Below are 452,857 nucleotides of genomic sequence, written 5' to 3'. Positions count from 1 at the left end.
AAAGCTGGCAGTTTACGTGCCGAAGGAATATGAAGAGCAGGTCAGAGCCGCGCTCGGAAATGCGGGGGCCGGCCATATCGGTGAATACAGCCATTGCGCGTTTTCATCTGAAGGAATCGGCAGCTTTAAGCCATTGGACGGAGCTAAGCCTTTTATCGGTGAAGTGGGAGAGCTTGAGCTTGTTCATGAAGTAAGGCTTGAGACTGTATTTCCTAAAAGCGTCGAAAAAGCTGTTATCAATGCAATGATAAAAAGCCATCCATATGAAGAAGTTGCTTACGATATCTATCCTGTCGAACAGACTCCCGCCGAAAAAGGGCTCGGCCGTGTCGGAACCCTTAAAAATGAGATGACGCTTAAGGAATTCGCTTTATTTGTGAAAGACAAGCTTGACGTCAATGGTGTCAGAATGGTGGGAGATGCAGACAGCATGGTGAAAAAGGTAGCTGTTCTTGGTGGAGATGGAAACAAGTATATTCATCATGCAAAACGAAAGGGAGCCGATGTTTACGTCACAGGGGATTTATACTTCCATGTGGCCCATGATGCGATGATGCTTGGCCTAAATGTGGTTGATCCGGGCCATTACGCGGAAAAAATCATGAAAGAAGGCGTCACGAGAAAACTGACATCAATGTGTAACGATAAAAAGTTTGACGTGAATATCTTTGTTTCTGAAACAGATACAAATCCATTTACATTTCTATAAAAAAACTGAGGCTTTTACAGCCTCAGTTTTTTGCTTTTACTTTTGGAAGTATTTTTTTGAGCGGTATATTATGTTCAGTTGTCCAAGTTGATGGATCTTCGTGATCAAACTGCTCTAAAAAGCGAATGACTTCTTTTGTGATCGGCGTCGGTGTTGAAGCTCCCGCTGTAACTGCAACGGTATTAACGCCTTTCAGCCATTCGAGCTTCAATTCGCTTAAGTCGCCGATCCGGTATGCTTTTGTCCCGGCTATTTCCTCTGACACTTGAGCAAGCCTATTTGAATTGTTGCTTTTCGGGTCTCCGACAACGATTGTTAAGTCCGCTTTTTTTGCCTGCTCTGATACAGCTTCCTGCCGCACTTGAGTAGCGAGGCAAATCTCTTGGTGATATTCGACATGAGGATATTTTTCTTTGACAAGCTCCATAATGTCGTGAACATCCCATTGAGACATTGTTGTTTGATTCGTCACGATTAACTTCTCGGCTTGGATATCAAGGTTCTTTACATCTTCTTCTGTTTCAACTAAGTGAACGATCTCCGGCGCTACGCCAACGGCTCCCTCAGGCTCTGGATGCCCTTTTTTGCCGATATAGATCACGTGATATCCTTTTTCTTTCATCTCTAAGATTAGATTATGAGTTTTCGTCACATCCGGACATGTAGCATCAATTGCGACTAACCCTTTTTCTTCTGCGATTCTTCTGACTTCGGGAGAAACACCGTGCGCAGTGAAAATGACAGTTCCTTTGTCAACCTGCTTTAAGATGTCCAGACGGTTAGAGCCGTCCAATGTAAAAATCCCTTCCTCTTCAAACGCATCAGTGACGTGTTTATTATGAACAATCATCCCGAGTATATAGATGGGTCTTGGCAAGCTTTTATCTAGTGACGCATTTTTGGCAATGACCATAGCATCAACAACACCATAGCAATAGCCGCGCGGTGAAATTTTAATTACGTCCATTTTCGGTTGTCCTCCAATACTGAAGTGAGTAAAGGCAATATAAAAAGCCGTAATCAAACGGCTCTATTCTTGCATTCTTCTGATCTCATTATAGCCAATCTCACTTCAGATATCAAAGAATGTTAAATATATAATCTCGGTTTTGAACTGCCTGATGTTCTTTTCGGAGCAGGAGAGGCAGCTTCCTTTTTCTTCGGGGCAGATGTTTTTGATTCTTGTTCTTTATTGTCAATTGTTTTAGATTTCTTTGGGAGAGAAGAACTTTTTGGTTTTGATTTTTTGTTCCCATCTGAGGTTTTTGTTTCAGTCTCTTTCTCTTTTTCTGATGATTCTTCTGAAACGGATTGTTTTTCACTTTCCTCATTGGCCTCTGTTTCAGTATCATCACTTTTACTTAATTGGCTGTACAGCTTCATCATTGCTGGCAGATTGCGGACTAATGGGCCGTACTGCTGGATCATAGGGGTGACTTGCTGCGCCATGCCGAGTACTTTTTGCACATTTCCAAGCATACTGGATAATGATGCAGGATTGGCGATATTTTGAATGCCTTGCAGGCCAGCACCTCCGCTCGCTGCTGCACCTGCTCCTGGAATTCCAGGAACTCCGGCGCTGCCAGCGCCTCCTCCGCCGGGTAGGAACCTTGACAGCATTCCTTTTAAGCCTCCGCCTGCACCTGCACCATTTCTCGCTCCGGCATTTGCCTGAGGAAGAAATTGTCCGGCTTGCTGAAAACCTTGCTGCTGTGCTCCAAATGAAGGTCCTCGCATATTAGGCGGTCTTCTGCCCATCATTCGCTGATTTGGCATGGGGCGGGGCGGTCCGGGCTGTGGGTAATTTCTCATTGGCTGCTGCGGTGAAAACATACTTGTACCTCCTTTCAGCTCTCTCTGCTATTAGAATATGCATGGGCTGCGGTATTTGCTTTACATAACTGAATAAAACAAACGCCTTGCAAACGTGGTGTTTTTAAGCAAAATCGGGTATAATGTGATGATGGACACATAATGTGCCGCTTTAAGGAGCTGGGAAAAATGAAAGAAACGAAATTTGAACTTTATGAATTGAAACCATTTATTATAGATGCAGTACATCGCCTTGGTTTTTACGAACCGACTGATATCCAGAAAAGGCTGATTCCTGCAGTGTTAAAAAAAGAAAGCGTCATCGGCCAGTCTCAGACGGGTACTGGAAAGACTCACGCTTATTTACTGCCTTTATTAAACAAAATCGATCCTGCTAAGGATGTCGTTCAGGTAGTCATTACGGCTCCGACAAGAGAGCTTGCCAACCAGATTTATCAGGAAGCGCTTAAAATCACGCAGGGTGAAGAAGGAAGTCAGATTCGCTCGAAATGTTTTATCGGAGGCACTGATAAACAAAAATCAATTGATAAATTGAAAATACAGCCGCATCTTGTTGTCGGTACACCCGGACGGATTGCTGACTTAATCAAAGAACAGGCGTTAAGTGTTCATAAAGCGGAATCTCTTGTTATTGATGAAGCGGATTTAATGCTGGACATGGGATTCCTTGCAGATGTAGATTACATCGGTTCCCGCATGCCTGAGGATCTGCAAATGCTTGTGTTCTCAGCGACCATACCGGAAAAGCTGAAACCATTCTTGAAGAAATACATGGAAAATCCGAAATACGCCCATGTGGAGCCAAAACAGGTGACTGCTGCGAAAATCGAGCATATCCTCATTCCTTCGAAACATCGTGACAAGGACAAGCTCCTTTTTGACATCATGTCGCATCTGAATCCATACCTGGGGATTGTGTTTGCCAACACGAAAAATACGGCTGACCATATTGCCCAGTATCTGACTGGCAAAGGCATGAAAATCGGCTTGCTGCACGGCGGATTAACACCACGTGAGCGGAAAAAAGTCATGAAGCAGATCAATGATTTGGAATTCACATATATCATTGCAACTGACCTTGCCGCAAGAGGTATTGATATTAAAGGTGTCAGCCATGTTATCAACTATGAGCTGCCGGATGATCTCGATTTCTATGTTCACCGTGTGGGCAGAACGGCTCGTGCCGGCTCATCAGGACAAGCGATGACCATTTATGAGCTTACTGATGAGGATGCATTAGTAAGACTTGAAAAAATGGGCATCGAATTTGAGTACTTAGAGCTTGAAAAGGGCGAATGGAAAAAAGGCGATGACCGTCAGCGCCGCAAAAAACGTAAAAAAACGCCGAATGAAGCGGATGAAATTGCTCATCGTCTCGTGAAAAAGCCGAAGAAGGTTAAGCCTGGGTATAAAAAGAAAATGAGCTATGAGATGGAGAAAATCAAGAAAAAACAGAGAAGAAACCAATCTAACAAAAGAAAGTAGGGGAACCTGTTGCTGAGAATAGGCTCACACGTCTCTATGAGCGGAAAACATATGCTTCTGGCTGCAAGCCAGGAAGCAGTTTCTTATGGGGCGAATACGTTTATGATCTATACAGGCGCACCGCAAAATACGCGCCGAAAGAAAATTGAAGACTTAAATATAGAAGCAGGCCGGGCACATATGCAAGAAAACGGCATTGACGAGATTATCGTACACGCGCCTTATATTATTAATATTGGCAACACGACAAATCCGTCCACTTTTGAGCTGGGTGTTGATTTTCTTCGTTCAGAAATTGAACGGACAGCGGCCATCGGAGCGAAGCAAATTGTCCTTCATCCTGGCGCTCACGTAGGGGCAGGAGCTGAAGCGGGCATCAAAAAAATTATTGAAGGCTTAAATGAAGTGATTGATCCGAATCAAAATGTCCAGATTGCATTAGAAACAATGGCTGGAAAAGGATCAGAATGCGGCAGAAGCTTTGAGGAGCTTGCGCAGATTATCGAAGGCGTTAAACACAATGAGCAGCTGTCAGTGTGCTTTGACACGTGCCATACACATGATGCCGGGTATAACATTGTCGAAGACTTTGACGGAGTGCTAAATGAGTTCGATAAAATCATTGGCATTGACCGTATTAAAGTGCTTCATATCAATGACAGCAAAAATGTCAAAGGTGCGAGAAAAGACCGCCATGAAAATATTGGCTTTGGTGAAATAGGTTTTGACGCACTGCAATATGTTGTTCACCATGAGCAGTTAAAAGACATTCCAAAAATTCTTGAAACACCATACGTCGGTGAAGATAAAAAGAACAAAAAACCGCCATACCGTTTTGAGATTGAAATGTTGAAAGAAAAACAATTTGATGATACATTGCTTGAAAAGATTTTACAGCAATAAAAAATGGGGGATAACACCCCCATTTTTTAGCTTGTAAATTGTTTGAATAGTTCATTAACTGTTTGAGCTGTTTCTTTCGATGTAATCGTCTCTACTTGTTTCAGCAGCCGCATTCGTTCACTCTCATTAAAGATGTTTACATTTTTCCCGTATAACAGGTTCGCTACTTCAACGGCCTGCGATCTTGTTAAGCTGATTCCGTATTGTTTTGAGTACTTCAGCAAATCATCAGCAGTAGCCTGATTAAGCCGCTGCAAAATAATTCTTTGAAATAAAATCATCGGTCATTCCACCTCCAGACTTAATGTATGGGCAAATCAGTAAAATGTGTCAGTGTTTAATGGTAAAATAGATTTATAATGTATTTAAAATAGTTATTGCAGGAAAGGAGATTTTATGACCCCAACAAAACAACATAAGAAAGAAACATTTACCCATTTTATTTTCAGGGTCTTTATGATTCTGGTAGGAGCTGCATCTGCGGCTGTAAGTATTGAATTATTTTTAATCCCCAATGATTTTATTGATGGCGGGATTATCGGTGTATCACTTATTTTAGACCACCTCTTTATGTCAAACCCCTTTCTGAATTTCGCTTTTTTCGTTGTCATATTAAATATTCCTTTTATGATCTTCGGATATAAATATATCGGTAAGACCTTTCTAGTCTCTACGTTTATAGGGATTGTCGGGCTTGCCGTTATTGAATCCTCACTTCACCATGTAGAAGCCATTACAACCCAGCCTATTTTGGCTACTGTGTTCGGAGGTCTTTTACTCGGCTTTGGCGTCGGGCTTGTTATTCGAAACGGAGGTTCAATGGATGGTACAGAAATTCTCGGTATTTTGCTGACCAAAAAACTCCCGTTTTCAGTAGGTGAGTTCGTTATGTTCATCAATGTGTTCATTTTCATTTGGGCAGTTTTTGTGTTCGGTCCTGAGCAAGCGATGTACTCATTCATGACTTATTATATTGCGATGAAAACGATTGATGCCGTGATCCAAGGGCTTGATGAAACAAAAGCTGTCATTATTGTGTCTGAGCAGTATGATGAGATTTCCGACGCGATTTTGCACCGTCTCGGTCGGGGCACAACGAAGCTGAAGGGGAAAGGCGGATATACGGACGAAGAAAAAGACGTAATTTACGCGGTTGTCACAAGGCTGGAAGTGACAAAGCTCAAATCGATCGTGTTTGAAGTTGATCAAAATGCATTCATAACAATTATGAATACTCATGAAACGAGAGGCGGAAAATTCAAAAACGCAATCCACTAGGCTTTCATTTACTTTTATTCATTTTATGGGTATAATTTTATCTGCAGTAAAGAAAATGGCTTGCTGGACAGACAGCTGCCATTTTCTTTTTCATACATGTGATACGTTCTTAAGCAAAGCGAAAAGGGGGACCCTTCATGAACGTCCAAGAAGCGCTGAACCTATTAAAAGAAAACGGATATAAATATACAAACAAACGGGAGGATATGCTGCAGCTTTTTGCTGATTCAGACAGATATCTTACCGCTAAAAACGTACTGTCTGCACTGAATGATGATTATCCAGGCTTAAGCTTTGATACAATCTACAGAAATCTTTCTTTATATGAAGAACTTGGGATTTTGGAAACAACTGAGCTGTCCGGTGAAAAGCTTTTCCGATTTAAGTGTTCATTCACCCATCACCACCATCATTTTATTTGTCTTGCCTGCGGCAAAACAAAGGAAATTGAATCATGTCCGATGGACAAGCTTTGTGATGATTTGGATGGCTATCAGGTCAGCGGACATAAATTTGAGATTTACGGCACATGCCCTGATTGTACAGCGGAAAACCAAGAAAACACTACTGCGTAAAATGCGTATATATGAAAAAGGGGCCCGGTTTGGGCTCCTTTTTCAGTTATTGACGCGTATTAAGTGATGCTTGTTGTTGTTTATCCATTTAACGGCTTCTAGCCAGTTGTTTACTCTGATGATGTTTGAATCAATCGGAAGCTGATTATAAGGGGAATTGAACAAAATCACCGGTATCCCGGCTTCTTTCGCAATCATCATGGCATTACCGTGATGATCCTCAAAAAACAGGTCGATGTTATGATTCTTGACCGCTTCAACTTTGTGATGACCGCCAACGAGTTCGATGTGGTCATAATGAATGTTTTGTCTGTCAAACCATTCATAGGTAATATCAGTTAAATGAGTCCGTCTCGCTGTAATATAAATAAGCTTGTGCTCCTCTTTGAGAAGATCAAGTGACTGTTTCGCATGCTGTGCAAGCAATGCTTCCTTATATATGATCGCTTCATTTTGATTCATCCAATCCCAAAATTCTTCATGGGTAATGTTTAACAGCTTTGTTAAATCATAATCCGTCATATCGTTTAATGAAATGGAAAGATTAAACGAACGGTTCAAATAAGGGACGAATGTATCCTGAGCCGTGATTGTGCCGTCAATATCTATTCCTAAGCGTAACATGCCCACACTCCTTCAGTTTCATCCCTTCAAGTGTAACATAAACAATTGACATTAACAGAAAAGTTTAGCAAACATGAATCAGGCAAAATGGATCAAACTATAAAAGCTCCTTTAATAAAACAGAAGGGGGAATTGAAGGTGGCAAACGATTACGAAAAGCGTGATAACAACAGTTACTATGTTGATCATGGATCTGAAGGGACAAATATTAACCGCGACAATGACGGTTTTTTTGAGGAAACAGCTGCTGAAATCGCAGAGCCTTATCGTGCTGCTGACCGCAGCAATGACCAAGACAATGATCGCAGCGGCGGCAATGTCAATGAAGGACGGGGAATAGGATATATCGCTTTAGCCTTGTCCATCATTTCATTGTTTGTACTGCCTGTTTTATTGGGAGCTGCCGGTATTATTGTCGGCTATATCGCAAGAAGAAGAGGTGCTCAAGGCCTTGGCGCTTGGGCAATGGGTATCGGTGTCGTTTCATTAGTGCTTGGAATATTTATTATTCCATTTTTCTAACACAAAAAAGCTTGACGGGTTCCCGTCAAGCTTTTTGTGTTTCTTCTTTTAATTTTGCTTTTTCAGCTTCAAGTTTTGCGTAGTGTTCCTCAGCAAGAATGTCAATTTCTTTTTTGAGTTCTTCTACCATCGTTTCCTCTGGAACCTTACGGACAATTTTCCCTTTCCGGAACAGCAGCCCTTCACCGCGTGCGCCGGCGATTCCGATATCAGCTTCTCTCGCTTCACCAGGTCCGTTTACAGCGCAGCCGAGAACAGCAACTTTAATCGGCGCTTTTATCTTAGAAATATACTCTTCCACTTCATTGGCAATGCTGATTAGATCAATCTCAATACGGCCGCAAGTCGGGCAAGAGATGAGCGTGGCAGCATTGGAGGCTAAGCCGAAAGATTTCAGAAGCTCCCTTGCTACTTTTACCTCTTCTACAGGGTCTGCGCTTAGTGAAATGCGCATGGTGTTCCCGATGCCTTTGCTTAAAATGGCGCCGAGTCCTGCTGCGCTCTTTACTGTGCCGGCAAACAGTGTTCCTGACTCGGTGATCCCGAGGTGAAGCGGGTAGTCAAACGCTTTCGCCGCTTTTTCATAAGCCTCGATTGCAAGGTTCACGTCAGAGGCCTTCATGCTGACAATAATATCGTGAAAATCAAGATCCTCAAGAATTTTAATGTGATGAAGTGCGCTTTCTACCATTCCATCGGCAGTCGGATAACCGTATTTTTCTAAAATGCGTTTTTCCAATGAACCGGCGTTTACTCCGATTCTGATCGGAATGCCTTTGTCTTTGGCCGCTTTAACAACCGCTTCAACTTTTTCGCGCCGGCCGATGTTGCCGGGGTTTATTCGGATTTTATCTGCGCCGCCTTCAATGGCTTTCAACGCAAGTTTATAATCGAAATGTATGTCAACAACGAGAGGAATGGAAATGCGCTTTTTAATATCCGCAATGGCGTTTGCTGCCCGTTCATCCGGACATGCTACCCGAACGATTTGGCATCCGGCTTCAGCCAAACGGTTAATTTCTGCAACCGTTGCTTCTACATCATGTGTTTTCGTTGTTGTCATGCTTTGGATGACAACTTCATTGTTGCCGCCTATTGTTAAAGGTCCCACTTTGACGGGACGCGTTTTTGTACGATGTGTGATTTCACTCACTTGCAATCGCTCCTTAATTGTAGTTGCCGCTTCTAGATATAACAATTCTAGTATGGTTTATGTGAATTTATTTTACAAATTACATTGTAACAGTGTCTTCGCCGAACTGACAAGAAATTAACGTTAAATTAAGGGTAGACCGGGAATTTATACGCTGTTCCCGCTTGAATGGCATTGGCTTTCACATTTGGATTCAGTGCTTCAAAATCCTTTACAATGTCATCCGGAGAACCTGCTGATCCGACTATCGACATAACCGTATCACCCGGCTTTACCTTCACCGTTTTATAAGCCGGTTCTTGTACAGCCGTTTTTGCTGATGCTTCATAGACAGGGAGGTCCTGAATGGGTATGGTTCCAATTTTAAGGTCATAAAAAAGAATAAAAAGTATAAAAACAATGCTGCATACTAAGGTGAGACGCTTCATCGCTTTTCCTCCCGCATACGAAATTTTATATCATAGTATGCTTGTCCATTTCGATTCATGACAAAAGAAAAGAGACTGCGAATGCAGCCTCGGTTTATACAGCAGCTTTTTTGGACGGAATCTCTTTTAAAACGAGAAACAGGATGACAAAATTGACAAACCAGTTCAGCAAAAATTCACTTGGTACGGTTGCTTCTAATGCCCGCATGATTGTAAAGAATACAGTTGAAAGGGTGATGGAATAAGCAGAAAGCTTCCAGAGCTGATGATAGGATAAATGTTTTTTCTGCGAATTCTTAATGATTAACCCGATAAGCGCTAAAAACGATACTTCAATAAATTTTCCCGCTGCTGTTACGAGAAAAATAAGAGCTGAGAGAACAGTTACAATCATCGCTTTATTTTGGTTTAACCCTGCAATGACATCTTTTTTCTGTAACTCTGACGGCATCATTGAGTAAGACATTTCTTGGGCCTGTCCGTCAATGGCCAAAACAAATTTGTTCTGAAGGATGCCGATCGCGTTTTGCTTTGCTTCAATTTGTTCAGTGCCATAGGAGTCTGTCGGATCGAACACGATAACGAAACCATTTGCTTGAGATTCCGTGGCTTTTTTCTCATTCGTTTGAAGTTTGCCGTTTGAAATTGTGAAATCAGGGAAATCTTTGTTTAAAACAGTTTTAAAGCCGTTCATTGATTTTACGGTCCCTGTACTTACATAATAAGCGGTAGGGATTGCAAACAGGACAGAGAGCAAAAATACATAAAGAATCGCTTTTCCGATTCCTTGAAATCTTGTTTTTGCAATATCACGGGGAGAGTATGTACTTTTAATGAAAAGCTGAAACACATTCACTATCTTCACTTCCTAGCTAAACTAATATATGTTGCTTATTGTATCGTTGCATGCGTGTGAATACAAGGAAGACATGAAGAAGACAGAGTAAAATGGGAGGATGGAAGCTATGGATATGTTGTATTGGCTGTTGATTGCAGCGGTTTTTATCATTGCCTTTATCGGGCTGGTGTATCCTGTTATTCCGAGCGTAGTATTTATTGTTGCCGGATTTGTATTGTACGGATTTTTATTTTCATTCAGTCCGTATTCTTATATGTTCTGGCTTGTTGAGGCAGTTTTTGCCGCAGTATTATTCGCAGCAGATTACGTGTCGAATCTGCTTGGAGTAAAAAGGTTCGGAGGAAGCAAAGCTGCCATATGGGGAAGCACGATCGGTTTATTAATCGGGCCTTTTGTCATTCCGGTTGCAGGGATCATATTGGGGCCGTTTATCGGAGCTGTTTGCGCAGAACTTATCGTCCATCAGAAGGACTTAAAGTCAGCGTTTAAAATTGGCCTCGGCTCACTCATTGGTTTTTTAACAGGGGTTATTGCAAAGGGCATCATACAGCTTTTGATGATCGGTTACTTTTTATGGACGGTCCTATAAGAAATGCTGGCGGCAGGTTTAATGGGGCAGATTATCGGTTAAAGTGAAATATGTCCGCTGAAATGAGCCAAATCGTGAGCTTTTTCATTGATTACAAAGCATTCTTTTGTTACATTGAATGAAGAAAGGCTCGCTGTGAAGCGGCATTTCAGTACATATATACTAAGGAGGAATTATCATGGCTTACGAACTTCCAGAATTACCTTATGCGTACGATGCATTAGAACCGCATATCGACAAGGAAACTATGACTATTCACCATACGAAACACCACAACACATACGTGACAAATTTAAACAAAGCGGTTGAAGGAAACACTGCTCTTGCCAACAAATCAGTTGAAGAGCTTGTTGCAGATCTTGATTCTGTTCCTGAAAACATCCGCACTGCAGTCCGCAACAACGGCGGCGGACACGCGAACCACAAATTATTCTGGACACTTTTATCTCCAAACGGCGGAGGCGAACCGACTGGCGCGCTTGCTGAAGAGATCAACAGTGTATTTGGAAGCTTTGACAAATTCAAAGAGCAATTCGCAGCAGCAGCAGCTGGACGCTTCGGTTCTGGCTGGGCATGGCTTGTTGTGAACAACGGGAAACTTGAAATCACAAGCACGCCAAATCAAGATTCTCCGCTTTCAGAAGGCAAAACGCCTATCTTAGGTCTTGACGTTTGGGAGCATGCTTACTACCTTAACTATCAAAACCGCCGTCCTGATTACATTTCAGCTTTCTGGAATGTTGTAAACTGGGACGAAGTGGCTCGTCTATACAGCGAAGCAAAATAATGGCACAAACAAGGTCCTCATTATGGGACCTTGTTTTTTTATGTCTTCTTTTTACATATCTCGGTTTGAGTGAGACAGACTAAGGGATAGTAAAGGGGAGTTAGTAATGAGCAAACTAAAAAAAGTGATAGGCGATGTAGACGTAAACAAAGGGTTACTCTTTCTGCTGACCATTGGCGGGCTTTACTCGCTGGGAATTGCACTGTCCAATACATTTGTTAATGTGTATCTTTGGAAGCAGTCAGGGAAATTTATTGATTTGGCGATATATAATTTATCCATTGTGACAATGCAGCCGATAACCTTTTATTTGGCTGGACGGTTAGCCAAAAAAATAGACAGGGTATTCATTTTAAGGTTCGGCGTCATTTTTTTAGCTGCCTTTTATTTAAGTGTGCTTTTAGCCGGAGAAACGGCGGCCAGCCGTCTCGTGCTAATCGGCGCGGTGCTCGGAGTTGGCTATGGCTTTTATTGGCTAGCGTTTAACGTGCTGACCTTTGAAATAACAGAGCCGGATACACGAGACTTTTTCAACGGGTTTATGGGCATTCTGTCTTCCTCTGCAGGAATGATCGGCCCGATTGTAGCCGGATTCGTGATCTCAAGGCTTGAAAATAATACGGGTTATACAGTGATTTTCAGTCTCTCCCTCAGTTTATTTGCCCTGGCTGTCGTGATGAGCTTTTTCTTAAAACGGAGAGAATCAAAGGGCCGTTTTATGCTGAGCAAAGTATTTGGAGAGCGCCATAGCAATATGAATTGGCGGAGAATCACGAATGCGCATTTTTTTCAGGGTTTGAGAGAAGGGATTTTTGTCTTTTTAATCAGTGTGTTTGTATTTATTGAGACAAACAGCGAACTTGCTCTCGGTACATTCGGTCTTGTCAATTCAGCTGTTTCCTTCTTTGCCTACTACTTTGCATCCAGGCTGATTAAGAAAAAGGCGAGAAAAAAATCGATTTTGCTGGGCGGACTTATTTTGTATGGCGCGCTGTTTTTGATTCTGTTCCATATGAGCTTTTCGACATTATTAACGTATGGCGTTTTTATTGCCATCGGCTATCCTCTGTTGCTTGTGCCATATGTATCACTTACATATGATGTGATAGGGCGCGCGAGGCATGCCAGAAAAGCAAGAATTGAATATATCGTGCTTAGAGAAATGTTCTTGAACGCTGGCAGAATTGTTTCCATTTTGTGCTTTCTCCTGATTGTGGCCCTTCTGAAAGAGGATGTGGGAATTCCTTTGTCACTTGCGATATTGGGTATAGGACATCCTTTGATTTATTACTTTGTCAAGGATATCCGTTTTAAGGAGAAAGAAGGGGAAAATGAAACCATGGAAGAAGACGGCCAAAAACGGGTAACAGAACCGACCCTGTTAAAAGGCGAGAGATAATTTTTTTGCCAAAAAGGGGTTATCTGTAGAAAAAAGTCGAAAAAACCTTTAAAATGAAAACTGGCACTCTTACTTGAGTGTCTTTTCTTTCTGTAAATAGAAAAGGTGATGTTATGAGGAGAAATAAACCAAAAAAGCAAAATCATAAAGAGAAAAAGAAGTCGCTTCCGATCCGGCTGAATATTTTATTTTTAGCTGCCTTTGTTATATTTACCTGGATTATTGTGGAACTGGGCATCAAGCAGATCGTGCAAGGCGATGATTACAAAAACCAAGCGAATAAGCAGGAACAAAGTGAAGTCAGCTCAGCGGTACCACGCGGGAAAATTTATGATCGAAACTTTAATGCCATTGTGACAAATAAGGCTTTAAATGCAATCACATACACGAGATCTAAATCGACCACGCAAGAACAGCGCTTAAAGATCGCAAAAAAGCTGTCTGACATGATCAAAGTCGATACAAAAAAAGTAACAGAACGGGATAAAAAAGATTATTGGATTTTGACTAGACCGAAAGAAGCAAAAAAGCTCATTAGCTCTAAAGAAAGACAGCAGGTTGAAGACAAAAAAATATCCGATGACGATTTATACCAGCTTCAGCTAAAACGGATTACTGATAAGCAGTTGAATGAATTGACGGATAAAGATATGCAGATCCTCGCTATCAAAAGACAGATGGATTCGGGCTATGCATTGACCCCTCAATATATCAAAAACGAAGATGTATCAGCGAAGGAAATGGCAGTGGTAAGTGAACATTTAGACGAACTGCCAGGTGTTGATGTCACGTCCGATTGGGAACGTGAATATCCGTATAAAAACCTTCTTCGCTCAGTGCTCGGAAGTGTTTCCAGCTCTAATGAAGGATTGCCGTCCAACTTGCTCGACCATTATCTGTCGCTTGGCTACAGCCGTAATGACAGGGTCGGAAAAAGCTATTTGGAATACCAATACGAAAGCCTTCTGCAGGGCCAAAAAGCCAAAGTCGAAAATATCACAGATTCAAACGGCAATGTCACGGGAACGAAAACCGTTTCTGAAGGTAAAGCCGGTAAAGATCTCGTGCTTACGATTGACATTGATTTGCAAAAAGAAGTGGAAAAAATCATTGAGAAGAACCTCAAATCTGCTAAAGCAAGACCAAGCACGCAATTGTTAGACCGGGCATTCGTTGTCATGATGGACCCAAGAAACGGTGAAGTGCTTTCAATGGCGGGCAAGCAGATTAAACAAGAAAATGGGAAATATAAAATTGATGATTACGCTTTAGGTACAATGACGTCATCTTACGCCATGGGTTCAGCAGTCAAAGGGGCAACAGTCTTGACAGGCCTTCAAACCGGTGCCATCAACCTGAATACAGTTTTTCAGGATGAACCATTGTATATCGGCCAGGATAAAAATGGTAAAAAATCCTGGACTACTTTAGGACCTGTTAACATTCAAAGAGCCTTAGAGCAGTCTTCCAACGTATTTATGTTTAAAACAGCGATCGCGCTCGGAAAAGGTGAATATAAACCGCACCAGGCTTTACCGATTGATACGACGGCCTTTGATACGTTCCGTAATTATTTCAGCCAATTTGGATTAGGTGTCAAAACTGGAATTGATCTTCCGAATGAAATGACAGGCTATAAAGGAACAGACAGATTGACGGGATTCTTGCTTGACTATGCGATCGGGCAATACGACACATATACACCGCTGGAACTTGCGCAATACGTATCAACGATTGCAAACGGCGGATATCGCTTAAAGCCTCAGCTTGTAAAGGAAGTCAGAGAACCTGATGCTAAAAGAGGGATCGGTGCTGTCGTACAGTCCGTTCAGCCGGAAGTGCTGAATAAAATCGACATGAAGAGTGAATACATTAAAGAGGTTCAGGCCGGATTCAGACGGGTGATGACAAAAGGGACAGCTGCCAGCCAATTTGCTTCAGCGTCATATCAGCCTGCCGGCAAAACAGGAACAGCACAATCGTTCTATGATGGACCTGATAAATCAAAAACAGGAACAGCGACTTATAATACGACACTTGTTGCCTATGCACCGGCTGATAATCCTGAGATTGCGATCTCTGTAGTAGTCCCTTGGGCTTATATTGATTACAGCGCTAAATATACCATTACAAACGAAATCGGCAGGGAAGTAATGGATAAATATTTTGAGCTGAAATCGAAGCAGGACAAAGAAGATACTCAGCAAAAGAATAAAGACAAAATTGAAGAAAATGCAGAAAACACAACGTCTTCTGATAACTAAAAAGAAACGCTCACATGATGTGGGCGTTTTTTTTATACAAAAAAACGCACTGATTTACAAAACCTTAACATTCGGTTCAAACCCTTTTTACATAGAACCTTTACTCTATACGTGTAGGACAAATTACACATTATACGCAGGGGGAATTCAGGAAATGAAAAAAAACAAATTGGTGCTTATGCTTCTGATGGCTGCTTTTATAATGATTGCAGCTGCATGCGGAAATGCAGGAGAAAGTAAAAAATCGAATAGCGATTCTGCAAAAGGAGAAGAAAAGGCATCAGGTTCTTTAACCATTTCTGGTTCATCGGCCATGCAGCCACTAGTACTTGCAGCCGCGGAAAAATTTATGGAAGAAAACCCTGATGCTGATATACAGGTACAAGCTGGCGGTTCTGGAACAGGGCTTTCTCAAGTCTCTGAAGGAGCTGTTCAGATCGGGAATTCAGACGTTTTTGCTGAAGAAAAAGAAGGCATCGATGCAAAAGCGCTTGTCGATCATCAAGTCGCTGTAGTTGGTATGGCAGCAGCTGTAAACCCTGATGCTGGTGTGAAGGATATTTCAAAAGATGAATTGAAAAAAATCTTCACTGGCAAAATTAAAAACTGGAAAGAGCTCGGCGGCAAAGACCAAAAGATTACACTTGTAAACCGTCCTGATTCTTCCGGCACACGTGCTACATTTGTGAAATATGCGCTTGACGGAGCGGAGCCTGCAGAAGGCATTACTGAAGATTCCTCCAACACGGTGAAAAAAATCATTGCTGATACTCCGGGAGCGATTGGATATCTTGCATTCTCATATTTAACAGATGACAAAGTAACTCCTCTATCTATTGACGGTGTTAAACCTGAAGCGAAAAATGTAGCAACTGGCGAGTATCCGATCTGGGCTTATCAGCATTCTTATACAAAAGGTGAAGCGACAGGTTTAGCTAAAGAATTTCTTGATTATCTAAAGAGTGAAGACATTCAAAAAAGCATTGTTACTGACCAAGGCTACATTCCGGTTACTGATATGAAAGTGACACGCGATGCCAACGGGAAGCAAAGCTGATCTTAATAAAAAGAGGAGTGCGGGGACAACCGTTTCTCCTCTTAACACATTCATAGGAGTGTAAAACAATGATAAACAATAGAGAAAATATGTCTGTGAGCGAGCGTTTAATCAGCTCAAGGCAAAATCGGCAATTGGATGAAGTTCGGGGAAGAATGATTGTGACAGCATGTGCGCTGATTATGATTGCGGCATCTGTTGCAATCACCATTTTCCTCGGCGTGAAGGGGCTGCAATCTTTTCTTGTAAATGGTGTAAGCCCAATTGAATTCTTAACGAGCTTAAATTGGAATCCTACAGATAGTGATCCGAAATACGGAGTGCTGCCATTTATTTTTGGCTCATTTGCAGTAACGATTCTTTCTGCTCTAATCGCTGCGCCGCTTGGCATTGCAGGTGCAATTTTTATGACAGAGATTGCCCCGAATTGGGGAAAGAAAGTGCTGCAGCCGGTGATTGAGCTTTTAGTCGGTATTCCATCTGTTGTTTATGGATTCATAGGTCTTACAGTATTGGTGCCGTTTATCGCCCAGTTCAAATCGAGCGGAACAGGGCACAGTTTATTGGCGGGAACGATTGTCCTTTCCGTCATGATTCTGCCGACGATCACATCGATTTCTGCTGATGCAATGGCTTCTCTTCCGAAGAGTTTACGAGAGGGTTCTTACGCGCTCGGTGCGACAAGATGGCAGACAATCAGAAAAGTACTTGTGCCTGCAGCTTTTCCAACATTGATGACAGCTGTTGTGTTAGGCATGGCTCGGGCGTTCGGTGAAGCTTTGGCTGTTCAGATGGTCATTGGAAATACAAGAGTATTGCCGGAAAGCCTGTTTGACACTGCGGGAACGCTGACAACGATCATCACGCTGAATATGGGCCACACCACATACGGAAGTGTTGAAAACAATACGCTGTGGTCAATGGGACTTGTGCTTCTGGTGATGTCATTCTTGTTCATCCTGCTTATTCGCTACTTGTCATCTAGGAGGAAAGTGTAATGAACCGCAAAATAACAGATAAACTGGCGACCGGAATGTTTGGTTTGTGTGCAGCCATTATCGCTGCCATTTTAGTAGGTTTGTTTTCCTATATTATTATAAACGGTGTTTCTCAGCTCAGTTTGCAATTTATTACAACAAAATCGAGCGCCATTGCAGCTGGAGGAGGCATACGAGATCAGCTGTTTAACTCCTTTTATATTTTGTTTATTACAATGCTGATTACAATCCCGCTCGGTGTGGGCGGCGGAGTCTTCATGGCTGAATACGCGCCTAATAACAAAGTAACTGACTTCATCAGAACATGTATAGAGGTGCTTTCATCTCTTCCGTCTATTGTCATTGGGATGTTTGGATTATTGATGTTTGTCAACTTAACAGGCTGGGGATATACGATCATAGGCGGGGCGCTTGCGTTAACTGTTTTTAACCTTCCTGTCATGGTGCGTGTGACAGAAGACGCGATCCGTTCAGTCCCTAAAGATCTGAAGGAAGCCTCTCTCGCTTTAGGTGTATCACGCTGGCATACCGTAAAAACAGTTTTAATTCCAAGTGCGATTCCTTCTATCATCACAGGAGCAATTTTAGCGTCAGGAAGGGTGTTCGGGGAAGCGGCCGCATTATTATTTACGGCAGGCCTGACAACACCGCGTCTTAATTTTACGGAGTGGAACCCGTTTTCGGAAACATCACCGCTTAATATTTTCAGGCCCGCTGAAACACTTGCGGTCCACATTTGGAACGTCAATACACAAGGAATGATTCCGGATGCTGAAGCGATTGCCAACGGTGGTTCTGCCGTGCTGGTGATTTCTGTTCTTGTGTTTAATCTCGCGGCGAGATGGCTTGGCACGATGATCTACAAAAAGCTTACGGCAAATTAGAACGGAAAGAGGCGAAAAACATGTCTGAACAAATGGTAAAAGAAAAACCTGAGCGAGCTGTTATTGTTCCGAAGCAGAATCACGTGCTTGAGGTCAAAGATCTGTCTATTTTTTACGGAAATAAACAAGCCGTTCATCATGTAAACATGGATATTGAAAAAAATGCGGTGACTGCTTTAATTGGGCCGTCGGGATGCGGAAAATCTACTTTTTTGAGAAATATTAACCGAATGAACGATTTAATTCCATCTGCAAGAGCGGAAGGTGAAATCCTTTATGAAGGATTAAATATATTGGGCGGCAATATTAACGTTGTCAGCTTGAGAAGAGAAATCGGAATGGTTTTTCAAAAACCAAATCCATTTCCGAAATCGATCTATGCGAATATCACACATGCATTGAAATATGCCGGAGAGCGGAATAAAGCTGTTTTAGATGAAATTGTGGAAGAAAGTTTAACAAAAGCGGCCCTCTGGGATGAGGTGAAGGATCGTTTACATTCATCCGCACTCTCGTTATCCGGCGGCCAGCAGCAGCGTTTATGCATCGCGAGAACGCTTGCGATGAAGCCGGCTGTTCTTCTGCTTGATGAACCAGCTTCAGCGCTTGATCCGATTTCAAATGCGAAAATAGAGGAATTAATTACAGGATTGAAAAGAGAATACTCAATTATTATTGTCACGCACAATATGCAGCAGGCTCTGCGGGTTTCTGACCGGACGGCATTCTTTTTAAACGGCGAGCTTGTAGAATACGGACAGACCGAACAGATTTTCACGAGTCCGAAAAAGCAAAAGACAGAGGATTATATTAACGGGAAATTCGGATAGGAGGGCGGCAATGAGTATTGCTACCGAAGCTGTAATGAAACAGGAAGTCTATCAAGTCAATGGAATGAACTTATGGTATGGACAGCATCATGCTTTAAAAAATATCAATTTGAGCATTTATGAAAATGAGGTTACGGCGATTATCGGTCCATCCGGATGCGGGAAATCGACCTTTATCAAGACATTGAATTTAATGATTCAAATGACGCCAAATGTAAAGCTTGCAGGTGAGCTGAACTATAATGGCAGCAATATTTTAAAGGATAAAGTGGACATCGTGGATTTACGGAAAAATATCGGCATGGTATTCCAAAAAGGGAACCCGTTTCCGCAATCTATTTTTGATAATGTGGCTTACGGACCGAGAGTCCACGGCACCAAAAATAAGAAGAAGCTTCAGGAAATTGTGGAAAAGTCATTAAAAGACGTGGCGTTATGGGATGAGGTGAAGGATCGATTGCATACGTCCGCTCTTTCGCTGTCAGGGGGCCAGCAGCAGCGTCTTTGCATCGCCAGAGCACTTGCGACCAATCCTGATATTTTGCTGATGGATGAACCGACATCTGCACTAGATCCAATCTCAACGAGAAAAATTGAAGAACTCATTCTAGAGCTGAAAAATAAATATACAATTGTCATTGTCACGCATAACATGCAGCAGGCAGCAAGGGTTTCTGATCAAACCGCCTTTTTCTACATGGGCGAGCTTGTTGAATGCGACAATACGAATAAAATGTTCTCTAACCCGAAGGACCAAAGAACGCTCGATTACATTTCAGGAAAGTTTGGATGAAAAAAAACAGGCTGAGTCAGCCTGTTTTTTTATCGTGTTAACGTTTTTACGATCTTTTTGAAACTCATGTCTGATTTTACTTTAAACTCGCCGGCACGAATTTCTTTGTGATAGCCGGCATCAATGACATAGTCATTAAAGTCTTGAGCCGAAGAGATAATGCCCTCTTTTTCAAGAATAGCAGATACATCCGCAGTGCTCATGCCATCTTTAATTTTGAGCTTGTACGTTTTGACTTTGTCTGTTTTCGTGTCTGAGCTGCTGTCATCGGTCAACGATTTCTCTTTTGAATCAAGAAGTTTTTGATATTCATCACGGTTCACAGAAACCATTTTTTTAGAATCAAGGTAATTGTTCACGTCTTGTTCAGTTACTGTTTTATTTTCTTTTACAGCAGCGGCCTGGTCTTCGTCAGTCAGATAAAAAACAGCTGCAAGAACGGCTGTCGCTAAAATGATGCCGCCAGCAAATGCCTGAATGCCCCGTTTTGTCATACGAGCACCTTCTCATTATCTTTGATAATCGTATTCACGTCTTCCACTGATACATGCTCAGCTTTAGCAATCGCTTCAGCTGACATACCGTTATTATATTTAGAAAGTATTTGTTTAGCGATTTTTTGATTGATGTCGTTCTGCTTTGATTTGCGAATGACAAGGTTTGTTTCCAGTAATTCTTCCTCAAGCACTGTCATTTTCTTTTTGAGCTTGTAAATTTCCTGCATCGCAGAAAGCTGCAGTGTTTCGAGCTCCTGTTCTACATCTTTCATCGGGTCTCTTTGAGAATATGAGAATGCAATTAGCGCTATACTGACGATAAACAACGCAATAATAGCAATTTCCACGTTTCATCACCTTCTATTCTTTTTTTATCCTTCTTTTTTATACCATAAAACCAATAGTTTCTAAAGGAATTCGCGAAAAAAACGAGATTTTGTCGAGAAATCTTTCTTCGCTTCTTCTTCATGTAATGGTTTAATAGGAACACGAAGTGAACGATTGGAAAGGAGAATGTTAGGAGTCCATGGATAAACACCCATTTCCCTATAATATACGACATAAGCTTTCCTTTTTTAGGGACACATTCGACATGATCATTCAAAACGCTCACACCTTGACCGTAACCTGGGAAATCTCAGAAGAAACAATGCGGCTGGCTGAAGCGGTCCTTTTCGAAAAAACGCAGGATATGATAAAAGAATTGCGCATTGTCATCAAAAGAAAAGACATTGAAGCTGTCAGGACAAAACGCACAACGTATGATAAAGGAGAATGGACGATTAGACAGGCGGCTGGTGATGCTGTATATCGGGCTGAATACAGAATTGTGAATTCAATGAATGTCTCTCTCAAGCTTGCCGGTACAGACGACATCTATCTTGATGAAAATGGGATTCGTCATATAAACAGTTTTCAGATTGAAGAAGCGCACACCAGGTGGGAGGCGCAATTTTCTGCATACACCTGTTATGGGAGAGGGGAAAAAGAACGGTGAACATTCTCATGCTTTCACCCGAACATCCCGATGAGCCGAAAAGCGGGCTCGGTGTCCATTTAAACCGCCTCATTTCCTATTTAAACCCTCATATCAACATTACGTTTTTTACTCCGAGCGGGCAGCTGTTTTCGTATGCGAAGTTTGAAGATTACATAGCTGATGCTAACTTTACAATGGTTCGCCATGTGTTATCACACAATAAACGCTTTGATCTGATTCATGCCCATGATGACACAACTGCCCCTGCCGCCCAGTATTTGAAACAACGGCTTGGCCTTCCGCTTGCTGCGACAATCCACGGTCTTGAAAGCGAAAGGAAGAAGGTGTGCCGAGAAGCCCCACACCCATACAGGCTCATGACCGAACGGCTCCTTATAGAATCCGCTGATGCATTGATCGTATTAAGCACATTTATGAAGCGGTCTCTTGATAAGGCGGCACATAAGAAAATAACCGTTATCCCGAGTCCTGCATCTATGGAGAAAGAGAAGGGGAAAATCCCGAGAAGCATGAATAGAAGATTCCTCTTTTCATATGGAAGGTTTGTTCCGGAAAAAGGATTATCGCAGCTGTTAAAGGTGTTTGCCATCTTGAAGCAGCGTCAGCCTGACCTCTATCTAGTGCTGGCTGGGGAGGGGCCGTCTCTGTCCTGCTATGAGAAATTGGCTGCGGCATATAACCTGAAGGATCGCGTCATGTTTCTGCCGTTTCTCAATAGGAAAGATATCAGAACGTTACTGTCTCACTGTGAAATGGCTGTTTTCCCTAGTTCTTATGAACCGTTTGGGCTTGCCGCGCAAGAAAGCATGGAACAAGGTGTGCTGACTGTCGTTTCTCGGTCAGGTGGTTTTTGTGATTATGCGGTTCATGACAAAACGGCAATCATCGCTGATTTTACGCTCGTACAGGAAGCGGCTGATCTGCTGGACAGTTTTTTAAAAGACCGGGAAAAAGCCCGCCGGATAAAAGAAGCTGGCAGACAACAAGTGTTCAAGCTCCACCACCCCCGACTCATTATGTCATCATATTTGCAGCTTTATGAGCGTATCTTCAATAATTCAGCAATTCATTGAAAAACAGCCTAGCATTCCGTCCATTATAGTGGTATTATATATAAGTCTGAATAAGTAAATGATTTTAGTTTGGAGGGAAAATAATGCGCGTTAATATTACTTTGGCTTGCACTGAATGTGGTGAGCGTAACTATATTTCTAAAAAGAACAAACGCAACAATCCAGACCGCGTTGAATTTAAAAAATATTGCCCACGTGATAAAAAATCTACGTTACACCGTGAAACAAAATAACAGCTTTGCTGTTTGAGGTGTAAGAAAAAAGCCAGAGCTTTGAAAAAGGTTCTGGCTTTTTTTCTATTCCGAGGGGGATGAGAGATGAAATCACAATTAAGAAAAAAGACAATGCAGGCACTGTCTGCTTTATCAAGTGATGATCTGCTTCAAAAAACGGAACGTATGTATAAGTACTTGTTTTCTCTGCCGGAGTGGCAAAATGCCGGCACCATTGCGGTCACCATCTCCAGAGGATTAGAGATACCGACGCGTCCTGTCATTGAGCAGGCTTGGGAAGAAGGGAAACAAGTTTGCATCCCAAAATGCCATCCGGACACGAAGAAAATGCAATTTCGCACATATCAGACTGATGATCAGCTCGAAACCGTGTACGCCGGACTGCTCGAGCCGGTAATTGAAAAAACAAAAGAAGTAAACCCATCACAAATTGACTTGATGATCGTTCCAGGTGTTTGTTTTGATGTTAACGGGTTTAGGATCGGCTTTGGAGGCGGCTATTATGATCGCTATTTAAGTGAATATGAAGGGAAGACAGTCTCTTTGCTTTTGGAGTGCCAGTTGTTTGGGCACGTACCCCGTCTGCCGCATGACATCCCGGTACATAAGCTGATAACAGAGGATCGGATTATTTCTTGTTTTTCATAACTTTCCTGTCCCTTATTCGAGAATAAATAAGGTAGAATAACAAACCCTATTGGCAGGAGGGATATCATGAAAAAACTTTTGATATATGCCATTTTCGCGGTTTCTGCCGTCATGTTTTATCAAAATCGCTACCGTCTTATGAATACTGTACTCAGCCAGCCAGGAATCAGGCGGTCTTTTATCCATTTGTTTTTAAGAATTCCATTTATCCGCAATAAGTTTATACAGCAAGCTTTCTAAAATCCCGTGAAAAACGGGATTTTTTTCTTTCAGTAGGCGTTTCGGAGCGCCAGCTGTTATAATGAAAAAAAACTATTGGAGCGGTAAACATGTTTTTGCTGGAGTATACATATTGGAAAATTGCGGCGCACCTGGTGAATAGCGGGTATGGCGTCATACAAGCCGGTGAGTCAGATGAAATATGGCTGGAAGCGCCGGACAAGTCCTCTCATGATCTAGTTCGTCTTTATAAGCACGATCTTGATTTCCGTCAAGAAATGGTTAGAGACATCGAAGAGCAGGCCGAACGAGTAGAACGAGTCAGACATCAATTGGGCAGACGAAGGATGAAGTTGCTGAACGTGTTTTTTTCAACGGAAGCCCCAGTTGATGACTGGGAAGAGATTGCAAAAAAAACTTTTGAGAAGGGAACTGTGTCAGTTGAGCCGGCGATCGTTAGAGGAACGATGCTTCGAGATGATCTTCAAGCGGTTTTTCCATCATTTCGTACAGAAGATTGTTCAGAGGAACACGCTTCGTTTGAAAACGCGCAAATGGCGCGAGAACGCTTCCTTTCGCTAGTGCTGAAACAAGAAGAACAGAGAAAAACTGAAGCGGCGGTTTTTCAAAACGGAAAACCGACTTTTACATATTTATTTATTGCGCTTCAGATCCTGATGTTTTTCTTGCTCGAAATAAACGGAGGCAGCACTAATACGGAGACACTGGTGGCTTTTGGAGCAAAAGAAAACAGCCTGATTGCACAAGGAGAATGGTGGCGGCTTCTGACACCGATCGTGCTTCACATCGGCATAGCGCATTTAGCTTTTAATACGCTGGCTTTATGGTCGGTTGGTACAGCGGTTGAGCGGATGTATGGATCGGGGAGATTTTTGCTGATTTATCTGGCTGCTGGCATTACGGGTTCGATTGCGAGTTTTGTGTTCAGCCCGTATCCTTCGGCAGGGGCATCAGGAGCCATATTCGGATGCTTAGGTGCATTACTGTATGTTGCTTTGTCTAATCGAAAAATGTTTTTAAGAACTATAGGAACCAATATTATTGTCATTATTATCATCAATCTGGGCTTTGGTTTTGCGGTTTCGAATATTGATAATTCAGGACATATCGGCGGCTTGATTGGCGGCTTTTTCGCTGCAGCAGCACTGGGGTTGCCTAAAGCCGGAGCCTTTAGAAAAAGATTGTTGTCAGCGGTTTTGCTGATTGCTTTGGCTGTTGGATTTTTATATTACGGATTGCATTCGCCTTCACACCAGGAGTCAGCGCTGATTCAGCAGGCAAGCGAGCTGTATCAGGAAGGAAAGTATGAAGAAGTAACAGAATTGCTGAACGGAGAAGCAGCGCAAAAAGATGCCTCTGCCGATCTTTTGAAAATTCTTGCTGTTTCTGATATTCAAATCGGCGAATATGATCAGGCGGTTTCCCTTTTGGAACGAGCAGTGAAAAAAGAACCTAAAGACCATGCTTCCTATTACAATTTAGCGTTATTGTATGCGGAAAAAAATGAGCTTGCACAAGCAGAAAAGGCCATCCAGACGGCTGTGAAACTGAAGCCGAAGGAGCAGCGCTACAAGGAGCTGCAGCGGCAAATTGAAAACAATAAAGAATCATAGAGGTGGAATATGGAAAGGAAGCTGGCTTTTTTGTCAGCGTTTTCTTCTTGACTGACCGCTTCCTTATGAATACGCTTATGATAGTTAAGTTCAAGAAATGGTGAGGAAAATGAATACATTTTATGATGTGCAGCAGCTGTTAAAAACGTTTGGCCACATTGTTTATTTTGGAGACAGAGAGCTTGAAATTGAGTTTATGCTGGATGAATTAAAGGAATTATACATGAACCACATGATTGAAAAGGAGCAGTGGGCCAGAGCGGCAGCTGTCCTTCGAAAAGAATTGGAACAAACAAAAAACGGAAGAGATTTTTATAAAGGCTAAGGTGATAAAAATGGACGAGATATGGTTTGCGGGCATTGACCTGGGAGGAACGACGATTAAACTCGCTTTTATTAATCAATATGGCGAAATTCAGCATAAGTGGGAAGTTCCGACTGATAAAACCGGCGACACGATTACTGTCACAATTGCAAAAACAATCGACAGCAAGCTGGATGAGCTGCAAAAACCGAAGCACATCATCAAATACATCGGAATGGGTGCACCAGGCCCTGTAGATATGGCGGCAGGAGTGGTTTATGAAACAGTAAATCTAGGGTGGAAAAATTATGCTTTGAAAAACCATCTGGAGACAGAAACCGGCATCCCAGCTGTTATAGAAAATGACGCGAATATTGCTGCGCTCGGGGAAATGTGGAAGGGAGCGGGTGATGGCGCAAAAGACGTCATTCTCGTGACGCTTGGCACAGGAGTTGGCGGCGGCATCATTGCAAATGGTGAAATTGTACATGGCATAAATGGCGCCGGCGGAGAAATCGGCCATATTTGCAGCATCCCTGAAGGCGGAGCGCCCTGCAATTGCGGCAAAACGGGCTGTATCGAAACAATTGCGTCAGCAACCGGAATTGTAAGAATTGCAAAAGAAAAAATAGCAAATGCTAAAAAGACGACACGTTTACAAGCAACCGAACAATTGTCAGCGCGGGATGTGTTTGAAGCGGCGGGTGAAAATGATGAAATTGCCCTTGAGGTGGTTGATTATGTAGCCAAGCACCTTGGTTTGGTGCTCGGAAATTTGGCAAGCTCGCTTAATCCATCCAAAATCGTTCTTGGCGGCGGCGTATCGAGAGCCGGAGAACTGCTGAGATCAAAAGTCGAGAAAACATTCCGCAAATGCGCGTTTCCGCGGGCAGCCCAAGCTGCTGATATTTCAATCGCAGCACTTGGAAATGATGCCGGCGTTATCGGAGGCGCTTGGATCGCTAAAAATGAATGGCTGAAACATCAAAATTGTTAAAATTGTGTAAATGAAATTGATTTTTTGTTGTGCTCAGGTTAAGATTTAATTTGATGTGTTAATGAGAATGTTGGGAATAGACTGATTTTTTTGAGCGTGCTGCATAGGAGGTTGAAATGCGAAAAACGTTTTTTTCGAAGATTTCATTTATGCTGATTGCCATTTTATTGATGTGGCTGAAAACGTATGCTGTTTACAAAACCAGTTTTCATATTAAAATCGACAATCTAACACAGGAATTTATTCTGTTTATCAACCCATTGAGTTTTTTGTTGCTTATTTTTGGCCTCAGCCTGTTTTTGAAAGGCAAAAACAGAAATCGCTATATTATCGCGATGAGCTGTCTTGTCACGTTTGTATTGCTGGCAAATATGGTTTTTTACCGTTTTTACAATGATTTCTTAACAATCCCTGTTCTTTTTCAAACGAGCAATATGGGTGATCTCGGAAGCAGCATCGGAACACTTCTTGAGCCGACAGACCTCCTATTAGCTGTAGATATTGCGGTTTTAATATGGCTTCACATCCGGCAAAAAGCTTTTCAATCGGACATTCCCTCAACGAAAAATGAACGGGCGGCTTATTTTTTGTTCGTTGCTTCTGTTTATTTCTTCAACCTAGGCTTGTCTGAGGCGGAAAGACCTCAGCTATTGACACGCTCATTTGACAGAGAAATGCTTGTTAAAAACATTAGCCTGTTTAATTTTCATATTTACGATGGCGTTCTTCAGTCAAAGCAATCCGCACAGAGAGCGTTGGCAGACAGCAACAGCCTGACGGAGATTGAAAACTACGTAACCGCTAATGCGAAGGATGCCAACAAACGCTTATTCGGCGCTGCAAAAGGAAGGAACGTCATTCTCGTATCCTTAGAGTCGACGCAAAGCTTCGTGATTAATGAAAAATTGAATGGAGAAGAAATCACGCCTTTTCTGAATGACTTTATAAAACAGAGCTACAACTTTAATAATGTTTACCACCAAACAGGCCAGGGGAAAACCTCGGATTCTGAATTTATCGTGGACAATTCACTGTATCCGCTTGGACGAGGTGCCGTATTTTTTACGAATGCGGGCAATCAATATATGGCCGCTCCTGAAATTTTGAAAAACAGCGGATACTATTCAGCGGTGCTCCACGCTAATAATAAGAGCTTTTGGAATCGTGATTTAATGTACGACTCATTTGGATATGATTCGTTTTTTGATATTAACTCGTATGATGTAACTGACGAAAATTCAGTCGGCTGGGGACTTAAGGATAAAGAATTTTTTGAGCAGTCTTCAGAGCTGATGAAAAATCTGCCTCAGCCGTTTTACTCGAGGCTGATTACACTGACGAACCACTTCCCGTTTGATCTTGATGAAGAGGATCAATTGATTGATGAATATGATTCAAGCAGCCAGACGCTAAATAAATATTTTCCGACAGTGCGTTATCAGGATGAGGCGCTGAAACGGTTTATCGAAAAGCTGAAGGAAGACGGGTTATACGACAACTCTGTTATTGTATTATATGGTGACCATTATGGTATATCAGAAAACCATAATGAAGCGATGGGGCAGTTTTTAGGAAAAGAAATAACCCCATTTGAAGAGGTACAGCTCCAAAAAGTGCCGCTGGTCATTCATATTCCGGGTATTACTGATAAAAAGCCGCAAACCATTGAAACAGTAGGCGGGCAGATTGATATCAGGCCGACGCTGATGAATCTTTTAGGGATTGATACGAAAGATCAAATTCAATTCGGCAACGATCTGCTTTCAGACGAAAAACTGGACTTCACGGTGCTCCGGGACGGGAGCTTTATCACAGATCAGGTTGTTTATACAGACGGTGCGTGTTATGACAAAGAGACGGGAAAACCGTTAGAAGAGACAAAACAATGTGAAGCATTTGCTGATAAAGCAAAACAGGAGCTATCACTTTCTGATGAAATCATTTATGGGGATTTGTTGCGATTTTATGACCAGAAAAGGCTGGACAATTCGTCAAAACGGAAAGAAAAACAAATGCTTGATCAGGCATCGTAATCACAATGTCTCCCGCGTCAAAGTGAGCGGGAGGCTTTCTTTTTTTAAATACGCTGTCATATAGTAACAAAAAAGGGGGATGATGATGGCGTTTATTACGGTGAAACCTGAGATCAAGAACAATTTGGCCAGAGTGGCGAAAGAACTGAAGATAGACGAGGAATTGCTTAAAAGTGCAAATCGCTCCGCACAAAAACATCAATTGTATTGCCCTGGTTATGTGATAGAGGAGCATAGCGGCAAAGAGCTTCAAACCATTCAGGACATAAAGGGCTTTTTACAGCCTCGGCAGCTGAAACTTTCTGATAGCTGGATTGAGCAAGAGAAAATCTATGATGATTCAGCTGTTGAAAAGGAAATAAAGAAGATTATTGATGTTTTTCCGTTTGTCTCATGCCGGGAAATTGGCCGTTCTGTACTCGGCAGGCCTATCTGGGAGCTGAAGGCTGGTGGGGAGCATGCCGTAAAAAAGGTCCATATGAACGCGTCATTTCATGCGAATGAGTGGATTACAACGTCTGTCCTGCTAAAATGGTTTAAGGAATACTGTATGTCATTATGCTGCAATTCGCCTTTCTTTGGCTTTTCTCCCATAAAGCTGTTTAACAGCACATCCTTATCCCTCGTTCCTCTTGTCAATCCGGATGGCGTTGATCTTGTTTTAAACGGATCAGAAGTCATGGGAGCCAGAAGAGATGAGCTCGAAAGGCTAAATGAACATCGTCCAAATTTTAATGAATGGAAGGCGAATATAAACGGGGTTGATTTAAATAAACAATTTCCATCATTATGGGAAATTGAAAAATACCGAAAACCGACAGCACCCAGCTACCGCGATTTTCCGGGAATCTCTCCGCTTACGGAGCCGGAATCTATTGCGATGTACCGGCTGATCACGGAGAATCCGCCTGACAGACTGCTGGCTCTTCATACTCAAGGAGAAGAAATTTATTGGGGCTATAAAGGCCTTGAGCCTGAGGAATCTGCTGCCGTCATAAAGGAGTTTGAGGAGTTAAGCGGGAACATTTATAAGGGAGTAAGGGATATAGATAGCTATGCTGGATTTCGTGATTGGTTTATTCACCATTATTTTAAGGAAGGGTATACGGTGGAACTTGGAAAAGGCCAAAATCCTTTGCCGTTTCAGCAGTTTTCACACATATATAACGCCACAAGTGGTATCTTGTGGAGGGCGTTATTTTTTCATGAGTAACTGAAACTTTTTCTTTTTTCTGCCGAAGCAAATATGAGAAAATAAAGATGATCGGAGGGGAATGCTGATGAGATCAGTTTGTTTTATTCTGCTGGCGGTATTGCTGTTTAGTTTATCGGCATGCGAACCATCTCATCAGCAGCAAAAACAGGCATCGGCGGCAAAAGATGAGAAAAAAGACATCATACCGCTTTCCGCGGAAAAAGCGGATGGGGCGGAAGGCTGGCTGAATAACAGCACAATATTATATACTGCGTCTAATCCGACGAAAACAGAGCTTTTTGCGTACCGCATCTTTACAGGCAAAGCGAAAAAGCTCTATCAAACGGATGGTCAAATCGTTGATGTTCAAATCAATGCGAGGGAGCAGATGATTCTGCTGCAAATCACACATAGCCAAAAGACGGCAGTGGTTTTGCTTAATGCAGAAGGAGAGACGCTTTACGAAAAAGATTACGAAACGTATGAGCTTGAAGCTGCTTGGAATCAGTATGATCCTTATCAAATGATGGTGACGGAATTCAATGAAAACTGGGATTTCCATACATATCAGGTGAATGCTAAAAAAGACGAATCTTTCTTAAGCCCAGTACAGGTTCCGTTCATTCATTGGACATCCAAAAATACATTTGATTATGTAAAAGAGGGAAGAGACGATAAAACAGGGCCTTTATATACGTTCGATACAGCTTCTAAGACGGAACAGAAGCTTGAGGATGACGTTCTATTCTTCGATTCTTTCCATCAAATGAGTTTTACTGTCAAATCAGCTTCCGGAGGAAAAGGGACGTATCAGTTTAAAACGCCGCAATCAACATCACCTGTTACAGCGAAATGGCCGCTCCAAGCGAAATATACAAGTTTGGCTCCAATGGAGTATGACTATGATGAAGCAGGAGGCCTGTTTTATACATTCAAACAAAGCGGCGATGCATATAAGCTCGCAGCAATCAATGTAGCATCGGGAGAGACAAAAGATCTTGTGTCTCTGCGGGAAATGGAGCCGATTCAAATATCTCCGAACGGGAAATATGCGTTATACGGCTTTCATTTTGAGCAAATTATTTTATTGAAATCACATGAAACGAAGCAACTTATCATTGATCAAAAGGAGATGGAATAACGATGGCTATCGCAGATGTAACCATTATCCCAATCGGTACGGAAACACCCAGTGTCAGTGCTTACGTAGCCGATGTGCAAAAGATATTAGAAGGATATCAAGCAGAAGGGAAAATCAAATATCAGCTGACACCGATGAATACGCTGATCGAGGGAGAACTCAGTGACCTTTTTGCAGTCATTCAGGCAATTCACGAAGCGCCATTTCAAAAAGGATTGCACAGAGTGGCAACGAATGTCCGCATCGATGACAGGCGTGACAAAAAAACGACGCTTGAGAGCAAAATAGAAAGTGTCAATAAACATTTACAGCCATAAAAATAAACCTGTATCCGATCGGATACAGGTTTTAATGTGCGGTTGGATACCCGCTGTTTATTACGGTCATCACGGTAAACCATCCAAAGACAAATAAGGTGGCACCGGCTAATAAAAACCCGAGTATATTTTTATTTCTAACAGAACGCAAGACTCCCCATAAAGCGAAAAGAGCGACAAGGCCGAAAATCACGACAAGTAACATAACACAGCCCCCTTTACATTGAAAAACCTGCAATTCTTTCCAGTTTTATTCTACCTGTTTTTTATAGGTTTGTCGATAGCGTTTTCATTGCAATTGTTTGAATCTTTTTTAAAAAACCCTCATAATAAGAGCATAAAAAAGAAAGAGGTGATAATAGTGAAATGGAGACGAATGCCAGTAGGGCCGATTCAAGCGAATGCATATTTTCTCATCAATGATGATCAATGCCTGATTTTTGATCCGGGCGGCGAGGGACATAAAATCAATCAATACATAAAAGAAAAAGGACTGACGCCTTTAGCCATTTTGCTTACACATGCCCATTTTGACCATATTGGGGCGCTTGATGAAGTGAGAGAAAAATGGGATATCCCTGTTTACCTGCATCAAAATGAAAAAAATTGGCTTACGGACGCTTCTTTAAACGGCTCCGGCATGCTGCGAGGGATAGAAGTCACAGCTAAGCCTGCAGATCATCTAATTGAAGGCGACGGTGAGTTGAATATCGGGCCGTTTCATTTGGAAACATTATTTACGCCGGGACATTCACCAGGCAGTGTGTCTTACTACGTGAAAGATGCAGACTTGGTCATCTCCGGAGATGTTTTGTTCCAAGGCGGTATAGGACGTACGGATTTAATAGGCGGCGATCAAGAGACGCTGCTGACGTCCATTCATGAAAAACTGCTTACACTTCCGGAACACACGCTGGTGTTAAGCGGCCATGGACCTGAAACAGACGTACTGACTGAGCAGGACCAAAATCCGTTTTTAAATGGGTTTTCATTGTAAAAAAAGAGACAAACCGATAAGGTTTGTCTCTTTCTGCATTTAATGGCCTCCGCCGCCGGGCACCATAATAAAAATTGAGTAATATGTAAAGCCGGCGAAGAAAATTGTTAAATAAGCGCCAAAAATATAAATATACATGCGTTCGGTTAAGTTCAAATACGATAGAAACACAAATAAGATCGTCTGTCCAAAAAATAAAAGGGAAGCATCTTTCATATCACCTAAATAAAACATGACTGCAAAAATTCCCGTCCAAAATCCTAACACCCGGAACATGCGATTCATTTTTATCCCCTCCCGAGAGTCCCTCTGACTGTTATTATAATAGATCACACCTAGAAATGTAAACATTTTCATTATTAATATACAAATGGAATTTGTCCCTTTGATTGTGTTTTCTATTGTATGAATGTTTTTTAAAAAATAATCCGAAAAAAGTTCTGTAAATGGTTTAAATGAAAAATGATCCGGGTAGTTATTCTACAAAGAGATGGTTAACTGAGGAGGAAAAAACGAATGGAACAACAATTAACTTTTTACTCATATCCAAGCTGCACGTCATGCCGAAAAACAAAACATTGGCTTAAAGCACATCAAATTGAATTTAACGAACGGCATTTATTCAGAGAAACCCCGACAAGAGAAGAATTAAAGTACATTTTATCGTTAACGACAGAAGGAATTGATGAAATTTTGGCGACAAGAAGCCAGACTTTCAAAAATTTAAATTTAAACATTGAAGAAATGACGGTAAATGAGGTGCTGGAACTTTTAATCGAGAAGCCGAAGCTTTTGCGACGCCCGATTCTAGTAGACAACAAAAAGCTGGTGATTGGTTATAACCCGGGAGAACTGTTGAAGTTATCGAAGAAGAAAACGGTTCATCAATCTGCATGATGAAAAACCGAAGATCCGCTGATTTATTCGAATCAGCTTATCTTCGGTTTTTCACCTGTTCAGAAACTGGGCTAGCTGGATTCGAACCAACGATCACGGAGTCAAAGTCCATTGCCTTACCGCTTGGCTATAGCCCATTGAATCTAAACATAGTATGTGTAAAGGCAGACGCGTTATACATATATAGCGTACATTTTTCAAAAACAGGAGGGAGCTCATTAAGATGATAGCTCTTGATCAGCACTTAACAGAGCACAAAGAAGATATCACGCAACAATGGCTGGAAGTTTGTACGTCAAAAGGCAGCTGGCTGTATTCAGCGAAAGATCAGCAAAAACTAGAACAAAAGTTAAAAGACCAGCATGAATTATTGGTGACCATCGTAGCAAAATCCCTTAGAAAAGAAGACGTAGAGGATGAGCTCAACCGGTGGTCTCTTCAATGCGCCAGAGACCGTGCCGTTCATGAAGTGACGGTTACACAAAGTGTCGGCCAGTTTAACACTTTCAGGCACATCATGTTTGAATGGATTCAGAAATTCAGCGAAGCTTCTTCTCAAGACATCAGCATTCAGGAATTTTATGAGTGGAGCCGGATCTTGAATCAAAACATTGATGAGATCATCGAAGTGTTTACGGAAGAATATCACCAGGTGACCATGATACAATTAAACGCGCAAAAAGAAATGATTAATGAATTGAGTGCGCCGATTATGCCGATTACTGATGGAATTGGGATTCTTCCGCTTGTCGGTGAAATTGATACGCACAGAGCGAGGACGATTTTGGAGTCTGTGCTGGAGCAGTGCTCAGCGTTAAAGCTCTCGTATTTATTTTTAGATATTTCGGGCGTTCCTATCGTTGATACCATGGTAGCCTATCAAATTTTTAAAGTGATTGACAGCACCAAATTGCTCGGCATTGAGACGATTATTTCAGGAATCAGGCCGGAAATTGCCCAAACTGTCGTGAAGCTGGGTCTGGATTTTTCGAATGTGAAAACCGAGCAAAGTCTTGCTAAAGCCCTGGCCAATAAAGGGTTTAAAATAAAAGAGTGTTGATGCCTTTGCCATGTTTATCTTGAAAGATAGCAGCTGAACAGCCTTTCACGGGCTATTCAGCTTTTTTAACTTCTATAAATAAAATGTGATGGCTGTTGATGTCTTTTACCTTAAAAGAGTAGCCATCATATTCTATGGTACTTTCAGGCTCAGCGTCTATGTTTTGTGTCAAAAACCAGCCGCCCAAGGTGTCTACTTCAGCGTCTGATAAATCAGTTCCAAGCAGGCTGTTAACATCGCTGATTAATAATTTTGCATTTAACAAGTAATGATCCTTTCCAAGTTCGCGGATATGAGGCACTTCATCCGCATCAAATTCATCACGGATTTCTCCTACAATTTCTTCGATAATATCCTCGACAGTGACCAAACCGGACGTCCCGCCATATTCATCTATGAGGATCGCCATATGAGTGCGTTCCTTTTGCATTTTCAGCAGTAGTTTATAAATAGGAATCGTCTCAATGACATGGATAACGGGCTGTACGAAAGGTTCAATTTGATGCTTCTTGATTGAAAAATCTTTCGTCAGCATGGAAAACAGCACTTCTTTCATATTAATCACGCCAATGACGTTATCTTTATCCTCTCTTACAACTGGGTACCGTGTATATTTTGTTTGCTTGACTGTTTCCTGAAGATTTGAAATGGAGTCTTCATCTAGTGACAAACTGACCATTTCATTTCGCGGCACCATAATTTCCTTTGCCATTCGTTTATCAAAGGTGAAGATATTATTCATGTACTTTAATTCACTTTTTCTGATCTCGCCGCTTTTATAGCTTTCAGCCAATAGGACCCGAAGTTCTTCCTCTGTATAAGCCAGCTCATGCTCTGATGCCGGCTTCAGCCCAAACACTCCTGTAATCAATCGGGCAGAGTGGTTCAACAGCCAAATGAATGGAAACATGATCTTATAAAACCAAATAAGCGGTTTAGCGAACAACAAGGTAATGCTTTCTGCTTTTTGAATGGCGAAACTCTTTGGCGCCAGCTCCCCGATAACGACATTTAAATACGTAACCGCTAAAAATGCGATGACGAGTGAAAGCAGGTGGGTAAGCGATTCATTTAAGCCTGCTTTATGAAAAAGCGGTCGAAGCAGAGTTTGCACAGTCGGTTCCCCAAGCCATCCCAGTCCTAAAGCTGCGACTGTGATGCCCAGCTGACAGGCTGATAAATATTCATCAAGGTGAGTGATGACATGCTTTGCCGCTTTAGCACCTTTCTTTCCTTTTGCGACAAGCTGATCAATTTTGGATCGCCGCACTTTTACGATTGAAAATTCTACGGCAACAAAAAATCCTGTTAACAAAATGAGAATAGCGACTGCTAGTAAATTGATAAATTCCAAAACAACTGCCTTCTCCAAGGAAGGCATGCACCTCCCTTTTCCGATGTCTTTCTACATTCCATACCACCTAAAAATGCTCATAAAACATGTGTTGAAGCGGCAGACTGGTTTAGTGACGCGGTTATTGGGCAATTAAAGAATAAAGAACAAAAGTTTGGAGGATCTTGACATGAAGGCACATACAGGAAAGGATTGGTTTTGGTACCAAATGGGGCCTCAAGAAAGAAGTAAGGCAAGAGATCTAATCCATTTTTCTCACTGGCCTCAGTGTGAAAAGTGGTTTGAAAATAACCACCACGTTAATTTTTTGCGAGTAGATACAACTGAAACGGAAAATGAAGCGGTATTTGGGTCGATTGTTTATGATCAGGGGCTTGGTGAAGAAAAAGACCATACTGTTTTTCACTTTTATATCACCAGACATTATTTTTTTACAATCAACTTTGACTTTTCGATTTTGAGAGAGATTAAAGGCAAAGAAGTTGTCCGGCAAATGGAACGAGCGGACAATGCGATAGAGGGGTTTTTAATTCTGCTCGGCGAACTAATGAATGCGTATTTAATCGGTGTTGATGAATTTGAAGTAAAGCTGAGAAAGCTCAGATGGCAGATTAAAGACGACAATAGCAAAAGCATTTTAAACCGCGTCCATCTCCTGCGCCATGAACTGATGATTTGGAAAAATTTAATATTAAGCGCCAAAAAAATTGAAATGGCGTTGAAAGAAACTTTTTTACCTCAAAATGAAGGGAAAAAGGATTATCAGCGGACACAACTGAAGATTGACAGGGGATTTACATATATCAGCGAATTTGAAGGGGAGCTTAACAATCTGCTGCATTCAGAGGAAGTCATTACCTCACATAGGGGAAATGAAATTGTAAAAGCACTGACCATTTTTACGACGCTTTTTACGCCGATTACAGCTCTGGGTGCCTTATGGGGGATGAACTTTTCAGTGATGCCGGAACTGAATTGGAAATACGGATATCTCTTTTCTCTCTTATTGATTGTCACATCTACAGTTCTGATCTATCTCTATTTGAGAAAAAAAGGCTGGACGGGAGATATGCTGCAGGAGCGGAAGAAGAAAAAGAAACCTCGAAAAAGGCGGATTCTATAGGATGTTTCATATTTTGTGCAGCGTGCCCCGCTTTTTCACCAGACATATCAGGGTGACCGGATACGATGTCAAGGTGCTTATGGCAGAGCATCAAATCCGCAGTTTATCGATTCTTGAAAATGACCAAATGACCGGTATATTGTTGCATTAGGCGACCTTTCCGTTGAAAAAGATACTGGTCAAAAAGCGAAAACAGCATAATGAAAATGGAATCAAGCAGGCATGGTGACCATGTCTGCTTTTTTATTATTGGGAAAATTATAATGAAAGGGGAACATTCAGTTGAAAAATTTTTTTCTTGCCAGAAAGAATTGGTTTTTCAGCATATAACCTCTCACAAAATCACGTTTTCCCTGTTTGATTACCTTTTCTTCTTTTTCTACAATATGCGTTGAAAGGAGAGGGAATCAAATTGGATTCAATAGAAAAGGTAAGCAAAAACTTGATTGAAGAGGCATATCTAACAAAGGCTTCTGATATTCACATCGTGCCGAGGGAGCGGGACGCTATCATTCATTTTCGGGTCGATCATGCCTTGCTGAAAAAAAGGGACATGAAAAAAGAAGAGTGCGTAAGGCTGATTTCACATTTTAAATTTCTTTCAGCAATGGATATAGGTGAAAGGCGAAAGCCGCAAAACGGTTCGCTTACGTTAAAGCTGAAAGAGGGAAATGTTCATTTAAGAATGTCAACGCTGCCCACAATTAATGAAGAAAGCCTCGTGATCAGAGTGATGCCCCAATACAATATCCCTTCGATTGATAAATTGTCGCTATTTCCGAAGACAGGAGCCACATTACTCTCGTTTTTAAAACATTCCCATGGCATGCTCATTTTTACCGGGCCAACTGGTTCAGGGAAGACTACCACACTATACTCTCTCGTTCAATATGCAAAAAAACACTTTAATCGAAATATTGTCACATTAGAGGACCCTGTTGAAACAAGGGACGAAGATGTTCTTCAGGTTCAGGTGAATGAAAAAGCCGGTGTAACTTATTCCGCAGGTCTGAAAGCAATTTTGCGCCATGACCCCGATATGATTATTTTAGGTGAGATCAGAGACGCGGAAACAGCTGAAATTGCGGTGCGGGCAGCGATGACGGGACATCTGGTACTAACGAGCCTTCATACGAGAGACGCAAAGGGCGCAATTTACAGACTGCTTGAATTCGGTATCAATATGAATGAAATCCAACAGACTGTCATTGCAATAGCGGCTCAGCGCTTGGTTGATTTGGCTTGCCCGTTTTGTGAAAACGGATGTTCATCAGTGTATTGCCGACAGTCACGAAATACCAGGAGAGCTAGCGTTTATGAGCTTCTATACGGGAAAAATCTTCAGCAATGTATCCAGGAGGCAAAAGGAAATCATGCAAATTACCAATATCAAACGCTTCGTCAAATTATCAGAAAAGGAATTGCGCTCGGCTATTTAACGACAAACAATTATGACCGGTGGGTTTATCATGAAAAAGATTAGACAAGTCTGGTCGTTAAAGGATCAAGCGAGGTTATTAAAGCGGCTCGGTGAAATGACTGCGGGGGGATATACGCTTCTGGATGGATTACGCCTGATGGAACTTCAGATGAATAAGAGGCAGGCGGCTGACTTGACTGATACGGTCACTTGTTTGAGGGAAGGGACTCCGTTTTATCGAGTACTAAAGAGTTTGTCATTTCATAAGGAAGCCGTAGGTATTTGTTATTTTGCTGAAACACATGGTGAACTGCCTGCTTCCATGATCCAGAGCGGAGAGCTGCTGGAACGAAAAATTGCACAGGCAGACCAGCTGAAAAGAGTGCTGCGCTATCCGCTTTTCCTCATCTTTACGGTCGCTGTCATGTTTTATATGTTACAGTCCATCATCATTCCTCAGTTTTCCGGTATCTATCAATCGATGAATATGGAAACCTCACGTTCAACCGATATGCTTTTTGCTTTTTTTCAGCATATTGATCTTGTGATCATTTTGCTTGTTCTTTTTACAGCAGGTATCGGGATTTATTATTGGCTTGTGTTTAAGAAAAAATCACCTGCCCGGCAAATGCTGATTTGTATCAGGATTCCTTTGGTTGGAAAGCTTGTCAAGCTGTTTAACAGTTACTTTTTTTCTTTGCAGCTAAGCAGCCTTTTAAAATCAGGCCTCTCAATTTATGACAGCCTTAATGCATTTAAATATCAAACGTTTCTCCCTTTCTACCGCTGCGAGGCTGAACAATTGATTGAACGGCTAAAAGCCGGTGAGTCAATTGAATCCGCTATTTGTGGAAGCCCTTTTTATGAAACTGATTTATCAAAAGTCATATCTCACGGCCAGCTGAGCGGCCGATTGGATCGGGAGCTTTTCACATACAGCCAATTCATATTACAGCGGCTGGAACACAAAGCGCAAAAATGGACAGGCATCCTTCAGCCAATGATTTATGGATTTGTTGCAGCGATGATCTTACTTGTGTATTTATCTATGCTTGTGCCTATGTATCAGATGATGAATCAAATGTGAAAGGAAGAGGCTAATGAATGAGAAAGGATTTACACTTGTTGAAATGTTAATCGTGCTCTTTATTATTTCGATTTTGCTTTTAATTACGATACCGAACGTCACGAAACATAACCAAACCATTCAAAAAAAGGGCTGTGAAGGCTTACAAAACATGGTTAAGGCACAAATGACTGCATTTGAGCTTGATCATGAAGGACAAACTCCGAGCCTTGCCGATTTACAGTCAGAGGGCTATGTGAAAAACGATGCTGTCTGTCCAAATGGTAAGCGCATTATCATCACCGGCGGAGAAGTTAAGGTTGAACATTAAATTAAACGAGGAGGAGGGGTTTACCCTTTTAGAAAGTTTGCTTGTGTTAAGCCTTGCCTCTATCCTCCTGGTGGCCGTCTTCACTACACTTCCTCCTGCTTATGACAATACAGCTGTCCGACAGGCAGCAAGGCAGCTGAAAAATGATATTATGCTCACACAGCAGGTTGCTATTTCCCGTCAACAAAGAACAAAAATTTTCTTTCATAAAAAAGAATATCAATTAGTCATTGGTGATACGGTCATTGAACGTCCGTATGCAAGGGGACTTTCTATAGAACTGCTGACATTAAAAGACCGTTTGGAATTTAATGAGAAAGGGCACCCGAATGCAGGCGGAAAAATACGAGTAAATGGCCATGCCGTATATGATATAACAGTTTATCTAGGGAGCGGGAGAGTCAATGTGGAGAGAAAATAAAGGTTTTTCTACAATAGAAACAATGTCTGCGCTAAGCCTGTGGCTGTTTGTGCTGCTGACAGTCGTCCCCTTGTGGGACAAGCTGATAGCTGATGAAAAAATGGCGGAATCACGAGAAATTGGCTATCAGATGATGAATGAGAGCATTAGCAAATATGTCATGAGTGGTGAAGGAGACGCGTCAAAAACGATTACAAAGAACAATCATATCTATGCAATGAAGTGGGAGGAGGAGGGCGAATATCAAAACGTATGTATCAAAGCCGCAGCTTATAAAGAGAAATCATTTTGCCTCAGCATCCTGCAGACAGAATGGCTACACGCTTCTTAACGTATTATTTTCGCTCTCAGTCTTTTTGCTCATATCAGGATCGTTAGCTGCGATTTTCCATCTGTTTTTATCTCGACAGCAGGAACATGACGGTTTCACACAGCAAGAATGGATGATTTCGATAGAACAGATGATGAATGAATGCAAGGAATCACAGGCAGTTAAGACAGCCGAGCATGGGAGCGTGTTAATCTGCACCAATCTTTCCGGACAAGACATCCGTTTTGACATTTATCATTCAATGATAAGAAAAAGAGTGGATGGCAAAGGGCATGTTCCGATTTTAGATCATATTACTGCCATGAAAGCTGATATTGAAAATGGTGTTGTTTTGCTGAAAATTGAGAGTGAGGACCAAAAAGTGTATCAAACTGCTTTTCCAGTCTATTCGTATTTAGGAGGGGGGTGAATGTATCGTACAAGAGGGTTTATTTATCCAGCTGTTCTTTTTGTGTCAGCGCTTGTGCTGTTAATCGTGAACTTTGTTGCTGCTCAATATATTTCACGCTGCATGTTTGAAAAGGAAACAAAAGAGTTATACATAGGAGAGAATTTGCTTCAAAATGGTACGCTTCTTTCGATTCGGCACGTTCTAGAGAAACGGAAAGGCCAGGAGGGTACGCAGCAATTTCCATATGGACAGGTTTCTTATTACATTCATGATACATCGATAAAAGAGCAAAAAGAAATCAACTTAAGAGTGTCAACGGAGTCGGGAACAGAAAGAACTGCACAGATCGTGTTTGACCAAAAACAGAAAAAGCTGCTGAGATGGACAGAATAAAACAGTGTAAAGGGTATAAAAAAAGTCATGTGAGACAACACTCATAATAATTGAATGATGAGGTGATCACGTGAAAACGAATGATTATGTTAAATATATGACGCAGCAATTTGTCAAATATATAGATACTCCGAGAGATGAGCGAAAAGAACGAAAAGAGGTGCGGAAAGAAACAAGAACGCCTGTTTCCCAGCAGTGGTTCGGTATTTTACCCTATGGCTTCCGACTTTGGCTGAAACGGAAAAAATAACCGCAAATAAACGAATAAGGTCCTTCAAAAAATGGAGGACCTTATTGATATTCTTCTAATATGGCGATTTTATTGACCTTTTGGCTATAAGGATCAAATGAAATCGTCACAAAAACGCCGAATTCTTTTGACCCTTCCCTCAGAGTTAAATGGTATTGCTTCACTGCTTCATCTTTTCTTTTACGGTCCCATACTTTTTGTTTGAACAGTACCTGTGCGAGCGGGTACCTTTTTTTTGCTTCTTTTACAGCAATCTCTTCCCATTTGGACATGTGGCGGGCGGTTACAAGCGGTGTTTCTTCTGCGTGAGCGGCTGTGGTGCCAAAGACGAGAAGAGATAGACAAATCACACATTGTTTGATCATCATGCTGTCACCCTTTCTTTGTTTATTATTACCAAATAATAATGGGATATGCATTTAAATTCTCACACAACAATCCCAAAAATTTCTAAAAAATTGAAAAAATGAGCAATACTGAGCAAGACTTTGTAATATGATGAAAACATTCTTTTAAACGAACGAAATGAGCGATTTCGGTGTTTTTAAATCTATAAATCGTTGATTATACTCTATTTGTGAAGTTCTTTAAAGAGAACGATTGTCATATCAAGTTACAGTGTTTTACAGGAGGTAAGATATGTTTCGATTGTTTCACAATCAGCAAAAGGCGAAGACGAAACTGAAAGTTCTGCTTATCTTTCAGCTTTCAGTCATTTTCAGTCTGACTGCCGCAATATGCTTACAATTTTCCGATGATACAAGCGCTGCTTTTCATGATATTGAAACATTTGATGTCTCACTTCAAACGTGTAAAGACTTTCAGCATACAGATAAAAACTGCCATTATGATAAACGCTGGGATCAAAGTGATTTGCACATATCAGATCAAACGGATACGAAAGGCACTGTATGCTCACCTTTCGCCTTATTTGCTGTGCTCGAAAATACAGGTGAGAAACTTAAGAAATCAAAGTGGAAGTGGGAGCTTCATAAGCTTGAAAATGCCCGCAAACCGTTAAAGGATGGGAACGTGATCGAAAAAGGATTTGTCACCAATCAAATTGGCGATTCACTTTATAAAATTGAGACGAAGAAAAAAATGAAACCCGGCATTTATGCATTTAAAGTATATAAACCGGCAGGCTACCCGGCAAACGGCAGTACATTTGAGTGGTCGGAGCCTATGACGCTTGCAAAATGCGATGAAAAACCGACAGTCCCTAAAAAAGAAACAAAGTCGGACGTCAAAAAGGAGAATGAAACAACACAAAAGGATATACAGGAAAAAACAATGAAAGAAGAAACATCTCAAGAAGCTGTAACCAAAGAAAATGAAACTCAATCAGACCAGAAGGAAAGCGGGGAAGAGGATGAAAAAAGCAATGAAGCTGATCAGTAATATTTTATACGTGATCATCTTTACTCTTATTATTGTGCTGACACTTGTCGTGATTTCAACACGTTCATCCGGGGGAGAGCCGGCGGTGTTTGGGTATACGCTGAAATCAGTTCTGTCAGGTTCGATGGAGCCGGAGTTCAATACAGGTTCCTTAATATTGGTAAAAGAAATCGCTGATGTGAAAGAGCTTCAAAAAGGTGACGTTATTACATTTATGCAGGATGCAAATACGGCTGTCACCCACAGAATTGTTGACATAACAAAGCAAGGAGACCATTTGTTATTTAAAACAAAAGGTGATAATAATGCAGCAGCTGATTCAGCGCCTGTATCGGACGAAAATGTTCGCGCACAATACACAGGTTTTCAGCTTCCATATGCAGGCTATATGCTTCATTTTGCCAGCCAGCCGATTGGAACGGCTGTATTATTGATTGTTCCCGGCGTGATGCTGTTAGTGTACGCTTTTGTGACGATCAGCAGCGCCATTAGAGAAATTGAAAGAAAGACAAAAGCCTTGGAAACAGATACAAAGGACAGCACCATGTCTACTTAACTTCAGTTGTAAACCTGGCAACAGGTTTCGATATAAAATCATTCAATAAAAGGGGAGTTTACCATGGGTATGAAAAAGAAATTGAGTTTAGGAGTTGCTTCTGCAGCACTAGGATTAGCTTTAGTTGGAGGAGGAACATGGGCAGCATTTAACGACATTAAATCAAAGGATGCTACTTTTGCATCAGGTACGCTTGATTTATCTGCTAAAGAGAATTCAGCGAGTGTGAACTTATCAAATCTAAAGCCGGGAGATAAGTTGACAAAGGATTTCCAATTTGAAAATAACGGATCACTTGCGATCAAAGAAGTTTTAATGGCGCTTAATTATGGAGATTTTAAAGCAAACGGCGGCAGCAATACATCTCCAGAAGATTTCCTCAGCCAGTTTGAAGTGACATTGTTGACAGTTGGAAAAGAGGGCGGCAATGGTTACCCGAAAAACATTATTTTAGATGATGCGAACCTTAAAGACTTGTATTTGATGTCTGCTAAAAATGATGCAGCGGCTGCTGAAAAAATCAAAAAACAAATTGACCCTAAATTCTTACATGCAAGCGGTAAAGTCAATGTAGCAACAATTGACGGTAAAACCGCTCCTGAATATGATGGTGTTCCAAAAACACCAACTGACTTCGATCAGGTTCAAATGGAAATCCAATTCAGAGATGATAAAACAAAAGATGAAAACGGGCTTATGGTTCAAAATAAATATCAAGGCAACTCCATTAAGCTTCAATTCTCGTTCGAAGCTACACAGTGGAACGGCTTGACAATCAAAAAGGACCATACTGATAAAGACGGTTATGTGAAAGAAAATGAAAAAGCGCACAGCGAGGATAAAAATTAATAACAGCCATAAAAAGAGACGGCCCAGTATTCATATACTGGGCCGTCTCGATGGTTATTGACAAAAGAGGAGTTAGTGCCTCTGCTCAGGCACTACTCCTCTTTTTGGGATTTTCTCCATTTTTGATAATCTAAAAATTCACGAAATTGTTTTTTCGATACCCCGGATGTCATCGCATCGCGAACCAATTTCTCCCATTCACTATCTAATTGACCATCGTATTCGGTTTCATGTTTCTCATCGAGCAAAGTATGAACCGAGACGTCCAGAACAGCGGAGACTTTTTCGAGAAATTGAATGGAGGGGTTCGTTTGTAGATTTCGTTCTATTGAGCTTAAATAAGACTTCGCTACCCCAGCTTTTTCAGCTAGTTCTGATAGTGAGTAGCCTTTTTCTTTACGGTATTGTTTAATACGCTGGCCAATCAATGTCATCACCTTCCTTGTGATATTATAGCACATTCAGAAAGGATTTACGGTATGACTTCTGGCTGCCGGACCAGGATGAGCAGACTTTTTGTTTAAAAGTAAATATTTTCGTATTTCTTCCGGGCTGATATTTGCCTCTTTGGCTTCCACCATTAATTCAACCCATTCTTGATCCAATTCAAAGTGCTCTTGTTTTGCATTCTTCATGCAGTTTCTCCTCCTAAAATACTTGTTTATGTATTTCAGCCAGTCCGGCCATGACTTATTGTATGCTTCATTAGTCTCTGGAAGTCATTTGCCATTGAATCACCAGAATTTTTTTCCAATATACCTTTATTATAATCGTATTTTCTCAAAAAAAACGAGAATGATGTCGAATGGTAAAAAAGTTAGCTTGAAATATTATTTTGCAGATAAAACAATCCGCCATTTTCAATTTCAACTGATATCTTTGGTTGATACAAGGTTTTCAGCGCCTGTTTTTCTAGATGGTATTCTTCTGGTTTTTCTTCTATATGCTCGTAAAACTTATCAAGCAATGTCATATCATTCTTCCACCTGTTAACCGCCTGTTCCGCCCAGTCGGACGGCTCCTGCATAGCGGATTTGGAAATATAGTTTTCCATACGCTTAAGTCCGCTTTCTGGTTTGATCATAGGTGAAATGGTGAAGCAATAGTCACATATTTGAGACGTCAGTGAAAACTGGGTCAGCTTGCTTTGAAAATCTTCAATTATCGTTCCAGAGACTAGGTGAAGACCTAGTGACAATAACTTATCCTTTTTCATGTCGGACTGGTATGAAATCGTGACATTTATACCAAGCCAAGGCTGAAGTGGGACTTTAGCTCCGGCTGATTCAATTTTCTCATACATTCTGGTAAATCTCCCATTTTGTTTAACAGCTTTAAATATTTGAAAAAGACGCGGGGCCCCAAAATATATAAATTCACCATCTAGGTCTTTTGGCGCATTTTCTTTATCTGTAATAAAAGTGATTTTCATTGGATTCGGATCACCGCCTGTCTTCTCGCGCCAATGCCAGTAGAAAGGGCGGTTCATGATTTGTTTGTCCATTTCAACTGTAAGCTGCACTGTCATATAGCCTAAGCCTTGATCGACGATTTGGCAGCTGTTTGCTTGAAAAAAACGCAGCAGAAAATCGTGAACCTCTTGCTGTCTCACTAATAAAACCTCCTTACAGGCTAAGATCCTCTTTTTTCAGCAGGCAGCTGTTTTTTATAAGACAAAAATGAGGTTAAGTTATCCATTTTTATTTTCATTTCTTCTTCTGTTGCTGAGTGATACAAAATGTCATGAAGGTGCTCTTCAAAATTGTTCACTTGAATTTTCGTTAAAATATCATCAAGTTCACCGACCACTTTTTCAAACAAATGAATTTTTTCATATAAAAGCTTTAGAATATGCTCTTCCACCGTATGTTTTGTCGCCATGTTATAAATATGCACGTCACGCTCCTGCCCGAGTCTGTGAATTCTTCCGATTCTTTGCTCAAGCCGCATCGGGTTCCATGGCAGGTCATAGTTGATCATGTGATTGCAAAATTGTAGGTTAATTCCCTCACCGCCTGCTTCAGTTGCAATAAGGACTTGGATTTTTCCGCGGAAAAGATCCTTCATCCAGTCTTTTTTTCCACGTTTAAATCCGCCTCTAAACGGCACAGAACTGATGCCGTTTTGCTGAAGAAACCACTGCAGATAAATCTGGGTTGCACGGTATTCTGTAAAAATGATGACCTTATCGTCGATCTTTTTGATCAAGTCAACAACTTGAAGCGCTTTAGAGTTTTGTGTCACTTGATTGATGCGATCTATCAAAACTGAAATCGTATCCTCATCAATGGCAGGTGCTTGTTTCTCTTTTTGATCAAGCATCTTTTTCAGCGTCATATATACCGCTTCTCTGCTCGAACAGCATTCTCTTTGCAAGGTCATAATCGAGAACATGCTGGCTGGTTTATTGATACTGTCCTTCAAGCGAGAAATTTCATCATAAAGCGCCTGCTCTGATGGAGAAAATTGAATCGGCACTGTTTCAACATGGCGCTGTTTCCAATTCAGCCCTGTATCATGCCGCCTGTTACGGATCATGACTTTATTCACAAGATCTTTTAAATGTTCATGCGCTTCTAAACTGGATTTCTTCTTGGCGAACTCCTCCTGAAAGTGATTCTGACTGCCTAAATGGCCGGGTTTTAATAAGGACACCAAATTGAAAATCTCTTCGATACGGTTCTGGATTGGCGTCGCGGTAAGAAGCAGGCAATATTTTTTTACGAGATTCCGGACAAATTCATAGTTCTTCGTTTTGCTATTTTTCAGTTTGTGTGCCTCATCAATAATGACAAGATCATATGGGATAGACAGAACGATTTCTCGATGGGGCGAGCGCTTCGCGGTGTCTAGTGATGAGACGACAATATCGCATTGCTCCCACACATAGCTTTTCTTTTGTTCAACAGCCGGAATCAAAAATTTTTCCTGAAGCTCTTTGACCCATTGTGACACAAGGGAAGCGGGCACAAGGATCAAAATTTTTTTTGCTAACCCGCGAATCATATATTCTTTTAGAATCAGTCCAGCTTCAACCGTTTTTCCGAGACCAACCTCATCTGCTAAAATCGCTTTCCCGTTCATTTTTTCAACCACTTTTTGCGCCACTTCAAGCTGGTGGGGGAGCGGCGTAAAGGAAGGCAGATATAAAGGAGCCCGTAAGCCTTCAAACTCTGGAATTGCTAATGTTTTCTGGATTTCTGCAGAGAGCTTGTACAGTTCCCAGTTTGCCCAAGGGCCATCGTTTTTCAGTCTTTCAGCAAATTCTTCAGGCCATTTTGCATCGTAGATCATTTCTGTATTCATTGCTTTGAAACCGCCTTTCTTATTCTTCGATTCTTAAGATGAATAATATAAGAAAAATCTGCCCAAATTGCTGTTGCCCAGCATATAGTGATGATGGTAGGATATGAGTATGTATTTGATGTAAGATATTGCTATAGTATGTCCATAACAGCATGAAAATATGAGCGAATGACAGCAAGGGGAGAGACCTGACCGAAAACCTCGGGATACAGGCGCCGAAGGAGCAAACTGCGGAGTGAATCTCTCAGGCAAAAGAACTCTTGCTCGACGCAACTCTGGAGAGTGTTTGTGCGGATGCGCAAACCACCAAAGGGGACGTCTTTGCGTATGCAAAGTAAACTTTCAGGTGCCAGGACAGAGAACCTTCATTTTACATGAGGTGTTTCTCTGTCCTTTTTTGTATATTTTTTAGCTGCGCCGTTGATAAAGGGGAGGAATTAGATGCTGAAAAGAACGCCGTTATTTGACCTGTATAAGGAATATGGGGGAAAAACGATTGATTTCGGAGGCTGGGAGCTTCCTGTTCAATTTTCTTCTATAAAAAAAGAACACGAGGCTGTCCGAACTGCAGCCGGTTTGTTTGATGTATCTCATATGGGAGAAGTCGAAGTGTCAGGGAACGACAGTCTGTCTTTTTTGCAAAGATTGATGACAAATGATGTTTCCGCGTTAACGCCAGGCCGTGCTCAATATACAGCGATGTGTTACCCGGATGGCGGAACCGTCGATGATTTGCTTATCTATCAAAAAGGAGAGAACCGCTATCTGCTTGTCATTAATGCTTCTAATATAGATAAAGACTTGGCTTGGATGAAAGAACATGCAGCAGGTGATGTGCAGATTGACAATCAGTCAGATCAAATCGCGCTCTTGGCTGTACAGGGACCGAAAGCAGAAGCGATCGTAAAAAATCTGACAGATGCGGATGTGTCTGCATTAAAGCCGTTTGCGTTTATTGATGAAGCCGATATCAGCGGCCGCAAAGCACTTATTTCACGCACTGGCTATACGGGAGAAGACGGGTATGAAATTTACTGCCGCAGTGATGATGCTATGCATATTTGGAAAAAAATCATCGATGCAGGGGATGCATACGGATTGATTCCATGCGGTCTCGGTGCACGTGATACACTCCGGTTTGAAGCGAAGCTCCCGCTCTACGGTCAGGAGCTGACCCGGGATATTACACCGATTGAAGCAGGTATAGGCTTTGCTGTAAAGCACAAAAAGGAGTCTGACTTTTTCGGTAAGTCAGTATTGAGTGAACAAAAAGAAAACGGAGCGAAGCACAAACTTGTCGGTCTCGAAATGATTGAAAAAGGGATACCGCGGCACGGATATGAGGTTTTCCATAATGGCAAGTCTGTCGGAAAGGTGACAACCGGCACGCAGTCACCGACATTAGGAAAAAACGTCGGCCTTGCCTTAATTGATTCGGAAACGAGTGAGATCGGGACTGTTGTAGATGTAGAGATACGCAAAAAATTAGTGAAAGCAAAGGTTGTCAAAACACCATTTTATAAACGCTAATATTTTTTCTTGGAGAGAGGAGACAACACATGAAGCACCGTTATTTGCCCGCAACAGAAAAGGATAAACAGGAGATGCTTGCTACTATCGGCGTAAGCAGCATCGATGATTTATTTGCTGATATACCGGAAAACGTCAAATATAAAAAAGAGTATCAAATCAAAAAAGCGAAATCAGAGACAGAATTAACAAGAGAACTGACAAAGCTGGCCTCTAAAAATCGTGATACCGTACAATACGCTTCTTTCTTAGGAGCGGGTGTATATGACCACTATCAGCCTGTCATTGTGGATCATGTCATTTCGCGCTCTGAGTTTTATACCGCATATACGCCTTATCAGCCAGAGATTTCACAAGGAGAGCTCCAGGCTATTTTTGAATTCCAAACGATGATCTGTGAACTGACAGGCATGGATATCGCCAACTCCTCGATGTATGACGGCGGAACAGCCTTGGCAGAAGCAGCAATGCTTGCTTCAGGCCACACGAAAAAGAAAAAAATTGTTGTGTCAAAAACCGTGCATCCTGAATCGCGAGAGGTGCTGAAAACGTACGCAAAAGGTCAGTATATTGATGTTGTTGAAGTACCCGCTGCGGATGGCGTTACGGATCTTGATGCATTGCGTCAAACCGTTTGCGAGAACACAGCCGCAGTGATCGTTCAATACCCGAATTTTTTCGGCCGGATCGAGCCGCTAAAGGATATTGAGCCTATCGCTCATCAAGGGAAATCCATGTTTATTGTTTCAGCCAACCCGCTGGCGCTTGGTCTTCTCACTCCGCCGGGCAAGTTTCAGTCTGATATCGTCGTCGGTGATGCGCAGCCTTTCGGCATTCCTTCAGCATACGGCGGCCCGCATTGCGGCTTTTTTGCCGTTACTAAAAAATTAATGAGAAAGGTGCCGGGCCGTCTCGTCGGACAAACGGAAGACGAAAACGGAAAAAGAGGCTTTGTGCTTACCCTGCAAGCCAGGGAGCAGCATATCCGCCGGGATAAAGCAACATCAAATATATGCTCGAACCAAGCTTTAAATGCGCTGGCAGCATCAGTGGCCATGACTGCTCTCGGAAAAAACGGCGTAAAAGATATAGCCCGCCAAAATCTCTTAAAAGCCAACTATGCAAAGCAAGAAGCAAAAAAAGCAGGCCTTACCGTTATGTTTGATGGGCCGATGTTTAATGAATTTGTCATCAAACTGGATGAGCCGGTGAGAGCTGTGAACAAGCGTTTGCTGGCAAAAGGCATGATTGGCGGATATGATCTTGGGTTGACGTATCCGGAGCTGGACTGCCATATGCTGATTGCTGTAACGGAGCTGAGAACAAAAGAAGAAATTGACGCACTCATTCAGGAATTGGGGGATCGCCATGAGTAATCAGGACCAGGCACTTATTTTTGAACTTTCAAGAGAAGGCCGAATCGGCTACAGTCAGCCGGAGCTCGATGTACCGGAAATCGAATTGGAGGACCTCTTGTCAGACACCTATATTCGTGACGAAGACGCAGCGCTGCCGGAGGTTTCAGAGCTGGACATCATGCGCCATTATACAGCGCTGTCCAAACGCAATCACGGGGTGGATTCCGGTTTTTATCCTCTCGGTTCTTGCACGATGAAATACAATCCGAAAATCAATGAAAAAATCGCGCGTATACCTGGTTTTGCTGCGATTCATCCCCTTCAGGATGAAGACACGGTGCAAGGCGCATTAGAGCTTTTATATGATTTAAGCAAGCACCTTGAAGAAATAACGGGAATGGATGAGGTTACGCTTCAGCCTGCTGCCGGAGCGCACGGCGAATGGACGGGGCTGATGATGATCCGTGCCTATCATGAAGCTCGCGGGGATTTCAAGCGGACGAAGGTCATTGTCCCTGATTCCGCGCATGGGACGAATCCTGCATCAGCGACAGTAGCAGGCTTTGAAACCGTTACGGTGAAATCGAATGAAAAAGGGCTTGTTGATTTAGAGGATTTAAAAAGAGCAGTGAATGAAGAAACTGCAGCGCTTATGCTGACGAATCCGAACACGCTCGGCTTGTTTGAGGAGCAGATTACAGAGATGGCGGAAATTGTACACCAAGCGGGGGGGAAACTGTATTATGACGGCGCTAATTTAAATGCCGTTTTAAGCAAGGCGAGACCTGGAGATATGGGATTTGACGTGGTGCATCTCAACCTGCATAAAACATTCACAGGCCCTCATGGCGGCGGAGGCCCGGGCTCAGGCCCTGTCGGCGTAAAACAAGATCTGATTCCTTATTTGCCAAAGCCAGTTTTAGTCAAAAAAGAAGGGCGCTTTACGTTTGATTATGACCGCCCTCATGCGATCGGCCGTGTGAAGCCGTATTACGGCAACTTTGGCATTAATGTGAGAGCGTATACGTATATTCGCTCCATGGGGCCTGACGGATTAAAGGCTGTTACTGAGAACGCAGTGTTAAACGCCAACTATATGATGAGAAAGCTCGCGCCTTATTACGATCTTCCGTTTGACCGCCATTGCAAGCATGAATTTGTATTATCAGGGAAGCGGCAGAAAAAGCTGGGAGTGCGTACGCTTGATATTGCAAAACGGCTGCTTGATTTCGGCTATCATCCGCCGACGATTTATTTCCCGCTTAATGTTGAAGAATGCATCATGATCGAGCCGACAGAGACCGAATCAAAGGAAACACTGGACGCGTTTATTGATGCTATGATTCAAATCGCAAAAGAAGCGGAGGAGAATCCGGAACTTGTTCAGGAGGCCCCGCATACAACGATTGTAAAAAGAATGGATGAAACAAAAGCGGCGAGACACCCGGTGCTCAGATACGAGGCGGAAGAAAGATAAATAAAAACAGCTGTCTACCAGACAGCTGTTTGCTTTATTTCTTCGCTTTAATCTTTCCGCCCCATTTTTTAAAGCCGCCTTTTAGGTTGTAAATCTCAGTGCAGCCGTTTTTGCGCAGGGTTTGTGCCGCGCGTCCGCTGCGGACACTGTTTTGGCAGTACAGGTAAACAGGCTTGTCCGTACGGATCTCATTTTTTCTCTGTTTCAGCTGGGAAAGCGGGATGTTGCGGGCGCCTAAAATATGTCCGCCCTCAAACTCATTTGGCTCACGAACATCAATAAGCTGCGCTTTGCGGTAACCCGCGCGGAATTCTTCTTCGGTAAGTGTTTTCATAATTCGCTGCTGATAGACATATGAAGCAATCATATAGATGATAAACGCAGCAAAAATAATCAAAACGATCATATTAGACAATGTGATTCTACTCCTTTAGCATATAAAATCAAAACCCTGCTTCATAAAACAAGGTCATAGAGCCGTTTTCGACAAATACTATTATAGTAAAGCACAGCGTGATTGTCATCTATAATGGAACTAAAATATTTTTCATTTTCCCGACAGTTTGATAAACTGATTCTATTAAAACGGTAAGGAAGGTCTTAAAATGCAAAAAGAAACTTGGCGGTTTATAGACTCAGGCAATGCAAGTCCTGCATTCAATATGGCGCTTGATGAAGCGCTTTTATATTGGCACAGCGAAAAGAAAATCCCCCCGGTTATCCGTTTTTACGGCTGGAATCCGGCGACACTTTCTGTAGGGTATTTTCAAAATATTAAAAAGGAAATCAATTTTGAAGCAGTACATAAATATAATCTCGGATTCGTCAGACGCCCGACCGGCGGGAGAGGTGTGCTGCACGATCAGGAACTGACATACAGCGTAATTGTTTCGGAAGAGCACCCCGAGATGCCGGCGACTGTTACTGAGGCTTACCGGGTTATTTCAGAAGGCATACTTCAAGGCTTTAGAAATCTCGGTCTGGACGCTTACTTTGCCATCCCGAGAACTGAAAAAGAAAAAGAAAGCTTAAAAAATCCGCGGTCATCTGTTTGTTTTGACGCGCCTTCGTGGTATGAACTAGTGGTTGAGGGGCGCAAGGTGGCGGGAAGCGCGCAAACGAGACAAAAAGGTGTGATTCTTCAGCATGGCTCCATTCTTCTTGATTTAGATGAGGACAAGCTGTTCGATCTGTTCTTATATCCAAGTGAAAGAGTAAGAGAGCGGATGCAGCGCAATTTCAAAAACAAAGCGGTTGCCATTAATGAACTCACCGAAAAGCGGGTGACGATGGATGAGGCTCGTAAAGCCTTTAAAGAAGGATTTGAAACAGGTCTTAACATTCATTTGGAGCCATATGAACTTTCTCAGGAAGAGCTTGATTTTGTTCATCACTTGGCTGAAACAAAGTACGCTTCAGATGAATGGAATTATAAGCGGTAAACAGGGCTTTTGACCCGCGGAGCATCCTTGTTTTTTCAAGTTCATTAGTGTAAACTTGTAATGGTTTATAAAGTTAAGGTGCTTTTTGGGAGGGTTTCGATGACAACACCAAGTATGGAAGATTATATTGAACAGATTTATATGCTGATTGAAGAAAAAGGATATGCACGAGTTTCCGATATCGCGGAAGCATTGGCAGTCCATCCCTCCTCTGTAACAAAAATGGTTCAAAAACTAGATAAAGACGAATATTTAATTTATGAAAAATATCGCGGTCTCGTGTTAACGTCTAAAGGGAAAAAAATAGGCAAACGGCTGGTATACAGACATGAATTGCTTGAGCAGTTTTTAAGAATCATTGGTGTTGATGAAGAGAAAATATATAACGATGTCGAAGGAATCGAACATCATTTAAGCTGGAACAGTATTGATCGCATCGGGGATCTTGTACAATATTTTGAAGAAGATGATGCCCGTAAAAAAGATCTGAAATCAATCCAAAAGAAAACAGAACATCATAATCAGTAAAAAGGCGGTCTCGAAGGAGGCCGTCTTTTTTGATACGCTGACGCCACCCGTCATTCGTTGGTCTATTTCTTCGCGTGTTTTCTTAAAATGGTAATAAACGATCGGATGGAGGGGGAGGGAATGAGATGTATATTGACGGTGTGTTTTCCGGCGGAGGAGTAAAAGGCATTGCGCTCGCAGGCGCTTATGAAGTGCTTGAGGAAAAAGGCTTCCGCTTTAAAAGAGTTGCGGGTACAAGCGCCGGCGCCATTATTGCCGCTTTCATTGCGTCAGGTTACACCAGTAAGGAAATCCACGCTTTAATTGAAGAAGTGGACGGAGAGAAATTGCTGGATCAGAGGTACTCATTTCTCCCCTTAAAGATGCTCCAGTGGGTGTCCATCTACTGGCGTCTTGGCTTATACAAAGGCGATACGATAGAAGAATGGATTGCTGATCTGTTAAGAGCGAAAGGCATAAGGGTTTTCGGCGATTTGCAGAAAGGGTCTCTGCGCCTTATTGCTTCTGATCTGACAAACGGCACCATGATTGTTTTGCCGGACGATTTGGCCCGTTACGGGTTAAATCCCGATATGTTCCCGGTTGCCAGAGCGGTCAGAATGAGCTGCAGCATTCCGTATTTTTTTGAACCGATAAAATTAAAAACGGACACAGGCACCGCCACGGTTGTCGACGGAGGTGTGTTAAGCAATTTCCCCATCTGGCTGTTTTCAAAGGAAAGAAAGCGCCCTGTGATCGGTGTGACGCTTGCGCCGCGTGAAAGAGAGCGTCCGAAAAAAAATATCCGCAACGCTTTTGAACTGTTCGGCGCCCTGTTTGAAACGATGAAGGATGCCCATGACGCAAGGCACATTGCGTCACGCTATGAACAAAATATCATTTTTCTCCCGGTTGATGGCGTAATGGCAACTGATTTTCATTTAACACAACAAAAAAAACTAGCCCTGATTGAGCTAGGTAAAAGACGGACAGAGCTGTTTTTAAAGCAGTGGACCTATTAAAAAAGCGCTCTGTTTTTCTTTTTATTTTTTTTCCCTTCTATAACAGTCAGCTGAGTCTGGCTTTTTTTCTTGAGAATCATCGGCTTAGGCTTGCTGGCGCTCGGAACGCTTCGCAGGTGGCTGACACGTCCCTTATGTCCGGCGCGGTGTTTTGCTTTTTGTTCTTTCATCCGGCGCCGCGATTGTTTCGCCGCTTTTTTGAAGGCTGCTCCTTCGCTGCCCGCATTTCGATTCATTACATATTTCACAATAAAATAAATAATGATACCTGCCACGATGACGGTTACCGCCATTTTTGCCATTTCACCGGGATTGGTTACCAGCACATAGAGGAAACCGAACGCTCCCAGCGCAATTAATACAGCAATAATAGGTTGTACACGATGATTCATAACTGTCCACCTCCGAAAGTAATAGCAGGGCAACGGATTTTAGATGACGTTGTGAGAAGGCTTCTGATTTTGCTCAGACAATGCTTCGAGTCTGAGAAGTTCGTTAAAGCTTTCGATGGCAACTTCAACCTGATCATCCTTAGGTTCCTTTGTGGTTAACAGCTGAAGCCAAAGACCCGGGTACCCAAGTAATTTCAGACCGGGAATGTCACGCACTTTGTTTGTCAGCTGCAGAACTTCAAAGGATATACCAAGCACGACCGGTATCAGTGCGACACGATCTATTACACGCAGCCAAAGCGGATCTGTCGGAACAAGTAAATAAACAAACATGCCGACAATAATCGTAAATAAAATAAAGCTTGATCCGCAGCGGTAATGAAGCCGAGATTGGTTTTGGACATTCTCCACAGTAATTGGCAAATTCTGTTCATAACAGTTTATGACTTTATGTTCGGCTCCATGATATTGAAACACTCTTTTAATGAGCGGTGTCATGGACAAAAAATAGATGTAACCGAGCAGCAAAATCAACTTAAACAGGCTTTCAACCGCGATTTGCGCTGTGTCCGAGGAAAAAATCGGCCTTGTCAGTTCAGCTAAGAAAACTGGAACCAATGTAAATACGAATTTACTGAACAAAAATGATAGGACGCCTATAACTGCGAGGCTGAGATACATAGACAGCCCGGAGGATTTTTTTTCTTCCTGCTCAAGTGTCTCGTCTTCAGATGGATCGAGCCCGTAACGTTCGCTTGAAAAATTCAGATGCTTTGTGCCGTTTGCACTCGCTTCGATAATGGCCGCGATCCCCCGTAAAAACGGTATCTTTTTCACGATGTTCAGTTTCGGGTTGTGTTTGCGTGGAAGCTTAAAAAAGTCAATGCTTCCATCCGTTCTTTTGATGGCTGTAACGTAATGATGCTTTCCGCCAAACATAACGCCTTCCACAACAGCCTGCCCACCGTAAGCGGGCGGAACTTTATGTTTTGACATATTATCAACCTGCCTATTTCTTTAGGATTGCTAACCATTTCCTTTCACTCTATTGTACAGGAAACAGCACTAAACCTCTAGATTGACAGGCTGAAAAAATTGCCATAGCCTTGCTTTTTCTACATGCATTATACCCGTTATTTTCAAATTTTACTCGCAGCTTCCAAAAAGTGTGAGCTTTTTTATTGACATTTCATTTTTTGGGCACACTTTAACTGGAGGTGCCATGATGACAAGCGAAAAAGATACAGAACAAAATGAAGAATTGAATGAGAAGCAAAAGCCGCCTGTTTCAATGGCCGGCAGGGTGGCGGCAACAGGTTTTTGCGGAGGCGTACTTTGGAGTTTCGTTGCTTATATCGCATACTTGTTTCATTTTTCCGAAATCAGCCCGAATATGATATTGCAGCCATTTGTGCTCGGAGAGTGGAAAAAACATGGGCTGGGAACGGTAATCAGCATCATTTTGATTGGAGTAATTTCAATTGGCGCAGCATTTCTTTATTTTCTTCTATTGAAACGTTTAAAAACAATGTGGCCGGGTATTTTATACGGCTTGGTGCTTTGGCTGCTCGTGTTTTTTGTTTTTAATCCGATTTTTCCAGATGTGCGCACGGTGACAGAACTGACATCGGATACAATTATTACGACCATTTGCATTTATTTGCTTTACGGGCTGTTTGTCGGGTATTCCATTTCATTTGAATACAATGAGCTGAATTCGGAAAAGCTTGCACGTGCGCTGGGAATGCATAGAGAATAGTGTATAATCCTTTTCCAGTATGATAAAATGTTCACGAGAAGTGAACATTTTTTACATGAGAAACCCTCGCAAAAAGGAGAGATTATGTGCCTCATTTTTTGATTTTGAACGGACCGAATGTTAACCGGCTTGGGAGTCGTGAGCCTGAAGTATTCGGCCGCCAGACACTGACCGATATTGAAACAGATCTTTTTCAGTTTGCTGAAGCCTTACATATCCAGCTCACTTTCTTCCAGTCTAATCACGAAGGTGATTTGATAGATGCGATACATGAGGCTGAGGAGCAATACAGCGGGATTGTTCTGAACCCCGGCGCCCTGAGTCATTACAGCTATGCGATCAGGGATGCTGTTTCAAGCATCAGTCTTCCTGTGGTAGAGGTGCATTTATCAAACTTATACGCCAGGGAAGAATTCAGGCATCAGTCGGTTATCGCTCCTGTTGCGAAAGGGCAGATTGTCGGTCTTGGAGCTGAAGGCTACAAGCTTGCTGTTCGCTACTTATTAAGCCAGCAAGGGGGAGAATCAAGATGAAGCTAGAGAAATTAAGAAACCTGTTTGGACAGCTGGGAATTGACGGCATGCTGATTACAAGCAGCACGAATGTACGCTATATGACAGGGTTTACAGGTTCGGCGGGTTTGGCTGTTATATCGGGTGACAAAGCAGCGTTTATTACGGATTTTCGTTATACTGAGCAGGCGAAGGTTCAGGTAAAGGGTTTTGAGATCATTGAACATGGCGGCAGCTTGATTCAGACCACTGCCGACACTGTTGAATCGTTTGGCATCAAGCGTCTCGGCTTTGAACAGAACAGCATGACATATGGCACTTACGCTTCATACAGCGCCGTTATCAGTGATGCCGAATTAGTGCCTGTGGCTGAATCCGTGGAAAAGTTGCGCTTGATTAAGTCTAGTGAAGAGATTAAGATATTAGAGGAAGCTGCGAAGATTGCAGATGATGCCTTCAGACATATCTTGACGTTTATGAAACCCGGCATTTCTGAAATCGCTGTTGCCAATGAGCTGGAGTTTTATATGAGAAGCCAGGGAGCAGACAGCTCTTCTTTTGATATGATTGTCGCCTCAGGCCTTCGTTCAAGCCTTCCGCACGGTGTGGCCAGTGACAAACTGATTGAAAGCGGAGACCTTGTTACGCTTGATTTTGGCGCTTATTATAAAGGATATTGTTCTGATATTACCCGGACGGTCGCTGTAGGTCAGCCCAGTGATCAATTGAAGGAGATCTATCAGGTTGTATTTGATGCTCAGGCGCTTGGCGTCGCACATATTAAGCCGGGAATGACAGGAAAAGAGGCTGACGCCCTCACAAGGGATCATATTGCTGCAAAAGGCTACGGTGACTATTTCGGCCATTCAACCGGGCACGGGCTCGGCATGGAAGTTCATGAATCGCCGGGATTATCCGTCAGATCTTCAGCTATCCTTGAACCGGGTATGGTGGTCACAGTGGAGCCGGGCATTTACATACCAGAAACAGGCGGTGTCCGCATTGAAGATGACATCGTGATTACAGAAAACGGCAACCGGACAATCACCCATTCCCCAAAAGAACTTATTATTTTGTGATTGGAATATAGGAGGACATTAAACATGATTTCAGTTAACGATTTCCGTACAGGATTAACAATTGAAGTAGATGGCGGCATTTGGCGCGTCGTTGACTTCCAGCACGTAAAACCTGGAAAAGGTGCGGCATTTGTCCGCTCTAAACTCCGCAACCTTCGCACTGGCGCGATTCAGGAAAAAACATTCCGCGCTGGTGAAAAAGTAGCTAAAGCGCAAATCGAAACCAAAACAATGCAATATCTATATGCAAACGGAGATCAGCACGTATTTATGGATACTTCTTCTTATGAGCAGCTTGAACTGAGCGCAACTCAAATCGAAGAAGAATTAAAATACCTGCTAGAAAACATGTCTGTGCATATCATGATGTACCAGGATGAAACACTTGGTATCGAACTTCCAAACACAGTTGAGCTGAAAGTTGTTGAAACTGAACCTGGTATTAAAGGTGATACAGCGTCAGGCGGTACAAAACCTGCGAAAACTGAAACCGGGCTTGTTGTAAACGTGCCGTTCTTTGTGAATGAAGGCGACACACTTGTTGTCAATACATCAGACGGTTCTTACGTTTCAAGAGCATAGAAAGAAAAAAAGAAGTCTGTTCCCAAATGGGAGCAGGCTTTTTTTGTGCCCAAAAACAGAATCTTTCTTTTATACGAAAATGACAAGACTACTTCAGCAAGCTAGAGCATATCATATAAAAAAATGGGAGGTTGGGAGAGTGCTATGAAATTTTTACTTGGAAATATCAATTCTACTGTTTTAACAATGGCGGGATTACGAGTTTTATCCTCTATGATTGAGCTGACGGCAGCAATTGTCATGCTTGTAACCAACGATGTCCGGAAGGCGGTTGTGGTTAACGGCATTCTCGCTATTGTCGGTCCGTTGATTTTTATCATTACGATGACTGTCGGAATCTACCAAATTGCCGGGCAGCTTTCGTATGCAAAGCTGATTCTGATTTTTACGGGTGTTGTTTTGATTTTGGCGGGTGTTCATAAATAAAGAGAGGCTTGTCATAAAGTCTGCCTCACATCATACATTTTAAAGAAGCCAATCGGTAGAAAGGAGGAGGCTCTGTTGAATGAAATCGCTGAGGTTCTCCCTGAATCCATGAAAAACGCCCTTTCTGAAATACCGGAACAACAATGGCTGGAAATCGAAGAAGTCAGAATTCGGATCAACCGCCCTGTTGAATTGATTCGAAGAGGACAACCTGTTTATTTGTCCTATGCGGGCACGGCCGAGGATGCCCATCTGATCCTGAGCCGGCTCAGCAACTATAGTATGTATACACTAGAAGAAGAGCTAAAGAAAGGGTATGTCACGATCAGAGGCGGCCACAGAGTCGGACTGGCGGGCAGAGTCATTACGGAAAACGGAGGTGTGAAAGGCCTCCGTGACATCGCATCTTTTAATATACGAATTGCCCGGCAAAAGCTGGGGATTGCGGAGCCGCTGCTTCCATATTTATATCAAGACAGCTGGCTGAATACGCTGATTATCGGACCGCCCCAAACCGGCAAAACAACACTTCTCCGGGACCTTGCGAGGCTCTCAAGCACCGGCAAAAAACCCATGCTGCCCGTAAAGACAGGAATCGTCGATGAACGGTCAGAAATTGCCGGATGTCTTCGCGGTATTCCGCAGCATCAATTTGGTCAGAGAATTGACGTGTTAGACGCCTGTCCAAAAGCTGAAGGGCTGATGATGATGATTCGATCCATGAGCCCTGAGGTGATGATTGTCGATGAAATCGGGCGTATGGAAGATACAGATGCACTTCTGGAGGCGCTGCATGCCGGTGTTTCAGTAATCGTATCGGCGCATGGCTGGAGCATATCCGACCTGATGAAGCGGCCTTCATTGAAGCGTTTGTGGGAAGAAAGAGCCTTTGACCGCTATTTGGAATTATCAAGAGCAAAAGGGCCGGGCACAGTGAGCCAAATTTATGACAAAGACGGAAATGTGCTGTCTAGGACGACGGGCGTGAAAACATGCTGAAGCTGCTGGGCGCTGTATTCATTGTGGTAGCGACAACATGGACAGGTTTTGAGATGGCGAAGATTTATACAGAACGGCCGCGGCAAATCCGCCAGCTGCGTGCGGCGCTTCAATCCCTCGAGGCTGAAATCATGTACGGCCATACACCGCTTCATACTGCTTCACAGCAGATTGCCAAACAGCTCACACAGCCTGTTTCAGCTCTTTTTTCCGCATTCAGTGATCAGCTGGACAAGGGAAGTGATTCCGCGAAAACGGCGTGGGAGCAAAGCTTAAAGAAGGTATGGGACACCCTGTCTTTGAAAAAAAGCGAATACGAAGTGCTGAAGCAGTTTGGCGAGACGCTCGGGATTCATGATCGAATCTCTCAGCAAAAGCACATCAAGCTGGCGCTGACACATTTGGAAGCCTCTGAAGCGGATGCTGAGCAGGCGCAAGCGAAAAATGAAAAGATGATAAAAAGTTTGGGCTTTTTAGCGGGCTTGTTACTCATTCTTCTATTGATGTAAACGTGAGGGGAGCAAAAATAAAATGGGAGTAGACGTGAATGTCATATTTCAAATCGCCGGAGTGGGGATCGTGGTCGCTTTTTTACACACGATATTGGATCAGATGGGCAAGAAAGAATACGCTCAGTGGGTGACGCTGTTAGGTTTTATCTATATTTTATTTATGGTCGCCACGATTGTAGATGACCTATTTAAAAAGATAAAAGCTGTGTTTTTATTCCAAGGATAGGGGGGCTTGCAGATTGACATTGTTCAAATTGTAGGTTTAGGGCTGATCGCCACCTTCCTTTCTTTAATTGTAAAAGAACAAAAGCCGACTTTTGCGTTTTTAATCGTCGTTTTTGCCGGATGTGCCATTTTTCTTTATTTGGTAGACCAAATCTACGACATTATTCGAATGATAGAAAAAATTGCGATTAATGCAAATGTCAACATGGTCTATGTTGAAACCATTTTAAAGATTATCGGAATCGCCTATATTGCTGAATTCGGAGCACAGCTCACAAAAGATGCCGGTCAAGGAGCCATCGCCTCGAAAATAGAATTGGCGGGGAAAATTTTAATACTCGTAATGGCTGTGCCTATTTTAACCGTCATTATCGAAACGATTCTCGGACTTATACCTTCTATGTCATAACCGAAAGGAGGCGGTAGATTGAAGCGCTTTCAATGGGTTTTGCTTTTGGCCGTGCTGATCATAGCAGGCCGTGCAGAAATTGTACAAGCAGCTGGTAATGCAGAACAAACGGAAGACCATGCTGAAACAGCCGAGCAATTAGCGGAAAGGACAGCAGCCTCGCTTGAAACAGATAAGATCGGGGAATTTTGGAATGACATTATGACAGAATACGGCGGACTGCTGCCGGAAAGCCAAAAAGGCAGCTTAATGGAGTTTATCAATGGCGATAAATCATTCTCACCGCAAGAATGGCTGAAAGCTCTCTTTTCTTATTTGTTTCATGAAGTGCTTGCCAACGGAAAGCTGCTGGGCACATTGATTTTGCTCACGATTTTTTGCGTCATTCTGCAGCTTTTGCAAAATGCTTTTCAGCAAAGCACCGTCAGTAAGGTCGCTTACTCAATTGTGTACATGGTGCTGATTATCCTTGCGCTTAATAGCTTTCATGTGGCAATTAACTATGCAACTGAGGCGATTCAGACGATGACCAGCTTTATCCTGGCGCTCATTCCGCTCCTCTTGGCGCTTTTGGCTTCCTCAGGCGGAGCTGTATCTGCTGCCTTCTTTCATCCTGTTATCCTCTTCCTGATGAACACGAGCGGTCTCTTGATTCAGAATATCGTCATGCCGCTGATTTTTTTATCAGCGATTCTGAGCATTGTCAGCACGATGACTGAACAATACAAAGTAACACAGCTGGCTAACCTGCTCAGAAATATCGCCATCGGAGCACTGGCTGTTTTTCTTACCATCTTTCTCGGCGTCATCTCTGTTCAGGGAGCCTCAGCTGCAGTGACAGACGGCATTACGCTCAGGACGGCTAAATTTATAACCGGAAATTTTATTCCTGTGCTTGGCCGAATGTTTACAGACGCAACAGATACAGTAATCAGCGCCTCTTTACTGCTGAAAAATACGGTAGGGATTCTCGGTGTCGCTATTTTGATCTGTATCGCGGCATTTCCGGCAATCAAAGTGCTTTCCCTCGCTTTTATTTATAAGCTGGCAGCCGCGATTCTTCAGCCACTAGGAGGAGGGCCCGTCATCACCTGCCTCGACGTCATCAGCAAAAGCGTCATTTATATTTTTGCAGCTCTCGCCATTGTGTCTCTCATGTTTTTTTTAAGCCTTACTGTCATAATCACAGCCGGAAACCTCACGATGATGATGAAATGAAGGAGGCAGGCGAATGAGTTTTTTAACGGAATGGCTTACCACCATCGTGTTGTTTATCCTATTTGCAATTGTGATTGATATGCTGCTGCCGAGCTCCAGCATGCAAAAGTACGCAAAAATGGTAGTCAGCCTGCTCTTGATTGTCGTCATGCTTACGCCGATTTTTAAACTTTTCAAGACAGACCCCGAAATCATCTTTGAATATCTCACAAAAAACGGGCAGTCAGAGTCTGCCGACATAAAAAATCAAATCAATTCAAAAAAAATAGAAATACAAGCTTCCCAGCGCGCATATATTCTAGAAGAAATGGCTGTCCAACTAAAAAAGAAAGCGGAGGAGAGATTCAGTCATGATGAATATAAAGTAGGCCGCATCAAACTCACGGCAGGAGAAAAGGTAGATTCAGAAGAGGATATTAAAACAATCAGCGTGTATATGGCCCCGTCTTCTGAAAAAACGGTCCAAACGGTCGCGCCGGTCCACATTGATACAGATCATGCATACGTAACGAAAGAAGCAGCCGAACAAAAAGAAGCCAAACAGATAAAAACGCAGCTCGCGGACATTTGGGAAATCGGAAGTGAGAAAATTACGGTTCATATGGAAGGCGGGGAGAGTGTCGGCAATGAATAAAAACGGATTATGGAATGTATTGAAAAAGCAGTTTCTTCCGGGACAAACGAAGGACGGCGAAAAGCCGAAGCTGACCAAATATCATTACTTTCTATTCGTTTTTGTTCTCGGAGTTTCCTTTATGCTTGTCAGCCAGCTGTTTTCTTCACCTGAGAAAACAGAAAACGCCAAAACGATAACGGCCGTATCATCACAACATTCCGCAGACAGCAAAGAGAAAACAGCCGAAGTGTTTAAAGCCTCAAAATCTGATAAACCTAAAGACTCGATCGATGACTATGAAAAAGAATACGAAAATCAGCTGAAAGAAATCCTTGAAACGATCATTGGTGTGGACGATGTCTCGGTTGTCGTGAATGTAGATGCAACGTCGCTGAAAGTATACGAAAAAAACAAATCAAACAAAAATACAACCACTGAAGAAACTGACAAAGAAGGCGGAAAAAGAAGCGTTACAGACCAATCATCGGAGGAAGAAATCGTCATGATCAAAAACGGCGATAAAGAAACACCTGTCGTCGTCCAAACGAAAAAACCTGATATACGCGGTGTACTCGTTGTTGCTCAAGGAGTGGACAACGTTCAAATAAAACAAACCATTATCGAAGCGGTGACACGGGTCCTGGATGTTCCAAGCCACCGGGTTGCGGTTGCCCCTAAAAAAATAAAGGAGGATTCATAAATGCTTAAAAAACAAACCGTTTGGCTATTAACAATGCTCAGTCTTGTCGTGGTGTTAAGCGTCTACTATATCATGTCGCCGGAAAGCAAAAACGCTGTGCAGATGCAAAGTGAAAAAAGCGCGTCTGACAGCGGAGAGGTCGCAACTGAAAAAGCGCCTGCCAAGCAAGACACGAAGGAAAAAAGCGGTACAGAAACTGAAAAAGGAAAAGAAGATGGAACAAAGAGAACGAAAGATTCATCAGCAGACAAGGAAACATCCGCTGAAGCCAGTGAAAAAGGAACTGTTGTTACGGAAACAGCCGATGATGATCTGTTTACAACGTACCGTCTTGATTTAGAAGATGCCAGAAGCAAAGAAAGAGAAGAGCTGAATGCCATTGTGTCAAGCGATGATGCAACAGCCAAGGAGAAAAGCGAAGCATACGATAAAATGACGGCTCTCAGTGAAGTGGAAGGAACAGAAAAACAGCTGGAAACGCTGATTAAAACACAAGGTTACGAGGATGCGCTTGTTAATGCTGAAGGAGATAAAATCAATATTACAGTCAAATCAGACAAACACTCCAAATCGAAGGCGACAGCCATTATAGACCTTGTCGCAAAAGAAATCAAAACAATGAAAGATGTCGCTGTCACGTTTGAACCATCCAAGTAAGAAAGAGGAAAAAGAAGCCCGCTAAACAAGCGGGCTTTTTGCGTTGCTGTCATATTAGAGTTGAATTCAAAAGTCCGCTCCTGTAAGATGAACATAGTATGTACTTTTAGTAGTAACCTATAAAAAAAGAAATTTCATACATAGGAGTGCGATTGAATGTTAAATATCAAAGAAATCCACGAGCTGATTAAAGCAATTGACGAGTCTACAATTGACGAATTCGTATATGAAAATGAAGGTGTATCCTTAAAACTGAAAAAACACGAAGCAGGCACGGTTCAAGTCATGCAGCAGGCACCGGCAGCACCTGTACAAGCACAGGCTCCGCAGGCAGTTCAGCCGCAAGCGCAGCAAGCAGCGGCACCTGCCCAAGAAGCACCAAAGCAAGATGAGAATCTGCATAAAATCACTTCACCAATGGTAGGAACATTTTATGCTTCTTCATCACCGGAAGCTGGCCCGTATGTAACAGCCGGTTCAAAAGTAAATGAAAACACAGTTGTCTGCATTGTAGAAGCGATGAAGCTTTTCAACGAAATCGAAGCAGAAGTGAAAGGCGAAATCGTTGAAGTATTAGTAGAAAACGGCCAGCTGGTCGAATACGGACAACCTCTATTTCTTGTAAAAGCGGAGTAAGGAGACTGAACATGATTAAAAAGCTATTGATCGCCAACAGAGGAGAAATTGCTGTCAGAATCATCAGAGCCTGCAGAGAGCTCGGAATTGAGACTGTCGCTGTTTATTCAGAAGCTGATAAAGATGCCCTTCATGTTCAAATGGCCGATGAAGCTTTTTGTATCGGACCGAAAGCATCAAAAGACAGCTATTTAAACGTTACAAATATTGTGAGTGTTGCAAAGCTGACTGGCACGGACGCCATTCATCCGGGATACGGATTTTTAGCTGAAAATGCTGATTTCGCTGAATTATGTGAAGAAGTGAATGTCACGTTTGTCGGCCCGAGCGCTGACGCCATTTCAAAAATGGGAACAAAAGACGTTGCGCGGGAAACGATGAAACAGGCCGGCGTGCCAATCGTACCGGGTTCACAGGGAATTATAGAAAATGTGGAAGAAGCAGTTTCGCTTGCTAATGAAATTGGGTATCCTGTAATTATAAAAGCCACCGCAGGCGGAGGCGGAAAAGGAATTAGGGTTGCCCGCACTGAAGAGGAACTGATTAATGGCATTAAGATTACACAGCAGGAAGCGGCAACTGCATTCGGAAATCCAGGTGTATACATCGAAAAATACATAGAAGATTTTCGCCACGTTGAGATCCAAGTGCTTGCTGATAACTACGGAAATACGATCCATTTGGGCGAACGCGACTGCTCGATCCAAAGACGCCTGCAAAAGCTTTTGGAAGAATCACCATCTCCTGCCCTTGATTCAGAAATCAGGGAGCAAATGGGAGATGCAGCGGTAAAGGCTGCAAAAGCGGTTGGCTATACAGGCGCTGGAACAGTTGAATTTATCTATGACTACAATGAACAGCGCTATTACTTCATGGAAATGAACACGAGAATTCAGGTGGAGCACCCAGTCACAGAAATGGTGACGGGAACTGACCTGATCAAGGAACAAATCAAAGTGGCATCAGGAATGGAACTGAGCCTCAAGCAAGAAGATGTTGAATTTGAAGGCTGGGCCATCGAATGCCGAATCAACGCAGAAAACCCAAGTAAAAATTTCATGCCGTCACCTGGTGAAATTAAAATGTACCTGCCTCCTGGCGGTCTTGGTGTCCGTGTCGATTCAGCTGCGTACCCTGGCTATTCCATCCCACCGTACTATGACAGCATGATTGCAAAGGTAATCACATACGGAAAAACGAGGGATGAAGCGATTGCCCGCATGAAGCGCGCATTGAGCGAATTCGTCATCGAAGGCATTGAGACAACAATCCCTTTCCATTTAAAACTGCTTGAACACGAAACATTTGTGAGCGGAGAGTTTAATACGAAATTTTTAGAAACATATGATGTAATGGGCTCATAATTTTTACGGAGGTGAATTGAATGAAAGACAACAGCTTGCTTAAAATGGATCACGAAGATACGCATTTGGGTAAGGTTGAGATTGCACCGGAAGTCATTGAGGTCATTGCCGGCATTGCAGCATCAGAAGTTGATGGGGTTGCCGAAATGCGCGGAAACTTTGCGACAGGCGTCGTTGAGCGCTTTGGCAAAGTGAATCATGGCAAAGGTGTCAAAGTCGACCTGGCGGATGACGGAATTACGATCGATGTATACTGTGTCGTTACATTTGGCGTTTCGATTCCGAAAGTTGCAGCATCCGTTCAGGAAAACATTCGTCAAACCTTATTAAATATGACGTCTCTTTCGATTAACGAGATCAATATTCACATCGTCGGCATTCAATTTGACACAAAAGCCCAAGAAGTCCAAATCGACGAAGAAATGTAAATGGCTTAACACGAAACCAAGGGGAGGGCGGCCCTTTGGTTTTTTTACACGTTACCCTTTATTTCAAAGCATGAAGAAAGCCGGCTTACATAGCCGAGTTTCTTCATGAACGTGAAATCCGAATAATCATATTAAGGTGTGTGAAAATATTCGGTAATAGGGTAAAAAAACCTTGATTTCAATATGCGGATACGAAAAAAATATGTTATGATCTCTTTGTGGCTTAACGACAAGCGGATAAAGAGGATCAAAGGAGAAAGAAAATGAAAAGAAGAACAGCAAGAGAAAAAGCTTTGCAGGCACTATTTCAAATTGATGTCAGCGATATTGCAGTGAATGAAGCCATAGAACACGCACTGGATGAAGAAAAAACAGATCCTTTCTTTGAACAGCTTGTACACGGGGTATTGGAACACCAAGACCAGCTGGATGAAATGATCTCCAAGCATCTGGTGAATTGGAAGCTCGATCGGATTGCCAATGTTGACCGTGCGATTTTGCGCCTGGCAGCATATGAAATGGCATATGCCGAAGACATTCCGGTTAATGTCTCCATGAACGAAGCGATTGAGCTGGCAAAACGGTTTGGTGATGACAAAGCGACAAAGTTTGTAAACGGGGTTCTTTCTAACATTAAATCTGATATTGAACAATCATAGGAGGAAAGAAAATGACTGCAACAATCATCGACGGAAAAGAAACGGCTAGAGAAAAACGCGAACAATTGGCAAAAGAGGTAGAAGAGCTTAAAAAGCAAGGCGTCACTCCCGGACTGGCGGTTATTTTGATTGGAGATGATCCTGCTTCTCACTCTTACGTGCGAGGAAAGAAAAAAGCGGCAGAAACAATGGGAATGAATTTCAAGCTCGATCAATTTGACAGCAGCCTCACAGAAGCTGAACTGCTTTCCATTATTGATCAATATAACCAAGACCCTGAGTTTCATGGCATTCTCGTTCAGCTTCCGCTCCCAGACCATATTTCTGAAAAAGCGGTGATCGAACGTATCTCTCCTGATAAAGATGTAGACGGTTTTCATCCGTTAAACGTAGGGAAAATGCTGCTTGGCGAAGATACGTTTCTTCCTTGCACGCCTCATGGAATTGTTGAGCTTTTGAAGAAAACCAATATTGACCTTTCCGGTAAAGAGGTTGTTGTAGTCGGTCGAAGCAACATTGTCGGCAAACCTGTCGGCCAGCTTTTATTAAATGAAAACGCGACGGTTACTTACTGTCATTCAAGAACAGAAAATATTACTGAACATACGAAAAAAGCGGACATCCTGGTGGTGGCAGTCGGCAGAGCCAACTTCATCAGTGCAGACCAGATCAAAGAGGGCGCTGTTGTCATTGACGTCGGCGTTAACCGTCTGGAAAACGGAAAGCTTTGCGGAGACGTTGAATTTGAAGGGGCAAAGGAAAAAGCGTCCTTCATCACGCCGGTTCCGGGCGGAGTAGGTCCGATGACCATCACGATGCTTGCGCATAATACTGTTAAATCTGCGAAACGTACGTTATCATAGATAATTGGAGATATTCACAGGCGAAATGTTTACCCGCCTTGAATATGAGCACGATACCCGCTTCTTCAGGCTCCTAAAGCCAGGGCGGGTTTTCTTTAGTTATGGTGCAGGAATGCTTAGGAGAGGAGTTTTTAGACATGGGTGAAGCAGCGTATGTGACCGTCTCAGCGCTGACAAAGTATATAAAACGAAAATTCGATGTAGATCCTCACCTTGAAAATATTTGGATTAAAGGCGAATTGTCGAATGTAAAGATACACACACGAGGGCATATTTATTTCACTTTAAAAGACGAAAACGCAAGAATGCAGTCGGTGATGTTCGCGAGACAAAGCGAGCGTCTGCCTTTTAAACCTGAAAACGGAATGAAAGTGCTGGTCAGAGGCGGAATTTCCGTATATGAACCGAGCGGAAACTATCAATTATATGCCAAAGAAATGCAGCCTGACGGGGTTGGAGCGCTTTATTTAGCGTACGAAGAATTAAAAAAGAAGCTTGCCGGAGAAGGTTTATTTGACGACCGCTACAAAAAACAAATCCCCGCATTTCCAGCCACAATCGGGGTTGTGACATCTCCAACGGGTGCCGCTGTCAGAGACGTTATTACAACTCTAAAAAGAAGATATCCCCTTGTAAAAGTCATTGTTCTTCCAGCGCTCGTACAAGGTGAAAATGCGAGCAGATCCATCGTTACGCGCATTGAAGAGGCAAATGAAAAAGAGATTTGCGACGTATTAATTGTCGGGAGAGGCGGCGGTTCGATAGAAGAACTGTGGGCATTCAATGAAGAAATTGTAGCACGCGCCATCTTTGCTTCCAATATTCCGATTATATCGGCAGTCGGACATGAGACGGATTTTACGATCAGTGATTTTGTCGCCGATATCAGAGCCGCGACGCCGACAGGAGCAGCTGAGATTGCTGTGCCTCATACCACTGATTTAATCGAACGCACAAAAACAGCGGAAGTCAGAATGACAAGAGCGATGCAGCAGCACCTCGGCCAGAAAAAAGAACGGATTCAAACGCTGCAATCGTCCTATGCCTTTCGTTTTCCAAAGCGTTTGTATGCGCAAAAAGAGCAGCAGTTTGACCTCGCGTACCAGCAGTTTCAAGCACAGCTGACCGCTCTTTTAGATCGGAAAAGCAGACAGCTGGAGCGTGAAACGTACAGATTAGAGGCACTGCATCCTCATGAACAGCTGAAACAAGCGAGAACACGATACCAGGAACAAACAAATCAGCTGAGAAAAAATATGAATATCCAAATGAAGCAGCTGCATTCCCAATTTCAAACCGTTCTTGGCAAGCTGAATGCACTAAGTCCTCTTCAAGTGATGGAAAGAGGATACAGCTTGGCTTATAAAGAAGATAAACTCATTAAAAGTGTCAGTCAAATAGAAGAGCAGGACCAGCTTGAAGTCAAGCTGAAGGATGGCGTGCTGACCTGTGAAGTATTAGAAAAGAGAGGGGAAGAAAAATGACAGACGTGAAAAAAAATGAAAACATGACATTTGAAGAAGCGATGAAAGGGCTTGAGAGCATTGTATCAAAGCTTGAAGAGGGAGATGTGCCTCTAGAGCAAGCCATTAACTATTTCCAAGAAGGCATGGCTCTGTCAAAAATGTGCCATGAAAAGCTGCAAAAAGTCGAAAAGCAAATGGACTTCATTTTAAAAGAAGACGGCGAACTGGCACCTTTCAGTGTTCAGGAGGAAGACGAAGGTGACAAATAAATTAACGAGCTTTCTGGCGGACCGGAAAAAAACAATTGAAAATCAGCTTTCTGTCTATACAGAAAAGCTTGATATGCCGGACTCATTAAAGAAATCTATGCTGTATTCTCTACAGGCCGGCGGAAAGCGGTTGCGGCCTCTGATTGTACTGGCTGTTTTAAATGCATATGGAAAAAGCGAAAAAGACGGCATTCCGGTGGGCTGTGCTGTCGAAATGATTCACACGTATTCGTTAATTCATGATGATCTTCCATGCATGGATGATGACGATTTGCGCCGCGGGAAGCCGACAAACCATAAAGTGTTTGGTGAAGCGACGGCAGTATTAGCGGGTGACGGGCTACTCACAGAAAGCTTTAAGCTGATTACCTCCCACGTGTCAGACGAGGTGTCAGCAGAAAAGCGCCTGCGGCTTGTGAATGAACTGATTTCAGCGGCAGGCACCGAAGGCATGGTCGGGGGGCAAGTAGCTGATATGGAAGCGGAAAACCGACAAGTCACGCTTGAAGAGCTCGAATCCATTCATGAACGGAAAACTGCCAAGCTTCTTGGCTTTTGTGTAATCGCCGGTGCTATTTTGGCTGATGCGCCTGAGGAAGAAATTGAAACACTGCGTACCTTCAGCAGCCACATTGGAATCGGATTTCAAATCAGAGACGATATTTTAGATTTAGAAGGCAGTGAAGAGAAAATCGGCAAACGTGTCGGCTCGGATACCACAAATGACAAATCGACATACCCGTCACTTCTTTCATTGGAAGGGGCCAAACATAAATTGGATGTTCATATAAAAGAGGCGAAGCGATTGATCGGCGGACTCTCTCTTCAAAAAGACCTTTTATATGAGCTATGTGATTTAATTGCGGCAAGAGATCACTAAAACGATCCTAATTTGAAGCGGCTGCACGAGATATGGTAAAATGTAAGCAGTTTATATGAAAAATGAAAAGGAAAAGCGCGTTTGTCTTTTTTTATGTCTGAGATTATTGTCAGCTCGGCATGCAAAAGACATGTATCATTGCAGAAATTCATGCTGAAAGTGAGTTGATCCGCTTTGGATCTTTTATCAATACAGGACCCGTCGTTTTTAAAAAACATGTCCATTGATGAATTAGAGAAATTAAGTGATGAAATCCGTCAGTTTTTAATTACAAGTTTATCCGCTTCCGGCGGCCACATCGGCCCAAACTTAGGTGTCGTAGAGCTTACTGTTGCCCTGCATAAGGAATTTAACAGCCCGAAAGACAAATTTTTATGGGATGTAGGCCATCAGTCGTATGTCCATAAGCTGCTGACAGGACGGGGAAAAGAATTTGCGACGCTTCGCCAGTACAAAGGGCTTTGCGGATTTCCAAAGCGGAGTGAAAGCGAGCACGATGTTTGGGAAACCGGGCACAGCTCGACTTCTCTGTCAGGCGCGATGGGAATGGCAGCTGCCCGTGATATTAAAGGAACGGATGAATATATTATTCCGATCATTGGTGACGGCGCGCTGACTGGCGGAATGGCGCTCGAAGCCCTTAACCACATCGGCGACGAGAAAAAAGACATGATTGTCATCCTTAATGATAATGAAATGAGTATTGCGCCAAATGTCGGTGCCATTCACTCTATGCTCGGACGGCTCCGTACTGCGGGGAAATACCAGTGGGTTAAAGATGAGCTTGAATACTTATTTAAAAAGATTCCGGCAGTTGGGGGCAAGCTTGCCGCCACGGCGGAACGGGTCAAAGACAGCCTGAAATACATGCTCGTCTCCGGAATGTTTTTCGAGGAGCTCGGTTTTACGTATTTGGGCCCAGTGGACGGCCATTCTTATCATGAGCTGATTGAGAATCTTCAATACGCCAAAAAAACAAAAGGCCCTGTTCTTCTGCACGTCATCACGAAAAAAGGAAAGGGGTACAAACCGGCTGAGACCGATACGATTGGGACATGGCATGGTACCGGACCATATAAAATTAATACCGGTGACTTTGTAAAGCCGAAAGCCGCAGCTCCTTCGTGGAGCGGCCTTGTCAGCGGAACTGTGCAGCGAATGGCGCGCGAGGACGGACGCATTGTAGCCATTACGCCGGCTATGCCTGTCGGTTCAAAGCTTGAAGGTTTCGCAAAGGAATTCCCTGACCGGATGTTCGACGTAGGAATTGCAGAACAGCATGCCGCAACGATGGCGGCAGCTATGGCAATGCAGGGTATGAAGCCGTTTTTGGCGATTTACTCAACCTTCCTGCAAAGGGCATATGACCAAGTTGTCCATGACATCTGCCGCCAAAACGCCAATGTGTTTATTGGAATTGACCGTGCAGGACTCGTTGGCGCTGATGGAGAGACACATCAAGGCGTGTTTGATATTGCGTTTATGCGCCACATTCCAAACATGGTCTTAATGATGCCGAAAGACGAAAATGAAGGCCAGCACATGGTTCATACAGCACTTAGCTATGACGAAGGCCCGATAGCGATGCGTTTTCCGCGCGGAAACGGACTCGGCGTAAAAATGGATGAACAGTTGAAAACGATTCCGATCGGTACGTGGGAGGTGCTGCGTCCGGGGAACGATGCTGTCATCTTAACATTCGGCACAACAATCGAAATGGCGATTGAAGCAGCCGATGAGCTGCAGAAAGAAGGCCTTTCCGTGCGCGTTGTGAATGCGCGTTTTATTAAGCCGATTGATGAAAAGATGATGAAGAGTATCCTAAAAGAAGGCTTGCCAATTTTAACAATTGAAGAAGCGGTCTTAGAAGGCGGTTTCGGAAGCTCGATTTTAGAATTCGCTCATGATCAAGGTGAATATCATACTCCGATTGACAGAATGGGTATACCTGATCGGTTTATTGAACACGGAAGTGTAACAGCGCTTCTTGAGGAAATTGGACTGACAAAACAGCAGGTGGCAAATCGTATTAGATTACTGATGCCGCCAAAGACACACAAAGGAATTGGATCATGACGTCAAAGAAAGAACGATTAGATGTATTATTAGTGGAAAGAGGGCTGGCGGAAACGCGTGAAAAAGCCAAAAGAGCCATTATGGCGGGGATCGTCTATTCAAACGAAAACCGCTTGGACAAGCCTGGAGAAAAAATTGACCGCGACCTTCCGTTAACCGTCAAAGGAAACCCGCTGAGGTATGTGAGCAGGGGCGGCTTAAAGCTCGAAAAAGCGTTGAAGGAATTTCCCGTCTCTGTCAAAGATAAAATTATGATTGATATTGGCTCCTCCACCGGCGGTTTTACGGACTGCGCTTTGCAAAATGGAGCTAAACAGTCATACGCTGTGGATGTAGGCTATAATCAGCTTGCATGGAAGCTTAGACAGGATGAACGGGTCGTCGTGATGGAACGGACGAACTTTCGTTATGCAACACCGGCAGACTTTACAAAGGGCATGCCGGAGTTTGCCACAATTGATGTGTCCTTTATTTCACTGAGGCTCATCCTGCCTGTCCTAAGGACTTTGCTCGTTCCGGGCAGCGACTGCATGGCTCTAGTTAAGCCTCAGTTTGAAGCGGGACGGGAATCCGTCGGCAAAAAAGGGATTGTCAGAGATTCTAAAGTGCATGCTGATGTGCTCAAGCGAATGATCAGTTTTTCTGCCGCTGAAGGCTATATCTGTAAAGGCTTGTCATTTTCTCCAATCACCGGAGGAGACGGAAATATTGAGTTTCTCCTTCATTTGCATTGGCCGGGAGAGGGACAGGAAGGCCAGGAGCTGCCGGAAGAAGAGATCATGCGCGTTGTAGAAGAAGCACATAAGACGTTAAAAGAAAAAAAAGCAGATGTACCGGAATAATAGGGCGCTATTATTCCTTTTTTCTGCATTCATGTACAATGTGCAGAGAATCATATAACATAAAAGAACAGATAAGCTTGGAAATAGAGGTGCTTACATGAACAAAGGCCAGAGGCATATTAAAATCAGAGAGATCATTACAAGCAATGAAATCGAAACGCAGGATGAATTGGTCGACATGCTAAAGCAGGATGGATACAAAGTAACGCAGGCCACGGTATCACGGGATATTAAAGAACTTCACCTTGTGAAAGTGCCTACGAATAATGGTTCTTACAAATACAGTCTTCCGGCGGACCAGCGTTTCAATCCGCTGTCAAAGCTAAAGCGGGCATTGATGGACGCATTTGTGAAAATAGACTCAGCAAGCCATATGATTGTGCTGAAAACGATGCCGGGCAATGCCCAGGCAATCGGGGCGCTGATGGACAATTTGGACTGGGATGAAATGATGGGGACCATTTGCGGAGATGATACGATTTTAATTATTTGCCGGACTCCTGAAGATACAGAAGGCGTAAAAAACAGGCTCCTTGAACTGCTGTAACAGAAAATCTAACAAAGATAAGAGGTGTAATGCTGTTTGTTAGCTGAACTATCGATTAAAAACTTTGCCATTATTGAGGAACTGACGGTTTCTTTTGAACGCGGGCTTACGGTTTTAACAGGAGAAACCGGAGCCGGCAAATCCATCATCATAGATGCCATTTCTCTTTTAGTCGGAGGCCGCGGATCATCTGAATTTGTTAGATATGGGGAAGCAAAAGCCGAACTTGAAGGGCTGTTTCTGTTGGAGAGCGGCCATCCTGTTTTAGGCGTATGCGCTGAGCAGGGAATCGACGTTTCAGACGAAATGATCGTCATGAGAAGGGATATCAGCACGAGCGGGAAAAGCGTTTGCCGTGTCAATGGCAAGCTTGTCACGATTGCTTCGCTAAGAGAGATCGGCAGGCTTTTATTAGATATTCACGGGCAGCACGATAACCAGCTGTTAATGGAAGACGAAAATCATCTCCAGCTTTTGGACAAGTTTGCCGGGGCCGAAGTGGAAAGCGCGCTTAAAACGTATCAGGAAGGGTACCAGCGGTATATGAAGCTGCTCAAAAAGCTTAAGCAGCTTTCTGAAAGCGAACAGGAAATGGCCCATCGTCTTGATCTTATTCAATTTCAGCTCGAAGAAATCGAATCGGCAAAGCTTGAGCTTAACGAAGATGAACAGCTCCAAGAAGAGCGCCAGCAAATTTCAAACTTTGAGAAGATATATGAGTCGCTGCAAAATGCATATAACGCGCTTCGCAGTGAGCAGGGCGGATTGGACTGGGTTGGAATGGCATCAGCGCAGCTTGAAGATATATCTGATATAAACGAACCGCTGAAAAAAATGTCTGAAAGTGTTTCGAACTCCTACTATTTGCTTGAGGATGCCACATTTCAGATGAGAAATATGCTGGATGAGCTTGAATTTGATCCGGAACGCCTGAACTATATTGAGACGCGACTTAATGAAATCAAACAGCTGAAACGAAAATACGGTGCCACTGTTGAAGACATTTTGGAATATGCTTCTAAAATTGAAGAAGAGATTGACCAAATTGAAAACAGGGACAGCCACCTTCAAAGCTTGAAAAAGGAGCTTGACTCCGTCGGCAAAGATGTCGCAGTGGAAGCGGCAAATGTGTCACAAATCCGAAAAACATGGGCGAAAAAGCTGGCTGATGAGATTCATCGGGAATTAAAAAGCCTGTACATGGAAAAATCAACTTTTGATACGGAATTTAAGGTCAGAACAGCGTCACGCAATGAAGAGGCGCCGCTTGTAAACGGCCAGCCCGTTCAGCTGACTGAACAAGGGATTGACCTGGTGAAGTTTTTAATTTCAACCAATACAGGCGAGCCGCTAAAATCCCTTTCGAAAGTCGCTTCAGGTGGAGAGCTGTCACGGGTGATGCTTGCCATAAAAAGCATTTTCTCCTCACAACAGGATGTGACATCGATCATTTTTGATGAGGTTGATACCGGTGTAAGCGGCAGGGTCGCACAGGCAATCGCTGAGAAGATCCATAAGGTGTCAATAGGTTCACAAGTGCTGTGCATTACACACCTGCCTCAGGTGGCTGCCATGGCCGATACGCATCTTTATATTGCGAAGGAGTTAAAAGACGGTAGAACGACGACACGTGTCAAGCCACTGTCTAAGCAGGAAAAGGTAGCGGAAATCGGGCGCATGATTGCAGGTGTCGAAGTAACCGATTTAACGAAACGCCATGCGAAAGAACTTTTAAAACAAGCGGATCAAGTCAAAACAACTGGGTAAGCTGCGCGAAAAGCGCAGCTTATTTTTTTGTTTACATCCATTCGTTCATCAGTATATCCAATGTTTTTCTTCATATGACAGTTATAAATAAGCCGTCAGAAGGCAAAATTAAATGATGTAGCAGCAAGTCATAAAGAAGGTGTGGGATAGGAGCGAGGAGAGTGAAGTAGTGAATGCCCGATAATATCAGAAAAGCAGTAGGTTTAATTCTCCTTGTTTCGTTATTAAGTGTAGGTTTATGCAAACCGCTAAAAGAATATTTACTGATTCCAACGCAAATGAGAGTATTTGAAACCCAAACACAAGCGATTGAAACGAGTTTATCGGTAAACGCTCAGACATCAGAATCCTCAGAAGCGTTTACAGTAAAGAAAGATCCGCATGAAATCAAGGTGACGGGCAAAAAATCAGGTGAGTCAGAATTGGTATATGATCTTGCCGGATTTCCAATTAAAAAAACAAAAGTGCATGTTCTTCCTGATTTAAAAGTTATACCTGGCGGACAATCAATCGGTGTAAAACTTCATTCCGTCGGTGTTCTTGTCGTCGGATTTCATCAAATCAATACAAGTGAAGGCAAAAAATCTCCGGGAGAAACGGCAGGAATTGAAGCGGGCGACATTATTATTGAGATGAATGGACAGAAAATTGAAAAAATGAATGATGTAGCCCCATTTATTCAAAAGGCTGGGAAAACTGGTGAATCTTTAGATTTACTGATCAAACGTGATAAACAGAAAATCAAAACGAAGCTGATTCCAGAAAAGGATGAAGGAGAAGGCAAATACAGAATCGGGTTATATATCAGAGATTCTGCTGCCGGCATCGGCACTATGACCTTTTATGAACCGAAAACAAAAAAATACGGAGCACTTGGCCACGTGATTTCCGATATGGATACAAAGAAACCAATTGTAGTGGAGAATGGAGAAATTGTTAAATCCACTGTAACATCAATTGAAAAAGGGACAGGCGGTAATCCGGGAGAAAAACTGGCGCGATTTTCCTCAGAACGCAAAACGATCGGGGATATTAACAGAAATAGCCCATTTGGAATTTTTGGCACGCTGCATCAGCCGATTCAAAACAACATATCAGATCAAGCATTGCCGGTTGCGTTTTCTACCGAAGTCAAAAAAGGGCCGGCTGAAATTTTAACCGTTATTGATGATGACAAAGTAGAAAAATTCGATATTGAAATCGTCAGCACAACGCCGCAAAAATTCCCTGCGACAAAAGGAATGGTGTTGAAAATTACCGATCCAAGGCTGTTGAAAGAAACAGGAGGCATCGTCCAGGGGATGAGCGGAAGCCCGATTATTCAAAATGGAAAAGTGATCGGTGCTGTCACCCATGTATTTGTAAATGACCCGACAAGCGGCTACGGTGTTCATATTGAATGGATGCTGTCAGAAGCAGGAATCGATATTTATGGAAAAGAAAAAGCAAGCTGACTGCCGGAGTTTCCGGCAGTTTTTTTATTTTGATCCCTCTTCACTTCTCAGAATACATACGGTAAAATATACAAAAGAAGATTTTTCGACAAATTCACGTTTCCTTGTTTGTCAAATTTCATTTTTAGTCGAAAAACAGAGAAAAACATAGAATAACAAAGATATGCCACTAATATTGGTGATTATGATTTTTTTAGAGGGTATATAGCGGTTTTGTCGAATGTAAACATGTAGCAAGGGTGAATCCTGTTAACTACATTTGGGGAGGAAGAAACGTGGAGAAAATTAAAGTTTGTGTTGCTGATGATAATCGAGAGCTGGTAAGCCTGTTAAGTGAATATATAGAAGGACAGGAAGACATGGAAGTGATCGGCGTTGCTTATAACGGACAGGAATGCCTGTCGCTGTTTAAAGAAAAAGATCCCGATGTGCTCGTATTAGATATTATAATGCCGCATTTAGACGGACTTGCGGTTTTAGAGAGGCTGAGGGAATCAGATCTGAAAAAACAGCCGAATGTCATTATGCTGACAGCCTTTGGGCAGGAAGATGTCACAAAAAAGGCCGTCGATTTAGGCGCGTCCTACTTTATTCTCAAACCGTTTGATATGGAAAACCTTGTCGGTCATATCCGCCAGGTCAGCGGAAATGCCAGCAGTGTGACGCATCGTGCGCCATCATCGCAAAGCAGTATTATACGCAGCAGCCAGCCTGAACCAAAGAAGAAAAATCTCGACGCGAGCATCACAAGCATTATCCATGAAATCGGCGTCCCAGCCCATATTAAAGGCTATCTCTATCTGCGCGAAGCAATCTCAATGGTATACAATGACATCGAATTGCTCGGCAGCATTACAAAAGTCCTCTATCCGGACATCGCCAAAAAATTTAACACAACCGCAAGCCGTGTAGAAAGAGCGATCCGCCATGCAATTGAAGTGGCATGGAGCAGAGGAAACATTGATTCCATTTCCTCGTTGTTCGGTTACACTGTCAGCATGACAAAAGCTAAACCGACAAATTCGGAGTTCATTGCAATGGTTGCGGATAAGCTGAGGTTAGAGCATAAGGCTTCTTAAACATGAGCTTATTAAGTGGTCATTAAATCAAACGTCTTTTATTTATTAGTTTGCGCTGATAAATAGGAGGCGTTTTGTTTTGGGGACATTTGTTAGTATGGGAGAAGAATATTAAGTATCCGCATATAGTAAAGGATGGGTTTGAAAAGTAAGGAAAGCAAATGGCGGTATTACCTGCACTCTTGGTCCATTCATACATCTTATAGGATCACGAGCATGATCGACCCTAGATGTGTCCGTTATAAAATGAAACCTTTCTCCTGCAAAATCGTAAGTAAGGCGTATTCATGTAAAAAGGAGACGTACGAATGAAAAAGAAAAAAGCAAGAAAGCGTGAGGGGTTTTTCCTGGATTTTCTTTTCGAAGTTGGCGGGGAGCTCTTTCTTTTGCTGTTTAGATGTGTACACAAACTATTTATATAAAGGGAAAAAAGACTGCCGAATCGTTTCGGCAGTCTTTGCACATTAATCTTTATAAGGCACCCAGCCTGGCGTGTTCACAATTGCTTGCCATAGCGGTTCAGGCAAATGATATTTTTCTTTATCTGTGCCTTTAATCACTGTTTCGATTTGCTTTTCACGGCCTTCTTTTACTTTTACCGTCCAGTCAGGGTCAACTAGAATTTCGCGTCCCATAGCGACCAGCGGAATACCGTTTTCGATGACGGCAAGCGCGTCATCAGCGGAATGGATGGAACCGACGGCGATCAGCGGCACTTTGTTTCCGACACGTTCATTCAATAAGTCCATGCGTGTGCGAGTCGGATCTGCACCGCGGCGCGCTTTTGAGTTCACGTCCATCAGTGAGACATGAAGATAATCCAATTCTTTATCTCCTAAAGCATCAACAAGCGTATAAGTTTCAGTCATTGTCAATCCCGGTGTCTCAGGTTCTTCCGGAGACAGGCGGTATCCGACTAAGAACGCACCCTTCGCATGTTCTGAAGCGGCTTTTTTCACTTCATCGACAATAGCGAGCGGGAAGGCTAATCGTTTTTCATCGCTTCCTCCCCAGCGATCCGTGCGCTGGTTGGTTTTCGGAGAATAAAACTGCTGAATTAAGTAGCCGTTTGCACCGTGAATTTCGACACCGTCAAAGCCGGCTTCAATGGCGCGTCTTGTCGCTTCTCCAAACGCCTTCACAATGTTTTCCACTTCTTCTTCTTTTAATGCGCGAGCAATTTGTTTGCCTTTATCAAACACGTCACTTGGCCCCACAACATCCTGTTGAGGAACGAGCTCAGACGGGCACTCAATACCGCCGTGATGAATTTGTACAACAGCTTTAGCGCCTTGTGCCTGAATGGCTTGTGCTAACTTTTTTAAACCTGGAATGTTGGAATCGTCATGGATGGCCGGCTGCCCGGGGAATGCTTTTCCGTCCGGTGTAACATTTGCGCAGGCTGTAATCACCATTCCCATCTCTTTTGAACGGGGGATGATGTAGTCGAGCTCCGCTTCAGATATTGTACCGTCTTCATTAGAAGCGTAATGAGTCATCGGTGCTACTGCGATCCGGTTGTCGATTGTAACGCCGCTTTTAAACGTAAATGGTTCAAAAAGTGGCTTATACTTAGGATTCATTTGATCATCTTCTTTCGTTTGGATTCGCACATATTCTAGCCTATATGTAAAAATTAATGCAATTGATCTGCTTTACCGACTGAATATCTTGAGTGCAGAGTGATGTTTTCGCCGCTCTTTTTCGGGGCCTTTGTAGCCGCCGCTGATTTGGTGGCCGATGGAGCATGTGATGACAGCTGCCGCCAGCAGCAGAACGAATTTTTTCATGGCTTTAACTTCTTTCAATAAAGTAAATATCCTTTAAAAGGTTACGCTTGGCTGACCCACCCGTCAAACGATTTGCTCACCCTATTCTCAAATTTTTTAAAATGAATAAAAAGTTGCTTCTTTCCGCTAATTTTTTCTAATTGGCGCCTCAATTAGAGCCATCCTCATAGACAAATCTGCTCGTTATCTTTCTAACAACAGGAAATGATCGGGTCGTATAGCCCTTTTGAAAATCATGGAACTTGCTCGCCTGCATTCGCGTTGTCTTTACAAATTCGCCATTCTGGTCAAAGATAAAAGCCAAACATCAGGAAGAGGTGGTCATGTGAAACAAACGGTTCTTTTGCTGTTTACTGCGCTCTTTCTTTCGGGGTGCAGTGTTGCAAGTGCGGATGACTCAGTGCCAAGGTTTACCGAAGAGGGAAAATACATTGGCTCGGCTGATCCTCATACGATTGCGGTTTCTCTTAATGGAGAAGAAACCATGATACAAGTTCCGAAGGATAAACGTGATGAATGTGAATCACTGCCAGATCAGACACATGTCCTGGTGAAATATACAAAGAAGGATAATGGAACTTTACAGCTGGAAGATATTCAGCTGCGAAAGAACTCGTGACCGGAGGGAGTAAGTTGAGAATGTTATGGAGGAGCTTGGCGCTGTGCGGATTGGCTTTGACGCTCGCGCCTTGTGCACAGGCAGCAGAGCCGATAGAAGGGAAAACAGTGTATATTGATGCCGGACACGGCGGTGAAGATAGTGGAGCGGTCGGAAACGGGCTCTTTGAAAAGGATATTAATTTGGCTGTCTCAGAGCATGTGACAGACAAACTAAAAGAGGAGGGAGCCAATCCTGTTGCATCCCGGTCTGACGATCATTTTCTGACCTTGGAGGAAAGAGTGGCTAAGGCAAGTGCCAATCAGGCTGACCTTTTTGTCAGCATTCATGTGAATTCAGGGGTTGCTTCAGCTTCAGGAACAGAAACGTATTTTCAATCTGATTATGAAGGGGAGAACAGCCGGCGTCTCGCATCCGATATTCAGTCAGAGCTCGTTTCTTCCTTACAAACGAGAGACAGGGGCGTGAAAGAATCAGACTTTTACGTCATTACATATTCACAAATGCCAAGTGTGTTGGCGGAGCTTGGGTTTATCACGAACAGCTCTGACGCGGACAAGCTGGGAAGTGAAGAATACCAGCAAAAGGCCGCAGATGCGATTGTCAACGGCATTGATTCTTATTATGATCAGTAGATTGATACAGCCTTAATCCTAGAGTGGAGCCGACAAAATAAGTATAATGGAGAAAACTTTAGGGTTTGAGGTGAAACGATGACAAAGATTTTTGCCCACCGGGGGGCATCAGGTCAATTTCCCGAAAATACAATGCTTGCATTTGAAAAAGGAATTGAAGCCGGAGCGGATGGGATAGAGCTTGATGTACAGCTGACGAAAGACGGACGCATTGTTGTAATTCATGATGAAAGACTTAATCGCACGACATCACTTAAAGGATTCGTGAAGGATACAGCCTATGATGAGGTAAAGACTGCGAATGCGGCCGCTGGTCACGATCAAGCGTACAGCGATATAAAAGTGCCGCTGCTAGAAGATGTGCTCTCGTGGGCGGTAAAAAAGGATTTTCTCATCAACATTGAATTAAAAAACAGCGTGATCCGCTATGAGGGAATGGAAGAAAAAGTGCTGGAGGCAGTGAAGCGATTTAATGTAGAGGACAGAGTCATCCTATCCACGTTTAATCATGACAGCTTGGCGCTATGCGCCCGGCTTGCACCGCATATCGACCGTGCAGTATTAACTTCAGATGTGCTTTATCAGGCAGATCGATATATCGCGTCTATTCCGGCTTCCGGCTATCACCCGAAGCTAAACAGCCCAGGGGTCACAGATGAAGTGCTGAAGAAAATGAGGAACAGTTCGATTAAGGTAAGGCCGTATACAGTTAATCGTCCGGAAGATATGAAGCGTCTCATTGAAGCGGGAGCAGACGGCATGTTTACCGACTTTCCAGAAAAGGCTTCAGCATTGCTGAAAAATGAATAGTTGTTAGAAGGAGGCTGTTTGACGCAGCCTTCTTTTTTCATTCATTCATGCCCGTTTCAAAGCATACATTCATAGAAGACAACTAGAAATTGTAAGCGCTGTCTATCTTCTGAATGAGGTGAAACCATGAGGAAAACAGTCATTGTAAGTGCTGCAAGAACGCCATTTGGCAAATTTGGCGGAGTATTGAAAGAGGTGAAAGCTGCTGAGCTTGGGGGCATTGTGATGAAGGAGGCGCTGCAACGGGCTGGAGTCTCTGGAGATGATGTAGAAGGAAACGTCATGGGCATGGTTGTCCAGGCCGGCTCAGGGCAGATACCTTCCCGTCAAGCTGCCCGTCTGGCGGGAATGCCTTGGAGTGTGCCGTCAGAAACACTGAATAAAGTCTGTGCTTCCGGCCTTCGCGCTGTCACTTTATGTGATCAAATGATTCGGGCGCAGGATGCGGACATACTTGTTGCGGGGGGGATGGAAAGCATGAGCAATATTCCGTATGCCGTTCCCGCCGGGCGCTGGGGAGCACGGATGGGGGACGGCGAGCTTAGGGACTTAATGGTGTATGACGGATTAACGTGCGCATTTGACGAGGTGCACATGGCTGTTCACGGAAATACAGCGGCCAAGGAATATACAATCTCACGAAGAGAGCAGGACGAATGGGCGTTGAGAAGTCATGCAAGGGCAGCTAAGGCCGCCGATGAAGGGAAGTTTCAGGATGAAATTGTTCCCGTCAACTGGATCGGCCGAAAAGGAAAACCAAACGTTGTTGATAAAGATGAAGCGATTCGCCGTGACACAAGTCTGGATCAGCTCGCGAAACTTGCTCCGATTTTTGCAAGTGACGGTTCTATCACAGCCGGCAATGCTCCCGGGGTCAATGACGGAGCCGGCGCGTTCGTGCTGATGTCTGAGGAAAAAGCTGCTGAGCTTGGCAAACGGCCTCTGGCTACAATTCTTGGTTTTTCAACTACGGGAATGCCAGCGTACGAGCTGGCGGCAGCGCCGGGGTTTGCCATTAACAAGCTCCTGAAAAAGAACGGTTTGACTGTCCAAGATATTGACTTGTTTGAAGTAAATGAAGCTTTTGCTTCAGTTGTTTTGACATGTGAAAAAATCGTAGGTTTCGATCTTGAAAAAGTAAATGTGAATGGCGGTGCGATCGCGCTCGGCCACCCGATCGGCGCGAGCGGGGCGAGAATTCTCATGACGCTTGTTTATGAATTAAAGCGCCGGGGAGGGGGTCTGGGCGTTGCCGCTATTTGCAGCGGGGCAGCACAGGGAGACGCCGTCTTAGTGCAGGTTCATTAAAACATGATGAAAAAGGGGATTTGAATGGAAATCAAACAAATCATGGTAGCTGGCGCAGGTCAGATGGGGAGCGGAATTGCTCAAACAGCCGCCGACGCGGGCTTTTATGTGCGGATGTATGATGTGAATCCAGAGGCCGCGGAGGCAGGATTGAAACGGCTGAAGAAACAGCTGGCCCGTGATGCTGAGAAAGGAAAAAGGACCGAGACGGAAGTGAAGAGCGTAATCAACCGCATTTCGATTTCTCAAACGCTTGAGGAGGCAGAGCATGCGGACATTGTGATTGAGGCTATCGCAGAAAACATGGCGGCAAAAACTGAGATGTTTAAAACACTTGATCGCATTTGCCCGCCTCATACGATTTTGGCCAGCAATACATCTTCCTTGCCTATTACAGAAATCGCTGCTGTAACAAACCGGCCTCAACGGGTTATTGGCATGCATTTTATGAATCCCGTCCCTGTAATGAAGCTGGTAGAAGTGATTCGAGGCTTGGCTACATCAGAAGAAACGGCCTTAGATGTTATGGCATTAGCGGAAAAGATGGGGAAAACAGCGGTAGAAGTCAATGATTTTCCTGGGTTTGTTTCCAACCGTGTGCTTCTTCCAATGATTAATGAAGCCATCTATTGCGTGTATGAGGGAGTGGCGAAGCCGGAGGCAATAGATGAAGTGATGAAGCTGGGCATGAATCATCCGATGGGTCCGCTTGCATTAGCGGATTTTATCGGACTGGATACGTGTTTATCAATTATGGAAGTCCTTCACTCAGGCCTTGGCGATTCCAAATACCGTCCTTGCCCGCTGCTCCGCAAGTATGTCAAAGCAGGCTGGCTTGGCAAAAAGAGCGGACGCGGTTTTTATGACTATGAGGAGAAGACTTCCTGAAGTCTATTCCATCCGGGGGTGGCCGAGTTGCATGTAACCCAAGAGCAAGTCATGATGCGAAAAATGGTGCGTGATTTTGCACGAAAAGAAATTGCTCCCGCTGCGGAAATCATGGAGAAAACGGACGAATTTCCCTTTCAGCTGATCAAAAAAATGGGTAAACACGGCCTGATGGGAATACCGGTGCCGGAACAGTACGGCGGTGTCGGTGCAGACGTTGTTTCTTATATTTTGGCGATTCATGAGATTTCTAGAATCAGCGCGGCTGTCGGCGTGATTCTCTCCGTTCATACCTCAGTCGGCACGAATCCGATTCTGTATTTCGGCAACGAAGAACAGAAGATGAAATATATACCAAAGCTCGCGTCAGGAGACCATTTGGGCGCATTTGCACTAACGGAGCCTCACTCGGGGTCGGATGCCGGGAGCCTCCGCACAACAGCAATCAAAAAGAACGGCAAATATCTATTAAACGGATCGAAAATATTCATAACGAATGGCGGAGCAGCTGATATCTATATCACATTTGCTTTAACAGCTCCAGATCAAGGCAGGCACGGGATTTCGGCTTTTATTGTTGAAAAAAACACACCCGGTTTTACCGTTGGAAAAAAAGAAAGAAAGCTGGGGCTTTATGGCTCCAATACTACGGAACTGATTTTTGATAATGCAGAAGTGCCTGAAGCCAATTTGCTTGGCAAAGAGGGGGATGGCTTTCACATTGCTATGGCGAATTTAAATGTCGGCCGGATCGGCATTGCGGCACAGGCACTCGGAATTGCAGAGGCGGCTCTTGAGCATGCCGTTGATTATGCGAAGCAGCGAGTGCAATTTGGAAGGCCGATCGCAGCCAATCAAGCCATTTCATTTAAGCTGGCTGATATGGCGACTAGAGCTGAGGCGGCAAGACATCTTGTCTACCACGCTGCAGACCTTCATAACCGCGGCCTAAACTGTGGAAAAGAAGCGTCTATGGCTAAACAATTTGCTTCCGATGCAGCCGTAAAGGCGGCGTTAGACGCCGTTCAAATTTATGGGGGATATGGCTATATGAAGGATTATCCAGTTGAGCGCTTGCTTCGCGATGCAAAGGTGACGCAAATTTATGAAGGGACGAACGAGATTCAAAGACTGATTATTTCCAAGTATTTGCTTGGCGGAACCTGATAGACAAAAAACGCAAAAACGGAGGTTGAGGATATGGAGGAGAAACAGCATTATTCTCCAGGGTTGGACGGTGTGATTGCGGCAGAAACTCATATTTCTTATCTTGACACGCAGTCCAGCCAGATTTTGATAAGAGGCTATGATTTAATAGAACTTTCTGAAACAAAAAGCTATCTGGAGCTTGTCCATTTATTGCTGGAGGGCAGGCTGCCAGAAGAAAGTGAAATAGAGACGCTGGAACGTAAAATAATCAGTGCCTCAAGCCTGCCTGCTGATCATCTCCGTCTGCTTGAGCTGCTCCCTGAGGACACTCATCCAATGGATAGTCTGCGTACCGGCCTGTCGGCACTTGCTGGCTATGATCGGCAAATTGATGATCGGTCTCCTTCCGCAAACAAAGAACGCGCCTATCAGCTTCTTGGGAAAATGCCTGCCCTCACTGCTGCCAGCTACAGGATCATTAATAAGAAAGAACCGATTCTTCCGCTTCAAACCCTATCCTACAGTGCGAATTTTCTCTACATGATGACAGGGAAATTGCCGTCTGCATTGGAAGAACAGATTTTTGACCGGTCGCTCGTCCTGTACAGTGAGCATGAGATGCCGAATTCAACCTTTGCGGCCAGGGTCATTGCATCTACACATTCAGATCTTTATGGGGCTTTGACTGGGGCTGTCGCTTCCCTGAAAGGGAATCTCCACGGAGGAGCAAACGAAGCTGTGATGTATTTGCTTTTGGAGGCAAAAACGACATCTGATTTTGAGCAGCTTCTGCAAACAAAACTGAAAAGAAAAGAAAAAATCATGGGCTTCGGCCACCGGGTGTATATGAAAAAAATGGACCCGAGAGCACTCATGATGAAAGAGGCACTGCAGCAATTATGCGATAAAGCCGGTGACCATCGTTTATATGAGATGTGCGAAGCGGGTGAGCGGCTGATGGAGAAGGAAAAAGGGCTTTACCCGAATTTGGATTACTATGCTGCCCCAGTGTATTGGATGCTCGGCATACCGATTCCTTTATATACGCCGATCTTTTTCAGCGCAAGAACGTCCGGTTTATGCGCCCATGTGATCGAACAGCATGCCAATAATCGGCTCTTCCGTCCCCGTGTCAGTTACATGGGCCCGCGATATCAAACAAAATCATGAAAGGAGCTGGTAGAATGCCGAAAACGGATCGTGTTATCGAAGAAATCACAGACTATGTGCTTGAAAAAGAGATTACAAGTGCCGAAGCGTATACAACAGCGGGGCATGTATTGCTGGATACCCTGGGCTGCGGGATCTTGGCGCTACGGTATCCGGAATGCGCAAAGCTGCTTGGCCCGATTGTTCCAGGAACGACTGTGCCCAATGGAAGCAAAGTGCCGGGAACGTCATATGTTCTCGATCCTGTGAGGGCAGCGTTTAATATCGGCTGCATGATTCGCTGGCTCGATTACAACGATACGTGGCTGGCGGCGGAGTGGGGGCATCCATCCGATAACTTGGGAGGAATCCTTGCCGCTGCTGATTATGTATCAAGAGTGAGGCTGTCTGAAGGAAAAGAGCCGTTAACAGTACGCGACGTACTTGAGATGATGATCAAAGCACACGAGATCCAAGGTGTGCTGGCGTTAGAAAACAGCTTAAATCGAGTTGGCCTTGACCATGTGCTGTTTGTCAAAGTTGCGACAACCGCTGTTGCGGCAAAGCTTTTGGGCGGCGGAAGAGAAGAAATCAAAAATGCGCTTTCGAATGCATGGATTGACAATGCAGCATTGAGGACATACCGCCATTCACCAAATACAGGCTCGCGTAAATCATGGGCGGCAGGAGATGCAACGAGCAGAGGTGTTCATTTGGCGCTGATGTCGTTAAAAGGGGAAATGGGTTATCCGACAGCCTTGAGTGCACCGGGTTGGGGGTTCCAAGACGTTTTATTCAATAAGAAAGAGATCAAGCTTGCCCGTCCGCTCGACGCTTATGTCATGGAAAATGTGTTATTTAAAGTGTCTTATCCTGCGGAATTTCACGCTCAGACAGCGGCGGAGTGCGCCGTCATTCTTCACCCGCAGGTAAAGAACCGGATTGATGAGATTGACCGAGTTGTCATCAGAACGCATGAATCCGCTATCCGAATCATTGATAAAAAAGGCCCGCTCCACAATCCGGCAGACCGTGATCACTGCCTCCAATACATTACAGCAATCGGTTTGCTTTTTGGTGATATCACGGCACAGCATTATGAAGCTGAAACAGCGAGTGATCCGAGAATAGATAAACTTCGTGATAAAATGGAAGTGACTGAAAATAAAACATATACCGAGGATTATTTAAAACCTGATAAACGTTCCATCTCAAATGCCGTTCAGGTTCATTTTAAAGACGGAACGAGCACGGAAATGGTGGAATGTGAGTTTCCCCTCGGCCATCGTTTTCGAAGAGAGGAAGCAGTGCCGAAACTGCTGGAAAAGTTTTCTGACAATCTCAAAACCCATTTTCCTGATAAACAGCACAAACACATTTATGAGCGCTGTACCAGCTATGAGACATTACAAACGATGCGCGTAAATGAATTCGTAGACATGTTCTGCATGTAAAAGGGGGATTTGTTTCATGTCGTGGATCGTCAATAAGCAATCGTCACAAGAGGAGCTTGCCGGGCGTTTCCGCAAGCTGATGTCAGCACCGGACATTCTTCAAATTCCCGGCGCCCATGACGGGATGGCCGCTTTGCTTGCGAAAGAAGCCGGTTTTTCTGCTATTTATTTGTCCGGTGCTGCCTATACAGCCAGCAGGGGGCTGCCTGATCTAGGGATCATCACATCGGCAGAAATAGCTGAACGGGCCAAAGATCTTGTGCGTGCAGCTGATCTGCCTCTGCTTGTGGATATCGATACGGGATTTGGCGGTGTCTTAAATGCCGCCCGAACAGCCCGGGAAATGCTTGAAGCCAGGGTAGCAGCCGTTCAAATAGAAGACCAGCAGCTCCCAAAAAAATGCGGACATTTAAATGGCAAGCAGCTAGTTCCGATCAAGGAAATGGCGCAAAAAATAAAAGCCATTAAACAAACGGCACCCTCCCTTATTGTTGTTGCCCGTACTGATGCCAGGGCGCAGGAAGGGCTTGATGCCGCAATAAAACGTTCAGAGGCTTACATTGAGGCGGGGGCGGACGCAATTTTCCCGGAAGCGCTACAGGCGGAGAATGAATTCCGCCAGTTTGCTGAGCGTATCTCCGTTCCGCTCCTTGCGAATATGACTGAATTTGGGAAAACGCCATATTATCGTGCCGATGAATTCGAAGATATGGGGTTTCACATGGTGATATATCCTGTCACCTCGCTTCGAGCGGCGGCAAAAGCTTGTGAGCGGATGTTTGGTTTGATAAAGGAGCACGGCTCACAAAAAGAAGGACTTCATGATATGCAGACACGAAAAGAACTGTACGATACGATTTCTTATTATGACTATGAAGCGTTAGACAAAACGATTGCCAAGACCGTTTTGCCTGACGAATAATGCAACAAAAAAAAGCCGGAGCATTCTCCGGCTTTTTTGCAGCTATCGTTTTCTGAATCGCGGGCTGACTTGATTGCGTTTTCTGTCTCTGTATAAAATGAACCCGGCCAGCACATAGAGGCCGATCGCAAAAAAGATGAATCCTGACAACCCTTGGAGCCAAAGAGCTGAAAATGGCTTGATTGTATGGCCGAAAAGTGTATCTCTCATCAGTTTAATGCCTAAAGCAGAAATAGCCCCGGGGATGACTAATATTAAAAGCGCAAGAAGTCGGCTCATCTTCAGAAAACCCCTTTATCTTTTCATTTCCTTTATTGTCCAGCGGAAAAAATATTTTGTCAAGAGAAGAAAACGTGGTAACATAGGGTTGTGCAAATTATTGCAACGGAATAAATAGGTGTGCAAATTTTTTCATACAAAGGGGTATCGGGATGCAAAAGGTACTGATAGTAGGTGCCGGCAAAAGGGGAACGGCGTTATTACATATTCTGATTAAAACAGCCATCATAGATATCATTGCCGTAGTTGACAAAGACCCCGAGGCGCCGGGATTGAAAGAAGCAGAACAGTATGGGGTTGCCGTTTCATCTGATTGGAAACCTTACATACAACAAAAACCGGATATCGTCATTCATACCACCGGCGATCAAGCCGTGTTTGACGAGCTCCTTCAAAGAAAGCATGAAGATACCATTGTCATGCCGGGAAAAATGGCATACATCGTTTTTCAGCTGATGGAAGAAAAGCAGCACCTGATTCAAATGCTAAAAGAGCAAACCTATAAATATGACAGAATTTTTAATTCGACCCATGATGGAATGATTTTTATTGATATCAATGAAGAAATCATTCTCTTTAACCATATGGCCGAAAAAATGGTTGGGAAAAAACGTGAGGAAGTCATTGGGCGCCCAATAAAAGAAGTGATTCCGAGCACTAAGATGCCGCGGATCTTAAAAACAAGAGTGCCTGAATACAACCAGAAGCAGCTGTTAGGTGATCATTTGCAAATTGTGACCACAAGGCTGCCGATTATTGATGAAGGCGGACGTCTGCTCGGGGCTCTTTGTGTGTTTAAAGATATCACTGATGCGGTCGAGCTGGCAGAGGAAGTGACCAACTTAAAGCAGGTCCGTACGATGCTGGAGGCAATTATTCAATCCTCCGATGAGGCGATTTCTGTCGTTGATGAAAGCGGCATCGGCCTGCTAATCAATAAAGCGTATACGAAAATGACGGGGCTTTCTGAAAAAGAAGTCATCGGCAAGCCTGCAAACACTGATATTTCCGAAGGCGAAAGCATGCATTTAAAGGTGCTTGAAACAAGACGTCCTGTTCGCGGTGTCAGAATGAAGGTCGGCACGAATGAAAAAGAGGTCATCGTTAATGTAGCACCGGTGATTGTGGATGGGATTTTGAAAGGCAGCGTCGGCGTGATTCACGATGTTTCCGAAATTAAAATGCTGACAGCGGAGCTTAATCGCGCCAGACAAATTATTCGCACGCTTGAAGCGAAATACACGTTTGACGACATTATCGGCAAAAGCGAGCAAATGCTGGTTGCGCTTGAGCAGGCGAAGCTCGGTGCGAAAACACCGGCAACCATCTTGCTGCGCGGGGAATCAGGAACAGGAAAAGAACTGTTCGCCCATGCCATTCATAATGAAAGTGACCGGAAATACAATAAATTTATTCGCGTGAATTGTGCAGCCCTTTCTGAAAACCTGCTCGAATCAGAATTGTTCGGCTATGAGGATGGCGCGTTTTCAGGAGCGAAGCGCGGCGGTAAAAAGGGTTTATTTGAGGAAGCGAATAACGGCAGTATTTTCTTAGATGAAATCGGTGAGCTGACACAAAATATGCAGGCCAAATTGCTGCGCGTCCTTCAAGAAAAGGAAATCGTCAGAGTGGGCGGCACGAAAGCGATCCCTGTCAACGTCAGAGTGATCGCGGCGACAAATGTAAATATTGAAAAGGCGATGGCGGACGGAACGTTCCGGGAAGACCTGTATTACCGGATCAACCGCTATCCGATCTCCATCCCGCCTTTGCGTCAGCGGTTGGAGGACATTGAAGCACTGAGCGTCAGACTTATCCAAAAGATCAACCGGGATTACGGCAGGAATGTAAAAGGGCTCTCACAGCAAGCCTTGCGCGCCTTATCTGCCTACCATTGGCCTGGGAATGTCCGGGAGCTTGAAAATGTCCTTGGACGAGCCATGATTTTTCTGAATCCGCATATGGAATGGATTGAAAAAGATCACTTGCCTGTATTCGAACTTGAGCAAAAAGAAAATGACACAGACCAGGGAACAGCTTTTGATTTTCCGGATATTGAAGGCGAAAAGCTGTCTGTCGCAGTAGAAAAATTTGAAGCACATTTGATCCAGCAAACGCTTGAAAAGCATCATTTTAACCGGACAAAAACAGCAAAAGCTCTCGGTGTCAGCATTCGGAACTTATATTACAAAATGGATAAATATGGCCTTGCAAATGAAGGCATGCAATAATTTGCAGAATAAACGCAAACATCTGCACGAATGTTTCAATATACCTGGTATGACAGCACCCTTAAGAGCTGGCATGGAACTTGCATAATAAAAGGCGGAGTCGAAACAAGAAAGGTGGTAACAGATGAAGCTGAAAGATTTAATCGGCAAAGCGTCGATACACAAAAATAAGACCATTGCGGTTGCTCATGCTGAGGATGAGGAAGTGATCCGGGCTGTAAAGCTGGCAGCCGAGCACCTATCCGCCCGTTTCTTGTTAACGGGCGACAGCACAAAACTGAACGAGCTGACATCATCCATGCAAGGGCATCAAGTGGAAATCGTCCATGCCGATACTCCTGAGGAATCGGCGAATTTAGCGGTTCGTGCTGTGCATCATAAAACAGCGGACGTTTTAATGAAAGGCAATGTGCCGACTTCTGTTTTGCTTAAAGCGGTATTGAACAGACAGGAGGGGCTTCGGTCAGCAAGTGTCCTTTCCCACGTGGCTGTCTTCGATATACCGGATTTTGACCGGCTGATGTTTGTGACAGATTCGGCAATGAATATTGCTCCTTCGCTGGAAGAGCTCCGGCAGATTTTGCAAAATGCCGTTCATGTGGCCCATGCAGTGGGGAACAATATGCCAAAAGCAGCTGCCCTTGCAGCGGTCGAAACGGTGAACCCTAAGATGGAAGCGACCGTGAATGCAGCTGCTCTAGCTCAAATGTACAAAAGGGGCCAGATCAAAGGCTGCATTGTTGATGGACCGCTTGCTTTGGATAACGCAGTTTCTCAAATTGCCGCGGCCCAGAAAAAAATTTCGGGAGACGTAGCGGGCAACGCAGATATCCTTCTCGTCCCAACAATTGAGGCCGGCAATATTTTATACAAATCTCTGATTTATTTTGCCAAGGCCAGCGTGGCGGCTGTCATTACAGGAGCCAAAGCACCGATTGCCTTAACAAGCAGAGCGGACTCTGCTGAAAATAAACTGTATTCCATTGCGCTGGCAATATGCGCATCTGAAGAATACACACATTAGGAGGAACGAACATGGAACTTTTTAAATATATGGAGAAATACGATTACGAACAATTGGTATTCTGCCAGGATGAACAATCTGGATTAAAAGCGATTATCGCGATTCATGATACAACGCTTGGTCCGGCGCTTGGCGGAACGAGAATGTGGACATATGAAAATGAAGAAGCGGCAATTGAAGATGCGCTCAGATTGGCTAGAGGCATGACCTATAAGAACGCGGCGGCAGGCTTAAACCTTGGCGGCGGAAAAACAGTCATTATCGGCGATCCGCGCAAAGACAAAAATGAAGAAATGTTCCGCGCGTTTGGCCGCTATATTCAAGGGCTGAATGGCAGATACATCACGGCTGAAGATGTGGGTACAACGGTCGAGGATATGGATATCATTCATGATGAGACAGACTATGTCACAGGGATTTCTCCTGCTTTCGGCTCTTCTGGAAATCCGTCCCCAGTCACAGCGTACGGGGTGTACAGAGGAATGAAGGCAGCAGCTAAAGCTGCTTTCGGAACCGACTCTCTTGAAGGAAAAACCATTGCTGTACAGGGTGTTGGGAACGTAGCCTATAACCTTTGCCGCCACCTGCATGAAGAAGGAGCAAACTTAATCGTTACGGATATCAACAAACAATCTGTACAGCGTGCAGTTGAAGATTTTGGCGCCCGGGCGGTAGATCCTGATGATATTTATTCACAAGACTGCGATATTTATGCGCCATGTGCCCTTGGTGCGACTATTAACGACGACACCATTAAACAGCTGAAGGCGAAAGTGATCGCAGGTGCGGCTAACAACCAATTAAAAGAGACACGCCATGGTGATCAAATTCACGAAATGGGCATCGTTTATGCACCGGATTACGTGATTAACGCGGGCGGTGTCATCAACGTGGCAGATGAGCTTTACGGCTATAATGCAGAACGTGCATTGAAAAAAGTTGAAGGCATTTACGGCAATATCGAGCGTGTACTTGAGATTTCTCAGCGTGACGGCATTCCTGCATATTTAGCGGCTGACCGCTTGGCAGAGGAACGGATTGAACGCATGCGCCGCTCAAGAAGCCAGTTTTTGCAAAACGGCCACAGTGTATTAAGCAGACGTTAAGAAATTGATCTGGAGGTTATGAAAGTGCTACATGACGAAAAACGCATTCTCACAATTAATCCAGGCTCAACTTCAACGAAAATCGGTGTTTTTCATAATGAAAGAAGCATTTTTGAAAAAACATTGAGACACAACATAGAAGAGCTGCAGCGATTTGACCGAATTATTGATCAGTATGAATTTCGTAAAAACCATATTCTCGAAACGCTTCATGAACAGGGAATCAATATCTCAAAGTTTGATGCAGTCTGTGCAAGAGGCGGCCTTCTCCGGCCAATTGAAGGCGGGACCTACGTAGTGAATGATGACATGATTGAGGATTTGAAAAGCGGCTACGCCGGTCAGCATGCTTCTAATCTCGGCGGCATTATCGCGCGGGAAATCGCTGATGGCCTGAATATCCCTTCGTATATCGTCGACCCTGTTGTCGTAGACGAAATGTCAGTGCTTGCGAAAGTTTCAGGCATGCCTGAAATTGAACGGAAAAGCATTTTCCATGCGTTAAACCAAAAAGCTGTCGCTCGTAAAGCGGCAGCCTCCCTTGGCAAACGATATGAGAACATGAAAATGATTATTACCCATATGGGCGGAGGTATTACAATTGGCGTTCATGACCGCGGGCGAGTGGTAGATGTCAATAACGGCCTGCACGGCGAGGGACCATTCAGTCCTGAACGAGCAGGAACAGTGCCTGCGGGAGATCTTGTTGATCTATGTTTTTCAGGGGAATATACAAAAGAAGAAATCATGAAAAAGCTTGTTGGCACCGGCGGACTTTTAGGCTATCTCGGTACAAATGATGCAGTAAAAGTGGAACAGATGATTCAGGGGGGCGATGAAAAAGCCCGCTTCATTTATGATGCCATGGCATATCAGGTAGCAAAGGAAATCGGGGCAGCCAGCGCGGCGTTAAAAGGCGAAGTTGAAGCGATTGTGCTGACGGGAGGCCTTGCGTACGGCAAAAGCTTTGTTTCTGCTATCAGATCATACATAGATTGGATTTCAGACGTTTTAGTCTATCCGGGTGAAAATGAACTGCAGTCTCTTGCCCAAGGGGCGCTCAGAGTATTGCAGGGCGAAGAGCAATCCAAACAATATCGTATTGAATAGACAGACAGGAGTGAGTCACCATGGCAACTGAGTATGACGTAGTCATTCTGGGCGGCGGTACCGGCGGTTATGTTGCGGCCATTAGAGCCGCTCAGCTCGGCTTAAAAACAGCCGTTGTGGAAAAGGAAAAACTCGGAGGAACATGTCTGCATAAAGGCTGTATCCCGAGTAAAGCGCTGCTTAGAAGCGCAGAGGTATACCGGACAGCTCGTGAAGCCGATCAATTCGGGGTGGAAACGGCTGGCGTGTCCCTCAACTTTGAAAAAGTGCAGCAGCGTAAGCAATCCGTTGTTGATAAGCTTGCAGCGGGTGTAAATCATTTAATGAAAAAAGGAAAAATTGACGTGTACACCGGATATGGACGTATCCTTGGACCGTCAATCTTCTCTCCGCTGCCGGGAACAATTTCTGTTGAGCGGGGAAATGGCGAAGAAAATGACATGCTGATACCGAAACAAGTGATCATTGCAACAGGATCAAGACCGAGAATGCTTCCGGGCCTTGAAGCGGACGGTAAGTCTGTACTGACTTCAGATGAGGCGCTCCAAATGGAGGAGCTGCCACAATCAATCATCATCGTCGGCGGAGGGGTTATCGGTATCGAATGGGCGTCTATGCTCCATGATTTTGGCGTTAAGGTAACAGTTATTGAATACGCGGATCGCATATTGCCGACTGAAGATCCAGAGATTTCAAAAGAAATGGAAAGTCTTCTTAAGAAAAAAGGCATCCAGTTCATAACAGGGGCAAAAGTGCTGCCTGACACAATGACAAAAACATCAGATGATATCAGCATACAAGCGGAAAAAGACGGAGAAACCGTTACCTACTCTGCTGAGAAAATGCTTGTTTCCATCGGCAGACAGGCAAATATCGAAGGCATCGGCCTAGAGAACACCGATATTGTTACTGAAAATGGCATGATTTCAGTCAATGAAAGCTGCCAAACGAAGGAATCTCATATTTATGCAATCGGAGACGTAATCGGTGGCCTGCAGTTAGCTCACGTTGCTTCACATGAGGGAATTATTGCTGTTGAGCATTTTGCAGGTCTCGATCCGCATCCGCTTGATCCGACGCTTGTGCCGAAGTGCATTTACTCAAGCCCTGAAGCTGCCAGTGTCGGCTTAACCGAAGACGAAGCAAAGGCGAACGGGCATAATGTCAAAATCGGCAAGTTCCCATTTATGGCGATTGGAAAAGCGCTTGTATACGGTGAAAGCGACGGTTTTGTCAAAATCGTGGCGGACCGAGATACAGATGATATTCTCGGCGTTCATATGATCGGCCCGCATGTCACCGACATGATTTCTGAAGCGGGTCTTGCCAAAGTGCTGGACGCAACGCCGTGGGAGGTCGGGCAAACGATTCACCCGCATCCAACGCTTTCTGAAGCAATTGGAGAAGCAGCGCTTGCCGCAGATGGCAAAGCCATTCATTTTTAAAAGCATAAAGGAGGGGCTTGAATGAGTACAAACCGACATCAAGCACTAGGGCTGACTGATCAGGAAGCCGTTGATATGTATAGAACCATGCTGTTAGCAAGAAAAATCGATGAAAGAATGTGGCTGTTAAACCGTTCTGGTAAAATTCCATTTGTAATCTCTTGTCAAGGACAGGAAGCAGCACAGGTAGGAGCGGCTTTCGCACTTGACCGTGAAATGGATTATGTATTGCCGTACTACAGAGACATGGGTGTCGTGCTCGCGTTTGGCATGACAGCAAAGGACTTAATGATGTCCGGGTTTGCAAAAGCAGCAGATCCGAACTCAGGAGGCCGCCAGATGCCGGGACATTTCGGACAAAAGAAAAACCGCATTGTGACGGGATCATCTCCGGTTACAACGCAAGTGCCGCACGCAGTCGGTATTGCGCTTGCGGGACGTATGGAGAAAAAGGATATCGCAGCCTTTGTTACATTTGGGGAAGGGTCTTCAAACCAAGGCGATTTCCATGAAGGGGCGAACTTTGCCGCTGTCCATAAGCTGCCGGTTATTTTCATGTGTGAAAACAACAAATACGCAATCTCAGTGCCTTACGATAAGCAAGTCGCATGTGAGAACATTTCCGACCGTGCCATAGGCTATGGGATGCCTGGCGTAACTGTGAATGGAAATGACCCGCTGGAAGTTTATCAAGCGGTTAAAGAAGCACGCGAAAGGGCACGCAGAGGAGAAGGCCCGACATTAATTGAAACGATTTCTTACCGCCTTACACCACATTCCAGTGATGACGATGACAGCAGCTACAGAGGGCGTGAAGAAGTAGAGGAAGCGAAAAAAAGTGATCCCCTGCTTACTTATCAAGCTTACTTAAAGGAAACAGGCCTGCTGTCCGATGAGATAGAACAAACCATGCTGGATGAAATTATGGCAATCGTAAATGAAGCGACGGATGAAGCGGAGAACGCCCCTTATGCAGCTCCTGAGTCAGCGCTTGATTATGTGTATGCGAAGTAGGGAGGAAGAACAAATGTCAGTAATGTCATATATTGATGCAATCAATTTGGCGATGAAAGAAGAAATGGAACGAGATTCTCGCGTCTTCGTCCTTGGGGAAGATGTAGGAAGAAAAGGCGGTGTGTTTAAAGCGACAGCCGGACTCTATGAACAATTTGGGGAAGAGCGCGTTATGGATACGCCGCTTGCTGAATCTGCGATCGCAGGAGTCGGTATCGGAGCGGCAATGTACGGAATGAGACCGATTGCTGAAATGCAGTTTGCTGATTTCATTATGCCGGCAGTCAACCAAATTATTTCTGAAGCAGCTAAAATTCGCTACCGCAGCAACAATGACTGGAGTTGTCCGATTGTCGTCAGAGCGCCATACGGCGGAGGCGTGCACGGAGCCTTGTATCATTCTCAATCAGTCGAAGCAATTTTCGCCAACCAGCCCGGACTGAAAATTGTCATGCCATCAACACCATATGACGCGAAAGGGCTCTTAAAAGCCGCAGTTCGTGACGAAGACCCCGTGCTGTTTTTTGAGCACAAGCGGGCGTACCGTCTGATAAAGGGAGAGGTTCCGGCTGATGATTATGTCCTGCCAATCGGCAAGGCTGACGTAAAACGGGAAGGCGACGACATTACGGTGATCACATACGGTCTGTGTGTCCACTTCGCCTTACAAGCTGCAGAACGTCTCGAAAAAGATGGCATTTCAGCGCATGTGGTGGATTTAAGAACAGTTTACCCGCTTGATAAAGAAGCCATCATCGAAGCTGCGTCCAAAACTGGAAAGGTTCTTTTGGTCACAGAAGATACAAAAGAAGGCAGCATCATGAGCGAAGTAGCCGCAATTATATCCGAGCATTGTCTGTTCGACTTAGACGCGCCGATCAAACGGCTTGCAGGTCCTGATATTCCGGCTATGCCTTATGCGCCGACAATGGAAAAATACTTTATGGTCAACCCTGATAAAGTGGAAGCGGCGATGAGAGAATTAGCGGAGTTTTAAAGACGTAAGGGAGGATACAATCATGGCAATTGAACAAATGACGATGCCGCAGCTTGGAGAAAGCGTAACAGAGGGGACGATCAGCAAATGGCTTGTCGCCCCCGGTGATAAAGTGAACAAATACGATCCGATCGCGGAAGTCATGACAGATAAGGTAAATGCAGAGGTTCCGTCTTCTTTTACTGGTACGATAACAGAGCTTGTGGGAGAAGAAGGCCAAACCCTGCAAGTCGGAGAAGTGATTTGCAAAATTGAAACAGAAGGCGCGAATCCTGCTGAACAAAAACAAGAACAGCCAGCTGCTTCAAAAGCCGCTGAGACGCCTGCTGCAAAAAGTGCCGAAGCAGCTGATCAGCCCAATAAAAAGCGCTACTCGCCAGCTGTACTCCGTTTGGCCGGAGAGCACAGCATTGATCTTGAACAAGTAACAGGAACAGGTGCCGGCGGCCGCATTACGCGAAAAGATATTCAGCGCTTAATTGAAACAGGCGGCGTGCAAGAACAGAATCCTGAGGAGCCGAAAACAGCAGCTCCTGCACCGAAGTCTGCATCAAAACCTGAGCCAAAAGAAGAGACGTCATATCCTGCGTCTGCAGCCGGTGATAAAGAAATCCCTGTCACAGGTGTAAGAAAAGCAATTGCTTCCAATATGAAGCGAAGCAAAACCGAAATTCCGCATGCTTGGACGATGATGGAAGTCGACGTCACAAATATGGTTGCATATCGCAACAGTATAAAAGATTCCTTTAAGAAGACAGAAGGCTTTAATTTAACGTTCTTCGCCTTTTTTGTAAAAGCGGTCGCTCAGGCGTTAAAAGAATTCCCGCAAATGAATAGCATGTGGGCGGGGGACAAAATTATTCAGAAGAAGGATATCAATATTTCAATTGCAGTTGCCACAGAGGATTCTTTATTTGTTCCGGTGATTAAAAACGCTGATGAAAAAACAATTAAAGGCATTGCGAAAGACATTACCGGCCTAGCTAAAAAAGTAAGAGACGGAAAACTCACTGCAGATGACATGCAGGGAGGCACGTTTACCGTCAACAACACAGGTTCGTTCGGCTCTGTTCAGTCGATGGGCATTATCAACTACCCTCAGGCTGCGATTCTTCAAGTAGAATCCATCGTCAAACGCCCGGTTGTCATGGAGAATGGCATGATTGCTGTCAGAGACATGGTTAATCTGTGCCTGTCCTTAGATCACAGAGTGCTTGACGGTCTCGTGTGCGGACGATTCCTGGGACGTGTGAAACAAATTTTAGAATCGATTGACGAGAAGACATCTGTTTACTAAATAAGCAAAAAGAGCATTTTTTGAAGTTTTGTTTCAAAAAATGCTCTTTTTCTATGCTGTATTATTCAGCGATCCGTATTTTCATTTCGACCCGATATTCTTCTTGTTTTTTCGGGGAGTAATGAATCGGTATGATTAACTCGTATACATCACTGACAACTGTTAATTGGCGGTCTGCGATATACTTGATAAGCTTCTGTAAGTTGAGAAAATAATGTTCAGGCGAAAAATTATACGCGATACACGCATACCTCCCTTTAGGGATTGTTGTGATTTCCATATCCGGCGTAATTGATGAAATCTGTTTATTCGTCAATACAGGCGTGAAAATATGACGGTAAGTCATTTCATCAATGCTGGTGTAGGGCTGAAAAGAGAAAGTAGCACCGTAGCTATTGTTCGTAAATCCATCTGCTGACTCGATAAATTTTTTTAATTTGCTGTAGGAGGCATTGAGCACGTTTTCAGGCCCGATACCTTCTGCCTCTGTCTGAATGATCCGTATTTCTTCTTCATCTAAAACAAACACCTCACCGAGCGCGGGATATTCCATCTGCCGTTTCATCCGCTTTTTCACCAATGAAATGGTTTGCTCCAGTGCTGATAAAAAGTCTAATTTCTCCCTGATTTGCCTCTCCTGCTCTGTATAAAAAGCAAACAGTTCTTCCATCTCTAAGTCCTGTGCTTTTTTCATCTCCTCTAAAGGTGTGCCGATATATTTCAATGATTTGATCAAATCCAGATGAATGAGCTGAGAATCTGTATAATAGCGGTAGCTGGTATCCGGGTCGACGTAGGCGGGTTTAAATAAATCAATTTTATCGTAATAACGGAGCGCTTTAATCGACACGTTTGCCAGTTTTGAAACTTCCCCAATTGAGTAATACGATTCCTTCATGCCATCACTCCTTCTGTCATCAGTATAAAGAAGAAGCGCATTCTTTGCAGTACACAAAGAATACGCTTCTTATCACGTGCTGGCTTTAAGATGTGCAGGCGCTTTCCAAGCAATGGTCAGTGCAATCCCTATGGCTAAGGTGACCGTTGCAAAGTAGAAAGGATAGTTTACATCAATATCGAACAGCATTCCGCCGATAATTGGCCCGAATACATTGCCGATACTTGTAAACATTGAATTCATACCGCCGGCAAATCCTTGTTCATTTCCCGCAATCTTTGACAGGTAAGTCGTTACCGCAGGCCGCATGAGATCAAATCCGACAAATACGGTGACTGTCACCAACAGAATCGCAACATATGAATGTACTGTTGTCAGCAAGAATACCAGACTCGTAGAGACAATTAAGCTGTACCGAATTAAATGGATTTCGCCAAACCATCTTGTGAAGCGGTCGAATAAGACGACTTGCGTAATGGCGCCAACAATCGCTCCTCCTGTAATCATAATGGCAATGTCGCTGGCCGTAAAACCGAATTTATGATCCACGAATAATGCAAATAAAGATTCAAATGATGCTAAACCAAAAGACGAAATTAAGATAATGAGAAAAGCTATGAAATACATGGGGGCAAAAATCCGTTTAAAGCCTGTCTTCTGCCCTTTTATTTCCTGATTTTCAGGGTTTCGTTCCGGCTCGCGCAGCGTGAGGATTGATAAAATGGCTGCTAACAGTGCAAAAGCTGCCGCAAAGAAAAAAGGCAGCCGGGAATGGACTTCTGCTAAAAATCCCCCGATGCCGGGACCGATAATAAATCCTGTTGAAATAGCGGCTGACATATAACCGAGCGCTTTCGGCCGTGTTTTAATGGTCGTGATATCTGCGATAAAAGCCGTGACCCCAGGCATAATGAAGGCTGCGCTGATACCGCCCAGCATACGGGAGATAAATAACATCTCCACTGTTTTTCCAATGCCGAATAAAAACTCCGACACACTAAAGAACAACAGGCCGATTACGATCATGATCTTGCGCCCGAAGCGATCAACCCATCGTCCGGCTATTGGTGAGACAATGAGCTGTGTAATAGCGAAGCAGGCAACCATATAGCCGACCGCAGTCCCTGATAAATGCAATTCATTCATAATGGTCGGCGTTACTGGAATCACAAGCCCGATCCCCAAAAAAGCAATAAATAAATTGGTTAATAATATAGTTAAGGTAATATTTTTCTTCTCCATATGACTTCCCCTTTTCAAGTGTGTATCCCTTATACTGTAAGACCTCCTCCTAGGGGAGAGTCAACGGATTTGCAAAATCTTTCTAAAGCCTTATGACAGTTATTCATTTGCGGGAACAAGCATGTCGATATGCTGCGGCAGGACCTGAATGACTGCGGGTGTATGTGTATAAACTTCTCCATCCATATCCGCCTTTTTGGCAGTGTCTGTTTCAATCTCGATACGGGAGGCCTGGACATAGGACAGCTCTCCGGTAAAACGATCAATTGAGCCCTGTTCCATGCTCATCAGCTCCCGCAGCGCGGTGAGGTTGGTGTTGCGACATATGAGAACATCAAGTAAGCCGTCTTCAATACTGGCATCGGGCAGAGGAATTCGATTCGTTCCAATGTATTGGCCATTCATCACAAGCAGCATAACGGCTTCTTCTTTTATTTCTTCTCCATCAATTTTTAATGTCATCGGAAACGATGCAGCGGATGAGACGGTTCGCAAGGCACTTGTAAAATAGCTGATTTTTCCCAATAATGCTTTTTCCGTTTCGTTGATTTGATTCGACGTTTCTGCAATTAAGCCGATCCCCCAGAAATTCAAAAAATAACGGTCATTCATCTGACATACGTCTACGCTGGTTTTTTTTCCTGCCATAAGTGCTTCCGCGGCCTTTGCAAGATTTTGAGGGATGCCAAGCACTCTTGAAAAGTCGTTGCACGTGCCGCCGGGCAAAATTCCGACAGCGGGTTTTCTTTCTAGAGCGCTGATAGCATTTATGCATTGATGGATCGTGCCGTCGCCGCCGAGAATGAAGACGGTGTCGACAGAATCATCAATGGATCGGCAAAAATGATACGCATCATCCTTTTTCTTTGTCTGTTTAATAATCACCTCATCTAAATGGTGAGATAAAACCGGCACCACAGCACCAAGTGCTTTTTCTATATTTTTGTTGCCGGCATTTCCGTTATGAATCAGTAACGCTTTCCGGTGGCTCATATACAACTGCTCCTTTATTTTACTTCTGGTTATATAATCCCCTTTTTCTGTAAGCAGTAAACGAAGAGCAAAAAAAGTGCACGGCGAAGCAAAGTCATTTGCCGATATGGACGTTTCCTTGCTATCATAAGAACAGATGATGAAAAAGGAGAGGTCTTCATTGAACATGGACTTTAATTTATTTATGAATGATATTGTCCGCCAAGCGAGACAAGAAATAACAGCTGCCGGATACACCGAGCTTAAAACAGCCGAAGAGGTGGATGAGGCACTTGCAAAAAAAGGAACGACGCTCGTCATGGTAAACTCTGTTTGCGGATGCGCCGGAGGAATTGCAAGACCGGCAGCCTACCATTCCGTTCACTATGATAAAAGACCTGATCAGCTCGTCACCGTTTTTGCCGGACAGGATAAAGAAGCGACAGCGCGTGCGCGTGACTATTTTGAAGGTTATCCGCCATCTTCTCCGTCCTTTGCGATTTTGAAAGACGGAAAGATCATGAAAATGGTAGAGCGTCATGAAATTGAAGGCCATGAGCCGATGGCCGTAGTGGCAAAGCTGCAGGAAGCCTTTGAAGAATATTGTGAAGAAGTATAAGACGAACAACCCGGATGCTCAAAGCAGCCCGGGTTTTTTTGTGCATAAATTTCCAAGGATATATGAATAAATATTAAGGGATTATTCAATCGGATTGTACAGCGATTTAATTTTTATCTAGTAATATCAGAAGAGATCACTGGAAAGATAAGCTTAAAGATAATTTTTAAAAATAGTATTGCATAAAAATGAGAAACTGTTTAAAATACAAATTAACGAATAAATATTCAAACACACCAAAAGTAATGAATACGGGGGAAATGGATCATGAAAAAATGGCTCTTATTACTTGTAGCTGCTTGCATCACCTTTGCATTAACTGCGTGCGGCTCAAGCAATTCAGGTTCAGAAAGCGGAAAGAAAAAATTAATTATGGGTACTTCGGCGGATTACAAACCGTTTGAATATAAAGAAGGAGATAATATTGTCGGCTTTGATGTAGAGCTGGCAAAAGCTCTGGCAAAGAAGGCAGGCTATGAAATTGAAGTGCAGGATATGGACTTCAACAGCTTAATTACAGCGCTTAAATCAAAACAGGTGGATCTCGTTCTGTCAGGAATGACACCAACGCCTGAGCGTAAAAAACAAGTTGATTTTTCCGATGTGTATTACACAGCGAACCATATGATTGTCAGCAAAAAAGACAGCGGCATTCAATCTTTGAAAGACCTGAAAGGAAAAACAGTTGGCGTTCAGCTTGGCTCTATTCAGGAAGAGAAGGGGAAAGAGCTTTCTCCGGAATATGGTTTTAAAACAGAAGACCGCAACAGAATTTCTGATTTGGTGCAGGAAATCAAATCTGACCGTTTCGATGCCGCGATTATTGAAGACATTGTTGCAGAAGGGTATTTCAAATCAAATGATGACCTGCAAGGCTTTGTGATTCCTGATGCGAAAGCGGAAGAAGCCGGTTCAGCAATTGCTTTCAGAAAGGACAGTGAACTGACAGACAAATTCAATAAAGCGCTCAAGGAAATGGAAGATAACGGAGAGCTTGAGAAATTGAAGAAAAAATGGTTCACTGGCGAGAAGTAAAAAAAAGCGGCTCAACTTTTTCGTTGAGCCTTTTTATTGAATAGGAAACTTTTTTCCTGTAAGAAAAGGAGACAAAGGCTATGAATTTGGATTTTTCAGCAACGATCCCCCAAATTCCTTTTATATTAGAAGGCTTGGCAATTACATTAAAAATTGTTGTTGTATCTGCTATTATCGGACTTATACTCGGTATTGTGCTAAGCTTATGCAAGATCAGCACATTCCGCCCGTTTATCTGGATCGCTGATTTTTATACATCAGTGTTCCGAGGCACGCCTTTAGTGCTGCAGCTTATGATTGTCTATTTTGGCCTTCCTCAGCTGCTCGGATTTCAAATTGACCAGTTTTGGGCTGCGGTTGTCGCATTGTCTTTGAATTCCGCCGCTTATGTATCGGAAATTATCAGAGCCGGAATCAATGCCATTGATAAAGGGCAAAAAGAAGCTGCTGTTGCACTCGGTGTCCCGTATGGAAAAATGATGAAGGATCTGCTGCTGCCGCAGGCCTTCAAAAATATATCACCTGCAATTGTGAATGAATTAATTACGTTAACAAAAGAATCGGCGATCGTTACCGTCATCGGGCTTGGTGATGTCATGAGACGCGCATATCAAGCTGGCGCCGCCACTTACAATTACCTTGAGCCGCTCATTATCGCGGGATTGATTTATTATGTGCTTGTCCTGATTTTAACGTTTATCGGCAAGGCTGTAGAAAGGAAGCTGAAATCCAATGATTAAGGTTGAAAAGCTGTCAAAATCATTTGGGAAACACGAAGTATTAAAAAACATTTCAACAACAATCGCTGAGGGTGAGGTTGTTGCCGTGATCGGTCCTTCAGGCTCAGGCAAATCAACGTTCTTACGCTGTTTAAACCTGTTGGAAAAGCCTAACGGCGGAACCATTACAATAAAAGACACAGAGATTACGAAGCCAAAAACCAACACATTAAAGGTCCGGGAAAACATCGGGATGGTTTTTCAGCATTTTCATCTCTTTCCGCACAAAACGGTTCTCGAAAACATCATGTACGCGCCTATCAATGTGAAAAAAGAAACAAAACAGGCTGCACAGGAGAAAGCTGAGGACCTGCTCCGCAAAGTCGGTTTGTTTGAAAAGCGAAATGACTATCCAAACCGTTTGTCTGGCGGACAAAAACAGCGTGTCGCGATTGCCAGGGCTCTTGCGATGAATCCGGACATCATGCTGTTTGACGAGCCGACCTCCGCCCTTGATCCAGAGATGGTTAAAGAAGTGCTACAGGTGATGAAAGAGCTGGTCGAAACCGGCATGACCATGGTGATTGTCACACATGAAATGGGCTTCGCAAAAGAAGTGGCAGACCGTGTGCTATTTATGGACCAAGGAATGATTGTCGAAGACGGCAATCCGAAGGAATTTTTTATGTCGCCAAAATCCAAAAGAGCGCAGGACTTTTTAGAGAAAATATTATAGAATATAAAAAAGAAGAAGGCTGGCCGCCTCTTCTTTTTTATTGAAGAAACAAATAGAAATGGAGTCCGACATGTTTAAAATTGGTTACCGCACAATAAAGACCGCGCTTGGAACAGCTTTGGCTATTTATATAAGCCAGTTATTGCATTTGCAAAACTTCGCATCAGCAGGAATCATCACCATTTTGTGCATACAAATCACACAAAAACGGTCGCTTCAGGCCTCATGGGCCCGCTTTGCGGCATGCTGTCTGGCAATTGTTTTTTCTTATCTCTTTTTCGAGCTTATTGGCTACCACCCGTTTGTGATCGGAGCGCTTCTTTTGATATTCATTCCGATAACCGTTCTGTTAAAAATTAACGAGGGTATCGTCACCAGTTCTGTTATTATCCTTCATTTATACATGTCCGGCGGCATTACGCCTACTTTCATCTGGAATGAAGTTCAGCTGATTACAGTCGGCATCGGCGTCGCTCTATTGATGAACTTGTATATGCCGAGTCTTGATCGGAAGCTGATTGCTTACCGTAAAAAGATAGAGGATAACTTTGCTGTCATTTTTGCAGAAATCGAACGGTATTTGTTAACTGGTGAGCAAGATTGGTCAGGAAAAGAAATTCCGGAAACGCACCAGCTTATTACGGAGGCTAAAAACCTGGCATATCGAGATGTGCAAAACCACATTTTACGTTACGAAAATCTGCATTATCATTATTTTAAAATGAGAGAAAAGCAATTTGAAATTATTGAACGCCTTCTCCCTAAAGTGACATCGATCTCCATCACGGTAGATCAGGGAAAAATGATCGCTGAATTTATTCATGATTTGCGGGAGGCGATACACCCTGGGAATACAGCGTATAAATTTCTGAAAAGACTTGCTGACATGAGAAAAGAATTTGAGGAGATGCCGCTTCCTGCGACTAGAGAGGAATTTGAAGCGAGGGCTGCTCTCTTCCATCTTCTCGGTGAAATGGAACAATATTTAGTGATTAAAAGTTATTTTAAAGGAATAAAAGCGCAAAAATCACTCGGATGATTCGCATGAGCTCTTCCTTCATTGGTCAACCTAATGAAAAAGGAGGAGCTTATGCGTTTTTTCTTATGTTCGATTTTCATGATGATTTCACCGATTTGGCCGCTCGGCGAAAATCCGCTGCCAGGTGATCCGTATGTTATTGTCAACAAGCGAACAAATGAACTTGCTGTTATTCTCGACAACAAAGTAGAAGGCGTGTATAGTGTGGCGACTGGAAAAACAGATGATTTGACGCCTGAAGGAGAGTTTTCGGTAACGGTAAAAGCGGAAAATCCTTACTACAGAAAGAAAAATATTGAAGGGGGATCTCCTGATAACCCGCTTGGGGCAAGATGGATCGGATTTGACGCGAAAGGAACGGACGGGCGGATTTATGGAATTCATGGGACAAACCGAGAGGAATCAGTAGGAAAATTTGTGTCTAACGGCTGTATACGTATGCATAACGATGAGGTTGTTCATTTGTTTCAAACGATACCAGTAGGAACGAGAGTGCTGATCACGGACGACAACCGCTCTTTTGAGGAGATTGCCATCGAGCATAAAGCTCTGATAAAAAAGCAGGATATTCCCATTGAATAAGGCGCCTGCTTTTTTATCGTTATAGAAACATGACGATTCCTGAGAGTACAGTTGAAAGAATAAAAACTCCCAAAATCACGATCAAAACGCTTTTCATCAGTTTTTGAGACATGATTTTCACTCCTTAAACAATCTGTCTATATTTTAGCGTGTTTTGAATGGGCGGACAAGCGATATCTATTAGCGAAAGCAGGGATGAAAATGAACAGGCTTGACCATATCGGGATAGCCGTTTTTTCGATAAAAGATGCAAGAAGCTTTTATGAAAATGTATTGGGGCTTGCATTTCTTCATCAAGAAACGGTTGAAGAGCAAAAGGTGAATGTTGCTTTTTTTCAAGCTGGTAGCGTCAAACTTGAGCTGATAGAGCCGTTGACAGCTGACAGCCCCGTCCGTTTATTTTTGGAGAAGAAAGGGCAGGGACTGCATCATATTGCGTTTTTGTGCAACGGCCTATCTGAACAGCTTCAAGCATTGTCTGACCGGCATGTTCAATTGATTGACAGGTTTCCAAGACAGGGGGCGAACGGGAAAAAGATCGCGTTTATTTCCCCTCGGGAAACAAACGGTGTTCTTGTAGAGCTTTGTGAACCGAAAGGAGATCAACAGAATGAACATGAATGAGCACATGGATCATTTATACACGAAACGCAAGCAGGCAGAAGAAGGCGGAGGACGGGAAAAGCTGGCTCAGCAGCGGCAAAAGGGCAAGCTCACTGCTCGGGAAAGGATCATATTTCTTCTAGATCAGGACAGCTTTATCGAATTACACCCCTTCATGGAAAGTCAAGTGTTAACAAGAGAACAGCGCATGTTAGGGGATGGGGTCGTGACAGGGTACGGCACAATTGACGGCCGCTCAGTTTATGTATTTGCGCAAGACTTCACAGTGTTCGGAGGGGCGCTTGGCGAAACCCATGCCAGGAAAATCTGCGCTTTGATGGATCTGGCAGCAAAAAATAGAGCGCCGATTATCGGGCTGAATGACTCAGGTGGTGCGAGAATTCAAGAGGGTGTGGTATCATTAGATGGATACGGTCACATATTTTACCGAAACGTCTTATATTCCGGAGTCATTCCGCAAATATCGGTTATTTTAGGGCCGTGCGCTGGAGGCGCTGTATATTCTCCGGCACTCACAGATTTTATATTTATGGCTGAACAGACCGGCCGGATGTTTATTACCGGCCCGAAGGTGATTGAAAAAGTTACAGGGGAACAGGTTGATGCGGAGAGCTTAGGCGGAGCGGGGATACATAATGCCGTCAGCGGAAACGCCCACTTTTCCGGACACACGGAGAAGGAGGTTCTGACAGGGGTGAGAAAACTGCTGTCTTATTTGCCGCTGAATGGCCGGACAACAGAGCCAAAGCCAGAGAAAGAGGCGTCCAGACCGTTATTAAACCGTCTTGTCCCTGCTGATACGACAAAGCCTTATGATGTTCGGAAGGTGATTAGGGAGCTGGCTGACCCGCAATCTTTTTTTGAGATTCAGCCATTTTTTGCGAAGAACATTGTCATTGGGTTTGCAAGGCTGGGTGAAAAAGCAATCGGCATCGTGGCGAGCCAGCCGAAGCATCTGGCGGGAAGCCTGACGATTGACGCTGCTGATAAAGCAGCAAGGTTCATCCGTTTTTGTGACGCATTTGATATCCCGCTATTGACTGTCGAAGATGTCCCGGGGTTTCTGCCGGGTATTCAGCAAGAGCACAATGGAATCATCAGGCATGGAGCAAAATTATTGTTTGCTTATGCTGAAGCGACTGTCCCAAAAGTCACACTCATCATTAGAAAAGCGTACGGCGGCGCCTATGTGGCCATGAACAGCAAAGCGATCGGAGCGGACCTTGTGTTTGCATGGCCGAATGCTGAAATCGCAGTGATGGGTCCAGAAGGTGCGGCATCGATTTTGTATGAAAAGGAAATCAAAGCTTCAGCTGACCCGCAAAAGACGAAACGCGAAAAAACAGCTGAATACAAAAAGCAAAACGCCGGCCCATACAAAGCGGCCGCTTGTGGAATGGTCGATGACATCATTTTGCCGGAAGAATCAAGGGGAAAACTGATTCAAGCTTTTCATATGCTTGCACATAAGACAGAAGAGAGACCGAAAAAAAAGCACGGTAACATACCGCTTTAATATGGAGGGACTTACAAATGGTGAATGAAAAACGCCTGCTGGAAGAATTTTTAGAGCTTGTCCAAATTGACTCAGAAACAAAGCACGAAGCTGAAATCTGCAAAGTGCTGAAACGAAAATTTTCTGATTTAGGTGTGGACGTTAAAGAAGACGATACAATGGATATCACGGGCCACGAAGCCGGTAACCTGATTTGCACGCTAAAAGGGACAAAACAAACAGATACGATCTATTTTACATCTCATATGGACACAGTTGTACCCGGAAACGGCGTAAAACCAGTTGTAGAGAACGGTTACGTCAAAACTGACGGCACGACGATTTTAGGCGCTGATGATAAAGCGGGATTGGCTGCAATGTTTGAGGCGATTAAGGTGTTGAAAGAAGAAAACATTGAACACGGCACGATTGAATTCATCATCACAGTAGGGGAAGAATCGGGTCTGATCGGAGCGAAGGCTCTTGACCGTTCTATGATCACTGCATCCTACGGCTATGCTCTTGATTCAGACGGAAAAGTCGGAAATATCATTGTGGCCGCGCCGACACAGGCGAAGGTAAGAGCGGCAATTTTCGGGAAAACCGCGCACGCCGGGGTTGAACCTGAAAAAGGCATTTCAGCGATTACAATCGCTAGCAAAGCCATTTCAAAAATGCCATTGGGCCGTATCGATGAAGAAACAACAGCTAATATCGGCCGGTTTGAAGGCGGCACACAGACAAACATTGTGTGCGACGAAGTTCATATTCTTGCTGAAGCGCGCTCTTTAGTTCCTGAGAAAATGGAAGCTCAGGTTCAAAAAATGAAAGCTGCTTTTGAAGAGGCAGCTGCTGATATGGGCGGACGCGCAGAAGTCGAAATTGAGGTTATGTATCCGGGCTTTAAATATCAAGACGGCGACCAAGTTGTTGAAATCGCGAAAAAAGCGGCTGCTAAAATCGGACGTCCAAGCGAGCTGCAAACGAGCGGCGGCGGAAGCGACGCGAACGTAATCGCTGGTCATGGCATCCCGACGGTCAATCTTGCTGTCGGTTATGAGCAAATCCATACAAAAAATGAAAAAATGCCGATCGAAGAGCTCGTTAAAACTGCAGAAATGGTTGTTGCCATTATTGAAGAGGCGGCAAAATAAAAAAAAGAAAACCCGAGTGCGATTTCCCGCATCGGGTTTTTTTAGCTCCATTTCCTAAGCGGCCAAAATAACACATCCTGTTTTTTAGCGTAATGAAGCAAGGGGTCTGACTCGGGCAATGTAATACCGTGAGCATCAGTCACCGTATTGACTGAAATTTCTGCTTCGGCGTTTTGCAGCAGCCACGGATGATGATGGATGTCTTCGTAATAGAGCTTATTGCGATAAGTGGTGTAGAGCCTGTATCGTTCTGTCAGCCAGTAATCGAGCGAATCCTTTTCTGCTGTAAAAGGCGCTGAAATGGGCCGGTATGCGGCGTGGAATGCTGCTTCTTTGTCATTTTTCCGCTTGCTGACATAGTCAATGGCATCACCGTTTTTTTCGGCCTTCATATCCGCGTAAAAATAAGGCAGATGAAAGAATGTGCGAGCGCCAAGGACCGCCAGACGATGATCGGCATCTAAGCTAAAAAAATAAATGCCGGGCTTGCCTTTATACGTGACATAGGTGCGGAGGTTAAGCTCAGGAAATGCACGCGCACCGGGAATGACAGGAAGATAACGCGCCCTCAGGTTCGTGAGCATAAAGGGAAGCATGCTGATCCAAGCTTGCCCGTTATATGTATCTAATTCTAAAACGGACGGTACCAAAGCGCGAAGGATAGAAACATCAACAGGCCAGTGAGCAAATAAGACATCATTCCAGGTTTGTCTCATGATCCAGATTCCTTCAGGTATAGAAATGTTTTTTTGCTGAAAGTGTTCCGTCAACGTATATGCTCCTTTCGGTTGGAGGTGAGTAAAGGTATTCCCGATTTCCTTCTTTTTAAACGGTCGGCTATTTTTTAGGATGGCCATTTCTGCTTCAGCCATGATAAACAAGACTGTTTGGCGTGATATGTTTTGCAAGTAACAAAAAACAACCCCGGCTTTTCGCGCGGGGTTGCTTTTTTATTTCACCGACTCAGTAAGAGCGGCTGTTTTTTTACTTTTATGATGCGTCATCTGAAGGACGATGTTTTGCACTGTCAAAAACAGTCCGCTTGTAAACCAGTACAGCGGAAGGGCTGCCGGGACATTAAGCGAGAAAATCGTCATCATCACTGGGAAGATGAACACCATCAATTTTGCGGATTGCTGTGCCGCAGGGTTTTGCGGGACAGCGGAATATTTCGCGCTCAGTTTTTGAGCGACATAGGCCTGGATAAAGTACATTGCTCCCGCGCTAAGAGACACGAGAATGTCAGATTGTCCTAAACTGAACCATAAAAACGAGTGTGACGCAATTTCAGGTGTAGAGCGAATCGCGTAATAAAACCCAATCACAATAGGAAACTGAATCAGCATTGGGAGGCATCCCATAGCAAGCGGATTGATGTTGTTCTCTTGATACAGCTTCATCATTTCCATTTGCAGCTCTTTTTGTTTTTCAGGGTCCTTCGTTTTTTTCAATTTGGCCTGAATGCTGTCAACCTGAGGTTTAATAACGGCCATTTTCTCTTGGAACACGCGCTGTTTTTTGAACTGATTAACAAACAAAGGCAGTACAACCATACGCACAATAATGGTTACGAGGATAATAGAGAGTCCGTATTCTCCGTGAAACAGCCCGGCAACACCCTTAAGCAGAGCGGAAAACGGTTCGATTAAATAATCGTGGAAAAAACCTACGTTGCTGAGGCCTCCCACCTGATTAGTCGCTGCAAATGCAGCATTGCCCGAGCATAATACGATCAAAAAGATACCCATAGCCAAAAGTTTTTGATATGTTTTTAACAATTTTGTTCTCCTCCTTTTTATAAATGCGGTTTATAAAAGAAGAGAACCGGCGTCTTCCTCATCGTTCACAGGCGAATTCATGCGGAAGACTTTACGTATCCAAGTTGTAATGCGATGATATATAATAATAAGAAAGTCTGTTCGGTTAATGTGAAAGACCGTCTGATGTTCATCTGTTCGTTTTGATTTCCATTGCTCGCCCGCACGGCACTCCCGTAAGAGAAATGCAATCCCGATTGCCGTTAGAGCAGGAAGAATAATTGTGAAAAAATCGACTAAGAATAAAACGTCATTTATCGATTCCACAAACATTGTCATCACATCCATTCAATAGCTTCATTTTACTATATGTACAAGCTGTTGTCTAATGACCGAAAAGGAGATTTGTTTATGCCGGGAAAGAGCCGAATTATTTTCCATATTGATATGAATAGCTTTTATGCGTCGGTTGAAATGGCATATGATCCGGCTCTCCGGGGAAAGCCGGTCGCAGTTGCCGGAAACGTAAAGGAGCGAAAGGGCATTGTGGTAACATGCAGCTACGAAGCAAGAGCGCGCGGCGTCAAAACAACGATGCCGGTTTGGCAAGCGAAGCGCCATTGTCCTGAGCTCATCGTTCTTCCGCCGAACTTTGACCGCTATAGAAACTCTTCCAGAGCAATGTTTACCATTCTCCGTGAATATACTGACCTGGTGGAGCCTGTCTCCATCGACGAAGGCTATATGGACATGACCGATACACCATACAGCAGCCGCGCGCTAGAGACGGCAAAAGAAATCCAAAGCAGGCTGCAAAAAGAGCTGCTGCTCCCGTCAAGCATAGGGATCGCGCCGAATAAATTTCTCGCTAAGATGGCGTCTGATATGAAAAAACCGCTTGGAATTACGATTTTAAGAAAGAGGCAAGTGCCTGATATCCTGTGGCCGCTTCCTGTTGGAGAGATGCACGGAGTCGGCAAAAAGACAGCGGAAAAACTGAAGGGACTCGGCATCCATACAATCGGAGAGCTAGCTGCAGCTGATGAACACTCCCTGAAACGCCTGCTTGGCATAAACGGTCCGCGCCTTAAAAATAAAGCAAATGGCATTCACCATGCGCCGGTTGACCCGGAGCGCATTTACGAATTTAAAAGCGTCGGCAACTCATCGACACTTTCCCATGATTCCAGTGATGAAGAAGAGCTGTTAGGCGTCTTTAGAAAGCTTGCTGCTTCTGTGAGTGCCCGTTTACAGCGCAAGGAAGTCATGGCTTCGAAGCTTTTTATTATGATTAGATATGCGGATTGGAAAACCATCACAAGAAGCACCACGCTGAGAAACCCGATTGATCAAAAAAATGACATTTTGAAAGAAGCGGAGCACCTCTTTTTTAAACATTGGAATAAAAATCCTGTCAGGCTACTTGGCATTACCGGAACGGATTTAGTAGAAAAAGAGCAGGCCTATAAACAGCTCGATTTGTTCAGCTTTAATGAAGATGCGAAGGATGAGCCTATTCAGCAGATGATGGAAAAGCTGAATAAAAAGTACGGTACCAAACTGATCAGAAAAGGGGCAACGTTAAAAAAAGAGGAGAGCAAAACAAAGGGAACAAGCTTTAATAAAGATTTTTTTCATGATGAAAAGAAAAGCTGAATCGCTTGAAAAAAAGGGTGAATGTATGGTAATTTCTTTATTATAAATATCATTTTATTTTAATTTAAATTTTAAAATGATTAAACGTTTGCAGAAGGGACGTTAGAATATGTCAAAACAACAAATCGGCGTTATCGGACTTGCGGTCATGGGTAAAAATCTGGCTTTAAATATCGAAAGCCGGGGATTTTCTGTTTCTGTCTACAACAGATCAAGCAGTAAAACTGAGGAGTTTTTACAGGAGGCAAAAGGAAAAAATGTTGTTGGCACATACAGCATTGAAGAATTTGTCCAATCCTTGGAAACACCGCGCAAAATCTTATTAATGGTTAAAGCGGGAACTGCAACAGATGCGACAATTCAATCTCTTCTTCCTCATCTAGAGAAGGATGATATTTTAATTGACGGCGGTAATACATACTATAAAGATACACAGCGCCGTAACAAAGAACTCGCTGAAAGCGGCATTCATTTTATCGGAACAGGTGTTTCCGGCGGAGAAGAAGGGGCACTTAAAGGGCCTTCTATTATGCCTGGCGGACAAAAAGAAGCACATGAGCTTGTAAAACCGATTCTTGAAGCCATTTCTGCAAAAGTTGACGGAGAACCTTGTACGACATATATCGGTCCGGACGGCGCCGGCCATTACGTAAAAATGGTGCACAACGGAATTGAATACGGAGATATGCAGCTGATCTCTGAATCATATTTCATTCTGAAACAGGTGCTGGGCCTTTCTGCTGATGAGCTTCATGAAGTTTTCGCTGAATGGAATAAAGGCGAGCTTGACAGCTACCTGATTGAGATTACGGCTGACATCTTCACAAAAAAAGACGAAGAGACAGGCAAACCGCTTGTTGATGTGATTCTTGATAAAGCAGGTCAAAAAGGAACAGGAAAATGGACAAGCCAAAGCGCACTTGACTTAGGCGTTCCGCTTCCGATTATTACTGAATCTGTATTCGCACGCTTTATCTCAGCTATGAAGGAAGAGCGAGTAAAAGCGAGCGGACTTCTTTCAGGACCAGAAGTGAAGCCTGTTACAGAAAATAAAGAAGAGCTGATTGAAGCGGTCAGAAAAGCGTTGTTCATGAGTAAAATCTGTTCATACGCGCAAGGATTTGCCCAAATGAAAGCTGCTTCTGAAGAATACAACTGGGATCTGAAATATGGTGAAATCGCTATGATCTTCCGCGGCGGTTGCATCATTCGCGCGGCATTCCTTCAGAAGATCAAAGAAGCTTACGATCGCGAGCCTGAGCTTGACAACCTGCTTCTTGACAGCTATTTCAAGAATATTGTAGAAAGCTATCAAGGAGCGCTTCGCCAAGTGATTTCACTTGCAGTTGCCCAAGGTGTGCCGGTGCCATCATTCTCAAGCGCATTAGCCTACTATGACAGCTACCGCACAGCCGTACTGCCTGCAAACTTAATCCAAGCACAGCGCGACTACTTTGGCGCTCATACTTATGAGCGTACTGACAAAGAAGGCATCTTCCATACTGAATGGATGAAGTAATCAATAGAAACCCCCAAAGCTATAGAGCTTTGGGGGTTTTGTTATTAAAGAGATTGTTATACCTTTGTGACAGTTACAAAAAAGCCGAAAATGTTTACAAGCATTTTCGGCTTTTTTCTTCTTATTATATATTCCACCAGTGTAAGCCGTCTTTCGCCAAAAGATCATCAGATTCTTTCGGTCCCATTGAGCCTGATTCGTAGTTAGGAGATAAGGTTTTGTTTGCTGCCCATGTTTCAGAAATAGAGTCGACAAAGCTCCAAGAAAGGGCAACTTCATCCCAGTGTGCAAAGTTTGTTGCATCGCCAAGAAGACAGTCGTGAATGAGTTTTTCATATGCTTCAGGGGTGTTCAACTCGTCATTGCAATTGCTGCAATAATCGAGTTTGATTGGCTGTGCGTGTGCTGCTCCGCCAAGCTTTTTAGCATTTAAGTAAAGCGTAATGCCTTCGTCAGGCTGAATATGAATGACAAGCAAGTTCGGATTCATGTTGTTTTCATTACCGTAGTACAGGTTCATCGGAATGTCCTTAAATTGAACGACAATTTTTGTGGACTTTTCTTTCATTCGTTTTCCGGTTCTGATGTAGAATGGAACACCAGCCCATCTGAAGTTGTCGATCAAGAGCTTGCCGGCAACAAAGGTTTCTGTATTGGAGTCAGGAGCGACATTATCTTCATCTGTATAAGCAGGAACCGGTACACCGTCAATTTCACCAGCTTGATATTGTCCGCGCACAAAGTATTCATCCACTTCGTCTTTTGCAATAGGACGAAGTGCTCTCAGCACCTTCACTTTTTCGCTGCGGATTTCTTCTGTGTTCAATTTGATAGGCGGCTCCATTGCAAGAAGGGCAACCATCTGCATAATATGGTTTTGCACCATGTCGCGAAGGGCGCCTGATTTTTCGTAATATCTTGCGCGGTCTTCAACGCCTAGTGATTCGCTAGATGTGATTTGAATGTTTGAAATGTAGCGGTTTGTCCAAAGCGGTTCGAAAATCGCATTGGCAAATCGAATCACTTCAATGTTCTGAACCATTTGTTTGCCTAGATAATGGTCGATTCTGTAAATTTGATCTTCCGTAAATGCTTCGCGGATTTCTTTATTCAATGCCTGTGCGCTTGGCAGATCATGGCCGAACGGTTTTTCGATGACAAGGCGGGACCAGCCGGTTGTAGCTGTTACACCCTCTGATTTTAATGTTTTTGCAATCGTTCCAAAGAATTCAGGAGCCATTGCCAAGTAGAACATTCTGTTGTTAGGAATTTGATATGTATCTTCCAGCTGGTTAAGCAATACGTTTAGCTCTTGATAAGAACCAGGGTTTGTCACGTCAAACGGGTGATAGTAAAAATGAGACGTGAAATCATCTATATGCTTATCTGCAGATGAGGAAATGGATGTTTTAACAGTTTGGCGAAGATCCTCATTAGACCAAGGTCTTCTTCCAACTCCTACCACTGCAAACTCTTCTCCGATTTGTCCGTTTTGATATAAACGGTGAATAGACGGATACAATTTTCGTTTTGCTAAATCTCCAGTTGCACCGAATATGACAATTACTGCTTTTGGTTGTTGGTTTGTTTTCACTAAAAGTACCTCACTTTATTCGAAGCTTTATTTTAGTACACCCCGTATATTTCCTTCATTTTAAATCTAAAATTCAACGAAAGCAAACATTTAAGCCCTTTTTTAAGCAGAATGCTGAAAAAATGTTTCTAGCACGAAAGGATTGTTCTTTTCAGAGGCAAGATTCACATTTTGAGCTTGATCCTGTATTCTTGTAGGTATCTGGTTCTAGTAGGAGGAAGGAAACGTGGAATTACTTTTTTTAGGGACGGGAGCCGGCATCCCCGCCAAGGCGAGAAATGTAACGTCGGTGGCATTAAAATTGCTTGAAGAAAGGCGTTCGGTATGGCTTTTTGACTGCGGGGAAGCCACACAGCATCAAATTTTACATACAACGATTAAACCTCGTAAAATAGAGAAAATCTTTATTACACACATGCACGGCGATCATGTATACGGACTTCCGGGGCTTCTGGGGAGCCGTTCCTTTCAAGGCGGAGAGGACGAGCTGACAGTGTACGGACCTAAAGGGATCAAGGCGTTTATTGAAACAAGCCTTGCCGTCACGAAAACCCATTTGACATATCCGCTTGCGATCCAGGAAATTGAAGAAGGAATCGTGTTTGAGGACGATCAGTTTATTGTCACAGCGGTATCTGTTATTCATGGAGTGGAAGCCTTCGGGTACCGTGTGCAGGAAAAAGACGTACCGGGTTCCTTGAAGGCTGACGTATTAAAAGAAATGAACATCCCGCCCGGACCTGTATATCAGAAAATCAAAAAAGGCGAAACGGTAACGCTTGAAGACGGACGAATCATCAATGGGAATGATTTTCTGGAGCCTCCTAAAAAGGGAAGATCTGTTGTGTTCTCCGGTGATACGAGAGTAAGTGACAAACTAAAAGAGCTTGCGAGGGATTGTGATGTGCTTGTTCATGAAGCAACCTTTGCTAAGGAAGACCGTAAACTTGCTTATGATTATTATCACAGTACAACGGAACAAGCGGCTGTAACAGCGAAAGAAGCAAGAGCGAAGCAGCTCATTTTAACCCATATCAGCGCAAGATATCAGGGAGATGCTTCTTTGGAGCTTCAAAAAGAAGCGGTTGACGTTTTCCCCAATAGCGTGGCGGCATATGATTTCTTAGAGGTAAACGTCCCGCGAGGCTGAAGGCGGAGCTCTTATTTGACAATTTGTGATGACGTTGTATAATAAAACGTAATCATTACGCTTTATAAGGAGATGTTAATTATGAGAGTAAATGTTACTTTAGCCTGCACTGAAACGGGAGACCGAAATTACATCACAACAAAAAATAAACGCACCAATCCAGACCGTTTGGAGCTGAAAAAATATTCACCGCGTTTAAAGAAATATACCCTTCACCGTGAAACAAAATAATATAAAAGACCGGGAATCCCTTACGGCCCGGTCTTTTTTTACGTTAATTGACTGCCTGGTAAAGAGGAGCGGCCTGCTGGCACGCTGCGCACCATACGTCATAAATAGCCAAGTGAACGATATGAGGTTCATCATGATGGATGTTGTGGGAGCTGTTTTTAGCTTGAATCCAGCCGCTTTGGTTAGATAGAGACAATATGCTGCTGTGCAAGTTTTGCCACTCCTGTTCAGCAGCGAATTTCTCAGTCCGTTCTCCTGATGACAACACAAGAAGAGGCATGTTTCCTAAGTGGACTTGCCGCTTTTTGAGCTCCTGCAGACTTTTTGAAAACTCTGCATGTGTGCCCTCAAGCATCATCTTTCTCGTATGTGATTTGTGCATTTCTTCGGGTATAAAGGTAAAGCTGGCGCAATCGCCTAAAGCTGGGTCAAGAAGGACCATGCCGATAATATCATGCTTGTTTTTGCAGGCCCATAAACCGGTGATGACAGCTCCGTATGAGTGTGAAACAGCCAAATAAGGAGGTTTTACATCAGCTGCTTTAAGCAAACTCTCCAATTCTTTCACTTGTTGATCAGCTGTTCGTTTAGCTCTGCTTTGCCCGCTTTTTCCTATGCCTGCCCGATCATATGTGAAAATGCCAAATTCATCATCAATGTCCGCCATTAATGGTTTCCACGTCTCAGAAGAAGTACCATAGCCGGCCTCAAAGACAATCGTTACACCGCTTGATCCTTTCCGGTGCTGTGTATGAAACGCACATCCGTCAATTGTATATGTCTTTTCCATCCAAGCTGATTTCATTGGAGTCATCTCCTCTAATTGGTTCTACTAGGGAGACGGAGAACCTTAGCCGATCGTTTCTCTAAAAATAAAAAAAGAGATATCCTCTACAGGATATCTCTTATGGCATTACCAGCCTCTTTCGTATTGAACAGGGGCCGGAATCTCTGTATTGAGCTGTTTCGCAGCAGTTCTTGCAAAGAATGGATCCCGCAAAAGCTCTCTGCCGATAAAGATGAGGTCGGCACGTCCGTTTTGCAGAATTTCTTCAGCCATTGAACCGTCTGTAATCATGCCGACGGCACCAGTAGCCATGTCCGCCTGTTCACGGATTTTCTCAGCGAAGCTGACCTGATAGCCAGGGAATACGTTAATGTCTGCGTGAACAAGGGCGCCTGAGCTGCAGTCAATTAAGTCAACACCCTGCTCCTTCATCCATTTTGCAAAACCGATGTGATCGGCAATGTCTAAGCCTTTATCAGTGTAGTCAGAAGCAGATACACGGACAAATAAAGGACCGTCCCATACTTGTTTGACTTCATCAATGATCTCTCTCAAGAAACGATAGCGGTTTTCAGGTGAGCCGCCATATTCATCTGTGCGATGGTTGGAAAGCGGAGACAAAAATTCATGAATTAAATATCCGTGCGCCGCATGAATTTCAATCACATCAAAGCCGGCTTCTTTTGCGCGGGCAGCCGCTTGCTTGAACTCCTGGACCGTTTCTTTTACTTTCTCTGCTGACATTTCTACAGGTGTTGCTGATTGTTCGTCAAACGCAATCGCCGATGGAGCGAAGATATCTCCTTCAAGCTCTGCTTTACGTCCAGCATGGGCAAGCTGAATGCCGATTTTTGAGCCTTGTTCTTTGACCTGCTCAGTCAGTTTGGCAAAGCCTTCAATATGCTCGTCGCTCCAAATGCCTAAGTCTTGGTCAGTGATTCGTCCTTGAGGGTTAACCGCTGACGCCTCTACAATAATCAGTCCGACCTGGCCGATTGCGCGCGATATGTAATGTGCCATGTGGAACGGTGTTAATTTTCCGTCCTTTTCATGAGAAGAATACATGCACATTGGCGACATGACAATGCGGTTTTTTAACGTCATATCTTTAATTGTAATAGGTGTAAATAATTTTCTGGCCATTTCTTTCGCCTCCCGTAAGGTTTTTAGAGATTGATTATATCAAGTCATTTCTTTCCCGTCATATAAACTGCTCAAATGAACCGCTTTTGTCAAACATTTCTGTATAATAGACGAGAAATCAGTTTATTTTTCAGTATAGAAGCATTTTTATTCATAGGAGGGGCGAAATCAATGAATTGGCAGACGAAGGACGAATTGCTGGCACTTTTAACTTCTCTTGTGCAATACGAAAGCATCACCGGTTCAAAGGGCGAGGCAGCGCTTGTAGAGTATCTTTATTTTATTTTGAAGGACAAGCCCTATTTTCAAAAGCACCCTGATGATGTAACACTTCATCCGATGGACGATGGCAGATCTTTTCTTACGGCTCTAGTCAAAAAGAAGAATGTCAAAAAGACAGTGCTTCTGCTGAGTCATTTTGATGTCGTTGACATAGAAGATTACGGCGAATTTAAACATATGGCTTGCAAGCCTGCTGAGCTTTTGAGCTCCTTTTTAGAGAAAAAAGAGCTGCTCCCGGAACGTGTGAGAAGAGATGCCGAAAGCGGAGACTGGCTGTTCGGAAGAGGGACGATGGATATGAAAGCAGGGCTTTGTGTTCAACTGTCGATGCTGGAGAGGGCAATGAACGGGCATTTTGAGTGCAATCTGCTGTTGATAACGGTTCCGGACGAGGAAGTGAATTCAAGAGGCATGATTGAAGCGGTTCCTGCATTGAAGGAAATGGAGAAAAAGCATGATATCACATTAACCGCTTGCCTGAATGCCGAACCGATGTTTGAAAAATTTCCCGGCGATCAGCAGCAATATTTTTATACAGGAAGCATTGGCAAGGTGCTTGCGGGTTTTTTCTGCAAGGGGATTGAGACACATGTTGGAGAGCCGTTTTCAGGCCTAAACGCAAATTTAATGGTATCTGAGATTAACCGTTTGCTTGAACTGAATGCTGATTATTGCGAAAAGGTTGATGGCGAGGTCACTCCGCCGCCGGTAAACTTAATGCAAAAGGACTTGAAAGAGGCATATTCAGTCCAGACACCGCATACAGCTGTCACATTATTTAATGTGCTGTCAATGAAACGCTCAGCTAGTGAGCTGCATCAGATGCTGCTGAAAACAGCAGAACAGGCGGCGGAGGAAATCATGTCGAACGTTCGGAAGAAAACACAGGATTTTCAACAATTTGAGCCATTTCAGCCGATTGAGCGGGACGTCACTGTTTTGACATTTGATGAGCTGGTCTCGCGTGCAAAAAAGCGTGCGGGGATCTCGGAAACAGAGCGGGCTCTAAATTATGCCTTTGCTAACAGGGGGGAGCTTGGAGACAGGGATTTTTCGACGAAAATTGTTTCTGAGCTTGCTTCGCTTTGTAAGGAGGATGCGCCGCTCATCGTTCTGTTTTATAGTCCGCCGCTTTATCCAGCTGTTTCTTCAAAGGATGATCAATTGATCAGAAATACAGCAGATCAGTTAAAGCATTATGCGGCTGAGCGATACGGCATTGCATTACAGGAGGTTCAGTACTTCCCCGGACTTTCGGACTTGAGTTATCTTCAGCTGGAAAAGCAGGAGGTTGATGCATACACAAGCAATATGCCGCTCTTTAACAGAGGGTATTCATTGCCAAGCGGTAAAAATCAGGCTTTATATGTCCCGGTTTTAAATGTCGGTCCGGCTGGTAAAGACCCGCATAAATGGACGGAAAGATTGTATATGCCTTATTCCTTTGAAGTGCTTCCCGATTTGCTTTCATTTACGATCTCCGCGCTATTAAAGCAATCAGAATCTGCCGGCCAGCTGCTGCGGGAAAAATAAAAAACAGAAGGCACAGTGCCTTCTGTTTTTGTCTTACATCTAAGAATGTCTCTCTAAGGCGGCAACGGCAAACTGTTCTTTGATTTCTGCGCTCCGTTTAGTTGTTTCTTCAATACAGTGAATAATTGCTTCTTCAAAGCGGGAGTCCTGTAAAGCGCGAAGACCTGCCTCTGTAGTGCCCCCAGGACTGGTGATTTCTTTACGCAGCTTTTCCGGCTGTTTGCCGCTTTGAAGGAGCATATCTGTTGCCCCTGCCATTGTCTGCAAAATGAGTGCTTTTGCCGTTTCTTTATCTAATCCTACTTTTTGTGCCGCTTTTTCCATCGCCTCAATATAACGATACACATAGGCCGGGCCGCTGCCTGCGATTGCAGTGACAGCGTCAAGATCTCGCTCCTCAACCAGTGTTGCATCACCGATTGTTTTCAATAGAGCTTTTGCGGCACTAATATCATTCTGGCTTGCTTCAGCGCTTACGGAAAATCCGGTTGCTGATTTTCTGATTGCCGCTGATGTATTCGGCATGACGCGAATGACCGGGAGCTTTCTGCCAAAATAATGCTGAATGGTTTCGATGGTAAGGCCTGCAAGTACTGAAATGACAAGCTGGTCCTTGATATACGGCCGTATGCTGTCGATGCTTTCCGCCGCGTCTTTCGGTTTGAAAGCGAGGATAATGATATCGGTGTGAGTGAAAAACTCATTTTTATCTCTGCATGGACGCACGCCGTACGTTTCCTTTAATTCAATCAGACGCTCGTCATTTGAGCGATTTGTAATATAGATATGTTCTGGTTTTGTGATGCCGCTTTGCAAAATGCCGTTGATCATTGCTTCTGCCATTGACCCGGCGCCGACAAATCCTATCTTTTTCATTGATATCCTCCTTCTATCAGAACAACAAAAAACCTTTTCATCACGTAAAGGACGAAAAGGTTCGCGGTACCACCCTCATTAGCACAAATTGTGCTCAGCTCAAATCCCCGTAACGCGGGAAACGTTTAGGTTTTCCTAACCGCGACTTGAGGGCAGGTTCTACAAACAAGCGGGCCGCAACACCTTTCAGCCGGGGGTATCGCTCTCTTAGGCCATTGCCTTGTATACTATTCCTCGTCATAGCGTTCCAATGGTTCTCGTTTTAGTTTGTTGTTCATTATGCAATGGCGGACAAGCTAATGTCAATAGCTTTTTCAAAAAGGTTTGTTCTCATTCTGCAATAATGACACAAGACCGAGAAAAAGCTAAAATATGAATAATGAATGAAGACAAGGAGCGAAAGGATGACAACTGAAGATGTAATTGCGATCCGCGTCCCGACGCCGTTTGCTGTCGGCGATGTTATCGTTTACCTCGTAAAAGGTGATGCACTGACACTTATCGATGCCGGGCCGAATACAAAAGAGGCTGCCAGAGCCCTACAAGAGCAGCTTGCCGCTGTAAATGTGAAAATGTCAGATATCGAGCAGGTTGTACTGACTCACCATCATGCTGATCATGCAGGCTTGCTTGATGTCTTTTCAGATGAAATCGAAGTGATTGGGCATGCGTTCAACGAACCTTATATCAGCCGAAATCAAGCCTTTATGGATTGGCAAAAACGTTTTTTTCAAAAGCTGCTGCCTGAATTAGGCGTTCCATTTGATACGGGGAAGGCGGAAAAGCTGATTCGATCAGCGTACGCATTTTCCTGTACGAGATCTCTGACAAAATCAATCAGAGAAGGTATGGGCATAGATGGGCTTGAGGGCTGGTCTGTGTTGGAGATGCCTGGACATGCTGAATCGCATATCGTTCTGTTCCATGAAAAAAGCGGAAGGATGCTTGGCGGCGATCTACTGCTGGCAAACAGCTCGTCTAATCCGATTTTGGAAGCGCCGAAAGCGGGAGACGTTAGGTCAAAGCCTTTAGTGGATTATCAGCGGTCATTGCGAAGGCTGTCTCAACTTGATCCAACAATCGTATTTCCTGGTCACGGCGAGCCTATCACCAGTGTACAAGCGCTGATTGAGAAGCGTTTTGACAAGCAGAGGAACAGGACGGAGGATGTGCGTCGCATGCTGGATGAAAAGCCGATGACCGCTTTTCAGGTCTGTCAGCAGCTTTTTCCTGCTGTATATGAAAAGGAATTGTTTTTAACGATGTCAGAAACGGCAGGTCACCTTGATGTGTTGGAGGCTGAAGAAGCCATCACGTCATATTGGGAAGGAAATACCGCATACTTTAAAACAATGAAGAGGTGAAATGGGTGAAACATATAGCGGGAAAAAGGATTTGGATAACCGGCGCTTCAGGAGGGCTTGGAGAAAGAATCGCATACTTATGCGCGGCTGAAGGAGCCCATGTCCTGCTGTCTGCTAGACGCGAGGATCGTTTGATAGAAATCAAAAGGAAAATAACCGAGGAATGGAGCGGACAGTGTGAGATTTTTCCTCTGGATGTCGGCCGCCTAGAGGATATCGCCCGGGTCCGCGATCAGATCGGCTCGATTGATGTACTGATTAACAATGCAGGCTTCGGTATATTTGAAACGGTTTTAGACTCTACATTGGATGACATGAAAGCGATGTTTGATGTGAATGTCTTCGGCCTGATCGCCTGTACAAAAGCGGTGCTTCCGCAAATGCTTGAGCAAAAAAAGGGCCATATCATCAATATCGCCTCTCAAGCGGGGAAAATCGCAACACCGAAGTCGAGCCTGTATTCCGCGACCAAACATGCCGTGTTAGGTTACTCAAACGCTTTGCGGATGGAGCTTTCGGGAACCGGCATTTATGTGACAACAGTCAACCCGGGACCGATTCAGACGGACTTTTTTTCCATTGCTGATAAAGGCGGGGACTACGCCAAAAATGTCGGCCGCTGGATGCTTGATCCTGATGACGTGGCAGCTCAAATTACAGCTGCAATTTTTACGAAAAAGCGGGAGATCAATCTTCCGCGTTTAATGAATGCCGGCACTAAGCTGTATCAGCTGTTTCCAGCTCTTGTAGAAAAGCTGGCAGGACGCGCGCTCATGAAAAAATAATGATGGAACTGCCTGTGGTGGAGTGGCTTGTTTCTCACGAGGCAGCTTTTGATAGTGGAAGGGAGAGATTGTTGAATGTCAGTTCATTCAGAAGTCCTTCATGCTCTGCTTAAAGATCCGTTTATTCAGAAACTGATTGATGCAGAGCCTGTATTCTGGGCAAATTCAGGCAAGAAAGAGGGGCCAATACCCCGTGCAGATGAGTGGGCAACCGAGATAGCGGAAGCGGAAAAAAGAATGCAGCGGTTTGCACCTTACATTGCCGAGGTGTTTCCTGAGACGAAAGGCGCTAAAGGAATCATCGAGTCTCCGCTTTTTGAGGTGCAGCATATGAAGGGAAAGCTGGAAGCGGCATATCAACAGCCATTTCCCGGAAGATGGCTTTTAAAGTGCGACCATGAGCTTCCGATTTCAGGATCGATTAAAGCGAGGGGCGGGATTTATGAAGTGTTAAAGCATGCTGAAAATCTCGCGCTTCAAGAAGGAATGCTTCAGGAAACCGATGATTACCGCATCTTACAGGAAGAGCGGTTTACCGGGTTTTTCTCCCGCTATTCGATTGCTGTCGGTTCGACAGGAAATCTAGGTTTAAGCATCGGCATCATCGGCGCGGCACTCGGCTTTCGCGTGACAGTGCATATGTCCGCCGATGCTAAGCAGTGGAAAAAGGATCTCCTCCGCCAAAAGGGAGTCACTGTTATGGAGTACGAAACAGATTACAGCGAAGCGGTGAACGAGGGGAGACGGCAGGCGGAACAAGATCCATTCTGTTATTTTATTGATGATGAACATTCTCGTCAGCTGTTCTTAGGATATGCTGTTGCCGCAAGCCGATTAAAAACACAGCTTGACTGTATGAATATAAAGCCAAGTCTTGAGACGCCCTTGTTTGTGTATCTGCCGTGCGGAGTCGGCGGAGGACCGGGCGGTGTAGCATTTGGGCTGAAGCTTTTATACGGAGATCATGTTCATGTGTTTTTCGCAGAACCAACTCATTCACCTTGTATGCTGTTAGGGCTTTATTCAGGACTTCACGAAAAGATCTCCGTCCAGGATATCGGCCTGGATAATCAGACTGCTGCTGACGGACTTGCCGTAGGGAGACCGTCAGGATTTGTCGGCAAGCTGATTGAACCGCTTCTGAGCGGCTGTTATACGGTAGAGGACAATACGCTTTATACTTTGCTTCATATGTTGGCTGTATCTGAAGATAAATATTTAGAGCCCTCTGCTCTTGCCGGCATGTTCGGGCCGGTTCAGCTTCTTACGACAGAAGAGGGAAGGCACTATGCTCAGAAATATAAGATGGAACATGCCGTACATGTCGTCTGGGGAACGGGAGGAAGCATGGTTCCAAAAGATGAAATGGCTGCGTATAACCGAATCGGTGCTGATTTGCTAAAAAAACGAAATGAAAAATAAGCAGACAGTGAAAAGGTTTTCCGTTACAATCTTTGTAAGGGTTTTAACCTACAGAGAGTCAGGTGTAAACAGTGAAAAATAAAGAACTTAACCTACATACTTTATATACACAGCACAATCGGGAGTCTTGGTCTGGTTTTGGGGGGCATTTGTCGATTGCTGTATCTGAAGAAGAGGCAAAAGCTGTGGAAGGATTGAATGATTATCTATCTGTTGAAGAAGTGGAGACGATCTATATTCCGCTTGTTCGCTTGCTTCATTTACATGTCAAGTCTGCGGCTGAACGCAATAAGCATGTCAATGTTTTTTTGAAGCACCCACATTCAGCCAAAATTCCGTTTATTATCGGCATTGCTGGCAGTGTCGCAGTCGGAAAAAGCACGACGGCGCGGATCTTGCAGAAGCTGCTTTCGCGTTTGCCTGACCGTCCAAAAGTGAGCCTTATCACGACAGATGGTTTTTTATTTCCTACTGCCGAGCTGAAAAAGAAAAATATGATGTCAAGAAAAGGATTTCCTGAAAGCTATGATGTAAAGGCGCTGCTCGAATTTTTGAATGACTTAAAATCAGGAAAGGACAGCGTAAAGGCCCCGGTGTATTCCCATCTAACCTATGACCGCGAGGAAGGTGTGTTCGAGGTTGTAGAACAGGCGGATATTGTGATTATTGAAGGCATTAATGTTCTTCAGTCGCCCACCTTGGAGGATGACCGGGAAAACCCGCGTATTTTTGTTTCCGATTTCTTTGATTTTTCGATTTATGTGGATGCGGAGGAAAGCCGGATTTTCACTTGGTATTTAGAGCGTTTTCGCCTGCTTCGGGAAACAGCTTTTCAAAATCCTGATTCATATTTTCATAAATTTAAAGACTTGTCCGATCAGGAGGCTGACGAGATGGCAGCCTCGATTTGGGAGAGTGTCAACCGGCCGAATTTATATGAAAATATTTTGCCGACTAAATTCAGGTCAGATCTCATTTTGCGTAAGGGAGACGGGCATAAGGTCGAGGAAGTGCTGGTAAGGAGGGTATGAAATTGTGCATCATATTGAACTGTATGTCTCTGATTTGGAGGCGTCTAGGCGGTTTTGGGGCTGGTTCTTAAAAGAACTTGGTTATAAAGAGTATCAAAAATGGAGCTCAGGCATCAGCTGGAAGAAAGATCGTTTTTACCTAGTGATTGTGCAGGCGAAAGAGTCATTTCTAGAGCCGAAATACCATAGATGCCGAGTCGGTCTGAACCATCTCGCATTTCATGCTGAATCCAAGCTTCAAGTCGATCAGATGACTGAAAAATTGACGGCAAAAGGTTATCGTGTGTTGTACCGAGACAGGCATCCTTTTGCCGGAGGAGACGGGCATTATGCAGTCTTTTGTGAGGATCCAGACCGGATTAAGGTAGAGCTCGTTGCCCCAAGCTGTTAATCGTGATCTTCGGACAGGCTGTTCAGCTTTTTCTCAATGCGATCCAGCTGCGCTTTTCGGTTTTTCGCATACTTGAAGCCTGTAACAGCCGCAAAGACGACAGCGGCAAATATAATAAATACAAACAGCTGAAACATCACATCACCTATATTCATGTTCTTCACCTCATGTTTGCGGGAGAGATTCATTCTCTTCCGTTTTTTATGTAAAGCGGCTTTTCCAGACGGGAACGGTGTTTTGTGGTCTCCATTTTCATTTGCCGATAGGCGAACGCTAAAAATGGCAGGCCGAGCAGGGTAATGCCGCTCAGGACAGAAAAAATATAAATCGGCCGGCCAGCGCCAAACAGGTCTATACATATCCCCCCGACCCAAGGGCCGATGACGTTTCCGAGCTGTGAAAAACCGATTGCCCCGAAATAAGTGCCTTTTAATCCTGGTTTTGCAATCTGGTCTACATACAAATCCATCATAGAGAATAAAAGCACTTCGCCGATTGTAAATGTGATGACAATCATCACAATTGATGGAACACCGTGTGATACGGTGAAAATGGCCATGCTGATGCTAACCATCACATTACCGAGCATCAGAGAACAAAGCGGCGAAAACCGTTTTGCAAAATGGACAATGGGAAATTGCGTCGCCAACACAACGATTGCGTTTAATGTCAGCATCAGCCCATACAGCTTCGTTCCATTGCCGATCAAGGGGTTCTGCGCCATATACTGAGGGAATGTGGAACTGAATTGTGAGTAGCCGAAGGTGCATAGCGTAATGCCGACCAAAGCAATGGTAAAAAGATAATCCTTTTGCGTGACCATAAACGCTTCCCGCACGCTCATATTTCGGGACTGGGCTGGTGCTGATAAGGATGGATGTTTTTTAAATTGGAGGGCAAGCACAATTCCGTATAGTCCGTAAATGACTGCAGGCACCAAAAAGGGCGTAGTCGATTGCGATGAGCCGAAATATAGGCCAAGCACAGGTCCGAAGACAACGCCGATATTAATAGCCGCATAGCGTAAATTAAAAACTAGCAGTCTCGTTTTTTCTTCTGTCATATCAGACAGCAAGGCCTTTGAAGCGGGCTCAAACAGTGATTTGCAAAGACCGTTTAATGCGTTTACTACAAAAAACACCCAGAGATTAGATGCTGCCGCAAAGCCTGCAAATACCAGCATCCATCCGAAAATCGATACAAGCATCATGTTTTTTCTGCCGAATTTATCTGAGATATATCCGCCGTAAAAGCTTGCGAGGATGCCGACTGATGAGCTCGCGGCGATGACCAGCCCTGCATAGGAAGCTGATGCGCCTTGGACGGCTGTCAAATAAATCGCTAAAAAAGGAATGCTCATCGATGTTGCCATTCTGCCGAAAATGGTTCCGATTATAATTGTCCAGCTGATCGGGTGGATATCTTTCCATTTCTTCATGAATTATATTCTCTCCTGTATGTATGATCTTTCTCTATCATATATGAAAAAATTTCCTTCTCCAATAGATCGTTCAAAATATTTCGTTATTGACATGTAGTATGCCTGATTGTATGGATGGCAATATACTATGCGTTGAGGATGCGTGTGGCGGGGGTTACATCTTGAAATTGAAGGTGATGACAGAAGGAAAATGACGGTATGTCCGAATTCAGTGAGGGTGTGTTTGAAACATTAAAAGAGTTTAAGCCGCCAGGACGTAGATCATATCGGCAGTGAAACCGGCTATGAGATCAAGATGTAAGCTGAAAACCGATGGACCGCATGACAGAACAAGAGAGCACATCTCTTCGAAAAAGTGTATACGCGTGATCATGGACAGCTTATTCCGTTTTGCGCGAGCATTGAGGGGAATTTTACGCCAGGCCATATGAATCTATGGAGCGTGAGAAAATCCTGCTTTTTTTCTGTAAGCCTGAGACTGTTTATTTGTTTCAGGCGGTGTTTTCAAAGGGAAGCCGCATCAGCGGCTGAAAGAACTGACAGTCATGCGTTTAAGAGAACAGGCCTTGGTTTGTGACATAGTCATAAATGATATCTTCTATATGCGCATGCAAATTCTCATCCGGTTCTTCATTCCGTCTCTCTTGTAGAGCCGCTTTCAGGCTTTGTTTTTCATACGGGCTTAACGGATCTATAGCAACGTTTCTGCCGTATTGCCGCAATGCCTGTTCCATCATTTTTTCGACAAATTTCTCCATCATGACTCTCCTATCCTTATGCTTCACTTTTAGTCTACTAAATGTTTTTCTTCTCTCAAACCCTTGGATCATATTTTCTGTCAGACAAGAATCATTTACCAGTATAAAACGAACATACTTTCGCATATAATGAGAACGAACATAAGTTCTTTTTAGAGGTGTGTATGATGAAAGAAAAAGTGATTTTTCTCGTTGACATGCAATCGTTTTATGCATCTGTAGAGAAAGCGGAAAATCCACATTTGAAAAATAAGCCTGTCATTGTTTCGGGTGACCCTGAAAAAAGGGGCGGAGTGGTATTGGCTGCCTGCCCGCTGGCGAAACAAAAAGGTGTGGTGAATGCTTCACGGCTGTGGGAGGCGCAGGAAAAGTGTCCTGAGGCTGTTGTGCTCCGGCCGCGTATGCAACGGTATATTGATGTATCACTGCAAATTACGGCCATTCTCGAGGAGTATACAGACCTTGTGGAGCCTTATTCTATCGATGAACAGTTCATGGACATTACAGGCAGCCAGAAGCTGTTTGGGACGCCGATGGAGATCGCGAAAAGCATTCAGAGCAGAATCATGCGGGAGATCGGCGTTTATGCACGGGTCGGAATCGGCCCTAACAAAGCGCTGGCCAAAATTGCGTGTGACAATTTTGCCAAAAAGAATACGAACGGTATTTTTACCTTAACGAAAGAAAATATGAAAACCGAAATGTGGCCGCTCCCGGTGGGCAGCATGTTTGGCGTCGGGAGCCGCATGAAGCATCATTTAAATCGAATGGGCATCAGCACGATCGGCGGGCTCGCGGCTTTTCCACTCGATCTTTTAAAAAAGAAATGGGGCATTAACGGCCACGTGCTGTGGATGACGGCAAACGGAATCGACTATTCCCCTGTGTCAACTTCGTCTCTGGACGGGCAAAAGGCGATAGGCCATGGAATGACTCTCCCGAGAGACTACGAACACTTTGACAAAGAAATCAAGGTCGTATTGCTTGAGCTGAGTGAAGAGGTGTGCAGGCGAAGCCGAAACGCCGGGGTCATGGGGCAGACAGTGTCAGTGAGCTGCCGGGGTGCTGATTTTGATTGGCCGACGGGCTTCAACCGGCAAGTGAAGCTGGCAGAGCCGACTAATTCTACGCAGGATGTATATGAGGCTGTACGACGGCTGTTTCTTACATTTTGGGACGGGAAACCCGTCCGCCGCCTCGGTGTCAATCTGTCTCAGCTCTCATCTGATGACATATGGCAGCTCAATTTATTTCAGGATTATGCAAAGAAAATGAGCCTAGGCTATGTGATGGATGGCATTAAAAATCGATTCGGCGATACAGCAATCATCAGGGCGGCGTCACTGACAGCGGCAGGCCAGGCATTTGAACGTGCGGCTAAAATAGGGGGGCATTATAAATGAACGACCATTTAAAAAGGGGCAACCTGCTGTGGGAAGGGAGCAGGATGTTTCTGCCGGAACATAAGCAAAGCCTGCTGGAGAGAAAGCGGCTTAAACAAAAGCTGCAGAAGCCGATCCTTGATCCCGATAAGCTGGAAGAGATGAATCAAACGCTTTGCGCCGCGATGGAGTTCGCTCAGGATATCACTGTGAGCTGCTTTCAGGACGGTGAAATTGTCCGCTGCACCGGGAAAATCTGCCGGTATGAAGAGTTTGAAAAAGCAGTATGGATAAAAGGAGACGAGGATCAGCTTTATAAGCTGAAACTTGATCAAGTGCTTGATATTGTGCTGTAAAGTCTCTCCTCCTGTTTGGGGGAGAAATAGGCGTAAAATGATCAAACATTGTTCCCTCGGCAGTCTGGAAACGTATGATACAGGAAAGAAGGCATTTACAATTCCAGCCAGGCAAAATATAATTTTTATATTGTGAGAAAAAGAGCTGACATTCGTTTTGCCAGACGGAGGGAGATCAAATCGTAATGGATATTCGAACAATCACGTCTTCAGATTATGAAATGGTAACGTCTGTACTGAATGAATGGTGGGGCGGCAGACAGCTGAAAGAAAAATTGCCGAGACTATTTTTTGAGCATTTTCAGGACACAAGCTTTATTACATCCGAACATAACAGCATGACGGGATTTTTAATCGGATTTCAATCGCAATCCGATCCTGAAACGGCGTACATTCATTTTTCCGGTGTGCATCCGGATTTCAGAAAAATGCAAATTGGGAAACAATTGTATGATGTATTTATCGAAACAGTAAAACAAAGGGGCTGCACCCGGGTAAAGTGCGTCACTTCACCTGTGAATAAGGTATCAATCGCATATCACACAAAATTGGGGTTTGATATTGAAAAGGGCACCAAAACGGTAAATGGCATCTCAGTGTTTGCAAACTATGATGGCCCGGGCCAAGACAGGGTACTGTTTGTCAAAAACATATGAGGGGGAAATATGATGGATTTTTTATCAAAAACACCTGAGCCTCCTTACTATGCAGTCATTTTTTCTTCTGTCAAAAGCGAAAATGACACAGGATATGGAGAAACAGCGGAGCGGATGGTATCGCTTGCGGCGGATCAGCCTGGATTTTTAGGCGTGGAAAGCGTACGTGAAGCGGATGGAAGGGGCATCACAGTTTCCTATTGGGACAGTATGGACGCAATTAACCATTGGAAGCATCACACTGAACATCAAGCGGCAAAAGAAAAAGGAAAAAGCCTTTGGTACGAGTCGTATGCAGTCCGCGTCGCAAAAGTCGACAGACAGCGGCTGTTTCAGGAGGAACACGAATGATTGAATTTCTCCAGCATAAGGAAGACACTATAGCGCGTGAGATTTTAGCCGTACAGATCCCCGCCTACATAAAGGAAACAGAGATTATTGGTTTTGACGGTATTCCCGCTTTACAAGAGAAGGTGAAGGATATTCAAGCATCCCATGAACGGTTTGCGGGATATCGGGAAAACGGCAAGCTGATCGGTGTCATTTCATATGAGAAAAACATGCATCATCTCACCATTTGCAGGCTTGTTGTGCATCCTGACGGTTTCAGAAAAGGAATTGGACGAGCACTTCTGCAATTTGTCATTGATCATAATGAAGACGCTGAGAGAATCGAAGTAGTCACAGCCGAGAACAATATCCCGGCCGTGTCACTCTATACACAGGCCGGATTCCAAAAGGCAGAAACCGTCAAAGCAGCGCAGGGTCTATTGCTGTCGGTCTTTCATTTGTATCCGAAAAGAAAAGTTGAGGTCATTCTCTACAACGAAAAATGGGCAGAATGTTTCGATGAAGAAAAAGAACGGCTGAAGCTGGTGTTCGGGCCGGAGATTATCGCTGTTCATCACATCGGAAGCACATCGATACCGAACATGGCAGCGAAGCCAATCATTGATATGTTAATTGAAGTCAGAAGCATTGAAGCCGTGAGCCAATTTGATGAACAAATGAAGGCTAACGGCTATATACCAAAAGGTGAGAACGGCATAGCGGGCAGGCGTTATTTCCAAAAGGGCGGAAATAAACGCACTCATCATGTCCATATGTACGAACAGGGAAACCCTGCTATTGAAAGGCATCTGTTATTCAGAGATTATCTCAGAGCTCATCCAAACATAGCGAAAGAATATGCCGTTCTCAAAAAACGGCTGGCGGCCCAGCATCCTGACAGCATCAATCAGTACATACAAGGGAAAGATGAGTGGATCAAGACTGCAGAAGAAAATGCGAAGCGGTGGAAAAAAGGCAGAAACAATGCGAATGGCAGTGTTGTATGCTACAATAGCGAAAATGATGAAAACGGGGGTTTCACCTTATGAACATACATGTGACAGATGCAGCAAAACAGGCACTGCAGCAGGCGTTTGACGCCAACCCGGGAAAAAAAGCCCAGCTTCGTTACGATGCAGAAGGATGCGGCTGCGCGGTAAGCGGTGTCCCCACAATCTGGCTGGCAGAAGAATTAACGGGACAGAGCGAGCAGCTGGAAACGAACGGCATTCCGCTGTATATCCAATCGTCACAAAAAGTGTTTTTTGACGATCAAATGACGATCGATTACAATGAAAAAGCCAAAACATTGGCGCTGAAAAGCCCGGCTGAAATGCTCAGCCCCAGAATGAGCATATTAGTAAAGTAGGAGACGCGAAACGTGGAACAAAAGCTGAAGGCAATGAAGAACACAGCACAAAATAAAACGTGGGTATCCTTCCTGAATCAAAACCATCCCTATACCTTGCTTCACTGGTCAATTGGAGGAGCAGAGTCCATCAAGAAAGATGTCTGGCTATTGCAGGATGAAATGACCTTCGAGACGCAGGAGTTTACAACGATAGATCTTGCGATTGAATGGATCAGAGAAAATATGGATGGCATTACCGACGTTCTGTAACATAAAAAAGCGAAAGAGCCGAAGAGGCCTTTCGCTTTTTTATTCTGTTGAATCATTCATGTTGTCTAAAAACTCCTGCACTGTTTTTCGGTACGTATCCCGATTTTTGGTATATGACATGGCGTGTTCACCGTTCTCGGCAATGTACAGCGCTTTCGGCCCGCGTTTCTTTTCATAAAGCCGCTCGGTCGAAGAAACAGGAATGTAGTCATCATCCTTACTGTGAATAAAGAGGACCGGCTTTTCGATTTTATCAATGACAGCAAGCGGAGATACTTCGCGTGCGCGATAGTCGCCCCTCAGCTTCAAAAAGAAGTCGGCGATAGGGAGCAGGGGCCAAGACGGGAGCCTGTATTCCGCTCTCAGCCGGTAGGCAAGCTGTTCATCAAAACATGCGAACGGACAATCAGCAATATAAAAATCAGCGCCATCGCTGCAGTGTGCACCAGCATAAAGCAGGGCGGTCACAGCTCCCATCGACTCACCGTGAATTCCGATCAATCCGCGATGATTTGTTTTGTTTTTGAGCCAGCTGACAACCTTATTGAGATCATCCTTTTCGTAAAACCCGTAGCTGGTCGTCTTTCCGCCGCTTTGGCCATGCCGGCGATGGTCATAAATGAGCACATTCCAGCCGAGATCTAGAAATAAATGCATATACTTAAGAGAATTCAGTACATTCATCGTCACCCCGTGGCAGATGATGATGGTATTTGGTGTGTCATGCGGTGCGACATGGTATCCTTTTATGTCGTACCCGTAAGCGGAGGGTATCACAAAAGCGGTTTTCTCCATTTGTTCAAATGATTCAAACACATCATGTCCGTTGTCTGTCTCTCTTTTGATAATGTCTTCATCCGTTTTTTTCTTGATGAATAGAATCATATTTGAAAAAACAATTCCGATTGCGATGACAGCTGTTACGAGAGCGCCAATGGCCAAAAGGATTTTCTTCAAAAGTCACAGCACCTTTCAACTAAATATAGGTAATTCGTGTTTGAAATCATTATACCTAAACACTGCTCCGCTGAGAAAGTGACCAGAAGAGAGTCTGCTTGTTCAGTGTATATGCTCCGTGATAAACTGTCTTCAAAACAAAACATGGGGGAAGTCTGAATGAAAAAACAAAAATCCGCTGACAAACACCAGCTAAAAGACGGCCTTCAATCCGATATCAAAGCAAAGCTTATGGAGATGAAGAGCCAATTGAAGGAAGAGGATGAAAAGAGGCAGGAAAGAGAAAAAGCAGAACAGATCAGAAAGAAAAAAGAGATCGAAAAAAATAAGAGCTTTGAAGAACTCCTAAATGAAAGCCAAATGGATTGGCATCAATATAAATAAACCAGCACCCGTACAGGTGCTGGTTTTTCTGCTATGAGCGATGAGCTTTGTAAATGTCTTGTTTCGTATGAGATTGGAGCGCTTTGATTTCCTCTTCGGTTAAACGCCGTGCATTTGCTGCCTGAATATTTTCCCGTAACTGCTCAATCTTACTGGCGCCTGTAATCACTGAAGCGACAGCCGGCTGTGCTAGCAGATACTGCAGCGACTTTTCTGTCATGGAAAGATCGGGAGCCACTTCCTCCATTGCCTTGCGGGCATTAGTCAGTTCCTCGAATGAATAGGACAAGTACCCGTTTTGTTTCATGCTGTCTGAAGCTTGATCAAGCGGTTTTTCAGTTAAGAGCCCTTTGGCAACAGGACCTCTGGCGACTACGCTGATTTGATGTTCCTCTAAAAGCGGGAGCCATTCCTCAGGGCGTCTGTCAAACAGGCTGAATTGCATCATAATGCTGACGATGTTTGATTTTTTTACATATTCTTTAATCACATTCGGGCGGATGGAAGAAATGCCGTAGTAGCGGATGACACCTTCTTGTTTTAATTCCTCAAACGCTTCAATCGTTTCATCAATGTTGTCCTCTATCGTGCCGCCGTGAAGCTGATAAAGGTCGATATAATCTGTTTTCAGACGTGTAAGGCTCTTTTTTACCGCCTCTTTTATGTAAGCTTTTGAAGGGTCCCAATACCAGCCCTCGCTTCCGTCATCCCAACGGTTTCCCGCTTTTGTTGCCAGAATAATATCCTGGCGTCTGTTTTGGATCGCATCACCGACAATTTCTTCGTTGCGTCCCCGGTCATACAAATCCGCTGTGTCCAAATAGTTGATGCCGAGCTCGATCGCTTCATCCAGAATGGACAATGCTTTGTTTTTTTCAGTTCCAAGAGACATACAGCCGAGTCCTACTTCACTAATGTCTAAATCAGATGTACCCAATTTGCGCTTTCTCATGTGCACACTCCTTTTTTAGGCTTTGTATTGACCGTAATATAAAGGAGCTAAAGTTTCAACTTTTATGGCTTTGAGATCCAATCTTTAACATATTGAAATGTGCGTCCATACTCTTTTAACTTCGCCCGAATTTCCCATGCTTTTCCGACTAAGACAACACCTTTTGGCATGCGGTTCACTTTCACGAAGAAGCCCCCTTTTGCTCTAGTATGATAAAATGTATGGGGCATCATATAGAGACAGAACGGGAGATGAAGAAATGAAATCATTAGAAGAAAAAACAATTGCCAAAGAACAGATCTTTTCGGGTAAAGTCATTGATCTTTATGTCGAGGATGTAGAGCTGCCGAACGGCAAAGCCAGTAAACGTGAAATTGTGAAACACCCTGGAGCAGTAGCGGTACTAGCCGTCACAGATGAAGGGAAAATCATCATGGTCAAACAATTCCGTAAGCCGCTTGAGCGAACGATCGTTGAAATTCCGGCCGGTAAGCTTGAAAAAGGTGAGGAGCCGGAGTATACGGCACTTCGGGAACTTGAAGAGGAAACCGGTTATACAGCAAAAAAACTGACAAAAATAACTGCGTTTTATACATCACCCGGATTTGCAGATGAAATTGTTCACGTTTTTCTTGCTGAGGAGCTTTCTGTGCTTGAAGAAAAACGGGAGCTTGATGAGGACGAGTTTGTTGAAGTGATGGAGGTGACGCTTGAAGATGCGCTAAAGCTGGTTGAATCGCGTGAAGTATACGATGCTAAAACAGCCTACGCGATTCAGTATCTTCAGCTGAAAGAAGCGCTCCAAGCACAAAAATGAAAAAGATTTACGCGGATTTGCACATTCATATCGGCCAGACCTTTACAGGAAGGGCTGTCAAAATAACAGGCGCCAAAACATTAACACTGGACAGAATTTTGGTTGAAGCCAGTGAACATAAAGGAATTGAACTCCTCGGCATTATCGACTGTCATTCTCCGGAAGTCATTCTAGAGCTTGAGGAAGGCATTTCATCTGGAAAATATCGCGAGCTTGACGGGGGAGGAATCCGTTATCGCAGCACGACTCTTTTATTGGGGAGCGAGCTGGAGATTTATGATGAAGCCTGCAGCGGACCGATCCATGTGCTCGTATTTATGCCGACGTTGGCTGCTATGAAACAGTTTTCAAACTGGCTGTCAGCCCGGCTGAAAAATATTCATTTAAGCTCGCAGCGGATTTATGAAACGGGCTTAAACCTGCAAAAAAAAGTGCAGGATATGGGCGGCCTGTTTATCCCCGCTCATATCTTTACGCCGCATAAAAGCTTATATGGAAAAGGGGTTAAATCAAGCTTAACTGAGGTTTTTGATCCATCTATGATAGACGCGGTGGAGCTTGGATTAAGCTGTGATACAGTCATGGCATCACACGTATCTGAATTGAATCCGTATCCTTTTTTAACAAATTCTGATGCGCATTCGTTGGGGAAAATCGGCAGAGAATATAATGAACTATATGTGCAGTCAGCTGATTTTACTGAATTTGCTCTTGCATTAAAGGGACAAGATGACAGGAAAATTATCGCAAATTACGGCTTGGACCCGTTATTGGGGAAATATTATCAGACGGCTTGCGAAGCATGCGGAGAGCCTGCTGTAAGCGGGGAAACAGCGTGCGCGAATTGCGGAAATGTCAGATTTACCAAGGGAGTCAGCGAAAGATTGCATGAACTGAGTGATCAGCTTGAAGTTCGCGTCCCGCGTCCGCGATATGTACATCAGATCCCGCTGCAATTTGTTCCGGGTGTAGGCCCGAAAACGCTGGACAAACTAAAAAAAGCCTTCGGAACAGAAATGGCTGTTCTTCATGAGGCTGCAGAAGAAGATTTGGCTCGCGTTGTCCCGCCGAAAACCGCGGCGCTTATCGTAAAAGCGAGATCCGGAAAATTGGAATTGAAAGCCGGAGGAGGAGGAACCTACGGTAAAATTAAACCGTGAGCTAAAGATTAACTCAGTTCCTCCTGTACTTTTCTTTTTGTGCGTATAAAGGTAATCAGCTGGATGATTTCATCTTCACTCAGCGGCTTGCCATCAACAGAAATGGTAAAGTCAAGGCTGCTCCACGTGGCCAATTCTATGGCCTGAGGAGCAGTCTGCTTTTGTTTCTCACGGCCTAAAAGTTCATCGCAGGTTGTGTCAAAGAGGTCAGCCAGCATGGCAAGCGCTTCAAGTGAAGGCCGTCGGTAGCCTGACTCGTAGCCGGCATATGTGCTTTTTGCGATACCGAGAAGGTCAGCTGTATATTGAAGCGACCAATTTTTCTTTTTTCTCAATTCAGTTAAACGATCTAGATTCATGAACTTCCGCTCCTTTTTCACCTTGAGCTGATTATATCATATAGGTATTAGGAAGTGTACGCGAATTGAATAATAATGTCTTGCGTATTTTATTTTCCGTGTCTATAATTGCATTAAAAGTATGCGAAAAGCGAATACCTTCTCGCAACCCATCTTTAGATACAGTGAAGAGGTGCATGGTATGAAAAAATTATTGATGTTGACAACTGGGGGAACGATTGCTTCAGTTGAAGGGGAAAATGGGCTGGCTCCCGGAGTCAAGGCTGATGAATTATTAAGTTACGTATCAAAACTTGATAACGATTACACAATGGAAACTCAGTCGCTTATGAATATAGACAGCACCAATATGCAGCCTGAATACTGGGTGGAAATAGCAGAAGCCGTTAAGGAAAATTATGATGCCTATGACGGGTTTGTTATTACTCACGGTACAGATACAATGGCCTATACATCTGCCGCACTATCGTATATGCTGCAGCATGCCAAAAAGCCGATTGTCATCACCGGCTCACAGATTCCGATCACGTTCCAAAAAACCGATGCCAAAAAAAATATTACAGATGCCATTCGATTTGCCTGTGAAGGCGTGGGCGGCGTTTATGTTGTGTTTGACGGCAGAGTCATTCAGGGAACACGTGCGATCAAATTAAGAACGAAAAGCTACGACGCATTTGAAAGCATCAATTACCCATATATCGCTTTTATCAATGAAGACGGGATCGAATACAACAAACAAGTAACGGAACCTGAGAACGACACCTTCACAGTTGACACTTCACTATGCACAGATGTATGTCTGCTGAAGCTGCATCCAGGCTTAAAGCCCGAAATGTTTGATGCCCTGAAAAGCATGTACAAAGGAATTGTCATTGAGAGTTATGGCAGCGGAGGGGTGCCGTTTGAAGGCAGAGACATTTTGTCAAAAGTGAATGAGCTGATCGAAAGCGGCATTGTCGTGGTCATTACGACTCAATGTCTTGAAGAAGGCGAAGACATGAGCATTTACGAAGTTGGCCGCAGAGTCAACCAAGACTTAATTATCCGATCAAGAAATATGAACACAGAAGCAATTGTGCCAAAATTGATGTGGGCACTAGGTCAGTCTTCGGATCTTCCTGTCGTCAAGAGAATTATGGAAACGCCGATAGCTGATGACGTTGTCCTGTAAAATGTAAAAACGATAACCAGCAAAGAGAAAGAAGGTTAAAGATTATGTTAAACGGCCAAAAAGAATATCGCGTAGAAAAAGACTTCCTTGGGGAAAAACAAATTGAAGCAGATGTTTATTACGGAATTCAGACGCTCCGTGCTTCTGAAAATTTCCCAATCACAGGATACAAAATCCATGAGGAAATGATTAACGCACTGGCGATTGTGAAAAAAGCTGCGGCTCTTGCCAACATGGACGTGAAACGGCTGTATGAAGGAATTGGCCAAGCTATCGTACAAGCCGCTGACGAGATTCTCGAAGGCAAGTGGCACGATCAGTTTATCGTGGATCCGATTCAGGGCGGTGCCGGAACTTCTATGAACATGAACGCGAATGAGGTTATCGGAAACCGGGCGCTTGAAATCATGGGACATAAAAAGGGAGATTATATCCATTTAAGTCCAAACACACATGTGAACATGTCACAGTCTACGAACGATGTGTTTCCGACTGCTATTCATATTTCCACATTGAAGCTCTTAGAAAAACTGCTGAAAACAATGGAAGATATGCATAGCGTGTTTAAGCAAAAAGCACAGGAGTTTGACTCTGTTATTAAAATGGGCCGGACACACCTTCAAGATGCGGTTCCGATCCGTCTTGGCCAGGAATTCGAAGCTTACAGCCGTGTTCTCGAGCGTGATATCAAACGAATCAAGCAATCGCGCCAGCACCTATATGAAGTCAACATGGGCGCAACTGCTGTTGGTACAGGGCTGAACGCTGATCCTGAATATATCAAACAGGTAGTAAAGCACCTTGCTGATATTAGCGGGCTTCCTCTTGTCGGCGCTGATCATCTTGTTGATGCGACACAAAATACAGATGCCTATACAGAGGTATCAGCTTCATTAAAAGTCTGCATGATGAACATGTCGAAGATCGCAAACGACCTGCGCTTAATGGCGTCGGGACCGCGCGCCGGACTTGCGGAAATTTCTCTGCCTGCACGTCAGCCGGGTTCATCTATTATGCCGGGGAAAGTCAATCCGGTTATGGCGGAGCTGATCAACCAAATTGCGTTCCAGGTTATCGGAAACGACAATACAATCTGCCTTGCTTCAGAAGCCGGCCAGCTTGAGTTGAACGTCATGGAGCCCGTGCTTGTCTTTAATTTGCTTCAATCCATCAGCATCATGAACAACGGCTTCCGTTCGTTCACTGACAACTGCTTAAAAGGCATTGAAGCCAACGAAAAGCGTATGAAGCAATACGTAGAAAAAAGCGCAGGCGTGATCACAGCTGTCAATCCGCATCTTGGGTATGAAGCGGCAGCTAGAATTGCCAGGGAAGCAATTATGACAGGGCAATCTGTCCGGGATCTTTGTCTGCAGCATGATGTGCTGACTGAAGAAGAATTGGATATTATTTTAAACCCATATGAGATGACCAAACCAGGTATCGCAGGGAAAGAACTATTAGAAAAATAAAATTTGTACAAAATACAGCTTATTCATCTCCGAATAGTCGGATGAATAAGCTGTTTACAACATAGGGATGAGGAAGTATAGTATACGTGTTGCACTATATATTGAAAGCGTTTTAGCTTTTACATGAAGGGGGACTTCTTTTGAAGGATGTAAGATTACCAACACTATTTGAAATTATTATTGTACTAGGGGTATTTTTAGCACTTGTTCTATCGTTTACAGTCTTTCTCGACTTGCCGATACAGCTGGCGCTTTTTGTTTCATGGTTTATTGCAATGCTTTTAGGTATAAGACTCGGTTATTCTTATAAAGATTTACAAAATGCGATTGTACATGGGATATCAAATGGCCTTGAAGCCGTACTGATTCTCGTTTCAGTTGGGGCGCTCATCGGAACATGGATTGCCGGAGGCGTTGTGCCGACTTTGATTTATTACGGACTGGAATTTATTCACCCAAGTATCTTTTTACTAGCAACGTTAATTATTTGTTCCATTATGTCTGTGGCAACAGGAACGTCATGGGGAACAGTCGGAACTGCCGGCATTGCCATGATTGCAATAGGAGAGGGTTTAGGCATTCCGCTTCCTCTAGTAGCGGGAGCTATTCTTTCAGGTGCTTATTTCGGGGACAAGCTGTCTCCGCTGTCTGACAGTACAGTTCTAGCTTCTTCACTATCAAAAGTCGATGTATTGGCTCACGTGAGAGCAATGCTTTATTTATCAATACCTGCGTATGTCATTACAGCTATACTCTTTACAATTGTTGGATTTATGTACGGCGGGAAAAATATTGATCTTGATAAAGTTGAATTCTTAAAATCATCTTTGCAAAACACGTTTGACATTCATATTTGGATGCTGATCCCGGCAGTTGTCGTCATAGTCTTATTGGCGATGAAAAAGCCATCTATGCCGGTTATCGTAATTGGCGCTTTACTCGGCGCAATCTGGGCTGTCGTTTTCCAAGGAATGGATATTGCCCATGCGATTGCAACTGCGTACAACGGCTTCTCTATTAAAACTGATGTTGAATTTTTGAACGGCTTGTTAAACCGCGGTGGAATTGTCGGTATGCTTGATTCTCTCGTCGTCATCATCTTTGGCCTTGGTTTTGGCGGTCTGCTTGAGAAACTCGGCGTGTTAAAAGTCATTGTTTCAACGTTTGAAAAGAAATTAACTTCAGCCGGCAATGTCACATTGTCTACACTGATCGTAGCGTTTTTAGCAAACATCTTCGGCTGTGCGATGTATGTATCCCTTATTTTGACTCCGAAAATTATGGAAGACAGCTATGATCGCTTACATCTGGACAGAAGAGTGTTATCACGCAACTCAGAGGTCGGGGGAACATTGACTTCGGGGATGGTTCCTTGGTCTGATAATGGGATTTACATGGCTGGTATTTTAGGTGTTTCTACCTTCTCTTATCTGCCGTTTATGTGGCTCAGTTTTGTAGCAATAGGTCTTGCAATTATCTATGGTTATACAGGAAAATTTATATGGTATACGAAAAACAATACAGTTAAAGCCGAAAAACTAGGCTAATAGGGGAGGATCACTGAATGATAGCGAAACACATGATTCGGACACTGATGATCGAAACGCCTTCGGTTCCCGGAAATCTTGGAAGGGTGGCTACGGCAATCGGCCTTCTGGGCGGGGATATTGGTGAAGTGGAGACGGTAAAAGTCGGACCCAATTACACAATGCGGAATATTACCGTTCAAGTGGAGAATGAAGAACAGCTTCAGGAAGTGATCGCGGCTGTACAGGCCCTCGGAGAAGGGATCAGGCTTCACACCGTATCTGATGAAGTCCTGTCCGCACATGAAGGCGGAAAAATCCAAATGAAAAGCAAAATGCCGATCCGTTCACTGGCAGAGCTGGGACGTGTCTACACACCAGGTGTTGCGGACGTGTGCCGACTGATCGAAAAAGAACCTGAAAAAGCTTCTATTTATACAACGATCAGCAATTCTGTTGCAATTGTAACGGATGGAACCGCAATTTTAGGCCTTGGGAATATCGGCTCTGTGGCTGGCATGCCTGTCATGGAAGGAAAGGCTGCTTTATTTGATCAGCTGGCGGGTATTAGCGGCATTCCGATACTGCTTGATACGAGTGATCCTGAAGAAATCATCAAAACAGTAAAACATATTTCTCCGGGCTTTAGCGGCATCCTTCTTGAGGATATCGGTTCGCCACATTGTTTTGAAATCGAGGATCGCCTAAAAGAGGAGCTGAACATTCCTGTTATGCACGATGACCAGCATGGTACAGCTGTAGTGACGCTGGCAGCTGCCATTTCGGCATGCAGGAGTGCGGGGGTTGACCTGAAGGAAGCGAAAGTGGGGCAAATCGGCCTTGGCGCAGCAGGCGTGGCCATCTGCCGAATGTTCATGGCTTATGGTGTGAATGCTGTATACGGAACAGACAAATCAGAGTCAGCAATGAACCGTCTCGAACAATACGGTGGACAGGCAGTTTCCAGTATTGAGGAGCTCATGGAAACATGTGATATTGTCATTGCTACAACGGGCGTTCCGGGTTTAATAAAACCGGCATTTGTACGTTCTGGTCAAGTCATTTTGGCTTTATCGAATCCGAAGCCGGAAATTGAGCCGGAGGCCGCACTGCAGGCTGGCGCCGCATATGCAGCTGACGGGCGTTCTGTTAATAATGTACTCGGTTTTCCGGGGATTTTTAGAGGAGCGCTTAACGCAAAAAGCACGGAGATTAATCATGATATGCTTGTCGCAGCAGCAGAGGCCATCGCAGCTTGCACTAAACAAGGTGATGTTGTCCCTCAGCCGCTTGATTCAAAAGTCCATCATGCGGTAGCAGCAGCTGTCGAGCATGCAGCTCTTACAGCAGTGAAATAAATGTAGCTAAACAGCACCTGTCGTAGCAGGTGCTGTTTTTTTTCTTATCATTGTTCAATTTTGTTATCATTACTATGAAAATAAAAAAGGGAGTGATCACATGGCAAAAAGCCAAGCGAAAAAGAAGCGGGAGCATCGATTGAGAAACGGCGGACGTGACGTCTTATTGTCAAGAGGCAGCACACCATCTTTTAGCACACATGAAAGAATGACAAAAAGCAAAAAAGAGATTTTGAATAAACGGAAGCATAAGAATCCTTATGATCATACAGAAGTTGATGATAAGGATTTTTTTTTGCCCCAAAAAGCCGCCTAGCATTCGTCTCTATCGTTTCTTTTTGAAAAAGGGCATGTTTTTCTGTTTCTTTCATACAATCTATTAAATCAAATCACTAGAGCGGGCGGGAGGAAACGGTATGCGAAAAATCTCTTATAAGGACATGTTTCTCAGGCATGTTAAAGATCATCTCTCTCTTTATATATTTGTGTCAGTGCTGTTTTTCATGGGTGTCATCTTTGGCGCGATTATTGTCAACAGTATGACCATCAGCCAGAAAGAAGATTTATACTACTACTTAAGTCAATTTTTTGGACAGCTTTCGGATGGAAAACAGGCAAGTTCAGCTGATATGTTTGGGCAAAGTATCTTTCATAATGCAAAGTATTTAGGCCTGATGTGGATACTGGGAATTTCCGTCATTGGGATGCCGATTATTTTCATCATGATCTTTCTGAAAGGGATCGTCGTCGGCTTTACTGTCGGGTTTTTAGTCAATCAGATGGGAGTAAGCGGGTTTTTCCTATCATTTGTCTCCGTTTTACCGCAAAATGTGCTGCTGATTCCGGCTTATCTTATTATGGGCACATGTGCAATTGCGTTTTCTTTAAAGTTAGTCAGACAGCTGTTCGTGAAACGAAGCCTCCATGACGCGCCGATTCAATGGTTCGGGCGGTATGCCTTTGTGCTGCTGGTCATTCTGTTTTTAGCGCTGATCTCATCTCTCTTTGAAGCATACTTATCTCCTGTTTTAATGGAAAAGCTTACATCTAGACTTTTTTAAAATTATTATTAAAAGAAAACCGTTTTATTTATCAGTTTATAATAATTATAGTTGGAACTCTGCGCGTATTTTGTTATAATGAGTCATGGAATGCGGCGTAGGAGGGAAAGACATGGAAAACCGTATTGATCGAATTAAGAAACAACTGCACTCATCCAGCTATAAACTTACGCCACAGCGTGAAGCGACAGTAAGAGTGCTGCTTGAAAACGAAGAAGACCATTTAAGCGCAGAAGATGTATACCTCCTCGTAAAAGAGAAATCTCCTGAGATCGGTCTCGCTACAGTATACCGTACGCTTGAATTATTAACTGAATTAAAAGTCGTAGATAAAATTAACTTTGGAGACGGTGTGTCCCGTTACGACCTTCGGAAAGAGGGAGCAGCTCACTTTCATCACCACTTGGTGTGCATGGAGTGCGGAGCCGTTGATGAAATTGAAGAAGATTTGCTTGAAGACGTGGAAGAAATCATTGAACGTGATTGGAAATTTAAGATTAAAGATCATAGATTGACGTTTCACGGCATTTGCCACCGCTGTAACGGAAAAGAAACTGAATAAACGGTGCCGAGCGCGAACCTTTTCTCATAGGGAAAGGGTTTTTTGCTGTTTCTATGTATAAAACCTTTCTGATTTGGCATATGGTTTATATAACTGGAATCATAGGGAAAGGATCGATTAGGACATGGGAAGATTCCTGAAAACAGCTGTCGATGCATTGAAAGTTTTCATCCTGTTTACCGGTTTTACCGCTTTGTTCTATTATGCTATGATATGGGTGAATCAAGAGTATGAAAACTATCATCGGTATGATAAACCGGAAGGCTCCGCTGTAAAAGTTGTTGAAATGGATCAGGATGAAAAAGGCGGATGGCTCGACCGGTTGATCTTTTTTTACCAAAACGGGGAGTAGATCAAGAGTGAAAGATCAAATAAAGGATTTCATCCACTACGTCATGGTAGAGAGAGGGCTCTCTCAAAATACGATCGTATCCTATGAACGTGACTTGAAAAGCTATTCTCTCTACTTAACAGAAACCCTTCATGTGACGGATTGGAATCACGTTACCCGCATACATATTATCCAATACTTAAAGCATTTGAAGGACTCGGGGAAATCCGGCAAGACATCGGCGCGGCATTTGGCATCCATTCGCTCTTTTCATCAATTTCTGCTCAGGGAAAAAGTAACGGATAAGGACCCTTCCGTTCATATCGAAACACAAAAGACGGAACGGGCGCTTCCGAAGGTGCTCGCACTCAATGAAGTCGAGCGATTATTGGACACGCCTAAGCTGACGAGCCCATTCGGCTATCGGGATAAAGCAATGCTGGAGCTGCTTTATGCGACAGGCATACGAGTCAGTGAAATGATTGAGTTGAAAACGGCAGATGTTCATTTATCTATAGGGTTTATCCGATGCTTCGGCAAAGGAAGAAAAGAACGGATTGTGCCAATTGGTGAAGCCGCCGCTTCCGCCATTGAGGAATATATGACAAAAGCCAGGGGAAAACTGTTAAAGAACAATGTGTCTGACGCCCTCTTTTTAAATCATCACGGCAAACAGATCAGCCGCCAGGGATTTTGGAAGAACCTGAAAAAAATCGCGTTGGAAGCCGGCATTAAGAAAGAGCTGACTCCGCATACGCTCAGGCATTCCTTTGCGACACATCTGCTTGAGAACGGGGCAGATTTAAGAGCGGTGCAGGAAATGCTCGGGCATGCGGATATATCCACGACGCAAATTTATACGCATGTGACGAAAACAAGGCTGAAGGATGTGTACAAGCAGTTTCATCCGCGAGCATAGCCGCAGGTGGCTGCGGCTTTTTTGTTTAGAGCGACAGAAAATATTGAAGTTTCTCATTATTTCCAAATACATTGTCAACGGGAATGAAAACGGTTTATACTTGAGTTGTCAGACCTCTTAGCGATACAATAGACGTATAGAAAAAAAGGAGGCTTTCAAGATGCCTGCATACAAATATAATCGTGTGTTTTTAATTGTGATGGACTCAGTCGGAATCGGCGAAGCGCCGGATGCCGCTGACTTTAATGACGAAGGCGCTCATACGCTCGGTCATATTGCCGAGCATATGAACGGATTACATATGCCGAATATGGCAAAGCTCGGCCTTGGTCTTATCGAAGATATCAAAGGTGTAGAAAAAACAGAACATCCGCTTGCGTATTATGGAAAAATGCAAGAAGCGTCAAACGGAAAAGATACGATGACCGGCCATTGGGAGATTATGGGTCTATACATTGATAAACCATTTAAAGTGTTCCCGGAAGGCTTTCCTGATGAATTGCTTCAAGAGCTGGAAAAGAGATCTGGCCGCAAAATTATTGGAAACAAGCCGGCTTCCGGCACAGCGATTTTGGATGAGCTTGGCCAGGAGCACATGGAGACAGGGGCTTTAATTGTTTACACGTCTGCTGACTCTGTTCTGCAAATTGCCGCTCACGAAGAGGTTGTGCCGCTTGAGGAGCTGTATCGCATTTGCGAAACGGCGAGAGAGCTGACGCTTGATCCGAAATATATGGTTGGCCGCATTATTGCACGGCCGTTCGTCGGAGAGCCAGGTCAATTCAAACGAACGCCAAACCGCCATGACTATGCCCTTAAACCGTTTGATCGCACTGTCATGAATGAATTGAAAGACAGCGGCTTAGATGTGATTTCAATCGGTAAAATCTCTGATATTTACGACGGAGAAGGCATTACTTCTTCACGCAGAACGGTTTCCAATATGGACGGAATGGACAAGGTGATCGATACGCTGGGAGAAGACTTTACGGGTCTGAGCTTTGCGAACCTTGTTGATTTTGACGCGTTATTCGGACACCGCCGTGACCCTGAAGGCTACGGACGCGCGCTTGAAGAATTTGATGCGCGGCTTCCGGAAGTGTTTGAAAAAATGAGAGAAGACGATCTGTTAATTATTACAGCCGACCACGGCAATGATCCGATTCATCATGGGACTGACCATACACGCGAGTATGTGCCGATTCTCGCTTACAGCAAAAAACATAAGAAAGCGCAAATGCTGCCGCTTGCAGATACATTTGCCGATATTGGCGCAACGATCGCTGATAATTTCCAAACGAATAAACCGAAATACGGGAAAAGCTTTTTATCTTTATTACAATAGGGGGACTGTTTTTTGAAGGACAGAATTGAACGCGCAGCCGCTTTTATTAAACAAAACCTGTCGGAATCTCCGAAGATCGGCCTTATTTTAGGCTCAGGTCTTGGCATTTTGGCGGACGAAATTGAAAATCCGGTCAAGCTGAAATATGAAGATATACCTGAATTCCCGGTATCTACTGTTGAAGGGCATGCCGGACAGCTTGTGCTTGGCACTCTTGAAGGAGTTTCCGTCATTGCAATGCAGGGCCGCTTTCATTTTTATGAAGGCTACTCAATGGAGAAAGTCACATTCCCTGTACGCGTGATGAAAGCGCTCGGTGTGGAAGCGTTGATCGTGACAAATGCCGCAGGCGGTGTCAACACTGAATTCCGTGCGGGAGACTTAATGATTATTACCGATCATATCAACTTTATGGGAACAAACCCGTTAATCGGGCCAAACGAAGCAGATTTCGGCGCCAGATTTCCAGATATGTCTTCAGCCTATGACAAAGATCTGTCCAGCCTGGCTGAAAAGATTGCGAAAGACCTTAATATCCCAATTCAAAAAGGCGTGTACACTGCTGTGACAGGACCTTCTTACGAAACACCGGCAGAAGTCCGGTTCTTAAGAACGATGGGCTCTGATGCAGTCGGCATGTCTACTGTTCCGGAAGTCATTGTAGCGAATCATGCGGGAATGCGGGTTCTTGGCATTTCCTGCATCTCTAACGCGGCAGCCGGAATTCTGGATCAGCCTTTAAGTCACGATGAAGTTATGGAAGTGACCGAAAAAGTAAAAGCTGGATTCTTAAAGCTTGTTAAAGCGATCGTCGCTCAGTACGAATAAAAATGAATCAATGCAGGACCAAAAGACAGCTGTGTCTGATATCACACAGCTGTCTTTTTTATGCCCAAAATTCGAAACATTTTCCATCAGTGGCGTATAAAACCATCCGGCTTGGAAAAAATAAAAAGGATTATGAAATGGAGGGCTTTTGAGATGAAACGTCTTTTATCCACTTTGTTGATTGGTATAATGCTGCTTACATTTGCACCGTCTGCATTTGCAAAACAAGACGGAAAACGTACATCGGAGCTTGCTCATGAAGCGAAGTCTGCGGTGCTGATAGAACGTGACACGGGAAAAGTGCTTTACAACAAGAACAGCAATGAGAGACTGGCGCCTGCAAGCATGACGAAAATTATGACGATGCTTTTGATTATGGAAGCTTTAGATAAAGGCAAAATCAAAATGAGTGATAAAGTCCGTACAAGCGAGCATGCGGCGTCAATGGGCGGCTCACAGATATTCCTTGAGCCCGGCGAAGAAATGACTGTCAAAGAAATGCTGAAAGGCATCGCAATCGCTTCGGGAAATGACGCTTCCGTCGCCATGGCTGAATTTATTTCCGGCTCTGAAGAAGAATTTGTGAAGAAAATGAATAAAAAAGCAAAAGAGCTGGGATTGAAAAATACATCCTTTAAAAACCCAACAGGACTGACCGAGGAAGGACACTACAGCTCTGCTTATGACATGGCAATCATGGCTAAGGAATTATTGAAATACGAATCAATTACGAAGTTTACCGGCACGTATGAAGATTATCTGCGTGAAAATACAGATAAAAAGTTTTGGCTTGTAAATACAAATCGCCTTATCAAATTTTATCCTGGTGTAGACGGCGTAAAAACAGGCTATACAGGCGAAGCGAAATATTGTCTGACTGCTTCGGCTAAAAAAGGAAACATGCGGGCCATAGCGGTTGTATTCGGAGCGAGCACGCCTAAAGAAAGAAACGCGCAAGTGACAAAAATGCTTGACTTCGCCTTTAGCCAATATGAAACGCATCCTTTATATAAACGAAATCAAACAGTAGCAAAAGTAAAGGTCAAAAAAGGGAAACAAAAATTGATCGAACTCACTACATCTGAGCCGATTTCAATATTGACGAAAAAAGGCGAGGATATGAACGATGTGAAAAAAGAAATCAAGATGAAGGACAATATTAGTGCTCCGATTCAAAAAGGCCAAGAGCTTGGCACTCTTGTTCTGAAAAAGGATGGAGAAGTACTCGCTGAAAGTCCTGTTGCTGCAAAAGAAGATATGAAGAAAGCCGGGTTTATCACATTCTTGAAGCGGACGATGGGAGACTGGACAAAATTTAAGTAATTATGCCGAATGACCACTAGTTTTGTCACGGTGAAGGAATTCATTCCGTCGAAATCGAAACACTCATTATCCGATCATATCAAGGAGGAATGAGCATGAGCCTTGGAATTGACATGAATGTCAAAGAATCTGTGCTTTGTATTCGATTAACAGGCGAACTCGATCACCATACGGCTGAAACCCTGAAGCAAAAAGTGACTCAATCATTGGAGAAGGATGATATTCGCCATATCGTGCTGAACTTGGAGGACCTTTCCTTTATGGACAGCTCGGGGCTTGGCGTTATTTTAGGAAGATACAAGCAAATTAAGCAAATTGGCGGGGAAATGGTCGTTTGCGCTATCTCTCCTGCGGTGAAGCGATTGTTTGATATGTCGGGTCTGTTTAAAATTATCCGATTTGAACAATCTGAACAGCAGGCACTCCTGACACTGGGGGTGGCATCATGAAAAATGAAATGCACCTTGAGTTTTCTGCCCTCAGTCAGAATGAATCGTTCGCCCGTGTGACAGTTGCATCATTTATAGCTCAGCTGGACCCGACAATGGATGAACTGACTGAAATCAAAACAGTCGTGTCAGAGGCTGTCACGAATGCGATTATCCATGGATATGAAGAGAACTGTGAAGGGAAAGTTTACATTTCAGTGACGCTGGAAGATCATGTCGTATATATGACCATTCGTGATGAAGGCTTAGGCATTACAGATCTTGAAGAAGCCCGTCAGCCTCTATTTACGACTAAGCCTGAGCTTGAGCGCTCTGGAATGGGCTTTACCATTATGGAAAATTTCATGGATGATGTCAGTATCGATTCATCGCCTGAAATGGGAACAACGATTCGCTTAACAAAGCACTTATCAAAAAGCAAAGCGCTTTGTAATTAAGGAGATTTGTTATGGATGTGGAGGTTAAGAAAAACGGCAAAAACGCTCAGCTGAAGGATCATGAAGTAAAGGAATTAATCAAACAAAGCCAAAATGGCGACCAGCAGGCAAGAGACCTCCTCATAGAAAAAAACATGCGTCTTGTTTGGTCTGTCGTACAGCGGTTTTTAAACAGAGGATATGAGCCTGACGATCTCTTCCAGATCGGCTGCATCGGGCTGTTAAAATCTGTTGACAAATTTGATTTAACCTATGATGTGCGTTTTTCAACGTATGCAGTGCCGATGATTATCGGAGAAATCCAACGATTTATCCGTGATGACGGAACCGTAAAGGTATCAAGGTCATTAAAAGAGCTTGGAAACAAAATCCGGCGCGCGAAGGATGAGCTTTCGAAAACACTGGGCAGAGTGCCGACGGTGCAGGAGATCGCTGACCATTTGGAGATTGAAGCTGAGGATGTTGTACTGGCCCAAGAGGCGGTAAGGGCTCCATCTTCGATTCACGAAACCGTTTATGAAAATGACGGAGATCCGATTACCCTGCTTGATCAAATCGCTGACAACTCAGAAGAAAAATGGTTTGACAAAATTGCGCTGAAAGAAGCGATCAGCGATTTGGAGGAAAGGGAAAAACTAATCGTCTATCTCAGATATTATAAAGACCAGACACAGTCCGAGGTGGCTGAGCGGCTCGGGATCTCTCAGGTGCAGGTTTCCAGGCTTGAAAAGAAAATATTAAAACAGATCAAGGTTCAAATGGATCATACGGATGGCTAGTCTGCAGTGCAGGCTAGCTTTTTTGTGTGCAAAAGCGTGGTAATTTATGGTCTTTTCGAGCGGATGAATGAGAACAAAATCGAACCACATACTACATATATAACCACCGAAAGATGGTGATCAATGATGGAACGACGAATATTTATCCGGCTTCGCCACCGGGTGCTGGCACATCCAGGGGATATTATTACCGTTGGAGATGCCGCGCAAATAGAAGGGCAGCTTCAGCTGAAAAAGAAACTTTCGGCTATGCCGCTTTATCAGGTGAGCGAAAAAGATAAAAATATCGTAATTCTGGATATCATACAAGTCCTCAGAGCCATTCATTTACAAGATCCGACACTTGATGTTCAAACCGTAGGCGGAGCAGAAACCATTGTTGAAATTCAGTATCGAAAGCGAAATTTATCAACGGTTCTATTTATCGGTGTCTGGCTGCTTCTGTTTATTGGATCGTGTCTTGCCATCATGAACTTTCATGAGGATGTAAGCATGAGAGATGTTCATATCGCACTATATGAAATCATAACCGGAGAGAGGAATGATTATCCATATTTGCTTCAAATCCCATACAGCATCGGTTTGGGACTGGGGATGATCGTGTTTTTTAACCACATATTTAAAAAGCGCCTAAATGAAGAGCCCAGCCCGCTGGAGGTTGAGATGTTTAACTATCAGCTTGATCTCGATCAATATGTGGCCATGCATGAGAATCAAGAAACCATAAAGGATCTGCATGATCGTTAGTGTATTGTTCATCATTTTTGTCGGGCTCGGCGGAGGCATAACGGTGGGGGCGGGTTTCGTTGCTTTTTTAACCGTAATGGGAATCATTCCGCGGCTGATGCAGCTCACCAAAACAATGAGATTTGTTCAGGCTTATGAAGCGGCTGTTATTCTTGGCGCGGTTTGCGGGGGATGGGAGACGCTTCATATGAATCATCTTTATCTAACAAAATGGATAGCTGTGCCGGTCGGGCTTCTGGCAGGTTTGTTCGTCGGGATGCTAGCGGCTGCTCTTACAGAGGTTTTAAATGTCCTGCCGATTTTGGCGAAACGAATCGGGCTCAGAAGTAAAATCATTATTTTATTAATGGCCATCGTGATTGGGAAAATCGCGGGATCTTTATTTCACTGGCTGTACTTTATTGACCATTCATAAGGAGGTTTCAAGATGACAAACATAAAAGAAAATTACAAATCAAAAGTGAAAACATATCAGCCTAAGCCGCCTTACGTCTGGAACTGTGTAAAAGCCTTTTTAGTGGGCGGACTGATTTGTGCAATCGGGCAAGGTCTGCAAAATTTTTATATCCATTTTTTTGATTTCAATGAAAAAACTGCGGGGAATCCAACAGCTGCAACGCTGATATTAATTTCTGCCCTGCTTACAGGGTTTGGCATCTATGACAGAATCGGACAATTCGCAGGCGCAGGTTCAGCCGTACCTGTCACAGGTTTTGCCAACAGTATGGCAAGCGCGGCTCTTGAATATAAAAGCGAAGGATTAGTGCTTGGAGTAGCGACAAATATGTTTAAACTGGCAGGAAATGTTATTGTTTTCGGAGTTGTAGCTGCATACATCGTTGGAATGATTCGGTTTGCTTTTGAGAAACTGATGTCATAGGAGGAGAAGAAAATGAAATTAACAGGAAAGCAAACCTGGGTATTTGAACATCCCATATTTGTCAACTCAGCGGGAACGGCAGCAGGACCAAAGGAAAAAGACGGACCGCTCGGCTCTTTATTTGATAAAACCTATGACGAAATGCATTGTAATCAAAAAAGCTGGGAAATGGCGGAACGGCAGCTGATGGAAGACGCTGTTAATGTTGCACTTCAAAAAAACAATCTGACAAAAGATGATATTGACCTATTGCTGGCAGGCGACTTGCTGAACCAAAACGTGACCGCTAACTATGTGGCAAGACACTTGAAAATCCCATTTCTTTGTATGTTTGGCGCCTGTTCAACATCAATGGAAACAGTGGCTGTCGCATCAGCCTTAGTTGATGGAGGGTTTGCCAAAAGGGCACTGGCTGCCACCAGCAGTCACAATGCAACTGCGGAAAGACAGTTTCGCTATCCGACAGAATACGGAGGGCAAAAACCGGACACTGCTACCTCCACTGTAACCGGAAGCGGTGCAGTTGTCATCAGTCAGACACCGGGTGATATCCAAATCACAAGTGCGACTGTCGGAAAGGTTTCTGATTTAGGAATTACAGATCCTTTTGATATGGGATCGGCTATGGCTCCGGCTGCAGCTGATACGATTAAGCAGCACTTTAAAGATCTCAACCGGACAGCGGATGACTATGATCTAATCCTGACAGGTGACCTGTCAGGCGTCGGTTCTCCAATCGTAAAAGACATTTTAAAAGAAGATGGATATCCAGTCGGCACAAAGCATGATGATTGCGGGCTTCTGATTTACACTCCGGATCAGCAGGTCTTTGCCGGGGGGAGCGGCTGTGCTTGTTCAGCGGTTGTCACCTACTCTCATATTTTTAAGCAGCTGAGAGAAGGAAAACTAAACCGTGTATTTGTCGTGGCGACCGGGGCGCTATTAAGCCCGACGATGATCCAGCAAAAAGAAACCATCCCGACTATCGCCCACGGGGTTGTATTTGAGCGTGCAGGAGGTGCATCTTAATATGGACTACCTTTTGGCTTTTGTCTGCGGCGGGGCCATTTGTATCGTCGGCCAGCTGCTCTTGGATATTTTTAAATTGACGCCAGCTCATGTCATGACATCATTTGTTGTAATCGGTGCAATATTAGATGGTTTCGGCATTTACGATAAATTTATTGAATTTGCCGGAGGAGGCGCCACCGTTCCGATCGTCAGCTTCGGTCACAGTCTTCTGCACGGCGCCATGCATCAGGCGCATATACACGGATTTATCGGAATCGGCATGGGGATTTTTGAGCTGACCTCGGCCGGTATCTCAGCCGCTATTCTTTTCGCCTTTATCGTAGCTGTTATTTTCAAACCGAAAGGATAATGCCGACATGACGACAAAACGCAAGGTCATACTGGTAACAGACGGGGATGTTTATGCCGCTAAAACAATTGAATATGCCGCAAGCAAAGTGGGAGGCCGATGCATTTCACAATCAAAAGGGAATCCTTCCACCCGCAGCGGCGCCGAGCTTGTCAAGCTGATCGCCTCAGCACCGTATGATCCTGTATTTGTCATGTTTGACGACTCCGGCCTTCAAGGAGAGGGTCCGGGAGAAGCCGCTCTAACCTATGTCGCAACCCATCCGTCTATTGAAGTGCTCGGTGTGATTGCGGTCGCGTCAAAAACACATCAGGCTGAATGGACCAGGGTCGATGTAAGCATTGACCGCAATGGAGAAATAACTGAATACGGCGTCGATAAAGTCGGGGAAAGGGAATTTGATGACCACAGAATGAGTGGAGATACAGTCTATTGCCTTGATAAACTTGATCTCCCGCTTATTGTCGGTATCGGGGATATCGGCAAAATGGGCAGAAAAGACGATATCTCAAAAGGGTCGCCAATCACCATGAAAGCGGTCGAGTTTATTTTAGAAAGGAGCGGGTATTATGCCGGACCACAAGGAAGAGAAAATTCGGGTTTATCGGAATCCAGCTAAAAATGAAGAGTATTTCAAAAACCGTGTTGGGATGGGGACGAGCTATGATGTAGGTGTTCGCAAGCTCACGATTTTAGATAAAGAGATCCAGCTTTACTATCTAAATGGATTATGCGATACAGCCTATATTATTCATTTAATGAGAGAACTTGTTGCCATTAACAATCGGAAAGAAGACCCTGATGAGCTGGTCGACATCGTCGAAAACAGGCTGCTTAACGCCCAGGTCGAAAAAGTAAAAACCTTGGATGAAACCACCGACCAAGTGCTGTCCGGGCTCGTCGCTGTCATTGTTGAAGGTGCAGGCTTCGCATTTATAATTGACGTCAGAAGCTATCCGGGCAGAAACCCGGAAGAACCTGATACGGAAAAGGTAGTCAGGGGAGCCAGAGACGGATTTGTTGAAAATATCGTCGTCAATACGGCCCTTCTCAGAAGGCGGATCAGAGACGAACGTCTTCGAGTCAAGATGACGAAAGTTGGTGAGCGGTCAAAGACGGATTTAAGCATTTGTTATATTGAAGATATAGCTGATCCGGATTTGGTTGAGATCGTAGAAAAAGAAATTGCATCCATTGATGTCGATGGATTAACAATGGCAGACAAAACTGTCGAGGAATTCATTGTTAATCAAAGCTATAATCCTTTTCCGCTCGTGCGCTATACAGAAAGACCGGATGTGGCCGCAAATCATGTTCTAGAAGGCCATGTTATCATTATAGTGGACACATCGCCGAGTGTGATCATTACCCCGACGACTTTATTTCACCATGTGCAGCATGCTGAAGAATATAGGCAGGCGCCTTCAGTCGGGACCTTTTTAAGGTGGGTAAGATTTTTCGGTATTCTTGCTTCTACTTTATTTCTTCCGATCTGGTTTCTCTTTGTGCTTCAGCCTGATCTGCTCCCGGACAACATGAAATTTATCGGTTTAAATAAAGATACGCATATCCCGATCATCCTGCAGATATTTTTAGCTGACTTAGGAATCGAGTTTCTCAGAATGGCTGCCATTCACACACCGACGGCTTTATCGACAGCAATGGGTTTAATTGCCGCTGTTCTGATCGGGCAGATTGCGATTGAGGTCGGCCTTTTTTCGCCTGAGGTGATTCTGTACGTCTCACTTGCGGCGATTGGAACCTTTACGACGCCTAGTTATGAATTAAGCTTGGCAAACAAAATGAGCCGTCTTGTCCTCATGATACTCGTTGCCTTATTTCATATAAAAGGGCTCGTCATCGGATTTACAGTGCTAATTATTTCCATGGCAAGCATCAAATCCCTTCAGACACCGTACTTATGGCCGCTGATTCCCTTTAACGGAAAGGCGCTGTGGCAGGTTCTTGTCCGCACAGCGAAACCTGGCGCAAAAGTAAGACCCAGTATCGTTCACCCCAAAAATCGCTTAAGACAGCCTACCAATTCATAATCGCATTGAAACTGACTGAAGAGTATGATAATGTATGTCTTAATCATGAAGGGACAGTCCATAAAACTGTCCTTTCATCCATAAGCGGAGAAAGAGGGAATGACATTGTTCTTACACGGCACAAGCAGACAAAATCAACATGGTCATTTAGAAATCGGAGGTGTGGATGCTCTCTATTTAGCGGAGAAATATGGTACACCTCTTTACGTATATGATGTGGCTTTAATACGTGAGCGTGCTAAAAACTTTAAGCAGGCGTTTATTTCTGCAGGGCTGATAGCACAGGTGGCATATGCGAGCAAAGCATTCTCATCAGTCGCAATGATTCAGCTCGCTGAGGAAGAGGGACTTTCTTTAGATGTCGTATCCGGAGGAGAGCTATATACGGCTGTTGCGGCAGGCTTTCCGGCAGAACGCATCCACTTTCATGGAAACAATAAGAGCAGGGAAGAACTGCGCATGGCGCTTGAGCACCGCATCGGCTGCATTGTGGTGGATAATTTCTATGAAATTGCGCTTCTTGAAGACCTATGTAAAGAAACGGGTCACTCCATCGATGTTCTTCTTCGGATCACGCCCGGAGTAGAAGCGCATACGCATGACTACATTACAACGGGCCAGGAAGATTCAAAGTTTGGTTTCGATCTTCATAACGGACAAACTGAACGGGCCATTGAACAAGTATTACAATCGGAACACATTCAGCTGCTGGGTGTCCATTGCCATATCGGCTCGCAAATCTTTGATACGGCCGGTTTTGTGTTAGCAGCGGAAAAAATCTTCAAAAAACTAGACGAGTGGAGAGATTCATATTCATTTGTATCCAAGGTGCTGAATCTTGGAGGAGGTTTCGGCATTCGTTATACGGAAGATGATGAACCGCTTCATGCCACTGAATACGTTGAAAAAATTATCGAAGCTGTGAAAGAAAATGCTTCCCGTTACGGTTTTGACATTCCGGAAATTTGGATCGAACCGGGCCGTTCTCTCGTGGGAGACGCAGGCACAACTCTTTATACGGTTGGCTCTCAAAAAGAAGTGCCGGGTGTCCGCCAATATGTGGCTGTAGACGGAGGCATGAACGACAATATTCGTCCTGCGCTTTACCAAGCTAAATATGAAGCTGCGGCAGCCAACAGGATCGGAGAAGCGCATGACAAAACGGTATCAATTGCCGGAAAGTGCTGTGAAAGCGGAGATATGCTGATTTGGGATATTGACCTGCCGGAAGTAAAAGAAGGCGATCTTCTTGCCGTTTTTTGTACAGGCGCTTATGGATACAGCATGGCCAACAATTATAACCGTATTCCGAGACCCGCCGTTGTATTTGTCGAAAACGGTGAGGCTCATTTAGTCGTGAAGCGAGAAACATACGAAGATATTGTAAAACTTGATCTGCCATTTAAAACGGGTGTAAAGCAATAAAAGAAAGCGCCGATTTTTCGGCGCTTTTCCTATTTGAATATAGATACAATCGCATTCCAGATAGATACGAAGAAATCAATGACTTTCTGGATGAAGTTTTTGCCTTCATCTGATTCTATGAATTTCGTAATCTTATCTTTCGCTTTATCTAGCTGGTCACTGACCTGTCCCCAGTCAATGTCAGCGTTTTTCATCTTATTGAATAGGGAGACAAGCTGATTCTTTTGGCTGTCTGTAAGTGTGACGTTTAAATCAGAAGCTGCGTCATCCACTTGTTTTTCGATGTCAGCTTTATTATCAGGCACCCCGTTTTTAGCAAACTCTTCTTTGATTTTTGCAATCAGGGCTGCCGCATTTTCGTTACCGATTTTGTCTCCAAGCTCTGATGTCGTGACAAGCTCTTGGTTGGCGACTTGCTTAACATCCTCCGAGATCGCTTCGTCAGAAGAAACTTCATAAGCCTTAATCAATCCAGTTAAAGCGGCAGTCCCTGATACTTCAAACGGTGCTGTAACATACACCTTCGCATCTTTAACACCGGCTGTCATCAGTGCATTCAGGTACATTTCATCTGTGATGCCGCTGATATTATGGGTCTCAACATTCAATCCGGAGCCTTTTTTGGCAATGGTGATTGACGATGAAGAAATCGCTCTCGATCCGATTTGCGCGTTCGATATATATTTTCCTAAATATTCATGTTCTTCCTTATTGGTCACGGTTACCGTTGTGGCATTATCAGGGACATTCATTTCATCAAGCACTTTTTGTTTGTCGGATTCTGACAAATCAGCACCCAGTGTTACAATGACATCTCCAACTGCGGCATCCGCGAGACTGACCTTCGGAACCGTCAGCAGCAAAACGGCCGCTGCCAGCATTCCAATCCAAATTTTCTTCAAAGCAGTTTGACCTCCTTCAATTTCACAAGCAGCTGGATAGTGCTGCTTTGTGAGGACCTGAATCATGAAAAATACAGTTCCGTTAGGTTAGACGGAGATAAAGAGATTCAGGTTTCATTTTTATTTTTTAGTAAAGCCGGGAGATTCGTTTTCCCCCGAAAGGTGTGGTATAATAGCCGCGACAAGGAGAGACAGGCCATAACCTATCATACATAATCTCCTTTGAAAATTAAAATAAAGAAAGTAGGCATACAATTGAAAACAGGTTACTTTTTATTAGAAGACGGGAACAAAATTGAATTTGAACTTTATCCTGAAGCTGCACCTGGAACTGTTGCAAACTTTGAAAAGCTTGCGAACGAAGGCTTTTATGACGGGCTTACATTCCACCGAGTGATCCCTGGCTTCGTCAGCCAAGGCGGATGCCCGCACGGAACTGGTACTGGCGGTCCGGGATACACAATCAAATGTGAAACAGAAGGAAACCCGCATACACATGAGGCGGGCGCACTTTCTATGGCACATGCCGGAAAAGACACTGGCGGCAGCCAATTTTTCATCGTTCATGAGCCACAGCCTCATTTGAACGGTGTTCACACTGTATTCGGTAAAGTAACAAGCGGATTAGAATTCGCGAAAAACATGTCTAACGGCGATGTCATGAAAGAAGTTCGCGTAGAAGGCTAATTGGCAGGCAAAAGGCTTCCTCATATAGAGGGAGCTTTTTTATTGGGTAAAAATGTTCAATAAAAAACCGCCGAGTGCTGATGGCGGTTGGCAAAACCAGGTGTTTAGTTAGTGAGACATCGCAAGCCCCCGTAATGAATAGATTAAAAAGTTTTGGTGACGTTCTGATCAGTAAATTGATGATTAATCATTTTAGCCTTGCTTACAAAGTTATTTTCAAAGACAATTCCTGTGTTTAAACCTCCGGAGCCAAACACAGATTTGGACAAAGTTAAAGGCCTGATCATAAAAGCGCCGCCTACGTTAATTACACTGTTCCCGGAAACGTTGTTTATATTAATAGGATAATCAATCATACTATCAAGTCTCCTTTCATATCATTCTATTGTTTATATGTATTAGTGCTAGAGTTGATTAGCGTAAACTTATCGGCAAAAATATTTAGGAGATGCCTGTTTTCATTGATTTAAAAAAACTCGAAAAAAGCGCCTCCTTTAAAGCTTCCGGAAGACTAGCTATCTGTCTATTCTTTTAACTACTCTGAATGCGGCAGCTGCTTTTCTGGCGAATGTAATAGGATCATCCTGTGCTGACTCAAAATGCATATACATTGCACCCGGCTCACTAAATAACCAGTGGTTATGCAATGCAGTAATCGTCATGCGCCGCTATCCTAGTTCGGTGAGCAAAGAATTTACCTCTTCATGTACGAAACTAAGTGAAATACTTTATCATTTCGAACCTCAAACGGGAAAAATGGGGAATGGCCAAGGAATGAGGTAGGCAAACAAACACCTGACTCGGTGGCAGAACGAACTGCCCAAAATTTTGGCAAACTCCCTGTGTATCTTTTGTTTCCTCCCATTTCATGCTGTTGCTCCTCCTATGTCAAAAAAGAATATATGAGTGACGAGTATAGGAGAGAAGATCCCGCCATAGACAATGTTGGTGGACGACTGAAGGTGAAATTGTGCTGATTATACAAAAAGTGGATTGGGAATGATAAAAGAACAAAAAAGTTTAAGGAGAATCCGTGCAAGTTTTGACGGGGTTGCTCGAACAGTACGGATATGCCGTCTTGTTTATTGTCTTGATGTTAGAGCTTCTATCTTTACTTGGACCAGGAGAGTTTGCCGGTGTTCTCGTGTTTCAAGAAAAGTTAAACTGGGTGCTAAGCATGTTAGCGGCCGGATTGGGGAGCTGTGCGGGAGTGAGCATGTCGTATTGGATCGGGTATAGACTGGGCCCAGCTGCAATTCAGAAAGCTTTTGCGTCTAGAGATGTTCTGTTAGCCGTTATTGTTCTAACTTTTCTTTGGACAGTATTCAAAGGGCAAGACCGGAAAATCGAACTCTCTTTCTTATTTTTCCTAGTCGTTGGTGCGAGAGCTTTATGGAGAGGGAATCAGACGGCTCTTTCATTCCCTTCATCCTGTTCACGCTCCTTTGGAAAGTCATGTATTATATCCATTCCCGAGCGAACAGACGTTAACGGCATTTGTCATTTTTGGTTTTTGTGCTTATCTTTTTGTTCGTCATTCTCACAAGGCTCGTCTGCAAACTGTTGCGTTTTTTGTTGATTATCGTTTTATTCCTCATCGGGCTGATCGTGTGTACGCGTTAATGAGCAGTATCCGAGTGATGTTGCTGCGGGTTGCGCCTTCGGCGGTGTTTGGCTGGGTTTAAATGTTTTGGTCATGGAGCTTTTCCGTTTCTCCAGAAGATTTACCAAGCTGAGAAACGAACCTAATTAGTATGTAAAGAACGGGGGATCAAAATTAAGCAAACTTTAAAGTAGTACGGTTCATTGGGATTGGTATTTTGTAGTAAAATAAATCAAACAAACGTGATGTAATGAAAAGGAGATCGCGGTATGGACAACAAAGGCTGTATAAAATGCGGCAGTACTGAAGTCGGACAAAAAGAAATAGCCACAACCGGCACGGGATTATCAAAGCTGTTTGACGTGCAGCATAACCGATTTCTAGTGGTTTACTGTAAGAACTGCGGATATTCAGAGTTTTATAATAAAGAGTCTTCAACTGCTGGGAATATATTGGATTTATTTTTTGGAGGCTGATCCATGTTTTCGAGCTTGAATGATTTTAAACATATTATGAAAGCAAAAAACGGGGTGCGGTTATCACTTGTGAAATTGATTGCCGCAAACATTCCAGTAACCTTCTTGATGTGAATTGTTTTGTCAAGTGCCATGGATATCATGGACTGGGAGATAAATGAACAAACTGTTCGTAACCTCATGCCTTATATACGATCTAAAGATTTAGCATATGAGAACTCTCTTTCTTCTGAGTCCATCGCTTCTGAATTATGCGATTCATTTCCTTCATATTTTCAGGCTTAGTTATGATCGACAAGAAAAAAATAGGCATGATGTGGGTAGAAGATGAAGATTAACAGTTTGTAAAATCACTTCAATGGTCCTAATGGGATTTTTTTTCGATTCGTGATAACATAAATTGAAGACCGTTGTTTATTGGAGGAAATCAGTTGAAATCAGAAAATGTTTCGAAGAAAAAGTCAATATTAGAATGGGCAAAAGCAATTGTGATTGCTGTCGTTCTTGCTTTGCTCATCCGCAACTTTATTTTTGCGCCGTATGTCGTTGATGGTGACTCTATGTATCCTACACTTCACAACCGTGAAAGGGTTTTTGTTAATATGACAGTCAAATACATCGGCGAGTTTGATAGAGGAGACATCGTCGTGTTAAACGGAGATGATGTTCACTATGTCAAACGTATTATCGGCCTTCCCGGCGATACGGTTGAGATGAAAAATGACCAGCTCTATATCAATGGGAAAAAGGTGGACGAGCCTTATTTGGCGGCTAATAAAAAGAGAGCGAAACAGAATGGTAAACATTTGACCGATGATTTCGGCCCGGTTAAAGTGCCTGATAACAAGTATTTTGTGATGGGTGACAATCGTCGGAATTCCATGGACAGCCGTAACGGACTTGGCCTCTTCACGAAAAAACAAATTGCGGGTACGTCAAAGTTTGTTTTCTACCCGTTTAACGAAATGCGCAAAACAAATTAGGATCAAGCAGTTTCCCATTGGGGCTGCTTTTTTTATATCTTTTTTACGGTCATCCCCTAAAAACAGAACATAAATTCGTATATCTATAGAAAAGAAATTTTTGCAGAAATGTGAAACATATTCCCGTTATGCATCGTTATATTAATAATTTACGAGAATTTACGGTTTTTTATTCATGAAAAAAAGGAATAACTCATATGAATGAATAGATTCATATTGGCTGGAGGTTTAGAAATGGGAAGAATAAAAACCAAGATTACCATTCTGTTAGTGCTTTTGCTTTTACTTGCAGGCGGTTATATGTACATAAATGATGTTGAGCTGAAGGATGTTCCGACAGCAATTGGACAAACCTTGTCCTCGGAAGAAGAGGAATACACCATCCAGGAATATAAAGTGACGAAAATTGACGGCTCAGAGTATCATGGAGTAGCAGAAAACGGAACGAAAATCATCTTCAACGGAAAAAAATTAAATCAGGATTTATCTGATATAAAAGAAGGTGACAAGATTAAGGCATACTTCAGCAAATCAAAGCGGATCGACGGATTAATCAAGGTTGCAAAAGTAAATGATTAACAAAACATCACCTTTCAGATCGAAGGGTGATGTTTTGTTTTTCTCAAATTGTAAGTTTATTTCATTGCGTACTTTAAAAAGGATCGCTATAATAGCCAATAAGGACAAATGAATAAAGATTGTATCCTTCGGGGCAGGGTGGAAATCCCGACCGGCGGTAGTAAAGCACATTTGCTTTAGAGCCCGTGACCCGTGTGCATAAGCACGCGGTGGATTCAGTTTAAGCTGAAGCCGACAGTGAAAGTCTGGATGGGAGAAGGATGATGAGCCGCTATGCAAAATGTTTAAAAATGCATAGTGTTATTTCCTATTGCGTAAAATACCTAAAGCCCCGAATTTTTTATAAATTCGGGGCTTTTTTGACGGTAAATAACAAAAGAGGGGAGGGAAACAAATGGAAGAGTATTATATGAAGCTGGCCTTAGATCTTGCGAAGCAGGGCGAAGGACAGACCGAATCCAATCCGCTTGTCGGCGCTGTTGTCGTAAAGGACGGACAAATTGTCGGAATGGGCGCCCATTTAAAATATGGGGAAGCTCATGCAGAAGTTCATGCCATCCATATGGCTGGAGCACATGCAGAGGGTGCCGACATTTACGTTACACTCGAACCGTGCAGCCATTACGGAAAAACACCGCCATGTGCAGAATTGATTATCAACTCTGGCATCAAAAGAGTGTTCGTGGCGATGAGAGATCCTAATCCGCTTGTGGCTGGAAGAGGGATCAGCATGATGAAAGAAGCCTGCATTGAGGTAAGGGAAGGCATCCTGGCAGACCAGGCGGAGAGGCTGAATGAAAAATTTCTGCACTTTATGAGGACAGGCCTTCCGTACGTCACGCTAAAAGCGGCTGCCAGCCTTGACGGCAAGATAGCTACCAGCACGGGTGACAGCAAATGGATCACGTCAGAGGCTGCAAGACAGGATGCTCAGCAATACAGGAAAACACACCAAAGCATTTTAGTCGGAGTTGGCACAGTGAAAGCTGACAATCCGAGCTTAACCTGCAGACTTCCGAATGTAACAAAACAGCCGGTTCGGGTCATACTTGATACCGTACTCTCGATTCCTGAGGACGCTAAAGTGATTTGCGATCAAATAGCGCCGACATGGATTTTTACGACGGCACGCGCAGACGAGGAAAAGAAAAAACGGCTTTCAGCTTTCGGAGTGAACATATTTACACTTGAAACCGAGCGCATTCAAATTCCTGATGTTTTGAAGATCCTAGCGGAAGAAGGCATCATGTCGGTGTATGTGGAAGGCGGTTCAGCTGTTCACGGAAGCTTTGTCAAAGAAGGCTGTTTTCAAGAAATCATCTTCTATTTTGCCCCTAAACTAATCGGAGGAACGCATGCTCCCAGCTTAATCTCCGGTGAAGGTTTTCAATCAATGAAAGATGTCCCCTTATTACAATTCACTGATATAACCCAAATCGGCCGTGATATCAAACTGACGGCAAAACCGACAAAGGAATAGGATGGTGACCATGTTTACAGGAATTATCGAAGAAACAGGCACAATCGAATCCATGAAAAAAGCAGGGCATTCAATGGCCTTAACAATTAAATGCTCAAAGATTTTAGAGGATGTTCATCTTGGCGACAGCATTGCAGTGAACGGCATTTGTCTGACTGTCACTGATTTTACAAAAAATCAATTCACAGTGGATGTAATGCCTGAAACAGTCAAAGCTACGTCACTGAATGATTTAACAAAAGGAAGCAAAGTAAATCTGGAAAGAGCGATGGCGGCAAACGGCCGTTTCGGAGGCCATTTCGTCTCAGGCCATGTCGACGGAACTGCGGAAATCACACGAATTGAAGAGAAAAGCAACGCAGTTTACTATGATTTAAAAATGGACCCGTCATTAACAAAAACATTGGTTTTAAAGGGATCAATTACTGTGGATGGCGTGAGCTTAACCATATTCGGCCTGACAGAAGACACAGTGACGATCTCCTTAATACCGCATACGATCAGCGAAACGATTTTTTCAGAAAAAACGATCGGCTCTAAAGTGAATATCGAATGCGATATGATCGGAAAATATATGTATCGATTTTTGCATAAAGCCAATGAAAATAAGACCCAACAAACCATTACAAAAGCCTTCTTAAGCGAAAACGGCTTTTAGAGAGGAAGATTTGCATGTTTCATCCGATAGAAGAAGCACTGGACGCTTTAAAAAAAGGCGAAGTCATCATCGTTGTAGATGATGAAGACAGAGAAAATGAAGGAGACTTTGTGGCTCTTGCCGAGCATGCAACGCCGGAAGTCATTAACTTTATGGCGACTCATGGGAGAGGACTGATCTGCACGCCGCTCAGTGAGGAAATCGCAGACAGGCTTGATCTTCACCCTATGGTTGAGCATAATACAGATTCTCACCACACTGCATTTACCGTAAGCATAGACCATCGTGAAACGAAAACAGGTATCAGCGCTCAAGAAAGATCTTTTACCGTTCAAGCATTGCTGGACAGCAAATCCGTGCCATCTGATTTTCAGCGTCCGGGGCACATTTTTCCGCTGATTGCGAAAAAAGGAGGTGTCCTGAAAAGAGCGGGCCATACAGAAGCTGCTGTTGATCTTGCTGAAGCTTGCGGATCTCCAGGAGCCGGCGTCATTTGTGAAATTATGAATGAAGACGGAACGATGGCGAGAGTGCCTGAGCTCATTGAAATTGCGAAAAAGCATCAATTAAAAATGATCACCATTAAGGATTTGATTCAATACCGTTACAATCTGACAACACTTGTCGAGCGTGAAGTTGACATTACGCTGCCTACTGATTTTGGGACATTTAAGGTTTATGGATACACAAATGAGGTAGATGGAAAAGAGCATGTCGCATTTGTGATGGGAGAGGTGCCGTTCGGAGAAGAACCGGTATTGGTCCGGGTGCATTCAGAATGTCTCACAGGTGACGTGTTTGGGTCTCATCGCTGTGACTGCGGACCGCAGCTGCACGCGGCGCTGAACCAAATTGCCGCAGAAGGCCGTGGAGTGCTTCTGTACTTGCGCCAAGAAGGACGAGGCATCGGTTTAATCAATAAATTAAAAGCTTATAAGCTTCAGGAACAAGGTTATGACACCGTAGAAGCCAATGAGGCGCTTGGATTCTTGCCGGATCTTCGCAACTATGGCATCGGAGCACAAATTTTACGCGACCTCGGTGTCCGGAATATGAAGCTTTTGACGAATAATCCGCGAAAAATCGCAGGCCTTGAAGGCTACGGACTCAGTATTTCAGAAAGAGTGCCGCTTCAAATGGAGGCGAAAGAACACAATAAAAAATATTTGCAAACCAAAATGAACAAGCTAGGTCATTTACTTCATTTCTAATCACAAATATCACAAAAAAGGATGGGAATCATATGAATATCATACAAGGAAATTTAGTTGGTACAGGTCTTAAAATCGGAATCGTAGTAGGAAGATTTAATGATTTTATTACGAGCAAGCTGCTGAGCGGAGCAGAAGATGCGCTGCTCAGACATGGCGTAGACACAAATGACATTGATGTGGCTTGGGTTCCAGGCGCATTTGAAATACCGTTTGCTGCGAAAAAAATGGCGGAAACAAAAAAATATGATGCTATTATCACATTGGGCACTGTCATCAGAGGCGCAACGACACATTACGATTATGTCTGCAATGAAGCTGCAAAAGGCATCGCGCAAGCAGCAAACACTACTGGTGTACCTGTCATCTTTGGAATTGTAACAACTGAAAACATCGAACAGGCTATCGAGCGTGCCGGCACAAAAGCGGGCAACAAAGGTGTAGATTGTGCTGTTTCTGCCATTGAAATGGCAAATTTAAACCGCTCATTTGAATAATTTGCTGAAAACAGTTTAAAAATATGGCGAAAATGATATAATGTGAGAAAACGGATCACCTATTCGTATCCGTTAATAGCAGACTGGACATTTTGGATATAGAGGGGTTTTTATGTTAATTCGTTATAAAAAATCGTTTGAAAAGATTGCGATGGGGCTTCTTTCGTTTATGCCGAATGAAAAAGACCTTAAGCAGCTTCAGCAGACAATTAAGGACTACGAAACGGATACAGACCGCCAGCTCTTTCTTTGGAAAGAGGACGAGGATATCGTCGGAGCAATCGGAGTCGAAAAAAAGGATTCTGAGGTTGAGATCCGGCATATCAGTGTGAATCCTTCTCATCGCCATCAAGGAATCGGAAAACAGATGATGGATGCTTTAAAGCATTTATTCAAAACGCAAGTACTGGTTCCAAATGAATTAACGCAGAGCTTTTTCGAACGTTGTCAAGGTCAGCAGGATCAAGACATTTCATACAATAATTAAGCAGAGGCTGTCATCAGCCTCTGCTTTAGTTTGATGACAAAATCCGAAAACAGTTTTGTTTTAGGTTTTTGTCATCCTTTCAGCGCGATTGAAAACCCTTGAAGTCTAGGAAAGCTGAGCATTGGAGCGGAGCGAATGTTTTCATTCGTGAGCACCAACGCACAGGCTTGACAACGAATGCGATGGTTTGTCGACACGCTGAGCAGAGGCTGTGATCAGTCTCTGCTTTTTTTTCTGCGTTCTATTTCTTTTTCACGTTCACGGATGACGTCAGTCCGATCCCGCAAACGGTGTTTGTCGATAAGAAATATGTTGCTGAGTGCACTGGGCTGCCCCCATGTATACTTTTTTTTCCTGCATTCGATCCTGCATGCTTCCTCCAGTTTCTTATCTTTGATTGGCAGCATAATGCTTTTATAGGCAGAGCCGGTTTCGATTTGTTCGTAAACCGATTGCATAAGTTCGAGCAAACGGCCATGATCAAGCCCTAAGTCTTCGACTGCCCGGTGTTCTGCTTGAAGAATCCGGATGCTGTTCGCCATCAGTCTTTTTGCCCCGGCTGTATTCTGCCTTCTGTGATGATATAAAGCAACTGCAAGCTGAATAAAGCCCACCCAATAGCGTTTTCGTTTCTTTGGCGGATCTTCCTTCCAATATTCTTCTAATATTTCATGGCATTCAAAATAATCCCGTGTCGCGTGAAACTCAACGAGATAATCTATATAAGCTTTCGGATACAAGGTGCTTCCTCCTTTAATGTGCTTTTAGTGTACCATAGAAGGGATAAAAGGAAAAAAGAACGCTCGGCCTCTATTGCTTCTTAGAAAGGAAAACCAGAAGCTAAGGCTTTTTCTCCCGCTTCAGCACTCCGAGCAAACACCTCTCGTGTTTTGAATATTCTGCACAAACTTGTTCAAAACAGGAAATGAAATAGTATTGGACGAGAGCTTTTTGGTGGCTTATACTATAGGGTAGCCAGTTTTTCCGGCAATGAGAGTGATACTTGAAAATGGTGAGATGATGGAAGAATATCAAGTGAAAATTGATACGTTTGAGGGCCCATTGGACCTGCTGCTTCATTTAATCAATCGTCTTGAAATTGACATATATGATATACCTGTGGCGAAGATCACTGAACAATATTTATTATATGTACATACGATGCGTGTGCTTGAGCTCGATATGGCCAGCGAGTATTTGGTTATGGCTGCCACGCTGCTCAGCATTAAAAGCAGAATGCTGCTCCCGAAGCAAGAGGAGGAGCTTTTTGAAGATGAATTACTTGAAGAAGAAGATCCGCGGGAGGAACTGATTGAAAAGCTGATTGAGTATCGAAAATATAAAGATGCGGCGAAGGATTTAAAAGAACGGGAAGAAGAAAGACAAAAATCGTTCACGAAACCGCCGAGTGATTTGAGTGAATATGCAAAAGAAGTAAAACAGTCTGAGCAAAAGCTCTCTGTCACGGTCTATGATATGATCGGAGCTTTTCAAAAAGTGCTGAAACGCAAAAAAATAAACAGGCCGATGGAAACAACAATTACAAGACAGGACATACCAATCGAAGCCAGAATGAACGAAATCGTGCACAGCTTGAAATCTAGAGGAACGAGAATCAACTTTATGGATCTGTTTCCATATGAACAAAAAGAACATTTAGTAGTGACCTTTCTAGCTGTTCTTGAGCTGATGAAAAATCAGCTGGTCCTCATTGAACAGGAGCACAATTTTTCAGATATTTACATTACGGGGAGTGAATCCATTCATGGGGCTTGATATCGTGAATTGGAAAGCTATTGTGGAAGCCCTTCTTTATGCGGCAGGCGATGAAGGGCTTACAAAAAAGCAGCTGTTAACAGTGCTTGAAATCGAAGAGCCTGAACTGAACACGATCATGGCGGATGTGGCGGACGAATACCGCGGAGATACACGAGGGATTGAACTTATTGAGTATGCAGATACGTACATGCTCTCTACCAAAAAAGACTTTGCGCCTTACTTGAAAAAACTGATTGAAGTGCCGTCAAAGGGCCTTTCTCAAGCATCTTTAGAAGTACTGGCCATTGTTTCATACAAACAGCCAATTACGAGAGCAGAAATTGAAGAAATCAGAGGAGTAAAATCAGAGCGGATTTTACACAGTCTTGTCGCGAAGGCGCTATTGTGTGAAGTAGGGCGTGCCGATGGTCCGGGGCGGGCCATTTTATACGGTACTACGCCGACTTTTCTTGAACAATTCGGCCTGAAAACGCTGGACGAGCTTCCGCCGCTGCCTGAAAATGCGGAAGAAGACGTTCTTCAAGAAGAAGCAGATTTATTTTTTGAAAACTTTAACCAAACCTTCGAAGATATAAAATAGAAGTTTAATGAATCGCGCTTTTTCATCATCATAAGATATAAGGAAGAAGCTATCATGAAAGAAGCAAAATGTGAGAGACAAAGACATGAGGGGAAGATACCAAACGAAATGGGACATTCGATTGTGCGAGCGCAGACTCAAAAAACAGGCGAATTCTTATCAATGGTTGTCAATACCGTGAACGATTACCTAAATCAAACGACGCTTGAGTCCTTACAGGCTGAATTGCCTATTGAAAAAGGATACTGCTGTGATGTGCTTAGCACTCTGAGAAGAATGGCAGTATTTTGTGAAGGAGGCGCAGAAGCGTGCCGCCGTCTCCTGATGCAGGAGCCTTTTCAGGAAGCCAGAGCGGAAAAAACACTTTATAATGTGTATCACCAATGCATTGAAGAGTTCTTTATGCCGAAAAAAGACACGTGGTGTGAAAATAGCCGGGCGTCTTATACCGGGGTCAGCGCAATTGAGTTTTATCATGCTGTTCCTGCGTCGCTTGAGCAATTATTATTGCCGTTGAGCGCGGCCTTTCTGAAGATGAGGGAAGAGCTGGCTCATTACGAAGCGTCCGGATCAAGCATGGCGCCAATCAGATAACGTTTACTCTCCCTTTTTCAGGGAGAGTTTTTTTATGTTTGCTTCCAGAAATATAATTGTTATTCATAACTGATGGACATGCGCATAAACTTGTACAAACCACCACAAGGACGTGAGCAAACATGCGCATTTTCAAAAAAGCAGTATTCGTGATCATGATTTCTTTTCTTATTGCAACCGTAAATGTGAATACAGCACATGCTGCTATAGATGTCAGTGCAAAAAGCGCGATCATTATTGACGGTGCGTCAGGCAGAGTGTTATATGCCAAGGATGAGCATCAAAAAAGGCGGATCGCGAGCATCACAAAAATTATGACCGCCGTCCTCGCCATCGAATCCGGCAAAATGGATCAAACGGTGACGGTTTCGGCAAATGCTGTCAGAACAGAAGGCTCCGCCATTTATTTAACAGAAGGTCAAAAAGTAAAGCTGAAAGATCTTGTGTATGGCCTGATGCTAAGATCAGGAAACGACGCCGCTGTCGCGATTGCTGAGCATGTCGGTGGGAGCCTCGATGGGTTTGTTTATATGATGAATCAAAAAGCCGAGCAGCTTGGTATGAAGAACACCCGTTTTCAAAACCCGCACGGATTGGACGACCATGAAAATCATTATTCAACAGCCTATGACATGGCCATTTTAACTAAGTATGCTATGAAGCTGAAAGACTATCAAAAGATTTCAGGCACAAAAATATACAAAGCGGAAACGATGGAAAGCGTATGGAAAAACAAAAATAAACTGCTGACCATGCTTTATCCGTACAGCACAGGAGGAAAAACAGGCTATACAAAACTTGCAAAACGGACTCTGGTCTCTACGGCTTCAAAGGACGGCACTGATCTGATAGCCGTCACCATTAATGACCCTAATGATTGGGATGACCATATGAAGATGTTTAACTATGTGTTTGAGCATTATCAAACCTATTTAATTGCAAAAAAAGGAGATATTCCAAAGCTGAAAGGCACATTTTATGAATCGAAGGCTTTTATCAAACGTGATATCACCTATTTGCTGACCGAAGAGGAAAAAGAAGATGTGAAAATTAATACCACACTGCTCAAGCCGAAAAAAGCATGGGAAAAAGATGCCTCGAAAATCCCTGATATCGTAGGGCACATGGAGATCATGTTCAACGATGAAACCATCGCAAAAGTGCCGATCTATTATGAAAATGAGCGGCATCAAAAACCGAAGAAACAATTTTTTGAAACGTTTAAATCAATCTTTCTGAATGCGGCAGGCGGAGCAAAATGGTCAATATAATTTGGGTCAGTTTAACAGTGATCGGACTAGTTTTTGCGATGTGCAACGGAACACTGCAAGATGTAAATGAAGCCGTGTTTAAGGGTGCGAAAGAAGCGATTACGATCTCATTTGGATTGATGAGCGTGCTTGTTTTCTGGCTTGGTTTAATGAAAATCGCCGAGCAGTCAGGGCTTTTGGATATTTTCAGCCGGATGTGCAGGCCTTTTATATCTAAGCTGTTCCCTGATATACCGCCGGATCACCCGGCGATGGGCTATATTTTATCTAATCTTATGGCGAATTTCTTCGGCCTCGGAAATGCAGCAACTCCGCTTGGCATTAAAGCAATGGAACAAATGAAAAAGCTGAATGGAAACCGATCGGAAGCAAGCCGGTCGATGATTACTTTTTTAGCTGTTAATACGTCCTGCATCACACTCATCCCGACAACGGTGATCGCTGTCCGAATGGCTTATTCCTCCAAAACGCCGACAGATATCGTCGGGCCAAGCATTTTGGCAACGCTTATTTCCGGAATCGGTGCCATTATCATTGATCGGTATTTTTATTACCGCCGCAAAAAGAAGGGAAGGTGAGCGGATGGAAATCATCAACTGGCTGTCTTTAGCCATGATTCCAATCATTATTGCCGGAATTCTTCTTTATGGAACGATCAAAAAGGTTCCGACATATGAATCGTTTGTCGAAGGCGGGAAAGAGGGGATAGAAATTGCCTTTTCCATTATCCCCTATTTAGTCGGAATGCTTGTCGCTATAACTGTTTTCAGATCATCAGGCGCGCTTGATTTTATAATGGATCTTTTAAAACCGGCTTTCTCCGCTATCGGCATCCCTGCTGAAGTAGTGCCGCTTGCTCTGATCCGCCCGATCTCCGGTACGGCCGCACTTGGAATGACGACCGATTTAATTGCAGTATACGGGCCCGATTCCTTTATCGGCAGGCTGGCTTCCGTCATGCAGGGATCTACAGATACAACGCTTTATGTACTGACTGTGTATTTCGGAGCAGTCGGCATTAAAAAAATGGGTGATGCATTAAAGGTGGGACTTCTTGCAGATTTAATCGGCGTAGTTGCATCTATCATCATCGTTACGTTATTATTTGGGAGCGCCTGAAAACGGCGTTTTTTTTAGATTTGGCATAGGAATTTGAAAAAGCTTGTTTGTTAAGGTTGAAAAAAGTAAGATAATACTTGAGGTGAAAGACATGGAAAGACTGCAAAAAGTGATTGCTCATGCCGGAGTTGCGTCGCGCAGAAAGGCAGAAGAGCTGATTAAAGAAGGAAAAGTAAAGGTGAATGGCAAAGTAGTAACAGAGCTAGGTGTTAAGGTCACCGGTTCTGATCAGATTGAGGTAAACGGGTTAAAGGTTGAACGCGAAGAGCCGGTTTACTTTCTCTTATATAAACCAAGAGGCGTTATTTCCGCAGCGCAAGATGATAAAGGACGCAAAGTGGTGACGGACTTTTTTAAAAATATTCCGCAGCGCATTTATCCGATTGGGCGTCTGGACTATGATACGAGCGGTCTTTTGCTTTTAACCAATGACGGCGAATTCGCCAATAAGCTAATGCATCCTAAGTATGAAATAGACAAAACATACGTGGCGAAGGTGAAAGGAATCCCGCCTAAAGAGCTGCTCAGAAAGCTGGAGCGCGGAATTAGGCTGGAGGAAGGCAAAACAGCGCCTGCTAAAGCGAAGCTGCTGTCTTTGGATAAGAAAAAGCAGACAAGCATTATTCAGCTGACGATCCATGAGGGACGCAACAGACAGGTGCGCCGCATGTTTGAAGCGATCGGACATGAGGTAATCAAGCTGAAGCGTGAGGAATACGCGTTTTTAAACCTGCGAGGCCTGCACACGGGCGATGCCAGAGAGCTTACGCCTCACGAAGTAAAAAGGCTCAGAGCACTGGCGGATCACGGTAAAAACGCTTTCTAAATTTCACATAACCTTCAAAAAGTAAGAAATGTGAAATGAACGTGCAATGATATAATTGAATGGATCTGCAATAGGGGGAAGGGGGCAGTGGACAATGAAGAAAAAAAGGCGTTTATTCATTCGGACCGGCATCCTTCTCGTTTTAATCTGCGCACTCGGCTATACCATTTACAACGCTGTATTTGCCGGCAAAGAGAGTATATCCGAAGGGTCCGACGCACCGAATTTTGTCCTAGAGGATACGAATGGGAAACGTATCGAGCTCAGTGACTTAAAAGGGAAAGGTGTTTTTTTGAATTTCTGGGGTACATGGTGTGAACCGTGCAAAAAAGAGTTTCCTTATATGGCAAACCAATATAAGCATTTTAAAAGCCAAGGTGTTGAAATTGTCGCTGTAAATGTTGGGGAGTCAAAGATAGCAGTACATAATTTTATGAAATCCTACGGAGTCAATTTCCCGGTTGTTCTGGATACAGATCGCCAAGTGCTTGATGCCTATGACGTATCTCCGCTTCCGACAACCTTTTTGATCAATCCGGAAGGAAAAGTTGTCAAGGTGGTGACCGGCACTATGACAGAAAGCATGATACACGATTATATGAATCTCATAAAACCCGGAGAGACTTCGGGATGAAGCAAGTCAAATGTGAATGCGGACATATAAACCCGGTCGGAACCGTTTTATGCGAATCGTGCGGAAGAGCTCTTCAGGAAACTCAACCTCCGCTCGCTGATATGAGATATGACGGAAGCGCAAGACGTTCGCAAACCTATAACAAAACGATCATCGACAAAATTTGGAATTTCTTTTCCTCGGTTAAGGTGGGAATATGGCTTATCGTCATAACCCTTGCCGCATCAGCGTTCGGCACCATTTTTCCCCAGGAAGCCTATCTGCCTCCGGGCGCACAGGCTGATACTTATTACAAGGAGCAGTACGGCACGTTTGGCCAGCTTTATTATTTGCTCGGGTTTCATCATTTATATGGTTCTTGGTGGTATTTGCTGCTCATTGCCTCGATCGGCATTTCACTCGTGATTTGCAGCCTTGATCGGGTCATTCCGTTGTACAGAGCGTTAAAAAACCAAGGCGTCAGAAGGAGCCCAGCTTTTTTAAGAAGGCAGCGCTTGTTCAGTGAAACAGTTACTGTGCTGAACGGGGAATCGAAAGAAAAGATAGTTGCTCTATTAAAGAAAAAACATTATAGAATCAGAGAAAAAGAGGGCAGCATTCTTGCTGAAAAAGGACGCTTTTCCCGCTGGGGCCCGTATGTCAACCATATTGGATTGATCATCTTTTTGATTGGTGCGATGCTGAGATTTGTGCCTGGCATGTACGTCGATGAGACGCTTTGGGTCAGAGAAGGCGAAACCGCCGCAATTCCGGGTACAGACGGAAAATATTATTTAAAAAACAATCAATTCAGCGTAGAGACCTATAACAGCAAAACGGAAAAAAAGGTATTTGCAGATGCCATTGACAGAGTCGGGGACGGTAGAGTGGCAAAGAACTTTCAAACCGATGCCGTACTCTACAAGAGAGAAGGAAAAATTGTTTATGGCGAGAAGCCGAAGCTGAAAAAAGTAACAGAAGAAGACATCCGTGTCAATCAGCCGCTGCGTTTTGATTCTTTTTCCGTTTACCAGGTGGATTATAAAGAGAATCAGCTTGACCAAATGGTGTTCCAGCTGATTGATAAAAAAACAAAAAAATCCTTTGGGAGCCTGAAGATCAACCTTCTGGATCCAGATTCGGTCTATGATCTTGGCAACGGTTACAAAGTGGAAATCGCCAGCTACCTGCCAGACTTCTATTTTAATCAGGACGGAGAGCCGAGCACAAAAACAAAGATCCCTAACAATCCGGCTTTTGTCTTTAATATTATAACGCCGGACAAACCGAAAGGCGAAAAGAGCTTTGTCGCCATCCAAGAAACCATCGAAGGATCAGGCAATAATAAATACAAGCTGAAATTTGACCATGTCGAAACGAAAAACATTACTGGACTTACAGTCAGAAAGGATCTGACACTCTGGGTGCTTGCTGTCGGCGGAGCCATTTTTATGATCGGTGTTATTCAAGGTATGTACTGGCAGCATCGAAGAATTTGGCTGCACTCACAGGACGGTGCAGTTATGGTAGCAGGGCATACCAATAAAAACTGGTTTGGCCTGAAGAAGGATTTAGCATTTATATTGGCTGATTCCGGACTGACTGAACCGGTGGACCAAAAAGAATTAATCAAAACACAGAAATAGGCGAAAAGGGAGTGATGTCATGGCAGAGCTGAGCGGAAATTTTCTTTATGCGGCCTTTCTTGTGTATTTAATCGCTGTCCCAATCTTCGGCGGGGCCATACGCGGGAATAAAGATAAAAAGGGCAGGCCAAACCGATGGGCCAACATTGGAATCACCCTTTCTATTGTCGGTTTTTTCTGCCACCTAGGATATTTCATCACAAGGTGGGCTGCCAGCGGCCATGCGCCTGTCAGCAATATGTTTGAATTCACCACCGCTTTTGGCATGATGCTTGTTTTGGCGTTTATCATTCTTTATTTTCTCTATAGATTGCCTTCATTAGGCCTGTTTACGCTGTCAATTGCTTTATTGCTGATTGCCTACGCCAGCATGTTTCCGACAGATATCTCGCCTTTAATTCCTTCGCTCCAAAGTAACTGGCTGTATATTCACGTAACAACGGCCGCGCTTGGGCAAGCTATACTTGCCATCAGCTTTGTCGCTGGTGTCATCTTTCTTTTGAAGCATGTAGACCAGACAAAGCCAAGCAAAAAGACCTTCTGGCTTGAAGCGATTATGTTTATCCTGGTCACAACCGTCGCCTTTATTGCAATCACATCGGCATTTCGTCTTGCAGGCTATGAAGCGGAGTTTAACTGGGTGGACAAAAGTAAAGAAAAAAGCGTGATGGTGTACGAAATGCCCGCGCTTGTCGGTCCGCATCAGGGAGAGCTTTTGACCGAAGGAAGAATGGAACCGCTTGTTGATCTTCCCGCGCTTTTCTCAGGCAGAAAAGTGAACACTGTCATTTGGTCATTTGGAGCAGGTCTTGTGTTGTATGGGGCTCTCCGTCTGATCATCAGAAAAAGAATCAGCGCTCTATTACATCCGCTGGTGAAAAACGTCAATCTTGATCTGGTGGATGAGGTTGGGTACAGGGCCGTATCAATCGGATTTCCGATCTTTACACTCGGCGCGCTGATCTTTGCAATGATTTGGGCTCAGCTCGCGTGGACCAGATTTTGGGGCTGGGACCCTAAGGAAGTATGGGCGCTGATCACGTTTTTGTTCTATGCCGCTTACTTGCACTTAAGACTGTCAAGAGGCTGGCACGGTGAGAAGTCAGCATGGCTGGCCGTAATCGGTTTTGCTATTATTATGTTTAATTTAATATTCGTAAATCTTGTGCTTGCCGGACTTCATTCTTATGCATAGTCCTTTGAAAGCGACACAGTTCTCAAACTTTCTCACGATTTGATAAAATGAAAGTAACAGAAGGAAAGCAGGGGGAAAACATGGACCAAACGAACGAAACAAAAATATTAGTAGTTGATGACGAAGCCAGAATTCGCCGCCTTTTAAGAATGTATCTTGAACGTGAAAATTATGCTATAGATGAAGCTGAAAATGGTGATGAAGCCATTGCCAAAGGGCTTGAAGCCAATTATGACTTAATTTTGCTTGATCTGATGATGCCGGGGACTGATGGAATTGAAGTGTGCCGGCAAATTCGTGAAAAAAAAGCGACACCCATTATTATGCTGACCGCAAAAGGAGAAGAAGCAAACCGGGTGCAGGGGTTTGAAGCGGGAACAGATGATTATATTGTTAAGCCGTTCAGCCCGAGAGAAGTCGTGCTGCGTGTAAAGGCCCTTTTGAGAAGAGCATCCCAAACCTCTTATTTCAATGCCAATACACCGACGAAAAATGTGCTCGTGTTTTCACATCTGTCAATAGACCATGATGCTCACCGCGTAACAGCTGATGGAACAGAAGTGAGCCTGACGCCAAAAGAGTATGAGCTTCTATATTTCTTAGCGAAAACGCCTGACAAGGTGTATGATCGGGAAAAGCTTCTGAAAGAAGTGTGGCAATATGAGTTTTTTGGTGATTTACGGACAGTTGACACTCACGTCAAACGTTTGAGAGAGAAGCTGAACAAGGTATCTCCGGAAGCTGCGAAAAAAATTGTCACAGTATGGGGTGTAGGTTATAAATTTGAGGTCGGCGCTGAATGAAATTTTGGAAAAGCGTAGTAGGCAAGCTGTGGTTTACGATCCTTTCACTCGTCTTGATCGTATTGTTCATTTTAACGGTTCTTTTGCTGGAGTTTATTGAAAACTACCATGTGGAAGAAGCTGAGAATGATTTAACACAGCTTGCGAATAAAGTTGCTGTCATACTAGAAAATCACGAGGACCAGGCACTGGCAAGGTCAATCACTTGGGAACTCGCTGATAACTTAACAAGCATTGCCATCATCCAGGATGAGAAGAACCACTGGTATTCTCCGAATGATAAAAATCGCCTGTCGTCTATTACGGTTGAGCAAATACAGCATGATAAAGACTTAAATAAAGCTCTCAAAGACCATAAAAAAGTAAGCAAACGGACGGGACTGAGCGATACAGACACGGATAATGAACGCCTGATTGTAGGTGTCCCGTATGAAAAAGACGGAAAGAAAGGCATGGTCTTTTTATCCCAGTCTTTGCTTGCCGTTAAAGATACAACAAAACATACGACCCGCTATATTTTTCTTGCCGCTGGAATTGCGATTGTGCTGACCACATTTTTCGCATTCTTTTTATCAAGCAGGGTCACGTACCCTCTCCGAAAAATGAGAGAAGGCGCGCAGGATTTGGCGAAGGGCAAGTTCGATACAAAAATCCCGATTTTAACTCAGGATGAAATCGGTGAACTGGCGACCGCTTTTAATCAAATGGGCCGGCAGCTTAACTTTCATATCAATGCGCTCAATCAAGAAAAAGAGCAGCTTTCTAACATTTTGAGCAGTATGGCTGACGGGGTTATTACCATTAATATTGACGGTACGATTCTTGTGACCAACCCGCCGGCTGAACGTTTTCTTCAGGCTTGGTATTATGAACAGAACATGAATATCAAAGAAGGCGACAACCTTCCGCCTGAAGCAAAAGAGCTGTTTCAAAACGCTGTCAGCACTGAAAAAGAACAAATGATTGAGATGACGCTGCAAGGCAGATCATGGGTGCTTTTGATGTCGCCGCTTTATGCGGAATCGCACGTAAGAGGAGCGGTTGCCGTACTGCGTGACATGACAGAAGAACGCCGCCTTGATAAGCTGCGGGAGGACTTTATCGCAAATGTCAGTCATGAGCTGAGAACACCGATCTCCATGCTTCAGGGATACAGTGAAGCAATTGTCGATGACATTGCAAGCTCTGAAGAAGACCGGAAAGAAATTGCCCAAATCATTTATGACGAATCGCTCCGAATGGGCCGTTTAGTTAATGATTTGCTTGATTTAGCCCGAATGGAATCAGGCCATACAGGCTTACATTATGAAAAAATCAATGTGAATGAGTTTTTAGAAAAGATCATTCGGAAGTTTTCGGGTGTTGCGAAAGAAAAAAATATTGCTTTAGATCATGACATTTCTCTCACAGAAGAGGAATTTCTGTTTGATGAAGACAAGATGGAGCAGGTATTTACCAATTTGATTGATAACGCGCTGCGGCATACTTCAGCCGGCGGCAGTGTCTCCATTTCAGTCCATTCTGTGAAGGATGGATTGAAAATTGATATCAAAGACTCCGGGTCCGGCATACCGGAAGAAGATCTGCCATTTATCTTTGAGCGGTTTTATAAGGCAGATAAAGCGCGGACACGGGGCAGAGCAGGAACCGGGTTAGGGCTGGCTATCGTTAAAAATATCGTGGAAGCCCACAACGGATCAATTACTGTGCACAGCCGAATAGATAAAGGAACAACATTTACTTTTTATATTCCGACAAAACGGTAAAATCGAGTCTGAATTTGCCGAAGAATCTTGTTCCATAAGAAACACCCGCTGACTGAGCGGGTGTTTTTTTAATAGCCAACATTAATAAAATTTAAGGATATGTTAATATAAATTCCCTTCCAAATTCCAGTTACTCGTAATATAGTTGTAATGTAACTTTTCAAGCTATTCATACGACAAAAAAGTGAACGGAGGGGTTTCAAATGGAAGAAACCTTTCAATTATTATATGATACATATCATCAAGATTTGTACCAATTTTTATTTTATATGGTAAAGGATAAAAACCAGACAGAAGACCTTCTTCAAGAGGTTTATATCCGGGTATTAAATTCTTATCATACGTTTGAAGGAAGAAGCAGTGAAAAAACATGGCTTTTGTCTATCGCACGCCATGTTGCGATAGACTGGTTCCGTAAACAGCAAACAATCAGACAGCGTATACTCGGTACATTTGACTGGGATACACAGGATGTCAGGGATCAGCAATTGCTACCGGACGAACTTGCGGTTCAACATGAAAATGTCCGGGAAATTTATGCTGCGCTTGATCAATGTACAATCGATCAAAGAGCTGTGATTATCTTGCGGTTTATTCAGGGATATTCAATACAGGAAACAGCCAAGGCTCTGCGCTTCTCGGAAAGCAAAGTAAAAACGACCCAACACAGAGGGCTCAAAGTACTTCGGAAACATATGGAGCTTTTGAGGGAGGAGCTAATGGATGATGAAGTCAGAATGGAACGAAGAACAGATAAAGGAGTTGTTAAGTCAACTTCCGGCAGTTAAAGACCATCGTTCGCCTCAGGATATTTACAAGCGGCTGACGATGGCAAAGCGTAAAAATAAGCCCGCTGTCAGGTGGATTGGCCCCGCGTGTGCCGCTGCAATTGCGGTTTATATCGCCTTCATTATTTCTCCTCATTTCTTTGATCAGGCACAGCCTCAACAAAAAGAAGCGTCCCAAGAGAACGCAGTAACGAAAACTGAGACAGAAGACAGCCCAAAAGCTGCATCGTCCTTGGATCATACATCGTTTGTTGTACCTGAAAAGGAACAAGACAATTACATCACTGTAGCAGTTGCTGATGCCGATACATCCGCAATCATACCCGTCAGCATCCAAAAAACAAATGCAGACCAAACGATCCAGGATATGCTGTTTGAAAGTAGTGAATTGGGCATCCTTGATCATGCCATTACAATTCCAACCTTCATAGATGAAGTAGAAATAAAGGAAAAACCAAAGCAGAAGGAATTAAGTATACGAGTCCATCAGCCAGCTACGGCATTTTCTGTAAAAGATGATACACTGTTAAAAAAATTGCTTAAAGAATCCTTAAAATGGAGTCCTTATGAAAAAGTCAAATTTTTATCGGATCAAAATGAGACTGGGGTTCGGATTGGCTCATATGGCACTTTTACGGAAATTTCGATTCCCAAACAGTCAAAACGATCCTACTACTTGTACCAAAATAAACAAGGACAAGACTTTCTCGTTCCGTCAAATCATTCTTTTGATACAGTAAAAGAAGCGATTAAGGAAATGGAATCGAGCAGCCAAGAAGATACGACACCTCTTATTCAAGCGGGTGCTGTCCAATCTGTAACGAAGAAACAGAAACACTTATATATCCGCTTTTCAAAGGACTCAGAAGTTGAGGATTCTATTGCCGGTATTTTAATGATTGAGGGACTTCTTTTAACCGCAAAAGAGTTTGGCTTCACAGAAGTGACCTTTGCGGAAACCAGAACGAAAAAAATCGGCAAATATGACATATCAGATGCAATTCCGGTGCCAGCTGCTCCAAATCCGATTTCCTTAAACTAAAAAGAGCCCTTTAAGGCTCTTTTTTAGTTGCTATTCATATAATAGAAATTTTCAAAAAAAAGTTGTACGTGTATAATAAAACAAGGTAACGATTGAAAGGATTTGAGATGAGTGAACGTGTTAACAATTAAAGGAGTTTCCATCGGGGAAGGAATGCCGAAAATCATCGTTCCGCTGATGGGAAAGACGGAAAAACAAATTCTGAATGAAGCAGAGGCAGTAAAATTACTGAATCCGGACATTGTTGAATGGAGAGTCGACGTATTTGAAAAAGCGAATGACAGAGAAGCGGTCACAAAGCTCATTTCTAAGCTTCGTAAATCTTTAGGAGACAAGCTATTTCTATTTACATTCAGAACCCACAAAGAGGGCGGGAACATGGAGATGGACGGAAGCTCCTATCTTGCTTTGCTGGAATCGGCAATCCAAACAAAAGACATCGATCTGATAGACATCGAATTATTTTCAGGAGATGCACATGTAAAAGCGTTAGTATCGATGGCGGAAGAAAACAACGTCTATGTGGTGATGTCAAATCATGACTTTAAAAAAACACCTGTAAAAGATGAAATTCTTTCCAGACTTCGAAAAATGCAGGAATTAGGCGCGCATATTCCAAAAATGGCTGTCATGCCGAATGATACTGGAGATCTCCTAACGCTGCTTGATGCGACGTATACAATGAAAACAAAATATGCAGACCGTCCCATTATTACAATGTCAATGGCTGCAACAGGGCTTATCAGCAGGCTGAGCGGTGAGGTTTTTGGATCGGCTTGTACTTTTGGAGCTGGAGAAGAGGCGTCCGCACCAGGTCAAATACCTGTTTCTGAGCTAAGGAGTGTCTTAGATATTTTGCATAAAAACACACGGGGATAGAAATAAAAAAACTCAAGCTATATAGATAGCTTGAGTTTTTTTTGATTATGGCAGATCAATGAGTTTCACAGACACAATATCAGGGACATTTGTTAGTTCTTTCACAATTTTGTCTTCCAGATGTCTGTCAAAGGAAAGCATCATGATGGCTTCTCCGCCTTTTTCCTTACGGCCAACCTGCATAGTTGCAATGTTAATATCGTTATCTCCGAGAATACGTCCTACTCGGCCAATGACACCTGTTGTATCTTGATGCTGGATATACACCAAGTGACCTGTCGGATAAAAATCAATATTAAATCCATTGATCTCGACAATTCGTTCTCCGAAATGAGGAATATACGTAGCCGTTACAGTAAAGGTGCTGCGGTCTCCTGTCACTTTTACGCTGATGCAGTTATCGTATCCAGATTCAGAAGAGGAAATTTTTTCACTGAAGCTGATGCCGCGTTCTTTTGCGACACCCCCGGCATTGACCTCATTAACAGTAGAGTCTACGCGCGGTTTTAAAAAGCCTGACAGAAGGGCTTTTGTAATGAACGATGTTTCAAGTTTAGCAATTGTGCCTTCATATTGAATGGCAACATCCTGTACTGGTTCTTTCATGCACTGTGATACAAGGCTGCCAATTTTTCCTGCAATTTGATGGTAAGGCTTAATTTTAGCAAATTCATCTTTTGTCATGGCAGGCAGGTTGATAGCTGACATGACAGGCAGGCCTTTTGCGAACTGCAGAACTTCTTCTGACACTTGGGCGGCGACATTGAGCTGTGCTTCTTTCGTTGATGCTCCCAAGTGAGGAGTGGCAATGACTAACGGATGATCAACAAGTTTGTTGTCAACTGGCGGTTCAACTTCGAAAACGTCAAGAGCCGCTCCCGCAACATGCCCGTTTTCCAAAGCTTCGAGAAGTGCTGCTTCATCGATAATTCCGCCTCGCGCACAGTTAATTAAGCGAACGCCTTTTTTCGTTTTTGCAATCGTTTCTTTATTCAATAAGCCTTTTGTTTCTTTAGTTAAAGGCGTGTGAACGGTAATGATATCCGCACTTTCAAGCACTTCTTCAAATGTACGGCTGTTTACGCCGATTTTTTTCGCTCTTTCTTCCGTTAAGAAAGGATCAAAAACGTGCACAGTCATACCGAACGCTCTCGCACGCTGTGCAATTTCACTTCCGATTCGGCCTAATCCTACAATACCAAGCGTTTTTCCATAAAGCTCTGAACCGACATAAGCTGTGCGGTTCCACTCTCTGGATTTCACTGAGATATTAGCCTGCGGAATGTGTCTCATTAAAGAAGAGATCATTGCAAATGTATGCTCAGCTGTCGAAATGGTGTTGCCGTTCGGAGCATTGATCACGATTACCCCGTGTTTCGTAGCCTCATCAATATCGATATTATCGACACCGACACCGGCTCTTCCGACAATTTTTAAAGAAGTCATTTTGTTGAAAAGGTCTTCTGTTACTTTTGTCGCGCTTCGCACCAAAAGAGCATCAAAAGTATGTAATTCATCTTCTGCATCTGCTACGTTTTTTTGAACGATTTCAATAAAGTCTGATTCAATAAGTGGCTGTAAACCGTCGTTGCTCATTTTGTCTGAGACCAATACTCGAAACATCGTTAGATTTCCTCCTAAATTGACAAACTAAATATCTGATAATTTAACATATTCTCAAAAGAGTGTCAACGTGTATTGACGCAGTAAAGGATAAAAGTAAAGCCTAATAAATCAATGATCTGACAGCTTGCAGGTAATATATTTAATTTGAAGCAATTCTCTATACAGCCAACCAGTTATCGTTTATAATGTAATTAAATTTCATATGATCAATCTTCGGGGCAGGGTGAAATTCCCTACCGGCGGTGATGAGCCAATGGCTCTAAGCCCGCGAGCTGTCTTTACAGCAGGATTCGGTGAGATTCCGGAGCCGACAGTACAGTCTGGATGGGAGAAGATGGAGGTTCATAAGCGTTTTGAAATTGAATTTTTCAAACGTTTCTTTGCCTAGCCTAATTTTCGAAACCCCGCTTTTATATATGAAGCGGTTTTTTTATTGGCTGGAAAAGAACCTTTCCGTTTTCGAGTAAGATGTGATCGAAAAGGAGAGAATGAAGTGAAAGTAAAAAAATTAGTTGTGGTCAGCATGCTGAGCAGCATTGCATTTGTTTTGATGCTGTTAAATTTCCCGTTTCCGGGTCTTCCGGATTATTTAAAAATCGATTTTAGCGACGTTCCCGCAATTATTGCCATTCTGATTTACGGACCTTTGGCGGGTATTGCCGTAGAAGCGATAAAAAATGTTCTTCAGTATATCATTCAGGGAAGCATGGCCGGAGTTCCTGTAGGGCAAGTTGCGAATTTTATTGCAGGAACACTCTTTATATTACCGACTGCTTTCTTATTTAAAAAACTCAACTCAGCAAAGGGCTTGGCTGTCAGCCTGCTTTTGGGAACTGCAGCGATGACCATTTTAATGAGTATTTTAAATTATGTTCTGATTCTTCCGGCATACACGTGGTTTTTACATTCACCGGCATTATCCGACAGCGCGCTAAAAACAGCAGTCGTCGCAGGTATCCTGCCGTTTAACATGATAAAAGGTATTGTAATTACGGTTGTATTCTCACTAATTTTTATCAAGCTTAAGCCATGGATTGAGCAGCAGCGAAGTGCACATATCCATTAAATAAAAAAGCTCCCGTTCGGGAGCTTTTTTTAGTTACTTCTATTCAAATTTAAGCGGGTCGCCTTCAAATGGCTCATCCGCCACTTTGATGGAATCAGTAGGGCATCCTTCAAATGCGTCAATCATATCTTCTTCCAGTACCTCAGGAACTTCGACAACACCTTTGTTTTCATCAAGCGTTACGAACGCGATGCCTTCATCATCGTAATCGTAAATGTCTGGTGCAGCAGCTCCGCAAGCGCCGCATGCAATACATGTATCTTTGTCTACGATTGTGTACTTTGCCATGAATAAAACCTCCCAGATTGTTCTTGGTGGAACAAATGGATCAATCTTTATATTTAATCAATTTAACACCTATTCCTCTTACTTATTGTAATGATGTTGCTGCCACATTTCAACAGAAAAATGATTGAGAATGCTTATCACATAAGGGGTTATCTACATAACATCCCCCTTAATGATGACTTTAAACGTCGATTTCTGTTTGAAATCTGTTAAAATAAAAAGAGCAAATCAACGATTTTTGTCAGGAAGAATGTAGGTGGATAGGTTGTCATTAAATTACTTCGATATTATGGTTCTCGATTGTCTTTGCAAAATAAACGGGGAACGGTCGGGAAGCGCTGTTTTTCACCTATTCAAAGGCAAGAGATCGTCACAGACCATTCAAGATGCCGGCTTATTTCAGACTGCAAAATACTTTGGAATGGCGGCAAAATGTTCGAGAAGCGATATTTCTGCGTCGCTTGACAAGCTTGAAAAGCATTCATATCTCGCGCCAATGTCTGAATCAGATACATACAAAGTGACAGCCAGCGGCGCAGCAGTTTTGAGACATGCCCTTAGCGAGCGGCCTTGGCCCGTTCATTGTCACGGCGCTCATTATCAGCAGGCTGCCGGCGTGCTTTGGAAAAGGCTTTCGCTGCTTGTGCAGGTCCTATCCCATAAACAGCAAGGGAGCAGGCAGTATATCCCTGTCACAAAGGATCATAAGACACTTCACTGGGTAAAGAAATACCTGTCCCGGCATACGGATCATATAGAGATGGCAAAAAGCCTTTTTGCCATGCTTGAGGCGCATTTGAAAAAGATTGAAAACAAAGCAGCGCAAATTTTTGTCTACTCCTTAACCTCGCACCATCGGATCGGTTATACGAGCAGGCAGCTTGCTGATACGCTGAAAGAAGACGAATGGTATGTCTATATCATGTTTTGGGCTTCGGTACATTATTTTATTCATTCTCTTCCGGAGTGTGAAGATGCTTTGTTAAAGGATCTCCTTTCTGATGTGCACTTAGATAATGCCCTGACAGAGTCGACGAGGAAAACATGGCAGATGGTCAAACAAGGGTTTCCGATACAGCGAATTGCTGAAATCAGAAAGCTGAAAACAGCGACGATTGAAGACCACATTGTCGAGATTTCTCTCCATGAGCCTGCGTTTATGATTAATGACTATGTATCAGCAGAAGACCAGCTTCAAATCGCAGAGTTTGCCAAACGGATGCGGACGAATAAAATCAAACAAATTCGCGACGGGCTGGAACAGCGGTTCAGCTACTTTCAAATCAGACTGGCATTGACAAAGCAGGTGCAGCAATATGACTAAATTACAGCAAACGTTATATCAGTTTTTTGGTTTTACTTCCTTTAAAAAAGGGCAGCAGGACATTATTGAAAGCATACTCAGCGGGAAGGATACCATTGCAATGCTCCCGACTGGGGGAGGGAAATCGCTTTGCTACCAGCTGCCTGGTTATATGCTTGACGGCATGGTATTAATCGTTTCTCCACTGCTTTCTTTAATGGAGGATCAGGTGCAGCAGCTGAAAGCCCGGGGGGAAAAGCGTGCTGCAGCTTTGAACAGCATGCTTAACAGGCAGGAAAGACAATTTGTTTTAGAACATATTCATCGATATAAATTTTTGTACTTGTCTCCTGAAGCTTTACAGTCTCCATATGTATTGGAAAAATTGAAAAGCGTCCCGATCAGCCTATTTGTTATTGACGAAGCGCATTGTATTTCTGAATGGGGACACGACTTCAGGCCTGATTATTCAAAGCTCGGACAGCTGAGAAAAAAACTTGGACACCCGCCCGTTCTGGCATTGACCGCCACGGCTACAAAGGAAACGCTGCAAGATGTCATGAACCTGCTGGAGCTGCAGCATGCTGTACGCCATCTCAACTCAGTCAACCGCCCAAACATCGCACTGAGGGTTGAAAATGCGGCGGATACTGCCGAAAAAATAGATAGGGTCATTCAGCTGGTTGAAAACCTGCAAGGTCCGGGAATTGTTTATTGTCCGACACGGAAATGGGCTGAGGAATTAGCGGGTGAAATTAAAAGCAAAACGAGCAGCAGAGCCGACTTTTACCATGGCGGTTTGGAGTCAGGGGACAGGATTTTAATTCAGCAGCAGTTTATTCATAACCAGCTTGATGTGATATGTTGTACGAATGCGTTTGGAATGGGTGTCGATAAACCCGATATCAGATATGTGATTCATTTTCACCTCCCGCAGACGGCAGAAGCTTTTATGCAGGAAATCGGCAGAGCGGGCCGCGACGGAAAGCCGAGTGTCAGCATTTTGCTGCGGGCGCCAGGGGATTTTGAATTGCAGGAACAGATTATCCAGATGGAGAGTGTCACAGCTGAAGAAATCGCCGACGTGATCCGTGTGCTAGAGAAGACGGAGGAGCGGGATGAGAGAAGGCTGCGTGACGTATTACTTCAGTATGGCGTCGGAGAGACACAGGCCCGTATGATGATTCATCTCTTTATGCAGGGAAAAACATCAGTTGAACTGATGAAGAAAGAAATTTCATATCGCATGGAGCTGAAGCTGGAAAAAATGCACCGTGTATCATTTTTGCTTCAGCGTGACGGCTGTTTAAGGCAGGCACTATTAACCTACTTTGATGAATCATACGAGCCTGATGACGGAAACCTCCCGTGCTGTTCACATTGCGGTTTTGATTTATCCTTGTATGAACAAAAAGGGGAACGGAGTAAAATGGCGCCATTAGACAGCTGGAGTTCGGAATTGCACCGGATATTCAGCTTGCAGACTGTAGGTGAGCTGAACTGAAACAGCAAAAAGATTATATTCAGCATATGACTGACCATGATATGCTGAAGCAGTTATATTTGACGCAGCTACTCATCATCTTTGCCGCTGCTGCAGCAGGACTGTTCTTTTTTGAGGATGTACGGGACGTATTAAAGCTCTGGGACATTCGCGATATGCGAATCATCTGGTATGGTGTTTCTATAGCTGTTATTGTTATTTTAGCCGATATGGCAGTAATGAAATGGTTTCCGTCTCATTTATATGATGACGGCGGAATCAATAAAAAAATATTCAGTAAGAGGTCAATCCCTCATATTATATTTTTAACGCTTCTGATTGCTTTCGCGGAAGAAATGTTATTCAGAGGAGTGCTGCAGACTCATATCGGTTTATGGACGGCCAGCCTTATATTTGCCGCTCTGCACTTTCGGTATTTGTCAAAATGGCTGTTATTTATTATGGTGACAGCAATCAGCTTTTTGCTCGGTCTGATGTATGAATGGACCGGCAACTTATTTGTTCCGATGACGGCGCATTTTATCATTGATGCCGTGTTTGCCTGTCAGATTCGTTTTGAACATGTGAGGAGGGATAAACATGACGAACATGTCGAGAGTAGAGAGAAGAAAAGCCCAGAATCTTTATGAAGATCAAAACGCCGCATTGGCGGACGATTATGTCGATGATGGAGAAAGCCTTCCGACAAGACAATCTGTAAAAAATCAAAGAGAACAGAAAAAAAAGCAAGGCAAAACAAAAACACCATTATTCACAGTACTCGCAGTAATATTTGTATTTGTGCCGGTTATCGTTTTAGTCACCTTATTTTATCTAAAGAGCCACCCGGATAATCATGACGATTATGAAGATGTTTTTATTGACAGCAGCCAAAGCAAATATGAGGTTGTCCCGAAATCAGAGGATAAAAACGATACCGCAGACACTAAAGAAACCGCACTGCAGAAGGAGTCAAAAAAAGAGCCAGAAGATTCCAAGCCAAAAGAGCAAACAGCTGCTGATAAGAAACAGACTGCTGTAGCGGAAAAAGAAGACTCGCCAAATAAGGAGGAAGCAACCGCCGCGGCTGCTTCCTCTTCCCAATCAACAGTACAACAGCAAGAACAGCCAGCTGAGCCAGTTCAAAATGTGCCGAATCGCGTTGTCAAGCACACCGTCCAAAAGAAAGAAACGCTATACCGCATTTCCATGAAGTATTATAAAAGCCGGACAGGAGAAGAAAAAATTCGAGCATATAATCATCTGAATGGAAATGATGTTTACACCGGACAAGTTTTGGACATCCCTTTAATGGATGAATAGGGTATTATTTTTATTTTACGTTCATATATTGTAGCAATGAAAATGGACAAGGTGTGAAGCGTATGGAATCCTTATGGAATCAGCTGGATCAGTTTACAGACGCGCCGACCAAACAGATGCTCCAAGCGCTGGTAAAACGAAAACAAAAATTCGAAAATTATGCAGCACAATGCCGCAGATGGCGATGGGCTTCACTTATCTGCCTAGGCTTATTATGTGTTATGATCATGATCAAAAGCCCGGAGCCTCAGCTTATACTTCAAGAAATACTTAGCCATACCTTTTATTTATTTTGGATGCTGGCAACCGCTTTTGCCTACTGCACTTCATATTATTTCAAGAAAAAGGAAGAAAAATCCGAGACTGATTTCCATAAACTGAGATGTGAAATTATTCAGAAAAGCACTGATCTCTGGCCGCAGCCCGATAAATGGAAGGCGAGAGAGTCTGTTTTTCATATGATGAAGCACAAATATGACATTAATCTATATTTTGAAAGTAAATAAAATGGGGCGTTTTCTCAAACGATAGAAACGTCTTTTTTTTATTGTCCGTCTTATTGATAAGTTCTAAAAAGAATGGAGAGTTTTTTATGAAGCTATCAGTGAAAATTGCCGGTGTACTAACTGTTGCGGCAGCGGCAATGACGGCAAAAATGTATGCAACAGCAAAAGGCAATCATTTGAAGACACATACGTTTCCTTTATCAAAGATGAAGGGCAAGCCGCCTCTGACAATCTTTTTTATTTCAGACATTCACAAACGTCTCATCGATCAAGACCTTTTAGAAAAAGCGCGAAGCCATGCCCCCCACTTGGTTATAATCGGCGGTGATTTAGCTGAGGGCGGGGTGCCCAGTGCGAGAATCGAGGAAAACATCAAAAGGCTCGTACATTTCGGGGTCCCTATCGTGTTTGTGTGGGGGAATAATGATTATGAAGTCAGGCAGCATAAGCTGTATTCCATATTTAAAGCGCACGGCGTCATCACTCTGAGAAATGAGTCAGTCCCGTTTTCATACAATGGGCATACGATTGCGATTGCGGGGGTTGATGATATCAGGATGGAGATGGATCATTATGAGGAAGCCATCAAAGAACTTGATGAAAGCCAGCTGAATATTCTGGTTTGCCATAATCCGGAGATTCATGAACAAATCAATGAAGATGACGGTATTGATGTGATACTCAGCGGGCATACCCATGGAGGCCAGATCAGGTTTGGAAAATTTGGCCCTTATGAACTGGGGAAAACAGGTATTGTTAAAAACGCGGCATATCTGATCAGCAACGGCTACGGCACGACAAAAGTGCCTCTTCGTTTAGGTGCTGAGCCTGAAACTCACATTGTGACTCTTTGCGGGCCAGAATAACTTCTAAAAAGCAAAAATCCGTATGGCAATAAAAACTGCATTGTGCTTGTCTTACTAGTGAACTCAGTGTAAACTGATAACAATTAAGAACCTATGACTCATCATCTCATATAATGTGTTATATGATTTGTGTGCAAGTAGAGGCAGGAGGGAACGTTATGCGGCTTGAGCGTCTGAATTATAATAAGATCAAAATCTTTTTAACCCTCGATGATTTGACAGACCGGGGATTGACAAAAGAAGACCTCTGGAAGGACTCATTTAAAGTCCACCAGTTATTTAAAGATATGATGAATGAAGCAAATACAGAGCTCGGCTTTGAAGCGAATGGACCGATTGCAGTGGAAGTGTATTCTCTCCAAGCACAAGGGATGGTCGTGATTGTAACAAAGAACCAAGACGCCGATTCAGAAGACGATGAGTATGATGATGATTACATCGAAATGCAAGTCAAGCTTGATGAAAGCGCGGACATCATATATCAATTCCATTCCTTTGAAGATATCATTCAGCTTTCAGAAAGCTTACAGCGAATCGGTATCACAGGGGGAACTGTCTACCACTATGACGGGCAGTACTTTTTAAGCCTTGAAGATCTAGGGTCACATACGGCTGAAGGGGTTGTGGCGGTTCTGGCTGAATACGGCAATCCGACAACTTTAACGATTTATCGCCTGCAAGAGTATGGTAAGCTCATTATGGACGGTAATGCCGTAGAAACGATACAAACTCATTTTTCATAAGAATGCAACGGAAAACTGCTGATTTCAGCAGTTTTTTTTCGTTAAAAAACATGGAAAAACATAACGTTTATTCTATGCACAGATCATATGAAGGTGTATACTATTCTCTGAAAGGGAGCATGTGAGAAACAGAAGATTCTAGGAGGTTAACTCAAATGGCAGCCGATCGAAACACCGGTCATACAGAAGAGGACAAACTTGATGTATTAAAATCAACCCAAACCGTAATACATAAGGCTCTGGAAAAATTGGGATATCCCGAAGAGGTATACGAATTGTTAAAAGAGCCGATGAGATTATTAACGGTAAAAATACCTGTTCGTATGGACGACGGTTCAGTAAAGATTTTCACAGGATATCGTGCGCAGCACAATGACTCTGTCGGTCCAACGAAAGGCGGGATACGTTTTCACCCGAACGTAACAGAAAAAGAGGTGAAGGCGCTTTCAATTTGGATGAGTTTAAAATGCGGCATAATTGATCTTCCATATGGCGGTGGTAAAGGCGGAATTGTTTGTGATCCAAGGGATATGTCGTTTAGAGAGCTGGAGCGTCTGAGCAGAGGGTATGTCAGAGCGATCAGCCAAATTGTCGGCCCGACAAAAGACGTGCCGGCACCGGATGTATTTACAAACTCACAAATCATGGCTTGGATGATGGATGAGTATTCAAGAATTGATGAATTTAATTCGCCTGGATTTATTACAGGCAAACCGCTTGTGCTTGGCGGATCTCACGGGAGAGAATCTGCGACAGCAAAAGGTGTTACCATCTGTATTAAAGAAGCGGCTAAGAAGAGAGGCATCGATATTAAAGGTGCGCGTGTCGTTGTCCAAGGCTTCGGAAACGCGGGAAGCTATTTGGCAAAATTTATGCATGATGCGGGGGCAAAAGTTGTCGGCATCTCAGATGCGTATGGCGGACTTTATGATCCGGAAGGCCTTGATATCGATTATTTACTCGACCGACGCGACAGCTTCGGTACCGTAACAAAGCTTTTCAACGATACCATTACCAACCAAGAGCTGCTGGAGCTGGATTGTGATATTCTCGTTCCTGCTGCGATTGAAAATCAAATTACAGAAGAAAATGCCCATAATATCCGGGCTAAAATTGTCGTTGAAGCAGCGAACGGACCAACAACGCTTGAAGGAACAAAAATTCTTTCAGACCGGGACATTCTGCTTGTACCAGACGTGCTGGCAAGTGCCGGTGGCGTAACAGTTTCTTATTTTGAATGGGTTCAGAATAACCAAGGCTTCTACTGGAGTGAAGAAGAGGTAGAAGAAAAATTAGAAAAAATGATGGTCAAATCATTTAACAATATTTATGAAATGGCTAACAACCGAAGAATTGACATGAGGCTCGCTGCATATATGGTCGGCGTTCGCAAAATGGCTGAAGCTTCGCGTTTTAGAGGCTGGATATAAGTTGATGATTTGCATAAAAATAAAAAATCTCCTATGATAAAATAGGAGATTTTTTTATTCGGAAATAGAAAATATGAAGTGAAATGCCAATCGCAGGAGTTGACAGAAATGATTCAAGAAAAAGCAATTATTATAGGCGGAGGACCTTGTGGACTATCTGCTGCCATTCACCTAAAACAAATTGGCATTGATGCCCTCGTCATCGAAAAAGGCAATGTCGTTAACAGTATTTACAATTATCCGACGCATCAAACCTTTTTCAGCTCAAGTGAAAAGCTCGAAATCGGAGATGTGGCATTTATTACAGAGAACAGGAAGCCTGTCAGAATTCAGGCTTTATCGTATTACCGTGAAGTCGTCAAACGGAAAAACATCCGTGTTAATGCGTTTGAAATGGTGCGTAAAGTGACGAAAACGCAAAATAACACATTCGTTATTGAGACGTCAAAAGAGACCTACACGACGCCATATTGTATCATCGCCACAGGCTATTATGATCATCCAAACTATATGGGCGTACCCGGTGAGGATTTGCCGAAAGTATTTCATTATTTTAAAGAAGGCCACCCGTATTTTGATAAAGATGTTGTTGTCATCGGCGGGAAAAATTCAAGCGTGGACGCCGCCCTTGAACTCGTGAAATCTGGGGCGCGTGTCACAGTTTTATATAGGGGCAATGAGTATTCTCCAAGCATTAAGCCGTGGATTCTGCCAGAATTTGAAGCCCTCGTCAGAAACGGTACAATCCGTATGGAATTTGGCGCTTGTGTCGAAAAAATCACCGAGGATGAAGTTGTGTTTCGCTCCGGAGAGAAAGAACTCATTACCATTAAAAATGATTTTGTATTTGCCATGACAGGCTATCATCCCGATCATCAATTTCTTGAAAAAATTGGTGTTGAAATTGATAAAGAAACAGGGCGTCCATATTTCAACGAAGAAACGATGGAAACGAACGTTGAAGGTGTCTTTATTGCCGGGGTTATTGCTGCGGGAAATAATGCAAATGAAATATTTATTGAAAACGGCAGGTTTCACGGGGGGCATATCGCAGCGGAAATCGCCAAAAGAGAAAACCATTAAAGATGAGGAGCATATGATGCATTCGTATGCTCTTTTTGTTTTTTTAAGTGCAGACAGATGTAAAATTTTAAACAACATGGTAGGATAGACGTAGGAATATAAAGGAAAGAGGTTGCCTGATGTTTGCAATCATCTCTGCAGGAATTGCCCCCGGCATCGCGTTATTAAGTTATTTTTATTTAAAAGATCAGTATGATAATGAACCTGTACATATGGTGCTACGGTCGTTTTTTCTCGGGGTTGTTCTTGTATTTCCCATCATGTTTATCCAGTATGTACTTGAAAAAGAGAATGTAGGAGACGGAAGCTTTTTCGTTTCTTTTTTATCTTCGGGGTTTTTGGAGGAATCATTAAAATGGTTTATACTGATGATCAGTGTCTACCCGCACGCCCACTTTGATGAGCATTATGACGGGATTGTGTACGGTACAAGTGTATCACTCGGTTTTGCAACCCTCGAAAATATTCTTTATTTAATTGGCCACGGCGTGGAGCATGCGTTTGTCAGGGCGCTGCTGCCTGTTTCATGCCATGCCTTGATTGGCGTTATAATGGGATTTTACCTTGGAAAAGCCCGTTTTTCCGCTGATAAGGCGCGTGTAAAGTGGCTTACTCTTTCTTTAGTTGTCCCATCCCTTTTGCATGGATCATATGATTTTATCCTAACAGCGCTTAGCAATTGGATTTATTATATGCTTCCATTTATGGTATTTTTATGGTGGTTTGGTTTGCGTAAAGCGAAAAAAGCCCGTTCCGTTAATATGATGCAAGTATAGAAGCCGCACAGCAACCGTGCGGCTTTTTTGTGTGCAGTTTTTATGTTCTGAGGGATAACAAGGAAAGAGTGTATAAAAATAACCTCGTTACAGAAAATACGATTACACTTAAAAATTTGCAGTAGGAGGCTTGAAAAGATGAAGTCCAAAGGATCGATTATGGCATGTCTCATCCTTTTTTCCTTTACAATAACGACGTTTATTAATACTGAAACGATCTCTGCCTTTTCGAATCAGGTCATTCAAAGAGGGGCAACAGGGGATGATGTGGTCGAACTTCAGGCGCGTCTTCAATACAACGGATATTATAACGGAAAAATTGACGGGGTTTATGGATGGGGGACGTACTGGGCAGTTCGAAATTTTCAGGATCAATTCGGGTTAAAAGAGGTTGACGGCCTTGTAGGAGCTAAAACAAAGCAAACCTTAATATGTAAATCAAAATACTATCGTGAATATGTCATGGAACAGCTCAATAAAGGGAATACATTCACGCATTACGGAAAAATTCCGCTAAAGTATCAGACGAAACCATCAAAAGCAGCAACACAAAAGGCAAGACAACAAGCAGAAGCACGGCAGAAACAGCCTGCGGAAAAAACAACGCAGCAGCCTAAAGCGAATGCGAATAAACAGCAAAACAATACACCAGCAAAAGCAAGAAAACAGGATGCGGTAGCAGCGAACATGCCTGGTGGATTTTCCAACAACGATATCAGGCTGCTTGCTCAAGCGGTTTATGGCGAAGCCCGGGGCGAGCCGTACGAGGGGCAGGTTGCTATTGCAGCAGTCATTTTAAACCGTTTGAACAGCCCGTTATTTCCAAATTCAGTAGCGGGGGTTATTTTTGAGCCGCTTGCCTTCACAGCAGTAGCCGACGGACAAATTTACATGCAGCCGAATGAAACGGCACGAGAAGCAGTGCTGGATGCCATCAATGGCTGGGACCCATCAGAGGAAGCACTTTACTACTTTAATCCGGATACGGCTACAAGTCCGTGGATTTGGGGGCGTCCGCAGATTAAAAGAATCGGTAAACACATTTTCTGTGAGTAGCAGATATGAGAAAGCATAAAAAGAGGTGTGATAAATGATCAGAGGAATTTTAATCGCCGTGCTTGGTATTGCAATAGTCGGTACAGGCTACTGGGGATACAAAGAACACCAGGAAAAAGACGCAGTTCTTCTTCATGCTGAAAATAACTATCAGCGGGCGTTTCATGAGCTTACCTATCAGGTGGATCAGCTTCATGATAAAATCGGAACAACACTTGCCATGAACAGCCAAAAATCACTGTCGCCTGCATTGATCGATGTGTGGAGGATTACATCAGAAGCTCATAACAGCGTCAGTCAGCTGCCGCTTACATTAATGCCGTTTAATAAAACTGAAGAGCTATTATCAAAGATCGGCGATTTCAGCTATAAAACGTCAGTCAGAGATTTGGACCAAAAGCCGCTTGATAAAAACGAGTATACATCACTAAATAAGCTATATCAGCAGTCCGAAGATATACAAAATGAATTGCGTCATGTTCAGCACCTTGTCATGAGCAAAAACCTTCGCTGGATGGACGTAGAAATGGCCCTGGCTTCTGACGAAAAACAAAGTGATAATACGATTATCAACAGCTTTAAAACAGTCGAAAAAAATGTTGGTGCATTCTCCACTGGCACTGATCTTGGCCCGAGTTTCACCAGCACGAAAAAAGAAGAGAAAGGCTTCAGCCATCTGAAGGGAAAACAAATTTCCGAACAGGAAGCAAAACAAATTGCTGAGCGCTTTGCCCCAGATGACAATTATTCAATTAAAGTGGTAAAGAGCGGAAAAAAAACAAATCGCGATGTATATAGCATCAGCATGAAAGACCCAGACCATAAAGCAGTGATTTATATGGATATTACGAAGAAGGGCGGGCATCCGGTATACTTGATCCAAAACAGAGAAGTGAAAGATCAGAAAATCAGTTTAAATGACGGATCGAACCGAGCGCTTGCATTTTTAAAGAAAAACGGATTTGAAACAGATGATTTGGAAATTGATGAAAGTGCCCAATATGATAAAATCGGTGTATTTTCATATGTTCCTGTTGAAAATAAAGTCCGGATGTACCCCGAGGCAATTCGTATGAAAGTGGCCTTGGATGACGGTGAGGTTGTCGGCTTTTCAGCAAGAGACTTCCTCACATCTCACAGAAAAAGAACCATACCTAAGCCTGCAATTACTGAAGCAGAGGCAAAGTCTAAATTAAATAAAAATGTACAAGTGAGAGAAACAAGGCTCGCTTTGATTACAAATGAACTAGGTCAAGAAGTGTTATGCTACGAAATGCTTGGGACAATTGAAAATGACACATTCAGAATGTATATCAATGCCAAAGACGGATCGGAAGAAAAGGTTGAAAAACTAAAAAATGCAGAACCTATATATAAAGACCTATAAAAAACAGGAGGAAAGGACTAAATGTCTTTTCCTTTTTTTCATTACGTGCTTTAATAAAAACGTGAGTATATTGAATGCGAAAGAGTGAAGTCAATGATAGAGATTGGAGAAAATGTACTTTTAGAATATATAGAAGAAAATGAATTGAAAAAGGCAAAAAGCAAGGCGGTCAGCATCGAAAACAATGAACTTTTGATCGCGTATCCTGTTGATGTAGTTACAGGGCGAACTGTGATTTTACATAACGATATGGAAGTAACGGTAGAGTTTGTGGGAAAAGACGAAGTTCCTTATCGCTTTATAAGCCGTATAAAAGGTAAAGTGAAGGACAAACTTCAAATGATCTGTCTTGAAATGCCTCCCCGTGAAAAAATGAAAAGAATCCAGCGCCGCCAATATGTAAGAACTGATGCGGTATTAGATGTGCAAATTCAGCCGGGAAATGAAGAAGAGATCCGCACACTATCCTATAACATCAGTGCAGGCGGCATCGCCGTGGTTTTAGCTGATGGCCTTTCTTTTCAATCGGGGGAATCATTGCGCCTGATCATCCGTCTTCCTGAAGAGGAGCACACACGTCAAATAGAAACAGAAGCAGTTGTCAGACGAATCTTTAATGACCCCAAGTCAGAAAAACGAAAAATGACTTTAGAGTATTCAGAAATTGCAGCAGGTGACCAGCAGGCTTTGCTTCAATACTGCATCAGGCGCCAGTTAAATAAGAGAAGAAAGGCCCGAATGGAATAAACATCGGCAAACACTTCCATACTATTTGTAATGGAGGTGCTCCAATGAAAACATTTGAACGGCTGCTGATCAAATTATTGTTCATTCAGGCCATCATTTTACTTGGTGTCCAATTTCTTTTTCACTATCAGCATATTGAACCATACGTATCAAAAGTGATTCAATATGAAGGGGTGGATAAAATGGAGGAAAACAATAGGATTGAAACCTTCAAACATTAATTATTCATCAATTTTTCACCCTTTTTCATAAAGTTCGTGATACAATCCATAGAGGAGAAAAGAGCAAGGAGAGGAATTATGGAAAAGAAATTATCGATTGCAATCGACGGCCCGGCAGCTGCGGGGAAAAGCACCGTTGCCAAAATTGTGGCTGAGAAAAAATCGTACATATATATTGATACAGGAGCGATGTATCGGGCGATTACGTACGCGGCTTTACAGGAAAACGTTGATCTGACAGATGAAGAAAAACTGGCTGAGCTGCTAAAGCGGACAGACATTGAGCTGATTACAACAAAAGATGGACAAAAAGTGTTTGTAAACGGCACCGATGTAACTGAGGCGATCAGAACAGATGAAATCAGCAACCAAGTTTCAATTGCGGCCAAGCACAGAAGTGTCAGAGAAGAAATGGTGAAACGCCAGCAGCAGCTTGGGGAAAAAGGCGGCGTCGTCATGGATGGTCGTGACATCGGGACGCATGTGCTGCCAAATGCAGAAGTAAAAATCTTTCTTTTGGCATCTGTGGAAGAGAGAGCGAAACGCCGTTATGAAGAAAATGTGAAAAAAGGCTTTGATGTCAACTACGAAACATTAATTGAGGAAATTGCAAGAAGAGACAAGCTTGATTCAGAGCGCGAAGTATCTCCGCTGCGTAAAGCAGAAGACGCTCTTGAAATCGACACGACATCGCTTTCCATTCAAGAGGTAGCTGATAAAATCCTCGAGGCTGTGGAGCAAAAGTCCCGCTGAGGATGGCAAATGCCACTTTTTTTGAATTTTTCAACGAAGATAGAATGTTATTGCTTGACAAACCTGTCCTTTTATTAGAAGTTAATACTAATAAAACTTTTTATTGATCATTCAAAAAACTTTTTTGGATGATTCTTTAATACATATTCGGCTAAAAGCGGGCATGTTATATGTTCAGCTTTCAAACCGTTTTAATTAAGCTGTGTAGGTTTGGACCAAGGAGGTTATTCAAATGACAGAGGAAATGAATCAAATTGATGTTCAAGTGCCAGAGGTTGGAGATGTAGTTAAAGGGATTGTGACAAAGGTAGAAGACAAACATGTAGATGTAGAAATTATCAATGTCAAACAATCCGGTATTATTCCAATCAGTGAATTATCAAGTCTTCATGTAGAGAAAGCATCGGATGTTGTTAAAGTAGACGACGAGCTTGACCTGAAAGTAACAAAAGTGGAAGACGATGCTTTGATTTTATCTAAACGTGCTGTTGATGCAGACCGCGCTTGGGAAGACCTTGAGAAAAAATTTGAAACAAAAGAAGTGTTTGAAGCTGAAGTGAAAGATGTCGTGAAAGGCGGCCTTGTCGTTGATATCGGCGTTCGCGGTTTTATTCCGGCATCACTTGTTGAAGCACATTTCGTTGAAGACTTCACTGACTATAAAGGAAAAACACTGTCACTGCTCGTTGTAGAGCTTGACCGTGATAAAAACCGCGTGATCCTTTCACACCGTGCTGTTGTTGAAAGTGAACAAGCGAATAAAAAACAAGAACTTCTTCAGTCTCTTGAAGTTGGAAGTGTACTTGATGGCAAAGTACAGCGCCTGACTGACTTTGGCGCGTTTGTTGATATTGGCGGCATCGACGGACTTGTACACATTTCACAGCTTTCCCACTCTCATGTAGAGAAGCCGTCTGACGTTGTTGAAGAGGGACAAGAAGTAAAAGTGAAAGTGTTATCGGTTGACCGTGATAATGAACGTATTTCTTTATCGATCAAAGATACACTGCCTGGACCTTGGAGCCAAATCGGCGAAAAAGTGAAGCCTGGCGATGTGCTTGAAGGAACTGTACAGCGTCTTGTAAGCTTCGGTGCCTTTGTTGAAATCCTTCCAGGTGTTGAAGGTCTCGTTCATATTTCTCAAATTTCCAATAAACACATCGGCACGCCGCATGAAGTCCTTGAAGAAGGACAGACTGTAAAAGTGAAGGTTCTTGATGTGAATGAAAATGAGGAGCGCATTTCATTAAGCATGCGTGAACTTGAAGAAACGCCTAAAGCTGACCAGGAAGATTACCGTCAATATCAAGCGAAGGAAGAAACAAGCACTGGCTTCCAGCTTGGAGATCTGATCGGAGATAAGCTGAATAAACTAAAATAATTGGTGATAAACGTGACTCGAGCAGAACGAAAAAGACAACACATCAATCATGCCTTGTCCACCGGCCAGAAGCGGGAAACAGGTCTTGATGATATTACGTTTGTTCACGTCAGTCTGCCCGATCTTGCATTAGAACAAGTAGATATTTCCACAAAAATCGGCGAACTTTCAAGCAGTTCGCCGATTTTTATCAATGCAATGACTGGCGGCGGCGGAAAACTTACATATGAGATTAATAAATCGCTTGCGCGAGCGGCTTCTCAGGCTGGAATTCCCCTTGCTGTGGGATCGCAAATGTCAGCATTAAAAGATCCATCAGAGCGTCTTTCCTATGAAATTGTTCGAAAGGAAAACCCAAACGGGCTGATTTTTGCCAACCTGGGAAGCGAGGCAACGGCTGCTCAGGCAAAGGAAGCCGTTGAGATGATTGGAGCAAACGCACTGCAGATCCACCTCAATGTGATTCAGGAAATTGTGATGCCTGAAGGGGACAGAAGCTTTAGCGGCGCATTGAAACGCATTGAACAAATTTGCAGCCGGGTCAGTGTACCGGTCATTGTGAAAGAAGTCGGCTTCGGTATGAGCAAAGCATCAGCAGGAAAGCTGTATGAAGCTGGTGCTGCAGCTGTTGACATTGGCGGTTACGGGGGAACAAATTTCTCGAAAATCGAAAATCTCCGAAGACAGCGGCAAATCTCCTTTTTTAATTCGTGGGGCATTTCGACAGCTGCAAGTTTGGCGGAAATCCGCTCTGAGTTTCCTGCAAGCACCATGATCGCCTCTGGCGGTCTGCAAGATGCGCTTGACGTGGCAAAGGCAATTGCGCTGGGGGCCTCTTGCACCGGAATGGCAGGGCATTTTTTAAAAGCGCTGACTGACAGCGGTGAGGAAGGACTGCTTGAGGAGATTCAGCTGATCCTTGAGGAATTAAAGTTGATTATGACCGTGCTGGGTGCCAGAACAATTGCCGATTTACAAAAGGCGCCCCTTGTGATCAAAGGTGAAACCCATCATTGGCTCACAGAGAGAGGGGTCAATACATCAAGCTATAGTGTGCGATAAATGATAAAAGCCCAAAACCATATGTGGTTTGGGCTTTTTGTATTATGATTTTCGCTTTTTGAATCTTCCGTTTTGTTCAAGGCTTGTCGCTCCGTCATAGTGAATGGACTGGTCGCGATCTGATTCGACTCTGCCTGAAGCTTTGAGTTTTTTCTCTTGTCTGTCTTTTCCCATGATCATACTCCTTAATGTGAGATCGATTGTTTAAAAAATGTGCTTGAACTCCATACTGGGAATATGGAGGAAGTAAAATGGAACAATTTTATTACTATTGGTCAATGTGGTTTCTGTGGGTTCTGACAACATTTATTTTTGAAAAGACGAAAAGACGAATTGCCGTCTCTGTCTTTATTTTAACTAATATTATTCTAAGCATACATGACATCGCTTTATATTTTTCCCTGAATGCTGCATATTTGATGTTTTTCGTTTGCGGATGTGTCTATGCCGGGTATTTGGGAATGTATCGTTTTCGTTACATCATGGTCTATCTGACGCTTGTTGCCGCGTATGCGTTTGTTTATCTTTTTGCATTATATGACCCGGTTTGGTTCATCATAAAACCTGAGTGGGCTGCTGTTATATTAATAGTGCTTTTAACAGCTTCTGTTGAAAGGAATTTTGAGAAGCAGCTTGTCTTATTTGTCCTAGGGATGTGCCAAGGCGAACTGGTGTATTCATTTGTGATCCAGAAGTTGGCCGGGGCTATGGCTGTCGGCGGCTTTCAATGGCTGAATGCGTGTTCTGCGGGGATGATATTGCTGTTTGGCATATCTAAATACGAACACCTCGCAAGCCAGATTGGTCAGAAAAGCAAAAGATCAAACAAAGGAGCTACCAAAATGTCATGAGTGATTACATCTATCCGATTATTGCTGGGGTCATTGCCGGAATTGCGACAAGGCTTTATATGCTGAAAACGGATTACCGCCAGTATCCGACCTATGTTCATGGGAAAGTGATTCACATCGCACTGGGGTTGATAGCGGCTGGTTTAGGTGCAATTATTATGCCGGCGCTTTTGCAGGAGGAATTTACGGCCATCACATTTTTAACATTGGCAGCGACGCAATTTAGAGATGTCCGAAACATGGAGCGGAACACATTGACGCAAATGGATTCGTATGAACTTGTCTCAAGGGGAAGCACATATATTGAGGGGATTGCCATTGCGTTTGAAAGCAGAAATTATATTGTGATCTTTACAGCGCTTTTGACAACCTCTGCGTATGTGTTTTTATCCATCTGGGCTGCAGTCATAGCGGCTGTCGTTTGTTTTTTACTGGCCATGAAGTTTATGTCGGGCAGTGTGTTGAAGGATATTGTAGATATCGAGTACATAAAGCCGCGCTTTGACGGTCCGGGACTGTTTGTTGATAATATTTATATGATGAATATCGGGCTTCCAGAGAAACAGGAACTGATTTTAAAGCATGGCATGGGCTTTATTTTGACGCCGAAAAACTTTAATTCAGCAGCGACGATAGCAAATTTAGGGCAGCGTCAGGCCATTTTATTTGATGTTTCCAATGTGCTCGGGGTTTATCGGGATTCAGGAGAGCCATCTTTGACACCAATTGCAAAACGGGATTTAAATGATGGGAGAGTGGCAGTATTTGTTCTCCCGCAAATTCACCATCCCGAAACGGCTGTTCAAATTATTAGCAATGTTCCAACCCTGGAAAATGCGATTAGAATGCCGACTGAATTTATCAAGAATCAGGATAAGGTGATAGGATGAGTGAATCTCTTACGAAAGTGATTTTGTCTGTAATCACGACAAATCCAAACCGGGTTGCAGGGGGAGCACCTGTCTTTTTTTGCAATGACCAAAAGGAGATGGAGCTTTTCGCTAAAAATCTTGAGGCGATCCTTGATGGAATAGCTCACAGAATCGGAGATGACGTGTATTTGATCGTGAAACATTTTTAAGAATAGTTGTGATCCCAGTAAAAACTGATATAATAAATGAGTTAAGCCCTTCCTCTGAAGGGTTTCTTTTCATAAAAGTGAATGAAATGATTTTAATAACCGGTTGAAAATTTATGTAAAAATGAAAGCGGCTGGATTGAAAGGAAGGGTACTATGGGTAAACCTGTCGTAGCCATTGTCGGGAGACCAAATGTAGGAAAATCCACAATCTTTAACCGGATTGCGGGAGAAAGAATTTCAATAGTAGAAGATACCCCTGGCGTGACAAGGGATCGGATATACAGCTCGGCTGGATGGCTGAATTATGATTTTAATTTGATTGATACGGGCGGTATTGATATCGGTGATGAGCCGTTCTTAGCGCAGATTCGCCAGCAGGCTGAAATCGCCATGGATGAAGCGGACGTGATTATTTTTATGGTGAACGGCCGTGAAGGCGTGACAGCTGCTGATGAAGAAGTGGCGAAAATTTTGTACCGCACAAAAAAGCCTGTTGTTTTAGCGGTTAATAAACTGGATAACACAGAAATGAGAGCGAATATTTATGATTTTTATTCGCTAGGCTTTGGCGAGCCGTATCCAATTTCGGGAACACACGGACTCGGACTGGGTGATTTACTGGATGCCGTTGCAGAGCATTTTAAAAACATTCCAGAAACGAAATACAATGAGGAAGTTGTTCAATTCTGTCTGATCGGACGTCCGAATGTCGGAAAGTCTTCACTTGTGAACGCAATGCTCGGCGAAGAACGCGTTATTGTCAGCAACGTGGCTGGAACGACAAGAGATGCTGTTGATACGTCATTTACTTACAACCAGCAGGAGTTTGTCATTGTCGATACTGCAGGTATGCGAAAAAAAGGGAAAGTCTATGAAACGACTGAGAAGTATAGTGTGCTGCGGGCGCTGAAAGCGATTGACCGCTCAGAAGTCGTGGCGGTTGTGCTGGATGGCGAAGAAGGCATTATTGAACAGGACAAGCGTATCGCCGGTTATGCACACGAAGCGGGCAAGGCCGTCGTAATCGTCGTAAACAAATGGGATGCTGTTGACAAAGATGAGAGCACAATGAAAGAATTTGAAGAAAATATTCGCGATCATTTTCAATTTCTGGATTATGCGCCAATCCTATTTATGTCTGCCTTAACGAAAAAACGGATCCATACGCTGATGCCTGCGATTATTAAAGCAAGTGAAAATCATTCACTTCGAGTTCAGACGAACGTCTTAAATGATGTCATCATGGATGCTGTGGCAATGAATCCGACACCGACTCATAACGGTTCTCGTTTGAAGATTTACTATGCGACTCAAGTGTCGGTAAAGCCGCCAAGCTTCGTTGTGTTTGTAAACGATCCGGAATTGATGCATTTTTCATACGAACGGTTTTTAGAAAACCGAATCAGAGACGCGTTCGGTTTTGAGGGGACACCAATCAAAATATTTGCAAGAGCTAGAAAATAAAAAGGTGTGAAGCAAATATGAAAAAAGTCACAATGCTCGGAGCGGGGAGCTGGGGAACAGCACTGGCTTTAGTGTTAGCTGATAATCATCACGATGTAACCATGTGGGGGCACCGTGCAGATCTGATCCATCAAATCAATGATCAGCATGAAAATAAAGATTATTTGCCGAACGTCAAGCTTCCAGAATCTATAGAGGCAACAACGGATATGAAAGAAGCTGTTTCAGACGCGGATTTCATTATCGTTGCTGTTCCAACAAAAGCAATTCGGGAAGTGCTGAGACAGGCTGTCCCTTTTATAACGAAAAAGGCAGTCTTTGTTCATGTCAGCAAGGGTATCGAGCCAGATTCACTTCTGCGCATTTCTGAAATTATGGAAATTGAGATCCCGAGTGATGTCAGAAAAGATATCGTTGTTCTTTCTGGCCCGAGTCATGCGGAAGAAGTAGGGCTGCGGCACCCCACAACTGTTACTGCATCTTCAAAGAGCATGAGGGCAGCAGAAGAGGTGCAGGATCTATTTATTAATCACAATTTTCGGGTGTACACAAATCCTGATATTATCGGAGTTGAAATCGGAGGGGCTTTAAAGAATATTATTGCCCTTGCTGCAGGGATTACAGATGGTTTAGGGTACGGCGACAATGCCAAAGCTGCTTTGATTACACGCGGACTTGCCGAAATCGCGAGACTCGGAACGAAAATGGGCGGAAATCCTTTGACGTTCTCTGGATTGACAGGAGTAGGCGATCTGATTGTGACGTGCACAAGTGTTCATTCCAGAAACTGGCGAGCGGGCAATTTGCTCGGAAAAGGGTACAAGCTTGAAGATGTTCTTGAAGAGATGGGAATGGTAGTCGAAGGCGTCCGCACGACGAAAGCGGCTTACCAGCTTTCGAAGAAATATGATGTTAAAATGCCGATTACAGAAGCTCTCCATCAGGTCCTGTTCAACGGACAAAAAGTGGAAACCGCTGTTGAATCTTTAATGGCGAGAGGGAAAACTCACGAGATGGAGGATTTGGTAAATACGTTTGAAAATCAAGTGAAGTAAAAGTATCAATCGTATGGTGGAACGCATATCTTAATTGAACGAAAGCCCGAAAAACAGAAGAACACCCAAGTCTTGGGATCTCCTGAAACATTTTGCCGATTTAGGCAATAGAGGATGCATCTGTATGCCAAGTCGCATACTATAGCATCGAAGTCCAAGAGAGTGTTTCTTAAACGTGCAGGTGAATATAGTCAAGTTGACTGAAGCGAAGGTCCCCCTCTTTGCTTCAGTTTTTTTTGTTCTATCAAAGGATGGAAAATCTGGTTGATCTTTTCCGGCGCTGTATATTAAAATATAATATAACGCTTACATCATACATATCGGGGAGGCGCACGTCATTGAATCTGGCATTGATGAAAATGTGGTTTGCTCTAGGGTCCATGGGTCTGATGTTTTTGGCTGTAGCTTCCATCTATTTAAGCCGCTTTAAGTGCCAAAACCGTTTTTTGAAGATTGCGATTTCATCATTCGCATACATGTGTATGCTCATATCTGGAATTATTGTGTTTGTCGTGGTTTTTAGCGGCCCTGTCAATGAATAAAGCTGTAAAAGGAAGTGCTGTATGGGTAAACTGAAGTGCGCAATCATTTTTGCGGCAGTCGTGTTTTTATCCGGATGTTTATATCCAAATGAACGGAAAAGCAGTGTGCATGCCATTCCTTATCAAGACCAGCTAAAGCAGGTTCAATCTGCTGTTGATGAATTTCAAAAGGCAAATGGAGGGCTGCTTCCCATTCAAACCAAAGATATGTCGACACCGCTATATCAAAAATATCCGATAGACTTTAACCGGTTAGCGCCAAGATACATAGCTGAACCTCCAAGTACGGCATTTGAAAGCGGGGGAGACTATCAATACGTGCTTGTTGACGTAGAGAACGATCCGACTGTTAAATTAATTGATCTAAAGATGGCAGAAAAAATTCGCGATGTGAAATTGCGCATCCAAATGTACCGTCAGGAGCATCAATATCCGCCTTACAAGGATGTGCTATCTCGTGATTTATTTACACTCGATGAGAAGAAGCTTGGGGATGGAAGCTCTCTTACAGTGACAAGCCCAATCTCAGGGAATTCCTTGCCGCTTATGATTGACGGAGACGGAGAAATATATGCCGATTACCGGACTGAACTGGCTGCTTGCCTCAAAAAGAGCAAGAAAACGTTTAAACCCGGGACTGAAATCCAGGATATGATTTGGCAGGAAACCCCCTTTGTCCCCGCGTTTTCTGTAAAATATACGGTAAATGACAAACAGGAACCTGTTTTTTTAGAAAATGATATGAAAAAGGAATGAACCTTTCTCCCTTGCATACAAATAGGGAGAAAGGTTTTTTTATATTAATAGATTGAGGATGAGAAATTTTCTAAAGATGTCATATTCAAATAGGACAACGTCATACACATATAGTGTCCTGTGTTTGATTGAAAGAGCTTAATAAAATTGAAAAGGATAGGAAGTCCGGGAGGGGATCACTTGGAAAAGGTCGATATTTTCAAGGATATCGCTGAACGAACAGGAGGCGATATATACTTAGGAGTCGTAGGTGCTGTCCGTACAGGAAAATCCACGTTCATTAAAAAATTTATGGAGCTTGTGGTGCTCCCGAATATCAGTAACGAAGCAGACCGGGCCCGAGCGCAGGATGAACTGCCGCAGAGCGCAGCCGGCAAAACCATTATGACTACAGAGCCTAAATTTGTTCCGAATCAGGCGATGTCTGTTCATGTGTCAGACGGACTCGATGTGAATATAAGATTAGTAGATTGTGTAGGTTACACAGTGCCCGGCGCTAAAGGATATGAAGATGAAAACGGGCCGCGGATGATCAATACGCCTTGGTACGAAGAACCGATCCCATTTCATGAGGCTGCTGAAATCGGCACACGAAAAGTCATTCAAGAACACTCGACCATCGGAGTTGTCATTACGACAGACGGCACCATTGGAGATATCGCCAGAAGTGACTATATAGAGGCTGAAGAAAGAGTCATTGAAGAGCTGAAAGAGGTTGGCAAACCTTTTATTATGGTCATCAACTCAGTCAGGCCGTATCACCCGGAAACGGAAGCCATGCGCCAGGATTTAAGCGAAAAATATGATATCCCGGTATTGGCAATGAGTGTAGAGAGCATGCGGGAATCAGATGTGCTGAGTGTGCTCAGAGAGGCCCTCTACGAGTTTCCGGTGCTAGAAGTGAATGTCAATCTCCCAAGCTGGGTAATGGTGCTGAAAGAAAACCATTGGCTGCGTGAAAGCTATCAGGAGTCCGTGAAGGAAACGGTTAAGGATATTAAACGGCTCCGGGACGTAGACAGGGTTGTCGGCCAATTCAGCGAGTTTGAATTCATTGAAAGTGCCGGATTAGCCGGAATTGAGCTGGGCCAAGGGGTGGCAGAAATTGATTTGTACGCGCCTGATCATCTATATGATCAAATCCTAAAAGAAGTTGTGGGCGTCGAAATCAGAGGAAGAGACCATCTGCTTGAGCTCATGCAAGACTTCGCCCATGCGAAAACAGAATATGATCAAGTGTCTGATGCCTTAAAAATGGTCAAACAGACGGGATACGGCATTGCAGCGCCTGCTTTAGCTGATATGAGTCTCGATGAGCCGGAAATTATAAGGCAGGGCTCGCGATTCGGTGTGAGGCTGAAAGCTGTCGCTCCGTCGATCCATATGATCAAAGTCGATGTCGAAAGCGAATTCGCCCCGATTATCGGAACGGAAAAACAAAGTGAAGAGCTTGTACGCTATTTAATGCAGGACTTTGAGGATGATCCGCTCTCCATCTGGAATTCCGATATCTTCGGAAGGTCGCTGAGCTCAATTGTGAGAGAAGGGATTCAGGCAAAGCTGTCATTGATGCCTGAAAACGCACGGTATAAATTAAAAGAAACATTAGAAAGAATCATAAACGAAGGCTCTGGCGGCTTAATCGCCATCATCCTGTAATACCGGTAGACCTCTTTATAGAATGGGAGGTCTTTTTTCTTTGCTCTTAATAATGGAAAAGGATCAAGGAATAGGATGAAAAAAGGAAAAAAAGGAATATTCGTTCGGTAAATCACCTTAAATCCTTGACGAGCAAGGGATTGACGCTTTAAAATGCTTGATATGGCTTTTTATATGTGTTACTCTACATACAGAAATTCTTCACTTTGTTGGACAAACATTCCTCAGAGTGCAGTTTTTCTTAAAAAGCCGTTTAATTGTCTTTCTCTTACTTGCTCTCATTTTTTTCTGAGACAGGTTTAGAATCAGACTGAACTGTGAAGAAATGATAATAAACGAACTGAATGTATCCTTTTGGGAGGAGGTGAAAGGCATGAACAAAACAGAACTTATCAATGCGGTTGCAGAAGCAAGCGAATTGTCTAAAAAAGACGCTACAAAAGCAGTTGACTCTGTTTTTGATACGATCTTAGATGCACTTAAAAACGGTGATAAAATCCAACTGATCGGTTTTGGTAACTTCGAGGTGCGTGAACGTTCTGCACGTAAAGGACGCAACCCTCAAACAGGTGAAGAAATCGAAATTCCAGCAAGCAAAGTACCTGCTTTCAAACCAGGTAAAGCGCTTAAAGACGCAGTTGCCGGAAAATAATTGTGAATATAGATCGTGTATGCATCTAGCTTACATACACTTTATTTCTTCACAGAAAAGCCCCTTTCTAAGGGGCTTTTCATATTTCAAGAGCATGGGCTTCCTGACAGGGCATTCACTTTGCTTTTAGCGGGGCATATGTGCTAGAATCGAAATTAAATGTATTCATTGGTGGAGGACATAGAACATGAAAGAAGTTAATAAAGAGCAAATCGAACAAGCTGTTCGTCAAATTTTAGAAGCGATCGGAGAAGACCCGAATAGAGAAGGGCTTCTTGATACTCCGAAAAGAGTCGCAAAGATGTATGCCGAAGTATTCTCCGGCTTGAATGAAGATCCAAAAGAACATTTCCAGACTATCTTCGGTGAAAACCATGAGGAGCTTGTTCTTGTAAAAGATATCGCGTTTCATTCTATGTGTGAGCATCACCTTGTTCCCTTTTATGGAAAAGCACATGTTGCATATATCCCGCGAGGCGGAAAGGTCACAGGACTCAGCAAACTGGCACGTGCCGTTGAAGCCGTTGCAAAGCGCCCGCAGCTTCAGGAACGCATCACTTCTACAATTGCAGAAAGCATCGTAGAAACGCTTGATCCGCATGGCGTAATGGTAGTGGTTGAAGCGGAACACATGTGCATGACGATGCGCGGTGTAAGAAAACCGGGTGCGAAAACTGTGACTTCAGCAGTCAGAGGCGTTTTTAAAGATGATGCCGCTGCCCGTGCAGAAGTATTGGAACATATTAAACGCCAGGACTAATAAAGATAGAGGGTGCTATAAATGAACCAAAAGCATTCAAGTGATTTTGTCGTCATTAAAGCCGTTGAGGACGGAGTGAATGTGATCGGCCTGACAAGAGGAACAGACACAAAGTTTCACCATTCCGAAAAACTCGACAAGGGAGAAGTGATCATCGCTCAGTTTACAGAGCATACTTCTGCCATTAAAGTCAGAGGAGAGGCACTGATTCAAACCGCGTACGGAGAAATGAAAAGCGAAAAAAAATAAGCTGGCTGTCCCCGCTGTTAAAAGCAAATGCTCGCAAACAGCGGGAGGATACAGCCAATTTCTTTTTTTTATGCTATAATGATACCTGCGTAAGCGAATGAAAAGATAAAACTCATACATAGATTAAGAAATAAATGTGAATTTGGGGACAAGGGTGATATTTTTGCAAGACATCTACGGAACTTTAGCCAATCTGAACACGAAATTAAAACAAAAGCTGTCTCATCCTTATTTAGCGAAGCATATTTCCGCGCCGAAAATTGATGAGGATAAGCTTCTTCTTTTTCATGCTTTATTTGAAGAAGCTGACATAAAAAACAAAGACAGAGAAAATTATATTGTAACAGCGATGCTTGTACAAAGCGCCCTTGATACCCATGATGAAGTGACGACAGCTAGAGTCATAAAACGAGACGAAAACAAAAACCGCCAATTGACTGTTCTCGCGGGCGATTATTTCAGCGGGCTGTACTACTCTTTACTATCTGAAATGAAGGATATCTACATGATTCGGACGCTTGCTACAGCAATTAAAGAAATCAACGAACATAAAATTCGTCTGTATGACCGTTCTTTCAAGGACGAAAACGATTTTTTCGAAAGTGTCGGCATCGTTGAATCAGCTTTATTCCATCGTGTGGCGGAACACTTCAACCTTCCGCGCTGGAAAAAGCTGTCGAGTGATTTTTTTGTATTTAAGCGGCTTATGAACGGAAATGATGCATTTCTGGATGTGATCGGCAGTTTTATACAGCTGGGAAAAACAAAAGAAGAGATATTAGAAGATTGTTTTAAAAAAGCGAAAAACAGCATTGAGTCACTTCTGCCTCTAAATTCACCTATTCAGAACATTTTAATAAACCGTCTGAAGACAATCAGCCAAGATCAAACCTATCATCAGAAAGTGGAAGAAGGGTAAACCATTATGCAGGACTCAAAAGAACAGCGCGTACACGGAGTATTTGAAAAAATATATAAAAACTATGACCAAATGAACTCTGTCATCAGTTTTCAGCAGCATAAAAAATGGCGCGACAAAACGATGCGCATCATGAATGTAAAAGAAGGCGCAAAAGCACTTGATGTCTGCTGCGGAACGGCTGACTGGACGATCGCTCTTGCAAAAGCGGCCGGCAAAAGCGGCGAGATCAAGGGCTTGGATTTCAGTGAAAATATGCTGAGTGTCGGCGAGCAGAAAGTAAAAGACGGCGGATTCAGCCAAATTGAACTGCTGCACGGAAATGCGATGGAGCTTCCTTTTGATGATGATACATTTGATTATGTCACCATTGGCTTCGGACTCCGCAATGTCCCTGATTACTTGACTGTACTAAAAGAGATGAGACGTGTAGTGAAGCCAGGCGGGCAGGTGGTATGTCTGGAAACGTCCCAGCCGGAAATGTTCGGATTCAGACAGGCTTACTTTATGTACTTTAAGTATATTATGCCGTTTTTCGGGAAACTGTTTGCGAAGAGCTATAAAGAATATTCTTGGCTTCAAGAATCAGCCAGAGATTTCCCTGGAATGAAGGAACTGGCAGGCCTGTTTGAAGAGGCGGGCCTGAAAAATGTTAAATATCATTCGTTTACTGGCGGAGTCGCTGCCACGCATATCGGATGGAAATGAAAACACAGATGTTTGGGTGAATGATATGAAATTTAAAATGGCCTACTCTTTTTTAAATGACGATATTGATGTAATCGAAAGAGAACTTGAACAAACCGTACGTTCCGATTACCCGCTTTTAAGCGAGGCAGGTCTTCACCTGCTGCAGGCCGGAGGGAAACGTATTCGTCCTGTTTTCGTGCTGCTTTCCGGCATGTTTGGCGATTACGATATTAATAAGATTAAATATGTCGCCGTCACTCTGGAAATGATTCACATGGCATCTTTGGTTCATGATGATGTCATTGATGATGCGGAGCTTCGCCGAGGAAAACCGACAATCAAAGCAAAGTGGGACAATCGTATTGCGATGTACACAGGCGATTATATGCTTGCGGGATCTCTTGAAATGATGACGAGAATTAACGAACCGAAAGCCCATAGGATTTTGTCACAGACGATCGTTGAAGTTTGTCTAGGGGAAATTGAGCAGATCAAAGACAAATACAACATGGAACAAAATCTCAGAACGTATCTCCGCCGTATCAAAAGAAAAACGGCTCTCTTGATCGCGGTCAGCTGCCAGCTCGGTGCTATTGCGTCTGGAGCTGATGAGAAGATTCATAAGGCATTGTACTGGTTTGGGTATTACGTCGGCATGTCTTATCAGATTATTGATGATATTCTTGATTTTACTTCAACTGAAGAAGAGCTGGGTAAACCCGTTGGAGGAGATTTGCTTCAAGGAAACGTCACATTGCCAGTGCTGTATGCCCTGAAAAATCCTGCATTAAAAAACCAGCTTAAATTGATTAACAGTGAGACAACGCAGGAGCAGCTTGAACCAATCATTGAAGAAATCAAAAAAACAGATGCAATTGAAGCATCTATGGCAGTAAGCGAAATGTATCTGCAGAAAGCTTTTCAGAAATTAAACACGCTTCCTCGAGGGCGCGCACGCTCGTCTCTTGCAGCCATCGCAAAATATATCGGTAAAAGAAAATTTTAATTTTGTAGATATTAAGAAATTTCTCCGCCCCGGATTGATTAATTATCAGAAAGATGTTACGATTTCGGTGTGCAGTGTGAAAGCCTATACATACATAATGATGGGGTGGAGAATATGATGGAAAAGACTTTTATCATGGTGAAACCAGACGGTGTCCAACGTCAGCTCATTGGGGACATTTTATCTAGATTCGAACGTAAGGGCTTACAATTAGCTGGCGCCAAGTTAATGAGAGTGACTGAACAAATGGCTGAGAAACACTACGCCGAACATCAAGGTAAGCCTTTCTTCGGAGAGCTCGTTGAGTTTATTACTTCAGGACCTGTATTCGCAATGGTGTGGGAAGGCGAAAATGTCATTGAAGTGACGAGACAGCTGATCGGGAAAACAAACCCTAAAGAAGCTTTACCTGGTACGATTCGTGGGGATTATGGCATGTTTGTCGGAAAAAACATCATCCACGGCTCTGATTCTCTCGAAAGTGCAGAACGCGAGATTAACATTTTCTTTAAGAATGAAGAATTAGTATCATATCAGCAGCTTATGGCAGGCTGGATCTATTAATCATTGTGAAAATAAGCAACAGAGCCGGCAACATATAACGCCGCCGGTTTTTGTTCTGTTTTGTAAAGGTTTACATTAAAGTGAATAAAGGGTTGAATGGCAGTGTGCATCAGACCTCTGCCTTTCCCAACGATCTAAAATCAGCTGAAAAGCTGATTTTTTTATTGAAACAATACAATTTCCTGATAAAACAAGCTATACTAGGACAAAAAGACAGCGAGACTGGGAGAGTAGAGATGGATACATACAGCGTATTTACAACGAAATGGAAACAATTAACCGGAGTCGATTTAACACTATATAAAGAAGCACAAATGAAGAGAAGGCTAACGTCACTCTATGAGAAAAAGGGGTTCCAAAGCTTTAAGGACTTTGCTGCGGCATTGGAAAAGGATCAAGCTCTCTTAAATGAAACATTGGACAGAATGACGATCAATGTTTCAGAATTTTATCGTAATTATAAAAGATGGGAAGTTCTTGAGACTGCAATTCTGCCGTTAATCAAGACCTCTAGGCCTTTAAAAATTTGGAGTGCCGCCTGCTCAACGGGGGAGGAGCCATACACGCTTGCCATGCTTTTGGACCAGCAAAAAGGGCTTCCGGGCTATCAGATTTTAGCGACGGATATTGATGAAAAAGCATTGGAAAAAGCGAAAAAAGGCGTTTATCAGGAGCGGTCTTTACAGGAAGTGCCGCTATCTGTGAAAGATCGTTATTTTACGCAAAACGCAAATAGAAGTTATGAAGTGAAAACGGAAATCAAAAAGAATATTACATTCAAAAAGCACAATTTGCTGGCGGATCGTTATGAACAAGACTTTGACTTAATCGTGTGCCGCAATGTATTTATTTATTTTACAGAAAGCGCGAAGGAAGAGCTGTATTTAAAAATGGCACATAGCTTGAAGAAGAATGGAGTTCTTTTTGTCGGCAGCACCGAGCAAATCTTCAATCCCGAGAAATTTGGCCTAGTCCCAGCCGATACATTCTTTTATCAAAAAAGATAGACTGACTTTTTGCTGAAAAATATGTTATAGTAGTCTTACTTAAAAGCGTTAATGCGATGAAGGGAGAAGAAGTCATGAGATATTTAACAGCCGGAGAATCACACGGCCCCCAACTGACAACCATTATTGAGGGTGTACCTGCCGGGCTTTACATAACGGAGGAAGATATCAATTTTGAGCTTGCCAGACGCCAAAAAGGCCACGGCCGCGGCCGCCGCATGCAGATCGAAAAAGACCAGGCCAAAATTATGAGCGGGGTGCGCCATGCACGTACACTCGGTTCACCAATTGCTCTCGTAGTTGAAAATAACGATTGGAAGCATTGGACAAAAATCATGGGCGCCGCTCCAATTACAGAAGATGAAGAAAAGGAAATGAAGCGCCAGATTTCCAGACCTAGACCTGGGCACGCTGACTTAAACGGTGCAATTAAATATAATCATCGTGATATGAGAAATGTGCTTGAGCGTTCTTCAGCAAGGGAAACAACTGTCAGAGTGGCGGCAGGGGCTGTAGCTAAAAAGATTCTTTCTGAGCTTGGCATTAAGGTGGCGGGCCACGTGTTGCAAATTGGCGCTGTTAAAGCTGAAAAAACAGAATATACGTCAATTGAAGACCTGCAGCGCGTAACGGAAGAGTCTCCTGTCAGATGCTACGATGAAGAGGCAGGCAAAAAAATGATGGCTGCCATTGATGAAGCAAAGGCAAACGGAGATTCCATCGGCGGAATAGTAGAAGTCATTGTCGAGGGAATGCCGGTAGGCGTGGGCAGCTATGTCCATTATGACCGCAAACTGGATAGCAAGCTTGCTGCCGCTGTACTGTCAATTAATGCATTTAAAGGTGTGGAATTCGGGATCGGATTTGAGGCGGCAGGCCGAAATGGAAGCGAAGTCCATGACGAGATCATTTGGGACGAGGAAAAAGGATACACCCGTGCTACTAACAGACTTGGCGGACTGGAAGGCGGCATGACGACAGGGATGCCAATCGTTGTCCGAGGAGTCATGAAGCCGATTCCGACTTTGTATAAACCGCTGAAAAGTGTCGATATTGAAACGAAAGAACCGTTTTCCGCCAGCATTGAACGTTCAGACAGCTGTGCTGTTCCTGCGGCAAGTGTAGTCGCTGAAGCGGCTGTCGCTTGGGAAATTGCGAACGCAGTCGTTGAACAATTCGGATTAGATCAAATTGACCGCATTAGAGAAAATGTGGAGAATATGAGAAAACTGTCGAGGGAATTTTAATGAAGACACTGCATGTTCAAACTGCTTCCTCGTCATATCCTGTTTTTATCGGACAAGGTATCAGAAAAAAGGCTTGCGAACTATTAACCTCTTTAAACAGGCCTTTAACAAGGATTATGCTTGTCACGGATGAAGAAGTGGACCGCCTGTACGGTGATGAAATGCTCCATTTGCTGCAAGATAAATGGCCTGTGAAAAAAGTGACGGTACCGAGTGGAGAGCAGGCAAAATCCATGGACATGTACACAAAATTGCAGAGTGAAGCGATTCGTTTTCATTTGGATCGCTCCTCATGCATCATCGCATTCGGTGGCGGTGTTGTAGGGGACCTTGCCGGTTTTGTGGCTGCCACTTTTATGCGCGGCATTGATTTCATCCAAATGCCTACGACGCTCTTGGCGCATGACAGCGCAGTCGGAGGAAAAGTAGCCGTGAACCATCCGCTTGGAAAAAATCTAATCGGTGCGTTTTATCAGCCGAAAGCCGTGCTCTATGATACAGATTTCCTGCGTTCTCTGCCTGAAAAAGAGCTTAGGTCCGGAATGGCAGAAGTGATTAAACACGCTTTTATCTATGACAGAGCGTTTCTGGAGGAGCTGCTGAATATCCACTCACTGCGTGATATCACTAATGATCAGCTGAATGACATGATTTTTAAAGGCATTTCAATTAAAGCGTCTGTCGTTCAGCAGGATGAAAAAGAAGAGGGGATAAGAGCTTACTTAAACTTTGGGCATACGCTCGGTCATGCCGTTGAGGCGGAATATGGATACGGGCAGATCACTCACGGTGATGCCGTAGCCCTCGGAATGCAGTTTGCTTTATATATAAGCGAAAAGACTGTAGGCTGTGAAATGGACAGAAAACGTTTGGTCAGCTGGCTAAAAAGCCTGGGTTATCCAAGTCAAATCAGAAAAGAGACGGAAACTTCGGTTCTCTTGGACCGTATGATGAATGATAAGAAAACCCGTGGCGGGAAGATTCAGTTTATTGTGCTCAACGAATTAGGGAAAGTTGCTGATCATACATTTTCCAGAAATGAACTTGAGAGCTGGCTGAACATATGGCGATTGGAGGAGACATCATGATGATTCGCGGAATTCGCGGAGCAACTACAGTTGAACGGGATACTGAAGAAGAAATTTTACAAAAAACTAAACAGCTGTTAGAGAAAATCATAGAAGAAAATCATACAAAACCGGAAGATGTTGTTCAAATGCTTCTTTCGGCTACACCTGACTTGCACGCTGTTTTCCCGGCAAAAGCTGTTCGCGAGCTTTCAGGATGGCAGTATGTACCGGTAACATGTATGCAGGAAATGGACGTAACGGGCGGTCTGAAAAAGTGCATAAGAGTCATGATGACGGTCCAGACAGATGTCCCTCAGGATCAGATCAGACATGTATATTTAGAAAAAGCCGTCGTATTGAGGCCCGATTTATCATTGACAAAAAATACTGAATTGTAATACGATAAGAACAGCTTAGAAATACACAAGAGTGTGTATAAAGCAATTAGAATGAGTTGAGTTAGAGAATAGGGTAGCAGAGAATGAGTTTAGTTGAGCTGAGACATTATGTTTATTCTACCCAAAAGAAGTCTTTCTTTTGGGTTTATTTGTTATATAGTATTTTATCCTCTCATGCCATCTTCTCATTCTCCTTGCCATAAGGAGTGAGAGCAATGAATTTCCAATCAAACATTTCCGCATTTTTAGAGGACAGCTTGTCCCACCACACGATACCGATTGTGGAGACCTTCACAGTCGATACACTGACACCCATTCAAATGATAGAGAAGCTTGACAGGGAGATTACGTATCTTCTTGAAAGCAAGGACGATACATCCACTTGGTCCAGATATTCATTTATCGGCCTGAATCCATTTCTCACAATTAAAGAAGAGCAGGGCCGTTTTTCGGCCGCTGATCAGGACAGCAAATCTCTTTACACAGCAAATGAACTAAAAGAAGTGCTGAACTGGATGAATACCACATACAAAATCAAAACACCTCAGCTTGGCATTCCTTTTGTCGGCGGAGCTGTCGGGTACTTAAGCTATGATATGATCCCGCTGATTGAGCCTTCTGTTCCTTCGCATACAAAAGAAACAGACATGGAAAAGTGCATGCTGTTTGTTTGCCGGACATTAATTGCGTATGATCATGAAACCAAAAACGTCCACTTTATCCAATATGCAAGGCTCACTGGAGAGGAAACAGAAAACGAAAAAATGGATGTATTCCATCAAAATCATCTGGAGCTCCAAAATCTCATCGAAAAAATGATGGACCAAAAAAACATAAAAGAGCTGTTTCTCTCTGCTGATTCATACAAGACACCCAGCTTTGAGACGGTATCTTCTAATTATGAAAAATCGGCTTTTATGGCTGATGTAGAAAAAATCAAAAGCTATATAAAAGCAGGCGATATCTTCCAGGGTGTTTTATCACAAAAATTTGAGGTGCCGATAAAAGCAGATGCTTTTGAGTTATACCGAGTGCTTAGGATCGTCAATCCTTCGCCGTATATGTATTATATGAAACTGCTAGACAGAGAAATAGTCGGCAGCTCTCCGGAACGGTTAATACACGTTCAAGACGGGCACTTAGAAATCCATCCGATTGCCGGTACGAGAAAACGCGGCGCAGACAAAGCTGAAGATGAGAGACTGAAGGTTGAGCTGATGAAGGATGAAAAAGAAAAGGCGGAGCATTACATGCTCGTTGATCTTGCCCGAAACGATATCGGCAGAGTAGCAGAGTATGGTTCTGTTTCTGTGCCGGAGTTCACAAAAATTGTCTCCTTTTCACATGTCATGCACATTATCTCGGTGGTTACAGGCCGATTGAAAAAAGGGGTTCATCCTGTCGATGCACTGATGTCTGCTTTCCCGGCGGGGACTTTAACAGGCGCACCCAAAATCCGTGCCATGCAGCTTTTGCAAGAGCTCGAGCCAACACCGAGAGAGACATACGGAGGGTGTATTGCCTACATTGGGTTTGACGGGAATATCGACTCTTGTATTACGATTCGCACGATGAGTGTAAAGAACGGCGTTGCATCGATACAGGCAGGTGCTGGCATTGTTGCTGATTCTGTTCCGGAAGCCGAATACGAAGAAAGCTGTAATAAAGCCGGTGCGCTGCTGAAAACGATTCATATTGCAGAAGACATGTTTCATAGCAAGGAGGATAAAGCTGATGAACAGATTTCTACAATTGTGCGTTGACGGAAAAACCCTTACTGCCGGTGAGGCTGAAACGCTGATGAATATGATGATGGCAGCGGAAATGACTCCTTCTGAAATGGGCGGTATATTGTCTATTCTTGCTCATCGGGGGGAGACGCCAGAAGAGCTTGCGGGTTTTGTGAAGGCAATGCGGGCACACGCTCTTACAGTCGATGGACTTCCTGATATTGTTGATACATGCGGAACAGGGGGAGACGGTATTTCCACTTTTAATATCTCAACGGCCTCGGCAATTGTTGCCTCGGCAGCTGGCGCGAAAATCGCTAAGCATGGCAATCGCTCTGTCTCTTCTAAAAGCGGAAGCGCTGATGTTTTAGAGGAGCTAGAGGTTTCTATTCAAACCACTCCCGAAAAGGTCAAAAGCAGCATTGAAACAAACAACATGGGATTTCTTTTTGCGCCGCTTTACTATTCGTCTATGAAACATGTAGCAGGTACTAGAAAAGAGCTAGGTTTCAGAACGGTATTTAATCTGCTTGGGCCGCTCAGCAATCCTTTACGGGCGAAGCGTCAGGTGATTGGGGTCTATTCTGTTGAAAAAGCTGGACTGATGGCAAGCGCACTGGAGACGTTTCAGCCGAAGCACGTTATGTTTGTATCAAGCCGTGACGGTTTAGATGAGCTTTCAATTACAGCACCGACCGACGTGATTGAATTAAAGGACGGAGAGCGCCGGGAATATACCGTTTCACCCGAAGATTTCGGTTTCACAAATGGCAGACTTGAAGATTTACAGGTGCAGTCTCCGAAAGAGAGCGCTTATCTCATTCAGAATATTTTTGAAAATAAAAGCAGCAGTTCCGCTTTATCTATTACGGCTTTTAATGCGGGTGCTGCGATTTACACGGCGGGAATTACCGCCTCACTGAAGGAAGGAACGGAGCTGGCGTTAGAGACGATTACAAGCGGAGGCGCTGCCGCGCAGCTTGAACGACTGAAGCAGAAAGAGGAAGAGATCTATGCTTGAAAAAATCATCAAACAAAAGAAAGAAGAAGTGAAAACACTGGTTTTGCCGGTAGAGCAGCCTTTCGAGAAACGTTCATTTAAGGAGGCGCTGGCAAGCCCGAATCGGTTTATCGGGTTGATTGCCGAAGTGAAGAAAGCATCGCCGTCAAAAGGGCTTATTAAAGAGGATTTTGTGCCTGTGCAGATTGCAAAAGACTATGAGGCTGCGAAGGCAGATGCGATTTCCGTTTTAACAGACACTCCGTTTTTTCAAGGGGAAAACAGCTATTTATCAGACGTAAAGCGTGCTGTTTCGATTCCTGTACTTAGAAAAGATTTTATTATTGATTCTCTTCAAGTAGAGGAATCAAGAAGAATCGGAGCGGATGCCATATTGTTAATCGGCGAGGTGCTTGATCCCTTACACCTTCATGAATTATATCTTGAAGCAGGTGAAAAGGGGATGGACGTGTTAGTGGAGGTTCATGATGCATCAACGCTAGAACAAATATTGAAAGTGTTCACACCCGACATTCTCGGTGTAAATAATCGAAACCTAAAAACGTTTGAAACATCTGTAAAGCAGACAGAACAAATCGCATCTCTCGTTCCGAAAGAATCCTTGCTTGTCAGCGAAAGCGGAATCGGTTCTTTAGAACATTTAACATTTGTCAATGAACACGGGGCGCGAGCTGTACTTATCGGTGAATCATTGATGAGACAAACTTCTCAGCGTAAAGCAATCCATGCTTTGTTTAGGGAGTGAGGTTGTGAAGAAACCGGCATTAAAATATTGTGGTATTCGGTCACTAAAGGATTTGCAGCTTGCGGCGGAATCACAGGCTGATTACCTAGGATTTATTTTTGCTGAAAGCAAACGAAAAGTATCTCCGCAAGATGTGAAAAAATGGCTGAACCAAGCTCGTGTCGAAAAACAGGTTGCAGGTGTTTTTGTTAATGAATCAATAGAGACGATGTCACGTATTGCCAAGAGCTTGAAGCTCGACGTCATTCAGCTTCACGGTGATGAAAAACCGGCGGATGCTGATGCTCTTCGCAAGCTGACAGGCTGTGAAATATGGAAGGCGCTTCACCATCAAGGTAACACAACTCAAGAAATAGCCCGCTTTAAAGATAATGTTGACGGCTTTGTGATTGATTCATCTGTAAAAGGGTCTAGAGGCGGAACTGGTGTTGCATTTTCTTGGGAATGTGTGCCGGAATATCAGCAGGCGGCTATTGGTAAACGCTGCTTTATCGCTGGCGGCGTGAATCCGGATAGCATCACCAGCCTATTGAAATGGCAGCCAGAAGGAATTGACCTTGCCAGCGGAATTGAAAAAAACGGACAAAAAGATCAGAATCTGATGAGTCTTTTAGAAGAAAGGATGAACCGATATGTATCCATATCCGAATGAAATAGGCAGATACGGTGATTTTGGCGGAAAGTTTGTTCCGGAAACACTCATGCAGCCGTTAGATGAAATAGAAACAGCATTTAAACAAATCAAGGATGATCCCGCTTTTCGTGAAGAGTATTATAAGCTGTTAAAGGACTATTCCGGACGGCCGACTGCATTAACATACGCTGATCGAGTCACTGAATACTTAGGCGGCGCGAAAATCTATTTGAAACGAGAAGATTTAAACCATACAGGTTCTCATAAAATCAATAATGCGCTAGGTCAAGCGCTGCTTGCTAAAAAAATGGGCAAAACGAAAATCATTGCTGAAACCGGTGCCGGCCAGCATGGTGTTGCCGCTGCAACAGTTGCAGCCAAATTCGGCTTTTCCTGTACTGTGTTTATGGGTGAAGAGGATGTTGCCCGCCAGTCTCTGAACGTTTTCCGCATGAAGCTTCTTGGAGCGGAGGTAGTGCCTGTAACAAGCGGAAACGGAACATTGAAGGATGCCACAAATGAGGCGATCCGGTACTGGGTTCAGCATTGTGAGGATCACTTTTATATGATTGGATCAGTTGTCGGCCCGCATCCTTATCCGCAAGTGGTCCGTGAATTTCAAAAAATGATCGGAGAGGAAGCGAAGGATCAGTTGAAACGTATTGAAGGCACTCTGCCTGATAAAGTAGTGGCATGTGTAGGCGGAGGAAGCAATGCGATGGGTATGTTTCAGGCATTTTTAAATGAAGATGTTGAACTGATCGGCGCTGAAGCAGCAGGAAAAGGAATTGATACGCCTCTTCATGCCGCCACTATTTCGAAAGGAACCGTAGGGGTTATTCACGGTTCATTGACTTATCTCATTCAGGATGAGTTCGGGCAAATTATTGAGCCCTACTCTATTTCAGCCGGTCTCGACTATCCTGGAATCGGTCCGGAGCATGCATACTTGCATAAGAGCGGCCGTGTCACTTATGACAGTATCACTGATGAAGAAGCGGTGGATGCATTAAAGCTTTTGTCAGAAAAAGAGGGGATTTTGCCGGCAATCGAATCTGCCCATGCGTTAGCGAAAGCATTCAAACTCGCCAAAGGAATGGATCGCGGTCAACTCATTCTCGTCTGTTTATCAGGCCGGGGAGACAAGGATGTCAACACATTAATGAAGGTATTGGAAGAAGAGGTGAAAGCCCATGTTTAAATTGGATCTTCAACCATCAGAAAAATTGTTTATCCCGTTTATTACGGCGGGCGATCCAGTTCCTGAGGTTTCGATTGAACTGGCGAAGTCACTCCAAAAAGCAGGCGCCACAGCATTGGAGCTTGGTGTTGCATACTCTGACCCGCTTGCAGACGGTCCGGTGATCCAGCGGGCTTCAAAGCGGGCACTTGATCAAGGAATGAATATCGTAAAGGCAATCGAATTAGGCGGAGAAATGAAAAAAAACGGAGTGAATATTCCGATTATCCTCTTTACGTATTATAATCCTGTGTTACAATTGAACAAAGAATACTTTTTCGCTTTACTGCGGGAAAATCATATTGACGGTCTGCTTGTTCCGGATCTGCCACTAGAAGAAAGCAACAGCCTTCAAGAGGAATGTAAAAGCCATGAGGTGACGTATATTTCTTTGGTTGCGCCGACAAGCGAAAGCCGTTTGAAAACCATTATTGAACAAGCCGAGGGCTTCGTCTACTGTGTGTCTTCTCTGGGTGTGACCGGTGTCCGCAATGAGTTCAATTCATCCGTGTACCCGTTCATTCGGACAGTGAAGAATCTCAGCACTGTTCCGGTCGCTGTAGGGTTCGGTATATCAAACCGTGAACAGGTCATAAAGATGAATGAAATTAGTGACGGTGTCGTAGTGGGAAGTGCGCTCGTCAGAAAAATAGAAGAATTAAAGGACCGGCTCATCAGCGCTGAAACGAGAAATCAGGCGTTGCAGGAGTTTGAGGATTATGCAATGGCGTTTAGCGGCTTGTACAGTTTAAAATGAGGTGACTGATTTGCGTATCAAAGAACATTTAAAACAGCTGAAGCCTTATCAGCCTGGAAAGCCGATTGAAGCAGTGAAATCAGAATATGGCTTGGATAAAGTTGTGAAGCTTGCTTCAAACGAGAATCCTTACGGCTGTTCAGAGGCTGCAAAAGAGGCGCTTCATCATGAGATTCAACAGCTAGCCCTTTACCCGGACGGGTATAGCGCCGCTTTGCGGACAAGGCTCAGTAAGCACCTCAATGTCAGCGAAACATCACTTATTTTCGGCAACGGTTCTGATGAAATCATACAGATCATCTGCCGGGCATTTTTAAACGATAAAACAAACACGGTTACTGCTGCCCCCACTTTTCCGCAATATAAACATAATGCGGTTATTGAAGGTGCTGAAGTACGTGAAATTGCACTTCGTCCCGACGGCTCACATGATTTAGACGCCATGTTAGAAGCCATCGACGAACAGACACAAGTCGTTTGGATATGCAGCCCGAATAATCCGACTGGCACTTATACATCTGAAGGAGAATTACTCGCATTTCTGGAGCGCGTTCCTTCTCGTGTCCTTGTCGTTCTTGACGAAGCATATTATGAATATGTAACAGCAGAGGATTACCCGGAAACCGTGCCGCTCTTAAGCAAGTATTCCAATTTGATGATTTTGCGCACATTTTCAAAGGCATACGGTCTGGCAGCGCTCAGAGTCGGATACGGAATTGCTGACGAGAACCTGATTCGCCAGATTGAGCCGGCGAGAGAGCCGTTTAATACCAGCCGTCTGGGCCAGGCTGCGGCGATTGCAGCACTTGATGATCAAGCGTTTATTGCTTCCTGTGTCGAGCAAAATAATGCAGGCCTTCAGCAGTATTATGATTTTGCGAAAACTCATGGTTTAAAGTGCTACCCTTCACAGACAAATTTTGTGTTAATTGACTTTAAACGTCCTGCTGATGAACTGTTTCAGGCTCTGCTGGAAAAAGGCTATATCGTCCGGTCAGGAAACGCATTAGGTTTCCCGACATCACTCCGGATTACGATCGGAACAAAAGAGCAAAATGAAGAAATACTTGCCATTTTAGCTGAAATTTTATAAGAGGTGATCAAATATCACCTCTTTAGTCTATAAACCAGGTGATGACGTATGAATCAAATGAAAGATACAATATTGCTCGCCGGTCTCGGATTGATAGGCGGTTCGATTGCCCTAGCCATCAAAAAAAATCATCCCGGCAAACGGATTATCGGAATCGACATCTCTGATGAACAGGCGGTAGCGGCATTAAAATTAGGCGTGATAGACGATCGTGCTGATTCGTTTATTAGCGGTGTGAAAGAGGCAGCTACAGTAATCATTGCGACACCTGTTGAACAAACACTGGTTATGCTTGAAGAGCTGGCTCATTCAGGAATTGAACATGAGCTTTTGATTACGGATGTAGGAAGCACAAAGCAAAAAGTGGTTGATTACGCTGATCAAGTGCTGCCTAGCCGCTATCAATTTGTCGGAGGGCATCCGATGGCGGGTTCACATAAATCAGGAGTGGCCGCTGCGAAGGAGTTCCTGTTTGAAAATGCATTTTATATTTTAACGCCAGGCCAGAAAACGGACAAACAAGCTGTGGAACAGTTAAAAAACCTGCTGAAGGGGACGAATGCCCATTTTGTGGAAATGTCGCCCGAGGAGCATGATGGCGTTACAAGTGTAATCAGTCATTTTCCGCATATTGTAGCAGCCAGTCTTGTTCACCAAACCCATCATTCGGAAAACCTGTATCCGCTTGTTAAGCGTTTTGCTGCCGGCGGATTCAGAGATATTACAAGAATTGCATCAAGCAGCCCGGCAATGTGGCGGGATATTTTATTACATAATAAAGATAAAATCTTAGACCGTTTTGATGAGTGGATTCGTGAAATTGACAAGATCCGTACATATGTAGAACAAGAAGATGCGGAAAATCTATTTCGTTATTTTAAAACAGCCAAGGATTATCGCGACGGGCTGCCGCTTCGGCAGAAGGGAGCGATACCTGCATTTTATGATTTATATGTGGATGTACCCGATCATCCGGGTGTAATATCCGAGATAACAGCGATCTTAGCTGCGGAGCGCATCAGTATCACGAATATCCGCATTATCGAAACACGAGAGGATATTAACGGGATTTTAAGGATCAGTTTTCAGTCTGATGACGACCGCAAAAGGGCAGAACAATGCATTGAAGCCCGGGCGGAATATGAAACTTTTTATGCTGATTGAGGTGGAAAAAATGAAACGAGAAAAGGTGCAGACCTTACATGGAGAAATACATATTCCCGGTGATAAATCCATTTCTCACCGCTCTGTTATGTTTGGCGCGCTAGCGGCAGGCACAACAACAGTTAAAAACTTTCTGCCGGGAGCAGATTGTCTGAGCACGATCGATTGCTTTAGAAAAATGGGTGTTCACATTGAGCAAAGCAGCAGCGATGTCGTGATTCACGGAAAAGGAATCGATGCCCTGAAAGAGCCAGAAAGCCTTTTAGATGTCGGGAATTCAGGTACAACGATTCGCCTGATGCTCGGAATATTGGCGGGCCGTCCTTTTTACAGCGCGGTAGCCGGAGATGAGAGCATTGCGAAGCGCCCAATGAAGCGTGTGACTGAGCCTTTGAAAAAAATGGGGGCTAAAATCGACGGCAGAGCCGGCGGAGAGTTTACACCGCTGTCAGTGAGCGGCGCTTCATTAAAAGGAATTGATTATGTATCACCTGTTGCAAGCGCGCAAATTAAATCTGCTGTTTTGCTGGCCGGATTACAGGCTGAGGGCACAACAACTGTCACAGAGCCCCATAAATCTCGGGACCACACTGAGCGGATGCTTTCTGCTTTTGGCGTTAAGCTTTCTGAAGATCAAACGAGTGTTTCCATTGCTGGTGGCCAGAAACTGACAGCTGCTGATATTTTTGTTCCTGGAGACATTTCTTCAGCCGCGTTTTTCCTTGCTGCTGGCGCGATGGTTCCAAACAGCAGAATTGTATTGAAAAACGTAGGTTTAAATCCGACTCGGACAGGTATTATTGACGTCCTTCAAAACATGGGGGCAAAACTTGAAATCAAACCATCTGCTGATAGCGGTGCAGAGCCTTATGGAGATTTGATTATAGAAACGTCATCTCTAAAAGCAGTTGAAATCGGAGGAGATATCATTCCGCGTTTAATTGATGAGATCCCTATCATCGCGCTTCTTGCGACTCAGGCGGAAGGAACTACCGTTATTAAGGACGCGGCAGAGCTAAAAGTGAAAGAAACAAACCGTATTGATACTGTTGTTTCTGAGCTTCGCAAGCTGGGTGCTGAAATTGAACCGACAGCAGATGGAATGAAGGTTTATGGCAAACAAACGTTGAAAGGCGGCGCTGCAGTGTCCAGCCACGGAGATCATCGAATCGGAATGATGCTTGGTATTGCTTCCTGTATAACGGAGGAGCCGATTGAAATCGAGCACACGGATGCCATTCACGTTTCTTATCCAACCTTCTTCGAGCATTTAAATAAGCTTTCTAAAAAATCCTGAAGTTTTACTTCAGGATTTTTTATGCAGATCATAATTCGAGGCGAAAAAACATAGCTTGTCTTATAGAACGGATAGAAAAACGAAAAGGGGGGATGTGCTTTACTTACAAGCCGGCAGGTCAAAGAGCTGCTTTACTGTACAGAGGGCGATCTTCCTTTTTTCATTTTCTATCTCAAGATCTTTTGGTAAACTAATAAGACTCAATAATTCCCTTCCGTACAGAAGCATCTTATTTGCCGGGGGCATTCGTCTGAATTATGATAAGATTAACCCGAACAAATAAAGCTTTTTTTGTATGGTTGATGTTGTATAGGAAAAGAAAGGACCGGTCCGATTTGAATACATTGATTCAAGAAGCCATAAAATTAGTTGAAGCAGGTGAAACAGAAAAAGGCCTCAACACGCTCTCGAAGGCTGAAAAACAGCTGCATGATGAAGATAAAGCCATTGCAGCCCAGCTTTATTACGAGTGGGGCGATGTAGAAAAAGCCATTTCACTGATTAGTGATCTACATGATTTATATCCAAATGAAACAGAACTGACGAATTTCTACGCTGAACTTTTAATAGATATTGACGAAGAAGAAAAAGCCCTCGCTGTGCTGGAGACTATTCCGGAAACAGATCCATCATATCCGGAAAGTTTGCTGCTTATGGCGGATCTTTATCAGATGCAGGGGTTATTCGAAGTCAGTGAACAAAAGCTTTTCCAGGCAAAGTCCATTCTGGACAATGAACCTGTTATTGATTTTGCACTGGGAGAACTTTACTTTGCTCAGGGAGCCTATGCAAAAGCGGTTCAATATTTTAAAACAACGGCTGAGGAGCAGAGTGAGATCGGGGGCGTTAATGTCCATCAAAGACTGGCAGAATCGTTAAGTGCCTCAGGTGAATTTGAGGATGCCATTCCATGGTATGAGAAAGCTGTCGATGAGAATCCTGATCCTAATACGATTTTCGGCTATGGTTTTACAGCCTTACAGGCGGGGCTTGTGAAAACAGCTATTAAGCAGCTGTCTGATTTAAAGGAGCTTGATCCATCTTATACTTCACTTTATATGCCGCTCTCGAAAAGCTATGAAGCTGAAGGAATGTATGAAGAGGCATTAAAAACGGCAAAAGAGGGGATCAGATATGATGAATATAACAAAGAACTTTTCCTTTATGCCGCCAAAATGGCCTTAAAAATCGGGAAGTCAGAAGAGGGGAAGAAGCTGCTTCAGGAGGCGCTTGCGCTTGATCCGGGCTTTGTCGAGGCCCTTCATACACTTCTTGCCGTGTATCACAAAGAAGAGGATTATGATCAGATCATTGATCTTATTCAAGAGGTTCGAAGCTACGGTGAAGAAGATCCTAAATACAATTGGTATCTTGCAAGCGCATATACTGAATTAGAGCAATACGAGGAAGCAAAACAATCCTTTGAGGCTGCCTATCTTCATTACCGGGAGGATAGAGATTTCTTATATGAATACGCAAGCTTCCTATTAGAAGAAGGCCTTCAAAAAGAAGCGCTGCCGCTTTTGAAAAAGGTTCTTGAAATGGACGGAGCCAATGAAGAGCTTGAAGAAACGATTTTGCGAATCGAGGATGAATTTTCTAGATAAGCAGGAATATTAACCATTCATGTGGAACATATAAGTATATAGATTATACGAACGATAGAGGAGGGAATTACATGCAGACCCCTGTTTCTGTCAATGAGAAAAAAGATTTTATCCGTTGGTTTTTAAACCATTATCAGTTAAAGCGCCGAGAGTGCGTTTGGATCTTGAACTACTTAATGAGCCATGATTCTCTCATGGAGAAGGTTCATTTTGTGGAGCAGGCTGAATTTTGCCCGAGAGGCATTATAATGTCAACACATTGTGTTGAAGAAGTTCCGTTCCGGTTCTATAAAGAGAATGTCATGACTACCGACGCGGAAAAATCTTTTCATGATATTAGATTAAATAAACAGCAGGATTTGTTTATCCAGCTTAATTTCCGTTCGGCTTACAGCTCACCTGAATATGCGGCGGTGCTGGAGTCCAACCCGCATATTCCGAAAAACCTTTTTGAGAATAAAAAAGATCAGGGATTGGCGGAACAGATTTTAGAGCACGCTATTTCCACATTCCAAAGAGAAAAATTATTAAAAGACATTGACGACGCGTTAGATCGTCATGATAAAGAGGCATTTGAACAATTATCGCGCCAATTAAATCAGCTCACATAATATGACCAGCCTTGCAGTGAATTGCAAGGCTTGTTGCCGTAAAGGGGGAGAACCATGAGGTGGAGAATCACTGATGCCAAGGACTATTTACAAGCTAAGGATTACATTGATACCGCTGTCATACCATTAATTAACATAAGGGTTAATAACCATTTTAAAATGGCGGCGGAGAAAGGCGAGTTTACGCAGCTTCTTTCAGAAGAACTTGAAAGGCAGTTAAAGGGACGGGTATATTTACTTCCTCCTTATACATATGTTGATAGAAATGAAATAACCGTTCAAGGGCTTAAGGATTTGCGGGAAGAGCTGATAACGGAATTTCCGCATGTTGTCCTGCTCACATCTGACGAAAGTTGGAGTGCTGAGGAGGCGTTAGGCAAAATGATTGTTACACCGTCTGTTCCATTAGAGCATTTAAATGACTCTTTAAAAAGAAAAATATTGGATGAACGCACTGCTGAAATTTTGAACGTTTTGTTACAGTTATGGAGCACTTCATAAAAACACTTACATTTCCTTATAAACAATATTTTGGCTATATTGACCTTGCTGAGAGATTCATATATTATGAGGGTGTCTAGAGTTATTGCAATATTTTCTATTTTAGTCAGTTTGCAGGGGTGACCTAGAGGGGGGAGAAGAGATGGGCGGAAAACATGATATATCCAGACGTCAATTTTTGAATTACACGCTCACAGGCGTAGGAGGTTTTATGGCGGCTAGTATGCTCATGCCTATGGTTCGCTTCGCACTCGACCCGGTATTAAAATCGACAGGGAAGCAGGATATGGTTCAGGTTGTCAGCGTTGATGAGTTGACAAAAGAGCCGCAGCGCTTTGATTTTAAAATTAATCAAGTCGATGCCTGGTATGAGTCAGAAGAGTCAAGATCAGCCTGGGTCTTCAAAAACGGGGATGAAATTGTAGCACTTTCGCCAATTTGTAAGCATTTAGGGTGTACGGTGAACTGGAATAGTGATCCTAAAAACCCGAATAAATTCTTTTGTCCATGCCATTACGGACTCTATGAAAAGGACGGCACCAATGTCCCTGGCACGCCGCCGCTTGCGCCTCTTGATCATTATGAGCAAGAAGTAAAAGACGGCTTCCTGTATCTTGGAAAAGCAAAGCCTAAGGGGGAAGGGTGACATGCTGAACAAAATTTATGACTGGGTAGACGAGCGGCTTGATATTACACCGATGTGGAGGGATATTGCCGATCACGAAGTACCGGAACATGTGAATCCCGCCCATCATTTCTCTGCGTTTGTGTATTGCTTTGGGGGACTGACGTTTTTTGTAACCGTTATCCAAGTATTATCTGGAATGTTTTTAACGATGTATTATGTGCCTGATATCAAAAATGCCTGGGAATCGGTATATTATTTGCAAAATGAAGTGGCATTCGGCCAGATTGTCAGGGGGATGCACCACTGGGGTGCGAGTCTGGTCATTGTGATGATGTTTTTACATACGCTGAGGGTCTTTTTCCAAGGCGCGTATAAAAAACCGCGCGAGCTGAACTGGATTGTCGGTGTGCTGATCTTCTTTGTTATGCTCGGTCTTGGCTTTACAGGCTACTTGCTTCCTTGGGATATGAAGGCTCTGTTTGCAACAAAAGTCGGGCTGCAGATCGCCGAAGCCACGCCTTTGATCGGAACGCAAGTTAAAACGCTCCTTGCAGGGCATCCGGATATTGTAGGCGCCCAAACGCTGACTAGGTTTTTTGCGATCCATGTATTTTTTCTTCCTGCCGCATTGTTCGGGCTGATGGCTGCACATTTTATTATGATCCGGAAGCAGGGGATTTCAGGACCGCTTTAAACTCTTGATCTGCGAATAAAAGGGAGGGGATGACATGCACCGGGGCAAAGGGATGAAATTTGTAGGCGACTCAAGGATACCGGCTGAAAAAAAGCCGAATATACCGAAGGATTATTCGGAGTATCCGGGTAAAACAGAGGCTTTCTGGCCAAATTTCTTGTTAAAGGAATGGATGGTTGGAGCTGTCTTTCTCATCGGTTTTCTCGTTTTGACGATTGTGCATCAGCCGCCTTTAGAGCGGATGGCGGACCCGACTGATACTGGTTATATTCCGCTGCCGGATTGGTATTTTCTTTTCTTATACCAGCTGTTGAAGTATGAATACGCCGCCGGAAGCTTTACAGTGGTCGGCGCCATGATTATGCCAGGTCTCGCTTTTGGGGCCCTGCTTTTGGCCCCATTTCTAGACAGAGGGACAGAAAGAAGGCCGTGGAAGCGTCCGGTCGCTGTCGGTATGATGCTTCTGGCCATTTCCGCTGCTGTATTTTTGACGTGGCAGTCAGTTGCTACTCATGACTGGGCCAAGGCAGAAGAACAGGGAAAAATTACAAAAGAAGCCGACATTGACACCAATGCAGAAGGATATAAGGTTTTTAAGGAACAGGGCTGTATTTCTTGCCATGGGGATAACCTTCAGGGAGGAGCGGCCGGGCCTTCATTGGTTGACAGCGGGCTGAAACCGGATGAAATCAAAAAAATCGCTGTAGAAGGGAAAGGCAAAATGCCGGCGGGTGTGTTCAAAGGAAATGATAAGCAGCTCGAAGAACTTGCAAAATTTATTTCTGAAACAACCGCAAAATAACGTATTGTGAATTGTCAAATGGAAGGATATACTTTTATTATCAAAAGCTGACCCGGCGTCAGCTTTTTTATATGGACATATTATTTTTACAGACTGAGAGTTGATTCGATGTGAAATGGTTTCAATATGTATTAGGGCAGCGGCCGATGCTTATTCTTGTCTTAGCCATTAATTTTCTGGGAACGGTTTACGGCTACTATTGGTACTTGCCGCAGCTTTTGGAGACACCGGCACGTTTCCTGATTTTTGTTCCGGACAGTCCGACAGCAACGTTTTTCTTTCTGTTTGTGCTGCTTGCCTTTCTCATGAAACGGAATGCTCCGTTCTTTGAGGCGCTTGCGCTAGTTACCCTCGTAAAGTATGGCCTATGGGCGGTGGCTATGAATTTTCTTGTGCTTGCAGTAACTGGTGACTTGCCGTGGGAGGGCTACATGCTAATTGCTTCGCATTTTGCAATGGCAGTTCAAGGCGTATTATACAGTCCGTATTTTCGTTTTTCATTTTGGCATCTTGCAATTGTTGCAGTCTGGACACTGCATAACGATGTCATTGACTACTTGTTTGATATGATGCCGCAATACTCTATGCTTTCTGATTATATGACTGAAATAGGATACGGAACATTTTGGCTAAGCATCTTTTCAATCGCGCTTGCTTACTTTCTTGTGGTCTCAAAAAAGCAAACGAAGCTTGATCTGATGTAAAGACAATGTTGGTCTATCCTTGTCCCTTTCTTCATATTCTGTAAGGAGAGAGAGTGGGAGGGACCTGCATGAAACGAAAGCTGACGATCTGTTTGTTGATTGCACTTATTTTTTATAATGGAAATGCCAAGGCTGCAGAGCGGGGAAGCCTCGAGGAATTGAATGATTTATCCGATACAGTCTTTCAAATGACCCGACAGGCGAAATATGAAGAGGCGCTTCAAGTCTTGGAGTATTTTGAAAAAACATTAAAATCCGCTGAGAAAAAACAGCAAGACCCCATGCTAACGGGAGCCCAAATTCGTCAAATCACATTGGGCTATAATGATATGGTTCGGAGTTTAAAGCAAGCTGATACATCAGACACACAAAAACTCAGAGCAGCCGCGCAGTTCAGAATGCTGATGGATGCGGTTGACAATCGGTCGGACCCGCTTTGGGGCTCACTGGAAAAACCGATTATGGAAGCTTTTACTGAGCTGAAGCGAGATGTCCAGAAGAATGGAAGCACAAGCTTTCATGAAAAATGGAATGAATTTATCAGTTTATATGACTTGATTTACCCCAGTCTTACAATCGATGTATCAGAGGATCAGCTTGAAACAGTCGGAAAACATATAGATGTTATTGAGCAAGAGGAATTTCAGCAAATGACAGAGAGCACAAAGCTTGAACGGCTTTCCCTTCTTCAGCATGACCTGAAAAATGTGTTTGACAGGGTGGAGGAGGATGATGCCGATCCGTCTTTACTCTGGGTGATGATTACAACCGGCAGTATCATCATTACTGCTCTTACCTATGTCGGTTACAGAAAGTACAAGGCGGAAAAAAACAAGCTGAAAAAAAGGGACTACCCTAAATAAGGATGAGGGGCGGCGGTCAGCCGCCTTTTTTCTATTACATGTCAGCGCGGAAGCGGATTTTTATTTTCATCAAGCGTAAATCCTTCTCCGAGCACATCGTGAACATCGCTTACCGCTACAAAGGCATGGGGATCAATGGAGTTAATCACGCTTTTCAGCATCACCAATTCGTTTTTCGGCACCACACAATAAAGTACATCTATATCCTCTTTTGTGTAGGAACCTTGTCCTTTCAAAATGGTGACGCCCCGTTCCATTTCTTCAAGAATCTTTTTCTGAATCAGGTCGTTTTTCGAAGAGATGATCGTAGCGCCTTTAGCAGCGTATCCGCCTTCCTGAATAAAATCGATTAATCTTGCCGCTACAAATACAGCTACCAGCGTATACATTGCTTCTTTATAGGAGAGATAAGTAAGCAAAGACAAAATGATGACGCAAGCATCGAAAGCAAACATCGTTCTGCCCATCGGGATCCCAAAATACTTATTCACTAAACGTGCGATGATATCAACACCGCCTGTTGTACCGCCGAACTTGAAAATAATTCCCAGTCCGGCTCCGATGAATACGCCGGCAAATAAAGCGGCGAGCACTAAGTCGTGCTGAAGGGGCATATGGATTTCATATCGCTGAAAGATGCTGAGGAACAAAGACAATGCTACAGTGCCGACAAGGGTATAAACAAACATTGTCCTGCCGAGCAAACGCCAGCCAATAAAAAAAATCGGAATGTTCAACACCAGGTTCGAGATAGAGGGGCTGATGTGGAAAAGGGCATAAAGCAAAAGTGTAATACCTGTAAAACCGCCCTCAGCCAGATTGTTCTGCATATTGAAATGAACCAAGCCAAATGAAAAAATTGCCGCTCCGATTAAAATAAAAAATATGTTTTTTAATCTAATTTCTCCAAGCATCACACAAAACCCCTTTTCCTTCCATTAGATAGCGTTTATATTATAGTGGATGAAAAAGAAAACAGCAAACGTGCTTAAACATTTGTCAAACGTATCTGAATTAGCTAACATGTAAGAGGATGATAGGAGGTTTCGTTCAGTGAGTGATAAAACAATGAAAGACATACAGGCTGAAGTAGACCGTTACATCGGCCAATTTAAAGAAGGATATTTCAGCCCGCTGGCCATGATGGCGAGGCTGACTGAAGAACTGGGCGAGCTTGCCAGAGAAGTGAATCACCGTTATGGAGAAAAACCAAAAAAAGCGACTGAAGATGATAAAAGCATGGAAGAGGAAATGGGCGATGTGCTTTTTGTATTGGTTTGTTTAGCCAACTCCCTTGATATCTCTTTAGAGGAAGCCCACGACCGAGTCATGCATAAATTTAATACAAGAGATAAAGATCGCTGGACCAGAAAAGAAGAAGGAAAGTAGAGGAGATCGAGATGTCAAACGAAACAATTAAAGTAGTCATTGCGGGACCGCGTGGAAGAATGGGGCAGGAAGCTGTTAAATTGGCAGAACGAACACCTCATTTTGACCTTGTCGGGGCCATAGACCATACATACGATCAGCAAAAATTATCTGATGTGATGCCTGTTGAGTCAGATGCTTTCATTTACACAGATATCCATGCCTGTTTTACAGAAACACAACCGGATGTTTTGATTGATTTAACAACGCCCGAAATCGGAAAAGTACATACAAAAATTGCATTAGAGCACGGAGTCCGTCCAGTTGTCGGAACAACCGGTTTCTCAGAAGCTGACTTAAAAGAGCTCACGTCTTTAACAGAAGAAAAAGGGATCGGAGCCATCATTGCGCCAAATTTTGCGCTCGGTGCGATACTGATGATGAAATTTTCAAAAATGGCTGCCAACTATTTTGAGGATGTTGAGATTATTGAGCTTCATCATGACCAGAAGCTTGACGCACCAAGCGGAACTGCGCTTAAAACAGCGGAAATGATTTCAGAAGTCCGTAAAGAAAAGCAGCAAGGACATCCGGATGAAAAAGAAATTCTCCCAGGAGCAAGAGGAGCGGAGCAAAACGGCATTCGCTTGCACAGCGTCCGTCTTCCGGGACTGATCGCGCATCAGGAGGTCATGTTCGGCATGGATGGCCAAACGCTTCAGATACGCCATGATTCTTATAACCGGGCTTCTTTCATGTCAGGCGTTAAACTGTCAGTCGAACAAGTCATGAAGATTGATCAGCTTGTGTACGGTTTAGAAAATATCATTGATTAGACGGGGGGATAAACAATGAAAATTGCTTTGATCGCGCATGACAAGAAAAAACAGGATATGGTTCAATTTACGACTGCCTATCGGGATATTTTAAAGAATCATGATCTATACGCAACCGGAACCACAGGGTTGAAAATTCAAGAGGCGACAGGTCTTCAAATTGAACGTTTTCAATCCGGCCCTTTAGGGGGAGACCAGCAAATCGGTGCACTGATCGCTGCCAATGCACTCGATCTTGTCATTTTTTTGCGCGACCCGCTGACCGCGCAGCCGCATGAACCGGATGTCTCGGCATTAATCCGTTTATGTGATGTGTATTCCATTCCGCTCGCCACAAATATGGGTACTGCGGAAATTCTCGTCCGCACACTTGATGAAGGTGTTTTCGAATTCCGTGACCTTCTTCGGGGAGAAGAGCCGAATGTATAATGCTGACGTTCTTGCTTTTGGCGCCCACAGTGATGATGTCGAGATCGGAATGGGCGGCACAATAGCGAAGTTGGTCAAACAGGAAAAAAAAGTAATGATATGCGATTTGACAGAAGCGGAACTCTCTTCTAACGGTACGGTCAGTTTGCGTAAAGAAGAAGCAGCTGAAGCAGCCCGCATATTAGGCGCAGATAAAAGAATTCAGCTAACGCTTCCAGACCGCGGCCTAATAATGAGTGATCAGGCAATTCGGTCAATTGTCACTGTCATCAGAACCTGTCGGCCAAAAGCGGTTTTTATGCCGTATAAAAAGGATCGCCATCCGGATCACGGCAATGCGGCTGCACTGGTGGAAGAAGCGATCTTTTCCGCCGGAATCCATAAATATAAAGATGAAAAAAGCCTTCCGGCGCATAAAGTCAGCAAGGTTTACTATTATATGATAAATGGTTTTCATCAGCCGGATTTTGTCATTGATATCTCGGATACAATAGAGGCAAAGAAACAAAGCCTCAACGCCTACAAAAGCCAGTTTATCCCGTCAAAGGATTCAGTTTCTACTCCTCTGACGAATGGTTATATCGAGATCGTTGAAGCGAGAGAAAAGCTTTACGGTAAAGAAGCGGGCGTGGAGTATGCCGAAGGTTTCTTTTCCAAACGGATGCTGATGCTTGATCATGATGTGCTTGGGGGCGAACAATGAGAAAACTAAAAATAGGAATCACATGCTATCCGAGCGTTGGAGGCTCGGGTATCATTGCGACAGAACTGGGGAAGCAGCTTGCTGAAAAGGGACATGAAATCCATTTCATCACATCAAGCATTCCGTTTAGACTGAATACATATCATCCCAATATTCATTTTCATGAAGTTGAGGTTAATCAATATGCTGTTTTTAAGTATCCTCCGTATGATTTGACATTGGCAAGCAAAATCGCAGAGGTGGCGGAACGGGAGAATTTAGACATTATCCATGCTCACTATGCTCTCCCGCATGCCGTTTGCGCCTATCTTGCAAAACAAATGCTGAAACGCAATATCGGCATTGTTACAACTTTGCATGGCACGGATATCACGGTGTTAGGTTATGATCCGTCTCTAAAAGATCTGATCCGTTTTGCTATTGAGTCATCAGACAGGGTGACTGCCGTCTCCTCAGCGCTTGCGGCTGAAACGTACGATTTAATTAAACCGGAGAAAAAAATTGAAACGATTTATAACTTTATAGACGAGCGCGTGTATCTGAAGAAAAACACAGCGGTGATTAAAGAGAAACATGGAATTTTACCAGATGAAAAAGTCGTCATCCATGTGTCCAACTTTAGAAAGGTTAAACGCGTGCAGGATGTCATCCGTGTGTTCCGCAATATCGCTGGCAAAACGAAAGCGAAGCTGCTTTTAGTCGGAGACGGTCCGGAGAAATCGACAGCCTGCGAGCTTATCAGAAAATATGGCTTGGAAGACCAAGTCTTAATGCTTGGAAATCAAGACCGTGTTGAAGAGCTTTATTCTATTAGCGATTTGAAGCTGCTGCTATCTGAAAAAGAAAGCTTCGGTCTTGTCCTGCTTGAAGCGATGGCTTGCGGAGTGCCTTGTATCGGAACAAACATTGGCGGTATCCCTGAGGTTATTAAAAACAATGTGAGCGGATTTTTGGTGGATGTCGGTGATGTTGCGGCCGCAACAGCCCGCGCGATGAGCATTTTAGAAGATGAACAGCTAAGCAATCGTTTTACAAAGGCGGCAATAGAGATGCTTGAAAATGAATTTTCTTCTAAAAAAATTGTCAGCCAGTATGAACAGATTTATGCCGATTTAGCAGAACCGGAGTGATCACATGGAAAAAGTTTTTATCAATGCACTTCCCGTGCTCCGCATCTTAATCGAAGCAGGCCATCAGGCTTATTTTGTCGGAGGCGCAGTTCGTGACAGCTATATGAAACGAACGATCGGAGATGTCGATATCGCGACAGATGCGGCACCTGATCAAGTAGAACGGCTGTTTCAGCGGACTGTTGATGTAGGCAAAGAGCACGGGACCATTATTGTGCTCTGGGAGGATGAAACCTATGAAGTCACGACATTCCGGACTGAATCTGATTATGTTGATTTCAGAAGACCGTCAGAAGTGCAATTTATCTCATCATTAGAAGAGGATCTAAAACGCAGAGATTTAACGATCAATGCGATGGCCATGACAGCGGATGGGAAGGTGCTTGATTATTTTGGCGGCAAGAAAGATATTGATCAGAAAGTGATTCGAACCGTTGGAAAGCCTGAGGATAGATTTCAAGAGGATGCGCTTCGTATGCTGAGAGCCGTACGCTTTATGAGCCAGCTTGGCTTTACGCTTTCACCGGAAACAGAAGAAGCCATTGCGAAAGAAAAATCACTCCTCTCCCATGTTTCAGTCGAACGAAAAACTATAGAGTTCGAGAAATTGCTGCAGGGAAGAGCTTCTCGCCAGGCGCTTCAAACACTCATTCAAACGAGATTGTATGAAGAGCTTCCTGGTATTTATCATAAACGAGAAAACCTGATTTCAACGAGTGAGTTTCCATTCTTCTCTTTAACATCCCGTGAGGAACTTTGGGCTGCTCTTTTAATTAACCTTGACATAGTCTTGAAAGACGCGCCCCTTTTCCTGAAAGCCTGGAAGCTCCCGGGAAAAGTGATCAAGGAAGCCATTCACATTGCTGATACGTTTGGCCAGAGCCTTGACGTAATGACAATGTACAGAGCTGGGGAAAAAGCACTGCTCTCTGCGGCCAAAATATCGCAGCTTCGGCAAAACGAAAAACTGGATGAAAAGAAACTGAAGGACATTCAGTACGCTTATCAAAACCTGCCGATCAAAAGCCTTAAGGATCTTGATATCACGGGTAAGGACTTGCTTGCGCTTCGAAACCGGCCGGCTGGAAAATGGGTGTCGGAAGAATTACAGCGGATCGAGCAGGCTGTTGTGACAGGGAAGCTCTCCAATCAAAAGAAACACATAGAGGAGTGGCTGAAGACATGCGGTCAACATTAAGAAAAGACCTTATTGAATTATTTTCTCAGGCCGGCAATGAATTTATTTCCGGCCAAAAAATCAGTGATGCTCTCGGCTGTTCAAGAACTGCTGTGTGGAAGCATATTGAAGAGCTTCGGAAAGAGGGTTATGAAGTAGAAGCCGTTAGAAGAAAAGGATATCGGCTCATCAAAAAACCCGGAAAACTCAGTGAAAGCGAAATTCGTTTTGGATTAAAAACGGAAGTGATGGGCCAGCATCTTATTTACCATGACGTTCTTTCAAGCACGCAAAAAACGGCTCATGAGCTCGCGAATAATAACGCACCGGAAGGCACCCTCGTGGTGGCTGACAAACAAACAGCCGGAAGGGGCCGGATGTCTAGGGTATGGCATTCTCAAGAAGGAAACGGCGTTTGGATGAGCCTGATTTTGCGGCCTGACATTCCGCTCCAAAAAACACCGCAGCTGACTCTTCTTGCTGCAGTAGCTGTTGTGCAGGGAATAGAAGAGGCAGCAGGCATCCAAACGGATATTAAATGGCCAAATGATATTTTGATTAACGGAAAAAAAACAGTTGGCATCCTAACGGAAATGCAGGCTGAAGAAGATCGCGTACGTTCAGTGATCATTGGGATCGGCATTAACGTTAACCAGCAGCCTAATGATTTTCCAGATGAATTGAAGGACATCGCGACAAGCCTCTGCCAAGCTGCTGGGGAAAAAATTGATCGGGCCGGCGTCATCCAGCATATTTTACTATGCTTTGAGAAACGGTACCGGGATTATATGACGCACGGATTTACGCCGATTAAGCTTTTATGGGAAAGCTATGCGCTCGGTATTGGCACTAATATGAGAGCCAGAACGTTAAACGGAACCTTTTACGGTAAGGCGTTAGGTATAGATGATGAAGGCGTTCTGCTTTTAGAAACGAACGAAGGCATTAAAAAAATCTACTCTGCCGATATCGAATTGGGCTAATGTGTTGGTACAAGCCCGTTGATTTTGGTATACTTCCATTGGGCAGTATCGCCTGCGAACTGCACCTATTGTTAAAATAGATAGACATTGCAGCAGTCTGCCTTGATCCAAAAAAGGACTGGGACAGAGGGATGAAACTCGCCGAACTTTAGAAAGTGAAGAATCCTTCTCGTTGTAACGGAAGGTTTTTTGGCTTGCAGAAGAAAACGGCAGATCATCTCCTCTAAACATGAGGAGGAGAAAACATGAAAACAAAACTGGATTTTCTAAAAATGAAGGAGTCTGAAGAACCGATTGTCATGCTGACCGCTTATGATTATCCGGCAGCTAAACTTGCTGAACAAGCGGGAGTTGACATGATTTTAGTCGGTGATTCACTCGGAATGGTCGTCCTCGGCCTTGATTCAACTGTCGGTGTGACAGTTGCGGACATGATCCATCATACAAAAGCCGTTAAAAGGGGTGCGCCGAATACCTTTATTGTGACAGATATGCCGTTTATGTCTTATCACCTGTCCAAGGAAGATACGCTGAAAAATGCAGCGGCTATCGTTCAGGAAAGCGGAGCTGACGCACTGAAGCTTGAGGGCGGAGAAGGCGTGTTTGAATCCATTCGCGCATTGACGCTTGGAGGCATTCCAGTAGTCAGTCACTTAGGTTTGACACCGCAGTCAGTCGGCGTACTGGGCGGCTATAAAGTACAGGGCAAAGACGAACAAAGCGCCAAAAAATTAATAGAAGACAGTATAAAATGCGAAGAAGCAGGAGCTATGATGCTTGTGCTGGAATGTGTGCCGGCAGAACTCACAGCCAAAATTGCCGAGACGCTAAGCATACCGGTCATTGGAATCGGGGCTGGTGTGAAAGCGGACGGACAAGTTCTCGTTTATCATGATATTATTGGCCACGGTGTTGAGAGAACACCTAAATTTGTAAAGCAATATACGCGCATTGATGAAACCATCGAAACAGCAATCAGCGGATATGTTCAGGATGTAAGACATCGTGCTTTCCCTGAACAAAAGCATTCCTTTCAAATGAACCAGACAGTTCTTGACGGCTTGTACGGGGGAAAATAAGATGAGACAGATTACTGATATTACACAGCTGAAAGAAGCCATAAAACAATACCATTCAGAGGGCAAGTCAATCGGATTTGTTCCGACGATGGGGTTTCTGCATGAGGGGCATTTAACCTTAGCAGACAAAGCAAGACAAGAAAACGACGCCGTTATTATGAGTATTTTTGTGAATCCTGCACAATTCGGCCCTAATGAAGATTTTGAAGCATATCCGCGCGATATTGAGCGGGATGCAGCTCTTGCAGAAAACGCCGGAGTTGATATTCTTTTTACGCCAGTTGCTAAGGATATGTATCCCGGTGAAAAGAATGTCACGATTCATGTAGAAAGACGCACAGACGTGTTATGCGGGCGCTCAAGAGAAGGACATTTTGACGGGGTCGCGATCGTACTGACGAAGCTTTTCAATCTAGTCAAGCCGACTCGTGCCTATTTCGGTTTAAAAGATGCGCAGCAGGTAGCTGTTGTTGATGGGTTAATCAGTGACTTCTTCATGGATATTGAATTGGTTCCTGTCGATACGGTCAGAGAGGAAGACGGCTTAGCCAAAAGCTCTCGCAATGTATACTTAACAGCTGAGGAAAGAAAAGAAGCGCCTAAGCTGTATCGGGCCCTTCAAACAAGTGCGGAACTGATCCAAGCCGGTGAAAGAGATCCTGAAGCGGTGATAAAAGCTGCAAAAGAAATCATTGAAACGACTAGCGGAACCATAGACTATGTAGAGCTTTATTCCTATCCGGAACTCGAGCCTGTGAATGAAATTGCTGGAAAGATGATTCTCGCTGTTGCAGTTGCTTTTTCAAAAGCGCGTTTAATAGATAATATCATTATTGATATTCGAGAAATGGAGAGAATATAATATGTATCGAACAATGATGAGCGGCAAACTTCACAGGGCAACTGTTACGGAAGCAAACCTGAACTATGTGGGAAGCATTACAATTGATGAAGATCTCATTGATGCTGTGGGAATGCTTCCTAATGAAAAAGTACAAATTGTGAATAATAATAATGGAGCACGTCTTGAAACGTATATTATTCCTGGTAAACGGGGAAGCGGCGTCATATGCTTAAACGGTGCAGCCGCACGCCTTGTGCAGGAAGGAGATAAGGTCATTATTATTTCCTACAAAATGATGTCTGATCAAGAAGCGGCAAGCCACGAGCCGAAAGTGGCTGTTCTGAATGATCAAAACAAAATTGAACAAATGCTGGGAAACGAACCAGCCCGTACAATTTTGTAGAAGAAAATCCCCCTTTATCGGGGGTTTTCTTTTAAGATTTTGAGAGTAAAACGGTTTTGCCGCTCCATTTCCGTACAAAACGTGTTACACTTTTGTCGTATGCAAGAATTGAGGTGTCCATTTTAATGAATAAGCAACGGTTCGTTGTTATAGATGTAGAGACAACAGGGAATTCGCCGAAGAAAGGCGATAAAATCATACAAATCGCAGCGGTTGTAATCGAAAATGGACAAATTACTGAGCGGTTTTCAAAATACATTAATCCAAATAAATCAATCCCTGCTTTTATTGAGCAGCTTACTGGAATCTCTAATCAAATGGTAGAAAATGAACAGCCATTTGAAGCAGTTGCTGAAGAAGTATTCCAATTGCTTGATGGCGCTTATTTTGTCGCCCACAATATCCATTTTGACCTTGGATTTGTCAAGTATGAGCTGCATAAGGCGGGCTTTCAGCTCCCAGATTGTGAAGTGCTTGATACTGTCGAGCTCTCACGCATTGTTTTTCCGGGATTTGAAGGGTATAAGCTGACGGAATTAAGCGAGGAGCTTCAGCTGCGGCATGATCAGCCGCACCGGGCTGACAGCGATGCTGAAGTGACAGGGCTTATTTTTTTGGAAATCCTTGAAAAGCTGCGGCAGCTTCCTTATCCGACATTAAAGCAGTTAAGAAGGCTTTCGCAGCATTTCATCAGTGATCTGACGCATTTGTTGGATATGTTCATTAATGAAAACAGACATACCGAGATACCGGGCTATACGCGCTTTTCTTCGTTTTCTGTCAGAGAACCTGAAGCTATCGATGTTCGTATAAATGAGGACGAGAACTTCTCATTTGAGATCGAAAGCTGGGAAGCGGGAAATGAAAAAGCGCTGTCAGAGTTAATGCCTGGGTATGAAAAAAGAGACGGCCAAATGATGATGATGAGAGAGGTGGCTGATGCGTTTGCCAATCGTGAGCATGCGCTGATTGAAGCTCCTCCAGGCATCGGAAAAACGATTGGCTATCTGATTCCGGCTGCGCTTTTTGCCAAGAAATCAAAAAAGCCGGTCATAATCAGCACGTATTCGACGCTTTTACAGCAGCAGATTCTCACAAAGGATTTGCCGATTGTCCAAGATCTGTTTCCATTTCCGGTAACAGCGGCGATTTTAAAAGGGCAATCGCATTATTTATGCCTGTATAAATTTGAGCAGGTGCTTCATGAAGAAGATGATAATTATGATGCCGTACTGACAAAGGCACAGCTTCTCGTTTGGCTGACAGAGACAAATACAGGAGATGTAGCGGAACTGAATTTGCCTTCAGGCGGAAAATTGCTGTGGGACAGATTGGCTTATGACGATGACTCCTATAAAAGAAGTCGCAGTGAGCATGTGATCGGTTTTTACGAGCGGGCCAAACAGATTGCTATGCGCTCCGATTTGGTGATCACCAATCATTCCCTTTTGCTGACCGATGAAGGCAGCCAGAAAAAAAGGCTTCCCGAAAGCGGCACATTTATTATTGATGAAGCACACCATTTTGAACGTGCGGCAAGCGAACATTTAGGGAAAAGAGCCACGTACATAGAATTGCATACGAAATTGAGCAGAATCGGCACTCTGAAGGAGCAGGGACTTCTAAAAAAGATGAGACAGCTATTCCAGCGAAACAGCCTGCCGGTTGATTCATTTTTCGAATTGGAAGAGTGGCTTCAGCACGTTCAAGCAGAAAGTGATGCTTTCTTCAGCTCTGTACATTCTTTTGTCAAACGAAGAAAACCTAAAGAAGACTTAAACCGTCTAGTGTTTAAGGTGAACAAAGAAAGCCAGGATAAAAGCTGGTCGATCTTAACGGATGGTGCGGAGAGGCTTTGTTCCATGCTGACACATTTGCAGCAGCTTTTTGAGGCACAGTCATCCCTGATGGAAAAACATTTGAAGGGTATGAAGAGCAAAACCGTCTTTTTAGCCGATGAATACCAAAGAAGCATGAAAGGCTTGCAGCATTACTGTCAGACGTTGCAGAAGCTCTTCTTTGGGTCTGATGATGATGAAGCGGTTTGGATTGAAATAGATGCAAAGGGTGCGAAAAATGCAGTGGCCATTTACGCACAGCCTCTTGAACCTGGTGAACTTCTGGCTGATCAGTTTTTCGCGCGCAAAAATAGTGTGGTGCTGACATCTGCAACCCTTACAGTCGAAGGTTCTTTTCAATTTATGATTGAACGACTGGGACTGAGTGACTTTTTCCCGCGGACAATGAGAATTGAGTCACCCTTTTCTTACGATGAGCGTATGCAGGTGATGATTCCAAAGGAAATGAAATCAATTCAGGATACAGGGCAACCTGAATTTATACAGGATACAGCCCGTTATATCGAACTGATGGCAAAGGAAAAACAGCCTAAAATTCTTGTGCTGTTTACATCCCATGATATGCTGAAAAAGGTTCACCAGGAGCTTAAGCATAACATGAGTGCTTCCGGCATTCAGCTCTTGGCACAAGGGATTACAGGCGGAAGTCCCGGCAAGCTGATGAAGACTTTTAAAACATCCAATCAGGCGATCCTGCTCGGAACAAATCATTTTTGGGAAGGCGTTGATTTCCCTGGTGATGAGCTGACGACAGTAATGATCGTGAGGCTCCCATTCCGGTCCCCTGATCACCCGCTTCATGCTGCAAAATGTGAGCTTGCCCGCAAAAAAGGAAAGAATCCGTTTCAAACAGTGTCATTACCGGAAGCTGTGCTGACCTTCAGGCAAGGAATCGGACGCTTGCTGCGTTCTGCGGGAGACAAGGGAACGATTATTATATTGGACAGACGGATTAAAACCGCTGGTTACGGCCGGCTGTTTCTTGATGCCTTGCCGACAACCTCAGTATCCGAAATGACTGACAGCGAGCTTGAAGCTTATGTTGCAGGGGAAAAAGAATAAAAGCCGCATAAAGCGGCTTTTGCGGTGTGGGAGTAGGATGGTGTTTTATTTAAAAGCGGATTTCCCGCTCTGTGATACTAGTATGGCGTGTCCTGAAATGGAGTATGACTAACAATATTTGTTCAAACTGGAGGATGAAAAAATGGAAAGTAAAATCGAAATTCTTTCAACAATTAATGTAGAGCATTCTGATGATCTGTATAAAATTGTGGACACATTGAATCGTACACTGAAAAGAGAAAATCTGATGTTCGGCCTTGCACTGGATGAAGAAAACAAAAACCAAGCCGTTTTTACCATTTATCGTACGTAGGTGAGAAGATGAGAAAAAAAGCATTAATATTTACCGTCATTTTTGGTATTATTTTTTTAGCAGTACTTCTTGTCTCGGCAAGCATTTATAAATCAGCCATGGCACAAAAGGAAGAGGGGCACGAAGCAGCAGCTGCTGAAGCTAAAAAAGAAACCGATCTCGCCCATGTTGATCAAGTCGAAACATTTGTCGGAAAAGAGAAATATTATGTTGTAAAGGGAACGGATAAAAAAGGCACTGCATTATATGTCTGGGTTCCTGCTGATAAAAAAGCAAAAATTCTCTCAAAAGAAGCGAAAGAGGGAATCTCTGAAGACAAAGCGGCGAAAATCATAAAGGATGAAGGGCTGGTTTCAAAGCAAAAAGAGGTTCATCTGGCAAGAGAAGGAAACGTCCTGCTTTGGGAAGTGACGTACTTAGACAAAGAAGGGCAATACAGTTTAAGTTATGTGGACTTTACAACTGGAAAGATTCTCAAAAATATCACGCCTTAAGACGAATTAGGGGGAGTTCAAGTTGAAACTGGCAAAAAGAGTATCCGCATTAACACCATCAACCACACTGGCAATCACAGCGAAAGCGAAAGAACTGAAAGCCGCAGGCCATGATGTCATCGGCTTAGGAGCAGGAGAACCTGACTTCAATACACCGCAGCATATTATTGATGCCGCTGTGCGTTCGATGAACGAGGGCCATACGAAATACACGCCTTCCGGTGGTTTGGCTGAACTGAAAAACAGCATTGCAGAGAAATTTAAACGCGACCAGAATATTGAATACAAACCGTCTCAAATTATTGTCTGCACTGGTGCCAAACATGCTCTGTATACCCTTTTCCAAGTGATTTTGGATGAAGAAGATGAAGTTATTATTCCAACGCCTTACTGGGTAAGCTACCCGGAACAGGTGAAACTCGCTGGCGGAAAGCCTGTTTATGTAGAAGGGCTTGAGGAAAATCACTTCAAAATTTCGCCTGAGCAGCTGAAAAATGCAATTACGGAAAAAACAAAAGCAATCGTTATTAACTCTCCAAGCAACCCGACTGGTGTCATGTATACGGAAGAAGAACTATCTGCACTCGGTGAAGTGTGCCTTGAACATGATATCTTGATTGTGTCAGATGAAATTTATGAAAAACTTACATACGGCGGAAAGAAACATGTTTCCATTGCACAGCTGTCAGACAGACTGAAAGAGCAAACGGTCATTATAAACGGCGTATCGAAGTCCCACAGCATGACAGGCTGGAGAATCGGTTATGCGGCAGGCTCTGAAGACATTATTAAAGCGATGACGAACCTTGCAAGCCACAGCACGTCAAACCCGACATCAATCGCACAATACGGAGCGATTGCTGCTTATAACGGGCCTTCTGAGCCATTGGAAGAAATGAGAGAAGCATTTGAACATAGATTAAATACGATCTATGCAAAGCTCATAGAAATTCCAGGGTTCAGCTGTGTGAAGCCGGAAGGTGCTTTTTACTTGTTCCCAAATGCAAAAGAGGCAGCTCAATCTTGCGGTTTCAAAGATGTAGATGAATTTGTTAAAGCGCTTCTCGAGGAGGAAAAAGTTGCGATTGTTCCAGGATCCGGATTTGGCTCTCCTGAGAATGTCCGTCTTTCTTATGCAACATCGTTAGATCTTCTTGAAAAAGCCATTGAAAGAATCAAGCGTTTTGTAGAAAAACATAGCTAACAGATCAAAAAGCGGCTGACAGAAAAGCCGCTTTTTATCTGCATTGACCCGGTTAGTTAAGAGCGGGTATAATAAAGTGATGATAAAAGAGTTCGCGGGGCAATGAGCTTCCGAATGTCTTTCTTGTTTTGGAGGGAAATATGTTGAAAACAACAATCAACCAAGTGTACAAGCACGTAGGTGAGGAAGTAACGATCGGAGCTTGGGTCGCTAATAAGCGTTCAAGCGGGAAAATTGCGTTTTTACAGCTTCGGGACGGTACCGGTTTTATTCAGGGTGTCGTAGTAAAAGCGGAAGTGGAAGAAAGCATTTTCCAAACAGCTAAATCAGTGACGCAGGAAACGTCGCTCTATATAAAAGGGATTGTCAAAGAGGACGAGCGTTCTCCGCTTGGATATGAACTTGCTGTGACAGATATTGAAGTCATTCACGAAGCGACCGATTATCCAATTACACCAAAAGAACACGGAACGGAATTTTTGATGGATCACAGACATTTATGGCTGCGTTCAAAGCGCCAGCATGCGATCATGAAAATCCGTAATGAAATCATTCGCGCGACTTACGAATTCTTTAATAACGAAGGCTTCGTAAAAGTGGATCCGCCGATTTTGACTGGAAGCGCACCTGAAGGAACAACAGAACTCTTTGCGACAAAGTACTTTGATGAAGATGCATATCTGTCTCAAAGCGGCCAGCTCTACATGGAAGCTGCGGCAATGGCTTTAGGAAAAGTATTCTCTTTCGGACCGACATTCAGAGCGGAAAAGTCTAAAACAAAGCGTCACTTAATCGAATTCTGGATGATCGAACCGGAAATGGCGTTTGTAGAATTTGAAGAAAACCTTCAAGTACAGGAAAATTACGTTTCTTTCATCGTGCAATCAGTTCTTAAAAATTGCAAAATTGAACTAAACACATTGGGAAGAGACACGTCAAAACTTGAGCAAATCAAAGCTCCGTTCCCAAGAATTACGTATGATGAAGCGATTGAATTTCTGAAAGAAAAAGGCTTTGACGATATCGAGTGGGGAGATGATTTCGGAGCGCCTCATGAAACAGCGATTGCTGAACATTATGACAAACCGGTATTCATCACTCGCTATCCGACGTCCTTAAAACCGTTCTATATGCAGCCGGCTTCTGACCGTGAGGACGTTGTGCTTTGCGCTGACTTGATTGCGCCGGAAGGCTATGGAGAAATCATCGGCGGGTCTGAACGGATTCACGATATGGAACTTTTGGAATCGCGTCTAAAAGAACATGGACTGGATTCTGACGCATATAAATGGTATGCTGAACTTAGAAAATATGGATCAGTTCCTCATTCCGGCTTCGGCCTTGGATTAGAGCGGACAGTAGCTTGGATCAGCGGAGCGCCTCACGTTCGTGAAACGATCCCGTTCCCAAGACTGTTAAACCGTCTGTATCCGTAATACATTCAAATGAAACAAAAAAGAGTCTCCTGCAAGGGAGACTTTTTACAGTAAAGGGGCAATCACAATCCTTTACAGTAAGAGGTGTGACGATGAAAAAACAGCAATTTATTGATATGCAGGAGCAGGGAACATCAACCATCCCCAATCTTCTGCTCACGCATTATAAACAGCTTGGGCTTAATGAAACTGAACTTATTCTGCTGTTAAAAATTAAAATGCATTTAGAAAAAGGATCATATTTTCCTACACCGAATCAGCTGCAGGAAGGTATGTCAATTTCTGTTGAAGAATGCACAAACAGATTGCGGATGTTTATTCAAAAAGGCTTTCTGTTTATTGAAGAATGCGAGGATCAAAACGGCATCAAATTTGAGAAATATTCTCTTCAGCCTTTATGGGGGAAACTGTACGAGTATATTCAGCTTGCACAGAATCAAACAAAGGAAAGAAAAGCAGAAGGGGAACAAAAAAGCCTTTATACCATTTTTGAGGAAGAGTTCGCAAGGCCGTTATCGCCTTTGGAGTGTGAAACGCTGGCGATCTGGCAGGACCAGGATCAGCATGACGCACAACTGATCAAACACGCGTTAAAAGAGGCTGTACTATCAGGAAAACTCAGTTTCCGCTACATTGACCGGATTTTGTTTGAATGGAAGAAAAACGGGCTTAAAACTGTGGAGCAGGCGAAAATACACAGCCAAAAATTCCGGCGTGTACAAGCAAAGCAAAATGAACCGCAAAAAGAGTATAAAAGGCAGGTTCCTTTTTACAATTGGCTTGAACAATAAAGTGAAAAGGTGACAATCGTGTTAAATCTAAAACAAATTGAATTCTGTTTAGACAAGATAGGTGACATGTTTCCTCATGCGGAGTGTGAACTGGTTCATTCCAATCCTTTTGAATTAGTGGTGGCTGTTGCTTTATCTGCGCAATGTACAGATGCACTTGTAAACAGAGTGACCAAAACATTATTCCAAAAATATAAACGGCCGGAAGACTATTTGGCTGTTCCGCTGGAAGAGCTTCAGCAGGATATTAAATCAATCGGTTTATATCGTAATAAAGCGAAAAATATTCAAAAGCTGAGTAAAATGATTATTGAAGATTACGGCGGAGAAGTGCCGAGAGACCGCGATGAGCTTGTCAAACTGCCAGGGGTCGGGAGAAAGACTGCAAACGTAGTGGTATCCGTTGCGTTTGGCGTGCCGGCCATTGCCGTAGATACCCATGTGGAGAGAGTCAGCAAACGATTGGGCATTTGCCGGTGGAAGGACTCGGTTCTGGAAGTTGAAAAGACGCTGATGCGCAAGGTTCCCAAAGAAGACTGGTCCGTTACGCATCACCGGCTTATTTTCTTCGGCAGATATCACTGTAAAGCCCAATCTCCGCGCTGTGCGGAGTGTCCGCTGCTTTCTTTGTGCAGAGAAGGGCAGAAGAGGGATAAAAAAGGACTGGTGAAACGATGACGCAAGCAAAAGAAGTGTTGGCTTCCTATGAGCAATACTTGCGCAGTCTTGGCCAGAAGAGTTCCTCGGATATGAAGAAAACCTTGCAGACCAATCCCGTGTATTTTGATTTCTGCACGGAATTACAAGGCGATTTGCCATGGGAGGACAGCGGGAAATACGTTCCGCTTTTATTTGAAGTGTGGGATGACATCAAAGCATCACTTCTCCCAGTCTTTCAAACACGAAAATCGAGATGTGACCAAAACGAAATGTTAAAGGGCATTGTGTGTTTGCTGGCTTCGTTACATTGGACAGCAGGTGAGCCGGTGAAATCGCTCGATTGGCAAGAACTGAGGGAGAAATCATATCCCGCAAAGCCGATTAATTGGGCTGAACGAGTGGAATTTATTCTTCTTAAGCCGACCCAATACCATTGCTTTATTCAGCTTGATGAGCTGTTTACCGAAATGAAAAAGCATTTTTACAAATATCATGCGATGAATCGATAAAACCTCCTGTTAAAACGGGAGGTTTTTTATTGTGTGCCAAAAAAGCCATCACCCCAAAGGTGACGGCTTTTTTGGTTAATTTGTTTTTTCAATGGATGATGAGTTTGTTTGTGTTTTATTAGAAGTGTCTGTTTTATTTTTATTCGTGTCAGAACCTGTTGAATCATTCTTACCAGAGTTCGAATCACCATCCGACGTATCCTGGTTGTTACTGTTGTCGTTATCGTTATCGTTTGATTGGTCTTGGTTATTGTTGTCGGACGGATTGGTGTTCGTATTGTCTTGTTTTTTGTCTTGATCGTTTGTTGAATCATCTGTCTGATCTTGATCCGTCTGACCGTCATCTTTTTGAGAATCATCAGTTTGTGTATCATCCTGAGTCTTCTCATCATCTTGTTTTTCATCATCAGTTTGCTGCTGGTCTTTTTTATCTTCATCGTCTTCAGCTTTTGGCACCTCATAGGATGTGGAAGCTGTACTTTTGCCATCATCACTGACGGCTGTTACTTCGAATTTGTACACAGATCCTGGCTGCACACCCGAAATGACTGCTTCTTTTGCAGAGCTGTTTTGAATTTCCGAGTAGCTGCCGCCGTCAACAGATTGCTTAACAGCAAAGGTCGCATCTCCGTCGTAATTCCAGCTTAACGTTAAAGATTGATTGTCTTTATCGTATTTCACGTTTAAACCAGACAGTTTAGCTGTTTCCTCTTTTTCTTCTTTCACATATGTTTTAGAAACAGTAGAAGGAGCTGTGCCTTTAACAAAGTACTCTGTGAGCTTCTTATCGCTTGGCGTATTTGGACCTGCCAGTTTTGCCGGATTAGAACCTTTTTCTACGGTGGCTTCCACTACGCTGTCAGGCTTCTCAAATGATCCGCTTCCGTCATCGACATCGGCGATGAGCTGGGCGAAGATGCGCTTTGCAATCTGTTGCTCTGTTTTATTTAAAGATTTTTTTCCTATCTTATTTTGAGAATCTACACCTGTCCAAACAGCAGCGGTATATTGAGGTGTATATCCTACAAACCATGAATCTGGTACACCGCCTTGTGCGATATTGTATTTTTGCATATCCGCTTCATCAAAGTTTGTTGTACCTGTTTTACCTGCAACTTCCACTCCCGGAACTTGGGCGAGCTGTCCAGTACCTGTCTTAACAGCTGTTTTCAGCATATCTGTAATCATGAAGGCTGTATAATCGCTCATTGCTGATTTTGATTTCGGTGTTAAGTCAAGCTTCGTGCCGTCATTAAATTCTATTGATTTCACAAAATGCGGTTCGTTATATGTTCCGTTATTTCCGAAGGCGCTGTATGCTCCTGCCATTGTCAGTGAAGAGACACCGACATTCCCTTTTCCGAATCCTCCAATAGAGTAGGATTCATATACAGTATCTTTATCTAATCCCAGCCCAAGTCCATTGGCAAAGTCTACCGCGGCATCTTTTCCGACTGCTTGGAATGCTTTTAGAGCCGGGATGTTACGTGATTGGGCGAGGGCTTCACGCATAGACATGACCCCTTTATAGGAACGGTCAAAGTCTCGAATAGGTGTTCCATCTGAATACGTGTAAGCTGAGTCATCAATTTGCTCGTAAGTTGACCATTTTTTATTTTCAATCACTGGACCGTAGTCGAGAATAGGTTTAATGGTAGACCCAGGCTGTCGCTGGGCTTGGGTCGCGTAATTATAGCCACCAACCGTTGAATCTCTTCCGGCGCCAATCGCCCGCACTTCTCCGGTTTTTGTATCGAGAAGCGTCACACCGCCCTGCATGCCTTCAGTAAATCCGACGGTGTCTCCGTCCATTAATTCATCTAGTTTATCTTGTGCTTTTGTATCTAATGTCGTATAGATCTTTAATCCGTCAGCAGATGGATCGACATCAGATTTTTCATCAATTTCCTTCATAACCTCTTCAACAAATGCGCTGTATTTGTTTGTACTTGCTTTTTCATATTCCTTCTGTGACACGACGCCTTCGTCTTTCACTGCCACTTTTTTCGCTTTGTTATATTGAGAATCAGAAATAAATCCTTGCTTTTTCATCAGACTGAGTACGATGTTGCGTCGTTTTTCCGCTTTATCCGGGTTTTTGACCGGGTTGTACGCTGTTGGGCTCTGCGGCATTCCTGCAAGCGTCGCAGCCTGTTCGACAGTCAATTTGCTTAAATCTGTAACGCCGAAAAATTCTTCCGCCGCTTTTCCGATTCCGTATGCTCTAGGAGAAAAATAAATCCGGTTTAAATACATTTCTAAAATTTCATCTTTAGAGTAATTGCGCTCCAGCTGAATCGAAAGCCATACTTCCTGCACCTTCCGTTTCAACGTCTTCTGATGTGAAAGAAGGGAGTTTTTGACGACCTGCTGGGTGATCGTACTTCCGCCTTCAGCCCCGAAGCCGTCTTTAAAGTTGGCAACTAAAGCACCGCCGATACGGACAGGGTCAATCCCGTGGTGCTCATAAAAACGAGCGTCTTCTGTCGCGATAAAGGCTTCTTTTACAACATCGGGAATTTCATCTATCGAGACGTAGGTCCGTTTTTCGGCGCCGACTTCGGCGATCTCTTTTCCATTTTTATCATAAATCGTTGATGAATAAGGCGTCTTCAATTTGCTTTCATCAAGTGACGGCGCATCAGAAACCATGACGGCAAATGTAACAGCACCGCCGACTACGCCTAAAACAAACAGAATGAGTAAAGTGAAAAGGGTCTTTTTAAACAATCCGCCCTTTTTTCGTTTCTTGCCTTTTTTCGGTGAAGGACTCGACTTGCTGTTCGCTTTTCGTCGAGCTTCACGGCTGTTAAATTGATCTGACATAACATCTCAACCTTTCGTTAATCAACCTTTCGCACCAGATGATGGCGAAAAATAAAGCTGTTCAATAATACTAATATAATCAATTCTGGGTGCGTATCCAAGAGAAATCGGATAAGCTGTTTCTTCCAACTCATCTTTTCGAATTGATTTTCTGCCGTTTTTTTCTTTTCTGTCCCAGAAATAAAACAGCTTATCGGCTTCCAAAAAATAAACCTGGTCGAAAGCGGATATAATAACAAAACAAATACCGTCTTGAGCCTTTACCTGCTTCATATGCTCGATTTGATGGTCATGAAAATTCTGCAGGGGGAAAGAGGTCTTGTTTTTCGTTTCTTTCGCCTCAAAATCAATATACCGCCCTTTGTAAATCCCATTGTAGTCTGTTGTCGATGATTGTTTAAAGTAAGCTTCTTTAATCACTGCGGCACTTCTTTTTGGATAATGGACATTTACAATTTGAACAGGTGTCGGCTTTTTGTGTATAACGGCAATTTGGTTTGTCAGATAATACTTATTCGTTTCGTTTAAGTCATCTTCGAGGGTCATTCCGCGATTACTGTAAGACGGGGCCCTTTTCTGACTGTTTTGGGATGAAACCGAATGTTTCGGCTGAAATGTTTTTCCATTAGGATACCGAATCACTTTCTCATCCTCCTTATTAAACTAATCATGACGGAAGTGAATGAACGTGCAAGAACAACAGGCCATCAGAAAGATTCTGAGCCGGATTGAGCGGCAGACAAAAATAAAAAACGCGGATAACATTTCAAGAACAAATGCTTATAAAGCATTTTACGACCGTCACCCGGAAATCAAATGGTCGCTTTTGGCTTCTTTCGTTTCTCGTAATGCCGGCTGGTCAATGACTGACTTAAAAGGCAGTCTGTTTCAGCTTGGACTCCGTGAGAGACAGCAAGAATGGTTCTTTTTAGCCTATGAAAGAGCGAACTGGCTTATTTTTTCGGATGCCTATCCGCAGCTTCTTTTATACCACTGGTCAAAAAGAGTCGAGAAACCGCTGTTTCATCTTCTGCATGTGTTTGGCGTCTCACAATTTATGTCGGAAGAATGGACCCGTTTTTGGCATGAGCGAAATGCGGAGCGGCTAATGTATGCCCTCATTATAAATGAACAAAACACTATCCAAACACCTATTATACAAAATCCTTCGTTTAAAAAGAATGTTTTTGACACGATTCCTTTTTATTTAAGTGACTGGTTTCATTTTAACACCGTTATTTTTCCTTCCTCAAATGGGTTTCTTTATGGCATTTCAGTGAAACGCTTTTCAAAGGCGGAGGAAAGGATAAGGCTGGGTAAGCAGCTGTCTCAATTGCTGTTCAAGCCAGAATTGTTCTCCTCTTTTTATCACTTTTTGCACACAGTGCCGCACTCAGGTTCCCGTTTTGATATGGAAAAGATGATCGGGATTACAAAAAGAACATCTCCTATGCTAAGGACATGCTACCCTGAGTTAATCCACTCATTAGACGGAACGAAAACAGATTGGTTTCATGGAAAGATAAAGAAAACGTTCTTTAGGCGCGAGGAATTGCCGAAGCAGATTGAATTGACAGACTGGTATTTACATAAAAAGCGCCAGCTTCATGCGCTTTTTGCGGTGGAGCAGTGGCTGAAAAAATAAAGAAGCAAGGAAATTCCTTGCTTCTTACGTAGAAGGGCGGTTCGGGCCGCCTAATTTTTTATCTAAAGAATCGATTGCCTTTGATTCAGTCTTTTTTTGCTGGCCGGCTTTTTTCGGTCTTGTTTTCATACGGCACCTCCTCACAAGTATCGTTTGCATTAAGGAGGAGGATCATACAATTTTTGCGGGTGTTTTTGTCGAAAACTTCAGCTTTTCGTGGAATACCTGTTTGTTTGGCGATTTGCTTCTAGTTTTGTCATGAGGAAGGAAAGAGCCTGGAGAGCAAAGAATTTTAACCGGGAGAGACAAGGAAAGGGAGGTACACGAATGTCCGGTTATGTATGCAAGACAGATATTCTCCGTATGCTTTCTGATATAGAAGATGAATTAACGCGAGCTGAGCAAAGCCTGAATCATTCTGTAAATGCATTAGAGGCTGAGATGCGGGAAACGGAAAACGATCGCCTAAGTATGCTTGAAGAAGAAATCATAGATCTTCATATTTGTATAAATGAGCTGTATCAATCGCCTGAACACAGGTATGCGTTTGAGAAGGTATACCGCATCGGCTGAATTTGTGAGTGAAATTTGGTACGATAGGTATTGAGGTGAAAGGTATTGCTATCACAAACATTGCTGGAAATGACCGAGCAAATGATTGAAGTTGCTGAAAAAGGCGCTGATCGGTATCAGGAAGGAAAAAACAGTAATCATTCTTATGATTTTTTTGAGACGATAAAGCCTGCAGTTGAAGAGAATGATGAACTGGCGGCCCGCTGGGCAGAGGGTGCTCTTGAATTGATAAAAGCCCACCGGCCAAAATATGTGCATAAAGAGCAAATTGAGACCGTAAAAGATAATTTCCTGGAATTGGTCCTTCAATCATATGTTCATCATATTCATAAAAAACGATTCAAGGACATCACTGAGTCAGTCCTTTATACATTGCACGCAGTAAAGGATGAAATTGCAAGAGAAGACAGCCGGTAAAAGGCTGTCTTCTTTTCGTTTTTATAGGGGGCCGGACGTTAATTCATCTCATATGCCGGGCTTTCTGCTCCATTTGCTTCGAGAACCTTCATACTGTTACGAAACTCAGTTATGCTGAGATGTCCTTGAATATAGAGGAACTTGGCAAAGTCCATCAGTTTATTCATACAGTCTGTTTCATATTTCTTCATTTCTGCAAAACGTTTGCTTAAGTATGATACGTTCATTATGGTGCATCCCCTCTCATCTGTATTGAAAATATGGTACCATAATGATTCGACTTTTTTCTGTTTTTAAAAAATTTAAACTTTCGACACAATTTGACAAATGCTAATCATCACTTGTGACACAAACAATAGAAGTCATTCATACATATATAGAAGAGAAATATGTTGTGTTTAGGGGGGAATCGCAATGAACAGGAGCTCTCGAAGCTATCCTCGGCAAATGGGCTATTATTATCCTCAGCAAATGCAAGGATATTATCAGCAGGCTGCACCCGGTTATTTAGAGCAACAACTGCCTCAGCAGCATTATGGACAGCAGGATTATTATCAGCCCTATGCTCCGATCCAGCCTATGCCTATGCAGCCGCCTGTATTTTCTAACCCTTATCCTATCCCAAGGCCTAATCAACAGCAGCCTTCGCAATTTCAAAGCATTATGTCGCAGTTCAAAAAAGCCAATGGGCAATTTGATTTTAATAAAATGATGGATACGACAGGTCAAGTAATGAGTGCAATGAATCAGGTCGGATCTTTAATAAAGGGATTTACCAGCTTTTTTAAATGATAGAAGCATGAATGAATCGTTCATTCATGCTTATTTTTTGGAAAGAAAAGTGTCATTGTCTGCTCGTTCCAAGACGTTTCCATATCTTCTTGGCGAACTTCATAAGGCAGCTGAACCGTTCTTGTCATGCTTGTAAAGGTAGCCTCATTTTGGTGTTTCTGTTTTTCTTGGAGTGTTACATGGAGATACCTCGATTTAACATCAACGACGATCTCGCCATCTCGAAACGTCGCCGGTATGGTAATATCGATATACAGCCCAGTATCTTTTTCTCTGACATGTATGGTCGTCTGCACATCCTTTAAACTCGAGTTGATTAGGTTCTGAAATCCGTTTATAAGGTTGCCGAACGCTGAGGATTGGAAAAGAGTGTCGATTGCCTCCGTTATGATTTCTTCTTTCTTTTGCAGTTCGTTCTTTTTGTCATCATGGAATTCCAATTTCGCTACCGCCTTTTTTAACCAGATTATGCGTCTATGCCAGATGTTGTTATAAATTGAAGCAAAATTGAAAGTGTGGTTAAATAGTGGTGAATGAAGGGATAACGGTTGAAGTGAATGAGAAGGGAGAAAATACATTGCTGAAAAAATTATTCGGAATGGGCAAAACTCAGGAAAAGGTGACAGAAGAGGTTATTTATTCTCCGGCAGACGGTACAGTAATGGACCTGTCAGATGTGCCGGACCCTGTTTTTTCACAGAAAATGATGGGAGAAGGAATAGCGGTGGAACCTTCTAACGGTGAAATCGTTTCTCCCGCTGAAGGTGAAGTCATTCAGATTTTCCACACCAAACACGCCGTTGGCATTCGGACTCGCTCGGGAATTGAGCTGTTAATTCATGTCGGGCTGGAGACAGTCAATATGAACGGAGAAGGATTTACTGCCCACATTAAAGAAGGGGATAAAGTGAAGGTCGGTGACCCGCTGATTACATGTGATTTGGAATTAATAAAAGAAAAAGCGAGCAGCACAGTCATCCCAATCGTTATAATGAATGGTGAGGCTGTAGGATCAATGGTACCGGCAGGCGAAAAGGCTGCTCGTAAAGGCGAATCAAAGCTCCTTACAATAAAAGCGAAATAAGCAGGGCGTACGCCTTGCTTTTTTTATTCAACTGTATAAAATTTGCACCTAGCCATGCAAACAAATATTCGGTAAACTGTACTTGACAAAGAGGTGTAAAGAATGAAAAAGAAATCACTGACTGAACTCATTTCTGATTTAAAAGGAAATGAAAACGTTGTGAATTGGCATGAAATTGAGCCTCGGGAAGCAAAAACAAGGCCTATGCCCGAAAGTATAGACGAGAGAATCAAAGCGGCCCTTTCGAAAAGGGGCATTGATGAACTATATACTCACCAATATTCCGCTTTTCAATATGTGCAAAAAGGAGAGAGCATCGTTACCGTAACGCCAACAGCATCAGGAAAAACGTTATGCTACAACCTCCCAGTCCTGCAGTCCATCGCCCAAGATGAAACAAACCGCGCGTTATATTTATTTCCGACTAAAGCGCTGGCACAAGACCAAAAGAGCGAGCTAAATGAAATTATTGATGAAATGGGCATTGATATTAAAAGCTTTACATATGACGGGGATACGTCTCCGGCAATCAGACAAAAGGTGAGAAAAGCAGGTCATATTGTCATTACAAACCCCGATATGCTGCATTCTGCCATTCTACCGCATCATACGAAATGGGTCAGTTTGTTTGAAAACCTTAAGTATATCGTCATCGATGAGCTTCATACGTATCGAGGTGTGTTCGGCAGCCATGTGGCAAATGTGATCCGGCGGCTGAAGCGGATCTGCCGGTTTTATGGAAGTGATCCAGTTTTTATTTGTACTTCCGCAACGATTGCCAACCCAAAGGAATTGGGAGAGCAGCTGACAGGCAAACCGATGCGGCTGGTCGATGACAACGGCGCACCGAGCGGACGCAAGCATTTTGTGTTTTACAATCCGCCAATTGTGAACAAACCGCTGAATATTAGAAGGAGCGCAACCGCAGAAGTGAATGAACTGGCGAAAGAGTTCCTTAAAAACAAAGTGCAGACCATTGTTTTTGCCAGAAGCAGAGTTCGGGTGGAAATTATTTTAAGCCATATTCAGGAGCTTGTGAAAAAAGAGATTGGAACAAAATCAATCAGAGGCTATCGGGGAGGCTATCTGCCGAAAGAGCGAAGAGAAATCGAAAAAGGCCTGAGAGAAGGCGACATTTTAGGAGTGGTCAGTACGAATGCCTTAGAGCTTGGTGTTGATATCGGCCAGCTGCAAGTGTGTGTAATGACGGGGTATCCCGGAAGTGTTGCAAGTGCTTGGCAGCAGGCGGGACGAGCCGGCAGAAGACACGGTGAATCTTTGATTATCATGGTAGCCAATTCAACACCGATTGACCAATATATTGTGCGGCATCCTGAATATTTCTTTAATCGTTCGCCTGAATCTGCAAGAATCAATCCGGAGAATTTGATTATTTTAGTAGACCACTTAAAGTGTGCGGCTTATGAGCTTCCTTTTAGAGCTGATGAAGAATTTGGACCCATGGAAGTCAGTGATATTCTTGAGTATCTTGAGGAAGAGGCTGTTCTTCACCGCAACGGCGAACGGTACCATTGGGCAAGTGAGTCGTTCCCTGCTTCAAACATCAGTTTGCGTTCCGCCTCCCAGGAAAATGTCGTTATAGTTGATCAGTCGGATATTGCAAATGTAAGGATTATCGGTGAAATGGACCGTTTTAGTGCGATGACGCTTTTGCATGATGAAGCGATTTATTTGCATGAAGGCGTTCAGTATCAAGTTGAGAAGCTCGATTGGGACCATAAAAAGGCGTATGTCAGAAAAGTCGATGTCGAATATTATACGGATGCAAACCTGGCAGTTCAGCTGAAGGTATTAGAAATCGATAAAACGAAAGAAAAAAGCCGTACGTCATTGCACTACGGAGACGTCACTGTCAATGCCCTGCCGACCATTTTTAAAAAAATAAAAATGACCACTTTTGAAAATATTGGGTCTGGACCTATTCATTTGCCGGAAGAAGAACTGCATACAAGTGCAGCTTGGCTCGAAATCAAAACAGCGGATGAAGACATCGGGGAAAAGACACTGGAACAGCTGCTTCTTGGCATCTCGAATGTGCTGCAGCATATTGTCCCTGTGTATATCATGTGTGATCGAAATGATGTTCATGTTGTTTCTCAAATTAAAGCAGCCCATACCGGATTGCCAACCATATTTTTATATGATCATTATCCGGGCGGTATCGGTTTGGCGGAGGAAGTCTTTAAACGTTTTTCAGACATTAATGAAGCGGCGAAACAACTGATTACACATTGTCCTTGTCATGACGGCTGTCCGTCTTGTATAGGTACGGAAATAGAAGGGATAAAAGCAAAGGAAAGAATTTTGCAGCTGTTGGATCAAATGTCGTAAGGAGGGAGGCCGGATATGTCATTAAAAGGGAAACTCCAGCGGATGAAAAAGCACATGGCGCTCGACGAAGGAGAACAAAAAATAGAAGCAGGCAAACAAGAAAACCACTTTGATGACATCCCGTTTTTAGAAGAGTGGGAGGCTTTTGGCATGAAGCCTTTCATCTTCGAAGATGAATATTGCCTCATCAGAGAAGTAGAATATCCGCTTTCTCACCGCCATGGGTTATACAGCTTTTCTGAGCTTGAGGAAGTGATCACACTGTGGAATCAAAGCGGCCTGTCGCATACATTGTCAGCAAAAGGGTATAACAAAAACAACCTCTTTTTCTTTGATACAGAAACAACCGGTCTTGGGGGTGGAGCTGGGAATACCATTTTTTTGCTTGGGCATGCGAGAGTATATGAAGACCGAGTGACAGTCAAACAGCATCTTTTGCCCAAACCGGGGAACGAAGTCGCCTTGTACCAAAGCTTTTTAAGCGAGGTTGACATTACATCACTTGTGACCTACAACGGCAAAGCCTTTGATTGGCCGCAGGTGAAAACAAGGCACACCTTGATCCGTGAAAGACTTCCGAAGCTTCCGGAGTTTGGCCACTTTGATCTTTTGCATGGAGCTAGACGCCTGTGGAAACACAAAATGGACCGTGTATCTCTTGGCACGGTTGAAAAAGAGGAGCTCGGCATCCGCAGGCTAGAAGACACACCGGGCTACTTGGCGCCAATGCTTTACTTTCATTTTATCAAGGCGCAAGAGCCGGATCTTTTAAAAGGTGTCCTGCATCATAATGAAATGGATGTGTTATCACTCATTTCATTGTACATCCATATGTCTAAAAAAATCCTTTCAGAATCACATGCGCCAAAAGAACACAGTGAAGCCTATGCTATGGCGAAATGGTTTATGGCTCATAAGGAAACGGACCAAGCGATCAAGCAGTTGGAAAGGCTTATAGAAAAATCGTTTGAGGACCAGGACGGTGCACGGCTGGATTTATCGCTCCTGTACAAAAAACAAAATCGCTTGGAAGAAGCAGTGCCGCTTTGGGAAAAGCTGTCCCGCTCGCAAAACCAGAAGTGCAGATACGCTGCTGTAATAGAGCTCGCGAAATATTTTGAGCATAAGAAAAAAGAATTCGGAAAAGCATTGCAAATAGCAGAGCAATTGCTTAGCGATGCGGCATGCTTATCAGAGAAAGAAACTGAAAAACTGCATGTGAGAATTGCCCGGCTGAAGAGGAAATATTCCTCTTAAATATTCCCCGGGAAAGCGCAAAAGACGACTTGTTTCGCCATGAATTTTTTTTTGCTGAATTCACATTGATTTTGTTGTAGAATAGCGGCGAATCCTGTAAAATGACGTTAGTTATTTTTAAAGGGAGAGTTGGTATGTATAAGGGTGTTTTTTACTTGTTCTTTGTTGTGGTATTTTTGATTGCTTTTGTGTTTTCAAACTTTAAAGACAGCTTAATTGCACACTTTTAAAATAGGTCTTTGCATCAGAACATGTACCCCTTATTTTTCATAGCTTAGTATTGTAATAAAGTTTATGGAAAGGGGATTTTATCATGCATCACTGCAGACCGCATATGATGGCGCCAATTGTCCATCCTACTCATTGCTGTGAACACCATACGTTTTCGAAGACTATCGTGCCGCACATTCACCCACAGCATACAACAAACGTAAACCACCAGCATTTTCAGCACGTTCACTACTTTCCACACACTTTCTCAAATGTTGACCCGGCTACGCATCAGCATTTTCAAGCAGGAAAACCTTGCTGCGACTACTAGTATGGAAAACGTGCAGCTTGATGGTGTAAACAATGCAGCACAACAAATGGGGCCCACGGGAGCCCCATTTTTTAAAGCAGGTGAAATGATGAAAGTATTGGCAATAACGGGCTATAAACCGTTTGAACTCGGGATATTTAAGCAGGATGACAAGGCGCTGTATTACATAAAAAAAGCCATTAAGAATCGGCTGATTGCTTTTTTGGATGAAGGATTAGAATGGATTTTAATTTCGGGCCAGCTTGGAGCGGAGCTGTGGGCGGCAGAAGCTGCATATGATTTGCAGGAGGAATACCCTGACTTAAAAGTAGCTGTCATCACACCGTTTTACGAGCAGGAAAAGAACTGGAAAGAACCGAATAAGGAACAGTATGAAGCAGTTCTGTCTCAGGCAGACTATGAAGCAAGCCTGACTCACCGTCCTTATGAAAGCCCGCTTCAATTCAAACAAAAAAATCAGTTCTTCATTGATAAGTCCGACGGGCTTCTGCTTTTATATGACCCGGAAAAGGAAGGCTCCCCTAAGTATATGCTTGGGACAGCGGAAAAAAGGCGCGAAAAGGATGGCTATCCCATCTACTTTATTACAATGGATGACTTGAGAGTGACAGTAGAGGAAGACAGCTACTCATAGCAATAAGAGAAATTTGACAACCGTACAGATTTCTGAAAAAATATATGTGATGATTCACGATACGAGGTGAAAAAGATGCTTGCTGATAAAGTAAAGCTTTCTGCGAAAGAAATTTTGGAAAAAGAATTTAAAACAGGCGTTAGAGGCTACAAGCAAGAAGACGTTGACAAATTTTTAGATATGATTATTAAGGATTATGAAACCTTCCATCAAGAAATTGAAGAACTGCAGCAGGAAAATCTGCAGCTGAAAAAACAGCTTGAAGAAGCTAGCAAAAAACAGCCTGTGCAATCTAACACAACAAACTTTGATATTTTAAAACGGCTGTCTAACTTAGAAAAACACGTTTTTGGCAGCAAGCTTTATGATTGATCACGCTTGAAAAAAATGGCGCTTGTAAATTGTAAACAGTTGTTATATAATAATTCATGTTCTTAACGTTCGGGTAATCGCTGCAGATCTTGAATCTGTAGAGGAAAGTCCATGCTCGCACGGTGCTGAGATGCCCGTAGTGTTCGTGCTTAGCGAAGTCATAAGCTAGGGCAGCCTTTAGAGGCTGACGGCAGGAAAAAAGCCTACGTCCTTCGGATATGGCTGAGTATCCTTGAAAGTGCCACAGTGACGAAGTCTCACTAGAAATGGTGAGAGTGGAACGCGGTAAACCCCTCGAGCGAGAAACCCAAATTTTGGTAGGGGAACCTTCTTAACGGAATTCAACGGAGAGAAGGACAGAATGCTTTCTGTAGATAGATGATTGCCGCCTGAGTACGAGGTGATGAGCCGTTTGCAGTACGACGGAACAAAACATGGCTTACAGAACGTTAGACCACTTACATTTAAAATGATGAAAACAAGCTCTCCCGTATAAGGAGAGCTTTTATCTTGAAAAGAGAAAAGTTTTAAAAGACAGGGTGATACGATGAAGAAGTATACACTAATTGCAACGGCGCCGATGGGCATTGAAGCTGTTGTCGCAAAGGAAGTACGAGATTTAGGATACGAATGCAAGGTTGATAACGGGAAAGTTATTTTTGAAGGTGATGCACTTGCCATCTGCCGTGCGAACCTTTGGCTTAGAACAGCCGACCGCATAAAGGTTCAGGTTGCTTCTTTTAAAGCGAAAACATTTGATGAACTGTTTGAAAAAACGAAAGCGATTAACTGGCGCTCATTTATACCTGAAAACGGGAAATTCCCTGTCATCGGAAAATCGGTAAAATCAACACTTGCAAGCGTTCCCGACTGTCAGCGGATCGTCAAAAAAGCAATTGTCGAAAAGCTCAAGCTGCAGTCCGGCAAAGCCAATGATTGGATTGAAGAAACAGGTGCCGAGTATAAAGTCGAAATTTCTTTATTGAAAGATCAGGCTTTGATTACACTGGACTCATCAGGGACAGGCCTTCACAAACGAGGATACCGTGTCGATCAGGGCGGTGCGCCGATTAAAGAAACACTTGCTGCCGCTTTGGTGCAATTAACCAATTGGACGCCCGACCGCCCGTTTGTTGATCCTTTCTGCGGCTCCGGAACAATCGCGATAGAAGCGGCGTTAATCGGCCAAAACATCGCACCGGGATTCAATCGCGATTTTGTTTCAGAGGATTGGGAATGGATCGGTAAAGATCTGTGGAACAAAGCGCGGCTTGAAGTCGAAGAAAAGGCAAATTATGATCAGCCGCTTACAATTTTCGCTAGCGACATAGACCACCGCATGGTTCAAATCGCAAAAGAAAATGCAGAGGAAGCAGGACTGGGAGATTTAATCCAGTTCAAGCAGATGCAGGTCAAAGACTTTACCACAAATCTGGAATTTGGCGTAATTGTCGGCAACCCGCCATATGGAGAGCGTCTCGGCGAGAAAAAAGCTGTTGAGCAGATGTATAAAGAAATGGGGAAGGCGTTCGAGCCGCTTGATACTTGGTCTGTGTATATGCTGACATCAAATGAAAACTTTGAGGAAGCATATGGCAGAAAAGCAACGAAGAAACGAAAACTCTTTAACGGGTTTATAAAAACGGATTATTATCAATATTGGTCAAAAGTAAGGCCGCAGCGCAAGAAAACAGAAAACGCATAAAAAGAAGACGCTCTGCATGCGTCTTCTTTCATCTTTCAGCCCTATTCTATCGTTACCAACGGTGAGCTTTCGCGTTGCTTCTCAATATAATGTTGGTTTGGGACATTTCAGTGTGACCGTTTACTTGAGACTTAGAACGTTTAGGCCGCGTCCAATTGTGATGAAACAGTTCAGAATGCTGATCTAATCGGTTTCTATAACTCATGTCAACATCACTCCCTGATAGAATATTGTTGATAAGACGGATAATCCGGAGACGGAATATCAAGTGTAGTTTGTGCATGTTTCGGTGATAACATGCGGTAAAGCATGTATATAAAATGAAAAGTTCGCATACAATGATGATTATTTCCATCAGAGGTGATCTCATGCTGAACAGCGAACATTTTAATCTTATTCAAAGGGCGCTTGACGCAACAGCAAACGAGCTGAAGGAGCTCGGGACTGATTCGTCTCCGTCTGTGATTTCGCATGCGCAAACTGATTTAGAAAAAGCGGTAGAACATATTTATTCAACAGACCATCCTTTTTTATCGTCGCATGTGATCAATCGTAAGTAAACTGCAAAAAACTTGGCATTGCCAAGTTTTTTTATTGTATTCATCTGCGGAAAATGATATTATTGGTGGTCTGAATGTCGAATAGTTGGGGGTTGGAACTAGGTGACAACATCACGTTTGCCTTTTTCTTTAACGAAAACAAAGAATTTTTATGAAGAATTGAACAATTGGATTGGTGACGTGTTTTACGATATCCTTCCCGAAAAAGGGTTTGATCTTCGGGACGAGCAAGTATTTATGGCTTTTCAGCTGGAGCGGGCCTTTAAAGAGAAAAAAGTCATGTTCGCCGAAGCTGGAGTGGGAACGGGGAAAACGCTGGTTTATCTTCTTTTTGCAATCAGCTATGCAAGGTATGTCGGCAAACCCGCCATCATCGCTTGTGCAGATGAAACATTAATTGAACAGCTAGTGAAAAAAGAGGGCGATATTTCTAAGCTGGCTGAGCATCTTGATCTGAAAATTGATACAAGGCTGTCAAAATCACATGAGCAATATTTATGCTTGAAGAAGCTTGAAAAAACAATGCAGCGTTCTGATGATGATAAATGGCTGGATCTTTATGAGTCGTTACCGTCATTTGTCCACGAGTCACAGGCGATGCAGCGCTTTTATCCGTATGGCGACCGTAAGCAGTACGCAAATCTATCGAATGAAGAGTGGTCTGACGTAAGCTACGACTCGTTTCAGGACTGTCTGACTTGTGATATGAGACACAGATGCGGTCTGACACTTTCCAGAGATTACTACCGCAAGTCAACGGACTTAATCATTTGTTCCCATGATTTTTATATGGAGCATGTGTGGACGGAAGAATCACGCAAACGAGAGGGCCAGCTGCCGCTCTTGCCTGATCATAGTGCAGTTGTATTTGATGAGGGGCACTTGTTAGAGTTTGCTGCGCAAAAAGCGCTAACCTATAGAGTGAAGCAGTCTACTCTTGAATTGTTTTTAGAACGATTGCTGCAAAATGACATCAGAGAAGAGTTTGCAGAATTGATTGAAGATGCGCTTCTCGCAAACGACGAATTTTTCTATGTTCTTTCTGAAGAATCAAAGGAAGTAGCCGGTTCACACCGTTTAGAAATAAAAAATGACCAGCGTGTCAAAAAGGCGGCGGACGAGCTTTGCCGTTTACTTGATAAAATCGGTGAGGCACTTGTATTTGAGTCTGAAATGTATACGATTGATCAATACGAACTGTCAGTAGTGGAAGAATATGTTGAACAAATGGCGTATTCATTATCTCTATATCAAAAGGATGCGATCAGCTGGCTGGAGAAAAAGGAAGCAGAATCAACTTTTGTCGTGATGCCGAGAACGGTAGCAGAAGTACTTGGCGAAAAAGTGTTTTCTAAGAAAATTCCTTATATCTTTTCTTCTGCTACGCTGTCAGAAGGCGGTTCGTTTGATTATATTGCCGACAGTCTTGGGATTCATGATTATTTGTCATTAACTGTTGATTCCCCTTATGATTATGACGAGCAAATGAGTATTAATCTATACGCAAAAACAGATATGGACGCTGAACAAAAAACGGCTGAAACGATTGAAACAATCAAACGTTACAAAGGAAGAACGCTGGTGCTTTTCCCTTCTTTTGAAGAATTAAACGAATTTAAAGAGCTGTCGGCGGCATGGGAGCTGCCGTATCCAATTTTCTTCGAAGGTGATGAGGAAATCAGCAGCTTAGTAGAGAAATTCCAAGAGGAAGAAGAAACAGTACTTTGTTCAGTTCACTTATGGGAAGGACTCGACATTCCCGGTGACGCATTGAAGAATGTTACCATTTGGTCATTGCCGTTCCCGCCACACGATCCTGTATTTACAGCGAAGCGCAACGGAGCGAAAAAAGATCCGTTCGAAGAAGTTGATCTGCCATATATGTTGTTACGTGTACGGCAGGGCATCGGGCGCCTGATTCGCTCGAATCAAGACAGCGGCTCGATTCACATTTACGCTGGCGGAGAAAATGAACGCATCATTGATGAGGTCAAAAAGGTCTTGCCTGTTGAACCGCACATGATGTAATGGAAAAAAGCTGACGATCGTTCGTCAGCTTTTTTTATTTGTCAGCGGGATAGCCAGCCGCCATCAACTGCTAAAATATGTCCATTTACATAATCTGAAGCACGTGATGCCAAAAAGACTGCAGTCCCCCCCATATCATCCGCTTGGCCCCAGCGGCCGGCAGGAATTCTCTTTATAATGTCCTCATTTCGCTTTTCGTCATCCCGAATAGGCTTTGTATTCGCAGTAGAAATATAGCCTGGGGCGATTGCGTTGACCTGAATACCTGACGCTGCCCACTCATTTGCAAATGATTTTGTCAAACCGGCAACAGCGTGTTTGCTCGCGGTGTAAGCCGGAACGAGGATGCCGCCTTGAAAAGACAGGAGAGAGGCAATATTAATAATCTTTCCATGACCTCTTTTCAGCATGTGCCTGCCAGCAAGCTGTGTCAGAATAAACAGGCTGTTTAGATTGACATTCAGTACGTGCTGCCAGTTCTCTTCTGAAAAATCTTCCGCTTTTTCCCGATGAATAATGCCGGCATTATTGACAAGGATGTCGATCTGACTGTTTTCAAACAGCTCAGCTGCAGAATCCTTTATCGCTTCCGGCTTGCTCATGTCCAATGTAAAAGATGTAAATGTCTGGCCTTCCTGTTCCACAAGCTGCTGTGTTTCAGACAGGCTGCTTTTATGTGATGTGCCGATAATATCAGCGCCAGCTCCGGCTAGGGCTTTGGCAATTCCTTGACCGATCCCTGTTCCTGGGCCTGTCACCAGCGCTGTTTTTCCTTCTAATGAAAAGGCGTCATGTAGATAACCCATCTTATTTCAGCCCATCCATCGGAATGAGATCCATGTCCGTAAATGTGTAATTTTCTCCAGCCATCGCCCACACAAAGCTATAGTTTGATGTTCCTGCGCCAGAATGAATAGACCAAGCGGGAGAAAGAACAGCCTGCTCATTTCCAACAACAAGATGGCGTGTTTCGTCCGGCTGGCCCATGAAATGAAATACCTTTGAGTCCTTTTCAAGATCCAGATAAAGATAAGCCTCCATCCGACGGTCATGAACGTGTGCTGGCATGGTATTCCAGTTGTTGTTTTGATCTAACATCGTTATTCCCATCATCAGCTGACAGCTTTTAATGCCATCCTGATGAATGACTTTGTACAGACTTCTGACATTAGACGCTGCATCATCACCAAGGCGGTCCGGTGTCAGTTCAGCTAGGGCGGCTTTTTGTGTCGGATAGCTTTTGTGGGCGCAAGCGGAGACGAAGTAAAACTTCGCTTTTTCCCCGTTCAGGCTTGAAAACGATACATCCTGATTGCCCATTCCGATATAGAGAAAATCCTTTGTTTGAAGCACATATTCATCATCGCCAACCCTGACAGCGCCAGGCTGGCCGACATTAATAATCCCGATTTCACGCCGTTCCAAAAAGAAGTCTGTTTTTAGAAAATCACCTGCATCAAGCTTCAGTTCACTTTGCCCTGGAGCCGCTCCGCCGATGACAACCCGGTCTTCATGTGAGTAATACATCGTAAGTTTGTTTTCTGTAAATAAAGGATCCATTAAGAAATGACTGCGAAGCTCCTCTGTTGTAAAGCGTTTTACTTGTTCAGGATGTACAGAATAACGATTTTCCATTATATTTCCCCCTTGGTTAGGATTTCAACATCACTTGAATGAAAATATTTTGGTAACGGTTTCAAAGAAAATTTTAGGATAAATAGTGAAAAGAGTCAACGAAAAAATAATGAATTGACACATTATTAAAAAAACTCTTTCCAAATTTTAAAATTATGGTATCCTTTTGTTGTAACGGTTTTGAAATCGGTTTCAAATATATGAGATACAGGAGCACTTGAATGAAAAAGAAAACAACAGGCCATACAACCATCAAAGATGTAGCTGAATGTGCAGGAGTTTCGAAATCGACAGTTTCCCGCTATATTAACGGAAAAATTGACGCGATTTCTCCTGAAAAAGTGAAAAACATTAAAAAGGCAATCGCAGAATTGAATTATCGGCCGAGTAAAATGGCACAAGGTTTGAAAATAAAAAAAAGCAAGTTAATCGGATTTGTTGTGGCTGACATTACAAATCCTTTTTCGGTCGCTGCTTTCAGGGGAGTCGAAGAGGTTTGTGATCAATATGGATACAGCATTATGGTGTGCAACACAGATAACAGTCCTGAAAAAGAGCGGGAAATGCTCTTAAAGCTAGAAGCCCATTCGGTTGAGGGCTTGATTTTAAACGCAACAGGGGAAAACAAGGATGTACTGCGCGCTTTTGCTGAACAGCAAATTCCAACAATCTTAATTGACCGGAAACTGCCGGATCTGAAACTGGATACCGTAACGACTGACAACAGATGGATCACAAAAGAGATTCTTCAGAAGGTGTACAGCAAAGGGTATACTGATGTCGCGCTGTTTACCGAACCGATTTCCTCTATCAGCCCTCGTGCAGAAAGAGCAGCTGTGTATCAGGAAATGGCTTCGGTTCATAATGTGAACGGGCTTGTCAGATTGCATGAAATTGACGTAAAGGACAAGGAGCAGCTTAAGGCGGCGCTTCGTTCTTTTCACAAGGAAATGCCGGAGCAAAAAAAAGCGATTCTGGCTTTGAATGGCTTGATTATGCTGAAAATCATCAGCTGTATGGAAGAGCTTGGCCTGCGCATCCCTCAAGATATAGGGATTGCAGGATTCGATGATACGGAATGGTATAAACTGATCGGTCCAGGTATTACAACGATCGCCCAGCCGTCACATGATATGGGCAGGACGGCGATGGAACGTGTATTAAAAAGGATTGAAGGTGACAAAGGAGCGCCTCAAACCATTGAATTAGAGGCAAAAGTCATCATGAGAAAGTCACTTTAATCCTAGGTGCCCTCAACTAAGAGGAGGTTGGGAAGAGATGAAGCTTGATGCGGTGACATTCGGGGAATCAATGGCCATGTTTTATGCAAATGAGTATGGAGGCCTTCATGAAGTATCTACTTTTTCTAAAGGGCTTGCCGGAGCAGAAAGCAATGTCGCCTGCGGCCTTGCCAGACTCGGATTTCGAATAGGATGGATGAGCAAGGTCGGCAATGATCAGCTCGGAACATTTATTTTACAAGAGCTTAAAAAAGAGGGAGTGGATGTGTCCCGCGTGATCCGCTCGCAGGACGAAAATCCCACCGGGCTGCTGCTGAAGTCAAAAGTGAAAGAAGGCGACCCGCAAGTTACCTACTATAGGAAAAACTCAGCTGCAAGCACATTAACTTCAGCTGAATATCCGAGAGATTATTTTCAATGCGCAGGCCATTTGCATGTGACAGGCATTCCGCCTGCCTTGTCAGCCGAGATGAAAGACTTCACGTATCATGTCATGAACGACATGAGAAACGCAGGGAAGACCATTTCATTCGACCCTAATGTAAGACCTTCGCTTTGGCCTGATCAAGCAACAATGGTACATACAATCAATGATCTGGCTGGGCTTGCAGACTGGTTTTTCCCGGGTATCGCAGAGGGAGAGCTATTGACCGGAGAAAAAACACCTGAAGGCATTGCCGACTATTATTTGAAAAAAGGTGCCAGCTTTGTTGCTATTAAACTTGGAAAAGAAGGCGCTTACTTTAAAACGGGGACAAGTGAAGGATTTCTAGAAGGCTGCCGGGTCGACCGGGTGGTTGATACGGTCGGCGCCGGAGACGGATTTGCAGTCGGTGTAATCAGCGGTATCCTAGACGGTTTGTCGTACAAGGATGCGGTGCAAAGGGGAAATGCGATTGGCGCTTTGCAAGTGCAGGCACCGGGGGATATGGACGGTTTGCCGACCAGGGAGAAATTAGCTTCTTTTTTATCTGCTCAAAGAACGGTTCACCAAAAGAAAGGGGATTATTAATATGGAGTCCAAAGTCGTTGAAAACCGTCTGAAAGAAGCAAAGCTGATTGCAGTCATTCGTTCAAAGGATAAGCAGGAGGCCTGTCAGCAGATTGAGAGTTTATTAGATAAAGGGATTCGTGCAGTTGAAGTGACGTATACGACCCCCGGGGCATCAGATATTATCGAATCCTTCCGTAATAGGGAAGATATTTTAATTGGCGCGGGCACGGTCATCACCGCGCAGCAAGCTGGGGAAGCTGCTGAGGCTGGCGCGCAGTTTATTGTCAGTCCGGGTTTTTCAGCTGATCTTGCTGAACATCTATCTTTTGTAAAGACACATTATATCCCCGGCGTCTTGACTCCGAGCGAAATTATGGAAGCGCTGACATTCGGTTTTACGACATTAAAGCTGTTCCCAAGCGGTGTGTTTGGTATCCCGTTTATGAAAAATTTAGCGGGTCCTTTCCCGCAGGTGACCTTTATTCCGACAGGCGGGATACATCCGTCTGAAGTGCCGGATTGGCTTAGAGCCGGAGCTGGCGCCGTCGGAGTCGGCAGCCAGCTGGGCAGCTGTTCAAAAGAGGATTTGCAGGCTGTTTTCCAAGTGTAAGTGGAATTGTTTTTTCATAACCGGAGGATGGGAGAATCCACAATATGAAAATCAAGGCGACAATTGAACGGGTACCTGGCGGAATGATGATTATTCCGCTATTTCTTGGAGCGGCGCTCAACACGTTTGCGCCTGGAACAGCGGAGTTCTTTGGAGGGTTTACGGGTGCTTTGATTACCGGAACGCTGCCGATACTGGGTGTTTTTATCTTTTGCGTAGGAGCAACGATTGATTTTCGTTCTTCAGGCTATATCGCAAGAAAAGGAATCACGTTATTATTGGGAAAGGTCGGATTTGCGGCACTGCTCGGCGTGATCGCAGCGCAATTTATACCTGACGAAGGCATACAATCCGGCTTTTTTGCAGGCCTTTCTGTTTTAGCAATTGTCGCGGTAATGAATGAAACGAACGGCGGACTGTATTTGGCGCTCATGAATCACATGGGAAGAAAAGAGGATGCGGGCGCTTTCGCCTTTATCAGTACAGAATCTGGTCCTTTTATGACCATGGTGACGTTTGGTGTGACGGGACTTGCCGCATTCCCATGGGAAACGCTGGCAGCGACAGTCATCCCGTTTTTACTTGGATGTATACTTGGAAATCTGGATCATGATCTCAGAGACTTATTCAGCAAGGTTGTGCCGGCGATCATTCCATTTTTCGCCTTTTCGCTCGGCAATACCTTGAATTTTGGAATGCTGATCCAATCAGGGCTGCTCGGCATTTTTATCGGAGTTTCTGTCGTCATTTTATCGGGCAGTTCTTTGTTTTTGCTTGATCGTTTTATTGCGCGGGGAGATGGTGTCGCGGGAGTGGCCGCTTCTTCTACGGCAGGGGCGGCTGTAGCCGTGCCATATGCATTAGCGGAAGCGAATGCCTCATTTGCGCCAGTTGCTGAGTCGGCAACTGCAATTATCGCGACAAGCGTTATTGTCACCTCGCTCTTAACCCCGCTGGCAACAGTGTGGGTAGATAAAAAAATCAAGCAGAAAAAGCGGAGAACACCTCCGCCAAAAAATCAAATGACGATCAACTGAATAAAAAGGCTGCCACAAAACATACCGGCAGCCTTTTATACAAACAATTTGACTTTCATACCCCCTTCCATTAGCCTGTAATGGAACGGCTAGAATAGGGAGGGAATGGATATGGAGATACATACATATGAAAAAGAATTTTTTGATCTTTTAAAAAGAATCTCACATTACAGCGAAGCAGTTGCGTTAATGCACTGGGACTCCAGAACAGGCGCGCCGAAAAACGGCTCAGAGGATCGTGCCGAAAGTATCGGCCAGCTTTCAACAGATATATTCAATATCCAAACATCAGATCGAATGAAGGAGCTTATCGATGTCCTGTATGAACGATTTGATGACTTGTCGGAAGATACGAAAAAAGCAGTGGAACTGGCGAAAAAAGAGTATGAAGAGAATAAGAAAATCCCTGAGGCTGAATACAAAGAATACGTGATTCTCTGTTCAAAGGCAGAAACAGCGTGGGAGGAAGCGAAAGGAAAATCTGATTTCAGCTTGTTTTCTCCTTATTTAGAACAGCTGATTGAATTCAATAAACGTTTTATTACGTATTGGGGATATCAAGAGCATCCTTATGATGCATTGCTTGATTTGTTTGAGCCCGGCGTCACGGTAAAGGTGCTTGATCAGCTGTTTGCTGAGCTGAAGGAAGCGATTATCCCTCTTGTTAAACAGGTGACAGCTTCCGGAAATAAACCAGATACAAGCTTTCTTACAAAAGCGTTCCCGAAAGAAAAGCAAAAAGAGCTCAGTCTGTATTTTTTACAGGAGCTTGGCTACGATTTTGATGGCGGAAGACTTGATGAAACCGTTCATCCGTTTGCAACTACGCTGAATCGGGGAGACGTTCGGGTCACGACGAGATATGATGAAAAAGATTTCCGGACGGCGATCTTTGGCACCATTCATGAGTGCGGGCACGCGATTTACGAGCAAAATATTGATGAAGCACTCAGTGGTACGAATTTGTCAGACGGCGCATCAATGGGAATTCATGAATCGCAATCATTATTTTACGAGAATTTTATCGGCCGCAACAAGCATTTTTGGACACCGTACTATCAGAAGATTCAAGAAGCATCACCTGAACAGTTCAAGGACATCTCCCTGGATGATTTTGTCCGTGCAATCAATGAATCAAAACCTTCATTTATCAGGGTCGAAGCGGATGAATTGACGTATCCTCTTCATATCATCATCCGTTATGAAATTGAAAAAGCGATTTTCAGCAATGAAGTGTCTGTGGAAGATCTGCCGTCGCTTTGGAATCAAAAATACCAAGATTATTTAGGGATTACACCGCAGACCGACGCAGAGGGGATTTTACAGGACGTCCATTGGGCAGGTGGAGATTTCGGCTACTTCCCATCCTATGCGCTCGGCTACATGTATGCGGCTCAGCTGAAACAAAAAATGCTTGAGGATCTCCCTGAATTTGACGCTCTCTTGGAAAGAGGAGAGTTCCATCCGATAAAGCAATGGCTGACGGAAAAGGTGCACATTCACGGAAAACGGAAAAAGCCGTTAGACATTATTAAAGATGCAACAGGAGAAGAGCTGAATGTTCGCTATTTAATTGATTATTTATCAAACAAATATTCAAATCTCTATCTGTCATAATCAAAAGCCTGGCGGCGCGTCGTCAGGCTCTTTTATATCGAATCCCCTTGAAATACGAATGATATCTAAAAAAACAAAATTAAAGTTCGGGAATTTTTATTTTCAGCCTATGCAAGAGATTAGAATCTTGATATAATTTATTACAATATAATAGGAACACTCATATAATCGCGTGGATATGGCACGCAAGTTTCTACCGGGCACCGTAAATGTCCGACTATGGGTGAGCAATGGAACCGCACGTGTACGGTTTTTTGTGATATCAGCATTGCTTGCTCTTTATTTGAGCGGGCAATGCTTTTTTTATTCTCATAACGGAGGTAAGACAAGATGGAAGCACTGAAACGGAAAATAGAGGAAGAAGGCGTCGTATTATCTGATCAGGTATTGAAAGTGGATTCTTTTTTGAATCACCAAATTGATCCGCTGCTTATGCAGAGAGTTGGTGACGAATTTGCGTCCAGGTTTGCAAAAGACGGTATTACCAAAATTGTGACAATCGAATCATCAGGTATCGCTCCCGCTGTAATGACGGGCTTGAAGCTGGGTGTGCCAGTTGTCTTCGCGAGAAAGCATAAATCGTTAACACTCACCGACAATTTGCTGACAGCGTCTGTTTATTCCTTTACGAAACAAACAGAAAGCCAAATCGCAGTGTCTGGGACCCACCTGTCGGATCAGGATCATGTGCTGATTATCGATGATTTTTTGGCAAATGGACAGGCAGCGCACGGGCTTGTGTCGATTGTGAAGCAAGCGGGAGCTTCTATTGCGGGTATTGGCATTGTTATTGAAAAGTCATTTCAGCCGGGAAGAGATGAACTTGTGAAACTGGGCTACCGAGTGGAATCTTTGGCAAGAATTCAGTCTTTAGAAGAAGGGAAAGTGTCCTTCGTACAGGAGGTTCATTCATGAGAAATGGATTCGGCAAAACGCTGTCTTTAGGGATTCAGCATGTTCTTGCCATGTATGCCGGCGCTATTGTTGTTCCTCTGATTGTTGGAAAAGCAATGGGACTGACTGTCGAGCAGCTGACTTACTTAGTATCGATTGATATTTTTATGTGCGGTGTGGCTACACTTCTGCAAGTGTGGAGCAACCGATTTTTTGGGATCGGGCTTCCGGTAGTGCTTGGATGTACCTTTACAGCTGTATCGCCAATGATTGCGATTGGATCTGAATATGGGGTTTCAACAGTTTACGGCGGCATTATCGCTTCAGGCATTCTTGTCATTTTTATTTCATTTTTCTTTGGAAAGCTCGTATCGTTTTTTCCGCCGGTCGTGACAGGCTCTGTTGTTACGATTATCGGTATTACATTGATGCCGGTTGCCATGAATAACATGGCCGGCGGAGAAGGAAGTGCAGATTTCGGAGATCTCTCCAACCTTGCTCTTGCTTTTACCGTGTTGAGCATCATTGTGCTTCTATACCGTTTTACAAAAGGCTTTATCAAGTCCGTCTCGATTTTGATCGGTATTTTGATTGGCACCTTCATCGCTTATTTTATGGGGAAAGTTCAATTTGATAATGTTTCGGATGCGGCAGTTGTTCAAATGATTCAGCCATTTTACTTCGGCGCGCCGTCTTTTCATGCAGCGCCTATCATTACGATGTCCATCGTTGCAATTGTCAGCCTTGTGGAGTCAACTGGTGTTTACTTTGCTTTAGGTGACCTGACAAACCGCCGTTTGACAGAGAAAGATTTGTCTAAAGGCTATCGAGCTGAAGGACTGGCTGTGCTTCTGGGCGGTATTTTTAACGCTTTTCCTTACACGGCATTCTCTCAAAATGTCGGGCTTGTTCAGCTCACAGGGATCAAAAAAAATGCCGTCATTGTGGTCACAGGTGTGATCCTAATGGCATTTGGGCTGTTTCCAAAGATCGCTGCTTTCACGACTATTATTCCATCCGCTGTTTTGGGCGGTGCAATGGTGGCGATGTTTGGAATGGTGATTGCTTACGGAATTAAAATGCTCAGCCGCATTGATTTTGCGAAACAGGAAAATCTGCTGATTGTTGCTTGCTCAGTGGGATTGGGGCTCGGTGTGACCGTTGTGCCGGATATTTTCAAACAGCTTCCGAGTGCCTTAACGCTGCTTACAACGAATGGCATTGTGGTGGGCAGCTTTACTGCAGTCGTCTTAAATATTGTATATAACGTTTTTTCTAAAGCTAAAAAAATAGAACAAGAAGCTGACCTCGCTGAACAAAAAACAGCAGTCTAACTCCGCCGCGGCGGAGTTTTTTTGCATATAAAAAAGATTGTTGCGGCACAATGTATGCAAAGAGGTGATCGCATGGCGTTTATTTTATCCATTGGAACAAGTCTTCCTGCGTATAATGTAAACCAAGAGAAAGCGGCCGAGTTCGCCCGCTATATGTTTCAGCATTCTTTTAAGGATATTGACCGGCTGTTATCCTCCTTTAAAAACGGGCAAATCCATTCGAGACAGTTTGTTAAGCCGATTGAATGGTATAAAGAGGGGCACAGCTTTGAAGAAAAAAATCAAATATACATAGAAGAAACACTTAAACACAGCAGAGCGGCTGTTCGTGAGTGCCTCTCTCATCCGGAATTTTTTCAAGAAGCCATTCCTTATGAGAAAGTGGAAGCTGTTTTTTTCGTCTCCAGTACAGGTCTTTCCACACCGAGTATCGAGGCGCGGCTTATGAATGAACTTCCGTTTTCTCCATATACGAAGCGGATTCCGATTTGGGGGCTTGGCTGTGCAGGAGGAGCCAGCGGACTTGCGCGTGCAGCCGAATACTGCAAAGCGTATCCTGAGGCTTTTGTGCTTGTCATTGCTGCCGAGCTGTGCAGCCTGACATTCCAGCCGGAAGATAAAACGAAAAGCAATCTGATCGGCACCTCGCTTTTTGGTGACGGCATTGCCGCAGCTTTATTATGCGGAGAGAAGGCGGACCGCAGGATGTCAAAGCTGAAGCTTGCGCCGAAGATAATGGACGCCCAATCTGTTTTGATGAAACAATCAGAAGATGTCATGGGCTGGGACTTTACCGATCAAGGATTCAAAGTCATTTTCTCACGAGACATTCCGACCTTGGTGGAAAAATGGCTCAAAACAAATGTACAGATTTTTTTGGACAAACATAAGCTGTCATTCCATGATATCTGTGTTTTTTTGGCGCATCCAGGCGGAAAAAAAGTGATCGATGCATACATCAAAAGTCTCGGGCTGTCGTCAGAAAAGCTTTCATCTGCGCTAAGCATTTTGCAAAAGCACGGAAATATGTCTTCAGCCACAATCTTGTATGTGATCAAAGACCATCTGCAGAACGGACATAAAAAGGAAGCTGAACGAGGACTGATTGGCGCTTTAGGGCCGGGTTTCTCATCAGAGTTGCTGTTATTCAGCTGGGAAAAGGGGGCCTGACTCATGTTTTGGTTGTTGATCGCCATTCTCATTGTTCAAAGAGCAGCAGAAATGGCAGTGGCCAGGCAAAACGAACAAAAGGTAAAGAAGCAAGGAGCAATTGAATTTGGCGAGAGCCACTATCCGTATATCATTACGATGCATATCCTTTTTTTCCTGTCCTTAATTGCCGAGGTGCTGCTGATGAATAAACAGCCGTCCAGCTGGTGGCTCGGTATCGCTGCAGTGATTTTAAGCGTACAGATCGTACGGTATTGGGCGCTTTGTTCCTTAGGGGCATATTGGAATACGAAAATCCTTGTTGTTCCAGGTGTAGAGCTTGTAAAAAAAGGTCCATATAAATGGATGAAACATCCAAACTATGCCGTTGTTATACTCGAAATTTTGCTGATTCCGCTGCTTTATCAAGCATACGTCACCATGTGTCTGTTTTCCATTTTCAATGCCGTGTTGTTAAGCATCAGAATTCGCGCAGAAGACAAAGCATTACAGGAATACAGCGTAAAATAGCGATTGAAAATCATTCTCAACCATGTTAAAATGAATTTGAAAAAGATTCTCAATCAGGATGGTGAAGCAAATGACAATGCTGTTTTTGCTTGGAGCGGTTTGTACATATAGTGTATTAATTGGTTTTGTATTAAAAGGAATCTCTAATAAATCTGTTTGATGAATCTGGAACTTGTAAAAGTTGCAGATTTTCTTTTATAGAAGCTGCCGTAATGGCGGCTTTTTTCTATTCTCCTAAAGAAATTTGGTTTATTCTTGTGTAAAATGAAAAGGGAATGAATTCAGATCTTTCAAAAAAAGTTCACAATTGAAACGGCACAAAGGGGTTCAGACTTATGACAGATCAAAACAGAAAAAAGCTTTTGCATAAAACTGGGGAACTTTATAAGCAATTTATTGAGAATCAAGATGAACAAAGGGCTGCTAAACTGGCTGCGGTCATGAAAAAAGCGGCTGATGAAGAGGTTTATATCGCGTTTACCGGGCATTATTCAGCGGGAAAATCGTCACTGCTGAACTGCCTGTTAATGGAGAATATTTTGCCGACAAGCCCGATTCCGACAAGCGCTAACCTTGTTGTGATCAGAAACGGGGAAAAGCGAGTTCGGCTTCATACAACAGACGGAGCGTGTGCTGAGCTGGAAGGGGCTTACCAGAAAGACAAGGTGCAGCAATATTGTAAAGACGGGGAACAGATTGAAAGCGTCGAAATTTTTGACAGGTATACTGAGATCGATTCCGGGGTTGCGTATATTGATACTCCAGGGATAGATTCAACAGATGATGCTCATTTTTTATCGGCTGCTTCTATTCTTCACCAGGCGGATGCGCTGTTTTACGTCGTTCACTATAATCACGTGCACGCTGAGGAAAATGTAAAGTTTCTCAGATCAATAAAAGAAAGCATTCCGAATGTGTATTTTATCGTCAATCAAATTGACCGCCATGATGAGACGGAGACAAAATTTGGAGACTATCAAGCGCAGGTAGAGGAGATGCTTTGCAATGAAGGGATTTCAAGGGAAGCGCTCTATTTTACATCAGTAACAGAACCGGATCACCCGTTCAATCAGATGGGGGCCCTGAGAGAAGAGTTAAGAAGAATAGAACAGCAATCAAAAAGCAATATGCAGGCTTTAACGGAACAAAAAGTCCGTAATCTGCTAAAGGAACATACGGAAATGCTGAAGAAAGACGAAACAGGCGCTCCGAGTTTCGCTGAACAGCTTAATATCCAAATTGGACTGGTCCAATCGCTGCGTGATCAATTGAATGAGGCCGAAAAACAAACGACTGAGGCAGAGACGAGGATGCAGGAAGAAATCAATCTTATTTTAAAAAACGCCAACCTGACGCCTTTTGAAATGCGTGAATTGGCGGCTGCATTTTTAGAATCGCAAGAGCCTTCCTTTAAAACCGGCTTTTTCTTTTCTAAAGCGAAAACTGCAAAGGAAAGAGATAAAAGGCGGAATGCCTTTTTCTCTGATGTGGCAAAACGAACAGAGGCCGAAGCGGATTGGCATATGATAGACACGCTTCATAAACTCGCCAAGGCATTTGATGTTTATACTGCTGAAAGTGAAAAGCTGATTCAGGCCTATCGCACACCGCTTGATATAAGCATCATTGAACGCGCGGTCAAGCATGGTGCAGCCTTTTCCTCTGAATATGTATTGCAATATACAAAAGACTTGGCAGAGCTCATCCGGAAAGAGGCGAAAAGAGAAGCCGCAGACATCATAAAGGTGCTCTCCGCTATGGTGAAAGAGCGTGTTTCCAAAGATGTGCAAACAATTAACGACCGGCTCGTCCAAGAATCAGAAAAACTTGTCTTTCTTCAAGAACAGGCACGTTTAGAGAATAATGCCCGAGAGAAAACCGATCGCCTGTGGGCCATTTGGGAAGAAGAGTCCGCATGCCCAATGCATATAGACACAGAATGGTTTAAATCGAAGAAAACAAGAGTGGCGGCTCCAGAGCAGAAACAAGGCCGAAGCCAGCTGACGGCGCAGCCGATGCCGAAATCAGAAATCAAAATGGAACAAGAAATGCCGCTTCAAGACCAAATCAAACGCTTTTACACTTTGTCTGACATTTTAGGCGAATGCAGCATGTTGTTAAAGCAAACTTCAGCGTTTCGTGAAAGGGTGAAAAGGCTTGAGGAACGTAAATTTACACTCGCTCTTTTTGGAGGCTTTAGCTCGGGGAAATCATCATTTGCCAATGCGCTTGTCGGCGAAAGAGTGCTGCCATCCTCACCAACGCCAACCACAGCGACAATTAACAAGATCACAAAGCCAATCAATGGCAACTTAAACAAAACAGCGAATGTAGTGTTTAAGACAGAGGATGACTTAACGGCTGAAATTTTGCAGCTCACCGGAATACCAAAGGAGCCGGCAGGCCGTTCCTTCACAGAGAAGTGGGAAAAGGCAGTCAAAAAAAACAGGCTGCAGGAAGAACACGTGAAATTGATCAGCAATTTCCTGCTTGCATACGAGAAGTATCAGCAGTATATACAGGAACAGAAGAAATTAACGATTCCGCTCTCTGAATTAAAGCCATATGTAGCAGAGGAAACAACGGCCTGTGCTGTGAAAGAGGTAACGGTCTACTATACATGCCCGCTCACTGAAAAAGGGATTACGATCGTTGATACACCCGGCGCGAGCAGCATGAATAAACGGCATACAGAACTGGCATTCCAATATATCAAAGATGCTGATGCATTTTTTTATATGACTTATTATCAGCACTCTTTTTCAAAAGGAGACCGTTCATTTTTGCGAAAGCTTGGACTTGTGAAAGAATCGCTCAGCATGGATAAAATGTTTTTTATTATTAATGCTGCAGACCTTGCAAAAGATAAAACAGAGCTCGAAACAGTGACCGATTATGTCAGCGCAGAGCTTGTAAAAGAAGGGGTTTATGAGCCGCAGCTCTTTACCGTATCAAGTAAGGAGGAACTGGTGGGAAAACCGGAGTCATTTTACAATCAGTTCTCGAAAGTAAGAAAACACTTAGACCGGTTTATCGAAGTGGATGTAAAAAAAGCGTCAGCAGCGCAGCTCAGTTCGGAGGCAGACAAACTATGCGAAACTGTTTTTCAGCTTCACCAATCCCAGCATCAGTCCCGAGAAGAGAAGGAAGCGCAGAAACAGCGCCTTATGCTGTCATTTGAGCGGACAGCGGCCGATATCGAGAAACGGCGGAACTCAAAAACCATCATTGAAAAAGTAAAAAAAGATACAAGAGAGCAGCTATATCACATTGCACAGCGATTATCATATTTTGCAAATGATTTATTAAAATCGGCATTTCATCCTGGACTGCAAAACGGGGATTGGAAAAAGAACGTCAGTAAAGCGATGACAACAGCCTTACATGAATATCAATTTGAATATATTCAGGAAATCAAAACGCTTGATGTTCGCATGAGCGGTTTCATCGAACGGCATATCAATGAAGAATGGCTGGATCAATTTCAAAAAACATTAAACGAGGACGGTTATTTTTCCGTTTATGCGGGTGATCAGCATTCGAGCGGTATACAGTTGAAGGAAGTTGAACCGGAAATAGAAGAACGTGCTTTTGAGCAGGAACTAAAAGAGGTCAAATCACCGAAGCAGTTTTTTGAGCAGAAAGGAAAAGCGGCCTTTATCGAAGCTGTACGGATGAAACTTACGAAAATCACAGAGGCATGGATAAAAAATGAAGAAGAAAGCCTGATCTCTCATTACACAGCTCACCTCAGACGCTTACAGGAAGATATGGGTGAAAAAGCAATCGCGCAAATAACGGATCAAAAAGAGACATATTTAAGAGGATATGCGGAAGGGGAACATGCGAAAGAGATTGAAATGGCGTACCAGGCGTGCATCTCCTGGAAAAATTCAGACAATACAATAAAAATGTAAAATTCAGTTGGCTTGTATTTCAAGTCATGATAGACTAAATAGAAAAAAGCGAGATGAACGATTAATGTCAGAGGTACATAAAGCAATTTCAGCACATTCATCAAAACAGCACGAGCATATCAAAGCATTTATGCGTCTTGAAAATATGCGTGAATTGGCGATTGAAGAAGCTGTTGCTAAATGCAGAAACGATGAGCCTTATACTACAGATGCAATTAATGAAATTACCGAGCAAATGAATCAGCTCGCTAAAAAAGGCATCGTCCCGACAAGACGGCTTGTATCAAAAGAAATGGTCAGAGAATACGTAAGCCGCATGTAAGCTGGATGATCCTGTCGCGAGTGAACCTCCTGCCGGAAGCATATACTATATGCATCCGACGTAAGGGGGGATTCAAGTTGGGCAGAACAAAGCTCGGAAACAGAAATGCACAGGCGAATAACAATGCCAAAAAGAAAAACGGATTTCAAACCCATTTTGACTCTTACGCAGGACGCGAAGCTGAAAAGCTGATCGCCAGCAACAAAAGACACAACGATTGATAAATATCCAAACAGTATCTCTAATTAAAGAGATACTGTTTTTTATTTTTGGGCTGCTTATGATAAAATAGAAGGAATGAAAGAAAAGGGAGTTATTTGATGAATAATAATAAACTATTGCTGGTTGACGGCATGGCTCTTTTATTCCGGGCCTTTTTTGCCACGGCCGTACATCGCAACTTTATGATAAATGACAGCGGGGTGCCGACGAATGGCGTCAACGGCTTTTTAAAGCATTTGATTACAGCTGTGGAAACATTCCAGCCGACACACGTCGTCTGCTGCTGGGACATGGGGAGCAAAACGTACCGAAATGACTTGTTCCAAGATTATAAGGCTAACCGCAGCGCGCCGCCTGTGGAGCTGATTCCGCAGTTTGATTTGGCAAAGGAAGTAGCCGCAGAGCTTGGAATTATGAATATTGGCTTTGCCGGCTATGAAGCGGATGACTGTATCGGTACTCTTGCCGATTTATTTGCGAATGAAGCGGACATTACGGTCGTAACAGGAGACAGAGATTTACTTCAGCTGTTAACGGATAAAGTAAGCGTTGCTTTGCTTCAAAAAGGAATCGGAAATTATAAAGTCTATACAAAAGAGACTTTTTATGAAGAAACAGGCGTAATGCCGAAGGCTTTGATTGATATTAAAGCGCTTATGGGAGATTCCAGTGATAACTATCCCGGAGTCAAAGGGATTGGAGAAAAAACAGCCTACAAACTGATTCGTGAATACGAAACGATTGACCGTTTATTGGAAAATCTTTCTCTTCTTCCAAAAGGACAGCAGGGAAAAATTCAGCAAGGTTTAAGCGATTTGGAGATGTCGAGGAAGCTTGCGGAAATTCATTGCTCAGTGCCGCTGGCCTGCACACTGAAAGACGCTTTATTTACTTTGCAAATGGAGCAGGCGGCTGACATGCTTCGCCGCCACCAAATCAAAGGAATTGAGCGTATGCTTGAAAAGCTGAACGCTAGAGAGATCGTTTAGATCTTCTCTAGCGTTTTGTATTGCTTTTTTTTGCTCTCTCCTCAAGCTCTGTTTTAGGGTCATTATGTGTATTGCCTTCCAGGTCGCCTTGCGGAGTAACACCGCCGGTCAGCCGGCCTTTATCTTTCTTTTTCATGTTAGTTCACCTCGCCATTAGGATGAACCAATGATCAAGATTTAATTCTTTTCATTCAGCCGAATCGCTTCTTTTGCCAGAAGATCGGCTTTTTGGTTTTGCTTGCCCGGTATCCATTTGATGAAAAAAAGAGGGAATGCCGCTTTTAATCGGATGATTTCTTCTACGAACGGTTGAAACGTTTTATTTTTAACCATTTCAAGCTCAGTGGCGCGTTCCACAATATCTGAATCGGTTCGAAAGGAAACCGATTGATACCCGCGCGTTGCACATAGCTTCATCCCTTCAATTAATGCAAGAAATTCCGCTTCTTGATTTGTATGCACTCCGATTGGAATAGAGAAGGATTCTGCTGTTCCCTCATGTTTGATAAAAATGCCGATACCGGAAGGTCCGGGATTACCAGCGCTTGCGCCGTCTACGTATATTTCTGTAGGCATTATGAACTCCTTTCATCTTTAGGTATCATTTTTTTGGCTGCATAAGCATAAGGCAATGAAATCAAAGATACCGCAAACTTAATCAAATATGTAGAAATAAAAATATGAAGCCACACGCCTGCCGGATAAATGCCGAGAAAGGCGACTGCAGTGAATATGAATGTATCAAACAACTGGCTGACTGCTGTACTGCCGCCGTTTCTGAGCCATAAAAGCCGATCAGAAGGAAATATCCTTCTAATTGCCGAATATACATAAACATCCAGCGTTTGGCTGAAGATAAAGGCAAGCAGACTTCCTAACGCAACTCGCGGAAGGAATCCGAAGATCGTTTCCAGCGCTGTTTGTGATATGTCGCTGGAAGCCGGTTCGAAAAGCAGCACGCCCTGCATGACAAATGTCAGCGTCAGGAGCGTTGAGAATCCGAGCCATACCGCTTTTCTGGCTTCAGCTGGCCCGTATTTTTCATTCAGCACATCTGTCGCAAAAAAGATTGTGCCATACATCACATTCCCAAGTGTCGCTGTTAAGCCAAACAGTTCGACTGTTTTGACGACTTGGAGGTTGGCGCAGACTGTCGCAAAACCGATCCAAACAAACAGCCCCATTTTGCCAAATCCTTTATAAAATAAAAGAACAATGATAAAATGAATGATCGCAAAAAAGATCCAAAACGAATTATTAAACAAGATGAAAAAGCTTCCTTTCCGGGGTAAGATTGGTTTGATTATAGCATAAGCCCGACAACTAATGAATGGTAAGGTGATTGTAATGAAGCTCAGACCGCATTTGAAAATAGAAGCAAAAGGAACAGGATCCCTCTCATTTTTTAGCGAAGACTGGCTGACAGCACAGCAGGCACGTATGCTCGCCAGAGAACTTGGACGTTTTCCATACATGAAAGAGCTAGAGTTCGAAGACGAGAAAGGCGGCAGCTGGACGCTGAAGGAATTGGAAAAGCTGACAGAGGAGCTTGCTCAAGAGCCTGATGACATTACTGTTTATTTTGACGGCAGTTTCGATAAGGAGAGCGAACTGGCCGGTCTCGGGATCGTCATCTATTATTCATTGGGAGGAATCCGTCATCGCTTGAGAAAAAATAAAAGCTTCCGGCTGAAAACCAATAATGAAGCTGAATACGCAGCGCTTTATGAAGCAATAAGAGAAGTAAGAGAGCTGGGGGCAAGCAGAAATTCAATTACAATCAAAGGGGACTCGCTTGTTGTGCTGAATCAGCTTGACGGCAGCTGGCCTTGTTATGATCCATCTCATAATGAATGGCTTGACAAAATAGAAGCACTCCTTGAATCGCTGAAGCTTACTCCAACCTACGAAACAATACAACGAAAAGACAATCAGGAAGCTGACGGCCTCGCTAAAAAAATTCTATCCCATCAATTCGTAGAAAGCCACACGAAATTAGACCGTAACGGAGATGACGATATTGGATAAGAAAATGATCTTTAAAGAACTGACAGAACTGCACGATGAATATTGCAAGGACTGTTTTATTAAGAAGCAGTTTCGCAAAGAATTTGGCAAAACTTATGCGCATTCATTTTGTATCAATAAATGTACGGTTGGTGAAAAGTTGAAACAATACGGAGATGTCTTAACCAATCACTAAAAATAAAAACCGCAGAAGCTGCGGTTTTTATTCTTTAAATTCATCCAGCTGATGCTCGCTATCATCTAGCAGCTGCTGTTGCTGCTTTACAAATTCAGGATCATCGAGAGCTGCCAGCTCTTCAGATTGTGACAGTTCTCTAGCATCCTCAATGGCTTGGTATGCAGAGTCGACTAATGTTTTGCTTTGGCCTCTCGTCGCGGCTCCTGTTGTTTTCTGTGCTGTTTCCACCGCTAGTTCCAGCCGCCGCTTATCCGTAAAGCCAGTCTGATCCTCATTATGAAATTCTGAAGTCACAAAAAACACCTCCGCCATTATTTTGCAGAGTTTTTTTGAAATTTATGTACCAAAATAGAAAAGAAAATAAAAATAAGCCGATATAACTATTGAACCAGAATAAATAGGACTGTTTTACTATTTGAGGTATCTTGATAGAGAAGGGGAACGCAGCTATGGATGATAAAGACTTGAAGTTGATCCTTCACAAAACATTTATAGAAATATACAGTGATTTAGAAGAACTGGCGGATATCGCGAAAAAAGGAAAACCATCAATGGAAAAGTATGTTGAAGAGATTGAACAGAGGTGTAAACAAAACATTTTGGCGATTGAAATCCAGATGAAAATCAAATAGGAGAGGCGAATGCCTCTCCTCTATTTGTCATCTCATCATCATGTATTGAGTTTAGAGTTTTACAACATTAGAAGCTTGAGGTCCACGATTACCTTCAACAATTTCAAAAGAAACTTCTTGTCCTTCTTCTAATGATTTGTATCCATCTCCTTCGATAGCTGTGAAGTGAACAAATACATCGTCTCCGCCTTCAACTTCAATGAAGCCGAATCCTTTTTCGTTGTTGAACCATTTTACTTTACCGTTTTGCATATTGCTTAATTCCTCCTAGTACTGTAGCACTCATGTGCTAAAAAAAATTTTGTCATCATCTAACTTTGACTCATTGTTAAATGATGGTTCAACTATACACCATCTGGGAGCACCCGTCAAGTTTCGAAACGGCTTATTTTTCAAAAGAAGGGGAAGTTTCATAAAAAAATGTAACCGCTTTTATTAATGGCTGAATATAAATAAAAAGAGCACACGATTTTCGTATGCTCTCAAGTACGCCATTACGATAGCACTTTGGCTTTTTGTTTGGCGGTCATCATTTCTGATTCCTTCAGGATATCCTCTAAAATCACTTCAGAGGAGTTTGCTAAATGAAGGTCCTTAATGTTTTTCTTCATGCGATGCAAGGTATCTTCATCTGCAAGAAGGGAAGTGACTGATTCGAGAATCTCTTCATGACGGTTCACAACGATGGCAGCTCCGCGGTCTTCAAAGAAGTTTGCATTTTCTTTTTCCTGGCCAGGCACGGGTTTGTACAGAATGACAGGCACTCCAATGGCTGTGGCTTCTGTCAAAGTAATGCCGCCGGGCTTGGTAATCATGCAATCTGTGATCCGAAATAGCTCATCAATGCGCTCCACATAGCCCAGAACTTTTAATTTGTCACCATTTTCCGCTTCAAGCGCACTCAAAGATTCTTTTAAAGCCGTATTTTTCCCGCACACGACAACTACTTGCACTTGGTCATCCTTGACAAGGTTTTCGCACAGCTCTTTTACGTTCTTTAATACACCGTGAGCACCTGCCATGATCAGAAGCACTTTTTTGTTTGGTGAAAGATTGTACTTTTTATATATCGGGCCAACCGGCATGGATTCTTCAAATTGCGGCCTGATTGGAATTCCTGTGATTTTTACATTGCTTGGATGAGTGCCGATCTCCAGCAGTTTTTCCTTCACGTAATCTGTCGCCACATAATATTTATCCACGTTTTCGTGAACCCAAATTTTATGAAGACAAAAATCAGTCATAACGTTGAAGGTAGGAATGACTCTTCCAGTTCGGCGTCTGTATTCCGGCACGACGATCATCGGAAATGTATTAATAATAATATCGGGCTGATGTTCATCGACAAGTTCGCCCAATCTTTTATTACCCATTTTAAAGTAAATATTGAATTTACGTTTATTATAGATTTTGTCAACTCCGTAATAAAACAAACGATAAAACTGTTTCCCGATTGAGAAGCTTTTTAAATAAAGGTATTGAGTTACCTCTGAAACAATCGGATTTGACTCTTGGTACAAATTAGAAACTGTTACATGCTGAAAGCCGAGCCGTACACATTGTTCATAAAGTGTTTTGGCTACCTGCACATGTCCATTTCCGTAATTTGCAGTCAAAATTAATACTCTTTTATTGGTATTCAAGTAAATTCACCTCAATGTAATCAACAACAAGCAAGCTTCATGCATCGTAAGGAGTTATTGTCTATACATAAACATAACACAAATACATAATCGAATTATTAATGCAGTGAAAAAGTTAAGCTAATTTTAAATGATTTGGATTCCAGTATTTTAAATTTTTGTTATACGCAGACTGAATCAGATGTATTTTATCATATTTTTTGCTCAGCGTATCACTAAAAAAAGAAAAATTAGTCCCATTCATAAGGAGTTTCCTGGTAAACGTAATAATTCAGCCAATTCATAAACAATAATGTGGCATGCGCTTTCCAGCGATTCACTGGCTCGTTGCTGCCTTTTGCAAAATAATGTTTAGGCGCCTCGACAGTAGAAAGGTTTCGTTCCAAATCTCTTTCATACTCTTGAAGAAGCGTATTTGTATCATATTCAGGGTGCCCTGTCAAAAAGACTTGTTTTTCGTCTTTAGACACAATTAAGCAAACCCCGGCTTCCTTTGATGCGGTAAGAATGTTTAACTCGGGCACTGCTTGAAGCTGTTCCATATTTATATCTGTATGCCGGGAATGCGGCACGTAGTATAGCTCGTCAAAACCTCTTACCAATCTTTCGTGTTTTGAAAGAACGGTATGTTCGAACACACCGAAGATTTTTTTCGGCATTTGAATTTTTTCCACACCGTAATGGTAATACAAACCTGCTTGAGCACCCCAGCAAATATGCAAGGTTGAAGTGACATTTGTTTTGCTCCACTCCATGATTTCCTTGAGCTCTTCCCAATATGAAACCTCTTCAAACGCCAAATGCTCGATCGGCGCACCGGTGATAATCATGCCGTCAAACCTCTTGTGACGGATATTGGAAAAAGTCGTGTAAAATTCGTCAAGGTGTTCTCTCGCAGTATTTTTCGGCGTGTGTGTGCTTGGGATTAAAAATGTGAAATGAACCTGTAAAGGCGAATTTCCAAGCAATCTGAGAAGCTGAGTCTCTGTTTGGATTTTTTTCGGCATCAAATTTAATATAATAATTTTTTGCGGCCGGATATCCTGATGAAATGCTCTGCTTTCATCCATTACAAATATATGTTCACTTTCAAGCACCTGTTTTGCCGGCAGGTGTGTTGGTATATTAATAGGCAACGTGCCACCTCCATTATTTCCCCGTTTAATTTTCTTCATTATAGGAATTTTCACGCCAATTTTCAATCTATCTATACGTGTTGAGGGGGAAACAACAGAAAACTCTTTAAATAAAACGCACTGACACGCCTTTTGGTTTCACAGTAAGATGATTTTCAAAGATGTCAGAGGGAATTGTAATGTTTTATAGAATGATAAGATAAAAAACGAGCGTTATGAATTGATAATGAACGGACGTTCATATCGTTAGGCTTCTTATGAGTTCTTAATTGATGTTTACATTTTGAATTGCGATTTAAAAAAGGTAAAATAATCAGCACCAAGGACATAGGAGGGACTTACATGTCTATTTATCATATGAAGGTACGTACAATCACAGGGAAAGACATGACACTTCAGCCGTACGCGGGAAAGGTACTGATGATCGTGAATACAGCAAGTAAGTGCGGTTTTACTCCCCAATTAAAGCAGCTGCAGGAATTATATGATACATATCAGCAGGAGGGGCTGGAGATCTTAGGGTTCCCCTGCAATCAATTCATGAACCAAGAGCCTGGTGAAGAGGCTGACATACAGGAATTTTGTGAAACAAATTACGGTGTTACATTTCCTATGTTTTCAAAAGTGGATGTAAACGGGAAAAATGCCCACCCGCTGTTTATGTATTTGACAGAACATGCGAAAGGGATGCTGGGAACTAAGGCGATCAAGTGGAATTTCACGAAATTTATAGTGGATAGAAATGGAGAAATCGTTGGCCGTTATTCACCAAATACAAATCCGAAAGAGCTGGAAGACGATATCGTGAAGCTATTAGAGCAATAAAAAGAGGGTGTTTTTGTGAAGGAATTGAAGCTGGCAGAGCAAATCAGGGCATGGGTTCAATCTATCCTGACTGACGAAAGCTCTGGACATGACTGGCATCATGTATCAAGAGTAGCAGATCTTGCAGCGTATATTGGAGAAAAGGAAAAAGCGGATTTGTTCATTGTTGGCGGCTTTGGTTCATGATTTAATTGATGTGAAGCTGCCTGACACGGTCAGGCTTTCTGTGAGCGAAGTATATGATCAGCTCGTTTTTTTCGGAGTAGGAAAAGAGAATGCTGACAGGGTGATTCATATTATAACAAGGATGTCCTTTCGAGACAGGGAAAAGCTGGCAAAGGAGCCGCTCTCAATTGAGGGAAAAGCCGTACAGGATGCTGACAGACTTGATGCGATTGGTGCTGTCGGGATTGCGAGAGCTTTCATGTTTGCGGGCGCAAACGGGCATGGCCTTTATGGAGATGATCAAAGCGCCTACGCTCATTTTTTTTATAAGCTGCTGCGGCTGAAAGATATGATGAATACAGACACTGCACGGGAACTGGCAGAAGAAAGACACAATTTTATGCTTCAATTTGTCCGCCAATTAGAAAAAGACATACCCGGGATTGATGCCGAAACGTCGTAATAGAAGGCTTGGAGCGACTATGATAGAATAAGTCACAGATATGCTATAGGAGGACGATCATGAAGATAAAATCAATTGAACCTACACCAAGCCCGAATACAATGAAAGTCATCTTAACGGAAGAGCTTCCGGCGGGCAAAAGCAATAACTATAAACCTGAGCAAGCAGAAGGCGCACCGCCTGTTATAGCGGAAATCCTTAAAATAGATGGAGTTAAAGGGGTATATCACGTCGCAGATTTTCTTGCTGTTGAACGGAATGCAAGATACGACTGGAAAGACATTTTACCGCAAGTCCGCACTGCATTTGGGATGGAAAGTGCTGAAAGCGGAGAAGAAAATCGTTCTGATCAAGAATCTTTTGGAGAGGTAAAAGTTTTTGTGCAGATGTTCAGCGGCATTCCTATGCAAGTTAAATTAACCGATGGAGAGCGGGAAGAACGCTTCGGCTTACCTGAACGCTTTCAGCAGGCGATCTTAAAACTTAGATCTGAAGCTTCTAATGTTGTGTTTGAGCGGGCTTGGAAAGAACAAGGTGTCAGATTCGGTGACTTTGATGAAATCGGCCATGATGTGACAGAAGAGCTTCAGGCGGCATACAGTGATGAACGGCTGAAACGACTGACTGAAGCAGCCGCTCAAGGAAAGGGCGAAGCAAAACAAGCTGTACAGCGCAAAGCGTATAAAGTAACGCTTGACATGCTGGATGATGAGGACTGGAAAAAGCGTTATGCACACTTGGAACAGATGGATCCGAAAGAAGAGGATATCCCGGTTTTACAGAAGGCATTGGATGATCCAAAGGTGTCCATCAGAAGACAGGCTGTTGTGTACTTAGGAATGATTGAAACACCTGATGTTCTTCCTCTATTGTATAAAGCACTTGAGGACAAAGCTGTATCAGTCAGAAGAACGGCCGGAGACTGCCTGTCTGATATCGGCGATCCTCAAGCCATTCCTGCTATGATCAAGTCATTAAGCGACTCCAGCAAGCTTGTTCGCTGGCGTGCGGCCATGTTCCTGTACGAAGTCGGCGATGAAAGTGCAATTGAAGCTTTGCGCGCTGCCGAAGATGACCCCGAATTTGAGGTCAGCCTTCAAGTCAAAATGGCGCTTGAACGTATTGAGCATGGAGAAGAAGCAAAAGGTTCTGTTTGGAAACAAATGACGGAAAGCAGAAAAAAAGGCGAATAAAGATAAAAAAGGTGCAGATCATGCACCTTTTTTATGTGAATTCACTTTTTATAAAAATTATTTCGAATATTGTTGAAAAATATCCGAAAACTATTTATAGTAAGTAACAATATTAATAGTTGGAGGGTTCAAATCGAAAGAAAGCTATATAAATATAAAAACACGAAAGAGCAAAACAAGGTGAGGGCGGCCTGTATTTATCTTATTTGCAAAAACAGCCCATAAATAAACTGAAAATTGTCAAAATAAAATCCAATCAAACAATTGAAAGAATTTAGGGGGATCACCATGGCAGAATTACGCAGTAATATGATCACACAAGGAATCGATAGAGCTCCGCACCGCAGTTTGCTTCGTGCAGCAGGAGTAAAAGAAGAGGATTTCGGCAAGCCGTTTATTGCGGTGTGTAATTCATACATTGATATCGTTCCCGGTCATGTTCACTTGCAGGAGTTTGGGAAAATCGTAAAAGAAGCAATCAGAGAAGCAGGGGGCGTTCCGTTTGAATTTAATACCATTGGGGTAGATGATGGCATCGCAATGGGGCATATCGGTATGAGATATTCGCTGCCAAGCCGTGAAATTATCGCAGACTCTGTGGAAACGGTTGTATCCGCACACTGGTTTGACGGAATGGTCTGTATTCCGAACTGCGACAAAATCACACCGGGAATGCTTATGGCGGCAATGCGCATCAACATTCCGACGATTTTTGTCAGCGGCGGACCGATGGCGGCAGGAAGAACAAGTGACGGGCGAAAAATCTCCCTTTCCTCAGTATTCGAAGGGGTAGGCGCCTACCAAGCAGGGAAAATCAACGAAAATGAGCTTCAAGAACTAGAGCAGTTCGGATGCCCAACGTGCGGGTCTTGCTCAGGTATGTTTACGGCGAACTCAATGAACTGTCTGTCAGAAGCACTTGGTCTTGCTTTGCCGGGTAATGGAACCATTCTGGCGACATCTCCGGAACGCAAAGAGTTTGTGAGAAAATCGGCTGCGCAATTAATGGAAACGATTCGCAAAGATATCAAACCGCGTGATATTGTTACAGTAAAAGCGATTGATAACGCGTTTGCACTCGATATGGCGCTCGGAGGTTCTACAAATACCGTTCTTCATACGCTTGCCCTTGCAAACGAAGCTGGCGTTGAATACTCTTTAGAACGCATTAACGAAGTCGCTGAGCGCGTGCCGCACTTGGCCAAGCTGGCGCCTGCATCGGATGTGTTTATTGAAGATCTTCATGAAGCGGGCGGCGTGTCAGCGGCTCTGAATGAGCTTTCCAAGAAAGAAGGAGCGCTTCATTTAGATGCGCTGACTGTTACAGGAAAAACTCTTGGAGAAACCATTGCCGGACATGAAGTAAAGGATTATGACGTCATTCATCCGCTGGATCAACCATTCACTGAAAAGGGTGGCCTTGCTGTTTTATTCGGTAATCTAGCTCCGGACGGCGCTATCATTAAAACAGGCGGCGTACAGAATGGGATTACGAGACACGAAGGGCCGGCTGTCGTATTCGATTCTCAGGACGAGGCGCTTGACGGCATTATCAACCGAAAAGTAAAAGAAGGCGACGTTGTCATCATCAGATACGAAGGGCCAAAAGGCGGACCTGGCATGCCGGAAATGCTGGCGCCAACATCCCAAATCGTTGGAATGGGGCTCGGACCAAAAGTGGCATTGATTACGGACGGACGTTTTTCCGGAGCCTCCCGTGGCCTCTCAATCGGCCACGTATCACCTGAGGCAGCTGAGGGCGGGCCGCTTGCCTTTGTTGAAAACGGAGACCATATTATCGTTGATATTGAAAAACGCATCTTGGATGTACAAGTGCCAGAAGAAGAGTGGGAAAAACGAAAAGCGAACTGGAAAGGTTTTGAACCGAAAGTGAAAACCGGCTACCTGGCACGTTATTCTAAACTTGTGACGAGTGCCAACACCGGCGGTATTATGAAAATCTAGACAGCTGGGGACACTTTCTTTTATTTTAAGGCGTGAACATTTGAAATCCGGCCCTCTCTATAGTATCCTTTACTTCAGATGAAGGATACTAGAGGGGGCTTTTTTTATGTCAATGGCTTATGAAGAATACATGCGCCAGCTTGTCGTACCGATGCGCCGCGAGCTGACTGGAGCAGGTTTTGAAGAGTTAACAACAGCGGAAGAAGTAGAAAACTTTATGGAAAAGGCAGAGGGCACAACTCTTGTAGTCGTTAACTCTGTATGCGGCTGCGCGGCAGGCCTTGCGCGTCCTGCGGCTACACAGGCAGTCCTCCAGAATGACAAAACACCTGACAATACGGTGACTGTATTTGCGGGCCAAGATAAAGAAGCTACTGCGAAAATGCGTGAGTATTTTACTGGCCAGGAGCCTTCTTCACCATCAATGGCTCTTTTGAAAGGCAAAGAAGTCGTACATTTTATTCCGCGTCATGAAATTGAAGGACACGATATGGAAGAAATCATGAAAAATCTGACTGCTGCCTTCGATGCGCACTGCTAAATGCCCGTTCTCCGGGCATTTTCTTTTTGGGAGTACAGAAGATGATAACAACAAGCTATAGACCGTCTGAACACACCATAAAAACTGCAAAGCAGCTTTCTAAAGAGCTAAATATGCCATACTGCGGCCGGAATAAACAAACGGTTGAGCACCTGCTGAAATCAGCTGAACGTGATTTGCTTGTGGTCGTCAAAGAGCGGTTTGAGCTGTATACGAAACAAGGTGCCAAATTCTTTTTTCATCCGAATACAGCGATGTTCAGAGCCAAACGCTTCTTACAGGGGGAGAAAGAGCCTATGCTTCGGGCTGCCGGCTTATCTGAAGGGGATACGTTTTTAGATTGCACACTCGGGTTGGGGTCAGATGCCATTATCGCAAGTATGGCAGTAGGCGAAACGGGTTCTGTTGTTGGGATTGAAAAAAACCATCTTGTGTCTGTTTTAGTGAGGACGGGGCTGCATTCATGGGAAACGGGTATAGAAGAGCTTCAAGCTGCGATGAGAAGAATCCAGGTGAAGAATGGTGATTGCTTTGAACACATCAAGCAGCTCCCTGACAACTCTGTTGATGTGGTTTATTTCGATCCAATGTTTCATGAACCTGTAGAAACCTCTGACGGCATCGCGCCTTTACGTGATTTGGCAGAGGATTCCGTTTTGCACGAAGGATGTATCAATGAAGCGGTACGAGTCGCCAGAAAAAGCGTTGTGCTAAAAGACCACTGGAAAAGCCCGCGGTTTGAACAGTTTGGTTTTAACGTCATGAAAAGAAAAACAGCACTGTTCCATTATGGCGTCATTCAAACAAGCCCGTGATTCATATCACGGGCTTTCTGTTAATCGGTGACCTCCATGACGACAAAGTATAATAATGTTAAGAGTGAAACTGTGGCAAACAGAGCGTCAATCATGCGGAAAGCCTCCTTTCATGAAATATTGTAAGCGTTTTTACACAAAGTGCATAGCAACGAATCTCCTAATTTGCATATCAGTTTCATATAGTACATGACTTGCATGTTTTGGATGTGCTAAAATAAGAGAAACATGACAATAAAATAGAGAGGAATAAGCAGTCATGAAATTGTGGATGAGAAAGACCCTTGTGGTTTTATTTACCATTGTAACGTTCGGGCTCGTATCTCCTCCGGCTGCCCTTATGGCGGACAAGCCTTCCGGACAGCCGAGCAGTCTTGAGCAGAATGATTACACCGCTTTTTATGATGAGCATGACCTGTACGATGATGAGTCGGATGACAGGCGAGATCCTGAACTGCTTTTTCAATCGTACAAGGAACAGCTCCTTGACAGCGCTGAGGATCAGTCCTTTTTAAAATTCGGCAGCAGAATCGCTCCTGTCATTGAGGATGACTATCGGAAAGAGATCCTGCCAAAAATCGAAAATGTGATTAGTGATTATTTAGCGACATTGCAAGATGATGAGGCGTACCAAGATGTTGTGATCTCAAGCATGCCTTCAGCGGGCAAAACGGAAAAAATTTTCAACGTTTACAATCGGACAACTGGAGAAGATCTTCTCAGATTCCATGTGCGAAGAGACCACCCGCCTCATGACGGCTACTGGTTTAATTTTCATTATCATACAGCAGAAGATGGATTTCAATCACATCATGAGCTTGGGAGCATTTACTGGGACCGCAACACGCCTCCCAACTGGATGAGTGCTGGATGAGTGCCTAAAGGAGATGCCATTAGACATGAAAAAGTACACAATGAATGAAATGGTCGATATAACAAAGGATATGCTGAACAAACGGGGCGTTATGATAGAAGATATTGCACGGATTGTTCAAAAACTTCAGGAAAAATACAATCCAAATCTGCCGCTCAGTGTTTGCATGGAGAATGTAGAAAAAGTCCTGAACAAACGTGAAATTATTCATGCTGTTTTGACAGGCCTTGCACTCGATCAGCTTGCAGAACAGAAGCTTCTCCCCGAGCCGCTGCAGCACCTTGTTGAAACGGATGAACCGCTTTACGGCATAGATGAAATTATCCCGCTTTCAATCGTTAATGTGTACGGGTCGATCGGTTTGACCAATTTCGGTTATTTGGATAAAGAGAAGATTGGAATTATTAAGGAACTTGATGAAAGTCCAGACGGTATTCACACCTTTTTGGATGATATTGTGGCAGCTCTTGCTGCAGCAGCGGCGAGCAGAATTGCACATACGCATCAGGATCTGCAAGATGAAGAAAAAGAACAGGATGAAAAGCCTGTTGTCAGCTGACTATAAAAAAATCATTTCTGGGTTCAGAAATGATTTTTTATTGTGTTACACTACTAGAAGACTACTTTTAAAGGATGAAAAAAATGAAACAGTATAAGGATTTATGCAGACATGTTTTAGAGCATGGTGAGAAAAAGGGAGACCGGACAGGGACCGGAACAATCAGCACTTTTGGATATCAAATGAGATTTAATTTACGGGAAGGCTTTCCGATGCTCACCACTAAAAAACTCCACTTTAAATCAATTGCGCATGAACTGCTGTGGTTCTTAAAAGGAGATACGAATGTACGCTATCTGCAGGAAAACGGAGTGCGAATCTGGAATGAGTGGGCTGATGAAAACGGTGAACTTGGACCTGTATATGGCTCCCAATGGCGTTCTTGGCGGGGAGCTGATGGAGAAACCATTGATCAAATTTCCCGTCTTATTGAAGATATTAAAACAAATCCGAACTCCAGACGCTTAATCGTCAGCGCCTGGAATGTTGGTGAAATTGATAAAATGGCGTTGCCGCCGTGCCATTGCCTGTTCCAATTCTATGTGTCTGACGGCAAGCTGTCCTGTCAGCTGTATCAGCGCTCTGCCGATGTTTTCTTAGGTGTGCCGTTTAATATTGCATCTTATGCCCTCCTAACCATGATGATTGCTCATGTGACTGGGCTTGAACCGGGCGAGTTCATCCATACGTTTGGTGATGTTCATATTTATCAAAATCATATTGAACAAGTCAATTTGCAGCTGGAAAGAGATGTTAGACCGCTTCCGCAGCTTCGTTTCGCCAGAAAGGTTGATTCTATTTTTAACTTTGCATTTGAGGACTTTATCATCGAGGATTATGATCCGCATCCTCATATAAAAGGGGCGGTCAGCGTATGATTTCATTCATTTTTGCGATGGATGCCAACAGGCTTATCGGCAAAGACAATGATTTGCCGTGGCATTTGCCCAATGATCTTGCATACTTTAAGAAAATAACATCGGGCCATTCAATCATTATGGGCCGGAAAACATTTGAATCGATCGGACGTCCGCTTCCAAATCGGAAAAATATTGTCGTTACCTCAGCGCCGGATTCAGAATTTCCGGGATGCACGGTTGTCAGTTCATTAAAGGATGTACTGGACATTTGTTCAGGCCCTGAAGAATGCTTTGTGATCGGAGGGGCTCAGCTCTATACGGACCTGTTCCCTTATGCGGACAGACTGTATATGACGAAAATTCATCACGAGTTTGAGGGTGACCGTCACTTTCCTGAATTTGATGAATCCAATTGGAAGCTGGTTTCTTCTGAGCAGGGGACCAAAGACGAAAAAAACCCGTATGATTACGAATTTCTAATGTATGAAAAAAAGAATTCTTCTAAAGCGGGAGGATTTTAATTGGTTCGCTACAGCCTTCTAGTGGTTTATATTGTGTATATGCTGTTAAAAAATATGAAACAATTATTTAATCAAACAATGCTCGATCCCCGTCTGTCATACAAAAAACAGATGGCTCTTGTGTACGAACAGCCAAAGGCGTTTTTAGAAGGCTGTATCGGCATCTCCGGTTCAGTTGTGACGATCCATCAGCCAGAGCCAATACCACACGGTCCTGTTTTGTATGTGCATCCCCGTTTGCGTTTGGCTGAACTGGCCTTAATTGCTGGATATATTGAGGAACCGGCCGGCTTTATCGCTAACCCAAAAGTGTTCCGCTTGCCTTTTATCGGGCAATGGCTGGATCGGATGGATGTGATTTCAGACGGGGATTCAGAAAAGGTATATGAAGATGTGACAAAACAGCTGGAAAAGGGACAAAGCCTGATTCTTTCACTAGATGGTTCTATTGATCCTGTAGAACTTGCGGCCCGCTATCATCTTCCGTTGGTGATGGTGGAAACGAAAGGAACAGATAACATGCAAAATGGCTCGTTTTTTAAACGCTTAAAACCGGCAGACATTGAATTGTCCTTTTCAAAAGCTTATATACCTGCCAATGAAAAACAATTACGTGCATAAAAAAGCGCAGTCGTGAAGACTGCGCTTTTCTGTTACTGTTACGAAAGGAAAGGCACCTTTACACAATAGAAGAGCACGCAGAAAAACATGGCAGCGCTCCCGCCCAATACAAAGCTGTGCCAAATGGCGTGATGGAAGGGGATCTTTTTCCAAATGTAAAAGATGGTTCCGACAGAGTATAAAATGCCGCCGAGAAAAAGGAGGCTGAATCCCGCTCCGCTCAGTGAAGCATATAAAGGTTTAACTGCAATAATCATCAGCCACCCCATGACTAAATACACGAAGGTTGACAATAGGATAAACCGTTTCACAAAGAAAATTTTAAAAACGATTCCGCCTAGGGCAAGTGACCATACGATAACCAACAGGGTAAAGCCGAGTGTGCCTTTCAGCGGCCCAAGCAAAAAAGGCGTGTAGGTTCCGGCGATGAGTACGTAAATTGCGCTATGATCAATAATCTCCAAAATGTCCTTCGTTTTTTTATGTGTGATGCTGTGAAGCAGGGTGGAGCTCAAATATAACAGCAGCATAGAGACACCGAATATTGTAAAGCTGACAATGTCCCATGCAGACCCGTAATTAGCCGCAAATATGATTAGAAACACTAATGCTGGGATGGATAAGAGGACACCGATGCCGTGTGTAATCGCATTGGCGATCTCTTCTTTGATTGTAAACAAGTACATTCTCCTTTCGATCGCTAGATCATTTGATTTTTTAACGTCTCTATAAAGCTCAAGCCCTCAAAGGTAATTTTTGTGCCTGCGCGTCCGCGGCTTTTGGTGACATAATCTTTTTTCTCCAAATAGTCGAGACGGCTTCTGACCTGCTGAGGAGTTAACGAGGTTTGGGTATTTTTGCTGTGTTCAGAAATGATCCGTCTGCTGGCAGGTTCTCCTTTTTCGTTCAATACTTTTATTGTTTCCAAAATAAACAAAAACTCAGCTTTTTCCATTAAAGTAAGCAGTTTCGCTTTTTTCTTCGACGTTTTTCCGTCTATCGTGCCTCTAATATACGGCGGCAGGTCATATGGCTGAATCGTTCCCCCGCTTGATACTGCCGCCATATAATCTGCAGCGTTTTTTAATTCCCTGACATTGCCTTCAAATGCATGCTTCTCAAGCACGGGAAAAACGGAGGGATCGATTAACAATTGCTGACCAGAATTTGAGAGAAAATGCTGTGTCAAAAGCGGAATATCGCTTTTTCGTTCCGATAATTCGGGCAGTGTGAGCGTTAAAATGTTCAGTCTGTAGAATAAGTCTTGCCTGAATGTATGTTCCACGGATCGGTCTGCAGAAGCACAGATCATTCGCGGTTTCTCCGTGTCTGAATCAAGCGCTTTTAACAGCTGAGCTTGTACAGAAGCAGGCATGCGCCATACATCATCAAGAAAAAGGGTTCCTCGTACCGCTTTTTGAAAAACACCTGTGTTTCCGTTAGGGCCAAAAAGCTCATGAATAAGGGTTTCTTCCGAATGGGTGCTGCAATTGACGCTTATAAACGGTTCATTGCTTCTCGAAGATTCCAAGTGTATGGCATGTGCGAAGTGATTTTTGCCTGTTCCGATTTTTCCTGTTATTAAGACAGGAAGCTCCGATAACGAGAACTGCTTGGCGATTCGCTTCGCTTCCAGAAAAGTTTGATGTTCTCCGATTAGATGTTGAAATGTATTGAGTTTTGGTGCACTATTCATCAATTGGCTCCTTTTGGTTCTAATTGGTTTCATTATATCATGCCTTTTGGTTGAAAACACCCTTTATTTTACGATCATCTTTTTTCTTGGCTCTGCAGGATAATGGTTGAACAGAAGTTACCACAAGATGTGGTGGACATAGTCTGTATTTTTTTAATTATTAAATAAAAATAATTGTCTTATTTTTTGAATATTCATGTTATAATGGCATATTAAATAGGGATTTAAAACAAGAAAGGAATCTGTACATGAAACCGTTGCTTAAAGAAAACTCTCTCATCCAAGTGAAAGACATTTTGAAGGCTCACCAAAACGTAAAGGACGTTGTCATTCACACACCTTTGCAGAGGAATGACAGACTTTCTGAGAGATATGAATGCAATATCTATTTAAAACGCGAAGACTTGCAAGTTGTCAGATCTTTTAAGCTCAGAGGGGCTTATCATAAAATGAAACAGCTTTCCAGCGAGCAGACAGAGAACGGAGTTGTGTGTGCAAGTGCCGGAAACCACGCTCAAGGTGTGGCATTTTCGTGTAAACATCTTGGCATTCACGGGAAAATTTTTATGCCGTCTACTACACCGAGACAAAAAGTATCTCAAGTTGAACTATTCGGAAAAGGATTTATCGATATTATTTTGACAGGCGATACGTTTGACGACGCGTATAAAAGCGCTGCTGAATGCTGTGAGGCGGAATCTCGGACGTTTATCCATCCGTTCGATGATCCGGATGTGATGGCCGGACAGGGAACGCTCGCAGTCGAGATTTTAAACGACATTGATACAGAACCGCATTTTCTTTTTGCAAGTGTCGGAGGCGGCGGCCTTCTCTCTGGGGTAGGTACATATTTGAAAAACGTGTCTCCTGATACAAAGGTAATTGCTGTTGAGCCGGCGGGAGCGGCATCCTACTTTGAATCAAACAAAGCTGGGCATGTCGTCACACTTGATAAAATTGATAAGTTTGTAGATGGGGCGGCTGTTAAAAAAATTGGCGAGGAAACCTTCCGGACGCTGGAAACTGTCGTTGATGACATTCTCCTTGTGCCTGAAGGAAAAGTATGTACATCCATTCTTGAATTATATAACGAATGTGCGGTTGTTGCTGAACCGGCTGGAGCTCTTTCTGTCGCAGCGCTTGATTTGTACAAGGATCAAATTAAAGGGAAAAACGTGGTGTGTGTGGTAAGCGGGGGCAATAACGATATCGGAAGAATGCAGGAAATGAAGGAGCGTTCCTTGATTTTTGAAGGCCTTCAGCATTATTTTATCGTCAATTTTCCACAAAGAGCGGGGGCGCTCCGCGAATTTCTTGACGAAGTCCTCGGGCCGAATGATGACATTACAAGGTTTGAATATACGAAGAAAAATAATAAAAGCAATGGACCTGCTCTTGTCGGCATCGAGCTGCAGAACAAAGCCGATTATGGGCCGCTGATTGAACGGATGAACAAAAAACCGTTTCATTATGTAGAGGTGAACAAGGATGAGGACTTGTTCCATTTGCTAATCTAATTTTTTTACACAACCGCGCAAAATGACAGACAGCCCGGCTGGCATCATATATAATAGAAGAAAAACAAAAAAGAGGATTGATAGCTTGTTACTCAAAAGCCTAGAGTTCAAACGCGGTGACGGGATTCAGGTGAAAGTGACAGAAATACCTGTATTAAAGGAAGATGAGCACTATTTCTTTATGTTACATCACCATTTGCAATTCTACTTAAAAGAAGTGTTTTCATCAAACAGCAGGGCAAAAGTGTATTCTTTCCGACATTATATGAAGCGGCGGATGAAGTGGGCAGATTATCAGGCTGTATTTCATCAAGAGGTGTTAAAGCACAACGCGTAACATGCCGTTTTTTACCTGCATGCCCTCCTTTGTAATCGTTAATGGGGAGGCATGCAGGATTTTTTTTGCTCAGTATCGAATACAAACATGGGACAGTAAGGACGGTTTTAGAAAGCGTTTTTATGCTGGCTGGAAAGGATGGATGTCATGAAGGTTGTCAAGGGGTTAACGGCTGGGCTGATTTTTCTGTTTTTGTGTGCATGCGGAGGACAGCAGATTAAAAATCCGCTCAATTACGAGGTGGAGCCTTTTACATTTCAAAACCAAGACGGCAAGAACGTTTCTTTAGAGAGTTTAAAAGGAGAAGTATGGCTGGCGGATTTTATTTTTACCAATTGTGAAACTATATGTCCGCCAATGACCGCTCATATGACCGATCTGCAAAAAAAACTGAAAGCCGAAAATATAGATGTCCGCATCATATCATTTAGTGTTGACCCAGAAAACGATAAGCCGAAACAGCTGAAGAAATTTGCCGCAAATTATCCATTATCTTTTGATAACTGGGATTTTCTCACTGGATACAGCCAGAGTGAGATTGAGGAGTTCGCACTTAAGAGCTTTAAAGCGATCGTAAAGAAGCCGGAGGGAGAGGACCAAGTGATTCATCAATCTTCTTTTTATTTGGTAGGTCCGGACGGTAAGGTGCTGAAAGATTACAATGGAGTGGAGAATACACCGTACGATGATATCATTTCCGATGTAAAGTCAGCCAGTACACTCAAGTAAGCTAAGAGACTAGGCATTTGCAAATCTTCTAAAACATGATACACTTTCCACTAGTAGAATGGGAAGGAGCAACAAGATTGAAGCTGCGCATTTTTTCAATCATGGCCAGTTTGATTTTGCTTCTTACTGCGTGTACGAGCATACGTACATCATCTGAGGGAAAACAAAAAGCCCATGAAACGAAAACAAAAGAACACATTGTCATAGCGGCTGTCGGAGATTCGCTGACAGAAGGAGTCGGAGATCCCGACGGAAAGGGATATGTCGGCAAGGTGGCGGATTCTATCCGGTCAGATAAACAAGTCAAAACGGTCGACGTGAAAAATTATGCTGTAAAAGGGAACCGTTCGGATGATTTATTAGAAAAACTAAAAGATAAAAAGGTTCAAAAAGGCATAAAGGACGCAGATTATGTCTTTTTTACAATTGGCGGTAATGATTTGATGAAAATCCTTCGCCAAAACTTTCTGCAATTAACCGTTGAACCGTTTCAGGAAGCGGAAAAACCGTACGAAAAGCGCTTTGAAAAAATCATTTCTGAAATTCGCGAGCTGAATGATCACGCTGAGCTGATTTATGTCAGTATGTACAATCCGTTTACGTTTACATTATCAGAACTAAATGAAATAAATGGTGTCGTCACGGATTGGAACCATATTGCTGCAAAAGAGCTGAAAAAAGATAAACATGCAAAAATCGTTCATATCGAAGATTTGTTCAATCAAAAAAGTGACAGCAGCCGAATTTCTGAGGAGGATGATTTTCATCCTAATGGTACGGGTTATTCTCTTATCGCAAAGCGCGTCTATCAAGCCATTAAAAAAGAAGGATTACCGAAAGAGTAGGGTGACAGCATGAATAAGTGGAAGCGACTGTTTTTTATATTGCTTGCAATTAATTTTATCCTCGCCGCCGGGTTTGTGGCACTTGTTTTGCTCCCGGGGGAACAGGCTCAGGTGAAGGATTCATCTGAGAGCGAGTATGGATTTCAAGTGACAAGCACAAAAGAATCATTAGCTGCGTTTGTTAACTCATATTTAAACGACAAAGCATCAAATAAGCTTGATTATAAAGTAGAGATTGATGATGATGTTCATGTCGCAGGGAAAATCAAGGCATTTTCCACGTCTATTGATGCGTTTATCGCTTTTGAGCCGACCGTGAAAAAAAACGGTGATGTAGAGCTGAATGTCACGAAATTTTCGTTAGGGAAATTGAGTATACCAATTAGCTTTGTGTTAAATTATATGGACAGCTTTTATGAATTGCCGTCGTTTGTCCATGTTCACCCCGGGGATAAAAGCATTGAAGTGCGTTTGTCAGAAATGCCTTTAACGAATGGAATGTATGTCAAAGCGGATAAGATAAATTTAGAAAAAGATGAAATTGAGTTTTCCTATTACCATCCTAAACAATAGAGGTGACTGAAAATGAAACGGATTTACCAGTATTTCAGTTTATTATCCTTTACATTTTCCCTGTATTTCGGCTGGCTTGCTTATCATCATCTGGCTGCTGAAGACATGGATCAAATGTATTTGAATGTTTCCTATTGTGCCTTGTTCCTAAGTGTGATGGTGTTTACATTTGGTATGCGAGACCGAAAAAAAACCGATAAGTCATGAAAAAAGAGACATGAAACAACGTCTCTTTTTTCGTGCGGTCCAAAGAAAATTTGAGAACACAAGGAGAAAAGATGAAAGCATACGATTTTACACAGGGGAACGTGCTGAAACAGCTTGTACTGTTTTCAATGCCTATTATGCTCGGAAACGCATTGCAGGTTTCCTTTCAATTTATAGACAGCTTGTGGATCGGCAATTTACTGGGGGCAAAGGCCCTTGGGGCAGCCGCGGTATCAAGCACGATTGTTTTGACCGTGCTGTCTTTTATTTTGGGCCTTAACAATGCGACGTTAACCATTTTATCTCAGCAAAAAGGAAAAGATGATGTAAAAGGAATGGCGTCGTATATTAACGCTTTTGTTGTTTTATTAACAGGCCTAAGCATCGGATTCGGCGCGGCCGGTTTTTTTCTCTCAGAGCTTTTGCTGCGTCTTCTAAAAACGCCGGAGTCAATGATACCGCTTGCTGAGACGTATTTACAGATTCAATTTATCGGCATTTTATTTTTGTTTGGTTATAACTTTATCAGTACTGTGCTTCGTGCGCTGGGCGACAGCAAGACACCTCTCCGGTTTATTGCGTTTGCTGTTGTACTGAATACAGTGCTTGCGCCGCTCTTTATTTCTGTGTTCCGCATGGGAATAGCGGGAGCGGCTTATTCAACGATTTTGTCACAGGGCATTGCGTTTCTGTATGGGTTGTTTTATGTCGTCAAACACAAGCTTGTGCCATTCTCAATTCCGAGAATGCCCAAGTGGGAAGAGTCCGCGCTGATTTTGAAACTCGGGATTCCGGCAGGTCTGCAGATGATGGTGATTACAGGCGGTATGATGGCGATTATGAGTGTTGTTAACTCATACGGGGATCACGTGGTATCAGGATTTGGCGCGGTGCAGCGGCTTGATAGCATCATCACGCTTCCAGCAATGGCTGCCGGTACGGCCGTCAATAGTATGGCAGGGCAAAATATTGGAATCGGAAACGAAAAAAGAGTGGGAACAATTGCAAGGCTAGGTGTGATAGCTGTTATTTCCTGCATGCTGGTGATTGCGGTTATGATTTGGGTATTTGGTAAATATCTCATAAGGTTATTTATCAGTGAGCCTGATGCGGTCGCATTTGGTGAACAATATTTGAAGTGGATCGCGTTTTTCTACCCTTTTATTGGGATTAATTTTGTGCTGAACGGAATCGTCAGGGCCGCGGGAGCGATGCTGCAGGTTCTGGTATTAAATTTAATCTCGTTTTGGGTGTTGAGATATCCTTTCACAGCTCTATTTTCAGCTTGGCTTGGACAAAAAGGAATCGGGCTTGGAATCGGAATGAGTTTTTTATTTAGCAGCTGCGCCGCATTTTTGTATTATAGATATGGCCGCTGGAAAGCAATGAAGCTGTTTACTGAAAAATAAGTGAAGCACTGCGAAAAGCACATACCTATATATCGGTATGTGCTTTTTTTCACCGTTTTTTATCAAGTTTGCTGAAGAGCTCGATTAACGTGGCAAGTTCAGCATCAGTGTAGCAGTCAAAGCGTTTAAAGAAATATTCCGTTTTTTTCTCGTTAAAGTGCTGAAGGACTTTTTCGCCAGCTTCAGTGATATGAATGCGGATGATGCGTCTGTCTTCCTTCGATCTGATTCTCGTAATCCATTCCTTTTCTACCAGCGCATCGGTCACAGCCGTAATGTGGCTTGCCGATACCTCTAAAATAGGCGCAAATTCAGTGACTTTTTTAGGCCCTTGTTCACTGAGGATCCGAAGAATGGTGAATTCATTCCGCGACAGCTCTTTATCTAAAATTTCATTGATTTCATTGCGTATTTGTTTAAAGACTTTACGGAGTAAAGTTTCCATATCGTACATCATCTGTGTTCTTACTTTCAAATTTGTGAACCTCCATTACATAAGCATATTGCTTAAAACCTATAGATTTTATTGAAAAGCAGAATCATTTTCATTCTATTTTTACATGCTATAATATAATAATACCACGTATTAACAAAGGAGGCACCAGTATGTCTGAAAAAAAAGAAATCGCCACATTTGCAGGAGGCTGTTTTTGGTGTATGGTTAAACCTTTTGACGAACAGCCGGGAATTGAAAAAGTGGTGTCCGGGTATACAGGCGGCCATACTGAAAACCCTACGTACGAAGAGGTGTGCAGTGAAACGACGGGACATCGTGAAGCCGTTCAAATCACGTTTAATCCTGATGTATTCCCTTATGCAAAACTGCTTGAATTATTTTGGCAGCAAATCGATCCGACAGATGCCGGGGGGCAGTTTGCTGATCGCGGCAGTTCCTATCGCGCAGCCATTTTTTATCATAATGATAAACAAAAGGAGCTTGCGGAAGCTTCCAAGCAACGTCTGGCGGAAAGCGGCATCTTTAAAGATCCGATTGTAACGGACATTTTAAAAGCTGAACCTTTCTATGAAGCGGAAGGCTACCATCAGCATTTTTATAAAAAGAATCCAGCACATTATCAGCGCTACCGGACAGGTTCCGGACGAGCGGGATTTATCAGCGAGCATTGGGGGGCTAAATAAATGGCGTACAATAAAGAAGAAAAAATAAAGTCATTAAATCGCATGCAATATGAAGTAACGCAAAATAACAGCACGGAGCCGCCGTTTCAAAATGAATATTGGGATCATAAGGAAGAAGGGTTGTATGTAGACATTGTGTCAGGCAAGCCATTGTTTACATCCAAAGATAAATTTGATTCCCACTGCGGCTGGCCAAGCTTTACAAAGCCGATTGAAGAAGAAGAAGTGGAAGAAAAACTGGACACGAGCCACGGCATGATTCGCACAGAAGTAAGAAGCCGAACTGCTGATTCTCATCTTGGCCACGTATTTAATGACGGACCGGGGCCAAACGGACTTCGTTACTGCATAAATTCAGCAGCGCTGCGGTTTGTTCCGAAGCATAAGCTAAAAGAAGAAGGATACGAAAGCTATCTGCATCTCTTTAATAAATAAACTGTTAAAAACAGGCCTGCCTAATGGATAGACAGGCTTGTTTTTATGCCTTTTTCTCTTGATGCAATTCTTCAATAATCTGAGCAATTCTTTCTTTCGTAATGAGCGGGGCTTGATCTGATTGATACCCAGGCAGATTGACTTTGCGAAAGTCAGGATGTTTTTCCGGCTCTGGAAGGATCGCATAAAGGTTGCCCCATTCATACAGTGATTCAATTTCATGTGGAGATGTTAATTCTTCGTGAAGCTTTTCACCTGGACGCTTGCCCACTTCTACTGCAGCCGGCCGCGGGAGCCCGTGCTGCGATGCATATTCTTCAAACCCATGAATCAGTTCTTCAAGTTTCAGTGATTCCATTTTGAAAATAAAGGTTTCTCCGCCTTTTGTAATAGCAGCCGATTGTAATGTCAATGTAGCTGCATCGTCTATTGACATGAAAAATCTGGTCATGTTTTTGTCTGTGATGGTCAGAGGTTCACCCTCCATCATCTGTTCAAATAATATGGGGATGACCGAACCTCTGGAACCGAGAACATTTCCAAAGCGGACCGAACAAAACAAGGTTCCTTTGTTTTGGACGTGGCGGTTTGCTTGATGAAACAGCTTTTCAGATAACAGCTTGGTGGCACCCATTGTGTTCACAGGAGATACTGCTTTATCTGTACTGATATTAATGACATGCTGCACTCGGTGTGAAAGGGCAGCTTCCACCACATTTTGTCCGCCGATGAGATTGGTCTGGATCGCTTCAAATGGATGGTCCTCACATGTCGGAACCTGTTTCAGCGCAGCCGCGTGAAAGACGATATCGACGCCTTTCATCACCTGATTCACCCTTCTGTGATCGCGTACATCTCCAAGTACAAATAATAGCCGCTTATCCTCCGCATACTTTTGGCTCATGACATACTGTTTACTGTCGTCTTTGCTGAATACAATCACCTGTTTAGGTGTAAGCAGCAAAAGGCGTTTGACAATTTGACTCCCGATTGAACCCGTTCCGCCAGTGACTAAAACTGTTTTGTTATGGAAAAATGGTTTTAGTTCTGCTGTTTGCTGTTTAGGCATGGCTTATCCTCCAACTCTCGTTTCTCTACCATGCATCATATGTTCAACTTTGTAATCGAATTAATGAAAGCAACCAATAAAACAAAATTTAGGGGAATGATCATGTCACAAAGTGTTCTTTTTTAATAGAAAATGGAAAAACGGACGTAACTAGGAAAAAACAAAACTAAATAAACAATGTACTAAATATTCAACATATTTTTATTTCGCTCCGCAAAAGTAAATCTGGCAAAGTCATCTCACCACCTCTTTGGGGAATAAGTTGTTTATGAGTCAGAAACCCTATAAAAAAAGGTTCATTTTCCTCACGGTAATCACCTGTATATATTTTACAATAGTAGTGATAGTGATAAAAGAGGAGGGTACCAAATGAAGGTTTCAAAAACAATGCTGCTAAGCACTGCCGCGGGTTTATTGCTTAGCCTGACAGCAACCTCGGTGTCGGCTCATTATGTGAATGAGGAACATCTTTTCAAAGTGACTGCACACACGGAGACAGATCCGGTCGCATCTGGCGATGATGCAGCAGATGACCCGGCCATTTGGGTTCATGAAAAACACCCGGAAAAAAGCAAGTTGATTACGACAAATAAGAAGTCAGGGCTCGTCGTGTATGATTTAGACGGAAAACAGCTTCATTCTTATGAGTTTGGCAAGCTCAATAATGTCGATCTGCGCTATGATTTTCCATTGAACGGCGAAAAAATTGATATTGCTGCCGCATCCAACCGGTCCGAAGGAAAAAATACAATTGAAGTATATGCAATAGACGGGGATAAAGGAAAATTGAAAAGCATTACAGATCCGAAACATCCTATTTCCACCAATATTTCTGAGGTTTATGGATTCAGCTTGTATCACAGCCAGAAAACAGGAGCATTTTACGCATTAGTGACAGGCAAACAAGGGGAATTTGAGCAGTTTGAAATTGTTGATGGTGGAAAGGGTTATGTAACAGGGAAAAAGGTGCGTGAATTTAAGTTGAATTCTCAGACCGAAGGCCTTGTTGCGGATGATGAGTACGGAAACCTATACATAGCAGAGGAAGATGAGGCCATCTGGAAATTTAATGCTGAGCCCGGCGGAGGATCAAAGGGGCAGGTTGTTGACCGTGCGACAGGAGATCATTTGACAGCTGATATTGAAGGACTGACAATCTATTATGCACCAAATGGCAAAGGATATCTCATGGCTTCAAGTCAAGGAAATAACAGCTATGCAATGTATGAACGGCAGGGGAAAAATCGTTATGTAGCCAACTTTGAGATTACAGATGGCGAGAAGATAGACGGTACTAGTGACACGGATGGTATTGATGTTCTCGGTTTCGGACTTGGCCCAAAATATCCGTACGGGATTTTTGTGGCGCAGGATGGCGAAAATATCGATAACGGACAAGCCGTCAATCAAAATTTCAAAATTGTATCGTGGGAACAAATTGCACAGCATCTCGGCGAAATGCCTGATCTTCATAAACAGGTGAACCCGAGGAAGCTGAAAGACCGTTCTGACGGCTAGAAAAGAAAGCAGCTTGTGCGGCTGCTTTTTTCTATGAATAAAAAAATCGTTCATAGCAATGAACGATTTTTCATGAGAGCGCCAGATGAATCGCTTTTAGTTTTGCAGGAAGCTCATCAAACGTAAATGCGGGTACGATCTCTTTATAATTGGCTGCTGCAGCTTTTTGCCGTTCTTCAGGGTGGTAGATATAGAAAGCGGCTTTTTCCTTAAAGTCGTTCATGCCGTGATAAGAAATAAAGGATGAAAAAGGATGTGCCGCGGGTAAATCTGTTAATTGAAATGCTTCGCATGCAGCGATATCAAACGTTCGGTTATTAAAACTGGCATTTTTGATGCGCATAGTATTTTGGTTGAAAGCAAAATGATAGGGACGATGCGCATTAATTACGATGTCTGCCCCATTATAATAATGAACGGCCTGTTCGGGTGGAACCCATGTGCTGACGACATCAATATGCGGCTGTTTGAGCACTTTTTTAGGCAGATATTTTCCCCATTCCTTGCCGATTACCCGAACCGTGAATGGCAGATGGACCGCTTCTTTCATAAGCTGAACCCGATTAGGGTAAGGATAGCCGATGATTAACAGATTTGAATGATAGGAATGTTCGGTGCCCATTTTTTTAAACAGCCGATGGTTAACTGGTATCGGAACATAATAGACGTTCTGGTAGCCGAGCTCTTGATAGTAGAGAGCTGCATTTTGTTCTATCGTTAATATGGCGTCAGCAAGCTTAATTACCTGAAGGCTGATATCCATATAAAATGGGTCTTCGGTCAGCCAAACATACACGGGGATATCCTTACCCTTTAACCAGGTCAGCCAGTCGTGAGGAACGCGGTCTCCAACCATCATAAGTGTGAAGTCCGGCTGAAACGCTTCGATCTTCATCAAAGATTCTGCTTCAGGTTTATCTGCAATCATATACTCTGTATGAGTGTTCTGAAAACATTCTTCAGCCCAGCGATCAAAATAACTGTATATTCCTCCGTATCCCGACTGGATATACAAGACTTTCATCGGATGTTATGAAAAGAACGTAACGCTTTCTACTTTGTCTACATCAATTAATGTTGTAGCTTGGCCTGCCGGAGTGACGGAGCTTTCCTGTGTTACAAAGACGATACCGTGAACTTGATCGAAAGCAACGAAAACAACCGGTCCGATCATGTCACCTGAATCAGTCACAATGCTGATTGTAGTGCCTGGCGTAATTCTGGCAAAAATCCATCTTGCCGGAAGAGAAGGGTCTAAAAGAGATTCTGCCGTAACCGTCTCACTTTCATCTACTCTTTGATCGATGGCAGCTTCAAGCAAGTCTTTAAGGTTACTATCCATGTTTTCTCCTCCTTCTGTTGCAGTTGGAAATAAAGGGCTTAAAACGGCTTTAATTAAATCCTTTTTTAACTGTGCATTTTCAGAGCTCATTACACACACCTCCTATTCGATAGTGAACTCACGTTATTCATATTCTTCCGGCTGTTATTTGGTATGAGTCGAACGCCGTACCTGATCTATTTTTCATCTATTTAAGGAAAATGCTGATTTTTTAATGGAGTGGACATAGCCTATACCATAAATCGAAGTCGCACATATTGTGAAACAGAGATAATGATAAGGGAGAGGGATGATTTGGATTTAGAGAAACAAGTGGATCGAGAAGAAAACCAAGATGATCTGCATTTTATTTTGCTTTTGCTGATTCTGCTTATACGTCAATCGTCTTCTGAAGGAAATCCATCTGACCTCAGACGCCAGCTTGTTTTTGCAAAAGAGCTGGGCGTACCGGTTTCAAAAGTCAATTTGATCAACGGAGATACACTTCAAAATGTCATCGTAAAAGAAGTTCTGACTGATTTGGTTATTTTCCAAAACCCGTTAAATAACACGAGATCTCATGTTTCACTCTCAAGTGTTGTAAGCTGGGGTGCTTTTTAAATGATGACAGAGGCTCTGCTTGCTGCGGAGCCGTTTTTATGTTTGACGGCGGGAGGCGGTATAGATGGGAGAGAAAGTGTCTATTATTTTAACAAGTTACAACAAACCCGATTATTTGCAAAAAGCGATCGAAAGCGTGATACAGCAAACGCATGATCTTTGGGAGCTTTTTATCATGGATGATCATTCGAATGCAGAAACAACTGCGGTGATTCACAAGTATCTCCATGACCGGCGCATTCAATATCATAACAGTTTCGTGCATCCTGCAGATCGATTAAAAACCGCCCGTTATGCCACATTAATTAACAGTGCGCTCCCATTTGCAGACGGCGATTACATTTCCTATCTTACTGACGACACTGTTTATCATCCTGAGCGGCTGAGCCGTATGGTGCAAGAGTTTTCACATAAGCCTGAAGCGCAGGCGGTCTATTCAAAACAAAAAGTTGTACATGTAAACGAAAGGGGAGAGGAAATCTCACATTTCTACAGAAATGCCAATGCAGTGCTTGATCAGGCCGCTTTTCAAGTTGATCATTGCTCCGTTATGCATCGCCGTTCGTTACTTAATCTCATCCATCATAAATTTGGAGGCTACTGGGATGATGATATGAAGCATTGGAATCATGGCGACGCAATTTTTTGGGCGAGACTCAACAACTTTACCCCATTTCTGCCGATAAATGAAGTATTAGACACAACCTATAAAACCCCAGATTCATTTCAAAATGCATATCGGTTTCTGCCCGCCGATTTGATTGACGGCTCTTTTGTAAAAGGTTCAGATCAAAATGTGTATTTTTTTGATCAGGGTGTAAGGCATCCTGTTGGAGAAAAGTGGGGTTTTTTGTATCTAAATCGGACTGTCGCTGTTCCAGACCCATATTTATTCCAATATAGGATTGGTAAAATTTTAAACATTCCGAATTATATTTTAGTAAAGGAAGCTGACCATCCTGCAATATTTTATATCGAAGCCGGAAAAAAAAGGCGAATTGTGGACCAGTATGCGTTTCAATTTTATCAATTTCAAAGAAAAGACATAGTGACAATTGGAAAAGAAGAGATGGAGATGCTTCCGGAAGGACCGCCGATTACGTGGAAACGATCTGAATTGATCAAAAATCCACCTGGCCGACGGGTGTTTTTCATCGAACGCGAGCCGTTTTTGTTTCTAAACGGCGTCTTTCACCCGATTAGTGAACAAGTAACAAGGAAATTTTTTTTACATCAGAAGCCAATCTCCGCTTCTTTCCGAAATATTCAGCAATTTCCAATTGGAAAGCCGTTTTATCCGGTGTACGATGAGATTATAAAGAAATTGAATATTGCAACAGAGTAAAGGTATAGGTCATAAAAAGGAGACGTTCATGACAGGACATTATTCAAAAACGGAACATCAATATATATTGTTAACGTCTGAATCGGCATCGTTTGATCATTACAGCGTATACAGAGATCCGCAGCTTCCGCAAATTTTTTCTCATAACTTTGTTCAGCTCCATGATACGTTTCCATTGGAGCGGTTACTTAACTTTTTACCCTCCGTACCAAAGCTGCTTGATGCGAATTATCTCCATTTAAAAGCGTCGCCGCAGCATGTTTTTCCGCTCGGCTTGAAGCAGTCGCTTGTAAAAAGCGGTTTTGTCGTCGAGGATGAGCTACTATATGACATGAAGCTTAGTGACTGGAAGGGGCAGATGGGACATCCTTTAACCGCATGGGGGACGGCGAAAAGTCTTAGCGACGGATCTTCTATTATGAAAATTTACGATTCCATTTATATTGGAGAAGCAATCGCTGAACAAAAATTAAAAAGAAAATATCCTTTCTATGAAGCAGGTATAATCATTCTTGTTGTTTGTTACAGCGACCAGGCACAGAAAGTTCCCATTGGGTGCGGCGAGCTGTTTATCGATCATCAAGAGAAAACGGCTAAAATCGAAGAAGTGGCAATTTTAGATCAGTTTCAAAGGAAGGGCTACGGCAGTATCTTAGTGAAAGAAATGCTGTCCATCGCCAAATCACTAGGAATGGAAGCAGCCTACTTAGTGGCTGCAAGCACTGACGGTGCAACTCAGTTTTACGAAAAGCTGACGTTTAAAAAATATGAGCGGGTGCATACTGTATTTCATTATTTCCTTACATGAAATAGGCGTTTGCACAAACCATTTGGGACTTGGCCCGCATAAAATGCCGTATATCGTGATAAGAAAGGATGAAAACAGCATGTATGGATACTCTGGGTACGGTTACGGATTTGGCTGCGGGACAAATACATTTGTGTTAATTGTTGTCTTGTTCATTTTATTAATTATTGTTGGAGCCGCTTTTATTTGCTAGATGCTGAAATTTCAAAAGAGCCTTCCCTATTAGGAAGGCTCTTTTTATGTGAAAAAGTTTTTGCGGGGAACGTCATGCCGCCATTTGGACACTCATACAATATGGTAAAAGGGGTTTTGAGGTGGGAGCATGAGCAGTTATTTGATTAAGCCAGAGCTTAGCTCGGCCTATCCGGTTGTCAGTTATGCGAAGGGTTCATATGTTTATGATCAGACCGGAAAAAAATATCTCGACGGCTCGTCAGGTGCGGTGACATGTAATATCGGCCACGGAGTTCGTGATGTGACTGAGAAGCTGAAAGAACAGCTTAATCAGGTGTCTTTTGCTTACCGCTCACAGTTTACGAGTGAGCCCGCCGAGCAATTAGCCGCTCTCTTGGCACAGGAGCTGCCCGGAGATGTGAATTGGTCTTTTTTTGTCAACAGCGGGTCAGAAGCGATAGAAACAGCTATGAAAATCGCCATTCAGTATTGGCAGGAAAAAAAGCAAACACAAAAATCCATCTTTTTGTCTCGATGGAGCAGTTACCACGGAATAACTTTGGGAGCGCTTTCATTGTCTGGTTTTTATGAAAGGAGATACCGGTTCACCCATCTCATTGAGCGGTATCCAGCTATCTCAGCTCCACATATTTATCGGCTGAATCACGAGACGGAAGAAGACTTTGTTCAGACTGCAGCTGATGAACTGGACACCATGATCAAAAGAATCGGAAGCCAATTCATCGCCGGCTTTGTGGCTGAGCCTATTATTGGTGCTGCAGGTGCAGCGATTACTCCGCCTCCGGGATATTATGAGAGATTAAGTGAGGTATGCCGCACACACGATGTGCTTTTTATTGCAGATGAAGTGATGACGGGACTTGGGAGAACAGGAAGGATGCTCGCGACAGAGCATTGGGATACCGTACCTGATATTGCTGTACTGGGGAAGGGACTCGGTGCGGGGTATGCACCTATTGCTGCTGCCGTCGTATCTGATTCTATTATTGAAACGATAAAACAAGGGTCAGGTGTGATTATGAGCGGTCACACATATAGTGCACATCCCTATTCAGCCAAAGCTGCTCTTGAAGTTTTGCGATATGTGTTAAAGCATGGCTTGATCAAACAATCAGAAAAAAAGGGCGCTGTGCTGAAGAAGAAGCTTGATGAGGCGGCATCTCAAAGCCGCATTATAGGTGATGTGCGCGGAAAAGGACTGCTATTAGGCATTGAATTTGTGGCAGACCAAAAAACGAAGAAAGTGTTTCCGCCAGAGCAAGCGGTAACCCAGCTTATTGTCAGCGAGGCGAAAAAACGCGGGCTGATTGTTTATCCTTCCAAAGCTGGAATAGACAGTGGAGAAGGAGATGCTGTCATTATTGCTCCTCCTTTTACCATTTCAGACGGTGAAATGGAAGAGCTTATCTCTATTTTTTCAGAAACAGTTGCAGCGGTCGAAAAAAAACTTAAAAAAGGATTGACATTAAATGGCGCCATTTCAAAAAGCAATCAGCATTGACACAGCAATTGCAGATGTTCGGGATGGATCGGTTCTGATGTTTGGCGGTTTTGGGGGAGTCGGGTCGCCTCCTTCATTGATTGAAGCGATATTGGACAGCGGTGTAACGGATTTGACTGTGATTTGCAATGACGCCGGTTTCCCGGATATCGGGATCGGCCCGCTTATTGTTAATCAACGGGTCAAAACCCTGATCGCCTCGCATATCGGTTCCAATCCTGTAGCCGGAAAACAGATGACAGAGGGGACGTTAGAGGTTCAATTTTCACCTCAGGGAACGCTTGCGGAACGGATTCGCGCCGGCGGAGCGGGGCTTGGCGGTATTTTAACCGACGTGGGCATTGATAATCAAATGGTTTGCGAAAAAAAGGACATCGTAACAGTGGCGGGAAAACGATACTTGATTGAAGAGGCGCTGACGGCTGATTTTGCTTTCATCAATGCTTACATTGCAGATGAATTCGGCAATCTAACGTATGACAAAACCGCGCGCAATATGAACCCGCTTATGGCAATGGCCGCCAGGAGAACCTTTGCCGAAGCTGAGCGTATCGTTCCGAAAGGTGAGATTTCTGAAGAAATGATTGTCACACCGGGGGTTTTTGTTGAGGGGGTTGTACGAAGCGAGGGAGTGAAGTGGAAATGGGCTTGGGAGTAGCAGAAAGAGAACAGATTGCAAAACGCGCTGCTGCTGAAATTAAGCAGGGCATGATTGTGAATCTCGGTATCGGTATCCCATCCTTGGTACCGAACTTTTTGAAGCCTGACATGCAGGTCATGTTTCAAGCGGAAAACGGTGTCCTTGGCATTGGAGAAAGTCCCGAAAAGGGAGAAGAGGATGCGCATTTATGCAACGCCGCGGGCTATCCTGTCCGCGCTGTAAAAGGGGCTTCTTATTTTGATACAACCATGTCTTTTGCGATGATCAGAAAAGGCAAAATTGACATTACGATTTTAGGAGCCCTGCAGGTGAGCCAATCAGGAGATTTGGCAAATTGGCTTGTTCCGGGAAAAAAGGTGCCTGGTATGGGCGGGGCGATGGAGCTTGCCCAAAAAGCGAAAAAAGTGGTTGTCGTCATGAGTCATACAGATCAAAAGGGAAGGCCTAAATTAACAGAAAGATGTACGCTGCCATTAACTGCTGCAGGCTGTGTAGATTTGATTATTACCGAAAAAGCGGTTCTTGAGGTCGATAGCCATCACTTCATTTTAAAAGAGCTGATGAATGGCTCGACAATCGATGAGGTGACGAGGCTGACAGAAGCTGAAATCAAAATAGATATGCCTTTTTCTTAAGAGGGGGAATGAGGATGCAAGACATTGAAAGAAAAGTAATCGGGTGGCTTGATCAGCATTCGGCCAAAGCCATTCGTCTTCTCAAAAGGCTAATTGGGGAAAAAAGCACATTGGGGTCAGAGTTTAACGCCCAAGCTGTTGTGCTTGAAAAGCTGCGGCAATTTCATATGGACATTGATGTATGGGAGCCAAGTATAAAGCAATTAAAACAGCATCCCTACTTTAAATCTAACCGATCCGATTTTCATGAGAGCCCGAATATCGTGGCTAAAAAAACGGGAGCCGGCGGAGGCAGGTCCCTGATTTTGAACGGCCATATCGATGTTGTGCCTGAAGGAAGCGTAAAGGATTGGAAGTATGAACCGTATCAAGCTGTCGAAGAAAACGGTAAAATATACGGCCGCGGCTCAACGGATATGAAGGGAGGCAATACAGCCCTTCTTTTTGCTTTAGAAGCCCTGCACGCCTGCGATGTCAAACTGAAGGGAGATGTATTGTTTCAGAGTGTTGTAGATGAAGAGTGCGGCGGCGCCGGTACACTGTCCGCCATCATGAGAGGCTATCGTGCTGACGGGGCGCTGATTCCTGAACCGACGAATATGAAACTATTTATTAAGCAGCAGGGTTCGATGTGGTTTCGGATCACTGTGAAGGGATTATCCGCACATGGGGGCACACGCTATGAAGGGGTAAGCGCGATTGAAAAAAGCATGCACGTTATCACAGCGATACAAGAGCTGGAGAAAGTCCGCAATGCGAGAATTTCAGATCCGCTGTATGACAATATCCCAATACCGGTACCGGTGAATATCGGCACCATCTCAGGCGGTGCCTGGCCATCTTCAGTTGCAGACCGTGTCGTCATAGAAGGGAGATGCGGAATTGCTCCCCATGAGAAACCAGAAGCTGTAAAACTTGAATTGGAAAACTGGCTGAAGGATTTAGAATACCATGACGAATGGTTTAAACGTCATCCCGTACAAGTAGAATGGTTTGGCGCTCAATGGCTGCCGAATGATTTACCTGATGATCACCCTTTAATTTCTGTGCTGCAATCAGCCTATCAAAAAATGAAACAGACAGAGCCGATTATTGAGGCTTCCCCGTGGGGAACGGATGGAGGGCTTTTGTACCATGCAGGAGATACACCAGTTATCGTTTTCGGGCCGGGGGAAACAAAAACGGCTCATCAGGCCAATGAATACATTGAGGTTGAAGCCATGATAGAATCTGCTAAAATTATTGCACTTTTTGTCATGGATTGGTGCGGGCTTCATACAGATGGGGAGGATGCGGATGCTCAAGTCAATAAAGAGTAGCGGTGTCACAGCAGTTTTGGACCATGACGGCTTTAATAAACGAATCAGAGTGGTCCGTTATGACGGAGCCATTGAGAAGGCCCTGCCGGATATCGTGGCAGCGGCAAAAGAAGAGAATGCAGAAAAAATCATCGTCTATGCGAAGCAGCATGATGAGCCAATGCTTGCCAAACAATTATTTGCGCCGGAGGGCTATCTAAAGGGCTATTATCTCGGCCATTCGGCTTGTGTCATGGTACGTTACCTTTCAGAAAGCCGGAGACAAACAGATTCTTATACAGAGGAACAGGAGATCATCGAAGCCATATATCGCACAGCGCCCCGTCTTCGCAACGACAGTACACCCGTTTTTACGATGAGAAAAGCAGAAACAAACGACATGTACCAGCTATCGATGCTGTATAAAAAAGTATTCCGCACCTACCCAACCCCGGTATTTGACCCCGCTTATATTGAAAAGACGATGAATGCAAATACGGTGTATTATATCATGCTTGATCATGACCGCCTGATCAGCGCAGCAAGCGCAGAAATCAATCCAGAGCTTGGGCATGCAGAAATAACCGATTGCGCTGTACTGCCGGAATATCGCGGCCATTCGTTAACAAGCTTTTTAATCGAGGCGTTAGAAAAAGAAATGGCTGGAAAGGATATCTTTCATGTGTTTTCTCTCGCCCGTGCTTCGTCTTTTGGGATGAATGCTGTGTTGTACCATTCAGGTTATCAGTATGGCGGAAGGCTGATCAATAATTGCTTTATAGCCGAAGGCCTTGAAAACATGAATATTTGGTGCAAGCAACTGTAAGTCAAAATATGCGCGAGGAGGAATTCGTTTGAAAAACAAATGGTATAAACCGAAACGGCATTGGAAGGAGATCGAGTTATGGAAGGACGTTCCGGAAGAGAAATGGAACGATTGGCTTTGGCAGCTGACACACACTGTAAGAACGTTAGATGATTTAAAGAAAGTCATCAATCTGACCGAGGATGAAGAGGAAGGCGTCAGAATTTCTACCAAAACGATCCCCTTAAATATTACACCTTACTATGCTTCTTTAATGGACCCCGACAATCCGAGATGCCCGGTACGCATGCAGTCTGTGCCGCTTTCTGAAGAAATGCACAAAACAAAATACGATCTGGAAGACCCGCTTCATGAGGATGAAGATTCACCGGTACCCGGTCTGACACACCGCTATCCCGACCGTGTGCTGTTTCTTGTCACGAATCAATGTTCCATGTACTGCCGCTACTGCACAAGAAGGCGCTTTTCCGGACAAATCGGAATGGGAGTCCCCAAAAAACAGCTTGATGCTGCAATTGCTTATATCCGGGAAACACCCGAAATCCGCGATTGTTTAATTTCAGGCGGTGATGGGCTGCTCATCAACGACCAAATTTTAGAATATATTTTAAAAGAGCTGCGCAGCATTCCGCATCTGGAAGTCATCAGAATCGGAACAAGAGCGCCCGTCGTCTTTCCGCAGCGCATTACCGATCATCTGTGCGAGATATTGAAAAAATATCATCCGGTCTGGCTGAACACCCATTTTAACACAAGCATCGAAATGACAGAAGAATCCGTTGAGGCATGTGAAAAGCTGGTGAACGCGGGAGTGCCGGTCGGAAATCAGGCTGTCGTATTAGCAGGTATTAATGATTCGGTTCCAATTATGAAAAAGCTCATGCATGACTTGGTAAAAATCAGAGTCCGTCCTTATTATATTTACCAATGTGATCTGTCAGAGGGAATCGGGCATTTCAGAGCTCCTGTTTCCAAAGGTTTGGAGATCATTGAAGGGCTGAGAGGTCATACCTCAGGCTATGCGGTTCCTACCTTTGTCGTTGACGCACCAGGCGGAGGAGGTAAAATCGCCCTGCAGCCAAACTATGTCCTGTCACAAAGTCCTGACAAAGTGATCTTAAGAAATTTTGAAGGTGTGATTACGTCATATCCGGAACCAGAGAATTATATCCCCAATCAGGCAGACGCCTATTTTGAGTCCGTTTTCCCTGAAACCGCTGACAAAAAGGAGCCGATCGGGCTGAGTGCCATTTTTGCTGACAAAGAAGTTTCGTTTACACCTGAAAATGTAGACAGAATCAAAAGGAGAGAGGCATACATCGCAAATCCGGAGCATGAAACATTAAAAGATCGGCGTGAGAAAAGAGATCAGCTCAAAGAAAAGAAATTTTTGGCGCAGCAGAAAAAACAGAAAGAGACTGAATGCGGAGGGGATTCTTCATGAAAACATGCGAATGGTGCGGCGAGCTCGAAGCGGTGCCCGGCAGGAACACGGTGTACTGGGAGCTCCCTGATGGAACGAGGGCTATAGAACTGACAGACACCCCTGCCATGGTATGTTCTTCCTGCGGTATGACCTATCAAGAGGAAAACACGGTTAAAGAGATTGAGGATCAGCTGCTTTTAATTCAAACAAAAAAACTGCCTGAAAGCCTGACATATCAGCAGCTCATGGAGACAGAAAGAATTTTGAAACGCAACTATTTTGACTTCTCCTGAGTCATGTTTCAGTATTCTTTTGTTGTAATTTTACACTTGAACTGTATAATAGAACAACAAAAGACAGACACCAGGAGGGGAAACCCATGAAATCCTTTTATCACTATTTATTGAAATACAGACACCCTAAGCCGAAGGACAGCATCAGTGAATTTGCCAATCAGGCGTATGAGGATCACAGCTTTCCAAAAACATCAACCGATTATCATGAAATCAGTTCATATTTGGAGCTGAATGCTGATTACCTTCACACGATGGCGACGTTTGATGAAGCTTGGGATCAATACGAGTCTGAAGTGCACGGCAGATAATAGCTGTTTCATCCGCAGATCACTGCGGATTTTTTTATGTCCATACCCATACCATAATTGGATATTTCCTTTGGTTTTCATGCCCATGCGAATTGGCTTCACCCGGCATACGATAGCGTATGAGAAATGTTGCGGCGAGGGGGAGACACCATGAAGCAAAATAAACCGAAATTCCAAGTAGGGGATATCGTAGTCGTCATTATGTATGGAACAGTCGGCACCATCACAAAAGTACACCAAATTGATAAACACTATCTTTATGAAGTCAATCATAACGAAGTTTTATACTTTGAATCATCTATTCAGCTTTATAAAGATTATGAGGGTGTCATTGTCGACATGGAGAAGCTTGATATTGAGTATGAATTCCTTATTGGGGACGTTGTTTATGTTAAAGATTATGGAAAAGAACTCTTTCGCATTATCGGCCATAGAACAGAAATTTGGAGATATTTAGAAGATGGCTGGGAAGATATCATTTATGAGCTGACCCGTTTAAAGGATGGAGAGTGGCTTGAAACGGAGGAAGAGGATCTCACGCTGGTGCTTAGAAAATATGAAATGGACCAGTTTGTGCATCAGTTGTTGTTTGTCCATTATGTCGGAGAAACTGGCCATGAGATCGGCGAAGATATCGCATCGTCTGCTCTTCTTCAGTTTGAAGGCGATGATGAAGATCAAGATACCCTTCACATCCTTGCTGTGTCAATTGTTGATGAGCTTCTGGATATTTATAATGACTACAAAATTCTGTACGAAATGTTTCAGGATGAAGAATATAAAGACATGATGATGTTTGTTTTGGAAAGTTTAAAAGAGCATTTCAGTTAATTTGTGAACATACGGATCAAGACATATAAAAAATATGGCAGACAGCCCCAAATCATCACACGCGTCATTCCTTTGAGCGTTTTTTCCATTATGATATCAAATCTTTCTCCGTCCAGTGCTTCCATCATTTTAGCAATCATAGCGTCAGCCTCCCATGGCTCGTTTTTTATTCAATATATGACTGAAAGAATTGTTTAGAACACCGGGTATAATTCAGCCTGTTTTTTCATAAAACATAAAAAAGGAGGCGGTACGGAGATGAAAGAAATAGATCTTGTGATTGATACGGAAGAAATCGCTGAATTTTTTTACAGAGAGCTTGCAAGACGGGGCTACATACCGAGTGAGGATGAGCTGTTTGAAATCGCTGATATTACCTTTGATTATTTGATAGAAAAATGTATGATAGATGAAGAGCTGGATGAAGATGAGTGAGGCTTAAAACCGGAGCGGTCAGCTCCGGTTTTATTATTCATGTTCTATGACTTCTGTGAAAATTGAGGTGGTTAAAATTGTACAAGCCAGTTAGTTTGTTTCTTTTCTTTTTAACTCTAGCTGCGGCCATTCATACAAATGCTGTTCAATCTGCAGATGAAGCAATAAGCAAGGCAGCTGTTTTGATCCGTCAGCCATGGCTTAATGAAGTCATGACGGGGATCACGCATCTTGGTGCTTCTTCTTTTCTGCTCCCTCTAATTGTCATCATTGGAGCAGGCATGTTTTTCTACAGAAAAACATGGGACGGCCTGTTGATGCTCTTAGTATTCGGCACAGATCGGCTGTTAAACAAAGTCTTAAAAGAATGGATCGAAAGAGTGAGGCCTGATTTTGCACCGCTGGTTCATGAATCATCCTTCAGTTTTCCGAGCGGCCATTCCATGAATGCTGCTTGTGTCTATCCTGTTATTGCTTACTTTTTAGTGAAACACCTCCCGTTTTTGTCCAAGCATAAAAAAATGGTATATATCATAGCCGGTGTAATTGCTGTTTTAGTCGGCATAAGCAGAGTGTATCTGGGGGTTCATTTTGTGACAGATGTGTTAGGAGGCTTTAGCCTCGGCTTGCTTCTGTTTTTCCTAGTAAAAGGTTTTGACGAAAAGATTAAGCGGTTTCGACAAAAATAGAGAGAGGAAAACACAGCAAAAACGCCAATATGTTAAAGAAATAAAAGGGAGGGGATCTTGATGATGTTATCCGTGTTTAAAAAGAAGTCTTGTTCCTATGACGTGACAATATTTCAGACACCCCGGTTTGGCGAAAAAAAGGGCTACAGAGCCGTCTATCGAACTGAACTGAACGGGAGCGATCATCAAGACGTGCTGAAAAGAGCATTCTCTTTGTTTAATGTATTCGACACTGTTCCGAGTGATTATGATGCAAGATTTATGGCCACAGGGGACGTGATCTTGATTGATGAAGGCAGAAAAGGGAAAACATATTATCAACTGCTTCCCGCCGGCTGGAGGAAAATCAATCGTCTGATTGTACAAACGACATAATGAAAAGAAAACTGCGGAAACCCGCAGTTTTCTGCAGTTTTAAGGCTTGCGTTTGGCAGCAGAATATTCTTTCCCGTGTGCTTCTTCAACTGCAATGATATCTTTTTCAGGTATATGATTGTTCTTTTTTTGGCCGGTGATCCGGTTACGATGTTTTTTACCCATGTCCTACCCCTCCTTCCTGCGGTTAGGTTTTCAAATTAACACCCCGATTATCCGTTTTTCTGAGGAAGTGCCTAACAGATCCTCGAACATTTCTTTTTTCGACATATTCCTTTATAATCAATGCTGAAGTTTGTTTCATCATGACATTCGTTGTAAAATGGACGGGCTGGATGATAATTTAGATTTACAGGAGGATATGAGATGAGTGTACATATAGGTGCTGAAAAAGGACAAATTGCGGATACAGTGCTTTTGCCGGGAGATCCTCTCAGAGCAAAATTTATTGCAGAAACGTATCTTGAAAATGTAGAATGCTACAATGAAGTCAGAGGCATGTATGGATTTACGGGTACATATAAAGGTAAAAAAATCTCAGTACAAGGCACGGGAATGGGCGTTCCGTCTATTTCAATTTATGTGAATGAATTAATTCAAAGCTACGATGTGCAAAATCTAATAAGAGTCGGTTCTTGCGGCGCTATTCGTAAAGATGTCAAAGTGCGAGACGTCATTTTGGCGATGACCTCCTCAACTGATTCACAAATGAACAGAGTTGCTTTCGGAAGCGTTGATTTTGCGCCTTGCGCAGATTTCGAGCTTTTAAAAAATGCCTATGATGCCGCAAAGGATAAAGGTGTGCCGGTGACTGTAGGAAGCGTATTTACAGCTGACCAGTTCTACAATGACGATTCGCAAATTGAAAAACTTGCAAAATACGGTGTGCTTGGCGTTGAAATGGAAACAACTGCATTGTATACATTAGCAGCGAAGCACGGAAGAAAAGCCCTGTCAATTCTCACCGTGAGTGATCACGTATTAACAGGAGAAGAAACGACAGCGGAAGAGCGTCAAACGACATTTCATGATATGATAGAAGTGGCTTTACATTCCGTATCACAATAAAATATATCAAGAGGCGTGCTGGGTGCCGGCAGCCTCTTCTTTATGAATGCGGAAACGATTGATAAAAGGAAGGTAATGTAATATGAAAAAGTCCGGTAAATGGTTCTCACTGGCTGCCGCTCTGAGTGTAACGGCAATAGTCGGAGCCGGCTGCAGCATGTCGAACGGAGATGCTCAAAAGGATACGAAAGCCACAGCAGAAACAAAGCAAACAGAACAAAAAACAGCTGACAGCAAAAAATCAAACACTCAAAACAGTGAGTTTTCATTGGAAAGCCAGTATTTCAATGATATTAAAAAAGTCGATGGTCTGGAAACCATTCAAAATCCAGAAAATATACTCGCGCTTGTCAATAAACAATACGCATTGCCCGGAAACTATGAACCTAGCGATCTTGTCATACCTGATGTAGAGTTTTCTTTTGAAGAAAAGATTCAAAAACGTTACATCAGAAAAGAAGCCGCCGACGCATTAAAAACAATGTTCGATGCTGCCAAAAAGGAAGGCTATGAACTGGCAGCTGTCTCAGGGTATCGTTCGTATGACAGACAGAAAGTCATTTTTGACAATGAAGTAAGCCTAAAAGGGGAAAAGAAGGCAAAGGAAGCGGTCGCTTACCCGGGTGAAAGCGAGCATCAAACAGGCCTTGCGATGGACATTTCGAGCCGGAGCAATGGCTTTGAGCTAAATGAAGCGTTCGGAAGCACGGCAGACGGGAAATGGGTGCAGGACAATGCTTATAAATATGGCTTTATCATTCGCTATCCGAAAAATAAAGAAGATATCACGAAATATGAATATGAGCCATGGCATCTGCGCTATGTAGGCAAAAAAGCCGCAAAGGTCATTCAAGATAATGATTTAACGCTTGAAGAGTACTTTGAAAAAGTGAAGAAAATTTAAAATGAAAAGCCCGCTTACACTAGATAAGCGGGCTTCATTGTGTCTGGTGAATCTAGCATTTGTTCTATGCTTACCAGAAGAATAAACCAGCCAGAGCCACTCCTGCAATTAAACCGAGGGAAATACCGTAAGCTGCTCCGTATCCCCAATAACCGCCCCAATATCCGTAACCGAAACCTCTTGGCCCTCCGCCGACCGGAGCTATAAAAACTCTGTCTCTTGTTACACGGGTAATTCTGCCGACGTGAACTCTCCCGCCTCTCTCTGTAATTCTGACGACTTTACCTTGATGGTTTTTGCAAAGATGATAATATCTCTCCAATATTGTTCCCCTCCTATCCTGACTTTCTATCAGCATATGATAGATAGGAAAAAAAGGTTGGACGAAAACAGGGGGCGATACGCCGTTTTACTTGTACGCGATAAAAATACAATGACCCATGTACTCACTATATAACTGCATGAGCTGATAATGTGTTTGAAGCGTATCGTAATAGATGGGATCAATCGTTTGCGATAAATCCATTTCTGTGGTTGGTTCAAATTCCATGTCTTCCGGAAGAAGTGACATCGCTTCTGTTTTTTGAAAGCCATAGGATCTTAGGAGTTTATGCCATTCGCTTTCTTCATGTAAGCAAGTAAATCCGTAAAAATCCATCATTTGCTTCTTTTCTGCAGGGGGCATTGGTTTTTTTAAAGCAGCTTCGATACCAATCAGCATCCCGCCGGGTTTTAAAACTCTTGAAATTTCTTGAAGAGAGGATGTCAGGCGTGAAAAACTGAGGACCGATTCTGACAGGACGCAGGAAAAGGACTCAGAAGAAAACGGGAGATGTTCCAGCTCCGCCTGATATGCAGGGATGGCAAGCCTTTCATTCGCAAATCTTTTTTTCGCTTTCTCAAGCATAATAGGATCTTTATCAACGACTGTTACAGGATACAGCAAATGTCCTAAATAAGCCGCCGTTTGCCCTGTTCCGCATCCGGCATCAAGAATCGGCTGATCCGGAGAGGGTGCAGCCTTTTGCAAGACCGCTTTTGAAAAAGCCAGCCCGCCTGGGTGCGCCCCTGCGACACCGAATAAGGACAGCATTTCTAAATATCGGCTCAATATCGAATCCTCCTTTTTCCTTATCATATGTCGTATAAAGACATAGGTTTATGAAAAGCAAAAGAAGGGCGTTTCTCTTTCGTTTCTGCTCCGAGTTGACGAATAAGAATTCGTCCATGATAATAATGTAAGAAGAAAAAGGTGGTGTTTAATTGAAACGGCAATTAAAATTGTTTTTTATTGTGCTGATCACTGCAGTTGTCGCTTCGGCGCTTACTTTATTTATTACGGGCAATTCCAGTATCCTGGGCCAAAAATCAGCAAGCACAGGAGACAGTAAGTTCGACAAATTAAATAAAGCGTATGAGCAAATCAAAAGTGATTATTACCAAAAAACAGATGATGACAAATTAGTAGACGGAGCAATTAAAGGAATGATTCAATCACTGGATGATCCGTACTCTACATATATGGATCAAGAGCAAGCGAAATCATTCGACGAGACGATTTCAGCATCTTTTGAAGGAATCGGAGCCCAAGTAGAGGAGAAAGACGGAGAAATCCTTATTGTATCCCCAATTAAAGGTTCACCTGCTGAAAAAGCCGGCATCAAACCGAGAGACCAAATCATTAAGGTGAATGGAAAAAGCGTAAAAGGCATGAATGTAAATGAAGCCGTCGCTTTAATCCGAGGCAAAAAGGGCACAAAGGTGAAGCTTGAACTGAACAGAGCGGGAGTGGGGAATATCGATCTTTCCATTAAGCGCGATACCATTCCTGTAGAGACTGTCTATTCAGAGATGAAAGACAACAACATCGGAGAAATTCAAATCACTTCTTTCTCTGAAACAACAGCTAAAGAGCTGACAGATGCGATTGACAGTTTAGAGAAAAAAGGCGCCAAAGGCTATATTTTAGACTTGAGAGGCAACCCGGGCGGCTTAATGGAACAGGCGATTACGATGAGCAACCTGTTCATTGATAAAGGGAAAAACATCATGCAGGTTGAATACAAAAACGGTTCAAAAGAAGTCATGAAGGCCGAAAAAGAACGGAAAGTGACCAAGCCGACCGTCGTTTTAGTAAATGACGGTACAGCAAGCGCAGCCGAAATTATGGCCGCTGCCCTTCATGAATCGTCAAACGTACCGTTAATCGGCGAGACGACATTCGGAAAAGGTACAGTGCAAACGGCAAAAGAGTATGATGATGGCTCTACTGTCAAACTGACAGTTGCCAAATGGCTGACTGCTGACGGCGAATGGATTCACAAAAAAGGCATCAAGCCTCAAGTGAAAGCAGAGCTGCCTGATTACGCGAAGCTGCCGTATTTGGACGCAGATAAAACGTACAAATCAGGTGATACAGGCACAAACGTTAAAGTGGCTCAGAAAATGCTCAAAGCACTTGGTTACAAGGTAAAGGTTAACAGTACGTATGACCAGGATTTTGTATCTGTCGTCAAACAGTTCCAGAAAAAAGAGGAGCTAAAAGAAACAGGCATACTGACTGGCGATACAACAACGAAATTAATGATAGAACTTCAAAAGAAGCTGTCAGATAATGATACGCAAATGGAAAAGGCAATTGAAACACTGAAAAAAGAAATGTAAAAAAACCATACGCGGCTGCCGCGTATGGTTTTTTTATGCACCCTTTTGATTTGGATTAGCGTCTTGTTTTTTGCCAAATAAACCTTCAATGACAGGATTGGATCCCGCGTTTTTAACGAACAGCGGATTCAGGATAACCACAGCGATCATGTTGGCGGCCAATCCCCAGAATCCTTCATAAATGCCATGTGCGGATTGAGTGGTATACACAATAAACGTAACCGCAAGGCCGACTAATAATCCGATAACTGTCGCTTCTTTCGTTTGACGCTTCCAGAACAGGCTGACAGCAATCGCTGGGAAGATTTGCACCATACCGGATACACCTAATAGCTGAAGTGTCACTAAGGCAGTCGGAAACAGCATTCCAAACAGCAGCGCGAGACCGATGACAACAAACACCATTGAACGTGTGACAAGAGTCAGCTTGCTTTGCGACACATTCGGATGAATCAAATCCCGGTATAGGTTGTTGGCGAATAAATTCGATGCGCCGATTGCCATAATGGAACAAGGTATTAATGAAGCAAGAGCGATAGTGGCATATGCAAAACCTTGTGCCACGCCGCCGTAAGATGTTTGAATCAAATGCAGCAGCGCGAGTCTTGGATTTGTATCTTCCGGCAGAACAAGAAAGGCGATAAAGCCAAGAAAAATGACCAAAATTAACACAATATTGTAAAGGGGTAAAAACATGCTGTTTTTTCTTACTGCATCGGCGCTTTTCGCTGTAAAAACTCCTGTAGCGGCGTGTGCCCACATAAAAAGTGCCAGAGCGGAAACAATAGATGCTGTGATAAACCAAGGGATGCCTTTTGGTCCTTCTGCCGGTATCGTCAGCATTTGCGGCGCTTCCTTCACTAACGTGTCAATCATTGGCGTCCAGCCGTTAAAATGAATGAGAGGGAGGGACACCACCATAAACAGCATAATGACCCATACTAAAATGTCCTTAATGATGGCTGTATATGTGGGCCCTTTAATCCCGCTGAAGAATGTGTAAAGAGCAACAAGAATAAATGAAATGATCACAACGAATTTTACGTTAATATAGCCAGTGCCGGCAACCTGAAGCGTGTCTTGAATGCCGCTCAGCTGAAGGCATATGTACGGAATAAGCATGAGTACCCCAACGATGGCAACGAGGCTTGCCAAAAGCTTACTGTTAAAACGTTCCCGGGCATAATCCGCGAGTGTTGTTAATTTATGAATTTTCGCAACTTTCCAAAGTTTTGGCAAGAAGAAGTAGGCGATAAAGTAGGCCAACACAGAATAAGGAATGGCGAAAAATGCAACACTTCCGCCTGTAAAAGCAGTACTGGTCAACCCTAAGAAAGTATAGGCCGTATAAAGGTCAGCGCCTACTAAAAACCAGACGAGAAGACCGCCGAAGCGTCTGCCGCCGACAGACCATTCTTCCACAGAAGTACGTGAGGATTTGTCTCTTCCGGCGAGAAAGCCGATACAGACAACGGTTAAAACAATAATAGCAGTAATGAGAAGTGCAGTCAGATTCCCTTGCATTATTCAAGTCCTCCATCTTTTTTTTGCATCTGATAAATGCCAAACGAGCATAACGGCGTAACAATAATCCACAGCAGCAGCCAAAAGTGGAAAAACGGCAGGCCGAACATAATCGGTTCTATTCGATTCACAAGCGGCAAAAGCGCGAGCTGAACGAATGGCAAAAGAATGAGAATAACAATAAGTGCTTTTTTAACCATTTACTTTCCTCCTGAAACATGATAATGCTCACTATAATAGCAGTTGTAAGAAAAGATCACAAGATAATTATTAGAAAAAAATGATTTTTTCAATTATTTAATCAAAACACATGGTTTGCATCCTTTTCAATAAAGGTTTAAAATAATAAATATCTTGAAATCGAGATAAATAGGAGTGAGAAAATGAAAACAGAAGGATTGCACCATGTCACAGCATTCGCCAGAGATCCGCAAGAAAACTTGCGATTTTATACAGAAGTGCTTGGGCTCAGGCTTGTTAAAAAAACAGTAAACTTTGATGATCCCGGAACGTATCATTTTTACTTTGGGAATCAAAACGGAGATCCCGGTACAATAATGACCTTTTTTCCGTTCCAAGGAAGCGGACAGGGAACGGTAGGAAAAGGCCAAGCGGGCCGGGTGTACTTTTCAGTTCCCTCAGGCTCCCTGTCTTTTTGGAAGGAGCGTCTTGAGAAAAGCGGGCTGAGCCTAGAGGAAAAAACGTTGTTTGGTGAAAAAGGTCTTATTTTTGATGATACAGAAGACCTTCCGCTGGCGATCATGGAGGATGCGAAAAGCGGCAAAAGCGAGTGGACGCCTGACGGGATCACAACAAATGAAGCAATTACGGGAATGAAAGGTGTGCTGCTATATTCCTACGACCCGCAGGCGACCATACAATTGTTAATGGAAAGCTTTGGATACACCAAAGTGGCCGAAGAAGACCAGATTGTCAGACTGGCAACCTCAGCGGCCGTCGGCGGTGTCATTGATGTCCATTTATACCCTGAAAAAAGAGGAGTCGGAGGATATGGTACGGTACACCATGTAGCGTTTCGGACAAAGAAAAAGGAACAGGCGAAATGGCTGCCGATTATTGCTGAAAACCATCTGCCTTCGTCAGAAATTCTCGACAGGGAATACTTTACATCAGTTTATTTCAGGGAGAAAGGCGGTATCTTATTTGAAATTGCCACAGATGAACCGGGCTTTATGACAGATGAAACGTTTTCTGAGCTAGGGACTTCCTTAAAACTGCCTGAATGGCTGGAGAAACATAGACACCAAATTACAGACATTTTACCTGAACTTTAAAAGGGGGAATTTATAATGAAGCATATTTATGAAAAAGGAACATCTGACAACGTACTTTTGCTGTTGCATGGCACGGGCGGTAATGAACACGATCTGCTTTCATTGGGGCGGTTTATAGACCCTAATGCCCATTTGCTTGGTGTCAGAGGATCGGTGCTTGAAAATGGAATGCCGCGATTTTTCAAACGTCTGAGTGAAGGAGTTTTTGATGAAAAAGATCTTGTGGTGCGGACAAGAGAATTGAAAGATTTTATCGACGAGGCTGCAGAAACGCATCAGTTTGATCGCGGCAAAGTGATTGCAGTCGGTTATTCAAACGGCGCAAACATTGCGGCAAGCCTGCTTTTTCATTATAAAGATGTGTTAAAAGGGGCTATTCTGCATCATCCAATGGTTCCGATTCGGGGTATCGAGCTGCCTGATATGGCGGGGCTCCCTGTTTTTATCGGTGCCGGGAAATACGATCCTCTTTGCACGAAGGAAGAATCAGAAGAGCTTTACCGCTATTTGCGTGACAGCGGGGCATCAGCCTCCGTTTTCTGGCAGGACGGGGGCCATCAGCTGACTCAGCATGAAGCTGAACAGGCTCGTGAATGGTACAAAGAGGCGATTGTATAAAAAAACCTTAGTCCGGATTTCGGACTAAGGTTTTTCATATCCTTACAGCCAAGTTGATACTTTTGAAAGCGGCAGGCGGTTGCTTTGATGGGCAGGCTTCACTGCTTTGCCGATTGAAATAAGCATAACCGGAACGTAGCGCTCACTGATATCAAATTGCTTTTGGAACTGCTCTTTGTTAAATCCGCCAATTGCGCAAGTGTCATAACCTTTTGCTTTTGCGGCAATCATAAGCTGCATAGCAGCTAAAGAAGCATTTAAGAAAGCGGAATCACGTGCGAATTGCTCGCTTTGGTAAGCACCGTTGATTTGGCCGAGCAATGTTTGTTTGATTTCATCCGTAATATAGCCTTGGCTTGCTAATTCAGCATAAACTTCTTCACCGTTTTCATTTGCCTTTAAATCGCCTAAAATGGCAACAACAGCAGAAGACTCAACGATTTGTTTTTGATTATACGCTACAGGAAGAAGCTCCGCTTTTGATTCATCGCTGTGGAATACTGTAAAATGCCAATGCTGAAGGTTCCAAGCAGAAGGCGCTTTAGCGGCAAGGTCTAATAGCTCAGTCAGCTCCTCCTTAGAGATCGGGGCATTTGTATCATATTCCTTTACAGATGCACGTGCTTTTAAAACATCCAGAGTATTCGTCATAGTGTTTCCTCCTTCGGATAAACGTGGTATGATAATAGAAAAGTTAGAAGCTTACTAAATGTAACTTGAAAGATTATTGTAATGGATCATTGAATACATGTCAATCAATAGATGAAGGGATGAAGACTTGTGGGAAATACGATGTGCCCTAAAATGGAATCCGCATTCTCATTGCTGGGAAAACGATGGAACGGTCTGATCATCCATGTGCTAATGGATGGGCCGAAACGGTTTAAAGAGATAACGGAAACAATACCGATGATCAGCCAAAAAATGTTGGCAGAGCGCTTGAAGGAGCTTGAACAAAACGAGATTGTCGAACGGCAGGTTCTCCCTGAAACGCCGGTCAAAGTCATCTACACGCTAACTGAAAAAGGAACAGCGCTTCAAGCTGTATTTCAAGAAATGCAGGCATGGGCCGATCAATTTTGCGAGCCTGGTGACACAGTGTGTGAAGAAGAGAAATAAGGAAAGCGGCACCTGAAAAAGAGCCTTTGTTTCCATGGTGAGTCATGTAAGTACGGTTCACACCCGTTTACATGACTTTTTATATTTGTCAGACTGACATTTCCGGATTGGCAAAAGTGTCATGTTCATGGAAATGATCAATAAGTTATAGCATCCAACCTGTTGTAAATGGGGATTATGAGTTATCTTATTATGCAAATCAGCAAAATTTTATATTTTCGGCCAAAGTCAGCTTCCAATTGGCATTTAAACCGAATCTAAAAGGAGATCCAGGTTTTTCGTATTGCTGGATGCTTCTATACTGATGACTTCCGCATTTATGAAAAAAAGAGAGAGCTTCTTTGGAGCTCTCTCTTTTTTTTATGGGGAGACGAAATCTTATAGTTTTCCATTCAAAAATTGCGCCTCACCGAGACCGAAACTCCAGTCTGCGTCACCATTCTCAGTAATAGATACCATGAGGTCTTCAGGGGAAATTCCGCATTTTTCTTCTAACCTTTCAGCAAGCAGAGCATACAATTTTTCCTTTTGGCTTTTGGTTCTTGCTTTGCTTGTCATGCTAATGATGACCAGATCCTTGGTTCTCTGAAAACCTAAACCCGTATCTTGGATTATAAGCTCGTTTGCGGGATGCTGATGGACAATTTGATAACGGTCTCTTTCCGGAACACCAAATGCTTCAACCATCGCTTGGTGAGCAGTATCTAATAACAATTGCAGCGATTTTTCATCACGGCCCTCAATTACATCAAAACGCAATAATGGCATGTGTACTCCTCCTTCTGTGAAGTTGTTATCCGTCTGTTCTCATATTGTCTCATTTGCTTCCAGACAATGAATAGATATAATGATTGGCAGTCAACTTTAAAAAACATAACATATAACCAAAAGTTAATCAACATATAACTAATAAATCATTGGGTTAGGCGGTAGGTAATCGAGACAAGCTCATAAAAACGATTGACAGTCATTGATTAGGAGATTAGTATGAACATATTAGTTGATCAAAAGATAACAATCATATAACCAAGACGTTTTTAGTTATTAATGAAAGCGTTTTCTATTCATCTAGGCATGAAAAGCGCCAAAACATTGTCGCGAGAATCATATAAAACACTTTTGGAGGGGTACCATGCCGATTTTAATTGTAGCTGTCAGAGTGCTGATTCTGTTATTTCTCATTATTAAAGTAAAATTAAATACCTTTGTCTCACTGATTGTCGTTTCATTTTTAGTAGAGATCGGACTTGGAATGGATATCAATAAAATTGTTCTTTCAATTGAGGCTGGAATTGGCGGGCAGCTGGGGCATTTAGCTTTAGTGTTTGGACTTGGCGCGATGCTTGGGAGGCTTGTCTCAGATGCTGGGGGCGGCTATCGGATTGCCATTACGCTGATTGGCAAATTCGGGAGGAAACGAATACAGGCGGCGGTTGTGGTTGCCTCTTTTATCATCGGTATTGCGCTGTTTTTTGAAGTGGGTCTTGTTCTGTTGATACCGATTGTTTACGCGATTGCTAAAGAATTAAAAATGTCTTTTCTGTATCTGGGAATCCCGATGGCCGCCGCCTTAAATGTTACTCACGGATTTTTGCCCCCACATCCTGCTCCAACTGCTATCTCAGTTGCATATGGTGCCCATATTGGCCAGGTGCTGCTTTTTGGAATCATCATCGCTGTTCCGACAACTGTGATTGCCGGGCCTTTATTTAATAAATTTGCGATGAAACGGTTTCCTGGTGCGTATCAAAAGCATGGAAACCTATCGGGGTTAGGACCAAGGAAAGAATTTCAGCTGAATGAAACACCGGGCTTTGCGATCAGTGCTGTCACGTCTTTATTCCCGGTTATCTTTATGGCAATGGCAACAGTTTTTTCTTTATTATTGAGTGAACATTCAAAAGGAAAAGACATTATAGAATTTATCGGCACTCCGGGAACGGCAATGCTCATTTCGCTGTTGCTTGCACTCTATACGATGGGATATGCCCGTAAAATATCTATGCAGGAAATCAGCAGATCTATTTCAGAATCAATTTCGCAAATTGCGATGATGCTGCTCATCATAGGAGGGGGAGGAGCGTTTAAACAGGTGCTGATTGACGGCGGGGTCGGCGATTATGTCGCTGATTTTTTCCGTCAAACAAACATGTCGCCGCTATTCGTTGCATGGACCATCGCCGCGGTTCTGCGTCTGTGTCTAGGCTCTGCTACCGTGGCTGCGCTTACCACAGCGGGAATGGCAGCTCCGCTTATGGAGGCTGGCAGTGTAAACCCCGCGTTAATGGTGCTTGCAACAGGAGCCGGCAGTGTCATTGCGTGTCATGTAAATGATGCAGGATTTTGGATGGTAAAGGAATTTTTCGGCTTGAGCATGAAAGAAACATTCAAACCTGGACGCTGCTTACAACAATTCTTTCGGTTACAGGGCTCGGCTGTGTGTTATTGGCAGGGCTTGTGATGTAACAATCATAGACAGTCCGTAGCCCAATCGTTTTTCTTCCTTGCTGAATACTTTACGTATAGGCAGACATAAAGGAGGAAAAAATCATGTACCCTCATCATTCGTATTTACGCGGAATCCCAGGTCCAGCCGGATATCCGGCGCGTAGTCCTTTTTTGTTTGGCGCTCCTCTAGTCGGCGGTTTATTAGGCGGTTTTCTCGGGAGTGCGCTGTTTAACTATTCTCGTCCCTATGCCTATCCTCCTGGCCCTTATGGATATGGAGGCGGACCGTACGGTTTTGGTGCCGGCGTGCCATACGGGGGATATCCCGGCTTCTATTAATAAAAAACGGCCTGCATCGATTGCAGGCCGTTTTTTATCGGATGATTTCTACCTCGGACATATTGTAGTCTTGCTGCTTTTGAAACATGACTTCCAGAAGGCCATCCTTATAGACGGCTTTTGTTCCTTTGCGTTTGACTAAACAAGGAAGGTTTACTTTTTTCGGATGATCTGCTCTTGGGAGGTTTTCCAACCATAATTCGTGAGATGTGTGTTTGATTCTCACTTGTTCCAGCCATTCTTCGCTGATTGGCACCTTTACAAACACATGGTCTGCAGTTTCGAATATATCAATATCAGGTTTGACATCAGGTTTTGCATCAGGTTTGGCGGGATGTTCTTTTTGGGGGAGAGGATCGCGGAAAGGAAATTGAGCCGCATAATCACTGCCGAACACACTTTCCATCACACGATTGACATACGTTTCAACTTCTTTCGGATCAGCTTTTTTTAATGCTTCTTTAGAAAATTGATTGTGGAAAGGAAAGTACTTGTTCCACTCAAACATTGTCTTCACATCCTTTCTTCACGGACAAAATAGTATATGCCCGCCAGATCTTTCACGTGATATAATATAAGATGCTCTAAAGAAAGGCAGGGATATAAATGCAATATTCAGAAACAAAAAAAGGCGTTATTTACACAGCCGTTTCCTTTATCATGTGGGGCCTGTTTCCGCTCTATTGGAAGCTTCTCGAACAGCTGCCGGCTCTTGATATTTTGGCTCATCGTATTATATGGTCTTTTGTTTTTATGTGTATCGTACTTTTTTTCTTGCGGCAATGGAAAATAGGATGGCAGGAGTTGCGCTCTCTGAAAAAGAACGGAGGGATCCTCTCTTTATTTCTTGCTTCTATCCTGATTTCGATCAACTGGTTTGTATACATATGGGCTGTCAACCATGGCTTTTTGCTTGAGGCTAGTCTTGGCTATTACATTAATCCGCTTGTATCAGTGCTCCTTGGGATTTTATTTTTAAAGGAAAAACTGAATCGCCTGCAATTAGTGGCCGTTTCGATTGCGGCAGCCGGTGTCATCATCTCAGCGTTCCAATACGGCTCCATTCCTTATGTTGCGCTTCTGCTCGCATTCAGCTTTGGGCTGTACGGGTTAAGCAAAAAAAGAACAAGCCTGCCGAGCGCCATCGGTTTAACGCTGGAAACATTCATGATTATGCCGATTGCATTAGGGTATTTGCTGTTCAGCGGACATGTTCAGCCAGCGGGTGCAGAAAGCGGAGGGACGTGGCTGCTTCTCTTTTTGGCCGGTGTGTTTACGGCTTTGCCGCTCTTATTGTTTGCGGAAGGAGCGAAACGGCTGCCGCTGTATCAAGTCGGTATCTTACAATATATTGCGCCGACCATTACCCTGCTGATCGGGCTGTTTGTTTACCATGAGCCATTTTCAAGCTCGAAGGCTTTTACATTCAGCTGTATATGGGCTGCGCTGCTCTTGTTTACGTTTTCACAAGTGAAGTGGAAACGGGCGTCAAAAAGCCATTGAGGCCTTTGGCTTTTCAGCTGATGCATATATTATGTATAATCATTTCATGTATGTAAGACATAAAGGAGCAAGACGATGGACAATGATAAAGAGATAGTGAAAGCCTATGCTTCACTTTGGAATAACCGATCTCTCGCACATGATGACGCAGAAGCGGTAGCAGAGGCGATTGATCTTGAGCTCTTGGATAAACGAACACATCCAAGACTCCGAAAACCGATGCTGGAAAAATATTTTGCCGCGATTCAGCGCATTGTGAATTCACAGCTCGAACCGGCTGTGAAATATCAGCTGGTCAAATTACATACAGAACGTGCAGAGTATTTAAAAGAAGAAAGAGGGGAGCAATCATGAAAGCGATCATAAAAGAAGATGTGCAAGCATCTTTAGAACGATATGCGGACCGCCCTGTATATATCCATTTAGAAACCACCACAGGTTCTTATTCAGCGCACTTAAATGAAAAGAACATGACGGTTGTTGCGTATATCCGCAATGCAAAAGTCACTTATCATCAGGCAAAAATCAAAGGCAACGGGCCTTACCGCGTTGGCTTGAAAACAGAAGAAGGCTGGATTTATGCTGAAGGCTTGACTGAATACACGGTAGATGAAGAAAACCGTTTATTAATGGCGGGACACCTGCCGGGCGGTAAACTGGCTATTTCTCTGCAAATCAGCGAAAAACCGTTCACAGTTTAAAGAAAAGGGTGAATAATAATGAAAGAACATGTACTAGTAATCCTGCCTCACCCTGATGATGAATCATATGGAGTGGCAGGCCTCATTGCCTTAAACAGAAAAAAAGACATTCCCGTTACGTATGCCTGCGCCACTTTAGGTGAAATGGGCAGAAATATGGGCGATCCATTTTTCGCGAATCGGGAAACGTTGCCGCTATTAAGAAAACAAGAGCTCATCAATGCCTGCAAAGAAATGGATATCAATGACCTTCGTATGCTTGGACTCCGTGACAAAACGCTCGAATTTGAAGATGATGAGTATTTAGCTGATATCATGGAAGAGATCATAGATGATGTAAAACCAAGTTTAATTGTCACATTTTATCCCGGACACGGTGTGCACCCTGACCATGATGCATGCGGGGAAGCGGTTATCCGTGCATTGTACCGCAAAAAGAAAGAAGACCGTCCGCGTACAATCTGCATGGCCATTACCCGCAACAGAGAAGAGGTTCTCGGCGAAGCTGATGTCGTGCTTGATATCAAAGAAGTAGCTGATATTAAAATGAATGCGTTAAGAGCTCACCGCACACAAACAGAAGGCATGCTCAGAGAGCTTGAAGAGAAATTGAAAAATAATGAACCTGTTATGGCAACATGGTTTGAAGAAGAAATTTATTGGACGTATCAATGGAATGATTAATCAAAAAGGTATAAGGCCTTAAGCCTTATACCTTTTTTAATTTTAAGTCCGATGCAATTGCTGAAGCGAGAGTGGATCTCAAGGAAATACCTTCGAAAGACAAACCTAGCTGAACCGCTGTTTGCGCGATTTCCGGACGGATTCCAGACAAAGTTGAAGAAACACCGATTAAACGAAGCGCCTCAATCAGACTGAACAGCTGATGGGCAACCATCGTATCAATCACAGCTACTCCTGACAAATCAATATACAGTTGTGTCACCTTTTTTTTCGCACATTGATGCAGTGTGTTTTCCATAATCAGCTTGGCGCGGACTGTATCAATATCTCCGATTAAAGGCAGCAGTCCGACGCTGTGAAACAGCACGATGACCGGAGCGCTCAATTCAGTAATCATATCTTTTTGGGCCTGAAGCTGAAGGCTTGTGTTTTTGTACATTTCTTCTATAAAAATATGAATCACAAGATCAAACGCTTTTATAAGGGCGTGATACAGGTCTTCGGCTTCTTCGCTTTTCACAGTATCCTGATTGAGATGGACAAATTCTTTCACATAGGAAACATATAAATCTCTCACTCTGACAAACTCCCGAATAATATAGTGGATAGGAGTTTTTAAATGCTCTTGATCCTGTGTGACTTCAAAGGCCCATTCTTTCAGTATAGGCAAGTATACGTCCTCATCATCTATAAAAATACGGTTTATTTTATAGTTAAAGGCAAGATTCTGGCTCTTTAAATTGTGAATGACAACAGGGTCTGTTGAGGCATAAATGGAATTGGGATCAGTCTCCTCGATTGTTTCATACCATGTTGAACTGATGGTTTCCGCATGCTGGGAAAGATACTCGAATAATTTTTTGTTTTTTGCCATGATTGATCACCTCTTTTAAATGTGTTGTTTTTGCGAATAACGTTTTTGCAGTTTTGCCAGCCTGAAAAACAGCCCAACTGCTCCGGCGGCGAGTCCCGCTATTAATCCAATCCAATAGCCGAATGCACCGAGGCTTGTAAACGTACCGACCATAAAACCGACCGGAAGGCCAATGACCCAGTAAGAGACAAAAGCGGCCGCAAGTGTATAGTTCACATCTTTGTACCCTCTGAGTGCTCCCTGGATCGGTGCGGCAACAGCATCGGAAAGCTGAAAAAATAGCGCATAAATTAAAAAGTGCTGTGTCAGCCGGAGCACATTGGGGTCAGAAGTGTACATGCCCGCAATTTGCTCTCTGAATAAAAGGATACAGGCGGCAGTGAACAAAGAAAAGCCGATCGCCATCATGATGCCGATTAAGCTATATGAGCGTGCATCCTTAAAACGGGCTGCACCCGCTTCAAATCCGACAACAATTGTTAGAGCCATGGACACGCTAAGCGGCAGCATATATAAAAGAGACGCAAAATTCATGGCTGCCTGGTGGGACGCGATGGTCACTGTATGAAAATGGCTCATTAGAAGCGTGACAGCTGCGAAAATGCTCGTTTCAAAAAACACGGCGAACCCAATAGGCAGCCCGATTTTGAGCAAATTTTTGCATGCTTTCCAAGAGAACTTATACATGGTAAGAAAAATCCCGTATTCAGAAAACGGTGCGTTTTTATGAATAATGAAAAAACTGATGATGCAGATACACCAGTAAGTTAACGCGGATGCCAGCCCCGCGCCTACACCCCCAAGTGCCGGCATTCCGAACTTCCCGAAGATAAATACATAATTCAATACAAAATTGATTGGAAGAGAACTGAGTGTAATCATCATGGTGACTCTCGTTTTTCCTAATGAGTCGATGAATGATCTCAACACGGTGTAAACAAATAAAGGGAAAATTCCCAGTGATAAAAAGCCTAAAAAGTGTTTAGCAATCTGATGCACGTGAATATCAAGATTCAATCGGCCAAGAATAAGGTCAACTGCAGCATATCCAATCACTAAAACGGCGATGCTAAGAAGCGCGGCCACGTATACAGCTTGTAAAACAGTAAAGGGAATCTTCTGTTTTTTCTCTGCGCCTAATAACTGAGCGACAATCGGGGTGACCGCCATTAATATACCTGCAAGTCCTGTGTAAACAGGGGTCCAAAGGCTTGAGCCAATGGCGACACCAGCTAAATCAGCGGGGCTGACTTTCCCTGACATCACCGTATCTAGAAAAGTCATAAGAGAAAGCCCCGCCTGGGTAATGAATATCGGTATTAAAATGTGCAAGAGCTGTTTGATTTTTTCCCGGGCGTTTTGAGTTTCTTTCATACATTGATCTCCGTTTCTTTTTCATAACGAGAGAAATTATAACATTTTATGTATAAAAAGCAATGAACGCCGGGCCTATTCTTTTTTTGTCGGTTTCGTTTTTCTAAACATTTGGGCATAAATAAAAGAAAGCGAAATCACGCCTAAAAAGGTGCAAATATACTGAATGATTCTTTCGATTTCCATTCTTTACATCCCTCCTTTACCAATAGAATGTGCATCAATAAGATAAGCATTCGTGAAAAGTTGGAAATTTGAACAGGAGATGAAGGCTATGCGCTATGAGCAGATATCAGAAAATACGTTCAAGGGGAAAATACAGGTGTACCTAGAGCAAATATTAGGTGATGCATCTCTAATCTTGAAAACGCTTCACGAAAAAGACCAGTGTCTTCTTTGTGAATTAGATGATTTGGGGCACATATTTCAGGACATGCAGGGGATTGCATCCTCCTTTTATTTGCAATCATACATTGAGGAATTTACGCCGGCATTTATTGAGCTGGCCAAGGCGATTAAAGCCTTATCGGAACATAAGCATGGAGCTTTAATTGTGATTGAAAGAGCAGACCCGGTTGAACATTTTATTCAAAAAGGCACCTCCCTACACGCCGAGATCAGCTCTTCATTAATTGAAAGCATCTTTTTCCCCGGAAACCCTCTTCATGACGGCGCTTTGTTAGTGAGGGAAAACAAACTCGTGTCAGCAGCCAATGTGCTCCCGCTGACGACGAAGGAAGTGGATATCCATTTGGGAACCCGGCACCGGGCGGCTCTCGGTATGTCGGGCTATACGGATGCACTGGTGCTCGTGGTTTCAGAGGAAACAGGGAAGATGTCGTTTGCCAAAGACGGTGTATTATATCCGTTAATTTCACCAAGAACGTAAAAATAATAAAAAGGGCCTGATTAAGAATCCTATCATGAGACAAAATGACTGAATTCGTATCTTTATTAAAGCATTCGCTTCAAGCTGAATGCTTTTTGTCTTGAAGACAGGAAATATAAACTGGTAGAAAAGTTATATGTAATGAATATTAATTAAGTGAAATACTTTACCTGTTTATGTATTTATAGTACCGTATAAAATATTACATAAATTTTCAAAGGAAGGGTGCTGTCGCATGGCTAATGTATTAATGATCGGTTTTCCCGGTGAAGGGCATATTAATCCCTCTATCGGTGTGATGAAGGAGCTGAAATCCCGGGGAGAAAACATTACGTACTACGCAGTGAAGGAATATAAAGAAAAAATCACAGCTCTTGATATAGAGTTTCGTGAGTATCATGATTTCAGAGGAGATTACTTCGGGAAAAACGCAACCGGCGATGAAGAAAGAGATTTCACAGAAATGCTCTGCGCTTTTTTGAAAGCCTGTAAGGATATCGCGACTCATATTTATGAGGAAGTCAAACATGAATCGTATGATTATGTCATATATGATCACCATCTTCTCGCGGGTAAAGTCATTGCCAACATGCTGAAGCTGCCAAGATTTTCATTGTGTACAACCTTTGCGATGAATGAGGAATTTGCGAAGGAAATGATGGGAGCGTACATGAAAGGATCACTTGAAGATTCGCCTCATTATGAATCATACCAGCAGCTTGCAGAAACGTTAAATGCTGATTTTCAAGCAGAGATCAAGAAGCCATTTGATGTTTTTTTAGCTGATGGTGACTTGACAATCGTCTTTACATCAAGGGGATTTCAGCCACTGGCTGAGCAATTTGGCGAGCGATATGTATTTGTCGGTCCTTCCATTACAGAAAGAGCCGGAAACAATGATTTCCCATTTGATCAGATTGACAATGAAAACGTGCTGTTTATTTCAATGGGAACCATTTTTAATAATCAAAAGCAGTTTTTTAATCAATGCCTTGAAGTGTGTAAGGACTTTGACGGTAAAGTTGTGCTTTCCATCGGCAAGCATATTAAAACAAGTGAGTTAAACGACATTCCGGAGAATTTCATTGTACGCCCGTATGTCCCTCAGCTTGAGATCTTGAAAAGAGCCAGCTTATTTGTGACACACGGCGGAATGAACAGCACAAGTGAAGGTTTGTATTTTGAAACCCCGCTCGTTGTCATTCCGATGGGAGGCGACCAATTTGTTGTCGCAGATCAGGTAGAAAAAGTCGGCGCAGGAAAAGTAATTAAAAAGGAAGAATTGTCTGAAAGCCTACTGAAAGAGACGATACAAGAAGTAATGAATAATCGTTCGTATGTTGAAAAGGCAAAAGAAATTGGACAATCACTGAAAGCGGCAGGCGGCTCTAAAAAAGCAGCCGACAGCATTCTTGAAGCTGTAAAACAAAAAACTCAATCAGCAAATGCATAGTGTAAAAGCCTGTTCTTATCGAAAGAACAGGCTTTTTGCCATTTCATAAGAGGGATTTGACACGCCGATAGAGAATTGATTAGAAAAATAGACAAGAAAGGAGGAGAAACTGCTTCGTTCATCGATAGAAAACCATCATTTTTACCCTCACTTAAATAGTTCCTTAGACTTTCGAAAAACATATCGTGCTTATGTAAAATGTTAGATGTTTATTTGAAGGTTTAAAGGTCGAACGATGCTGAAAATGCTGCGCCAAATGTTTGAAAAGGGTTTAACTTGCTGAAAAATTGACGATAAAACAGTTGTGTGCCATTTTTGGAAACAAAATACTAGCTGTTTTTACAAAAAAACAGTTTAGGAGGTTGAATGAATGAAAAAGAAGATTGTAGCCGGCTTGGCTGTTTCTGCAGTTGTTGGGTCGTCGATGGCCGCAGCACCCGCGGAAGCAAAAACGATAAAAGTAAAAAGCGGTGACTCTCTTTGGAAACTTTCCCGCCAGTATGATACGACAATATCAGCTCTGAAATCCGAAAACAAATTGAAATCAACGGTGCTTTATGTCGGACAAAGCCTTAAGGTTCCTGAAAGCAGCAAAAAAAGCACGACATCCCCATCTAACTCAAGCAAAACATCAACATACACAGTTGCATATGGTGATTCCCTATGGATGATTGCTAAAAATCATAAAATGAGTGTTTCTGAGCTTAAAAGCTTAAACAGCCTGAGCAGTGACCTGATTCGTCCGGGGCAAAAGCTTAAGATCAAAGGGACAAGCAGTTCAAGCGGATCAAATGGATCAAAGAAAAACAGCGGTTCCAATTCTTCAGGTTCTTCAAAAAGTACATATACGGTCAAGCTTGGTGACTCACTGTGGAAAATCGCAAACAGCTTAAATATGACTGTAGCCGAATTAAAAACCTTAAATGGCTTAACATCAGATACACTTTATCCTAAACAGGTGCTCAAAATAAAAGGAAGCAGTTCACCTAAGAACGGAAACAGCGGTTCCAAAAAGCCGTCAAACTCCAATCCCTCAAAAACAACGACGTACAAGGTAAAAGCAGGCGATTCACTGTGGAAAATTGCAAATCGGCTCGGAGTCACTGTCCAAAGCATCCGTGATAAAAACAATTTATCATCGGATGTGCTGCAAATCGGGCAGGTTCTGACTATTTCGGGAGCATCAAAATCTAATCCTTCAAATCCGACAAAGCCAACAAAGCCAAAAGATAACTCAGGGTCAAACATTCAAATAGGTTCGAAGATTGACAGAATGATAACGGAAGCGAAAAAATATGTCGGAGTGCCTTACCGATGGGGCGGAAACACGCCTGCCGGTTTTGATTGCAGCGGCTTCATTTATTACCTCATTAATAATGTATCATCTATATCAAGATTGAGTACGGCAGGGTATTGGAATGTCATGCAGAAAGTCAGCCAGCCGTCAGTAGGAGACTTTGTCTTCTTTACCACATATAAATCCGGCCCGTCTCACATGGGGATTTATCTAGGCGGCGGTGATTTTATTCATGCAAGCTCATCGGGCGTCGACATTTCCAATCTCAGCAATTCGTATTGGAAACAGCGGTACTTGGGCGCAAGAAGTTATTTTTAAAAATGAGTATGACAAAAAGCCTTTTATAGGCTTTTTTGTTTATACCAGACAATGATTGACCACACTGTTAGAAAAAACAAGGGGGAGACAGTATGTACCGTCTCTTGCTGTTGATGATGCTGACGGCACTGGGAGTTGCCGGATGCGGACAAAAAAAACCTCCAGACCCTCCTAACCGGGTGCCGGAAAAAAAAGTGGTTGAAACGTCAGCGTTTGGTCATCATGTCCAGTTGGTCAATCGTGAAGGGAAAGCAGTCGGCTTTATAGAGATCAAAGAATCAGATGATGAAGGCCTCGATATTCATATTTCCGCAAACAGCCTGCGTCCAGGTGCTTCTCTCGGTTTTCATATTTATGAGAAAGGTTCTTGTGTCAGGCCGGATTTTGAATCAGCGGGCGGTCCCTTTAATCCACTGAACAAAGAACACGGCTTCAATAATCCGATGGGGCATCATGCCGGAGATCTGCCGAACCTTGAAGTCGGTGCTGATGGAAAGGTAGATGTCATAATGAATGCGCCTGACACTTCACTGAAAAAAGGAAGTAAACTAAATATTCTCGACGAGGACGGAAGTGCATTTATTATTCATGAACAAGCGGACGATTATCTGACAAACCCAAGCGGCAATTCCGGTGCGCGTATTGTCTGCGGAGCCCTTTTGGGAAATAACGAGAAGCAGTAATATCATCCAAGCCCTTTTGTATTGAGCATACAGGGGCTTTTTTAGTATACTCGTTAATGGAATATGAATAGGAAAGGGAATCTGTCTATGACAACTCAACTACAGCACTTAACATTGCCGGAAGATATACAACAAAAGCTTTTATCATATAAAGAGCAGCCTATTTCCCCGGAGTTTCAATCGCTTATAGGAACATCAGGCTATGAGGCGGAGGATGAAGCCATTCTATTTGACGCCATTATTGCATTAGCCATGGGGAAAAATGTCCTGCTGAAAGGGCCTACAGGTTCAGGAAAAACAAAGTTGGCAGAAACATTGTCCAGCTATTTTCATAAACCGATGCACAGCGTCAACTGTTCAGTCGACTTGGATGCTGAGGCATTGGTCGGTTATAAAACGATTGAAAATCAATCTGGCCAGGCGACAATCGAGTTTGTTTCAGGACCTGTTACAAAGGCAATGAAGGAAGGCCATTTTCTTTATATAGATGAAATCAATATGGCGAAGCCGGAAACACTGCCTATTTTAAACGGTGTATTAGATTACAGAAAAATGATGACAAATCCGTTTACAGGCGAGGTCATACGGGCTAAAAGCGGTTTCGGAGTCATTGCAGCCATCAATGAAGGCTATGTCGGAACTGTTCCTCTGAATGAAGCGTTGAAAAACCGTTTTGTCATCATTGATGTGCCTTATATTAAAGGCGAGCTGCTGAAACAAGTGCTCATGTCTCAGTCAGCCCTGAAAGACGAGAAATTGATTGACAGATTTATCACGCTTTCCTCTGACTTGATCGTTCAGGCCAATAACGGACAGGTGTCTGAAGAAGCGGCATCCATCAGAGCTTTAATCGATACATGTGATTTAGCTGCTTATATTCCGCCGCGTCGTGCCATTGAGCGGGGAATTGTAGAAAAGCTTGATGATGATCGGGAAAAAGCGGCCGTCCGAAATATTGCAGAAACTCTATTTGAATGAGGGGGCTGCGATGAAATTTATCAAATTTAACGACAGCACGATTGATTCATTTTTATTTATGATGCTGACTGATTTGGCCAAAACACTCACCAAGAGTGAAGCGGTAGAAGTGGAGTATGGCGTTCAGTCCTATTACAATCCATTTGAAAAGAAAATCTATATGAGCCACTTTTGGAAAGACAGGGCAGCTGAGGACATGGAAGCGGGTCTGAAAAGCGACGTCTACCTGCGTTCAGTCGGAACAAGATATAGCTCGCTGCATGAGTTTGCGAACTTTTTGAATGATATCCATCGTCATCTCACCTTTAAAAGTTTTGCCAAGCAGCTCTTTATGCTGCTTGAAGACATTAGGATCGAAGAATGCATCAAACGTGAGCGCCCGGGGACGAAACATGTATTTGCGAAGCGAAAAGACATGTACAGAAAACATTTCTCAACCCAGCTGACCTTAAATTTGGAACGAAGCATTTTTACCGATGCGCTCTTTTGCGCGATCTATGTCAAGCTCACAGCGGAATCGCCGCTTGAGACCCTTCCGTCCATGCGTGAAGATATCGATTTGATGCGCCCGTTTATTGAGCAACAGCTCTTGCGTGTGTATGAAGCAGATTCGACACGGCAGGTTCTGAAAATTGTTGAGGACCTCATGGATGGGCTTGAAGAGGTGCTCGATAAAGACATGTTGAACACCTACTTCTTCTTGCCTGAGCTTGACTACGCAAAAGCTGCAGAACAGCCGTTATTTGAAGAAGAGAAAAAAGCACCGAAGCTGAGTGATGACGTCACGCTTCCAAAACAGTCAGACGGTGATGAGGATATCCATGAAGAAGAAATGCCGACATGGCACAGGGAAACAGAAGCACCGTCTAAAAGCTTCCTTCAATTTGATATTGAACACGGCGCAAAATCAGATTTAGGAAAAGATGCTTCAAGGGAAGGCGACGATGGAGATCAGGCCCTTGGCTCTGTTCAAGGATCAGCCAGACAAACGAAACGGAAAGACTATTCCAAGCTGGAAGCGTTGGAGTCCCAAAAAGACCAGCCGAACGGAGCGGGTATGGCTGACGGCAAAGAAAATAAATATGCATTTCCAATTTATAAAGAACCGCAGCCGGCAACCAGTGAAGAAGAGCATTCTTATAAACAGCAGGCAAAAACGATTGAATCGTATCAAAAGCGTTTGAAACAAATGATTCAAAAAACGCTTGAGCATAAAAAAACATTGCCGAGAACAGACCTTCATGCTGGGAGACTGAACAATAAGCTTCTTCGTTACTTCACTGAGCGAAATCCGCGCCTGTTCTACAAAAAGCAAGAACCATCTTCAGAAATCGACGCAGTTTTTACATTGCTGGTCGATTGTTCAGCCAGCATGTTCGACAAAATGGACGAAACAAAACGAGGAATCGTGCTGTTTCACGAAGCGTTGAAATCGGTAGCGGTTCCGCATCAGATTGTCGGTTTCTGGGAGGACACAAATGATGCGACCGAAACAAGCCAGCCAAACTATTTCAATACGGTTATTCCCTTCCAATCATCATTAAGACAAGAGTCTGGACCGGCCATTATGCAGCTTGAGCCAGAAGAAGATAACCGTGACGGGTACGCAATTAGGCAGATGACGAAAAAAATGCTGCATCGCAGCGAGGCGCAAAAGTTCTTAATTGTTTTCTCAGATGGAGAGCCGGCCGCATTTGGCTACGAACAAAATGGGATCGTCGATACAAGTGAGGCGGTTATCGAAGCCCGAAAAAGAGGAATAGAAGTGATAAATGTTTTTCTCTCCAACTCAGAAATAGAAGAATCGCAAATGAAGACGATTCAGGATATGTACGGAAAATTCAGTATATTTGTCCCGGATGTTGATCAGCTACCGGATGTTTTGTATCCGCTGCTGAAAAAACTGCTTCATAAAAGCATAGGATAGCCCTTAATCCTATGCTTTTTGGCGTTTGTTTTTTCGAATGATTAAATTTTTTGTTTTTTATAAAGGTTTTTTACTATTTTGTGAACAATCAAGGTAGAATCAAATTGCAAACAGTGGTAAAATATCGTTGGAAGCGTTTTTATTACATAATTTTGGACACAGCGTTCGAAAGTTATTTCAAGATAGTGAATCAATCACTTGATTATTTAAGTTGGGGGTAATATTCAAATGTTTCAAAATAGTATGAAACAACGAATGAATTGGGAAGATTTTTACGGTCCGAACCTCGGCTATGCGCTGGAGCTTTACGATCAGTATACCCAGGATCCGAACAGCATTGACCCGGATTTGAAGGAAATGTTCGACGAGCTCGGTGCTCCGCCAAGCGATATAAAAGAGGCCTCGGGAACAAAAGAAAAGGGACGTGTTACAGCCGATCTGATTCAAAAGATCGCATCCGCAGTCAGACTTGCAGAAGATATTCGAACCTATGGCCATTTGAACGCTTCCGTCAATCCGCTCAGAAAGGATGAGAAAAAGAGCGAACTTTTTCCATTATCCGATTACGGGCTAACAGAAGAGGAAATAAAAGCAATACCTGCGTCTGTCATCTGCAAAGACGCTCCTAAAAACATTACGAACGGTTTAGAAGCCATTCAGTATTTACGAAATACGTATAAAAGAACCATCTCTTTTGAATTTGACCATGTGCATGACTTCAAAGAGCGCGAGTGGCTGACAAGAAAGATTGAATCTGGCGAGCTGTTCCAGAAGAACTCAGCTGAAAAGCTGTCAGCTGTGCTGGAAAGATTGACAGAAGTAGAGGGCTTTGAGCAGTTTTTACACCGCACATTCGTCGGGCAGAAGCGCTTTTCCATTGAGGGTCTGGACGCTCTTGTTCCAGTGCTTGATGACATTATTGCACAATCTGTCAAATCAGGCACGACAAGTGTCAACATCGGGATGGCGCACAGGGGACGCCTGAATGTCTTGGCACATGTGCTCGGCAAACCGTATGAAATCATCTTCTCTGAATTCCAGCATGCGCCGAACAAAGATCTTGTACCGTCTGAGGGATCCATTGGAATCAGCTACGGATGGACAGGGGATGTCAAATACCATTTGGGGGCGAATCGGGAGCTTCAAGACGCTGAAACAAAATCAGCGCGCATTACGTTAGCGAACAACCCGAGCCACTTGGAATTTATCAATCCGATTGTTGAAGGCAGCACAAGAGCGGCACAGGAAACGCGAACACAAAGCGGATACCCGGTACAAGATGAAACAAAATCGCTGGCCATTTTAATCCATGGAGATGCTGCATTCCCTGGGGAAGGAATTGTAGCTGAAACATTGAATTTAAGCTCTTTAAAAGGGTATCAAGTAGGCGGTGCGATTCATATTATCGCCAATAACATGATCGGATTCACAACAGAAAGCGCTGAATCCAGATCGACAAAATATGCCAGTGACCTGGCCAAGGGTTATGAAATTCCGATTGTTCACGTGAATGCGGACGATCCTGAAGCTTGTCTCTCAGCTGTTAAGTTTGCGGTCGAATACCGAAAAACATTCAACAAGGATTTTCTGATTGATTTGATCGGGTACAGACGCTATGGACACAACGAAATGGATGAACCGTCAACCACTCAGCCAATGCTGTATGATGCTGTCAGAAAGCATCCGACAGTCAAACAAATTTTCGCTGAAAAGCTGGTAAAAGAAGGCGTGCTTACCGAGGAAGTCGTTCAAAACATCGAAAAATCGGTAACGAAGCGCATTGAGGATGCATATCAGAAAGTTCCGTCTAAAAAGGAACACACTGCCTGTGAAATTGAACTTCCAGAGCCTGTATCAAACGGTTTCCCAGATGTGGACACTTCGATTGATTTTGATGTGCTCCGCAAGCTGAATGGCGAATTGATCAACTGGCCGGAGTCATTTAATGTTTTCGGCAAGCTAAAACGCATTTTAGAAAGACGCGCCAAGGCGTTCGATGATGACAGAAAAGTGGAATGGTCTTTGGCAGAATCACTCGCGTTTGCTTCAATTTTGAAAGACGGAACACCGATTCGTTTAACAGGACAGGATTCCGAGCGCGGAACGTTCGCCCAAAGAAACCTTGTGCTTCATGACAGTGAGACGGGCAAAGAATTTGTGCCGCTTCATCACTTATCTGACTGCAGCACATCATTTGCTGTTCATAACAGCCCGCTGTCTGAAGGATCGGTTCTCGGTTTTGAATACGGCTATAACGTGCATTCACCGGAAACGCTTGTTTTGTGGGAAGCACAGTACGGAGATTTTGCCAACGCTGCTCAAGTGTATTTTGACCAATTTATTTCTGCCGGACGCGCGAAATGGGGCCAAAAATCCGGATTAGTCATGCTGCTCCCGCACGGTTATGAGGGACAGGGGCCTGAGCACTCAAGCGGAAGAATCGAGCGATTCCTGCAGCTTGCAGCGGAAAACAACTGGACGGTTGCCAACCTGACAAGCGCGGCACAGTATTTCCATATTTTAAGAAGACAGGCTAAAATGCTGCTTCGTGAAGAAATCAGACCGCTCGTCATTATGACGCCGAAGAGCCTTCTTCGCAACCCAAATACGGTGTCGGAAGTGCAGGAGCTCAGCGAAAGCCGCTTCCAGCCTGTTTATGAACAGTCGGGACTTTCTCATGACTATGAAAAAGTAACCAGACTTGTATTATCCAGCGGTAAAGTGTCTATAGACATCAGTGATCATTTTAATAAGTTAGAAGACGGTAAAGAGTGGCTTCACATTGCGAGAATCGAACAGCTGTATCCATTCCCGGCAAAAGGAGTCAAAGAATTATTTGCAAAACTTCCGAACCTGAAAGAAATCGTTTGGGTGCAGGAAGAGCCGCAGAACATGGGGGCTTGGGGTTATATCAGCCCGTATTTGACAGAGATTGCACCAGAGGGAGTAAGCGTTCAATATATTGGACGAAGAAGACGATCCAGCCCTGCAGAGGGAGATCCGACAGTTCATAAAAAAGAACAGGAACGTATTGTATCTGATAGCTTGACTCGCAAAAACTAAGGGGGAAATGAAAAAATGGCGGAAATTAAGGTACCTGAATTAGCAGAATCAATCTCAGAAGGAACAATAGCCCAATGGTTAAAGCAGCCTGGTGACTATGTAGAACAGGGTGAATATCTGCTTGAACTAGAAACGGATAAAGTGAATGTTGAATTGACAGCAGAAGAATCGGGTGTACTTCAAGAGGTATTGAAAGATTCGGGTGATACCGTCCAGGTCGGAGAAATTATCGGTACGATTTCAGAAGGCGCGGGTGAAAGTTCTGCCCCTGCTCCTACAGAGAAAGCAGAAAGCAAGGAAAGCGTAAAAGAAGAGAAACAGGCTGAACCAGCTGCACAAGAGGTGAGCGAGGAAGCACAATCTGAAGCAAAATCAAGAACGATCGCTTCTCCGTCGGCCCGTAAGCTTGCGAGAGAAAAAGGAATTGACCTGTCTCAAGTTCCAACTGGAGATCCGCTTGGAAGAGTGCGCAAGCAGGATGTCGAAGCGTACGAAAAACCGGCATCAAAACCGGCTCCTCAGCAAAAGCAACAGCCTCAGGCTCAAAAAGCACAGCAAAGCTTTGACAAACCTGTTGAAGTGCAAAAAATGTCACGCCGCAGACAAACGATTGCAAAACGCCTTGTAGAGGTACAGCAAACATCAGCGATGCTGACCACATTTAATGAAGTGGACATGACGGCTGTCATGAATCTCAGAAAACGCCGCAAAGATCAATTCTTTGAGCAAAATGAAGTGAAGCTCGGCTTTATGTCTTTCTTCACGAAAGCAGTCGTGGCTGCATTGAAAAAATATCCGCTGTTGAATGCAGAAATTCAAGGCGATGAGTTGATCGTTAAAAAATTCTACGATATCGGAATCGCTGTTGCTGCTGATGAAGGCCTTGTCGTTCCGGTTGTGCGGGATGCGGATCGCCTGACATTTGCAGGAATCGAAAAAGAGATTGGCGAGCTTGCGAAAAAAGCAAGAAACAATAAATTAACCCTTAGCGAGCTTCAGGGAGGCTCCTTCACGATTACAAACGGAGGGACTTTCGGTTCATTGATGTCAACTCCAATTTTAAACAGCCCGCAAGTCGGTATACTGGGCATGCATAAGATTCAGCTGCGCCCTGTAGCCATTGATGAAGAGCGTTTCGAAAACCGTCCGATGATGTATATCGCTTTATCTTATGATCACCGAATTGTAGACGGTAAAGAAGCGGTTGGTTTCCTCGTGACAATCAAAAATTTACTGGAAGATCCTGAACAGCTTTTATTAGAAGGATAATAAAAAAGGGTACATCACGATAAAGTGATGTACCTTTTTTGATGCATATTTAAAATGATAGATTGCTGCTTTTGGATCCAGCTTGTTTCTTTTTCACTTTTTTTGACCAATATGTTGCGAGCATAGAACCTGAAAGGTTATGCCACACACTGAATATTGCGCTTGGTACGGCAGATAGCGGTGAGAAATGAGCCGTGGCAAGTGCAGCCCCAAGTCCGGAGTTTTGCATGCCGACTTCGATTGCAATCGCTTTTTGAGACGGGTAATCCATTTTTAAAAGTTTTGCACAAAGAAACCCAAGTAAATAACCGATACCGTTATGCAGGATAACAACTGAAAAAATGAGCAACCCCGATTGAAGCAGATTTTCCCGATTGCCGCTGACGACAGCTGAAACAATCGCAACGATGCCAATGACAGAAACAAGCGGAAGGGCATGTACGGCTTTTGCTACTTGTTTTCTGAAAAACATTTTGACAATCAAACCTGCAATGATCGGAAATAAAACCGCCTGTAAGATTGAGATAAACAAAGACCCCGGTGAGACAGGAAGCCATTCTTTGGCAAACAGCATAATCAACAACGGTGTTACAACAGGTGCCAATAAGGTAGAAATTGTCGTAACCGCAACAGAAAGGGCAGTATTTCCTTTTGCTAAGAATGTCATAACATTAGATGCAGTTCCCCCGGGACAGCAGCCGACAAGAATAACACCAACTGCGATTTCAGCTGGAAGATGAAGCCCAAATGCGAGGCCGAAAGCAACGAGCGGCATGATCGTATACTGAGCTATTACTCCAATAATAACTTGCCAAGGCTTTCTGACCAGCTCTTTGAAATCATCGGCTTGCAGTGTAAGGCCCATCCCAAACATGATAATGCCAAGAAAAATCGTAATATAAGAACTGATCCACGTAAATAAAGATGGGAAAGAAAATCCCAGCACTGCAAAAACAATGACCCATATGCCAAAGGTTTGTCCTGCAAAATGACTTATTTTTCTAATGATGTCCATAAAAACACTCCTAACACACTTATCAAGAACTTCAGCAGAAATTCTTACAAATTTCATAACATTCTCTTATTATAAATAATTTTCTGAATAATTCAATATTAGTTTTTAGCAGATGTCTATAGATATATAATGTAAACTAATTAAAATGTTCTTGACTATATAGGAAGATATTCTTACAATGAACCTTTATAATGGTTAGATCAAATAGGAGTGATACGGTGAAGGAAGCAAATCAATGGTCTTCGAAGCTCGGCTTTATTTTAGCCGCGGCAGGATCAGCTATCGGGCTTGGTGCGATATGGAAATTCCCATATGTTGCCGGAACCAGCGGAGGAGGCGCATTTTTACTTATTTTTATTTTATTTACGGTTTTAATCGGACTGCCTTTATTGTTAGGTGAATTCATCATAGGCAGAAGAACACAGAAAGATGCCGTTCAGTCCTATAAAACACTTGCTCCAGGAACGAAGTGGCATTGGATCGGTTATTTAGGCATGGTGACGTGCTTTATTCTTCTATCTTTCTACAGTGTCGTAGGCGGATGGATTTTAATTTATGTTATAAAAGGCTTCACTGGCGGTTTATCGCAAACATCTGGTTTTGATACGATATTTGCAAGTACCATTTCAAATCCTTATTTGGCTGTAGGAGGCCAGCTGCTCTTTATGGTGGTAACAATTTTAGTTGTTGCAAAAGGGGTAAGCAGCGGAATTGAAAAAGCAAGCCAAGTATTAATGCCGGCGCTTTTTCTATTATTCATCATTTTAATGGTGCGTTCGGTTACACTTGATGGTGCGATGGAAGGAATCAAATTTTTCCTGATGCCTGATTTAACTGCAATTGATGCCAATACCATTTTATATGCAATGGGACAATCCTTTTTCTTATTAAGTGTCGGTGTATCTGTCATGGTAACGTATAGCGCTTATTTAGAGAAACAGGAAAATCTGGTACAGTCCGCTGTATCTGTAACTGTTATGAACATGCTTGTTGCTGTAATGGCCGGAATTGCGATTTTTCCAGCTGTCTTTTCATTCGGCCTCAAGCCAGACCAAGGCCCGGTTCTGTTATTTAACGTGCTGCCGACTGTGTTTAATCAAATGCCGTTCGGAATTATCTTTTTATTAGCATTTTTACTTCTATTTTTATTTGCTGCATTGACATCTGCTTTTTCAATGCTGGAAATTTTGGTCGCAGTACTGTCGAAAGGCGATGTCAATAAGAGAAAACGATTCGCTTGGTTAGGCGGAATTGCTATTTTTATTGTCGGTGTGCCGTCTGCATTATCATACGGTGTCTTAAGTGACGTCTCTATATTTCATCTGTCTATTTTTGATGCGGCCGACTATCTTGTGAGCAATATTTTAATGCCGTTAGGTGCGTTACTGATTTCGATTTTTGTCCCGCTAAAAATACCGAAACAGGATTTGTTTGACGAGCTGAAAAGCGGTTCCAATCTCAAACGAAAGTGGTTTGCGGTTTGGCTGCTGCTCATTCGATATCTATCTCCTGTTGCCATCATCATCGTGTTTTTGCATGTGGTAGGGATTTTTTAAAACACGAAGCCCCCGGGGAAAGGGGGCTTTTATTAATAGAGCTTCCAAACGACTTCTTTTGCCTGCTCAAAACGTTTTTCTGCCTCGCGCCAATCCACGACATTCCACCAGTGGTCTACATAGCTGGCCCGGTCATTTTTATATTGCAAATAGTAGGCATGCTCCCATACGTCAAGCGGTAAAAGGGGGATCACATCCCATTGGCTGAAGAGCTGGTGTTTTTCTGCCGTTAAAATCTCCAGCCGTCCTGATCGAGGTGCCCAGACCAGAATGGCCCAGCCGACGCCTTCCACTTTTTTAGCGGCTTGGGTAAAATGTTCTTTAAAAGCGGAATAGCTTCCAAATGAAAGGTCTATCATTTGGAACAATGCCCCTGTAGGACGCCGTTTTCCGTTTGGATGCATAGAAAACCAAAAAATACTATGCAAATAATGGCCCGCTCCATGGAACGCAAGCTCTCTTTCCCAATGAGTGATTAAGTCATAATTCTTTGTCGCTCTCGCTTTTTTAAGCTCTGATTCTGCTTTGTTCAGGCCATCGACATAGCTTTGATGATGTTTTGTATGATGAAGGACCATAATATCGCGTGAAATATAAGGTTCTAAGGCGGAGTATTTGTAAGGAAGCTTTGGCAGCACGTGTTTCCCTATAGGGACATAAGCGCGTCTTTCACTTGTATCATCTGATTCTGTAATATCCCGATAAAGGGCAGCGGCCTGTTTATACCAATCTTCTTCTGTTGTTTGGTCATCTTCCAGAGCCTCAATCATCTTGTCGATTTGATCTTCAAACTGGTCAAGCTGACCTCGCTTTTGAATCTGATCTTTCAGGGCTTCACACCAATTGAACATCTCCGTTTGATAAGATTCACGTTTCATTTGCTGTCTCCTTTTCAATAGAATCTAAATACTTTCCGACAGCCAGCAAAGAGAACACATATGGATAACTGTGATAGCGAATATAAAATTGCTTCGGCAATCCGATCCCTGCTGGATACGCGAGGCTATCGGCGCTATGCGAATTGCTGTTGGTAAGGTATTGCATGCCTTTCACAACTGACGGGTGTTCGGAATTTTCATATGTGAGCAAAGCGTCTAAAGCCCAGGCCGTTTGTACAATGGTTCCTCTATGAAGCGGTACATATGTTTTGATTTCGGCGCTTTTGCAGGATTCTCCCCAGCTTCCGTCATCATTTTGTATGGATTTGAGCCAACGCAGAGCCTTTTGTATACCGGGATGCTTTCGGTCAACCCCGCATGCATGCATACCAGTAAGAGCAGCCCAAGTGCCGTAAATGTAGCAAACACCCCATCTGCCGTACCAAGACCCATTTTGTTCCTGATGTTCGAAAAGCCACTTCACTGCGCGTCGAATATGTTGATGTTTTTCTGTGAAGCCAACTTTCTCGCCTAAAAAGTGCAGTACACGTCCGGTGAGGTCGGCGGTTGAAGGGTCAACTGCAGCGTCCTCGGCGGATTCAAGCGGCAGAAGACGGATCAGTGGGTGGTTCACGTTTTTTTCGAAAGCAGAAAATCCGCCGTCATTGTTTTGCATCGATAAAAGCCAAGATACCCCTCGCTCCCATGCTGCAGGAGAATGATTGCGGGGAATCGCCTTTAAAACGGCTGCAGTGTCGTCACAGTCAGGGTTATTTGTATTAATGTTTGAAAACCCCCAGCCGCCAGGAACTGAATTTGGATTTTTGACAGACCAATCTGCTGTTTTGGTATGCTGGCGTTCTAACAAAAAGTCGGCTGCTTTTGTAACAGAGCCATCCGTTTCGGTCACACCATTTTTTTGAAGGGCATAGCTGATTAGAGCTGTATCCCAAACAGTTGAAGTAGAGTTTTCCAGATAAGGAATCCCGTTGCATTTAGTCACCAGTGATTTAATGCCGGTAATCGCCCTCCTGATAACAGGAGAATAGCGTGACACACCAAGTGACAGAAGGCTGTAAACCATAAATATGGTTGCGCTCGCATAGCTGTATAATGTTCCATCTTTTTCAATCCGGTCCAGCATATACGTTTTAGCTGTCTGTAGGCCCAGCTGCTGAAAAGCAAATGGTGCATGAAAAACGCGTTTCCAATGTGACAAAATAGACGTGAGATCTCTTTCTTCGAAAGCATCAGACCGAAGCCAAGTGAAAGGATTTTTTGTCATGTGCGGATCGAGATGGCGAAGAGATGAAATATTGCGGTTAATAAGGACAAATCGCTGATTGAGTGTTACAGCCATAGGAGCAAAATGAATACGGGCATATGAGCTGAACTGATAGAAATGAATCGGCAATGTTGGGGGGAGCGCCATGAGTGATAATGGTAAATACAAAGCAGGCCAAGGATAAAGCCCGTTCGCGGCAAGCATCCATTTTGTCATAAAATGAACATGTCTCAAACCGCCATGTGAGATGATAAATTGTTCAGCTTTCTTCATGTGCGGCTCAGTTCTGTGAAAACATCCTGAAGCCAGCATCCCGACATATCCTTGGACCGTAGCCGTTAGATTTCCGCGCGTTTCATCGGGATAGTTGATAAATGTGCCGTCTGGCTGCTGTTTTGCATGAATGCCGGCTGCAGGGGATGATATCAGTTCTTTTTCATTTTCGCCTTCATCTAGTGAGGTAAGGAGCAAAATAAAAAAGGAATTTGTCATGATTGGTCCTTCAAAGCAAAATGTCCATGATCCATCAGCATTTTGCCTATCTCTTAACTCCGTAATGGTTTTCTTTTGAAAACGCCTCACTTTCTCCTGAAGTGTGCCCATCACGCTCAACTCCTTCAGAAGCATATATATTCAGCGTATTTTACTGCCATTACAGAAAGAAAAAAACTGCTGGCAGGCAGCAGTTTTTTAAACATACATGTTAGTCTTCAAGGTTTATCCATACACTTTTGACTTCTGTGTAATTATCCAAGGCATATGATCCCATTTCTCGTCCGAGTCCTGACTGTTTATAACCGCCAAATGGAGACGCCGCGTCAAACACATTATAGCAGTTCACCCAAACGGTTCCGGCTTGAAGTCGGTCCGCGATATAATGAGCCTGCTTGACGTTCTCTGTCCATAGTCCGGCCGCAAGCCCATATTCTGAATGGTTTGCCCGTTCAATAACTTCATCGACAGTTTCGTACGGAATTGCAGTCAGCACGGGTCCGAAAATTTCTTCTTTTGCGATGGTCATTTCGTCTTCAACATTCGCAAACACAGTCGGTGCGACAAAATATCCTGCTTCAAAAGGACAGCTTCCGCCGGTCACTGCTTTTGCTCCTTCATCTTTTCCTTTTTGAATATAGGAAAGAACGCGCTCATGCTGTTCCTTGCTTACGAGAGGCCCGATTTGAGTATCTTTATGAAGTCCCGCTCCTTGGCGGAGTGACTCAGCATAGGACGCCATTTCATCAACAACTTCATCATATTGGTCTTTATGAATGAAGACACGTGAGCCCGCACAGCAGACTTGGCCCTGGTTAAACATCACACCGTTTAAAGCGCCCGGGATGGCTTTTTTCAAATTCGCATCCGGCAGAAGAATATTAGGCGATTTTCCGCCCAGCTCCAATGTCACACGCTTAATGCTTTTCGCTGCGGTGGACATGATTTTCTTTCCGATTTCAGTGGAACCGGTAAAGGCAATTTTATCAACCGCTTCGTGGTTCGTCAGCGCTTCTCCCGCATCTTCACCGAATCCTGGGATGATGTTGATTACACCGGCAGGGAAACCGGCTTGGTCAATTAATTCTGCCAAATAAAGAGCTGAAAGCGGTGTTTGTTCAGCCGGTTTGAGGACGATTGTACAGCCTGTTGCAAGTGCCGCGCCCATTTTCCACATCGCCATCAGGAGCGGGAAATTCCATGGAATGATCTGGCCGACGACACCGACAGGCTCATGACGCGTATAATTAAAATAAGCGCCGGAAACCGGAATCGTCTGTCCTGTTATTTTTGTACACCAGCCGGCGTAATAGCGCATATGCTCAATAGCCAGCGGAATATCTCCATTAGTCGTTTCATTGATCGGTTTCCCATTATCAAGTGTTTCAAGCTGAGCAAGCTCAGTTTTATGCTCTTCCATTAAGTCTGCCAGCTTATACATCAGTCTGCTTCTCGAAGCTGGAGACATTGTTCTCCATTCACCTTGGTCAAAGGCTTTCCGGGCAGCTTTAACAGCTTTGTCCACATCCGCAGCCTGGGCTTCATACAGCGTCATCAAGGTTTCGCCGGTCGCCGGGTTTGGAGTGTCAAAGGTTGCCCCTGAGGCACTCGGAACAAACTTTCCGTCAATATAAAGCTTCTTTGTTCCCTGTAAAAATGTCTCCAGCCTTTTCGTCACTTGCATCGTTAAAGAACTCATCCGTAACAAACCTCCAGTCATTTTTTATGGTCTGTTCTGAGATTCTTGGTGATAGCACATTGATTCCTGGATTGAATAGCAGAAATAAGCTGTGATAGTTGCTTCAAACGTAAGCGTATACAAACATTCTATAATAGAAATCAAGGCAAAATCAATGAATAACCGATATTGCAATTTACAAAAGAAAAAAGCTACAATAAGCTTATAGATAAGAAAAGGAGATTTCATCATGATTCATAAAAATTGGCTTGAAAAAGAAACCATTAAAAAAGTAAAGTGTGTGCAGACAAACGCAAAAAAATATATCGTAAACCGCGTTTTAACGCCGGGAAAAGAATATGAAGTAAAAAATGAAACAGAGGAGTTTCTCTTTGTGGTCGACAATACGAATAAAGTCGGCGGCTATTATAAAGAATACTTCGAAGAGATGTAATGCTTCCTTGAAGCATCAAACAGATTTTGTTAAAAGCAGTCGATACATAAAACCGCAGCTCAGCTGCGGTTTTTTTGTGGTTAAAACAGGAAATATAAAACAAAATTAAAAAAATCATTAAAAACCACTTTTTTATAAAAACATTGCTGAATATTGAAACTTTTTTCTCTATATGTGCGTATTACTTGATGACAACAGCTTAAAAGCCAAAAAACAAATCAAAAATTTGAAAAATGTAATCTGTTCGTAATGGTTTAAATGTCTTCTATGTCGTATTCTTATATAGGGATAAAGGACTTATTTTTATGTAGTGAATGATAAAACAAATAGATAAATGCAGAAAGAGGGGTTCTTCATTGGGTATTTTTTCTGTTAGCAGATCAACGGACGCAAAGAAGCTTGAGGCTTTGCTCGTTGAAGGGGAAAGAATAGAATCGATTTATAAGCTCCGAGTGGACCAAATTTGCTTTACAAATAAGCGGATCATTTTCTTTGACAATAAAATGTTTTCTAAAAAGAAGGTTCGTGTATTTCTTCCATATAAAACAATTGAAAGCTTTGCCATCCAAGAAGCGGGAATGTTTGATCCGGACACTGGGCTTTTATTGATGACAAGAAGCAAAACGTTCGAATTAGAATTTGCGAAAGACACCGATTTAAGCGAGGTTCAGGCGGTGCTGACAAAGCATTTGTGCAGCTGAATATTTGATGAGCCAGCCGTTCAAAAAATGGTTAGGCTTTTTTTTATATATATAAACAAGAACAGGGCATGTGCGCCCTGTTCTTATTACACCACACTGTTTTTCGCTGAGTTCGAATCAACAAGATCTGCATCTAATACATTTGAAATCGGTACGACAAGAGGAGTAAAGTCGCCATTTTCTTCTCCAAACCCTTGATTTATTTTAGCTGATAAAAAGTAATCGACCTGCTGATACGGACCGAGTGTTAAAGAGGAACCTCGATCCATCGTATTGATTTTAAATCCGCCGACATTTACGACGGAGGGTGAAAAGAACATCTCATCACTTCCTTTTGATTGAGGAGTTAACCGCTTCACTTTCAAAAGAGGCCGGAGAATCAATTTGGTCTCTGTCATCCACATGGCTTCTCGTGCCCATAAATCCGCTCGCATCTCCAAAATTCTGTCCGTAGCCTTGATTTTTTTTATCTGAATTTTGCCATTCTGCCAATAAATTTTGTCCTACGTTAACCGCTGAAGCATTTTCAAAGGAATTAATTTTCAGCATGAAAATATTAATATTGATATACGGAGTTGGTTGAACCACAGGCAAACCTCCTTTCTATAGTTGTATGCTGGCGGTTATAAAGTATGTTAAGACAGGGGGCTTCAAATGGATTTCGAAAAGATGAAGCAGTGGATGGAATTCGCACAGCAGATGTACGGCGGTGACTTTTGGAAACAGGTATTTGATGAAGACCAAAAAACCCCTTTTATGACAAATGGCCAATCTCCGTTTCCGTTTGCGCAGCAAGATCAGCGAGGGAAAGGAGATGCTTCATTTCCGAGCATGGATATTGTAGATACCGTTGCGGAAGTGCAGTTTTTAATTTATCTTCCAGGCTACCGTAAACAAGACGTTCACATATTATCGTACGGAGATTATTTAGTGGTGAAGGGGCAGCGCTTTTCCTATTTTAATGAACAGGACTTTCGCCAAAAAGAAGGGAAATACGGAAGTTTTGAAAAGAAAATTCCGCTTTCCGATCATCTTCATGGAAAGATGAATGCCATTTTTAAAGACGGAATCCTATACATCACTATTCAAAAAGACGAAGGTCAAGCGAAAACCATTGTTATTGATGATTGATTTTCATACTGAGTGCATCTGACACATCACGGTCATCAATTGATTCAATCGGAATGACCATAACAATACCATCTGCATTTTGTTCCCCAAAACCGTTATTTCTTTTGATAGCAGAGCACCTGTTCCTTAACTCCGCAGAACCAAAGGTAAGGGATGAGCCGGTGCCTATCGAGTTAGTCTTGAGATGAGAAATATTGATGTTAGTCGGAAGCATGAAAACCTCTCCTTTCTATGGGATATACCTCATTATATATGTAGACGAAAGAGGAGTATGCAAAGGGTCGTGATGTCATGAAAAAAATGTTCCGGTCGCTGATCAGGCATTGCTTGAAACCAGAACTTGACAAACTGCGTGAATGTGAAGAAAGACTCTCAGTGATTGAGAAACAAAAACAAAGCAGCAAACAAGAGTCTGAAGAAACCTATATACATATTGAAACGCTGAATGTCGAAAAAGTTGACTATCATCTTGAATTCGGCGAGCTGACCATTGATGAACTGAGCGGCAGATTAAATATAGGCGCAACCTATTATATACCGCCAGAAGAGAAGGACAAAAAGTGCCAACGAAAACCCGAAGCACCATCGACGCCAGCGGTCACGATCCGTTCAAAAAGGCAGTAGCTCATCTTTCCATCGATGTTTCCATGTTTGACAGAAGGCAAAACGGGAAACAGGATAGAAAGGAGAGGATATACATGGCACTGACAAAAGAACAAACACAGCATCTCTATCATAAATTGCTCGATATGCAAAAAGAATTGTCTGGCGAGAAAAAGGAAACAGAATCAATGACGGAAGAAGTGGGGGAGCTTTCCAACGGGGTTGACAACCATATGGCAGACCACGGGACGCTCGTCACAGACCGGATGACAGACCAAACAGTGAGAGAGATTGACCGGGAGCTGTTAGAGGAGGTCAACCGTGCATTACAAAAGATGAAAGACGGAACTTACGGCGTGTGTGAAAAAACCGGCCAAGAGATTCCTTACGAAAGACTTGAAGCTGTTCCTTATGCAAGAATGACAGTTGAGGCCCAAGCTGATGTGGAGGATGATCTGGAGACAGATGCTCCTTCTTATGAAAGAGAGTTTCATGAACAGGTAAAAGACTTATCCAACAAAGAAACAATTGATCAAAAAAGCTCGCAGACGTATGAAATCTTGGATCGTGAACAAGATTCGAAGTAAAAATGCCAAGCAAGTACACCGATATTAGATGTACTTGCTTTTTTTTGAAAAAAAATCTCATATTCAAAATAAAGTGATTGACTTTGCGTAAAAAAGAAAGTAACATACTATTTGTAAGTAAATATAAAAAGTTTACCGGGAGGAATACAAATGTCTACAGTTTTATTTGTAAAATCAAGCGACCGTACAGCTGAAGAAGGCGTTTCAACTAAACTTTACGAAGCTTTCTTAGCTGCTTATAAAGAAAACAACCCTAATGATGAAGTGGTTGAATTAGATCTTCATAAGGAAAACCTTCCTTACCTTGGCAGAGATATGATTAACGGAACATTTAAAGCAGGTCAAGGAATGGAAATGACAGAAGATGAGAAAAAACAAGCAGCAATTGCTGACAAATATCTGAACCAGTTTGTAAAAGCTGACAAAGTTGTTTTCGCATTCCCGCTTTGGAACTTCACAGTGCCAGCAGTGCTTCATACTTATGTTGATTATCTGTCTCGCGCAGGCGTTACATTCAAATACACACAAGAAGGACCAGTCGGTTTAATGGGCGGCAAAAAAGTTGCGCTTCTTAACGCTCGCGGCGGTGTCTACTCAGAAGGACCAATGGCTGCACTTGAAATGTCATTAAACTTCATGAAAACAGTTCTTGGTTTCTGGGGTGTTCAAGACTTGCACACAGTTGTCATCGAAGGACATAACGCAGCACCTGATCAAGCGCAAGAAATCGTTGAAAAAGGTTTACAAGAAGCAAAAGATCTTGCTGCAAAATTCTAATAAAGCCAAGACTCCTATCGTTACAAATAGGAGTCTTTTTGTATATACACATTAATATAGAAGAAAATAATCATTCGCTTTTAGCGAAAAAGGCTGTTTTTTTATTGTAATATATTTTTTGTTTGTCGAATTGTCAGGTATTTTGGAGAAAAAGCAGTTTTATTCACTGGAAAAAGTTTTTCTAAACAATTGTTCTGACCTCTTGATTAAAACCGCCTGATGGTGTACTATATTAAAGAAGCTACTTTGTGCGTATTGTTAATTAAGTTTTAACCTTTAAGCTGTAATAGGGAGTTTTATATCGAAGCCGGAATGTCATGCCTCCATTGCAGAGGACGACAGGAACGTTTCTGCAAACACCCACTTTGAGGAGTGGTGGTTTAAAACTTTCTTACTTGCATACGGCAAGACGTAGCGAAAGCCATTTCCTTTTCGGAAATGGCTTTTTATTTTATCTAAAAAGGTTTGGTATAGTGAATATTCCATTTTTGTGTGAAAGAAATGAAGGCCGCTTTTTTATGATATGATGGGAGAAATTCAAGGAAAAGCGAGGTTTACACGTTATGTTACATAGAGCCCAATCCCTTCTGGCTCATTATTTTGGTTATGAGAAGTTTCGGAGCGGCCAAGATGAAGCGATCCGCTTGGTGACGGAAGCGAGGCAAAATACGGCCTGCATTATGCCGACGGGAGGCGGCAAATCGATTTGCTATCAGATTCCGGCATTAATGTTTGAAGGGACGACGATCGTCATTTCACCGTTGATTTCCTTGATGAAGGATCAAGTTGATGCGTTAGAAGAAGCGGGGATTAACGCCGCCTACATTAACAGCACACAATCCAATCAGGAAATATATGAGAGGCTGAACGGACTCAAAGAAGGAGCTTATAAGCTTTTTTACATTACACCAGAGCGACTAACGTCCACAGAGTTTATACGGATTTTGCAGGGCATAGATGTTCCTTTGGTCGCAATAGACGAGGCGCACTGTATTTCTCAATGGGGCCATGATTTCAGGCCAAGCTACAGGAATATTGAAATCTTGTTCCGTGAATTACACGACAAGCCTGTCATCATGGCGTTAACAGCAACAGCCACACCCGAGGTTCATGATGATATTTGCAAACAGCTGCATATTCAAAAAGAAAACACGGTATATACCGGATTTTCCCGAGAGAATTTAACCTTTAAAGTAGTAAAAGGAGAAAATAAAGATCGGTTTATAGACGAATATGTGCAAAACAACAGGCATGAAGCAGGAATTGTCTATACAGCGACCAGAAAAGAAGCTGATCGGATATATGAGAGATTGAAACGAAATCAGGTCAGGGCCGGCAGGTATCATGGAGGTATGGCTGATGATGAGAGAAAAGAGCAGCAGGAAAGGTTTCTTAATGATGAGCTTCAAGTGATGGTGGCAACCTCTGCTTTTGGAATGGGTATTGATAAATCAAATATCAGATTTGTTCTGCATGCACAAATCCCGAAAGATATGGAAAGCTATTATCAAGAGGCAGGACGAGCTGGACGGGACGGTCTTGCCAGTGAATGTGTTCTCCTGTTTTCACCGCAGGATATTATGGTGCAGCGTTTCTTAATTGAGCAATCAGAACATGAAGAGAAACAAAAGCAGGATTTAAAAAAGCTGAGACAAATGGTCGACTACTGTCATACGGAAGATTGTCTGCAGCGTTTTATCCTTATGTATTTCGGAGAAAAGGAGCCTGATGCGTGCGGACAGTGCGGAAACTGTACCGATACAAGAGCGGCCCATGACGTGACGCGGGAGGCGCAAATGGTCTTATCTTGTATCATTCGCATGAAAGAACGGTTTGGCAAGACGATGGTTGCACAGGTGCTTTCCGGCTCCAAAAATAAAAAAGTTCTTGAAAACGGCTTTTCCGACCTTTCAACATACGGGATATTAAAACACCAATCCGTTGGCGAAATCAGTGATTTTATCGAATTTCTTATTTCTGACGACTTCATCAGGATGTCAGACGGAACGTTTCCGACTCTTTTTGTCAGCAGTAAAGGAAGGAATGTGCTGAAAGGAGAATTATCAGTAGCGAGAAAAGAAGCGTTAAAAGCGGCAGCGATTACTGAAAATGACGAGCTATTTGAACGATTGCGCATGGTTCGGAAAGAAATTGCGGCTGAGCAGGGTGTTCCGCCATTTGTTGTTTTCTCTGACCAAACGTTAAAAGAAATGTCAGGAAAACAGCCCGTAAATGATGATGAACTTTTGTCTATAAAAGGAGTCGGAGAACAAAAAAGAGCAAAATACGGCCGGCTTTTTTTACAAGAAATACAAGCTTATGCAAGGATGACAGACTAAAAAAACAGAAAAACAATCTTTTTTTCTATAAAAAACACATTTTATTTTCTCTGTTTCGCCTCAAAATAAAAAGACCTGCGAAGCCTATTATATCAAGGGTTCAGCAAGTCTTTCCATCAGAGAGAAATCCTTCATGTAAAGGAACTGTAATCTAAATCATATCTTTTTGTTATTGATTTGACATTTACGTGTGTTACGATATCACCTGTTAGCCGCCAATAAAAAGCTAACAAGGGAGGATTTACTTATGAAGAAGACGATTATGTCCTTTGTGGCAGTTGCTGCACTTTCAACAACTGCATTCGGAGCTCACGCTTCTGCAAAAGAAATTACGGTGCAAAAGGGTGATACGCTCTGGGGAATCTCTCAGAAAAATGGAGTGAACCTAAAGGACTTAAAAGAATGGAACAAGTTAACTTCTGATAAAATCATTGCAGGAGAAAAACTGACCATTTCTTCAGAAGAAACAACCACGACTGGGCAATATACAATTAAAGCGGGAGATACGCTTTCTAAGATTGCTCAAAAATTCGGCACGACAGTCAACAACCTGAAAGTTTGGAATAACTTAAGCTCTGACATGATCTATGCTGGATCAACTCTTTCAGTAAAAGGTCAGGCAACAGCAGCAAACACAGCTACTGAGAATGCGCAAACAAACGCACCTCAAGCTGCACCAAAACAAGAGGCTGTGCAAAAAGAGCAACCTAAACAAGAAGCTGTACAACAGCAACCTAAACAAGAAACAAAGGCTGAGGCAGAAACTTCTGTTAACACAGAGGAGAAGGCTGTTCAATCAAATACAAATAATCAAGAAGCTTCAAAAGAACTAACAGTTACTGCTACTGCTTACACTGCTAACGACGGCGGCATTTCCGGCGTTACAGCTACAGGCATTGACTTAAATAAGAACCCGAATGCGAAAGTTATTGCGGTTGATCCTAATGTAATTCCGCTAGGTTCTAAAGTCTATGTTGAAGGCTACGGGGAAGCAACAGCAGCAGACACTGGCGGCGCTATTAAAGGAAATAAAATCGACGTATTTGTACCAAGTAAAAGTGATGCTTCTAATTGGGGCGTCAAAACTGTAAGTGTTAAAGTCTTAAACTAATAATATAGATTGTGATAAAAGACATGAGCTTTTGGCTTGTGTCTTTTTTTGTTCTGCTTAGAGCTGTTTATATCATATGCTGATAAAAGAAAGTGGTCCCGTTTTTCTCTTTATGTGCGATTCAGGGGCTCTCGGGTTAAAAGATTGGTTCCACATTACAGAGACATTCGGCATCATGACATTTATAGCTGGTTGTTACTATCTTTGATCAGCGAAACGAGCTGGTGTTGTATCTTTTTTGGCAGATAATAAGCAGTTGGATGTAGCAGATGCCATTTATGGAATCGGATTGATTTCAGACGGTTTTTTATTGTGATATTAGGCTCTTGCAGTTGGGCATGGCAGCTTCGGGAGCGAAGTGGCACAACTTTGTCATACTGAAAATACAAAATAATCAATATCAGAAATTCTGCTGATGTGCAATGGCCGACCATTTTAACAGGGATATCATTCAATCCAGTCTTTTATTGGGCTGTTAACCAAGCAATCGTTCAGCGGGCGTAGGAGCGAGGATATGGATCAATTTAATTCTGGTTGCGACGAGGTTCTCAAACGGGAATTTCAGGTTAACAAAAAGGATCCTGGCAGATGCCAAGATCCTTTTTTATTTAAACCAGCCTTTTTCTTTTGACCGGGTAATGGCTTCAATTCGATTTTTCACTTCAAGCTTTTCTAGAATCATTGAGATATAATTCCGCACCGTCCCGCTTTTGATGCTGAGTTCCTGAGCGATTTCTTTTGTGTTTTTACCGTCAGCCACAAGTTCGAGCACTTCTTTTTCTCTATCTGTAAGAGGGTTAGCTTCGCTGTATAAGTCCTCCATCAGCTCAGGTGCATAGATGCGTTTTCCGTTCATGACGCTACGGATGGCGTTGGCCAGCTCTTCACTCGGACTGTCTTTTAACAAATAGCCTTTAACGCCAGCTTTAATAGCTCTCTGAAAGTAACCGGGTCTGGCGAAGGTGGTTAAGATGATAATTTTGCAGCCTGTATCTTTTAGCTCCTCAGCAGCTTCAAGCCCTGTTTTTCCGGGCATTTCAATGTCCATAATACATACATCAGGCTGGCGTTTTTTGACAAAATCAACAGCATCTTGGCCGGTTGTACCTTTTCCTACGACTTCCATATCGTCTTCGAGGTTTAGAAGTGATCCTAAAGCGCCCAGCAGCATTTGCTGATCTTCTGCAATAAATATACTAATCATATAAGCCATCCTTTATGTTTATTTTGAATTATTAGGAATTGCCATGGTAAGCTTGGTCCCGTTTTCGGTATCGATGTGAAGGCTTCCGTTTGCAAACTCAAGCCGTTCTCTCATCCCGAGTAAGCCATGTCCTTTTGAAAAGGAATTTTCTGCTCCTTTGAATGTTCCATCGTCAGACACTGTAATCACAACTTCCTTCCAGAGCTGCTGAATGTCAACTCGGCAAGTTTTAGCCTGGCTGTGTTTGACGACATTTGTAACAGCTTCCTTTAAGCACATGCTCAAAATGTTTTCATTCAGCAATGAGATATTCTCGGGCCATTTCTCTTCTTCATAGATAAACATAATGTCAGCTGCTTCGAGAATTTGTTTGATGTTGATCAATTCATCCTTGAGCCGGATGCCCTTCATAGAGGAAACGATTTTTCTTACTTCATTTAAAGAAGTTCGCGCTGTTTGCTGAACACTTTTCAGTTCACGAGCTGCTTGTTCGGGATCTTTGTATATCAATTTTCTTGCTAAGTCGCTTTTTAAACCAATAAGAGAAAGCTTTTGCCCAAGCGTATCATGGAGATCGCGGGCAATTCGCTGACGTTCTTCTAATTTTACCAGTTCTGCAATCCGTTCATTTGCATCCTCGAGCTTTTCTTCAAGCCGTTCGCGCTCCTTGCGGCTTTTTATACTGAAGGGCAATAAAATTGCGCTGATGAGGGTAATAACGACAAAAGGAATTTGTGTCAGAAAGAATTCCTTTTTTAATACGAGACTGAAATTGGCTGCGACGGCCGCGCTTATTAAATGGACATAATATAAAATATGAAAAGGGACGCGTTCCTTAATGTTTCCAATAAAATAAGCAATAAAGAAAGCAAAATAAATATAACTGAACAGAGTAATGGAGGCGGTTGAAATGCCAATTAATAAAAATCCCCACAAATAAATGGTCCAGCCTTTTGAGACAAAAGCAAATCGATATACCGAAAAAAATAAAAGCGTCAAAATGATGCCGACAATAATAACAAATGTAGATGATGATTTCCATATAAAGTAGAAGGGGAGGATGAAAAATATCGTCCATATATAGGGCGTAATCCCGTTTAGTTTTTGAAATGTAAAATGCTTTTTAATCATGATCTTACCTCATTTTCAGCTTTTCATCTTACTTGTAACTTTATCATTGTGAAAGCGAGAATGCACCCTCCAACAATAAAAAGGAAGCCTTCTGGTATATTAGAAGACCTCCTTTATCATCAGGCATTCTTCCGCAGCTTCTGTTTTTCTGGTGAATCAGGCGGAAGGCTTACAGGTATATGTTTTATAGCCCGAAATGACACAAACTGTTTGTTATCTTCATCCCATAGACGGAACGCGAGTGATTGCAGGCTTGTTTTTAAGGTGATTGTCGGTACGTTTTTTAATGGTTCGTGATGTTCATGAGCAACTTCAAGCTTATAGTTAGGCACCTTTGGACTCAAATGATGAACGTGGTGGTAACCGATATTGCCTGTTAACCATTGAAGCAGTTTCGGGAGTTTATAAAATGAGCTGCCTTCAACAGCAGCCTGAACGTAGCTCCAGTTTTCATCCGCTTCAAAATAAGAATCTTCAAAGGTATGCTGCACATAAAACAGCCAAACACCGATTGAACCTGAAATCAGAAATATCGGGCCTTGCACCAGTAAAAACGATTGCCAGCCAAAGATCAGACAGCAAGCGGCAGCCAACGCGACAATTGCCAGATTCGTAAGGTATGTGTTTACACGTTCTTTTCGTCTTGCTCCTTTTTTGTTAAAACGGTTCGTGATCAGAAAAACATAAATCGGTCCGAGAATAAACATGATAAACGGGTTTCTATAAAGTCTGTATGCAAGCTTTGTTCGTCTGGATGCAGCTTTATATTCGTTTACTGTTAACATCCAGATGTCTCCTGTTCCGCGTTTATCCAGATTGCTGCTAGTTGCATGATGAATCGAATGGCTGTGCTGCCATTGAAGATACGGGAATAAAGTCAGGACACCTGTCAGAAAACCGAGAATGTGGTTATAGCGTTTTTGTTTGAAAAAAGACTGATGGCAGCAGTCATGGAAGATGATAAAAATTCTTGTCAGAAAACCTGCGGCAATCACCGTTAATGCTAACGTAAGAAGATAGGAGACATCGAGGCTGAGATAAGCAAGAAACCATAGGCCGAAGAATGGGATAAACGTGTTTAAAAGCTGAATCAGGCTGTTTTTTGTTTCAGGCTGAGCAAATGCAGCGACTTGCTTTGTCAGCTGTTTTTGTTTATGTGCAATGGTTTGTTCAGTCATAGTAAGTATCCTCTCATTGTGTGTCTCGGTTCAGTATACGCTAATGAGAGAAGTCTTTTGTAGTAGCACACATCATGCCTCCTATATGACATTTGTCATGTCTCGTGCGGCATGCATAACCGATTGCGCTAAAAAAGCTTGTAAAAAAATTTACAAGCTGATTAATGTTTATCAATCCATATTCGTGATGTACCCGAAATAGCTTCAATCCTGCATGTTCCTCCTATAGGGAACGTGGCAATTGGCGAGGTATGTCCGGCATTTATATTTGCGATGATCGGGATGCCGGATAATTCTTTTTTTGTTTCGATCATGGCTTTTACAAGATCCATTGATACGTTTGATGCTTTCTGAAATCTGCCGATCAAAATCGCCTTTACATGTGAAAAAGCGGGGAGGTGGATGAGTGATTGCAGATCGCGGTCAAACATATGGATGTCTGACATATAATCATCTTCAATCAATAAAATAGTATGTTCTGTTTCGGGAAAATACTCCGTTCCCTGCAGCAAATTAAGCGTGCATAAGTTTCCGCCAATTAAAGTACCTTCCGCATAACCTTCTTGGATTACAACAGGGCCGTTATTAGGATAAAAACGCCTGTTTTCTTGATCCAAAAACCAGCGGTCATCGCTCCACTCACTTGAAGGAAGAATTTCAAACGGGTCGTCCGAAGCGCAGCAAGAAAGAAAATACTCTTGTGTATAATCAAGCCCTTTTTTCATTGCAAATGTTGAGAAGTGGGGGCCTGAATACGTAACAAGACCCGTTTTTCGATAAATTGCGTTGCAAAGAGCGGTTATATCGGAATAGCCGCACAGAATTTTTGGATGCCGTTTGATTTTCTCGTAATCAAGATAACGCAGCAGCTGATTTGAATTAAACCCTCCGAGTGTCGTTAAAATCGCTTTGACGCCTGGATCAAAAAAGGCAGCGTGCAGATCATGGACTCTTGACTCGATAGAGGATGAATCAAATTCATTACATTCATTTGCGTGTTCAGCGATGGTTACCCGATAACCTAAGCGTTCTAACGCCGTTTTTGCTCGGATTTTTGCTTCATTTGATAATATAGACATGCTGGTCGCGGGAGACACGATCCGGATTTCGTCTCCCTTTTTCAGTTTTGAGGCGTACATAGAACCCTCCATCAATGGTTTTATACCATTACAGCATATCTTGGCTCTTTCTTCCAGACTTTTTTACAAATCAACCCACTTAATGCTGCCGGATTGGGTATCATGATCGATACATACTTTGAATTGATGTTTTTCATAAAAGTGAATCAGCCGGTCTACATGATTCCAATCCCGTTTGGCGATGTCTCCTGTGACTTTCGGTATATTGTGGTCTCTTGCTATATCTTTTAAATATTTCATGCAAATGGAACCAAACCCGTGATTCGGAGGGCCTTTTATATCGCCTATATGAATGGCATCGTCCTTGTAAGACGCTACAAGTGAAAAACAGCCTTTTCCTCGGTAAGCCGTTTTACAATCAGTTAGCATAATTTTGCATGTTTGGCCATCATCAATCGAGGAAACAATCATCCACTCATCATGTTTCGATTGATCAATACCAAGCACTTTGGCATCTTTAGATAAATCCTTCATATTCTCCTGCATGCGATAAATTTGAAATTCTAAATCATTTAATTCTTCTTCAAGCTCTTGACGATTTTTTTCTTTAATAGTAAACAAAATCAAACTCCTTTCAAAAATCAGCTTAGAAACACAGTTACCAATTGTATTAGAAGAGAGGCGTATTGTAAACAACAATTCCATTATTACTAGAAATTAGCGGAAAGTCAGGTTTGATCGTTTTTAAGAGAGGAAAAAGAAAACTAACCTGTGAAAAAGGAGGAATCGGAATGGCGATTGATTCATTGATTAACAAATTACAGTATGTCCAATTGGAACCGCCGGATAAAATTCTCTCTCTGTATCTCAATACAGACATGAGAGATCCAGAGCAGCAGGGGGGAGAATGGATGATTGCCCTAAAGTCAGGATTCAGCCGATTAAAAGAGTATTTGGCAGCTAGTGATCCAGAGGAGGAAACGTGTCTGGATGGAATCAGGGCTAAAATGAATCAATACTTGAATGCAATGGGAAAAGACATGCCCCGCAGTCTCGTGTTTTTTGTTTCCGACAGCGGCATATGGGAACCTATTAAGCTTCAAGTCCCTGTAGATACAAGATTTTACTGGGAAGAAACAGCTGTCCTGGATCAGCTGAAGGGTTTGCGCCAGACATACCCAAGTACGGCGTTTATTTTAACTCAGCAGCATGAAGTGAAAATTATTGAAACCGTTTTAGGAAAAATTGAGGCGGTGGAGCGTTATGAGTATGATATGATCAATGAGTCTTGGAAGAATAGCCATTTCGCTGTAGACAAAGCGACACCATTTGAAGAGAACCGGATGAGGGAACATGTAACAGAGAACCAATCGAGACTGTATAAGCGGCTGGCTGCCAGCCTTGATCAAAAAGCTGCCGCGAAAAGATGGGAACGAATGGTTATTGCCGGGGATAAAGAAACGGCAGATATCTTGGATCAGCATATGAATAAACCCATTCATTCGAAAATTCAAAAGAACCTGCTGAATGAAAATGAACATAAGGTCATTGAACATTTGATAAAAGAGGCGTAAACCTAACAGGCCGGGGCTAATAGCCTCCGGCCTTTGAAGTGTGTCTAATTTCTGACGAAGCAATCGAAACCGTTGACATCTTCTTTGAATTTGCATACGATTTGGATAGCCAGTACAAATTAGGAGAGGTCACCAAATGAACCAAACAGAAAATAAACCGAAAAATTACACGGGGATTGTCCTTACGCTGACAGTTCTGATTAACGGTTTAATCGCAGTGCTGTTTTTTATGCCTAAATTAGATCAGTTCAGCCATGCGAATATTCACATTTTGCCAATGCTGAATGCGATATTCAACAGCTTTACGTTTATCTTCTTATTGGCCGCGCTGATTATGATTAAACAGAAAAATATCAAAGCTCACAAACGCTTTATTTTGGCCGCATTCACAACAACATTACTATTTTTGATTTGCTATGTGACGTACCACTCGATTGCGGAAAACACGCTCTATGGCGGAGAAGGTATTATGCGCCCGATTTATTTCTTTATTTTAATTACACATATCTGCCTTTCTGCAATCATTGTGCCGCTTGCGCTGTTTACGCTGATCAGAGGCTTCAGCATGCAGGTGGAGCGCCATAAAAAAATTGCGAGATGGACAATGCCTCTATGGCTGTATGTAAGCCTTACAGGCGTTATTGTATATTTGATGATTTCACCGTATTATTAAAAGCCATACTCAGTATGGCTTTTTTTACGTGTAAACATGGCAAAAGCCCAAATTCATTTTTGGGCTTTTGTCAGTAAATTGATAGACTCTTATTCATGAGCCTTGGATTCCATGGTTTCAAGTGTTGCAACCTGCAAAGATTCTTCAACAGTTTTTGTTTTTTCTTTTACTTTTTCTGCATACGTATAATCACCGTAGCAATACGGATAGCGGAAATTTTTCGCATTTCCCCCGCAAGTATACAGATCAGGATTTTTTTTGACTTGCTGCTCGGAGTATTGTTTTGCCAATTCCTCAGTATGCGTTCCTCCATGTTCAGCTACAAAATCAATGTAACCTGCCCCCATGTTGTAGCTTTGAATAATGGTATCCAAATCCACGCCTTTTTCCTTACCGGTCTTGTACATGAGGGTAAATTGCTTGATGCCTTGTTTAACACTGAGTTGAGGGTCTGTTATCTCATTGCGTTTTAACCCCAGAGATTCAGAGGACTGCATGGGATCATTGCCTTTTCCTTTTGACTCCTGATACATCATGCCTAATATGAGTGATGTATAATTAGAGAGTCCTTGGCTTTCAAGCTCTTCTTCCACCAAGGGTTTGTAATCGGTTAAACGTTCCAAAACAATCGTTTTTGTATCGATCGGAAGTTTTTTGATTAAATCCCGGTTGAAAAAAAGCAGGACCAATAAAAAAGAGGCGATGACAAAGACAAAAATCATCATAAAACCCGCAGCAGCGAAACAGCCTTTTCTCTTTTTCTTCACTGTGTTTCACCCTCAATGTTTGGAGCAGTATGACCTTTTTTATTATGACATAAGACGGTATATCAGACCAAGTAAAAACCTGATTTGAAACATAAATTTAAACTATGAGATTGAAATGGAATACAAGCAGGCTGGTTTGCACTCAAGCGCATTTGTTATAAGATAAAACTATGAATAAAGAAAGGTGATACATATGACTGAATTTAGAGAAACGGAACAATCGGCTGCTGATCTGGACGAGGAGACGCTGTTTCTAGTCGCGCAAACATTCAAAGCGCTTTCTGATCCTACCCGAATTAGAATTCTCCATTTATTGTCCCAGGGTGAGCATGCAGTAAACGGAATTGCAGAAAAGCTGAATTTACTGCAATCCACTGTGTCCCACCAGCTTAGATTTTTGAAAAATCTTCGGCTTGTCAAATCGCGCAGAGAAGGAACATCGATTTATTACTCTCCGGAGGATGAACATGTTTTAGATGTTCTTCAGCAAATGATCCATCATACGCAGCATGATTGAAAAAGACATCCTTGCTTAACTCGCTGTTAGCGGGCAAGGATGTCTTTTTCTTTATTGTGTCCGTGCTGTTCGAGTTCGTTTCTGCTGAGCTTGATGACAAAAGAAGAAAAACCGATATAATAAACGGCTATCAGAAAACAGACGCCAATTGTCAGAGGGTCCGTTCCGATTGACTGACTGTATGATCCAAGGCGGTTTAGATCAGGCGAGGTAAGATAAAGCTCTGTCACTCGATATAGAAATCTTGACAGGAATAAGGTTAAGAGAATCATTTCTACCCAAATATGAGTCCGAAAATAGATCTTTCCTCTGCGTTTTTCAAAGGAGATGTTTTTCTTAGCGAAAAAGACAAGGAGCCATCCGCCAAGAATGCCCAAAATGAGATATCCATATAAAAAAGGGTGAATGGCGCTGAAGATTGAAAGGCCAAAAGCAAACAGCGAGAAAAGAATGACGCGAGTGAACAGCCAGCGGGGCTTCAGCGGCTGGTATCCGATGGACCTTTTAATTTTTTTATACAGAAAAAAGATGATGATCATGGCAGGATAAACGCTCTGAAATGTAAGATGCATGATGTGAAATCCCCTCCGTTGAGAAGTGTATGCTTATCCGGTTGGAAATAGTAGCTGAAATAAAATACTGAACACAAAAAAGAAGGGGAAACCCCTGTTTTCATAGCATATGCGAGGTGTATTCCGCCGCATAATAGATATGCCCAAGCTTTATCAAAATGTTATGATTGTTTTGTTGGAAAATACAAGAAGAAAAGGTGCGCAGAATGAAACTGGAACGTTTGTTAGCGATGGTTGTGTTATTGATCAGCAAAAAACAAGTGCAGGCTGCAGAGCTTGCTGAGCTGTTTGAAGTATCTGTCAGAACAATTTACCGTGATATTGAGACGATCAATAGGGCTGGTATTCCGATTGTGACCTCACAGGGTTCCGGGGGCGGAATTGGCATCATGGAAACGTATCGGCTTGAAAGAGAGTGGCTGAAGGAGGAGGAATTGTTTGCAATTGCTTCCGCTTTGCAAAGCGTTTCATCTATGTATGAACCCGTTTCTCACAGCACAGCCTATCAAAAAATCAAACACCTTATACCTGAGCAATCTGCTCAAGCATTTAAGCACCAAACAGAAAAATGGTTTATTGACATGACGGCATGGGGCCATACCGAGGATCAAAAGGCGCTTCGTGAGAAAATAAGCGCTGCCATCGATCGGTTGTCAACGATATCTTTTACATATACAAGCGCAAGCGGGGAAACTCTTCTTCGTGAAACTGAACCTTATACATTGGTTTGCAAGGCGGGGCACTGGTATTTATACGCTTATTGCTTGGTGAGAAATGATTTTCGCTTTTTTAAACTAAACCGGATGAAAGATCTGGCCATCTTACATCAGACCTTTATCAGAAAAGACATTCAGCTGGACACTTTGCCATGGGATAAGAGTTGGTACCAAAAGGACCGTTTAACTGAATTGGTTATTCTTGTTCAGCCGGCAGCACGTCAGCGCATAGGTGAATGGTTCGGATATGATGTCCTTCACTGTTGTGAGGAAGATAAAATCTGCCAGGCGGTGATTTCACTTCCAGAAGATCAATGGCTGATCGGTTTTTTGCTCCAGTTCGGAAAGGATATTGAGGTTCTGCAGCCTCTTCATATACGGGATAAAGTAAAAGAAACCATTCATCACATGCAAAAAATATATGAAACCTGACACACTGCTGTCAGGTTTCTTTGTCTATAATCTTAAAAAAAGGAGGAGATCGTATGGGCTTTTCACATATAACACACTTAGACCGGAAACGATTTGCCGGACTGTCACAACGGACAAGCAACGCACTGGAAATGACGGAAGAAAGGAGGATTCCGGCACTGTGGGATCAATTCTGGAAGCAGGATATGAGCGCTCTTTTATCACAGGCTGAAAAAGACAAGAGCATTATTGCCTTATATTCGAATTATGAACAAGAGACGAATGGGTTTTATACGTTTTCAGTCGGAACGTTTCAGGAATACGACGACATTCTTCCGGGACCATATGAAAACATTGATTTGCCGGCTTCCGCTTACGCCGTTTTCACTTCCAGAATCGGTCCTATTGAAGAGATTGTGCTTGAAACGTGGAAGGAAATTTGGACTTGGGATAAGCGGCATCTGCGCACGTTTACAGGTGATTTTGAGATGTATGATCAAAGTGCCGCAGTGCCACAGCGAGCACAAGTTAACATTTATGTAGCGATAAAAAAATAATAAACTCTCGAAAAACTAATGGTGTTAGTTAATAATAAAACTAACGTCATTAGTTTTTGTTAGGAGGAATAAAAAGAAGAGAATTACTCAGTACCAAACGGTTTGGCAGCTGACTTTTTTTCCAGCATTGTTTCCGGTTAATTGCTATTTAGTAGAGGAAGAAAACGAAGTCACCCTTATTGATGCCGCACTGCCAGGCAGCTATAAAGGGATTATTCAAGCTGTGAATCAGCTTGGAAAACCGCTTCAGCATATTTTACTGACTCATGCACATGGGGACCATGTCGGATCACTGGATACATTGGCACAAACATTTCCGCATGCAAAGGTCATGATCTCGGAACGGGATTCATTCTTGCTCCAAGGTGACACATCCTTGCGGCAAGATGAGCCGCAGACGCCTATAAAAGGAGGTATTCCGAAACACATACAAACAAAGCCTCACCAACTGCTGACGGGCGGTGAAACAATTGGTTCTCTGCTTGCCATTCCAACACCGGGCCATACACCGGGCAGCATGTCATTTCTTGATACAAGAAACGGCACTTTAATAGCAGGAGATGCGTTTCAGTTGCGCGGAGGAATCGCTGTATCAGGTCAGATAAAATGGGCGTTTCCTTTTCCCGCTTTCGCCACATGGAATAAGGAGGAGGCCATCAAAAGTGCACAATTGCTCGCAGATAAGGCGCCTTCCTGTCTCGCTGTCGGACATGGAAAATTCCTGCGATCACCTTCAGAGCGGATGAGACAGGCGATCCAAAAAGCAAAGAAAGGATGATGAGCATGTCACCGAGAATAGGTTTGACCCAAAAAATGATTGTAGACGCTGCAGCAGAGATTGCCGATCAGGAAGGGGTAAATGGTGTCTCACTTGCCGCACTTTCTAAAAAAATGAATGTTCGCCCCCCGTCATTGTATAACCATATCAACGGGCTGCAAGCGATCAGAGCAGAACTTGCTGTCAGAGGACTGACAAAGCTTTTTGATCAAATGGCGGACTCCGTAACCGAACGAAAGGGAGATTCCGCTATGCTTTCTTTAGCTCATGCATATGTTGATTTTGCAATTGAAAATCCCGGATATTATGAAGCGGCTCTGCTTAAGGTTCAGGACAAACGGACGGAAATCGTCTCTGACCAAATTGTCTGTCTTGTGACGAAGCTGCTCATTGAAAACGGCTATGCAAGTGAAAAGACTGCCATTCATGCGACAAGGGGGCTCAGAAGCCTGCTGCATGGCTTTACTGCTTTAATCGCAAAAGAAGCATTTGAACGTGAGGAGGACATTTTAGAAAGCCTGTCATTTTCAATTAGGACATTTTTGTCAGGATTATTAATAAACAATAAAAATATTATGTAAACAAATAAATGGATGTCTTATATTTCTGAATATTGTATAATATCAAGGGAGTATACATAGGGGAGAGGCATTATGCAATGGATGACATTCACAAGATTGAACGATTAGCGGCAGCTTCATGGCCGGCTTATTTTCAAAAAAGCATAGGGCAATGGCTTCTCAGAGCGAATTTTGGCGTAACCAAAAGGGCAAATAGCGTATGGACGTCTGCGGATATGCCTGAAGGGGATTTTCAGCTAGAGGCCGAACTTTTTTATCAAAGTTTAGGCTTACCTGTTTGTTTTCATATTAGCAACGCATCACCGAAAGGGCTTGATGACGCATTGGCAGACAGCCGTTATGAAAAGGTAGACGAGTGCTTCCAGATGACAGCGTTGTGCCGGTCAATTATGAGCCGAACAAATGACAACAGCCGATTTACATACAAGTGGGAACAAGAGCCATCATCTGTTTGGATAGATGAATTTTTTCAATTAGAAGGGTTTTCACCCGAGCGTCACAAAGGTTACAAACACATTTTCGAACGCATGCCGCCGTGTAAAACTTTTTTCAAGATGTATGACAAAGAAAGCCTGACAGCGCTTGGCACGGTTTCTGTCATTGATGGTTATGGCGGACTTAGTAATATCGTTGTAGCTGAGGAGCACAGAGGAAAAGGGGCAGGAACCCAAGTGATCAGGGTGTTGACTGAATGGGCAAAAAACAACGGAGCGGAACACATGTTTTTACAAGTGATGAAAGAAAATCTGGCGGCAGTTTCTTTATATGAAAAAATCGGATTTTCGCCTATATCGGAACACCATTACCGGATTAAAAGATGACCAAAGGAAGGGGGTTGCTGATGGATTCGCTTCAAGAGATGATTTGCGAAAAACGGACATACACACGCCTATATCATTCACATAAGCACGCGTACAGCCAATTTCTTTTTCCGCTTGAAGGGAGTATAGATCTTGAGACTGAGGGGCGCCAGGTGAAATTAAATCCGGATCATTTTTTATATATTCCGCCGCAGTGCGAGCATCGCTTCCGTTCTATCGGAAGAAATGAATGTCTTGTACTAGATGTTCCGCTTCATGCAATGAAAATTGATGAGTATCGTGCAGGATCGGGAATTGAAGCTGCACTCGATCCTTTCTGGTCTTCGATCAGGTACTTGCTGACAGAGGAAGCAAAGGCCGGAACAGCCAACTCGCTTCATATGCTAGTACAATACATAAAAGAAAAGCTTCAATCCCATAGCTATGCCTCAATTGCATACATTCACAGCCATTTATTTGAGCGGCTGACGATTAAGAAGCTGGCAGAAATCGAGCATTATCACCCAGCTTACTATTCAAGCTGGTTCAAAAAACAGACAGGGAAGTCCCCGCAGAACTATATTGCCGACCTTCGCCTTGAGGAAGCAAAACGAATGCTGATGGAGAGAAATGAAACTCTTACCGTCGTGAGCGAGGCGCTGGGCTTTCAAAACCTTTCTTCTTTTACAAGATGGTTCACGAAAAGCACAGGAATGCCGCCCCGCCTGTATCGAAACACCTTATATTCAGATAAAAAATAATGGCTATTTGGTTAAACAAATCTTGAATATCTCCTTTACAATAGGAGAAAAAGGAGTTATTGATATGGCAGTCATTGAAGACTTTGAGAAATTGGATATCAGAACGGGAACAATTGTAAAAGCGGAAGAATTTCCTGAAGCAAGAGTACCGGCAATCAAGCTTGTGATAGATTTTGGGACTGAAATCGGCATAAAACAATCGAGCGCACAAATCACGAAGCGTTACAAGCCGGAAGGTCTCATCAACAAGCAAGTCATAGCAGTCGTGAACTTTCCGCCCCGCCGAATCGCCGGATTTAAATCGGAAGTCTTGGTCCTCGGCGGCATACCCGGCCAGGGCGACGTCGTCCTTTTGCAGCCGGATCAGCCTGTCCCAAACGGCACAAAAATCGGATAACGCAAAAAAAGACGTTTGCCTAAGGCAAACGTCTTTTGCGTATTGAGGCGATGCACCACACGCCACATTCGTGTGTGCCATAAAGGCGTGTACATCGGCTTACACAATTCAGCTCATCGCTATATGAATATAGCATGGAGGGCGAAGGAATGCAAGGATTACTTTGTTTTTGTGATTGAATTTGTCCGTCTAATCAAGATCTTATTATATGAAATGTAATAATCTTTTAGTACAGAAGGTGAGCATGATCTAAGGTAAGCGATTGACCTCATAAGCAACACGTATTCCAGATTCAATCGCGCCTTGCATCCACGCATGAGTGAGTGAGGCGTGTTCTCCGGCGAAATGAACTCTGCCCTCAGGGACAGGAATATAGGGATACAGCTCTAATTCTTGTCCTGGTTCGAAAGCTGTAAAACCTCCCGCAGAATACGGGTACTGGCTCCAGCTAAAAGAAGTGCCAGACACAAATTCAGACCACACAATATCACCATAGATTTCAGATAAATTCAGTAAAGTATACTGGATTCGCTCTCCTTCTGAAAGACTGTCCCATATCAGTGCCTCATCAGCCCAAGTATAACTGGCCAGAATGACGGCATGTCCATTTGCTCCAATATTTCTGCTTGGATAATACGAAAAACGAATCGGTAGATCAGTAATAGATTTGCCGCCGCGCTGCCCGGCTTTTTCCCAAAATCGGCTTTTAAACTCTATGCCGATTTTTGTTGCACTGATATAGTTTAGCTCACGGATTGCCCTCCGTTTATAGTACGAGAATGAATGGTATGGTTCGACTTTTACAAATCGCAATGTTGAAAAAGGAATGGTTACAATAGCGAGATCAGCTGTGAATGATGTGAATTCTGCCGTTTGTTGATGCTGACAATGGATCGTAACACGATTTTCACCCTGAGAAATTTTCATCATTTTTTGATGGTATAGAATGTTTGTTTTTAATTGAGGAAGAAACGCGTGAGGCAGCAGATCCATGCCGCCAGTTATCTCATAGAAGTGAGCGGGTGAAGAAAAAAAGATAGATTCCCGCAATACTTCAACAAGGGACATCCCCATATACGCTTCCATATCCAAAAGTACACCGATCATATCGATCGCGCCATATGAAAAATACGTGTTTAAAAAAGAGCTTAACGAATGATTTTTGTATTGCTCTTCGACAATCCGCCAATTTCTCGCTGGATTTTGATTGATAAAATTTAGAATAGGCTGCAGTAAAGAAAGCATCAGCTCTTCAGACGTTTTCCCTTGTTCATTTGGTGCAACTGGGTATCTCAATATTCCAGGAGCTCGCTCAAAAACTTGGAGACGTGTTTTGATTCCATTTGCATAAATGATGTCCATAGGGGTTCTATTGATAAATACATTTGTTGGCAATTTGAATTTTTTTATATACTCTAAGGTTAACGAATGGTTATTCGGTATGCGCATCGGGCCAGGGTTGAAATACAAATCATCACTAAAGGGAGATCTTAAAGTGCAGACACGGCCGCCCGCTCTGCCGCTCGCTTCGAGAATCGTTACTCTGTGACCGGCATTTTTCAGCAAAGTTGCTGATACAAGCCCGGACAATCCAGCTCCTATAACAAGAATGTGCTTTGGAGGCTGCGATGCGCTAAGGCCATTTCTAATGATCTTTACCATGTCATCATTCATTAGAGAATTCACTTTTTTGGAGGCACCTCTTTTTAGAATTTATTGCATTATATTCATTGAAAAGAGCGCCTATCACGATCTGTCCACAACTTTTGGAATTTGAAAGGTTATTGTTAAAAGGAAATAAAGGGGTGATGTATGTGACTAACTTTGTTCATAAGACTGTAAATGGCTTGAAAAGTCTTTTAGATGAAAAAGGAGCCATTCAATTGTTTTGTTCTGAAGGAGATACCATGGAATGCCTTGTTACTTTTTCACCGGACAAAGCAACCCTTAACGACATTCAAAGCTTTGAAGCTAAACATCAGATTACACTTCCAGAGGATTATCAGAAGTTCATGACACTGCATAACGGTGCGAAAATTTTTGAGATTCTTTCTGATGGGGAGAATATAGGTGGAGGACTTCAGCTATTTAGCCTTGAAGAGATTGAAGAGGAGTTAAAATATGAGGATTTGTTTGAAGATATCAATGGTATTCCAATTGGCTACTTATTGGAAGAATGCCATTTAATGATCGATAAAGATAAAGTGAACCAAGGTGATCCCAACTATCTCTATATATTTGAAAGTGGTTTAGAATATAATCCATTAAATTTAAACTTTGAAAAATTTTTAGACCGGTATATATTGGCCAATGGGGAACCTTTTTGGGATTGGCGCTACTATACCGCAGAAAATTATTATAGAACAAGATAGTGTGATGTATAAGACAGTCATTTTGGCTGTCTTTTTCTGTTATTCAAATAGATTACTGTGGTAAAATTTACATAGAGTAGGCTTGAAAGGAGAATGAAATGAAGGTATTTGAAGCTGATTCATTGCTCTCAGAAGCAGACAAAAGAACTAAAGAGTACAAGGAACTAAGGTCGCAAATGGTGAAGCTTAAAAAAGCGTTTAAGTCTGTAGCTGACCTAGATGACACCGAGTTTTCCGGTAAGGGTGCAAACAACAAAGCTGGTCGAACAATCAGCCTGGGTATTGGATACAGTAAAGATGATCTTGGTGGTGGATTTCACCGAGCCAAAACAATTCGAAAGCGATTCTTAGAGCAGTTTCTTATACATCTGCTGGTACTGCGCTTCACAGAGCAGGGCTGACTGGTGGACATACATCATAAAGTTAAGATGATAAAACTACAATGTTAATTTGCTAATTTTAATAGAGAAACATAACGTATTCTGCCACCATACACTATGGTTTTACTAGACACAGAGGACATCTTTTCTTATACCATTAGACACAGTATGGCTTACTTATTTTTACTTAAACAGTTGGAAATGGTTTTTTCATCTGAGATAATAAAACCTACTTTTCTCATAAATAAACGAGGTGAAAATCAATGAATGGGATAGAATTTTTAGAATCTGTGTCACAACTGGGACAAATAATTTTATTGTTCTCCGGCTACGCCTTTTATTGGAGATTGAGTAAAATAAAAAGAGAACGAAGACTTACAAAATATGAAACTTTTCTTAGGTTCTTCGTAATGTTCGGCATATTAGCATGGGGGCTTTCGTTTCTTGCTTTGCATATGTGGTAACAAACTTTCCATTAAAATTTTATTTTGAAGACAAAAGACCACACTGACTGTATTTCGTAGTGCGGTCTTTTTAGTTTAATTAGCTAATGATTAATCAAGAGTTGACAAATTAGTAGCACCCATTGCTCGGTAATGTTTCTAATGGGTTAAATATTAAACAAAAAACTTGGTCGGTTGAATAGAAGTAATATTCCTTTTAGCTTCATGGAACTCTTTGTCATTCGAGGATGAAAAGCCACTAAAAATTGCTAATCCAACGACAACTGACAAGGTGGCTAATGCAAGTTTAAATTTCATATAAACACTCTCCTCTTTGTATTTGGATTCGGGCATCCACCATGACGTCAAAAAAGGTGGTTGAGTTTTCAAATTGCCCTATCTCCTTACAATAATTAGCCGTGTCGAGTGCTAATTCCTCTAAATCTGGATACATTACATTATCTTTAAGTACAGAAAAAGTTCGGAAAACTGTGCGTTTATCTATAGAGTCGATATATAAAGCCTTTAAGTAATTAAACTCAGCAACTAAGACATCATCGTTAATGGCTTGTGCTTTCTCGATTCCTTTTTTATAAAGAATAAAGGCTTTTTCAATATCCTTCATTTTGAAGTAAATTTGTGTCAGTGTAAATAACGTATGAGGGAGAAGGTCACTTTTATCGTTTTCGTACAATGAGACTGCTTGTTCAATATATTCAGCAGCTTTGTCATACTCTTTCATCTTATAATAACAGTTCCCCAAATTATATAACGATGCACCAATTAGTTTGTGCTTGTTTATAGCTTTCGAATCTTTTAATGCTCTTTGAAGATGCGGAACTGCTTTTTCATGACTTTCCAGATCATCAAAGTTGCCTGCTACAACAAAAGCACATTGTATTCGGCGAACAGTATAAGTTTTTTGGTCTTTATAAATGTTAAGGGCTGCTTCAGCATAGTGCATTGATACATGGGTTTGTTTCATGTGATAATACACTTCAGCCATTTTGAAATAAAACTCAGCTCGTTCAATTTCGTCTGTTACTAAAGCGAGCTTTTTCTCAGCAATTTTATATGACCTTATTGCTTTTATATAATCCTTCTTATCAAATTCGTACATTCCTCTAAAGAAATTGCAGTAATATTCCAGGACACCTTTAAGCTTTGTTTGACTGCTTTCGATCTTTTCTAATAAGTCTGAAATTTTAGGGCGTTCTTCATTCAATGACTTAGGTTCAAGGTAATCCAGCATTAGCTGATGACGAAAACACATTAGAGAATAATACAACAATAAGTCTTGATCTTCCTTCATATGTTTTATTTCTTCTTCAACCTCTGCTTTTAATATCTCTGCATCTGGAACGGCGAACATCCGTATGTATTTATACCACTCATTGATTTTAACTCCTACTGTGGATGACGGAATTAATTGCTCCATTAAAATCCCTCCCTTTATGTATCTAATAGACTAAATATGTAATATTTTATCATATTTAAGTGTTTAAGGAAGATTAACGTTTTCTTAAAAAGCGAAAAAAATACCCTCCTCGATTAAGAGAAGGGTAGGGGTTTTATCTCGGTGAATCATAATCCATTGCTTGTTTACTATCAGAAATACCTTGAGTTGTTGAGTCAACAATGATACCCATTGCAGTTTAAAAAGTTAGAAGTGCATTAAATTTCTCTGTTAAATCGTCACCCAAAACCGACAAATCGTATAGTACACCTCTAACATGCGTATCGTAAAAATTTTTAAAGAACTAAAAAAGTCAGTAAACATAAGGGTTTTGACACTTTAATTAGTGAATAGAGGGCAAACGATCGTAATACATAAGTGGGAGTAAGGGGAAGGGGGTATTTTAAGCAAATATTGATGAATAAGAAGAGATTTGAAGAGGGAAAAACATTGATATTATAGGCTTTTACGATAGCGATTACGAAGTGAAAAAGGACGATTTTATGCGATATTAGGAAAATGTAAATTTGGGGAGGGTGTGGAAATAGAGGTGCTATGGGCACTTTTGTTCTTGTTTTTGAGTATTTGGATGTTAATATACCCCCTATATATTGGTAGTTAAATCCCTATATAATAGCTCTTATACCTGCATTTCAGTTACATATAATGGTTATGCTCGAATGCTTTATGGATGCATATATAAAAGTGAAAATCAAGAATGTTTTTAAAAAAAAGCAGAATAATTTCTGGCTTGAAATGGGATAGATAACTCTGTTTTTGATCGTTATCGTAACAGGAAAAATTAATACGAACACTTATTATAGCCTTAATAAGCAAAATGTTCTGAGTGAAGTACTACATATATTCAATCTTGTCTTTTTAATGGAAATGGAGCATCCATCGTTTTTTTATTTGGCCATATTTTGATCCCTTAATGATCTCGACTGATTAATCCTTATATGCAATATAAGATTTGGCCAAGTAATTGTTATTACTCAGCGGTAACAGAAGAGAAGGAATTAGGGAAAGCATTTGATTTCATACATAAGAGACCACAAGGCAAAGAGTTAAGACTCTTTACCATGAGGTGTTTTCCTTAACCAATTCGCAATAAGTTTCATTAAATTTACTGCAATAGATACCAAAACAATGATCAAAGCGATCTCAAGTAAGATGATAAGTCCAATATTTAAGTCAAGCCTATCAAAGTAATCACCGCTAAAGGAAATGAGTTGATAAATACCTAGCATTAGAGCTATAAAGATTGCTCCTAAAACAATTAGAGATTTTTTAGAGAAATCCTTAGCATGTTCAAAATTATAAATTATTAGAAATACAAATAGACAAGCCATAGCAATCTCATGAGTCAACGAACCGCTTGCTGAAAATCCTTGCACAATTAAGGAAGCAATTAATCCAATTATTCCGATTATTTTTTTCAAGGTATCACCTGCTTTGTATGATCCTAGGTGCCAGCTTACCAATTAAAGGGGAATTTCTCAAGACCATGTACTTTAAAGTTAACTTAAAATCGAGATTTTAAACAGATAGGAGGAAATGAATGAATCAAGATATTCAGTTTTTAAAAGAACTTCAGCAAGAGTTGAAATATCAAGACAGCGACGGTCAAGCTTCACCGCGTTTCTGGACGGTGGGTGACTATGAGTGGGTGGAAGCTCGGGAAGAAAATGCAGAACGGTATTCTGTATACCTACCAGCGGGTATGATACAACGTTTGCTGACAAGTGGCTTTCGAAAGCTTGGTTTCTCGGCCAGTGTTTCGGCACGAGCATTAATCATCTTGTATCCGATCTTTTCATCTTTAGCCCAAGGAGGGATAAGGCCCCATCTAAGCTTGCCCAGACGGTTATTGGAGGTGATATTCACCTTCAGGTAAGAATTGATCTATGTTGAATTGCTTGATGATGTCATTGTACAAGCTTGATACAAGAAAAACAAAAAGGAGGGATGTGATGCAGCAAACAGTTGAGGTTAAAAAAGTTGAAGTATTGGTCAGGGGAATATGGAGAAAGAATAATCAATGATATTAATACTTAAATAGTCTTCTGATAGTCTTTACAATAATAAGAAAGCCCCCATACCGGGGGCTTGAAGCTGCCTAATAACCATTAAATCCCTTGATTTCAAAGTTTTCTGTATCGAGATTTAGGCTATTCAATTGCTTTAACAAAACCTCAAATTTTAAGCAGTCACCGTTTCTTAATTCTTCTGGAATATCTTCAGGATTTGCAATTTTCATTCCATTCTCAATCCACTGTTTTCGGTATAACTGAATTGCAGCGTCAATTAAATAATCTGGAGTTACAATAAAACCTAAGCTTACGTCATGATCTTCACTGTAGCCGTATTCAAAATCGCAACAAGGGCAGATTTCAAATGTTTTTTGATACTCACCATCATTGTTTAATGGGTTTTCACTTAATCCTCTATATCCGCAAATTAAACATGTATATAATTTAGTCATAGCAATCCCTCTTTAATATATATAGTTCCTATTGATTTTTATAATAATTATAACCAGCTTTTTTATTTGGATGTTTTGGCTTAAAGTACGTTATTATAGTATCTTTATTCCCTTGTCGTTCTACAGATAAGAATTCATTGGTCTTCTTATTATACTTATAATAACGATAATTGCCACCAAATTTTTTCTTGCTTCTTTTTTCAAGAACAGTTTTGCTAGTTACTTTTCCTAAAAAAGTTCGAGCTTTATTTAGATATTGGGATTTCGTAATGTTGCCAAATTCTTTTTTGTGCTTACGGTAGTGGTCGTCTAAATTTTTCATACTAACTTTACGGACAGCTTTTGAAGCAGATGTTTTAGTTCCATACTTTTTGGTTGCTTGTTTAACACTAGTTTTGCCGAATTTTTTAATAGCTTGTTTTATACCTATACGTGCAACCACGATAGCAATCCAAACTAGTGGGTACCAAGATGCATGTACTTCAGCAGTATTTACATTAAACTCTTCCCCAGTTTTCGTATCAGTTACAGTTGCAATGAAATCTCCATCATCATTTATATCTTGTAATTCAACATTAAATTCTCCATTGAAAACTTCTCCAGAATCATCTTCTGCTTCTGCAGAGACAACCATACTACTTGTGTCTAAATCTAGTTCTAACTCACCATCGACAGATAAATCATCTGTTTCAATATTTGTTTGGATTGTTGCTTCATTACCATTTATGTCGCTTTCTAATTCAACATTACTGTCATCAATAGATTCCCCAAATATCTCTTCAGTTTCTGAATCAATTTGGTCACTGTCAATTGTTTCTGTTGGTGTTTCATCAGTATCAATTAATTCTTCTTCATTGATATTTTGATTTGTTGTTGCAGAAACAAACTCTGTTCCTACGCTATAAAATACAAATACTGCGAGTAAAAAGCTAATAAAATATTTCAATTTATTTCTCCTTTTTATTTTATTGTGAGTGGAATTGTATTAAACCATAACCATATTCTTGATCAGGGCCTATTTTTCCTAAATCTTTGGCTGTGCTCTTTAAGCTTTTAATTACATCTTCTCTTTGAAAATGTGGATTTTCAGAAAGAATATTTGCTACAACACCTGTTGCAAAAGCTGTTGCAAATGATGTTCCATTAACGGTTTTTACTTCGCCTTTGGGATTGAAAACAGGAATTTGAACGCCTGGTGCAACAAAGTCAATCTTACCTTTTGCTGCAAATGGATCTCTTTTAAGGTTTTTATCAATAGAGGAAACAGATATAACATTTTTATATTTTGCCGGATAATCCGTTGAAAGACCTAATGTATTGCCAGCAGAAGCGATTACTATTATGTCCTTCTCAATTGCTTTGTTGATAGCATTTCTTAATCCCTTGTCGTCTTTTTGAAAGCCAAAGCTGAGATTGATAATGTCAACATCCTGTTTAATACACCAATTGATACCGTTAATTACATCATTGACTTCACCACCTCCTTTATCATTAAGAACCTTAACATCGAATAATCTCACTTGAGGAGATATTCCTTGAACTGTTTGTTTATTTAAAGGAGCCATAATAACACCCGCTATGGCTGTACCATGGCCTAAAGAATCTTTTGTAGTGGAATTATTTTTTATAGCATCATATGAGGTTATTGAACTATTTTCAAAAATAGACATAGAGCTATTAATTCCACTATCTAATACAGCTACCTTTATAGGACTCTTTGGAGAATAAAGTTTAACTTCTTTACTTGGGAACACAGTACATAATCCCCAGTTTGTTTTGCAGTCATCATTTAACAAGGTAATTAGAGAATACTTACTAGTGCAACCTGTTACGGAGAATAGCACAAGAAAAGTAACAAAAAACTTTTTCATTTAACAACCTCTTTCGTGTTACTTTTTAACTATTTTTCACATAGGTAAATAATACTCCATTTCCATATATAAGTAAAGATGGAAATAATAAATTTTGAATATTAAAATTTCTAAATATGGAAGGGTTGAATTTACAAGAGAATGCACGTAGTCGTTTAATGTTTATATATTAAGAAAGAAAGCGTACCGGCAACTGGAATTAGGACGCTTTTTTTATTATGGCTTCTAAATAAAACAACAATTTTATCTCAATTTAGTAGAGAGTTCCCTAAAATATGCTAAAATACCTTAAGAGTAAAAATTGGAAGGGGTGGTAGTCAATGGTTAAGAATAGAAATTTAGAAGCATTAAATTTATCTGAGGAGATACTACGTAATTTTGAATTGAATGAGATACCTACTCAGCATATTGTTTTAAAATGTTTAAGATTAGCACGTCTAATCAATGATTTCAATGCAGTTGAGTGGTTAAAATATGAAGCTAATGGCTTTGCAATAAATGAAGAAGGTTACTTAACTAGTGAAGCTTGGGAAGCTTGCGCAAGGTCTGGAAGGCGTTTTTTTACAGATGATCCAAAAAGTAAAGCCAAAAAACCTAAGAAAGTTGAAAAAGCCTTCACCGAAACAATTGCTGTTATGGAAGCGACAGTTGAAGCCTCAAAAGCTCGAATGAATGTAGCATATGACAGAGATATATCAATATCCTCTCAATCAACTATTTCACCTATTATACCTCCTGGTAATTCAGCTGAGCGAAAAAACTTAGCTAATGCTATACGAGAATTTACCCGGAAAATTGAAAAGGTAAAGTCTAGATTGTATGAGTACGTATTCAATTTAAATCATGAGTTGAAATTTGGAGAGATAACAGAGGATATTTTCAAACGAAAACGTAAAACTGTTGACACCGTTCTAAAAGAAATCTACCCTGAGGTAATTCAAAAATTTATTTCAGTATACGAAAACCTTAATTCAACTAATGATGAAGATTGGGCAAATGCAGTACATACCTGTAGAAGAATTATTAAAGAGGTTGCTGATTCTCTTTATCCACCATCAGACGAGCCTATTTCACTGTCTGGGGGAAAAATCATTAAAATTGGTGAAGATCAATATATAAATCGATTAATACAATATATTGATAGTAAGTCAACAAGTGAAAAATTTTCGTCCATTGTTGGATCACATTTAAAATTTATTGGTGAAAGGTTAGATGGTGTGCACGAGGCTGCAAACAAAGGAACTCATGCAGAAGTGACGCTCGATGAAGCAGAAAGGTACATTATCTATACTTATTTAGTTATCGGTGATATTTTATCTCTTTAAATTCAAGAAATGCAGTCATTTGGTAGATAACTATTAATTATGTAACCCCACCACAATTAAATATGTTCTAACGTGATTTAAGGAAAGGTCAAGGCAGATTGAAAGCCTTGGCCATTACTACAAATTTAATGATCATTATAAGTGATCAAAATTGAGGTGATAACAATGATTAAATCTAATTTAAAGCCCATAATAGACCAAAGAAAGATCAGTATCCGGAAACTTTCCAGGGATATTGATCACGAGTATCCGACTGTTAGAAAGCTTTACAATGACGAAATGGAGCGGTATCCAAGAGAGCTGTTAGATAAAGTCTGTACATACCTAAACATCAAGTTGCAGGAATTGCTGATATTCGAAAAAGGTCATAATCATATCGATCGCTTAGGATGAAAATGGTATACTAAAGTTACAAGGATAGGAAGTAATTACAAGTTTTCTAGGTCTACATAAAATCGTACTTTTATAGAAAAGGTGAATAGTCGATGAAGAAAAAACTACAGGTTTTCATCTCCTCAACATATACTGATTTAATTGAAGAAAGGCAAGCTGCTGTTGAAGCGGTACTTAACTCAGGACATATTCCAGCAGGAATGGAGCTATTTAAAGCTGGAGACAGATCTCAGAAAGAAACTATTAAACGTTGGATTGATGAATCAGATGTCTATATGTTGATTCTAGGCGGTAGGTATGGATCCATGGATGAAGAAACAAACAAAAGTTATACTCATTGGGAATACGATTATGCAGATACTGCAGGTAAACCAAGATTTGCAATTGTAATTGATGATGGGACTCTGGAACAAAAAGTTAGAGAAAACGGAATAGATGTATTAGAAAGAGAGAATTATCAAGCCTATAAAGACTTTAGAAAGACTGTTCTGAGCAAATTATCAAAGTTTTACAAAGATACTAAAGATATTAAACTTGCTATTTATGAATCAATTAAAGAGTATGAAAAAGATGACACTTTAATTGGGTGGATATCTGGTGAAGAATTTAACAATTTAGCAACTTTACAAAAAGAGCAGGCCAAACTTTTAATTGAAAACAAAAGAATTAATGAGGAATTATTAAAGTTAAAAGAGCAGGCTAATGCAGAGGAGAAGGTAGGTAGGTTTACTTACCATGAATTGAAAAATTATTTAGCTATAACATTATTAGATATTCCCGATTATGCACTAGAGGATAGAGAAAGCCGAGTAATATCCTTGCTTTCTGCTCTAAAAAAATTTCGTAACACATTATCGTTGGGTATTGTTAACAATGGCACTCTTAAAAACAATAAAAAATTTTTGTATTATAGACTAGCTCCTAAATTGTTAAGTTTTGGACTGGTTGAAAAAGTAGGATCTGGTGGCTCATTTCAGAGAATTCAACTTTCAAAAGCAGGGAACGAATTCTTAGCGAAAATGGAGTTAGAAAAGTTTCGTGAGAGTGTAAGTTAAAATAAAATCAATCTTTTATGGAAATGAGGTACTCAACTGTTGTCTAAGGAATACAAACCAATCCAGGGTATGAGGGATTATATGAGATAGCAATGGACGGATCGGTTAGAAGCTTGGAGCGATTCGGGATAGACGGCAGGCGTCTTAAAGGTAAAGATAAAACGCTATATGAAAAACCTAATGGTTATCCTTCTGTAAAGTTGACGAAGGGCGGAAAGACTATTAGCAACAATATTAAGTATCTAATAGATAAAATATTCAAATATAACCAATCTTATAACGAAAGGTGAATTTTCATGAATAAAAGATTGCAAGTATTTATATCCTCAACATATACTGATTTAACTGAAGAAAGACAGGCTGCAGTTGCAGCTGTCCTTAATGCTGGACACATACCCGCTGGTATGGAATTGTTTAAATCCGGTGATCAGTCACAAAAAGAGACAATAAAAAATTGGATTGATGAATCGGATGTTTATATGTTAATTCTTGGTGGTAGATATGGATCGATTGATGAAGAAACAAATAAGAGTTATACGCATTGGGAGTATGATTATGCAGAGAGTGTAGGAAAACCTAGATTTTCAATTGTAATTAGTGATGAAGCTCTGGATAAAAAAGTAAAAGAAAAAGGGCAAGATGTTATTGAAAGAGAACATTATAGTGAGTATAGACAATTTAAAGATACAGTATTAAGTAAAGTATCAAAATTTTATAGTGACACAAAAGATATTGAGTTAGCAGTGTTTGCATCGCTCAAAGAATATGAGAAAGATGAAAAGCTTGTAGGCTGGGTGTCTGGAAATGAAGTTGAAAGTTTAAAGAAAGTTAAAGAAGAAAATTACTCCCTTCTTAAAGAGAACTCAATTATCAAGGAAAAACTTGCTAAATTAGAAAAGAAATTCACAAAAGAAAATGAATTTGATGGATATTCATATAAAGATATTTTAACTTATTTAAATAATATAAAATTGAGTCTTCCTGATATAAATTATTACGAAGAAGTTAAGAACAGAGAACAATCTCTATTTAAGCTTTTTTATGTACATAGAAGCAATTTTACAATTGGAGTTGAAAATAGCGGTAATATGAGAGAATATGAAAGATTTTTATTTTTTGATGTTGCTCCAAAACTCATCCCGTTTAATCTTCTTGAAAAAACCAAGGTAGCTGCAAAGCCTTACCAAAGAATACAATTGTCAAAAAACGGTCAAAAATTTATTGCTAAATACGAGATGGAAAACTTAATAAAGTAAATGAACTACGATTTTAAAGGGAAATGTGAAACAAGTGGAGGTGTTGATTTGAGCATCAATCAAAAAGCGTTAGACAGTTACGCTTATACATTGGCATTTTCAAGTTTGTCATATGGTCTAATCTTTGGTCTGTATATGTTTGCTTACTCTGGTTTTATGACAATCGCATTAGTCACTATTGGCATCATAGGATTTTATGCTTTAATCACTTACTTGGTATTTGCTGTCCCTTTGCAAGTGTGGCTTAGAAGAAGGCCCAGAAAATTTAGTTTGAACAATTTTTTAATTTATATTGCAGTAGCCTTTTTAGCTGTGTTTTTGTTCTGGACTGTTGATTATCCGCCAAATTCTCTTACTGTATTCAGAAGCTTAAATTATTACATTATGAGTATTGTTGCAGGTCTTATTTATTGGTTTTGGGACTCCATATTCCTACGAAATTAACACATTAAGTTAAATCATGAATTTCACACCGTTTACAACAAGTAAGAAGGCTGCTGATCCAAACAGTAAATATCCGGACAGTTTTTGTTTGCTTAATATCGCTTCAACTCCGACTAATGATAAAAGGGCGGCAACAAATAATTGCAAAACAATCAACAATAATTCATTTTGATTGAACAATGAGTATACGCACAAGACTAATGCAATGCAAGAAACCGAAATTTTTGCAACTTTTAGCAAAGGTATCACTCCTTATGCGGTCATGAATTAACCTTAACACGATTACGCGTCTTAATCCGAGAGCATAAAGAATCAAGATAAAAGAAGTGTTTTAAACAAAAAGAGCATTAAACTAAATGCTCTTTTTCATACCGCATCGCCGACATTCACGCAAGAATATTCCACTCTTCACAGAGCTTTTGAACAAAGTGTAATCACAATTGTCGCAGTGGCCGTTACAAAATTATTTAAAAGAGGTTGATTTATGCCTTTGCTTGATTATTTTTATGTGCTGCAGTTTGAAAATAAGGAATACTTCAAATCATTTAAGTTAGATGAGGACGGTTATATGACATCTAACGACCTCCACCGGGCTTCTAAATTGCAAACAATGTATGAAGTCATTGAGGTAGCCAGTGAGCTTAAAACAAGATGTAATGTGCAATGTGAGGTAAGGGAAATCCAAGTCGTAAAGCGTTAGGAGTAATAGTTGTGTGACAACTTTCATGCAAGATTTATAAGAAGCAATTAATTTGGAATAAAAAATAGGAGACAAAGGGATGAAGAGAAGTTTAATAAACAGGAAGATAGATAAGGATATACAAAAAGAATTTAATGCAATTGGAAGGTTAATGGATTCGTTTGTAGATTATGGAGATATTATGTATAAACGGCTATATGACGAGTGTGGTGATAATGAGCTTAATGCACCTCTATTTACTCTTTTAGCCCACATATTAAATATGGTGGATGGAGCAGCCATTATGAGTAAAAAAGGTGCTTCAGAAGGAATGATACCACTATGTAGATCGATGTTCGAAGCAGCACTGTACTTTGAGTATATGTACACAGAACCGAAAGATAAGGGGGTTATAGCTTATCAGGTTCACAGCTGTTACCAGGAAATCAAATTAAGAGAAATGTTCGATTCAAGTACCAATAGTGGGAAAAAACACAGAGAAATCTTCACGAATGAATTTCCTAACTTTGATGAGGTACAGAGTATACCTGTGTCAGAATCGTGTAAGCATTTATATAATTTTTTGAAGAAAAAAGAGGTTCAAAATGTTAAAGATGCGTGGGATAAGAAAAAACCAAAAAATTGGTACTCACTTTATAGTAATCTGAGGAATTTAAGAGACCTTGCCAAATATTTAAATGCTGAAGCACGTTATGTCTTCTTATATAAGCGAGCATCAGAATTTATACATGCAGGGGCAACTATGAAAAATATTAAAGTAGGAAATGATGCTGGGGGGATATCACTAAGGAATTTTGAAGAAGTGCCATTTTACAGTTCAATGACCTTCACTATTATAACAGAAATTTTTATGTTAATTGGAAAAGAGGAATTTGCCTTTTGGTATATAAACAATGCGAAAAAGCAGGTTGAGAGAACATCTAGGTTGAATATTAATGTTGAGTATGAAATAGCAAAGCTTTAAAAATAGGATAGTAAGATAATCATTTTATTTCATAGCGAGGTTGTATATATGGGGCAGGATGGAGGAAAGTTAGTATTTAAAAGTTCAAGGCATGCTGATATAGCAGGAAAATTTGGTGAACAAATGATTCTTTTTTATTTATCCAGCAAGGGGTTTGAGTGTGTGAAATTTGATTATGTGGGGATTGATATCTTTGCTAGAAGTGAAGAGGGTGAAAACTGGGGAATATCAGTTAAATTTAAATCTCTAGTTGACGGAAAGCCCAGCATTGGAATTACTCAGAAAGCTCTTGAATCAGCTGAAAAAGCCTGTGAAAGATTAGGTTTCAAACCATTTATAGCTACAGTTTTTGAAAGAGGAGCAGACTTAATTGTCTTTTTTTGTTCAATAGAAATTTTTAAAAATATTGCAAATAAAAGTAAAATGAAGTATAGGCTAGATCTTAGAGAAGAGTCATGGAAAAGGTATAAATCTAATCCACATCTACAATTCTTCTGTTACACAAGGAACAATTTAAAAAGTAAATGGTTTGAATAAAATTTAAGGAAGAATATAAATTGGTTGTTAAAGAAATTGTAGATCTTTTAAAAGGGGGGACCCAACAGTTAGTAGGTTATATTATTTTTAGCCTGTTAGGAATCATAGTGTTTCAATTTGATTCATTTAGGGATATGAAGGTTAGTGAACCTTCATTAATTTTAATATTGTTATGCTTAGGCGCATTTAGTATGTTAATTTCTGTTCTTGGGATAAATTATTTAAACAACCTTGTTGCAAATAAAAAAGAAAAGAAGGAGAAAGAAAATCAGATATCATACCTTCATAATTTAACAAAAAAAGAAAAGAGTATACTTGGGGAGTTTATTTGGAATAAGTCTAAATGGCTCCCTTTACATAATGCAAATGGATCAGTTAAAAAACTAGAGAGCATGCAATTAATTCGTCAAATAAGTGAGCATCCTTTTGAGGAATCAAAATATGCATTCATAATAGAAGATTGGGTATATGAATATTTAAATGCAAACAAAGAATTATACTGGGTGTCAGCAAGTGAAATCTTTAAATGATAAAAAACGGAGAGTTCTGGAAATGAAAAATAATAATATTGACATGAGCAGTTTTATTCAAGGGGTTAAAAGCATAGAAGAATCAACAGAAACTATACATACTGCAATATCAAAATCAATTCAGCCACTGGTTAACCTATCTATAAGTATTAGAGAACACTTTAAACGCCCAGAAATACAAGAATCATTGACTAGAATAGCAGAAGGATTTATCGAAACAAAAGAGGACATTAAAAATTATAAAAAGGTGATATTTCTTCTGGGGTATCCACCTAGTGAAAGTACAGATATTCTTTTAATGCGACAAATAGGTCGTGAATATGTTGAAAATGGTGAATCTAATTTAAAAAGTATTATAGATGACATCATGAAAGACCATTACAATGCTCAAAGAATTGATGAAATTAAAAGGCATTGGGAAAATTATAGTCTTTTAAAAGAAAGACTGCCTTTATTAAGACAATCGTTAAATGCACATAATCTCGGAATGTTTGCTATATCCGTCCCCTCTATTCTGTCACAAATGGAAGGTATAGTAATAGATGGTTTTGATATTAAACAGAGAGTAACCGGCTCGAAATTTAAAAAGCTTTTAAAAATTTTATTTAATATTGAAGATGACGAGGATAGTAAAGGTGATGAAAATCCGTTCAACTTTGATAATATCATTGGAAAGTTTTATTTAAATTTTATATTGGAACAGTTTCAACATGGACAAGAAAATCTTTCAGATGTTAGTCGCCATGCGATTCTACATGGAGGAGCTAAACCGACTATGTATGCTAAAGAAGAAATTTCATTGAAAATGATAATGATGATGGATAACTTACTTTATAGAATCAATAATTTAACACAAGAAAAGAAAAATGAGGCTCATGTTATTTTAAGTTAATTTATGTTCTATATAACGGTTGAGTACGGTTTTATACTGTACTCAATAACTGAATAAAATAAGAATTTTAAAGATATTTATTTTGAATTGGAGGCTCGGTTACATTCCCAGTTACCCTGATTGTCAATTCTTATTTTTCTTTTTCAGAGTCCATTCAAATAACAATCTTGCAACTTCTTTGTAAAACTGATCTAAGCTATCATCCTCAAATTTTTGGTCAATAATTCTAATTGAGCAGTTCTTTCTTAGTAGAACCTTAATTGTTTTCTTCTTCAGTTCTTCATATTCTTCATAAATTTGCTTCCCTTCATTAGACAAGCGGCAGCTACAATGATTTCACAATCTCTAATGTATATCTCCTTTATACGAAATGGTCCGAATGGGGATTTATTACAAATATTACTCCATCTGAATTAGAAACAATAATTGTGATTCTGCGAAAAAAGGATCAGGATATGGCGGAAGAAGACCACTTATAATGTGTTTCTAGGAATTTGTAATTAAATTACAAATACTTTTAATATTCGCTCATGAATTCGTGGTATTATACTGAAGGGGACGATCAAAAGCTTTGGCGTTAGTAATGAAGAATGTTTTAAATATATACGGGTGCTACCTCAAAGTCGGAAAAAAATATTATAGGAGGTAATCATATGTTTAAGTTTAAAAAGAATTTCTTAGTTGGATTATCGGCAGCTTTAATGAGTATTAGCTTGTTTTCGGCAACCGCCTCTGCAGCTAGCACAGACTACTGGCAAAATTGGACTGATGGGGGCGGTATAGTAAACGCTGTCAATGGGTCTGGCGGGAATTACAGTGTTAATTGGTCTAATACCGGAAATTTCGTTGTTGGTAAGGGTTGGACTACAGGTTCGCCATTTAGGACAATAAACTATAATGCCGGAGTTTGGGCGCCGAATGGCAATGGGTATTTGACTTTATATGGCTGGACGAGATCGCCCCTCATAGAATATTATGTGGTGGATTCATGGGGTACTTATAGACCTACCGGAACGTATAAAGGTACTGTAAAGAGTGATGGAGGTACATATGACATATATACAACTACACGTTATAACGCACCTTCCATTGATGGTGATCGCACTACTTTTACGCAGTACTGGAGTGTTCGCCAGACGAAGAGACCAACTGGAAGCAATGCTACAATCACTTTCAGCAATCATGTGAACGCATGGAAGAGTCATGGAATGAATCTGGGCAGTAATTGGGCTTACCAAGTCTTGGCGACAGAAGGATATCAAAGTAGTGGAAGTTCTAACGTAACAGTGTGGTAACAGATCATCTTTAATCAGGGGTAGCTAACGGGCTGCTGATCGTTCCTTGAGAAGTTTTATAATCAATGATTATTAAAATCGTTAGTAATGGTTAAAGGTCGTTTTCTACTAGGTGAACGGCCTTGGCGTGCTGGAGGTAGGGTATTCTCCATCACTTTATACTAGGTAGGACTGTTAAGAACAGAGCAGGTTAGTTCCAAAAAGAACCCAACTTTAGGATACCCTTAGAGGATTGTATCAGATCGAACCAAGTTTTTTAATGTGACTAGTTATGTAAATTAAGAAAGAACCTGGTGAAATTGCCCAGGTTCTTTTTATATTGCACAAAAACAGACACGGTGATATAATCACACTACGTGCGCTTTCTGGTTAAAAAGTTATAGATATCCATCTTATAATTTTATTATATCCTGCTAGGAAGCTCTTGTCAATATTTTTTTGAAGGGGAGATGTAGAATGAGTTCTTTGGTTCTCGGTTTACATGAAATTGAAAAAACACAGTTTTCGCTCGTTGGAGGAAAAGGGTTACATTTAGGGGAATTATCAAAAATTCAAGGTATACAAGTACCAGAAGGATTTTGTGTCACAACAGTAGGATATCTAAAAGCCATCGAACAAAACGAAACGTTACAAGTGTTGTTGGATCAGTTGGCGATGCTAAAAGTTGAGGACCGAGATCAGATTGGTAACATCAGCCGGAAGATTCGGCAAATCATTATGGAAGTAGACATTCCTTCCGATGTTGTGAAAGCAGTGGCTCACTATCTCTCCCAGTTCGGCGAGGAACATGCCTATGCCGTGCGTTCTAGTGCAACTGCTGAAGATTTACCACATGCTTCTTTTGCCGGTCAACAAGACACCTATTTAAATATTATCGGCGTCGATGCAATCTTGCAGCATATCAGTAAATGCTGGGCGTCCCTATTTACGGATCGCGCGGTTATTTACCGTATGCAAAATGGATTTGGCCACAGCCAAGTTTATTTATCCGTTATCGTTCAAAGGATGGTTTTTCCTCAGGCTTCAGGGATTTTATTTACCGCTGATCCGATTACCTCCAACCGAAAGGTGTTATCCATAGATGCCGGTTTTGGACTTGGTGAAGCACTGGTTTCCGGATTGGTATCTGCCGATTGTTATAAAGTACAGGATGGGCAAATCATCGATAAGAGAATAGCAACTAAAAAATTGGCTATCTACGGACGAAAAGAAGGCGGAACAGAAACACATCAGATCGATTCTGATCAGCAAAAGGCTCAAACACTGACTGATGAACAAATTTTACAGCTGGAACGCATTGGAAGACAGATCGAAGCTCATTTCGGCCAGCCGCAAGATATCGAATGGTGTTTGGCCCGCGATACTTTTTATATTGTACAGAGTCGTCCAATCACTACTTTATTCCCCATCCCTGAAGCGAGTGACCAAGAAAATCACGTCTATATTTCTGTTGGTCATCAACAAATGATGACGGATCCCATAAAACCACTAGGATTGTCTTTTTTTCTGTTGACGACTGCTGCACCCATGCGTAAAGCCGGTGGAAGGCTATTTGTTGATGTCACACATCATCTGGCATCCCCTGACAGCAGAGAAGTTTTCTTAAAAGGCATGGGGCAGCACGATCAGCTCTTAAAAGACGCACTTATGACCATAATAAGGCGACGAGATTTCATAAAGTCGATACCAAATGATAAAACAGCACCAAATCCCAGCAGAGGCAATGCAGATATGCCGGCTCAAGTTGAAAACGATCCGACAATCGTGTCTGATTTGATTGAGAGCAGTCAAACATCGATAGAAGAGTTAAAACAAAACATCCAAACGAAATCAGGATCAGATTTATTTCGTTTTATTCTGGAAGATATCCAGGAATTAAAGAAGATTTTATTTAACTCAGAAAGTTCTGTTGTGATTCGAACTGCTATGAATGCTTCATTATGGATTAACGAAAAAATGAACGAGTGGTTAGGTGAAAAAAACGCAGCAGATACGCTTTCTCAATCTGTACCCCATAATATTACTTCAGAAATGGGTCTTGCGCTATTAGACGTCGCAGATGTGATTCGTCCTTATCCAGAGGTAATTGATTACTTACAACATGTAAAAGATGATAATTTTTTGGATGAACTGGCTAAGTTTGATGGCGGAAGCAAAACCCGAGACGCGATCTATGATTATCTCAGCAAATACGGAATGCGATGTACCGGAGAAATTGATATTACAAGAACTCGATGGAGCGAAAAACCAACTACACTTATCCCAATGATTCTTAATAATATCAATAACAGTGAGCCTAATGCCAGCCATCGGAAATTTGAGCAAGGGCGACAGGAAGCTTTGAAGAAAGAACAAGAGTTATTAGATCGATTGAAGCAATTACCGGATGGTGAACAAAAAGCCAAAGAAACAAAACGAATGATAGATATCATCCGGAATTTCAGCGGGTTTAGGGAATATCCAAAATACGGCATGGTTAATCGGTACTTCGTTTATAAGCAGGCTTTACTGAAAGAAGCCGAACAACTCATAGAAGCGGGCATTATTCATGAAAAAGAAGATATATACTATCTCACTTTTGAAGAACTTCACGAAGTCGTACGCACACATAAACTGGATTATCAAATCATCAGCGCACGAAAAGCCGAGTACACATTATATGAAAAACTATCTCCACCACGTGTTATCACGTCTGATGGTGAAATCGTTACAGGTGAGTATAAACGAGAAAATCTCCCAGCCGGAGCGATTGTAGGTCTACCTGTTTCCTCCGGAGTGATAGAGGGGCGAGCGCGTGTCATTTTAAACATGGAAGATGCTGATTTAGAAGATGGAGATATATTAGTTACCTCCTTTACCGATCCAAGCTGGACACCATTGTTTGTATCCATAAAAGGCCTAGTCACCGAAGTTGGGGGTCTGATGACCCATGGAGCTGTTATAGCCCGTGAATATGGCTTACCTGCAGTTGTTGGCGTTGAAAATGCTGCCAAGCTGATAAAAGATGGGCAACGAATTCGCGTTCACGGTACAGAAGGCTACATTGAAATCTTATAATGTCTGATGTGTGTAGAGAGCCATCAGATATCCCCCCATCAGCCCTAACTAGAAGTTGGGAGGCTGCATTTGTACCGAATTAAGTTCCCGTTGAACTAACGAAGATCGATAGCACATTAAGAAAAGCTGGAACCTCTTGGAGGAGGTCTGGCTTTTCTATATAAAATTGGCGTAGTGTGCAAAAGCCGCATTTTGCGGGCGGCGCTTCTTTAAAGTGAATTTTTTATTACCAGCATTTAAAACCAAACTTTAGATTTTGTTCGTGTCAAAGAGAACTGGAGAATTTGATAGGGGACCACATAGAAAGAAATACCTAAAACAAGAGAAAAAGGAGCTAAAAAGCTCCTTTATAAATTTAAACAACTTTTGTATAAATAGCCGTGTAAAACCCGATTGAGTAATCAAAATAATGACGTGTAAGCGTATAAGTATAACCGTTGTATTCTATTGTTGGCTGGAAGTCCATTGGCAGAGGACTAATGCGGTATATAGTGTCATAATCATATTCACCACTTTTTACTGCAACCTCAGACGAAGTGCCAGCAGCCAATGCGGGAACCGCGGATATGAGCATGCCAAAGGATAAAGCAGAACTCAATAAGATTTTCCTAATCTTCAATTACATCAACTCCATTTACAATTTATACATATATTATGTTGTAATTGGAAGTTATTTTGGAAGTGAATAATGGATCATAAAAAAAGTAAAAATCTCGATTTTAATGGAAGTTGCGATAGTAAACGACAGTAAGGATAAGTATATTTATGCTGGAATCCAGAAAGAAGCGGCATGCAATAATGAGTTTGATAGCGGAATAAGAGTAAGGGTATGGTTCGAAGGCAACCACATACAAACATTTGAGAAAGAACAAAAAGAAGTAGATCCGTTTGGTGAATGTCCCTGTTGTTTATTTTAAAGGTCAAAAAGAGTTTAAAATGGCCGATGTGGCCCAAGAGCAGCTTAGAAATAAGCTTAAACAAATAATCCTCCCACAAAGGGAGGATTACTATTACATATTAACTAAAGTGTAAGTCAATGAAACAATGAATAAAAAATACGAAATATAAGATATTGCTTTTGAAGAACTTGTTTGATGTATTTGGAATGTATAGATAAGTGCAAAACCCAAGAAAAAAACTGTTACAAACCAAGAAGTGTATTGTGGAAAGATGGCGACCGCCAATACCATGATTGTTGAAAAAATAAATGAAGAGTAATGAGTTACTTAATGATCATCATTCAAAGAAATCACCTCTACGAATTTTTACCCGATTTAGTCTGTGTATTAACAGCTTGTAAAAGATTCAATATGAGAAAATGAAGAAGTTTCTGGATAGATTTACACTACAGTTTATTGATATGTAGTTATGGAGTGAGATTGTTTAACATGACGGGAGGGAGAAAGGTTGCCGAAAATCGGAGTAAGCTTGATAGTGCTCATTATTTTCCTTGCAGGCTGCAAAAATGAACAACACGGAGAAGAAACAAAGATGCAGAGCCTAGTAGGCTATGTCGTGCTTAAAGACAATGAAAGGGCAATTCTCATTACCGATACAAAAGCTCCAGGAAAAGAAGATTACAATCTTTCTGAAGGACAACTTATGAACAAGTTTAAAAATAACATAGTAATTGTAGGATTAAGTGAGATTGATAACACAGATGATCTCAAAAGAGGTGAAAAAATAAAAGTGTGGTTCCATACACGAAAAGAGTCAAATCCACCAAGTGCAACGATACAAAAATATGAATTATTATAAAAAAATTGTTGAATTCTCATATAGATAACCTCTGAGACAACAAATGTTGTTCTATTGCATTGAAACTGCCAGTGACCAATATCAAGTTCAGTTATGTTAATTCAAGTGGTTTGATATGTTAGTGTCTTCGAACGAGACGAAATATTGGAAGTGAGTCCGGATATTCATGAGTATTACAAATTGGTCACAGAATAAGAGACTTAAGAGAGTTGTCTGCATTGTATGTTCACTTGTATCTTTATAATGGCTTGCACTAAGGAGTATATTCTTGGAAGAAAAGAAAACGGATTTTAGGGTGCTTAGTCTTAATTCTTGTCAGATTCAAACTTTACTTGTTCCATAAAATGAAAACTTGCCGTTAATTATAATAATGTTTAATTTTGTGGTGTTTAAATATATGATTCTAGAGGTCTTATGAAAGAACCGTTCATCAAAAAATGAACGGTAGGGGTTAAAAAAGTAATGTCTTTTCCTTTGTGGCAAAAGGCTAAACATTTATTTGAGATCGTTAAGGACGACTTTTGCAGCCTCAGCGATAAGAGCATTATTATAATTAGCATCTTTCGTAAAGCGGTTTGACAGAATTGCCACAACAATAGGAGCTCTGTTTGGCGGCCAAACGATAGCAATGTCGTTTCGTGTCCCATAACTTCCGGCTCCGGATTTATCGCCGACTTCCCATCCTATTGGAGCGCCTGCCCGAATCAGTTCGTCACCAGTAGCATTGCCTCGCATCCAATCGGTTAAGATCGTGCGTTTGTCAGTCGTGAGAGTGTTATCTAAAGTGAAAGCTTTAAGATCGGTTGCCAGTGCTTTTGCGGTGCTGGTGTCACGAATATCACCAGGAATCGCAGAGTTTAGATCCGTCTCGAATCGTTTAGCTTTCGTTACTTGATCCCCAACCTGTTTCAGTGACTTTTCAAAACCTTTAGGGCCGCCAAGCTGTTGCAACAAGATGTTCCCAGCGGTATTATCGCTGTAACGGATAGCCGCTTCCGAGATTTCTTTTAGGCTCATGCCTGTATCTAGGTGTTTCTCTGTGACTGGAGAATATGTAACAAGATCGTCCTTGCTGTAGTGGATGACTTCATTAAGTTTTTCAATTGAGTTTTTCTTCAGGACAGCAGCTGCGGCTAGAACTTTATAGGTTGATGCGTAAGCAAATCGTTCATTCGGCCGATAGGCGATTGTCTTGTTTGAACCTGTATCAATTGCATAAACACCAAGCCTGGCATCAAATTTTTTCTCAAGTTGAACTAATTTTTTATTCGTTATACAGCTTGCCATGTTTGTGTCTTCTATGGATTTTGCTTCGGCATGCGTTGAGCTGTAAAAAGGTGTGAAACCAGTAATGCTTAAACATAAAAGCCCAACACATATTCCGAATTTTATTGACGCTTTATTTTTCAACTTCATCAAGCCTCCTCATTCAAATGATTTTGTATTACCTTTGAAATGTTTCCCATGACAGTTAGTGTAACAAACCCCTTTGCGCTAGTAAACATAGAATCAATTGATCTTATATTTTTAATAAGTTGGGAGAACAAGGGCAATTGCCCACCTACATGGTATTATATAAGAATAGGCGATTACATATGAAACAACAAAAAAGCTGAAAATGGCTGTCAGCGAGGTCATCTATTAGAAGGCTTTATCAATTGTGATTGGAGTGTTATTGGATGCAAACGAGAAAAGTTTATCTCTACGTATTTCACACAATGTCAGACTGGGAATATGGATATTTAATTGCTGAACTAAACTCAGGGAGATATTTTAAACAGGATGCAGCATCTTTAAAAGTAGTTACAGTAGGGGCTAATAAAGAAATGATAACTACGTTGGGCGGATTAAGCATAAAACCAGATATTTCTCTTGATGAGTGTACTCTTGAGAGTCAAGATCTTATCATTTTACCCGGAGGAAACACTTGGGGAGAAGATATTCATCAGCCGATCTTGAAAAAAGTTGGCGACGCTTTAAAGCTTGGCACGACTATTGCTGCGATTTGTGGTGCAACCTTGGGCCTCGCGAATGAAGGATACTTAAATTCGAGAAAGCACACAAGCAATGACCTAGAGTATATGAAAAAGGTCTGCCCTAATTACAAAGGAGAAACACTATATGAAAAGGAACCTGCAGTATCTGATGAAAATTTGGTTACTGCATCAGGAATTGCTCCTCTGGAATTTGCGGTAGAAGTATTGAAAAAATTAGAAGTATTTGCACCAGATACATTGCGTTCATGGTATAAGCTGAATAAGACTTATAAGCCTGAATACTTCTTTGAGCTAATGAATACAATAAATCGATAGAAAACACTTTAGCAGTTTTTTGTAGTGCTCCTGAACTTATGGGAGCATTTTTTATATGTGTCTAGGAGCTATATAAAGAAATGCAGAAACTTTTAAAAAGAATATAGATTGGTAAGCCTTATTTCGAATAGAGTTTGATTTGGGTTAAAACTGTTCTTATTAAGGCTCATTTCATGGTGCTAAAGATTCATTTGGAGAAGACTGTCTTGATCAGAAAAGACCCTTCCAATATATTGAAGTAAAAAGATATTGGGAGGAACTCTTTTGAAAAAGATGTTGATGTTAGCTTTTACATTTCTTTTGGCTTTGACTATCCATGTAGGGGAAGCTTCGGCCGTTATCGTGAAAGATGAGGAGAAAGTGAGTTTTACAATGACAGAGAATGAAAAATGGTTTATGAAGTCTGATGACCTAAATTCAAACCATTGGATATCTCACTTTGGGTACAGATTCACCATTTTCGATACTGAAGGATGTACAATTAACGCAAGAATCATGCGAATGACTTTGTCAGGATATGAAATAACCGTTAGTGAAAAAAACTTCTCAGGGGATCATTTTGATTTGAGTGCAACTGATCGAGTTGAGACGATGCCTTATAAGACTCATTATTTGATTTTGACAAAAGATCCAGATTGCGGAGATGTTAAAGTAAAAGGTCTATACGGTTTTCAGTTTGATCAGCCAGAATGGTAATAAAAAAGAATCTAGATTCTCACCGGCCTGAACGCCAGCCAAGCTAATGTCTCACATGCAGACACTAGCTTTTTTCATTGTTTAATAGGCTGTCGTCAGGATTCTAGAAGACTTTCTCATAATAGTCGTCTCCTGTCACATGAAGCCCAAATGACAGGGGAAATGTATATCATTCACACTTTCCGTCGTGAAAATGTAAATGTATTCATAAAAATCCCGCAGCATATCAGCAGTGCGCCGAGGATAATGTTGATGGTGATCTGTTCGTGCAATTGCAGCCATCCAAAGAATAGGGCTAATACGGGAACAAACATTAATGCCATGGATGCTTTTGACGCTTCGATTTGATTGAGCACCCAAAACCATACGACAAAGGTAAAGCCGGTGGAAAGCAAGCCATTAAACAGCAATGACCACACCGCTTGATATGTCCACTCGGCTGAAGGGACCGGCTCAAATATAAAGGAAAACACCAATAACATGACGGCTCCCATCATAAGGTGCCAGGCATTCATGTGAATAATATTGATATGCTTGAATTGTAGCTTGCTGAACACATTCGCGATTCCCCAGCTAAGCGCTGCCGCAAGGACGCACAGCTCCCCAAATAAAGCGCTTTGATCGATATTGAGCATTTCCTTTCCAAATATAAATAACAGTCCGAAGAGGCCGCAGACCAGTCCCATCGTTTTATACACATTCATTTTCTCGTTTAATGTAAAATGGCTGATCACCGTAACAAATATAGGCATTGTATATACCAAAACAGAGGTTTTCCCTGAATCGACAAACTGCATTCCATACGTCAAGATCCCCATATAGCCCAGCCCCATCAAGAGGCTCATGATGATATAGCTTTTGAGATGTTCTTTTTTAATTGAAAGCTTTTTTCTTTGAATGAAGAGAATGAGAAATAAAGGAACCGCTCCGATGAACAGGCGCAAACCCGAAAATAAAAGCGGGGGGATGTCATGAATTCCTACTTTCATCGCAACCCAAGTATAACCCCAAATAAGTGTGACAGATATGATTCCCAGCATAACTTTTACCATAATGAAGCCGCCTTTCTTGTTTAAATATCGTGCTGGTTTCTATCATATGTTACATTTATGTATAACTGAAATACATTTTTATTATTGGGGGTATAACCAAATGGTTATGAATATGAACCATCTTCACATATTTGTAAAAGTCGGGGAGAAATTGAATATTACAGAAGCGGCAAAAGAATTGTTCATCTCTCAGCCGGCGGTAAGCAAAGCGATAAAAAACCTGGAGAGCTCACTGCAGCTCAAATTATTGATCAGGGATAAACATCATGGTTTAATGCTGACTGACATCGGAAAAGAAATATTGCTGCTTGCGAGGCAAATGAAGGGAATTGAAAGCAAAATATATCAAGTAGCCAACCGGGAAAACAAGCTGTTAAACGGGAAGGTGAAAATCGGTTCATTTCCTGCAGTTTCAACAAATATCATGCCACAGGCGATTGCTGCATTCAGATCAAACTACCCGCTGATCCGCATAGAATTGATCGAAGGAACCTCTGACCAAATAAAAGGATGGGTTGAGGATCGGACGGTTGATATCGGGATCGCAGCATCTCCATTTGAACCATTTGAAAATCAGCTGCTGTGTAACGACTATATGGTGGCCGTCATCCCGCCGCAGCGTAACGAATTAAAACTTGAAAAGCATGTCGACCTTGAAACATATCAAGATGACCTCATTTTTTGTAAAGGCGGTCATGAAATCGCGATGTCAAACGCATTTTCGCAATACAACATCGAATTAAAGGAAAACTTGACTGTGCAAAATGCCGAAACCTTGATTAATATGGTCAAAAATAACTTGGGCATCGGCATCATTTCAAACTTTACACTTTCATCCATCCCGCATCAATTGATTAAAAAGGACATCTTTCCTAGGGTCACACGCGATATTGGCGTCATCGCACATTCATTTGAAGAGATAACGCCGGCGGCGCATGAGTTTGTCAAGGTGTTGAAAGCAGTTGTAATCTGAATCAGTTATCGTGTTGCGATGAAATTGAAGAAGATGAATACTCACCGGCAGAGTTACATAAAAGAAAAAAGCAACCATTTGAACGTTGCTTTTCACTCTATTTGGGACCTTGTATGCTAAGAAAAAGATTCCTCCATCTCTGCCTTTGTGGGACTCTGCTCCTTAACTTGTTTTAATGATGCTACTATAAGAAAGCTAACAATCACTAGCAAGAGCCATGAACTTACCTTTCCAAGGTGTACAAGACTCCATGTATCGAGTTGGTTTGGATATTTCCAAGCTCCAAAAAACGTAGCGATATTTTCCGCTATCCATATAAAAAATCCGATGAGTACAAAAGAAAGTGCGAGCGGCATACGGTAACGAGCTCCATTCACCTCGTATGTAACCCATGTTTGCCAAAAGACAATGATGACAAGCCCAGATAACCACCATCGAAAGTCTATAGAAAAATGGTGGGTGAAAAAATTCAAATAAATCGCTGTGGCAAGCGGAACAACTGCAAAAAAAGGCGGCCACTTAACCAGTTCAACCTTAAGCCTTCTCCATGCCTGGCACAAATAACTGGCTACACTTGCGTACATAAAACCGCTATACAAAGGTACTCCAAATATTTTGGAGTATCCTTCTTCTGGATAAGACCAGGAGCCCATATGGACTTTAAAAAGTTCCAGAGCAAGCCCAATAAGGTGGAATAATGTGATCACTTTTAATTCATCCCGTGTCTCAAGACCGGAACGCACCATCCACAATTGCATGAGAACGCAGATAATGAGCAGCCAGTCATATCGCGGCAAGAAGGGCAGTGGGATGATTTGCGTAATAGCCAAAGAGGCAAAAATAACGGCAGGAAATAAACATGAAAGGGCTTGTTCCCAGCCAAAATGAACGATTTGTTTTATGGCTCTCATGATGTATGCCTCCTCCATAGTTGTGTTCTTCGTGTATGAAAGGGACGCTTAGTATAGCAGCTAGATGGATATAAGTTTATGTCCATAAGCTCACCGCCAATCACTTTATTTTTCTGTTGATCCTTCATATTTTTTCTTTACGAATCCTGTGTCTTCATCACTTCGGTATTCCAATATATCCCCGGGCTGACATTCTAAAGCCTTGCAAATCGCTTCTAAAGTTGATAATCGAATAGCCTTTGCTTTTCCGTTTTTTAATATCGAAAGATTAGCCATGGTGATGCCAACTCTCTCTGAAAGCTCTGTTACGCTCATTTTCCTCTTAGCAAGCATCACATCAATGTTGATAATAATCGCCATGTCATCACCTCAGACCGTTAAGTCATTTTCTGATTTTATATCAATCGCTTCTTTTAACAGTTTTTGAAGAACAGCAGCAAAGACCGCAATCACCATTGAAGCAAAAATAATAACCAATCCGATCACAATGATACCCGGGGCGTCGTCTATCTCGGCCATCAGATAAAAGACAGGCATGCCTGCTGCGTAAAAGATACTGATAGTGACTGCGCAATATTTTATATTCTTCAAAGCTCTTACAGACAAACCCGAGAAAGCTTTGTTTTTGTCAATATAGCTTAAAAGTTTGAACGCTTGATAAAGAGCAAAGTAAAAAGGTATCGCCGTTACATACAAATAGATGAAAACGAGATATTTTATATAAGCGATATTTGGAAATAATTCTGCTGAATAGTTGGCTATCTTAGGCACTAAAAAAATGCATAAAGAAAGAATTGGAATTCCAATAAGAACCAAAGCTATCTTTAAAAAAATTGTCGACATTCGATTCATAACAAGCACCTCATTTATTTGTTGTCTAATTGAATGTAACAAAAAATTTATCGTTTCTCAATAAAAAAATATTGAAATGTATTGATTTGTTGTTGTTATAGGAGACCCTTTTCATTTTTTACAAGACAAAAAAGCATCCCTCATCACTGGGAGATGCTGAACTACTTCAAACTTGCCGACTGAATGAACCGTGTGCCTCAGTGAGCTCAGGGATCGGTGTGAACATAAAGCTAAGCTCTTTTATGAAGGTTTTTATCAACGTCTAAAGATTCAAACAAACGATGGGAAGAAATACATCAAAGGATAAGCGGCTGTTCATACTAATGATCGGGAGGTAAACCGACTTATGATACAAATTTTGATCACTGGTCTTTTTTTATTGGCTCAGCCGAGTGAGCCGCAGGACAGTTTAACGGTCACACAGCAAGGACGGACGATTGCCACTGTTAACCGTGAAGACTTTACAATGCCTCTTCCCGGCACTCCAATGGTTGACTATGAAAAATACAGTAAATTCATCAAACAGCTTGATCAGAAAGTGTACCGTGAGCCGATAAATGCTGTCCTTAACGATCATGGAAGCATCGTCCCGGGCAGGGTTGGCTACAAACTGTATCAACAGGCGTTTATGGAAAAGTTTTATGCGTATTTTTATGGGCAAGGTCCCTCCAAGATAGAAGTGCCGGAAATGAACATTTATCCGAAAGTTGACAGCGAGCTGCTAGCTCACATCAGTACGCAGCAGCTTGGTCAGTACGTGACGTATTTTAACTCAAGCAATAAAAGCCGTTCACACAATATTTCTCTTTCTGCAAAAGCAATCGACAATCACGTTGTTTTCCCTAATGAGACGTTTTCGTTTAACCAAGTTGTGGGAATGAGAACTCGGAACAAAGGATATAAAAGTGCACCCATTATTGTAAAAGGGGAGTTGTCTGAAGGTGTAGGAGGAGGAATTTGTCAGGTGTCCTCAACTCTATTTAATGCAGTTGATCGTGCAGGACTGCAGATCGTTCAGCGCTATTCTCATACTAGAAGTGTACCATATGTACCGCCCGGACGGGATGCGACGGTAAGCTGGGGAGGTCCTGACTTTCGCTTTCAAAACCAATATAACCAACCAATCTTAATTCGGGCAAAAAGGTATGGGGGAAGTATGATTATTACGCTATACTCTTCTGATGTGATAAACAGCAAATTGAGAAAAATCCCCAAAGCTCCATCTCGGATACCGAAAGAAATAAATGCAGAGCAGTAAAGACAAAACCTCAGGTAAGGTTTTGGTTAAGAGAGCTTGTAGATTGCTCAAAATCAATTCTTTAAGGAGCGGCCAGTGAAAGGAAGGAGGGATAAATGAAGTGAAAAGGGTATTATTTTCTGTAATTGTTTTTACAGCAGTTGGATTTACGTTTTGCCAATCAAAAGCGCATGCCCTGACTTTTACGGTGTTGCCTATTACACAAAAAACAGACCAGTGGTCAGTAAAAGTATGTGAAGCAAAAAATGTAAAGGAATTTGCGAGACCTCAAAAAGGAGAATATCAAGTATATTCCTTGGAAGTCAAAAATATAGGGGGAAAAGCAGCTACAGTGGATGTGCAATTGTATAGAAATGATCCTGATTCAATCACAAGATTTTCACTTATTGGATGCCTCGATGAAAATTGTGACAAACCAAAAGAAGATTCTAAAATGTTAGCTGAAAGTTTAAATGATGGCTCACCGCTGAAGTTCAATCATTTTATGCTGGCAGATAAGGCCTCTGAATTAGAGGTTGTTATAATTTGGACACAGAAGGGGCAAGAAGGACGCAATTTAAAACAGACCTTTAAATTCACTGAAGATGGCGTTAATTAGACAGTAAAGATGGAATGGCTTTGGTGATTCGATCTCTTACTTTGCCTGAGGAAAAAACGAAAATAATTGTTGGAAAACCAATCATAGCTGAGTCAAATGTTAAAGTGACTGTGATTTATGACTATAGAGAAGAACCAGAGGCCTTTTGGATACATTATCCGATGGGAGGGAAATGTTTGTTGATGATCACAAAGTCTTTATTGAATACGAATAGAGACTTTGTGACTGACTGCGCATTTCAACTTAACATTTTACTGATAATGACAGTGAAACCTAAACAAGTGCAGCCCGTTCATCATTAAAAAACTCTAATTTCGAAATTTTCAGAGTTCAATTTCAGTCAATTCAGTTATCATCGAAAGAAGAGGCACAAAAGTCACCAGCTATTTGGACAACTTTTAGCGTTTTTTTTGATGGGAGATTTGTGACTCACGAGATCATGAGTGTAAATAAATTTGAAAAGTTACTTAATACACTAGCTTGATTTTTAATAATAAAAATCCATTTTAAGGTTCTTGACTCAATGAAACAAAAAATGCATTTAAGAGCTGTTATACGTTTTAATCTTGTCTTTAGAGAGCACTTTAATTTAAGTCAAAAGTTTAGACAGTCATCTGTTAGATCATTAGCCCTTTTTTATTTTCTTTTCGGTAACATTTTGATCATATTTTCCTACTAAAAAGTTAGGGAAGTGGGGAAAAACATGAGAAAAAAGAACAATATTAAGAAATGGCTATTGATCATTGCTGGATTCTTGATCATCTGCATCATTACATTATTTGTAATGGTGTCAGGAAACAAAGTGAAATATGAGGGCAGCGGGAAAAGCGGACTGTGGATGTCTAACCTTGAAAAATCAGGAAAAACTTCAATTGGACCCAATTATTTTCTAAATCTGTATTGGCAGGGGAGTAAGAAGGACGAAAAGAGGACTGTCATAGAAAAAATCACCTTATACATAGATGGTAAAATGTATGATGACAGGGAAAATTATGATTTGTCAGAATACACAGGTGATGAAATGCCAGGTGGGGGACGCATGGAGGACCATATTGCCACCTTTGATTATATGTCTGAAGATGAAGTGATAGGACATGATGTATTAGTGAAAGTGGAGTGGAAGACAGGCCAGAAAAAACAGACAGAAGAAATCAAATTACATAAGTAGCCATGGTATAAAAAATAGCTTATTCGCTGTATTTGTGATCACATTCGTGGTCACTTTTTTATTTGCGGATTCCTAGGCACAGCAATCTAAGATTCTGCATAGGCTGAAATAAAATCTTGTTCATTTTCTAAAACGAGGTGCATGCTGTTGGAACAACAACCAATCAATCATGAAGACAGAAACGTGCCACAGCCTATTCGAAGTGATGGAGCTGGAGCTATTGATGCAGGCCCGCGAAATATAATGCGGGATATTCAAAATCCGAATATACTTGTTCCGCCTGTTACAGATGAGGGTATGATTCCTAACTTGAGATTTTCATTCTCTGATGCTCCCATGAAATTAGATCACGGCGGCTGGTCAAGAGAAATCACCGTAAGACAGCTTCCGATTTCGACTGCGATTGCAGGTGTAAACATGAGCTTAACTGCGGGAGGCGTCCGTGAGCTTCATTGGCATAAGCAAGCGGAGTGGGCTTATATGCTTTTGGGACGGGCACGTATCACCGCTGTTGACCAAGACGGACGAAATTTCATTGCTGATGTTGGTCCCGGCGACCTTTGGTACTTCCCAGCAGGAATTCCGCATTCCATACAGGGATTGGAACACTGCGAGTTTCTGCTCGTATTCGATGATGGAAACTTTTCTGAGTTTTCAACGTTAACCATTTCAGATTGGCTTGCACACACACCAAAAGACGTTCTGTCTGCAAATTTCGGTGTCCCAGAGAATGCTTTCAACTCTCTTCCGTCTGAGCAAGTCTATATTTACCAAGGGAATGTGCCGGGATCAGTCGCGAGTGAAGACATTCAGTCACCATATGGAAAAGTCCCCATGACCTTTAAACACGAGCTGTTAAATCAACCCCCAATTCAAATGCCAGGGGGGAGTGTACGAATTGTGGATTCTTCTAACTTCCCAATTTCAAAAACGATAGCCGCTGCACTTGTTCAGATTGAGCCTGGCGCGATGAGAGAGCTTCATTGGCATCCCAAAAGCGATGAGTGGCAATATTATCTAACAGGACAGGGACGAATGACGGTATTTATCGGAAATGGGACTGCCCGCACATTTGATTATAGAGCAGGCGACGTTGGATACGTACCTTCTAATGCTGGCCACTATATACAAAATACTGGTACAGAAACATTATGGTTTTTAGAAATGTTCAAAAGTAACCGCTATGCAGATGTGTCACTCAATCAGTGGATGGCATTGACGCCTAAAGAATTAGTGCAAAGCAACTTGAATGCTGGATCAGTCATGCTTGATTCTCTGCGTAAGAAGAAAGTGCCTGTTGTGAAATATCCCGGTACGTAAAGACTGAACCGATCACACAGTGGTCTTAAAGTAACTAGAGCTGGGTGTTGGCCTGTGTTTTATTAAATCCCTATATATACGTTATGTAGGGTTTTTCTGCTTGAATCGTATTGTAATGAGCTTTAAAATGTTAATGTGGAAATGATAACCATTCGATAATGGGAATTCAATGGCCGATTTCTACCAGTTTGATTGGCTTTAAAGGAGGACAAGAAATGAAAGCACTCATATTTTTATCCAGTTTGACTGCCATTGGGAGCTCTATATTGGGGCGATGGTTAGGGATGCTGGATGATTCTTATGCTGTTGGCGATGCTTGGTTTATAGGTGTTTTAGCTGGATTGATTTCACTTCTAATATTGATTGATAGTCAAACGATGACAAAGAATTACATAGTAAGTTTAAGTACGATACTAGGCATTCTTGGAGTGGGATTTATATATTTTCCAGCTGCATTCATCAACATATTATTAAGTATTACACTGGATAAACAAAAGAAAGAAGACCTTCATGTAAGATGAAAGAAATTTCATTTAATTCTTAGGAGGGAAAGTGTATGGATTTACCTCTATGGGCTTATATCATATTTGCAATCACAGGTGCGGCAGGTTTCATAAGTTTAATGTGGTTCAGTTTTTTTGCTGACAAAATAGAAAAGTGAAGCGATTTTATAAAAAAAATGTAAACTATATTATATGAAAGGGATAACATTGCTTATTTAAGTTTACATAATAAAATTATTTCAAACTGATGCTAAAAATAACTAATTGATCTATGTACTAAATATTCATAATTACTAGAGGGATTGGCACCTAAGGAACAAAGCTATTTGACAAGTTCTTGCTAGAGAATTTCAATCACTACATATGATTTTCTGCATCAAGAAGCTCAGCTGAATTATTTTTGGGTGAATTTACTAATGATGAAACCTGGTATGCTTCCATGTCATCAGCATCATAAGGCAGCAGCAAACTTTGCAGATAATCAGGGCTTGTATTTTGGGGGTTAAGCCACTCCTTTTCATGATCATGGGCCAATATAACCGGCATTCGGTCGTGTATATCTTTCATGAACTCATTAGGCTCAGTTGTTATGATGGTGCAGGTATAAAGAGGGTATCCTTGATGTGTGCTCCACTTTTCATATAAGCCAGCAAACGCAAAAAGAGCAGATGATTTCAATTTGATCCGCATTGGGATTTTGGTTTTGGAATCAAGCCGTTTCCATTCATAAAAACTGTCTGCTGGTATGATGCAGCGTTTGCTGACAAGCAGTCTTCGAAAGGCCGGTTTCTCGGTAATTGTTTCGGCTCGAGCATTGATCATTTTATAACCGATCTTTTCATCTTTTGCCCAAGGTGGAATAAGTCCCCATCTAAGCTTGCCTAAGCGATTATTTGATCCATCATTGATGATTGCAAGGATGTTTTGTGATGGTGCGACATTATAGCTTGGCTGGTATTCACTTTTAGGAAAAAATTGATCGATGTCAAACTGGTCAATAATATCATCAAATGCAGAGTACAAAGTAAACCTGCCGCACATATCCATCATCCTTTTTAGGGGTTTTTGAATAGTTTGTGGGACGAACGTTCATTTAATACAGGTCCAGAACAATGATTTCTTTTCACTTGCGATAAACTGGTATAATAAGAAAGCCAGTTAAGAAGTTATTGTGGAAAAGAACATATGCTTTTTTGTTTGACCGACGCTGGATCTTGATGGAGTTACAAGGATCGCTTAAAAATAGCCTATAAGTATAAAAAGAGGCACAGCGTTTTTAACGCAGGGCCTCTTTTATATCAGTAGCCAAATACCAGAGTTGTACTTTGTGATCCGGCATATTTCGTGACAAATTCTTTTGTATATTCCGGCGTTTGAACACGATAGCTATAGTTTGACCCGGGATTCCAAGAAGTCAGCGGAGAGGTTTGCTTGTTGAGTGATGGATAGCTGCCTATGTCTTTGAAATAACCAGTGCCCTTGTCGTCAAGGATGCCGCCTTTTTCACTGCCTTTCCCAAAGTAATTATATTCGGAATATATTTTTGCTTTTGTAGCAATTGTAATCGCCTGGTTAAAATTGTTGCTGTAATTGTTTTTAACATGAAAGTAACCGTATCTCATCAGACCTGGGCCTCTAACATACAAGTTCTCAAAATAATTATTGGCGATTGTCATGTGAGGGTAGCCGTCATATTGATGCTGAGAATCATCCGGGTATCCTAAAATCAAACCGTATTTATGATTCGCAAATTTTGAGTTGCTGATCGTGATATAATCTGCGGATTTTCCGATATACAGGAGTTTGTCCAAATCACTTCCGCTTGCACTATAGCTATGACCTGAGAATGAGACGTGATCAATCCAATAGTTCATACCGGAATCTAAATAAAGCTGGATATCATTATTTCCGTTAATCTGCGGACTGTGTTCAAACGTTAAATTTTGAAAAATGACATTTCCAGAAGCTGATGAAGTTGTTAAATAAATATTTTTCAGCGTTTTTTTCGCGTAAGAGCCCACGAGTGTTTTATTTGAGCCAATGGTAACTGTTGTTTTCGCAGATGCGGAAAGATCATTTTGAAGCACTAAAATTTTCGGAGTGGATCCTCCTAGATGGGTTTTTAAATCATTTACGCTTTGAATGTAAACAATCTGCCCGTTTTTTCCACCCGTTGTGCCCGTTTTAGAAATGCCTTTTTCATTTTTGGCATTTCCGGCAAAACCTAAAAGGCCATTTGTTGAGGTATTCGGAAAATCGGCTGCACCTAATGCTTTTCCAGGCAAGAGAACCAAAAACAAACTAAAGACGGTGAACCATAAACAAAGTCGTTTCATCACAATATGCTTCCTTTCAATTTTAATCATTTCCTTGCGGGGATTATTATTACAGTTAATGGAAATGAATGATAGGTTCTATCTTCCTAATTAATGTTGGGTTACTTAAAAAATACAGATTGCGCCAAAAGACATACTAACAATTAAAATAGAAGAAAGGATTGATACACCGTTGACTGCAGCAGCTTATCGAAACACCTTGCTATCACTTTTATGTTTAACAGCTGGAATCGTGGATGTAATCGGGTATTTAAGCCTGGGACATGTGTTCACAGCTAATATGACTGGAAACATTGTATTATTGGGGTTAGCTATCGGCAAATCCATTCAGGTCACTGTTTTTAATTCCTTGACTGCGCTAATCGGATTTATATGCGGCGTGATCATTGCCACATTGATGGTCGGAAAGGCGGAAAATACCCTTTGGCCTTCTGCTGTGACAAAAGCCCTCGCACTTGAAGCATTCATTTTGTTTGTCTTTGCTTGTCTTTCTTTTTACCGGGCTTTTGTTCCTGTGCACATTCTAATTATACTCATGAGCATTTCTATGGGGATTCAAACTACAGCAGCAAAAAAACTGGGGATCGCAGGTATTTCTTCAACTGTGTTGACCGGCACTTTGGCTTCTCTTTTAGAGGATATATCCGGCCGATTGTTTTTTAAGATGCAGAAGAAGACTTTCTTAAGAGATACTGTGTTAAGAGCACTGGCTATTATTTTGTATTGTGTGGGGGCTATTATTGTTGCTCTGGCTGAGCCTGATTTTTATCACTTCATTATTTGGGTTCCGATTGTGCTGATATTTGGCATCATGATGACAGCTAAGTTGAAACTGAGCGGGGAAAAATAGCTTTTCCTGTATAGCTGTTATCACAACAGCCTGTCTCATTTCGTTATTGTTATGCGAATTTTGAGAGGGCAAAATAAGACATTCGGCTGAAGTGCACATTCGTTCATTTGTATTGGCTTTTTCATAAGTACCTACATTTGATATATGAATGATAGTGAATTTGCCTTAAAAGCATCTATGAATCTATTTCCTCTTTCAAACCAGATGGATTGAGTCTTATAATGATAATGATTCTCATTTGAAGTCTGGTTTGAGGAGGACCAAATATGAAAAAGATCATGAGTGCATTTGTTGGTATGGTTTTGTTGACGATCTTCTGTTTTTCCCCGCAAGCTTCGGCAGCATATGACGACCTGCATGAAGGTTATGCAACGTATACAGGGTCAGGTTATTCAGGAGGAGCTTTCCTGCTGGATCCCATTCCTTCCGATATGGTGATTACTGCAATAAATCCGGCGGATCTCAATTACGGAGGAGTAAAAGCAGCACTTGCCGGCTCTTATTTGGAAGTTGAAGGGCCAAAAGGGAAAACAACCGTATATGTTACTGATCTTTATCCCGAAGGCGCTCGGGGAGCTCTTGATCTGTCACCTAATGCCTTCCGTAAAATCGGCAATATGAAAGACGGAAAAATCAATATTAAATGGCGTGTTGTCAAAGCCCCAATCACCGGCAATTTCACGTACCGGATCAAAGAAGGCAGCAGCAGGTGGTGGGCAGCAATCCAAGTCAGAAATCACAAGTATCCTGTTATGAAAATGGAATATGAAAAGGATGGTAAATGGATCAACATGGAGAAAATGGACTATAACCATTTTGTGAGTACGAATTTAGGGACAGGCTCTCTCAAAGTCAGAATGACTGACATCCGCGGAAAAGTTGTGAAAGACACCATTCCAAAGCTGCCTGAAAGCGGAACGTCCAAAGCCTATACTGTACCGGGCCATGTTCAGTTTCCTGAATGAAAAATACGAAACAGCGGATCTTTTCCCGCTGTTTTTTCATTGTTCTGCATCTGCATGTAAAAATGTTTTAATCATGTTCAACTGCTCCTGCTTTGGATAACTGGTATACAGCCTGCTTGAAATCCGAATAGGATCTCCGAAAAAATATCTTTCGTAGTGAGTTTGTCTAGTTCCGAATGAACTCATTGTTAAATCCCATGCCAAACGGAAAATTTTCACACGTTCTTCAGCATTTGTATTGGTTGCTTGAAGATATTGGTCAAGATCTTCCCGTATCTCTGAGTCAAATGCATTTTCGGTAGGCAGTGTCACCATTCCGCTAGCTCCAATTAATTGTATGATTTCAGTAAATCGAGGATATAGCTTAGGAATGATTGTACTGATGACTTGAAGAGGAATTAAACAGGGGCGCATATAGCCGAATTCATCTAACTGAGCATCATTTTCCGATTTGTCAATGAGCGCTTTGATTGTTTCCAATCCCACAATGATTTCTGAGAGCTTTTCTTGGATGTGCTGATATTCGGAAACATTAATGGTGTCGACAAGAAGCTGTGCAACACCTAATAGAAATTCAATTTTTATCATTTGCCTAATGACAACCTGGTGAAAGGTAAAGGCATGAAAAGAGCTTTTTGTCATAAAATCTTTAGCTGCTTCCGCATTATCGTAAAAAAACACACGATTCCACGGCACTAACACATGATCAAAAACCACAATTGAATCCATTTCTTCATACCTTGAGCTTAAGGGATGATTAAAGGAAGAGTCGCTTAATACAAATGATTCTCTTGTGATGAATTTTACGCCTTTTGTATTAGAAGGGATTGAAAAAGCATAAGCTTCATCTGTTTCAAAGAAAAATTTAGGCGCTGAAAAAACCAAGATTTCATCGGTCAACCCGCCTTGTGTTGCAAGCAGTCGTGCTCCATGAATCATTAAACCTTTTTCGGTTCTATCAATGACTTTAGCAGATATCGGTTTTTCACTTAGCCCAAAATAGGACTGTGACCGGTTCACTTGCGGAGTAATGAATGTATGGGTAAAGGAAAGGTCATGCTTAGCAGCTTGTTCATACATATCTAGTATATGTTCAGGAAAGCAATTCTCTTTTTCTTTGAGAAGCTCCGCTGACGAAGCAAAGCTCATCATAACCGTATTCATGTAATCCGGACTTCTCCCCATCATTCCGTGAGTATGTCTAGCCCAATGTTCAATCATGTTCCTTCTTTTTTTTAAATCATTTTTGGTTTTAGGCTGGAGATAGGAAAGGCCGATTCGATTATGATCTCCAGGAAGGCAATAAGTCATTTCATGTATTAACTCATCCTTTGTTTGCAATTCATAAAGTGAGCTTTTTGTTTTGATTATTCCTTTAAATGCAGGATGCTCAGAAATGTTACCCTTTATTTTTTCGCCATCATACCATATTTCGTTTTCTAGTTTATTCAATCGGTCAATGAATTCTTTACCATTGATGATCCCCATTTAAGTTTCGCTCCTTCATATTATGCTGCGTATTGTATTATATTTTCGAGAAAACAGCCGGTTCAGCCAATTTGAGGTGGGAAAAGCCTTTTTTAGAAAAACGAATAAGAGTGACTTACATACCGCAAAAGACTGCAAATTTTACTTAAGGTTTTTCTGTAAGTTCAGAGACGTAAAGAATTTGCTTATTCATATAAGAATATCACTATAAAACTTGATAACACGTGTCGATATTATGGACATGAGCGTAAGCGAATTGGATTCAAACGCGCTTGAACATATTTTATTTCAGCCATTACATTGTGCGGAAAGGGAAAACGACACATGAAAGTGAAAACAAAATTGCTGGGGATTATATCAATATTAGTTGTTTCAATTATTGGAATTGGAGGCTCCTCAGTATTTATGATTTCTTCTACTGTGAAAAAGAATGAAGAACTTAAAGACAAAATGGAATTCCAAAAAGAGATAAAACACATCCAATATGAATTGACCGGGTTATCAAATGATGAAAGAGGCTTCTTGATTACCGGAGACAAAGAATACGACGAGGGTATGAAGGAAAAAGCAGACGATGTCTTAAAGAGCCTTGACCGGGTTAATGACTTGATTGATGAAGAGAAGTATCAATCCAATATTGAAGACATTAAGACAAGTTTTACTCAGTATAGAGCTTTGAATCAGCAAGTAGTAACAGCCTACTCTTCAAATCCTAAAAAAGCAGAAACCATCCATTTTGGAGAAGAAAGAACAATAAGAAAAGAAGGCGTAGATCCGGCTGTCAATAAGCTGTCTGATCACCTGGATCAAGAGGTGGAGGATCTAAAAGATGAAATACGAGGCAATGGGAAAATGAGTCAATGGCTCATCATCATTGTCACCGGGATATCAGTTATATTAGGCGTTGTTTTAAGCATAATGCTGTTAAAGTCCATAATGGTGCCCCTAAGAAGCATAAATAAGCAGCTGGAGGAAATTGCACACGGCGACGCTGATTTAACCAAAAAAGTCATTGTGAAAAATAAAGATGAATTTGGCCAGCTTGCCCAATCTTTTAATTCTTTTACTCATTCATTAACTCAAATTGTGAAGCAGATCAGCAGCTCATCTGAACAAGTCGCCGCTTCCTCTGAAGAATTATCGGCAAGCGCGGAAGAATCGAAATCAACATCTGAACATATTTCACGAGCCATGCAGATGGCTGCCGACAGCAATGTGAAGCAAAGCTCAATGACAGAAAAGAGCGCAGAATCCATCACTGAATTATTAGACAGTATATCATCAGTCGCTTCAAATACAGGGAACATAGCGGATCTTTCTTCTTCGATGAGAGACAAGGCTGAAATAGGCTCTAAGTCCGTCAACAAGATGTTAGACCAGATGAAATTCATTGATAAATCTGTAGATTCAGCCGGCAATGGATTGCAAACATTGGTAGCGAGCACAGCAGAAATCAGCGATATCTCTTCGCTTATCACGACGATTTCAGAGCAGACAAATTTGTTGGCACTAAATGCAGCGATCGAGGCGGCCAGAGCCGGAGAGCAAGGAAAAGGATTTGCTGTGGTGGCAGAAGAAGTTCGGAAGTTGGCGGATGAAACAAATAAATCTGCAAACCACATCCAATCGGTGGTAGCGACCATCCAAAATGAATCGATAGAAACGGTAAATAATATTAAGGTTGTTCAAGAAAATGTGAGCTCAGGTATTGTTCTTTCTCATGAGGCAACAGGAAATTTCAATGAAATACTGAACCTTGTGGAACAGGTCACTTCTCAAATACAAGAAGTCGCAGCGGCAACTCAACAGCTTACATCAGGCGTTGAAGTGATTCAGCACACAGTTCATACATTGGCCGCTGGAACAAAAGAAACGTCTGCAAATACAGAAGCGGTTGCAAATTCATCACAGGAACAGCTTCATTCAATGGGGGAAATCTCCTATGCCGCAGAATCTCTATCTCAGTTGGCAGAAGAACTTCAAACCGTCATTAATCGTTTTAAATATTAAACAGGCTACTTACGTGCAACCCCCATCTTATTCGGTGGGGGTTGGCTACTTTTACTGTGGTTGTTTCTAAAAACAGAGTTAACTGACTTCTTTTAAGTTAGTTCCGTTTGTATGGCTAGTCCAAATTTTGATCGATTGTCCCTTCAAAATAGTCATCGCTGACCTGTTCATGAGTTTCAGCCAATCCTTTTTCTAATTGCGTGCTTCCTTTATAAGCTGAGGGCTCAAAGTATTTCCCGGCAACATCTGTTGTGTCATTTTTGTTTTCTTTGTTATGAGTTTGTGTTTCAGTGTTTACACTTTCTGTCTCAGTATTGCTGCTTATAGATTGCTGAAAATCATATTCCTTGTCTAATGAAGAAAATCTTTTATAATCATCAGGTCTGTCTGCACCGTTTTTTTGAGTCACTTTACTTCCTCCAGATTATTGATATTTTAGTGGGGTAAGAACTTATTTCGTTCTTTTAGGATCAGAACCATGTTTTTTAGGATCATCTGCTTTAAAAGCTGTTTCAGTCTCATGGTCATTTCTCATTTGTTCAATACTTGAATTTTGAATTCCCTTTTTACTCATTGGTTTCACTCCTTTACGAAAAGTGTTGAATATCAACTCTTCTTATTTTGTCTGTTGATCAGGTATTCATTCACTTTTTTCATTCGCGCTTTCGCCAATCAGGAGAGGCGTTTTCATGCCAGCGTATTATCTAATAAAAGAACGTCATTTTTGAAACCTTTTATTAGCGCATTGCGTATAGCCCGTTGGGGAAGACATCTCGATAAAAGAAATACAAAGGTTGTGAATTTATACTAACAGCACTGTGAATAAATCAAACAAGGGGGGTGAAAAAATGAAAAAAATCGCATCATATTATTTAATGACATTAGGGCTATCCAGCCTTACATTTGGTTTGTTTTTAGGGTTTTATTCTTTCGTTATGTATGGCGATATGATAATTGCATTGTTTACGGGAGCAATTGCTTTATTATACGGTTTTGTGGTGTATGGCCTTTTTGCTGTTCCGCTCCAAATGAAGTTGCAGAAAAAAGCGAGAACATTCAATGTCATGTACCTATTGATTTACAGTGTGGTTGCTTTTATCGCAGCTTTCCTGTTTTTTGTTATCAATGAACCTGCGTCAATAGCATGGACATTGCAATCGTACTTTTATTATATGTTAAGTATTGCGGCTGCAGTGATTTACTGGTTATGGGATTCTCTGATCCTTTATAAACGTACAGCTTCCGGCGTATAAGGCAAGCAAATCAGGCTAACGTAGTTTTACCAATCGGAGATATATGGAGGTCAATAAAAATAAAGGGTATTGCACTAACATTGCTGCGTGAATCTAAAAGCTTTAGGTTTCATATTTTTTTTAAAAAATCCTCCGCGGATAAAGGCGCAGTATGGGGACATAATGAGAGCACACATTCGAACCGAATAGGTTTTCTAAGTGTTTTACGATACATACGTTCATCAAGATCATCACGTCATCAATGGAATATACAAACTATTGTTGTGGAACGGGCATCTCGAGCTGTTTGAGGAAAGAACATAGATGGTGGTTTATCGTTTTATCAGCGCTTATAGAACAAAGTTTTGGTGGCGGTCAATCCATACAGCTAAACAGAGGAGAGCGTGACAATGAATCTCGCTCTCCTCAGATTTATTTATTCACCCTGATGTTTTTCAACTAATGTGAATGTCCAATCTTTTAACATATGTTTCTGGACATATTTTTTTCCGTTTATTTCAATGTAAGGCAGGTCTGCCATGTCTCCAGCTAACTGTTTTGCTTCAGTCGTTGTTATTCCTAAAAAAAGTCCGATGTAAAAGTAAATATCCCGTTCTTTTATAAGCAAGATATCATTTTGTTCATTACCTTTGGTTTGGTTCCTCTGCTTTAAGCCTTCACCGATAAAATAGCCAGCCAAAGCAATACCGATTCCTAAAAAAACGTCCATATGCATGCCTCCATTATGTCGATGTTATGTTATACGGGCTTGGCATACTCCGGGTTTCATTATCAACCAAAAAAAAACCGCCAGAACATGTTCTGGGCGGTTTTTTCGTTTATGCTTTTTCAATCTGCACGCGTCCTGAAAAAAAGGTGGCGCCGCCGCCCATATCGGACAATCTGTCTGGGGTTAGCGCGTTTACAAGCTGTTTTTTTCCTTGTTCATCCGCCCATAATCCTTGGCTGACAACGACACCTGGCAGCACTTGTTCTCCAACTGCAGCGGTCAGCTCGCATTCTCCCCGGCTGTTCCAAATTCGTACAGGTGCCCCATCAACGATTCCGTGTTCTTCAGCATCTTTTGTGTTGATAAAGAGCTTTGGCGTCTTTTCAAGCTTGATGTGTTTTTCATTATTGGAAAATGTTGAGTTTAAGAAATTATGGTTTGGCCCCGGAACATACATAAACGGATGTTCATTATCGGTTACAAGAGGTGTATATGTCGGTAAAGCCGGGAAGCCGTCTTGTTTCATTTTTTCTGAATATAATTCTATTTTTCCGCTTGGCGTTGGAAGTTCGCCCGGAAACAGCGGCTTTTCGCGTTTTGCTTTCATAAATGAATGCTTAGTGAGTGCATCGTAATCAATCTCTGCCAAATGCGGATTATCTGGATGGTCAAGCGCCTGGCGGATTAATACTTCATCTGAATCTTTAAGCTCCTGGTCTGTGAATCCCATGGCTTCAGCCAGTAATCGGAACACCTCAGTGTTAGACTTGCTTTCCCCATATCTCTCAATCACCGGCTGCTGAAGCTGAATGTAATGGTGCCAGTAGGAGGTGTAAAAATCAGTATTTTCAAAAGCGGATGTTGCAGGCAGTACAATGTCCGCATATGCAGCCGTTTCCGTTAAAAACAAATCATGAACCACAGTAAACAAGTCTTCCCGCAGCAAGCCCTGTCTGACTTTGTTTGCTTCGGGTGCGACGACGGCAGGGTTCGTTCCGTAAATAAATAGAGAGCGAATCGGCGGGTCTGTTTCCAAAAGCACCTTGCCAAGCTGATTCATATTAAACGACCTCGGGGTGCGCCCTTTCAATAAGTCGGGCCGCTGCAAGGCATTTGTATTATATTCTAAAATTCCGCTGTTATGCTTAATTGCGCCGCCCCCTGTGTGCAGCCATTGGCCGGTGATCGCCGGAAGACAGGCAATCGTCCTGACAATCATCCCGCCGTTATCGTGATGCTGGGGTCCGTTTCCGATTCTGATAAAAGAAGGGGAGGTTTCCCCGTACATTTTTGCCAGTCGGTAAATATCTTCGGTACTGACACCGGTGATCGTCGATACCTTTTTAGGATCATATTGTTTCACGTGTTCACGGAGCTCTTCATAGCCAACCGTGTACTCAGACAGAAATGCTTCATCATGAAGGTTTTCTTTAAATAAAATGTGCATGATGCCAAGAGCAAGTGCACTGTCGGTTCCCGGCTTTATCGGAATAAACCAATCTGCGAGACGTCCTGTTTGATTTTTATGCACATCGATCACGACAATTTTGGCACCTTGTTTTCGCGCTTTTTGGGCGATCGTAATTTGGTGCATATTTGTGCTGACCGCGTTGATTCCCCAAAAAATAAATAGTTTTGTATGAATGGTTTCCTCAGGATCGATTCCCGCGCTTATGCCCATTGTATATTTATAGCCTTCAGATCCCGCTTTGCTGCAAATCGTCCGTTCAAGCTGGCTTGACCCCATGCGGTAAAAAAAGCGGCGGTCCATTCCTTCAGCTGTCAATTTCCCCATATTTCCGTAAAAGCTGTAAGGAAGTATGCTTTCAGCTCCCTCTTCATCAATCAGCTGTTTCCAGCGGGAGGTGATCGTATCGATTGCCTCTTTCCAGGAAATCGGTTCAAATATCGCTTGGCCTTTAGCACCTGTTCGTTTGAGCGGTGTAGTCAGCCGCTTTTCATCATAGATGCGCTCCGTCATATTCCGGACTTTGTTGCATATGTTTCCGGCTGTGACAGGATGATCAGGGTCTCCTTGCACTTTTACGATTTTTTCGTCTTTTTTATGTATTAACAATCCGCACTGATCCGGGCAGTCCAGCGAGCAAACGGATTTGAAAATGCCGTTTTGTTGTGTGGCAAAAGATTTCATGGCCCAGTTCCTCTCTCTAGTTAGATATTTTGTAAGAATTATAACATTTCGGATCATAACGTCAATTCTGAAAAAAGAGATTGACATCAATCTGAGACTTCTTTATGATAAACGTATTCTTTATTCTGAAAATTACATACTCAACATTTTCTATCCAGAGAGGTGGAGGGACTGGCCCTATGAAACCTCGGCAACATTATTGTGCCAATTCCAGCAAGCGTCAGCTTGAAAGATAGGAAAGCAAGGTTTATACCGGCGTCTGCCTGTAACAGAGCGCGCCTATATATGAATCTCTTTCCATCTTCGGAAAGAGATTTTTTTTATGAAAAATACGATGAAAAGGATGTTTTGCACCATGACGGTTTTGGTTACAGCACCGTACAACGAAGAAGGACGAAAAGAGCTAGAAAACTTGTTTGGCTCAGTTGCTTATCAATCTTGGAAGGAACAAGGCCGGGCATATCGGGAAGATGAACTCATTCAGCTGCTAAAAGCAACAAATGCGACAGGCTTGATTACTGAGCTTGATCAGGTAACAGACAGCGTATTTGCTTCTGTTCCCGAACTTTCATTTGTCGGTGTTTGCAGGGGAATGCCCTCAAATGTGGATGTGGCAGCTGCCTCAAAAAGAGGCATACCTGTTTTTTATACACCAGGGCGGAATGCACAAGCCGTTGCTGAAATGTTTATTGGAAATGTGATTTCCTTTCTGCGCCATACCAGCGTCTCGAATCAATGGCTGAAGGATGGAAAGTGGAACAGTGATTACCTGCAGGCTTATGTCAAATTTAAAGGAAATGAATTAACAGGAAAAACGGTTGGCATGATTGGGTTCGGGGCGGTTGGTCAAAGGATTGCAAAACTGCTGACTGCGTTTGACTGTAAAATAAAGTATTACGATCCATACATTCAAGACGATCATCCGCTGTATGAAAAAGTATCTCTTAAAACGGTGTTTTCAGACAGTGATATCGTTTCTGTCCATCTGCCTCGTACTGAGGAAACACTTGGACTTATTGATCGGAAGTATTTTGATCTGATGAAACAGAGTGCGATTTTCGTCAATACTTCAAGAGCAGTTGTTGTAAACCGTGAAGATCTTTTATCTGTATTAAAAGAACATAAAATCAGAGGTGCGATACTAGACGTTTTTTATCATGAACCTCCAGAGGAATCAGATTATGAATTGATTTCATTGCCTAATGTTCTGGCAACACCGCATCTCGCTGGAGCAACATTTGAAGTGGAGGATCATCACGTGACGATACTGAATAAAGCCCTCAAAAAGTGGAAGGGTGAAAAAACTCTTAATATTCCGACAATGTATAACAAGGACGAACTGAAAACAGGGGTATAAGAAAGGAGGCTAAGAGAATGAAAAAACAAAAAGGCTATCTCGTTTTTGATATTGGCACAGGCAATGCGAGGGTAGCGGTCGTGAGTGTAACTGGCAGTGTTCTAACAGTTGAACGGGAGGACATCGAGTATTCCACAGAGACGCTTTACCCGGACAGCCGTTATTTTTCTCCTCAGGTGCTGTGGAAGCAGGTGATGAATTTGGCAAAACGTGCGCTATCCCGTTCGTGTGATATTGACATCATTGGTTTGACATCAACGAGCCAAAGACAGGGGATTGTTTTGATTGATCAAAACGGCAATCCTTTTCTCGGGCTGCCGAACATCGACAACCGCGGCCGAGAGTGGGAGGCGAGCATTCCCGATCGGGAAGAGATATACAGCCGCACAGGCCGCCTGCCAACCGCACTTTTTTCTGCGCTCAAGCTTTATGGATTAAAACAGCGCCAGCCCTCTTTATGGGAAAAGACTGCAAGCTTTACTAGCATTAGTGATTGGGTGACGTACCAACTGAGCGGAATATTAACATATGAACCATCACAGGCAACAGAAACCCTGCTGTTTGATGTGAAGCAAAACACTTGGTCAGAAGAGATGTGCGACATATTCGGCTTTTCTCCATCTATCCTTCCGCCTCTTGTAAGAGCGGGAACAGCAATTGGAACGATAGCAAATGAATATGCATCCGAATTAGGCCTTTCAATAAATGCTAAGGTTATAGCAGGGGGCGGGGATACACAGCTGGCTGTCAAAAGCACCGGAGCTGGACTTGAGGACATTGTCATTGTATCAGGGACAACAACGCCAATAACCAAAATTACTGCGGATCATGGCGACACAAAACATAAAGCCTGGCTGAACTGTCATACGGATCAAGGGCATTGGCTTGTGGAAACGAATCCGGGAATTACCGGCTTGAATTATCAAAAATTAAAACAGATTTTTTATCCGAATGAAACGTACGAAGTAATGGAGGAGGAGATTTCTGCACTTGCAAAAGAAGACCATGCATGTGTAGCGGCTCTCGGCTCTTATTTATCGGCTGAAAAGAATGCGTTAACGAGAGGCGGTTTTCTTTTTGATGCCCCGCTGTCAGCACATTTAAAGAGGGCACATTTTGTACGTGCAGCGCTAGAAGAGATCGCATTTTCAATCAAATGGAACTTTGACATTTTAACAGAGGTTACTCCGTTTGAACGTGACTATGTTTGGGTGTGCGGAGGGGGATTCCAAAGCAAAGCGCTCACTCAATATATCGCGGATCTTCTTCAAAAAAAGGTCTATGTCCAAGAGGGATATCATCAGGCATCTGTCGTCGGTGCTGCAGTCATTTGCAATGAAACCTTTCAATTAACGGAGGAGATGTCAGCAAATGTCCGGGTGATCGAACCGAAGGACTGTCAGATAGAATTGGCTTTATATGAGGAATGGAAGCAAACACAGCGCTTTTTTTCAGGATCAGAAAGCAAAGTATTAATTTAAGGCGGCATTTCTGCTGTTTTGAGGAATCATTTAATTTTCAACTTTAATAAGGTAATACGGTAATGTATATTAGCATCTAAGGAGGAGACAGATATGTTGGATAAAATAGGAATACCGAAGCGGCTTGCCTGGGGATTTTTAGGGGTTGTTTTGTTTATGATGGGAGATGGCCTTGAACAAGGCTGGCTCAGTCCTTTTTTGATCGAAAACGGGCTCACCGTTCAGCAGTCCGCTTCCATTTTTAGTATATACGGAATTGCGCTTGCCATAGCTTCCTGGTTTTCGGGTGTATGTCTCGAAGCATTTGGCGCAAAACGGACGATGTTTATGGGGCTGTTGTTTTATGTGATCGGTACAGCTGCTTTTATCGTATTTGGATTTGAACAGCTGAACCTGCCAGTGATGTATGTGACTTACTTCGTAAAAGGGTTAGGTTACCCGCTTTTTGCTTATTCTTTCTTGACATGGGTCATTTACAGAACACCGCAAAGCAAACTGAGCACTGCTGTCGGCTGGTTTTGGATAGCATATTGCCTCGGCATGTTTGTGTTCGGCGCTTGGTACTCAAGCTACGCGATCAAAGCGTTCGGTTATTTGAATACGCTTTGGAGCTCTATTTTCTGGGTATGTCTCGGTGCATTTTTTGCATTGTTTATCAATAAAGACCGTTTTGAAAAGAAGAAAAGAAAAAGATCAGAAACAGCCGAGGAGCTTTTAAAAGGGGTTACGATTCTATTTACAAATCCGCGTGTGCTTACAGGCGGAATCATCAGAATCATCAACAGCATTGGTACATATGGTTTTCCAGTCTTTTTGCCGATGCACATGGCCCAGCATGGAATTTCAACCAATGTGTGGCTGCAAATTTGGGGAACGATTTTCCTGGGGAACATTGTGTTTAACCTTATCTTTGGTATTGTCGGCGATAAATTCGGCTGGAAAAATACTGTTATTTGGTTCGGCGGAGTCGGCTGCGGCATTTTCACCGTCTTATTATACTACGCACCTGTTTTCTCCGGCGGAAGTTTAGCGGTTGTCAGCGTGATCGGCTTTATTTGGGGCGGTTTGCTGGCAGGCTATGTGCCGATTGGTGCAATAGTGCCGACGGTGGCAGGAAAAGATAAAGGGGCAGCCATGTCTGTATTAAATTTAGCTGCAGGTTTATCAGCGTTTGTCGGCCCCGCACTCGCTTGGCTGTTCATCGGTCTCGTCGGCGCGCAAGGTGTCGTCTGGATCTTTGCGGCCCTTTACCTTGCAAGCGCGGTCTTGACGAAATGTATTCATATACCTGAGGAAAAAGCAGTTAAGGAGGAAACATCTCCTCAATATGCATCTTAAGTAGAAAGCGCCCTGTTTGAGGGCGTTTTTTTATCTTTTTAAAGGAAAAGGGATGTGGCACAGACCAAGAGAATACCGTCATTCTCTTGGTTTCACAATAGAGTACACATTTGTATCATATGGAGTCCCATTTTGATACATGTACTGTCTTAAAACGCCTTCTTTTTGAAACCCCATTTTTAGAAGCAGACGATTTGATGCTTCATTATCGGTAAATACAACTGCGCCAATACGCGACAGTCCAAGGGCAGAAAATCCGTAAGATACGATCTTTGAAATGACTTCTGATGCAAATCCGTTTCGCCAATGCTCCGGGATGATTTCATAACCGATTTCCGCGCGCCTATGCTTTTGGGACAGAGCGTGAAAGCCTATTGTTCCGATCAGTTCTTTAGTGTCCCGTCTTTCAATTCCCCACCGTATACCGCGTTTTTCTTGATAGAGGGCAGCAAACGTTTGAATCATTGAAATGGCCTGTTCTATAGATTCCATGTTTTCAAGCCCATAATAGCGTGTCACCTCATCGTTTGAGAAACAAGCAAAAATGGCTTCCGCGTCCTGATCTGTGATTTGCCTAAGTATAAGCCGATCCGTTTCTAATATAGGAAACATTCAACCACTCCCCACGTTTGTGTTTTTGTTTATCATATCCCTTTTATTTCCTCTTTTCTATAGCTAAATCAACCAATGCAGCAAAGGAACGAATTTGTGTTTCTAGTTGCTCTTTGTTTTTGCTGAATTGTTTCAAACGATGACCGTTCGCGCCTGATGGATGCGGAAAGCCGTTAAGGCAAATCAAATTCTGGAGGCTGTGCTGTCTGATCAATGTTTCACATACTGTTTCGGCCGCTTTTCCTAACGGAATGAGAAGAGCTGGTCCCGTCACATGGTTAAGCTCCGCAGGGAAGTGCCCAAAAGCATAAGTGCTTAGAATAGGAGAATGAGTGATAGCCGGTTTGTATCCGGTATAGTTTTTTTGCTGGATAAAGACAGGATATTTAATAACGGAAGTTGTATGGAGCATATGCCGTAATTCTCCAAAAAGCTTTGCGGCGCTGTGAATGCCGAAAGCTTGCGGCAGCCCGCATAAATCCAGCATGGTGATAAGGTTATGTCTCATCGACCCGGAGAAACCCGCTGCTATTTTTGTATCTACCGCCATTTGCTCAAGAGTGCGGCCTTGCCGCAGACTTTCGACTGCTGTTTCGTACGCTGTTTTCATCTGGGAAAAACCCGGCGTGATCCCGGCAATCACAATCGTAGCAGTCCGATTGATATATTCATTATGAGGTGAATAGTAGATGTCAAGTTCATTTTCTTGATGGAGATGAAATGGAGAAATAAGTAAATCCGACTTTGTAAGTGAAGAGGGAAGAGAATGTAGTTTTTCTTCGAACTCCTTTAAGCAGCTGCGGTTTACAATCATGCGAAAGCCTCCTCAAAAAATGATATCCCATTGTCCATTCTGATCGAAACAACGGGATATCATTCATCATGACCTGCTATTTAAATGGCCAGCCTGCCACACCTCTTTAACGGCTTTAGGAATTTCTTTCACTTCAGCTGCGGTCTGCTGAAACGCGGATTTTTTCATTTGGACATCCTGCTGAAGCTTCTTTTGTTTTTGCGTCAGCAGCTCTGTTTCTGTTTTTAATCCTTCGATTTGTTTTTGCATAGCCTGCGTAACAGAGGAAAGCTCCTTTAGTGCAGGGTCCATTTTTTTCTTGTTTTGAATCACGGTAACTCCTAAGAAGATAATAGAAACTGCTAATACTGCAAGACTGATATAAACAATAATCATATGTTCACTCCTTTTCTTATGTCATTACCCTGTATCCGTTTTTTTAATCAGAAGAAATGATATTTACACAGTTCGTTTGATTTGCGTATTGGATGTATTGTACTTATAATGTGATATCGTACATATGTAAACAAAGAAAGGGTGCTTCAATTGCAAAGTTTACAACATAAAACTGCACTAATCACAGGCGGAGGCAGAGGAATTGGCCGAGCTACTGCTCTGGCGCTTGCCAAAGAAGGCGTGAATATCGGGTTAATTGGCCGGACTTCCGCTAATGTAGAAAAAGTGGCTGAAGAAGTCAAAGCGCTTGGTGTAAAAGCTGCATTTGCTGCTGCAGATGTAAAAGATGCCGATCAGGTTAACCAAGCTGTAGCTCAAGTGAAGGAACAGCTTGGTGATATCGATATCCTCATTAATAACGCCGGCATCAGCAAATTTGGCGGTTTCTTAGATCTGTCAGCCGATGAGTGGGAAAATATTATTCAAGTCAACCTAATGGGTGTGTACCATGTCACTCGTGCGGTGCTTCCGGAAATGATCGAACGCAAAGCCGGAGACATCATTAATATTTCATCTACAGCGGGCCAAAGAGGAGCTGCTGCAACAAGTGCTTACAGCGCTTCTAAATTTGCCGTTCTCGGGTTAACAGAGTCTCTTATGCAAGAAGTGAGAAAACATAATATCAGAGTCAGCGCGTTAACGCCGAGCACTGTCGCTAGTGATATGTCTATCGAATTGAACTTAACAGACGGTAATCCTGAAAAAGTTATGCAGCCTGAGGATCTTGCTGAGTACATGGTGGCACAATTGAAATTAGATCCTCGTATTTTCATCAAAACAGCGGGATTATGGTCAACAAATCCTTAAAAATGAAAACCTGTCTTTCGACAGGTTTTTTTATTTGAATGAAATCCGTACCGGTAAAATGAGATATGTAAACCCTGGCAATCGTTTAAATTGAAGATAGCAGTAAATGCAGGCTATAATAGAACTAAGAAAACTATGTACCAAATGTTCAGTTGAAATTTATTTTTTCCGATACACCTATAATCAGTAAACATGAAATGACTGGACTATCAGTATTTAATATAAAGAAGGAAAACAATAAAAGAAAATTGAATATTTAGTACATAGTGTTGTCAGTGACAGAAGAAGGAGTGCATATGATGAAAGAAGAAAAAAGGAGTTCAACAGGCTTTTTAGTGAAACAGCGTGCATTTTTGAAGCTTTATATGATAACGATGACAGAGCAAGAGAGACTCTATGGGTTAAAGCTGCTTGAAGTACTTCGGTCTGAATTTAAAGAGATTGGTTTTAAACCAAATCATACAGAAGTATACCGGTCTTTGCATGAGCTTCTTGATGACGGGATACTAAAACAAATTAAAGTAAAAAAAGAAGGGGCTAAGCTCCAGGAAGTCGTCCTCTATCAATTTAAAGATTACGAAGCTGCCAAGCTATATAAAAAACAGCTGAAGGTAGAGCTGGATCGCTGTAAAAAACTGATTGAAAAAGCTCTCTCAGATAATTTTTAATAGAAACAAACACCCGGCGCAGCAGTGTGAACCGGGTGTTTTCTGCTTTTCATTATACATATTTGTCGAAAAGAAACAATACAAATCAATAATGGCCTTCAAACTTGACATCATTTCCTCACGTGGTAACATTTTAAACGTGTGAAAATGCGAACAAAAAAGCGAACAAAGGAGATGTTACCGATCTTTGATCAAAAGAAAGTAGCCTTTATAGGAGCAGGATCTATGGCGGAAGGAATGATATCAGGTATCGTTCGAGCCAACAAAATCCCGAAACAAAACATCTGCGTTACAAACCGCAGCAATACAGAGCGATTAACTGAACTTGAACTTCAATATGGCATTAAAGGCGCCTTGCCGAACCAACTATGTATTGAAGACATGGATGTGCTCATTTTGGCAATGAAGCCAAAAGACGCCGAAAACGCTCTGTCATCACTAAAATCACGTATTCAACCCCATCAATTAATATTGTCGGTCCTTGCCGGCATAACTACCTCTTTTATTGAACAATCATTGCTTAATGAACAGCCGGTTGTCAGAGTGATGCCCAACACTTCCAGTATGATTGGCGCTTCTGCAACAGCTATTGCCCTTGGCAAATATGTGTCGGAAGACCTGAAGAAGCTGGCCGAAGCATTGCTCGGATGCATGGGCGAAGTCTATACAATCCAAGAAAATCAAATGGATATATTCACCGGAATTGCAGGCAGCGGACCCGCGTATTTTTATTATTTAATGGAATTCATTGAAAAGACAGGAGAGGAAGCGGGCCTCGATAAACAGTTATCTCGAAGCATCGGTGCACAGACACTTTTAGGTGCCGCAAAAATGCTCATGGAAACAGGAGAACATCCTGAGATCTTAAGAGATAATATCACGTCACCGAACGGAACGACAGCAGCGGGGCTGCAAGCCTTGAAAAAGAGCGGCGGCGGAGAAGCGATTTCTCAAGCAATAAAGCATGCGGCTAAGCGTTCAAAGGAAATCAGCGAAGATATCGAAAAAACTGCAGCGCCGCTATCAGGAGTGATAAAGTGACGCCTGATACAAGCATGAAAAGAGTCGTTGTGAAGATTGGAAGCAGTTCATTAACAAGCCTTCATGGAGAAATCAGCATTCGAAAATTAGAAGCGTTGGTCGACCAGGTCGTCAAACTCAAAGACGCCGGTTATGAAGTGATTTTGGTTTCCTCAGGCGCAGTGGCGGCGGGATATCGGAAGCTCGGATTTATCCAAAGGCCCGAGAAGCTTCCAGAAAAACAAGCATCAGCTTCAATCGGCCAGGGATTGCTAATGGAGGCTTATTCAAAGCTGTTTTTGGCACACGGCTATGTCGCATCCCAAATTTTAATTACGAGAAGCGATTTTTCTGATGAATATCGATACAACAATGTCAGGAATACAATGAATGTACTGCTCGAGCGCGGCATCATCCCGATCATAAACGAAAATGACACAGTTACCGTCAATCGGCTCAAGTTTGGCGACAATGATACGCTCGCAGCAAAAGTCGCAGGATTGATTGATGCAGATATGCTTGTGATTTTATCAGATATAGACGGATTATATGACGGCAATCCGCGCACAAATCCAGAAGCGAAAAGGATACAGCGGGTGAGTGAAATAACACCTGACATCGAAGCATGCGCAGGTGACACTGGAAGCATCGTTGGCACCGGCGGCATGCGCTCTAAGCTTGATGCGTTTAAAATCGTAATGGCGTCTGGCATTAAAGGTTTCCTAGGTCAGGCAGATGCTGGCGATATTTTATACCACGCCGTTCATGAACAGGCGGAAGGCACCTATTTTGAAGCAGAAGGAACGCTTCCGTTGAATCAAAAGGAGCAATGGATCGCTTTTAATTCCGGTCCGGAAGGTGAAATGATTTTATCAGATGATTGTTCACGAAAAATAACAAACGGACAATCGAGTTTATACCTAGACGGTGTACAGAAGATTAAAGGGAAATTCAAAAGCGGTTCAGTTGTTCGGCTGATGGATTCAAAAGGGACGGAAATCGGCCTTGGAATCGTCAATTACTCTTCTGTACAGCTTCAAGAACCGGAAAAGAAAAAGGAACTGACAAATAGAGCTCTAATTGATCAAGAAGCATTTGTTTGCCATGTGGATTTTTCTTTACCTGTAAATTAATTTGCAGAAAAAAACCCGAAGCTTCTATATAGAAGCTCGGGTTCATTTTTTTTATTGATACTGCTCCAGCTTAGAGAAAAATTGAATGACAAACTCATAAAAATCATTCGCGGAAGGCGCAAGCTCTCTATTTTTCGGTTTAATGATTCCGACAGTCCGTTTTACTTGAGGGAACTCAATTGGAATTTTCACAGTAAAACGAGGTGTTGTTTCAGCAAAAGTACTTTCAGGCAGAAGGGTAACGCCCATTCCTGCGGACACTAACCCTTTGATCGCATCCAAATCCTCACCCTCCGTGGAAACGAGAGGAGCAAAGCCTGCTTGTTTGCAAGTATCGATTGCCATCTCTCTAAGTACAAATCCTTCCGGGAACAATACAAATTGGTCGTTGCGCAAATCGATTAAATGAACCGTTTTTTGTTTAGCAAGCGGATGATTTAATGGAACAAGCGCGTAAATTTTTTCAGTAAATAATATTTTTCCCGTTATGTCAGAGAAATTCGTCGGCACCGGCCCTAATAAGGCCAGATCAATATCGCGGTTTCTGACAGCTTCAATCAGAAACTTATAGGAGCCTTGGCGCAGCAAAAATTCGACGTGCGGATATTCTTCTTTAAACGCTGAAATGACAGTCGGCAAAAGCTGGCTGGCGAGGCTTGTAGGAAAGCCGATCTTTACCGTTCCGCGATGCGGGTCAAGATACTCATCAATTTGCTCTTTCGCATAATCAATGGCTTTCATCGCCGTTTTCACATGAATCAAAAATTCTTTTCCGATTGGCGTGAGTTTGATATTTCTCCCTTCACGCTCAAATAAGGTCACATTTAATTCTTCTTCAAGATTGGCAATTTGTCTGCTGATTGCTGATTGGGCCACATGCAAATGATCAGCGGCTTCTGAAACGTGTTCTCTTTCAGCCACCTCCATAAAATAACGCAGTTGGCGCAGCTCCATGTTTGTCTCACATCCATCTATCTCATTTTGAGATTCTTTTGATCTAAATTATATATTGTTTATATCGTTTTGAAAACCTACAATGATTATAGAGTTGTTAGATTTTATGACCGGTATTATCGGAAATTGATCGGGGGAGAGGAATTATGACGTACAATCAAATGCCAAAAGCTCAAGGTCTCTACCGTCCTGAATTTGAACATGATGCATGCGGAATCGGCCTATATGCACACTTAAAGGGCAAGCAGACTCACGACATTGTCAAACAAGGACTTAAGATGCTTTGCCAGCTAGACCATAGAGGAGGGCAAGGCAGTGATCCGGATACAGGAGACGGAGCCGGCTTACTGGTTCAAATCCCTGATGCTTTCTTTAGAAAAGAGTGCAAAGACATCAATCTGCCAGAAAAAGAACGTTACGGGGTAGGAATGGTCTTTTTCTCACAGAAAGAAGATGAAAGAAAAAAAATTGAAAAGCAAATCAATGCACTGATTGAACAAGAAGGCCAAGTCGTTCTTGGATGGAGAACTGTACCTGTAAATGTCGGAAAAATCGGAACAGTGGCGCAAAAAAGCTGTCCGTTTGTCCGTCAGGTATTTATCGGCGCAAGTTCTGATCTAAAGGACAATTTATCTTTTGAACGAAAATTGTATGTCATTCGTAAACAGGCTGAAAATTGGGGAGTAACGGAAGGTCTTGATTTTTATTTTGCCAGTCTTTCAAGCCAGACCATTGTTTACAAAGGCCTTTTAACACCTGAACAGGTTGATGCATTTTATTCTGATCTGCAAGACGAAGCATTCGTTTCTGCTTTTGCGCTTGTTCATTCACGCTTCAGTACCAATACATTCCCTACATGGGAAAGAGCGCATCCTAACCGCTATTTGGTTCACAACGGTGAAATTAACACCCTTCGCGGAAATATCAACTGGATGAGAGCACGTGAGCAGCAATTTGTTTCTGAAAGCTTCGGTGAGGACTTAAACAAGATTTTGCCGATTCTCAATGCTGATGGCAGTGACTCTTCCATTTTGGATAACGCATTTGAGTTTTTTGTGATGGCTGGACGCAAACCGGCACATACGGCAATGATGCTCATTCCAGAGCCTTGGACGGAAAATACGCATATGTCCAAGGAAAAAAGGGCGTTCTACGAGTACCATAGCTCCCTGATGGAGCCTTGGGACGGACCGACAGCCATTTCATTTACTGACGGTAAACAAATCGGGGCGATCCTTGACCGGAATGGTCTCCGTCCGGCCCGTTATTATGTCACAAAAGATGATTATATTATTTTCTCATCTGAAGTAGGCGTTATTGAAGTTGAACAGGAGAACGTTTTATATAAAAACCGCCTTGAGCCTGGGAAAATGCTTTTAATCGACCTGGAAGAAGGCCGTATTATCTCCGATGAGGAAGTCAAAACACAAATTGCAACTGAGTATCCGTATCAAAAATGGCTTGAAGAAGAGCTTGTACAAGTAAATCCTGATCCGGAGTCAAGAGAAGAAGAACAATTTAGTGATCTTCTTACTCGCCAGAAGGCATTCGGATACACATATGAGGATATCCAAAAGTATCTAATTCCTGTTATTAAAGAAGGCAAAGATCCCCTTGGTTCAATGGGGAATGACGCTCCGCTTGCTGTACTTTCTGACCGAGCGCAATCACTGTTTAACTACTTTAAACAGCTGTTTGCACAAGTAACGAACCCGCCAATCGACGCGATTCGTGAGCAGCTTGTCACTTCAACGATGACTTGGCTCGGTGCGGAAGGCGATCTTCTTCATCCAAGTGAACGAAATGTTCGCCGGATTAAACTGTATACACCTGTTTTATCCAATGAACAGTTTTACGCATTGAAAACGATTGTTCATCCTGATTTAAAAAGCCAAAAAATTGATGTGCTGTTTTCAGAGGATCTTGAACGCGGTTTAAAGGACATGTTCACACAGGCAGAGAAAGCCATCAGCCAAGGCGTAAGTTTGTTAATTTTATCAGACAAAAAGATGAACGAACGACTGACACCAATTCCGCCGCTTCTGGCAGTAAGCGCACTGCACCAGCACTTAATCCGCAAAGGGCTGCGTACGAAGGCCAGCATAATTGTGGAATCGGGAGAAGCACGTGAAGTGCATCACTTTGCAGCGTTAATCGGTTATGGCGCAGATGCGATTAACCCTTATCTCGCTTATGCGACCTACAAGCAGGAAATTGATGAAGGCCGTTTGGATATCAGCTATGAAGAAGCGGTTAGCAAATATGGAAAAAGCATTACTGAGGGCGTCGTAAAAGTGATGTCCAAGATGGGAATTTCAACTGTGCAAAGCTACAGAGGCGCCCAAATCTTTGAAGCGGTAGGAATCAGCCGCGATGTGATCGACCGCTATTTCACAGGTACTGCATCACAGCTAGGCGGCATCGATTTACAAACAATTGCAGAAGAGGCACAGCGCCGCCACCGGGAAGCGTACCAGGATGATTACAGCAAAACGCTTGAACCGGGAAGTGACTTCCAATGGAGAAATGGCGGAGAGCATCATGCGTTTAATCCGAAAACGATTCATACTTTGCAATGGGCGTGCCGCAGAAATGATTACAGTCTGTTTAAACAGTATACAAAAGCGGCTGATGAAGAACGCATCGGATTTTTGCGGAACTTGTTCGCATTTGACGGAAACCGCAAGCCTTTGAAGTTGGAGGAGGTTGAATCCGCTGAATCGATTGTCAAACGTTTTAAAACGGGTGCGATGTCATTCGGGTCCTTGAGTAAGGAAGCGCACGAAGCTTTAGCAATCGCAATGAACCGTCTTGGAGGAAAAAGCAACAGCGGTGAAGGCGGAGAAGATCCCAAACGCTTTGTTCCAGATGAGAACGGCGATGATAGAAGAAGTGCGATCAAACAAATTGCATCCGGACGGTTTGGTGTCAAAAGCCATTACCTCGTCAATGCTGATGAGCTGCAGATTAAAATGGCTCAAGGTGCTAAGCCGGGTGAAGGCGGGCAGCTTCCTGGCAACAAGGTATATCCATGGGTTGCCGATGTCCGCGGGTCAACGCCAGGTGTCGGATTAATCTCACCTCCGCCACACCATGACATTTATTCGATTGAGGATTTAGCCCAGCTGATCCACGATTTGAAAAATGCCAACCGTGACGCAAGAATCAGCGTAAAGCTGGTGTCAAAAGCAGGTGTAGGAACAATCGCTGCAGGTGTTGCCAAAGCGACTGCAGATGTCATTGTGATCAGCGGCTATGACGGAGGTACAGGCGCTTCTCCGAAAACCAGTATTAAACATACAGGGCTTCCGTGGGAGCTTGGCCTTGCAGAAGCACATCAAACATTAATGCTGAACGGACTTCGTGACCGTGTTGTATTAGAAACAGACGGAAAGCTCATGACGGGCCGCGACGTTGTGATGGCTGCCTTGCTCGGCGCCGAAGAATTTGGTTTCGCAACGGCTCCGTTAGTTGTACTCGGCTGTGTCATGATGCGTGCCTGCCATTTGGATACATGCCCTGTCGGTGTAGCGACACAAAATCCAGAGCTTCGCAAAAAGTTCATGGGAGATCCTGACCATATTGTGAACTATATGCTGTTCATTGCCGAAGAAGTTCGTGAGTATATGGCTGCGTTAGGCTTCAAGACATTTGATGAAATGATCGGCCGCACGGACGCACTTCATGTAAGTGAACGGGCAAAGGGACATTGGAAAGCAAGCCAGCTTGATTTGTCTACCCTTCTTTATCAGCCTGAAGGGGTGCGGACGTTCCAATCGCCGCAAAATCATAAAATTGATCAATCGCTTGATATCACAACAATTCTCCCGGCTGTACAAGAAGCCATCGAATCTGGAAAAGAAGCTGATATTTCGATTGAAATCAATAATACAAATCGTGTAGCCGGAACGATAACCGGCAGTGAAATCTCAAAGCGTTACGGAGAAGAAGGGCTTCCTGAAGATACAATCAAGCTGCACTTTACGGGATCAGCCGGCCAAAGCTTTGGAGCTTTCGTTCCTAAAGGGATGACGCTTTATTTGGACGGAGACTCAAATGATTACGTCGGAAAAGGGCTTTCTGGCGGAAAAATCATCGTCAAGTCACCGGAAGGATTCAACTCTGCTTCGGATGACAATGTCATTATCGGCAACGTGGCTTTTTACGGTGCAACAAGCGGAGAAGCATATATTAACGGACGTGCTGGTGAACGCTTTGCCGTTCGAAACAGCGGTGTGAACGTAGTTGTAGAAGGCATCGGCGACCACGGCTGTGAATACATGACTGGCGGCAGCGTTGTCGTTCTCGGTGATGTAGGCAAAAACTTTGCGGCAGGTATGTCCGGCGGAATCGCTTATGTACTGGCCGAAGATGTCAAAGCGTTTAAACGCAAATGCAACCTTGAGATGATTTTATTTGAATCATTAGAGGATGAGAAAGAAATCCAGCAAATTAAAGCAATGCTTGAAAGACATACTGCGTATACAAACAGCCAAAAAGCAGAAGATCTGCTTGATCAATGGGAAGACAGTGTGAAAAAATTCGTCAAAGTCATTCCGAAAAACTATAAACAAATGCTCGCAAGCATCGAAGAGCAAAAAGCTGCAGGTTTATCAGATGAAGAAGCCATCATGTTCGCTTTTGAGGCCAACACGAAGCCAAAGCAGAATACAGCAGCTTCGGGACAAAAACAAGCGGTAGTACAGTAAGGAAGGGGAGAGGAACATGGGGAAACCAACTGGATTTATGGAGATCAAAAGAGAAAAACCTGCGGAGCGGGACCCTCTCACTCGCTTAAAGGATTGGAAAGAATATTCTGCTCCTTTTTCAGAAGAAGCATCGAAACGGCAAGGGGCGCGGTGCATGGATTGCGGTACACCGTTTTGCCAGATCGGTGCGGACATTAACGGATTTACATCCGGCTGTCCGATTTACAACTTAATTCCTGAATGGAATGATCTTGTCTACCGGGGCAGATGGAAGGAAGCATTGGAACGTCTGTTGAAAACAAACAACTTTCCTGAATTCACAGGGCGGGTATGTCCCGCTCCTTGTGAAGGATCATGCACTTTAGCGATTTCAGACCCGGCCGTATCAATTAAAAACATCGAGCGGACCATTATCGATAAAGGATTTGAGAACGGCTGGATTCAACCTAGAATTCCAAAAAAACGAACAGGCAAAAAAGTTGCTATCGTCGGGTCGGGCCCAGCCGGACTGGCGAGTGCTGACCAGCTGAATCAAGCGGGGCATTCTGTCACTGTTTTTGAGCGCTCAGACAGAGCGGGCGGCCTTTTAACATACGGCATTCCAAACATGAAGCTTGAGAAGGGCATTGTAGAACGCCGAATTAAATTGCTGACGCAAGAGGGAATTGATTTTGTCACGAACACAGAAATCGGTGTTGACATTACAGCTGATGAGCTAAAGGAGCAATTTGATGCTGTGGTCTTATGCACAGGCGCTCAAAAACAGCGGGACCTCTTAATTGAAGGACGCGACTCAAAAGGAGTCCATTACGCAATGGACTACCTCACACTTGCAACAAAAAGCTATTTAGATTCTAATTTTAAAGACAAGCAATTCATTGATGCCAAAGGGAAAGATATCATCGTAATCGGAGGCGGAGATACAGGAGCTGACTGTGTGGCTACCGCTCTGCGTCAAAAAGCCAAAAGCGTGCACCAATTCGGCAAACACCCGAAACTTCCGCCAGCCCGCACGAATGACAATATGTGGCCTGAACAGCCACACGTCTTTACGCTTGAATATGCATACGAGGAAGCAGAAGCAAAATTCGGAAGAGATCCGAGAGAATACTCCATTCAAACGACAAAAATGGTCGCGGATAAAAACGGAAAGCTGAAAGAGCTTCATACCATCCAAATGGAAAAAGTGAAAAATGAGCATGGAAAATACGAGTTCCGCGAGCTGCCTGGAACGGAAAAAGTATGGCCTGCTCAGCTTGTCTTTATCGCTATCGGCTTTGAAGGCACAGAACAGCCGCTGTTGAAACAGTTCGGTGTTGATTCAGTAAATAACAAAATCAGTGCAGCATATGGGGATTATCAAACAAATATCGATGGTGTATTCGCCGCAGGGGATGCAAGAAGAGGGCAAAGCTTAATCGTATGGGCGATTAATGAAGGCCGTGAAGTGGCGCGTGAAGTGGATCGATATTTGATGGGGAGTTCAGTTCTTCCGTAAATAAAGGGGATTATCATATAAGAGAAACCGGTCTGGCTGCCAGCCGGTTTCTTTTTTTATTCCATTACGATCCCGATGTTTCCAAACTGTCTGCCTTCCTGCATTCTTTTATATGCTTCACATGCTTTTTCTAAAGGATATATCCGGTCAATTACAGGCCGCAGCTTATGTTTGTCAATGAAAGCGAGCATAGCTTGAAATTCCTCACCGCTTCCCATCGAGGTTCCCAAAACATTGACCTGAGGAAAGAATAGAGAACGCACCGGAAAACTGAGATTATCCCCTGAGCTTGCCCCAAAGCTGACAATACGGCCATTTGGTTTTACATGGCGGAAGTATTCCGAAAAGAGGGCAGGTCCTATGCTGTCAAGAACAACATCCGCCTTTTTTCCCTGCAACTGCTCATCCCAATTGCTGTAGCTGTCAAATGCGTAATCAGCACCTAATTTCAGCGCCTTTTTTCTTTTCTCCTCACTGCGGGAGGTCACGCTTACTGTTGCCCCAATCGCCTTAGCCATAAATAAAGCGTAGGTTGCTACACCGCTGCCGATGCCGGGTATCAATAGATGCTCGCCTTTTTTTAATTGCCCCTTTGTAAACAGAGCCCGATATGCAGTTAAAGCGGATAAAGGTAAAACGCCCGCTTCTTCCCAAGATAAATAAGCAGGTTTTTTGATTGCATTTTGTGAAGGAATGATCACATATTCAGCAAGTGTTCCGTCCGAAGGACCTCCCAGAATCTCAGGTACAGGTGGAACATTTTCTGTCAAATCCCAGTTCAATGTCGGGAAAATGACTACTTCTGTCTGAACAGTAACATTTTTCACGCCTTCACCAATCTCTTCGATGATACCCGCGCCGTCAGAACCCAGTATCATGTGAGGATCTTGTTCAGATTTGTTTTTCATAAGAAACAAGTCACGATGATTCAGGCCTGCAGATTTTAATTTAACCTTTACCTCTCCGTATCCAGGCTTTGTTGATGGAACGTCCTGAACTGATAACCCCAGAAGACCGGCTTTTCCGTTGTGAATTACAGCTTTCATGCTGTCTGCCTCCTCATTAATTGTATTTTCATATCTTTACATATTTTACATAGCGGTTTTCTTCGAGTAAAATGAACAAATATGATAGCCAATATCACTTTTCATCATAGCAAGCAGGTGAGAGCGCGTGGAAAGCGGAGATTTAAAGATTTTTCAGGCTGTTGCTCGCGAAGGAAGCATAACGAAAGCAGCCCAAATGCTGAATTATGTTCAGTCGAATGTGACAGCCAGAGTGCATAACCTTGAGGAAGATTTGAATATCAGGCTTTTTCATCGAACGAATCGGGGAATGAAGCTGACTGCTGCAGGAGAAAATCTTTTACAATATGCAGATCAAGTATTATCGCTGTTAGACCAAGCTGAAAAATCGACCCGAATGAGCAGGCAACCAAAAGGGCCTTTGCGGATCGGATCACTGGAAACAATGGCGGTAACGCATCTGCCTGAGCATGCAGCATCCTTCCTCAGGCGTTTTCCTGAAGTGGATTTATCAGTGAACACAGCTGATACGCATCATTTGATTCAACAGGTTCTTGATCATAAAGTTGATGGCGCTTTTGTATATGGGCCGGTTGAACACGCTGCAGTTAGACAACTCCATGTCTCCCATGATGAATTAGTTTTGATTTCATCACGAGAAGGGACGGCAGAAGACATGCTTCAGCAGCCGATGCTCTTTTTTGGGGCTGGCTGTTCTCATCGTGACAGGGTCAAAAGATTACTAGAGGAAGCAGGCATACACAATCAAAAAATCATAGAGTTTGGCACATTGGAGGCTATTATAAAAGGTGTTTCCGCCGGGATGGGTACGGCGCTGCTCCCAAAGTCCGCTGTTGACTGCTCCGAGCATCGTACAAATGTATGGATTCATCAGCTGCCACCAGCATATCAAGACTTAGAGATCGTCTTTATATACAGGAAAGACTTTTTTATTACGAGTGCGTTTCAGACATTTCTTGATGAGATTAACGAAATGAAAAGATGAAGATAGACGTGCATTAGCAGAATAAAGACGTTTGTCAGTTTTTATTTTAAAGATGTGTATAAAAAAACTGTACTCATTTGAAGCGAGTACAGTTTTTTTATTTATTTACGTTTTAAATTAATGCCGATCGCCGCTCCGTTTCTGCTTGAATCAGCTACACCTTTAAAGGTGCCGTTTTCATGGTCGATCGATATGCTTTGCACGTTTCCGATATCCACCGGACTTGTGCCGAATTTGTGGCCCATCCCGTTTAGCTTGCTGAGGACATCTTTAGGAATTCCGTCTTCGTAACGGTAAGAGCTCATACTGTTTGTGTAAATTCTCGGCTCTTCAACAGCTGCTTTTAATTCCATACCATATTCAATGTGGTAGAGAATGGTTTGCAAAACGGATGAAATAATTGTAGCCCCGCCAGGAGATCCAACAGTGAGGACAGGCTTGTCATCCTTAAATAAAATCGTCGGGGTCATGCTGCTTAAAGGCCGTTTGTTTGGCTGTACTTCGTTAGCTCCGCCTGGTATCGCATCAAAATCCGTTAATTCATTGTTTAGGATGACACCGTAATCAGGGACCATAATACCCGTTCCAAACAACTGTTCGATTGTTGTTGTATAAGAAACAACATTTCCCCATCGATCAGCAACTGTAAAGTGGGTTGTTTGGCCTTCTACTTTGTCTTTCGGCTGTTCAACTTGTTTATAGTTTGCTGATCCTTCTTGGTATTTCCAAGGGTCACCGGCTTTCGGTTTTTTATTCACTTGATCTAGGTTGATTAATTGCTGGCGTTCTTTAATATAATCGGGGTGAAGCAGGCCTTTGAGAGGAACATTTACAAATTCGGGATCACCTGCATAAGACGCACGGTCGGCATATGACAAATGCATCGTTTCAGCAAGCAGCTGATATTTTTCCCATGAGCGGACATCGTATTGTGAAAGGTTAAAATGATCAAGGATTTTTAGCATTTGCAATAAGAAAATACCGCCGGAGCTTGGAGGAGGAGTAGTAGCGATTTGATAGCCTTGATAGTCTCCCCAAATCGGTTCATCAATTGTAATGTCGTAATTTTCTAAATCTTTTTCTGTCATTGATCCGCCGAAATCCTGGACAGTGTCAGAAAGCGTCTTGGCGAATTTTCCTTTATAAAAAGCGTCAGTGCCTTTGGAGCGAATAAGCTTAAATGTTTTAGCCAAATCCTTTTGAATAAGGGTATCTCCTTCTTTAAGCGGTTCGCCATTTGGTAAAAATACATCTTTTGCGGCAGTCCGTGAAAGTTTTTCCTGATATTCAGAAATGGCATCTGCCAACACCGAATCAATCGGAAAGCCTTTTTCAGCGAGTTTAATAGAAGGGGTAATTAATTGCTTCATCGAACGGGTTCCCCATTTATCCAAGGCTTCTTCCAGCCCTTTCAGAGTGCCTGGAACACCAACGGCAGTACCTTTTGTTACACGTTCAGAGAAAGGAATTGCTTTGCCGTTTTCGTCCAGAAACATATCAGGAGTTGCGCCTGCTGGAGCACGCTCACGGCTGTCGATTATCGTTGTATCCTTCGTTTTTCCGTCATACACCATCATAAAACCGCCGCCGCCAATACCTGACATCATCGGCTCTGTTACATTGAGTGCAAATTGAATGGCAACCGCTGCGTCAATAGCATTTCCTCCTTTTTTCAGCACATCAGCACCGATTTCAGAAGCAAGAGGATGTGCGGTCGCAACCATGCCGTCTTTTCCTACATCTACTTGTTTGTACTCATCGTAGCTTTTGGGCGGTTTTTTAGCTTCCGCGTGAAAAGGGACACTTCCAGCGACTAACAGAACACTAAGCAGAGCTGTTAAACAGACGTTCCACGTTCTTTTCATGTTCTCCCTCCTATATGAAGCTGTATTGTTACAATCTTAGCGTAAAAAAATTACAGCGTTTTCACAAGTGACAAATGGTATATTATATAGTGCATAATGCCGTTTTTCTGTGCAAAATTGATTATATTGATATGAGCCATGTGCTATATTAGAATCAGCATACGGATTAAGAAGGGACTGCTATATGTATTTAACGATTGAAGAAACAGCAGAATATACAAATCTTTCAGAGGATTATATTAAAAGCTTGGTGCTCGAAGGGAAAATCAGAGCCGTTCATGACGGAGAGCAATTTTTGATTTATAAAGAGCAGTTCAAAACGCATCTCGAACAGCTGGAGAATTACAAAGCACTTGTGCAGGAAATATTAAATGAACCAATCCCGGAAGATATTGATGTAAAGGATGAGGATTAGGACACAATTTGAAATTGTGTCTTTTTTTGTATATTTTTGCGGAAGCTCTAGAAAATTAGGAGTGTCAGATTTCGTTTTAAGAGGTTTTTTGATGATTAGTAGGGGGATAAGTATCCAAGAGGTTAAAAGCTTTATAAGAGGCTTTAAAGCTTATTTTATAGGGTGAAGGTTGGAAGAAGCTTTTTTAAAAGCTTATGTAACACTATGTATATTATGTTACATAAATGCCGCCGCACTTTGACATTCAACGTTTTTCAGCTATAATAGTAACATAGACCTCAAAACGTTACATTACGGTTTTTAAGGAGTTTTTTGATGCATATTGTACAGCCGATTCGCAGTCTAGAAAAAATCCAAGAAGTCAAACAGTATTTGCTTAACAAAAACAAGCGGGATTATTTTCTGTTTATTTTCGGCATCAACAGCGCGCTCCGCATTTCTGATATTCTGCCGTTGCAAGTGAAGGACGTTCAAAATAAAGATCATTTATGGGCGACTGAAAGCAAAACGAAAAAGAAAAGAAAGATTCTTATTTTAGAATCGCTGAAACAGGAAATATACGAGTATACGAAAGACATGAAGGAAAACGAATATCTTTTTAAATCAGTGCGGACCAGGAAGCCGATTTCCCGCATACAGGCCTACAGAATTTTAAGAGAGGCCGCTGCGGCGTGCGGACTTGAGGAGATAGGAACGCATACACTCCGGAAAACGTTTGGCTATCATTTTTATCAGCGAACGAAAGACATCGCCGAGCTGCAGAGAATACTGAATCATTCATCACCATCAATTACAATGCGGTATATCGGTATTGATGAAGATACGACAAGAGCCGCATATAAGGTTTTTGGAGGGCTTTAATACAAATCGCTTGAAAATATTGATCATCAGAGCTACTATATAAATACCAAAAGCTCTAGTAGCACAGCGGATAGTGCAGCAGTTTCCTAAACTGCAGGTCGGGAGTTCGAATCTCTCCTAGAGCGTTATATTCACAAAAAGACAACAGGCACTTTTCGCCTGTTGTCTTTCTTTATGCAGACCAAATAAAAAACGCCCGCTTATACCGGGCGTTATTCTTATATAACTGCGTCAAATTGATTGACTTTCCATTTTTTATTTTCTTTCACAAATGTCACTTTCCGTTTTGCAGAAGGGGATCCGTCTAATGTAGGGACGGTAAATTCGTATGTGATTGTGCTGCCTTTTTTAGAGATCAGTTTAGCAGTTGATTTTTTCCAATTCAAAAGATTGTCTCCGTCACCGATTGGAACAGCAAGTTTTCCTTTTGAAACAGTGAAATGATAATCTTTAAAGC

Annotated in this window: 513 protein-coding genes, 2 tRNA genes, 2 other RNA genes, 13 pseudogenes and 5 riboswitches (2 of these 535 running past the window's edge); of the genes and pseudogenes, 400 read left to right on the top strand and 130 right to left on the bottom strand. The window is 42.6% G+C overall.

Annotation, left to right across the window (positions count from 1 at the left end; translation table 11 throughout):
• A protein-coding gene (locus tag NSQ12_RS12915; protein WP_038829714.1) for a Nif3-like dinuclear metal center hexameric protein crosses the window boundary here: on the top strand, positions 1–709 show its 3' portion. The gene continues 413 nt to the left of window position 1, outside the view; 709 of the gene's 1,122 nt are visible here — the last part of the coding sequence; the start codon falls outside the window, past its left edge; it ends in the stop codon at positions 707–709.
• Positions 710–731: 22 nt separating this feature from the next.
• Here NSQ12_RS12915 and NSQ12_RS12910 read toward each other — a convergent pair whose 3' ends face one another.
• Together NSQ12_RS12910 and NSQ12_RS12905 are read right to left on the bottom strand one after the other, a co-directional pair.
• On the bottom strand, positions 732–1,676 hold the full coding sequence (locus NSQ12_RS12910; protein WP_014477361.1) for a 4-hydroxy-3-methylbut-2-enyl diphosphate reductase: 945 nt from the start codon (positions 1,674–1,676) through the stop codon (positions 732–734).
• A gap of 122 nt (positions 1,677–1,798) precedes the next feature.
• A complete protein-coding gene (locus NSQ12_RS12905) occupies positions 1,799–2,542 on the bottom strand; it encodes a YqfQ family protein (protein ID WP_122894882.1) in 744 nt (247 codons plus the stop codon).
• A gap of 168 nt (positions 2,543–2,710) precedes the next feature.
• Between NSQ12_RS12905 and cshB the strand changes: the two genes are divergently transcribed.
• Positions 2,711–4,027: a DEAD-box ATP-dependent RNA helicase CshB gene (cshB, locus tag NSQ12_RS12900; RefSeq protein WP_032677120.1), complete on the top strand. Its 1,317-nt coding sequence runs from the start codon at positions 2,711–2,713 to the stop codon at positions 4,025–4,027.
• 9 nt (positions 4,028–4,036) lie between these two features.
• Positions 4,037–4,930 carry a deoxyribonuclease IV gene (locus NSQ12_RS12895; RefSeq protein ID WP_116316535.1) on the top strand — a complete coding sequence of 298 codons (894 nt, stop codon included), beginning with the start codon at positions 4,037–4,039 and terminating at the stop codon, positions 4,928–4,930.
• A 26-nt stretch (positions 4,931–4,956) separates the two neighbouring features.
• Here the strand turns inward: NSQ12_RS12895 and NSQ12_RS12890 are convergent, their stop codons facing one another.
• Positions 4,957–5,211, bottom strand: coding sequence for a DUF2624 domain-containing protein (locus NSQ12_RS12890; protein ID WP_003230076.1), 255 nt, complete (start codon positions 5,209–5,211; stop codon positions 4,957–4,959).
• 115 nt (positions 5,212–5,326) lie between these two features.
• Here NSQ12_RS12890 and NSQ12_RS12885 point away from each other — a divergent pair, with 115 nt between their 5' ends.
• Both NSQ12_RS12885 and zur read left to right on the top strand, forming a co-directional pair.
• Entirely contained in the window at positions 5,327–6,208 is an 882-nt protein-coding gene (locus NSQ12_RS12885) for a YitT family protein (RefSeq protein ID WP_003230077.1), read from the top strand.
• 137 nt (positions 6,209–6,345) lie between these two features.
• Complete coding sequence (gene zur, locus NSQ12_RS12880; RefSeq protein WP_004398578.1) at positions 6,346–6,783, top strand: zinc uptake transcriptional repressor Zur; 438 nt, start codon at positions 6,346–6,348, stop codon at positions 6,781–6,783.
• A gap of 42 nt (positions 6,784–6,825) precedes the next feature.
• Here zur and NSQ12_RS12875 read toward each other — a convergent pair whose 3' ends face one another.
• Entirely contained in the window at positions 6,826–7,407 is a 582-nt protein-coding gene (locus tag NSQ12_RS12875; protein ID WP_273796523.1) for a hypothetical protein, read from the bottom strand.
• Positions 7,408–7,539: 132 nt separating this feature from the next.
• Between NSQ12_RS12875 and NSQ12_RS12870 the strand changes: the two genes are divergently transcribed.
• Positions 7,540–7,929, top strand: a complete 390-nt coding sequence (locus tag NSQ12_RS12870) for a DUF308 domain-containing protein (RefSeq protein ID WP_074794481.1) — start codon at positions 7,540–7,542, stop codon at positions 7,927–7,929.
• A gap of 25 nt (positions 7,930–7,954) precedes the next feature.
• On the opposite strand, the gene ispG is transcribed toward NSQ12_RS12870, so the two are convergent.
• From ispG to NSQ12_RS12855, 3 genes are all read right to left on the bottom strand, one after another.
• Complete coding sequence (gene ispG / locus NSQ12_RS12865; RefSeq protein WP_010886567.1) at positions 7,955–9,088, bottom strand: flavodoxin-dependent (E)-4-hydroxy-3-methylbut-2-enyl-diphosphate synthase; 1,134 nt, start codon at positions 9,086–9,088, stop codon at positions 7,955–7,957.
• Positions 9,089–9,210: 122 nt separating this feature from the next.
• Positions 9,211–9,510, bottom strand: coding sequence for a LysM domain-containing protein (locus NSQ12_RS12860; RefSeq protein ID WP_003230087.1), 300 nt, complete (start codon positions 9,508–9,510; stop codon positions 9,211–9,213).
• 94 nt (positions 9,511–9,604) lie between these two features.
• Positions 9,605–10,366 (bottom strand): DUF1189 domain-containing protein, encoded by a 762-nt coding sequence (locus tag NSQ12_RS12855; RefSeq protein ID WP_029726709.1) that lies wholly within the window; start codon positions 10,364–10,366, stop codon positions 9,605–9,607.
• A 109-nt stretch (positions 10,367–10,475) separates the two neighbouring features.
• Here NSQ12_RS12855 and NSQ12_RS12850 point away from each other — a divergent pair, with 109 nt between their 5' ends.
• The 9 genes from NSQ12_RS12850 (at position 10,476) to pstB (NSQ12_RS12810) (ending at position 19,970) form a co-directional block, all read left to right on the top strand.
• On the top strand, positions 10,476–10,958 hold the full coding sequence (locus NSQ12_RS12850) for a DUF456 domain-containing protein (RefSeq protein WP_004398518.1): 483 nt from the start codon (positions 10,476–10,478) through the stop codon (positions 10,956–10,958).
• A gap of 178 nt (positions 10,959–11,136) precedes the next feature.
• A complete protein-coding gene (gene sodA, locus NSQ12_RS12845; protein ID WP_004398583.1) occupies positions 11,137–11,745 on the top strand; it encodes a superoxide dismutase SodA in 609 nt (202 codons plus the stop codon).
• Between the two features lie 106 nt (positions 11,746–11,851).
• Positions 11,852–13,144: an MFS transporter gene (locus tag NSQ12_RS12840; protein ID WP_003230095.1), complete on the top strand. Its 1,293-nt coding sequence runs from the start codon at positions 11,852–11,854 to the stop codon at positions 13,142–13,144.
• A gap of 113 nt (positions 13,145–13,257) precedes the next feature.
• On the top strand, positions 13,258–15,408 hold the full coding sequence (pbpA, locus tag NSQ12_RS12835; protein WP_017696170.1) for a penicillin-binding protein 2A: 2,151 nt from the start codon (positions 13,258–13,260) through the stop codon (positions 15,406–15,408).
• Positions 15,409–15,562: 154 nt separating this feature from the next.
• On the top strand, positions 15,563–16,465 hold the full coding sequence (locus tag NSQ12_RS12830) for a phosphate ABC transporter substrate-binding protein (protein WP_017696171.1): 903 nt from the start codon (positions 15,563–15,565) through the stop codon (positions 16,463–16,465).
• A 68-nt stretch (positions 16,466–16,533) separates the two neighbouring features.
• A complete protein-coding gene (gene pstC / locus NSQ12_RS12825) occupies positions 16,534–17,463 on the top strand; it encodes a phosphate ABC transporter permease subunit PstC (protein ID WP_014477352.1) in 930 nt (309 codons plus the stop codon).
• The gene (pstA, locus tag NSQ12_RS12820; RefSeq protein WP_029317900.1) at positions 17,463–18,347 is read left to right on the top strand and encodes a phosphate ABC transporter permease PstA; all 885 of its coding nucleotides are present in this window, start codon (positions 17,463–17,465) and stop codon (positions 18,345–18,347) included. The genes pstC and pstA overlap by 1 nt, the downstream gene beginning before the upstream one ends.
• Before the next feature lie 20 nt (positions 18,348–18,367).
• Positions 18,368–19,177: a phosphate ABC transporter ATP-binding protein PstB gene (gene pstB, locus NSQ12_RS12815; RefSeq protein ID WP_015384102.1), complete on the top strand. Its 810-nt coding sequence runs from the start codon at positions 18,368–18,370 to the stop codon at positions 19,175–19,177.
• 10 nt (positions 19,178–19,187) lie between these two features.
• Positions 19,188–19,970, top strand: a complete 783-nt coding sequence (gene pstB, locus NSQ12_RS12810; RefSeq protein WP_014480273.1) for a phosphate ABC transporter ATP-binding protein PstB — start codon at positions 19,188–19,190, stop codon at positions 19,968–19,970.
• Between the two features lie 29 nt (positions 19,971–19,999).
• On the opposite strand, the gene NSQ12_RS12805 is transcribed toward pstB (NSQ12_RS12810), so the two are convergent.
• Entirely contained in the window at positions 20,000–20,464 is a 465-nt protein-coding gene (locus NSQ12_RS12805) for an endolytic transglycosylase MltG (RefSeq protein WP_042976512.1), read from the bottom strand.
• Positions 20,461–20,814, bottom strand: coding sequence for a hypothetical protein (locus NSQ12_RS12800; protein ID WP_003245993.1), 354 nt, complete (start codon positions 20,812–20,814; stop codon positions 20,461–20,463). Before NSQ12_RS12800 ends, NSQ12_RS12805 begins: the two co-directional genes overlap by 4 nt.
• A gap of 179 nt (positions 20,815–20,993) precedes the next feature.
• On the opposite strand from NSQ12_RS12800, the gene NSQ12_RS12795 reads away from it, so the two are divergent.
• From NSQ12_RS12795 to NSQ12_RS12740, 12 genes are all read left to right on the top strand, one after another.
• Positions 20,994–21,464: a hypothetical protein gene (locus NSQ12_RS12795; protein WP_144483085.1), complete on the top strand. Its 471-nt coding sequence runs from the start codon at positions 20,994–20,996 to the stop codon at positions 21,462–21,464.
• Positions 21,461–22,540, top strand: a complete 1,080-nt coding sequence (locus NSQ12_RS12790; RefSeq protein ID WP_339174865.1) for a glycosyltransferase family 4 protein — start codon at positions 21,461–21,463, stop codon at positions 22,538–22,540. The genes NSQ12_RS12795 and NSQ12_RS12790 overlap by 4 nt, the downstream gene beginning before the upstream one ends.
• Positions 22,541–22,623: 83 nt before the next feature.
• Complete coding sequence (rpmG, locus tag NSQ12_RS12785) at positions 22,624–22,773, top strand: 50S ribosomal protein L33 (RefSeq protein ID WP_003153056.1); 150 nt, start codon at positions 22,624–22,626, stop codon at positions 22,771–22,773.
• 84 nt (positions 22,774–22,857) lie between these two features.
• Entirely contained in the window at positions 22,858–23,421 is a 564-nt protein-coding gene (locus NSQ12_RS12780) for a 5-formyltetrahydrofolate cyclo-ligase (protein WP_106073569.1), read from the top strand.
• A gap of 66 nt (positions 23,422–23,487) precedes the next feature.
• Positions 23,488–23,661: a hypothetical protein gene (locus NSQ12_RS12775; RefSeq protein WP_003230126.1), complete on the top strand. Its 174-nt coding sequence runs from the start codon at positions 23,488–23,490 to the stop codon at positions 23,659–23,661.
• Positions 23,662–23,750: 89 nt separating this feature from the next.
• On the top strand, positions 23,751–25,274 hold the full coding sequence (gene yqgP, locus NSQ12_RS12770) for a rhomboid protease YqgP (RefSeq protein WP_339174863.1): 1,524 nt from the start codon (positions 23,751–23,753) through the stop codon (positions 25,272–25,274).
• Between the two features lie 109 nt (positions 25,275–25,383).
• Entirely contained in the window at positions 25,384–25,599 is a 216-nt protein-coding gene (locus tag NSQ12_RS12765; protein WP_004399107.1) for a YqgQ family protein, read from the top strand.
• A gap of 10 nt (positions 25,600–25,609) precedes the next feature.
• Positions 25,610–26,575, top strand: a complete 966-nt coding sequence (gene glcK, locus NSQ12_RS12760; protein ID WP_123373069.1) for a glucose kinase GlcK — start codon at positions 25,610–25,612, stop codon at positions 26,573–26,575.
• 116 nt (positions 26,576–26,691) lie between these two features.
• Positions 26,692–28,608 carry an LTA synthase family protein gene (locus NSQ12_RS12755; protein ID WP_003230133.1) on the top strand — a complete coding sequence of 639 codons (1,917 nt, stop codon included), beginning with the start codon at positions 26,692–26,694 and terminating at the stop codon, positions 28,606–28,608.
• A gap of 82 nt (positions 28,609–28,690) precedes the next feature.
• Complete coding sequence (locus NSQ12_RS12750) at positions 28,691–29,821, top strand: M14 family metallocarboxypeptidase (RefSeq protein ID WP_116316541.1); 1,131 nt, start codon at positions 28,691–28,693, stop codon at positions 29,819–29,821.
• 61 nt (positions 29,822–29,882) lie between these two features.
• A complete protein-coding gene (locus NSQ12_RS12745) occupies positions 29,883–30,944 on the top strand; it encodes a hypothetical protein (protein ID WP_116316542.1) in 1,062 nt (353 codons plus the stop codon).
• Between the two features lie 2 nt (positions 30,945–30,946).
• Positions 30,947–31,261 carry an MTH1187 family thiamine-binding protein gene (locus tag NSQ12_RS12740; protein WP_128993155.1) on the top strand — a complete coding sequence of 105 codons (315 nt, stop codon included), beginning with the start codon at positions 30,947–30,949 and terminating at the stop codon, positions 31,259–31,261.
• A 31-nt stretch (positions 31,262–31,292) separates the two neighbouring features.
• Here the strand turns inward: NSQ12_RS12740 and NSQ12_RS12735 are convergent, their stop codons facing one another.
• Positions 31,293–31,466 (bottom strand): DUF2759 family protein, encoded by a 174-nt coding sequence (locus NSQ12_RS12735; RefSeq protein ID WP_003230141.1) that lies wholly within the window; start codon positions 31,464–31,466, stop codon positions 31,293–31,295.
• 156 nt (positions 31,467–31,622) lie between these two features.
• On the opposite strand from NSQ12_RS12735, the gene NSQ12_RS12730 reads away from it, so the two are divergent.
• Entirely contained in the window at positions 31,623–32,258 is a 636-nt protein-coding gene (locus tag NSQ12_RS12730) for an MBL fold metallo-hydrolase (protein WP_123373073.1), read from the top strand.
• Between the two features lie 39 nt (positions 32,259–32,297).
• Here NSQ12_RS12730 and NSQ12_RS12725 read toward each other — a convergent pair whose 3' ends face one another.
• Positions 32,298–32,543 (bottom strand): DUF2626 domain-containing protein, encoded by a 246-nt coding sequence (locus tag NSQ12_RS12725; protein WP_003226300.1) that lies wholly within the window; start codon positions 32,541–32,543, stop codon positions 32,298–32,300.
• 231 nt (positions 32,544–32,774) lie between these two features.
• Between NSQ12_RS12725 and mgsR the strand changes: the two genes are divergently transcribed.
• Positions 32,775–33,155, top strand: a complete 381-nt coding sequence (gene mgsR / locus NSQ12_RS12720; protein WP_003230147.1) for a transcriptional regulator MgsR — start codon at positions 32,775–32,777, stop codon at positions 33,153–33,155.
• 66 nt (positions 33,156–33,221) lie between these two features.
• On the opposite strand, the gene NSQ12_RS12715 is transcribed toward mgsR, so the two are convergent.
• Positions 33,222–33,292: transfer RNA gene (locus NSQ12_RS12715), tRNA-Gln, on the bottom strand.
• A gap of 86 nt (positions 33,293–33,378) precedes the next feature.
• Here NSQ12_RS12715 and rsbRD point away from each other — a divergent pair.
• A complete protein-coding gene (rsbRD, locus tag NSQ12_RS12710; protein ID WP_021480027.1) occupies positions 33,379–34,215 on the top strand; it encodes an RsbT co-antagonist protein RsbRD in 837 nt (278 codons plus the stop codon).
• A gap of 52 nt (positions 34,216–34,267) precedes the next feature.
• On the opposite strand, the gene NSQ12_RS12705 is transcribed toward rsbRD, so the two are convergent.
• Positions 34,268–35,596 carry a hemolysin family protein gene (locus NSQ12_RS12705; protein WP_033884708.1) on the bottom strand — a complete coding sequence of 443 codons (1,329 nt, stop codon included), beginning with the start codon at positions 35,594–35,596 and terminating at the stop codon, positions 34,268–34,270.
• A gap of 142 nt (positions 35,597–35,738) precedes the next feature.
• On the opposite strand from NSQ12_RS12705, the gene corA reads away from it, so the two are divergent.
• From corA to NSQ12_RS12655, 10 genes are all read left to right on the top strand, one after another.
• Positions 35,739–36,692 (top strand): magnesium transporter CorA, encoded by a 954-nt coding sequence (corA, locus tag NSQ12_RS12700; RefSeq protein WP_339174859.1) that lies wholly within the window; start codon positions 35,739–35,741, stop codon positions 36,690–36,692.
• Position 36,693: 1 nt separating this feature from the next.
• On the top strand, positions 36,694–36,843 hold the full coding sequence (locus NSQ12_RS12695; protein WP_250540178.1) for a hypothetical protein: 150 nt from the start codon (positions 36,694–36,696) through the stop codon (positions 36,841–36,843).
• 261 nt (positions 36,844–37,104) lie between these two features.
• Positions 37,105–38,175, top strand: a complete 1,071-nt coding sequence (gene comGA, locus NSQ12_RS12690) for a competence protein ComGA (RefSeq protein WP_069322755.1) — start codon at positions 37,105–37,107, stop codon at positions 38,173–38,175.
• A complete protein-coding gene (comGB, locus tag NSQ12_RS12685; RefSeq protein ID WP_339174855.1) occupies positions 38,162–39,199 on the top strand; it encodes a comG operon protein ComGB in 1,038 nt (345 codons plus the stop codon). Before comGA ends, comGB begins: the two co-directional genes overlap by 14 nt.
• A 13-nt stretch (positions 39,200–39,212) precedes the next feature.
• Positions 39,213–39,509 (top strand): comG operon protein ComGC, encoded by a 297-nt coding sequence (comGC, locus tag NSQ12_RS12680; protein ID WP_029726719.1) that lies wholly within the window; start codon positions 39,213–39,215, stop codon positions 39,507–39,509.
• Positions 39,499–39,930 (top strand): comG operon protein ComGD, encoded by a 432-nt coding sequence (gene comGD, locus NSQ12_RS12675; protein ID WP_029726720.1) that lies wholly within the window; start codon positions 39,499–39,501, stop codon positions 39,928–39,930. The genes comGC and comGD overlap by 11 nt, the downstream gene beginning before the upstream one ends.
• Positions 39,914–40,261, top strand: a complete 348-nt coding sequence (comGE, locus tag NSQ12_RS12670; RefSeq protein ID WP_167408284.1) for a ComG operon protein 5 — start codon at positions 39,914–39,916, stop codon at positions 40,259–40,261. Before comGD ends, comGE begins: the two co-directional genes overlap by 17 nt.
• Positions 40,262–40,286: 25 nt before the next feature.
• On the top strand, positions 40,287–40,670 hold the full coding sequence (comGF, locus tag NSQ12_RS12665; RefSeq protein ID WP_032726158.1) for a ComG operon protein ComGF: 384 nt from the start codon (positions 40,287–40,289) through the stop codon (positions 40,668–40,670).
• Complete coding sequence (comGG, locus tag NSQ12_RS12660) at positions 40,671–41,045, top strand: ComG operon protein ComGG (RefSeq protein ID WP_167408283.1); 375 nt, start codon at positions 40,671–40,673, stop codon at positions 41,043–41,045.
• 70 nt (positions 41,046–41,115) lie between these two features.
• Positions 41,116–41,295 carry a YqzE family protein gene (locus NSQ12_RS12655; protein ID WP_072175549.1) on the top strand — a complete coding sequence of 60 codons (180 nt, stop codon included), beginning with the start codon at positions 41,116–41,118 and terminating at the stop codon, positions 41,293–41,295.
• 41 nt (positions 41,296–41,336) lie between these two features.
• On the opposite strand, the gene NSQ12_RS12650 is transcribed toward NSQ12_RS12655, so the two are convergent.
• Positions 41,337–41,663 carry a YqzG/YhdC family protein gene (locus NSQ12_RS12650; RefSeq protein WP_003246051.1) on the bottom strand — a complete coding sequence of 109 codons (327 nt, stop codon included), beginning with the start codon at positions 41,661–41,663 and terminating at the stop codon, positions 41,337–41,339.
• 271 nt (positions 41,664–41,934) lie between these two features.
• Between NSQ12_RS12650 and tapA the strand changes: the two genes are divergently transcribed.
• From tapA to tasA, 3 genes are all read left to right on the top strand, one after another.
• Positions 41,935–42,696 (top strand): amyloid fiber anchoring/assembly protein TapA, encoded by a 762-nt coding sequence (gene tapA / locus NSQ12_RS12645; RefSeq protein WP_003230180.1) that lies wholly within the window; start codon positions 41,935–41,937, stop codon positions 42,694–42,696.
• Entirely contained in the window at positions 42,680–43,252 is a 573-nt protein-coding gene (locus NSQ12_RS12640; protein WP_003230181.1) for a signal peptidase I, read from the top strand. The genes tapA and NSQ12_RS12640 overlap by 17 nt, the downstream gene beginning before the upstream one ends.
• Positions 43,253–43,315: 63 nt before the next feature.
• Positions 43,316–44,101 (top strand): biofilm matrix protein TasA, encoded by a 786-nt coding sequence (gene tasA, locus NSQ12_RS12635; protein WP_015714250.1) that lies wholly within the window; start codon positions 43,316–43,318, stop codon positions 44,099–44,101.
• Between the two features lie 92 nt (positions 44,102–44,193).
• On the opposite strand, the gene sinR is transcribed toward tasA, so the two are convergent.
• The 4 genes from sinR to NSQ12_RS12615 all read right to left on the bottom strand — a co-directional run bounded on the left by sinR (position 44,194) and on the right by NSQ12_RS12615 (position 47,407).
• Positions 44,194–44,529 carry a transcriptional regulator SinR gene (sinR, locus tag NSQ12_RS12630; RefSeq protein WP_003226345.1) on the bottom strand — a complete coding sequence of 112 codons (336 nt, stop codon included), beginning with the start codon at positions 44,527–44,529 and terminating at the stop codon, positions 44,194–44,196.
• 33 nt (positions 44,530–44,562) lie between these two features.
• Positions 44,563–44,736 (bottom strand): anti-repressor SinI family protein, encoded by a 174-nt coding sequence (locus NSQ12_RS12625; protein ID WP_003230187.1) that lies wholly within the window; start codon positions 44,734–44,736, stop codon positions 44,563–44,565.
• A 182-nt stretch (positions 44,737–44,918) separates the two neighbouring features.
• Complete coding sequence (locus NSQ12_RS12620) at positions 44,919–45,713, bottom strand: YqhG family protein (RefSeq protein ID WP_003230200.1); 795 nt, start codon at positions 45,711–45,713, stop codon at positions 44,919–44,921.
• Positions 45,714–45,733: 20 nt separating this feature from the next.
• Complete coding sequence (locus tag NSQ12_RS12615; protein ID WP_213379486.1) at positions 45,734–47,407, bottom strand: SNF2-related protein; 1,674 nt, start codon at positions 47,405–47,407, stop codon at positions 45,734–45,736.
• A 168-nt stretch (positions 47,408–47,575) separates the two neighbouring features.
• Positions 47,576–47,677, top strand: a riboswitch (glycine riboswitch).
• Positions 47,678–47,848: 171 nt separating this feature from the next.
• Here NSQ12_RS12615 and gcvT point away from each other — a divergent pair.
• From gcvT to gcvPB, 3 genes are read left to right on the top strand one after another with little or no spacing between them, the layout of a single operon-like run.
• Positions 47,849–48,937 carry a glycine cleavage system aminomethyltransferase GcvT gene (gcvT, locus tag NSQ12_RS12610; protein ID WP_213379484.1) on the top strand — a complete coding sequence of 363 codons (1,089 nt, stop codon included), beginning with the start codon at positions 47,849–47,851 and terminating at the stop codon, positions 48,935–48,937.
• A gap of 29 nt (positions 48,938–48,966) precedes the next feature.
• Complete coding sequence (gene gcvPA, locus NSQ12_RS12605; protein WP_029317920.1) at positions 48,967–50,313, top strand: aminomethyl-transferring glycine dehydrogenase subunit GcvPA; 1,347 nt, start codon at positions 48,967–48,969, stop codon at positions 50,311–50,313.
• On the top strand, positions 50,306–51,772 hold the full coding sequence (gcvPB, locus tag NSQ12_RS12600; protein ID WP_339174847.1) for an aminomethyl-transferring glycine dehydrogenase subunit GcvPB: 1,467 nt from the start codon (positions 50,306–50,308) through the stop codon (positions 51,770–51,772). Before gcvPA ends, gcvPB begins: the two co-directional genes overlap by 8 nt.
• Positions 51,773–51,806: 34 nt before the next feature.
• Here the strand turns inward: gcvPB and NSQ12_RS12595 are convergent, their stop codons facing one another.
• The gene (locus NSQ12_RS12595; RefSeq protein ID WP_004398485.1) at positions 51,807–52,187 is read right to left on the bottom strand and encodes a rhodanese-like domain-containing protein; all 381 of its coding nucleotides are present in this window, start codon (positions 52,185–52,187) and stop codon (positions 51,807–51,809) included.
• A gap of 190 nt (positions 52,188–52,377) precedes the next feature.
• Between NSQ12_RS12595 and lipM the strand changes: the two genes are divergently transcribed.
• The 3 genes from lipM to NSQ12_RS12580 all read left to right on the top strand — a co-directional run bounded on the left by lipM (position 52,378) and on the right by NSQ12_RS12580 (position 54,743).
• On the top strand, positions 52,378–53,214 hold the full coding sequence (lipM, locus tag NSQ12_RS12590) for an octanoyltransferase LipM (protein ID WP_014664579.1): 837 nt from the start codon (positions 52,378–52,380) through the stop codon (positions 53,212–53,214).
• 99 nt (positions 53,215–53,313) lie between these two features.
• On the top strand, positions 53,314–53,742 hold the full coding sequence (gene mntR / locus NSQ12_RS12585) for a transcriptional regulator MntR (protein ID WP_003236923.1): 429 nt from the start codon (positions 53,314–53,316) through the stop codon (positions 53,740–53,742).
• A gap of 125 nt (positions 53,743–53,867) precedes the next feature.
• Positions 53,868–54,743 (top strand): patatin-like phospholipase family protein, encoded by an 876-nt coding sequence (locus tag NSQ12_RS12580; protein ID WP_080529533.1) that lies wholly within the window; start codon positions 53,868–53,870, stop codon positions 54,741–54,743.
• Here NSQ12_RS12580 and NSQ12_RS12575 read toward each other — a convergent pair.
• Both NSQ12_RS12575 and NSQ12_RS12570 read right to left on the bottom strand, forming a co-directional pair.
• Entirely contained in the window at positions 54,740–55,135 is a 396-nt protein-coding gene (locus NSQ12_RS12575) for an SA1362 family protein (protein ID WP_003226367.1), read from the bottom strand. The genes NSQ12_RS12580 and NSQ12_RS12575 overlap by 4 nt on opposite strands.
• Before the next feature lie 39 nt (positions 55,136–55,174).
• Positions 55,175–56,131 (bottom strand): DUF1385 domain-containing protein, encoded by a 957-nt coding sequence (locus tag NSQ12_RS12570; protein WP_048655107.1) that lies wholly within the window; start codon positions 56,129–56,131, stop codon positions 55,175–55,177.
• A gap of 226 nt (positions 56,132–56,357) precedes the next feature.
• On the opposite strand from NSQ12_RS12570, the gene NSQ12_RS12565 reads away from it, so the two are divergent.
• The 27 genes from NSQ12_RS12565 (at position 56,358) to spo0A (ending at position 79,159) form a co-directional block, all read left to right on the top strand.
• On the top strand, positions 56,358–56,894 hold the full coding sequence (locus NSQ12_RS12565; RefSeq protein ID WP_003230222.1) for a YqhR family membrane protein: 537 nt from the start codon (positions 56,358–56,360) through the stop codon (positions 56,892–56,894).
• Between the two features lie 86 nt (positions 56,895–56,980).
• A complete protein-coding gene (gene aroQ, locus NSQ12_RS12560; protein WP_003230223.1) occupies positions 56,981–57,427 on the top strand; it encodes a type II 3-dehydroquinate dehydratase in 447 nt (148 codons plus the stop codon).
• A complete protein-coding gene (gene papA / locus NSQ12_RS12555) occupies positions 57,424–58,485 on the top strand; it encodes an aminopeptidase PapA (protein WP_015251726.1) in 1,062 nt (353 codons plus the stop codon). Before aroQ ends, papA begins: the two co-directional genes overlap by 4 nt.
• A gap of 24 nt (positions 58,486–58,509) precedes the next feature.
• Positions 58,510–59,067 (top strand): elongation factor P, encoded by a 558-nt coding sequence (gene efp, locus NSQ12_RS12550; RefSeq protein WP_003226377.1) that lies wholly within the window; start codon positions 58,510–58,512, stop codon positions 59,065–59,067.
• Positions 59,068–59,211: 144 nt separating this feature from the next.
• On the top strand, positions 59,212–59,493 hold the full coding sequence (locus NSQ12_RS12545; protein ID WP_106073560.1) for a YqhV family protein: 282 nt from the start codon (positions 59,212–59,214) through the stop codon (positions 59,491–59,493).
• A gap of 75 nt (positions 59,494–59,568) precedes the next feature.
• Complete coding sequence (gene spoIIIAA, locus NSQ12_RS12540; protein ID WP_043857806.1) at positions 59,569–60,492, top strand: stage III sporulation protein AA; 924 nt, start codon at positions 59,569–59,571, stop codon at positions 60,490–60,492.
• Positions 60,486–61,001, top strand: a complete 516-nt coding sequence (gene spoIIIAB / locus NSQ12_RS12535; RefSeq protein WP_032722102.1) for a stage III sporulation protein SpoIIIAB — start codon at positions 60,486–60,488, stop codon at positions 60,999–61,001. The genes spoIIIAA and spoIIIAB overlap by 7 nt, the downstream gene beginning before the upstream one ends.
• Positions 61,002–61,023: 22 nt before the next feature.
• Positions 61,024–61,230 carry a stage III sporulation protein AC gene (spoIIIAC, locus tag NSQ12_RS12530; RefSeq protein WP_003153142.1) on the top strand — a complete coding sequence of 69 codons (207 nt, stop codon included), beginning with the start codon at positions 61,024–61,026 and terminating at the stop codon, positions 61,228–61,230.
• A gap of 6 nt (positions 61,231–61,236) precedes the next feature.
• A complete protein-coding gene (gene spoIIIAD / locus NSQ12_RS12525) occupies positions 61,237–61,638 on the top strand; it encodes a stage III sporulation protein AD (protein WP_003230228.1) in 402 nt (133 codons plus the stop codon).
• Between the two features lie 18 nt (positions 61,639–61,656).
• Positions 61,657–62,856, top strand: coding sequence for a stage III sporulation protein AE (spoIIIAE, locus tag NSQ12_RS12520; RefSeq protein ID WP_003230230.1), 1,200 nt, complete (start codon positions 61,657–61,659; stop codon positions 62,854–62,856).
• Between the two features lie 13 nt (positions 62,857–62,869).
• Complete coding sequence (gene spoIIIAF, locus NSQ12_RS12515; protein WP_015251730.1) at positions 62,870–63,490, top strand: stage III sporulation protein AF; 621 nt, start codon at positions 62,870–62,872, stop codon at positions 63,488–63,490.
• On the top strand, positions 63,483–64,172 hold the full coding sequence (gene spoIIIAG / locus NSQ12_RS12510) for a stage III sporulation protein AG (RefSeq protein ID WP_003230248.1): 690 nt from the start codon (positions 63,483–63,485) through the stop codon (positions 64,170–64,172). The genes spoIIIAF and spoIIIAG overlap by 8 nt, the downstream gene beginning before the upstream one ends.
• Positions 64,173–64,829: a stage III sporulation ratchet engulfment protein SpoIIIAH gene (gene spoIIIAH / locus NSQ12_RS12505; RefSeq protein ID WP_163182159.1), complete on the top strand. Its 657-nt coding sequence runs from the start codon at positions 64,173–64,175 to the stop codon at positions 64,827–64,829.
• 156 nt (positions 64,830–64,985) lie between these two features.
• Positions 64,986–65,465: an acetyl-CoA carboxylase biotin carboxyl carrier protein gene (accB, locus tag NSQ12_RS12500; RefSeq protein ID WP_003230252.1), complete on the top strand. Its 480-nt coding sequence runs from the start codon at positions 64,986–64,988 to the stop codon at positions 65,463–65,465.
• A gap of 11 nt (positions 65,466–65,476) precedes the next feature.
• Positions 65,477–66,829 (top strand): acetyl-CoA carboxylase biotin carboxylase subunit, encoded by a 1,353-nt coding sequence (accC, locus tag NSQ12_RS12495; protein ID WP_003230253.1) that lies wholly within the window; start codon positions 65,477–65,479, stop codon positions 66,827–66,829.
• 20 nt (positions 66,830–66,849) lie between these two features.
• The gene (yqhY, locus tag NSQ12_RS12490) at positions 66,850–67,257 is read left to right on the top strand and encodes a fatty acid biosynthesis protein YqhY (protein ID WP_003230254.1); all 408 of its coding nucleotides are present in this window, start codon (positions 66,850–66,852) and stop codon (positions 67,255–67,257) included.
• A gap of 263 nt (positions 67,258–67,520) precedes the next feature.
• Positions 67,521–67,916: a transcription antitermination factor NusB gene (gene nusB / locus NSQ12_RS12485; RefSeq protein ID WP_003230256.1), complete on the top strand. Its 396-nt coding sequence runs from the start codon at positions 67,521–67,523 to the stop codon at positions 67,914–67,916.
• Positions 67,917–67,927: 11 nt separating this feature from the next.
• Positions 67,928–68,779, top strand: coding sequence for a bifunctional methylenetetrahydrofolate dehydrogenase/methenyltetrahydrofolate cyclohydrolase FolD (gene folD / locus NSQ12_RS12480; protein WP_003230259.1), 852 nt, complete (start codon positions 67,928–67,930; stop codon positions 68,777–68,779).
• 137 nt (positions 68,780–68,916) lie between these two features.
• The gene (gene xseA, locus NSQ12_RS12475; protein ID WP_198878640.1) at positions 68,917–70,263 is read left to right on the top strand and encodes an exodeoxyribonuclease VII large subunit; all 1,347 of its coding nucleotides are present in this window, start codon (positions 68,917–68,919) and stop codon (positions 70,261–70,263) included.
• Positions 70,260–70,514, top strand: coding sequence for an exodeoxyribonuclease VII small subunit (locus NSQ12_RS12470; RefSeq protein WP_003226409.1), 255 nt, complete (start codon positions 70,260–70,262; stop codon positions 70,512–70,514). Before xseA ends, NSQ12_RS12470 begins: the two co-directional genes overlap by 4 nt.
• Entirely contained in the window at positions 70,504–71,394 is an 891-nt protein-coding gene (locus NSQ12_RS12465) for a polyprenyl synthetase family protein (RefSeq protein WP_106073557.1), read from the top strand. The genes NSQ12_RS12470 and NSQ12_RS12465 overlap by 11 nt, the downstream gene beginning before the upstream one ends.
• 174 nt (positions 71,395–71,568) lie before the next feature.
• Positions 71,569–73,470 (top strand): 1-deoxy-D-xylulose-5-phosphate synthase, encoded by a 1,902-nt coding sequence (gene dxs / locus NSQ12_RS12460; protein WP_160245702.1) that lies wholly within the window; start codon positions 71,569–71,571, stop codon positions 73,468–73,470.
• Positions 73,467–74,312 (top strand): TlyA family RNA methyltransferase, encoded by an 846-nt coding sequence (locus NSQ12_RS12455; protein ID WP_160245701.1) that lies wholly within the window; start codon positions 73,467–73,469, stop codon positions 74,310–74,312. The genes dxs and NSQ12_RS12455 overlap by 4 nt, the downstream gene beginning before the upstream one ends.
• A gap of 97 nt (positions 74,313–74,409) precedes the next feature.
• Complete coding sequence (argR, locus tag NSQ12_RS12450; RefSeq protein ID WP_003230265.1) at positions 74,410–74,859, top strand: arginine repressor ArgR; 450 nt, start codon at positions 74,410–74,412, stop codon at positions 74,857–74,859.
• Positions 74,860–74,895: 36 nt separating this feature from the next.
• Positions 74,896–76,626, top strand: a complete 1,731-nt coding sequence (gene recN, locus NSQ12_RS12445; RefSeq protein WP_029317928.1) for a DNA repair protein RecN — start codon at positions 74,896–74,898, stop codon at positions 76,624–76,626.
• Positions 76,627–76,799: 173 nt separating this feature from the next.
• Entirely contained in the window at positions 76,800–78,080 is a 1,281-nt protein-coding gene (gene spoIVB / locus NSQ12_RS12440) for a SpoIVB peptidase (protein ID WP_004398697.1), read from the top strand.
• A gap of 275 nt (positions 78,081–78,355) precedes the next feature.
• Complete coding sequence (spo0A, locus tag NSQ12_RS12435; RefSeq protein ID WP_003226427.1) at positions 78,356–79,159, top strand: sporulation transcription factor Spo0A; 804 nt, start codon at positions 78,356–78,358, stop codon at positions 79,157–79,159.
• Between the two features lie 464 nt (positions 79,160–79,623).
• Here the strand turns inward: spo0A and NSQ12_RS12430 are convergent, their stop codons facing one another.
• Positions 79,624–80,742, bottom strand: a complete 1,119-nt coding sequence (locus tag NSQ12_RS12430) for an NADH-dependent flavin oxidoreductase (protein ID WP_128993136.1) — start codon at positions 80,740–80,742, stop codon at positions 79,624–79,626.
• Between the two features lie 72 nt (positions 80,743–80,814).
• Entirely contained in the window at positions 80,815–80,967 is a 153-nt protein-coding gene (locus NSQ12_RS12425) for a hypothetical protein (RefSeq protein WP_014480226.1), read from the bottom strand.
• 307 nt (positions 80,968–81,274) lie between these two features.
• Between NSQ12_RS12425 and NSQ12_RS12420 the strand changes: the two genes are divergently transcribed.
• The 9 genes from NSQ12_RS12420 (at position 81,275) to prpB (ending at position 89,883) form a co-directional block, all read left to right on the top strand.
• Positions 81,275–81,568 carry a lipoprotein gene (locus tag NSQ12_RS12420; RefSeq protein WP_003230284.1) on the top strand — a complete coding sequence of 98 codons (294 nt, stop codon included), beginning with the start codon at positions 81,275–81,277 and terminating at the stop codon, positions 81,566–81,568.
• A 14-nt stretch (positions 81,569–81,582) separates the two neighbouring features.
• Complete coding sequence (locus NSQ12_RS12415) at positions 81,583–82,203, top strand: N-acetylmuramoyl-L-alanine amidase (RefSeq protein WP_072173938.1); 621 nt, start codon at positions 81,583–81,585, stop codon at positions 82,201–82,203.
• 78 nt (positions 82,204–82,281) lie between these two features.
• Positions 82,282–83,013 carry a glycerophosphodiester phosphodiesterase gene (locus NSQ12_RS12410; RefSeq protein ID WP_038429286.1) on the top strand — a complete coding sequence of 244 codons (732 nt, stop codon included), beginning with the start codon at positions 82,282–82,284 and terminating at the stop codon, positions 83,011–83,013.
• Between the two features lie 126 nt (positions 83,014–83,139).
• Positions 83,140–84,321, top strand: coding sequence for an acetyl-CoA C-acetyltransferase (locus NSQ12_RS12405; protein WP_339174837.1), 1,182 nt, complete (start codon positions 83,140–83,142; stop codon positions 84,319–84,321).
• A gap of 24 nt (positions 84,322–84,345) precedes the next feature.
• The gene (locus NSQ12_RS12400; RefSeq protein WP_003230294.1) at positions 84,346–85,209 is read left to right on the top strand and encodes a 3-hydroxybutyryl-CoA dehydrogenase; all 864 of its coding nucleotides are present in this window, start codon (positions 84,346–84,348) and stop codon (positions 85,207–85,209) included.
• Between the two features lie 27 nt (positions 85,210–85,236).
• Positions 85,237–86,376, top strand: coding sequence for an acyl-CoA dehydrogenase (locus NSQ12_RS12395; RefSeq protein WP_212058860.1), 1,140 nt, complete (start codon positions 85,237–85,239; stop codon positions 86,374–86,376).
• A gap of 33 nt (positions 86,377–86,409) precedes the next feature.
• Complete coding sequence (gene mmgD, locus NSQ12_RS12390) at positions 86,410–87,528, top strand: citrate synthase (protein WP_339174835.1); 1,119 nt, start codon at positions 86,410–86,412, stop codon at positions 87,526–87,528.
• Between the two features lie 14 nt (positions 87,529–87,542).
• Positions 87,543–88,961 carry a bifunctional 2-methylcitrate dehydratase/aconitate hydratase gene (locus tag NSQ12_RS12385; RefSeq protein WP_080333419.1) on the top strand — a complete coding sequence of 473 codons (1,419 nt, stop codon included), beginning with the start codon at positions 87,543–87,545 and terminating at the stop codon, positions 88,959–88,961.
• 16 nt (positions 88,962–88,977) lie between these two features.
• Positions 88,978–89,883 (top strand): methylisocitrate lyase, encoded by a 906-nt coding sequence (gene prpB / locus NSQ12_RS12380; protein ID WP_163259858.1) that lies wholly within the window; start codon positions 88,978–88,980, stop codon positions 89,881–89,883.
• Positions 89,884–89,925: 42 nt separating this feature from the next.
• Here prpB and NSQ12_RS12375 read toward each other — a convergent pair whose 3' ends face one another.
• Positions 89,926–90,162 carry a DUF2627 domain-containing protein gene (locus tag NSQ12_RS12375; RefSeq protein WP_003230304.1) on the bottom strand — a complete coding sequence of 79 codons (237 nt, stop codon included), beginning with the start codon at positions 90,160–90,162 and terminating at the stop codon, positions 89,926–89,928.
• A gap of 152 nt (positions 90,163–90,314) precedes the next feature.
• Here NSQ12_RS12375 and NSQ12_RS12370 point away from each other — a divergent pair, with 152 nt between their 5' ends.
• The 8 genes from NSQ12_RS12370 to bfmBB all read left to right on the top strand — a co-directional run bounded on the left by NSQ12_RS12370 (position 90,315) and on the right by bfmBB (position 100,386).
• Entirely contained in the window at positions 90,315–92,393 is a 2,079-nt protein-coding gene (locus NSQ12_RS12370; protein ID WP_339174832.1) for a sigma 54-interacting transcriptional regulator, read from the top strand.
• Positions 92,394–92,517: 124 nt separating this feature from the next.
• Entirely contained in the window at positions 92,518–93,417 is a 900-nt protein-coding gene (gene yqiS, locus NSQ12_RS12365) for a phosphate butyryltransferase (RefSeq protein ID WP_015251745.1), read from the top strand.
• A gap of 11 nt (positions 93,418–93,428) precedes the next feature.
• Positions 93,429–94,523, top strand: a complete 1,095-nt coding sequence (bcd, locus tag NSQ12_RS12360; protein WP_003230309.1) for a branched-chain amino acid dehydrogenase — start codon at positions 93,429–93,431, stop codon at positions 94,521–94,523.
• Between the two features lie 18 nt (positions 94,524–94,541).
• Complete coding sequence (buk, locus tag NSQ12_RS12355) at positions 94,542–95,633, top strand: butyrate kinase (RefSeq protein ID WP_029317935.1); 1,092 nt, start codon at positions 94,542–94,544, stop codon at positions 95,631–95,633.
• 20 nt (positions 95,634–95,653) lie between these two features.
• Positions 95,654–97,078 carry a dihydrolipoyl dehydrogenase gene (gene lpdA, locus NSQ12_RS12350; protein WP_147772216.1) on the top strand — a complete coding sequence of 475 codons (1,425 nt, stop codon included), beginning with the start codon at positions 95,654–95,656 and terminating at the stop codon, positions 97,076–97,078.
• A 21-nt stretch (positions 97,079–97,099) separates the two neighbouring features.
• A complete protein-coding gene (gene bfmBAA / locus NSQ12_RS12345) occupies positions 97,100–98,092 on the top strand; it encodes a 3-methyl-2-oxobutanoate dehydrogenase subunit alpha (protein WP_004398565.1) in 993 nt (330 codons plus the stop codon).
• Positions 98,093–98,105: 13 nt separating this feature from the next.
• Positions 98,106–99,089, top strand: coding sequence for a 3-methyl-2-oxobutanoate dehydrogenase subunit beta (gene bfmBAB / locus NSQ12_RS12340; protein WP_004398638.1), 984 nt, complete (start codon positions 98,106–98,108; stop codon positions 99,087–99,089).
• Positions 99,090–99,111: 22 nt separating this feature from the next.
• Positions 99,112–100,386 carry a branched-chain alpha-keto dehydrogenase complex dihydrolipoyllysine-residue (2-methylpropanoyl)transferase gene (bfmBB, locus tag NSQ12_RS12335; protein WP_339174828.1) on the top strand — a complete coding sequence of 425 codons (1,275 nt, stop codon included), beginning with the start codon at positions 99,112–99,114 and terminating at the stop codon, positions 100,384–100,386.
• Between the two features lie 61 nt (positions 100,387–100,447).
• Here bfmBB and bmrR read toward each other — a convergent pair whose 3' ends face one another.
• The 3 genes from bmrR to NSQ12_RS12320 form a co-directional block, all read right to left on the bottom strand.
• Complete coding sequence (gene bmrR, locus NSQ12_RS12330) at positions 100,448–101,284, bottom strand: multidrug efflux transcriptional regulator BmrR (protein WP_003230325.1); 837 nt, start codon at positions 101,282–101,284, stop codon at positions 100,448–100,450.
• 72 nt (positions 101,285–101,356) lie between these two features.
• On the bottom strand, positions 101,357–102,526 hold the full coding sequence (bmr, locus tag NSQ12_RS12325; RefSeq protein ID WP_163138275.1) for a multidrug efflux MFS transporter Bmr: 1,170 nt from the start codon (positions 102,524–102,526) through the stop codon (positions 101,357–101,359).
• A 99-nt stretch (positions 102,527–102,625) separates the two neighbouring features.
• Entirely contained in the window at positions 102,626–103,519 is an 894-nt protein-coding gene (locus tag NSQ12_RS12320; RefSeq protein ID WP_003230330.1) for a diacylglycerol kinase family lipid kinase, read from the bottom strand.
• Between the two features lie 160 nt (positions 103,520–103,679).
• Here NSQ12_RS12320 and brxB point away from each other — a divergent pair, with 160 nt between their 5' ends.
• From brxB to NSQ12_RS12290, 6 genes are all read left to right on the top strand, one after another.
• Positions 103,680–104,117, top strand: coding sequence for a bacilliredoxin BrxB (gene brxB, locus NSQ12_RS12315; RefSeq protein WP_024715130.1), 438 nt, complete (start codon positions 103,680–103,682; stop codon positions 104,115–104,117).
• 267 nt (positions 104,118–104,384) lie between these two features.
• Positions 104,385–105,152 (top strand): arginine ABC transporter substrate-binding protein ArtP, encoded by a 768-nt coding sequence (gene artP / locus NSQ12_RS12310; RefSeq protein WP_004398706.1) that lies wholly within the window; start codon positions 104,385–104,387, stop codon positions 105,150–105,152.
• An 80-nt stretch (positions 105,153–105,232) separates the two neighbouring features.
• Positions 105,233–105,892: an arginine ABC transporter permease ArtQ gene (gene artQ / locus NSQ12_RS12305; protein WP_003230340.1), complete on the top strand. Its 660-nt coding sequence runs from the start codon at positions 105,233–105,235 to the stop codon at positions 105,890–105,892.
• On the top strand, positions 105,885–106,607 hold the full coding sequence (gene artR / locus NSQ12_RS12300) for an arginine ABC transporter ATP-binding protein ArtR (RefSeq protein WP_147772213.1): 723 nt from the start codon (positions 105,885–105,887) through the stop codon (positions 106,605–106,607). Before artQ ends, artR begins: the two co-directional genes overlap by 8 nt.
• Positions 106,608–106,677: 70 nt before the next feature.
• Positions 106,678–107,646, top strand: coding sequence for an aromatic acid exporter family protein (locus tag NSQ12_RS12295; protein ID WP_029317941.1), 969 nt, complete (start codon positions 106,678–106,680; stop codon positions 107,644–107,646).
• A 51-nt stretch (positions 107,647–107,697) separates the two neighbouring features.
• Positions 107,698–108,228 carry a L,D-transpeptidase gene (locus NSQ12_RS12290; RefSeq protein ID WP_004398604.1) on the top strand — a complete coding sequence of 177 codons (531 nt, stop codon included), beginning with the start codon at positions 107,698–107,700 and terminating at the stop codon, positions 108,226–108,228.
• A 19-nt stretch (positions 108,229–108,247) separates the two neighbouring features.
• On the opposite strand, the gene prli42 is transcribed toward NSQ12_RS12290, so the two are convergent.
• Positions 108,248–108,340, bottom strand: a complete 93-nt coding sequence (prli42, locus tag NSQ12_RS12285) for a stressosome-associated protein Prli42 (protein WP_003226489.1) — start codon at positions 108,338–108,340, stop codon at positions 108,248–108,250.
• An 89-nt stretch (positions 108,341–108,429) separates the two neighbouring features.
• Between prli42 and mce the strand changes: the two genes are divergently transcribed.
• Genes mce through NSQ12_RS12270 form a run of 3 tightly spaced genes read left to right on the top strand, consistent with a single transcriptional unit; the run spans position 108,430 to position 111,501 of the window.
• Positions 108,430–108,852, top strand: a complete 423-nt coding sequence (mce, locus tag NSQ12_RS12280; protein ID WP_014480205.1) for a methylmalonyl-CoA epimerase — start codon at positions 108,430–108,432, stop codon at positions 108,850–108,852.
• A complete protein-coding gene (locus NSQ12_RS12275) occupies positions 108,845–110,368 on the top strand; it encodes an acyl-CoA carboxylase subunit beta (protein WP_080265375.1) in 1,524 nt (507 codons plus the stop codon). Before mce ends, NSQ12_RS12275 begins: the two co-directional genes overlap by 8 nt.
• 17 nt (positions 110,369–110,385) lie before the next feature.
• Positions 110,386–111,501 carry a tripeptidase T gene (locus NSQ12_RS12270; protein WP_029317945.1) on the top strand — a complete coding sequence of 372 codons (1,116 nt, stop codon included), beginning with the start codon at positions 110,386–110,388 and terminating at the stop codon, positions 111,499–111,501.
• Between the two features lie 41 nt (positions 111,502–111,542).
• Here the strand turns inward: NSQ12_RS12270 and NSQ12_RS12265 are convergent, their stop codons facing one another.
• The 3 genes from NSQ12_RS12265 to mifM all read right to left on the bottom strand — a co-directional run bounded on the left by NSQ12_RS12265 (position 111,543) and on the right by mifM (position 113,597).
• The gene (locus NSQ12_RS12265; RefSeq protein WP_163138277.1) at positions 111,543–112,271 is read right to left on the bottom strand and encodes a DUF2071 domain-containing protein; all 729 of its coding nucleotides are present in this window, start codon (positions 112,269–112,271) and stop codon (positions 111,543–111,545) included.
• A 180-nt stretch (positions 112,272–112,451) separates the two neighbouring features.
• Positions 112,452–113,279 (bottom strand): membrane protein insertase YidC, encoded by an 828-nt coding sequence (locus tag NSQ12_RS12260; protein WP_017697660.1) that lies wholly within the window; start codon positions 113,277–113,279, stop codon positions 112,452–112,454.
• Positions 113,280–113,309: 30 nt separating this feature from the next.
• Positions 113,310–113,597 carry a membrane protein insertion/folding monitor MifM gene (mifM, locus tag NSQ12_RS12255; RefSeq protein ID WP_010886563.1) on the bottom strand — a complete coding sequence of 96 codons (288 nt, stop codon included), beginning with the start codon at positions 113,595–113,597 and terminating at the stop codon, positions 113,310–113,312.
• Positions 113,598–113,669: 72 nt separating this feature from the next.
• Between mifM and NSQ12_RS12250 the strand changes: the two genes are divergently transcribed.
• Together NSQ12_RS12250 and gndA are read left to right on the top strand one after the other, a co-directional pair.
• The gene (locus NSQ12_RS12250) at positions 113,670–114,914 is read left to right on the top strand and encodes a DNA polymerase IV (RefSeq protein WP_024571720.1); all 1,245 of its coding nucleotides are present in this window, start codon (positions 113,670–113,672) and stop codon (positions 114,912–114,914) included.
• A gap of 109 nt (positions 114,915–115,023) precedes the next feature.
• The gene (gene gndA, locus NSQ12_RS12245; RefSeq protein WP_003230365.1) at positions 115,024–116,433 is read left to right on the top strand and encodes an NADP-dependent phosphogluconate dehydrogenase; all 1,410 of its coding nucleotides are present in this window, start codon (positions 115,024–115,026) and stop codon (positions 116,431–116,433) included.
• Positions 116,434–116,557: 124 nt separating this feature from the next.
• Here gndA and zwf read toward each other — a convergent pair whose 3' ends face one another.
• Positions 116,558–118,027 carry a glucose-6-phosphate dehydrogenase gene (zwf, locus tag NSQ12_RS12240; protein WP_014114310.1) on the bottom strand — a complete coding sequence of 490 codons (1,470 nt, stop codon included), beginning with the start codon at positions 118,025–118,027 and terminating at the stop codon, positions 116,558–116,560.
• A 226-nt stretch (positions 118,028–118,253) separates the two neighbouring features.
• On the opposite strand from zwf, the gene rnz reads away from it, so the two are divergent.
• Together rnz and rpmG (NSQ12_RS12230) are read left to right on the top strand one after the other, a co-directional pair.
• Positions 118,254–119,177 (top strand): ribonuclease Z, encoded by a 924-nt coding sequence (gene rnz, locus NSQ12_RS12235; protein ID WP_004398681.1) that lies wholly within the window; start codon positions 118,254–118,256, stop codon positions 119,175–119,177.
• 81 nt (positions 119,178–119,258) lie between these two features.
• Positions 119,259–119,408 carry a 50S ribosomal protein L33 gene (gene rpmG, locus NSQ12_RS12230; protein WP_003226511.1) on the top strand — a complete coding sequence of 50 codons (150 nt, stop codon included), beginning with the start codon at positions 119,259–119,261 and terminating at the stop codon, positions 119,406–119,408.
• A 43-nt stretch (positions 119,409–119,451) separates the two neighbouring features.
• On the opposite strand, the gene NSQ12_RS12225 is transcribed toward rpmG (NSQ12_RS12230), so the two are convergent.
• Positions 119,452–120,213, bottom strand: coding sequence for an alpha/beta hydrolase (locus tag NSQ12_RS12225; protein ID WP_003230373.1), 762 nt, complete (start codon positions 120,211–120,213; stop codon positions 119,452–119,454).
• A gap of 108 nt (positions 120,214–120,321) precedes the next feature.
• Positions 120,322–121,338 (bottom strand): NADPH dehydrogenase NamA, encoded by a 1,017-nt coding sequence (gene namA / locus NSQ12_RS12220; RefSeq protein ID WP_003230377.1) that lies wholly within the window; start codon positions 121,336–121,338, stop codon positions 120,322–120,324.
• Between the two features lie 171 nt (positions 121,339–121,509).
• Between namA and NSQ12_RS12215 the strand changes: the two genes are divergently transcribed.
• Complete coding sequence (locus tag NSQ12_RS12215) at positions 121,510–123,153, top strand: M20/M25/M40 family metallo-hydrolase (protein WP_339174819.1); 1,644 nt, start codon at positions 121,510–121,512, stop codon at positions 123,151–123,153.
• Positions 123,154–123,192: 39 nt separating this feature from the next.
• Here the strand turns inward: NSQ12_RS12215 and proC (NSQ12_RS12210) are convergent, their stop codons facing one another.
• Entirely contained in the window at positions 123,193–124,029 is an 837-nt protein-coding gene (proC, locus tag NSQ12_RS12210) for a pyrroline-5-carboxylate reductase (RefSeq protein ID WP_106073537.1), read from the bottom strand.
• Between the two features lie 404 nt (positions 124,030–124,433).
• Between proC (NSQ12_RS12210) and NSQ12_RS12205 the strand changes: the two genes are divergently transcribed.
• From NSQ12_RS12205 to NSQ12_RS12185, 5 genes are all read left to right on the top strand, one after another.
• Positions 124,434–125,393 (top strand): MBL fold metallo-hydrolase, encoded by a 960-nt coding sequence (locus NSQ12_RS12205; RefSeq protein ID WP_080529512.1) that lies wholly within the window; start codon positions 124,434–124,436, stop codon positions 125,391–125,393.
• Positions 125,394–125,398: 5 nt separating this feature from the next.
• On the top strand, positions 125,399–126,178 hold the full coding sequence (locus tag NSQ12_RS12200; RefSeq protein ID WP_004398795.1) for an SDR family oxidoreductase: 780 nt from the start codon (positions 125,399–125,401) through the stop codon (positions 126,176–126,178).
• A gap of 75 nt (positions 126,179–126,253) precedes the next feature.
• Positions 126,254–127,600 (top strand): D-serine ammonia-lyase, encoded by a 1,347-nt coding sequence (gene dsdA / locus NSQ12_RS12195; protein WP_160245097.1) that lies wholly within the window; start codon positions 126,254–126,256, stop codon positions 127,598–127,600.
• A 71-nt stretch (positions 127,601–127,671) separates the two neighbouring features.
• Entirely contained in the window at positions 127,672–128,631 is a 960-nt protein-coding gene (gene coaA, locus NSQ12_RS12190) for a type I pantothenate kinase (protein WP_003245966.1), read from the top strand.
• Positions 128,632–128,635: 4 nt separating this feature from the next.
• Entirely contained in the window at positions 128,636–129,022 is a 387-nt protein-coding gene (locus tag NSQ12_RS12185) for a VOC family protein (RefSeq protein WP_003230391.1), read from the top strand.
• Here the strand turns inward: NSQ12_RS12185 and NSQ12_RS12180 are convergent.
• From NSQ12_RS12180 to NSQ12_RS12170, 3 genes are all read right to left on the bottom strand, one after another.
• Positions 129,019–129,177, bottom strand: coding sequence for a hypothetical protein (locus NSQ12_RS12180; RefSeq protein ID WP_004398585.1), 159 nt, complete (start codon positions 129,175–129,177; stop codon positions 129,019–129,021). The two genes, NSQ12_RS12185 and NSQ12_RS12180, sit on opposite strands and share 4 nt — an antisense overlap.
• 29 nt (positions 129,178–129,206) lie before the next feature.
• On the bottom strand, positions 129,207–130,460 hold the full coding sequence (locus NSQ12_RS12175) for an MFS transporter (protein WP_015714218.1): 1,254 nt from the start codon (positions 130,458–130,460) through the stop codon (positions 129,207–129,209).
• Between the two features lie 554 nt (positions 130,461–131,014).
• Positions 131,015–131,221 carry a YqzH family protein gene (locus NSQ12_RS12170; RefSeq protein ID WP_128422558.1) on the bottom strand — a complete coding sequence of 69 codons (207 nt, stop codon included), beginning with the start codon at positions 131,219–131,221 and terminating at the stop codon, positions 131,015–131,017.
• A gap of 164 nt (positions 131,222–131,385) precedes the next feature.
• On the opposite strand from NSQ12_RS12170, the gene NSQ12_RS12165 reads away from it, so the two are divergent.
• The 7 genes from NSQ12_RS12165 (at position 131,386) to NSQ12_RS12135 (ending at position 135,566) form a co-directional block, all read left to right on the top strand.
• Positions 131,386–132,624 (top strand): DNA polymerase IV, encoded by a 1,239-nt coding sequence (locus NSQ12_RS12165; RefSeq protein WP_003230400.1) that lies wholly within the window; start codon positions 131,386–131,388, stop codon positions 132,622–132,624.
• Complete coding sequence (locus NSQ12_RS12160) at positions 132,621–132,959, top strand: YolD-like family protein (RefSeq protein WP_014477255.1); 339 nt, start codon at positions 132,621–132,623, stop codon at positions 132,957–132,959. Before NSQ12_RS12165 ends, NSQ12_RS12160 begins: the two co-directional genes overlap by 4 nt.
• Before the next feature lie 185 nt (positions 132,960–133,144).
• The gene (locus NSQ12_RS12155) at positions 133,145–133,615 is read left to right on the top strand and encodes a GNAT family N-acetyltransferase (protein WP_004398668.1); all 471 of its coding nucleotides are present in this window, start codon (positions 133,145–133,147) and stop codon (positions 133,613–133,615) included.
• Positions 133,616–133,624: 9 nt separating this feature from the next.
• Positions 133,625–133,966: an antibiotic biosynthesis monooxygenase gene (locus NSQ12_RS12150; RefSeq protein ID WP_163130666.1), complete on the top strand. Its 342-nt coding sequence runs from the start codon at positions 133,625–133,627 to the stop codon at positions 133,964–133,966.
• Positions 133,963–134,994 (top strand): bifunctional GNAT family N-acetyltransferase/GrpB family protein, encoded by a 1,032-nt coding sequence (locus NSQ12_RS12145; RefSeq protein ID WP_339174813.1) that lies wholly within the window; start codon positions 133,963–133,965, stop codon positions 134,992–134,994. Before NSQ12_RS12150 ends, NSQ12_RS12145 begins: the two co-directional genes overlap by 4 nt.
• Positions 134,991–135,314 (top strand): iron-sulfur cluster biosynthesis family protein, encoded by a 324-nt coding sequence (locus tag NSQ12_RS12140; RefSeq protein ID WP_339174811.1) that lies wholly within the window; start codon positions 134,991–134,993, stop codon positions 135,312–135,314. Before NSQ12_RS12145 ends, NSQ12_RS12140 begins: the two co-directional genes overlap by 4 nt.
• A 12-nt stretch (positions 135,315–135,326) precedes the next feature.
• The gene (locus NSQ12_RS12135; RefSeq protein ID WP_003230411.1) at positions 135,327–135,566 is read left to right on the top strand and encodes a YqkC family protein; all 240 of its coding nucleotides are present in this window, start codon (positions 135,327–135,329) and stop codon (positions 135,564–135,566) included.
• Between the two features lie 39 nt (positions 135,567–135,605).
• On the opposite strand, the gene NSQ12_RS12130 is transcribed toward NSQ12_RS12135, so the two are convergent.
• Positions 135,606–136,523, bottom strand: a complete 918-nt coding sequence (locus NSQ12_RS12130) for an alpha/beta hydrolase (RefSeq protein ID WP_088326401.1) — start codon at positions 136,521–136,523, stop codon at positions 135,606–135,608.
• 159 nt (positions 136,524–136,682) lie between these two features.
• Between NSQ12_RS12130 and NSQ12_RS12125 the strand changes: the two genes are divergently transcribed.
• Positions 136,683–136,907, top strand: a complete 225-nt coding sequence (locus NSQ12_RS12125; RefSeq protein WP_003230416.1) for a YqkE family protein — start codon at positions 136,683–136,685, stop codon at positions 136,905–136,907.
• Positions 136,908–136,938: 31 nt separating this feature from the next.
• Here the strand turns inward: NSQ12_RS12125 and NSQ12_RS12120 are convergent, their stop codons facing one another.
• Both NSQ12_RS12120 and mciZ read right to left on the bottom strand, forming a co-directional pair.
• Positions 136,939–137,859 carry an aldo/keto reductase gene (locus NSQ12_RS12120; protein WP_015714213.1) on the bottom strand — a complete coding sequence of 307 codons (921 nt, stop codon included), beginning with the start codon at positions 137,857–137,859 and terminating at the stop codon, positions 136,939–136,941.
• A 62-nt stretch (positions 137,860–137,921) separates the two neighbouring features.
• On the bottom strand, positions 137,922–138,044 hold the full coding sequence (mciZ, locus tag NSQ12_RS12115; RefSeq protein ID WP_339174808.1) for a Z-ring formation inhibitor MciZ: 123 nt from the start codon (positions 138,042–138,044) through the stop codon (positions 137,922–137,924).
• Positions 138,045–138,118: 74 nt separating this feature from the next.
• Here mciZ and nudF point away from each other — a divergent pair, with 74 nt between their 5' ends.
• Together nudF and NSQ12_RS12105 are read left to right on the top strand one after the other, a co-directional pair.
• Positions 138,119–138,676, top strand: a complete 558-nt coding sequence (nudF, locus tag NSQ12_RS12110) for an ADP-ribose pyrophosphatase (RefSeq protein WP_004398600.1) — start codon at positions 138,119–138,121, stop codon at positions 138,674–138,676.
• Positions 138,673–139,836 (top strand): TIGR00375 family protein, encoded by a 1,164-nt coding sequence (locus NSQ12_RS12105; RefSeq protein WP_339174806.1) that lies wholly within the window; start codon positions 138,673–138,675, stop codon positions 139,834–139,836. The genes nudF and NSQ12_RS12105 overlap by 4 nt, the downstream gene beginning before the upstream one ends.
• A gap of 8 nt (positions 139,837–139,844) precedes the next feature.
• On the opposite strand, the gene ansR is transcribed toward NSQ12_RS12105, so the two are convergent.
• Positions 139,845–140,195 carry an HTH-type transcriptional regulator AnsR gene (gene ansR, locus NSQ12_RS12100; RefSeq protein ID WP_017695932.1) on the bottom strand — a complete coding sequence of 117 codons (351 nt, stop codon included), beginning with the start codon at positions 140,193–140,195 and terminating at the stop codon, positions 139,845–139,847.
• A gap of 181 nt (positions 140,196–140,376) precedes the next feature.
• Between ansR and ansA the strand changes: the two genes are divergently transcribed.
• From ansA to lysA, 23 genes are all read left to right on the top strand, one after another.
• Positions 140,377–141,366: an asparaginase gene (ansA, locus tag NSQ12_RS12095; RefSeq protein WP_004399032.1), complete on the top strand. Its 990-nt coding sequence runs from the start codon at positions 140,377–140,379 to the stop codon at positions 141,364–141,366.
• Positions 141,367–141,410: 44 nt separating this feature from the next.
• Entirely contained in the window at positions 141,411–142,838 is a 1,428-nt protein-coding gene (aspA, locus tag NSQ12_RS12090; RefSeq protein WP_003230430.1) for an aspartate ammonia-lyase, read from the top strand.
• Between the two features lie 140 nt (positions 142,839–142,978).
• Positions 142,979–144,385, top strand: coding sequence for a malate-H+/Na+-lactate antiporter MleN (mleN, locus tag NSQ12_RS12085; RefSeq protein ID WP_130572529.1), 1,407 nt, complete (start codon positions 142,979–142,981; stop codon positions 144,383–144,385).
• 17 nt (positions 144,386–144,402) lie between these two features.
• Positions 144,403–145,722 carry an NAD-dependent malic enzyme gene (locus tag NSQ12_RS12080; RefSeq protein ID WP_004398731.1) on the top strand — a complete coding sequence of 440 codons (1,320 nt, stop codon included), beginning with the start codon at positions 144,403–144,405 and terminating at the stop codon, positions 145,720–145,722.
• Positions 145,723–145,822: 100 nt separating this feature from the next.
• Entirely contained in the window at positions 145,823–146,038 is a 216-nt protein-coding gene (locus NSQ12_RS12075) for a hypothetical protein (RefSeq protein ID WP_088326395.1), read from the top strand.
• A 100-nt stretch (positions 146,039–146,138) separates the two neighbouring features.
• Positions 146,139–146,783: a stage II sporulation protein M gene (gene spoIIM / locus NSQ12_RS12070; protein ID WP_339174803.1), complete on the top strand. Its 645-nt coding sequence runs from the start codon at positions 146,139–146,141 to the stop codon at positions 146,781–146,783.
• A gap of 112 nt (positions 146,784–146,895) precedes the next feature.
• A complete protein-coding gene (gene fur / locus NSQ12_RS12065; RefSeq protein ID WP_003223972.1) occupies positions 146,896–147,345 on the top strand; it encodes a ferric iron uptake transcriptional regulator in 450 nt (149 codons plus the stop codon).
• Positions 147,346–147,469: 124 nt separating this feature from the next.
• On the top strand, positions 147,470–147,697 hold the full coding sequence (locus tag NSQ12_RS12060) for a YqzK family protein (RefSeq protein WP_014477240.1): 228 nt from the start codon (positions 147,470–147,472) through the stop codon (positions 147,695–147,697).
• Between the two features lie 7 nt (positions 147,698–147,704).
• Complete coding sequence (gene xerD / locus NSQ12_RS12055) at positions 147,705–148,595, top strand: site-specific tyrosine recombinase XerD (protein ID WP_339174801.1); 891 nt, start codon at positions 147,705–147,707, stop codon at positions 148,593–148,595.
• Between the two features lie 160 nt (positions 148,596–148,755).
• Positions 148,756–149,940, top strand: coding sequence for a phosphopentomutase (deoB, locus tag NSQ12_RS12050; protein WP_015251776.1), 1,185 nt, complete (start codon positions 148,756–148,758; stop codon positions 149,938–149,940).
• A gap of 12 nt (positions 149,941–149,952) precedes the next feature.
• On the top strand, positions 149,953–150,768 hold the full coding sequence (locus NSQ12_RS12045) for a purine nucleoside phosphorylase I, inosine and guanosine-specific (RefSeq protein WP_339174799.1): 816 nt from the start codon (positions 149,953–149,955) through the stop codon (positions 150,766–150,768).
• A gap of 153 nt (positions 150,769–150,921) precedes the next feature.
• Positions 150,922–152,091: a D-alanyl-D-alanine carboxypeptidase DacF gene (dacF, locus tag NSQ12_RS12040; RefSeq protein ID WP_014480174.1), complete on the top strand. Its 1,170-nt coding sequence runs from the start codon at positions 150,922–150,924 to the stop codon at positions 152,089–152,091.
• A gap of 95 nt (positions 152,092–152,186) precedes the next feature.
• Positions 152,187–152,540: an anti-sigma F factor antagonist gene (gene spoIIAA / locus NSQ12_RS12035; RefSeq protein WP_004398633.1), complete on the top strand. Its 354-nt coding sequence runs from the start codon at positions 152,187–152,189 to the stop codon at positions 152,538–152,540.
• Positions 152,537–152,977 (top strand): anti-sigma F factor, encoded by a 441-nt coding sequence (gene spoIIAB, locus NSQ12_RS12030; protein ID WP_003230452.1) that lies wholly within the window; start codon positions 152,537–152,539, stop codon positions 152,975–152,977. The genes spoIIAA and spoIIAB overlap by 4 nt, the downstream gene beginning before the upstream one ends.
• Positions 152,978–152,988: 11 nt before the next feature.
• Positions 152,989–153,756, top strand: coding sequence for an RNA polymerase sporulation sigma factor SigF (gene sigF, locus NSQ12_RS12025; RefSeq protein WP_003230458.1), 768 nt, complete (start codon positions 152,989–152,991; stop codon positions 153,754–153,756).
• Between the two features lie 126 nt (positions 153,757–153,882).
• Entirely contained in the window at positions 153,883–154,503 is a 621-nt protein-coding gene (gene spoVAA, locus NSQ12_RS12020; protein ID WP_015714205.1) for a stage V sporulation protein SpoVAA, read from the top strand.
• On the top strand, positions 154,493–154,918 hold the full coding sequence (gene spoVAB, locus NSQ12_RS12015) for a stage V sporulation protein SpoVAB (RefSeq protein WP_003230463.1): 426 nt from the start codon (positions 154,493–154,495) through the stop codon (positions 154,916–154,918). Before spoVAA ends, spoVAB begins: the two co-directional genes overlap by 11 nt.
• A gap of 12 nt (positions 154,919–154,930) precedes the next feature.
• Positions 154,931–155,383, top strand: a complete 453-nt coding sequence (gene spoVAC / locus NSQ12_RS12010; RefSeq protein WP_003223947.1) for a stage V sporulation protein AC — start codon at positions 154,931–154,933, stop codon at positions 155,381–155,383.
• A gap of 12 nt (positions 155,384–155,395) precedes the next feature.
• Complete coding sequence (gene spoVAD, locus NSQ12_RS12005; RefSeq protein WP_003230465.1) at positions 155,396–156,412, top strand: stage V sporulation protein AD; 1,017 nt, start codon at positions 155,396–155,398, stop codon at positions 156,410–156,412.
• A 1-nt stretch (position 156,413) separates the two neighbouring features.
• Positions 156,414–156,764 (top strand): stage V sporulation protein AE, encoded by a 351-nt coding sequence (gene spoVAE, locus NSQ12_RS12000; RefSeq protein ID WP_003230467.1) that lies wholly within the window; start codon positions 156,414–156,416, stop codon positions 156,762–156,764.
• 7 nt (positions 156,765–156,771) lie between these two features.
• Entirely contained in the window at positions 156,772–157,383 is a 612-nt protein-coding gene (gene spoVAEA, locus NSQ12_RS11995; RefSeq protein ID WP_339174796.1) for a stage V sporulation protein SpoVABEA, read from the top strand.
• Positions 157,334–158,815, top strand: a complete 1,482-nt coding sequence (spoVAF, locus tag NSQ12_RS11990; RefSeq protein WP_047182828.1) for a spore germination protein SpoVAF — start codon at positions 157,334–157,336, stop codon at positions 158,813–158,815. The genes spoVAEA and spoVAF overlap by 50 nt, the downstream gene beginning before the upstream one ends.
• Positions 158,816–158,920: 105 nt before the next feature.
• The gene (gene lysA, locus NSQ12_RS11985; protein ID WP_339176685.1) at positions 158,921–160,240 is read left to right on the top strand and encodes a diaminopimelate decarboxylase; all 1,320 of its coding nucleotides are present in this window, start codon (positions 158,921–158,923) and stop codon (positions 160,238–160,240) included.
• 29 nt (positions 160,241–160,269) lie between these two features.
• Here the strand turns inward: lysA and NSQ12_RS11980 are convergent, their stop codons facing one another.
• Positions 160,270–161,142, bottom strand: coding sequence for a DUF1002 domain-containing protein (locus NSQ12_RS11980; protein ID WP_014480169.1), 873 nt, complete (start codon positions 161,140–161,142; stop codon positions 160,270–160,272).
• A gap of 255 nt (positions 161,143–161,397) precedes the next feature.
• Here NSQ12_RS11980 and NSQ12_RS11975 point away from each other — a divergent pair, with 255 nt between their 5' ends.
• Positions 161,398–161,829 (top strand): peptidylprolyl isomerase, encoded by a 432-nt coding sequence (locus NSQ12_RS11975; RefSeq protein WP_003223931.1) that lies wholly within the window; start codon positions 161,398–161,400, stop codon positions 161,827–161,829.
• 143 nt (positions 161,830–161,972) lie between these two features.
• Here the strand turns inward: NSQ12_RS11975 and NSQ12_RS11970 are convergent, their stop codons facing one another.
• Together NSQ12_RS11970 and NSQ12_RS11965 are read right to left on the bottom strand one after the other, a co-directional pair.
• The gene (locus NSQ12_RS11970) at positions 161,973–162,185 is read right to left on the bottom strand and encodes a spore germination protein (RefSeq protein WP_003230479.1); all 213 of its coding nucleotides are present in this window, start codon (positions 162,183–162,185) and stop codon (positions 161,973–161,975) included.
• 159 nt (positions 162,186–162,344) lie between these two features.
• Complete coding sequence (locus NSQ12_RS11965) at positions 162,345–162,491, bottom strand: DUF1259 domain-containing protein (RefSeq protein ID WP_017695920.1); 147 nt, start codon at positions 162,489–162,491, stop codon at positions 162,345–162,347.
• Positions 162,492–162,862: 371 nt separating this feature from the next.
• Between NSQ12_RS11965 and NSQ12_RS11960 the strand changes: the two are divergent.
• Both NSQ12_RS11960 and NSQ12_RS11955 read left to right on the top strand, forming a co-directional pair.
• Positions 162,863–163,068: pseudogene (locus NSQ12_RS11960) on the top strand (hypothetical protein).
• Positions 163,069–163,701: 633 nt separating this feature from the next.
• Entirely contained in the window at positions 163,702–163,908 is a 207-nt protein-coding gene (locus tag NSQ12_RS11955) for a zinc ribbon domain-containing protein (RefSeq protein WP_174222993.1), read from the top strand.
• On the opposite strand, the gene NSQ12_RS11950 is transcribed toward NSQ12_RS11955, so the two are convergent.
• Entirely contained in the window at positions 163,851–164,090 is a 240-nt protein-coding gene (locus NSQ12_RS11950) for a hypothetical protein (protein WP_174222992.1), read from the bottom strand. The two genes, NSQ12_RS11955 and NSQ12_RS11950, sit on opposite strands and share 58 nt — an antisense overlap.
• Positions 164,091–164,339: 249 nt before the next feature.
• Here NSQ12_RS11950 and lepB point away from each other — a divergent pair, with 249 nt between their 5' ends.
• The 7 genes from lepB (at position 164,340) to ribT (ending at position 169,803) form a co-directional block, all read left to right on the top strand.
• Entirely contained in the window at positions 164,340–164,891 is a 552-nt protein-coding gene (gene lepB / locus NSQ12_RS11945) for a signal peptidase I (RefSeq protein ID WP_088326387.1), read from the top strand.
• A 234-nt stretch (positions 164,892–165,125) separates the two neighbouring features.
• Positions 165,126–165,470, top strand: a complete 345-nt coding sequence (locus NSQ12_RS11940; protein ID WP_003230488.1) for a hypothetical protein — start codon at positions 165,126–165,128, stop codon at positions 165,468–165,470.
• 120 nt (positions 165,471–165,590) lie between these two features.
• A riboswitch (FMN riboswitch) is annotated at positions 165,591–165,735 on the top strand.
• Positions 165,736–165,864: 129 nt separating this feature from the next.
• Positions 165,865–166,950, top strand: a complete 1,086-nt coding sequence (gene ribD / locus NSQ12_RS11935) for a bifunctional diaminohydroxyphosphoribosylaminopyrimidine deaminase/5-amino-6-(5-phosphoribosylamino)uracil reductase RibD (protein ID WP_069703887.1) — start codon at positions 165,865–165,867, stop codon at positions 166,948–166,950.
• Positions 166,951–166,960: 10 nt separating this feature from the next.
• The gene (gene ribE, locus NSQ12_RS11930; RefSeq protein ID WP_014480161.1) at positions 166,961–167,608 is read left to right on the top strand and encodes a riboflavin synthase subunit alpha; all 648 of its coding nucleotides are present in this window, start codon (positions 166,961–166,963) and stop codon (positions 167,606–167,608) included.
• A 14-nt stretch (positions 167,609–167,622) separates the two neighbouring features.
• Positions 167,623–168,819 (top strand): bifunctional 3,4-dihydroxy-2-butanone-4-phosphate synthase/GTP cyclohydrolase II, encoded by a 1,197-nt coding sequence (locus NSQ12_RS11925; protein WP_003230496.1) that lies wholly within the window; start codon positions 167,623–167,625, stop codon positions 168,817–168,819.
• Positions 168,820–168,851: 32 nt separating this feature from the next.
• Positions 168,852–169,316, top strand: a complete 465-nt coding sequence (gene ribH, locus NSQ12_RS11920; RefSeq protein WP_003223915.1) for a 6,7-dimethyl-8-ribityllumazine synthase — start codon at positions 168,852–168,854, stop codon at positions 169,314–169,316.
• 112 nt (positions 169,317–169,428) lie between these two features.
• The gene (gene ribT, locus NSQ12_RS11915; protein WP_003223910.1) at positions 169,429–169,803 is read left to right on the top strand and encodes a GNAT family N-acetyltransferase RibT; all 375 of its coding nucleotides are present in this window, start codon (positions 169,429–169,431) and stop codon (positions 169,801–169,803) included.
• 215 nt (positions 169,804–170,018) lie between these two features.
• Here ribT and NSQ12_RS11910 read toward each other — a convergent pair whose 3' ends face one another.
• Positions 170,019–170,543 (bottom strand): DUF309 domain-containing protein, encoded by a 525-nt coding sequence (locus NSQ12_RS11910; RefSeq protein ID WP_015714193.1) that lies wholly within the window; start codon positions 170,541–170,543, stop codon positions 170,019–170,021.
• Between the two features lie 280 nt (positions 170,544–170,823).
• Between NSQ12_RS11910 and scpA the strand changes: the two genes are divergently transcribed.
• The 15 genes from scpA (at position 170,824) to aroD (ending at position 184,704) form a co-directional block, all read left to right on the top strand.
• Positions 170,824–171,579, top strand: coding sequence for a segregation/condensation protein A (scpA, locus tag NSQ12_RS11905; protein ID WP_014477220.1), 756 nt, complete (start codon positions 170,824–170,826; stop codon positions 171,577–171,579).
• Complete coding sequence (scpB, locus tag NSQ12_RS11900; RefSeq protein ID WP_003223904.1) at positions 171,569–172,162, top strand: SMC-Scp complex subunit ScpB; 594 nt, start codon at positions 171,569–171,571, stop codon at positions 172,160–172,162. The genes scpA and scpB overlap by 11 nt, the downstream gene beginning before the upstream one ends.
• 54 nt (positions 172,163–172,216) lie before the next feature.
• A complete protein-coding gene (locus NSQ12_RS11895; RefSeq protein ID WP_014477219.1) occupies positions 172,217–172,756 on the top strand; it encodes a YpuI family protein in 540 nt (179 codons plus the stop codon).
• A gap of 122 nt (positions 172,757–172,878) precedes the next feature.
• Entirely contained in the window at positions 172,879–174,027 is a 1,149-nt protein-coding gene (dacB, locus tag NSQ12_RS11890; protein ID WP_069703888.1) for a D-alanyl-D-alanine carboxypeptidase DacB, read from the top strand.
• A complete protein-coding gene (gene spmA, locus NSQ12_RS11885) occupies positions 174,015–174,605 on the top strand; it encodes a spore maturation protein SpmA (RefSeq protein WP_004398980.1) in 591 nt (196 codons plus the stop codon). Before dacB ends, spmA begins: the two co-directional genes overlap by 13 nt.
• A gap of 4 nt (positions 174,606–174,609) precedes the next feature.
• Positions 174,610–175,146: a spore maturation protein SpmB gene (gene spmB / locus NSQ12_RS11880; RefSeq protein WP_003230509.1), complete on the top strand. Its 537-nt coding sequence runs from the start codon at positions 174,610–174,612 to the stop codon at positions 175,144–175,146.
• Positions 175,147–175,237: 91 nt separating this feature from the next.
• Positions 175,238–175,972, top strand: a complete 735-nt coding sequence (rluB, locus tag NSQ12_RS11875; RefSeq protein WP_004398815.1) for a 23S rRNA pseudouridine(2605) synthase RluB — start codon at positions 175,238–175,240, stop codon at positions 175,970–175,972.
• 94 nt (positions 175,973–176,066) lie between these two features.
• A complete protein-coding gene (gene resA / locus NSQ12_RS11870) occupies positions 176,067–176,606 on the top strand; it encodes a thiol-disulfide oxidoreductase ResA (protein ID WP_003230513.1) in 540 nt (179 codons plus the stop codon).
• Positions 176,603–178,231: a cytochrome c biogenesis protein ResB gene (gene resB, locus NSQ12_RS11865; protein WP_038429221.1), complete on the top strand. Its 1,629-nt coding sequence runs from the start codon at positions 176,603–176,605 to the stop codon at positions 178,229–178,231. The genes resA and resB overlap by 4 nt, the downstream gene beginning before the upstream one ends.
• Positions 178,232–178,250: 19 nt before the next feature.
• A complete protein-coding gene (resC, locus tag NSQ12_RS11860; protein WP_004398799.1) occupies positions 178,251–179,426 on the top strand; it encodes a cytochrome c biogenesis protein ResC in 1,176 nt (391 codons plus the stop codon).
• An 80-nt stretch (positions 179,427–179,506) separates the two neighbouring features.
• Positions 179,507–180,229, top strand: a complete 723-nt coding sequence (gene resD / locus NSQ12_RS11855) for a DNA-binding response regulator ResD (protein WP_003246107.1) — start codon at positions 179,507–179,509, stop codon at positions 180,227–180,229.
• On the top strand, positions 180,226–181,995 hold the full coding sequence (gene resE / locus NSQ12_RS11850) for a sensor histidine kinase ResE (RefSeq protein ID WP_124058528.1): 1,770 nt from the start codon (positions 180,226–180,228) through the stop codon (positions 181,993–181,995). Before resD ends, resE begins: the two co-directional genes overlap by 4 nt.
• A gap of 203 nt (positions 181,996–182,198) precedes the next feature.
• A complete protein-coding gene (sigX, locus tag NSQ12_RS11845) occupies positions 182,199–182,783 on the top strand; it encodes an RNA polymerase sigma factor SigX (RefSeq protein ID WP_003230521.1) in 585 nt (194 codons plus the stop codon).
• The gene (rsiX, locus tag NSQ12_RS11840; protein WP_163130692.1) at positions 182,719–183,825 is read left to right on the top strand and encodes an anti-sigma-X factor RsiX; all 1,107 of its coding nucleotides are present in this window, start codon (positions 182,719–182,721) and stop codon (positions 183,823–183,825) included. Before sigX ends, rsiX begins: the two co-directional genes overlap by 65 nt.
• A gap of 111 nt (positions 183,826–183,936) precedes the next feature.
• The gene (gene aroD / locus NSQ12_RS11835; protein ID WP_339174787.1) at positions 183,937–184,704 is read left to right on the top strand and encodes a type I 3-dehydroquinate dehydratase; all 768 of its coding nucleotides are present in this window, start codon (positions 183,937–183,939) and stop codon (positions 184,702–184,704) included.
• A gap of 45 nt (positions 184,705–184,749) precedes the next feature.
• Here aroD and serA read toward each other — a convergent pair whose 3' ends face one another.
• The gene (serA, locus tag NSQ12_RS11830) at positions 184,750–186,327 is read right to left on the bottom strand and encodes a phosphoglycerate dehydrogenase (protein WP_004398713.1); all 1,578 of its coding nucleotides are present in this window, start codon (positions 186,325–186,327) and stop codon (positions 184,750–184,752) included.
• 208 nt (positions 186,328–186,535) lie between these two features.
• Positions 186,536–186,670, top strand: a riboswitch (FMN riboswitch).
• Positions 186,671–186,823: 153 nt separating this feature from the next.
• Here serA and fmnP point away from each other — a divergent pair.
• Positions 186,824–187,396, top strand: coding sequence for a riboflavin transporter FmnP (gene fmnP, locus NSQ12_RS11825; protein WP_004399159.1), 573 nt, complete (start codon positions 186,824–186,826; stop codon positions 187,394–187,396).
• Between the two features lie 39 nt (positions 187,397–187,435).
• On the opposite strand, the gene NSQ12_RS11820 is transcribed toward fmnP, so the two are convergent.
• Positions 187,436–187,684 carry a ferredoxin gene (locus NSQ12_RS11820; protein WP_003225461.1) on the bottom strand — a complete coding sequence of 83 codons (249 nt, stop codon included), beginning with the start codon at positions 187,682–187,684 and terminating at the stop codon, positions 187,436–187,438.
• Between the two features lie 265 nt (positions 187,685–187,949).
• Here NSQ12_RS11820 and NSQ12_RS11815 point away from each other — a divergent pair, with 265 nt between their 5' ends.
• The 17 genes from NSQ12_RS11815 (at position 187,950) to fni (ending at position 203,804) form a co-directional block, all read left to right on the top strand.
• Entirely contained in the window at positions 187,950–189,008 is a 1,059-nt protein-coding gene (locus NSQ12_RS11815) for a helix-turn-helix domain-containing protein (protein WP_004398594.1), read from the top strand.
• A complete protein-coding gene (locus tag NSQ12_RS11810; protein WP_015251799.1) occupies positions 189,001–190,491 on the top strand; it encodes an ATP-dependent DNA helicase RecQ in 1,491 nt (496 codons plus the stop codon). Before NSQ12_RS11815 ends, NSQ12_RS11810 begins: the two co-directional genes overlap by 8 nt.
• 26 nt (positions 190,492–190,517) lie before the next feature.
• Positions 190,518–191,120: a CPBP family intramembrane glutamic endopeptidase gene (locus NSQ12_RS11805; protein WP_003230529.1), complete on the top strand. Its 603-nt coding sequence runs from the start codon at positions 190,518–190,520 to the stop codon at positions 191,118–191,120.
• Positions 191,071–191,793 (top strand): LysM peptidoglycan-binding domain-containing protein, encoded by a 723-nt coding sequence (locus NSQ12_RS11800; protein WP_004398603.1) that lies wholly within the window; start codon positions 191,071–191,073, stop codon positions 191,791–191,793. Before NSQ12_RS11805 ends, NSQ12_RS11800 begins: the two co-directional genes overlap by 50 nt.
• Before the next feature lie 62 nt (positions 191,794–191,855).
• A complete protein-coding gene (locus NSQ12_RS11795; RefSeq protein WP_003230531.1) occupies positions 191,856–192,299 on the top strand; it encodes a YpbF family protein in 444 nt (147 codons plus the stop codon).
• Positions 192,300–192,385: 86 nt separating this feature from the next.
• Entirely contained in the window at positions 192,386–193,165 is a 780-nt protein-coding gene (locus NSQ12_RS11790) for a metallophosphoesterase (RefSeq protein WP_003230532.1), read from the top strand.
• A gap of 158 nt (positions 193,166–193,323) precedes the next feature.
• Positions 193,324–193,908 carry a genetic competence negative regulator gene (locus NSQ12_RS11785; RefSeq protein WP_003230533.1) on the top strand — a complete coding sequence of 195 codons (585 nt, stop codon included), beginning with the start codon at positions 193,324–193,326 and terminating at the stop codon, positions 193,906–193,908.
• Between the two features lie 155 nt (positions 193,909–194,063).
• Complete coding sequence (gene gudB, locus NSQ12_RS11780; RefSeq protein ID WP_003230536.1) at positions 194,064–195,338, top strand: NAD-specific glutamate dehydrogenase; 1,275 nt, start codon at positions 194,064–194,066, stop codon at positions 195,336–195,338.
• A 108-nt stretch (positions 195,339–195,446) separates the two neighbouring features.
• Positions 195,447–196,421, top strand: a complete 975-nt coding sequence (locus NSQ12_RS11775; protein ID WP_015714182.1) for a YpdA family putative bacillithiol disulfide reductase — start codon at positions 195,447–195,449, stop codon at positions 196,419–196,421.
• Positions 196,422–196,540: 119 nt separating this feature from the next.
• The gene (gene prsW, locus NSQ12_RS11770) at positions 196,541–197,197 is read left to right on the top strand and encodes a glutamic-type intramembrane protease PrsW (protein WP_032722047.1); all 657 of its coding nucleotides are present in this window, start codon (positions 196,541–196,543) and stop codon (positions 197,195–197,197) included.
• A 138-nt stretch (positions 197,198–197,335) separates the two neighbouring features.
• Positions 197,336–198,253: a spore cortex-lytic enzyme gene (sleB, locus tag NSQ12_RS11765; protein WP_015714181.1), complete on the top strand. Its 918-nt coding sequence runs from the start codon at positions 197,336–197,338 to the stop codon at positions 198,251–198,253.
• 34 nt (positions 198,254–198,287) lie between these two features.
• Complete coding sequence (gene ypeB, locus NSQ12_RS11760; RefSeq protein WP_003230547.1) at positions 198,288–199,640, top strand: germination protein YpeB; 1,353 nt, start codon at positions 198,288–198,290, stop codon at positions 199,638–199,640.
• Positions 199,641–199,733: 93 nt separating this feature from the next.
• Positions 199,734–200,387, top strand: a complete 654-nt coding sequence (dgrA, locus tag NSQ12_RS11755; protein WP_003230551.1) for a cyclic di-GMP receptor DgrA — start codon at positions 199,734–199,736, stop codon at positions 200,385–200,387.
• Positions 200,388–200,431: 44 nt separating this feature from the next.
• Positions 200,432–200,608 carry a YpfB family protein gene (locus NSQ12_RS11750; protein ID WP_003230553.1) on the top strand — a complete coding sequence of 59 codons (177 nt, stop codon included), beginning with the start codon at positions 200,432–200,434 and terminating at the stop codon, positions 200,606–200,608.
• Positions 200,609–200,686: 78 nt separating this feature from the next.
• Complete coding sequence (gene cmk / locus NSQ12_RS11745; RefSeq protein ID WP_003230555.1) at positions 200,687–201,361, top strand: (d)CMP kinase; 675 nt, start codon at positions 200,687–200,689, stop codon at positions 201,359–201,361.
• 232 nt (positions 201,362–201,593) lie between these two features.
• Positions 201,594–202,742 carry a 30S ribosomal protein S1 gene (rpsA, locus tag NSQ12_RS11740; protein ID WP_014477197.1) on the top strand — a complete coding sequence of 383 codons (1,149 nt, stop codon included), beginning with the start codon at positions 201,594–201,596 and terminating at the stop codon, positions 202,740–202,742.
• A gap of 12 nt (positions 202,743–202,754) precedes the next feature.
• Positions 202,755–203,804, top strand: coding sequence for a type 2 isopentenyl-diphosphate Delta-isomerase (gene fni / locus NSQ12_RS11735; protein WP_032722383.1), 1,050 nt, complete (start codon positions 202,755–202,757; stop codon positions 203,802–203,804).
• Between the two features lie 42 nt (positions 203,805–203,846).
• Here fni and NSQ12_RS11730 read toward each other — a convergent pair whose 3' ends face one another.
• On the bottom strand, positions 203,847–203,978 hold the full coding sequence (locus tag NSQ12_RS11730; protein WP_003225499.1) for a YpzI family protein: 132 nt from the start codon (positions 203,976–203,978) through the stop codon (positions 203,847–203,849).
• Positions 203,979–204,055: 77 nt separating this feature from the next.
• Between NSQ12_RS11730 and NSQ12_RS11725 the strand changes: the two genes are divergently transcribed.
• The 36 genes from NSQ12_RS11725 to ypjB all read left to right on the top strand — a co-directional run bounded on the left by NSQ12_RS11725 (position 204,056) and on the right by ypjB (position 235,865).
• A complete protein-coding gene (locus tag NSQ12_RS11725; protein ID WP_003230560.1) occupies positions 204,056–204,655 on the top strand; it encodes a hypothetical protein in 600 nt (199 codons plus the stop codon).
• Positions 204,652–205,545: a YIEGIA family protein gene (locus tag NSQ12_RS11720; protein ID WP_003230562.1), complete on the top strand. Its 894-nt coding sequence runs from the start codon at positions 204,652–204,654 to the stop codon at positions 205,543–205,545. The genes NSQ12_RS11725 and NSQ12_RS11720 overlap by 4 nt, the downstream gene beginning before the upstream one ends.
• Entirely contained in the window at positions 205,542–205,736 is a 195-nt protein-coding gene (locus NSQ12_RS11715; RefSeq protein ID WP_014480135.1) for a hypothetical protein, read from the top strand. The genes NSQ12_RS11720 and NSQ12_RS11715 overlap by 4 nt, the downstream gene beginning before the upstream one ends.
• A gap of 153 nt (positions 205,737–205,889) precedes the next feature.
• Complete coding sequence (gene engA, locus NSQ12_RS11710; RefSeq protein WP_339174781.1) at positions 205,890–207,200, top strand: ribosome-associated GTPase EngA; 1,311 nt, start codon at positions 205,890–205,892, stop codon at positions 207,198–207,200.
• Positions 207,201–207,217: 17 nt separating this feature from the next.
• A complete protein-coding gene (locus tag NSQ12_RS11705) occupies positions 207,218–208,255 on the top strand; it encodes an NAD(P)H-dependent glycerol-3-phosphate dehydrogenase (RefSeq protein WP_038427783.1) in 1,038 nt (345 codons plus the stop codon).
• 338 nt (positions 208,256–208,593) lie between these two features.
• On the top strand, positions 208,594–208,797 hold the full coding sequence (locus NSQ12_RS11700; RefSeq protein ID WP_004399143.1) for a DUF2768 domain-containing protein: 204 nt from the start codon (positions 208,594–208,596) through the stop codon (positions 208,795–208,797).
• A gap of 21 nt (positions 208,798–208,818) precedes the next feature.
• Entirely contained in the window at positions 208,819–209,553 is a 735-nt protein-coding gene (locus NSQ12_RS11695) for a hypothetical protein (RefSeq protein WP_262119395.1), read from the top strand.
• 180 nt (positions 209,554–209,733) lie between these two features.
• Positions 209,734–211,212 carry a stage IV sporulation protein A gene (spoIVA, locus tag NSQ12_RS11690; protein WP_003230572.1) on the top strand — a complete coding sequence of 493 codons (1,479 nt, stop codon included), beginning with the start codon at positions 209,734–209,736 and terminating at the stop codon, positions 211,210–211,212.
• Between the two features lie 373 nt (positions 211,213–211,585).
• Complete coding sequence (gene hbs, locus NSQ12_RS11685; protein ID WP_003153447.1) at positions 211,586–211,864, top strand: non-specific DNA-binding protein Hbs; 279 nt, start codon at positions 211,586–211,588, stop codon at positions 211,862–211,864.
• A 187-nt stretch (positions 211,865–212,051) separates the two neighbouring features.
• Positions 212,052–212,624, top strand: coding sequence for a GTP cyclohydrolase I FolE (gene folE, locus NSQ12_RS11680; protein WP_003225516.1), 573 nt, complete (start codon positions 212,052–212,054; stop codon positions 212,622–212,624).
• A gap of 21 nt (positions 212,625–212,645) precedes the next feature.
• Complete coding sequence (mtrB, locus tag NSQ12_RS11675; protein ID WP_003230576.1) at positions 212,646–212,873, top strand: trp RNA-binding attenuation protein MtrB; 228 nt, start codon at positions 212,646–212,648, stop codon at positions 212,871–212,873.
• A gap of 163 nt (positions 212,874–213,036) precedes the next feature.
• Positions 213,037–213,792 carry a heptaprenyl diphosphate synthase component 1 gene (gene hepS / locus NSQ12_RS11670; protein ID WP_076458061.1) on the top strand — a complete coding sequence of 252 codons (756 nt, stop codon included), beginning with the start codon at positions 213,037–213,039 and terminating at the stop codon, positions 213,790–213,792.
• A gap of 6 nt (positions 213,793–213,798) precedes the next feature.
• Entirely contained in the window at positions 213,799–214,500 is a 702-nt protein-coding gene (gene menG, locus NSQ12_RS11665; RefSeq protein WP_003230580.1) for a demethylmenaquinone methyltransferase, read from the top strand.
• Positions 214,501–214,525: 25 nt separating this feature from the next.
• Complete coding sequence (gene hepT, locus NSQ12_RS11660) at positions 214,526–215,488, top strand: heptaprenyl diphosphate synthase component II (RefSeq protein ID WP_003246013.1); 963 nt, start codon at positions 214,526–214,528, stop codon at positions 215,486–215,488.
• Between the two features lie 114 nt (positions 215,489–215,602).
• Positions 215,603–216,052 carry a nucleoside-diphosphate kinase gene (ndk, locus tag NSQ12_RS11655; protein ID WP_010886554.1) on the top strand — a complete coding sequence of 150 codons (450 nt, stop codon included), beginning with the start codon at positions 215,603–215,605 and terminating at the stop codon, positions 216,050–216,052.
• Positions 216,053–216,288: 236 nt separating this feature from the next.
• Complete coding sequence (gene cheR, locus NSQ12_RS11650; RefSeq protein ID WP_003230589.1) at positions 216,289–217,059, top strand: protein-glutamate O-methyltransferase CheR; 771 nt, start codon at positions 216,289–216,291, stop codon at positions 217,057–217,059.
• Positions 217,060–217,133: 74 nt separating this feature from the next.
• Positions 217,134–218,306 (top strand): chorismate synthase, encoded by a 1,173-nt coding sequence (gene aroC / locus NSQ12_RS11645; protein WP_004398727.1) that lies wholly within the window; start codon positions 217,134–217,136, stop codon positions 218,304–218,306.
• Positions 218,306–219,394 (top strand): 3-dehydroquinate synthase, encoded by a 1,089-nt coding sequence (gene aroB, locus NSQ12_RS11640; RefSeq protein WP_339174779.1) that lies wholly within the window; start codon positions 218,306–218,308, stop codon positions 219,392–219,394. The genes aroC and aroB overlap by 1 nt, the downstream gene beginning before the upstream one ends.
• Positions 219,391–219,774: a chorismate mutase gene (gene aroH / locus NSQ12_RS11635; RefSeq protein WP_004398675.1), complete on the top strand. Its 384-nt coding sequence runs from the start codon at positions 219,391–219,393 to the stop codon at positions 219,772–219,774. The genes aroB and aroH overlap by 4 nt, the downstream gene beginning before the upstream one ends.
• Positions 219,775–219,989: 215 nt before the next feature.
• Positions 219,990–221,537, top strand: coding sequence for an anthranilate synthase component I (trpE, locus tag NSQ12_RS11630; RefSeq protein WP_088467253.1), 1,548 nt, complete (start codon positions 219,990–219,992; stop codon positions 221,535–221,537).
• Entirely contained in the window at positions 221,509–222,525 is a 1,017-nt protein-coding gene (gene trpD, locus NSQ12_RS11625) for an anthranilate phosphoribosyltransferase (RefSeq protein ID WP_088467252.1), read from the top strand. Before trpE ends, trpD begins: the two co-directional genes overlap by 29 nt.
• Positions 222,518–223,270, top strand: coding sequence for an indole-3-glycerol phosphate synthase TrpC (gene trpC, locus NSQ12_RS11620; RefSeq protein ID WP_003230601.1), 753 nt, complete (start codon positions 222,518–222,520; stop codon positions 223,268–223,270). Before trpD ends, trpC begins: the two co-directional genes overlap by 8 nt.
• Before the next feature lie 4 nt (positions 223,271–223,274).
• A complete protein-coding gene (locus NSQ12_RS11615; protein ID WP_088467251.1) occupies positions 223,275–223,922 on the top strand; it encodes a phosphoribosylanthranilate isomerase in 648 nt (215 codons plus the stop codon).
• The gene (gene trpB / locus NSQ12_RS11610; RefSeq protein ID WP_015383968.1) at positions 223,903–225,105 is read left to right on the top strand and encodes a tryptophan synthase subunit beta; all 1,203 of its coding nucleotides are present in this window, start codon (positions 223,903–223,905) and stop codon (positions 225,103–225,105) included. Before NSQ12_RS11615 ends, trpB begins: the two co-directional genes overlap by 20 nt.
• Entirely contained in the window at positions 225,098–225,901 is an 804-nt protein-coding gene (trpA, locus tag NSQ12_RS11605; protein WP_003230608.1) for a tryptophan synthase subunit alpha, read from the top strand. Before trpB ends, trpA begins: the two co-directional genes overlap by 8 nt.
• Positions 225,902–225,911: 10 nt before the next feature.
• Positions 225,912–226,994 carry a histidinol-phosphate transaminase gene (gene hisC, locus NSQ12_RS11600; RefSeq protein WP_004399129.1) on the top strand — a complete coding sequence of 361 codons (1,083 nt, stop codon included), beginning with the start codon at positions 225,912–225,914 and terminating at the stop codon, positions 226,992–226,994.
• 48 nt (positions 226,995–227,042) lie between these two features.
• On the top strand, positions 227,043–228,158 hold the full coding sequence (locus NSQ12_RS11595) for a prephenate dehydrogenase (protein ID WP_003230615.1): 1,116 nt from the start codon (positions 227,043–227,045) through the stop codon (positions 228,156–228,158).
• A 10-nt stretch (positions 228,159–228,168) separates the two neighbouring features.
• On the top strand, positions 228,169–229,455 hold the full coding sequence (gene aroA / locus NSQ12_RS11590; RefSeq protein WP_031315588.1) for a 3-phosphoshikimate 1-carboxyvinyltransferase: 1,287 nt from the start codon (positions 228,169–228,171) through the stop codon (positions 229,453–229,455).
• Positions 229,456–229,790: 335 nt separating this feature from the next.
• Positions 229,791–231,062, top strand: a complete 1,272-nt coding sequence (locus NSQ12_RS11585) for a tetratricopeptide repeat protein (protein ID WP_003230620.1) — start codon at positions 229,791–229,793, stop codon at positions 231,060–231,062.
• A 71-nt stretch (positions 231,063–231,133) separates the two neighbouring features.
• Complete coding sequence (locus NSQ12_RS11580) at positions 231,134–231,673, top strand: ReoY family proteolytic degradation factor (RefSeq protein WP_004399171.1); 540 nt, start codon at positions 231,134–231,136, stop codon at positions 231,671–231,673.
• A gap of 54 nt (positions 231,674–231,727) precedes the next feature.
• Positions 231,728–232,174 carry a YpiF family protein gene (locus NSQ12_RS11575; protein WP_041336362.1) on the top strand — a complete coding sequence of 149 codons (447 nt, stop codon included), beginning with the start codon at positions 231,728–231,730 and terminating at the stop codon, positions 232,172–232,174.
• Positions 232,175–232,316: 142 nt separating this feature from the next.
• Positions 232,317–232,820: a ubiquinol-cytochrome c reductase iron-sulfur subunit gene (locus NSQ12_RS11570; RefSeq protein ID WP_003230627.1), complete on the top strand. Its 504-nt coding sequence runs from the start codon at positions 232,317–232,319 to the stop codon at positions 232,818–232,820.
• A gap of 1 nt (position 232,821) precedes the next feature.
• Positions 232,822–233,496, top strand: a complete 675-nt coding sequence (qcrB, locus tag NSQ12_RS11565) for a menaquinol-cytochrome c reductase cytochrome b subunit (protein ID WP_003225560.1) — start codon at positions 232,822–232,824, stop codon at positions 233,494–233,496.
• 34 nt (positions 233,497–233,530) lie between these two features.
• Positions 233,531–234,298 (top strand): menaquinol-cytochrome c reductase cytochrome b/c subunit, encoded by a 768-nt coding sequence (locus NSQ12_RS11560; protein ID WP_003225562.1) that lies wholly within the window; start codon positions 233,531–233,533, stop codon positions 234,296–234,298.
• A gap of 110 nt (positions 234,299–234,408) precedes the next feature.
• Positions 234,409–235,002, top strand: a complete 594-nt coding sequence (locus NSQ12_RS11555) for a DUF1405 domain-containing protein (RefSeq protein WP_175407065.1) — start codon at positions 234,409–234,411, stop codon at positions 235,000–235,002.
• A gap of 68 nt (positions 235,003–235,070) precedes the next feature.
• Entirely contained in the window at positions 235,071–235,865 is a 795-nt protein-coding gene (gene ypjB, locus NSQ12_RS11550; protein WP_015251822.1) for a sporulation protein YpjB, read from the top strand.
• A gap of 41 nt (positions 235,866–235,906) precedes the next feature.
• On the opposite strand, the gene NSQ12_RS11545 is transcribed toward ypjB, so the two are convergent.
• A complete protein-coding gene (locus NSQ12_RS11545; protein ID WP_339174775.1) occupies positions 235,907–236,779 on the bottom strand; it encodes a YitT family protein in 873 nt (290 codons plus the stop codon).
• 139 nt (positions 236,780–236,918) lie between these two features.
• On the opposite strand from NSQ12_RS11545, the gene NSQ12_RS11540 reads away from it, so the two are divergent.
• From NSQ12_RS11540 to NSQ12_RS11455, 18 genes are all read left to right on the top strand, one after another.
• Positions 236,919–237,254 carry a nucleotide pyrophosphohydrolase gene (locus tag NSQ12_RS11540; protein WP_004398044.1) on the top strand — a complete coding sequence of 112 codons (336 nt, stop codon included), beginning with the start codon at positions 236,919–236,921 and terminating at the stop codon, positions 237,252–237,254.
• 11 nt (positions 237,255–237,265) lie between these two features.
• On the top strand, positions 237,266–238,069 hold the full coding sequence (gene dapB / locus NSQ12_RS11535) for a 4-hydroxy-tetrahydrodipicolinate reductase (protein ID WP_003230638.1): 804 nt from the start codon (positions 237,266–237,268) through the stop codon (positions 238,067–238,069).
• Between the two features lie 15 nt (positions 238,070–238,084).
• On the top strand, positions 238,085–238,498 hold the full coding sequence (gene mgsA, locus NSQ12_RS11530) for a methylglyoxal synthase (RefSeq protein WP_014477171.1): 414 nt from the start codon (positions 238,085–238,087) through the stop codon (positions 238,496–238,498).
• Positions 238,491–239,201: a bacillithiol biosynthesis deacetylase BshB1 gene (gene bshB1 / locus NSQ12_RS11525; RefSeq protein ID WP_106073515.1), complete on the top strand. Its 711-nt coding sequence runs from the start codon at positions 238,491–238,493 to the stop codon at positions 239,199–239,201. Before mgsA ends, bshB1 begins: the two co-directional genes overlap by 8 nt.
• On the top strand, positions 239,198–240,331 hold the full coding sequence (gene bshA, locus NSQ12_RS11520; RefSeq protein ID WP_129092498.1) for an N-acetyl-alpha-D-glucosaminyl L-malate synthase BshA: 1,134 nt from the start codon (positions 239,198–239,200) through the stop codon (positions 240,329–240,331). Before bshB1 ends, bshA begins: the two co-directional genes overlap by 4 nt.
• Before the next feature lie 4 nt (positions 240,332–240,335).
• Complete coding sequence (locus NSQ12_RS11515; protein ID WP_339174771.1) at positions 240,336–241,529, top strand: CCA tRNA nucleotidyltransferase; 1,194 nt, start codon at positions 240,336–240,338, stop codon at positions 241,527–241,529.
• The gene (locus NSQ12_RS11510; RefSeq protein ID WP_029726776.1) at positions 241,514–242,491 is read left to right on the top strand and encodes a biotin--[acetyl-CoA-carboxylase] ligase; all 978 of its coding nucleotides are present in this window, start codon (positions 241,514–241,516) and stop codon (positions 242,489–242,491) included. The genes NSQ12_RS11515 and NSQ12_RS11510 overlap by 16 nt, the downstream gene beginning before the upstream one ends.
• Before the next feature lie 245 nt (positions 242,492–242,736).
• Complete coding sequence (panB, locus tag NSQ12_RS11505; RefSeq protein ID WP_003230652.1) at positions 242,737–243,570, top strand: 3-methyl-2-oxobutanoate hydroxymethyltransferase; 834 nt, start codon at positions 242,737–242,739, stop codon at positions 243,568–243,570.
• A 1-nt stretch (position 243,571) separates the two neighbouring features.
• Positions 243,572–244,432, top strand: a complete 861-nt coding sequence (panC, locus tag NSQ12_RS11500; RefSeq protein WP_339174768.1) for a pantoate--beta-alanine ligase — start codon at positions 243,572–243,574, stop codon at positions 244,430–244,432.
• A gap of 1 nt (position 244,433) precedes the next feature.
• Complete coding sequence (gene panD / locus NSQ12_RS11495; protein WP_003225586.1) at positions 244,434–244,817, top strand: aspartate 1-decarboxylase; 384 nt, start codon at positions 244,434–244,436, stop codon at positions 244,815–244,817.
• A gap of 125 nt (positions 244,818–244,942) precedes the next feature.
• Positions 244,943–247,738, top strand: coding sequence for an ATP-dependent DNA helicase DinG (gene dinG / locus NSQ12_RS11490; protein WP_015251827.1), 2,796 nt, complete (start codon positions 244,943–244,945; stop codon positions 247,736–247,738).
• 142 nt (positions 247,739–247,880) lie between these two features.
• Entirely contained in the window at positions 247,881–248,051 is a 171-nt protein-coding gene (locus tag NSQ12_RS11485; RefSeq protein WP_015251828.1) for a YpmA family protein, read from the top strand.
• 8 nt (positions 248,052–248,059) lie between these two features.
• Positions 248,060–248,545 carry a cell wall elongation/penicillin-binding protein regulator TseB gene (gene tseB / locus NSQ12_RS11480; protein WP_003230665.1) on the top strand — a complete coding sequence of 162 codons (486 nt, stop codon included), beginning with the start codon at positions 248,060–248,062 and terminating at the stop codon, positions 248,543–248,545.
• A gap of 22 nt (positions 248,546–248,567) precedes the next feature.
• Positions 248,568–249,749, top strand: coding sequence for an aspartate transaminase AspB (gene aspB / locus NSQ12_RS11475; protein WP_003230667.1), 1,182 nt, complete (start codon positions 248,568–248,570; stop codon positions 249,747–249,749).
• Positions 249,750–249,892: 143 nt separating this feature from the next.
• On the top strand, positions 249,893–251,185 hold the full coding sequence (gene asnS, locus NSQ12_RS11470; RefSeq protein ID WP_004398777.1) for an asparagine--tRNA ligase: 1,293 nt from the start codon (positions 249,893–249,895) through the stop codon (positions 251,183–251,185).
• A gap of 92 nt (positions 251,186–251,277) precedes the next feature.
• On the top strand, positions 251,278–251,976 hold the full coding sequence (dnaD, locus tag NSQ12_RS11465; RefSeq protein ID WP_029726781.1) for a DNA replication protein DnaD: 699 nt from the start codon (positions 251,278–251,280) through the stop codon (positions 251,974–251,976).
• A gap of 18 nt (positions 251,977–251,994) precedes the next feature.
• Positions 251,995–252,654 (top strand): endonuclease III, encoded by a 660-nt coding sequence (gene nth / locus NSQ12_RS11460; protein WP_009967580.1) that lies wholly within the window; start codon positions 251,995–251,997, stop codon positions 252,652–252,654.
• Complete coding sequence (locus NSQ12_RS11455) at positions 252,651–253,145, top strand: YpoC family protein (protein ID WP_029726783.1); 495 nt, start codon at positions 252,651–252,653, stop codon at positions 253,143–253,145. Before nth ends, NSQ12_RS11455 begins: the two co-directional genes overlap by 4 nt.
• Positions 253,146–253,220: 75 nt before the next feature.
• On the opposite strand, the gene NSQ12_RS11450 is transcribed toward NSQ12_RS11455, so the two are convergent.
• A complete protein-coding gene (locus NSQ12_RS11450; RefSeq protein WP_124058495.1) occupies positions 253,221–255,971 on the bottom strand; it encodes a PBP1A family penicillin-binding protein in 2,751 nt (916 codons plus the stop codon).
• 21 nt (positions 255,972–255,992) lie between these two features.
• Positions 255,993–256,613: a Holliday junction resolvase RecU gene (gene recU / locus NSQ12_RS11445; RefSeq protein ID WP_004399067.1), complete on the bottom strand. Its 621-nt coding sequence runs from the start codon at positions 256,611–256,613 to the stop codon at positions 255,993–255,995.
• A 40-nt stretch (positions 256,614–256,653) separates the two neighbouring features.
• On the opposite strand from recU, the gene NSQ12_RS11440 reads away from it, so the two are divergent.
• Positions 256,654–257,616 carry a DUF2515 domain-containing protein gene (locus NSQ12_RS11440; protein WP_032729081.1) on the top strand — a complete coding sequence of 321 codons (963 nt, stop codon included), beginning with the start codon at positions 256,654–256,656 and terminating at the stop codon, positions 257,614–257,616.
• A 24-nt stretch (positions 257,617–257,640) separates the two neighbouring features.
• Here the strand turns inward: NSQ12_RS11440 and sspM are convergent, their stop codons facing one another.
• Entirely contained in the window at positions 257,641–257,745 is a 105-nt protein-coding gene (gene sspM / locus NSQ12_RS11435) for an acid-soluble spore protein SspM (RefSeq protein WP_003225606.1), read from the bottom strand.
• 198 nt (positions 257,746–257,943) lie between these two features.
• Here sspM and NSQ12_RS11430 point away from each other — a divergent pair, with 198 nt between their 5' ends.
• Positions 257,944–258,189 carry a YppD family protein gene (locus tag NSQ12_RS11430; protein WP_015251831.1) on the top strand — a complete coding sequence of 82 codons (246 nt, stop codon included), beginning with the start codon at positions 257,944–257,946 and terminating at the stop codon, positions 258,187–258,189.
• Positions 258,190–258,234: 45 nt separating this feature from the next.
• Positions 258,235–258,606 carry a YppE family protein gene (locus tag NSQ12_RS11425; protein WP_015714151.1) on the top strand — a complete coding sequence of 124 codons (372 nt, stop codon included), beginning with the start codon at positions 258,235–258,237 and terminating at the stop codon, positions 258,604–258,606.
• A gap of 38 nt (positions 258,607–258,644) precedes the next feature.
• On the opposite strand, the gene NSQ12_RS11420 is transcribed toward NSQ12_RS11425, so the two are convergent.
• Positions 258,645–258,833: a YppF family protein gene (locus NSQ12_RS11420; protein ID WP_003230690.1), complete on the bottom strand. Its 189-nt coding sequence runs from the start codon at positions 258,831–258,833 to the stop codon at positions 258,645–258,647.
• A 187-nt stretch (positions 258,834–259,020) separates the two neighbouring features.
• On the opposite strand from NSQ12_RS11420, the gene NSQ12_RS11415 reads away from it, so the two are divergent.
• Entirely contained in the window at positions 259,021–259,398 is a 378-nt protein-coding gene (locus tag NSQ12_RS11415) for a YppG family protein (RefSeq protein WP_014477159.1), read from the top strand.
• 20 nt (positions 259,399–259,418) lie between these two features.
• Here the strand turns inward: NSQ12_RS11415 and NSQ12_RS11410 are convergent, their stop codons facing one another.
• Positions 259,419–259,838: an Hsp20/alpha crystallin family protein gene (locus tag NSQ12_RS11410; protein WP_014477158.1), complete on the bottom strand. Its 420-nt coding sequence runs from the start codon at positions 259,836–259,838 to the stop codon at positions 259,419–259,421.
• 137 nt (positions 259,839–259,975) lie between these two features.
• Here NSQ12_RS11410 and NSQ12_RS11405 point away from each other — a divergent pair, with 137 nt between their 5' ends.
• From NSQ12_RS11405 to NSQ12_RS11365, 9 genes are all read left to right on the top strand, one after another.
• Positions 259,976–260,482: a PTS glucose transporter subunit IIA gene (locus NSQ12_RS11405; protein ID WP_069703931.1), complete on the top strand. Its 507-nt coding sequence runs from the start codon at positions 259,976–259,978 to the stop codon at positions 260,480–260,482.
• Between the two features lie 102 nt (positions 260,483–260,584).
• Positions 260,585–262,834 carry an ATP-dependent helicase MrfA gene (gene mrfA / locus NSQ12_RS11400; RefSeq protein WP_003230697.1) on the top strand — a complete coding sequence of 750 codons (2,250 nt, stop codon included), beginning with the start codon at positions 260,585–260,587 and terminating at the stop codon, positions 262,832–262,834.
• Positions 262,835–262,849: 15 nt separating this feature from the next.
• On the top strand, positions 262,850–264,091 hold the full coding sequence (mrfB, locus tag NSQ12_RS11395) for a metal-dependent exonucleaseMrfB (RefSeq protein WP_339174762.1): 1,242 nt from the start codon (positions 262,850–262,852) through the stop codon (positions 264,089–264,091).
• A 101-nt stretch (positions 264,092–264,192) separates the two neighbouring features.
• Positions 264,193–264,321, top strand: a complete 129-nt coding sequence (locus tag NSQ12_RS11390) for a hypothetical protein (RefSeq protein ID WP_003230707.1) — start codon at positions 264,193–264,195, stop codon at positions 264,319–264,321.
• A gap of 83 nt (positions 264,322–264,404) precedes the next feature.
• The gene (cotD, locus tag NSQ12_RS11385; RefSeq protein WP_010886551.1) at positions 264,405–264,632 is read left to right on the top strand and encodes a spore coat protein CotD; all 228 of its coding nucleotides are present in this window, start codon (positions 264,405–264,407) and stop codon (positions 264,630–264,632) included.
• A gap of 88 nt (positions 264,633–264,720) precedes the next feature.
• Positions 264,721–265,266: a DUF1273 domain-containing protein gene (locus NSQ12_RS11380; RefSeq protein WP_174223203.1), complete on the top strand. Its 546-nt coding sequence runs from the start codon at positions 264,721–264,723 to the stop codon at positions 265,264–265,266.
• Between the two features lie 75 nt (positions 265,267–265,341).
• Entirely contained in the window at positions 265,342–265,638 is a 297-nt protein-coding gene (gene gpsB, locus NSQ12_RS11375; protein WP_003225629.1) for a cell division regulator GpsB, read from the top strand.
• Between the two features lie 65 nt (positions 265,639–265,703).
• An RNA gene (gene rnpB / locus NSQ12_RS11370) (RNase P RNA component class B) lies at positions 265,704–266,085 on the top strand.
• Between the two features lie 100 nt (positions 266,086–266,185).
• A complete protein-coding gene (locus tag NSQ12_RS11365) occupies positions 266,186–267,343 on the top strand; it encodes a class I SAM-dependent RNA methyltransferase (protein WP_021481520.1) in 1,158 nt (385 codons plus the stop codon).
• A gap of 52 nt (positions 267,344–267,395) precedes the next feature.
• Here the strand turns inward: NSQ12_RS11365 and NSQ12_RS11360 are convergent, their stop codons facing one another.
• Positions 267,396–267,548, bottom strand: a complete 153-nt coding sequence (locus NSQ12_RS11360; protein WP_010327933.1) for a YpzG family protein — start codon at positions 267,546–267,548, stop codon at positions 267,396–267,398.
• A gap of 163 nt (positions 267,549–267,711) precedes the next feature.
• On the opposite strand from NSQ12_RS11360, the gene NSQ12_RS11355 reads away from it, so the two are divergent.
• Positions 267,712–267,903, top strand: a complete 192-nt coding sequence (locus NSQ12_RS11355) for a hypothetical protein (RefSeq protein ID WP_003246090.1) — start codon at positions 267,712–267,714, stop codon at positions 267,901–267,903.
• Between the two features lie 102 nt (positions 267,904–268,005).
• Positions 268,006–269,931, top strand: a complete 1,926-nt coding sequence (locus NSQ12_RS11350) for an ATP-dependent DNA helicase (protein ID WP_046381135.1) — start codon at positions 268,006–268,008, stop codon at positions 269,929–269,931.
• A gap of 41 nt (positions 269,932–269,972) precedes the next feature.
• On the opposite strand, the gene kduD is transcribed toward NSQ12_RS11350, so the two are convergent.
• Positions 269,973–270,737: a 2-dehydro-3-deoxy-D-gluconate 5-dehydrogenase KduD gene (kduD, locus tag NSQ12_RS11345; RefSeq protein WP_198878671.1), complete on the bottom strand. Its 765-nt coding sequence runs from the start codon at positions 270,735–270,737 to the stop codon at positions 269,973–269,975.
• A 1-nt stretch (position 270,738) separates the two neighbouring features.
• Entirely contained in the window at positions 270,739–271,566 is an 828-nt protein-coding gene (gene kduI, locus NSQ12_RS11340) for a 5-dehydro-4-deoxy-D-glucuronate isomerase (RefSeq protein WP_014477150.1), read from the bottom strand.
• Between the two features lie 221 nt (positions 271,567–271,787).
• Between kduI and kdgR the strand changes: the two genes are divergently transcribed.
• The 14 genes from kdgR to exnP all read left to right on the top strand — a co-directional run bounded on the left by kdgR (position 271,788) and on the right by exnP (position 286,423).
• On the top strand, positions 271,788–272,807 hold the full coding sequence (gene kdgR, locus NSQ12_RS11335; protein WP_089172577.1) for a pectin utilization transcriptional regulator KdgR: 1,020 nt from the start codon (positions 271,788–271,790) through the stop codon (positions 272,805–272,807).
• A gap of 37 nt (positions 272,808–272,844) precedes the next feature.
• The gene (kdgK, locus tag NSQ12_RS11330; RefSeq protein ID WP_198878672.1) at positions 272,845–273,819 is read left to right on the top strand and encodes a 2-dehydro-3-deoxygluconokinase; all 975 of its coding nucleotides are present in this window, start codon (positions 272,845–272,847) and stop codon (positions 273,817–273,819) included.
• Position 273,820: 1 nt separating this feature from the next.
• Positions 273,821–274,411: a bifunctional 4-hydroxy-2-oxoglutarate aldolase/2-dehydro-3-deoxy-phosphogluconate aldolase gene (gene eda / locus NSQ12_RS11325; protein WP_015383933.1), complete on the top strand. Its 591-nt coding sequence runs from the start codon at positions 273,821–273,823 to the stop codon at positions 274,409–274,411.
• A 44-nt stretch (positions 274,412–274,455) separates the two neighbouring features.
• Positions 274,456–275,448: a 2-keto-3-deoxygluconate transporter gene (kdgT, locus tag NSQ12_RS11320; protein ID WP_014477146.1), complete on the top strand. Its 993-nt coding sequence runs from the start codon at positions 274,456–274,458 to the stop codon at positions 275,446–275,448.
• 111 nt (positions 275,449–275,559) lie between these two features.
• Positions 275,560–277,065, top strand: a complete 1,506-nt coding sequence (ypwA, locus tag NSQ12_RS11315; RefSeq protein WP_029726796.1) for a carboxypeptidase — start codon at positions 275,560–275,562, stop codon at positions 277,063–277,065.
• Positions 277,066–277,205: 140 nt separating this feature from the next.
• Positions 277,206–277,305, top strand: a riboswitch (purine riboswitch).
• 90 nt (positions 277,306–277,395) lie between these two features.
• Positions 277,396–277,980 carry a xanthine phosphoribosyltransferase gene (gene xpt, locus NSQ12_RS11310; protein WP_015714142.1) on the top strand — a complete coding sequence of 195 codons (585 nt, stop codon included), beginning with the start codon at positions 277,396–277,398 and terminating at the stop codon, positions 277,978–277,980.
• Positions 277,977–279,293, top strand: coding sequence for a xanthine permease PbuX (pbuX, locus tag NSQ12_RS11305; protein WP_339174756.1), 1,317 nt, complete (start codon positions 277,977–277,979; stop codon positions 279,291–279,293). Before xpt ends, pbuX begins: the two co-directional genes overlap by 4 nt.
• A 72-nt stretch (positions 279,294–279,365) precedes the next feature.
• On the top strand, positions 279,366–280,463 hold the full coding sequence (gene bpsA / locus NSQ12_RS11300) for a type III polyketide synthase BpsA (RefSeq protein ID WP_046663424.1): 1,098 nt from the start codon (positions 279,366–279,368) through the stop codon (positions 280,461–280,463).
• A 3-nt stretch (positions 280,464–280,466) separates the two neighbouring features.
• The gene (gene bpsB, locus NSQ12_RS11295; protein ID WP_041336387.1) at positions 280,467–280,973 is read left to right on the top strand and encodes an alkylpyrone methyltransferase; all 507 of its coding nucleotides are present in this window, start codon (positions 280,467–280,469) and stop codon (positions 280,971–280,973) included.
• A gap of 70 nt (positions 280,974–281,043) precedes the next feature.
• Positions 281,044–281,133 (top strand): Fur-regulated basic protein FbpC, encoded by a 90-nt coding sequence (gene fbpC / locus NSQ12_RS11290; protein ID WP_100069434.1) that lies wholly within the window; start codon positions 281,044–281,046, stop codon positions 281,131–281,133.
• A gap of 175 nt (positions 281,134–281,308) precedes the next feature.
• Entirely contained in the window at positions 281,309–284,890 is a 3,582-nt protein-coding gene (gene dynA / locus NSQ12_RS11285) for a dynamin GTPase (protein WP_163138298.1), read from the top strand.
• A 64-nt stretch (positions 284,891–284,954) separates the two neighbouring features.
• Entirely contained in the window at positions 284,955–285,212 is a 258-nt protein-coding gene (locus NSQ12_RS11280; RefSeq protein ID WP_003230757.1) for a YpbS family protein, read from the top strand.
• Positions 285,213–285,289: 77 nt separating this feature from the next.
• Positions 285,290–285,433: a hypothetical protein gene (locus NSQ12_RS11275; protein WP_003218259.1), complete on the top strand. Its 144-nt coding sequence runs from the start codon at positions 285,290–285,292 to the stop codon at positions 285,431–285,433.
• 99 nt (positions 285,434–285,532) lie between these two features.
• Complete coding sequence (exnP, locus tag NSQ12_RS11270; protein WP_163138299.1) at positions 285,533–286,423, top strand: 5'-3' exonuclease ExnP; 891 nt, start codon at positions 285,533–285,535, stop codon at positions 286,421–286,423.
• Positions 286,424–286,430: 7 nt separating this feature from the next.
• On the opposite strand, the gene sspL is transcribed toward exnP, so the two are convergent.
• The 3 genes from sspL to NSQ12_RS11255 are packed head-to-tail and all read right to left on the bottom strand — an operon-like array spanning position 286,431 to position 287,688.
• Positions 286,431–286,559 carry a small, acid-soluble spore protein L gene (gene sspL, locus NSQ12_RS11265; RefSeq protein ID WP_003218255.1) on the bottom strand — a complete coding sequence of 43 codons (129 nt, stop codon included), beginning with the start codon at positions 286,557–286,559 and terminating at the stop codon, positions 286,431–286,433.
• Between the two features lie 41 nt (positions 286,560–286,600).
• A complete protein-coding gene (locus NSQ12_RS11260) occupies positions 286,601–286,999 on the bottom strand; it encodes a reverse transcriptase-like protein (RefSeq protein WP_015251853.1) in 399 nt (132 codons plus the stop codon).
• Positions 286,999–287,688 (bottom strand): queuosine precursor transporter, encoded by a 690-nt coding sequence (locus NSQ12_RS11255; RefSeq protein ID WP_014477139.1) that lies wholly within the window; start codon positions 287,686–287,688, stop codon positions 286,999–287,001. The genes NSQ12_RS11260 and NSQ12_RS11255 overlap by 1 nt, the downstream gene beginning before the upstream one ends.
• 82 nt (positions 287,689–287,770) lie before the next feature.
• Here NSQ12_RS11255 and NSQ12_RS11250 point away from each other — a divergent pair, with 82 nt between their 5' ends.
• Positions 287,771–288,451 carry a ribonuclease H family protein gene (locus NSQ12_RS11250; RefSeq protein ID WP_163138300.1) on the top strand — a complete coding sequence of 227 codons (681 nt, stop codon included), beginning with the start codon at positions 287,771–287,773 and terminating at the stop codon, positions 288,449–288,451.
• Entirely contained in the window at positions 288,444–288,626 is a 183-nt protein-coding gene (locus tag NSQ12_RS11245; RefSeq protein WP_004399003.1) for a zinc-finger domain-containing protein, read from the top strand. The genes NSQ12_RS11250 and NSQ12_RS11245 overlap by 8 nt, the downstream gene beginning before the upstream one ends.
• A gap of 27 nt (positions 288,627–288,653) precedes the next feature.
• Here NSQ12_RS11245 and NSQ12_RS11240 read toward each other — a convergent pair whose 3' ends face one another.
• Complete coding sequence (locus NSQ12_RS11240) at positions 288,654–288,923, bottom strand: DUF2564 family protein (RefSeq protein ID WP_015251856.1); 270 nt, start codon at positions 288,921–288,923, stop codon at positions 288,654–288,656.
• Positions 288,924–289,078: 155 nt separating this feature from the next.
• Here NSQ12_RS11240 and degR point away from each other — a divergent pair, with 155 nt between their 5' ends.
• Entirely contained in the window at positions 289,079–289,261 is a 183-nt protein-coding gene (gene degR, locus NSQ12_RS11235) for a transcriptional regulator DegR (RefSeq protein WP_003230774.1), read from the top strand.
• A gap of 51 nt (positions 289,262–289,312) precedes the next feature.
• Here the strand turns inward: degR and cspD are convergent, their stop codons facing one another.
• The 4 genes from cspD to metA all read right to left on the bottom strand — a co-directional run bounded on the left by cspD (position 289,313) and on the right by metA (position 292,040).
• On the bottom strand, positions 289,313–289,513 hold the full coding sequence (cspD, locus tag NSQ12_RS11230) for a cold-shock protein CspD (protein WP_003230776.1): 201 nt from the start codon (positions 289,511–289,513) through the stop codon (positions 289,313–289,315).
• A 30-nt stretch (positions 289,514–289,543) separates the two neighbouring features.
• Complete coding sequence (locus NSQ12_RS11225; protein WP_119899525.1) at positions 289,544–289,675, bottom strand: hypothetical protein; 132 nt, start codon at positions 289,673–289,675, stop codon at positions 289,544–289,546.
• Positions 289,676–289,755: 80 nt separating this feature from the next.
• Positions 289,756–290,904 carry a diglucosyl diacylglycerol synthase gene (locus NSQ12_RS11220; RefSeq protein ID WP_003246153.1) on the bottom strand — a complete coding sequence of 383 codons (1,149 nt, stop codon included), beginning with the start codon at positions 290,902–290,904 and terminating at the stop codon, positions 289,756–289,758.
• Positions 290,905–291,134: 230 nt separating this feature from the next.
• Complete coding sequence (metA, locus tag NSQ12_RS11215; protein WP_004398721.1) at positions 291,135–292,040, bottom strand: homoserine O-succinyltransferase; 906 nt, start codon at positions 292,038–292,040, stop codon at positions 291,135–291,137.
• A gap of 342 nt (positions 292,041–292,382) precedes the next feature.
• Between metA and NSQ12_RS11210 the strand changes: the two genes are divergently transcribed.
• The 11 genes and pseudogenes from NSQ12_RS11210 to NSQ12_RS11160 all read left to right on the top strand — a co-directional run bounded on the left by NSQ12_RS11210 (position 292,383) and on the right by NSQ12_RS11160 (position 301,442).
• Positions 292,383–292,865, top strand: a complete 483-nt coding sequence (locus NSQ12_RS11210; RefSeq protein ID WP_038429196.1) for a glutathione peroxidase — start codon at positions 292,383–292,385, stop codon at positions 292,863–292,865.
• 15 nt (positions 292,866–292,880) lie between these two features.
• Positions 292,881–293,493: pseudogene (gene hdhQ, locus NSQ12_RS11205) on the top strand (Mn(2+)-dependent (deoxy)ribonucleoside pyrophosphohydrolase).
• Between the two features lie 59 nt (positions 293,494–293,552).
• Positions 293,553–294,686, top strand: a complete 1,134-nt coding sequence (locus NSQ12_RS11200; protein WP_032722021.1) for a conserved virulence factor C family protein — start codon at positions 293,553–293,555, stop codon at positions 294,684–294,686.
• A 288-nt stretch (positions 294,687–294,974) separates the two neighbouring features.
• Positions 294,975–296,651, top strand: a complete 1,677-nt coding sequence (gene ilvD, locus NSQ12_RS11195; RefSeq protein ID WP_009967560.1) for a dihydroxy-acid dehydratase — start codon at positions 294,975–294,977, stop codon at positions 296,649–296,651.
• Between the two features lie 106 nt (positions 296,652–296,757).
• Entirely contained in the window at positions 296,758–297,192 is a 435-nt protein-coding gene (gene brxA / locus NSQ12_RS11190; RefSeq protein ID WP_003230794.1) for a bacilliredoxin BrxA, read from the top strand.
• Between the two features lie 41 nt (positions 297,193–297,233).
• Positions 297,234–298,007 carry a class I SAM-dependent methyltransferase gene (locus NSQ12_RS11185; RefSeq protein WP_339174747.1) on the top strand — a complete coding sequence of 258 codons (774 nt, stop codon included), beginning with the start codon at positions 297,234–297,236 and terminating at the stop codon, positions 298,005–298,007.
• Between the two features lie 259 nt (positions 298,008–298,266).
• On the top strand, positions 298,267–298,881 hold the full coding sequence (locus tag NSQ12_RS11180) for a YpjP family protein (protein ID WP_317680646.1): 615 nt from the start codon (positions 298,267–298,269) through the stop codon (positions 298,879–298,881).
• 25 nt (positions 298,882–298,906) lie between these two features.
• On the top strand, positions 298,907–299,440 hold the full coding sequence (locus NSQ12_RS11175; protein WP_003230797.1) for a phosphatidylglycerophosphatase A: 534 nt from the start codon (positions 298,907–298,909) through the stop codon (positions 299,438–299,440).
• Positions 299,441–299,523: 83 nt separating this feature from the next.
• A complete protein-coding gene (locus tag NSQ12_RS11170; protein WP_024572096.1) occupies positions 299,524–300,318 on the top strand; it encodes a thymidylate synthase in 795 nt (264 codons plus the stop codon).
• Positions 300,315–300,821 (top strand): dihydrofolate reductase DfrA, encoded by a 507-nt coding sequence (dfrA, locus tag NSQ12_RS11165; RefSeq protein WP_088326321.1) that lies wholly within the window; start codon positions 300,315–300,317, stop codon positions 300,819–300,821. Before NSQ12_RS11170 ends, dfrA begins: the two co-directional genes overlap by 4 nt.
• Entirely contained in the window at positions 300,822–301,442 is a 621-nt protein-coding gene (locus NSQ12_RS11160; protein WP_004398497.1) for a hypothetical protein, read from the top strand.
• A gap of 38 nt (positions 301,443–301,480) precedes the next feature.
• On the opposite strand, the gene NSQ12_RS11155 is transcribed toward NSQ12_RS11160, so the two are convergent.
• Both NSQ12_RS11155 and NSQ12_RS11150 read right to left on the bottom strand, forming a co-directional pair.
• Complete coding sequence (locus tag NSQ12_RS11155) at positions 301,481–302,122, bottom strand: hemolysin III family protein (RefSeq protein ID WP_004398522.1); 642 nt, start codon at positions 302,120–302,122, stop codon at positions 301,481–301,483.
• A gap of 20 nt (positions 302,123–302,142) precedes the next feature.
• Positions 302,143–303,138, bottom strand: a complete 996-nt coding sequence (locus tag NSQ12_RS11150) for a sigma-54-dependent transcriptional regulator (protein WP_004399025.1) — start codon at positions 303,136–303,138, stop codon at positions 302,143–302,145.
• A gap of 248 nt (positions 303,139–303,386) precedes the next feature.
• Between NSQ12_RS11150 and ilvA the strand changes: the two genes are divergently transcribed.
• From ilvA to NSQ12_RS11115, 7 genes are all read left to right on the top strand, one after another.
• On the top strand, positions 303,387–304,655 hold the full coding sequence (gene ilvA / locus NSQ12_RS11145) for a threonine ammonia-lyase IlvA (RefSeq protein WP_003230803.1): 1,269 nt from the start codon (positions 303,387–303,389) through the stop codon (positions 304,653–304,655).
• 85 nt (positions 304,656–304,740) lie between these two features.
• Entirely contained in the window at positions 304,741–304,992 is a 252-nt protein-coding gene (locus NSQ12_RS11140) for a DUF2535 family protein (RefSeq protein WP_004399020.1), read from the top strand.
• Positions 304,993–305,139: 147 nt separating this feature from the next.
• Entirely contained in the window at positions 305,140–305,721 is a 582-nt protein-coding gene (scuA, locus tag NSQ12_RS11135; RefSeq protein ID WP_339174741.1) for a cytochrome c oxidase assembly accessory protein ScuA, read from the top strand.
• A 77-nt stretch (positions 305,722–305,798) separates the two neighbouring features.
• A complete protein-coding gene (locus NSQ12_RS11130) occupies positions 305,799–306,566 on the top strand; it encodes an SGNH/GDSL hydrolase family protein (protein ID WP_339174739.1) in 768 nt (255 codons plus the stop codon).
• A gap of 9 nt (positions 306,567–306,575) precedes the next feature.
• On the top strand, positions 306,576–307,139 hold the full coding sequence (locus NSQ12_RS11125) for a YpmS family protein (protein WP_015251867.1): 564 nt from the start codon (positions 306,576–306,578) through the stop codon (positions 307,137–307,139).
• A gap of 12 nt (positions 307,140–307,151) precedes the next feature.
• On the top strand, positions 307,152–307,346 hold the full coding sequence (gene ypmT, locus NSQ12_RS11120) for a protein YpmT (protein WP_003230808.1): 195 nt from the start codon (positions 307,152–307,154) through the stop codon (positions 307,344–307,346).
• Positions 307,347–307,417: 71 nt separating this feature from the next.
• Positions 307,418–308,755, top strand: coding sequence for an MATE family efflux transporter (locus NSQ12_RS11115; RefSeq protein ID WP_032726006.1), 1,338 nt, complete (start codon positions 307,418–307,420; stop codon positions 308,753–308,755).
• Between the two features lie 49 nt (positions 308,756–308,804).
• Here the strand turns inward: NSQ12_RS11115 and NSQ12_RS11110 are convergent, their stop codons facing one another.
• Positions 308,805–309,230, bottom strand: a complete 426-nt coding sequence (locus tag NSQ12_RS11110; protein ID WP_004398634.1) for a MarR family transcriptional regulator — start codon at positions 309,228–309,230, stop codon at positions 308,805–308,807.
• Positions 309,231–309,361: 131 nt separating this feature from the next.
• Between NSQ12_RS11110 and msrA the strand changes: the two genes are divergently transcribed.
• A complete protein-coding gene (gene msrA, locus NSQ12_RS11105; protein WP_080529445.1) occupies positions 309,362–309,895 on the top strand; it encodes a peptide-methionine (S)-S-oxide reductase MsrA in 534 nt (177 codons plus the stop codon).
• The gene (gene msrB / locus NSQ12_RS11100) at positions 309,896–310,330 is read left to right on the top strand and encodes a peptide-methionine (R)-S-oxide reductase MsrB (RefSeq protein WP_217024401.1); all 435 of its coding nucleotides are present in this window, start codon (positions 309,896–309,898) and stop codon (positions 310,328–310,330) included.
• Between the two features lie 43 nt (positions 310,331–310,373).
• Here msrB and NSQ12_RS11095 read toward each other — a convergent pair whose 3' ends face one another.
• A complete protein-coding gene (locus NSQ12_RS11095) occupies positions 310,374–311,399 on the bottom strand; it encodes a nucleoside-diphosphate sugar epimerase/dehydratase (RefSeq protein ID WP_014477115.1) in 1,026 nt (341 codons plus the stop codon).
• 369 nt (positions 311,400–311,768) lie between these two features.
• Here NSQ12_RS11095 and NSQ12_RS11090 point away from each other — a divergent pair, with 369 nt between their 5' ends.
• The gene (locus NSQ12_RS11090; protein WP_015714123.1) at positions 311,769–312,917 is read left to right on the top strand and encodes a phytase; all 1,149 of its coding nucleotides are present in this window, start codon (positions 311,769–311,771) and stop codon (positions 312,915–312,917) included.
• A gap of 70 nt (positions 312,918–312,987) precedes the next feature.
• Here NSQ12_RS11090 and cgeB read toward each other — a convergent pair whose 3' ends face one another.
• Complete coding sequence (gene cgeB / locus NSQ12_RS11085) at positions 312,988–313,941, bottom strand: spore maturation protein CgeB (protein WP_106073500.1); 954 nt, start codon at positions 313,939–313,941, stop codon at positions 312,988–312,990.
• Between the two features lie 6 nt (positions 313,942–313,947).
• Entirely contained in the window at positions 313,948–314,349 is a 402-nt protein-coding gene (gene cgeA, locus NSQ12_RS11080) for a spore crust protein CgeA (RefSeq protein ID WP_041336458.1), read from the bottom strand.
• Between the two features lie 204 nt (positions 314,350–314,553).
• Here cgeA and cgeC point away from each other — a divergent pair, with 204 nt between their 5' ends.
• The 14 genes from cgeC (at position 314,554) to NSQ12_RS11010 (ending at position 324,989) form a co-directional block, all read left to right on the top strand.
• Positions 314,554–314,859 (top strand): spore maturation protein CgeC, encoded by a 306-nt coding sequence (gene cgeC / locus NSQ12_RS11075; RefSeq protein WP_003230826.1) that lies wholly within the window; start codon positions 314,554–314,556, stop codon positions 314,857–314,859.
• Between the two features lie 64 nt (positions 314,860–314,923).
• Positions 314,924–316,204: a spore maturation glycosyltransferase CgeD gene (gene cgeD / locus NSQ12_RS11070; protein WP_015714121.1), complete on the top strand. Its 1,281-nt coding sequence runs from the start codon at positions 314,924–314,926 to the stop codon at positions 316,202–316,204.
• A gap of 28 nt (positions 316,205–316,232) precedes the next feature.
• The gene (gene cgeE, locus NSQ12_RS11065) at positions 316,233–317,012 is read left to right on the top strand and encodes a spore maturation N-acetyltransferase CgeE (protein ID WP_015383898.1); all 780 of its coding nucleotides are present in this window, start codon (positions 316,233–316,235) and stop codon (positions 317,010–317,012) included.
• A 79-nt stretch (positions 317,013–317,091) separates the two neighbouring features.
• A complete protein-coding gene (yoyG, locus tag NSQ12_RS11060) occupies positions 317,092–317,205 on the top strand; it encodes a YhzE/YjcZ family sporulation protein YoyG (protein ID WP_003218179.1) in 114 nt (37 codons plus the stop codon).
• Positions 317,199–317,354, top strand: a complete 156-nt coding sequence (locus tag NSQ12_RS11055) for a hypothetical protein (protein ID WP_003230835.1) — start codon at positions 317,199–317,201, stop codon at positions 317,352–317,354. Before yoyG ends, NSQ12_RS11055 begins: the two co-directional genes overlap by 7 nt.
• The gene (locus tag NSQ12_RS11050) at positions 317,335–318,708 is read left to right on the top strand and encodes an aspartate aminotransferase family protein (protein ID WP_339174734.1); all 1,374 of its coding nucleotides are present in this window, start codon (positions 317,335–317,337) and stop codon (positions 318,706–318,708) included. Before NSQ12_RS11055 ends, NSQ12_RS11050 begins: the two co-directional genes overlap by 20 nt.
• On the top strand, positions 318,677–319,366 hold the full coding sequence (locus NSQ12_RS11045) for a CoA transferase subunit A (protein WP_029318023.1): 690 nt from the start codon (positions 318,677–318,679) through the stop codon (positions 319,364–319,366). The genes NSQ12_RS11050 and NSQ12_RS11045 overlap by 32 nt, the downstream gene beginning before the upstream one ends.
• Positions 319,351–320,004 carry a 3-oxoacid CoA-transferase subunit B gene (locus NSQ12_RS11040; RefSeq protein ID WP_015714117.1) on the top strand — a complete coding sequence of 218 codons (654 nt, stop codon included), beginning with the start codon at positions 319,351–319,353 and terminating at the stop codon, positions 320,002–320,004. The genes NSQ12_RS11045 and NSQ12_RS11040 overlap by 16 nt, the downstream gene beginning before the upstream one ends.
• An 8-nt stretch (positions 320,005–320,012) precedes the next feature.
• Positions 320,013–321,323, top strand: a complete 1,311-nt coding sequence (locus NSQ12_RS11035) for a peptidase (protein WP_015251879.1) — start codon at positions 320,013–320,015, stop codon at positions 321,321–321,323.
• On the top strand, positions 321,301–322,128 hold the full coding sequence (gene ablB / locus NSQ12_RS11030) for a putative beta-lysine N-acetyltransferase (RefSeq protein ID WP_015251880.1): 828 nt from the start codon (positions 321,301–321,303) through the stop codon (positions 322,126–322,128). The genes NSQ12_RS11035 and ablB overlap by 23 nt, the downstream gene beginning before the upstream one ends.
• 28 nt (positions 322,129–322,156) lie before the next feature.
• Positions 322,157–323,572, top strand: a complete 1,416-nt coding sequence (ablA, locus tag NSQ12_RS11025) for a lysine 2,3-aminomutase (protein ID WP_004399420.1) — start codon at positions 322,157–322,159, stop codon at positions 323,570–323,572.
• Positions 323,569–323,847, top strand: a complete 279-nt coding sequence (locus NSQ12_RS11020; RefSeq protein ID WP_004399539.1) for a YokU family protein — start codon at positions 323,569–323,571, stop codon at positions 323,845–323,847. The genes ablA and NSQ12_RS11020 overlap by 4 nt, the downstream gene beginning before the upstream one ends.
• 86 nt (positions 323,848–323,933) lie before the next feature.
• The gene (locus NSQ12_RS11015) at positions 323,934–324,158 is read left to right on the top strand and encodes a YozE family protein (RefSeq protein ID WP_003231160.1); all 225 of its coding nucleotides are present in this window, start codon (positions 323,934–323,936) and stop codon (positions 324,156–324,158) included.
• Positions 324,159–324,308: 150 nt separating this feature from the next.
• Complete coding sequence (locus NSQ12_RS11010) at positions 324,309–324,989, top strand: hypothetical protein (RefSeq protein WP_014477102.1); 681 nt, start codon at positions 324,309–324,311, stop codon at positions 324,987–324,989.
• Here the strand turns inward: NSQ12_RS11010 and NSQ12_RS11005 are convergent.
• Positions 324,986–325,129 carry a hypothetical protein gene (locus NSQ12_RS11005; protein ID WP_003231164.1) on the bottom strand — a complete coding sequence of 48 codons (144 nt, stop codon included), beginning with the start codon at positions 325,127–325,129 and terminating at the stop codon, positions 324,986–324,988. The two genes, NSQ12_RS11010 and NSQ12_RS11005, sit on opposite strands and share 4 nt — an antisense overlap.
• Before the next feature lie 118 nt (positions 325,130–325,247).
• On the opposite strand from NSQ12_RS11005, the gene NSQ12_RS11000 reads away from it, so the two are divergent.
• The 3 genes from NSQ12_RS11000 (at position 325,248) to yodL (ending at position 326,488) form a co-directional block, all read left to right on the top strand.
• Positions 325,248–325,424, top strand: coding sequence for a YozD family protein (locus NSQ12_RS11000; protein WP_003231166.1), 177 nt, complete (start codon positions 325,248–325,250; stop codon positions 325,422–325,424).
• 77 nt (positions 325,425–325,501) lie between these two features.
• Positions 325,502–326,113 carry a phosphatidylglycerophosphatase PgpB gene (gene pgpB, locus NSQ12_RS10995; protein ID WP_217024417.1) on the top strand — a complete coding sequence of 204 codons (612 nt, stop codon included), beginning with the start codon at positions 325,502–325,504 and terminating at the stop codon, positions 326,111–326,113.
• Between the two features lie 60 nt (positions 326,114–326,173).
• Positions 326,174–326,488 (top strand): shape determination protein YodL, encoded by a 315-nt coding sequence (gene yodL / locus NSQ12_RS10990; protein WP_004399431.1) that lies wholly within the window; start codon positions 326,174–326,176, stop codon positions 326,486–326,488.
• Positions 326,489–326,527: 39 nt separating this feature from the next.
• Here yodL and NSQ12_RS10985 read toward each other — a convergent pair whose 3' ends face one another.
• On the bottom strand, positions 326,528–326,653 hold the full coding sequence (locus tag NSQ12_RS10985; protein WP_217024419.1) for a hypothetical protein: 126 nt from the start codon (positions 326,651–326,653) through the stop codon (positions 326,528–326,530).
• Between the two features lie 201 nt (positions 326,654–326,854).
• Here NSQ12_RS10985 and deoD point away from each other — a divergent pair, with 201 nt between their 5' ends.
• Together deoD and ldcB are read left to right on the top strand one after the other, a co-directional pair.
• Positions 326,855–327,556, top strand: a complete 702-nt coding sequence (gene deoD / locus NSQ12_RS10980) for a purine-nucleoside phosphorylase (protein WP_003231176.1) — start codon at positions 326,855–326,857, stop codon at positions 327,554–327,556.
• Positions 327,557–327,638: 82 nt separating this feature from the next.
• On the top strand, positions 327,639–328,460 hold the full coding sequence (gene ldcB, locus NSQ12_RS10975; protein WP_217024427.1) for an LD-carboxypeptidase LdcB: 822 nt from the start codon (positions 327,639–327,641) through the stop codon (positions 328,458–328,460).
• Positions 328,461–328,530: 70 nt separating this feature from the next.
• Here the strand turns inward: ldcB and NSQ12_RS10970 are convergent, their stop codons facing one another.
• Positions 328,531–328,782 carry a hypothetical protein gene (locus NSQ12_RS10970; RefSeq protein ID WP_003231182.1) on the bottom strand — a complete coding sequence of 84 codons (252 nt, stop codon included), beginning with the start codon at positions 328,780–328,782 and terminating at the stop codon, positions 328,531–328,533.
• Positions 328,783–328,869: 87 nt separating this feature from the next.
• Positions 328,870–329,571: a class I SAM-dependent methyltransferase gene (locus tag NSQ12_RS10965; RefSeq protein ID WP_101172393.1), complete on the bottom strand. Its 702-nt coding sequence runs from the start codon at positions 329,569–329,571 to the stop codon at positions 328,870–328,872.
• Between the two features lie 152 nt (positions 329,572–329,723).
• Between NSQ12_RS10965 and ctpA the strand changes: the two genes are divergently transcribed.
• A complete protein-coding gene (gene ctpA / locus NSQ12_RS10960) occupies positions 329,724–331,124 on the top strand; it encodes a carboxy-terminal processing protease CtpA (RefSeq protein ID WP_038429163.1) in 1,401 nt (466 codons plus the stop codon).
• A gap of 33 nt (positions 331,125–331,157) precedes the next feature.
• Here the strand turns inward: ctpA and NSQ12_RS10955 are convergent, their stop codons facing one another.
• Positions 331,158–332,648 (bottom strand): sodium:solute symporter, encoded by a 1,491-nt coding sequence (locus NSQ12_RS10955; RefSeq protein ID WP_076458030.1) that lies wholly within the window; start codon positions 332,646–332,648, stop codon positions 331,158–331,160.
• Positions 332,648–332,848 carry a DUF3311 domain-containing protein gene (locus NSQ12_RS10950; RefSeq protein WP_003231189.1) on the bottom strand — a complete coding sequence of 67 codons (201 nt, stop codon included), beginning with the start codon at positions 332,846–332,848 and terminating at the stop codon, positions 332,648–332,650. Before NSQ12_RS10950 ends, NSQ12_RS10955 begins: the two co-directional genes overlap by 1 nt.
• Positions 332,849–333,031: 183 nt before the next feature.
• On the opposite strand from NSQ12_RS10950, the gene NSQ12_RS10945 reads away from it, so the two are divergent.
• Positions 333,032–333,943, top strand: a complete 912-nt coding sequence (locus NSQ12_RS10945) for a ring-cleaving dioxygenase (RefSeq protein WP_122895490.1) — start codon at positions 333,032–333,034, stop codon at positions 333,941–333,943.
• Positions 333,944–333,958: 15 nt separating this feature from the next.
• The gene (locus NSQ12_RS10940) at positions 333,959–334,561 is read left to right on the top strand and encodes an alpha/beta hydrolase (RefSeq protein ID WP_014480039.1); all 603 of its coding nucleotides are present in this window, start codon (positions 333,959–333,961) and stop codon (positions 334,559–334,561) included.
• 42 nt (positions 334,562–334,603) lie between these two features.
• On the opposite strand, the gene NSQ12_RS10935 is transcribed toward NSQ12_RS10940, so the two are convergent.
• Positions 334,604–335,212 carry a nitroreductase family protein gene (locus tag NSQ12_RS10935; RefSeq protein WP_014477092.1) on the bottom strand — a complete coding sequence of 203 codons (609 nt, stop codon included), beginning with the start codon at positions 335,210–335,212 and terminating at the stop codon, positions 334,604–334,606.
• A gap of 129 nt (positions 335,213–335,341) precedes the next feature.
• Between NSQ12_RS10935 and yodB the strand changes: the two genes are divergently transcribed.
• A complete protein-coding gene (gene yodB, locus NSQ12_RS10930; protein WP_004399427.1) occupies positions 335,342–335,680 on the top strand; it encodes a transcriptional regulator YodB in 339 nt (112 codons plus the stop codon).
• A gap of 378 nt (positions 335,681–336,058) precedes the next feature.
• Here yodB and NSQ12_RS10925 read toward each other — a convergent pair whose 3' ends face one another.
• Entirely contained in the window at positions 336,059–336,448 is a 390-nt protein-coding gene (locus NSQ12_RS10925) for a tautomerase family protein (RefSeq protein ID WP_339174730.1), read from the bottom strand.
• A 364-nt stretch (positions 336,449–336,812) separates the two neighbouring features.
• Here NSQ12_RS10925 and NSQ12_RS10920 point away from each other — a divergent pair.
• Both NSQ12_RS10920 and NSQ12_RS10915 read left to right on the top strand, forming a co-directional pair.
• Positions 336,813–338,146, top strand: a pseudogene (locus NSQ12_RS10920) (gluconate:H+ symporter).
• Positions 338,147–338,230: 84 nt separating this feature from the next.
• Positions 338,231–338,467 carry a hypothetical protein gene (locus NSQ12_RS10915; protein ID WP_004399366.1) on the top strand — a complete coding sequence of 79 codons (237 nt, stop codon included), beginning with the start codon at positions 338,231–338,233 and terminating at the stop codon, positions 338,465–338,467.
• A gap of 34 nt (positions 338,468–338,501) precedes the next feature.
• On the opposite strand, the gene gerT is transcribed toward NSQ12_RS10915, so the two are convergent.
• Positions 338,502–338,975, bottom strand: coding sequence for a spore germination protein GerT (gene gerT, locus NSQ12_RS10910; protein WP_003231207.1), 474 nt, complete (start codon positions 338,973–338,975; stop codon positions 338,502–338,504).
• A 98-nt stretch (positions 338,976–339,073) separates the two neighbouring features.
• Here gerT and rarD point away from each other — a divergent pair, with 98 nt between their 5' ends.
• From rarD to bshB2, 4 genes are all read left to right on the top strand, one after another.
• Complete coding sequence (rarD, locus tag NSQ12_RS10905; protein WP_015383877.1) at positions 339,074–339,970, top strand: EamA family transporter RarD; 897 nt, start codon at positions 339,074–339,076, stop codon at positions 339,968–339,970.
• Positions 339,971–340,045: 75 nt separating this feature from the next.
• Positions 340,046–340,324: a hypothetical protein gene (locus NSQ12_RS10900; protein WP_003231211.1), complete on the top strand. Its 279-nt coding sequence runs from the start codon at positions 340,046–340,048 to the stop codon at positions 340,322–340,324.
• Positions 340,321–340,671 (top strand): YojF family protein, encoded by a 351-nt coding sequence (locus NSQ12_RS10895; RefSeq protein ID WP_003231213.1) that lies wholly within the window; start codon positions 340,321–340,323, stop codon positions 340,669–340,671. Before NSQ12_RS10900 ends, NSQ12_RS10895 begins: the two co-directional genes overlap by 4 nt.
• Positions 340,672–340,689: 18 nt before the next feature.
• Complete coding sequence (gene bshB2, locus NSQ12_RS10890; RefSeq protein ID WP_003231215.1) at positions 340,690–341,355, top strand: bacillithiol biosynthesis deacetylase BshB2; 666 nt, start codon at positions 340,690–340,692, stop codon at positions 341,353–341,355.
• Between the two features lie 25 nt (positions 341,356–341,380).
• Here the strand turns inward: bshB2 and rsbRC are convergent, their stop codons facing one another.
• Positions 341,381–342,229 (bottom strand): RsbT co-antagonist RsbRC, encoded by an 849-nt coding sequence (gene rsbRC / locus NSQ12_RS10885; protein ID WP_014480032.1) that lies wholly within the window; start codon positions 342,227–342,229, stop codon positions 341,381–341,383.
• A gap of 15 nt (positions 342,230–342,244) precedes the next feature.
• Positions 342,245–343,603 carry an MATE family efflux transporter gene (locus tag NSQ12_RS10880; protein ID WP_144500738.1) on the bottom strand — a complete coding sequence of 453 codons (1,359 nt, stop codon included), beginning with the start codon at positions 343,601–343,603 and terminating at the stop codon, positions 342,245–342,247.
• A gap of 265 nt (positions 343,604–343,868) precedes the next feature.
• On the opposite strand from NSQ12_RS10880, the gene cdaS reads away from it, so the two are divergent.
• The 8 genes from cdaS (at position 343,869) to odhB (ending at position 355,480) form a co-directional block, all read left to right on the top strand.
• Positions 343,869–344,492 carry a cyclic di-AMP synthase CdaS gene (gene cdaS / locus NSQ12_RS10875; protein WP_144500748.1) on the top strand — a complete coding sequence of 208 codons (624 nt, stop codon included), beginning with the start codon at positions 343,869–343,871 and terminating at the stop codon, positions 344,490–344,492.
• A gap of 235 nt (positions 344,493–344,727) precedes the next feature.
• Positions 344,728–345,945, top strand: a complete 1,218-nt coding sequence (locus tag NSQ12_RS10870; RefSeq protein WP_217024437.1) for a macrolide family glycosyltransferase — start codon at positions 344,728–344,730, stop codon at positions 345,943–345,945.
• A gap of 370 nt (positions 345,946–346,315) precedes the next feature.
• A complete protein-coding gene (cwlS, locus tag NSQ12_RS10865; protein WP_004399265.1) occupies positions 346,316–347,560 on the top strand; it encodes a D-gamma-glutamyl-meso-diaminopimelic acid endopeptidase CwlS in 1,245 nt (414 codons plus the stop codon).
• Positions 347,561–347,652: 92 nt separating this feature from the next.
• Positions 347,653–348,243, top strand: coding sequence for a superoxide dismutase family protein (locus tag NSQ12_RS10860; RefSeq protein ID WP_015251895.1), 591 nt, complete (start codon positions 347,653–347,655; stop codon positions 348,241–348,243).
• A gap of 63 nt (positions 348,244–348,306) precedes the next feature.
• Positions 348,307–349,221: a MoxR family ATPase gene (locus NSQ12_RS10855; protein ID WP_010886530.1), complete on the top strand. Its 915-nt coding sequence runs from the start codon at positions 348,307–348,309 to the stop codon at positions 349,219–349,221.
• Between the two features lie 10 nt (positions 349,222–349,231).
• Complete coding sequence (locus tag NSQ12_RS10850) at positions 349,232–351,148, top strand: nitric oxide reductase activation protein NorD (RefSeq protein ID WP_128473988.1); 1,917 nt, start codon at positions 349,232–349,234, stop codon at positions 351,146–351,148.
• A gap of 228 nt (positions 351,149–351,376) precedes the next feature.
• On the top strand, positions 351,377–354,211 hold the full coding sequence (sucA, locus tag NSQ12_RS10845) for a 2-oxoglutarate dehydrogenase E1 component (RefSeq protein ID WP_015483337.1): 2,835 nt from the start codon (positions 351,377–351,379) through the stop codon (positions 354,209–354,211).
• Between the two features lie 15 nt (positions 354,212–354,226).
• A complete protein-coding gene (gene odhB, locus NSQ12_RS10840) occupies positions 354,227–355,480 on the top strand; it encodes a 2-oxoglutarate dehydrogenase complex dihydrolipoyllysine-residue succinyltransferase (protein WP_014477077.1) in 1,254 nt (417 codons plus the stop codon).
• A gap of 49 nt (positions 355,481–355,529) precedes the next feature.
• Here the strand turns inward: odhB and NSQ12_RS10835 are convergent, their stop codons facing one another.
• Positions 355,530–356,495 carry a bile acid:sodium symporter family protein gene (locus tag NSQ12_RS10835; RefSeq protein WP_128473986.1) on the bottom strand — a complete coding sequence of 322 codons (966 nt, stop codon included), beginning with the start codon at positions 356,493–356,495 and terminating at the stop codon, positions 355,530–355,532.
• 218 nt (positions 356,496–356,713) lie between these two features.
• Between NSQ12_RS10835 and NSQ12_RS10830 the strand changes: the two genes are divergently transcribed.
• Positions 356,714–358,051, top strand: coding sequence for a sodium-dependent transporter (locus NSQ12_RS10830; protein ID WP_227057554.1), 1,338 nt, complete (start codon positions 356,714–356,716; stop codon positions 358,049–358,051).
• Between the two features lie 32 nt (positions 358,052–358,083).
• On the opposite strand, the gene NSQ12_RS10825 is transcribed toward NSQ12_RS10830, so the two are convergent.
• From NSQ12_RS10825 to dhaS, 3 genes are all read right to left on the bottom strand, one after another.
• Positions 358,084–358,929, bottom strand: coding sequence for a superoxide dismutase (locus tag NSQ12_RS10825; RefSeq protein WP_015251901.1), 846 nt, complete (start codon positions 358,927–358,929; stop codon positions 358,084–358,086).
• Complete coding sequence (sqhC, locus tag NSQ12_RS10820) at positions 358,919–360,817, bottom strand: prenyltransferase/squalene oxidase repeat-containing protein (RefSeq protein ID WP_227057553.1); 1,899 nt, start codon at positions 360,815–360,817, stop codon at positions 358,919–358,921. Before sqhC ends, NSQ12_RS10825 begins: the two co-directional genes overlap by 11 nt.
• Positions 360,818–360,917: 100 nt before the next feature.
• Complete coding sequence (dhaS, locus tag NSQ12_RS10815; RefSeq protein ID WP_015714095.1) at positions 360,918–362,405, bottom strand: aldehyde dehydrogenase DhaS; 1,488 nt, start codon at positions 362,403–362,405, stop codon at positions 360,918–360,920.
• Between the two features lie 229 nt (positions 362,406–362,634).
• On the opposite strand from dhaS, the gene NSQ12_RS10810 reads away from it, so the two are divergent.
• Together NSQ12_RS10810 and NSQ12_RS10805 are read left to right on the top strand one after the other, a co-directional pair.
• Positions 362,635–362,838 carry a DUF6501 family protein gene (locus NSQ12_RS10810; protein ID WP_003231245.1) on the top strand — a complete coding sequence of 68 codons (204 nt, stop codon included), beginning with the start codon at positions 362,635–362,637 and terminating at the stop codon, positions 362,836–362,838.
• A gap of 356 nt (positions 362,839–363,194) precedes the next feature.
• Positions 363,195–363,539, top strand: coding sequence for a PH domain-containing protein (locus tag NSQ12_RS10805; protein ID WP_003220141.1), 345 nt, complete (start codon positions 363,195–363,197; stop codon positions 363,537–363,539).
• Positions 363,540–363,625: 86 nt separating this feature from the next.
• On the opposite strand, the gene NSQ12_RS10800 is transcribed toward NSQ12_RS10805, so the two are convergent.
• Together NSQ12_RS10800 and NSQ12_RS10795 are read right to left on the bottom strand one after the other, a co-directional pair.
• Positions 363,626–363,859: a hypothetical protein gene (locus NSQ12_RS10800; protein ID WP_003231251.1), complete on the bottom strand. Its 234-nt coding sequence runs from the start codon at positions 363,857–363,859 to the stop codon at positions 363,626–363,628.
• A 4-nt stretch (positions 363,860–363,863) separates the two neighbouring features.
• On the bottom strand, positions 363,864–364,127 hold the full coding sequence (locus NSQ12_RS10795; protein WP_004399338.1) for a hypothetical protein: 264 nt from the start codon (positions 364,125–364,127) through the stop codon (positions 363,864–363,866).
• A gap of 66 nt (positions 364,128–364,193) precedes the next feature.
• Between NSQ12_RS10795 and yocM the strand changes: the two genes are divergently transcribed.
• Positions 364,194–364,670, top strand: a complete 477-nt coding sequence (gene yocM / locus NSQ12_RS10790) for a salt stress-responsive protein YocM (protein WP_003231255.1) — start codon at positions 364,194–364,196, stop codon at positions 364,668–364,670.
• On the opposite strand, the gene NSQ12_RS10785 is transcribed toward yocM, so the two are convergent.
• Positions 364,657–364,884 carry a hypothetical protein gene (locus tag NSQ12_RS10785; protein WP_004399329.1) on the bottom strand — a complete coding sequence of 76 codons (228 nt, stop codon included), beginning with the start codon at positions 364,882–364,884 and terminating at the stop codon, positions 364,657–364,659. The two genes, yocM and NSQ12_RS10785, sit on opposite strands and share 14 nt — an antisense overlap.
• Positions 364,885–364,961: 77 nt before the next feature.
• On the opposite strand from NSQ12_RS10785, the gene NSQ12_RS10780 reads away from it, so the two are divergent.
• From NSQ12_RS10780 to NSQ12_RS10755, 6 genes are all read left to right on the top strand, one after another.
• The gene (locus NSQ12_RS10780) at positions 364,962–365,294 is read left to right on the top strand and encodes a hypothetical protein (protein ID WP_003231257.1); all 333 of its coding nucleotides are present in this window, start codon (positions 364,962–364,964) and stop codon (positions 365,292–365,294) included.
• 74 nt (positions 365,295–365,368) lie between these two features.
• On the top strand, positions 365,369–365,860 hold the full coding sequence (locus tag NSQ12_RS10775) for a TraR/DksA family transcriptional regulator (RefSeq protein WP_014477068.1): 492 nt from the start codon (positions 365,369–365,371) through the stop codon (positions 365,858–365,860).
• Between the two features lie 150 nt (positions 365,861–366,010).
• A complete protein-coding gene (gene azoJ, locus NSQ12_RS10770; protein ID WP_003231260.1) occupies positions 366,011–366,637 on the top strand; it encodes an FMN-dependent NADH-azoreductase AzoJ in 627 nt (208 codons plus the stop codon).
• Positions 366,638–366,872: 235 nt separating this feature from the next.
• A non-coding RNA gene (ssrS, locus tag NSQ12_RS10765) (6S RNA) lies at positions 366,873–367,059 on the top strand.
• A gap of 141 nt (positions 367,060–367,200) precedes the next feature.
• On the top strand, positions 367,201–368,976 hold the full coding sequence (gene recQ / locus NSQ12_RS10760) for a DNA helicase RecQ (RefSeq protein WP_032722003.1): 1,776 nt from the start codon (positions 367,201–367,203) through the stop codon (positions 368,974–368,976).
• A gap of 247 nt (positions 368,977–369,223) precedes the next feature.
• The gene (locus NSQ12_RS10755; protein ID WP_003231267.1) at positions 369,224–370,087 is read left to right on the top strand and encodes a 3D domain-containing protein; all 864 of its coding nucleotides are present in this window, start codon (positions 369,224–369,226) and stop codon (positions 370,085–370,087) included.
• A gap of 604 nt (positions 370,088–370,691) precedes the next feature.
• Here the strand turns inward: NSQ12_RS10755 and desR are convergent.
• The 5 genes from desR to NSQ12_RS10730 form a co-directional block, all read right to left on the bottom strand.
• Entirely contained in the window at positions 370,692–371,291 is a 600-nt protein-coding gene (desR, locus tag NSQ12_RS10750) for a two-component system response regulator DesR (RefSeq protein ID WP_004399356.1), read from the bottom strand.
• A gap of 18 nt (positions 371,292–371,309) precedes the next feature.
• Positions 371,310–372,422, bottom strand: a complete 1,113-nt coding sequence (gene desK, locus NSQ12_RS10745) for a two-component sensor histidine kinase DesK (RefSeq protein WP_163138303.1) — start codon at positions 372,420–372,422, stop codon at positions 371,310–371,312.
• A gap of 119 nt (positions 372,423–372,541) precedes the next feature.
• On the bottom strand, positions 372,542–373,600 hold the full coding sequence (gene desE, locus NSQ12_RS10740) for a fatty acid desaturase DesE (protein WP_004399588.1): 1,059 nt from the start codon (positions 373,598–373,600) through the stop codon (positions 372,542–372,544).
• A 161-nt stretch (positions 373,601–373,761) separates the two neighbouring features.
• Complete coding sequence (locus NSQ12_RS10735; protein ID WP_029318045.1) at positions 373,762–374,739, bottom strand: LD-carboxypeptidase; 978 nt, start codon at positions 374,737–374,739, stop codon at positions 373,762–373,764.
• Between the two features lie 63 nt (positions 374,740–374,802).
• Positions 374,803–375,300, bottom strand: coding sequence for an N-acetyltransferase (locus NSQ12_RS10730; RefSeq protein WP_014477061.1), 498 nt, complete (start codon positions 375,298–375,300; stop codon positions 374,803–374,805).
• 170 nt (positions 375,301–375,470) lie between these two features.
• Between NSQ12_RS10730 and NSQ12_RS10725 the strand changes: the two genes are divergently transcribed.
• Positions 375,471–376,253 (top strand): VLRF1 family aeRF1-type release factor, encoded by a 783-nt coding sequence (locus NSQ12_RS10725; RefSeq protein WP_339174723.1) that lies wholly within the window; start codon positions 375,471–375,473, stop codon positions 376,251–376,253.
• Between the two features lie 136 nt (positions 376,254–376,389).
• Entirely contained in the window at positions 376,390–376,926 is a 537-nt protein-coding gene (locus NSQ12_RS10720; RefSeq protein WP_003231280.1) for a DUF420 domain-containing protein, read from the top strand.
• Between the two features lie 89 nt (positions 376,927–377,015).
• Here the strand turns inward: NSQ12_RS10720 and NSQ12_RS10715 are convergent, their stop codons facing one another.
• Complete coding sequence (locus NSQ12_RS10715) at positions 377,016–377,693, bottom strand: lysozyme family protein (protein WP_003231283.1); 678 nt, start codon at positions 377,691–377,693, stop codon at positions 377,016–377,018.
• 193 nt (positions 377,694–377,886) lie between these two features.
• Here NSQ12_RS10715 and czrA point away from each other — a divergent pair, with 193 nt between their 5' ends.
• Positions 377,887–378,210, top strand: a complete 324-nt coding sequence (czrA, locus tag NSQ12_RS10710; RefSeq protein WP_003231284.1) for a Zn(II)-responsive metalloregulatory transcriptional repressor CzrA — start codon at positions 377,887–377,889, stop codon at positions 378,208–378,210.
• 26 nt (positions 378,211–378,236) lie between these two features.
• Here czrA and csk22 read toward each other — a convergent pair whose 3' ends face one another.
• On the bottom strand, positions 378,237–378,782 hold the full coding sequence (gene csk22, locus NSQ12_RS10705; protein WP_015251914.1) for a mother cell-specific sporulation protein Csk22: 546 nt from the start codon (positions 378,780–378,782) through the stop codon (positions 378,237–378,239).
• Between the two features lie 206 nt (positions 378,783–378,988).
• Between csk22 and NSQ12_RS10700 the strand changes: the two genes are divergently transcribed.
• The 7 genes from NSQ12_RS10700 to csaA all read left to right on the top strand — a co-directional run bounded on the left by NSQ12_RS10700 (position 378,989) and on the right by csaA (position 383,783).
• Positions 378,989–379,930: a YafY family protein gene (locus tag NSQ12_RS10700; RefSeq protein ID WP_116316647.1), complete on the top strand. Its 942-nt coding sequence runs from the start codon at positions 378,989–378,991 to the stop codon at positions 379,928–379,930.
• Positions 379,931–379,983: 53 nt separating this feature from the next.
• Complete coding sequence (locus NSQ12_RS10695; RefSeq protein WP_014480008.1) at positions 379,984–380,466, top strand: GyrI-like domain-containing protein; 483 nt, start codon at positions 379,984–379,986, stop codon at positions 380,464–380,466.
• A 34-nt stretch (positions 380,467–380,500) separates the two neighbouring features.
• On the top strand, positions 380,501–381,244 hold the full coding sequence (locus NSQ12_RS10690; protein ID WP_339176684.1) for an MBL fold metallo-hydrolase: 744 nt from the start codon (positions 380,501–380,503) through the stop codon (positions 381,242–381,244).
• 5 nt (positions 381,245–381,249) lie between these two features.
• A complete protein-coding gene (locus tag NSQ12_RS10685) occupies positions 381,250–381,825 on the top strand; it encodes a TetR/AcrR family transcriptional regulator (protein WP_017697555.1) in 576 nt (191 codons plus the stop codon).
• 77 nt (positions 381,826–381,902) lie between these two features.
• Complete coding sequence (locus tag NSQ12_RS10680) at positions 381,903–382,646, top strand: GNAT family N-acetyltransferase (RefSeq protein WP_339174719.1); 744 nt, start codon at positions 381,903–381,905, stop codon at positions 382,644–382,646.
• 14 nt (positions 382,647–382,660) lie between these two features.
• Positions 382,661–383,386 carry a helix-turn-helix domain-containing protein gene (locus NSQ12_RS10675; protein WP_080316886.1) on the top strand — a complete coding sequence of 242 codons (726 nt, stop codon included), beginning with the start codon at positions 382,661–382,663 and terminating at the stop codon, positions 383,384–383,386.
• Between the two features lie 64 nt (positions 383,387–383,450).
• A complete protein-coding gene (csaA, locus tag NSQ12_RS10670) occupies positions 383,451–383,783 on the top strand; it encodes a chaperone CsaA (RefSeq protein WP_014480003.1) in 333 nt (110 codons plus the stop codon).
• Between the two features lie 249 nt (positions 383,784–384,032).
• Here the strand turns inward: csaA and NSQ12_RS10665 are convergent, their stop codons facing one another.
• Positions 384,033–385,469: a flavin monoamine oxidase family protein gene (locus NSQ12_RS10665; RefSeq protein WP_339174716.1), complete on the bottom strand. Its 1,437-nt coding sequence runs from the start codon at positions 385,467–385,469 to the stop codon at positions 384,033–384,035.
• Positions 385,470–385,597: 128 nt separating this feature from the next.
• Between NSQ12_RS10665 and NSQ12_RS10660 the strand changes: the two genes are divergently transcribed.
• The 4 genes and pseudogenes from NSQ12_RS10660 to NSQ12_RS10645 all read left to right on the top strand — a co-directional run bounded on the left by NSQ12_RS10660 (position 385,598) and on the right by NSQ12_RS10645 (position 386,999).
• On the top strand, positions 385,598–386,155 hold the full coding sequence (locus NSQ12_RS10660) for an SMI1/KNR4 family protein (protein ID WP_029318053.1): 558 nt from the start codon (positions 385,598–385,600) through the stop codon (positions 386,153–386,155).
• Between the two features lie 98 nt (positions 386,156–386,253).
• Positions 386,254–386,409 (top strand): annotated as a pseudogene (locus NSQ12_RS10655) (T7SS effector LXG polymorphic toxin); the annotation flags it as partial.
• Positions 386,404–386,576: pseudogene (locus tag NSQ12_RS10650) on the top strand (hypothetical protein); the annotation flags it as partial. The pseudogenes NSQ12_RS10655 and NSQ12_RS10650, both read left to right, overlap by 6 nt.
• Positions 386,577–386,798: 222 nt before the next feature.
• Positions 386,799–386,999 carry a hypothetical protein gene (locus NSQ12_RS10645; protein ID WP_021481449.1) on the top strand — a complete coding sequence of 67 codons (201 nt, stop codon included), beginning with the start codon at positions 386,799–386,801 and terminating at the stop codon, positions 386,997–386,999.
• Between the two features lie 153 nt (positions 387,000–387,152).
• Here the strand turns inward: NSQ12_RS10645 and NSQ12_RS10640 are convergent, their stop codons facing one another.
• From NSQ12_RS10640 to NSQ12_RS10605, 8 genes and pseudogenes are all read right to left on the bottom strand, one after another.
• Positions 387,153–387,296 carry a hypothetical protein gene (locus NSQ12_RS10640; protein WP_153801665.1) on the bottom strand — a complete coding sequence of 48 codons (144 nt, stop codon included), beginning with the start codon at positions 387,294–387,296 and terminating at the stop codon, positions 387,153–387,155.
• Complete coding sequence (locus tag NSQ12_RS10635; protein ID WP_032725937.1) at positions 387,286–388,416, bottom strand: tetratricopeptide repeat protein; 1,131 nt, start codon at positions 388,414–388,416, stop codon at positions 387,286–387,288. Before NSQ12_RS10635 ends, NSQ12_RS10640 begins: the two co-directional genes overlap by 11 nt.
• A 133-nt stretch (positions 388,417–388,549) precedes the next feature.
• Positions 388,550–388,696 (bottom strand): annotated as a pseudogene (locus NSQ12_RS10630) (phage holin); the annotation flags it as partial.
• An 805-nt stretch (positions 388,697–389,501) separates the two neighbouring features.
• The gene (locus NSQ12_RS10625; protein WP_021481445.1) at positions 389,502–389,876 is read right to left on the bottom strand and encodes a YoqO family protein; all 375 of its coding nucleotides are present in this window, start codon (positions 389,874–389,876) and stop codon (positions 389,502–389,504) included.
• Positions 389,877–390,150: 274 nt separating this feature from the next.
• Positions 390,151–390,409 (bottom strand): annotated as a pseudogene (locus tag NSQ12_RS10620) (SOS response-associated peptidase family protein); the annotation flags it as partial.
• A 144-nt stretch (positions 390,410–390,553) separates the two neighbouring features.
• On the bottom strand, positions 390,554–390,919 hold the full coding sequence (locus NSQ12_RS10615; protein WP_339174711.1) for a hypothetical protein: 366 nt from the start codon (positions 390,917–390,919) through the stop codon (positions 390,554–390,556).
• A gap of 28 nt (positions 390,920–390,947) precedes the next feature.
• Positions 390,948–391,865 carry an SAR2788 family putative toxin gene (locus tag NSQ12_RS10610; protein ID WP_339174709.1) on the bottom strand — a complete coding sequence of 306 codons (918 nt, stop codon included), beginning with the start codon at positions 391,863–391,865 and terminating at the stop codon, positions 390,948–390,950.
• 19 nt (positions 391,866–391,884) lie between these two features.
• A complete protein-coding gene (locus NSQ12_RS10605; RefSeq protein ID WP_339174707.1) occupies positions 391,885–392,790 on the bottom strand; it encodes a S8 family serine peptidase in 906 nt (301 codons plus the stop codon).
• 320 nt (positions 392,791–393,110) lie between these two features.
• Here NSQ12_RS10605 and NSQ12_RS10600 point away from each other — a divergent pair, with 320 nt between their 5' ends.
• From NSQ12_RS10600 to NSQ12_RS10580, 5 genes are all read left to right on the top strand, one after another.
• Entirely contained in the window at positions 393,111–394,115 is a 1,005-nt protein-coding gene (locus tag NSQ12_RS10600; RefSeq protein ID WP_192852128.1) for a hypothetical protein, read from the top strand.
• A 165-nt stretch (positions 394,116–394,280) separates the two neighbouring features.
• The gene (locus tag NSQ12_RS10595; protein ID WP_124048207.1) at positions 394,281–394,508 is read left to right on the top strand and encodes a helix-turn-helix transcriptional regulator; all 228 of its coding nucleotides are present in this window, start codon (positions 394,281–394,283) and stop codon (positions 394,506–394,508) included.
• A 92-nt stretch (positions 394,509–394,600) separates the two neighbouring features.
• Positions 394,601–395,563 carry a DUF4062 domain-containing protein gene (locus NSQ12_RS10590; protein WP_339174705.1) on the top strand — a complete coding sequence of 321 codons (963 nt, stop codon included), beginning with the start codon at positions 394,601–394,603 and terminating at the stop codon, positions 395,561–395,563.
• A gap of 296 nt (positions 395,564–395,859) precedes the next feature.
• Complete coding sequence (locus tag NSQ12_RS10585) at positions 395,860–396,819, top strand: DUF4062 domain-containing protein (protein ID WP_144500925.1); 960 nt, start codon at positions 395,860–395,862, stop codon at positions 396,817–396,819.
• Between the two features lie 48 nt (positions 396,820–396,867).
• Positions 396,868–397,263, top strand: a complete 396-nt coding sequence (locus NSQ12_RS10580; protein ID WP_339174703.1) for a UPF0715 family protein — start codon at positions 396,868–396,870, stop codon at positions 397,261–397,263.
• A 9-nt stretch (positions 397,264–397,272) separates the two neighbouring features.
• Here the strand turns inward: NSQ12_RS10580 and NSQ12_RS10575 are convergent, their stop codons facing one another.
• Both NSQ12_RS10575 and NSQ12_RS10570 read right to left on the bottom strand, forming a co-directional pair.
• A complete protein-coding gene (locus NSQ12_RS10575) occupies positions 397,273–397,503 on the bottom strand; it encodes a hypothetical protein (protein WP_277737202.1) in 231 nt (76 codons plus the stop codon).
• Positions 397,504–397,615: 112 nt separating this feature from the next.
• Positions 397,616–397,717: pseudogene (locus NSQ12_RS10570) on the bottom strand (hypothetical protein); the annotation flags it as partial.
• Between the two features lie 30 nt (positions 397,718–397,747).
• Between NSQ12_RS10570 and NSQ12_RS10565 the strand changes: the two are divergent.
• The 7 genes from NSQ12_RS10565 to ppsA all read left to right on the top strand — a co-directional run bounded on the left by NSQ12_RS10565 (position 397,748) and on the right by ppsA (position 405,238).
• Positions 397,748–397,963: a hypothetical protein gene (locus NSQ12_RS10565; RefSeq protein ID WP_124048211.1), complete on the top strand. Its 216-nt coding sequence runs from the start codon at positions 397,748–397,750 to the stop codon at positions 397,961–397,963.
• A gap of 79 nt (positions 397,964–398,042) precedes the next feature.
• Complete coding sequence (locus NSQ12_RS10560; protein ID WP_131227496.1) at positions 398,043–398,927, top strand: DUF5677 domain-containing protein; 885 nt, start codon at positions 398,043–398,045, stop codon at positions 398,925–398,927.
• Between the two features lie 48 nt (positions 398,928–398,975).
• A complete protein-coding gene (locus NSQ12_RS10555; protein WP_131227495.1) occupies positions 398,976–399,464 on the top strand; it encodes a hypothetical protein in 489 nt (162 codons plus the stop codon).
• A 20-nt stretch (positions 399,465–399,484) separates the two neighbouring features.
• Positions 399,485–399,994 (top strand): super-infection exclusion protein B, encoded by a 510-nt coding sequence (locus tag NSQ12_RS10550; protein ID WP_339174698.1) that lies wholly within the window; start codon positions 399,485–399,487, stop codon positions 399,992–399,994.
• Positions 399,995–400,016: 22 nt separating this feature from the next.
• Positions 400,017–400,886, top strand: a complete 870-nt coding sequence (locus NSQ12_RS10545; RefSeq protein WP_124048215.1) for a hypothetical protein — start codon at positions 400,017–400,019, stop codon at positions 400,884–400,886.
• 653 nt (positions 400,887–401,539) lie between these two features.
• Positions 401,540–402,181 (top strand): endo-1,4-beta-xylanase XynA, encoded by a 642-nt coding sequence (gene xynA / locus NSQ12_RS10540; RefSeq protein ID WP_015714073.1) that lies wholly within the window; start codon positions 401,540–401,542, stop codon positions 402,179–402,181.
• A gap of 456 nt (positions 402,182–402,637) precedes the next feature.
• Entirely contained in the window at positions 402,638–405,238 is a 2,601-nt protein-coding gene (ppsA, locus tag NSQ12_RS10535) for a phosphoenolpyruvate synthase (protein WP_339174694.1), read from the top strand.
• Positions 405,239–405,593: 355 nt separating this feature from the next.
• Here the strand turns inward: ppsA and NSQ12_RS10530 are convergent, their stop codons facing one another.
• Positions 405,594–405,857 carry a hypothetical protein gene (locus tag NSQ12_RS10530; RefSeq protein WP_038429095.1) on the bottom strand — a complete coding sequence of 88 codons (264 nt, stop codon included), beginning with the start codon at positions 405,855–405,857 and terminating at the stop codon, positions 405,594–405,596.
• 103 nt (positions 405,858–405,960) lie between these two features.
• On the opposite strand from NSQ12_RS10530, the pseudogene NSQ12_RS10525 reads away from it, so the two are divergent.
• Positions 405,961–406,119 (top strand): annotated as a pseudogene (locus NSQ12_RS10525) (hypothetical protein); the annotation flags it as partial.
• Between the two features lie 129 nt (positions 406,120–406,248).
• Here NSQ12_RS10525 and NSQ12_RS10520 read toward each other — a convergent pair.
• A complete protein-coding gene (locus NSQ12_RS10520) occupies positions 406,249–406,428 on the bottom strand; it encodes a hypothetical protein (RefSeq protein WP_134157025.1) in 180 nt (59 codons plus the stop codon).
• Between the two features lie 217 nt (positions 406,429–406,645).
• On the opposite strand from NSQ12_RS10520, the gene NSQ12_RS10515 reads away from it, so the two are divergent.
• Positions 406,646–406,996 carry a DUF3221 domain-containing protein gene (locus NSQ12_RS10515; protein ID WP_339174691.1) on the top strand — a complete coding sequence of 117 codons (351 nt, stop codon included), beginning with the start codon at positions 406,646–406,648 and terminating at the stop codon, positions 406,994–406,996.
• A 495-nt stretch (positions 406,997–407,491) separates the two neighbouring features.
• Here NSQ12_RS10515 and bla read toward each other — a convergent pair whose 3' ends face one another.
• Complete coding sequence (bla, locus tag NSQ12_RS10510; protein WP_167408218.1) at positions 407,492–408,412, bottom strand: class A beta-lactamase; 921 nt, start codon at positions 408,410–408,412, stop codon at positions 407,492–407,494.
• 263 nt (positions 408,413–408,675) lie between these two features.
• On the opposite strand from bla, the gene NSQ12_RS10505 reads away from it, so the two are divergent.
• Positions 408,676–409,308 carry a type 1 glutamine amidotransferase family protein gene (locus NSQ12_RS10505; RefSeq protein ID WP_106073477.1) on the top strand — a complete coding sequence of 211 codons (633 nt, stop codon included), beginning with the start codon at positions 408,676–408,678 and terminating at the stop codon, positions 409,306–409,308.
• A 264-nt stretch (positions 409,309–409,572) separates the two neighbouring features.
• Positions 409,573–410,004 (top strand): hypothetical protein, encoded by a 432-nt coding sequence (locus NSQ12_RS10500; protein ID WP_033883973.1) that lies wholly within the window; start codon positions 409,573–409,575, stop codon positions 410,002–410,004.
• A gap of 173 nt (positions 410,005–410,177) precedes the next feature.
• Here the strand turns inward: NSQ12_RS10500 and NSQ12_RS10495 are convergent, their stop codons facing one another.
• Positions 410,178–411,056 (bottom strand): DMT family transporter, encoded by an 879-nt coding sequence (locus NSQ12_RS10495; protein WP_124058216.1) that lies wholly within the window; start codon positions 411,054–411,056, stop codon positions 410,178–410,180.
• Between the two features lie 100 nt (positions 411,057–411,156).
• Here NSQ12_RS10495 and NSQ12_RS10490 point away from each other — a divergent pair, with 100 nt between their 5' ends.
• On the top strand, positions 411,157–412,029 hold the full coding sequence (locus tag NSQ12_RS10490) for a LysR family transcriptional regulator (protein ID WP_339174687.1): 873 nt from the start codon (positions 411,157–411,159) through the stop codon (positions 412,027–412,029).
• 116 nt (positions 412,030–412,145) lie between these two features.
• Here the strand turns inward: NSQ12_RS10490 and NSQ12_RS10485 are convergent, their stop codons facing one another.
• The 3 genes from NSQ12_RS10485 to NSQ12_RS10475 all read right to left on the bottom strand — a co-directional run bounded on the left by NSQ12_RS10485 (position 412,146) and on the right by NSQ12_RS10475 (position 413,792).
• Positions 412,146–412,940, bottom strand: coding sequence for a DUF817 domain-containing protein (locus NSQ12_RS10485; protein ID WP_339174685.1), 795 nt, complete (start codon positions 412,938–412,940; stop codon positions 412,146–412,148).
• A gap of 105 nt (positions 412,941–413,045) precedes the next feature.
• Positions 413,046–413,300: a helix-turn-helix transcriptional regulator gene (locus tag NSQ12_RS10480; protein ID WP_003231396.1), complete on the bottom strand. Its 255-nt coding sequence runs from the start codon at positions 413,298–413,300 to the stop codon at positions 413,046–413,048.
• A gap of 9 nt (positions 413,301–413,309) precedes the next feature.
• The gene (locus NSQ12_RS10475; protein ID WP_339174683.1) at positions 413,310–413,792 is read right to left on the bottom strand and encodes a DUF2975 domain-containing protein; all 483 of its coding nucleotides are present in this window, start codon (positions 413,790–413,792) and stop codon (positions 413,310–413,312) included.
• Between the two features lie 346 nt (positions 413,793–414,138).
• Here NSQ12_RS10475 and NSQ12_RS10470 point away from each other — a divergent pair, with 346 nt between their 5' ends.
• The 9 genes and pseudogenes from NSQ12_RS10470 (at position 414,139) to NSQ12_RS10430 (ending at position 418,657) form a co-directional block, all read left to right on the top strand.
• Complete coding sequence (locus NSQ12_RS10470; protein WP_015714063.1) at positions 414,139–415,050, top strand: VanW family protein; 912 nt, start codon at positions 414,139–414,141, stop codon at positions 415,048–415,050.
• 100 nt (positions 415,051–415,150) lie between these two features.
• The gene (locus NSQ12_RS10465) at positions 415,151–415,648 is read left to right on the top strand and encodes a hypothetical protein (RefSeq protein ID WP_339176646.1); all 498 of its coding nucleotides are present in this window, start codon (positions 415,151–415,153) and stop codon (positions 415,646–415,648) included.
• A gap of 23 nt (positions 415,649–415,671) precedes the next feature.
• Positions 415,672–415,862: pseudogene (locus tag NSQ12_RS10460) on the top strand (hypothetical protein).
• Positions 415,810–415,982 (top strand): annotated as a pseudogene (locus NSQ12_RS10455) (hypothetical protein); the annotation flags it as partial. The pseudogenes NSQ12_RS10460 and NSQ12_RS10455, both read left to right, overlap by 53 nt.
• Positions 415,977–416,132, top strand: a pseudogene (locus NSQ12_RS10450) (YoaP domain-containing protein); the annotation flags it as partial. The pseudogenes NSQ12_RS10455 and NSQ12_RS10450, both read left to right, overlap by 6 nt.
• A 39-nt stretch (positions 416,133–416,171) precedes the next feature.
• Positions 416,172–416,327, top strand: a complete 156-nt coding sequence (locus tag NSQ12_RS10445) for a hypothetical protein (RefSeq protein WP_128484048.1) — start codon at positions 416,172–416,174, stop codon at positions 416,325–416,327.
• Positions 416,328–416,351: 24 nt separating this feature from the next.
• On the top strand, positions 416,352–416,816 hold the full coding sequence (locus NSQ12_RS10440) for a DUF4944 domain-containing protein (RefSeq protein WP_339176644.1): 465 nt from the start codon (positions 416,352–416,354) through the stop codon (positions 416,814–416,816).
• A 141-nt stretch (positions 416,817–416,957) separates the two neighbouring features.
• Positions 416,958–418,136, top strand: coding sequence for an oxalate decarboxylase (gene oxdD / locus NSQ12_RS10435; protein ID WP_339176642.1), 1,179 nt, complete (start codon positions 416,958–416,960; stop codon positions 418,134–418,136).
• Between the two features lie 215 nt (positions 418,137–418,351).
• The gene (locus NSQ12_RS10430) at positions 418,352–418,657 is read left to right on the top strand and encodes a membrane protein (protein ID WP_004399414.1); all 306 of its coding nucleotides are present in this window, start codon (positions 418,352–418,354) and stop codon (positions 418,655–418,657) included.
• Positions 418,658–418,996: 339 nt separating this feature from the next.
• Here the strand turns inward: NSQ12_RS10430 and NSQ12_RS10425 are convergent, their stop codons facing one another.
• Positions 418,997–419,680: an SOS response-associated peptidase gene (locus tag NSQ12_RS10425; protein WP_339176640.1), complete on the bottom strand. Its 684-nt coding sequence runs from the start codon at positions 419,678–419,680 to the stop codon at positions 418,997–418,999.
• 257 nt (positions 419,681–419,937) lie between these two features.
• Entirely contained in the window at positions 419,938–420,975 is a 1,038-nt protein-coding gene (locus NSQ12_RS10420) for a polysaccharide lyase family 1 protein (RefSeq protein WP_339176639.1), read from the bottom strand.
• A 172-nt stretch (positions 420,976–421,147) separates the two neighbouring features.
• On the opposite strand from NSQ12_RS10420, the gene NSQ12_RS10415 reads away from it, so the two are divergent.
• Together NSQ12_RS10415 and exlX are read left to right on the top strand one after the other, a co-directional pair.
• Complete coding sequence (locus NSQ12_RS10415; protein WP_042975966.1) at positions 421,148–421,825, top strand: YoaK family protein; 678 nt, start codon at positions 421,148–421,150, stop codon at positions 421,823–421,825.
• A gap of 266 nt (positions 421,826–422,091) precedes the next feature.
• Complete coding sequence (exlX, locus tag NSQ12_RS10410; RefSeq protein ID WP_339176636.1) at positions 422,092–422,790, top strand: expansin ExlX; 699 nt, start codon at positions 422,092–422,094, stop codon at positions 422,788–422,790.
• 36 nt (positions 422,791–422,826) lie between these two features.
• Here the strand turns inward: exlX and hpaB are convergent, their stop codons facing one another.
• Positions 422,827–424,278 carry a 4-hydroxyphenylacetate 3-monooxygenase, oxygenase component gene (hpaB, locus tag NSQ12_RS10405; protein ID WP_021481406.1) on the bottom strand — a complete coding sequence of 484 codons (1,452 nt, stop codon included), beginning with the start codon at positions 424,276–424,278 and terminating at the stop codon, positions 422,827–422,829.
• A gap of 324 nt (positions 424,279–424,602) precedes the next feature.
• Between hpaB and NSQ12_RS10400 the strand changes: the two genes are divergently transcribed.
• Positions 424,603–426,288, top strand: a complete 1,686-nt coding sequence (locus NSQ12_RS10400; protein WP_038429081.1) for a methyl-accepting chemotaxis protein — start codon at positions 424,603–424,605, stop codon at positions 426,286–426,288.
• 115 nt (positions 426,289–426,403) lie between these two features.
• On the opposite strand, the gene NSQ12_RS10395 is transcribed toward NSQ12_RS10400, so the two are convergent.
• Both NSQ12_RS10395 and NSQ12_RS10390 read right to left on the bottom strand, forming a co-directional pair.
• A complete protein-coding gene (locus NSQ12_RS10395; protein ID WP_212059604.1) occupies positions 426,404–426,697 on the bottom strand; it encodes a YozQ family protein in 294 nt (97 codons plus the stop codon).
• 42 nt (positions 426,698–426,739) lie between these two features.
• The gene (locus NSQ12_RS10390) at positions 426,740–426,862 is read right to left on the bottom strand and encodes a hypothetical protein (RefSeq protein WP_014477000.1); all 123 of its coding nucleotides are present in this window, start codon (positions 426,860–426,862) and stop codon (positions 426,740–426,742) included.
• A 68-nt stretch (positions 426,863–426,930) separates the two neighbouring features.
• On the opposite strand from NSQ12_RS10390, the pseudogene NSQ12_RS10385 reads away from it, so the two are divergent.
• Positions 426,931–427,048: pseudogene (locus tag NSQ12_RS10385) on the top strand (hypothetical protein); the annotation flags it as partial.
• A gap of 88 nt (positions 427,049–427,136) precedes the next feature.
• A complete protein-coding gene (locus tag NSQ12_RS10380) occupies positions 427,137–427,541 on the top strand; it encodes a UPF0715 family protein (protein WP_339176633.1) in 405 nt (134 codons plus the stop codon).
• A 415-nt stretch (positions 427,542–427,956) separates the two neighbouring features.
• Here NSQ12_RS10380 and NSQ12_RS10375 read toward each other — a convergent pair whose 3' ends face one another.
• Positions 427,957–428,250: a hypothetical protein gene (locus NSQ12_RS10375; RefSeq protein WP_085187581.1), complete on the bottom strand. Its 294-nt coding sequence runs from the start codon at positions 428,248–428,250 to the stop codon at positions 427,957–427,959.
• A 109-nt stretch (positions 428,251–428,359) separates the two neighbouring features.
• Entirely contained in the window at positions 428,360–430,402 is a 2,043-nt protein-coding gene (locus NSQ12_RS10370; protein ID WP_167408212.1) for a molybdopterin oxidoreductase family protein, read from the bottom strand.
• Between the two features lie 147 nt (positions 430,403–430,549).
• Positions 430,550–430,641: riboswitch (SAM riboswitch) on the top strand.
• A gap of 83 nt (positions 430,642–430,724) precedes the next feature.
• On the opposite strand from NSQ12_RS10370, the gene NSQ12_RS10365 reads away from it, so the two are divergent.
• The 3 genes from NSQ12_RS10365 to NSQ12_RS10355 all read left to right on the top strand — a co-directional run bounded on the left by NSQ12_RS10365 (position 430,725) and on the right by NSQ12_RS10355 (position 434,578).
• Positions 430,725–431,759, top strand: a complete 1,035-nt coding sequence (locus NSQ12_RS10365) for a 2-hydroxyacid dehydrogenase (RefSeq protein ID WP_339176631.1) — start codon at positions 430,725–430,727, stop codon at positions 431,757–431,759.
• A 17-nt stretch (positions 431,760–431,776) separates the two neighbouring features.
• Positions 431,777–433,240 carry an FGGY-family carbohydrate kinase gene (locus tag NSQ12_RS10360; RefSeq protein WP_256683469.1) on the top strand — a complete coding sequence of 488 codons (1,464 nt, stop codon included), beginning with the start codon at positions 431,777–431,779 and terminating at the stop codon, positions 433,238–433,240.
• Between the two features lie 93 nt (positions 433,241–433,333).
• A complete protein-coding gene (locus NSQ12_RS10355; RefSeq protein WP_003231439.1) occupies positions 433,334–434,578 on the top strand; it encodes an MFS transporter in 1,245 nt (414 codons plus the stop codon).
• A gap of 78 nt (positions 434,579–434,656) precedes the next feature.
• Here the strand turns inward: NSQ12_RS10355 and NSQ12_RS10350 are convergent, their stop codons facing one another.
• The 3 genes from NSQ12_RS10350 to NSQ12_RS10340 form a co-directional block, all read right to left on the bottom strand.
• Positions 434,657–435,190: a GNAT family protein gene (locus NSQ12_RS10350; protein ID WP_339176628.1), complete on the bottom strand. Its 534-nt coding sequence runs from the start codon at positions 435,188–435,190 to the stop codon at positions 434,657–434,659.
• A 43-nt stretch (positions 435,191–435,233) separates the two neighbouring features.
• A complete protein-coding gene (locus NSQ12_RS10345; protein ID WP_339176626.1) occupies positions 435,234–436,004 on the bottom strand; it encodes a hypothetical protein in 771 nt (256 codons plus the stop codon).
• Positions 436,005–436,070: 66 nt separating this feature from the next.
• Positions 436,071–436,379, bottom strand: a complete 309-nt coding sequence (locus NSQ12_RS10340; RefSeq protein WP_339176624.1) for a DUF948 domain-containing protein — start codon at positions 436,377–436,379, stop codon at positions 436,071–436,073.
• Between the two features lie 150 nt (positions 436,380–436,529).
• On the opposite strand from NSQ12_RS10340, the gene NSQ12_RS10335 reads away from it, so the two are divergent.
• The 4 genes from NSQ12_RS10335 to proB all read left to right on the top strand — a co-directional run bounded on the left by NSQ12_RS10335 (position 436,530) and on the right by proB (position 440,067).
• The gene (locus NSQ12_RS10335; RefSeq protein WP_038429073.1) at positions 436,530–437,246 is read left to right on the top strand and encodes a 3-ketoacyl-ACP reductase; all 717 of its coding nucleotides are present in this window, start codon (positions 436,530–436,532) and stop codon (positions 437,244–437,246) included.
• Between the two features lie 299 nt (positions 437,247–437,545).
• Positions 437,546–437,914 carry a replication termination protein gene (gene rtp / locus NSQ12_RS10330; protein WP_003220337.1) on the top strand — a complete coding sequence of 123 codons (369 nt, stop codon included), beginning with the start codon at positions 437,546–437,548 and terminating at the stop codon, positions 437,912–437,914.
• Positions 437,915–438,061: 147 nt separating this feature from the next.
• A complete protein-coding gene (proC, locus tag NSQ12_RS10325; RefSeq protein ID WP_010886524.1) occupies positions 438,062–438,955 on the top strand; it encodes a pyrroline-5-carboxylate reductase in 894 nt (297 codons plus the stop codon).
• Entirely contained in the window at positions 438,952–440,067 is a 1,116-nt protein-coding gene (gene proB / locus NSQ12_RS10320; protein WP_042975927.1) for a glutamate 5-kinase, read from the top strand. Before proC (NSQ12_RS10325) ends, proB begins: the two co-directional genes overlap by 4 nt.
• A 51-nt stretch (positions 440,068–440,118) precedes the next feature.
• Here proB and gltC read toward each other — a convergent pair whose 3' ends face one another.
• Positions 440,119–441,021 carry a glutamate biosynthesis transcriptional regulator GltC gene (gene gltC / locus NSQ12_RS10315; RefSeq protein WP_004399246.1) on the bottom strand — a complete coding sequence of 301 codons (903 nt, stop codon included), beginning with the start codon at positions 441,019–441,021 and terminating at the stop codon, positions 440,119–440,121.
• A 146-nt stretch (positions 441,022–441,167) separates the two neighbouring features.
• Between gltC and gltB the strand changes: the two genes are divergently transcribed.
• Positions 441,168–445,730 carry a glutamate synthase large subunit gene (gltB, locus tag NSQ12_RS10310; RefSeq protein ID WP_339176621.1) on the top strand — a complete coding sequence of 1,521 codons (4,563 nt, stop codon included), beginning with the start codon at positions 441,168–441,170 and terminating at the stop codon, positions 445,728–445,730.
• 16 nt (positions 445,731–445,746) lie between these two features.
• Entirely contained in the window at positions 445,747–447,228 is a 1,482-nt protein-coding gene (gene gltD, locus NSQ12_RS10305) for a glutamate synthase small subunit (protein WP_339176620.1), read from the top strand.
• Positions 447,229–447,284: 56 nt separating this feature from the next.
• Here gltD and NSQ12_RS10300 read toward each other — a convergent pair whose 3' ends face one another.
• Entirely contained in the window at positions 447,285–448,274 is a 990-nt protein-coding gene (locus NSQ12_RS10300) for a zinc-binding dehydrogenase (protein WP_014479971.1), read from the bottom strand.
• 127 nt (positions 448,275–448,401) lie between these two features.
• Between NSQ12_RS10300 and yofA the strand changes: the two genes are divergently transcribed.
• A complete protein-coding gene (gene yofA / locus NSQ12_RS10295) occupies positions 448,402–449,259 on the top strand; it encodes a LysR family transcriptional regulator YofA (RefSeq protein WP_014479970.1) in 858 nt (285 codons plus the stop codon).
• Positions 449,260–449,360: 101 nt separating this feature from the next.
• Here yofA and ggt read toward each other — a convergent pair whose 3' ends face one another.
• Positions 449,361–451,124 carry a gamma-glutamyltransferase gene (gene ggt, locus NSQ12_RS10290; RefSeq protein ID WP_181217109.1) on the bottom strand — a complete coding sequence of 588 codons (1,764 nt, stop codon included), beginning with the start codon at positions 451,122–451,124 and terminating at the stop codon, positions 449,361–449,363.
• A 184-nt stretch (positions 451,125–451,308) separates the two neighbouring features.
• Between ggt and NSQ12_RS10285 the strand changes: the two genes are divergently transcribed.
• The 3 genes from NSQ12_RS10285 to NSQ12_RS10275 all read left to right on the top strand — a co-directional run bounded on the left by NSQ12_RS10285 (position 451,309) and on the right by NSQ12_RS10275 (position 452,525).
• Positions 451,309–451,539 carry an excisionase family DNA-binding protein gene (locus NSQ12_RS10285; RefSeq protein WP_003231472.1) on the top strand — a complete coding sequence of 77 codons (231 nt, stop codon included), beginning with the start codon at positions 451,309–451,311 and terminating at the stop codon, positions 451,537–451,539.
• Between the two features lie 315 nt (positions 451,540–451,854).
• The gene (locus NSQ12_RS10280; RefSeq protein ID WP_003231473.1) at positions 451,855–452,400 is read left to right on the top strand and encodes a site-specific integrase; all 546 of its coding nucleotides are present in this window, start codon (positions 451,855–451,857) and stop codon (positions 452,398–452,400) included.
• Positions 452,401–452,452: 52 nt separating this feature from the next.
• Positions 452,453–452,525, top strand: a tRNA-Arg gene (locus NSQ12_RS10275).
• Between the two features lie 93 nt (positions 452,526–452,618).
• On the opposite strand, the gene iseA is transcribed toward NSQ12_RS10275, so the two are convergent.
• Positions 452,619–452,857 carry the 3' portion of a DL-endopeptidase inhibitor IseA gene (iseA, locus tag NSQ12_RS10270; RefSeq protein ID WP_004399558.1) on the bottom strand. It continues 307 nt past the right edge of the window, so 239 of the gene's 546 nt are visible here — the last part of the coding sequence; the start codon falls outside the window, past its right edge — the gene reads right to left on this strand; it ends in the stop codon at positions 452,619–452,621.

The organism is Bacillus sp. PS95, assembly GCF_037963565.1.
In the GTDB taxonomy this organism is placed as follows: Bacteria; Bacillota; Bacilli; order Bacillales; family Bacillaceae; genus Bacillus; species Bacillus subtilis.
Note: the sequence above shows the minus strand (reverse complement) of the source record. Positions and strands in the feature narration are given on the sequence as shown.

Bases quoted from the DNA above. Each gene is read 5' to 3' on its own strand.
- NSQ12_RS12910 (WP_014477361.1), bottom strand. From the start codon at position 1,676: ATGGACGTAATTAAAATTTCACCGCGCGGCTATTGCTATGGTGTTGTT.
- NSQ12_RS12905 (WP_122894882.1), bottom strand. From the start codon at position 2,542: ATGTTTTCACCGCAGCAGCCAATGAGAAATTACCCACAGCCCGGACCG.
- cshB (WP_032677120.1), top strand. From the start codon at position 2,711: ATGAAAGAAACGAAATTTGAACTTTATGAATTGAAACCATTTATTATA.
- NSQ12_RS12890 (WP_003230076.1), bottom strand. From the start codon at position 5,211: ATGATTTTATTTCAAAGAATTATTTTGCAGCGGCTTAATCAGGCTACT.
- NSQ12_RS12885 (WP_003230077.1), top strand. From the start codon at position 5,327: ATGACCCCAACAAAACAACATAAGAAAGAAACATTTACCCATTTTATT.
- zur (WP_004398578.1), top strand. From the start codon at position 6,346: ATGAACGTCCAAGAAGCGCTGAACCTATTAAAAGAAAACGGATATAAA.
- NSQ12_RS12875 (WP_273796523.1), bottom strand. From the start codon at position 7,407: ATGTTACGCTTAGGAATAGATATTGACGGCACAATCACGGCTCAGGAT.
- NSQ12_RS12860 (WP_003230087.1), bottom strand. From the start codon at position 9,510: ATGAAGCGTCTCACCTTAGTATGCAGCATTGTTTTTATACTTTTTATT.
- NSQ12_RS12850 (WP_004398518.1), top strand. From the start codon at position 10,476: ATGGATATGTTGTATTGGCTGTTGATTGCAGCGGTTTTTATCATTGCC.
- sodA (WP_004398583.1), top strand. From the start codon at position 11,137: ATGGCTTACGAACTTCCAGAATTACCTTATGCGTACGATGCATTAGAA.
- NSQ12_RS12840 (WP_003230095.1), top strand. From the start codon at position 11,852: ATGAGCAAACTAAAAAAAGTGATAGGCGATGTAGACGTAAACAAAGGG.
- pbpA (WP_017696170.1), top strand. From the start codon at position 13,258: ATGAGGAGAAATAAACCAAAAAAGCAAAATCATAAAGAGAAAAAGAAG.
- NSQ12_RS12830 (WP_017696171.1), top strand. From the start codon at position 15,563: ATGAAAAAAAACAAATTGGTGCTTATGCTTCTGATGGCTGCTTTTATA.
- pstC (WP_014477352.1), top strand. From the start codon at position 16,534: ATGATAAACAATAGAGAAAATATGTCTGTGAGCGAGCGTTTAATCAGC.
- pstA (WP_029317900.1), top strand. From the start codon at position 17,463: ATGAACCGCAAAATAACAGATAAACTGGCGACCGGAATGTTTGGTTTG.
- pstB (WP_015384102.1), top strand. From the start codon at position 18,368: ATGTCTGAACAAATGGTAAAAGAAAAACCTGAGCGAGCTGTTATTGTT.
- pstB (WP_014480273.1), top strand. From the start codon at position 19,188: ATGAGTATTGCTACCGAAGCTGTAATGAAACAGGAAGTCTATCAAGTC.
- NSQ12_RS12805 (WP_042976512.1), bottom strand. From the start codon at position 20,464: ATGACAAAACGGGGCATTCAGGCATTTGCTGGCGGCATCATTTTAGCG.
- NSQ12_RS12795 (WP_144483085.1), top strand. From the start codon at position 20,994: ATGGATAAACACCCATTTCCCTATAATATACGACATAAGCTTTCCTTT.
- rpmG (WP_003153056.1), top strand. From the start codon at position 22,624: ATGCGCGTTAATATTACTTTGGCTTGCACTGAATGTGGTGAGCGTAAC.
- NSQ12_RS12780 (WP_106073569.1), top strand. From the start codon at position 22,858: ATGAAATCACAATTAAGAAAAAAGACAATGCAGGCACTGTCTGCTTTA.
- NSQ12_RS12775 (WP_003230126.1), top strand. From the start codon at position 23,488: ATGAAAAAACTTTTGATATATGCCATTTTCGCGGTTTCTGCCGTCATG.
- yqgP (WP_339174863.1), top strand. From the start codon at position 23,751: ATGTTTTTGCTGGAGTATACATATTGGAAAATTGCGGCGCACCTGGTG.
- NSQ12_RS12765 (WP_004399107.1), top strand. From the start codon at position 25,384: ATGAATACATTTTATGATGTGCAGCAGCTGTTAAAAACGTTTGGCCAC.
- glcK (WP_123373069.1), top strand. From the start codon at position 25,610: ATGGACGAGATATGGTTTGCGGGCATTGACCTGGGAGGAACGACGATT.
- NSQ12_RS12755 (WP_003230133.1), top strand. From the start codon at position 26,692: ATGCGAAAAACGTTTTTTTCGAAGATTTCATTTATGCTGATTGCCATT.
- NSQ12_RS12750 (WP_116316541.1), top strand. From the start codon at position 28,691: ATGATGGCGTTTATTACGGTGAAACCTGAGATCAAGAACAATTTGGCC.
- NSQ12_RS12745 (WP_116316542.1), top strand. From the start codon at position 29,883: ATGCTGATGAGATCAGTTTGTTTTATTCTGCTGGCGGTATTGCTGTTT.
- NSQ12_RS12740 (WP_128993155.1), top strand. From the start codon at position 30,947: ATGGCTATCGCAGATGTAACCATTATCCCAATCGGTACGGAAACACCC.
- NSQ12_RS12735 (WP_003230141.1), bottom strand. From the start codon at position 31,466: ATGTTACTTGTCGTGATTTTCGGCCTTGTCGCTCTTTTCGCTTTATGG.
- NSQ12_RS12725 (WP_003226300.1), bottom strand. From the start codon at position 32,543: ATGAATCGCATGTTCCGGGTGTTAGGATTTTGGACGGGAATTTTTGCA.
- mgsR (WP_003230147.1), top strand. From the start codon at position 32,775: ATGGAACAACAATTAACTTTTTACTCATATCCAAGCTGCACGTCATGC.
- rsbRD (WP_021480027.1), top strand. From the start codon at position 33,379: ATGATAGCTCTTGATCAGCACTTAACAGAGCACAAAGAAGATATCACG.
- NSQ12_RS12705 (WP_033884708.1), bottom strand. From the start codon at position 35,596: ATGCCTTCCTTGGAGAAGGCAGTTGTTTTGGAATTTATCAATTTACTA.
- corA (WP_339174859.1), top strand. From the start codon at position 35,739: ATGAAGGCACATACAGGAAAGGATTGGTTTTGGTACCAAATGGGGCCT.
- NSQ12_RS12695 (WP_250540178.1), top strand. From the start codon at position 36,694: ATGTTTCATATTTTGTGCAGCGTGCCCCGCTTTTTCACCAGACATATC.
- comGB (WP_339174855.1), top strand. From the start codon at position 38,162: ATGAAAAAGATTAGACAAGTCTGGTCGTTAAAGGATCAAGCGAGGTTA.
- comGC (WP_029726719.1), top strand. From the start codon at position 39,213: ATGAATGAGAAAGGATTTACACTTGTTGAAATGTTAATCGTGCTCTTT.
- comGE (WP_167408284.1), top strand. From the start codon at position 39,914: ATGTGGAGAGAAAATAAAGGTTTTTCTACAATAGAAACAATGTCTGCG.
- comGG (WP_167408283.1), top strand. From the start codon at position 40,671: ATGTATCGTACAAGAGGGTTTATTTATCCAGCTGTTCTTTTTGTGTCA.
- NSQ12_RS12650 (WP_003246051.1), bottom strand. From the start codon at position 41,663: ATGATGATCAAACAATGTGTGATTTGTCTATCTCTTCTCGTCTTTGGC.
- tapA (WP_003230180.1), top strand. From the start codon at position 41,935: ATGTTTCGATTGTTTCACAATCAGCAAAAGGCGAAGACGAAACTGAAA.
- NSQ12_RS12640 (WP_003230181.1), top strand. From the start codon at position 42,680: ATGAAGCTGATCAGTAATATTTTATACGTGATCATCTTTACTCTTATT.
- tasA (WP_015714250.1), top strand. From the start codon at position 43,316: ATGGGTATGAAAAAGAAATTGAGTTTAGGAGTTGCTTCTGCAGCACTA.
- NSQ12_RS12625 (WP_003230187.1), bottom strand. From the start codon at position 44,736: ATGAAGAATGCAAAACAAGAGCACTTTGAATTGGATCAAGAATGGGTT.
- NSQ12_RS12615 (WP_213379486.1), bottom strand. From the start codon at position 47,407: ATGAATACAGAAATGATCTACGATGCAAAATGGCCTGAAGAATTTGCT.
- gcvT (WP_213379484.1), top strand. From the start codon at position 47,849: ATGCTGAAAAGAACGCCGTTATTTGACCTGTATAAGGAATATGGGGGA.
- gcvPA (WP_029317920.1), top strand. From the start codon at position 48,967: ATGAAGCACCGTTATTTGCCCGCAACAGAAAAGGATAAACAGGAGATG.
- gcvPB (WP_339174847.1), top strand. From the start codon at position 50,306: ATGAGTAATCAGGACCAGGCACTTATTTTTGAACTTTCAAGAGAAGGC.
- lipM (WP_014664579.1), top strand. From the start codon at position 52,378: ATGCAAAAAGAAACTTGGCGGTTTATAGACTCAGGCAATGCAAGTCCT.
- mntR (WP_003236923.1), top strand. From the start codon at position 53,314: ATGACAACACCAAGTATGGAAGATTATATTGAACAGATTTATATGCTG.
- NSQ12_RS12580 (WP_080529533.1), top strand. From the start codon at position 53,868: ATGTATATTGACGGTGTGTTTTCCGGCGGAGGAGTAAAAGGCATTGCG.
- NSQ12_RS12575 (WP_003226367.1), bottom strand. From the start codon at position 55,135: ATGAATCATCGTGTACAACCTATTATTGCTGTATTAATTGCGCTGGGA.
- NSQ12_RS12570 (WP_048655107.1), bottom strand. From the start codon at position 56,131: ATGTCAAAACATAAAGTTCCGCCCGCTTACGGTGGGCAGGCTGTTGTG.
- NSQ12_RS12565 (WP_003230222.1), top strand. From the start codon at position 56,358: ATGATGACAAGCGAAAAAGATACAGAACAAAATGAAGAATTGAATGAG.
- papA (WP_015251726.1), top strand. From the start codon at position 57,424: ATGAAGCTAGAGAAATTAAGAAACCTGTTTGGACAGCTGGGAATTGAC.
- efp (WP_003226377.1), top strand. From the start codon at position 58,510: ATGATTTCAGTTAACGATTTCCGTACAGGATTAACAATTGAAGTAGAT.
- NSQ12_RS12545 (WP_106073560.1), top strand. From the start codon at position 59,212: ATGAAATTTTTACTTGGAAATATCAATTCTACTGTTTTAACAATGGCG.
- spoIIIAB (WP_032722102.1), top strand. From the start codon at position 60,486: ATGCTGAAGCTGCTGGGCGCTGTATTCATTGTGGTAGCGACAACATGG.
- spoIIIAC (WP_003153142.1), top strand. From the start codon at position 61,024: ATGGGAGTAGACGTGAATGTCATATTTCAAATCGCCGGAGTGGGGATC.
- spoIIIAF (WP_015251730.1), top strand. From the start codon at position 62,870: ATGAGTTTTTTAACGGAATGGCTTACCACCATCGTGTTGTTTATCCTA.
- spoIIIAG (WP_003230248.1), top strand. From the start codon at position 63,483: ATGAATAAAAACGGATTATGGAATGTATTGAAAAAGCAGTTTCTTCCG.
- spoIIIAH (WP_163182159.1), top strand. From the start codon at position 64,173: ATGCTTAAAAAACAAACCGTTTGGCTATTAACAATGCTCAGTCTTGTC.
- accB (WP_003230252.1), top strand. From the start codon at position 64,986: ATGTTAAATATCAAAGAAATCCACGAGCTGATTAAAGCAATTGACGAG.
- accC (WP_003230253.1), top strand. From the start codon at position 65,477: ATGATTAAAAAGCTATTGATCGCCAACAGAGGAGAAATTGCTGTCAGA.
- yqhY (WP_003230254.1), top strand. From the start codon at position 66,850: ATGAAAGACAACAGCTTGCTTAAAATGGATCACGAAGATACGCATTTG.
- nusB (WP_003230256.1), top strand. From the start codon at position 67,521: ATGAAAAGAAGAACAGCAAGAGAAAAAGCTTTGCAGGCACTATTTCAA.
- folD (WP_003230259.1), top strand. From the start codon at position 67,928: ATGACTGCAACAATCATCGACGGAAAAGAAACGGCTAGAGAAAAACGC.
- xseA (WP_198878640.1), top strand. From the start codon at position 68,917: ATGGGTGAAGCAGCGTATGTGACCGTCTCAGCGCTGACAAAGTATATA.
- NSQ12_RS12470 (WP_003226409.1), top strand. From the start codon at position 70,260: ATGACAGACGTGAAAAAAAATGAAAACATGACATTTGAAGAAGCGATG.
- NSQ12_RS12455 (WP_160245701.1), top strand. From the start codon at position 73,467: ATGACGTCAAAGAAAGAACGATTAGATGTATTATTAGTGGAAAGAGGG.
- argR (WP_003230265.1), top strand. From the start codon at position 74,410: ATGAACAAAGGCCAGAGGCATATTAAAATCAGAGAGATCATTACAAGC.
- spoIVB (WP_004398697.1), top strand. From the start codon at position 76,800: ATGCCCGATAATATCAGAAAAGCAGTAGGTTTAATTCTCCTTGTTTCG.
- NSQ12_RS12430 (WP_128993136.1), bottom strand. From the start codon at position 80,742: ATGAATCCTAAGTATAAGCCACTTTTTGAACCATTTACGTTTAAAAGC.
- NSQ12_RS12410 (WP_038429286.1), top strand. From the start codon at position 82,282: ATGACAAAGATTTTTGCCCACCGGGGGGCATCAGGTCAATTTCCCGAA.
- NSQ12_RS12405 (WP_339174837.1), top strand. From the start codon at position 83,140: ATGAGGAAAACAGTCATTGTAAGTGCTGCAAGAACGCCATTTGGCAAA.
- NSQ12_RS12400 (WP_003230294.1), top strand. From the start codon at position 84,346: ATGGAAATCAAACAAATCATGGTAGCTGGCGCAGGTCAGATGGGGAGC.
- mmgD (WP_339174835.1), top strand. From the start codon at position 86,410: ATGGAGGAGAAACAGCATTATTCTCCAGGGTTGGACGGTGTGATTGCG.
- NSQ12_RS12385 (WP_080333419.1), top strand. From the start codon at position 87,543: ATGCCGAAAACGGATCGTGTTATCGAAGAAATCACAGACTATGTGCTT.
- prpB (WP_163259858.1), top strand. From the start codon at position 88,978: ATGTCGTGGATCGTCAATAAGCAATCGTCACAAGAGGAGCTTGCCGGG.
- NSQ12_RS12375 (WP_003230304.1), bottom strand. From the start codon at position 90,162: ATGAGCCGACTTCTTGCGCTTTTAATATTAGTCATCCCCGGGGCTATT.
- NSQ12_RS12370 (WP_339174832.1), top strand. From the start codon at position 90,315: ATGCAAAAGGTACTGATAGTAGGTGCCGGCAAAAGGGGAACGGCGTTA.
- yqiS (WP_015251745.1), top strand. From the start codon at position 92,518: ATGAAGCTGAAAGATTTAATCGGCAAAGCGTCGATACACAAAAATAAG.
- bcd (WP_003230309.1), top strand. From the start codon at position 93,429: ATGGAACTTTTTAAATATATGGAGAAATACGATTACGAACAATTGGTA.
- buk (WP_029317935.1), top strand. From the start codon at position 94,542: ATGAAAGTGCTACATGACGAAAAACGCATTCTCACAATTAATCCAGGC.
- lpdA (WP_147772216.1), top strand. From the start codon at position 95,654: ATGGCAACTGAGTATGACGTAGTCATTCTGGGCGGCGGTACCGGCGGT.
- bfmBAA (WP_004398565.1), top strand. From the start codon at position 97,100: ATGAGTACAAACCGACATCAAGCACTAGGGCTGACTGATCAGGAAGCC.
- bfmBAB (WP_004398638.1), top strand. From the start codon at position 98,106: ATGTCAGTAATGTCATATATTGATGCAATCAATTTGGCGATGAAAGAA.
- bfmBB (WP_339174828.1), top strand. From the start codon at position 99,112: ATGGCAATTGAACAAATGACGATGCCGCAGCTTGGAGAAAGCGTAACA.
- bmrR (WP_003230325.1), bottom strand. From the start codon at position 101,284: ATGAAGGAATCGTATTACTCAATTGGGGAAGTTTCAAAACTGGCAAAC.
- bmr (WP_163138275.1), bottom strand. From the start codon at position 102,526: ATGGAGAAGAAAAATATTACCTTAACTATATTATTAACCAATTTATTT.
- NSQ12_RS12320 (WP_003230330.1), bottom strand. From the start codon at position 103,519: ATGAGCCACCGGAAAGCGTTACTGATTCATAACGGAAATGCCGGCAAC.
- artP (WP_004398706.1), top strand. From the start codon at position 104,385: ATGAAAAAATGGCTCTTATTACTTGTAGCTGCTTGCATCACCTTTGCA.
- artQ (WP_003230340.1), top strand. From the start codon at position 105,233: ATGAATTTGGATTTTTCAGCAACGATCCCCCAAATTCCTTTTATATTA.
- artR (WP_147772213.1), top strand. From the start codon at position 105,885: ATGATTAAGGTTGAAAAGCTGTCAAAATCATTTGGGAAACACGAAGTA.
- NSQ12_RS12295 (WP_029317941.1), top strand. From the start codon at position 106,678: ATGTTTAAAATTGGTTACCGCACAATAAAGACCGCGCTTGGAACAGCT.
- NSQ12_RS12290 (WP_004398604.1), top strand. From the start codon at position 107,698: ATGCGTTTTTTCTTATGTTCGATTTTCATGATGATTTCACCGATTTGG.
- prli42 (WP_003226489.1), bottom strand. From the start codon at position 108,340: ATGTCTCAAAAACTGATGAAAAGCGTTTTGATCGTGATTTTGGGAGTT.
- mce (WP_014480205.1), top strand. From the start codon at position 108,430: ATGAACAGGCTTGACCATATCGGGATAGCCGTTTTTTCGATAAAAGAT.
- NSQ12_RS12275 (WP_080265375.1), top strand. From the start codon at position 108,845: ATGAATGAGCACATGGATCATTTATACACGAAACGCAAGCAGGCAGAA.
- NSQ12_RS12270 (WP_029317945.1), top strand. From the start codon at position 110,386: ATGGTGAATGAAAAACGCCTGCTGGAAGAATTTTTAGAGCTTGTCCAA.
- mifM (WP_010886563.1), bottom strand. From the start codon at position 113,597: ATGACAATGTTTGTGGAATCGATAAATGACGTTTTATTCTTAGTCGAT.
- NSQ12_RS12250 (WP_024571720.1), top strand. From the start codon at position 113,670: ATGCCGGGAAAGAGCCGAATTATTTTCCATATTGATATGAATAGCTTT.
- gndA (WP_003230365.1), top strand. From the start codon at position 115,024: ATGTCAAAACAACAAATCGGCGTTATCGGACTTGCGGTCATGGGTAAA.
- rpmG (WP_003226511.1), top strand. From the start codon at position 119,259: ATGAGAGTAAATGTTACTTTAGCCTGCACTGAAACGGGAGACCGAAAT.
- NSQ12_RS12225 (WP_003230373.1), bottom strand. From the start codon at position 120,213: ATGAAATCAGCTTGGATGGAAAAGACATATACAATTGACGGATGTGCG.
- namA (WP_003230377.1), bottom strand. From the start codon at position 121,338: ATGGCCAGAAAATTATTTACACCTATTACAATTAAAGATATGACGTTA.
- NSQ12_RS12215 (WP_339174819.1), top strand. From the start codon at position 121,510: ATGAATTGGCAGACGAAGGACGAATTGCTGGCACTTTTAACTTCTCTT.
- proC (WP_106073537.1), bottom strand. From the start codon at position 124,029: ATGAAAAAGATAGGATTTGTCGGCGCCGGGTCAATGGCAGAAGCAATG.
- NSQ12_RS12205 (WP_080529512.1), top strand. From the start codon at position 124,434: ATGACAACTGAAGATGTAATTGCGATCCGCGTCCCGACGCCGTTTGCT.
- dsdA (WP_160245097.1), top strand. From the start codon at position 126,254: ATGTCAGTTCATTCAGAAGTCCTTCATGCTCTGCTTAAAGATCCGTTT.
- NSQ12_RS12180 (WP_004398585.1), bottom strand. From the start codon at position 129,177: ATGAATATAGGTGATGTGATGTTTCAGCTGTTTGTATTTATTATATTT.
- NSQ12_RS12175 (WP_015714218.1), bottom strand. From the start codon at position 130,460: ATGAAGAAATGGAAAGATATCCACCCGATCAGCTGGACAATTATAATC.
- NSQ12_RS12170 (WP_128422558.1), bottom strand. From the start codon at position 131,221: ATGGAGAAATTTGTCGAAAAAATGATGGAACAGGCATTGCGGCAATAC.
- NSQ12_RS12165 (WP_003230400.1), top strand. From the start codon at position 131,386: ATGATGAAAGAAAAAGTGATTTTTCTCGTTGACATGCAATCGTTTTAT.
- NSQ12_RS12160 (WP_014477255.1), top strand. From the start codon at position 132,621: ATGAACGACCATTTAAAAAGGGGCAACCTGCTGTGGGAAGGGAGCAGG.
- NSQ12_RS12155 (WP_004398668.1), top strand. From the start codon at position 133,145: ATGGATATTCGAACAATCACGTCTTCAGATTATGAAATGGTAACGTCT.
- NSQ12_RS12150 (WP_163130666.1), top strand. From the start codon at position 133,625: ATGATGGATTTTTTATCAAAAACACCTGAGCCTCCTTACTATGCAGTC.
- NSQ12_RS12145 (WP_339174813.1), top strand. From the start codon at position 133,963: ATGATTGAATTTCTCCAGCATAAGGAAGACACTATAGCGCGTGAGATT.
- NSQ12_RS12140 (WP_339174811.1), top strand. From the start codon at position 134,991: ATGAACATACATGTGACAGATGCAGCAAAACAGGCACTGCAGCAGGCG.
- NSQ12_RS12125 (WP_003230416.1), top strand. From the start codon at position 136,683: ATGAAAAAACAAAAATCCGCTGACAAACACCAGCTAAAAGACGGCCTT.
- NSQ12_RS12120 (WP_015714213.1), bottom strand. From the start codon at position 137,859: ATGAGAAAGCGCAAATTGGGTACATCTGATTTAGACATTAGTGAAGTA.
- nudF (WP_004398600.1), top strand. From the start codon at position 138,119: ATGAAATCATTAGAAGAAAAAACAATTGCCAAAGAACAGATCTTTTCG.
- NSQ12_RS12105 (WP_339174806.1), top strand. From the start codon at position 138,673: ATGAAAAAGATTTACGCGGATTTGCACATTCATATCGGCCAGACCTTT.
- ansR (WP_017695932.1), bottom strand. From the start codon at position 140,195: ATGAATCTAGATCGTTTAACTGAATTGAGAAAAAAGAAAAATTGGTCG.
- ansA (WP_004399032.1), top strand. From the start codon at position 140,377: ATGAAAAAATTATTGATGTTGACAACTGGGGGAACGATTGCTTCAGTT.
- aspA (WP_003230430.1), top strand. From the start codon at position 141,411: ATGTTAAACGGCCAAAAAGAATATCGCGTAGAAAAAGACTTCCTTGGG.
- NSQ12_RS12080 (WP_004398731.1), top strand. From the start codon at position 144,403: ATGATAGCGAAACACATGATTCGGACACTGATGATCGAAACGCCTTCG.
- NSQ12_RS12075 (WP_088326395.1), top strand. From the start codon at position 145,823: ATGGCAAAAAGCCAAGCGAAAAAGAAGCGGGAGCATCGATTGAGAAAC.
- spoIIM (WP_339174803.1), top strand. From the start codon at position 146,139: ATGCGAAAAATCTCTTATAAGGACATGTTTCTCAGGCATGTTAAAGAT.
- fur (WP_003223972.1), top strand. From the start codon at position 146,896: ATGGAAAACCGTATTGATCGAATTAAGAAACAACTGCACTCATCCAGC.
- NSQ12_RS12060 (WP_014477240.1), top strand. From the start codon at position 147,470: ATGGGAAGATTCCTGAAAACAGCTGTCGATGCATTGAAAGTTTTCATC.
- deoB (WP_015251776.1), top strand. From the start codon at position 148,756: ATGCCTGCATACAAATATAATCGTGTGTTTTTAATTGTGATGGACTCA.
- dacF (WP_014480174.1), top strand. From the start codon at position 150,922: ATGAAACGTCTTTTATCCACTTTGTTGATTGGTATAATGCTGCTTACA.
- spoIIAA (WP_004398633.1), top strand. From the start codon at position 152,187: ATGAGCCTTGGAATTGACATGAATGTCAAAGAATCTGTGCTTTGTATT.
- spoIIAB (WP_003230452.1), top strand. From the start codon at position 152,537: ATGAAAAATGAAATGCACCTTGAGTTTTCTGCCCTCAGTCAGAATGAA.
- sigF (WP_003230458.1), top strand. From the start codon at position 152,989: ATGGATGTGGAGGTTAAGAAAAACGGCAAAAACGCTCAGCTGAAGGAT.
- spoVAA (WP_015714205.1), top strand. From the start codon at position 153,883: ATGGAACGACGAATATTTATCCGGCTTCGCCACCGGGTGCTGGCACAT.
- spoVAB (WP_003230463.1), top strand. From the start codon at position 154,493: ATGATCGTTAGTGTATTGTTCATCATTTTTGTCGGGCTCGGCGGAGGC.
- spoVAC (WP_003223947.1), top strand. From the start codon at position 154,931: ATGACAAACATAAAAGAAAATTACAAATCAAAAGTGAAAACATATCAG.
- spoVAD (WP_003230465.1), top strand. From the start codon at position 155,396: ATGAAATTAACAGGAAAGCAAACCTGGGTATTTGAACATCCCATATTT.
- spoVAE (WP_003230467.1), top strand. From the start codon at position 156,414: ATGGACTACCTTTTGGCTTTTGTCTGCGGCGGGGCCATTTGTATCGTC.
- spoVAEA (WP_339174796.1), top strand. From the start codon at position 156,772: ATGACGACAAAACGCAAGGTCATACTGGTAACAGACGGGGATGTTTAT.
- spoVAF (WP_047182828.1), top strand. From the start codon at position 157,334: ATGCCGGACCACAAGGAAGAGAAAATTCGGGTTTATCGGAATCCAGCT.
- NSQ12_RS11970 (WP_003230479.1), bottom strand. From the start codon at position 162,185: ATGATTGATTATCCTATTAATATAAACAACGTTTCCGGGAACAGTGTA.
- NSQ12_RS11965 (WP_017695920.1), bottom strand. From the start codon at position 162,491: ATGACGATTACTGCATTGCATAACCACTGGTTATTTAGTGAGCCGGGT.
- NSQ12_RS11955 (WP_174222993.1), top strand. From the start codon at position 163,702: ATGGACAACAAAGGCTGTATAAAATGCGGCAGTACTGAAGTCGGACAA.
- NSQ12_RS11950 (WP_174222992.1), bottom strand. From the start codon at position 164,090: ATGAGGTTACGAACAGTTTGTTCATTTATCTCCCAGTCCATGATATCC.
- NSQ12_RS11940 (WP_003230488.1), top strand. From the start codon at position 165,126: ATGGGAAGAATAAAAACCAAGATTACCATTCTGTTAGTGCTTTTGCTT.
- ribD (WP_069703887.1), top strand. From the start codon at position 165,865: ATGGAAGAGTATTATATGAAGCTGGCCTTAGATCTTGCGAAGCAGGGC.
- ribE (WP_014480161.1), top strand. From the start codon at position 166,961: ATGTTTACAGGAATTATCGAAGAAACAGGCACAATCGAATCCATGAAA.
- NSQ12_RS11925 (WP_003230496.1), top strand. From the start codon at position 167,623: ATGTTTCATCCGATAGAAGAAGCACTGGACGCTTTAAAAAAAGGCGAA.
- ribH (WP_003223915.1), top strand. From the start codon at position 168,852: ATGAATATCATACAAGGAAATTTAGTTGGTACAGGTCTTAAAATCGGA.
- ribT (WP_003223910.1), top strand. From the start codon at position 169,429: ATGTTAATTCGTTATAAAAAATCGTTTGAAAAGATTGCGATGGGGCTT.
- scpA (WP_014477220.1), top strand. From the start codon at position 170,824: ATGGAAGAATATCAAGTGAAAATTGATACGTTTGAGGGCCCATTGGAC.
- scpB (WP_003223904.1), top strand. From the start codon at position 171,569: ATGGGGCTTGATATCGTGAATTGGAAAGCTATTGTGGAAGCCCTTCTT.
- NSQ12_RS11895 (WP_014477219.1), top strand. From the start codon at position 172,217: ATGAAAGAAGCAAAATGTGAGAGACAAAGACATGAGGGGAAGATACCA.
- dacB (WP_069703888.1), top strand. From the start codon at position 172,879: ATGCGCATTTTCAAAAAAGCAGTATTCGTGATCATGATTTCTTTTCTT.
- spmA (WP_004398980.1), top strand. From the start codon at position 174,015: ATGGTCAATATAATTTGGGTCAGTTTAACAGTGATCGGACTAGTTTTT.
- spmB (WP_003230509.1), top strand. From the start codon at position 174,610: ATGGAAATCATCAACTGGCTGTCTTTAGCCATGATTCCAATCATTATT.
- rluB (WP_004398815.1), top strand. From the start codon at position 175,238: ATGGAAAGACTGCAAAAAGTGATTGCTCATGCCGGAGTTGCGTCGCGC.
- resA (WP_003230513.1), top strand. From the start codon at position 176,067: ATGAAGAAAAAAAGGCGTTTATTCATTCGGACCGGCATCCTTCTCGTT.
- resB (WP_038429221.1), top strand. From the start codon at position 176,603: ATGAAGCAAGTCAAATGTGAATGCGGACATATAAACCCGGTCGGAACC.
- resC (WP_004398799.1), top strand. From the start codon at position 178,251: ATGGCAGAGCTGAGCGGAAATTTTCTTTATGCGGCCTTTCTTGTGTAT.
- resD (WP_003246107.1), top strand. From the start codon at position 179,507: ATGGACCAAACGAACGAAACAAAAATATTAGTAGTTGATGACGAAGCC.
- resE (WP_124058528.1), top strand. From the start codon at position 180,226: ATGAAATTTTGGAAAAGCGTAGTAGGCAAGCTGTGGTTTACGATCCTT.
- sigX (WP_003230521.1), top strand. From the start codon at position 182,199: ATGGAAGAAACCTTTCAATTATTATATGATACATATCATCAAGATTTG.
- rsiX (WP_163130692.1), top strand. From the start codon at position 182,719: ATGATGAAGTCAGAATGGAACGAAGAACAGATAAAGGAGTTGTTAAGT.
- serA (WP_004398713.1), bottom strand. From the start codon at position 186,327: ATGTTTCGAGTATTGGTCTCAGACAAAATGAGCAACGACGGTTTACAG.
- NSQ12_RS11820 (WP_003225461.1), bottom strand. From the start codon at position 187,684: ATGGCAAAGTACACAATCGTAGACAAAGATACATGTATTGCATGCGGC.
- NSQ12_RS11810 (WP_015251799.1), top strand. From the start codon at position 189,001: ATGACTAAATTACAGCAAACGTTATATCAGTTTTTTGGTTTTACTTCC.
- NSQ12_RS11805 (WP_003230529.1), top strand. From the start codon at position 190,518: ATGACTGACCATGATATGCTGAAGCAGTTATATTTGACGCAGCTACTC.
- NSQ12_RS11800 (WP_004398603.1), top strand. From the start codon at position 191,071: ATGACGAACATGTCGAGAGTAGAGAGAAGAAAAGCCCAGAATCTTTAT.
- NSQ12_RS11795 (WP_003230531.1), top strand. From the start codon at position 191,856: ATGGAATCCTTATGGAATCAGCTGGATCAGTTTACAGACGCGCCGACC.
- NSQ12_RS11790 (WP_003230532.1), top strand. From the start codon at position 192,386: ATGAAGCTATCAGTGAAAATTGCCGGTGTACTAACTGTTGCGGCAGCG.
- NSQ12_RS11785 (WP_003230533.1), top strand. From the start codon at position 193,324: ATGCGGCTTGAGCGTCTGAATTATAATAAGATCAAAATCTTTTTAACC.
- gudB (WP_003230536.1), top strand. From the start codon at position 194,064: ATGGCAGCCGATCGAAACACCGGTCATACAGAAGAGGACAAACTTGAT.
- NSQ12_RS11775 (WP_015714182.1), top strand. From the start codon at position 195,447: ATGATTCAAGAAAAAGCAATTATTATAGGCGGAGGACCTTGTGGACTA.
- prsW (WP_032722047.1), top strand. From the start codon at position 196,541: ATGTTTGCAATCATCTCTGCAGGAATTGCCCCCGGCATCGCGTTATTA.
- sleB (WP_015714181.1), top strand. From the start codon at position 197,336: ATGAAGTCCAAAGGATCGATTATGGCATGTCTCATCCTTTTTTCCTTT.
- ypeB (WP_003230547.1), top strand. From the start codon at position 198,288: ATGATCAGAGGAATTTTAATCGCCGTGCTTGGTATTGCAATAGTCGGT.
- dgrA (WP_003230551.1), top strand. From the start codon at position 199,734: ATGATAGAGATTGGAGAAAATGTACTTTTAGAATATATAGAAGAAAAT.
- NSQ12_RS11750 (WP_003230553.1), top strand. From the start codon at position 200,432: ATGAAAACATTTGAACGGCTGCTGATCAAATTATTGTTCATTCAGGCC.
- cmk (WP_003230555.1), top strand. From the start codon at position 200,687: ATGGAAAAGAAATTATCGATTGCAATCGACGGCCCGGCAGCTGCGGGG.
- rpsA (WP_014477197.1), top strand. From the start codon at position 201,594: ATGACAGAGGAAATGAATCAAATTGATGTTCAAGTGCCAGAGGTTGGA.
- NSQ12_RS11730 (WP_003225499.1), bottom strand. From the start codon at position 203,978: ATGGGAAAAGACAGACAAGAGAAAAAACTCAAAGCTTCAGGCAGAGTC.
- NSQ12_RS11725 (WP_003230560.1), top strand. From the start codon at position 204,056: ATGGAACAATTTTATTACTATTGGTCAATGTGGTTTCTGTGGGTTCTG.
- NSQ12_RS11720 (WP_003230562.1), top strand. From the start codon at position 204,652: ATGAGTGATTACATCTATCCGATTATTGCTGGGGTCATTGCCGGAATT.
- NSQ12_RS11715 (WP_014480135.1), top strand. From the start codon at position 205,542: ATGAGTGAATCTCTTACGAAAGTGATTTTGTCTGTAATCACGACAAAT.
- engA (WP_339174781.1), top strand. From the start codon at position 205,890: ATGGGTAAACCTGTCGTAGCCATTGTCGGGAGACCAAATGTAGGAAAA.
- NSQ12_RS11705 (WP_038427783.1), top strand. From the start codon at position 207,218: ATGAAAAAAGTCACAATGCTCGGAGCGGGGAGCTGGGGAACAGCACTG.
- NSQ12_RS11695 (WP_262119395.1), top strand. From the start codon at position 208,819: ATGGGTAAACTGAAGTGCGCAATCATTTTTGCGGCAGTCGTGTTTTTA.
- hbs (WP_003153447.1), top strand. From the start codon at position 211,586: ATGAACAAAACAGAACTTATCAATGCGGTTGCAGAAGCAAGCGAATTG.
- folE (WP_003225516.1), top strand. From the start codon at position 212,052: ATGAAAGAAGTTAATAAAGAGCAAATCGAACAAGCTGTTCGTCAAATT.
- mtrB (WP_003230576.1), top strand. From the start codon at position 212,646: ATGAACCAAAAGCATTCAAGTGATTTTGTCGTCATTAAAGCCGTTGAG.
- menG (WP_003230580.1), top strand. From the start codon at position 213,799: ATGCAGGACTCAAAAGAACAGCGCGTACACGGAGTATTTGAAAAAATA.
- hepT (WP_003246013.1), top strand. From the start codon at position 214,526: ATGAAATTTAAAATGGCCTACTCTTTTTTAAATGACGATATTGATGTA.
- ndk (WP_010886554.1), top strand. From the start codon at position 215,603: ATGATGGAAAAGACTTTTATCATGGTGAAACCAGACGGTGTCCAACGT.
- cheR (WP_003230589.1), top strand. From the start codon at position 216,289: ATGGATACATACAGCGTATTTACAACGAAATGGAAACAATTAACCGGA.
- aroC (WP_004398727.1), top strand. From the start codon at position 217,134: ATGAGATATTTAACAGCCGGAGAATCACACGGCCCCCAACTGACAACC.
- aroB (WP_339174779.1), top strand. From the start codon at position 218,306: ATGAAGACACTGCATGTTCAAACTGCTTCCTCGTCATATCCTGTTTTT.
- aroH (WP_004398675.1), top strand. From the start codon at position 219,391: ATGATGATTCGCGGAATTCGCGGAGCAACTACAGTTGAACGGGATACT.
- trpE (WP_088467253.1), top strand. From the start codon at position 219,990: ATGAATTTCCAATCAAACATTTCCGCATTTTTAGAGGACAGCTTGTCC.
- trpD (WP_088467252.1), top strand. From the start codon at position 221,509: ATGAACAGATTTCTACAATTGTGCGTTGACGGAAAAACCCTTACTGCC.
- trpC (WP_003230601.1), top strand. From the start codon at position 222,518: ATGCTTGAAAAAATCATCAAACAAAAGAAAGAAGAAGTGAAAACACTG.
- trpB (WP_015383968.1), top strand. From the start codon at position 223,903: ATGTATCCATATCCGAATGAAATAGGCAGATACGGTGATTTTGGCGGA.
- trpA (WP_003230608.1), top strand. From the start codon at position 225,098: ATGTTTAAATTGGATCTTCAACCATCAGAAAAATTGTTTATCCCGTTT.
- NSQ12_RS11595 (WP_003230615.1), top strand. From the start codon at position 227,043: ATGAATCAAATGAAAGATACAATATTGCTCGCCGGTCTCGGATTGATA.
- aroA (WP_031315588.1), top strand. From the start codon at position 228,169: ATGAAACGAGAAAAGGTGCAGACCTTACATGGAGAAATACATATTCCC.
- NSQ12_RS11580 (WP_004399171.1), top strand. From the start codon at position 231,134: ATGCAGACCCCTGTTTCTGTCAATGAGAAAAAAGATTTTATCCGTTGG.
- NSQ12_RS11575 (WP_041336362.1), top strand. From the start codon at position 231,728: ATGAGGTGGAGAATCACTGATGCCAAGGACTATTTACAAGCTAAGGAT.
- NSQ12_RS11570 (WP_003230627.1), top strand. From the start codon at position 232,317: ATGGGCGGAAAACATGATATATCCAGACGTCAATTTTTGAATTACACG.
- qcrB (WP_003225560.1), top strand. From the start codon at position 232,822: ATGCTGAACAAAATTTATGACTGGGTAGACGAGCGGCTTGATATTACA.
- NSQ12_RS11560 (WP_003225562.1), top strand. From the start codon at position 233,531: ATGCACCGGGGCAAAGGGATGAAATTTGTAGGCGACTCAAGGATACCG.
- ypjB (WP_015251822.1), top strand. From the start codon at position 235,071: ATGAAACGAAAGCTGACGATCTGTTTGTTGATTGCACTTATTTTTTAT.
- NSQ12_RS11545 (WP_339174775.1), bottom strand. From the start codon at position 236,779: ATGCTTGGAGAAATTAGATTAAAAAACATATTTTTTATTTTAATCGGA.
- dapB (WP_003230638.1), top strand. From the start codon at position 237,266: ATGTCAAACGAAACAATTAAAGTAGTCATTGCGGGACCGCGTGGAAGA.
- mgsA (WP_014477171.1), top strand. From the start codon at position 238,085: ATGAAAATTGCTTTGATCGCGCATGACAAGAAAAAACAGGATATGGTT.
- bshB1 (WP_106073515.1), top strand. From the start codon at position 238,491: ATGTATAATGCTGACGTTCTTGCTTTTGGCGCCCACAGTGATGATGTC.
- bshA (WP_129092498.1), top strand. From the start codon at position 239,198: ATGAGAAAACTAAAAATAGGAATCACATGCTATCCGAGCGTTGGAGGC.
- NSQ12_RS11515 (WP_339174771.1), top strand. From the start codon at position 240,336: ATGGAAAAAGTTTTTATCAATGCACTTCCCGTGCTCCGCATCTTAATC.
- NSQ12_RS11510 (WP_029726776.1), top strand. From the start codon at position 241,514: ATGCGGTCAACATTAAGAAAAGACCTTATTGAATTATTTTCTCAGGCC.
- panB (WP_003230652.1), top strand. From the start codon at position 242,737: ATGAAAACAAAACTGGATTTTCTAAAAATGAAGGAGTCTGAAGAACCG.
- panC (WP_339174768.1), top strand. From the start codon at position 243,572: ATGAGACAGATTACTGATATTACACAGCTGAAAGAAGCCATAAAACAA.
- panD (WP_003225586.1), top strand. From the start codon at position 244,434: ATGTATCGAACAATGATGAGCGGCAAACTTCACAGGGCAACTGTTACG.
- dinG (WP_015251827.1), top strand. From the start codon at position 244,943: ATGAATAAGCAACGGTTCGTTGTTATAGATGTAGAGACAACAGGGAAT.
- NSQ12_RS11485 (WP_015251828.1), top strand. From the start codon at position 247,881: ATGGAAAGTAAAATCGAAATTCTTTCAACAATTAATGTAGAGCATTCT.
- tseB (WP_003230665.1), top strand. From the start codon at position 248,060: ATGAGAAAAAAAGCATTAATATTTACCGTCATTTTTGGTATTATTTTT.
- dnaD (WP_029726781.1), top strand. From the start codon at position 251,278: ATGAAAAAACAGCAATTTATTGATATGCAGGAGCAGGGAACATCAACC.
- NSQ12_RS11455 (WP_029726783.1), top strand. From the start codon at position 252,651: ATGACGCAAGCAAAAGAAGTGTTGGCTTCCTATGAGCAATACTTGCGC.
- NSQ12_RS11450 (WP_124058495.1), bottom strand. From the start codon at position 255,971: ATGTCAGATCAATTTAACAGCCGTGAAGCTCGACGAAAAGCGAACAGC.
- NSQ12_RS11440 (WP_032729081.1), top strand. From the start codon at position 256,654: ATGAACGTGCAAGAACAACAGGCCATCAGAAAGATTCTGAGCCGGATT.
- sspM (WP_003225606.1), bottom strand. From the start codon at position 257,745: ATGAAAACAAGACCGAAAAAAGCCGGCCAGCAAAAAAAGACTGAATCA.
- NSQ12_RS11430 (WP_015251831.1), top strand. From the start codon at position 257,944: ATGTCCGGTTATGTATGCAAGACAGATATTCTCCGTATGCTTTCTGAT.
- NSQ12_RS11420 (WP_003230690.1), bottom strand. From the start codon at position 258,833: ATGAACGTATCATACTTAAGCAAACGTTTTGCAGAAATGAAGAAATAT.
- NSQ12_RS11415 (WP_014477159.1), top strand. From the start codon at position 259,021: ATGAACAGGAGCTCTCGAAGCTATCCTCGGCAAATGGGCTATTATTAT.
- mrfA (WP_003230697.1), top strand. From the start codon at position 260,585: ATGAAAAAGAAATCACTGACTGAACTCATTTCTGATTTAAAAGGAAAT.
- mrfB (WP_339174762.1), top strand. From the start codon at position 262,850: ATGTCATTAAAAGGGAAACTCCAGCGGATGAAAAAGCACATGGCGCTC.
- NSQ12_RS11390 (WP_003230707.1), top strand. From the start codon at position 264,193: ATGACGTTAGTTATTTTTAAAGGGAGAGTTGGTATGTATAAGGGTGTT.
- cotD (WP_010886551.1), top strand. From the start codon at position 264,405: ATGCATCACTGCAGACCGCATATGATGGCGCCAATTGTCCATCCTACT.
- NSQ12_RS11380 (WP_174223203.1), top strand. From the start codon at position 264,721: ATGAAAGTATTGGCAATAACGGGCTATAAACCGTTTGAACTCGGGATA.
- gpsB (WP_003225629.1), top strand. From the start codon at position 265,342: ATGCTTGCTGATAAAGTAAAGCTTTCTGCGAAAGAAATTTTGGAAAAA.
- NSQ12_RS11365 (WP_021481520.1), top strand. From the start codon at position 266,186: ATGAAGAAGTATACACTAATTGCAACGGCGCCGATGGGCATTGAAGCT.
- NSQ12_RS11360 (WP_010327933.1), bottom strand. From the start codon at position 267,548: ATGAGTTATAGAAACCGATTAGATCAGCATTCTGAACTGTTTCATCAC.
- NSQ12_RS11355 (WP_003246090.1), top strand. From the start codon at position 267,712: ATGCTGAACAGCGAACATTTTAATCTTATTCAAAGGGCGCTTGACGCA.
- kduD (WP_198878671.1), bottom strand. From the start codon at position 270,737: ATGGGTTATCTACATGACGCCTTTTCATTAGAAGGAAAAACAGCGCTG.
- kduI (WP_014477150.1), bottom strand. From the start codon at position 271,566: ATGGAAAATCGTTATTCTGTACATCCTGAACAAGTAAAACGCTTTACA.
- kdgR (WP_089172577.1), top strand. From the start codon at position 271,788: ATGAAAAAGAAAACAACAGGCCATACAACCATCAAAGATGTAGCTGAA.
- kdgK (WP_198878672.1), top strand. From the start codon at position 272,845: ATGAAGCTTGATGCGGTGACATTCGGGGAATCAATGGCCATGTTTTAT.
- eda (WP_015383933.1), top strand. From the start codon at position 273,821: ATGGAGTCCAAAGTCGTTGAAAACCGTCTGAAAGAAGCAAAGCTGATT.
- kdgT (WP_014477146.1), top strand. From the start codon at position 274,456: ATGAAAATCAAGGCGACAATTGAACGGGTACCTGGCGGAATGATGATT.
- ypwA (WP_029726796.1), top strand. From the start codon at position 275,560: ATGGAGATACATACATATGAAAAAGAATTTTTTGATCTTTTAAAAAGA.
- xpt (WP_015714142.1), top strand. From the start codon at position 277,396: ATGGAAGCACTGAAACGGAAAATAGAGGAAGAAGGCGTCGTATTATCT.
- pbuX (WP_339174756.1), top strand. From the start codon at position 277,977: ATGAGAAATGGATTCGGCAAAACGCTGTCTTTAGGGATTCAGCATGTT.
- bpsA (WP_046663424.1), top strand. From the start codon at position 279,366: ATGGCGTTTATTTTATCCATTGGAACAAGTCTTCCTGCGTATAATGTA.
- bpsB (WP_041336387.1), top strand. From the start codon at position 280,467: ATGTTTTGGTTGTTGATCGCCATTCTCATTGTTCAAAGAGCAGCAGAA.
- fbpC (WP_100069434.1), top strand. From the start codon at position 281,044: ATGACAATGCTGTTTTTGCTTGGAGCGGTTTGTACATATAGTGTATTA.
- dynA (WP_163138298.1), top strand. From the start codon at position 281,309: ATGACAGATCAAAACAGAAAAAAGCTTTTGCATAAAACTGGGGAACTT.
- NSQ12_RS11280 (WP_003230757.1), top strand. From the start codon at position 284,955: ATGTCAGAGGTACATAAAGCAATTTCAGCACATTCATCAAAACAGCAC.
- exnP (WP_163138299.1), top strand. From the start codon at position 285,533: ATGAATAATAATAAACTATTGCTGGTTGACGGCATGGCTCTTTTATTC.
- sspL (WP_003218255.1), bottom strand. From the start codon at position 286,559: ATGAAAAAGAAAGATAAAGGCCGGCTGACCGGCGGTGTTACTCCGCAA.
- NSQ12_RS11260 (WP_015251853.1), bottom strand. From the start codon at position 286,999: ATGCCTACAGAAATATACGTAGACGGCGCAAGCGCTGGTAATCCCGGA.
- NSQ12_RS11250 (WP_163138300.1), top strand. From the start codon at position 287,771: ATGAAGCTCAGACCGCATTTGAAAATAGAAGCAAAAGGAACAGGATCC.
- degR (WP_003230774.1), top strand. From the start codon at position 289,079: ATGGATGATAAAGACTTGAAGTTGATCCTTCACAAAACATTTATAGAA.
- cspD (WP_003230776.1), bottom strand. From the start codon at position 289,513: ATGCAAAACGGTAAAGTAAAATGGTTCAACAACGAAAAAGGATTCGGC.
- NSQ12_RS11225 (WP_119899525.1), bottom strand. From the start codon at position 289,675: ATGAAACTTCCCCTTCTTTTGAAAAATAAGCCGTTTCGAAACTTGACG.
- NSQ12_RS11210 (WP_038429196.1), top strand. From the start codon at position 292,383: ATGTCTATTTATCATATGAAGGTACGTACAATCACAGGGAAAGACATG.
- NSQ12_RS11200 (WP_032722021.1), top strand. From the start codon at position 293,553: ATGAAGATAAAATCAATTGAACCTACACCAAGCCCGAATACAATGAAA.
- ilvD (WP_009967560.1), top strand. From the start codon at position 294,975: ATGGCAGAATTACGCAGTAATATGATCACACAAGGAATCGATAGAGCT.
- brxA (WP_003230794.1), top strand. From the start codon at position 296,758: ATGTCAATGGCTTATGAAGAATACATGCGCCAGCTTGTCGTACCGATG.
- NSQ12_RS11185 (WP_339174747.1), top strand. From the start codon at position 297,234: ATGATAACAACAAGCTATAGACCGTCTGAACACACCATAAAAACTGCA.
- NSQ12_RS11180 (WP_317680646.1), top strand. From the start codon at position 298,267: ATGAAATTGTGGATGAGAAAGACCCTTGTGGTTTTATTTACCATTGTA.
- NSQ12_RS11175 (WP_003230797.1), top strand. From the start codon at position 298,907: ATGAAAAAGTACACAATGAATGAAATGGTCGATATAACAAAGGATATG.
- NSQ12_RS11170 (WP_024572096.1), top strand. From the start codon at position 299,524: ATGAAACAGTATAAGGATTTATGCAGACATGTTTTAGAGCATGGTGAG.
- dfrA (WP_088326321.1), top strand. From the start codon at position 300,315: ATGATTTCATTCATTTTTGCGATGGATGCCAACAGGCTTATCGGCAAA.
- NSQ12_RS11150 (WP_004399025.1), bottom strand. From the start codon at position 303,138: ATGAATAGTGCACCAAAACTCAATACATTTCAACATCTAATCGGAGAA.
- ilvA (WP_003230803.1), top strand. From the start codon at position 303,387: ATGAAACCGTTGCTTAAAGAAAACTCTCTCATCCAAGTGAAAGACATT.
- scuA (WP_339174741.1), top strand. From the start codon at position 305,140: ATGAAGGTTGTCAAGGGGTTAACGGCTGGGCTGATTTTTCTGTTTTTG.
- NSQ12_RS11125 (WP_015251867.1), top strand. From the start codon at position 306,576: ATGAATAAGTGGAAGCGACTGTTTTTTATATTGCTTGCAATTAATTTT.
- ypmT (WP_003230808.1), top strand. From the start codon at position 307,152: ATGAAACGGATTTACCAGTATTTCAGTTTATTATCCTTTACATTTTCC.
- NSQ12_RS11115 (WP_032726006.1), top strand. From the start codon at position 307,418: ATGAAAGCATACGATTTTACACAGGGGAACGTGCTGAAACAGCTTGTA.
- msrA (WP_080529445.1), top strand. From the start codon at position 309,362: ATGTCTGAAAAAAAAGAAATCGCCACATTTGCAGGAGGCTGTTTTTGG.
- msrB (WP_217024401.1), top strand. From the start codon at position 309,896: ATGGCGTACAATAAAGAAGAAAAAATAAAGTCATTAAATCGCATGCAA.
- NSQ12_RS11095 (WP_014477115.1), bottom strand. From the start codon at position 311,399: ATGCCTAAACAGCAAACAGCAGAACTAAAACCATTTTTCCATAACAAA.
- NSQ12_RS11090 (WP_015714123.1), top strand. From the start codon at position 311,769: ATGAAGGTTTCAAAAACAATGCTGCTAAGCACTGCCGCGGGTTTATTG.
- cgeB (WP_106073500.1), bottom strand. From the start codon at position 313,941: ATGAAAGTCTTGTATATCCAGTCGGGATACGGAGGAATATACAGTTAT.
- cgeA (WP_041336458.1), bottom strand. From the start codon at position 314,349: ATGAGCTCTGAAAATGCACAGTTAAAAAAGGATTTAATTAAAGCCGTT.
- cgeD (WP_015714121.1), top strand. From the start codon at position 314,924: ATGGGAGAGAAAGTGTCTATTATTTTAACAAGTTACAACAAACCCGAT.
- cgeE (WP_015383898.1), top strand. From the start codon at position 316,233: ATGACAGGACATTATTCAAAAACGGAACATCAATATATATTGTTAACG.
- yoyG (WP_003218179.1), top strand. From the start codon at position 317,092: ATGTATGGATACTCTGGGTACGGTTACGGATTTGGCTGCGGGACAAAT.
- NSQ12_RS11050 (WP_339174734.1), top strand. From the start codon at position 317,335: ATGAGCAGTTATTTGATTAAGCCAGAGCTTAGCTCGGCCTATCCGGTT.
- NSQ12_RS11045 (WP_029318023.1), top strand. From the start codon at position 318,677: ATGGCGCCATTTCAAAAAGCAATCAGCATTGACACAGCAATTGCAGAT.
- NSQ12_RS11040 (WP_015714117.1), top strand. From the start codon at position 319,351: ATGGGCTTGGGAGTAGCAGAAAGAGAACAGATTGCAAAACGCGCTGCT.
- NSQ12_RS11035 (WP_015251879.1), top strand. From the start codon at position 320,013: ATGAGGATGCAAGACATTGAAAGAAAAGTAATCGGGTGGCTTGATCAG.
- ablB (WP_015251880.1), top strand. From the start codon at position 321,301: ATGCTCAAGTCAATAAAGAGTAGCGGTGTCACAGCAGTTTTGGACCAT.
- NSQ12_RS11020 (WP_004399539.1), top strand. From the start codon at position 323,569: ATGAAAACATGCGAATGGTGCGGCGAGCTCGAAGCGGTGCCCGGCAGG.
- NSQ12_RS11015 (WP_003231160.1), top strand. From the start codon at position 323,934: ATGAAATCCTTTTATCACTATTTATTGAAATACAGACACCCTAAGCCG.
- NSQ12_RS11010 (WP_014477102.1), top strand. From the start codon at position 324,309: ATGAAGCAAAATAAACCGAAATTCCAAGTAGGGGATATCGTAGTCGTC.
- NSQ12_RS11005 (WP_003231164.1), bottom strand. From the start codon at position 325,129: ATGATTGCTAAAATGATGGAAGCACTGGACGGAGAAAGATTTGATATC.
- NSQ12_RS11000 (WP_003231166.1), top strand. From the start codon at position 325,248: ATGAAAGAAATAGATCTTGTGATTGATACGGAAGAAATCGCTGAATTT.
- yodL (WP_004399431.1), top strand. From the start codon at position 326,174: ATGATGTTATCCGTGTTTAAAAAGAAGTCTTGTTCCTATGACGTGACA.
- NSQ12_RS10985 (WP_217024419.1), bottom strand. From the start codon at position 326,653: ATGGGTAAAAAACATCGTAACCGGATCACCGGCCAAAAAAAGAACAAT.
- deoD (WP_003231176.1), top strand. From the start codon at position 326,855: ATGAGTGTACATATAGGTGCTGAAAAAGGACAAATTGCGGATACAGTG.
- ldcB (WP_217024427.1), top strand. From the start codon at position 327,639: ATGAAAAAGTCCGGTAAATGGTTCTCACTGGCTGCCGCTCTGAGTGTA.
- NSQ12_RS10955 (WP_076458030.1), bottom strand. From the start codon at position 332,648: ATGCAAGGGAATCTGACTGCACTTCTCATTACTGCTATTATTGTTTTA.
- NSQ12_RS10950 (WP_003231189.1), bottom strand. From the start codon at position 332,848: ATGGTTAAAAAAGCACTTATTGTTATTCTCATTCTTTTGCCATTCGTT.
- NSQ12_RS10945 (WP_122895490.1), top strand. From the start codon at position 333,032: ATGAAAACAGAAGGATTGCACCATGTCACAGCATTCGCCAGAGATCCG.
- NSQ12_RS10940 (WP_014480039.1), top strand. From the start codon at position 333,959: ATGAAGCATATTTATGAAAAAGGAACATCTGACAACGTACTTTTGCTG.
- NSQ12_RS10935 (WP_014477092.1), bottom strand. From the start codon at position 335,212: ATGACGAATACTCTGGATGTTTTAAAAGCACGTGCATCTGTAAAGGAA.
- NSQ12_RS10925 (WP_339174730.1), bottom strand. From the start codon at position 336,448: ATGCCATTATTGCGTTTTGATGTAATTGAGGGCCGTGATGAAAAATCG.
- NSQ12_RS10915 (WP_004399366.1), top strand. From the start codon at position 338,231: ATGTACCCTCATCATTCGTATTTACGCGGAATCCCAGGTCCAGCCGGA.
- gerT (WP_003231207.1), bottom strand. From the start codon at position 338,975: ATGTTTGAGTGGAACAAGTACTTTCCTTTCCACAATCAATTTTCTAAA.
- rarD (WP_015383877.1), top strand. From the start codon at position 339,074: ATGCAATATTCAGAAACAAAAAAAGGCGTTATTTACACAGCCGTTTCC.
- NSQ12_RS10900 (WP_003231211.1), top strand. From the start codon at position 340,046: ATGGACAATGATAAAGAGATAGTGAAAGCCTATGCTTCACTTTGGAAT.
- NSQ12_RS10895 (WP_003231213.1), top strand. From the start codon at position 340,321: ATGAAAGCGATCATAAAAGAAGATGTGCAAGCATCTTTAGAACGATAT.
- bshB2 (WP_003231215.1), top strand. From the start codon at position 340,690: ATGAAAGAACATGTACTAGTAATCCTGCCTCACCCTGATGATGAATCA.
- rsbRC (WP_014480032.1), bottom strand. From the start codon at position 342,229: ATGGCAAAAAACAAAAAATTATTCGAGTATCTTTCCCAGCATGCGGAA.
- NSQ12_RS10880 (WP_144500738.1), bottom strand. From the start codon at position 343,603: ATGAAAGAAACTCAAAACGCCCGGGAAAAAATCAAACAGCTCTTGCAC.
- cdaS (WP_144500748.1), top strand. From the start codon at position 343,869: ATGAAGGCTATGCGCTATGAGCAGATATCAGAAAATACGTTCAAGGGG.
- NSQ12_RS10870 (WP_217024437.1), top strand. From the start codon at position 344,728: ATGGCTAATGTATTAATGATCGGTTTTCCCGGTGAAGGGCATATTAAT.
- cwlS (WP_004399265.1), top strand. From the start codon at position 346,316: ATGAAAAAGAAGATTGTAGCCGGCTTGGCTGTTTCTGCAGTTGTTGGG.
- NSQ12_RS10860 (WP_015251895.1), top strand. From the start codon at position 347,653: ATGTACCGTCTCTTGCTGTTGATGATGCTGACGGCACTGGGAGTTGCC.
- NSQ12_RS10855 (WP_010886530.1), top strand. From the start codon at position 348,307: ATGAATAGGAAAGGGAATCTGTCTATGACAACTCAACTACAGCACTTA.
- NSQ12_RS10850 (WP_128473988.1), top strand. From the start codon at position 349,232: ATGAAATTTATCAAATTTAACGACAGCACGATTGATTCATTTTTATTT.
- sucA (WP_015483337.1), top strand. From the start codon at position 351,377: ATGTTTCAAAATAGTATGAAACAACGAATGAATTGGGAAGATTTTTAC.
- odhB (WP_014477077.1), top strand. From the start codon at position 354,227: ATGGCGGAAATTAAGGTACCTGAATTAGCAGAATCAATCTCAGAAGGA.
- NSQ12_RS10835 (WP_128473986.1), bottom strand. From the start codon at position 356,495: ATGGACATCATTAGAAAAATAAGTCATTTTGCAGGACAAACCTTTGGC.
- NSQ12_RS10825 (WP_015251901.1), bottom strand. From the start codon at position 358,929: ATGAAACGTGAATCTTATCAAACGGAGATGTTCAATTGGTGTGAAGCC.
- sqhC (WP_227057553.1), bottom strand. From the start codon at position 360,817: ATGGGCACACTTCAGGAGAAAGTGAGGCGTTTTCAAAAGAAAACCATT.
- dhaS (WP_015714095.1), bottom strand. From the start codon at position 362,405: ATGAGTTCTTTAACGATGCAAGTGACGAAAAGGCTGGAGACATTTTTA.
- NSQ12_RS10810 (WP_003231245.1), top strand. From the start codon at position 362,635: ATGATTCATAAAAATTGGCTTGAAAAAGAAACCATTAAAAAAGTAAAG.
- NSQ12_RS10800 (WP_003231251.1), bottom strand. From the start codon at position 363,859: ATGTTCTTTTCACCCTCCGTCGTAAATGTCGGCGGATTTAAAATCAAT.
- yocM (WP_003231255.1), top strand. From the start codon at position 364,194: ATGGATTTCGAAAAGATGAAGCAGTGGATGGAATTCGCACAGCAGATG.
- NSQ12_RS10785 (WP_004399329.1), bottom strand. From the start codon at position 364,884: ATGCTTCCGACTAACATCAATATTTCTCATCTCAAGACTAACTCGATA.
- NSQ12_RS10780 (WP_003231257.1), top strand. From the start codon at position 364,962: ATGAAAAAAATGTTCCGGTCGCTGATCAGGCATTGCTTGAAACCAGAA.
- NSQ12_RS10775 (WP_014477068.1), top strand. From the start codon at position 365,369: ATGGCACTGACAAAAGAACAAACACAGCATCTCTATCATAAATTGCTC.
- azoJ (WP_003231260.1), top strand. From the start codon at position 366,011: ATGTCTACAGTTTTATTTGTAAAATCAAGCGACCGTACAGCTGAAGAA.
- recQ (WP_032722003.1), top strand. From the start codon at position 367,201: ATGTTACATAGAGCCCAATCCCTTCTGGCTCATTATTTTGGTTATGAG.
- NSQ12_RS10755 (WP_003231267.1), top strand. From the start codon at position 369,224: ATGAAGAAGACGATTATGTCCTTTGTGGCAGTTGCTGCACTTTCAACA.
- desR (WP_004399356.1), bottom strand. From the start codon at position 371,291: ATGATTAGTATATTTATTGCAGAAGATCAGCAAATGCTGCTGGGCGCT.
- desK (WP_163138303.1), bottom strand. From the start codon at position 372,422: ATGATTAAAAAGCATTTTACATTTCAAAAACTAAACGGGATTACGCCC.
- desE (WP_004399588.1), bottom strand. From the start codon at position 373,600: ATGACTGAACAAACCATTGCACATAAACAAAAACAGCTGACAAAGCAA.
- NSQ12_RS10735 (WP_029318045.1), bottom strand. From the start codon at position 374,739: ATGTACGCCTCAAAACTGAAAAAGGGAGACGAAATCCGGATCGTGTCT.
- NSQ12_RS10725 (WP_339174723.1), top strand. From the start codon at position 375,471: ATGGCGATTGATTCATTGATTAACAAATTACAGTATGTCCAATTGGAA.
- NSQ12_RS10720 (WP_003231280.1), top strand. From the start codon at position 376,390: ATGAACCAAACAGAAAATAAACCGAAAAATTACACGGGGATTGTCCTT.
- czrA (WP_003231284.1), top strand. From the start codon at position 377,887: ATGACTGAATTTAGAGAAACGGAACAATCGGCTGCTGATCTGGACGAG.
- csk22 (WP_015251914.1), bottom strand. From the start codon at position 378,782: ATGCATCTTACATTTCAGAGCGTTTATCCTGCCATGATCATCATCTTT.
- NSQ12_RS10700 (WP_116316647.1), top strand. From the start codon at position 378,989: ATGAAACTGGAACGTTTGTTAGCGATGGTTGTGTTATTGATCAGCAAA.
- NSQ12_RS10695 (WP_014480008.1), top strand. From the start codon at position 379,984: ATGGGCTTTTCACATATAACACACTTAGACCGGAAACGATTTGCCGGA.
- NSQ12_RS10685 (WP_017697555.1), top strand. From the start codon at position 381,250: ATGTCACCGAGAATAGGTTTGACCCAAAAAATGATTGTAGACGCTGCA.
- NSQ12_RS10680 (WP_339174719.1), top strand. From the start codon at position 381,903: ATGGATGACATTCACAAGATTGAACGATTAGCGGCAGCTTCATGGCCG.
- csaA (WP_014480003.1), top strand. From the start codon at position 383,451: ATGGCAGTCATTGAAGACTTTGAGAAATTGGATATCAGAACGGGAACA.
- NSQ12_RS10645 (WP_021481449.1), top strand. From the start codon at position 386,799: ATGAATGGGATAGAATTTTTAGAATCTGTGTCACAACTGGGACAAATA.
- NSQ12_RS10640 (WP_153801665.1), bottom strand. From the start codon at position 387,296: ATGAAATTTAAACTTGCATTAGCCACCTTGTCAGTTGTCGTTGGATTA.
- NSQ12_RS10635 (WP_032725937.1), bottom strand. From the start codon at position 388,416: ATGGAGCAATTAATTCCGTCATCCACAGTAGGAGTTAAAATCAATGAG.
- NSQ12_RS10615 (WP_339174711.1), bottom strand. From the start codon at position 390,919: ATGACTAAATTATATACATGTTTAATTTGCGGATATAGAGGATTAAGT.
- NSQ12_RS10605 (WP_339174707.1), bottom strand. From the start codon at position 392,790: ATGAAAAAGTTTTTTGTTACTTTTCTTGTGCTATTCTCCGTAACAGGT.
- NSQ12_RS10600 (WP_192852128.1), top strand. From the start codon at position 393,111: ATGGTTAAGAATAGAAATTTAGAAGCATTAAATTTATCTGAGGAGATA.
- NSQ12_RS10595 (WP_124048207.1), top strand. From the start codon at position 394,281: ATGATTAAATCTAATTTAAAGCCCATAATAGACCAAAGAAAGATCAGT.
- NSQ12_RS10590 (WP_339174705.1), top strand. From the start codon at position 394,601: ATGAAGAAAAAACTACAGGTTTTCATCTCCTCAACATATACTGATTTA.
- NSQ12_RS10585 (WP_144500925.1), top strand. From the start codon at position 395,860: ATGAATAAAAGATTGCAAGTATTTATATCCTCAACATATACTGATTTA.
- NSQ12_RS10565 (WP_124048211.1), top strand. From the start codon at position 397,748: ATGCCTTTGCTTGATTATTTTTATGTGCTGCAGTTTGAAAATAAGGAA.
- NSQ12_RS10560 (WP_131227496.1), top strand. From the start codon at position 398,043: ATGAAGAGAAGTTTAATAAACAGGAAGATAGATAAGGATATACAAAAA.
- NSQ12_RS10555 (WP_131227495.1), top strand. From the start codon at position 398,976: ATGGGGCAGGATGGAGGAAAGTTAGTATTTAAAAGTTCAAGGCATGCT.
- NSQ12_RS10545 (WP_124048215.1), top strand. From the start codon at position 400,017: ATGAAAAATAATAATATTGACATGAGCAGTTTTATTCAAGGGGTTAAA.
- xynA (WP_015714073.1), top strand. From the start codon at position 401,540: ATGTTTAAGTTTAAAAAGAATTTCTTAGTTGGATTATCGGCAGCTTTA.
- ppsA (WP_339174694.1), top strand. From the start codon at position 402,638: ATGAGTTCTTTGGTTCTCGGTTTACATGAAATTGAAAAAACACAGTTT.
- NSQ12_RS10520 (WP_134157025.1), bottom strand. From the start codon at position 406,428: ATGGTATTGGCGGTCGCCATCTTTCCACAATACACTTCTTGGTTTGTA.
- bla (WP_167408218.1), bottom strand. From the start codon at position 408,412: ATGAAGTTGAAAAATAAAGCGTCAATAAAATTCGGAATATGTGTTGGG.
- NSQ12_RS10505 (WP_106073477.1), top strand. From the start codon at position 408,676: ATGCAAACGAGAAAAGTTTATCTCTACGTATTTCACACAATGTCAGAC.
- NSQ12_RS10495 (WP_124058216.1), bottom strand. From the start codon at position 411,056: ATGGTAAAAGTTATGCTGGGAATCATATCTGTCACACTTATTTGGGGT.
- NSQ12_RS10490 (WP_339174687.1), top strand. From the start codon at position 411,157: ATGGTTATGAATATGAACCATCTTCACATATTTGTAAAAGTCGGGGAG.
- NSQ12_RS10485 (WP_339174685.1), bottom strand. From the start codon at position 412,940: ATGAGAGCCATAAAACAAATCGTTCATTTTGGCTGGGAACAAGCCCTT.
- NSQ12_RS10480 (WP_003231396.1), bottom strand. From the start codon at position 413,300: ATGGCGATTATTATCAACATTGATGTGATGCTTGCTAAGAGGAAAATG.
- NSQ12_RS10475 (WP_339174683.1), bottom strand. From the start codon at position 413,792: ATGAATCGAATGTCGACAATTTTTTTAAAGATAGCTTTGGTTCTTATT.
- NSQ12_RS10470 (WP_015714063.1), top strand. From the start codon at position 414,139: ATGATACAAATTTTGATCACTGGTCTTTTTTTATTGGCTCAGCCGAGT.
- NSQ12_RS10445 (WP_128484048.1), top strand. From the start codon at position 416,172: ATGAAACAAAAAATGCATTTAAGAGCTGTTATACGTTTTAATCTTGTC.
- NSQ12_RS10440 (WP_339176644.1), top strand. From the start codon at position 416,352: ATGAGAAAAAAGAACAATATTAAGAAATGGCTATTGATCATTGCTGGA.
- oxdD (WP_339176642.1), top strand. From the start codon at position 416,958: ATGCTGTTGGAACAACAACCAATCAATCATGAAGACAGAAACGTGCCA.
- NSQ12_RS10430 (WP_004399414.1), top strand. From the start codon at position 418,352: ATGAAAGCACTCATATTTTTATCCAGTTTGACTGCCATTGGGAGCTCT.
- NSQ12_RS10425 (WP_339176640.1), bottom strand. From the start codon at position 419,680: ATGTGCGGCAGGTTTACTTTGTACTCTGCATTTGATGATATTATTGAC.
- NSQ12_RS10420 (WP_339176639.1), bottom strand. From the start codon at position 420,975: ATGAAACGACTTTGTTTATGGTTCACCGTCTTTAGTTTGTTTTTGGTT.
- exlX (WP_339176636.1), top strand. From the start codon at position 422,092: ATGAAAAAGATCATGAGTGCATTTGTTGGTATGGTTTTGTTGACGATC.
- hpaB (WP_021481406.1), bottom strand. From the start codon at position 424,278: ATGGGGATCATCAATGGTAAAGAATTCATTGACCGATTGAATAAACTA.
- NSQ12_RS10400 (WP_038429081.1), top strand. From the start codon at position 424,603: ATGAAAGTGAAAACAAAATTGCTGGGGATTATATCAATATTAGTTGTT.
- NSQ12_RS10390 (WP_014477000.1), bottom strand. From the start codon at position 426,862: ATGAGTAAAAAGGGAATTCAAAATTCAAGTATTGAACAAATGAGAAAT.
- NSQ12_RS10380 (WP_339176633.1), top strand. From the start codon at position 427,137: ATGAAAAAAATCGCATCATATTATTTAATGACATTAGGGCTATCCAGC.
- NSQ12_RS10375 (WP_085187581.1), bottom strand. From the start codon at position 428,250: ATGGACGTTTTTTTAGGAATCGGTATTGCTTTGGCTGGCTATTTTATC.
- NSQ12_RS10370 (WP_167408212.1), bottom strand. From the start codon at position 430,402: ATGAAATCTTTTGCCACACAACAAAACGGCATTTTCAAATCCGTTTGC.
- NSQ12_RS10365 (WP_339176631.1), top strand. From the start codon at position 430,725: ATGAAAAATACGATGAAAAGGATGTTTTGCACCATGACGGTTTTGGTT.
- NSQ12_RS10360 (WP_256683469.1), top strand. From the start codon at position 431,777: ATGAAAAAACAAAAAGGCTATCTCGTTTTTGATATTGGCACAGGCAAT.
- NSQ12_RS10355 (WP_003231439.1), top strand. From the start codon at position 433,334: ATGTTGGATAAAATAGGAATACCGAAGCGGCTTGCCTGGGGATTTTTA.
- NSQ12_RS10350 (WP_339176628.1), bottom strand. From the start codon at position 435,190: ATGTTTCCTATATTAGAAACGGATCGGCTTATACTTAGGCAAATCACA.
- NSQ12_RS10345 (WP_339176626.1), bottom strand. From the start codon at position 436,004: ATGATTGTAAACCGCAGCTGCTTAAAGGAGTTCGAAGAAAAACTACAT.
- NSQ12_RS10340 (WP_339176624.1), bottom strand. From the start codon at position 436,379: ATGATTATTGTTTATATCAGTCTTGCAGTATTAGCAGTTTCTATTATC.
- rtp (WP_003220337.1), top strand. From the start codon at position 437,546: ATGAAAGAAGAAAAAAGGAGTTCAACAGGCTTTTTAGTGAAACAGCGT.
- proC (WP_010886524.1), top strand. From the start codon at position 438,062: ATGCGAACAAAAAAGCGAACAAAGGAGATGTTACCGATCTTTGATCAA.
- gltC (WP_004399246.1), bottom strand. From the start codon at position 441,021: ATGGAGCTGCGCCAACTGCGTTATTTTATGGAGGTGGCTGAAAGAGAA.
- gltB (WP_339176621.1), top strand. From the start codon at position 441,168: ATGACGTACAATCAAATGCCAAAAGCTCAAGGTCTCTACCGTCCTGAA.
- gltD (WP_339176620.1), top strand. From the start codon at position 445,747: ATGGGGAAACCAACTGGATTTATGGAGATCAAAAGAGAAAAACCTGCG.
- NSQ12_RS10300 (WP_014479971.1), bottom strand. From the start codon at position 448,274: ATGAAAGCTGTAATTCACAACGGAAAAGCCGGTCTTCTGGGGTTATCA.
- ggt (WP_181217109.1), bottom strand. From the start codon at position 451,124: ATGAAAAGAACGTGGAACGTCTGTTTAACAGCTCTGCTTAGTGTTCTG.
- NSQ12_RS10285 (WP_003231472.1), top strand. From the start codon at position 451,309: ATGTATTTAACGATTGAAGAAACAGCAGAATATACAAATCTTTCAGAG.
- NSQ12_RS10280 (WP_003231473.1), top strand. From the start codon at position 451,855: ATGCATATTGTACAGCCGATTCGCAGTCTAGAAAAAATCCAAGAAGTC.